At 62.4% G+C, this 461,373-nt stretch carries 399 protein-coding genes and 5 pseudogenes (2 of these 404 running past the window's edge); 174 read left to right on the top strand and 230 right to left on the bottom strand.

Annotated elements, in window-relative coordinates; translation table 11 throughout:
• Positions 1 to 675: the 5' portion of an MFS transporter gene (locus tag V1277_RS25325; RefSeq protein ID WP_334420449.1), read on the bottom strand. It extends 486 nt beyond the left edge of the window; 675 of the gene's 1,161 nt are visible here — the first part of the coding sequence; the start codon lies at positions 673 to 675; its stop codon lies off the left edge, out of view.
• Positions 676 to 1,107: 432 nt separating this feature from the next.
• On the opposite strand from V1277_RS25325, the gene V1277_RS25320 reads away from it, so the two are divergent.
• The 9 genes from V1277_RS25320 (at position 1,108) to V1277_RS25280 (ending at position 10,199) form a co-directional block, all read left to right on the top strand.
• Positions 1,108 to 1,245 (top strand): hypothetical protein, encoded by a 138-nt coding sequence (locus V1277_RS25320; protein WP_198028056.1) that lies wholly within the window; start codon positions 1,108 to 1,110, stop codon positions 1,243 to 1,245.
• 537 nt (positions 1,246 to 1,782) lie between these two features.
• On the top strand, positions 1,783 to 2,793 hold the full coding sequence (locus tag V1277_RS25315) for a Bug family tripartite tricarboxylate transporter substrate binding protein (protein ID WP_334418642.1): 1,011 nt from the start codon (positions 1,783 to 1,785) through the stop codon (positions 2,791 to 2,793).
• Positions 2,794 to 2,873: 80 nt separating this feature from the next.
• Positions 2,874 to 3,371 (top strand): tripartite tricarboxylate transporter TctB family protein, encoded by a 498-nt coding sequence (locus tag V1277_RS25310; protein WP_334418641.1) that lies wholly within the window; start codon positions 2,874 to 2,876, stop codon positions 3,369 to 3,371.
• A 33-nt stretch (positions 3,372 to 3,404) separates the two neighbouring features.
• A complete protein-coding gene (locus V1277_RS25305) occupies positions 3,405 to 4,907 on the top strand; it encodes a tripartite tricarboxylate transporter permease (protein ID WP_334376355.1) in 1,503 nt (500 codons plus the stop codon).
• Positions 4,908 to 5,114: 207 nt separating this feature from the next.
• On the top strand, positions 5,115 to 6,407 hold the full coding sequence (gene oxlT, locus V1277_RS25300) for an oxalate/formate MFS antiporter (RefSeq protein WP_065748323.1): 1,293 nt from the start codon (positions 5,115 to 5,117) through the stop codon (positions 6,405 to 6,407).
• Between the two features lie 273 nt (positions 6,408 to 6,680).
• Positions 6,681 to 7,112 (top strand): CBS domain-containing protein, encoded by a 432-nt coding sequence (locus tag V1277_RS25295; protein WP_065748322.1) that lies wholly within the window; start codon positions 6,681 to 6,683, stop codon positions 7,110 to 7,112.
• Positions 7,113 to 7,271: 159 nt separating this feature from the next.
• Entirely contained in the window at positions 7,272 to 8,360 is a 1,089-nt protein-coding gene (locus V1277_RS25290; protein ID WP_334418640.1) for a ketopantoate reductase family protein, read from the top strand.
• Positions 8,361 to 8,644: 284 nt separating this feature from the next.
• Positions 8,645 to 9,244, top strand: coding sequence for a hypothetical protein (locus V1277_RS25285; protein WP_334418639.1), 600 nt, complete (start codon positions 8,645 to 8,647; stop codon positions 9,242 to 9,244).
• A gap of 199 nt (positions 9,245 to 9,443) precedes the next feature.
• Positions 9,444 to 10,199: a response regulator transcription factor gene (locus tag V1277_RS25280; protein WP_334418638.1), complete on the top strand. Its 756-nt coding sequence runs from the start codon at positions 9,444 to 9,446 to the stop codon at positions 10,197 to 10,199.
• Positions 10,200 to 10,381: 182 nt separating this feature from the next.
• On the opposite strand, the gene V1277_RS25275 is transcribed toward V1277_RS25280, so the two are convergent.
• From V1277_RS25275 to V1277_RS25260, 4 genes are all read right to left on the bottom strand, one after another.
• Positions 10,382 to 11,887: an HlyD family type I secretion periplasmic adaptor subunit gene (locus tag V1277_RS25275; RefSeq protein ID WP_334418636.1), complete on the bottom strand. Its 1,506-nt coding sequence runs from the start codon at positions 11,885 to 11,887 to the stop codon at positions 10,382 to 10,384.
• Positions 11,884 to 13,617 (bottom strand): type I secretion system permease/ATPase, encoded by a 1,734-nt coding sequence (locus V1277_RS25270; protein ID WP_334418634.1) that lies wholly within the window; start codon positions 13,615 to 13,617, stop codon positions 11,884 to 11,886. The genes V1277_RS25275 and V1277_RS25270 overlap by 4 nt, the downstream gene beginning before the upstream one ends.
• Before the next feature lie 112 nt (positions 13,618 to 13,729).
• Positions 13,730 to 14,251 carry a hypothetical protein gene (locus V1277_RS25265; RefSeq protein ID WP_063830306.1) on the bottom strand — a complete coding sequence of 174 codons (522 nt, stop codon included), beginning with the start codon at positions 14,249 to 14,251 and terminating at the stop codon, positions 13,730 to 13,732.
• Positions 14,252 to 14,525: 274 nt separating this feature from the next.
• A complete protein-coding gene (locus V1277_RS25260; protein WP_334418632.1) occupies positions 14,526 to 15,713 on the bottom strand; it encodes a hypothetical protein in 1,188 nt (395 codons plus the stop codon).
• Between the two features lie 478 nt (positions 15,714 to 16,191).
• Here V1277_RS25260 and V1277_RS25255 point away from each other — a divergent pair, with 478 nt between their 5' ends.
• The 5 genes from V1277_RS25255 to V1277_RS25235 all read left to right on the top strand — a co-directional run bounded on the left by V1277_RS25255 (position 16,192) and on the right by V1277_RS25235 (position 21,613).
• The gene (locus tag V1277_RS25255; protein ID WP_334418630.1) at positions 16,192 to 17,337 is read left to right on the top strand and encodes a fructose-1,6-bisphosphatase; all 1,146 of its coding nucleotides are present in this window, start codon (positions 16,192 to 16,194) and stop codon (positions 17,335 to 17,337) included.
• Between the two features lie 21 nt (positions 17,338 to 17,358).
• The gene (locus V1277_RS25250) at positions 17,359 to 18,546 is read left to right on the top strand and encodes a 6-phosphofructokinase (protein ID WP_334376363.1); all 1,188 of its coding nucleotides are present in this window, start codon (positions 17,359 to 17,361) and stop codon (positions 18,544 to 18,546) included.
• A 225-nt stretch (positions 18,547 to 18,771) separates the two neighbouring features.
• Positions 18,772 to 19,767: an NAD(P)H-dependent flavin oxidoreductase gene (locus tag V1277_RS25245; RefSeq protein WP_334418629.1), complete on the top strand. Its 996-nt coding sequence runs from the start codon at positions 18,772 to 18,774 to the stop codon at positions 19,765 to 19,767.
• Positions 19,768 to 19,798: 31 nt separating this feature from the next.
• Positions 19,799 to 20,767, top strand: a complete 969-nt coding sequence (locus tag V1277_RS25240) for a zinc-binding dehydrogenase (protein ID WP_334418628.1) — start codon at positions 19,799 to 19,801, stop codon at positions 20,765 to 20,767.
• A 3-nt stretch (positions 20,768 to 20,770) separates the two neighbouring features.
• Positions 20,771 to 21,613 (top strand): SMP-30/gluconolactonase/LRE family protein, encoded by an 843-nt coding sequence (locus V1277_RS25235; protein WP_334418627.1) that lies wholly within the window; start codon positions 20,771 to 20,773, stop codon positions 21,611 to 21,613.
• 662 nt (positions 21,614 to 22,275) lie between these two features.
• On the opposite strand, the gene V1277_RS25230 is transcribed toward V1277_RS25235, so the two are convergent.
• From V1277_RS25230 to V1277_RS25220, 3 genes are all read right to left on the bottom strand, one after another.
• Entirely contained in the window at positions 22,276 to 22,683 is a 408-nt protein-coding gene (locus tag V1277_RS25230; protein ID WP_334418626.1) for a hypothetical protein, read from the bottom strand.
• A 120-nt stretch (positions 22,684 to 22,803) separates the two neighbouring features.
• Entirely contained in the window at positions 22,804 to 23,802 is a 999-nt protein-coding gene (locus V1277_RS25225) for an aldo/keto reductase (protein WP_334418625.1), read from the bottom strand.
• A gap of 32 nt (positions 23,803 to 23,834) precedes the next feature.
• Positions 23,835 to 24,677, bottom strand: coding sequence for an amidohydrolase family protein (locus V1277_RS25220; RefSeq protein ID WP_334418624.1), 843 nt, complete (start codon positions 24,675 to 24,677; stop codon positions 23,835 to 23,837).
• Between the two features lie 341 nt (positions 24,678 to 25,018).
• On the opposite strand from V1277_RS25220, the gene V1277_RS25215 reads away from it, so the two are divergent.
• The 4 genes from V1277_RS25215 (at position 25,019) to V1277_RS25200 (ending at position 28,786) form a co-directional block, all read left to right on the top strand.
• Positions 25,019 to 25,510, top strand: a complete 492-nt coding sequence (locus V1277_RS25215) for a copper chaperone PCu(A)C (protein WP_334418623.1) — start codon at positions 25,019 to 25,021, stop codon at positions 25,508 to 25,510.
• Between the two features lie 104 nt (positions 25,511 to 25,614).
• Positions 25,615 to 27,402, top strand: a complete 1,788-nt coding sequence (locus V1277_RS25210; RefSeq protein WP_334418622.1) for a PQQ-dependent dehydrogenase, methanol/ethanol family — start codon at positions 25,615 to 25,617, stop codon at positions 27,400 to 27,402.
• 62 nt (positions 27,403 to 27,464) lie between these two features.
• Positions 27,465 to 28,139, top strand: coding sequence for a c-type cytochrome (locus V1277_RS25205; RefSeq protein ID WP_334418621.1), 675 nt, complete (start codon positions 27,465 to 27,467; stop codon positions 28,137 to 28,139).
• Between the two features lie 128 nt (positions 28,140 to 28,267).
• Positions 28,268 to 28,786: a hypothetical protein gene (locus tag V1277_RS25200; RefSeq protein ID WP_334418620.1), complete on the top strand. Its 519-nt coding sequence runs from the start codon at positions 28,268 to 28,270 to the stop codon at positions 28,784 to 28,786.
• 138 nt (positions 28,787 to 28,924) lie between these two features.
• Here the strand turns inward: V1277_RS25200 and V1277_RS25195 are convergent, their stop codons facing one another.
• Positions 28,925 to 29,959, bottom strand: coding sequence for a D-alanine--D-alanine ligase family protein (locus V1277_RS25195; RefSeq protein WP_334376373.1), 1,035 nt, complete (start codon positions 29,957 to 29,959; stop codon positions 28,925 to 28,927).
• The gene (locus V1277_RS25190; RefSeq protein ID WP_334376374.1) at positions 29,956 to 30,939 is read right to left on the bottom strand and encodes a putative zinc-binding metallopeptidase; all 984 of its coding nucleotides are present in this window, start codon (positions 30,937 to 30,939) and stop codon (positions 29,956 to 29,958) included. The genes V1277_RS25195 and V1277_RS25190 overlap by 4 nt, the downstream gene beginning before the upstream one ends.
• A gap of 1,154 nt (positions 30,940 to 32,093) precedes the next feature.
• Between V1277_RS25190 and V1277_RS25185 the strand changes: the two genes are divergently transcribed.
• Positions 32,094 to 33,473 carry a cation-efflux pump gene (locus V1277_RS25185; protein ID WP_334418619.1) on the top strand — a complete coding sequence of 460 codons (1,380 nt, stop codon included), beginning with the start codon at positions 32,094 to 32,096 and terminating at the stop codon, positions 33,471 to 33,473.
• Positions 33,474 to 33,664: 191 nt separating this feature from the next.
• A complete protein-coding gene (locus V1277_RS25180; RefSeq protein WP_334418618.1) occupies positions 33,665 to 35,983 on the top strand; it encodes a PAS domain-containing sensor histidine kinase in 2,319 nt (772 codons plus the stop codon).
• Positions 35,984 to 35,985: 2 nt separating this feature from the next.
• On the opposite strand, the gene V1277_RS25175 is transcribed toward V1277_RS25180, so the two are convergent.
• Positions 35,986 to 36,876 carry a LysR family transcriptional regulator gene (locus V1277_RS25175; protein ID WP_334418616.1) on the bottom strand — a complete coding sequence of 297 codons (891 nt, stop codon included), beginning with the start codon at positions 36,874 to 36,876 and terminating at the stop codon, positions 35,986 to 35,988.
• 56 nt (positions 36,877 to 36,932) lie between these two features.
• Between V1277_RS25175 and V1277_RS35065 the strand changes: the two genes are divergently transcribed.
• On the top strand, positions 36,933 to 37,160 hold the full coding sequence (locus V1277_RS35065; protein WP_442894600.1) for a formate dehydrogenase subunit delta: 228 nt from the start codon (positions 36,933 to 36,935) through the stop codon (positions 37,158 to 37,160).
• 73 nt (positions 37,161 to 37,233) lie between these two features.
• Here the strand turns inward: V1277_RS35065 and V1277_RS25165 are convergent, their stop codons facing one another.
• Entirely contained in the window at positions 37,234 to 38,010 is a 777-nt protein-coding gene (locus V1277_RS25165) for a DUF4394 domain-containing protein (protein WP_334418615.1), read from the bottom strand.
• Between the two features lie 112 nt (positions 38,011 to 38,122).
• On the opposite strand from V1277_RS25165, the gene V1277_RS25160 reads away from it, so the two are divergent.
• The 3 genes from V1277_RS25160 to V1277_RS25150 all read left to right on the top strand — a co-directional run bounded on the left by V1277_RS25160 (position 38,123) and on the right by V1277_RS25150 (position 40,335).
• Entirely contained in the window at positions 38,123 to 38,743 is a 621-nt protein-coding gene (locus tag V1277_RS25160; RefSeq protein WP_334418614.1) for a sigma-70 family RNA polymerase sigma factor, read from the top strand.
• A gap of 47 nt (positions 38,744 to 38,790) precedes the next feature.
• Positions 38,791 to 39,498 carry an anti-sigma factor gene (locus V1277_RS25155; RefSeq protein WP_334418613.1) on the top strand — a complete coding sequence of 236 codons (708 nt, stop codon included), beginning with the start codon at positions 38,791 to 38,793 and terminating at the stop codon, positions 39,496 to 39,498.
• Between the two features lie 615 nt (positions 39,499 to 40,113).
• A complete protein-coding gene (locus tag V1277_RS25150; RefSeq protein ID WP_334418612.1) occupies positions 40,114 to 40,335 on the top strand; it encodes a hypothetical protein in 222 nt (73 codons plus the stop codon).
• 18 nt (positions 40,336 to 40,353) lie between these two features.
• On the opposite strand, the gene V1277_RS25145 is transcribed toward V1277_RS25150, so the two are convergent.
• Positions 40,354 to 40,563, bottom strand: a complete 210-nt coding sequence (locus tag V1277_RS25145; RefSeq protein WP_334418611.1) for a hypothetical protein — start codon at positions 40,561 to 40,563, stop codon at positions 40,354 to 40,356.
• Positions 40,564 to 41,134: 571 nt separating this feature from the next.
• On the opposite strand from V1277_RS25145, the gene V1277_RS25140 reads away from it, so the two are divergent.
• From V1277_RS25140 to V1277_RS25130, 3 genes are read left to right on the top strand one after another with little or no spacing between them, the layout of a single operon-like run.
• Positions 41,135 to 42,793 (top strand): efflux RND transporter periplasmic adaptor subunit, encoded by a 1,659-nt coding sequence (locus V1277_RS25140; protein ID WP_442894517.1) that lies wholly within the window; start codon positions 41,135 to 41,137, stop codon positions 42,791 to 42,793.
• A gap of 12 nt (positions 42,794 to 42,805) precedes the next feature.
• Positions 42,806 to 45,934 (top strand): efflux RND transporter permease subunit, encoded by a 3,129-nt coding sequence (locus tag V1277_RS25135; protein ID WP_334418608.1) that lies wholly within the window; start codon positions 42,806 to 42,808, stop codon positions 45,932 to 45,934.
• Positions 45,935 to 45,962: 28 nt separating this feature from the next.
• A complete protein-coding gene (locus V1277_RS25130) occupies positions 45,963 to 46,328 on the top strand; it encodes a hypothetical protein (RefSeq protein WP_334418606.1) in 366 nt (121 codons plus the stop codon).
• 33 nt (positions 46,329 to 46,361) lie between these two features.
• Here the strand turns inward: V1277_RS25130 and V1277_RS25125 are convergent, their stop codons facing one another.
• The 5 genes from V1277_RS25125 to V1277_RS25105 form a co-directional block, all read right to left on the bottom strand.
• Positions 46,362 to 49,298 (bottom strand): bifunctional [glutamine synthetase] adenylyltransferase/[glutamine synthetase]-adenylyl-L-tyrosine phosphorylase, encoded by a 2,937-nt coding sequence (locus tag V1277_RS25125; RefSeq protein WP_334418605.1) that lies wholly within the window; start codon positions 49,296 to 49,298, stop codon positions 46,362 to 46,364.
• Positions 49,295 to 50,761 (bottom strand): ATP-binding protein, encoded by a 1,467-nt coding sequence (locus tag V1277_RS25120; RefSeq protein ID WP_334418604.1) that lies wholly within the window; start codon positions 50,759 to 50,761, stop codon positions 49,295 to 49,297. Before V1277_RS25120 ends, V1277_RS25125 begins: the two co-directional genes overlap by 4 nt.
• Positions 50,745 to 51,425 carry a response regulator transcription factor gene (locus V1277_RS25115; RefSeq protein WP_334420448.1) on the bottom strand — a complete coding sequence of 227 codons (681 nt, stop codon included), beginning with the start codon at positions 51,423 to 51,425 and terminating at the stop codon, positions 50,745 to 50,747. The genes V1277_RS25120 and V1277_RS25115 overlap by 17 nt, the downstream gene beginning before the upstream one ends.
• 291 nt (positions 51,426 to 51,716) lie before the next feature.
• Positions 51,717 to 53,312: a Do family serine endopeptidase gene (locus V1277_RS25110; protein ID WP_334376387.1), complete on the bottom strand. Its 1,596-nt coding sequence runs from the start codon at positions 53,310 to 53,312 to the stop codon at positions 51,717 to 51,719.
• 171 nt (positions 53,313 to 53,483) lie between these two features.
• A complete protein-coding gene (locus V1277_RS25105; protein ID WP_334418603.1) occupies positions 53,484 to 54,362 on the bottom strand; it encodes a LysR substrate-binding domain-containing protein in 879 nt (292 codons plus the stop codon).
• Between the two features lie 113 nt (positions 54,363 to 54,475).
• On the opposite strand from V1277_RS25105, the gene V1277_RS25100 reads away from it, so the two are divergent.
• From V1277_RS25100 to V1277_RS25085, 4 genes are all read left to right on the top strand, one after another.
• On the top strand, positions 54,476 to 55,213 hold the full coding sequence (locus V1277_RS25100) for a TSUP family transporter (RefSeq protein WP_334418602.1): 738 nt from the start codon (positions 54,476 to 54,478) through the stop codon (positions 55,211 to 55,213).
• A gap of 96 nt (positions 55,214 to 55,309) precedes the next feature.
• Complete coding sequence (locus tag V1277_RS25095) at positions 55,310 to 55,750, top strand: hypothetical protein (protein ID WP_334418601.1); 441 nt, start codon at positions 55,310 to 55,312, stop codon at positions 55,748 to 55,750.
• A 12-nt stretch (positions 55,751 to 55,762) separates the two neighbouring features.
• On the top strand, positions 55,763 to 56,278 hold the full coding sequence (locus V1277_RS25090) for an MAPEG family protein (RefSeq protein ID WP_334418600.1): 516 nt from the start codon (positions 55,763 to 55,765) through the stop codon (positions 56,276 to 56,278).
• A 561-nt stretch (positions 56,279 to 56,839) separates the two neighbouring features.
• Positions 56,840 to 57,562 (top strand): hypothetical protein, encoded by a 723-nt coding sequence (locus tag V1277_RS25085; protein ID WP_334418599.1) that lies wholly within the window; start codon positions 56,840 to 56,842, stop codon positions 57,560 to 57,562.
• 57 nt (positions 57,563 to 57,619) lie between these two features.
• Here V1277_RS25085 and V1277_RS25080 read toward each other — a convergent pair whose 3' ends face one another.
• The 5 genes from V1277_RS25080 to ccmI all read right to left on the bottom strand — a co-directional run bounded on the left by V1277_RS25080 (position 57,620) and on the right by ccmI (position 62,338).
• A complete protein-coding gene (locus tag V1277_RS25080; RefSeq protein ID WP_334418598.1) occupies positions 57,620 to 58,144 on the bottom strand; it encodes a DUF1993 domain-containing protein in 525 nt (174 codons plus the stop codon).
• 75 nt (positions 58,145 to 58,219) lie between these two features.
• Positions 58,220 to 58,717 (bottom strand): cytochrome c-type biogenesis protein, encoded by a 498-nt coding sequence (locus V1277_RS25075; RefSeq protein ID WP_334418597.1) that lies wholly within the window; start codon positions 58,715 to 58,717, stop codon positions 58,220 to 58,222.
• A 4-nt stretch (positions 58,718 to 58,721) separates the two neighbouring features.
• Positions 58,722 to 60,704: a heme lyase CcmF/NrfE family subunit gene (locus V1277_RS25070; RefSeq protein WP_334418596.1), complete on the bottom strand. Its 1,983-nt coding sequence runs from the start codon at positions 60,702 to 60,704 to the stop codon at positions 58,722 to 58,724.
• Complete coding sequence (ccmE, locus tag V1277_RS25065) at positions 60,701 to 61,192, bottom strand: cytochrome c maturation protein CcmE (RefSeq protein WP_334418595.1); 492 nt, start codon at positions 61,190 to 61,192, stop codon at positions 60,701 to 60,703. Before ccmE ends, V1277_RS25070 begins: the two co-directional genes overlap by 4 nt.
• 42 nt (positions 61,193 to 61,234) lie before the next feature.
• Positions 61,235 to 62,338: a c-type cytochrome biogenesis protein CcmI gene (gene ccmI / locus V1277_RS25060; protein WP_334418593.1), complete on the bottom strand. Its 1,104-nt coding sequence runs from the start codon at positions 62,336 to 62,338 to the stop codon at positions 61,235 to 61,237.
• 455 nt (positions 62,339 to 62,793) lie between these two features.
• On the opposite strand from ccmI, the gene exbB reads away from it, so the two are divergent.
• The 3 genes from exbB to V1277_RS25045 are packed head-to-tail and all read left to right on the top strand — an operon-like array spanning position 62,794 to position 64,726.
• A complete protein-coding gene (gene exbB, locus V1277_RS25055) occupies positions 62,794 to 63,546 on the top strand; it encodes a tonB-system energizer ExbB (RefSeq protein WP_442894599.1) in 753 nt (250 codons plus the stop codon).
• A gap of 5 nt (positions 63,547 to 63,551) precedes the next feature.
• Complete coding sequence (gene exbD, locus V1277_RS25050; RefSeq protein ID WP_334376395.1) at positions 63,552 to 63,977, top strand: TonB system transport protein ExbD; 426 nt, start codon at positions 63,552 to 63,554, stop codon at positions 63,975 to 63,977.
• Positions 63,974 to 64,726: an energy transducer TonB gene (locus V1277_RS25045; protein ID WP_334418592.1), complete on the top strand. Its 753-nt coding sequence runs from the start codon at positions 63,974 to 63,976 to the stop codon at positions 64,724 to 64,726. Before exbD ends, V1277_RS25045 begins: the two co-directional genes overlap by 4 nt.
• Before the next feature lie 56 nt (positions 64,727 to 64,782).
• Here the strand turns inward: V1277_RS25045 and V1277_RS25040 are convergent, their stop codons facing one another.
• A complete protein-coding gene (locus V1277_RS25040) occupies positions 64,783 to 67,956 on the bottom strand; it encodes a TonB-dependent receptor domain-containing protein (RefSeq protein ID WP_334418591.1) in 3,174 nt (1,057 codons plus the stop codon).
• A 214-nt stretch (positions 67,957 to 68,170) separates the two neighbouring features.
• On the opposite strand from V1277_RS25040, the gene mntR reads away from it, so the two are divergent.
• Entirely contained in the window at positions 68,171 to 68,659 is a 489-nt protein-coding gene (gene mntR / locus V1277_RS25035; RefSeq protein ID WP_442894598.1) for a manganese-binding transcriptional regulator MntR, read from the top strand.
• Positions 68,660 to 68,681: 22 nt separating this feature from the next.
• Here mntR and V1277_RS25030 read toward each other — a convergent pair whose 3' ends face one another.
• From V1277_RS25030 to V1277_RS25015, 4 genes are all read right to left on the bottom strand, one after another.
• The gene (locus V1277_RS25030; protein ID WP_334376399.1) at positions 68,682 to 70,088 is read right to left on the bottom strand and encodes a hypothetical protein; all 1,407 of its coding nucleotides are present in this window, start codon (positions 70,086 to 70,088) and stop codon (positions 68,682 to 68,684) included.
• A 152-nt stretch (positions 70,089 to 70,240) separates the two neighbouring features.
• The gene (locus V1277_RS25025; RefSeq protein ID WP_334418589.1) at positions 70,241 to 71,614 is read right to left on the bottom strand and encodes an ATP-binding protein; all 1,374 of its coding nucleotides are present in this window, start codon (positions 71,612 to 71,614) and stop codon (positions 70,241 to 70,243) included.
• Positions 71,615 to 71,712: 98 nt separating this feature from the next.
• Entirely contained in the window at positions 71,713 to 72,384 is a 672-nt protein-coding gene (locus V1277_RS25020; RefSeq protein ID WP_028348898.1) for a response regulator transcription factor, read from the bottom strand.
• A gap of 274 nt (positions 72,385 to 72,658) precedes the next feature.
• Positions 72,659 to 72,811 carry a hypothetical protein gene (locus V1277_RS25015; protein WP_176722012.1) on the bottom strand — a complete coding sequence of 51 codons (153 nt, stop codon included), beginning with the start codon at positions 72,809 to 72,811 and terminating at the stop codon, positions 72,659 to 72,661.
• 259 nt (positions 72,812 to 73,070) lie between these two features.
• Between V1277_RS25015 and ku the strand changes: the two genes are divergently transcribed.
• Both ku and V1277_RS25005 read left to right on the top strand, forming a co-directional pair.
• Entirely contained in the window at positions 73,071 to 74,036 is a 966-nt protein-coding gene (ku, locus tag V1277_RS25010; RefSeq protein ID WP_334418588.1) for a non-homologous end joining protein Ku, read from the top strand.
• Between the two features lie 40 nt (positions 74,037 to 74,076).
• A complete protein-coding gene (locus tag V1277_RS25005; RefSeq protein WP_334376402.1) occupies positions 74,077 to 74,313 on the top strand; it encodes a hypothetical protein in 237 nt (78 codons plus the stop codon).
• Between the two features lie 8 nt (positions 74,314 to 74,321).
• On the opposite strand, the gene V1277_RS25000 is transcribed toward V1277_RS25005, so the two are convergent.
• Both V1277_RS25000 and V1277_RS24995 read right to left on the bottom strand, forming a co-directional pair.
• On the bottom strand, positions 74,322 to 74,525 hold the full coding sequence (locus V1277_RS25000; protein ID WP_334418587.1) for a hypothetical protein: 204 nt from the start codon (positions 74,523 to 74,525) through the stop codon (positions 74,322 to 74,324).
• Between the two features lie 20 nt (positions 74,526 to 74,545).
• On the bottom strand, positions 74,546 to 74,710 hold the full coding sequence (locus V1277_RS24995; RefSeq protein WP_334418586.1) for a Flp family type IVb pilin: 165 nt from the start codon (positions 74,708 to 74,710) through the stop codon (positions 74,546 to 74,548).
• A gap of 216 nt (positions 74,711 to 74,926) precedes the next feature.
• Here V1277_RS24995 and V1277_RS24990 point away from each other — a divergent pair, with 216 nt between their 5' ends.
• Entirely contained in the window at positions 74,927 to 75,118 is a 192-nt protein-coding gene (locus V1277_RS24990) for a hypothetical protein (RefSeq protein WP_334418585.1), read from the top strand.
• Positions 75,119 to 75,160: 42 nt separating this feature from the next.
• On the opposite strand, the gene V1277_RS24985 is transcribed toward V1277_RS24990, so the two are convergent.
• Complete coding sequence (locus V1277_RS24985; RefSeq protein WP_334418584.1) at positions 75,161 to 76,744, bottom strand: porin; 1,584 nt, start codon at positions 76,742 to 76,744, stop codon at positions 75,161 to 75,163.
• Between the two features lie 351 nt (positions 76,745 to 77,095).
• On the opposite strand from V1277_RS24985, the gene V1277_RS24980 reads away from it, so the two are divergent.
• The 5 genes and pseudogenes from V1277_RS24980 (at position 77,096) to V1277_RS24965 (ending at position 84,371) form a co-directional block, all read left to right on the top strand.
• Positions 77,096 to 78,730, top strand: a complete 1,635-nt coding sequence (locus tag V1277_RS24980) for a thiamine pyrophosphate-requiring protein (RefSeq protein WP_334418583.1) — start codon at positions 77,096 to 77,098, stop codon at positions 78,728 to 78,730.
• Positions 78,731 to 79,105: 375 nt separating this feature from the next.
• A pseudogene (locus V1277_RS35060) lies at positions 79,106 to 79,750 on the top strand (GAF domain-containing protein); the annotation flags it as partial.
• Positions 79,748 to 82,735 (top strand): GAF domain-containing protein, encoded by a 2,988-nt coding sequence (locus V1277_RS24975; protein WP_442894597.1) that lies wholly within the window; start codon positions 79,748 to 79,750, stop codon positions 82,733 to 82,735. The pseudogene V1277_RS35060 and the gene V1277_RS24975, both read left to right, overlap by 3 nt.
• A 2-nt stretch (positions 82,736 to 82,737) precedes the next feature.
• A complete protein-coding gene (locus tag V1277_RS24970; protein WP_334418581.1) occupies positions 82,738 to 83,127 on the top strand; it encodes a response regulator in 390 nt (129 codons plus the stop codon).
• Positions 83,124 to 84,371 carry an adenylate/guanylate cyclase domain-containing protein gene (locus V1277_RS24965; RefSeq protein WP_334418580.1) on the top strand — a complete coding sequence of 416 codons (1,248 nt, stop codon included), beginning with the start codon at positions 83,124 to 83,126 and terminating at the stop codon, positions 84,369 to 84,371. The genes V1277_RS24970 and V1277_RS24965 overlap by 4 nt, the downstream gene beginning before the upstream one ends.
• Positions 84,372 to 84,376: 5 nt before the next feature.
• On the opposite strand, the gene V1277_RS24960 is transcribed toward V1277_RS24965, so the two are convergent.
• Both V1277_RS24960 and V1277_RS24955 read right to left on the bottom strand, forming a co-directional pair.
• Positions 84,377 to 85,951 (bottom strand): MDR family MFS transporter, encoded by a 1,575-nt coding sequence (locus V1277_RS24960; RefSeq protein WP_334418579.1) that lies wholly within the window; start codon positions 85,949 to 85,951, stop codon positions 84,377 to 84,379.
• Positions 85,952 to 86,112: 161 nt separating this feature from the next.
• Positions 86,113 to 86,628 (bottom strand): YcgN family cysteine cluster protein, encoded by a 516-nt coding sequence (locus V1277_RS24955; protein WP_334418578.1) that lies wholly within the window; start codon positions 86,626 to 86,628, stop codon positions 86,113 to 86,115.
• A 275-nt stretch (positions 86,629 to 86,903) separates the two neighbouring features.
• Here V1277_RS24955 and V1277_RS24950 point away from each other — a divergent pair, with 275 nt between their 5' ends.
• From V1277_RS24950 to V1277_RS24940, 3 genes are all read left to right on the top strand, one after another.
• A complete protein-coding gene (locus V1277_RS24950; RefSeq protein ID WP_334418577.1) occupies positions 86,904 to 89,189 on the top strand; it encodes a transglycosylase domain-containing protein in 2,286 nt (761 codons plus the stop codon).
• 152 nt (positions 89,190 to 89,341) lie between these two features.
• The gene (locus tag V1277_RS24945) at positions 89,342 to 89,920 is read left to right on the top strand and encodes a DUF1214 domain-containing protein (RefSeq protein ID WP_028348906.1); all 579 of its coding nucleotides are present in this window, start codon (positions 89,342 to 89,344) and stop codon (positions 89,918 to 89,920) included.
• Positions 89,917 to 90,531, top strand: a complete 615-nt coding sequence (locus tag V1277_RS24940; RefSeq protein ID WP_334418575.1) for a DUF1254 domain-containing protein — start codon at positions 89,917 to 89,919, stop codon at positions 90,529 to 90,531. The genes V1277_RS24945 and V1277_RS24940 overlap by 4 nt, the downstream gene beginning before the upstream one ends.
• On the opposite strand, the gene V1277_RS24935 is transcribed toward V1277_RS24940, so the two are convergent.
• Complete coding sequence (locus V1277_RS24935) at positions 90,532 to 90,678, bottom strand: hypothetical protein (protein WP_334418574.1); 147 nt, start codon at positions 90,676 to 90,678, stop codon at positions 90,532 to 90,534.
• A gap of 204 nt (positions 90,679 to 90,882) precedes the next feature.
• Here V1277_RS24935 and V1277_RS24930 point away from each other — a divergent pair, with 204 nt between their 5' ends.
• Positions 90,883 to 91,485 (top strand): DUF4337 domain-containing protein, encoded by a 603-nt coding sequence (locus V1277_RS24930; RefSeq protein ID WP_334418573.1) that lies wholly within the window; start codon positions 90,883 to 90,885, stop codon positions 91,483 to 91,485.
• Between the two features lie 185 nt (positions 91,486 to 91,670).
• On the opposite strand, the gene V1277_RS24925 is transcribed toward V1277_RS24930, so the two are convergent.
• On the bottom strand, positions 91,671 to 92,285 hold the full coding sequence (locus V1277_RS24925) for an MBL fold metallo-hydrolase (RefSeq protein ID WP_334418572.1): 615 nt from the start codon (positions 92,283 to 92,285) through the stop codon (positions 91,671 to 91,673).
• A gap of 336 nt (positions 92,286 to 92,621) precedes the next feature.
• Between V1277_RS24925 and V1277_RS24920 the strand changes: the two genes are divergently transcribed.
• Positions 92,622 to 93,488 carry a LysR family transcriptional regulator gene (locus V1277_RS24920; protein WP_334418571.1) on the top strand — a complete coding sequence of 289 codons (867 nt, stop codon included), beginning with the start codon at positions 92,622 to 92,624 and terminating at the stop codon, positions 93,486 to 93,488.
• Between the two features lie 31 nt (positions 93,489 to 93,519).
• Here the strand turns inward: V1277_RS24920 and V1277_RS24915 are convergent, their stop codons facing one another.
• Positions 93,520 to 93,918, bottom strand: coding sequence for a PaaI family thioesterase (locus V1277_RS24915; RefSeq protein WP_334418570.1), 399 nt, complete (start codon positions 93,916 to 93,918; stop codon positions 93,520 to 93,522).
• Positions 93,919 to 94,033: 115 nt separating this feature from the next.
• Here V1277_RS24915 and V1277_RS24910 point away from each other — a divergent pair, with 115 nt between their 5' ends.
• Positions 94,034 to 94,543 carry a GNAT family N-acetyltransferase gene (locus tag V1277_RS24910; protein ID WP_334418569.1) on the top strand — a complete coding sequence of 170 codons (510 nt, stop codon included), beginning with the start codon at positions 94,034 to 94,036 and terminating at the stop codon, positions 94,541 to 94,543.
• An 18-nt stretch (positions 94,544 to 94,561) separates the two neighbouring features.
• On the opposite strand, the gene V1277_RS24905 is transcribed toward V1277_RS24910, so the two are convergent.
• Entirely contained in the window at positions 94,562 to 95,335 is a 774-nt protein-coding gene (locus V1277_RS24905; protein ID WP_334418568.1) for a hypothetical protein, read from the bottom strand.
• A 16-nt stretch (positions 95,336 to 95,351) separates the two neighbouring features.
• Positions 95,352 to 95,552 carry a hypothetical protein gene (locus tag V1277_RS24900; protein ID WP_334376426.1) on the bottom strand — a complete coding sequence of 67 codons (201 nt, stop codon included), beginning with the start codon at positions 95,550 to 95,552 and terminating at the stop codon, positions 95,352 to 95,354.
• A gap of 241 nt (positions 95,553 to 95,793) precedes the next feature.
• On the opposite strand from V1277_RS24900, the gene V1277_RS24895 reads away from it, so the two are divergent.
• Positions 95,794 to 96,771: a DUF2336 domain-containing protein gene (locus V1277_RS24895; RefSeq protein WP_334418566.1), complete on the top strand. Its 978-nt coding sequence runs from the start codon at positions 95,794 to 95,796 to the stop codon at positions 96,769 to 96,771.
• Here V1277_RS24895 and V1277_RS24890 read toward each other — a convergent pair.
• From V1277_RS24890 to V1277_RS24880, 3 genes are read right to left on the bottom strand one after another with little or no spacing between them, the layout of a single operon-like run.
• Complete coding sequence (locus V1277_RS24890) at positions 96,768 to 97,112, bottom strand: DUF1491 family protein (RefSeq protein ID WP_171708571.1); 345 nt, start codon at positions 97,110 to 97,112, stop codon at positions 96,768 to 96,770. The genes V1277_RS24895 and V1277_RS24890 overlap by 4 nt on opposite strands.
• 33 nt (positions 97,113 to 97,145) lie before the next feature.
• Positions 97,146 to 97,898: a peptidoglycan-binding domain-containing protein gene (locus tag V1277_RS24885; protein ID WP_334418565.1), complete on the bottom strand. Its 753-nt coding sequence runs from the start codon at positions 97,896 to 97,898 to the stop codon at positions 97,146 to 97,148.
• Positions 97,891 to 99,711 (bottom strand): PAS domain-containing sensor histidine kinase, encoded by a 1,821-nt coding sequence (locus tag V1277_RS24880; protein WP_334418564.1) that lies wholly within the window; start codon positions 99,709 to 99,711, stop codon positions 97,891 to 97,893. Before V1277_RS24880 ends, V1277_RS24885 begins: the two co-directional genes overlap by 8 nt.
• A 423-nt stretch (positions 99,712 to 100,134) precedes the next feature.
• Here V1277_RS24880 and V1277_RS24875 point away from each other — a divergent pair, with 423 nt between their 5' ends.
• Both V1277_RS24875 and V1277_RS24870 read left to right on the top strand, forming a co-directional pair.
• Complete coding sequence (locus V1277_RS24875) at positions 100,135 to 100,566, top strand: DUF5330 domain-containing protein (RefSeq protein WP_334418563.1); 432 nt, start codon at positions 100,135 to 100,137, stop codon at positions 100,564 to 100,566.
• 82 nt (positions 100,567 to 100,648) lie between these two features.
• Positions 100,649 to 101,077 carry a SufE family protein gene (locus V1277_RS24870; protein WP_334418561.1) on the top strand — a complete coding sequence of 143 codons (429 nt, stop codon included), beginning with the start codon at positions 100,649 to 100,651 and terminating at the stop codon, positions 101,075 to 101,077.
• 67 nt (positions 101,078 to 101,144) lie between these two features.
• On the opposite strand, the gene V1277_RS24865 is transcribed toward V1277_RS24870, so the two are convergent.
• Entirely contained in the window at positions 101,145 to 101,558 is a 414-nt protein-coding gene (locus V1277_RS24865; RefSeq protein WP_334418559.1) for a MucR family transcriptional regulator, read from the bottom strand.
• Between the two features lie 172 nt (positions 101,559 to 101,730).
• Positions 101,731 to 102,621 carry a DUF308 domain-containing protein gene (locus V1277_RS24860; protein ID WP_334418558.1) on the bottom strand — a complete coding sequence of 297 codons (891 nt, stop codon included), beginning with the start codon at positions 102,619 to 102,621 and terminating at the stop codon, positions 101,731 to 101,733.
• A gap of 358 nt (positions 102,622 to 102,979) precedes the next feature.
• Between V1277_RS24860 and V1277_RS24855 the strand changes: the two genes are divergently transcribed.
• Positions 102,980 to 104,629, top strand: a complete 1,650-nt coding sequence (locus tag V1277_RS24855) for a glycosyltransferase family 39 protein (RefSeq protein ID WP_334418557.1) — start codon at positions 102,980 to 102,982, stop codon at positions 104,627 to 104,629.
• Positions 104,630 to 104,737: 108 nt separating this feature from the next.
• Positions 104,738 to 105,721, top strand: a complete 984-nt coding sequence (locus tag V1277_RS24850) for an NAD-dependent epimerase/dehydratase family protein (RefSeq protein ID WP_334418556.1) — start codon at positions 104,738 to 104,740, stop codon at positions 105,719 to 105,721.
• Positions 105,722 to 105,938: 217 nt separating this feature from the next.
• Here V1277_RS24850 and V1277_RS24845 read toward each other — a convergent pair.
• From V1277_RS24845 to V1277_RS24830, 4 genes and pseudogenes are all read right to left on the bottom strand, one after another.
• Positions 105,939 to 106,070: pseudogene (locus tag V1277_RS24845) on the bottom strand (REP-associated tyrosine transposase); the annotation flags it as partial.
• Positions 106,071 to 106,133: 63 nt separating this feature from the next.
• On the bottom strand, positions 106,134 to 107,537 hold the full coding sequence (locus tag V1277_RS24840; RefSeq protein WP_334418554.1) for a M20/M25/M40 family metallo-hydrolase: 1,404 nt from the start codon (positions 107,535 to 107,537) through the stop codon (positions 106,134 to 106,136).
• A 6-nt stretch (positions 107,538 to 107,543) separates the two neighbouring features.
• Positions 107,544 to 108,866 (bottom strand): glycosyltransferase family 87 protein, encoded by a 1,323-nt coding sequence (locus V1277_RS24835; protein ID WP_334418553.1) that lies wholly within the window; start codon positions 108,864 to 108,866, stop codon positions 107,544 to 107,546.
• Positions 108,867 to 108,943: 77 nt separating this feature from the next.
• Positions 108,944 to 110,563, bottom strand: coding sequence for a helicase HerA-like domain-containing protein (locus tag V1277_RS24830; protein ID WP_334418552.1), 1,620 nt, complete (start codon positions 110,561 to 110,563; stop codon positions 108,944 to 108,946).
• A gap of 327 nt (positions 110,564 to 110,890) precedes the next feature.
• On the opposite strand from V1277_RS24830, the gene V1277_RS24825 reads away from it, so the two are divergent.
• The 9 genes from V1277_RS24825 to V1277_RS24785 all read left to right on the top strand — a co-directional run bounded on the left by V1277_RS24825 (position 110,891) and on the right by V1277_RS24785 (position 118,973).
• Positions 110,891 to 111,256, top strand: a complete 366-nt coding sequence (locus V1277_RS24825) for a DUF2267 domain-containing protein (protein WP_334418551.1) — start codon at positions 110,891 to 110,893, stop codon at positions 111,254 to 111,256.
• A 52-nt stretch (positions 111,257 to 111,308) separates the two neighbouring features.
• Positions 111,309 to 111,716, top strand: coding sequence for a DUF4332 domain-containing protein (locus tag V1277_RS24820; RefSeq protein WP_334376443.1), 408 nt, complete (start codon positions 111,309 to 111,311; stop codon positions 111,714 to 111,716).
• A gap of 86 nt (positions 111,717 to 111,802) precedes the next feature.
• Entirely contained in the window at positions 111,803 to 112,660 is an 858-nt protein-coding gene (gene folP / locus V1277_RS24815) for a dihydropteroate synthase (protein WP_334418550.1), read from the top strand.
• Positions 112,657 to 113,028: a dihydroneopterin aldolase gene (folB, locus tag V1277_RS24810; protein ID WP_334418549.1), complete on the top strand. Its 372-nt coding sequence runs from the start codon at positions 112,657 to 112,659 to the stop codon at positions 113,026 to 113,028. Before folP ends, folB begins: the two co-directional genes overlap by 4 nt.
• Before the next feature lies 1 nt (position 113,029).
• Complete coding sequence (gene folK / locus V1277_RS24805; protein WP_334418548.1) at positions 113,030 to 113,521, top strand: 2-amino-4-hydroxy-6-hydroxymethyldihydropteridine diphosphokinase; 492 nt, start codon at positions 113,030 to 113,032, stop codon at positions 113,519 to 113,521.
• A gap of 92 nt (positions 113,522 to 113,613) precedes the next feature.
• Positions 113,614 to 115,482, top strand: coding sequence for a methylmalonyl-CoA mutase family protein (locus V1277_RS24800; protein ID WP_442894516.1), 1,869 nt, complete (start codon positions 113,614 to 113,616; stop codon positions 115,480 to 115,482).
• Entirely contained in the window at positions 115,479 to 115,946 is a 468-nt protein-coding gene (locus V1277_RS24795) for a GFA family protein (protein ID WP_334418546.1), read from the top strand. The genes V1277_RS24800 and V1277_RS24795 overlap by 4 nt, the downstream gene beginning before the upstream one ends.
• A 42-nt stretch (positions 115,947 to 115,988) precedes the next feature.
• The gene (gene scpA, locus V1277_RS24790) at positions 115,989 to 118,145 is read left to right on the top strand and encodes a methylmalonyl-CoA mutase (RefSeq protein WP_334418545.1); all 2,157 of its coding nucleotides are present in this window, start codon (positions 115,989 to 115,991) and stop codon (positions 118,143 to 118,145) included.
• Positions 118,146 to 118,253: 108 nt separating this feature from the next.
• Entirely contained in the window at positions 118,254 to 118,973 is a 720-nt protein-coding gene (locus tag V1277_RS24785) for a DUF3298 and DUF4163 domain-containing protein (protein WP_334418544.1), read from the top strand.
• A 7-nt stretch (positions 118,974 to 118,980) separates the two neighbouring features.
• Here the strand turns inward: V1277_RS24785 and V1277_RS24780 are convergent, their stop codons facing one another.
• Positions 118,981 to 119,451, bottom strand: coding sequence for an SRPBCC family protein (locus tag V1277_RS24780; RefSeq protein ID WP_334418543.1), 471 nt, complete (start codon positions 119,449 to 119,451; stop codon positions 118,981 to 118,983).
• A gap of 221 nt (positions 119,452 to 119,672) precedes the next feature.
• Between V1277_RS24780 and V1277_RS24775 the strand changes: the two genes are divergently transcribed.
• From V1277_RS24775 to V1277_RS24750, 6 genes are all read left to right on the top strand, one after another.
• Positions 119,673 to 120,668 (top strand): tripartite tricarboxylate transporter substrate binding protein, encoded by a 996-nt coding sequence (locus V1277_RS24775; protein WP_334418542.1) that lies wholly within the window; start codon positions 119,673 to 119,675, stop codon positions 120,666 to 120,668.
• 42 nt (positions 120,669 to 120,710) lie between these two features.
• Complete coding sequence (locus tag V1277_RS24770; protein WP_334418541.1) at positions 120,711 to 121,196, top strand: tripartite tricarboxylate transporter TctB family protein; 486 nt, start codon at positions 120,711 to 120,713, stop codon at positions 121,194 to 121,196.
• A gap of 3 nt (positions 121,197 to 121,199) precedes the next feature.
• On the top strand, positions 121,200 to 122,711 hold the full coding sequence (locus V1277_RS24765) for a tripartite tricarboxylate transporter permease (RefSeq protein ID WP_334418540.1): 1,512 nt from the start codon (positions 121,200 to 121,202) through the stop codon (positions 122,709 to 122,711).
• A gap of 53 nt (positions 122,712 to 122,764) precedes the next feature.
• Positions 122,765 to 123,757 (top strand): methylmalonyl Co-A mutase-associated GTPase MeaB, encoded by a 993-nt coding sequence (gene meaB, locus V1277_RS24760; RefSeq protein WP_334418539.1) that lies wholly within the window; start codon positions 122,765 to 122,767, stop codon positions 123,755 to 123,757.
• Positions 123,754 to 124,398 carry a pyroglutamyl-peptidase I gene (locus tag V1277_RS24755; RefSeq protein ID WP_334418538.1) on the top strand — a complete coding sequence of 215 codons (645 nt, stop codon included), beginning with the start codon at positions 123,754 to 123,756 and terminating at the stop codon, positions 124,396 to 124,398. The genes meaB and V1277_RS24755 overlap by 4 nt, the downstream gene beginning before the upstream one ends.
• 233 nt (positions 124,399 to 124,631) lie before the next feature.
• Positions 124,632 to 126,002 carry a TIGR03808 family TAT-translocated repetitive protein gene (locus V1277_RS24750; RefSeq protein WP_334418537.1) on the top strand — a complete coding sequence of 457 codons (1,371 nt, stop codon included), beginning with the start codon at positions 124,632 to 124,634 and terminating at the stop codon, positions 126,000 to 126,002.
• An 18-nt stretch (positions 126,003 to 126,020) separates the two neighbouring features.
• Here V1277_RS24750 and V1277_RS24745 read toward each other — a convergent pair whose 3' ends face one another.
• The 5 genes from V1277_RS24745 to V1277_RS24725 all read right to left on the bottom strand — a co-directional run bounded on the left by V1277_RS24745 (position 126,021) and on the right by V1277_RS24725 (position 131,606).
• Positions 126,021 to 126,560 carry a TIGR03809 family protein gene (locus V1277_RS24745; RefSeq protein WP_334418536.1) on the bottom strand — a complete coding sequence of 180 codons (540 nt, stop codon included), beginning with the start codon at positions 126,558 to 126,560 and terminating at the stop codon, positions 126,021 to 126,023.
• Positions 126,561 to 126,974: 414 nt separating this feature from the next.
• Positions 126,975 to 128,003, bottom strand: coding sequence for an IS110 family transposase (locus tag V1277_RS24740; protein WP_334418049.1), 1,029 nt, complete (start codon positions 128,001 to 128,003; stop codon positions 126,975 to 126,977).
• Positions 128,004 to 128,560: 557 nt separating this feature from the next.
• Complete coding sequence (locus V1277_RS24735) at positions 128,561 to 130,294, bottom strand: S8 family serine peptidase (protein ID WP_334418535.1); 1,734 nt, start codon at positions 130,292 to 130,294, stop codon at positions 128,561 to 128,563.
• A 35-nt stretch (positions 130,295 to 130,329) separates the two neighbouring features.
• Positions 130,330 to 131,040 (bottom strand): hypothetical protein, encoded by a 711-nt coding sequence (locus V1277_RS24730; RefSeq protein ID WP_334376468.1) that lies wholly within the window; start codon positions 131,038 to 131,040, stop codon positions 130,330 to 130,332.
• Positions 131,037 to 131,606: a sigma-70 family RNA polymerase sigma factor gene (locus V1277_RS24725; protein WP_065744219.1), complete on the bottom strand. Its 570-nt coding sequence runs from the start codon at positions 131,604 to 131,606 to the stop codon at positions 131,037 to 131,039. Before V1277_RS24725 ends, V1277_RS24730 begins: the two co-directional genes overlap by 4 nt.
• 417 nt (positions 131,607 to 132,023) lie before the next feature.
• Between V1277_RS24725 and V1277_RS24720 the strand changes: the two genes are divergently transcribed.
• Together V1277_RS24720 and V1277_RS24715 are read left to right on the top strand one after the other, a co-directional pair.
• The gene (locus V1277_RS24720) at positions 132,024 to 133,172 is read left to right on the top strand and encodes a GGDEF domain-containing protein (RefSeq protein WP_442894515.1); all 1,149 of its coding nucleotides are present in this window, start codon (positions 132,024 to 132,026) and stop codon (positions 133,170 to 133,172) included.
• Positions 133,173 to 133,234: 62 nt separating this feature from the next.
• Complete coding sequence (locus V1277_RS24715; RefSeq protein WP_334418534.1) at positions 133,235 to 134,347, top strand: DUF2336 domain-containing protein; 1,113 nt, start codon at positions 133,235 to 133,237, stop codon at positions 134,345 to 134,347.
• Between the two features lie 205 nt (positions 134,348 to 134,552).
• On the opposite strand, the gene V1277_RS24710 is transcribed toward V1277_RS24715, so the two are convergent.
• Positions 134,553 to 135,191 (bottom strand): DUF1109 domain-containing protein, encoded by a 639-nt coding sequence (locus V1277_RS24710; RefSeq protein WP_334418533.1) that lies wholly within the window; start codon positions 135,189 to 135,191, stop codon positions 134,553 to 134,555.
• A 2-nt stretch (positions 135,192 to 135,193) separates the two neighbouring features.
• Positions 135,194 to 135,739 carry a sigma-70 family RNA polymerase sigma factor gene (locus V1277_RS24705; RefSeq protein WP_334418532.1) on the bottom strand — a complete coding sequence of 182 codons (546 nt, stop codon included), beginning with the start codon at positions 135,737 to 135,739 and terminating at the stop codon, positions 135,194 to 135,196.
• A gap of 348 nt (positions 135,740 to 136,087) precedes the next feature.
• Here V1277_RS24705 and V1277_RS24700 point away from each other — a divergent pair, with 348 nt between their 5' ends.
• Both V1277_RS24700 and V1277_RS24695 read left to right on the top strand, forming a co-directional pair.
• Positions 136,088 to 136,765: a hypothetical protein gene (locus V1277_RS24700; protein WP_334418531.1), complete on the top strand. Its 678-nt coding sequence runs from the start codon at positions 136,088 to 136,090 to the stop codon at positions 136,763 to 136,765.
• A 120-nt stretch (positions 136,766 to 136,885) separates the two neighbouring features.
• Positions 136,886 to 137,665: an enoyl-CoA hydratase gene (locus V1277_RS24695; protein WP_065744225.1), complete on the top strand. Its 780-nt coding sequence runs from the start codon at positions 136,886 to 136,888 to the stop codon at positions 137,663 to 137,665.
• A gap of 86 nt (positions 137,666 to 137,751) precedes the next feature.
• Here V1277_RS24695 and V1277_RS24690 read toward each other — a convergent pair whose 3' ends face one another.
• Positions 137,752 to 139,623, bottom strand: a complete 1,872-nt coding sequence (locus V1277_RS24690) for an acetyl-CoA hydrolase/transferase C-terminal domain-containing protein (protein ID WP_334418530.1) — start codon at positions 139,621 to 139,623, stop codon at positions 137,752 to 137,754.
• Between the two features lie 336 nt (positions 139,624 to 139,959).
• On the opposite strand from V1277_RS24690, the gene V1277_RS24685 reads away from it, so the two are divergent.
• From V1277_RS24685 to V1277_RS24665, 5 genes are all read left to right on the top strand, one after another.
• Positions 139,960 to 141,375: a TolC family outer membrane protein gene (locus tag V1277_RS24685; protein ID WP_334418529.1), complete on the top strand. Its 1,416-nt coding sequence runs from the start codon at positions 139,960 to 139,962 to the stop codon at positions 141,373 to 141,375.
• Between the two features lie 326 nt (positions 141,376 to 141,701).
• On the top strand, positions 141,702 to 142,124 hold the full coding sequence (locus tag V1277_RS24680; RefSeq protein WP_334418528.1) for a hypothetical protein: 423 nt from the start codon (positions 141,702 to 141,704) through the stop codon (positions 142,122 to 142,124).
• Positions 142,117 to 143,217 carry a hypothetical protein gene (locus V1277_RS24675; RefSeq protein ID WP_334418526.1) on the top strand — a complete coding sequence of 367 codons (1,101 nt, stop codon included), beginning with the start codon at positions 142,117 to 142,119 and terminating at the stop codon, positions 143,215 to 143,217. The genes V1277_RS24680 and V1277_RS24675 overlap by 8 nt, the downstream gene beginning before the upstream one ends.
• Positions 143,207 to 143,551 (top strand): hypothetical protein, encoded by a 345-nt coding sequence (locus V1277_RS24670; RefSeq protein WP_334418525.1) that lies wholly within the window; start codon positions 143,207 to 143,209, stop codon positions 143,549 to 143,551. Before V1277_RS24675 ends, V1277_RS24670 begins: the two co-directional genes overlap by 11 nt.
• Positions 143,552 to 143,702: 151 nt before the next feature.
• Positions 143,703 to 144,878 carry a LysM peptidoglycan-binding domain-containing protein gene (locus tag V1277_RS24665; protein ID WP_334418524.1) on the top strand — a complete coding sequence of 392 codons (1,176 nt, stop codon included), beginning with the start codon at positions 143,703 to 143,705 and terminating at the stop codon, positions 144,876 to 144,878.
• 329 nt (positions 144,879 to 145,207) lie between these two features.
• On the opposite strand, the gene V1277_RS24660 is transcribed toward V1277_RS24665, so the two are convergent.
• Positions 145,208 to 146,680, bottom strand: a complete 1,473-nt coding sequence (locus tag V1277_RS24660; RefSeq protein ID WP_334418523.1) for an FAD-binding oxidoreductase — start codon at positions 146,678 to 146,680, stop codon at positions 145,208 to 145,210.
• Complete coding sequence (locus tag V1277_RS24655) at positions 146,617 to 146,805, bottom strand: hypothetical protein (RefSeq protein WP_334418522.1); 189 nt, start codon at positions 146,803 to 146,805, stop codon at positions 146,617 to 146,619. Before V1277_RS24655 ends, V1277_RS24660 begins: the two co-directional genes overlap by 64 nt.
• A gap of 151 nt (positions 146,806 to 146,956) precedes the next feature.
• On the opposite strand from V1277_RS24655, the gene V1277_RS24650 reads away from it, so the two are divergent.
• A complete protein-coding gene (locus tag V1277_RS24650) occupies positions 146,957 to 147,922 on the top strand; it encodes an amidohydrolase family protein (protein ID WP_334418521.1) in 966 nt (321 codons plus the stop codon).
• Here V1277_RS24650 and V1277_RS24645 read toward each other — a convergent pair.
• The 5 genes from V1277_RS24645 to V1277_RS24625 all read right to left on the bottom strand — a co-directional run bounded on the left by V1277_RS24645 (position 147,910) and on the right by V1277_RS24625 (position 156,351).
• Positions 147,910 to 148,818 carry a hypothetical protein gene (locus V1277_RS24645; protein WP_334418520.1) on the bottom strand — a complete coding sequence of 303 codons (909 nt, stop codon included), beginning with the start codon at positions 148,816 to 148,818 and terminating at the stop codon, positions 147,910 to 147,912. The genes V1277_RS24650 and V1277_RS24645 overlap by 13 nt on opposite strands.
• A gap of 15 nt (positions 148,819 to 148,833) precedes the next feature.
• Positions 148,834 to 150,309: a hypothetical protein gene (locus V1277_RS24640; RefSeq protein WP_334418519.1), complete on the bottom strand. Its 1,476-nt coding sequence runs from the start codon at positions 150,307 to 150,309 to the stop codon at positions 148,834 to 148,836.
• Positions 150,310 to 150,413: 104 nt separating this feature from the next.
• Entirely contained in the window at positions 150,414 to 153,536 is a 3,123-nt protein-coding gene (locus V1277_RS24635) for an efflux RND transporter permease subunit (protein WP_334418518.1), read from the bottom strand.
• 29 nt (positions 153,537 to 153,565) lie between these two features.
• Entirely contained in the window at positions 153,566 to 154,786 is a 1,221-nt protein-coding gene (locus V1277_RS24630; RefSeq protein WP_442894514.1) for an efflux RND transporter periplasmic adaptor subunit, read from the bottom strand.
• 167 nt (positions 154,787 to 154,953) lie between these two features.
• Complete coding sequence (locus tag V1277_RS24625; protein ID WP_334418516.1) at positions 154,954 to 156,351, bottom strand: CoA transferase; 1,398 nt, start codon at positions 156,349 to 156,351, stop codon at positions 154,954 to 154,956.
• A 149-nt stretch (positions 156,352 to 156,500) separates the two neighbouring features.
• Between V1277_RS24625 and V1277_RS24620 the strand changes: the two genes are divergently transcribed.
• From V1277_RS24620 to V1277_RS24605, 4 genes are all read left to right on the top strand, one after another.
• Positions 156,501 to 157,271 (top strand): SDR family NAD(P)-dependent oxidoreductase, encoded by a 771-nt coding sequence (locus V1277_RS24620; protein WP_334418515.1) that lies wholly within the window; start codon positions 156,501 to 156,503, stop codon positions 157,269 to 157,271.
• Between the two features lie 255 nt (positions 157,272 to 157,526).
• Positions 157,527 to 157,799, top strand: a complete 273-nt coding sequence (locus V1277_RS24615; RefSeq protein ID WP_334376491.1) for a PilZ domain-containing protein — start codon at positions 157,527 to 157,529, stop codon at positions 157,797 to 157,799.
• A gap of 170 nt (positions 157,800 to 157,969) precedes the next feature.
• Positions 157,970 to 158,887: a hypothetical protein gene (locus tag V1277_RS24610; RefSeq protein WP_334418514.1), complete on the top strand. Its 918-nt coding sequence runs from the start codon at positions 157,970 to 157,972 to the stop codon at positions 158,885 to 158,887.
• 92 nt (positions 158,888 to 158,979) lie between these two features.
• Positions 158,980 to 159,411, top strand: coding sequence for an MgtC/SapB family protein (locus V1277_RS24605; RefSeq protein ID WP_334420446.1), 432 nt, complete (start codon positions 158,980 to 158,982; stop codon positions 159,409 to 159,411).
• Positions 159,412 to 160,073: 662 nt separating this feature from the next.
• Here the strand turns inward: V1277_RS24605 and V1277_RS24600 are convergent.
• The 5 genes from V1277_RS24600 to V1277_RS24580 all read right to left on the bottom strand — a co-directional run bounded on the left by V1277_RS24600 (position 160,074) and on the right by V1277_RS24580 (position 168,634).
• Positions 160,074 to 160,889: a slipin family protein gene (locus tag V1277_RS24600; protein ID WP_334376494.1), complete on the bottom strand. Its 816-nt coding sequence runs from the start codon at positions 160,887 to 160,889 to the stop codon at positions 160,074 to 160,076.
• A gap of 11 nt (positions 160,890 to 160,900) precedes the next feature.
• Positions 160,901 to 162,301 (bottom strand): NfeD family protein, encoded by a 1,401-nt coding sequence (locus V1277_RS24595; RefSeq protein WP_334418512.1) that lies wholly within the window; start codon positions 162,299 to 162,301, stop codon positions 160,901 to 160,903.
• A 279-nt stretch (positions 162,302 to 162,580) separates the two neighbouring features.
• On the bottom strand, positions 162,581 to 166,051 hold the full coding sequence (locus V1277_RS24590; RefSeq protein ID WP_334418510.1) for an error-prone DNA polymerase: 3,471 nt from the start codon (positions 166,049 to 166,051) through the stop codon (positions 162,581 to 162,583).
• Positions 166,048 to 167,541: a Y-family DNA polymerase gene (locus V1277_RS24585; RefSeq protein ID WP_334418509.1), complete on the bottom strand. Its 1,494-nt coding sequence runs from the start codon at positions 167,539 to 167,541 to the stop codon at positions 166,048 to 166,050. Before V1277_RS24585 ends, V1277_RS24590 begins: the two co-directional genes overlap by 4 nt.
• A gap of 262 nt (positions 167,542 to 167,803) precedes the next feature.
• A complete protein-coding gene (locus V1277_RS24580; protein WP_334418508.1) occupies positions 167,804 to 168,634 on the bottom strand; it encodes an ImuA family protein in 831 nt (276 codons plus the stop codon).
• Positions 168,635 to 168,842: 208 nt separating this feature from the next.
• Here V1277_RS24580 and V1277_RS24575 point away from each other — a divergent pair, with 208 nt between their 5' ends.
• Positions 168,843 to 170,210: a UdgX family uracil-DNA binding protein gene (locus tag V1277_RS24575; RefSeq protein ID WP_334418507.1), complete on the top strand. Its 1,368-nt coding sequence runs from the start codon at positions 168,843 to 168,845 to the stop codon at positions 170,208 to 170,210.
• A 208-nt stretch (positions 170,211 to 170,418) separates the two neighbouring features.
• Here V1277_RS24575 and V1277_RS24570 read toward each other — a convergent pair whose 3' ends face one another.
• Positions 170,419 to 170,889, bottom strand: coding sequence for a VOC family protein (locus V1277_RS24570; protein ID WP_334376500.1), 471 nt, complete (start codon positions 170,887 to 170,889; stop codon positions 170,419 to 170,421).
• Positions 170,890 to 171,298: 409 nt separating this feature from the next.
• Between V1277_RS24570 and ppk2 the strand changes: the two genes are divergently transcribed.
• Positions 171,299 to 172,225 carry a polyphosphate kinase 2 gene (ppk2, locus tag V1277_RS24565; RefSeq protein ID WP_334418506.1) on the top strand — a complete coding sequence of 309 codons (927 nt, stop codon included), beginning with the start codon at positions 171,299 to 171,301 and terminating at the stop codon, positions 172,223 to 172,225.
• 143 nt (positions 172,226 to 172,368) lie between these two features.
• Here ppk2 and V1277_RS24560 read toward each other — a convergent pair whose 3' ends face one another.
• Complete coding sequence (locus tag V1277_RS24560) at positions 172,369 to 173,541, bottom strand: M20 aminoacylase family protein (protein WP_334376502.1); 1,173 nt, start codon at positions 173,539 to 173,541, stop codon at positions 172,369 to 172,371.
• A gap of 173 nt (positions 173,542 to 173,714) precedes the next feature.
• On the opposite strand from V1277_RS24560, the gene V1277_RS24555 reads away from it, so the two are divergent.
• A complete protein-coding gene (locus tag V1277_RS24555) occupies positions 173,715 to 175,337 on the top strand; it encodes a GMC family oxidoreductase (RefSeq protein WP_334418504.1) in 1,623 nt (540 codons plus the stop codon).
• A gap of 56 nt (positions 175,338 to 175,393) precedes the next feature.
• Here V1277_RS24555 and V1277_RS24550 read toward each other — a convergent pair whose 3' ends face one another.
• The gene (locus tag V1277_RS24550; protein WP_334418503.1) at positions 175,394 to 175,660 is read right to left on the bottom strand and encodes a hypothetical protein; all 267 of its coding nucleotides are present in this window, start codon (positions 175,658 to 175,660) and stop codon (positions 175,394 to 175,396) included.
• Positions 175,661 to 175,805: 145 nt separating this feature from the next.
• Between V1277_RS24550 and V1277_RS24545 the strand changes: the two are divergent.
• Together V1277_RS24545 and V1277_RS24540 are read left to right on the top strand one after the other, a co-directional pair.
• Positions 175,806 to 175,898: pseudogene (locus V1277_RS24545) on the top strand (tautomerase family protein); the annotation flags it as partial.
• Positions 175,899 to 176,001: 103 nt separating this feature from the next.
• Positions 176,002 to 176,316, top strand: a complete 315-nt coding sequence (locus V1277_RS24540; RefSeq protein ID WP_334376505.1) for an EthD family reductase — start codon at positions 176,002 to 176,004, stop codon at positions 176,314 to 176,316.
• A gap of 1,217 nt (positions 176,317 to 177,533) precedes the next feature.
• Here the strand turns inward: V1277_RS24540 and V1277_RS24535 are convergent.
• From V1277_RS24535 to V1277_RS24480, 12 genes are all read right to left on the bottom strand, one after another.
• On the bottom strand, positions 177,534 to 179,000 hold the full coding sequence (locus tag V1277_RS24535) for a flavin-containing monooxygenase (RefSeq protein ID WP_334418502.1): 1,467 nt from the start codon (positions 178,998 to 179,000) through the stop codon (positions 177,534 to 177,536).
• A gap of 81 nt (positions 179,001 to 179,081) precedes the next feature.
• Positions 179,082 to 180,833 (bottom strand): hypothetical protein, encoded by a 1,752-nt coding sequence (locus V1277_RS24530; RefSeq protein WP_334418501.1) that lies wholly within the window; start codon positions 180,831 to 180,833, stop codon positions 179,082 to 179,084.
• Between the two features lie 467 nt (positions 180,834 to 181,300).
• Positions 181,301 to 182,455, bottom strand: coding sequence for a cyclophane-forming radical SAM/SPASM peptide maturase GrrM/OscB (gene grrM, locus V1277_RS24525; RefSeq protein WP_334418500.1), 1,155 nt, complete (start codon positions 182,453 to 182,455; stop codon positions 181,301 to 181,303).
• A gap of 417 nt (positions 182,456 to 182,872) precedes the next feature.
• Positions 182,873 to 184,306 carry an adenosylhomocysteinase gene (gene ahcY, locus V1277_RS24520; protein WP_334418499.1) on the bottom strand — a complete coding sequence of 478 codons (1,434 nt, stop codon included), beginning with the start codon at positions 184,304 to 184,306 and terminating at the stop codon, positions 182,873 to 182,875.
• Between the two features lie 128 nt (positions 184,307 to 184,434).
• Positions 184,435 to 185,628 carry a methionine adenosyltransferase gene (gene metK, locus V1277_RS24515; protein ID WP_334376511.1) on the bottom strand — a complete coding sequence of 398 codons (1,194 nt, stop codon included), beginning with the start codon at positions 185,626 to 185,628 and terminating at the stop codon, positions 184,435 to 184,437.
• A 60-nt stretch (positions 185,629 to 185,688) separates the two neighbouring features.
• Positions 185,689 to 187,041 carry a hypothetical protein gene (locus tag V1277_RS24510; RefSeq protein WP_334369225.1) on the bottom strand — a complete coding sequence of 451 codons (1,353 nt, stop codon included), beginning with the start codon at positions 187,039 to 187,041 and terminating at the stop codon, positions 185,689 to 185,691.
• A gap of 159 nt (positions 187,042 to 187,200) precedes the next feature.
• Entirely contained in the window at positions 187,201 to 188,322 is a 1,122-nt protein-coding gene (locus V1277_RS24505) for a cobalamin-independent methionine synthase II family protein (protein ID WP_334418498.1), read from the bottom strand.
• A gap of 19 nt (positions 188,323 to 188,341) precedes the next feature.
• The gene (locus V1277_RS24500) at positions 188,342 to 189,058 is read right to left on the bottom strand and encodes an ABC transporter ATP-binding protein (RefSeq protein WP_334418497.1); all 717 of its coding nucleotides are present in this window, start codon (positions 189,056 to 189,058) and stop codon (positions 188,342 to 188,344) included.
• Positions 189,051 to 189,803, bottom strand: coding sequence for an ABC transporter ATP-binding protein (locus V1277_RS24495; protein WP_334418496.1), 753 nt, complete (start codon positions 189,801 to 189,803; stop codon positions 189,051 to 189,053). The genes V1277_RS24500 and V1277_RS24495 overlap by 8 nt, the downstream gene beginning before the upstream one ends.
• The gene (locus V1277_RS24490) at positions 189,800 to 190,831 is read right to left on the bottom strand and encodes a branched-chain amino acid ABC transporter permease (protein WP_334418495.1); all 1,032 of its coding nucleotides are present in this window, start codon (positions 190,829 to 190,831) and stop codon (positions 189,800 to 189,802) included. The genes V1277_RS24495 and V1277_RS24490 overlap by 4 nt, the downstream gene beginning before the upstream one ends.
• Before the next feature lie 7 nt (positions 190,832 to 190,838).
• Positions 190,839 to 191,708 (bottom strand): branched-chain amino acid ABC transporter permease, encoded by an 870-nt coding sequence (locus V1277_RS24485; protein WP_334418494.1) that lies wholly within the window; start codon positions 191,706 to 191,708, stop codon positions 190,839 to 190,841.
• Between the two features lie 141 nt (positions 191,709 to 191,849).
• The gene (locus tag V1277_RS24480; protein WP_334418493.1) at positions 191,850 to 193,022 is read right to left on the bottom strand and encodes an ABC transporter substrate-binding protein; all 1,173 of its coding nucleotides are present in this window, start codon (positions 193,020 to 193,022) and stop codon (positions 191,850 to 191,852) included.
• Between the two features lie 341 nt (positions 193,023 to 193,363).
• Here V1277_RS24480 and V1277_RS24475 point away from each other — a divergent pair, with 341 nt between their 5' ends.
• Positions 193,364 to 193,642 (top strand): hypothetical protein, encoded by a 279-nt coding sequence (locus tag V1277_RS24475; RefSeq protein WP_334418492.1) that lies wholly within the window; start codon positions 193,364 to 193,366, stop codon positions 193,640 to 193,642.
• Here V1277_RS24475 and purU read toward each other — a convergent pair.
• Positions 193,639 to 194,502: a formyltetrahydrofolate deformylase gene (purU, locus tag V1277_RS24470; RefSeq protein ID WP_334418491.1), complete on the bottom strand. Its 864-nt coding sequence runs from the start codon at positions 194,500 to 194,502 to the stop codon at positions 193,639 to 193,641. The two genes, V1277_RS24475 and purU, sit on opposite strands and share 4 nt — an antisense overlap.
• A 144-nt stretch (positions 194,503 to 194,646) precedes the next feature.
• Between purU and V1277_RS24465 the strand changes: the two genes are divergently transcribed.
• Entirely contained in the window at positions 194,647 to 195,492 is an 846-nt protein-coding gene (locus V1277_RS24465; protein ID WP_334418490.1) for a uroporphyrinogen-III synthase, read from the top strand.
• 550 nt (positions 195,493 to 196,042) lie between these two features.
• Here V1277_RS24465 and V1277_RS24460 read toward each other — a convergent pair.
• The 3 genes from V1277_RS24460 to hpnO all read right to left on the bottom strand — a co-directional run bounded on the left by V1277_RS24460 (position 196,043) and on the right by hpnO (position 199,127).
• Positions 196,043 to 197,020 (bottom strand): Bug family tripartite tricarboxylate transporter substrate binding protein, encoded by a 978-nt coding sequence (locus V1277_RS24460; protein WP_334418488.1) that lies wholly within the window; start codon positions 197,018 to 197,020, stop codon positions 196,043 to 196,045.
• A 211-nt stretch (positions 197,021 to 197,231) separates the two neighbouring features.
• Entirely contained in the window at positions 197,232 to 197,639 is a 408-nt protein-coding gene (locus tag V1277_RS24455; RefSeq protein ID WP_334418487.1) for a GFA family protein, read from the bottom strand.
• A gap of 96 nt (positions 197,640 to 197,735) precedes the next feature.
• Positions 197,736 to 199,127 carry an aminobacteriohopanetriol synthase HpnO gene (hpnO, locus tag V1277_RS24450; RefSeq protein ID WP_334418486.1) on the bottom strand — a complete coding sequence of 464 codons (1,392 nt, stop codon included), beginning with the start codon at positions 199,125 to 199,127 and terminating at the stop codon, positions 197,736 to 197,738.
• Between the two features lie 101 nt (positions 199,128 to 199,228).
• Between hpnO and V1277_RS24445 the strand changes: the two genes are divergently transcribed.
• Entirely contained in the window at positions 199,229 to 199,894 is a 666-nt protein-coding gene (locus V1277_RS24445) for a DUF2147 domain-containing protein (RefSeq protein ID WP_334418485.1), read from the top strand.
• Here V1277_RS24445 and V1277_RS24440 read toward each other — a convergent pair.
• Positions 199,862 to 202,450, bottom strand: coding sequence for an MMPL family transporter (locus V1277_RS24440; RefSeq protein ID WP_334418484.1), 2,589 nt, complete (start codon positions 202,448 to 202,450; stop codon positions 199,862 to 199,864). The genes V1277_RS24445 and V1277_RS24440 overlap by 33 nt on opposite strands.
• A 450-nt stretch (positions 202,451 to 202,900) precedes the next feature.
• On the opposite strand from V1277_RS24440, the gene ispH reads away from it, so the two are divergent.
• Both ispH and hpnH read left to right on the top strand, forming a co-directional pair.
• On the top strand, positions 202,901 to 203,827 hold the full coding sequence (ispH, locus tag V1277_RS24435; protein ID WP_057848041.1) for a 4-hydroxy-3-methylbut-2-enyl diphosphate reductase: 927 nt from the start codon (positions 202,901 to 202,903) through the stop codon (positions 203,825 to 203,827).
• 41 nt (positions 203,828 to 203,868) lie between these two features.
• Positions 203,869 to 205,029, top strand: a complete 1,161-nt coding sequence (gene hpnH / locus V1277_RS24430; protein ID WP_334418482.1) for an adenosyl-hopene transferase HpnH — start codon at positions 203,869 to 203,871, stop codon at positions 205,027 to 205,029.
• 109 nt (positions 205,030 to 205,138) lie between these two features.
• Here the strand turns inward: hpnH and V1277_RS24425 are convergent, their stop codons facing one another.
• From V1277_RS24425 to V1277_RS24400, 6 genes are all read right to left on the bottom strand, one after another.
• Positions 205,139 to 205,885 carry a phosphorylase gene (locus V1277_RS24425; protein WP_442894513.1) on the bottom strand — a complete coding sequence of 249 codons (747 nt, stop codon included), beginning with the start codon at positions 205,883 to 205,885 and terminating at the stop codon, positions 205,139 to 205,141.
• Complete coding sequence (gene shc, locus V1277_RS24420; RefSeq protein WP_442894512.1) at positions 205,882 to 207,855, bottom strand: squalene--hopene cyclase; 1,974 nt, start codon at positions 207,853 to 207,855, stop codon at positions 205,882 to 205,884. Before shc ends, V1277_RS24425 begins: the two co-directional genes overlap by 4 nt.
• 53 nt (positions 207,856 to 207,908) lie before the next feature.
• A complete protein-coding gene (hpnE, locus tag V1277_RS24415; protein ID WP_334418481.1) occupies positions 207,909 to 209,162 on the bottom strand; it encodes a hydroxysqualene dehydroxylase HpnE in 1,254 nt (417 codons plus the stop codon).
• Entirely contained in the window at positions 209,162 to 210,001 is an 840-nt protein-coding gene (gene hpnD, locus V1277_RS24410) for a presqualene diphosphate synthase HpnD (protein ID WP_334418480.1), read from the bottom strand. Before hpnD ends, hpnE begins: the two co-directional genes overlap by 1 nt.
• Positions 209,998 to 210,876 (bottom strand): squalene synthase HpnC, encoded by an 879-nt coding sequence (hpnC, locus tag V1277_RS24405; protein ID WP_334418479.1) that lies wholly within the window; start codon positions 210,874 to 210,876, stop codon positions 209,998 to 210,000. Before hpnC ends, hpnD begins: the two co-directional genes overlap by 4 nt.
• Before the next feature lie 191 nt (positions 210,877 to 211,067).
• On the bottom strand, positions 211,068 to 211,310 hold the full coding sequence (locus V1277_RS24400) for a hypothetical protein (RefSeq protein WP_213290571.1): 243 nt from the start codon (positions 211,308 to 211,310) through the stop codon (positions 211,068 to 211,070).
• A 424-nt stretch (positions 211,311 to 211,734) separates the two neighbouring features.
• On the opposite strand from V1277_RS24400, the gene V1277_RS24395 reads away from it, so the two are divergent.
• On the top strand, positions 211,735 to 212,238 hold the full coding sequence (locus V1277_RS24395; RefSeq protein ID WP_334418478.1) for a hypothetical protein: 504 nt from the start codon (positions 211,735 to 211,737) through the stop codon (positions 212,236 to 212,238).
• A 70-nt stretch (positions 212,239 to 212,308) separates the two neighbouring features.
• On the opposite strand, the gene V1277_RS24390 is transcribed toward V1277_RS24395, so the two are convergent.
• From V1277_RS24390 to V1277_RS24365, 6 genes are all read right to left on the bottom strand, one after another.
• Entirely contained in the window at positions 212,309 to 213,367 is a 1,059-nt protein-coding gene (locus V1277_RS24390; protein WP_334418477.1) for a hypothetical protein, read from the bottom strand.
• A gap of 57 nt (positions 213,368 to 213,424) precedes the next feature.
• Positions 213,425 to 215,815 carry an efflux RND transporter permease subunit gene (locus V1277_RS24385; protein WP_334418476.1) on the bottom strand — a complete coding sequence of 797 codons (2,391 nt, stop codon included), beginning with the start codon at positions 215,813 to 215,815 and terminating at the stop codon, positions 213,425 to 213,427.
• A gap of 210 nt (positions 215,816 to 216,025) precedes the next feature.
• Positions 216,026 to 216,820: an ethanolamine ammonia-lyase subunit EutC gene (eutC, locus tag V1277_RS24380; protein WP_334418475.1), complete on the bottom strand. Its 795-nt coding sequence runs from the start codon at positions 216,818 to 216,820 to the stop codon at positions 216,026 to 216,028.
• A gap of 6 nt (positions 216,821 to 216,826) precedes the next feature.
• Positions 216,827 to 218,413, bottom strand: a complete 1,587-nt coding sequence (locus V1277_RS24375; protein ID WP_334418474.1) for a B12-binding domain-containing radical SAM protein — start codon at positions 218,411 to 218,413, stop codon at positions 216,827 to 216,829.
• Between the two features lie 132 nt (positions 218,414 to 218,545).
• On the bottom strand, positions 218,546 to 219,928 hold the full coding sequence (locus V1277_RS24370; protein WP_334418473.1) for an ethanolamine ammonia-lyase subunit EutB: 1,383 nt from the start codon (positions 219,926 to 219,928) through the stop codon (positions 218,546 to 218,548).
• Positions 219,929 to 220,042: 114 nt separating this feature from the next.
• Positions 220,043 to 220,624 (bottom strand): hypothetical protein, encoded by a 582-nt coding sequence (locus V1277_RS24365; RefSeq protein ID WP_334418472.1) that lies wholly within the window; start codon positions 220,622 to 220,624, stop codon positions 220,043 to 220,045.
• 447 nt (positions 220,625 to 221,071) lie between these two features.
• Between V1277_RS24365 and V1277_RS24360 the strand changes: the two genes are divergently transcribed.
• Positions 221,072 to 222,778: a methyl-accepting chemotaxis protein gene (locus tag V1277_RS24360; protein ID WP_334418471.1), complete on the top strand. Its 1,707-nt coding sequence runs from the start codon at positions 221,072 to 221,074 to the stop codon at positions 222,776 to 222,778.
• Positions 222,779 to 223,805: 1,027 nt separating this feature from the next.
• Here the strand turns inward: V1277_RS24360 and V1277_RS24355 are convergent.
• The 11 genes from V1277_RS24355 to V1277_RS24305 all read right to left on the bottom strand — a co-directional run bounded on the left by V1277_RS24355 (position 223,806) and on the right by V1277_RS24305 (position 239,140).
• Positions 223,806 to 225,506: a methyl-accepting chemotaxis protein gene (locus tag V1277_RS24355; protein WP_334418470.1), complete on the bottom strand. Its 1,701-nt coding sequence runs from the start codon at positions 225,504 to 225,506 to the stop codon at positions 223,806 to 223,808.
• A 54-nt stretch (positions 225,507 to 225,560) separates the two neighbouring features.
• Positions 225,561 to 225,983: a cache domain-containing protein gene (locus V1277_RS24350; RefSeq protein ID WP_334377225.1), complete on the bottom strand. Its 423-nt coding sequence runs from the start codon at positions 225,981 to 225,983 to the stop codon at positions 225,561 to 225,563.
• Between the two features lie 226 nt (positions 225,984 to 226,209).
• Positions 226,210 to 227,088, bottom strand: a complete 879-nt coding sequence (locus V1277_RS24345) for a transglutaminase family protein (protein ID WP_334418469.1) — start codon at positions 227,086 to 227,088, stop codon at positions 226,210 to 226,212.
• Complete coding sequence (locus V1277_RS24340) at positions 227,085 to 229,595, bottom strand: circularly permuted type 2 ATP-grasp protein (protein WP_334418468.1); 2,511 nt, start codon at positions 229,593 to 229,595, stop codon at positions 227,085 to 227,087. Before V1277_RS24340 ends, V1277_RS24345 begins: the two co-directional genes overlap by 4 nt.
• A gap of 28 nt (positions 229,596 to 229,623) precedes the next feature.
• A complete protein-coding gene (locus V1277_RS24335; RefSeq protein WP_334418467.1) occupies positions 229,624 to 232,902 on the bottom strand; it encodes a transglutaminase family protein in 3,279 nt (1,092 codons plus the stop codon).
• Between the two features lie 129 nt (positions 232,903 to 233,031).
• On the bottom strand, positions 233,032 to 234,315 hold the full coding sequence (locus tag V1277_RS24330; RefSeq protein WP_334414870.1) for an IS4 family transposase: 1,284 nt from the start codon (positions 234,313 to 234,315) through the stop codon (positions 233,032 to 233,034).
• A gap of 324 nt (positions 234,316 to 234,639) precedes the next feature.
• Positions 234,640 to 236,166: a UxaA family hydrolase gene (locus V1277_RS24325; protein ID WP_334418466.1), complete on the bottom strand. Its 1,527-nt coding sequence runs from the start codon at positions 236,164 to 236,166 to the stop codon at positions 234,640 to 234,642.
• Positions 236,167 to 236,327: 161 nt separating this feature from the next.
• Positions 236,328 to 237,107 carry an HpcH/HpaI aldolase family protein gene (locus V1277_RS24320; protein ID WP_057901996.1) on the bottom strand — a complete coding sequence of 260 codons (780 nt, stop codon included), beginning with the start codon at positions 237,105 to 237,107 and terminating at the stop codon, positions 236,328 to 236,330.
• 51 nt (positions 237,108 to 237,158) lie between these two features.
• Entirely contained in the window at positions 237,159 to 238,244 is a 1,086-nt protein-coding gene (locus V1277_RS24315; RefSeq protein ID WP_334418465.1) for a malate/lactate/ureidoglycolate dehydrogenase, read from the bottom strand.
• Between the two features lie 210 nt (positions 238,245 to 238,454).
• Positions 238,455 to 238,991, bottom strand: coding sequence for a homoprotocatechuate degradation operon regulator HpaR (gene hpaR / locus V1277_RS24310; RefSeq protein WP_334420444.1), 537 nt, complete (start codon positions 238,989 to 238,991; stop codon positions 238,455 to 238,457).
• 2 nt (positions 238,992 to 238,993) lie between these two features.
• On the bottom strand, positions 238,994 to 239,140 hold the full coding sequence (locus tag V1277_RS24305) for a hypothetical protein (RefSeq protein ID WP_334418464.1): 147 nt from the start codon (positions 239,138 to 239,140) through the stop codon (positions 238,994 to 238,996).
• Between V1277_RS24305 and hpaH the strand changes: the two genes are divergently transcribed.
• From hpaH to V1277_RS24275, 6 genes are all read left to right on the top strand, one after another.
• On the top strand, positions 239,139 to 239,945 hold the full coding sequence (gene hpaH, locus V1277_RS24300) for a 2-oxo-hept-4-ene-1,7-dioate hydratase (RefSeq protein WP_334418463.1): 807 nt from the start codon (positions 239,139 to 239,141) through the stop codon (positions 239,943 to 239,945). The genes V1277_RS24305 and hpaH overlap by 2 nt on opposite strands.
• Before the next feature lie 29 nt (positions 239,946 to 239,974).
• Complete coding sequence (locus V1277_RS24295) at positions 239,975 to 240,373, top strand: 5-carboxymethyl-2-hydroxymuconate Delta-isomerase (protein WP_334418462.1); 399 nt, start codon at positions 239,975 to 239,977, stop codon at positions 240,371 to 240,373.
• Positions 240,366 to 241,901, top strand: a complete 1,536-nt coding sequence (hpaE, locus tag V1277_RS24290) for a 5-carboxymethyl-2-hydroxymuconate semialdehyde dehydrogenase (RefSeq protein ID WP_334418461.1) — start codon at positions 240,366 to 240,368, stop codon at positions 241,899 to 241,901. Before V1277_RS24295 ends, hpaE begins: the two co-directional genes overlap by 8 nt.
• Positions 241,902 to 242,006: 105 nt before the next feature.
• Entirely contained in the window at positions 242,007 to 242,990 is a 984-nt protein-coding gene (hpaD, locus tag V1277_RS24285; protein WP_334418460.1) for a 3,4-dihydroxyphenylacetate 2,3-dioxygenase, read from the top strand.
• An 11-nt stretch (positions 242,991 to 243,001) separates the two neighbouring features.
• Positions 243,002 to 243,871 (top strand): fumarylacetoacetate hydrolase family protein, encoded by an 870-nt coding sequence (locus tag V1277_RS24280; protein ID WP_334418459.1) that lies wholly within the window; start codon positions 243,002 to 243,004, stop codon positions 243,869 to 243,871.
• 27 nt (positions 243,872 to 243,898) lie between these two features.
• On the top strand, positions 243,899 to 245,530 hold the full coding sequence (locus V1277_RS24275; RefSeq protein WP_334418458.1) for a thiamine pyrophosphate-dependent enzyme: 1,632 nt from the start codon (positions 243,899 to 243,901) through the stop codon (positions 245,528 to 245,530).
• On the opposite strand, the gene V1277_RS24270 is transcribed toward V1277_RS24275, so the two are convergent.
• The 5 genes from V1277_RS24270 to V1277_RS24250 all read right to left on the bottom strand — a co-directional run bounded on the left by V1277_RS24270 (position 245,527) and on the right by V1277_RS24250 (position 250,538).
• Positions 245,527 to 246,759 (bottom strand): MFS transporter, encoded by a 1,233-nt coding sequence (locus V1277_RS24270; RefSeq protein WP_334418457.1) that lies wholly within the window; start codon positions 246,757 to 246,759, stop codon positions 245,527 to 245,529. The genes V1277_RS24275 and V1277_RS24270 overlap by 4 nt on opposite strands.
• 179 nt (positions 246,760 to 246,938) lie before the next feature.
• Positions 246,939 to 247,592: a DNA oxidative demethylase AlkB gene (gene alkB, locus V1277_RS24265; protein WP_334420443.1), complete on the bottom strand. Its 654-nt coding sequence runs from the start codon at positions 247,590 to 247,592 to the stop codon at positions 246,939 to 246,941.
• 12 nt (positions 247,593 to 247,604) lie between these two features.
• Positions 247,605 to 248,348 carry a 2OG-Fe(II) oxygenase gene (locus tag V1277_RS24260; RefSeq protein ID WP_334418456.1) on the bottom strand — a complete coding sequence of 248 codons (744 nt, stop codon included), beginning with the start codon at positions 248,346 to 248,348 and terminating at the stop codon, positions 247,605 to 247,607.
• A 161-nt stretch (positions 248,349 to 248,509) separates the two neighbouring features.
• Positions 248,510 to 249,196, bottom strand: a complete 687-nt coding sequence (locus tag V1277_RS24255) for a DUF2848 domain-containing protein (protein ID WP_334420442.1) — start codon at positions 249,194 to 249,196, stop codon at positions 248,510 to 248,512.
• A complete protein-coding gene (locus V1277_RS24250; protein WP_334418455.1) occupies positions 249,189 to 250,538 on the bottom strand; it encodes an amidase in 1,350 nt (449 codons plus the stop codon). The genes V1277_RS24255 and V1277_RS24250 overlap by 8 nt, the downstream gene beginning before the upstream one ends.
• A 249-nt stretch (positions 250,539 to 250,787) precedes the next feature.
• On the opposite strand from V1277_RS24250, the gene V1277_RS24245 reads away from it, so the two are divergent.
• The 4 genes from V1277_RS24245 (at position 250,788) to V1277_RS24230 (ending at position 254,737) form a co-directional block, all read left to right on the top strand.
• Positions 250,788 to 251,201 carry a Zn-ribbon domain-containing OB-fold protein gene (locus V1277_RS24245; protein WP_334376558.1) on the top strand — a complete coding sequence of 138 codons (414 nt, stop codon included), beginning with the start codon at positions 250,788 to 250,790 and terminating at the stop codon, positions 251,199 to 251,201.
• A 5-nt stretch (positions 251,202 to 251,206) separates the two neighbouring features.
• A complete protein-coding gene (locus V1277_RS24240; RefSeq protein WP_334418454.1) occupies positions 251,207 to 252,346 on the top strand; it encodes a thiolase C-terminal domain-containing protein in 1,140 nt (379 codons plus the stop codon).
• Positions 252,347 to 252,453: 107 nt separating this feature from the next.
• The gene (locus V1277_RS24235; protein ID WP_334418453.1) at positions 252,454 to 253,368 is read left to right on the top strand and encodes an SDR family oxidoreductase; all 915 of its coding nucleotides are present in this window, start codon (positions 252,454 to 252,456) and stop codon (positions 253,366 to 253,368) included.
• 433 nt (positions 253,369 to 253,801) lie between these two features.
• Complete coding sequence (locus tag V1277_RS24230; protein WP_442894596.1) at positions 253,802 to 254,737, top strand: SMP-30/gluconolactonase/LRE family protein; 936 nt, start codon at positions 253,802 to 253,804, stop codon at positions 254,735 to 254,737.
• A gap of 75 nt (positions 254,738 to 254,812) precedes the next feature.
• Here V1277_RS24230 and ppc read toward each other — a convergent pair whose 3' ends face one another.
• From ppc to V1277_RS24215, 3 genes are all read right to left on the bottom strand, one after another.
• A complete protein-coding gene (gene ppc, locus V1277_RS24225) occupies positions 254,813 to 257,605 on the bottom strand; it encodes a phosphoenolpyruvate carboxylase (RefSeq protein ID WP_334418452.1) in 2,793 nt (930 codons plus the stop codon).
• 246 nt (positions 257,606 to 257,851) lie between these two features.
• On the bottom strand, positions 257,852 to 259,396 hold the full coding sequence (locus tag V1277_RS24220; RefSeq protein ID WP_334418451.1) for an acyl-CoA synthetase: 1,545 nt from the start codon (positions 259,394 to 259,396) through the stop codon (positions 257,852 to 257,854).
• Positions 259,397 to 259,544: 148 nt separating this feature from the next.
• Positions 259,545 to 260,360, bottom strand: coding sequence for a crotonase/enoyl-CoA hydratase family protein (locus V1277_RS24215; RefSeq protein ID WP_334420441.1), 816 nt, complete (start codon positions 260,358 to 260,360; stop codon positions 259,545 to 259,547).
• 91 nt (positions 260,361 to 260,451) lie between these two features.
• Between V1277_RS24215 and V1277_RS24210 the strand changes: the two genes are divergently transcribed.
• Together V1277_RS24210 and V1277_RS24205 are read left to right on the top strand one after the other, a co-directional pair.
• On the top strand, positions 260,452 to 261,324 hold the full coding sequence (locus V1277_RS24210) for an SDR family oxidoreductase (protein WP_334376566.1): 873 nt from the start codon (positions 260,452 to 260,454) through the stop codon (positions 261,322 to 261,324).
• A gap of 204 nt (positions 261,325 to 261,528) precedes the next feature.
• Entirely contained in the window at positions 261,529 to 263,109 is a 1,581-nt protein-coding gene (locus V1277_RS24205) for a fatty acid--CoA ligase (RefSeq protein WP_334418450.1), read from the top strand.
• Between the two features lie 98 nt (positions 263,110 to 263,207).
• Here V1277_RS24205 and V1277_RS24200 read toward each other — a convergent pair whose 3' ends face one another.
• Together V1277_RS24200 and V1277_RS24195 are read right to left on the bottom strand one after the other, a co-directional pair.
• A complete protein-coding gene (locus V1277_RS24200; protein WP_334418449.1) occupies positions 263,208 to 263,678 on the bottom strand; it encodes a GFA family protein in 471 nt (156 codons plus the stop codon).
• Positions 263,679 to 263,701: 23 nt separating this feature from the next.
• Positions 263,702 to 264,976, bottom strand: a complete 1,275-nt coding sequence (locus V1277_RS24195) for an acyl-CoA dehydrogenase family protein (protein WP_334418448.1) — start codon at positions 264,974 to 264,976, stop codon at positions 263,702 to 263,704.
• Positions 264,977 to 265,198: 222 nt separating this feature from the next.
• Here V1277_RS24195 and V1277_RS24190 point away from each other — a divergent pair, with 222 nt between their 5' ends.
• The gene (locus V1277_RS24190; RefSeq protein WP_334418447.1) at positions 265,199 to 265,978 is read left to right on the top strand and encodes an enoyl-CoA hydratase-related protein; all 780 of its coding nucleotides are present in this window, start codon (positions 265,199 to 265,201) and stop codon (positions 265,976 to 265,978) included.
• A gap of 256 nt (positions 265,979 to 266,234) precedes the next feature.
• Here V1277_RS24190 and V1277_RS24185 read toward each other — a convergent pair whose 3' ends face one another.
• Genes V1277_RS24185 through V1277_RS24175 form a run of 3 tightly spaced genes read right to left on the bottom strand, consistent with a single transcriptional unit; the run spans position 266,235 to position 268,385 of the window.
• A complete protein-coding gene (locus V1277_RS24185; protein ID WP_334418446.1) occupies positions 266,235 to 266,609 on the bottom strand; it encodes a DUF6285 domain-containing protein in 375 nt (124 codons plus the stop codon).
• Between the two features lies 1 nt (position 266,610).
• The gene (locus V1277_RS24180; RefSeq protein WP_334418445.1) at positions 266,611 to 267,597 is read right to left on the bottom strand and encodes a phosphotransferase family protein; all 987 of its coding nucleotides are present in this window, start codon (positions 267,595 to 267,597) and stop codon (positions 266,611 to 266,613) included.
• Entirely contained in the window at positions 267,594 to 268,385 is a 792-nt protein-coding gene (locus V1277_RS24175; protein WP_334418444.1) for an enoyl-CoA hydratase/isomerase, read from the bottom strand. Before V1277_RS24175 ends, V1277_RS24180 begins: the two co-directional genes overlap by 4 nt.
• A 162-nt stretch (positions 268,386 to 268,547) precedes the next feature.
• Here V1277_RS24175 and V1277_RS24170 point away from each other — a divergent pair, with 162 nt between their 5' ends.
• Positions 268,548 to 269,327 carry an SDR family NAD(P)-dependent oxidoreductase gene (locus V1277_RS24170; protein WP_334376575.1) on the top strand — a complete coding sequence of 260 codons (780 nt, stop codon included), beginning with the start codon at positions 268,548 to 268,550 and terminating at the stop codon, positions 269,325 to 269,327.
• 323 nt (positions 269,328 to 269,650) lie between these two features.
• Here V1277_RS24170 and htpX read toward each other — a convergent pair whose 3' ends face one another.
• The gene (gene htpX, locus V1277_RS24165; RefSeq protein ID WP_334418443.1) at positions 269,651 to 270,586 is read right to left on the bottom strand and encodes a zinc metalloprotease HtpX; all 936 of its coding nucleotides are present in this window, start codon (positions 270,584 to 270,586) and stop codon (positions 269,651 to 269,653) included.
• Between the two features lie 329 nt (positions 270,587 to 270,915).
• On the opposite strand from htpX, the gene V1277_RS24160 reads away from it, so the two are divergent.
• The 4 genes from V1277_RS24160 to V1277_RS24145 all read left to right on the top strand — a co-directional run bounded on the left by V1277_RS24160 (position 270,916) and on the right by V1277_RS24145 (position 274,916).
• Positions 270,916 to 271,296, top strand: a complete 381-nt coding sequence (locus tag V1277_RS24160) for a VOC family protein (protein WP_334418442.1) — start codon at positions 270,916 to 270,918, stop codon at positions 271,294 to 271,296.
• Positions 271,297 to 271,410: 114 nt separating this feature from the next.
• The gene (locus tag V1277_RS24155; protein ID WP_334418441.1) at positions 271,411 to 272,745 is read left to right on the top strand and encodes an amidohydrolase; all 1,335 of its coding nucleotides are present in this window, start codon (positions 271,411 to 271,413) and stop codon (positions 272,743 to 272,745) included.
• 161 nt (positions 272,746 to 272,906) lie between these two features.
• Positions 272,907 to 274,181 carry an acyl-CoA dehydrogenase family protein gene (locus tag V1277_RS24150; RefSeq protein WP_334418440.1) on the top strand — a complete coding sequence of 425 codons (1,275 nt, stop codon included), beginning with the start codon at positions 272,907 to 272,909 and terminating at the stop codon, positions 274,179 to 274,181.
• Positions 274,182 to 274,295: 114 nt separating this feature from the next.
• Complete coding sequence (locus tag V1277_RS24145; protein ID WP_334418439.1) at positions 274,296 to 274,916, top strand: flavin reductase family protein; 621 nt, start codon at positions 274,296 to 274,298, stop codon at positions 274,914 to 274,916.
• Between the two features lie 92 nt (positions 274,917 to 275,008).
• Here the strand turns inward: V1277_RS24145 and V1277_RS24140 are convergent, their stop codons facing one another.
• Together V1277_RS24140 and yghU are read right to left on the bottom strand one after the other, a co-directional pair.
• Positions 275,009 to 275,770: an alpha/beta fold hydrolase gene (locus V1277_RS24140; RefSeq protein ID WP_334418438.1), complete on the bottom strand. Its 762-nt coding sequence runs from the start codon at positions 275,768 to 275,770 to the stop codon at positions 275,009 to 275,011.
• A 120-nt stretch (positions 275,771 to 275,890) separates the two neighbouring features.
• Entirely contained in the window at positions 275,891 to 276,784 is an 894-nt protein-coding gene (gene yghU / locus V1277_RS24135) for a glutathione-dependent disulfide-bond oxidoreductase (RefSeq protein WP_334418437.1), read from the bottom strand.
• A 250-nt stretch (positions 276,785 to 277,034) separates the two neighbouring features.
• Between yghU and V1277_RS24130 the strand changes: the two genes are divergently transcribed.
• The gene (locus V1277_RS24130) at positions 277,035 to 278,192 is read left to right on the top strand and encodes an aminotransferase class V-fold PLP-dependent enzyme (protein ID WP_334418436.1); all 1,158 of its coding nucleotides are present in this window, start codon (positions 277,035 to 277,037) and stop codon (positions 278,190 to 278,192) included.
• Between the two features lie 123 nt (positions 278,193 to 278,315).
• Here V1277_RS24130 and V1277_RS24125 read toward each other — a convergent pair whose 3' ends face one another.
• Positions 278,316 to 279,974, bottom strand: coding sequence for a flavin-containing monooxygenase (locus V1277_RS24125; protein ID WP_334418435.1), 1,659 nt, complete (start codon positions 279,972 to 279,974; stop codon positions 278,316 to 278,318).
• Between the two features lie 225 nt (positions 279,975 to 280,199).
• On the opposite strand from V1277_RS24125, the gene V1277_RS24120 reads away from it, so the two are divergent.
• The gene (locus tag V1277_RS24120; RefSeq protein WP_334418434.1) at positions 280,200 to 281,333 is read left to right on the top strand and encodes a nitronate monooxygenase; all 1,134 of its coding nucleotides are present in this window, start codon (positions 280,200 to 280,202) and stop codon (positions 281,331 to 281,333) included.
• 129 nt (positions 281,334 to 281,462) lie between these two features.
• Complete coding sequence (locus V1277_RS24115) at positions 281,463 to 282,977, top strand: acetyl-CoA acetyltransferase (RefSeq protein WP_334418433.1); 1,515 nt, start codon at positions 281,463 to 281,465, stop codon at positions 282,975 to 282,977.
• A gap of 179 nt (positions 282,978 to 283,156) precedes the next feature.
• Here the strand turns inward: V1277_RS24115 and V1277_RS24110 are convergent, their stop codons facing one another.
• The 8 genes from V1277_RS24110 to ltnD all read right to left on the bottom strand — a co-directional run bounded on the left by V1277_RS24110 (position 283,157) and on the right by ltnD (position 295,669).
• Positions 283,157 to 284,899, bottom strand: a complete 1,743-nt coding sequence (locus tag V1277_RS24110; protein WP_334418432.1) for a methyl-accepting chemotaxis protein — start codon at positions 284,897 to 284,899, stop codon at positions 283,157 to 283,159.
• 260 nt (positions 284,900 to 285,159) lie between these two features.
• The gene (locus V1277_RS24105) at positions 285,160 to 286,128 is read right to left on the bottom strand and encodes a helix-turn-helix domain-containing protein (protein WP_334418431.1); all 969 of its coding nucleotides are present in this window, start codon (positions 286,126 to 286,128) and stop codon (positions 285,160 to 285,162) included.
• 445 nt (positions 286,129 to 286,573) lie between these two features.
• Positions 286,574 to 288,274, bottom strand: coding sequence for a methyl-accepting chemotaxis protein (locus tag V1277_RS24100; protein ID WP_334418430.1), 1,701 nt, complete (start codon positions 288,272 to 288,274; stop codon positions 286,574 to 286,576).
• Positions 288,275 to 288,487: 213 nt separating this feature from the next.
• On the bottom strand, positions 288,488 to 290,515 hold the full coding sequence (locus V1277_RS24095; RefSeq protein ID WP_334420440.1) for a methyl-accepting chemotaxis protein: 2,028 nt from the start codon (positions 290,513 to 290,515) through the stop codon (positions 288,488 to 288,490).
• A gap of 250 nt (positions 290,516 to 290,765) precedes the next feature.
• Positions 290,766 to 292,457, bottom strand: a complete 1,692-nt coding sequence (locus V1277_RS24090; protein ID WP_334418429.1) for a methyl-accepting chemotaxis protein — start codon at positions 292,455 to 292,457, stop codon at positions 290,766 to 290,768.
• Between the two features lie 178 nt (positions 292,458 to 292,635).
• Positions 292,636 to 293,913 carry a 3-oxo-tetronate kinase gene (otnK, locus tag V1277_RS24085; RefSeq protein WP_334418428.1) on the bottom strand — a complete coding sequence of 426 codons (1,278 nt, stop codon included), beginning with the start codon at positions 293,911 to 293,913 and terminating at the stop codon, positions 292,636 to 292,638.
• The gene (gene otnI / locus V1277_RS24080; protein WP_334418427.1) at positions 293,910 to 294,692 is read right to left on the bottom strand and encodes a 2-oxo-tetronate isomerase; all 783 of its coding nucleotides are present in this window, start codon (positions 294,690 to 294,692) and stop codon (positions 293,910 to 293,912) included. The genes otnK and otnI overlap by 4 nt, the downstream gene beginning before the upstream one ends.
• A gap of 26 nt (positions 294,693 to 294,718) precedes the next feature.
• Positions 294,719 to 295,669 (bottom strand): L-threonate dehydrogenase, encoded by a 951-nt coding sequence (ltnD, locus tag V1277_RS24075; RefSeq protein WP_334418426.1) that lies wholly within the window; start codon positions 295,667 to 295,669, stop codon positions 294,719 to 294,721.
• An 82-nt stretch (positions 295,670 to 295,751) separates the two neighbouring features.
• Here ltnD and otnC point away from each other — a divergent pair, with 82 nt between their 5' ends.
• Positions 295,752 to 296,411, top strand: a complete 660-nt coding sequence (gene otnC / locus V1277_RS24070; RefSeq protein ID WP_334418424.1) for a 3-oxo-tetronate 4-phosphate decarboxylase — start codon at positions 295,752 to 295,754, stop codon at positions 296,409 to 296,411.
• Positions 296,412 to 296,440: 29 nt separating this feature from the next.
• On the opposite strand, the gene V1277_RS24065 is transcribed toward otnC, so the two are convergent.
• The gene (locus V1277_RS24065) at positions 296,441 to 297,427 is read right to left on the bottom strand and encodes an integrase core domain-containing protein (protein WP_334414523.1); all 987 of its coding nucleotides are present in this window, start codon (positions 297,425 to 297,427) and stop codon (positions 296,441 to 296,443) included.
• Between the two features lie 133 nt (positions 297,428 to 297,560).
• Here V1277_RS24065 and V1277_RS24060 point away from each other — a divergent pair, with 133 nt between their 5' ends.
• Positions 297,561 to 297,848 carry a GIY-YIG nuclease family protein gene (locus V1277_RS24060; RefSeq protein WP_334418422.1) on the top strand — a complete coding sequence of 96 codons (288 nt, stop codon included), beginning with the start codon at positions 297,561 to 297,563 and terminating at the stop codon, positions 297,846 to 297,848.
• 119 nt (positions 297,849 to 297,967) lie between these two features.
• On the opposite strand, the gene V1277_RS24055 is transcribed toward V1277_RS24060, so the two are convergent.
• From V1277_RS24055 to V1277_RS24030, 6 genes are all read right to left on the bottom strand, one after another.
• Positions 297,968 to 298,672, bottom strand: a complete 705-nt coding sequence (locus V1277_RS24055) for an ABC transporter ATP-binding protein (protein WP_334376593.1) — start codon at positions 298,670 to 298,672, stop codon at positions 297,968 to 297,970.
• On the bottom strand, positions 298,656 to 299,387 hold the full coding sequence (locus V1277_RS24050) for an ABC transporter ATP-binding protein (protein WP_065744076.1): 732 nt from the start codon (positions 299,385 to 299,387) through the stop codon (positions 298,656 to 298,658). The genes V1277_RS24055 and V1277_RS24050 overlap by 17 nt, the downstream gene beginning before the upstream one ends.
• The gene (locus tag V1277_RS24045; RefSeq protein ID WP_334418421.1) at positions 299,384 to 300,391 is read right to left on the bottom strand and encodes a branched-chain amino acid ABC transporter permease; all 1,008 of its coding nucleotides are present in this window, start codon (positions 300,389 to 300,391) and stop codon (positions 299,384 to 299,386) included. Before V1277_RS24045 ends, V1277_RS24050 begins: the two co-directional genes overlap by 4 nt.
• The gene (locus V1277_RS24040; protein WP_334418420.1) at positions 300,391 to 301,269 is read right to left on the bottom strand and encodes a branched-chain amino acid ABC transporter permease; all 879 of its coding nucleotides are present in this window, start codon (positions 301,267 to 301,269) and stop codon (positions 300,391 to 300,393) included. Before V1277_RS24040 ends, V1277_RS24045 begins: the two co-directional genes overlap by 1 nt.
• 178 nt (positions 301,270 to 301,447) lie before the next feature.
• Positions 301,448 to 302,698, bottom strand: coding sequence for an ABC transporter substrate-binding protein (locus V1277_RS24035; RefSeq protein ID WP_334418419.1), 1,251 nt, complete (start codon positions 302,696 to 302,698; stop codon positions 301,448 to 301,450).
• Between the two features lie 82 nt (positions 302,699 to 302,780).
• Entirely contained in the window at positions 302,781 to 303,602 is an 822-nt protein-coding gene (locus V1277_RS24030; RefSeq protein ID WP_334376598.1) for a putative hydro-lyase, read from the bottom strand.
• Positions 303,603 to 303,722: 120 nt separating this feature from the next.
• On the opposite strand from V1277_RS24030, the gene V1277_RS24025 reads away from it, so the two are divergent.
• From V1277_RS24025 to V1277_RS24015, 3 genes are read left to right on the top strand one after another with little or no spacing between them, the layout of a single operon-like run.
• On the top strand, positions 303,723 to 304,640 hold the full coding sequence (locus V1277_RS24025) for a LysR family transcriptional regulator (protein ID WP_057844430.1): 918 nt from the start codon (positions 303,723 to 303,725) through the stop codon (positions 304,638 to 304,640).
• 60 nt (positions 304,641 to 304,700) lie between these two features.
• Positions 304,701 to 305,951 carry a Zn-dependent hydrolase gene (locus V1277_RS24020; RefSeq protein WP_334418418.1) on the top strand — a complete coding sequence of 417 codons (1,251 nt, stop codon included), beginning with the start codon at positions 304,701 to 304,703 and terminating at the stop codon, positions 305,949 to 305,951.
• Between the two features lie 27 nt (positions 305,952 to 305,978).
• Positions 305,979 to 306,896, top strand: a complete 918-nt coding sequence (locus tag V1277_RS24015) for an NAD(P)-dependent oxidoreductase (protein ID WP_334418417.1) — start codon at positions 305,979 to 305,981, stop codon at positions 306,894 to 306,896.
• 143 nt (positions 306,897 to 307,039) lie between these two features.
• Here V1277_RS24015 and V1277_RS24010 read toward each other — a convergent pair whose 3' ends face one another.
• A complete protein-coding gene (locus tag V1277_RS24010) occupies positions 307,040 to 308,119 on the bottom strand; it encodes a tartrate dehydrogenase (protein ID WP_334418415.1) in 1,080 nt (359 codons plus the stop codon).
• 174 nt (positions 308,120 to 308,293) lie between these two features.
• Here V1277_RS24010 and V1277_RS24005 point away from each other — a divergent pair, with 174 nt between their 5' ends.
• The 4 genes from V1277_RS24005 (at position 308,294) to V1277_RS23990 (ending at position 312,557) form a co-directional block, all read left to right on the top strand.
• The gene (locus V1277_RS24005; RefSeq protein WP_334418413.1) at positions 308,294 to 309,070 is read left to right on the top strand and encodes an SDR family oxidoreductase; all 777 of its coding nucleotides are present in this window, start codon (positions 308,294 to 308,296) and stop codon (positions 309,068 to 309,070) included.
• Positions 309,071 to 309,192: 122 nt separating this feature from the next.
• The gene (locus tag V1277_RS24000) at positions 309,193 to 310,614 is read left to right on the top strand and encodes an amidase (protein ID WP_334418411.1); all 1,422 of its coding nucleotides are present in this window, start codon (positions 309,193 to 309,195) and stop codon (positions 310,612 to 310,614) included.
• 32 nt (positions 310,615 to 310,646) lie between these two features.
• A complete protein-coding gene (locus V1277_RS23995; protein WP_334418410.1) occupies positions 310,647 to 311,309 on the top strand; it encodes a sulfite oxidase-like oxidoreductase in 663 nt (220 codons plus the stop codon).
• A gap of 24 nt (positions 311,310 to 311,333) precedes the next feature.
• Positions 311,334 to 312,557, top strand: coding sequence for a bifunctional alpha/beta hydrolase/OsmC family protein (locus V1277_RS23990; protein ID WP_334418409.1), 1,224 nt, complete (start codon positions 311,334 to 311,336; stop codon positions 312,555 to 312,557).
• A gap of 41 nt (positions 312,558 to 312,598) precedes the next feature.
• Here the strand turns inward: V1277_RS23990 and V1277_RS23985 are convergent, their stop codons facing one another.
• From V1277_RS23985 to V1277_RS23905, 17 genes are all read right to left on the bottom strand, one after another.
• Positions 312,599 to 313,657 carry a YeeE/YedE family protein gene (locus V1277_RS23985; RefSeq protein ID WP_334376606.1) on the bottom strand — a complete coding sequence of 353 codons (1,059 nt, stop codon included), beginning with the start codon at positions 313,655 to 313,657 and terminating at the stop codon, positions 312,599 to 312,601.
• 217 nt (positions 313,658 to 313,874) lie between these two features.
• Positions 313,875 to 314,888: a quinone oxidoreductase family protein gene (locus tag V1277_RS23980; protein ID WP_334418408.1), complete on the bottom strand. Its 1,014-nt coding sequence runs from the start codon at positions 314,886 to 314,888 to the stop codon at positions 313,875 to 313,877.
• 85 nt (positions 314,889 to 314,973) lie between these two features.
• On the bottom strand, positions 314,974 to 315,291 hold the full coding sequence (locus V1277_RS23975) for a GIY-YIG nuclease family protein (RefSeq protein ID WP_334376607.1): 318 nt from the start codon (positions 315,289 to 315,291) through the stop codon (positions 314,974 to 314,976).
• A gap of 477 nt (positions 315,292 to 315,768) precedes the next feature.
• Positions 315,769 to 317,100: a phenylacetate--CoA ligase PaaK gene (gene paaK / locus V1277_RS23970; protein WP_334418407.1), complete on the bottom strand. Its 1,332-nt coding sequence runs from the start codon at positions 317,098 to 317,100 to the stop codon at positions 315,769 to 315,771.
• 19 nt (positions 317,101 to 317,119) lie between these two features.
• On the bottom strand, positions 317,120 to 317,578 hold the full coding sequence (gene paaI / locus V1277_RS23965) for a hydroxyphenylacetyl-CoA thioesterase PaaI (RefSeq protein ID WP_334418406.1): 459 nt from the start codon (positions 317,576 to 317,578) through the stop codon (positions 317,120 to 317,122).
• 241 nt (positions 317,579 to 317,819) lie between these two features.
• On the bottom strand, positions 317,820 to 318,899 hold the full coding sequence (gene paaE, locus V1277_RS23960; RefSeq protein WP_334418405.1) for a 1,2-phenylacetyl-CoA epoxidase subunit PaaE: 1,080 nt from the start codon (positions 318,897 to 318,899) through the stop codon (positions 317,820 to 317,822).
• Positions 318,900 to 319,011: 112 nt separating this feature from the next.
• A complete protein-coding gene (paaD, locus tag V1277_RS23955; RefSeq protein WP_334418404.1) occupies positions 319,012 to 319,515 on the bottom strand; it encodes a 1,2-phenylacetyl-CoA epoxidase subunit PaaD in 504 nt (167 codons plus the stop codon).
• A complete protein-coding gene (gene paaC / locus V1277_RS23950) occupies positions 319,509 to 320,285 on the bottom strand; it encodes a 1,2-phenylacetyl-CoA epoxidase subunit PaaC (protein WP_334418403.1) in 777 nt (258 codons plus the stop codon). The genes paaD and paaC overlap by 7 nt, the downstream gene beginning before the upstream one ends.
• A gap of 107 nt (positions 320,286 to 320,392) precedes the next feature.
• On the bottom strand, positions 320,393 to 320,680 hold the full coding sequence (paaB, locus tag V1277_RS23945; protein ID WP_057844448.1) for a 1,2-phenylacetyl-CoA epoxidase subunit PaaB: 288 nt from the start codon (positions 320,678 to 320,680) through the stop codon (positions 320,393 to 320,395).
• 10 nt (positions 320,681 to 320,690) lie between these two features.
• Positions 320,691 to 321,683: a 1,2-phenylacetyl-CoA epoxidase subunit PaaA gene (gene paaA, locus V1277_RS23940; RefSeq protein ID WP_334418402.1), complete on the bottom strand. Its 993-nt coding sequence runs from the start codon at positions 321,681 to 321,683 to the stop codon at positions 320,691 to 320,693.
• Between the two features lie 75 nt (positions 321,684 to 321,758).
• Positions 321,759 to 322,628, bottom strand: a complete 870-nt coding sequence (paaX, locus tag V1277_RS23935) for a phenylacetic acid degradation operon negative regulatory protein PaaX (protein ID WP_334418401.1) — start codon at positions 322,626 to 322,628, stop codon at positions 321,759 to 321,761.
• Between the two features lie 96 nt (positions 322,629 to 322,724).
• Positions 322,725 to 323,495: an esterase/lipase family protein gene (locus tag V1277_RS23930; protein WP_334418400.1), complete on the bottom strand. Its 771-nt coding sequence runs from the start codon at positions 323,493 to 323,495 to the stop codon at positions 322,725 to 322,727.
• 186 nt (positions 323,496 to 323,681) lie between these two features.
• Positions 323,682 to 324,968, bottom strand: a complete 1,287-nt coding sequence (locus V1277_RS23925; protein ID WP_334418399.1) for a DUF445 domain-containing protein — start codon at positions 324,966 to 324,968, stop codon at positions 323,682 to 323,684.
• A 278-nt stretch (positions 324,969 to 325,246) separates the two neighbouring features.
• Positions 325,247 to 325,723 carry a phasin gene (locus tag V1277_RS23920; RefSeq protein ID WP_334418398.1) on the bottom strand — a complete coding sequence of 159 codons (477 nt, stop codon included), beginning with the start codon at positions 325,721 to 325,723 and terminating at the stop codon, positions 325,247 to 325,249.
• Positions 325,724 to 325,969: 246 nt separating this feature from the next.
• Complete coding sequence (locus V1277_RS23915; RefSeq protein ID WP_334418397.1) at positions 325,970 to 326,563, bottom strand: GNAT family N-acetyltransferase; 594 nt, start codon at positions 326,561 to 326,563, stop codon at positions 325,970 to 325,972.
• Entirely contained in the window at positions 326,560 to 327,642 is a 1,083-nt protein-coding gene (locus tag V1277_RS23910; protein ID WP_334376628.1) for an alpha/beta fold hydrolase, read from the bottom strand. Before V1277_RS23910 ends, V1277_RS23915 begins: the two co-directional genes overlap by 4 nt.
• Complete coding sequence (locus V1277_RS23905; RefSeq protein WP_334418396.1) at positions 327,639 to 328,019, bottom strand: hypothetical protein; 381 nt, start codon at positions 328,017 to 328,019, stop codon at positions 327,639 to 327,641. The genes V1277_RS23910 and V1277_RS23905 overlap by 4 nt, the downstream gene beginning before the upstream one ends.
• A 164-nt stretch (positions 328,020 to 328,183) precedes the next feature.
• Here V1277_RS23905 and V1277_RS23900 point away from each other — a divergent pair, with 164 nt between their 5' ends.
• Positions 328,184 to 329,098, top strand: a complete 915-nt coding sequence (locus V1277_RS23900; protein WP_334418395.1) for an alpha/beta fold hydrolase — start codon at positions 328,184 to 328,186, stop codon at positions 329,096 to 329,098.
• A 110-nt stretch (positions 329,099 to 329,208) separates the two neighbouring features.
• On the opposite strand, the gene V1277_RS23895 is transcribed toward V1277_RS23900, so the two are convergent.
• The 8 genes from V1277_RS23895 to V1277_RS23860 all read right to left on the bottom strand — a co-directional run bounded on the left by V1277_RS23895 (position 329,209) and on the right by V1277_RS23860 (position 340,033).
• Entirely contained in the window at positions 329,209 to 329,883 is a 675-nt protein-coding gene (locus V1277_RS23895; protein WP_334418394.1) for a spermidine synthase, read from the bottom strand.
• Between the two features lie 59 nt (positions 329,884 to 329,942).
• Positions 329,943 to 331,226 carry an IS4 family transposase gene (locus V1277_RS23890; RefSeq protein WP_334414870.1) on the bottom strand — a complete coding sequence of 428 codons (1,284 nt, stop codon included), beginning with the start codon at positions 331,224 to 331,226 and terminating at the stop codon, positions 329,943 to 329,945.
• 310 nt (positions 331,227 to 331,536) lie between these two features.
• Positions 331,537 to 334,776, bottom strand: coding sequence for a bifunctional cytochrome P450/NADPH--P450 reductase (locus tag V1277_RS23885; RefSeq protein ID WP_334418393.1), 3,240 nt, complete (start codon positions 334,774 to 334,776; stop codon positions 331,537 to 331,539).
• 149 nt (positions 334,777 to 334,925) lie between these two features.
• Positions 334,926 to 335,921 carry an alpha/beta fold hydrolase gene (locus V1277_RS23880; RefSeq protein WP_334418392.1) on the bottom strand — a complete coding sequence of 332 codons (996 nt, stop codon included), beginning with the start codon at positions 335,919 to 335,921 and terminating at the stop codon, positions 334,926 to 334,928.
• A gap of 9 nt (positions 335,922 to 335,930) precedes the next feature.
• Positions 335,931 to 337,475 carry a WS/DGAT/MGAT family O-acyltransferase gene (locus tag V1277_RS23875; RefSeq protein ID WP_334418391.1) on the bottom strand — a complete coding sequence of 515 codons (1,545 nt, stop codon included), beginning with the start codon at positions 337,473 to 337,475 and terminating at the stop codon, positions 335,931 to 335,933.
• A 148-nt stretch (positions 337,476 to 337,623) separates the two neighbouring features.
• Entirely contained in the window at positions 337,624 to 338,358 is a 735-nt protein-coding gene (locus tag V1277_RS23870; RefSeq protein ID WP_334420438.1) for an esterase/lipase family protein, read from the bottom strand.
• Between the two features lie 68 nt (positions 338,359 to 338,426).
• Positions 338,427 to 338,678: a DUF6489 family protein gene (locus V1277_RS23865; RefSeq protein ID WP_065744106.1), complete on the bottom strand. Its 252-nt coding sequence runs from the start codon at positions 338,676 to 338,678 to the stop codon at positions 338,427 to 338,429.
• A 101-nt stretch (positions 338,679 to 338,779) separates the two neighbouring features.
• Entirely contained in the window at positions 338,780 to 340,033 is a 1,254-nt protein-coding gene (locus V1277_RS23860) for an NAD(P)/FAD-dependent oxidoreductase (protein WP_334418390.1), read from the bottom strand.
• Positions 340,034 to 340,222: 189 nt separating this feature from the next.
• Here V1277_RS23860 and V1277_RS23855 point away from each other — a divergent pair, with 189 nt between their 5' ends.
• From V1277_RS23855 to V1277_RS23800, 12 genes are all read left to right on the top strand, one after another.
• A complete protein-coding gene (locus V1277_RS23855) occupies positions 340,223 to 341,818 on the top strand; it encodes an ABC transporter substrate-binding protein (protein WP_334376637.1) in 1,596 nt (531 codons plus the stop codon).
• A gap of 102 nt (positions 341,819 to 341,920) precedes the next feature.
• Positions 341,921 to 342,901: an ABC transporter permease gene (locus V1277_RS23850; protein ID WP_334418389.1), complete on the top strand. Its 981-nt coding sequence runs from the start codon at positions 341,921 to 341,923 to the stop codon at positions 342,899 to 342,901.
• 11 nt (positions 342,902 to 342,912) lie between these two features.
• Positions 342,913 to 343,884, top strand: coding sequence for an ABC transporter permease (locus V1277_RS23845; RefSeq protein WP_334418388.1), 972 nt, complete (start codon positions 342,913 to 342,915; stop codon positions 343,882 to 343,884).
• Positions 343,881 to 344,879, top strand: coding sequence for an ABC transporter ATP-binding protein (locus tag V1277_RS23840; protein WP_334418387.1), 999 nt, complete (start codon positions 343,881 to 343,883; stop codon positions 344,877 to 344,879). Before V1277_RS23845 ends, V1277_RS23840 begins: the two co-directional genes overlap by 4 nt.
• A complete protein-coding gene (locus V1277_RS23835) occupies positions 344,876 to 345,874 on the top strand; it encodes an ABC transporter ATP-binding protein (protein WP_334418386.1) in 999 nt (332 codons plus the stop codon). The genes V1277_RS23840 and V1277_RS23835 overlap by 4 nt, the downstream gene beginning before the upstream one ends.
• 103 nt (positions 345,875 to 345,977) lie before the next feature.
• A complete protein-coding gene (locus tag V1277_RS23830; protein WP_334418385.1) occupies positions 345,978 to 347,783 on the top strand; it encodes a gamma-glutamyltransferase family protein in 1,806 nt (601 codons plus the stop codon).
• 31 nt (positions 347,784 to 347,814) lie between these two features.
• Entirely contained in the window at positions 347,815 to 348,525 is a 711-nt protein-coding gene (locus V1277_RS23825) for a DUF1028 domain-containing protein (RefSeq protein WP_334418384.1), read from the top strand.
• The gene (locus V1277_RS23820; protein ID WP_334418383.1) at positions 348,522 to 349,511 is read left to right on the top strand and encodes an ABC transporter ATP-binding protein; all 990 of its coding nucleotides are present in this window, start codon (positions 348,522 to 348,524) and stop codon (positions 349,509 to 349,511) included. The genes V1277_RS23825 and V1277_RS23820 overlap by 4 nt, the downstream gene beginning before the upstream one ends.
• A 169-nt stretch (positions 349,512 to 349,680) precedes the next feature.
• Positions 349,681 to 350,790, top strand: coding sequence for an ABC transporter ATP-binding protein (locus V1277_RS23815; RefSeq protein ID WP_334418382.1), 1,110 nt, complete (start codon positions 349,681 to 349,683; stop codon positions 350,788 to 350,790).
• Between the two features lie 23 nt (positions 350,791 to 350,813).
• Positions 350,814 to 352,325, top strand: coding sequence for an ABC transporter substrate-binding protein (locus tag V1277_RS23810; protein WP_334418381.1), 1,512 nt, complete (start codon positions 350,814 to 350,816; stop codon positions 352,323 to 352,325).
• Positions 352,326 to 352,488: 163 nt separating this feature from the next.
• Positions 352,489 to 353,430: an ABC transporter permease gene (locus V1277_RS23805; RefSeq protein WP_334418380.1), complete on the top strand. Its 942-nt coding sequence runs from the start codon at positions 352,489 to 352,491 to the stop codon at positions 353,428 to 353,430.
• A 3-nt stretch (positions 353,431 to 353,433) separates the two neighbouring features.
• Positions 353,434 to 354,321: an ABC transporter permease gene (locus V1277_RS23800; RefSeq protein ID WP_334418379.1), complete on the top strand. Its 888-nt coding sequence runs from the start codon at positions 353,434 to 353,436 to the stop codon at positions 354,319 to 354,321.
• Between the two features lie 29 nt (positions 354,322 to 354,350).
• Here V1277_RS23800 and cnbZ read toward each other — a convergent pair whose 3' ends face one another.
• The 4 genes from cnbZ to V1277_RS23780 form a co-directional block, all read right to left on the bottom strand.
• Positions 354,351 to 355,094: a 2-amino-5-chloromuconate deaminase CnbZ gene (cnbZ, locus tag V1277_RS23795; RefSeq protein ID WP_334418378.1), complete on the bottom strand. Its 744-nt coding sequence runs from the start codon at positions 355,092 to 355,094 to the stop codon at positions 354,351 to 354,353.
• Positions 355,095 to 355,216: 122 nt separating this feature from the next.
• Entirely contained in the window at positions 355,217 to 358,309 is a 3,093-nt protein-coding gene (locus V1277_RS23790; RefSeq protein WP_334418376.1) for a MexW/MexI family multidrug efflux RND transporter permease subunit, read from the bottom strand.
• A 120-nt stretch (positions 358,310 to 358,429) separates the two neighbouring features.
• Positions 358,430 to 359,623, bottom strand: a complete 1,194-nt coding sequence (locus tag V1277_RS23785) for an efflux RND transporter periplasmic adaptor subunit (RefSeq protein ID WP_334418375.1) — start codon at positions 359,621 to 359,623, stop codon at positions 358,430 to 358,432.
• A 1-nt stretch (position 359,624) separates the two neighbouring features.
• The gene (locus tag V1277_RS23780; RefSeq protein WP_334376652.1) at positions 359,625 to 360,326 is read right to left on the bottom strand and encodes a TetR/AcrR family transcriptional regulator; all 702 of its coding nucleotides are present in this window, start codon (positions 360,324 to 360,326) and stop codon (positions 359,625 to 359,627) included.
• A 333-nt stretch (positions 360,327 to 360,659) separates the two neighbouring features.
• On the opposite strand from V1277_RS23780, the gene V1277_RS23775 reads away from it, so the two are divergent.
• Entirely contained in the window at positions 360,660 to 361,880 is a 1,221-nt protein-coding gene (locus V1277_RS23775) for a cytochrome P450 (RefSeq protein WP_334418374.1), read from the top strand.
• 378 nt (positions 361,881 to 362,258) lie between these two features.
• Here the strand turns inward: V1277_RS23775 and V1277_RS23770 are convergent, their stop codons facing one another.
• Positions 362,259 to 362,903 (bottom strand): hypothetical protein, encoded by a 645-nt coding sequence (locus V1277_RS23770; RefSeq protein WP_334418373.1) that lies wholly within the window; start codon positions 362,901 to 362,903, stop codon positions 362,259 to 362,261.
• Positions 362,904 to 362,915: 12 nt separating this feature from the next.
• Between V1277_RS23770 and V1277_RS23765 the strand changes: the two genes are divergently transcribed.
• From V1277_RS23765 to V1277_RS23755, 3 genes are all read left to right on the top strand, one after another.
• Entirely contained in the window at positions 362,916 to 363,407 is a 492-nt protein-coding gene (locus V1277_RS23765; RefSeq protein WP_334418372.1) for a Spy/CpxP family protein refolding chaperone, read from the top strand.
• Positions 363,322 to 363,843: a Spy/CpxP family protein refolding chaperone gene (locus tag V1277_RS23760; protein ID WP_334418371.1), complete on the top strand. Its 522-nt coding sequence runs from the start codon at positions 363,322 to 363,324 to the stop codon at positions 363,841 to 363,843. Before V1277_RS23765 ends, V1277_RS23760 begins: the two co-directional genes overlap by 86 nt.
• A 124-nt stretch (positions 363,844 to 363,967) precedes the next feature.
• Complete coding sequence (locus V1277_RS23755) at positions 363,968 to 364,345, top strand: c-type cytochrome (RefSeq protein WP_334418370.1); 378 nt, start codon at positions 363,968 to 363,970, stop codon at positions 364,343 to 364,345.
• Between the two features lie 37 nt (positions 364,346 to 364,382).
• Here V1277_RS23755 and V1277_RS23750 read toward each other — a convergent pair whose 3' ends face one another.
• The 14 genes from V1277_RS23750 to V1277_RS23685 form a co-directional block, all read right to left on the bottom strand.
• Positions 364,383 to 365,207 carry a hypothetical protein gene (locus tag V1277_RS23750; protein ID WP_334418369.1) on the bottom strand — a complete coding sequence of 275 codons (825 nt, stop codon included), beginning with the start codon at positions 365,205 to 365,207 and terminating at the stop codon, positions 364,383 to 364,385.
• 65 nt (positions 365,208 to 365,272) lie between these two features.
• Positions 365,273 to 366,637, bottom strand: coding sequence for an MBOAT family O-acyltransferase (locus V1277_RS23745; RefSeq protein WP_334418368.1), 1,365 nt, complete (start codon positions 366,635 to 366,637; stop codon positions 365,273 to 365,275).
• A 126-nt stretch (positions 366,638 to 366,763) separates the two neighbouring features.
• Complete coding sequence (locus V1277_RS23740; RefSeq protein ID WP_334418367.1) at positions 366,764 to 367,144, bottom strand: hypothetical protein; 381 nt, start codon at positions 367,142 to 367,144, stop codon at positions 366,764 to 366,766.
• Between the two features lie 188 nt (positions 367,145 to 367,332).
• Positions 367,333 to 367,623: a hypothetical protein gene (locus V1277_RS23735; RefSeq protein WP_334376659.1), complete on the bottom strand. Its 291-nt coding sequence runs from the start codon at positions 367,621 to 367,623 to the stop codon at positions 367,333 to 367,335.
• Between the two features lie 234 nt (positions 367,624 to 367,857).
• Positions 367,858 to 368,721 (bottom strand): sugar phosphate isomerase/epimerase family protein, encoded by an 864-nt coding sequence (locus V1277_RS23730; protein WP_334418366.1) that lies wholly within the window; start codon positions 368,719 to 368,721, stop codon positions 367,858 to 367,860.
• On the bottom strand, positions 368,721 to 369,914 hold the full coding sequence (locus V1277_RS23725) for a dihydrodipicolinate synthase family protein (RefSeq protein ID WP_334418365.1): 1,194 nt from the start codon (positions 369,912 to 369,914) through the stop codon (positions 368,721 to 368,723). Before V1277_RS23725 ends, V1277_RS23730 begins: the two co-directional genes overlap by 1 nt.
• A gap of 12 nt (positions 369,915 to 369,926) precedes the next feature.
• Positions 369,927 to 371,078 carry a Gfo/Idh/MocA family protein gene (locus V1277_RS23720; RefSeq protein WP_334418364.1) on the bottom strand — a complete coding sequence of 384 codons (1,152 nt, stop codon included), beginning with the start codon at positions 371,076 to 371,078 and terminating at the stop codon, positions 369,927 to 369,929.
• Entirely contained in the window at positions 371,075 to 372,478 is a 1,404-nt protein-coding gene (locus V1277_RS23715) for a hypothetical protein (RefSeq protein WP_334418363.1), read from the bottom strand. Before V1277_RS23715 ends, V1277_RS23720 begins: the two co-directional genes overlap by 4 nt.
• A gap of 11 nt (positions 372,479 to 372,489) precedes the next feature.
• Positions 372,490 to 373,338: an ABC transporter ATP-binding protein gene (locus V1277_RS23710; RefSeq protein WP_334376664.1), complete on the bottom strand. Its 849-nt coding sequence runs from the start codon at positions 373,336 to 373,338 to the stop codon at positions 372,490 to 372,492.
• 114 nt (positions 373,339 to 373,452) lie between these two features.
• Entirely contained in the window at positions 373,453 to 374,451 is a 999-nt protein-coding gene (locus tag V1277_RS23705) for an ABC transporter substrate-binding protein (RefSeq protein WP_065744176.1), read from the bottom strand.
• Positions 374,452 to 374,506: 55 nt separating this feature from the next.
• The gene (locus tag V1277_RS23700) at positions 374,507 to 375,316 is read right to left on the bottom strand and encodes an ABC transporter permease (protein WP_334367704.1); all 810 of its coding nucleotides are present in this window, start codon (positions 375,314 to 375,316) and stop codon (positions 374,507 to 374,509) included.
• A gap of 220 nt (positions 375,317 to 375,536) precedes the next feature.
• A complete protein-coding gene (locus V1277_RS23695; protein WP_334367703.1) occupies positions 375,537 to 376,244 on the bottom strand; it encodes a TetR/AcrR family transcriptional regulator in 708 nt (235 codons plus the stop codon).
• A gap of 254 nt (positions 376,245 to 376,498) precedes the next feature.
• Entirely contained in the window at positions 376,499 to 377,371 is an 873-nt protein-coding gene (locus tag V1277_RS23690) for a VOC family protein (protein WP_334418362.1), read from the bottom strand.
• The gene (locus tag V1277_RS23685; protein WP_334418361.1) at positions 377,368 to 378,627 is read right to left on the bottom strand and encodes a Glu/Leu/Phe/Val family dehydrogenase; all 1,260 of its coding nucleotides are present in this window, start codon (positions 378,625 to 378,627) and stop codon (positions 377,368 to 377,370) included. The genes V1277_RS23690 and V1277_RS23685 overlap by 4 nt, the downstream gene beginning before the upstream one ends.
• 241 nt (positions 378,628 to 378,868) lie before the next feature.
• Between V1277_RS23685 and V1277_RS23680 the strand changes: the two genes are divergently transcribed.
• Both V1277_RS23680 and rbsK read left to right on the top strand, forming a co-directional pair.
• Positions 378,869 to 379,762, top strand: a complete 894-nt coding sequence (locus V1277_RS23680; RefSeq protein WP_334418360.1) for a sugar kinase — start codon at positions 378,869 to 378,871, stop codon at positions 379,760 to 379,762.
• A 24-nt stretch (positions 379,763 to 379,786) separates the two neighbouring features.
• The gene (rbsK, locus tag V1277_RS23675) at positions 379,787 to 380,701 is read left to right on the top strand and encodes a ribokinase (protein WP_334418358.1); all 915 of its coding nucleotides are present in this window, start codon (positions 379,787 to 379,789) and stop codon (positions 380,699 to 380,701) included.
• Positions 380,702 to 380,842: 141 nt separating this feature from the next.
• Here the strand turns inward: rbsK and V1277_RS23670 are convergent, their stop codons facing one another.
• On the bottom strand, positions 380,843 to 382,063 hold the full coding sequence (locus V1277_RS23670) for an NAD(P)/FAD-dependent oxidoreductase (protein WP_334418357.1): 1,221 nt from the start codon (positions 382,061 to 382,063) through the stop codon (positions 380,843 to 380,845).
• A gap of 270 nt (positions 382,064 to 382,333) precedes the next feature.
• On the opposite strand from V1277_RS23670, the gene V1277_RS23665 reads away from it, so the two are divergent.
• Both V1277_RS23665 and V1277_RS23660 read left to right on the top strand, forming a co-directional pair.
• Positions 382,334 to 383,125, top strand: coding sequence for an enoyl-CoA hydratase/isomerase family protein (locus V1277_RS23665; RefSeq protein ID WP_334418356.1), 792 nt, complete (start codon positions 382,334 to 382,336; stop codon positions 383,123 to 383,125).
• Between the two features lie 238 nt (positions 383,126 to 383,363).
• On the top strand, positions 383,364 to 384,647 hold the full coding sequence (locus V1277_RS23660) for an IS4 family transposase (RefSeq protein ID WP_334414870.1): 1,284 nt from the start codon (positions 383,364 to 383,366) through the stop codon (positions 384,645 to 384,647).
• A 61-nt stretch (positions 384,648 to 384,708) separates the two neighbouring features.
• On the opposite strand, the gene V1277_RS23655 is transcribed toward V1277_RS23660, so the two are convergent.
• Positions 384,709 to 386,415 carry an IlvD/Edd family dehydratase gene (locus V1277_RS23655; protein WP_334418355.1) on the bottom strand — a complete coding sequence of 569 codons (1,707 nt, stop codon included), beginning with the start codon at positions 386,413 to 386,415 and terminating at the stop codon, positions 384,709 to 384,711.
• Positions 386,416 to 386,580: 165 nt separating this feature from the next.
• On the opposite strand from V1277_RS23655, the gene V1277_RS23650 reads away from it, so the two are divergent.
• Positions 386,581 to 386,718, top strand: coding sequence for a hypothetical protein (locus V1277_RS23650; protein WP_334418354.1), 138 nt, complete (start codon positions 386,581 to 386,583; stop codon positions 386,716 to 386,718).
• Positions 386,715 to 387,407: a GntR family transcriptional regulator gene (locus tag V1277_RS23645; protein WP_334418353.1), complete on the top strand. Its 693-nt coding sequence runs from the start codon at positions 386,715 to 386,717 to the stop codon at positions 387,405 to 387,407. The genes V1277_RS23650 and V1277_RS23645 overlap by 4 nt, the downstream gene beginning before the upstream one ends.
• Here V1277_RS23645 and V1277_RS23640 read toward each other — a convergent pair.
• Positions 387,404 to 388,228, bottom strand: coding sequence for an NAD-dependent epimerase/dehydratase family protein (locus V1277_RS23640; protein WP_334418352.1), 825 nt, complete (start codon positions 388,226 to 388,228; stop codon positions 387,404 to 387,406). The genes V1277_RS23645 and V1277_RS23640 overlap by 4 nt on opposite strands.
• Positions 388,229 to 388,322: 94 nt before the next feature.
• Between V1277_RS23640 and V1277_RS23635 the strand changes: the two genes are divergently transcribed.
• Positions 388,323 to 389,291 (top strand): SMP-30/gluconolactonase/LRE family protein, encoded by a 969-nt coding sequence (locus tag V1277_RS23635; RefSeq protein ID WP_334418351.1) that lies wholly within the window; start codon positions 388,323 to 388,325, stop codon positions 389,289 to 389,291.
• Between the two features lie 178 nt (positions 389,292 to 389,469).
• On the opposite strand, the gene bla is transcribed toward V1277_RS23635, so the two are convergent.
• The 3 genes from bla to V1277_RS23620 all read right to left on the bottom strand — a co-directional run bounded on the left by bla (position 389,470) and on the right by V1277_RS23620 (position 394,664).
• Positions 389,470 to 390,360, bottom strand: a complete 891-nt coding sequence (gene bla, locus V1277_RS23630) for a subclass B3 metallo-beta-lactamase (protein ID WP_334418350.1) — start codon at positions 390,358 to 390,360, stop codon at positions 389,470 to 389,472.
• 147 nt (positions 390,361 to 390,507) lie between these two features.
• Positions 390,508 to 391,938: an aldehyde dehydrogenase family protein gene (locus V1277_RS23625; protein ID WP_334418349.1), complete on the bottom strand. Its 1,431-nt coding sequence runs from the start codon at positions 391,936 to 391,938 to the stop codon at positions 390,508 to 390,510.
• A 359-nt stretch (positions 391,939 to 392,297) separates the two neighbouring features.
• Entirely contained in the window at positions 392,298 to 394,664 is a 2,367-nt protein-coding gene (locus tag V1277_RS23620) for a transketolase (protein ID WP_334418348.1), read from the bottom strand.
• 136 nt (positions 394,665 to 394,800) lie between these two features.
• Here V1277_RS23620 and V1277_RS23615 point away from each other — a divergent pair, with 136 nt between their 5' ends.
• Both V1277_RS23615 and V1277_RS23610 read left to right on the top strand, forming a co-directional pair.
• A complete protein-coding gene (locus tag V1277_RS23615; protein WP_057844495.1) occupies positions 394,801 to 395,262 on the top strand; it encodes an Lrp/AsnC family transcriptional regulator in 462 nt (153 codons plus the stop codon).
• Positions 395,263 to 396,084: 822 nt separating this feature from the next.
• A complete protein-coding gene (locus V1277_RS23610; protein ID WP_334418347.1) occupies positions 396,085 to 396,969 on the top strand; it encodes a LysR family transcriptional regulator in 885 nt (294 codons plus the stop codon).
• Between the two features lie 9 nt (positions 396,970 to 396,978).
• On the opposite strand, the gene V1277_RS23605 is transcribed toward V1277_RS23610, so the two are convergent.
• Positions 396,979 to 398,418, bottom strand: a complete 1,440-nt coding sequence (locus V1277_RS23605; protein ID WP_334418346.1) for an FAD-binding protein — start codon at positions 398,416 to 398,418, stop codon at positions 396,979 to 396,981.
• Between the two features lie 427 nt (positions 398,419 to 398,845).
• Between V1277_RS23605 and V1277_RS23600 the strand changes: the two genes are divergently transcribed.
• On the top strand, positions 398,846 to 399,994 hold the full coding sequence (locus V1277_RS23600) for a DJ-1/PfpI family protein (protein ID WP_334418345.1): 1,149 nt from the start codon (positions 398,846 to 398,848) through the stop codon (positions 399,992 to 399,994).
• Positions 399,995 to 400,093: 99 nt separating this feature from the next.
• Here the strand turns inward: V1277_RS23600 and V1277_RS23595 are convergent, their stop codons facing one another.
• From V1277_RS23595 to V1277_RS23545, 11 genes are all read right to left on the bottom strand, one after another.
• Complete coding sequence (locus V1277_RS23595; protein WP_334418344.1) at positions 400,094 to 401,176, bottom strand: zinc-binding dehydrogenase; 1,083 nt, start codon at positions 401,174 to 401,176, stop codon at positions 400,094 to 400,096.
• A 166-nt stretch (positions 401,177 to 401,342) separates the two neighbouring features.
• Positions 401,343 to 404,231, bottom strand: coding sequence for an autotransporter outer membrane beta-barrel domain-containing protein (locus tag V1277_RS23590; protein WP_334418343.1), 2,889 nt, complete (start codon positions 404,229 to 404,231; stop codon positions 401,343 to 401,345).
• Positions 404,232 to 404,487: 256 nt separating this feature from the next.
• On the bottom strand, positions 404,488 to 405,432 hold the full coding sequence (locus V1277_RS23585; protein ID WP_442894595.1) for a DMT family transporter: 945 nt from the start codon (positions 405,430 to 405,432) through the stop codon (positions 404,488 to 404,490).
• Between the two features lie 194 nt (positions 405,433 to 405,626).
• Positions 405,627 to 406,484: an HpcH/HpaI aldolase/citrate lyase family protein gene (locus V1277_RS23580; RefSeq protein WP_334418341.1), complete on the bottom strand. Its 858-nt coding sequence runs from the start codon at positions 406,482 to 406,484 to the stop codon at positions 405,627 to 405,629.
• A 4-nt stretch (positions 406,485 to 406,488) separates the two neighbouring features.
• On the bottom strand, positions 406,489 to 406,944 hold the full coding sequence (locus V1277_RS23575) for a MaoC family dehydratase (RefSeq protein ID WP_028350125.1): 456 nt from the start codon (positions 406,942 to 406,944) through the stop codon (positions 406,489 to 406,491).
• Complete coding sequence (locus V1277_RS23570) at positions 406,944 to 407,720, bottom strand: enoyl-CoA hydratase/isomerase family protein (RefSeq protein WP_334418340.1); 777 nt, start codon at positions 407,718 to 407,720, stop codon at positions 406,944 to 406,946. Before V1277_RS23570 ends, V1277_RS23575 begins: the two co-directional genes overlap by 1 nt.
• A gap of 69 nt (positions 407,721 to 407,789) precedes the next feature.
• The gene (locus V1277_RS23565) at positions 407,790 to 408,506 is read right to left on the bottom strand and encodes an ABC transporter ATP-binding protein (RefSeq protein ID WP_334418339.1); all 717 of its coding nucleotides are present in this window, start codon (positions 408,504 to 408,506) and stop codon (positions 407,790 to 407,792) included.
• Positions 408,503 to 409,261, bottom strand: a complete 759-nt coding sequence (locus V1277_RS23560; RefSeq protein WP_334418338.1) for an ABC transporter ATP-binding protein — start codon at positions 409,259 to 409,261, stop codon at positions 408,503 to 408,505. Before V1277_RS23560 ends, V1277_RS23565 begins: the two co-directional genes overlap by 4 nt.
• A gap of 2 nt (positions 409,262 to 409,263) precedes the next feature.
• On the bottom strand, positions 409,264 to 410,289 hold the full coding sequence (locus V1277_RS23555; protein ID WP_334418337.1) for a branched-chain amino acid ABC transporter permease: 1,026 nt from the start codon (positions 410,287 to 410,289) through the stop codon (positions 409,264 to 409,266).
• Complete coding sequence (locus V1277_RS23550) at positions 410,286 to 411,188, bottom strand: branched-chain amino acid ABC transporter permease (RefSeq protein ID WP_028350130.1); 903 nt, start codon at positions 411,186 to 411,188, stop codon at positions 410,286 to 410,288. The genes V1277_RS23555 and V1277_RS23550 overlap by 4 nt, the downstream gene beginning before the upstream one ends.
• A 95-nt stretch (positions 411,189 to 411,283) precedes the next feature.
• Positions 411,284 to 412,543 (bottom strand): ABC transporter substrate-binding protein, encoded by a 1,260-nt coding sequence (locus tag V1277_RS23545; RefSeq protein WP_334418336.1) that lies wholly within the window; start codon positions 412,541 to 412,543, stop codon positions 411,284 to 411,286.
• 167 nt (positions 412,544 to 412,710) lie between these two features.
• Between V1277_RS23545 and V1277_RS23540 the strand changes: the two genes are divergently transcribed.
• From V1277_RS23540 to V1277_RS23520, 5 genes are all read left to right on the top strand, one after another.
• Positions 412,711 to 414,207, top strand: a complete 1,497-nt coding sequence (locus V1277_RS23540) for an AMP-binding protein (RefSeq protein ID WP_334418335.1) — start codon at positions 412,711 to 412,713, stop codon at positions 414,205 to 414,207.
• Complete coding sequence (locus V1277_RS23535; RefSeq protein WP_334418334.1) at positions 414,204 to 414,860, top strand: TetR/AcrR family transcriptional regulator; 657 nt, start codon at positions 414,204 to 414,206, stop codon at positions 414,858 to 414,860. The genes V1277_RS23540 and V1277_RS23535 overlap by 4 nt, the downstream gene beginning before the upstream one ends.
• Entirely contained in the window at positions 414,850 to 415,623 is a 774-nt protein-coding gene (locus tag V1277_RS23530) for an SDR family NAD(P)-dependent oxidoreductase (RefSeq protein WP_334418333.1), read from the top strand. The genes V1277_RS23535 and V1277_RS23530 overlap by 11 nt, the downstream gene beginning before the upstream one ends.
• A gap of 14 nt (positions 415,624 to 415,637) precedes the next feature.
• On the top strand, positions 415,638 to 417,548 hold the full coding sequence (locus V1277_RS23525) for a flavin-containing monooxygenase (RefSeq protein ID WP_334418332.1): 1,911 nt from the start codon (positions 415,638 to 415,640) through the stop codon (positions 417,546 to 417,548).
• 541 nt (positions 417,549 to 418,089) lie between these two features.
• Entirely contained in the window at positions 418,090 to 418,719 is a 630-nt protein-coding gene (locus V1277_RS23520) for a 2-hydroxychromene-2-carboxylate isomerase (protein ID WP_334418331.1), read from the top strand.
• A 9-nt stretch (positions 418,720 to 418,728) separates the two neighbouring features.
• Here the strand turns inward: V1277_RS23520 and V1277_RS23515 are convergent, their stop codons facing one another.
• A complete protein-coding gene (locus tag V1277_RS23515; RefSeq protein WP_334418330.1) occupies positions 418,729 to 419,148 on the bottom strand; it encodes a hypothetical protein in 420 nt (139 codons plus the stop codon).
• A gap of 128 nt (positions 419,149 to 419,276) precedes the next feature.
• Positions 419,277 to 419,552 (bottom strand): hypothetical protein, encoded by a 276-nt coding sequence (locus V1277_RS23510; protein ID WP_334418329.1) that lies wholly within the window; start codon positions 419,550 to 419,552, stop codon positions 419,277 to 419,279.
• A 936-nt stretch (positions 419,553 to 420,488) separates the two neighbouring features.
• Here V1277_RS23510 and V1277_RS23505 point away from each other — a divergent pair.
• Positions 420,489 to 421,841, top strand: a complete 1,353-nt coding sequence (locus V1277_RS23505) for a tetratricopeptide repeat protein (protein ID WP_334418328.1) — start codon at positions 420,489 to 420,491, stop codon at positions 421,839 to 421,841.
• Positions 421,831 to 423,045, top strand: coding sequence for an NfrA family protein (locus V1277_RS23500; RefSeq protein ID WP_334418327.1), 1,215 nt, complete (start codon positions 421,831 to 421,833; stop codon positions 423,043 to 423,045). Before V1277_RS23505 ends, V1277_RS23500 begins: the two co-directional genes overlap by 11 nt.
• A 177-nt stretch (positions 423,046 to 423,222) precedes the next feature.
• Here the strand turns inward: V1277_RS23500 and V1277_RS35055 are convergent.
• The 4 genes and pseudogenes from V1277_RS35055 to V1277_RS23480 all read right to left on the bottom strand — a co-directional run.
• Positions 423,223 to 423,327, bottom strand: a pseudogene (locus V1277_RS35055) (PEPxxWA-CTERM sorting domain-containing protein); the annotation flags it as partial.
• A gap of 1,057 nt (positions 423,328 to 424,384) precedes the next feature.
• Positions 424,385 to 424,570: a hypothetical protein gene (locus V1277_RS23490; protein WP_334418325.1), complete on the bottom strand. Its 186-nt coding sequence runs from the start codon at positions 424,568 to 424,570 to the stop codon at positions 424,385 to 424,387.
• Between the two features lie 889 nt (positions 424,571 to 425,459).
• Positions 425,460 to 425,615, bottom strand: coding sequence for a hypothetical protein (locus V1277_RS23485; protein WP_334418324.1), 156 nt, complete (start codon positions 425,613 to 425,615; stop codon positions 425,460 to 425,462).
• 181 nt (positions 425,616 to 425,796) lie between these two features.
• On the bottom strand, positions 425,797 to 426,984 hold the full coding sequence (locus V1277_RS23480; RefSeq protein WP_334418323.1) for a glycosyltransferase family 2 protein: 1,188 nt from the start codon (positions 426,982 to 426,984) through the stop codon (positions 425,797 to 425,799).
• Positions 426,985 to 427,166: 182 nt separating this feature from the next.
• Here V1277_RS23480 and V1277_RS23475 point away from each other — a divergent pair, with 182 nt between their 5' ends.
• Complete coding sequence (locus V1277_RS23475) at positions 427,167 to 428,366, top strand: glycosyltransferase (protein WP_334418322.1); 1,200 nt, start codon at positions 427,167 to 427,169, stop codon at positions 428,364 to 428,366.
• A gap of 68 nt (positions 428,367 to 428,434) precedes the next feature.
• Entirely contained in the window at positions 428,435 to 428,755 is a 321-nt protein-coding gene (locus V1277_RS23470) for a hypothetical protein (protein ID WP_334418321.1), read from the top strand.
• A gap of 620 nt (positions 428,756 to 429,375) precedes the next feature.
• Here V1277_RS23470 and V1277_RS35050 read toward each other — a convergent pair.
• From V1277_RS35050 to V1277_RS23435, 8 genes and pseudogenes are all read right to left on the bottom strand, one after another.
• Positions 429,376 to 429,471: pseudogene (locus tag V1277_RS35050) on the bottom strand (PEPxxWA-CTERM sorting domain-containing protein); the annotation flags it as partial.
• Positions 429,472 to 429,703: 232 nt separating this feature from the next.
• On the bottom strand, positions 429,704 to 430,501 hold the full coding sequence (locus V1277_RS23465) for a PEP-CTERM sorting domain-containing protein (RefSeq protein WP_334418320.1): 798 nt from the start codon (positions 430,499 to 430,501) through the stop codon (positions 429,704 to 429,706).
• 219 nt (positions 430,502 to 430,720) lie between these two features.
• Positions 430,721 to 430,993, bottom strand: coding sequence for a hypothetical protein (locus tag V1277_RS23460; RefSeq protein ID WP_334418319.1), 273 nt, complete (start codon positions 430,991 to 430,993; stop codon positions 430,721 to 430,723).
• Between the two features lie 470 nt (positions 430,994 to 431,463).
• Positions 431,464 to 432,030 carry a PEPxxWA-CTERM sorting domain-containing protein gene (locus V1277_RS23455; protein ID WP_334418318.1) on the bottom strand — a complete coding sequence of 189 codons (567 nt, stop codon included), beginning with the start codon at positions 432,028 to 432,030 and terminating at the stop codon, positions 431,464 to 431,466.
• A gap of 177 nt (positions 432,031 to 432,207) precedes the next feature.
• Positions 432,208 to 432,888, bottom strand: a complete 681-nt coding sequence (locus V1277_RS23450; protein ID WP_334418317.1) for a metallophosphoesterase — start codon at positions 432,886 to 432,888, stop codon at positions 432,208 to 432,210.
• A gap of 141 nt (positions 432,889 to 433,029) precedes the next feature.
• Positions 433,030 to 433,941 (bottom strand): exosortase V, encoded by a 912-nt coding sequence (gene xrtV / locus V1277_RS23445; protein ID WP_334418316.1) that lies wholly within the window; start codon positions 433,939 to 433,941, stop codon positions 433,030 to 433,032.
• A 59-nt stretch (positions 433,942 to 434,000) separates the two neighbouring features.
• On the bottom strand, positions 434,001 to 434,222 hold the full coding sequence (locus tag V1277_RS23440) for an XrtV sorting system accessory protein (protein WP_334418315.1): 222 nt from the start codon (positions 434,220 to 434,222) through the stop codon (positions 434,001 to 434,003).
• Positions 434,223 to 434,272: 50 nt separating this feature from the next.
• A complete protein-coding gene (locus tag V1277_RS23435; RefSeq protein WP_334418313.1) occupies positions 434,273 to 435,145 on the bottom strand; it encodes a hypothetical protein in 873 nt (290 codons plus the stop codon).
• A gap of 262 nt (positions 435,146 to 435,407) precedes the next feature.
• Here V1277_RS23435 and epsI point away from each other — a divergent pair, with 262 nt between their 5' ends.
• The 4 genes from epsI to fcl all read left to right on the top strand — a co-directional run bounded on the left by epsI (position 435,408) and on the right by fcl (position 438,976).
• A complete protein-coding gene (gene epsI / locus V1277_RS23430) occupies positions 435,408 to 436,109 on the top strand; it encodes an exosortase-associated protein EpsI, V-type (protein ID WP_334376717.1) in 702 nt (233 codons plus the stop codon).
• A 62-nt stretch (positions 436,110 to 436,171) separates the two neighbouring features.
• Entirely contained in the window at positions 436,172 to 436,843 is a 672-nt protein-coding gene (locus V1277_RS23425) for a S1 family peptidase (RefSeq protein ID WP_334418312.1), read from the top strand.
• Positions 436,844 to 436,962: 119 nt separating this feature from the next.
• Positions 436,963 to 438,048 (top strand): GDP-mannose 4,6-dehydratase, encoded by a 1,086-nt coding sequence (gmd, locus tag V1277_RS23420; protein ID WP_334418311.1) that lies wholly within the window; start codon positions 436,963 to 436,965, stop codon positions 438,046 to 438,048.
• The gene (fcl, locus tag V1277_RS23415; protein WP_334418310.1) at positions 438,029 to 438,976 is read left to right on the top strand and encodes a GDP-L-fucose synthase; all 948 of its coding nucleotides are present in this window, start codon (positions 438,029 to 438,031) and stop codon (positions 438,974 to 438,976) included. The genes gmd and fcl overlap by 20 nt, the downstream gene beginning before the upstream one ends.
• Before the next feature lie 58 nt (positions 438,977 to 439,034).
• On the opposite strand, the gene V1277_RS23410 is transcribed toward fcl, so the two are convergent.
• Both V1277_RS23410 and V1277_RS23405 read right to left on the bottom strand, forming a co-directional pair.
• Positions 439,035 to 439,850 (bottom strand): CpsD/CapB family tyrosine-protein kinase, encoded by an 816-nt coding sequence (locus tag V1277_RS23410; protein WP_334418309.1) that lies wholly within the window; start codon positions 439,848 to 439,850, stop codon positions 439,035 to 439,037.
• Positions 439,851 to 439,866: 16 nt separating this feature from the next.
• Positions 439,867 to 441,213: a sugar transporter gene (locus tag V1277_RS23405; protein ID WP_334418308.1), complete on the bottom strand. Its 1,347-nt coding sequence runs from the start codon at positions 441,211 to 441,213 to the stop codon at positions 439,867 to 439,869.
• 277 nt (positions 441,214 to 441,490) lie between these two features.
• Here V1277_RS23405 and V1277_RS23400 point away from each other — a divergent pair, with 277 nt between their 5' ends.
• From V1277_RS23400 to V1277_RS23390, 3 genes are all read left to right on the top strand, one after another.
• On the top strand, positions 441,491 to 442,327 hold the full coding sequence (locus tag V1277_RS23400) for an ExeA family protein (protein ID WP_334376723.1): 837 nt from the start codon (positions 441,491 to 441,493) through the stop codon (positions 442,325 to 442,327).
• Between the two features lie 122 nt (positions 442,328 to 442,449).
• The gene (locus V1277_RS23395) at positions 442,450 to 443,034 is read left to right on the top strand and encodes a polysaccharide biosynthesis/export family protein (RefSeq protein WP_334418307.1); all 585 of its coding nucleotides are present in this window, start codon (positions 442,450 to 442,452) and stop codon (positions 443,032 to 443,034) included.
• An 82-nt stretch (positions 443,035 to 443,116) separates the two neighbouring features.
• Complete coding sequence (locus V1277_RS23390) at positions 443,117 to 444,301, top strand: hypothetical protein (RefSeq protein WP_334418306.1); 1,185 nt, start codon at positions 443,117 to 443,119, stop codon at positions 444,299 to 444,301.
• A gap of 126 nt (positions 444,302 to 444,427) precedes the next feature.
• Here V1277_RS23390 and V1277_RS23385 read toward each other — a convergent pair whose 3' ends face one another.
• Together V1277_RS23385 and V1277_RS23380 are read right to left on the bottom strand one after the other, a co-directional pair.
• On the bottom strand, positions 444,428 to 446,818 hold the full coding sequence (locus V1277_RS23385) for a tetratricopeptide repeat protein (protein ID WP_334418305.1): 2,391 nt from the start codon (positions 446,816 to 446,818) through the stop codon (positions 444,428 to 444,430).
• Positions 446,819 to 446,882: 64 nt separating this feature from the next.
• Complete coding sequence (locus V1277_RS23380; RefSeq protein ID WP_334418304.1) at positions 446,883 to 447,797, bottom strand: WecB/TagA/CpsF family glycosyltransferase; 915 nt, start codon at positions 447,795 to 447,797, stop codon at positions 446,883 to 446,885.
• A gap of 551 nt (positions 447,798 to 448,348) precedes the next feature.
• On the opposite strand from V1277_RS23380, the gene V1277_RS23375 reads away from it, so the two are divergent.
• The 3 genes from V1277_RS23375 to V1277_RS23365 all read left to right on the top strand — a co-directional run bounded on the left by V1277_RS23375 (position 448,349) and on the right by V1277_RS23365 (position 450,684).
• Entirely contained in the window at positions 448,349 to 448,993 is a 645-nt protein-coding gene (locus tag V1277_RS23375) for a serine acetyltransferase (RefSeq protein ID WP_334418303.1), read from the top strand.
• Between the two features lie 177 nt (positions 448,994 to 449,170).
• Positions 449,171 to 449,698: a serine O-acetyltransferase gene (locus tag V1277_RS23370; RefSeq protein ID WP_334418302.1), complete on the top strand. Its 528-nt coding sequence runs from the start codon at positions 449,171 to 449,173 to the stop codon at positions 449,696 to 449,698.
• Entirely contained in the window at positions 449,695 to 450,684 is a 990-nt protein-coding gene (locus V1277_RS23365) for a glycosyltransferase family 2 protein (protein ID WP_334418301.1), read from the top strand. Before V1277_RS23370 ends, V1277_RS23365 begins: the two co-directional genes overlap by 4 nt.
• A 64-nt stretch (positions 450,685 to 450,748) precedes the next feature.
• Here the strand turns inward: V1277_RS23365 and rfbD are convergent, their stop codons facing one another.
• The 3 genes from rfbD to V1277_RS23350 are packed head-to-tail and all read right to left on the bottom strand — an operon-like array spanning position 450,749 to position 453,404.
• Positions 450,749 to 451,621 carry a dTDP-4-dehydrorhamnose reductase gene (gene rfbD / locus V1277_RS23360; RefSeq protein ID WP_334418300.1) on the bottom strand — a complete coding sequence of 291 codons (873 nt, stop codon included), beginning with the start codon at positions 451,619 to 451,621 and terminating at the stop codon, positions 450,749 to 450,751.
• A gap of 8 nt (positions 451,622 to 451,629) precedes the next feature.
• Entirely contained in the window at positions 451,630 to 452,169 is a 540-nt protein-coding gene (gene rfbC / locus V1277_RS23355; protein WP_334418299.1) for a dTDP-4-dehydrorhamnose 3,5-epimerase, read from the bottom strand.
• Positions 452,166 to 453,404, bottom strand: coding sequence for a class I SAM-dependent methyltransferase (locus V1277_RS23350; protein WP_334418298.1), 1,239 nt, complete (start codon positions 453,402 to 453,404; stop codon positions 452,166 to 452,168). Before V1277_RS23350 ends, rfbC begins: the two co-directional genes overlap by 4 nt.
• A 297-nt stretch (positions 453,405 to 453,701) precedes the next feature.
• Here V1277_RS23350 and V1277_RS23345 point away from each other — a divergent pair, with 297 nt between their 5' ends.
• A complete protein-coding gene (locus V1277_RS23345; protein WP_334418297.1) occupies positions 453,702 to 454,733 on the top strand; it encodes a glycosyltransferase family 2 protein in 1,032 nt (343 codons plus the stop codon).
• A gap of 36 nt (positions 454,734 to 454,769) precedes the next feature.
• The gene (locus tag V1277_RS23340) at positions 454,770 to 455,303 is read left to right on the top strand and encodes a serine O-acetyltransferase (RefSeq protein ID WP_334418296.1); all 534 of its coding nucleotides are present in this window, start codon (positions 454,770 to 454,772) and stop codon (positions 455,301 to 455,303) included.
• 5 nt (positions 455,304 to 455,308) lie between these two features.
• Here V1277_RS23340 and V1277_RS23335 read toward each other — a convergent pair whose 3' ends face one another.
• From V1277_RS23335 to V1277_RS23325, 3 genes are all read right to left on the bottom strand, one after another.
• Entirely contained in the window at positions 455,309 to 456,721 is a 1,413-nt protein-coding gene (locus tag V1277_RS23335; RefSeq protein WP_334418295.1) for an oligosaccharide flippase family protein, read from the bottom strand.
• A 46-nt stretch (positions 456,722 to 456,767) separates the two neighbouring features.
• Positions 456,768 to 458,162 carry a hypothetical protein gene (locus V1277_RS23330; RefSeq protein WP_334418293.1) on the bottom strand — a complete coding sequence of 465 codons (1,395 nt, stop codon included), beginning with the start codon at positions 458,160 to 458,162 and terminating at the stop codon, positions 456,768 to 456,770.
• 647 nt (positions 458,163 to 458,809) lie between these two features.
• Positions 458,810 to 459,361, bottom strand: coding sequence for a hypothetical protein (locus V1277_RS23325; RefSeq protein ID WP_334418292.1), 552 nt, complete (start codon positions 459,359 to 459,361; stop codon positions 458,810 to 458,812).
• 803 nt (positions 459,362 to 460,164) lie between these two features.
• On the opposite strand from V1277_RS23325, the gene V1277_RS23320 reads away from it, so the two are divergent.
• Positions 460,165 to 461,373, top strand: the 5' portion of a protein-coding gene (locus V1277_RS23320; protein ID WP_334418291.1) for a hypothetical protein. It continues 825 nt past the right edge of the window; only the first 1,209 of its 2,034 coding nucleotides appear in the window; the start codon lies at positions 460,165 to 460,167; its stop codon lies beyond the right edge, outside the window.

Below are 461,373 nucleotides of genomic sequence, written 5' to 3'. Positions count from 1 at the left end.
CAGGAACGCAGGGATCCATGCCCACGCTCCGAGCAGCTCCCACGTATGTCCAATATATCCGAGGGTAAGTAGCCGAGCCTGACGCTTCCAAGGACTATCAGACGACGTCTTGCCCGGGTCAATTTGCACGACCTGATCGCGTGCATTCCAAGTGGCGGCGATGCTGAGCGCCGAGCCTACAACTGCGACGCCGGCTGTTACGGCAAAAGCCAGTCGGTAGTCTGCGGTCGCAAGCATCGCGTTCGCAAGAACGATGGACAGCACGTAGCCGGCCGACATGCCTGCGAGGACCCACCCGACGGCCGAAGCCTTGCGATCTGGTGGCGCGTTGGTCGAAACAAGCATGATGGCAGGCGTGTAGGTGGCACCCTGCGCCAGCCCCAGAAGCGCCATGCATACAAGTGCGCTCTCGAAGGATCGTGCGAACGTCGCAAAGAAGAGAGCGGACGCAGCGCACGAAATAGCTGCCCAGGTGAACACGGTCTTTGCGCCGAACCTGTCACACAGAAAGGAGACGACGAGTAAGGAGACGGCAAACGAAGCTGTAAATGCCCCCTGAACCAAACCGGCCCGGGTTGCTGTCATTTGCCAAGCGTCCATGAGCCAACTCAGACACGCGGGATAAGTCATGAATACCGCGGTCGTGCATGCCCGAGCCAGGACAAGCAACGGCATGTTCACGGAAGACTGTGGCCCCGGCCGGAACGGTTCGAGTTCATAGGTCATGGATGCTTAAAGCCGAACGGCCCGGTCAGGATCAATTGTGAGTTTCGCGGCTCTCGCTCGCCGCTGAACAAACCGACGAGATCCTCCGCAGGTCCTCGGCTTCAGCGATCACCAGGTCGCCGAAATCCACGACTCCGGCGCGCTCGAGCCGCCGCGCAAGCAGGCGGCGGAATAAGCAGTCTGGGATTCTGGAATGCAAAGGCCGCCGGTTTCCGGCGGCCTTTTTCATTCTGGAGTGCCAGCACATCGACCCGTTGCTGCAATGCAAACGTCCGATTGCTGCTATGCAAACAAAGCCGTTGTTGGTGGTATCTGGTATACATAAATTGTCCACGTATCACGAAAGCGGAGCTTCTCCGCTACTTCAGAAAGGGGACATCCATGTCCAAGACTGCATCCATCGGCCTCCTGCCCTCCCCCACCCTGTTCGGCCGCCTGATGGCTTCCATCGACCGCCTGCTGATCGCGAGCAGCCGCATTGCGGTTCGCAACGGTGACCTCCCCCCTTTCGGGCTCTGATGCTTCTACAATAAGGGCTTTTTTGCGCGATACCTCGCGAAGACCCACAGCAATCATCGGTTGTATTTCGATCAACGGCCCCGGTTTCCGGGGCCGTTTTCGTTATCCACTCACCGATTGCCTGTTTGGGCGCCACCTGCGACAAATTGGCCTAGGCTTCTATCAAAACCAAAAACCATTTGCGTTGTGGCATATCATATACAACAATTCTTAGAACGCTCATACCAGAACAAGGGCGCATACCAGGGGGGAGCTAGGCCGTGCAGTCCGCAAGGGACAGCGAAGGCGATATCGCAGAAACAGGCAGCGTGAGCGTGCCTTCCCCTCTTCTTGCCCTTCTCAGACTCACAATTGGCCGAAAGGAGCGGATGCCGCCCGATCAGGCCCCTCGTACAATTCGAACCTGCGGGAGTCGCGTTGAGGCAACCATTGCGGCGCGACGATCATGGGTGCATGAAGACCCGAACGTTTGATCGGGAATGAACTTAATAAGCCGGCAAAGAACGGCGTAACCACAGTTCGACGGGAGTGAAACACATGAGGCGTTCTACACAACTTGCGTTAGGGACGATTGCAGCGCTGTGCGCAAGCAGCGTCACGGCTCCTGCAATTGCAGCGTGGGAACCGGTGCGGCCTGTCGAATTTATTATTCCCGCCGGCACAGGCGGCGGCGCCGATCAGATGGCGCGCACGATCCAGGGCATCGTCACCAAGCACAATCTGATGAAGCAGCCGCTGGTCGTCATCAACAAGTCCGGCGGCGCCGGCGGCGAAGGCTTCCTCGACGTAAAGGGATCGGGCGGAAATCCGCACAAGATCATCATTACGCTCTCCAATCTCTTCACCACTCCGCTTGCCACCGGAATTCCGTTTAGCTGGAAAGATCTCACGCCCGTCGCGATGCTGGCACTGGATGAATTCGTGCTGTGGGTGAACGCCGACAAGCCGTACAAGACGGCGAAGGAGTACATCGATGCCGTGAAGGCCGCGCCCGCCGGCTCGATCAAGATGGGCGGCACCGGCTCGAAGCAGGAAGATCAGATCATCACCGTCGCCGTGGAAAAAGCCGTCGGCACCAAGTTCACCTACATTCCCTACAAGGGCGGCGGCGAAGTCGCCGTTCAACTCGTCGGCAACCACGTCGATTCGACCGTCAACAATCCGATCGAGGCGGTCGCGCAATGGCGCGGCGGCAAGCTGCGTCCCCTCTGCGTTTTTGATGCAAAGCCGATGGCCTACGACGAGCCGATCGCGGACGGCAAGGCCTGGAAGGACATTCCGACCTGTAAGTCGGCAGGTCTCGACATGGAATATCTGATGCTGCGCGGCATCTTCATGGCGCCCAGGGCCACCAAGGACCAGGTCGAGTATTATGTCGAGTTGTTCAAGAAAGTTCGCGCCACTCCTGAGTGGCAGGAATTCATGAAGAGCGGCGCCTTCAACACGACCTTCCTGACCGGCGCAGAATACGCCAAATGGGTCGAGGCCGAGGACAAGCGTCATCAGGCTCTGATGAAAGAGGCCGGTTTCCTCGCTCCGAGCAACTGACCGAGAAGCACTTATCGATTGGGGTAGCAACGCAGACGGCGGGCTCGGTTTCCGCGGGCTTGATTGCGCATGGAGTTTCGATGACAACAGGCAGTTCGAGCAACACCGGCCCGACCCACAAGCTCGTGGAAGCAGGCGTCACCCTACTGATCGCTCTGTTCGGAGTGATCGTGATCGCAGGCAGCCTCAAGGCGGGGATCAATTGGGGCGCTGAGGGCCCCCGCGCCGGGTTCTTCCCGTTCTATATCGGGCTCTTCATCGTCGCTTCCAGCGGGATCAATCTGTGGCACGGGCTGCGCGAAGACAATGACGGACTGTTCGCGGAATGGGGACAGCTTCGTCAGGTTCTGAGCGTGGTCATTCCCACCGCCATTTATGTCGGCTCGATGCCGTTCATCGGGCTGTACATCGCTTCGATGATCTTCATCGCATGGTTCATGCGATGGCTGGGCAAATACAACTGGATCACCGTCCTGGCGGTGGCAATCGGCATGCCCCTCGTCACCTATTTGATTTTCGAGCGCTGGTTCATGGTCCCGCTGCCAAAGGGACCCGTGGAAGAGTGGCTCGACCTGTAAACAACGACGCACAGTCAGGATTGGATTATCGGGATGGAAGAACTCGTCAATCTTTTTCACGGCTTTGCGGTCGCACTGCAGCCGTACAATATCATGCTGATGGTTATCGGCATCGTGCTCGGTGTCATCATCGGCGTGCTGCCGGGACTGGGCGGCGCCAATGGCGTCGCCATCCTGCTGCCGCTGACATTCAGCATGTCGCCGACGTCGGCCATCATCATGTTGTCCTGTATTTACTGGGGCGCGCTGTTCGGCGGAGCGATCACCTCGATTCTCTTCAACATACCGGGCGAACCATGGTCGGTGGCCACGACGTTCGACGGCTATCCGATGGCGCAGCAGGGCAAGGCCGGCGAGGCGCTGACCGCCGCCTTCACCTCCTCCTTCGTCGGTGCGCTGTTCGCCGTGGTCATGATCACGCTGGTCGCTCCCCTGGTCGCCAGCTTTGCGCTGCAATTCGGGCCTGCGGAAAAGTTCGCGGTGTATTTCCTCGCATTCTGCAGCTTCGTGGGCCTGAGCAAGGAGCCGCCGTTCAAGACCATTGCGGCCATGATGATCGGCTTTGCGCTTGCCGCGGTCGGACTTGATTCCATCACCGGGCAGTTGCGGCTGACGTTCGGCGTCACCCACCTGCTCAACGGCTTCGACTTCCTGATCGCCGTGATCGGACTGTTCGGCATCGGCGAAATCCTGCTGACGATGGAAGAAGGGCTGGCCTTCCGCGGCGGCAACGCCAAGATCAACTTGCGCGTGGTGCTCCAGACCTGGAAGGAACTGCCCGCATACTGGATGACCTCGCTGCGTTCCTGCTTCATCGGCTGCTGGATGGGCATCACGCCGGCGGGTGCAACGCCAGCCTCGTTCATGAGCTATGGCATTGCCAAGCGCGTCGCGAAGAAAGGCAACAATTTCGGCAAGGGCGAGATCGAAGGCGTCGTTGCGCCGGAGACCGCGGCGCACGCCGCGGGTACAGCGGCCCTGTTGCCGATGCTCTCGCTCGGCGTGCCGGGCTCTCCGACGGCTGCAGTGTTGCTCGGCGGCCTCTTGATCTGGGGCCTGCAGCCCGGACCGATGCTGTTTGTCGAACAGAAGGAATTCGTCTGGGGCCTGATCGCCTCGATGTATCTCGGCAATATTGTCGGCCTGCTCGTCGTGCTCACCTGCGTACCGATTTTCGCAGCTATCCTGCGCGTGCCTTTCAGCATCATTGCACCCCTTATTCTGGTGCTATGCGCGATCGGCGCCTATTCGGTCCATAGCAGCACGTTTGACGTCATGCTGATGCTGGTGTTTGGCGTGATCGGTTATCTGCTCAAGAAGTGCAACTATCCCCTCGCCCCGCTGGTGCTGGCGATCGTGCTCGGCGACAAGGCCGAAGAGGCCTTCCGCCAGTCGCTTCTGGGATCCCAGGGCTCGTTTGGGGTGTTCCTTTCCAATCCGCTGGTCAGCACGATCATGATCCTGGGATTGATCGCGCTGTTCTGGTCGGTCATCCAGGAAGGATATAGCCGCCTGCGATCCGCGGCGACCGCATGATTAAGCTCTAAGCAAAGCAATAGTTTAAGACGCTTCCGACGATTGGGCCGCGCAACCGCGCGGCCCTTTTTGTTTGTGCAGCTTTTTCACCGGCACGGGGAATTCTTAGAACACATGCAATTTTTCCCTTGTCTACTGGCATAACATATACCACACTCGCGCCGAGCTGTCGGGCAACGATAGAACAGCAGCCCTTTGGAGGAAAAAATGACGGATACAGTGCACGGAGCAGCCCCCGTCGCGGAGGCGCGAGTGAGCGATGCCTATCGCTGGACTCAATTGGCCATCGGCGTCGCCGCGATGGTGATGATCGCGAACTACCAATATGGTTGGACGTTCTTCGTCCCCGACATCCAGCAGAAATTCGGATGGGATCGCGCCTCGATCCAGTGGGCATTTACGCTGTTCGTGCTGTTCGAGACCTGGCTGGTGCCGGTCGAGGGATGGTTCGTCGATAAATACGGCCCGCGCCTCGTCGTTCTGATCGGCGGCATCCTCTGCGCCATCGGATGGGCGATCAACGCCCATGCGACCACGCTCAACGGCTTCTATCTCGGCATGATCATCGCAGGCATCGGCGCGGGTGGCGTGTACGGCACCTGCGTCGGCAACGCGCTGAAATGGTTTCCCGACAAGCGCGGCCTTGCGGCCGGCATCACCGCCGCCGGTTTCGGCGCGGGCTCGGCGCTGACCGTTGCGCCGATCCAGGCGATGATCAAGGACTCCGGCTTCCAGACCACCTTCCTCTATTTCGGTCTCGGCCAAGGCATCATCATCGTCATTCTCGCCTTCCTGATGTTCTCGCCGAAGGCGGGACAGGTGCCGACGGTGCAGAACAGCAACGTGATCCAGACCCGGCGCAACTATCAACCCACCGAAGTGATCCGTCAGCCGATCTTCTGGCTGATGTATTTCATGTTCGTGATCGTCGGCGCCGGCGGATTGATGGTGACCGCCAACCTCAAGCCGATCGCCGTCGACTGGAAGGTCGACAGCGTGCCGGTGACGCTGATGGCGGTGACGATGACGGCCGTGACGTTCGCAGCCACTATCGATCGCGTCCTCAACGGTCTGACGCGTCCGTTCTTCGGCTGGATTTCGGACATGATCGGCCGCGAGAACACCATGTTCATCGCCTTCGGCATGGAGGGCATCGGCATCTGGGGCCTCTACATGCTGGGCCACGACCCGGTCTGGTTCGTGCTGCTGTCGGGCTTCGTGTTCTTCGCCTGGGGCGAGATCTACTCCCTCTTCCCATCGACCTGCACCGACACCTTCGGCGCAAAGTTCGCCGCCACCAATGCCGGCCTGCTCTACACGGCAAAGGGCACCGCGGCGCTGTTGGTGCCGGTGGCAAACTACATGCAGCAATCGTCAGGCACGTGGGACACCGTGTTCATCGTCGCGGCCGGCGCGAATATCCTGGCCTCGCTGCTGGCGATCGCGGTGCTGAAACCCTGGCGCAAGATGGTGGTCGCCAAATCGCAGATTGCCGCCTGATCCCAAGATATCGACTGCACGAACAAGGCGCGCTCACCCTCCGGGGTGGGCGCGTTTTCTTTTGGCGATCAGGAGTTCTGGCATACCTGACGCCCATCTGAGGCCGACAAATCCGGGGCCCCTCTTCCTGGAGTGTTCAGGTGAACGCCAGAAACGTCAATAATACTGCCTATTTATCTCGATTGCGACTGCGAGAATTCCACGTTCCGCGTGTTGACAATTGGCATTATGTATACCAGACTTGGGGCCAATAGTTCACCCAAGGAGGTTGCCATGCAAGTCGGAGATATCCTGCGCAAGAAAGCCGCCCGTGTCGCAACGGTCCGCATGAACGAGACCGTCGCCATTGCCGCGCAACTGATGCGCTCCGGCAATATCAGCGCGCTGGTCGTCAAGGATGTCGTCCGCACCGAAGGCAACACGGCGGTCGGCATGTTCACCGAGCGCGACGTGGTTCGCGCGATTGCCGAACATGGCGCGGCCGGCGTGAACATGCGCGTCTCGCAATTCATTTCGGTGCAGCAGCTCGTCTCCTGCACCTCGGCGGATACGCTCGAGCATGTCCGTCACCTCATGAGCAAGCATCACATCCGCCACGTGCCGGTGATCGACAATTACAGCCTGATCGGCGTCATCAGCATTCGCGACATCACGACCGCATTCGACGACGAAGCAACGCCCTACAAGCTGGTCGCGTCGGCCTGACCGGTCGCTTCGAACTCCGCCGGCATTTCCTAGGCGCACTCCCAGGGAAGCCGGCGGTATCGCACCGAAAAATTCGGCTTAACTCCTGTCGCAAAGCAGGCGCTTGCAAATTGCGCCGGAGGTGTGGCGCGCCGGAAAGCATTATCTGTGGGAGGGCGCATGGCGCGTGACATTCTGATCCTTGGAGCCTCGTATGGCTCATTGCTGGCGACAAAGCTTTTGATGGCGGGTCACAACGTGACCCTGGTTTGCCGGAAGCAGACGGCAGAACTCATCAATCGCGATGGCACCGAAGTTCGCATCAAGCTGCGCGACGAGGCGGCGCACCGGCCGATCTTCTCGCGCGATCTGCCCGGGATCCTGGACGCGGTCGAGCCCGCCGGCGTCGATCCTTCCCGTTATGATCTGGTTGGTCTTGCCATGCAGGAGCCGCAATACACCAACCATGCGATCCTGGCTCTGATGATCAAGATCGCCGAGGCGAAGCTGCCTTGCCTTTCGATCATGAACATGCCGCCCTTGCCCTATCTCAAACGGATCCCGACGCTTGCGAAAATGGAGCTGGAGGAGGCCTATACCAACGCCGCGGTCTGGGAACGATTCGAGCCGGGCCTGGTGTCGCTCTGCTCCCCTGATCCACAGGCCTTCCGTCCACCGGAAGAGGCGGCGAATGTTCTTCATGTCGGCCTGCCGACAAACTTCAAGGCAGCGTCATTTGCGGATGAGAAACATAACTTGCTGCTTCGGGAGCTGGAAGCCGACGTCGATGCAGTGAGGCTGGATGGCCAGGACGTTCCGGTGAAGCTCAAAGTGTTCGATTCAATGTTCGTCCCTCTGGCCAAATGGTCGATGCTGCTGACGGGGAATTACCGCTGCATCACGCCGCAGGAGCCGCAATCGATCCGCGACGCGGTGCACGGCGATATCAATCTCTCGCAGTCGATCTACGACCATGTCGATGCCATCGCCCAGCGTCTGGGCGCCGATCCCACCGATCAGGTACCTTTCGAGAAATACGCCAAAGCAGCCGAAAGCCTTCTCAAGCCCTCGTCGGCGGCCCGGGCGGTCGCTGGCGGCGCGCCTTCCATCGAGCGCGTCGACCTGCTGGTGAAGCTGATTTCGCATCAGCTTGGCGTACCCAATGCTGAAATCGACCGCACGGTCCAGATCGTCAATCAGAAACTGAATGGGAGCATCGTGGCGGAAGCATCCGACGCGCCGCGAGGCGTTCCAGTCTCAGCAAAGTAGAGCCTTATCGGTTCTGACTGAGCTAAAAGCGGCTCTAGTCTCTTGTTTCAACGCGCTTCTTTACGCGAACGGTCCCTGCTTCGCTCAAAAACGCGCTCGATCATTGGCCGCCGACAGGCCAATTCGAGCCCATCCCCCGCATTACGCACGGGCCCACCGCTGCGGCGCGGGATGGCGTTTAGCAACAGTTAAGACTTTTGCGCAAATGATAGACAACCAGCGCAACACTTTAGATCGCCGCAAGAATTGCGAGCGGACCTCAGGCCCCTTTTTGAGGGATTAGCATGAGAACGCTTCTCATTGGTGTTCTGGCTGCGACCCTGGTTGGCTGTAGCTGCCTTTTACCGCCGCAAGCGAGCATGGAAGCATGCACCGACGCGAGTGGCTTCGGCTGTCTTAACGGGATGGCGGCCAGTCGGCCGATTGAACCGGCGCCAGCGTCATCCAAGACCAATTCCGCGACAACAAAAGCCAAGTCCACGATCGCGACGAAGACGGAAAAGCCGTCGGTTGCCGACGTCCGCGACAGGCCTCAGCCCGCTGAGAAAAGGACGAAATCCACCACGATCGAAGCGAAAGTCGAAGCTCCTGGTCGGCCCGCCGAGACGTCCGATCCGGTCATGATCAAGGCGAAGACCACGATTGCGGCGAAGTTGGAGGATCCGGCGTCCGCCGAGTTCGGTGAGATGAAACGGGCCATCCGCAAAAATACGCTTGGGCAGTCCATCGACACCATTTGCGGCCGTGTCAAAGGAAAAGACGCGTCGGGCGAAGATACCGGAGATAGGCCGTTTCTGTATCTCGTAATGGAAGATGAAGCATACGTCGTCGATGGCCCCGCGAAGTCGGCTGCGGCGAGCGCGTATCGCAATATTTGCAGCTAGCCTGGAACAACAGAACCGCTGCCAAGATCTATTGCGACGGACCAGAAGGTCCGTCACGACGTTGCGAACGAACTCGAAGCTCGGAAGCAACGTCGCGATCAGAAGCAATTCGCTGCAGAGTGTGTGGGGCAGATCCTGCTCCATGGAAAATGGAAATCAAAACTGGTGGAGACAGCTAACCTCTGACTTCGGGGACATCATGGACGATTTTTCTAATCCCGCGGAACTGGCCTTGGCATCACAAAATTCGCCGGTGCTCGTGATCATCGAGCAACATGTCCTGGCGCGTACGTGCATCCTCAATATCCTCAAGAGAGAACTCACTGGATTCGAGATCGTCGAGATGGCAACGACTAGTGGCCTGAACTGGCTATCGGGCAGAGACATCCGCTTGATTGCGCTGAATATCGGGCACAAGCAGATCACTGATCCTTCGATCGAGGAGAGCCTCGCCCTCCTTGCAGAAACCTGCCCGAAAGCCTCCGTTGCTGTGTTGTCAAACCGCGACGACGATGCGACGGCTTCGGCCGCGATGCAACGCGGAGTGCGCGGTTTCTTTCCGACATCGATCCCGGTCGAACTCGCTATTGCCGGATTACGCCTGGTCCTTGCCGGTGGGGTCTACCGACCGTTACCGATCGTGGGGCAAAACGGAGCATCGAGCCACAAGGCGATATCGGGATGCCCCGACGCGTCCGAGCTATTCGGAACTAACGAGGGCAACGGCGACACCAGGATTGTGCCGGAGAAGGCGATGGTCGACCTTACGCCGCGCGAACAACATGTGCTCGAGGCGCTGCAGCTTGGCCTTCCGAACAAGTTGATTGCCGTCAGGCTCAACCTATCGGAAAACACCGTAAAAATGCATATTCAACGTATCATGCGAAAATGCTCCGCGCATAACCGCACCGAGGCGGTCGTTCGCTGGAGCCGGCGAGCCAACGGTCATGCCTAGAGCATGATCCGGAAAAGTGGGAACCGGTTTTCCATCGCGACAAACGCGAACGCGTTTGCGCGGAGATCATGCTCAAATCAAAGAGAGAGCGAGATGACGATTCGAAGAAAAGTCATCGCGCTCTAGCCCTCACGCATGCGATCATCCTGAGAGCTGCCCGAGCTCGCCGTCCGGGTCGCAGCTTAGTCCTCACGGAACGCGCCGTGGAAGCTGTCGAGCAGAGGCCTGAGAGCGTAGAGCGCCACGGTGCCGCGACCCGTCTTGATGAATACCTGGGCCGGCATTCCCGGAATAATCTGGACACTATCGATCCCGGCGCCGACCAGATCCTGAACTCGAATCTTCGCTGCGTAGTACGGCTGATCAGTGCGCTTATCGATTAGACGGTCGGCGGAAACATGCGTCACGGTCCCATGGAGCCGTGGTACGCGGCGCTGATTGTAGGGTAGGAGATTCACTTCGGCGCTCAGTCCGAGACGGACCACATCGATGTCTTCGGGCCTGACGCGCGCAATCACGATGAGCCGATCCTGCCGGGGAACCAGATCCATGAGAGATGCGCCGGCACCAATGACGCCACCTGGCGTATGGACCTTCAGGTCGGTTACCACGCCGTCCTCGGGTGCCTTGACCGCCGTTCGCGAGAGTTGGTCACTGGCCGTCTGCAGTCGTTCCCATATCTGAAAGATCTGGTTCTGTACCTCACGCAGCGACTGCGCGATCTCGTTTTGACGGTCATGCTCCTGTTTGAGGAGAACTGCCTCGGATTCACTGATAACCTGCCCCGCGCGCGATATCTGCGCGACAATCTCCCCCCGCCTTCCCTCGATGTCAGCGATCTCCCGCTCGAGGTTCAGAAGGCGCGGGCGCCGCTCAAGTCCCTTGCTAACGAGCGTGGCGACGGTTGCCGCTTCCTCGCGGACGATGTCGATGCGCCTTGCGGCCGCGCTTTCCTGCGCCCTGAGGCCCTCGATCTCTTTTTCCACCTGCGACCTTTTCTCCCGGTTTACGGCCGCTTGCGATTGAAAGACCTGCCGGCGCGTTTCGAAGATGGCTTGCTGACCCGCAAGGACATCCGCGACTGAGGGACTGGCCATCTGCGCCATCTCCAACCTGGCCGGAAACGACACCCGCTCCTCTCCGCGCTGTTCCGCCTGCAGCCGCGCCTCGCGTGCCGTCGCCTCCCACAACTGGCCTTGCAGGCTCTGCGCGTCGGCACGGGCCTTGGTATCCTCCAGCGAGATCAGCGTTTGTCCGGCACGGACAATGTCACCGTCCGCGACCAGAATTTCCCTGATAATGCCTCCCTCAAGATGCTGAATCGTCTTGCGGCTCGACTCGGATTCGACGGTGCCGACAGCAATCGCGGCACTCTCGAGGGGTGCGTAAGTCGACCAGGCTCCGAGACCAATGACGAAGCCGCAAACCAGCAGGTTTCCAGTCCAGGTGACGCCGCGCAGCCGGTCGCGGAGCGCCGGCGGCGCCGATCTCAGCCCCCGTGGGACCTCCCAGATATCTGCGCGAGCGAATGCAATTTTCAGACGATTCCACCCTGATCGGGCAAAGAGACGGTGAAGACGTTTGATGCGGTTCCAGGTGACACCAAGCAGCCGGTCGCGAAGCGTCGCCGCCAATCTCAGCCACCGTGCAACGTTCTGAACGTCGGCGTGAGCGAATGAAATCTTCATGAGGCAAATCCGCGCGAAGCAACTTGGGGTCTTGCCAAACACCTTTCGAAAACTTCCCTGCTTTCACCGAATGCGCTGACCGTGCCGCCCTGCATGATGGCAAGCTTGTCCGTCGCGCCGAGGATCCCGATCCGATGGGTGATGATGATCACCGTCGTATTGGCCGCCTTCATCCGTTCGATGGCGTCGAAGAGCATGCGCTCGCCGAGACTGTCCAGGCTGGAGTTCGGCTCGTCGAGGACCACGAGATGCGGGTCGCCAAAAAACGCCCGTGCAAGGCCGAGGCGCTGGCGAAACCCGCGTGGGAGATTGGCCGCTGCGCCATTGACGACCGTATCGTATGCCTGCGGGAGACGAATGATCGTCTCGTGAAGGCCGGCCAGCTTCGCTGCTTCAATGATCTTCTGCAGATCGGCGTCGTCCAGCCGTGCGATGATGTCCTTTACTGTTTCTCCGACGATATCGATATCCTGCGGCAGATATCCGAGGCGCCCGCCGCCGCGCGAATCGTGCAGGGCTAGAATATCGATGCCGTCGAGCAGGACCGAACCTGCCGTCGGCGCGGAGATTCCGGTGATGATCCTGCCGAGCGTGGATTTGCCGGAGCCGGATGGACCAATGATGCCCAGGCATTCACCGGGTGCGAGACTGAATGACACATCCTTCAGCACCCAATGGTCCGATCCTGGCACGGTGACGCCAACATTGTTGACGATGAGGCTGCCCTTCGGCCTCTCCGCGAGGGCTCGGACGTTCGCAACCGTGGTGACAGCGGACATGACGTCGTTGAGCCGGCCGTAGGCGGCCAAGGCCATCGCGAATGCCTTCCAGCCCGCAACCGCCCCTTCAACGGGCGCGAGCGCGCGTCCGAACAAAAGCGTCGTGGCAAAGATGATGCCGGGACTTCGGCTTTGTTCCAGGACGAGCCAGGCGGCAGTGCCCATGATCAGGACCTGCGCCAGCGCCCGCGCGGGTTTGGAAATCAGCATGATGGTTTCATGGCGGCGCTGGACCACCTCTTGCTCGCTCCTCGCATCCTGCGCAGTCTGGCCGATCAGGCGCGCGGCACCGTCGAGCATTCCCATGGCCCTGATCACGTGGAGGTTTCCGACGGCCATGCCGAACCATCCCTGGCTCCTCGTCGCCGCGGCAGCCGACCGCGCCCGCGGTGCTTCCGTGAGCCTGTCTTCGGCAAGCCCGAGCCCAAGCAGGAAGAGCACGCTGAGCACACCTATCGCTCCGAGCAAGGGATGCACGAGGAAGAGAACGCCGAGGAAGAGCGGCGTCCAGAGCGCATCAAACAGAGTCGAGCAGGCTCCGGACTGGGCGAGCTGACGCAGGACCGCAAGGTCGCGATAGGCTTCCGATGCTCGCGCCCGATCGACATGGGCGCATTTGAGGCAGGCGGAGAGCGCTGCCGGATGAAGTTCTTCTTCAAGCCACTCGCCCATCCGGCCCAATGCGGCGCGGCGCAGCGCATCAAGCACCCCGCCGACCACGACGGTAAACGCGACGATGAGCGTCAGCATCAGAAGCGTATCGCCGCTGCGGCTCGACAGCACGCGATCATAGATCTGAAGCAGATAGATGGAAGGCGCGAGAAGAAGGAGATTATAGCTGCAGCTATACGCGAAAACGAGTCCGAACGACCCCGCGCAGGCCCGCAACGCCGACTTCAACGGCGTCCGCGGCGGCGACATTGTCTGCAGTTGGAGCGGTGGCATCAGCATTGCGGTCCCGCCAGATCTGAAGTCCGAACCTTCCGCTCACTCCTCATCGACTCCGCGACGAATTGAGAACCGGCGGCATTACGCCGCCGGTCTCACCCCACACAGGCATCGATCAGTTGAACATGCCTGAATCGTCGATATGGAAGTACTTGGAATCGTTGAGCACGTCGTTCAGGTTCGCGGATTCGATGCTGGCCTTGAAGTAAATATCTCCGCCTTCGGCCTTGTTGTTGTTTCCGCCGTCGCCGCCGACGCCGGCCATCACGGTCTGACTCTGGTCCGCAGCGAGCCAGTTGTCCTGATAGGCCTTCGTGTTGGCATCCACGTCGGATTTGTTATGGCCGCTGTCGGATTTCTGGTCGCCATTCGAGACGGCCTTGCCGCCCTCTGCCTTGGAATGCTTCTCCGCCTTCGCATTCGCGCCCCCGGCGTCCCAGTATGCCTTCTGATAGACGTCATCGCCATTCTTGACGTGGACGTCGGCGCCTTCGGCCTTGTTGGTCGGGTTGAAGTGGATACTCGGGTTGCTGATGATATTACCCTCGTTGTAACCGTCTCCGCCGTTCCCTGCGCTGTTGCCGCCGGTCGACGCCTTGAACACGATCGTGTCGGAAGGAAATGATGCCTTTGCCATGTGAGACTCCCTGACTTGGTTTGTGCACTGTGCGTCCCAATGTGGACAGCAATGATCTTGGATTTGGACACCGGAGCGGTCTAGCCGCCAAAGCTGATGCCACCCAGTGGCGACGGTGTACGCCCGAAATGCTACCGTCGCGCCGCCGAGATCTGGGCAGCTCCAGTGCTGCTCGAGCGTTTTCGAGTGAAGCGAAGAGGTTCGCGCCAGGAAGACGCGTCAAATCAAAACCTGGAATCGCGTTTCGATTCTATCGAAACGGAAAAGGCTCTAGCTAGGCATGATCCAGCAGGTGAAGGTCCGACAACAGATGCATGGCGAAATCGCCGCCAAGCGCAGCATTGCCGTGGCCGCCGTCGCCACCGATTCCGGCAATCTGGATCACGCTCTGGTCGAACACGACATTGTTGCTCTGATGAGCCTCGGCGGTTGAATTGTAGCCGGCGACCGCAATGTTGATCGGGGCGTAGATCGCCACGTCGATGTCGACCATGCTTCCCGAGAAGTGGCCATTGCCGCCGTTGCCAGCGCTGTTGTTGCCGGTCGCTATTACGTCAGAGCCGATCAATTCGAAGATGGAAGAAAACAGGTCTGCAGTTCCGCCAATCGCGGCATTGCCGTTCCCACCATCACCACCGACGCCGGCCATCTGAAAAGCGGATTGATCGAACACCACATTGTTTGTCTGATCGGCGTTGGCGGTGGAATTATATCCCGCCACGGCGACGTTGATCGGATAGTAGAACGCAAAGGTCGCGTGAACGATGCCCCCGTAGGCGTATCCGTCGCCACCATTGCCGGCGCTGTTGTCGCCGGTGCCTGTCGCGCCAGAGCCGGTAGACCCGATCGCGCTGACATTTCCGCCTGATGCGGCATTTCCGTTGCCGCCATCGCCGCCAACTCCCGCGATCTGGGTCGCGGATTGATCGAACACCACGTTGTTCGTCTGATGAGCGTCGGCCGTCGCATGGGGACCCGCCACCGCAATGTTGATCGGGCTATAGACCGCGACAGGAGCATGCACCATTGCTCCGAAAAAATAGCCATCGCCACCATTGCCGGCACTGTTGCCGCCGGTCCCGATCACGCCAGGGCCGGCAGGCCCGAACGCGCCGACGCTTCCGCCCGATGCAGCGTTCCAATTGCCGCCATCACCACCAACTCCCGCGATCTGGCTTGCGGACTGATCAAAATAGGCGACGTTCGTCTGATGGGCGAGGGCTGGCGCATGGACGCCCGGCCACGCCACATTGAGCGGCTCGAAACCCGCGTGGCTGCTATGGATCAGGCTCCCGGCAAAATGACCTTTGCCGCCATTGCCGGCGCTGTTGTCTCCCGTGTGGGTCAGGAAGCGTGGCGATGAATCCGCTAGCCACCACCGGTCTGGCAGATCGTGCCCGAGCAGATCCTTGCGGTCGAGGGGAACGCGGTGAACAGGGTCCGGTACACTCGGATGATTCATGACTGTTGCCCTACCGAAATTGTTTCGCGCCGACCGGACGGACGCCTCCCGCACTCAAGAGAGAATGTCACCTCGGCAAGCGAAAAGCCGAGTCGTCAATTCGGATCGCAAACATTCGGGCGATAGACACGATATCAGTTACACCCGTTCGGGTATGGGTGGGTACCTTGCGTGAATCTGGACACCTCCGCGGAAATGAATTGTACCGGGAATTAGAGGGCAGACATGAGTTCGTCGGCGCCGAGCACCCGATCGCGTCCAGGGCGGCATGAACTGATTATCCTATCACTTCTGGCATGATCATTACGGTGATCATGATCCCGGCTACCGGAATGAGCCCGAGCTTTTCGAGAAGGTCATTTGCGGAACCTAAAGGAACCTCAGACGTTCTGTTTCGCGGAAATGAGCAGCGCCGTCGCCCCGGCGCAGCAAGCGCAGACGCCGAGGCGTTGCGCTGCGCTGGTCGGAGGGAACGCTCATGAGACTCACCCTTTCAGTCATCAAGGCTGACATAGGCTCCGTCGGCGGCCACACGAAACCGTCTACTCGCATGATGGCGGCTGTCGAGGGCGAGGTCGCGAAGGCGATCTGCGATGGCCTGCTGATCGACGCTTTCGTCTGCCACACCGGCGACGACATTGCGATCATCATGACGCACACACGGGGCGAAGGGAGCTCCGAGGTGCATCAACTTGCCTGGAAGGCGTTCCTCGCGGCCACCTCGGTCGCGAAAACCTCCGGGCTCTATGGCGCCGGCCAGGATCTTCTCGTCGACGCACCGTCCGGAAACGTCCGCGGCGCCGGCCCGGGCGTCGCTGAGCTCAGCTTCGACCACAGCCTCTCGGGCGCGAGACCTGCGGAGTCCTTCATGGTGTTCGCCGCCGACAAATGCGGCCCCGGCGCCTACAACCTGCCGCTCTACCTCGCCTTTGCCGATCCGATGTATTGCGCCGGGCTGATGCTGCCCCCAATGATCAAGGGATTCCGTTTCCATGTCATCGACATGGACAACACGGCCGGCGACAGCGTGATCGAACTCGACGCGCCCGCGGACGGCTACCACATTGCCGCGCTGCTCCGCGACAACGAGCGCTTTGGCATTGATCGCATCGTTTCCAGGACCCATGGCGAGGTCGCCGTCTCCGTTTCGGCGCAGCGTCTTCACGCGATCGCAGGCAAGTACACCGGCAAGGACGATCCGGTCGCGATCATCAGGAACCAGGGGATTTTCCCGGCGCCTGAAGAAATCGTCTCGCCGTTCGCGAAGGCGCATTTCGTAGGCGGCGATGCGCGCGGCTCGCACGTGATGCCGCTCATGCCGGTGCCAATTAACACACCGGTGACAGGCATGTACTGCCTCCCGATCGTTTCCTGCGCCGGCTTTTCGATCGACAAGGATGGCCGCTTCTCGGAGTCCTACACCGATTTCTTCGACAACCCGGCGTGGGACGAGGTCCGCCGGCGCGCCCAGCGCAAGGCCATCGAGATGCGCAGCCAGGGCTGGTCCGGCGCCGCGATGCTGCCCTATTCCGAGCTGGAGTATGGTGGCTTCCGCGACACCGTGTCCTCACTGCTGAAGCGCTTTCAGGTGCGCAAGGAGCGCAAGCCGGAAGCGGCCGAGTAAGGCATCGCCTGCGAGGTGGGTATGGCAAAAAGACGCATCGGCATTCTCACGGGCGGCGGCGACGTTCCCGGTCTCAACGCAGTCATCAAGAGCGTGACATATCGCGGCAGCGAGAACGACATCGAGGTCGTCGGCCTCCGCCGTGGTTGGGAGGCCCTCACGCACGTAAACCTCGAGGACCCGGCCAGCAGGTCCCACTACATCATCCCGCTGAACCGTGACAACACGCGCACCATAGACCGGAGCGGCGGCACCATGCTGCACTCCAGTCGCACCAATCCGTCCAAGATGAAGAAGCTGCCGGATCATCTCGTCAGCAACGACTTTCCAGCCTCGCTCAGCACCAAGGGCGGCATCGCAACCAGGACGTGGGACGTCACCGGCCAGGTGCTGGCGAACCTCTCGGGGCTCGGCATCGAACACCTGATCGCCATCGGCGGCGACGACACGCTCAGTTACGCAGCCAAGCTCAACGACCTCGGCGTCAAGATCATCGCCATCCCGAAGACGATGGACAACGACGTCCGCAACACCGAGTACTGCATCGGCTTCTCGACCGCGATCACCCGCGCCAGCGACGCCATCCAGCGGCAACGCACCACTGTCGGATCGCACGAGCGAATCGGCATTTTCCGCGTCTTTGGCCGCGATGCCGGATTTACAGCGCTCTACACCGCGTACGCCACCTCGATCCGGTGCGTCATACCGGAGTACAAGTTCGATCTCGACAAACTGATCCAGTTGCTCGTCGAGGAGAAGCGCGCCAACCCAAGCAACTACGCGCTCGTCGTGCTCAGCGAGGGCGCCGCGTGGGAGGGATACGAGGTGCAGGAATACGGTGAACCTGATGCCTACGGTCATCGCAAGAAGGCGAGCGTGGCGGAATCGTTCGCCGACGAGATCAAGCGACGCGTCGGCGAGGAGACGATCACCTCCGATCTCACCTACGACCTGCGATCGGGCAATCCGGACTTCATCGACAAGCTCGTGGCCCTGACTTTCGGTAACATGGCCTACGATGCCATCCTGGAAGGCAAGACCGGCCGCATGTCGGCGCTGGTGGAAGGGCGCTACGACCTCGTGCCCATCCCTGACGCCAAGCTCGGGCCGCGCAAGTTGGACGTCGCCAGCACGTACAACACGGAGCGCTACCGCCCCATCTACGGCAATAAGCGAGGGCTGCCGATCTTTCTCACCCGCGCGTCATAGGGTGGCAGTGGTAATCCCCAAGAACGGTCTGCTGCGGCGATCTCGGAAATGCCGGACTCCATGTGGAATTGTTCGCACTGCGGAAACAAGCCGCGCTTTTGCATGATGGCGTTGCCCCGACTGCCGCCCGCCCCTGGTAGACTTTTGCGGGGGGTAACGGCATCCTGCCCTTAAATCTCACAAGGGCGCGCGGGCATCCCGCGCCGGGAAACCAGAGGGCAGGACATGATCAAGACGCGATTCACCGAGCTCGTGGGCGTCGAGCACCCGATCGTCCAGGGCGGCATGCAATGGGTCGGCCGCGCCGAGCTGGTTGCGGCCGTTGCCAATGCCGGCGCGCTCGGGCTGATCACCGCGCTGACGCAGCCGACGCCGGAAGATCTGACCAAGGAAATAGCGCGCTGCCGCGACCTGACCGACAAGCCGTTCGGCGTCAACCTCACCATCCTGCCCGCAATCAAGCCGCCGCCTTACGCCGAATACCGCCAGGCCATCATCGAGGCCGGCATCAAGATCGTCGAGACCGCCGGCAACAAGCCGCAGGAACACGTCACCGAGTTCAAGAAGCACGGCATCAAGATCATCCACAAATGCACCAGCGTCCGCCACGCGCTGTCGGCGGAGCGGATGGGCGTCGATGCCATCTCGATCGACGGTTTTGAATGCGCCGGCCATCCCGGCGAGGACGATACGCCCGGCCTGATCCTGATCCCGGCCGCCGCCGACAAGGTGAAGATACCGATGATCGCCTCGGGCGGCTTCGGCGATGGCCGCGGCCTGGTCGCAGCCCTCGCGCTCGGCGCCGAGGGCATCAACATGGGCACGCGCTTCATGTGCACCAAGGAAAGCCCGATCCATCAGCTCGTGAAGGAGCGCATCGTCGCCAATGACGAGCGCGAGACCGAATTGATCTTCCGCACCATGCGCAACACCTCGCGCGTCGCCAAGAACACGATCTCGACCAAGGTGGTGGCGATGGAAAGGGAAGGCGCGAAATTCGAGGACGTGCGCGAACTCGTCGCCGGCGCCCGCGGCAAGATGGTTTACGCCACCGGCGACGCCGATGAAGGCATCTGGTCGGCCGGCCAGGTCCAGGGCCTGATCCACGACATCCCGACCTGCGCCGAACTGATCTCGCGCATCATGCGCGACGCGGAAGCCATCATCCGCAGCCGGTTCGAAGCCATGCTGTCGGGCGCGCAGCGGCAGGCAGCAGAATAAAAGCGGTCTCCGCCAACAACGAGAAGAGCCCATGAAAGCCTATGTCTACGGCGCCAACGGCGCCGAAATATCAGAGGTCACAAAACCCTCGCCGAAGGGCACGCAGGTGCTGGTCAAGGTCCATGCCTGCGGCCTCAACCGCGCCGACCTCGGCATGACCAAGGGCCATGTGCATGGCGCGGCCGGCGGCGTCGGCACCGTGCTCGGCATGGAATGGGCGGGCGAAGTCGCCGAGCTTGGGCCCGACGCAAAAGGCGTCAACGTCGGCGACAAGATCATGGGCTCCGGCGGCGCGGCGTTTGCCGAGTATACGTTGGCCGACCATGGCCGGCTGTTCCGCGCGCCCTCGAACATGAACTTCGAGGAAGCCGCCACCCTCCCCGTCGCGCTCGCCACCATGCACAACGCCGTCGTCACCAACGGCGCGCTGCAGCCGGGCCAGAGCGTCCTGATCCAGGGCGCGAGCTCCGGCGTCGGCCTGATGGCGATGCAGATTGCAAAACTGAAGGGCGCCAAACTCGTGATCGGCTCCTCGACGGACGCGATGCGCCGCGGCCGCTTGAAGGAGTTCGGCGCCGATCTCGCGATCGATTCCAGCGACCCCGGCTGGGTCGATCAGGTGCTCAACGCCACGAACGGCGAAGGCGTCGACCTGATCGTCGACCAGGTGTCCGGCAAGGTCGCCAACCAGAACCTCGCCGCCACCAAGGTCAAGGGCCGCATCGTCAATGTCGGCCGGCTCGGCGGCACCCACGCCGATTTCAATTTCGATCTCCACGCCGCCCGCCGCATCAACTACATCGGCGTCACCTTCCGCACCCGCACGATCGAGGAAATCCGCGAAATCTTCGACGAGGTCCGCAAAGACATCTGGCCGGCGGTGGAATCGCGAAAACTGCAACTGCCGATCGACAAGGTCTATCCCTTCGCCGAGATCGACAAAGCGTTCGAGCACATGGAGGCCAACAAGCACCTCGGGAAAATCGTGGTGGCGATGTAGCCGATGAAGCCACGCTGCCTGCTCGACGGCGGACGCTACTACGAAGGCCCGCGCTGGCATGCGGGCCGGCTCTGGTTCGTGGACTGCATGGAGCGGACGCTGCTCAGCCTCTCCCTGTCAGGCCAATGCGAGCAGCATGCGAAACTCGACGACGATACGCCCTGCGGCCTCGGCGTGCTGCCGGACGGCACGCTGATCGTGCTGACGATGTTCCGCAAGCGCCTGCTGGCCTACCGCGACGGCGCGCTTACGCTCTACGCCGACCTGTCGGGGATTGCGAGCGGCACGATCGACGACATGACCGTCGACGGGCTCGGCCGCGCCTATGTCGGCGACCTCGGCTTCGATCTGCCACCGCCGCCTGACCGAGGCGCTCCCGGCCGCATCATTCTGGTGATGCCCGACGGCGCCGCCCGCGTGGTCGCGGAAGGGTTGAGGTTTCCCAATGGCATTGCGGTTTCGGCCGATCACAGCCGGCTCGTGGTCGCGGAAATGGATGGCGCATGCCTCGCCGATTACGACATCGAGCCGAATGGCGACTTGAAGTTTCGTGGCCGCTTCGGGAGCATGAAATCGCCCGACGGCATTTGCCTGGATCGCGAAGGCGGCGTGTGGGTCGCGGCGTTCGAGGAGGATGCCTTCATTCGCCTCGACCGCAGCGGGCACGAATGGCAGAGAATAGAAGTCCCCGGCCGTCGTGCCCTCGCCTGCGCTCTCGGCGGCACGGAACGAAAAACGCTGTTCTGCCTAAGCGCGGCGACTTCCTACGAAGAATTGCGCCAACGCAAATCGTCCTCCCGGATCGACGTGGTCGATGTCGAAGTAGCCGGCGCCGGCTATCCCTGACCTCCGTCCTGCGGGATCGTCGAACTCCCTGGATCAAGGCACTGCTCCGCACCACCAGGCACCAGAACGATCCGCGCGTTGCCGTCCAGCAAGTTATCCTACGGCAGCGACCCTCTCAGGTCTGCGACACCAATATCGAGGGTTGCTCGGCCACCATTCTCGGGGCTAGTGCGCGCGCCCACCTTACTGTGTTCGGACACAGCAGTGACACGGCCACCTTTCTCAGCCAGTCCGAAACTTTGAACGACGATCGCGCCAAGCACGAGCAGCGCGACCATCACCAGCCCACTCAGGGCGGGAGTTAGATGTAGATTGGACCCAAAGCGCATCATTGCTGCACCCACGCGCATCGCCCGCAGCCCGCTGCAATAGCGTCGTTGAGTCGTTAGGCGATTTGGTGACGCGGCGATGGCGATCCGGCGTTCACTCTCTTGCGCGCACCGTACACTTCAACCGAAGCGTTCGCATGGATGAGGCCGAGCACCGACGCCGGTTCGGACGGGAGCCCGCATCCTGTTACGGACGTGATCGAGACATTGCGCGCGATTGAGCAAGCCGAGAAGGAGAGCCCGACGGCGACGTGACCTTGGCCTCAAGGAATTCGCAATCTTGTTCCGGCTTACCGAACCCGCAATATCGGCCGGGCAACGCGCGCGCCGCTGCTACCCGACGCGACTGCGTTGCTCAATATTGGCCGCCGGTCCTCCCGCGCGGACATTGCGGGTACCGGATGGCAGTGTTTGTGAGCCCGCGATACTTTTCCACGGACTAATCGTTTCGACTATGATATTGATTCCGGCCAACGCGCTGTCGATTTGGCGCTGCACATTGTTGACCTCGGCCTGCAGGAAGTCTTGCATTTTTTGGAGTTCGGAAGCTAACCCCTGAAGGTCGCCTATCGAATTTGAGGTCAGCCGGGCGACGGAGGAGTTGATTCGTTCGGCGCTGATCTCCAGCTCGCTAGAGGGCTGCGGCTTCTCTTGCGTTTCCGATTTGCTGTGTTGTGTCGCCAAAGCCAATTCCGACGGAGGCGTTTTTTCGTCGGGTGCGGCAGACGTTCGGGTATCCATCAGGTGCTCCCTTGGTGCCGGTTGGTCGCGACGCCAATCCCGAACCAGATTGGTTAATAATCCGTTAAGCCTGATGCAGATTGGTTAATAATTCGGTAAGGGGAAGCCGAGACATCGCGATCATCGCGGTTCACCGGAGAATGACTGCCGCAATTCCGACAGCCGATCGAGCGCGGCCTGCGGCAGCGGCCCCTTCTCCACCGCCGCGAGCGCGTCCTCGAACTGCGCCGGCGTCGCCATGCCGACCAGGATCGTGCCCATCGCCGGATGCGAGATCGCAAACCGCGTCGCGGCCTCCGTCAGGCTGGCGGCAAATCCCTCATCCACCAGCGGCATCAGACGGCGCGCGCGATCGACATCGGCATCGTAGCTCATGGCAGAGCCGATCGGCTCCGGCGCGGCACCCGCAATCGGATGCCGCTCCGCCGAACCCGACAGCGCACCGCCGGCCAGCACGCGGATGCCGACGACACCAACGCCGGCCGCCTCCGTGTGGTCAAACAGCCGTCCATAATCCTGCGCCGGATAGCGCGCCGGCGATTCGCCGGCCGCAGACGGATTGAGCATGTTGCAGACGACCTGCGCGCTGTCGAAGACGCCAGCATCGATCACCTGATGCAGCGCCGCCGTATCGCCAAGCGCCGTGATCCCGAGAAACCGGATCTTCCCCTCTCGCCGCAGCCGCTCGAACGCCGGCACCACCTCGTCCAGCACCTGCCGGACGCCCAGCGCCGGCCCGCCGCCTTGCTCGGTGATGGGATTGTGTAGATGAAAGATATCGACCCGCTCAAGCCGCAGCCGCGCCAGACTGCCTTCGAGCGAAAGCCGCACCGCCTCATCAATACGGCCACGATCGCCAGGCGGCAACCGCACCTTGGTCCCGACAACCACGTTGGCCGGCTTCAGCTTCTGCAAAACCCGGCCAAGGTTCCTTTCCGATTCCCCGTCGCCATACTGCACCGCCGTGTCGAAGTAATTGACGCCGGCCGCAATCGCCCGCGCGATGGCGCGCTCCTGATCGGCCGCATCGCCGCGCACCATCAGACCGCCGACTGCGCCGCAGCCGAAGCCGAGGATCGAGAGCCGCATCCCGGTGCGGCCAAAGGTCCGAAATTCCATCGCGTTTCCTCCTGAGGTGGATGACCTGCGCGCTAGCCTTTTTTCGGCGACCAGCCATAAGCCTTGATGCAAGCGCCGCCCATCAACATGGCCCGCTCGCTCTCGCTCAGGCGGCTGGTCCTGACGAACGGCTCGACCGCCTGCTCGTAGTTGACGACCGCGAATGCCCGCGTCCAGTCCGTGCCCCACAGGCAGCGCTCAAAACCCCAGGCATCGAACACGCGCCCGAGCGGGTCCCAGATATCAGGGAACGGATACGGCTCGCGCGACAGCGTGCAGGCGCCGCTGACCTTGATCACGGCGTTCGGTCGTTCAGCGAGTTCCAGCACTTTCGGAAGCTCCGCCCAAGGCTCTGGCGGCGCCGGGGGAACCCGTGGCTGAAGGATGCCCAGATGATCGATGATGAACCGCGTGTCGGGGTGGCGATCGATCAGCGCCCTGCCCGCGTCGAGATTGTCCCAGCACAGGATATTGACCGGAAAATCATGGCGAACCGCCGCGCGCGCAATCCGGTCGAGGCCGGGATCATCAGGCGCGCGCCGCGCCTCCTTGGTCAGCATGATGCGGATTCCGACCGCGCCCGGCGTCTTCTTCCAGTCGGCGACGACATTGGCCACATCAGGGTCATCAGGGTCGACCGGCTTGACGATCGCAAGCCGGCCGGGATGGGCCCGCTGCACTTCCACGGCATAGCTGGCGTCGTAGCGGTACAGCGAAAAGGCGGAGATGAAGATCGCCCCGTCGACGCCAACCTTGTCCATCGCCGCCACCATCTCGTCGCCCGTAACGTGATCGGGCCAGTTCGGCACACTGTGCCAGGGCCGCATCGGACTGTTCGCCTCATAGGCATGGACCTGGGAATCGATGATCGGCATCGGGGCAGTTCCTCTGTACCGAGAGATTTTGGACAATGCCGCAGGCTCGTGTCCAGAGCGCAAAGGCGAGGGCCAACAGCGGAACTGAGGCGGCCTGTTCGATCACCTCGGCTCTGCCGCGCCCGCAATAACGTGGTGGCGCATTTTTTGTCGGGAAAAAAGCGCAGCGCCCTTTGAGCGCCGTATTTTGAAGCGTAACTTGGGACGCCAAGAAATAAGAAAAATCGATCGTGGGAGGCACGCCAATGTGCAGCACGAAAAGTTTCGTTTGGGCATCCCTCGCTTGTTTCCCTCGACTGACCGCGCATTTGCAGGATTGCCCTTCGGCCGAGACATAGCCGATGACCGCGACAGCGACATCAGGTGCTGATGGCGCACGGCTTGATCGCGGCGGCCGGATTACGTTTCTTGTGTTCGGACTGGTTGCTGTTGGACTTTGGCTGACGGGCGGGCTCGCCACGGCAGGTGAAGCGTTGCAAGTGACGAACGCCCGGGTGCCGGCGTCCGATCAGATCGGTATCGATCTCCCGCTTGTGATGACGATCAGGAACGATGCGGCCGAAGCCGACGCCCTGTTGCGCATCCGCTGTCCGTTCGCGAATTTCGCCGTAAAGCACACGGTCGATCGCGGCGAAGGCGCGCCAGCCATGCGCGAGATCAAGTCCATTCCAATCCCGGAGAGCAAGACGACCGAACTCAAGCACGACGGATATCACGTGATGCTGCTGCAGACGCGGCAGAAGCTTGTCGACGGCGAGACGTTTACATGTGCCGTCGTTTTCCAGAAAGGTGGAACCAAAGAAACGGAGGTGCAGGTTTCGCGAACGCCCTGATCGCGACAGCGGACCGGTGAGCCGCTGAACGAGGCTTCTCAGCTGAACGCCCGGATGTGCCGGACGCTCGATCCAACATGAACTGCCAAAGGAGGGCATTACTCATGGAGCGATTTTCAGGTCACACAACAATCTCCACGCGAGCGCGCCTGCTCGCCGTTGCAATCGCTGCCGCGGGCATCACGGCCGCACTGCCGGCATCCGCCGCCGACGAGGTCAATCAGGAACGGCTGCTCAATGTCGAGAAGGAGCCGGGCAACTGGCTTCATCATCATCAGAATTACGCGGCTCACCGGTTCTCCACTCTGAAGGAGATCAACCGCGATAACGTGAAGAACCTGAAGGTCGCCTGGACCATGCACCTCGGCGGCATCGAGGGCGGCGGCATCTGGAGCCATGGCGGGCTGGAAGGAACTCCGATTGCCGAGAACGGCTTTCTCTACGTCACCGATGGATGGGGTTCGGTCTACAAGATCGATGCGCATGGTGGCCGCGGCGTGCTGGTCTGGAAGATGGATCCCAAGACGGACCGTGACTGGGCTGGCGCTGTGGCGTGCTGCGGCGTCGACAACCGCGGCGTCGCATTGTGGGGTGATCTCGTCATTTCCCATACGCTTGATGGCCGGCTGATCGCGACCAACAAGGAGACCGGCCAGGTCGCCTGGCAGCGCACGGTGGCCGATCCGGACAAGGGCGAGGTGATCACCGGCGCGCCGTTGATCGTCAAGAACATGGCGATCACGGGCGTCGCCGGCGCGGAGTACGGCATCCGTGGCTGGATCGCCGCCACCGACCTTGCGACCCAGAAGGAGGTCTGGCGCACTCACACAATCCCGGGCAAGGGCGAGCCCGGCAGCGAGACCTGGAAAGACAGTAACAACGCGGCTGCCGCCGGCGGCGGTTCGACCTGGGTAACAGGCACCTACGATCCAGCAACCGACACCATCATCTGGGGCATCGGCAACCCCGGGCCGGACTGGGATAATGAATATCGGCCAGGCGACAACCTTTACACCGATAGTTCGCTGGCCCTTGATGCCACCACTGGCAAGATCAAGTGGCATTATCAGCACACGCCAAATGACCCCTACGACTACGACAGCGTGGCGGAAAACGTGCTGGTCGACGTCCCCGGACCCAGTGGTCCGCGCAAGCTCGCGCTCGAAGCCGACCGCAACGGGTTCGCCTATGCGATCGATCGCACCACCGGCAAGTTCGTCTGGGGCCTGCCGTTCGTCAAGAAAGTCACATGGACCAAAGGGCTCGATCCGGAGAGCGGCAAGCCGATCGAGTATGACCCGAACAAGGCCGTGCAGACCTATATCGCGTCGGTGACGCCAAGCCGCACCAACATGGAAACCGATATCTGCCCCGGCAACATGGGCGGCAAGAACTGGCCGCCGACGGCCTACAATCCGGATTTGAAGCTCTGGTACATCCCGGTGATCGAGAGCTGCAACCGCATCAAGGTTGAGGTGATGACGCCGGACAAACTGAAACCGCGTGAGTTCTGGACCGGCGGCGGCCCGAGCCAACCATTCAGGATCACCGGCAGCGTGACTGCGATCGATGTGACGACCGGCAAGATCGCCGAAAAAATGGAAACGCCGTTTCCCAATTTGGGCGGCATGCTTGCGACTCCCGACCTCGTCTTCACCGGTCAGCCATCCGGCGAAGTGATGGCGCTTGACGCCAAGTCGTTGCAGAAGCTCTGGGAGTTCAACACGGGCGGCGGCGTCAACGCACCGCCAATGACCTTTACGGTCGATGGCAAACAGTACGTTGCCATCCTGGTCGGCCTGGGCGGCGCCTGGGACAAGTGGTTCATCGATTCGACGCCCGAACTGAAGAAGATACAGCCGGGATCGATGCTCTACGTATTCGCACTCTGACATCCCAAGAAACGGAGGGTTCGCCAACTGCGGGCCCTCCCGCTTCTTCGACAAGAGACGCAATGATGATCTTCAACAGCTTCCCGGCGGCGCCTAGAGCGTTTTCCAGCGAAGTGGAGACCGGTTCGCGTCAAGAAAACGCGTCAAATCAAGAATCTAGAGCCCCGTTCCGATTCAATCGGAACGGAAAAGGCTCTAGCATGCTGCTCGTGAGCGTCGTCGCCCTGAATTTCTCGATTGGTACCACAGCTTACGGTCAATCGGCGCAAGCGCCAGCTTCGGATCCGACCAATGCCGGCAAGGCCGTTTTCAGCAAGGCCAATTGCGTGGGCTGCCACAAATGGCACGGCAATGGCGGCGGCGGCTACGGCGGCGATGCGCTGTCGCTGCGCAAGACCGAGCTGACACGCGATCAGATCATTGAAATCGTCGGCTGCGGTCGGCCGGGCACCGGGATGCCGTTCTTTATGCGCGGCGCCTACGATGAGGTGAGATGCCACGGCATGAACCGCCAGGACGCGGCGGCACAGATGCCGCCCGAGGGCGGAACGTTTCTGCGCCCGAAGGATATTGAAGCCGTCGCCGACTACGTGATCGCCCACATCAAGGGAGCCGGCGAACCCACTTACGCGGAATGCGTCACCTTCTTCTCAAACACCTCGCGGGTATGCGACGTCTACAAAACCCAGACGCAGAAGCCAGATGATGCGACCACCAGCACCGGGAAGGGCCAGTGATGCGCAGACTGAAGAAGCCGGGAGTTCTTGCTGCGGGCCTGCTTGCCTGGCAGGCCGTCACGCTCGCGAGCTCTCCGGCTGGTGCGGAAGAATTCAGCGGTAACGATCTGCGGGACATTCGCCTCGGAATGGCTGCGGCCGAGTTGGCGGATACCGGTTACGTCGACTTCTACTGCGCGGCGGATCCGAAGCGCACATTGGCTGGCTGGCAAAACTGGCGTGACTGCCCCGCCGACGCGAATGGAACACGGGCGATCCGATTTGGTTACGATCCATCGACCAGCCGCGACGGCACGATGGTGGCGGGTCATCCGGCGATCCTCACCCTTCTGATCGACGATACCGCGCATGTTGCCGGTTTGCAGATCGAGACCGATCCGAAGGCGCGTCTCTATATCCGGAAGAAGGCGTTTCTCCTGGGGCTGCAGGCCAAATCGCGCTACGGCTCGGACGGCTGGGCATGCACCGAGGGCCAGCCTGATGCAGGAGACCAGCCGGTGGGAGGCATCTACCTCAAGGAGCGCTGCACCAAGACGATCAGTGGTCGTTCACTCGTTGTCGAACGCAACCTTTTCCGCCGGTCCGATCAGGACAGCAAGAATTTTGTCGACGAATCCCGAATCAGCATCCTGCGAGCCAAGAACTAGCAACTCTCGATGAATGCCGGTGCGGTGCTGAATTCGCGGCGTTCGTCGCCAAGTAAGTGACCTTACTTTTCCACTATGCGATGCTGTCTGGACTTCCGAGCGCGCACCATCGCTGCGCATGCCCGTTTCGTGTGCCTTTCAGCCTACGGATACGCCTGCCTTTGCCCGGCTTATTCCGAGGGCCAGAATGCGATGCAGCAGGTCCGGGTAATCTAGGCGGTCATGCCGAGCCGCTGTAGCGAACTCCTGGCTCTTTGCGATTTCGGGATTGGGGTTCGCTTCAATGAAATACGGTGTGCCGTCGGCAGAGAGGCGAAAGTCGATGCGCGCGTATCCATCGAGCCCCAGCGTTCGGTAGATACGTTTTGCTATTCGCTGAATACGGGCGTGTACCTCCGGCAGGAGATTCTTGGCCGGCCCATCTTCAATTCCGACCCGCTCCTGATAACTGGGATCGTGTTTGACCTTCTCGGTGGCTATGTGCCGTGCACCCTGGCCGCCCATGCTGCCGAATTTCAATTCCCAGACCGGCAGAGCCCGCAATCTATTGTTGCCGAGTACGCCGACGTAGAGCTCACGTCCTTCGATATATTGCTCGGCGATGGCGGCAGTTCCGACCCGCTCGTGAATGAAAGCGACGCGCTCTGCGAGCTTCTCGTCCGTATCGACGATCGATGCTTGCGAGATCCCGAAGGATCCATCCTCGTTCAGGCTCTTGACGATCAGCGGCAGCGCCAAGCGCGCTGGCCGTTTGACCTTGCGGCGCATCGGAAACACGGCGAAGGCCGGCACCGCGATCCGGCGATGGTGCACCAAGGTCTTGGATAGATCCTTGCCGCGCGCCAAGATCAGGCCACGCGGATTGCACCCGGTATATGGGATCTGCATAAGCTCGAGATAGCTTGGAATGTGCTGGTCATACACGGGCTCATGGTGAAACTGCTCGAGCAAGTTGAATACCACATGCGGCTTGAAACCTTCGATCTCGTCGCGCACCGGCCTGATTTCCTCCTGCACGCCGAGCGGGCGCACTTCATGGCCAGCCGCACGCAAAGTGCTCACGACGTCGAATTCTGTTTTCCATTCATTGATTTGCCGCGCGGTGTATCCGTCGGTAGAATCCGGGGGCACGAAGTCCGGATGCATCAGCACTAGAATGCGCAGGCGTCTCATAGCGCAATCCACTTGCGCCGCGAGGGGCCGAACAGCGCGTGCATGGTTTTGGCGGTCAACAGTATACTGAAATTGATCACTAGCTTCTGTTTAGAGCCGGCGGCACGCAGATTAAGCTCGCGGCAGCGGGAGATCATATCGTCAAGTACAGCATCAAGCGTAAGTTGGTTCTCGCCCGTCCACCGGGCAACCAGCTGCCTGATTTGGGCGCGGTGTCGCCTGATGAAGAGGGAAGCCGGTTGCTCCCGGCGATGCCGTGGATCGGCGGAAAAGAGCCGGGAGAGGTCGCGGTCGTAAGTCTTCGGTGGCTTGAATGCGTAGAACGCCTGCTTTTTCTGATAGTGGTCGCCAAGCGTCTGACTGAGCTCATGCAGCGGATCGACACGCTCCCGCGTCGTAATTGGCGGCCGCTTCCCGGCGATTTCGTCCATCAGTTCGTCGACATATTCGAGCTTCTTCAGCGCTGGCCAACCGGCATAGCGCGTCCGCCAGTTCGAACGCGGCCGCAGCCACACCGCGAAGGTTTCGGCAAAATCCTCGTCCGGATGGCTTTGCGCGTACCAGAGCCGAAGATGCTGGACATAACTCCGGCTGGCCGGATTGGGCCGGTAGTAACGCGGGTAGTGCTTCGAGGACGGGCCGAACAGCTGCTGCCAACGCCGACGACGTTGCAGCTGATACGCGTGCTGCACGGCATGGCCTGCCTCATGACGGAGAATGGCCATGCACTCGGACCAAGTGCCGCCCTCGACGTCGAGCATCATCTTCTTCTCGATTTTCATCAGGCGGGGATGGGTAAGATAGAATGGGATGGCAATACCGGGCACATCTGCCGGGCTAAACCATTCGCTCGATACCCATGCGTGTGGCCGCAGCCGGATGGCCCGCCCTTCGAGCTCTTCATAGAGAGTGCTGAGACAATCCTCGAGCCAAGTTCCTTCGACCGAAACCTTCAGACTACTGAGAGGTTGCTTGAGCAACTGTTCATCCGATAGCTTTTCCCAAGGATATTTCCGACGTGGCATAGGCATCCAGAAGTCATAAGAACTCGGTACTTGGATGGTGTCATAGGATACGGCTGGCAACAACCGTCGACCCTTCGCGGCGTGCCGCTGTTGGCCAGCGTCGGCTTTGGGCCTAGCTACCAACTCATGCAGCACAGCACTGTAAGTTGGCGTCAGCCCCTGTGCGCGGCCGACGTTCCTCGGTGCGCCACCCTGGTTCTATTCGTTCAGACGCCAGCATTCTGTCCTGTCTCCAGGCAAATAACTCGCGTCGCAAAAAATCGATTTTTCTTGAATAATCTATTTTCCATAACAACTTCAACGTGATTTGCCCCGTCCAGTCGTGCCCGCAAAAATATTCCGCTTCGCCGCAGACCCAAATCACGCTTACAAATTCCGCCGTCCCGTCCCGACAAGAGGGGCGTTGGCCATCGTCACGAACGTGGGGCGGGATGCGGTGGACGCGGCAGCGTCGGCGCGAGAGGTTGTTCGCAGGGCGGCTACGGCCGTGAGCGGACACGGCGCGCAGGACGTACGGCGCTGAAGCGTACGGCAAAGCCGTGTGGTCCTGGCACCCGTGGCTGGTGTCAAGCTGACGGAGGTGCGTTGAACCCAACCGGGTTCGACAAGCCTTCAATCCGTCAGCGATGGAGGCAAGAGGAATTCGTCTCCAGGGAGAGCACGGTATAAGCCGTAAAGCCACTGCGCAGGGAATGCCGGAGTGCCTCGGCTGTACCTGTATGCTCGTGTGCGCATCTCTTTGCGCTACTTGCACACGAGACCGCGGGTGCAGCAAAGCACCCGGCATTCCCTGCGCCCTCTTCCTATAGGGCGAATGAATTTGCAAAGCTCGGGCGCAACGTGTCGCGAGAACGTAGACACACACCTGGTTGTCGTCACCCGCGCAGGCGGGTGACCCAGTATTCCAGAGGCGCCAATGATTGAACCGATAGGCCGCGGCGTACTGGATCCCCCGCATGCGCGGGGGACGACGACCGAGTGTTGCGTCGCTATCTCGGCGTCATTGCGAGCGCAGGTCGAAAACAACAATGCGCTCCTGCAAGTGAGTTGCGATAGCACCTCAAACCCTCGCCTTTCATGTTAACTGCCCCCCTGCTAAACCGCCGGCCATGACCACTATCCCCACCATAAAAACCAACGTCGCCGCGATCTCGATCTTCGCCAGCGCCGGCATGGCTGCGGCGAAGTTCGCGGTTGGTATCGCGATCGGCTCGCTCGCGCTGATCTCGGAGGCGCTGCATTCCTCCGTCGACGTGATCGCCACCGTCATCACCTGGCTCGTGGTGCGGGTATCCGACCAGCCGGCCGACGAGGAACATCACTACGGCCACGGCAAATTCGAGAGCCTTTCGGCGCTGTTTGTCATCGCGCTGCTCTACGTGCTGGCCGGCGGCATCCTGGTCGAATCCTGGAGCCGGCTGCGCGAAGGTGCGCCGCCGCCGACGGTATCGGCTGTCCCCTTCGTCGTGCTGGTGATCGATATCGCGGTCAATTTCTGGCGCGCGCGGGCGCTGCATCGCACCGCGCGGCAGACGCGGAGCCAGGCGCTGGCGGCGGACGCGCTGCATTTCGCTTCCGACGTGCTCGGCTCCCTCGCCGTCATCGCCGGCCTCGTGCTGACCGGGCTCGGCTATGCCTGGGGCGACTCGGTCGCCGCCATCGCCGTCGCCGTCATGATCTCGATTCTCGGCCTGCGGCTCGGTCGCTCCACCGTCGAAACCCTGCTCGACCGTGCACCCGCAGGCGCGTCCGAAAAAGCGACCGCCGCCATCCGCGCGGTGCCCGGCGTGGTCGGCGTCGAACGCGTTCGCGTGCGCATGGTCGGGCCGACGCATTTCATCGACGCCATCGTCAAAGTGCCGCGCACCTACCCGATCGACCGGGTCGAGGCGATCAAGAAGACCGCGCAGGCTGCGGTCACGCAAGCGCTCGGCGACGCCGACCTCACCTTCACCGCGGTGCCGGTTGCGCGCGACAATGAGAGCGTGCGCGAGCGCATCATGGTGATCGCCCGCAATGCCGGTCTCGCCGTTCACCATGTCACCGTGCACGATCTCGGCGCACGGCTGATTGTCGGCATCGACCTCGAAGTCGATGGCGACATGGAACTCACCGCCGCGCACGCCATCGCCCACGACCTGGAGCGCAGCATTCGTGAGGAATTTGGCGAGGACGTCGAGGTCGACACCCACATCGAGCCGCTCGAGCCGGAGCTGCCGCACGGCACCGACGCTGCGCCCGAGCGCGTCGAAACCATCAAGGCCGCGCTGTCGCGCTTTGCCGGCGGCAACGGCGCGATCCATGACATTCACAATGTGCGGGTCCGCGACACCGATGCGGGCGAAATCGTCAACTTCCATTGCCGCGCTGCGCCGTCGATGAGCGTCATCAAGGTGCATGAGAATGTCGACGAGATCGAGCGCGCGCTGCGCCGCGCGTTCCCGTCGATCAAGCGCGTCATCAGCCATGCCGAACCGCCGCGCGCGTAGGTTTGCGGGCCCGTTCCCGTTTCGGACTCGCATCGAGCGTGCCTTAATTCGCGTTGGACAAGATTTATTTCTAATTAACGAATCGTTGACTCTCGACAGCCCGAAAAAAGTGGATTCAAATCGGCATGATTCGGAAGTAATGGGGTGCTTCCGGACAATGTGCAAAAGAGCCTTCGGCGGGGGTCTAAAGCATGGCGCGCGCGCATGCGGCGAATGCGGCGAACGCGTGTGTCCAATCCGATTCGATCAAAGGATTGGCGCAGTCGATCGCGAAACCTGCCTACCACCGGCTGCTCACCGCAGAGCCGGCGCTTCGCCGTGCCGTGCCCACGCTCATCATCGCCTTCCTGATCACGATCTGCCTCGGCGCCTTCGTGCAGGTGATCGACCAGAGCCGGCAGAAGCGCGCCGCCATGAAGCGCGACCTCTCCGCGCTCACCGAGCTGTTGGCCGAACGCCTCGACCGCTTCGCTTCGGTCCGGCAGGATCGCGCCGCCAATATCGAGCGGCTGCAGAGCCTGCTGCCCGACCTGATCCCGGCCTGGGGCGTTGCGAGCGGCCGCCACGTCATCATCACCGGCGCCGATCACCGGATTATGGCCCGTGTTCCCGTCGAAGGCAGCCTTGGCGGCGATCGCATCCTCGACGTCATCAGCACCGCGCAACTGCTCGCCACGCCCGGCCAGCAGGGCGTCGTCAACGACATGACGCTGCCGAATGGCAACGGCGCCATGGCGATCTCGCGGCTGGTCAAATCGCTGCCGGGCATGGTCATCGTCATCCAGGAACGGAACGAGCCGCTGTGGGGTTCGGATGCGGCCTTGTCGGTGACGCTGTCGGCCACCACGGGCTTCGTCGTGCTGATCCTCGGCTTCGCCTTCCACTGGCAATCGACCCGCGCCCGCGAGGGCGATCTGATCAACGACGCGGTGCGCGGCCGGATCGATACCGCGCTCAACCGCGGCCGCTGCGGATTGTGGGACTGGGATCTCTCGCGCGGCCGCATTTTCTGGTCGGCATCGATGTTTACGATGCTCGGCCTCGACTCCCGCAACGATCTCCTCACCTTCGGCGAAGTCAACGCGCTGGTGAAATCCGACGACATCGACCTGTTCGCGATCGCCGACCAGATGATCGCCGGCAAAATCACCCACATCGACCAGAGCTTCCGCATGCAGCACACCGGCGGCCACTGGATCTGGCTGCGCGTGCGCTGCGAGCTCAGTCACACCTCGGCCGATGGCGGGCTGCATCTGATCGGCATCGCGGTCGACATCACCGAGCAGAAGAGCCTCGCCGAGAAGACCGTGGAAGCCGACCTCAGGCTGCGCGACGCGATCGAAACCATTCCGGAAGCCTTCGTGCTGTGGGATGCGGAAGATCGCCTCGTGCTCTGCAACTCGCATTTCCAGCGCCTGCACAAATTGCCCGATACGGCGGTGACCCCCGGCACGTCGTACGAGACCGTGATCGAGGTCGGCAGCATGCCGGAGGTTCGCACCAGGCTGCAGGAGACCGGCGCGCAAGCGCCGGGAGCCCGCACCTTCGAGGCGCAGCTCGACGACGGAAGCTGGCTGCATATCAGCGAGCGCCGCACCAAGGACGGCGGCTACGTCTCGGTCGGCACCGACATCACCCGGATCAAGGAACACGAGCAGAAGCTGATCGAAAACGACGCCCGCATGCGCGCCAACGTGCTCGACCTGAAGCGCTCGAAGGCGGAACTGGCCGATCTGGCGGAAAAATATTCGCAGGAGAAGAACCGCGCCGAGGAGGCAAACCAGGCGAAGTCGAAATTCCTCGCCAATATGAGCCACGAGCTGCGCACCCCGCTGAACGCCATCATCGGCTTCTCCGAGATCATGGGCAGCGGCATGTTCGGCGTGCTCGGCTCCGACAAGTATCAGGAGTATTGCCACGACATCCTGACCAGCGGCAAATACCTGCTCGAAGTCATCAACGACATCCTCGACATGTCGAAGATCGAGGCCGGCCGCATGAAGCTCGACATGGAGCAGCTCGACCTGTCGAAGATCCTGGCGGAGTCGCTGCGCGTGGTGTCCGGGCGCGCCGAGGACAAGAACCTGACGCTCGACGCCGATATCGAAAGCACCATCTCCGTGGTGGCCGACCGCCGCGCGGTCAAGCAGATCTTCGTCAACCTGTTGTCCAATGCCGTGAAGTTCACCCCCGACGAAGGCAAGGTCACCGTGCGCAGCCACGTGCTGCCCAACTCGATCGTGCTGATGATCGCCGATACCGGTATCGGCATCGCGCCCGCTTCGCTGCGGCGGCTGGGCAAGCCGTTCGAGCAGGTCGAGAGCCAGCTCACCAAGACCTACCAGGGCTCGGGCCTCGGACTAGCCATCGCGCGGTCGCTGACCAGCCTGCATGGCGGCACGATGCGGCTGCGCTCCACGCTCGGCACCGGCACCGTCGTCCGCATCGTGCTGCCGCGCGAACCGCAGCAGCCGAGCCCGACAGCAAGGGCGGAGGCCGAGGCGGCCTGATCTTACGCCAGCGTCGGCGCCACCTCGCGGGCGACCTGCACCAGCGCCGCGATCAGCGGCGTCATCGGGTCGCGCTGCGGGATCACCATGCCTATGCTGTAGTCGACGATGGGATCGACGATCGGAATGCTGCGGACGGAGTCGGCGAGCCCCAGCGTCTCCGCAAGCTTGGCCGGCATCACGCTCGCCCAGCGCCCGGTCTTCACATGCGTGTAGAGCACCAACAGCGAGTTCGAGGTCAGCGTCGGCGTGGCCTCGGCTCCGACGGACGCCAGCGCGCGATCGATGATGCGGCGGTTCTGCATGTCCGGCGTCAACAGGCACAGCGGCACCTGCCCGACCTCCTTCCAGGTGACCTGCTTGCGGTCGCCGAACATGGCGTCGGGCGCCGTCAGCAGACGATAGCTTTCGTTGTAGAGCGGAATGGTGCGAACCTTGCCGATCGGCTCGTTTTCGATATAGGTCAGCCCAGCGTCGACCTCGAGATTTTCGAGAAGGCCCAGCACGTCGGCCGACGTGCAGGACTGGATGCGAAAGCGAACGTCCGGATAGCGCGCGCGGTACGGCGTCGTGAGCTGCGCCACCATGCCGAGCACGGTCGGGATCGCGGCGATCCTGATTTCGCCGGAGAGCTTGTCCTTGAGGCTGTTGATCTCCTGCCGCATGGCACGCGCGTCGCCGACGATGCGCCGCGCCCAGTCGAGCGTGCGCTCGCCCTCCGGCGTAAAGCCCTGAAAGCGGGAGCCGCGCTGCACCAGCATGACGCCGAGAATTTCCTCGAGCTGCTTGAGGCTGGTCGACATGGTCGGCTGGGTGACGCCGCAGGCTTCCGCAGCCCGCCCAAAATGCCGCTCCTTTGCCAGCGCCAGCAGAAGTTCAAGCTTGTCGATCAAGGAGCAAATCCCGAGAAAATATGGTGACAAAAAGGGCAATTGCCCGGTTGCCATAAATAGCACGGACGGGCGGGTACCAATACTTCAAAAACGGCGTCCGATACCTGCGAATTCAATATAATGTTGATCGTGCTCGATCCCCGGCGCACCGAGATGTTGCCGAGCACATCAAGAAGTTCTGGGACCCGGGGATGCCCAAGGCGATCTTTGCGCATCTGGATTCTGGGGGCACCGGGCGCGAAGCCAATGTCCGCGACGCGCTCGAGGCGCTGAAGAAGGCGTAAGCCAGCGATACGTCTGAGGATCGACCCTGGCGCGGGATGCGCCAGGGTCGAGGCACCAGGCAGCAGGAATCCGCTACATGCCCATAATCGCGATATCCTTCACCGTATCGCTGACGCCGGCGATTTTTGCGGCCTCGGTGGCTTTTCCGGTAGCGAGGTCGACGCTGTAGAGCGTGCCGTCCGCCATCAGCCAGGCTTCGTTCTTGCCGGCACCGTCGGACCAGATGTCAAATGCGACGGTACCCGCCTTGATCCCGAGCTTGCCGATCGCGCCGAGCACGCCGTCATTCGGCGGCGCCTGCTTGATCAATCCGCCGATGGTCGCATCGATGTTGAACAAGGCAGTCTCCTTGGCGCCTTTCACCGAATTGGTGTAAGCGCCGGCAACGATGTTCGGCTTCTCGCCCTTGTGCATGTCGCTCTCGGCATATTTGTGATCGCCGTCCTTGGTCACCTTGCCGTCATCGACATTCGCCCGCAGGTTCATTCCGTCGGCGCCCATCACGCGCAGGCGGTCCGCCGCCGGGTTGAAATCGACAGTTGCGGCCACGCCCTTGGCGAGCATGGTGTCAAGCTTGGACTTCATCGTGGCCTTGCCGTCCATCGCAATGGTCACGACAGTTCCATCATCGACCAGCCCATAGAGCATGCCGTCGGCCGGACGTACGTCGATGCCGACCAGCGCCCCGGAAATGCCGGTGACCTTGACCGAACCGGTCGCTTTTTTCTGCGCGGCATCGACCATGGCAATGGTGTCACCGCCGATCAGCGCGGCAATCTGCGCGGCGTTGGCGGCAGCGGACGACAGCAAGAGTGCGGCCGAAGCGGCGAAAATCGAGCGAAAATTCATCGTAAAGTCTCCCTGTGTTCCTACGATCCTCTCGGGACCGACACAGCGGGTACCGGCGGCACGGCGAAACGGATGCAGCACACTGAAAATAATTTTCGGCACATGCATCCAAATGCCGCATCTCAAGGTAGAACAACTATGCAAGGGCATAGACATGACCGGAAATGGCACGATCACGGCTGGCTGGCGCAACCCCGCCGTTCTCGATCAGGAGCGCGAGTCGCAGCTTGCCGCCGCATTGGCGCGTTGTGCAGCCGGCGACCGTGCTGCGTTGCAGATGATCTACAATAGCGAGGCGCCGCGCATGGTCGGCGTCGCTCGCCGCATTCTGTTTCGGCAGGATCTTGCGGAAGAAGCGGTCCACGATGCCTTTATACGGATCTGGCGCGGTGCAGCCGGGTTCGACCCGCATCGCGGCAGCGCGCGCGGCTGGCTCTATGCGGTGGTGCGCAACCGCGCCCTGAGCATTCATCGCAATGAGCACCGCTATGATACGTCAGACGAAAACGCCCAAAATATCGACTGCGAAGCCACCCTGTCGCGAATGCCGGAAACCAGCGCGCTGCGCCGATGCCTCGAGCGGATCGACCGCCCGCGCCGTGATGTCGTGGTGCTGGCCTACGTTCACGGGATGAGCCACGGAGAGTTGGCGGGAAGACTCAGGGTTCCGCTCGGCACGGTCAAGAGCTGGGTACGGCGCAGCCTGTTTGCGTTGCAGGAGTGCATGGGATGAACCAGCCCGATGCAGATGCCGATGACGCAATGGCCGCCGATTATGTCATGGGCCTGCTGGATGACGCCGAGCACGCCGCGGCCGAACGGCGCATCGAGACCGACGACGGCTTTGCCCGGGCCGTCAGCGCGTGGCGGCAACGGCTTGCAGACCTCGATTCCACCGCCGAGGAAACGCCGCCCAGCCCGGCGCTTTGGCAGCGCATCGCGGATGCAACCAAAATCGCGCCGATCGACGCCCTGCCCTCCGCACGCGCCGCGCTGCGCGGCGCCACGCTGTGGGACAACGTCCGGTTCTGGCGCGGCCTCGGTATCGGCGGCGCGCTCGCCGCGCTGCTGTTTTCGGTGATCATGGTCGGCGCGTTGACAACGTCGCGTCACCTTCGCAACGACCTGATTGCGCTGGCGCAGAGCAAGCCCGTCTACGTCGCCGTGCTGGTGAACGATGCGACCCAAGAGGCCGGAGCCATCGTCAACGCATTTTCAAATGGCCGGGTCGAGCTCATTCCGCTACGTCCGATCGAGGTTCCCGCCGGCCGCACGCTGCAGGTCTGGACGCTGTGGGATCGCGCCGTCGGCCCGAAATCAATCGGCCTCACCGGTCAGTCGCGCACGCTGCAGCTGAATTTGGAGTCGTTGCCGGAGACCGTGCAAAATCAGCTGTTCGAGATCACGCTGGAGCCTGAAGGCGGCTCTCCCATCGGACGACCGACAGGCCCAATCCTGTTCAAGGGTAACGCGGCGCGAACCTTGTAATGGTCGAGCCGTGCCGCTCGTACGTGACGGCAGCGGTTCAGTTTCAGCACCAGCCCTTCTTCCAGTGACCGGGCGGGCAGCCACGGCCGCGCCAACCGACCTTCCGGCCGCGGCTCCAACCAAACGGACGGTAACCATGCCCGCGGCCCCAACCATGCCCGCGGCCGTGCCCGCCCTTTACTTCGATTAGATCGCCCTTGACCAAGGAGTCGTGGATTAACAGGTAGCCGCGGGGCATCGCCGTTGCCGGGGACATAAAAGCCATTGGTAGTGTGAGCACGATTCCAAACAGTAGTTTGCGCATGGGCCATCCCGTTCCAGGGTCGAAGACACCGCTCTCAAGCAGGAAAAAGCGGCAATAGTTCCGCGCGATTGAGGCGGACTCCCGAAAGCCGCCATTGGCGCACCGTTCCCGTCAAAAATCAGGAGGGCCGTCGATCGGCGGGCCAAGCCATTCTTTCGCCCGCAACCGAAAAGATCGGGAACGATATCCATCGTCCGGCGTTGCAGATTAGAGCAGGTAGTTCAGGAAGGAGAAATCCACCGGAATTATCAGCTCAAAAGCCCCGTCAGTTATTTAGATAGCTGGCGGGGTTTTGATTGGGGGAGAGGTTTGTGCCCTACGCGCTGTTCGCCGACGATAGGCAGATCGGTCCCGGCCTCCCGACTGAGGCAGAGGTCTGGAAGCAGGCCCTCGACGCTTCCCTGATTTCCGATCTTCCCGTTACTGACGAAGCAGGCGGGTCGGTTCTGTTGACCCGCTATCACGTGAAGGAAATCAGGGAAGAGCGTTGCGCGCCGGATCCGGCCTGGAGGCTGCCGGACGAAATTTCCTGACGCCGCCTTGCCAGGGCTTCACGCAGATCCCTCTTGTGTCTGCTTGACGAAGGTCAGACCGCTCACGGTCAGCCGTTCCTCGCTGGTTTCGCCTTCGGCCACCAGCCTTTCAAGGTAGGTTTCGAGTTCCGGCAGCTTGCGGTCGAAATCGGCGCCAAGGTCCATCAGCTCGCAGGCTTTCCTGATGCGCTCGATGGGTTTGTCGAAAATATTGATCTCGGTATGCATCCCGGCCTCCTATTCCCGCGACAATTCATAGTGGCCCCAGGAGTTCCAAAGCGCTGCCCAAGTGTGCTACAATCCAACGGTCATGCTGAAGCAACTAATTATATGCGCACTGCGGGCCGCGATCGTCCTGATCGTGCTTTCAATCGCGCCTTCTGTTGCCCAAGCCCATGTCGGCCATACGCACCATGCTGCCGCTGATATCCACGGCGCCCCTGGTCATGCCGCCTCTAATCCATCCGAACGGGCGGTGACGCAAGTAGTGTTGCAACAGGCTCAGCGGGGACAAACCGAGACACCCGCCTCTTCTGACCGGAATTGCGTCGGCGCCTGCTGCACCTTGACATGCGCCGCTTGCTGTGCGGCCGGGTTGCCGAGCTTTGTGCAACTCGTCTCTCTCCCCCGGTCGACAACACGTGTGGCATTTGTCCCGTCCCCGATAGGGCCAGACCGCGCGCCTGCTTCCCTCAGGCGCCCTCCCAAATACTTCATCTGAACGCAAACGATCCGTGAATTTGCGCGGCCCGCGTTACGGCCGGCGGCTGACGGTCATTCAGACTGAAGGATTCTTGGTATGCTTTCCTATTTCGGGCGCGCCCTGCGTGCTCTCGCGGCAGTCGCAGCTCTGTGCGCTGCGATCGCTCCCGCTTCCGCCCATGAGGGTCATGACCATGGCGAACAACCTGCCGTCTCGGCAGGCGCGTTGCCGCGTGGCGAGGCCGATTCCAACGCATTCGAGATCGTTGCCGTCGCCCGCGGCGACCATCTTGAGATCCATCTCGACCGGTTCGCTACGAACGAACCGGTGACCGGTGCAGTACTTGAAGTTGAAACTCCCGGCGGCTCCGTAAGGGCTACCGAGAATGCCGACGGCACATACCGACTAGCGGCGCCGTGGCTGGCAAAGAACGGACGTACCGAACTCATTTTTACCGTTACGGTGGCAGACGCCACCGACATTTTGCCGATGACGATTCAGACTGCGCGTGAGACGGCGCAAAGTGCCTTGCCAGGTGCAGCGACTCATGGCGAACGCATTGGCCAGACTTCGATCCTTCTCGCTCTGGGCGGCCTGATGGCGGGCGCGCTGCTAACGGCCGTGGCGCTCCGTGGGCGACGAGCGGCGGCCATCATCGCCATCCTTGCTGCGCTCACCGGGGTCCGCGAGACGAAAGCGCATGAAGGCCACGGCCATGAGGAAGACAAGGCGCAAGTCGCGATCAGCGCCGTTTCAGGAGAACGCGCCCAGCGCCTGCCGGATGGGACGGTGTTCGTGCCCAAGACGGTGCAGCGGATATTTGCGCTGCGGACGCTCGTCGCCGAACAGGCGAAGCACAGGAAGGTCACCGAACTTCCAGGCAGGATCATTCCCGATCCCAATGCCAGCGGGTATGTGCAATCCGCCGTGGGCGGCCGGCTTTCCGCGCCGGCGGAGGGTTTTCCTCGACTGGGCACACGGGTCAAACAGGGCGATATCCTGGGCTATGTCACGCCGCCGATTCAGGCGATCGATATTTCCGACATGCGGCAGCGCCAGGGTGAACTCGATCAGCAAATCTCGATCGTGGAACGCAGGTTCGCACGTTACGAACAACTCGCGCCGTCGGGCGCTATTTCCCGGACCCAACTCGAGGACACGCGGCTGGAGTTGGAGGGGCTTCGCGAGCGGCGCGCATCGATTGAAAAATCGCGCCGCGACCCCGAACCGCTGATTGCCCCGGTCGCGGGCGTCATCGCTGAAGGCAGCGCCGTGGCCGGCCAAATCGTCCAGCCAAGCTCCGTGGTCTTCAACATCATCGATCCCGCGCGGCTTTGGGTCGAGGCGCTCAGCTTCGAGACCGTCGAACCATCGCAGGGTGCACGGGCGTCGACCTATACGGGCAGAAATTACGACCTCACCTATCGCGGTACCGGCTTCGCCGATCGCAGCCAGTCGGTGCCGGTGCATTTTGCCGTAACGGGCGACACGGCGGGGCTCAGGGCCGGCCAGTTCCTGACTGTACTGGCCGCCACCGACGAAACAAAGGAAGGCCTTGCGGTGCCGCGCAGCAGCGTCGTACGCGGATCGAACGGCCAGGATTTCGTGTACGAGCACGTCACGCCCGAGCGGTTCGTGGCAAGGAGCGTGCGCACGGAGCCCCTCGACGGCGACCGGGTGCTGATCGTGTCCGGTTTCGCTCCGGGCAAGCGGGTCGTGTCGCAAGGCGCGGACCTGCTCGATCACGTGCGCTGAAGGAACACGTTCATGTTCACATTCCTGGTCAGCGGCTCCCTCCGCAACCGCCTCCTCATTCTTGCGATCGCGGGCATCCTCGTTGTGCTCGGCGCCTATACCGCGCGCCGGCTGCCGGTCGACGTGTTCCCCGACCTCAATCGTCCGACCGTCACGATCATGACGGAATCGGAAGGCTACGCCCCGCCGGAAGTCGAGCAGCTCGTCAGCTTCCCGATCGAAACCCAGATGAACGGCGTGCCGGGCGTCAGCCGCGTGCGATCGGTCTCCGGCATCGGGCTTTCGATTGTCTACGTGGAGTTCGACTGGGGCACCGATATCTACCGCAACCGTCAACTGGTCGCGGAACGTCTCGCGCAAGTACAGAGCCAACTGCCGTTGAATGTCACCTCGCAGATCGGGCCCATCAGTTCGATTATGGGTCAAATTCTGCTCGTCGCCGTGACTTCGAAGACTGCCTCCCCGATGGAGGTCCGCGAGATCGCCGATTTCACGATCAGGCCGCGGCTGCTTGCCATACCCGGCGTCGCGCAGGTGATCCCGATCGGCGGCGAGGTCCGCCAGTACCGGATTGCGCCGCTGCCTTCTGCGTTGCGCGCACTCGGTGTGAGCTATGAGCAGGTCGAGCTGGCGCTGCGGCAGTTCGGCACCAATACCGGCGGTGGATTCACCGATCAGAACGCCCGCGAATATCTGATCCGGAATATCGGGCGCACCACGAGCCTGGAAGACCTTCGTAACATCGTCGTTACTACCATCGAGGGACGCCCTATCCTGCTGCGGCAGGTGGCGAACGTCGACTTTGCGCCCAAGGTCAAACGCGGCGATGCAGGTTATATGAGCAGGCCCGCTGTGATCGTCTCGGTCGAGAAGCAGCCTAACGTCGATACAGTGCGGCTGACGCAACAGATCACGCAGGCGCTCGCCGAGCTGGAGCCCAGCCTGCCGTCCGGCGTGAAAGCCAATGAAATCATCTTCCGGCAGGCTGACTTCATTGAAAACTCGATCCAGAACCTCGAACGGGTATTGCTCGAAGCAGCGCTCGTCGTAGCGGCCATCCTGTTCGCATTTCTCCTCAACTGGCGCACCACGGCAATCTCGCTTACGGCGATCCCGGTCTCGATCCTGACCACAGCCATCATCTTCACGCTGCTCGGTCTCTCGATCAATACGATGACCCTGGGAGGACTCGCTATCGCCATCGGCGAACTGGTCGACGACGCCGTCGTCGATGTCGAGAATATCTTCCGCCGACTGCGCGAGAACAGGGAGCAAGGCAATCCCCGTTCAGTCTTCGACGTGGTGGTTTCGGCATCCAACGAAGTGCGATCGGGAATTGTTTATGCCACGATGATCATCGTCCTTGTGTTCGTGCCGCTGTTTGCGCTCTCGGGCATCGAGGGACGACTGTTCGCACCGCTGGGCCACGCCTACATCATCTCGATCCTCGCAAGCCTGCTGGTTTCGATCACGCTGACGCCCGTGTTGGCATACTACCTGCTACCGGGGATGAAGCGGCTAACGGAACGGGAGAGCTGGCTTGTTCGCAAGCTCAAGTCCGCCAACCATGCCGCGCTCCGGTTCGCTTTCGCCCGCAAAGGATTGCTGCTTAGCCTGACGGCGCTCGCCGTGTTGGGCGCCGGCGCGGGCGCATTCGCCTTGAAGCGCGCGTTCCTGCCGGCTTTCAATGAGGGTACTTTCACGATCAACATTGCGTTCGCCCCGGGAGTTTCGCTCTCGGAATCCAGCCGGGTGGGATCGATCGCGGAACGCCTGCTGCTCGATGTGCCGGAAGTAATCAGTGTTGGGCGGCGGACAGGGCGCGCGGAGCTGGACGAGCACGCTGAAGGCGTCCATTCCTCGGATCTTGAAGTCGATCTCAAGCCCTCGCGGCGGCCAAAATCCGAGATCGTCGCGGATATTCGTTCCCGGCTTTCGGTGCTGCCGCTCTCGATCAATGTCGGGCAGCCGATCTCGCACCGGCTCGATCACCTGCTCTCGGGCGTTCGTGCCGAACTCGCCCTCAAACTGTTCGGCGACGACCTCGACACGCTGCGAAACAGCGCAGAGGAACTCCGTGCACGGCTCGCCAAGATTGACGGCATCCAGGACCTCCAGGTCGAAAAGCAGGTGCGTATTCCGCAACTCGAAGTCCGCGTCGATTATACGCGGGCGGCATTGTATGGCGTGCAGCCCGGTGCCGTTACGGAACAATTATCGCGGCTATCGAGTGGGCGCGTCATCTCGCGCGTGGTCGATGGCTACAAGCGCCACGACGTGGTCATGAGGCTGCCCGAGCGGCTGCGCACGACCGAAAAGCTCGGCGAACTCCTGATCAAGACCCCCTCCGGCTGGATACCAGCACGTCAGATCGCGGACGTGAAGGAAACGGATGGGCCGAACCAAATCCTGAGAGAGAACGGCCGCAGACGCATTGTCGTGCTGGCGAACTCCGACGGCAAAACCGACATGGCCGAGATCGTGCGCCGCATTCGCGCCGAATTGCAGGCGACGAGCCTGCCGCAGGGCGTCACCGCGAACCTTGAAGGCACATTCCAGGCTCAGGAGGAAGCCAGCCTCAGAATCGGTATCCTTTCAGCCATTTCTCTCGCGCTGATCTTTGCGATTCTCTATAGCCGCTATCGCTCCGCCGTGCTGGCCTTGATCATCATGGGTGGCGTCCCGCTCGCGCTGGTCGGCTCGGTCGCGGCGCTGGCGCTGACCGACCAGCCGCTATCCGTCGCCAGCATGGTCGGATTCATCACGCTGACGGGAATCGCGACACGCAACGGGATTCTGAAGATAAGCCACTACATCAATCTTGCTTTGCAGGAACGGATGCCGTTCGGGCCGGAGCTTGTGATCCGCGGAAGCCTCGAGCGCATGACGCCTGTGCTGATGACCGCGCTTTCCGCGGGACTTGCGCTGCTCCCGCTGCTTGTCGCGGCGGACGAGCCGGGCAAGGAAATCCTGCACCCCGTCGCGGTGACGATCTTCGGTGGGCTTATCAGCGCGACCCTGCTCGATGCGCTGATTACGCCGGTCCTGTTTCTCATGTTCGGCAGAAAGCCGCTGATGCGGCTGATGCAGCGGCAGTCCGACGAGTCTCTCGGGAAACATGCTGCCTCACATTCCTATTGATCGCTCAAGTCTTGAAAGGAGACCGCGCATGAAGTTCAGATATCTCGCTCTCGGCGCCGCCCTGCTGGCGGGGATTCCGGCATACGCACACGAGCCGAAAGCGTCCCATGGCGGGCGTCTCGCCGAAGCCGGTCCATACCATGTAGAACTCGTCGCGAAGGACAAGGCGATTGAAATCTTCCTCATAGGCGAAAACGACAAGCCGGTTGACCCGAAGGGCTTCAAGGGCGTTGCCATTTTCAATCTTGGAGGAAGGGCCGAACGCATAACGCTCGCTCCTTCGGAAAAGAACAACCTGAGTGGAACAGCGGCCACGGCCCTACCGGCCAATCCCAAGGGTGCGGTTCAGCTCACAGCGCCCGATGGCAAGACTGCAACGGCACGGTTTGACTGACGCGCCCGTCGCGGCCATGGGCGCGCCAGTAACCTAGCCCCCGCCCATCAGTGCCCGAAACACCCGCCTTACCTCGCCTTGCGTCTCGCGCAGGCGGGCTTCCAGCGTCGAGAAATCCGGCGTGTCGCCAGCGCGCGCCATGACGCGCAAGAGGTTCTCTCCCGACGTCTCCGGCCTGAATTTGCCGGTGACGCAAAGCCTGAGGATCTGCGTCAGGTCGTGATAGAGCCGCGCCGCCGAACGCAAAATCTCGGCGTCGGATGGCGGCAGCACGCCGAGGCGTGCGGCGTTGTCAAGCACCTGCAGCGTGGAGACGCTGAGGATCTCGGGCTTTTCCGAGGCGTGAACGAGCTGCAAATACTGCGCGATGAAATCGATGTCGACCAGGCCGCCGGCGGCCTGCTTGAGGTTCCAGATGTCGTCCTCGCCCTTCTCCAGCGCAATCGCCCGGCGCATGTCGGCGACGTCGCCGGCGGTAGAGGCCGCATCGCGCGGCCGCGTCAGCACGTTGCGGATCGCGTCCTCGATCTCTTTCCGAAACGCCGGTGAAGCCGAGATCACTCGCGCCCGCGTCAGCGCCATGTGCTCCCAAGTCCAGGCTTCGCGTTCCTGATAGTCGGAAAAGGAATCGATCCGCGACGCCAGCGGCCCGGCGCGGCCCGACGGCCGCAGCCGCATATCGACCTCATAGAGTACGCCGTAGTTGGTCCGCGTCGTAAACGCCGAGATCAACCGCTGGGTTAGCCGCGTAAAATATTGCGCGCCGTGCAGCGATCGTTCGCCGTCGGAATCGGGATTGTCCGCGTCGAAATCATACAGCAGGATCAGGTCGAGATCGGAAGATGCCGTCATCTCGCGGCTGCCGAGCCGGCCCATCGCGAGGATCGCGGTCTCCTGTCCCTTGATGCGGCCGTACTGGGTCGCGAACTGGTCTCTCACCAGGCCGTGCACGGTATGCACGATGCCCTCGGCGACGTCGGCAAAGGCGACGCCGGCGTGCTGGGCGGAAACCGTGCCGGACAGGATCCGCGTGCCGATCAAAAACAGGCTCTCCTGCCCGAACAGCCGCAGGCGATCGAGAAAGTCTTCGTAGGAGTCCGCGTCCTTCAGCGTCGCCGCCAGCCGCGCCGACAATTCCTTTCGGTCCGGCATCGCGCCGAAGAAACGGGGATCGATCAAGCCGTCCATGATCTGCGGCTGGCGCGCCAGCATGTCGCCGAGCCGCGGCGCGGCGCCGAGGATCAAGGCCACCAGCGCGACCAGGTCGCGGTTCTGGCTCAACAGTGAAATCAGCCGGCCGCCGCGCTGCAATGCGCCGAGAAAGCGATCGAACGTGGTCACGGCGTCGTCAGGGTCTTCGGCATGCGCGAGACCGTGGATCAGGCCGGGCACGAATTCGATGAAGGCAGCCTTGGTCGCCTCGTTGCGGAGCGCGCGATAGTTGCCCTGCATCCAGTGCTGCAGGGTGCCAGCCACCGCGACGGGCTTCTTGAAGCCGAGCATCGTCAGGTGATCGAGCAGACGCGCATCCTCAGGCCCACCGGCATAATTGAGCTGCGGCAGCTTCACCGTGCCGGTCGGATCGCCTTCGAACAACTTGCCGTAATGTCCCTGCACGATGTTGAGATGGCCTAGCAAGTCCTTCGCAAAGGCCGCCCGGCTCTCATAGCCGAAGAAGTTTGCAAAGCGCTCCACGGCCTCGGCATCCTCGGGCAGCGCATGGGTCTGCTCGTCCGAGATCATCTGCAGCCGGTGCTCGACGCGGCGCAGGAACTCATAGGCGGCGGTCAACTCGTCGTGGGCCTGAAAGCTGATCCAGTTGCTGGTCGCCAGCACCTGCAGCGCATGCAGCGTGGGGCGCACCCGCAGTTCCGGATGGCGACCGCCGGCAATGAGCTGTTGCGTCTGCGCGAAGAACTCGATCTCACGGATGCCGCCGCGGCCGACCTTGACGTTATGACCTTCGACCGCGATCTCGCTCTGGCCGCGATAGGTCTGCATCTGCCGCTTCATGTCGTGGACGTCGGCGAGCGCGGCAAAATCCAGATGCTTGCGCCAGACGAACGGCGACAGTTCCGCGATCAGCGCCTCGCCCGCTTTGGCGTCGCCGGCGCAAACGCGCGCCTTGATCATCGCGGCGCGTTCCCAGGTCCGCCCTTCCCGCTCGTAGTAATGCAGCGCCGCCTCGGTCGAGATCGCCACCTGCGTCGAGGCCGGATCGGGCCGCAGGCGCAGATCGACGCGGAACACGTAACCCTCGCCGGAGCGTTGCTGCAACAGGCGGGCGAGCGCCTGCGTCACCCGCACGAAGAACGGCGCGGGCTCGATGTCTGTTACCAGCGAGGTGCGGGTGGGATCGAAAAACACGATCAGGTCGATGTCGCTGGAGTAGTTCAATTCGCCCGCGCCCATCTTGCCCATCGCGAGCACGATCAATCCGCTGTCCTCCTCCGGTCGATCATGATTGAGCGCGGTCATGCGGCCGCGCGCGACCTCCTGACGTAGCAGGAAGCGCAGCGCCGTCTGCACGGACACGGTTGCAAGATCGGTCAGCGCCGCCGTCACCCGCATCACCGGCCAGACCCCGCCGATATCGCACAGCGCGATCAATAACGCGGCCTCCGATTTCATGCTGCGAAGCAGATGCATCACGTCGGCCTCGCCCGCGGCAGCGAGTACGTCGCGCGTGCCTTTCTCGATCAGCGAGGTGAGATGTGGTTCCGGGTCGCATGCCAGCAAGCGCAGCAGCCGAGCGGCGTCAGCCCGGATCAGGTCGAACAGGTATGGCGAGAACTCGGCGATGCCAAGCAGGATGGTCCTGGCGAGCGGGCGATCCAGCCACGCCTTGATCTCAGCCGATTGCTCCGGCTCCAGTTCGGCGAGCCAGTCTCCCAGGCGTTGTTCGGCGTTACTGCTGGCTGCGACATGCGGCCCGCTGACGAACCGCGCGGCCAAGGCGGAGGAATTCATGCCACCTTCTGTGGCACATCCTGCGTTTGAGCCGCAAGCCTGTTGGCCGCGGCAGATAGCGCCGGGACGACCAGCGTCGCGGTCAGGCCGGGACGGGAATCGCCGAGCCTGAGTTCGCCGCCATGCAAGGTCGCCACCGCGGACGCCAGGCTGAGCCCGAGGCCGGAACCCGGCAGCGTGCGGCTCGCCTCAAGCCGCACGAATCGCTCGACCGCGTGCTTGCGATCGCCTTCGGGAATGCCGGGTCCATGATCGGTGACGCTGAGCAGCACGTGGTCGCCTTCGCGTCGCGCCTCGATCAGGATCTCCCTGGTGCGCGCCGCGGCGGCAGGGTCCAGCGGTTGCACCACCGGCGAGGGCTTGCCGTACTTGATGGCGTTCTCGACCAGATTGGCAAGTGCCTGGCTGATCAGTTCGCGGTTGCCATGCAGCCGCGCGGTCGCGGTTTTGACGCGGAGCGTCATGCCGTCGTCCTCGGCCAGCGGCTCATACAATTCGTGGATGCCCCTGGCGACGTCGGCTGCGTCGAAATCATCCATGTTGCCGCGCGCCTGCCCGGACTCGGCGCGCGCGATCATCAACAGCGCGTTGAAGGTGCGGATCAGGCCGTCGGATTCCTCGATGGTCCGCTCCAGCGCCGCGCGGTATTCGGCCTCGCTGCCCGAACTCGCCAGCGCCTCCTCGGCACGGTTGCGCAAGCGCGTTAGCGGCGTCTTGAGGTCATGGGCGATGTTGTCGGAGACTTCCTTCAGCCCCATCATGAGGGTCTCGATGCGCTCCAGCATGGCGTTGAGGTTTTCCGCGAGACGGTCGAGCTCGTCGCCGGAGCGCCCGACTGGCAGCCGCTCCGAGAGGTCGCCCGCCATGATGCGTCTTGTGGTGCCGGTCATGGCGTCGATCCGTTGCAGCACCCGCCGCGCCACGAAGATACCGCCGCCGATGCCGAGCACGATGACGACCAGCAGCGACCATTGCGCGGCCTTGGCGACGATGCCGAACAGCCGCCGCCGTTCCTCAAGATCGCGGCCGACCAGCAGCCTGAATCCGTTGTCAAGTTCGGTGACACGCACCAGCGCGCGATGATTGGTGGTATCCTGCTCGTCGAGCCTGCGATACATCGTCTCCGACCAGCCTGTGGAGGCCATCACGCCCGGGGACAGCGATTCGACATTGCCGCCGAACGCTTTCCCCTCAGGCGTGGTGACAAGATAGAGATTGGCGCCAGGACGCAGCGCGCGGTAGCCGAGCGTGTTGAAAAGGCCGCGCAGGCCGCGGCGCGTGTAGATGGTCTGGATCTCGGCGATCTCGGCATTGACGATCGTAGTGATCTGCTCGTTGATCATCCGCCGCGTATTCCAGGCGAAATAACCCAGCAGCGACGCGGCAAACAGCGCGAACAGAAACAGATAGACCAGCGTCAGCCGGAACGCCGTGGTGCGGATCAGTTTACCGAAGGCCGTCACGGATCATGTATCCGGCGCCGCGGATCGTGTGCAGCAAGGGCCGATCAAAGCCCTTGTCGATCTTGGAGCGCAGCCGCGAAATGTGCACGTCGATGACATTGGTCTGCGGATCGAAATGATAATCCCAGACGTTTTCCAGAAGCATGGTGCGGGTCACCACCTGACCGGCGTGCTTCATCAGATATTCGAGCAGGCGAAACTCGCGCGGCTGCAGCGTCAGCTCGTCCTTGCCGCGGGCGACACGATGAGAAAGACGGTCGAGCTCGAGATCGCCGACGCGGTAGGTGGTCTCCTCGGCCGGGCCGACATTGCGGCGCGACAGCACTTCGACGCGGGCCTGCAATTCGGCGAATGAATAGGGTTTTGGCAGATAGTCGTCGCCGCCGGCGCGCAGGCCCTTGATGCGGTCGTCGACCTGGCCGAGCGCGGAGAGGATCAGAACCGGCGTGCGATTGCCCCTCTCGCGCAAGCTCCCGATCACGGACAGGCCGTCGCGCTTGGGCAGCATGCGGTCGACCACCAGCACGTCGTAGTCGCCGCTCTCGGCCATCGATAGCCCCTCCTCGCCATCGCTGGCGAGATCGGCGACATAGCCGACTTCACGGAACGCCTTGACCAGATAGTCGGCGGACTCGCGGTCGTCTTCGATGATCAACAGGCGCATCTGAGTGACGGGTGTGGGGATTGCTGCGGGGGCGCTCACAGGATTTGGTTCCTCTCACCATGGCGCGACCGCCCTGCACATGCAAGGCGACCGCGCGTTATCGCAATCAAGTGAAAAGAGCGGGCGATGAGGCTGGGGGACCTCACCGCCCTTAGGCCCTTCCGACGGAGGGGGGCGTATTCCGAAGGAAGGTTGCCAGAGGGAGCGAGTTTTGGACCCGCTCCCCGGAAGGAGACGTCGGCGGGGGCGACGAATGCCGGCGTGACCCTCCATCTGGTATCTAGTCCTCGTTTAGCCCTTTGCCAGCGGCACCGCGACGAAGCGCGACGAACCGCCGCTCTTCACGCGCATGAGAACGCTGTTCTTGTTCTCGGTCCGCGCGGCGTCGATTGCCTCACGGACTTCGCTCGGGCTGCCGACGGTCTTGCCGGCGACCTCAAGAATGACGTCGCCTTCCTTGAAGCCGCGCTCGGCCGCCGCACTCTTCGGGTCCACCTCGGTAACCACGACGCCTTCCCTGCCGGCGCCGGCCACGCTGTTGGCGGGCGCCACCGTCAAGCCGAGCTTCGGCACGTCAGTTCCCTTGGTCGCGCCGCCCTTGTCTTCCTTGCCGATGTCGGCCTTGGTTTCGACCGTGTTCGGCAACTGGCCGAGCGTGAGGTTGACGACCTTGTCCTGGCCCTTTTGCAGCACGTTGAGCTTGACCGCGGTGCCGGGTGCGAGACCGCCGATGGTGCGGGCGAGTTCCCTGGCATCCTTGACCGGCTCGCCATTGACGGCGGTGATGACGTCACCGGACTGGATGCCGGCCTTGGCCGCCGGACCATTCTGCTGCGGTTCCGCCACCAGCGCGCCTTGGGCCTTCTTCATGCCGAGGCTGTCGGCGATGTCGGAGGTCACCGGCTGGATCTGGACGCCAATCCACCCGCGGCTGACCGAGCCCTTGTCCTTGAGCTGGGCGACTACCGACTTCACCGTCGAGGCAGGGATCGAGAACGCGATGCCGACGCTGCCGCCGGACGGCGAATAGATCGCGGTGTTGACACCCATCACCTCGCCATTGGTGTCGAATGCCGGACCGCCGGAGTTACCCTTGTTCACGGGCGCATCGATCTGGATGAAATCGTCGTACGGACCGTTGCCGATGTCGCGGCCGGAGGCCGAGACGATGCCGGCGGTTACGGTGCCGCCGAGGCCGAACGGGTTGCCGACCGCGAGCACCCAGTCGCCGATCCGCGGCTTGCTATCGGACAGCTTGGCGAACGGGAAATCGGTGCGGCCCTCGACCTTGATCAGCGCCAGATCGGTGCGCTGATCGGTGCCGATCACCTTCGCGGTGTAGGTCTTGCCGTCTTCCATCGTGATTTCGACCTTGTCGGCGCCGTCAACCACGTGGTTGTTGGTCACGGCATAGCCGTCAGGCGAGATGAAGAAGCCGGAACCCTGACCCGTTACCGGGCCACGGGGACCACGCGGTCCGCCGCGCAGGCCCGGGGGCAAGCCATCCGGACCACCGAAGCGGCGGAAGAAGCGCTCCATCGGCGAGCCCGGCGGGAACGGCGAGTCATCGTCCTTGTTGGCGCTATCGTCCTTGGAACTCTTGTCGGCGATGTTGATCTTCACCGAAATCACCGACGGCTTCACGCGCTCGACAATGTCGGCAAAACCGATCGGCCGCTCGACCTTGCGGACCTCGGTGTTGACCTGCGCGTGCGCCGCGCCGGCAAAGATATCAGCCGGGCCCTGTTGCGGCGAGAAGCCATACACGGCGGCGCCAAGGCCGGCGACAACGGAGGCCATCAGCGCGAACTTGCGGGCGGAGAACAGCGAACGGCGGGCTGCGCCGTTGGACGGTAGCGAGGAAAGATCGACGGGACGTTCGGTCATGTTTGTAAAATCTCCAGAGCGAGAATTCTTCACTTCTACGGTGCGGGGGTTGGGGCACCTGTCACATCGGAAGATGGGGCCTGCCGCCTTACCGCGCGCTGGCTAGGGAATTAAACTTTTGTAATGCGGCGGCTTATGGATGCGGCGGAATAGCGCAGGCAAATCAGCCGGTTAAGACGACGCCTGGAAGCTTCTTCGCAACCAGTCGCGAAAGGCGATGAGACCCGGATCGGTTTCGCGGAACGGACGATACACCAGGTACCAAGCCCGTCCCTTGGGAACAGAAATCGCAAATGGCGCAACCAGGCGCCTCATCGCGAGGTCGTCTTCCACATACGGTCGCAAGCCGATGGCAACCCCGACGCCATCGAGCGCAGCCTGCAAGGCCATTCCGTAATTGGCAAAGCTTGGGCCGAGCGCTTTGCGGCGCAGTTTGACACCCGCTGCGGCCAGCCATAACGGCCAGTCTTCCGGCGAATGCACGACCTGCAGCAAGTTCTCGTTGGCCAGATCCGACGGCTTGCCAAGCCGCCGTGCCGTCGCGGCGGTGCATACGGGAAAGAGGTCAGCCGAAAACAACGGCTCGGCCGCCAGCCCCGGCCAATCGCCATTGCCGAGCAGGATTCCGCAGGTCCAGTCGTCCTTGAAGGGATTGATCGCGCCACCGGTCGCGAGCCGCACCTCGATGTCGGGATGCGCGCCGTAAAAGCTCGCAAGGCGCGGGATCATCCAGCGCACCGCGAAGGAAGGTCCGACGCCGATCGTCAAGACCGGCGTGGTCCGCATCGCTGCAACCTGCTCGACGCTGGCAGCGATCGAATCGAACGCCGCAGTGAGGCTCGGCTGCAGCGCCTTTGCTTGCGCGGTGAGCGCAAGGCCGTTGGGAAGCCGCTCGAACAGCTCGAGACCGAGCCGGGCCTCGAGCAACCGCACCATGCGGCTCACCGCCGCTTGCGTGACATTCAGTTCCTGACTCGCACCCACGAAGCTTCCATGGCGCGCCGCGGCCTCGAAGGCACGCAAACCATTCAGCGAAGGCAGACGGCGCATGAGGAGCCAATCCTTAGACTAACTTTTCCTTAGCCTGTGGCTGAACTAAACGCGTTTGCGAAGCTCCTGTCAAACGCGCATTGAACGGCATCGGATTCAACCGGACGACGCCCATGCTCAGCCTCCCGCTCGCGGCGGGATTCGCCGCCGCCATCGTATCGACCTCCTTCATCTCCGGCATCTTCGGGATGGCCGGTGGTATGATACTGATGGGAATTTTGCTGATTTTCATGCCTCTTGCGCCGGCCATGATCTTGCACGGCCTGGTGCAGGTGGCCTCGAATGGCTGGCGGGCCTGGCAATGGCGCGCGCATATCGATTGGCGGATCGTTGCCCATTATGCCGCCGGCGCCGTCGTCGCAGCAGCCGCGGTCGGCGCCATGGCGCTTGAGGCGAGCAAGGCGATAGCCCTAATTATCGTTGGCGTGAGCCCCTTCCTGGGACTTCTGCTTCCCGGCCGGCTCGCCCCCGACATTGCAAAGCCCAGCCATGGTCACGGCTGCGGCGCCCTGTGCACCGTGCTGCAGCTCCTGGCCGGGGTTTCCGGTCCCATCCTCGACGTGTTCTTCGTGCGCTCGCAGCTCAACAGTCGGCAACTGATCGCCACCAAGGCCGCCGCGCAAGTGATCGGGCACTTCCTGAAGGCCGCCTATTTCGGCCACCTGCTTGCCGGCGGCGAGACCCTGTCGCCGATCGCCGTCATCGTGGCGATTCCGCTTGCGATCACCGGAGGATACCTTTCCCGGTTCGTGATCGAGGCGATCAGCGAGACACGATTCCGGACCTGGTCGCGCTACGTGATCGGCGCGGTGTCCACCGTCTATCTGATCCAAGGCGTGGTGCTGCTGTGACCCGCGCTGTGCAGATTGACAGAAAAACCGGTGTCCTCCCTGCCAATTCACTCAGGTCTTCATCTTCATACGCACCGTCAAAATGGAGGGCTCCAAATGACTATCGCCATCCGACACATCATCCTGAGCGCCAATGCAACGTTTCTCCTCGCAGCGTCCGCGGGCGGCTTTGCAAGCGACGTGCGCGGAATCTTCTTCGGCCTTGGGCCGGTCGCGCGTGTTGTGGCCGAGGCGCCCTATGCCGGACTTGGTTTTATCGAGGCGCACGGCCTGGCCTTTATCCTGGGCATCCTGATGTGGCGCGCTCAGCCAGCGCGCGGCTGGCACCTCGCGGCTGCAGCCATTCATGGTCTGCTGGGGACCGCCAATCTGATATTCTGGCAGCTCTTCATTGTGTCCGACATGCTGCTGGTCGGTTACGTCACCACGGCGCTGCATGGCCTGTTCGTCGTGCTGCAGGTGTCTGCCGTGATCTCGGCCCGGATGCCGGACAGCGCTGCGGTTCACGCCGGTCCGATTTCGCCCGGCTGTCGATAGTGGAGACGCCCCATGACCCATGAACAGAAAACCGTTGCGATCGGCGCCGCCAGCGGCGTGTTGAGCATGGTGGCCGCAATAGCCGGCATCTCGCAGATCTGGGCGGATACCTCGGCCCTGACCGATGTCGCCGGTCGGCTTGCCTATACCCTGAAGGCAAACGCCCTTGCCGCGGTCCCGCTGATGGTTGGCACCATCACCGTCGCGAACAACCGCTTCCTCAGCGAAGCGATCGATCCGACGCTGCACAAGGAGGATCAGGCAACACTGATCAACGGACGTGTGCTCGATAACACGCTGCAGCAATATGTGCTGTTCGTGATCGGCACATTGGCTCTGAGCGTCAGTTTGCCGGCCAGCCAGATGAAGGTCCTCGCTGCGGCGGCCATCGTGTTCATCGTCGCCCGGTTTGCATTCTGGATCGGCTACCGGATCCACCCGCTGTATCGGGCGTTCGGCATGGCGGCCACGATGTATCTGAACATCGGTATCCTCGCCTGGGCGGGCTGGAACACCCTGCGTGGGTGAATTGCGTCAAAGCGAGTTTTCCGCAGCCAGCGGGCGCCGCCTTTGTCATCCTCAGCCTGCCGATGAAACCCCGCGCGGCGCTGCTCGCACGGCGATCCATAGCTACCCCGCGGTATCGCTTATCGATACTTCTAGAAGGCCTTAGGCTGCGCTTCGATTGCAGTGAAGTTGTAAGAGCATTTCACGCGACCTTATGTTGCGCAAGATCAAAATCATCTTTCGAGCATTCACAACGTCGCAGGCACTTGAATTTTGAAAATTTGCGCGCACGGAACGACGTCCGCGAGATCATTTCATTTTTATTTCATTTGCGCGCAGGGCTGAGGAGCCGGCTACCGGAAAGCAACAAGTGAGCCCGAACAATCGGCTCGCATTTGCGATTGACGATATTAACTTGTTGTCAACATGTCGAACTCGACAGCCGTAGACCGAAGCCATCATAAGGCTTTCGTTAGCCATTTCCATGCAACAACCTCTGCACGAACAGTGAGAGCGAGGTTGCGGGTCGCCGAAGGCGAACTTCGATCGCCGCCGTCAACGACAACGATCAGGAAGAAAACCATGGTCAGCGCCGTTTCCAGCCAAGCCGCCACATTGAATCCCCTCGCCTATACGGCTCCCGATACGCCCGACAACGCCAAACAGCTCGCATCGAACGCCGCGCTGGACGACAGCGATCGTGGCCCGGCCACGCAGGTGTCGTTGTCACAGGACGCGCTGGATCGCGTGAAGGCAGCATTCAAGCAAGGCCCGGACGCCGCGCAGCAAGCCGTGGATGTCTGGTCACTAGCGAGCGAGGATCGTTTAGCTACGGTCCATGCAGAGATGGAGGCAAGACACAGGCAACGCGAGATCGATCAGATCAACTATCAGCTCAACAGGCTCGACTGGCAGGAAGCCACAAACAACTCCATCGCGTCCACGATCAAGTCTATGCAAGAATCTGCCATCAAATGGCAAAATACGACGCCGGTGCCGGCGGTACAGCTGTCGGATGCCGAGATCAGCGCGATTCTGAAGAAGGTCGCGCCGCGCGGCATCGATCCATCCAAGATCGGTGGCGCCGACACCTACTCTTTCGGTGACGATGGAAAAATTTACACCTTCCTGAAGGATGGAACGGCTTGGGTGAATGAGAGCGGGGTGCCCACCTCCGAGGAGCAGAAGCAACGAGGCTATCAGGCCTTCCAAGATACGATGCTGTATTTGTCCACCAGGATTGAATATCCCAGCGTCTCGCGTGCTGACCTGATCGCCAAACGCGACGCACTGACCGATCAATAACGGCATCAGATCGTCGCGGGGACGCGCAACAATCGCACCCCTCGCCCGAAGACCGCCTCAGCTCTTCTTCATCTTCAACCGGCCCATGAAATCGCGCTTGCCGAGCGGCACGCCGTTGGTGCGCAGGATGTCGTAGGCGGTGGTGGCGTGGAAATAGAAATTGGGCAGCGAGAACGACATCAGAAAGCCTTCCGCGGTGAAGGGCAGCTTGTGATCGCCGAGGTGAAAGACGACGTCGCGGCCGCCGAGCGCGTTGACTGCCTCCGGAGTCCAGCCCTCCAGGGCTTCGCGGGTTTGCGCGACCAACCCTTGCAATCCCGCATAATCGTACGGCGTCTTGGACGCGGGCGGACGAAACTCTCCGCTTTGCACGCCCTCGATGGCGCCGCGCGAATGCTGGGCGACGGAGATGATCTGGAAGCGCAGCGGCAGCATGTCGGGAGCCAGCCGAGCCTCGACCATGCTATCCGGATCGATGTTCTTGTCGCGGAAATGAACGAGGCCGCGCTCGAGGAAACCGCTGACCGCGCCAAGGGTCTGCAGATAGTTCGCCACGCTGGCGTCGTAGAGTGAAAAGGCCATGTCCGGTTTCTCCCTGGTTATGTTTATTTTGACAGGGGAGTCATAGCTGAAACCTACCCGCTTGCAACGGCGAGCTTAAGGCTTCTTGTCCGGCGCATCGGCTGCGAGCAAGCGCTCCAGCCTCGTCTGTTCTTCCTCCGTCAGATGCAACAGCGAAGGATCGGTCGCGCTGCCGGTATTCGAACGGCGGCGGTTGTAGAACCAGAGCGCCAGCCCGCCTCCGGCCAAGGCGAGCGGCGGCAGCAGCCACAGCAGCAGCGTATGCGGCGTGAAGCGCGGCTTCAGCAGCACGAACTCGCCATAGCGCGCGACCAGAAAGTCGATCACCTGGCTGTCGCTATCGCCGGACGCGATCCGCTCGCGCACCAACAGCCGCAGGTCGCGCGCCAGCGGGGCGTCGGAATCGTCGATCGACTGGTTCTGGCACACCATGCAGCGCAGCTCGCGCGACAGGTCGCGCGCTCGCGCCTCTTTTGCCGGATCGGCCATGATCTCGTCGGGCTGCACGGCGTGAGCCGGCCCGCAGAGCGTCGCGGCGACAACAAGCACACATGCTGCAATGAGGCGCTTCAAGGCCCTACTCCGCTGGCTGCAGCGCGCGGGCAGCCTTGGCCGGCTTCGGCGCGCCGACGCGCAGGCGGCGATCCGAGAGCGACAGCAGGCCGCCGAACGCCATCAGGACAGGGCCCCACCAGATCAGGAGCACCAGCGGCTTGTGATAGATGCGCACCGCGATGGCGCCCTCCGCATTGGTGTCGCCGAGCGAAACGTAGAGCTGGCTGGCGCCGCGGGTCAGCAGCGCGGCCTCGGTCGTCGACGAGCCCCGCGTGGTGAAATTGCGCTTCGACGGCGTCATCACCTGGAGCGTTTCGCCGTCGTGGCTGACCGTAAACTGCGCGATCATCTCACGGAAGTTCGGTCCCTGCCGTTGCGTGATGTCGTCGAGCTTCAACCGATAGCCGGCGACGCTCGCGACATCGCGCGGCTTCATCGTGCCGATATATTCGCTGTTCCAGGTGGTCTCGCAGACGATGCCGATCAGCGCGACGCCAATGCCGGCATGCGCGAACGCGGTGCCCCAGGTCGCGCGCGGTAGCCCACGCGCACGGGCCATCGCAGTGGCCAAGGGAACGCGGAACAGCGCCATACGTTCGGCGAGATCACTCAAGGCGCCGCCAATCACGAATATCGCAAGCCCGATCGCCAGCGGGGCGAGCGTGGCCCCGCCATGGGTCCATGCAAACAGCACCGCAATCGCGACCAGCGCCGCGATGCCGGCCGCCGTCAGCCGCTGCGCCGCGCCGAGGAGATCGCCGCGCTTCCAGGCCAGCAGCGGCGCAAACGGCATGGCGACCAGGAGCGGCACGAACAGCGGCCCAAAGGTCAGGTTGAAGAACGGCGCGCCAACCGAAATCTTGTCGCTAGTCAGCACTTCCAGCGCCAGCGGATACAGCGTTCCGATGAACACGGTGGCGCAGGCGGAGGTGAGAAAGAGATTGTTGAGCACCAGCGCGCCCTCGCGCGAAACCGGCGCGAACAGCCCGCCCTGCTTCAGCGCCGAGGCGCGCCAGGCGTAGAGCGTAAGACTGCCGCCGATGAACAGGCACAGGATCAGCAGGATGAACACGCCGCGAGAGGGATCGGTCGCGAACGCGTGCACCGATGTCAGCACGCCCGAGCGCACCAGGAAGGTGCCAAGCAGCGACAGCGAAAACGTCAGGATCGACAGCAGGATGGTCCAGACCTTCAGCGCGTTGCGCTTTTCCATCACGACGGCGGAATGCAACAGCGCGGTGCCGGCGAGCCAGGGCATCAGCGAAGCGTTCTCGACCGGATCCCAGAACCACCAGCCGCCCCAGCCCAGCTCATAATAGGCCCAGTAAGAACCCATCGCGATGCCGAGCGTGAGGAATATCCACGCCACGAGCGTCCACGGCCGCACCCAGCGCGCCCAGGCCGCGTCGATCCGGCCTTCGATCAAGGCGGCGATCGCGAACGAGAACGAGATCGAAAAGCCGACATAGCCGAGATAGAGCATCGGCGGATGCACGGCCAGCCCAATGTCCTGCAGCACCGGATTGAGGTCACGGCCCTCGATCGGCGGGCTCGCGATGCGCAGAAACGGGTTCGACGTGACCAGGATGAACAGATAGAACGCAGCCGCGATCCAGCCCTGCACGGCCAGCACATGGGCGCGCAGCGACAGCGGCAAATTGTTGCCGAATGCGGCAACCAGGCCGCCGAACAGCGCCAGGATCGACACCCACAGCAGCATCGATCCTTCGTGATTGCCCCACACGCCGGTGATCTTGTAGAGCAACGGCTTCATCGAGTGCGAATTCTCGAACACGTTGACGACGGAAAAATCCGAGTTGACGTGCAGCATCACCAGCGCCGTGAACGAGGCCGCCACGAACAGCAATTGCGCCAGCGCCGTGGAGCGCGCGACATTCATCAGCGCAGGATCGCCCCAGCGCGCGCCCAGCATCGGCACCGTGGACTGGATCAGCGCAAGCGCGAGCGCCAGCACCAGCGCGTAATGCCCGGCTTCCGCGATCACTTCGCGGTCCCCTGCACCGGCGCAGATGCGGCCGTGGCGCCGGGCTTTGCGCCATAGTCGTCCTTCCAGTGCCCCTGCTTCTTCAGGGCATCGGCGACGTCCCTGGGCATATAGGTTTCGTCATGCTTGGCCAGCACGGTATCGGCCTTGAACACGCCTGACGCATCGAGCGCGCCCTCGGCGACGACGCCCTGCCCTTCGCGGAACAGGTCCGGCAACATTCCCTTATAGGCGACCGGCAACGTGGCACTGCCGTCGGCGATGCTGAAGTTCACGGCGAGGTTGTCGCCGCGCACCAGCGAGCCCGGCTGCACCAGGCCGCCGAGGCGGAACCGCTTGCCGGGCGGGATCTGCTTTTCCGCCGCCATGGTCGGCGTGGAAAAGAACACAATGGAGTCGCGCATCGCGTTCAGCACCAGCGCCGCCGCAACCGCAAGCACCGCGAGCGAACCGCCGATCATGGTCAAACGCCGCTGCTTGCGCGTCATCAATATCCCCTGCCTTCGTTTTTGGGTTCCGCCATACGGGCTCTATCCATCAAGCCCGAGATTTTTCAGGCCTTCATTGAGCTGGCGCAAGCGTTCGGTATCGCCCGCGACCGCCTGGCGCGCTTCGGTGCGCGCGCTCGTCGCCTTGTCGCGTTCGCCCATCACCATATAGGCCCGCACCAGCCGCAACCAACCCTCGACATCGCTGCCGTCCTGCTTCAGCCGCGCCGCCAGCCGATCGACCATGCCGCGGACCATCGTCCCGCGTTCGGCCTCGTTCATGTCCCTGGCGGCGGCCATTGCATCATCGGAGAGCGCCGGCGCGACGGGGGCGCCGACCCGGGTCAGCGCCGCCTCGATCAGCGGCCGCCACGGCGCGTTGGCCGGCGCCTTTGACAGCATCGCCCGCCAGATCGCCGCAGCGTCGGCCTTCCGACCGTCCTGTTCGGCAGCGAGCCCGAGGAAATAGCTGGCCTTGGGATCGTCGGCGTTTTGCGCAACCGCGCGCTCGAATTCGGCCTTGGCCTCCGCCGTGACGACGCCGCCCGCGCTGCCAACCAGCGCCTCACCGAGATCGGAGCGGCGTTCGGCGCTGTCGCCGGCATGTTGAATCGCGTTGCGGTAGGCCCGGATCGAGTCATCGAAGCGACCGAGCCGCGCCAGCACCGGCGCCAGCACGGTCCAGCCGCGGCCGTCGGTCGGATTCTTCTCCAGATGCGCCTCGACCTGCGCCACCATGTTTTCGAGCGGCTGGCTGGCGTCCGCCATACGGGTGCGCGAGGCGAGCGGGAAATCACCAAGACGCGGCGATCCAAGCGCGAGGTAGAACGTCACTGCCGCGATCGGCAACCCCACCAGCGCTACGACGGCCGAGGCGCGGCGCAGGCCAAGGTTGGCGCGCGCCGGCAGGTTGCGCTCGCCATCCGCGGCGGCGAGCAGGCGGCGGCCGATTTCGACACGCGCCGCCTCAGCTTCGGACGAGCCGATCAGCCCGGCCGCGACATCACGGTCAATTTCGGCGAGCTGATCCTTGTAGACGACCGCCTCGCTGCCGCCGGGTTGTGCAGGCGAGCTGCGGCTCAACGGCCAGAGCACGGCAAAAATCGCCGCGACCGTCATCAGCGCGAACACAAACCACAGCGTCATCAAGTAGTTCCCGGGGGCGGAACGGCGCTTTCCCAAGCCAGCGCCGATGCGCCGCTTTACACCACCGGCGGCAACCCCGGCAATTGACAATTGCGGCAGAAAAGCCGGGAGACCGGCCTGCCACAGCCAGCGATCCGGAGTTCCTCGGCGCAGTTCGCCCTGGCTTCTCCGCCGGATCGCGGCTCGCAAATCCATCAACGGGAAATTGCGGCTGAGCTTTCATGCGCCCAGCGAGACCTCCTGCCCTGGCCTATAGCGTTTGCACCAAGACGTAGGCGATGCTACACAATGGGGCTGAGACATTAATTGCGTGCAGAGGCAGATCGATGCGATCCTGGAAAGCATTTCGACGTGGCGCTGTTCCGTCCAACCCTGTCAAAACTCCATCTGGCCTGAAACTCCGCCGCAGCGTTCCGCTTCTGTCACTTCCGCTTCTGTCACTTCCGCTGCTATTGCTGTCATTTCCGGCCACCGCCCAGGACGCAACGGAAAGGACAGTGATCGCGGCTGCAGCGCTGCCCCGCGATCTCAGCCCCTGGGGCATGTTCATGCAGGCCGACGTCGTCGTCAAAGCGGTGATGATCGGTCTGGCCTTTGCGACCGCGGTCACCTGGACGGTGTGGCTCGCCAAGACGATCGAGCTGATCAAGGCGCGACGGAATGCCCGACACGCCCTGCGCGAGCTCGCCAACGTCCGGAACGTGGAAGAGGCCGTGCGGCAGGTCCCCGAAGGCGCGGTTGCCCAGTTGCTCGACGGGGCCCTGGCAGAATTGAGATTGAGCACCGATCGAATGGACAAGGAGGGGATCAAGGCAAGGATCGCTTCCCGGCTGCAGCAGATCGAGGCGGCGGCAAGCAGGCGCATCGGACTAGGCACCGGCGTGCTTGCGACCATCGGATCGACCGGCCCCTTCGTCGGACTGTTCGGCACGGTCTGGGGAATCATGAACAGCTTCATCGGAATATCGAAGTCGCAAACCACCAATCTCGCCGTGGTCGCGCCTGGAATTGCCGAGGCGCTGCTGGCGACGGCGCTCGGGCTGGTGGCGGCGATTCCCGCGGTGATGATTTATAATCTCTTTGCACGCCAGATCGCCTCCTACCGGGCGCTACTCGGGGACGGATCCGCAGAGATCACGCGACTGGTCGGCCGCGACCTCGATAGCGGCACCGTGCTGGTGCGGCGGCACCTCGCAGCGGCGGAGTAGCAGCCATGGCCGCCAGTCTGAACCAAGGCAACGGCGATCTCGCCGAAGTCCATGAGATCAACGTGACGCCGTTCATCGACGTCATCCTCGTTCTGCTCATCATCTTCATGGTTGCCGCCCCGCTTGCGACCGTCGATATCGCCGTCGATCTTCCGGCGTCGAACGCGCAGCCGCAGCCGCGGCCGGACAAGCCGGTCTATCTGACGGTGAAGCCGGACCTGTCGCTTTCCGTCGGGAACGAAACCGTGGGGCGTAACGCACTGCCCGGCGCGCTCGATGCGAGCACCAGCGGCCAGAAGGATACCCGCATTTTCCTGCGCGCCGACAAGCTCGTCCCCTATGGCGAGGTGATGCAGGTCATGAACATGTTGCGGGCCGCCGGCTACCTCAAGGTCGCCCTGGTCGGGATGGAGCAAGCCTCATCGCCATGATGCAGCTTGCGGCCGAAGATCGTTCCGACCTTCGACGATGGATGTTCAGCAGCCTCGCGGTGCTGTGCGTCTACGCCGGATTGACTGCCACGCTCGCCACCTGGCGCGACGCGGACGATACCGTGGCTGCCGAACCTTCGGGCGCGATCGTGGTCGACCTGGCACCGTTGGCCGCAGCACCAGCGACGACGCCGACCGACATTGCGCCCGGTCCGGAGCAGGTGATGTCGGAGGCACAGCCGGTGGCGAAGCCCGAGGAGACGCCACCCGATGAAACGCCCGAGTTGCCGCACGCTCCCAATTCGGACGCGGCTGTGGCTTTGCAGAGCAAGCCGCAGCCTGACGTAACGCCGCAGCAGCAGGCGGCGGCCACGACATCAGCACCGCCCGCGATCAACGAGCGGATCGCACCGGTCGCCGTCGCGCCGACCCAGGGTGTGCCGAATGACAAAAATTCGGAGGTCGTCGTGACATGGCGAACCCAGGTCCTCGCTTTGGTTGAAAAGAACAAGCGATATCCGGAAGCCGCGCGGTCGCGGCGCGAGCAAGGGACGGCGCAGGTGTCCTTTACGCTTGATCGCAAGGGAATGGTTGTCAGCGCGCGTGTAACTCAAAGTTCGGGATCCGGCGCCCTTGACGAGGAAGCGCTCGCGCTCCTCAAGCGCGCGCAGCCCTTCCCTTCGCCGCCCGCTATGTTTCCCGGAGAATTCGTTGTCGTGAGGCAGCCGATCCGCTTCACGGTCAAATAGAGGCGACGACCGCGGCACCTGGTCGTCTGGTCGCGGGCTTCAGTTCGACGACTAAATTAATCCGCAACGATCGCGCCGCCGAATCGGTAGTTCATTCCGATCCTGACACCATCACTGGTCACACGCGTGTTGGCGTCGAACGCAACCGCCGTATTGACCGCCACAGGCGGCGTCGAACGCACCGAGCCGAAATCCATGTGGAGATATTCGAGCTTTGCGGTCCAGTTGCCTGTAAGCCGCGTCTCGAAACCGGCGCCGACAGCCCAGCCGAACCGATACAAGTGCCGATCCAGAGACGCCGTCGTCGCGACACCCGCATTGTCGAAACCTGCAACAGCCGTTGACGTCGTTATCTTGCCGAACGGAACGCCCGCGGTGGCGTAGGCAAGCAGGTCCGGCGTCACAAGCGTTCCGATGCGCCCGCGAACCGAAGCCGCCCACCCCAGACGATAGTCCAGGCTCGCCGTCACGGTGGCATCGAGCGGAGCGAGCGCCGGGTTGCAGATATTACCGGGGCAAGCGGTGGCGCTGCTTCCGCGCTGGTTGCGATATTCAAAATCGCCTTCAATGCCTGCCAGCATCCGGCCCGACGTCCAGTTATAGCCCGCCTGTCCACCAATACTGGCGGTGTCGTGCGTGGACGACAGGCGGGATCCGGCAAGCGAGGCACCGGTTGCAACATCGTTGAACGCAGCGTTGGTAACGCCCTCGCCCCTCAAATATCCGACATTGCCGCCGGCATAGATGCCCGCCCAGTTCCACGCCGCCGCTTCGAGCGCGGGGCTCTTGTAGTAGCCGTTGCCGGCCGGCCGTCTCGCCGTGCCGATCCAGGTGCCGGGCGGGCCGCTTGGCCGGTCGACACCGTATTTGACGTTGAGAAAGAGCTTGAAGCCACGACCCGGCTGCAGGATCTCGTCCTTGTGGAATTGAACGGAGTTGCGAATGTTGGCGTTGAGCAGATTGTCGCCGACTACCCCGGTCGCGACCTCAACCGCGCCCCACGGCGAATCCTTCCAGAATTTCCGGTGCTCGAGTTGTACCTTCACCAAATCATATCCGGCGGTCGGCGTGTCGAATTGCGGAATGTCGTTCTGCGCAAACGCGTGCAACACGCCGACGCGCGCGAACCAATTGTCGTTGCGCCAGTAGACGCCGCCGCCGAGGCGCATCGGAGGAATGCGCGGCACGTTGCTGCCATCGGTGAAGGTCGCCCGCACCACATCATATTGGCCGTCGAGGCCAAGGGTGCCATTGCCAAGTTGTGTGGCGTCCCACTGCCACGCCAGTTCGCCGCCGCGGAAAGTCGCATCACGCTGATCGTAGTTGACCTGGATGTAATCGGTGCCGGCTCCGCATGAAGCAAACGTTTCCTGACAAAAGATGCCGGTGGCGCGCGAGAAAATGAACTTGTCGTACGACGTGTAGTAGGCATTTACGGCGAACCTGAAATCGCCATCCGTACGTTTCAAGCCGATTTCCGCGGTCTGCGCGGTCTCAATACCGAGGTCCGGGTTGCCGATCTTGAACGTCTTCTCCGAACCGTCGGGACCCTGGGCGAACAGTTCGAGCGCGCGCGGCGCACGTTCGATCCGTTGCAGCGTCAGGCTGGCGACCAGCGAGGATGGAAGATCCTTGATGATGCCGAAGCTGACGCTCTTCGGCATGAAGTCGAGCTTGGCGGCGGCCCTGCCCGGCTCATCCGGTGGTGGGAGAAAACTCGGCGGAAAGGTGAACGCCGTTCCCGCGACATTGACTCCCTCGATGCGGCCCGCCAATTGCGTGCGCAGCGTGTCCGTGTGCCTGACTTCATTGAGGAAGTACGCCGCCGCCGTTCTGGTCTGGGCCGGAAGCAGGATCGCCTGCCCTGCCGTATCCAGTTGCTGGTAGGCGCCCTGCGCGCCGAAAATGCTGGTTAGCGGACCTAACGGCGTAGCGAACGGCGCAAGTTCGAACTCGAGCTTGCCTTCGGTCTGCCGGTTCTTGAAGGTGGCGGTAATCTCCTGGAAGCCGGTGGTGGCGAGCACCGTCTCGTCGTGCCGGTACTCCGAATATCCGGTCCAGTACCTGATCGCGGCAAGCGCGCTTGCGTCCGGGCGATATTCGCCCTTGGAGCTGATCTTGGTTTGCTCGAGGTCGTTGTGCTGGCGGGCTTCCGCGGTCGCAATACCGGGGACGTAGTAGTCGCTGGTGAAACGGGAGACGGCGATGCCGGCATAACCGCCGTCGAAAAGCCAGGAGCCGCCGACCGCTGCGCCTGCGCTTTGCGAAGCGGAATTCGGCTGCTTGCCGTTGAAGGCAGGCGCAGGGATTGGCGGGACCAGGTACGGGTAACTCGGGACGCTGTAATCGCTGGAGGAGCGCCCGTAGATGTCGGCATGAACGGCGGCGTTGCGGCCGCCGGCATCCAGCAACAGGCCGCTCTCCCATCCCTTGTTGACGCTCGTCACGCCCGATCTCAGTTCTGCCGCCACTCCCCCGAGCGGCGCAGCGGTCGGAATCCGGTTGTTGTTGACGTCGACGACGCCGCCGACGGCTTGCGAGCCGAAGCGGAGCGCACCCGGTCCGCGAATGACGTCGACCTTCTGGATGGCGAGAGGATCGATCGGTACCGCGTGGTCCTGCGCGATGTCAGACACGTCGACCGCGCCGACGCCGTTCTCCTGAATGCGGACCTTCGCGTCCGACAGGCCACGCAAGATCGGGCGCGACGATTCCGTGGCAAGCCCCGCCGACGTTGCGCCGGGCATGTTGGTGAACAGGCTGCCGAACCCACCGTTGCTGCTGCCGGTCTGGATCTGGCGGCTCCCGATCGTCGATAGCGGCGCGAATGGCTGATTGAAGGGTGACGTGGGCGCGGGCGCGGGCGCGGGCGTTGGGCCCGGCAGCGGTGCCGCCACGGTCGTCGAACGCCGACCGGGCTCGCTGCGCGCGGCCCGCCGCGCGGGTTTAGGCTGACGCCCCTCGACAGTCACTTGCGGCATGTCGATTTCCGCCGGCGCGCCCGGCGTGGCTTGCGGTCCGGCCGCCGGGGCCGGCGCGGTCTGCGACGGAGCCGGCTCCGCCGGGGCTTGCCCCGCTGCCGGCGGCGCCGGAGCGGCTGGTTCGGCAGACGGCGCGGCCTGGGGCGCCGGTGGCGCGGGCGCTGCGGTTTGCGCGAGCGCCGCGGCGTGGCTCAACCAAACCACGGCCAGTGCCGATGTGCCTGCAAGGGCCATTCGCGTCGCGCGCATATTCATCCCCAACCGATCGCGCTTCAGCAACAGCCACTTGATAAGCCGCAACACGTAGGTAAGGCTACATGTTAATGCTGGACCGTTAACTGTCAAGATGCTGCGAACGAGTCGCAAATGCCAGGCGCCGGCCTGTTGCAGATCGGCGACAAGCCGCCAACTTGCAATGTGGTCGGCAGCACGCCATGGTCGCGCCTCGTCCGGATGGATTCGCCTGGAAGGTGCAGTGGTGCGCAAGCCCTCGACAAATCGGGCCAAACCGATGCAGCCGCTGCCCGCGGAACAAACGCAGGCGCGTCGTTTCGGAAAGGCACGATCGGCGCGATCGACCGCGGTTCTGGAAGACTATGTCGAATTGATCTCTGATCTGCTCGGCACGACCGGCGAGGCGCGCCCGACCGACATCGCGCGCAGGCTAGGCGTGTCGCATCCGACGGCGATCGACACCATTGCGCGGTTGAAGCGCGAAAACCTGGTTACGGCCCGCCCCTATCGCGGGGTGTTCCTGACCGAAAAGGGTGAGACCCTCGCCAAGCGCGTCCGCGCCCGTCACCGTCTGGTGGTCGACGTCTTGCTGGCGCTGGGCGTTCCGCAGGAAGCCGCGGAGGCCGACGCCGAGGGCATCGAACATCATGTTTCCGATGTGACACTGAAGGCCTTCGCCGAATTTCTTCGCCACGCCAAGGATCGACGCAAGGCATGACGCGATAGATCGAGAGGCGGCGCTAGCCGGCTTTCGTCGTTTTCCGCTCGCCGGTCACGGCATTTTCGGCCGCCCGGTTCATCAGCGACGCGTAGTCATGGCCGAACAGGATTTCGCAGAAGCGGATCGCCGCCTTGGCCTGCATCTGCCGGTAGGCGCGCGCCCTGGTGTCGGCGCCGCGTAGCGCCTGCACCAGGCTCTCGGTGGAATGCTCGACGTAATGCTGCAGGTCGGAATAGGTCCGCAGGGTGACTTCGTTGATGGCGAGTTCGCTGGCATAGGTGCGGCACACCGCCACGAAGTCGATCAGGGCGGCGATCTCTTCGATCTCCGCGGCGTCGATCTTCGGCGCCGAAGCGATATCCTTGTCGGCGCGCTGACGCAGGATGCGGCGGACCCGGCCGGGCACGCTCTCGATCTCAGACTGCAGCGAATTGGAAATATCGGCGCGGATCGACGTGAGCTGGCGGCCCCACGCGGAATCGTTGCGCAGATCGAGCTCGGTGCGCAAGCCCCGCACGCCATCGTGCAGGATTTTCAGTTGGTCGCCGACATTATCGAAATGGCCGCGCCTGATGTCCGTGCGCAGGCAGGCCGTGAGAAACGAGAGATCGTGCAGCGCGATCGTGACGGCGATGCCATAGGGCGTGGCCGCCACGCGAATCTCGTCGTCGGAGGCCGCCATCTTGACCGCGAGACGGATGATCTGCCACGGCGCCGCCAATCGCTGCATGATCAGCGACAGCGCGAACGGCAGCAATTGCGGCGTCTGCAACGACGGCACGTTGAGCGCCGACGTCGCCGTCTCGAGCTGGGAGGGCGTCAGCGCCCGAATCTGGCCGGGAAGCCGACTGCCGAGCGTCTCCATCGCCTCACGGGCCCGCAGCACCGCGCCGATCGACAATAAATCCTCGACAACGTTCGGCGGACCGATCCGGGAGAGCGCACGATGCCTGTCCTCGCCCTGCACCGGAGTGGCGATCTTGACGATCGCCTCGGCTGCGGCGAGTTGGAACTTGCGGGTCGCGGCTTCGAGACCTGCGGTGGAGCCGCTCAGCCTGATTTCGCTGAGCGTCGTTTCGAATGCGCGCACGGCCTCGGGCGCGCCGTCGCGGCCCAGCCATTGCCAGACCGGCAGCAGCGACGCGCGCCGGATCTGCCCGGCGCGCACCGGAAAATTGCCCTCGATGAGAAATGGCTCGAGCGGACCGTACAACAGCCGCGCCGGATCGTCGGTGCGCGGACGCGCCTCGTCGTCCTCCTCGGTCCCGCGCACGACCTTGCGCAACTGCTCGAGCACGAAATTGGCGACGGCGAGGTCTTCCCCGCGCTCGATGGCGCGCTCGAACTCCCGCATCAGCAGCGCCTGCGATTGAGGCGGGAGCTGGGCGAGATAGTCCCTCAGCCGCTCTGTCGATGTCTGGCTCATTCGCCTGGTGTGGATATGTTTGTGTCACGCGGACGGCAAAGCGCGTCCACCGCCAATTTTAGAAGTGTGCGCGTTAAGAAGCCGTTTAGGAATAACGAAATCGCCCGGGCAGTGCCGGGTGCCGCCCCTTCAACGCCAGGTATTCAGGACGTTCATATCCCCGGCAATACCAGCTCTGCCCGCAGCCCGCCGATCGGGGCGTCGCCCAGGACGAGGCTACCGCCATAGAGGCCGGCGAGATCGACCACGATCGAAAGCCCAAGCCCGGAGCCCGGCTTGGATTCGTCCAGGCGCTGGCCGCGCCGTGACACCTGCGCGCGCTCGGCGGCGGATAGTCCGCGGCCATCGTCATCGACAATGAGCCGCAGCCGCGGCCCGGTGCCGGGCTCGGCCGGCGCTTCCGCGCGCACCTCGATGAATACCTGCGAAGCCGCCCATTTGCAGGCATTGTCGACCAGATTGCCGGCCATCTCCTCAAGATCCTGACGCTCGCCGCGAAACTTTGCCTGCGGGTCCGCCTTGACTGCGATCTTGACGCCACGATCCCGGTGGATCTTTTCCATGGTCCGCCGCAGCGCCTCGATGGCGGGCGCGACCTCGGTGACGGTGCCGACGATGGTGACGCGGGCGGCGATACGTGCGCGCTCGAGGTGATGCGCAACCTGATCCCGCATCACAAAAGCCTGCTCCAAAACCTTGTTCGCAAAGGGATCTACCGTGTGGGCGGTGGCCTCGTTGACGATCACGGACAGCGGCGTCTTGATGGCATGGGCAAGGTTGCCGACATGCGTGCGGGCGCGCTCGACGATCTCGCGGTTGGCGTCGATCAGCGCGTTGGTTTCGCGCGCCAGCGGCGCGATCTCGACCGGAAATTGGCCCTCAAGCCGTTCGGCGCGTCCGGAGCGGATGTCGGCGATCGATTCCGAAATGCGCTTGAGCGGCGCCAACCCGAAGCGGACCTGGAAGATCGTGGTCAGGAGCAGCACGATGCCGAGCGCTGCAAAGGTGCCGCCGAGGTAATAATCGAAGGCGCGGATTTCGTCGAAAATCTCGGATGCGTCGCCAGCCACGCTGACGAGAAACTTGCCGTCGGCGCCGAGGTCGACCGGCCGCTCGACCACCCTCAGATCCTGGCCCTCCGGACCGTCGACGTAGCCGAGACGGATTCCGGCCGGGGTCAGCTCCGCGCCGATATCCTCGAGCTTCGGCAGCTTCTTGTCCCACAGCGAACGCGAAGCCTTTGTTTCGGCCTTCTCGTCGGTCCGGACGATCTGCCAGTACCAGCCGGACAAGGGCAGTTCGAACAGCGGTTCGCCGAGCGACTGGAACTGTTGGTCGGGCGGCTCGTCCGGCGTTGCGACTTCGGCGATCAGGGTGCGGAGGTAGAGGTTGAGGCGGCGGTCGAAGGCGCGCTCGGTCGCGTTCCGGTAGACCGATGACAGGATCACGCCGGTGATAACCAGGATCACGACCACCCACGCGGTCGCCGACAGGAACAACCGCGTGGCGAGCGAACTTCCGCGCATCAGAACAAGATCCCGAAAAGCGTATCCCCAGGCTCCAATCCTGCGGATGGAGACCGGCCTTCGGATAAGATCATGCTCGAATAAAAGAGCAAGGCTCATCAGGCGCCCGGTGACGGCGGCGTCAAGAGATAGCCGAGCCCACGCACGGTCTGGATGATGTCGACGTCGAGCTTCTTGCGGATGCGGCCGACGAAAACCTCGATGGTATTAGAGTCGCGGTCGAAGTCCTGGTCGTAGAGATGCTCGACCAGTTCGGTGCGCGACACCACGCGCCCGGTGTGATGCATCAGATAGGCCAGCAGCCGGTATTCGTGCGAGGTCATCTTGACCGGATTGCCTGAGACGCTGACCCGCCCGGTGCGGGTATCCAGCGAGACCGGGCCGCAGGTCAGTTCCGACTGGGCATGGCCGGTGGAGCGGCGCAGCAGCGCGCGAATGCGCGCCAACACTTCTTCGAGGTGAAACGGCTTTGCGACATAGTCGTCGGCGCCGGCATCAAACCCCTGCACCTTGTCGCTCCAGCGGTCGCGCGCGGTGAGGATCAGGACCGGCATGGCACGGCCGTTGCGGCGCCACGCCTCCAGGACCGAGATGCCGTCCATCTTCGGCAGCCCGATGTCGAGCACGACGGCGTCATAAGGCTCGCTGTCGCCCAGATAGTGCCCCTCCTCGCCGTCGAACGCGCGATCAACCACATAACCGGCATCCGTCAAAGCCGTCGTAAGCTGACGGTTGAGATCCGGATCGTCCTCAACAACAAGCAGGCGCAAGCTGGCCTCCAATAGTGAGCCCTACAATATCAGTTCTCATGATGAGGCTCAGCGGGGTGAACGGGCCATGAACGAGGCACACCGGCAGTGCGACTTTTTCGTCATGACGCTTTCTGCGGCCCCGGGTGCGCCCGCAAACCGCAGGCCAAACGCCTAACATGCCCGATCGGATGCCCCAAGGGGCCGGCAGGTTGCTTATGGCAACGACTCCCGAAAAAAGCGGGACCCACGTCTCAGCCGCGCGGATCCTGGTCGCGCAGCCTCGGTCAGTCCCTTACGTGCGGAAGAATATGAACCAGACGATGCCAAGGATCAGAATCGCGAGCCCGGTCGATACTGTCAGGAGCGCAAGCACGGACGGACCGGGTTCGGCTTGGCGCGCCTCGGTCGGGGTTTCGACGATCTGGCCATGTCGTTTCGTTGCCATGGGGACCTCTTCGAGTAAGTGCCTGTAATGTCAGCGAATGCTCCGACATCGGCTGTGAAAGCAACGCACGATCGAAAGTGATGTTCCGGGTGCTTGGGCCGTGTCGCGCGGCCGCCATGTTCAAAAGGTCGCAGGCCTGCCGCAGAACGGGCCCCTCGACGGTTAACGCCGTTCCGAGATTCCGCAGCCCGGCATGTTTGAGACAGGGACATCCGATGGTATTCTTGCCGGTCGTCTGTTGCGTTTTCGGAGTATCCCCATGGCCCCCCGCGCCAATTGGAAGGGTTTTCTGCGCCTGTCGCTCGTGACCTGTCCGGTCGCCCTCTATCCGGCGACGTCGGACACCGAGAAGGTCTCGTTCAACCAGATCAACCGCAAGACCGGCCACCGCATCAAATACGCCAAGGTCGATGCCGAGACCGGTGAGGAAGTCGCCAGCGAAGACATCATGAAGGGCTACAAGATCGATACCGACACCTACATCGAAGTGTCGAAGGATGAGCTAGACGACATCGCGCTGGAATCGACCCGCACCATCGAGATCGACGAATTCGTTCCGAAATCCGATATCGACGGCCGCTATCTGATCCGCCCCTATTATCTGGTGCCGGACGGCAAGGTCGGCCACGATGCGTTTGCGGTGATCCGTGAAACCATCCGTAGCATGGACAAGGTCGCGATCGGCCGCGTGGTACTGACCAACCGCGAGCACATCATCGCGCTGGAGCCGCTTGAGAAGGGGCTGATGGGAACGCTGCTGCGCTACCCCTATGAAGTGCGCAACGAGCAGGAATATTTCGACGATATCCAGGACGTGAAGATCACCAAGGATATGCTTGATCTGGCAAGACATATCGTCGAGCAGAAATCCGCCTCATTCGAACCCGAGCAGTTCGAGGACCGCTACGAGCAGGCGCTGATCGATCTCATCAACCAGAAGCGCAACGGCCTGAGCACGAAGGCCAAGGCGGCGCCGAAGACCAGCGGCAACGTCATCAATCTGATGGATGCGCTCAAGCGCAGCCTTGCCAGCGAACAGCAGGCCGCCCCTGCCGCCGCCAAGACCAAGGGCAAGAAGCCGAAGAAGGCCGCCGCCGGCCAGCGCGAGATGCTGTTGCCGATCAGCGGTAGCGGAAAGCGCGCCGCCAAGGAGACGGCGAAGGAAGCGCCGAAGAAGGCGGAAAAGCCGGCGCGTACCGCCGCCCGCACCAAGAAGGCCGGATGATCGGGTAAGGAGCGCGATAGATAGCACCATCTAGCGCGCGATGCCGTGGTCGACCCCGTTCGATGATCCGATACCGCTTCGCGGCGGCCGTAAGCTCGCGACGCTGCAGCAGGCCGCCGACTATGTCATGACATTGCCGGAAGAAGTGCAGCACGAGGCGCACTGGCAGGTCGCGGTGGAAAATCTGATCAACGCGGCCGAGACCGGCGGCGGCTGGCTGATGTTCGCGCGGATCGCGATGCTGCGGGCCCTCAATGCGGACCCAAAAGACAAATAGCGCCGGTTTCAATCCCCGCCGCCGTCCCCGTCCCCACTGCCAAAGTCCAACCCGCCATCGCAACCACCAGACGACCGGTCGTTGACCATCCAATCGATCAACAAGGCTGCGACCAATATCGCGGAGAACACGCGCCACGGATTTTGCTGGACGTAGGCTAGAATTGGCGGCCCCCAGGACACCAACAGCGGCCCAAACAGCAGTTCCAGCATGTGTCTGTGCGGCCTTGCCGCTACTTGAGCGAGGTGCTGATGTCGTTGAATTTCGTGCCGAGCGCGATACCGACGCCGTTGACGGCGGTGACGATCACGATGCTGATGCCGGTCGCAATGAGGCAATATTCGATGGCGGTAGCACCGCATTCATCGTCGACAAATCGTTCCAGTAATCGACGCATGGACAAACTCCTGTCGACGCTCCCCGAAATTCTCCCGCGCCGTACTGCTTAAACTCTAGGTCGGAACGGTTGAAGAGGCCTTGCGGAACAGAATGAACGACTGATTAAGACTGATGAGGAATCCCGCCCCGGAATCATACGGTACGGAAAATTTACCAGCGATTGTGTGCCGACCGGCCACCCTCGCCCGACCGGCGTCTTGCGGAGTGAGCGCACATGATTGCGCAGAAGCGCGAAGCGGGAAGGAATTACATCGGTCTCTTGCACGACGAGACCGAGGAGCGGCGCGTCGCCGACATCTCGGCGGCCGTGAACTACGCTATCTTGGATGAGGTACTCGAGCTGATTGCGTCGATGTTCGGCCGCCGCAGCGAAGCGAGGCAGTCACCCCGCCCGCCATGGCGTTGAGTTGAACTCGGACCGGGCAGGAGCCCGGTCCGAGAATCGTTCTCAGAAGTTACGCTGGGCACGGAACTGGAGCAGGACGGTGTCCTGATCCTTGAACTCGTACAGCGCGTTCGGCTTCGGCGCGGTCGCCGTGAAAACCGAAGAGCCCGACATCTTCTGATCGAGGTGGAACCACTGGACTTCGCCCGAGAAGGTCAGGTTCTTGACCGGGGTCCAGCGGGTCACGACGCCGAGCTGCGAGACGTTGAAGTCGGGGTTACAGCTATAGGTGCCAGCCGCGGAGGCAACACCCGTCTGGCCGGCGTGGCTCGCGGCGAAAGCGTTGCAATAAGCGCCCTTGGCCGTCGTGGTTCCCGCACCTAGCAGGTTGTCGTCGGCTCCGCCGTCATACCTGACGGCGGCATAGCTGCCGAACAGGCTGGTCGACCAGTACGGATTCCAGTTGTGATTGAATGCTCCGCGGACGCCCCAGGCCGTCGTCAAAGCGATACCGCCAGTGCCGGCCGCGCCCGGGAAGTAGACGCCGTCGGTGGTCGCGCCGAAGCCGACGCTCTGATAGCCGAAGCCGCTATCGCCGAACATCGCAAAATTCGGTGAGGAGCCGCTGGTGGAGATGACGTACTTGGTGGCGCCCTTGGCGTAGGAAACGTCGAGCTTGATGTCGTCGCCTGCACCGGTCGGAATGTTCTTGATCTGCAACGCCGCCATCACCGCGCCGCCCCACTTGCTCTCGGGGTGGCCGCTGATTTCGGAAAGCGCGTTCGGGGCAGCGCCGGCGCCCAAGGTGTTGTACGAGCCGTTCACCTCATGCGCGGCAGCCGAAAGCTGGAACAGACCCCAGGCCTGATCGACACGGATTCTGCCGACGATGTCCGGAGCGTGCACGCCGGCATAGGCATTCGACCCAGTTCCGTTGGCGCCGATCGCGCTGGGGATGCTCAGATTATAGACGGCAGTGCGCTCCCACACGGTCGGGTCGTCGAGACCGATCGAGGCCGATACGCCGTTGCCGAACTCGGCGGTGTACTGGATGTTGTTGACGCCGGTGTCGGTATTCTGACCGCCGAGCAAGTTGGAGTTGATGTTGCCCGGGAACCCCTGCCACGGCGTGGAATAGGCCGATGCGGACTTACCGAAGGTGAAACCGGCGAACTGAATGAAGAGGTATTCGACTGCGACATAGCCGCCGCCGGCGGTCGACAGCGAATTCGAACTGAATGGCAGAGTCGGATTGGCGCTGCCGCCACCGATATTGTTGAACTGGAAGTCGCCCTGGCCGAAGGTGCGGACCACGCCATACTCGGTCGCGGTGCGGGTGTCGACCGTCAGCGCCATACGGGAGCGGGCGACGAAATAATCGCGATAGCGGTTTTGCTGGCCGAGATCGCCGCTCCAGGCCGGCGTACCGTGAGCCCCGCCATTGAAGGTCACGTCCGCACGCAGGTAACCGCCGATCTTGATGCAGGTATCGGTACCCGGGATGTAGAAGAAGCCGGCGCCGTAAAGCGAACAGATCCTTACGTATTCGACTGCCTTGGCCTTGACCGGAAGGTCGGCCGCCTGTGCGCCGCTCAGGACCATCAGACTTGCCGCTGAGCCGAGAATGAGTGTGCGCGCCCCAATCATTTTAAACTCTCCTGCGATTCATGCAGTTGCATGCTGCACTGGTAATCCAAAAATCCTTACTGTGAATGACAAGCCCGTGATGCCGCTTCACTTGGGCCGCGGCTGTGATGTTTTCGCAACGCAGTGGGATCGAACCGCAGGTCAGACGATACTTTTTCAGTCAGATAAGCCGCGCTTATAGCAACAACGTTCTCACCCTGTTGACGGTCGATCGCGGCCAAAGGTTACGAAACGCATATCAGCACTTCCGCGCGCACGTGCCGCTTCGCTTTACCGCGCGCGGAAATCCTGTTCCTACTGTCGCAAATCGGCCGGACCCAAGCCGGCCTGCATCCAGGGGGAGAGACCGTCATGAAACTCGGCGCCGCCATCGCAGAAATCATGAAGCGCGAGGGAATCGAAATCCTCTGCGGCTATCCGGTCAATCATCTCATCGAATATGCCGCCAATGCCGATATCCGCCCGGTGATGGTGCGGCAGGAACGCATCGGCGTTCACATGGCGGATGCGATCTCGCGCGTTACCTCGGGCCGCTCGATCGGCGCGTTCTGCATGCAGCACGGGCCCGGCGCCGAGAACGCGATGGGCGGCGTGGCGCAATGTTACGGTGAATCCGTCCCCGTGCTGGTGCTGCCGATGGGCTACGCGCGAAGACTTGCCAATATCGACCCGAACTTCAATTCCAGCCAGGCGATGAAGGCGTTCTCGAAGTCGTCCGAGCCGATCAACATCGCGGCAGAAGTCTGCAACATCTTCCGGAGAGCGTTCACCAAATTGAAGAACGGCCGCGGGGGACCGGTCATTGTCGAAATTCCCGCCGATATGTGGAACGAGGAAGTGCCGGAGCCTCTCAACTATACGCCGGTGCTGCGCACCCGCTACGGTGCAGACCCCGTGCATGTAAAGGAAGCGGCGGCCCTCCTCGTCGCAGCGAAACGGCCGGTGATCTATGCCGGTCAGGGCGTGCATTACGCAAAGGCCTGGCCGCAGCTCCGACGGCTGGCCGAGCGCCTCGCCATTCCCGTCACGACCAGCCTTGGCGGCAAGTCGTCGTTTCCGGAGACGCATCCGCTATCGCTGGGCTCGGGCGGCCTCGCCGTGCCACGCGCGGTGCCGAAATTCTTGGGCGACGCCGACGTGATCTTCGGCATCGGCTGCTCGTTCACCGAAACCTCGTTCGGCATCGCCATGCCGAAGGGCAAGACCATCATTCATTCGACGCTCGATCCCAACCATCTCAACAAGGATGTCGAGGCCAAAATCGGTCTGGTCGGCGATGCCGCCCTGGTCCTCGATGCCTTGCTGGAAGAGATCGGCAAGACCGTTACGTCCGATCGGGATGCAACCGCGGTCGCCGCCGAGATCGCCGCCTCTCACAAGGAGTGGCTGGCGAAATGGATGCCGAAGCTGACGCATAACGAGGCGCCGCTGAGCCCCTATCGCGTGCTGTGGGACCTGCAGCACACTGTCGACATCAACAACACCATCATCACCCACGACGCCGGCAGCCCGCGCGACCAGCTCTCGCCGTTCTGGAAATCGGTCGAGCCTCTGTCCTATATCGGCTGGGGCAAGACCACGCAGCTCGGCTACGGCCTTGGCCTTGCGATGGGCGCCAAGCTGGCAAAACCCGACAAGCTCTGCATCAACGTCTGGGGCGACGCCGCGATCGGCTTCACCGGCATGGATTTCGAAACCGCGGTGCGCGAACGCATCCCGATCATGTCGATCCTGCTGAACAATTTTTCCATGGCGATCGAATTGAAGGTGATGCCGATCTCGACCGAGAAATACCGCTCCACCGACATTTCCGGCGACTACGCCGCGATGGCGCGCGCGTTCGGCGGCTATGGCGAGCGGGTGTTGAGGCCGGAAGACATCATCCCCGCCATCAAGCGCGGTATCCAGAAGACGCAAGAAGGCGTGCCCGTGCTGCTGGAGTTCATCACCAGCAAGGAGACCGAGGTGTCGCGACCGGGGACTTGAGGCCCGAGCAACCGCCTCGCCGATGCCACGCGTTACCATCATCGAAGCCGGGCTTCGGCAGTGCACCGGAGGGGCCCAAACAAAATCTCGAAAACAACCCCATGCAAAGTAGAGGAGGCTCGGCGGCCGCCGTAACGCCTTACTCCGCCGGGCCGGCGAGCGGCCGCTCTTTCATGAGGACATCACCGCCCGGCAGCAGGCGTGTATGACGGATTCGAGTGGATCGCGCCGCTCATTCCCGATGGTCGCCGAAAGGCCACCTTTAGACCTCCATGAGCGCTGGCTCTAACGCTTCCAGGATGAAATAATCCGGTTGGAACCGCGGCGTGAGGGACCAATCGGTCATGCGCCGCGCTCCGGGCATGGACAGTTGGAATGGCGATGCTTCCCGAGAACAGGTCGGTCGCGATCGATGAGCTGGAATCAGCTATCACCGAGATGGAGTCGCGCCTCGAATCCGCCCGCGCCGAACGCAACGAGGCGAAGGCACGCCAGGTCGAGCTCGAGATCGAGAATGCGAATCTGCGTCGAGAACTGAACCTCGCGCGTGAGCAGCAGAAGGCTTCCGCCGGCATTCTTAGTGTCATCAGCAGTTCGGTGGCCGATACCAAACCGGTATTCGAAAGCATCCTCTCCAGCATCAAGCATCTTTTTGACAGTGAGGAGAGCCTGATTTTTCTCGCCAGCGAAGAAGGCCTGTTGCAAATTACCGCCGCGCGCGGGGCAAACGCCGAGGCGGCGCGCGAGCGGTTTCCAATTCCGGTTGAAGGAACGGCAAGCGAGCTTGCGATTCGCGAGCGACGCCTGGTGCGTTCTGCCGACGTCCAGAACGATCCGGACGTGCCGATCGACCTGCGCGAGACCGCTCGCAGCATCGGGCAAAACTATTCGATGGCCATTGCACCCATGCTCTGGAAAGACCAGGCAATCGGCACGATTTTCGTGGGCCGTACCTCGATGGTGCCGTTTACGGACCGGGAGTGCGAACTGCTGAACAGTTTCGCTGACCAGGCGGTCATTGCAATCCAGAACGCACGGCTGGTCAACGACGCCCGCGAGGCGCTGGAACGGCAGACCGCGACCGCCGACATCCTCAAGGTGATCGCCTCCTCGCCTTCGGACGTGCAACCGGTTTTCGACGCCATCGCCGCGAGCGCGAAGCGCCTGCTCGGGGGATTCTCGACTACGGTGCTGCGCTTCATTGGCGACGAGCTGCATCTTGTCGCCTACACCCCCATCAATCCCGAAGCCGATGAAGCGCTGAAATCATCGTTCCCCCGGCCTCTGGCCGAATTCCCAACGTTTGCGCTGGTACGCAATGGCGAAACGATCCAATTCCCGGACACCGAGGCCGAAGCCGTGCCGCCCAAGAACCGGGAATTGGCCCGGCTGCGCGGCTTCCGCAGCGTACTGTTCGCGCCGCTGATGAACCAGGGCTCGCCCGTTGGCATCATCAGCGTCACCCGCGCCGAGCCCGGCGCCTTCGCGCCCCACCACGTTCAATTGCTGCAGACCTTCGCCGACCAGGCGGTGATCGCAATCGAGAACACGCGGCTGTTCAACGAGACGCAGGAGGCACTCGAGCGGCAGACCGCGACCGCCGACATTTTGAAAGTCATCGCTTCGTCGCCCTCCGACGTGCAGCCGGTGTTCGATGCCATTGCAGACAGCGCCAACCGCCTGATCGGCGGTTTTTCGGCCGCGGTGTTCCGCTATATCGATGGCAAGATCCATCTGGCTGCCTATACGCCGACCGACGCGGTCGGCGATGCCGTCCTGCAAGCCTCATTCCCGGCTCCCCTCGACAAGTTTCCGCCCTACCACCTGACGCGTGAAGGCGCGCCGGCGGAATTGCCTGATACCGAACGCGAACCGGCGGCGCGCGACATTGCGCGGGCGCGCGGCTATCGCAGCATGTTGTTCGCACCGCTGATGAATGACGGTGAGCCCGCCGGCATTATCACGGTCACGCGGGTGGCGCCCGGCCCGTTCGGCGAGCAGCATACCCGCCTGCTGCAGATGTTCGCCGACCAGGCCGTGATCGCGATCAAGAATGTCGGGCTGTTCGACGAGGTGCAGGCCAAGACGCGCGACCTCGAAGAGGCGCTGACCTACCAAACGGGCAGTGCGAACATTCTGAAGGTCATTGCGTCCTCCCCGACCGATGTCGGGCCGACGCTCAATGCGATTGTCGAAAGCGCCTGCGAGCTCTGCGACGCCAACGATGCCGTCGTGTACCTCAAAGAAGGAGATCACCTCAGTTACAAGGCACATCATGGCCCGATACCGGTGATTTTTGGTGAGAAGCGCGCGATCAACCGCAGCTATGTCGCCGGACGTTCGGTTATCGACAAGGAGCCGGTACATGTAGGCGACGTGTTTTCGCAGGAAGGCGCTGAGTTTCCTGAAGCGCGGGAGCTATCGCACAGCGAGGGCATCCGCAGCATCTTGAGCGCACCGATGCTGCGCGAGAACGAGAGCATCGGCGCGATCCTGCTCAGGCGTACCGAGGTGCACCCATTCACCGACAAGCAGATCGCCCTGTTACAGACCTTCGCCGACCAGGCGGTGATCGCGATTGGCAATGTGAGGCTGTTCGAGCAGGTGCAGGAGCGCACGCGCGAGCTATCGGAAGCCCTGACCTATCAGACCGGCAGCGCCAATATCCTGCGCGTGATCGCCGCTTCGCCGACCGACGTCAAACCGGTGCTACGAGCAATCGTGGAAAGCGCCTGCGAGCTTTGCGGTGCATATGACGCCACGGTACGGCTGAGAAACGGGGACTCGCTTGATCTGGGCTCGCACCACGGCCCGATTTCAGTGAATCCGCAGACTTGGCCGATTAGCCGGAACTGGACGGCAGGGCTCGCCGTGATCGAGAAGAAACCGATTCATATCCACGACTACCTTTCCGCCGAAGGTGACGCATTTCCCGAAGGACAGGAAAGCGCGCGTCGGCACGGGCATCGTACCATCCTTAGTGTGCCAATGTTGCGCGAGGGCGAAGCGATCGGCGCCATCATTCTTCGTCGCACGGAGGTCAACCCATTCACCGACAAGCAGATCGCCCTGTTACAGACCTTCGCCGACCAGGCGGTGATCGCGATTGGCAACGTACGCCTGTTCGAACAGGTGCAGGAACGCACGCGCGAGCTGTCCAAATCCCTTGACGACCTCCGCACCGCGCAGGACCGGCTGGTGCAAACCGAAAAGCTTGCCTCGCTCGGCCAGCTTACCGCGGGCATCGCGCACGAGATCAAGAACCCGCTGAACTTCGTCAACAATTTCGCGGCCGTTTCGACCGAGTTGACCGAGGAGTTGAACGATGCGCTCAAGCAAGCCGAAGTCGGCGAGAAAATCCGTGCGGAAGTCGACGAGTTGACAGGGCTCTTAATGGGCAACCTTGAAAAGATCGTGCAGCACGGCAGGCGCGCCGATTCCATCGTTAAGAACATGCTGCTGCATTCGCGCGAGGGCGGCGGCGAGCACCGCCCGTCCGACATCAATGCGCTGGTCGACGAGAGTCTCAACCTTGCCTATCACGGCGCCCGCGCCGAAAAACCCGGCTTCAACGTGACGCTGGAGCGCGACTTCGATCCCGCCGCGGGCCGGGTCGATCTGTTCCCGCAGGAGATTACCCGCGTGCTTCTTAACCTGGTTTCCAACGGATTCTACGCCGTGACCAAGCGCAGCAAGGAGGCTGGGGAGCCTGGTTTTGAGCCGACGCTGCGGGCGAGCACGAAGAACCTGGGGGACGCCGTCGAAATCCGCATCCGCGACAACGGTGCCGGCATATCACCGGATGTGAGAGAGAAGATGTTTGATCCCTTCTTCACCACCAAACCGGCCGGCGAAGGGACCGGCCTGGGCCTATCCATGAGCCACGACATCATCGCGAAACAACATGGCGGCACAATTGACGTGAATACTGAACAAGGCCATTTCACCGAATTCCGCATCGTGTTGCCGCGAACAAGCAATTTTGCAGAAAAATCCAGAGGATAGCCGTGAGTGTTCTGGTTCTGGTTGTCGATGATGAGCCCGACATCGAAGCGTTGTTCCGGCAGCAATTCCGACGTGACCTGCGCGCACAGCGGTTCATCATGGACTTCGCCAATTCGGCGCCGGATGCCCTGGCGCGCGTCGGCTCGAACACCGAGCATTCGCTGATCCTGATCCTGTCGGACATCAATATGCCTGGGATGACCGGCCTGGAGATGCTGCCGAAGGTCAAGGAGATGCGGCCCGAGGTGCCGGTCATCATGATCACGGCCTATGGCGACGCCGAAACAAAGCGCAAGGCGCTTGAGAACGGCGCGACTGGCCTTCTGACCAAACCGATCGACTTCGTGACGCTGCGTCGGGAGATCGATGCCAGGGTCGAGCAAGCCGCATGACTGCAACCATCCTCGTGGTCGACGATGAGCCGGATCTGGAGGCATTGATCCTCCAAAAATTCCGGCGGCAGGTTCGCGAGGGTTCAGTCAGCTTCATGTTTGCGCGTGACGGGCTCGAGGCGTTGCAGTCGCTCGAGGCGCATCCGCACGTCGATCTGGTGGTCTCCGACATCAACATGCCGCGAATGGACGGTCTGTCGCTGCTCGCCAAGCTGCAGGAATCCGAAGACAAGAAATCGACCATCATCGTCTCGGCTTACGGCGACATGAGCAACATCCGCACCGCGATGAACCGCGGCGCGTTCGACTTTGTCACCAAGCCGATCGATTTCGCCGATCTGGAAGCGACGATCGACAAGACCCTGCGGCACATCGAAGTGCTGCGCGAGGCACGTCGTCGCCAGGCGGAAGCCGAGCGCGCCCATGCCTCGCTCTCCCGTTATTTCTCGCCCGAACTCGCCAAGCGGCTTGCGGCCGGCGTGGGCGACAGCACAGAGGTGACCTGGCGCGACGTTGCAGTCATCTTCACCGACATAACCGGCTTCACCTCGCTCGTTGAGACTGCCGCGCCCGAACTCCTCGGCGAGCTACTCAACGAATATGTGACCGGAATGACCGATGTCGTCTTCGCCCATGAGGGAACCGTGGCAAAGGTGATCGGCGATGCGATCGAGGTTCTGTTCAATGCACCCAGCGATCAGCCCGACTATGCGATGCGCGCCGTCGCCTGCGCGCAGGAGCTTGACGAATGGGCGGAAGCGTTTCGCGAGCGGTGGAAAGCGAAAGGCGTGAATTTCGGCGCGACCCGCATCGGCGTTCATGCCGGATCTGCGCTGGTCGGCAATTTCGGGGGCAGCCGCTTCTTTGACTATACGGCTTACGGCGATACCATCAACACGGCGGCGCGGCTTGAAGCGGCGAACAAGTTTCTCGGCACACGCATCTGCGTCAGCGCGACGGTTGTAAACGGGGTGGAGAATTTCAGGGGCCGGCCGATCGGCGATCTGGTGTTGCGTGGGCGCAGCGAACCATTGCGCGCCTACGAGCCATTGTCGGCTGCGAGTTTCGGGACGCCGTCGACATCGCAGTATGGCGAAGCCTTCGCCAAGCTTGAGGCTGGGGATAGCAATGCAATGCCGGCCTTTGCTGCACTTGTCGGCTCGCATGCCGAGGATCCCCTGGCCAACTTTCACCTCAAGCGATTGCTGAACGGCGCGAAGGGCTCCCGCATGCAAATCGAATAGCCGCCCTACTCCGCCATCTCCGCCGGTGTCGACGGGCCGGCCAGCGGCCGCTCCTCCATCGCAACAATGCAAAGCGCGGCGCAGGCCAGGAGCGCGGCGGCGGCGCCGAACACGTAGCGGAATGCGGTGATCATGTCGGCTATTGGTATCGCATTCGCCGGTCCCCGGTGTTCGCCGAGCGAGATACCGGCGCCCAGCGCCATCAAGAGGATCGCGCTGAAGGCAGCGACCGTGAACGACGACATCAGCGCCCGGAAGAAGTTCATCGCCCCGGTGACGGTGCCGATCTGCGGGCGCGCCACCGCGTTCTGCAGCGAGACCACGCTGACCGGGAACGTCGTGCCAAGCCCAAGCGCGAACAGCGACAGGACGATCAGCAAGCCCCACAGCGGCAGCGTCGTCACGGTCAGCACCATACCGAAGATCGCCGCCGCCGAAGTGCCCACGATGGCCACACGCTTGTAGTGCTTGGCGCGCGCCATGGTCCGTCCGGCGATCGCGGCACCACAGGTGGAGATCGCGGCGAGCGGAATCAGCGCAAGCCCCGCTTCGCTCGCGGTCAAATGATAGACGACCTCGTAATACAGCGGCAGATGCACGGTCAGCCCGGTGATGGCGCCGAGCGCGCAGGCGCCCGCCACCATGGCGTAAGGCACCACTGTTCCGCCGAGAAGCGGCAGCGGCAGGAACGGCTCTTCGGCATTGCGCGCGTGCCAGACAAAGGCGAGCGCCAGCGCCACCGAAGCGCCGATCATGGCCATGATCGCGGGCGACAGCCAGGCATAACGGTTGCCGCCCCAGGTGAGCACCAGCATGACCACGACGGCTGACGCCATCAGCAGCACGCCGCCGAGCCAGTCGACCTTGCGGCGGCGGTGGAACACCGGGATCTTGCCCATCTTCGGCAGCAGCAGAAACATCGCGCCGACCGCAAGCGGCACGTTGATCCAGAAGATCATCGACCAGTGCAGATGCTCGGCGAACACGCCGCCGAGCACAGGGCCCATCAGCCCAGCCGCCATCCAGACGCCGCTGAAATAGGCCTGATACTTGCCGCGCTCGCGTGGGCTAACCACGTCGGAGATCACGGTCTGCACGACCGGCATGATGCCGCCGCCGCCAAGCCCCTGCAGGCCGCGCGCAACGATCAATACCGGCATGTTCGGCGCCACCGCGCAAAGAATCGAGCCGACCGTGAACAGGGCAAGCGAAACCGTGATCATGACGCGGCGGCCGTAGATGTCGCTCAGCGTGCCGAACACGGGTGCAACCGCGGTCGAGGCCAGGAGATAGGCGGTGATGACCCAGGATAGATTGCTGACGTCGTTGAACTGGCGGCCGATGGTTGGCAGCGCCGTCGCCACGATGGTCTGGTCGAGCGCCGCCAGGAACATCGTCAGCAGCAGGCTCATCAGGATGGTGCGGACCTCGTCCTGGGTCAGCGGCGCGGGCGGCGCGAGCGGCGGCGCGTCGCTGACCTCGATGACCTCTGTCGTGATGCGCGAAAGCTCGCCGCCGATATCGTCGGGCAATGTCGTCTGGTCGGCAGGTTCACGGCCCTGCCGCTGGTGCTGGTTCATGTCGGACGTAATATTGTTCTGCGCGACCAAAGCCGCCGAGATGGATTCGCCATATAGCGAGCACCTTAGAGGGCAAATTCCTCTCGGGGCAGCGCCTCGTGCGCATGGGTGCATCCCGCGAGAATATCGTCGCGTTTCCGTGATCGATCAGGGCGGGAGGGTCAGGCTTTGGGCCGCTTCTTGAGCCGCGCCCGCTTCGGCAACAAGGCCGGCCATTGCACGATGTGGTCCTCGAGCTCTTCGTCGGGGATCTCGTCCTCGGTGCCCTCGACTCGCCCGCGCACCGAAACGCCGGCTTCATGCACGGTATTGGGATCGCCCGAGATCAGCGGATGCCACCAATAGAGATCGCGTCCCTCGGCGACCAGCTTGTAGCCGCAGCTCGGTGGAAGCCAGGTCAGGGTGCGGACGTTCTCGGGCGTCAGGCGGACACAATCCGGAACCTTGTCGGAACGGTTCTGGTAGTCCTTGCAGGTGCACAGGCCGGAATCGAGCAGCTTGCAGGAAACATGGGTAAAGTAGATTTTCCCGGTATCCTCGTCTTCGAGCTTTTCCAGGCAGCAGCGCGCGCAACCATCGCACAGGCTTTCCCATTCGGCGTTGGACATCTCCTCCAACGTCTTGGTTTTCCAGAAGAAACCCTCCTGGCCGGAAGGCGATTTGCGCGGCGCGGTCATGCAATCAATCGTTTTCTCGGGTCGGTCGGCTGCGGCCCTTCTAGGAGGTCCGGCAACGGAAGCGCAAGCGGGGCTCACTACGGAGCCAAAAGCCAACGGCAGCGTTAGGCCTGACCGTCAAAATGGTGAGCGAGAGCATTGGTTTATAGCCCCCGCTCGGATAGAACAATGGCGAGTCCCCGAGGCCGTAAAAGCGCCTTGGGTTTGCCGCAACGTCCAAGCAAGACGTCTCGACCGGCCCCGCCGGACGCGACCAGAACAGATCAAGGGCCCCGGTGCGCCAGATCGTACCTCCAGAATTGAAGCAGAAGATCCGGAACTTCCTTCTGGATCTGGATGCGCGTATCGACTCGACGCTGTTCTCGTCGGGCAAGGGCCTGCGCGAGCTGTACGAGCGCTACTCCACCTTCATGGACCGCTTCTATGTCGGCCGCTGGAAGCGCTGGGTATTCATCGAGCCATTTTCGGAAGCCGCCACCATCGGCCTTGGTGGCCTGATCGTGATGCTGGCGCTGGCGATCCCTGCGTTTCGCGAGACCGCCGACGACGACTGGCTGAAGAAATCCGATCTCGCGGTGCAGTTCCTCGACCGCTACGGCAACCCGATCGGCAACCGCGGCATCAAGCATAACGACTCGATCCCTCTGGAAGATTTTCCGGACAATCTGATCAAGGCGACGCTCGCGACCGAAGACCGCCGCTTCTACGACCATTTCGGCATCGACTTCCCCGGTACCGCGCGCGCGCTTGTGACCAACGCGCAGGCCGGCGGCGTGCGCCAGGGCGGTTCTTCGATCACGCAGCAATTGGCGAAGAACCTGTTCCTGAGCAACGAGCGCACCATCGAGCGCAAGGTGAAGGAAGCTTTCCTTGCGATTTGGCTCGAGACGCGGCTGACCAAAAACGAAATCCTGAAGCTATATCTGGACCGCGCCTATATGGGCGGCGGCACGTTCGGCGTCGACGGCGCGGCGCATTTCTACTTCAACAAGTCGGCGCGCGACGTCACTTTGGCGGAATCGGCGATGCTGGCCGGGCTGTTCAAGGCGCCGACCAAATACGCCCCGCACATCAACCTGCCCGCCGCCCGCGCCCGCGCCAACATCGTGCTCGACAACCTCGTCGATGCCGGCTTCATGACCGAAGGCCAGGTGTTCGGCGCCCGGCGCAACCCGGCCTTCGCCGTCGACCGCCGCGACGAAAACTCGCCGAACTACTATCTCGACTACGCCTTTGAGGAAATGCGCAGGCTGGTCGATACCTTCCCGAAATCCTACACCGAGCGCGTCTTCGTGGTCCGTACCTCGATCGACATCAACGTGCAGCGCGCCGCCGAGGAAACGGTTGAAAACCAGCTCCGCCAGTTCGGCCGCGACTACCACGCGACGCAGGCATCCGTCGTGGTTGCCGACCTCGATGGCGGCGTCCGCGCCATGGTGGGCGGACGCGACTATGGCGCGAGCCAGTTCAACCGCGCGACCGACGCCTACCGGCAGCCGGGCTCCTCGTTCAAGCCCTATGTCTATGCGACGGCGCTCATGAACGGCTACACCCCGAACTCGAAAGTGGTCGACGGCCCGGTCTGCATCGGCAACTGGTGCCCGCAGAATTATGGCCACTCCTATTCCGGCTCGGTGACGCTGACCCAGGCGATCACCCGCTCGATCAACGTCGTGCCGGTGAAGCTGTCGATTGCGCTCGGCGGCAAGGTGGCGAACCCGGCCAAGGCTGGGCGTGCCAAGATTACCGAGGTGGCACGCCGGTTCGGCCTCACGGCGCCCCTGCCCGATACGCCCTCGATGCCCATCGGCTCCGACGAAGTCACCGTGCTCGAACACGCGGTCGCCTACGCGACCTTCCCGAACAAGGGCAAAGCGGTGAAGCCTCACGCGGTGCTGGAAGTGCGCACCGGCGCCGGCGACCTGGTCTGGCGCTTCGACCGCGACGGCAAGAAGCCGGTGCAAGCCATTCCCGCCTCCGTCGCCGCCGACATGTCGGAAATGATGAGCCATGTCGTCAGCGAAGGCACCGCCCGCCGCGCCGCGATCGACGGCATCCCGACCGCGGGCAAGACCGGCACCACCAACGCCTACCGCGACGCCTGGTTCGTCGGTTTCACCGGCAACTTCACCTGCGCGGTCTGGTACGGCAATGACGACTACTCGCCCACCAACCGCATGACCGGCGGCTCGCTTCCGGCACAAACCTGGCACGACATCATGGTCGTCGCGCATCAGGGCGTCGAGGTGAAGGAGATCCCAGGCTACGGCATGGGCACGAAGCAGCCCCAGCCCACCCAATCCGCCAGCGCCGCGGCCAATGGCGCGGCACGGGTGCTGGATACCAAGCCGGGGCCGCCGCCAGTATTGACCAAGCGCGGCGCGGATATTCTGGTGCGCGTCGAGAAACTGCTCGACGAGGCCGGGAGGGCCGCGGGCAAGACCTCGTCCAACGACCAGAAGCAGCCCTCCAAGCCGATCACGTCAGGCGCGCTGGCGTTCCCGGAGAACTATGTGGCAGCCGCTGGCGAGCGGGCCGCGCCGGCGGAGCGGAAGAATTAAAAGGCATGATCCGGCAGAATCTTAACCGGCGTTCCTCGGAACAGATGCGAAGCGTCCGCCCCGACATGTTCGAAACAAGAGCAGCGCTTCAGGTTTCGGATGAAGCCGGTTCAAGCGGAACCTGACGCCGTGAGATTTCGGAGCACTGGCCTGTGCGGCTGATCTTCATCACCTTGCTGGCATTGGCGCTTGCCACGGCCGTAGGTCTCGGCTCGACCTACCTGACGGCGACGCGCGGCACCGATCTCGGCACGCTCACAATCGGCGCCTGGACCGCGCGGCCCAAGGCCGGCAGTTCCGAAATCGATCCCTATTCGCGCGCCTCGATTGCCCGCAGCGGCGAATTGCCTGTTGGCACCGGCGACGGCATCGCCTTCACGGCCACCACCGACGACAAGAATAAGCCGCTCGACGGGCGCTGCGACGTCATCGTCAGCGGGGTGACGCCGGCGGCCCGGTTCTGGACGCTGACGCTGTTCGACCGCAAGGGGCATCTGGTCGCCAATTCGCTGCAACGCTACGGCTTCACCAGCCAGGAAATCGTCCGTGGCTCCGACGGCGGGTTCGAGATCCGGGTGGCGGCGCGCTCGCGGGCCGGCAACTGGCTGCCGACCGGCGGCATCGAGCGCTACGCGCTGATGCTGCGGCTTTACGATACGCCGGTCGGCGTTGCGACGCGCACGCAGCGCGACGCCCCGATGCCCGCCATCACCACGGTGAACTGCCCATGATCCGGCTGGCATTCACCATCATCGCAGGCGTGCTGCTGGGCGGCGTGGTGCATCTCGTCAGCGTGCTCGCGCTGCCGCGCATCGCGACGCAAGACGCCTATTCGCGGCTGACGCCGATGACCAAAGAGAACGCCGTCACGGCGCTGCCGCTCGCCGAACCGAACAACGCGCCGATGCCGTTCATGGACCCGGCCTTTGCGGTCGCGATCTGCCGCTACGACCTCTCGGGGGGACCGCTCAAGCTGACGGTGCCGGTCAGTCAGGCCTATACGTCGGTGTCGTTCTATACCCGCAACGAAGTCGCCTACTACGCCATCAACGACCGCTCGGCCGGCCGCAAGGTGATCGAGCTCGATCTGATGACGGAGGAGCAACACGGCGAATTGCCGGAGGATGAGGAAGTCACCGCTGCCGACCGGCTGATCATCGACTCTCCCACCACGACGGGCCTGATCGTGCTGAAGGCTTTGGCGCCGGAACCCGGCCTGATGCCGCAGGCGCAAGCCGCGCTCGCGGCGTCGCGTTGCGCCGTAGAGACCGAGCCGACGCCGGCCAAGCAACCCGAACCGCCCCCGCCGGCGCCGCCCCCCGCGCCACGGTCCAAGCGCTGATCACGGGCTGCTGGTGAGCAACACATCCCCGTGTTGCCCGCAACGGCAGCCCTCGCAATCCATGGGATCGTGGCTGTTGAAGACCGTCACGGCATCGCCGTGCTCTGTCTTGAGCGTTCGTAGCCGTTCCTGGTTTTCGATGCGCATCGCACGATCCATGTCGGCGCGGCGCTGAAGCATCCGAACGTTTGCGTAAGCCTTGATCACTGCGTGGGAATTGCCGATCCCTTCGTATGACCGATCGCGCCTGCCGCATTCTGCGGAACAAATCAACGTGCTCGTGCGTCGCGATGGTGACATAACGCCGTTGTTTATCGTGCCTGCCCTTTAGGAGCGAAGAGGAGCCGATCGATGAAAGCCGAAGACGCCGCCGACATGATGGATCAGGAGAAGGCGAACGACCGCTTCAAGCAGCGCGCGGCGGTCGGCATCGCCATTCTGGCGATGCTGCTGGCCATCACCGGGCTTGGCGGCGCCAACGCCGACAAGGAGGCGACCAACAACAACATCTATGCCGCGAACCACTATGCCTTCTACCAGGCCAAGAACATCCGCCAGACCGACTACAACCTCGCGGCCGACGCGATCGAACTGGCGTTCCTGCAGGACGGAAGCCTCAACGCTGAGGCCAGGACGGCCCTGAAGGCAAAAGCGGAGGCCTATCGCAAGACGGCGGCACGCTACGAGTCCGAGCCCGAGACGCAGGAGGGCAAGAAGGAATTGATGGTGCTGGCCAAGGACTACGAGAGCAGGCGCGACCATGCGCTGAAGCAGGATCCCTACTTCGACTATGCCGAAGCTCTTCTGCAGATCGCCATCGTGCTGATCTCGGTCTCGATCGTCGCGACGCTGCCCTGGCTTGCGATCGTCGGCGGCATCGTCGGTGCCGCGGGTGGCCTGCTGATGGTCAACGGCTACACGCTGGCGGTCGAGATACCGTTTCTGGCAGCATAGAGGTCCCCACGCGGATAGTGGTGCAAGTGCTGTTTGGCAAGAACGAGGGGAGCGACGACAATGTGACGCAGGCACAAGCCGCGCTCGCGGCGTCGCGTTGCACCACGGAGATCGAGCCGCCACCGGCCAAGCAACCCGAACCGCCCCCGCCGGCGCCGCCCCCCGCGCCGCGGCCCAAGCGCTGATCACGGGCTGCTGGTGAGCGACACATCCCCGTGTTGCCCGCAACGGCAGCGCTCGTAATCCACGGGATCGTGGCTGTTGAAGATCGTTACTTGATCGCCGTGCTTTGCCTTGAGCGTCCGCAAGCGCTCCTGGTTTTGGATGCGCATGGCGCGATCCATGTCGGCACGGCGCTGAAACATGCCGAGCACCAGCGGCATTCGCGGCGGGGTCTGCATCTGGGCATGGAAGAAATACGCATCGCCCGCGTGCAGCAGCCATTTGTCTCCGCTCCGCACCGCGATGCCGCAATGACCTGATGTATGGCCGGGCAGCGGGATCATCAGGATATCGGGTTCGCGGTCGCCGAGCGCGCGCACGCCCTTGAAACCGAACCAATCCTCGCCACCCTCCCCGTAGAACGCCCAATCCGGACCGTGCTTCCACTGATCGGTGATGTAGCGGCCCTTCGGCGCGGGCGCCGTCCGCGCCACCGCCATGTCGTATTCGCGGCGATGGACATGCACCTTCGCATTCGGGAAATCCGAAATGCCGCCGGCATGATCGCGGTCGAGATGCGTCAGCAGCAGATGCCGCACGTCGCCTTTCGAATAGCCGAGCGCCTCGACCTGCCGCACGGCTGTCTCGGCCGGGATCAAGCCGCGGTGTCGTCTGCCGGACCCATTTGGGACCGAGCCGCGGCGGGTTCGCGATGTCGTCCAATCCGATGCCGGTATCGACCAGCGCCAGCCCGTCATGGGTCTCGACCAGCAAGCAATGACAGACCATCCGTGCCCGCTGGAAAATGCTGCCGGTGCCGTTCACCAGACGCCGGCCGATCGGGCACATGGTGCCGGTGTTGAGATGATGGACGCGCATACGGGTGCTCCTCTGCTCGGATCGAGGTGCTGGCTTGCCATCCGATCTCTCATAGGTAAAATATTGATATCCGATAGTATCAATAGGATAGGCCTATGGATATCCGCGAGCTCCGCTACTTCGCCGCCGTGTTCAGGGAGCGCAACCTGACAGCAGCCGCCAAGCGCTGCTTCATCTCGCAGCCCTCGATCTCGGCCGCCATCACCAATCTGGAAGCCGAGCTCGGCACGGCGCTGTTCATCCGGCACAAGAAGGGCGTGGCGCCGACGGAAGCCGCCGAACAATTCCACGCCGTTGCCCGCCGCATCATCGACGAGGCGGACGCTGCGAAAAACCTGTTCCGAAAACCTGCAACGCGAAACGAGCTGACGCTCGGCCTGATGCGCACGCTCGACCGTCCGCGAACCATTGCGCTATTGAAGCCGCTGACCGGGACTTCCGACATCGCGCTGCGGCTCGTCGGCGTCGACGATGCCGCGGATGCGCGGATCATCTCCAAAAACCTGCTGCGTGCTGATGAGCATTTCGTTCCGCTCTGGGTGGAGCGCTACGTCGCAGCCCTGCCGCCGTCGCATCCGCTGACGCTGAAGGAGCGGCTGCGCACCTCCGATCTCGCCAGCGCCGCCATGGTCGATCGCTGCCATTGCGAGCAGAGCGAATTCTTCAGTCGCGCTGCATCGCCGTCGCGCGTGCCCGCGGCGATTGCCGAATCGGAAGACTGGGCGATGGCGCTCGTTGCCGCCGGCGTCGGCATTGCCATCGTTCCCGAAGGCGTGGCGCGCGCCAATTCCGACGTCGCCGTGCGCGAGATCGATGTCGACGTGAAGCGCGAGGTCGGCCTCGCCTACAGCGCGGCGCGACCGCCGTCGGAGGTGCTGCAGAATTTTATCGCGAAACTGCAGCGGCAACGGCCCAAAGCGAGCCGCACCAAATCGGTGAGGAAGACTGATTCACCTGGTTGAAGACCCCTGTTGCCGGCACGGTGAAAGAACCCTACTTCGTGTCGAAGACTCGTAACTCCGCCGTAGCGTTAGCAACTGTCACACCTTCGGCATCGATAAGATCAGCCTCTACAATGAGGTCGCGATCTGTACGGGCGACAATCCTTGCCTTGGCCGTTATGGGTCCCACACCTGCGGGTCTGAGAAAGCGCGTGTTCAAACTCTTCGTAACTACGGTCTGATTTGAGGGAAGCGCCGCCAACGCGCCGATCCCCGTGGCCGAATCCAGCATTGCTGCCAAAAAGCCGCCCTGGATTGTTCCATGCCTATTGGTGAACGAAGGCTGAGCCTGGAAGCGAATCAGGGCTACCTCACCAGTATCGTCAAATCCAAGCCATTCCCGACCAAGCAGTTGAGCACCGGGTGGACAATGCGCCAATTGATCACCCAAGTCGCCACTCCTCTTAAGTATCCGGTACATCGTATCAGCTTGTCCCGCTATTGTAAGGCGCTTCGCCTGAATTGGAATCAGGTAGCACCTCTTAGCTTGGCAGGGTCACCGCTCAATGAACGAAGACTATCTTGAAATCGAACGGCTGACCGCGGAGTCAGGCCTCGCAGCAACCATCGCCGCGCTGCAGTTCAAGTTTTGGGGTCCTCTCACTGGCTTCAATTCGACAGAAGAATACGAGCGCTTTCTATTTGACGCAGCTCGTTCAAGCCCGCTCCCGGCCGTTCTGGTGGCTAGGCGCGGCCCACGTTTCCTTGGATCTGTTAACTTGCTCACTTCCGAGATGAAGATACGTCCCGCATTTTCACCTTGGATGGCTCAGTTGTTCGTCACTGACGAAGCACGCAGCCGAGGTGTCGGAAATGCGCTTGTTGGTGCTGCCGTCACTCACGCCGCAGACTTAGGATTTCGACGCATTCATCTCTATACGTCCGGAACATTGCCTTCGTACTATGCCAGGCTGGGTTGGAAGCAGATCGAAGAGATTGAGTACCTTGGTAAGGTGCGTACGGTGATGGCATTCGATTTGTGCGCCGACAGAGTGTCGAATGAATCGCAGTCATAACTCATAGAGAGTGTGCGCCTACCCCTTCACCGTCACCGCGCGCCCGATCACGGGCTGGGCCGCAACTGGCGGATTGGCTGTTTGCGCGGCGAGTTCGCCGATCAGACGGTCGGCATCGGCGGCGATACCGTCCGGCGCGTGAATCACCAGCCGCTCCAGTGCCCAGCGATACGACGAGATACGCCGCTCCAGGCATTGCTGAACCCACTGCACGATTAGCGTGTTCTCTTCCATACGCGCGATCGCATCCGCCTGTTCGCGCGGCGACAATTCCGACACCATCTTCAGGCTGGCGCTGCGCTTGCGGTCGAGTTCTATGACGCGGATGGCGGAGGCGAAGAACGGCTCGAACCTCGTGATGTCGTTGCGAACGTCCTCGATCAACTGCTGATAACGCGATGTGTGCGAGCGGTGCGGCTCGTCGATCAGTGCGCGTCCGTAGGTGGTGCGGTCGAACACCACCTTCTGCCGCCATGGCGAGGGCAGCGGCTGGTAATCGCCGAACACGCTCTTCCAGGCCGGCCGCGAATGCGGCGGTTCGATCAGGGGATAGGCGAGATCGCGAAGCTGGCGTTCGTTTTCGGTGAGTTGGAAGTGTGAAGGCTTGAGGCCGATGCTGGCCGTGGCCTCGGCGCCGAGCCAGCGGTGCATGTCGTCGTTACGCATATCGGCGCGGGTGCGGCCGAAATCGCCGCCGCTGCAACCGCCGAGCGCTGCACCTACAACAAGCAGCATGAGAGCCGGGAGTGACCGAAGCCCGGTGGTCCGGATCGGGAGGCACTTTTCCGGCATTGCAAACGTCCGTCGTTCAGGGGCGCCGACGGCGACGGCGACCGGGCGCCGTCCCCTCTTCCGGCCCGCGCCCATCACCGGTTCCGCCGGCTTCGCGTTCGATACGGACAACAGGAAGAATCAGCACGGTACCCAGGCCATCGCGTGGAGCGCCATCCATGGCTGAGCCCGGCCGTCGCGAAGCCGCATCCGCCGGAAATTCAATGATGGTGCCCATATTCCGTTCTCTCTGGTTGCCGCCGACACCACTTGGCCGGCGACACGCCATCATTCAGAACAGAACGTGGTTAACGGCATCTTAATTTGTGCAGACGGTACAGTTACGGGTTCGGCGGCTCTACTCCGTTCGAAAAGCTCGCATTTTATCGAATTCCTTCACGGGCTGTTTTCCTTAACCAACCATTAAAGCGCGCTGCGTAGCCTGACGCGAGGGATTACCGAAGTCGCGTACACCTGACATGACTGCAGCTCCATTGTTTCCGGGATTCGACGGGCTGATGACGCTCTCGCGCCGCGAGGGCGTCGATATCCGCCCGACCTTGCTGCGCGTGCTGACCGACCTCTATGTCCAGGCCAGCGCCCATTCCGCCGACGAGGAGCGGCAGTTCATCGAACTGACGTCCCGCCTGATCGACCAGGTCGACGACGCCACCCGCGCGGCGGTGCGGGCGCGGCTCGCGATCTATCCGGCGACACCGGCCGAGGTCATGGACAGGCTTGGGCTGCGGCGTGCGCACCCCGACCAGCCCCTGCCGCTCGCGGCTGCAATCACCGCTCCCCGGACCGACGCGCCAACGGTGAAGGCGCCGACCGAGGCGCAGTTGCGGATGGCATCCAATCTGGCAATGCGGCCCAACGATGCTGCCGAAATCAGCGACATGTTCTTCACGGCCGGCCCCAGCGAGCGCGCGCTGATCCTGCACAATCTCGCCGATACGCCGCTGAAAGCCTCGGCGCGAATTCCCGCAGCCCGCGCCGCCCGCGCGCTTCATATCCTGGAAATGGCCGCGTTCGCCGAGGACGCCGAAAGCTTCGCGCTCGAACTCGGCGACGCCCTGATCCTGCCATCACGGATCGCAACGCAAGTTGTCAATGATCCCGGCGGCGAGCCGCTGGCATGCGCAGCGAAGGCGCTCGACATGCCAAGTGCAATCTTCCAGCGCGTGCTGTTGTTCCTTAATCCGGAATTCGGCTCATCCGTGCACAACGTCTATCGCTTGTCGCGACTTTACGACCGCTTGAGCGAACGATCCGCGCTCGTCATGCTGGCCGCATGGCGCGGCTCGACCATGGCAGTCAGCCGCGCCAAATATCGCGCCGCGCTGTACGACGAAGAACGGCACCGCGCGCGTGCGGCGGGTTCGCAAACACGTTCCGCGGTGCAGCCTGGAACCGCGCCGGCCATACGCACCGGCACCGACGGCTCGAAGCGCTAACCCTTCGCCAGATCCAGGAAGTGCCGCCCTGCGCGATCTTCGGTCTCGACGATCCAGGCGTCGGGATCGAAACGGAGTTCCTTGGCGAGACGCTCCTCCACCGATTGCTCGGGCACCGGCTGCGGCGAGGCCGGCGCGAACAGCCGCTCGGCTGGACGACTCTCGTCATAGACGGTCTGCGGCGCAGGCGCATACAGCATGGCGTTGCCGTCGAGCAGCGCCACCTTGACGAAAACCGCCCCCGCCTCCTCAGCCCCGCGCTTGCGCACGGCGCCAAAAATTCCCTCGTTCTGACAGCGGCGCAGGTAAGCGGCCACCCAGATGCTTGATTTCAATCGCATGTGACGAACGATAGGCCAGCGACCAGGCGGAAGCTAGTCGATCGGGTGCCCGATCATCGCCGTGAGCTCCTTCACCAGGCGATCGGACATCTGGCCGGTCACCGGCAGCTTGCGGTCGCGTTCGAATTTCGAGATCGCGGCCTGGGTGTCCGCACCGACCGCGCCGGTCGGCTTCAACTGGCCGTAGCCATATTGCGTCAGCGCGCGCTGCACCGCCGCCACGCGGCGCGCGCCGGCGCTTTGTCCATTCGCCGGAATCGGCGCCGGCGGACGCACCACATTGCTAGGCGGCGCGGCGGGCGCGCCGGTCGACTTGACCACCAGATTGGTCATCGAATCGGCGTTCTTGGAATCGTTGTTCCTGGAATCGTTGTTCTTGGAATCATTGTTCCTGGGCTCGGCGCTCTTGGCCTCGACGTGTTTGGGATCGGCGCCCCTCACCTCGACCGGCCTGATTTCCGGCGGATCGGAATCGACCGGCCTTGTTATTTCGACCGGGCGCGGGCGCGGCAGCGGGCTCACGACGGCAGCTTGCGGCGCCGGCAGCGTCACGACCGAGCCGAACATCGGCGAGGGATGGCGGCCGGCCTGCAGGAACAGCGCATTGGCGACGATGGCGCAGATTGCGGCAGCCGCGAGCAGACCCGCGATCATGTCTTTCGGACTGTGCAGGAGAATGCGCGTCACGAGGCCGCGCTCTTCCTCCGCTGCTTCGATCGCAACCGCTTTCGCGCCGCGACGGCGGCGGCGCGGCATCTCGTCATCGTCGTCAATACGCCTAGGCACTTTTCTTCACCTGATGGACTTCATCCTGAGCTTCGGGAGATTCGGGTCGCAGCGCCGGCTTCAGCGTCGCGACGTTGTTCGAAGTGGTCAGCGACGGCGCAAAGTCAAGCGGCAAGGTAACAGCCACCGTGGTACCCTCGCCGACTCTGCTCTGCACGTTCATCTCGCCGTTGTGCAATCCAACCAGACCTTTGACGATCGACAGGCCGAGGCCGGTGCCTTCGTGCTTGCGCTGATAGGTCTTGCCGGCCTGGAAGAACGGATCGCCGATCCGCGCGAGATCCTCGGCGGCGATACCGACCCCGGTATCGGTGACACTCAGCATCAGCCGCGATCCCTCGACCGCGGCGGAAACCGTCACGCTGCCGCCGCGCTCGGTGAACTTGATGGCGTTGGTGATGAGGTTCAGCGCGATCTGCTTGAAAGCGCGGGGATCGCCGTTCATCACAGGCAGGTCCTCTGCTGCTCGGGTGATCAGGTCGACGCCATTGTCGCGCGCCTTCAGCGCCAGCAAATCGCAGCAGTGCAACAGTGCCGCACGCGGCGCGAACGGCTCCGGCGAAATTTCGAAATTGCCGGTTTCCATCTTGGACATGTCGAGGATGCCGTTGACGACCGACAACAGATGCTGGCCGGAATCGTTGATCAACTGCGCGTATTCCCTGCGGCGCGCGGCGTCGAGCATCATCGCCTCTTCGTGCACGATCATTTCGGAGAAGCCGATGATGGCGTTCAGCGGCGTGCGCAGTTCGTGACTCATGGTAGCGAGGAACCGCGTCTTGGAGGCATCCGCCTGCTCGGCGGCGGTGCGCGCCGTTTCAAGGGCCTGCTCCTGGATCTTGCGGTCGGTGACGTCGCGCATCACGGCGACGACGTCGGCCTCGGGCGAAACCTGCTCGAGCGGTCGGCAACGCATCTCTACCCAGATGAAATCGGCGGAAGCGTTCTGGCCGCGGACCGCGTCGCGGCGCAGGCGGAATTCGACGCTGCGCTGCTCGCTGCCGCGCGCGGCATCGGACAGTGCCGTGAGATAGGCCGGACGATCGGCGACATGGACGCGGTCGAACAGGCCATGGCCGGTGAGCCGGGCGCCGGGCGTGCCGAGCATGGCTTCCGCCGCCGGCGAAATGAACTCCACGGCGCCGCTGCGGTTGTGACGCGAAATAACGTCGCTCATGTTTCGCGCCAGCAAGCGATAGCGGTCTTCCTCGAGATAAAGCAGCGACACGGAAGTGCGCGCCAGCGATTCCGCGCTGACGGCCAGTCCCGCCGCATAGAGCGTTGCCGAAGCAACGCCGGCACCCATCAAGACGGTGCGCAGCGCCGCGTTCGGCTCCGCCATCGGCAGCAGGTGAAAATGCCCGAGCGCGATCAGCGAGGCGGCGCATGACAGCGCAAGCGCAGAGGCAAACACGACCACGCGGCGCGAGGCCGACAGCGCCGCTTCCAGGGGAACGACGATGAGCCAGACCGCGGCGAACGATTCGATGCCGCCGGTGGTCACGGCGACCATCATGACAAGGCCCGCCAGCGCCAGCGCGGACAGGATATGCGCGCCCTCGTAGCGGCCGGTGCGCGACAGGAACCAGGACAACAGGATGGGTGCGATCAGCCAGGCGAAGGCAGCGACCTCGAGCGCCGTGGGCGCACCGCGCATCGCCAGATAGACCGGAAAGGCCGCAAGCGCCACCAGGCTGCCGAGCAGCCGCGGCGCCATGAAAGCGCGATGACGCGCACTCGTCAGCGCATCATATCGTGCCGAGGGATGCAGCAGCGCATCGAGACAATCGCGGATGATACTCAAAACAGTCACGGCTCTCGCGCTTCGGCTTGTTCGTCAGACAGACGCGCCGGAACGCCCCCTTAATCTTTGCGTCACCGTGTCAGAGTGAGCTTAAGCGAACGCTAAGGCCCGGCGCATGGCCGACCAACAACGCGCATCCGCGGAGTTTTGACGTCTCACACGACGGTCATTCGACCCGGATGGTGAACGACAGGTTTCCAGCGCGATCGATCTATGGTTTCGAAATGGTGGACGCGCGAGCGGCGCGAATTTTCGCGCGGCGGTGATCGTCAATCGAAAATTTACGCCGAATCGAATCGTTGCGGTTTTCAGAAAATTTTCGGCGATTTTACCTCAATGCAAACACTTGCGATTTATCGAGGGCTGTTAGTCAGAAACAAAGCTAGCGGACTTAACCGCAACACAACCATAAGAGACGACCGGGGTCGCGAGATGTTTTTTCTGCTTCGCATGGCATTCTGGCTCGGGCTTGTGCTCGTGCTGTTGCCCAGAGAAAAGACGCCTGAATCGGACAAGGTGTCGCAGATCGGCGCGTCCGAGGCCGTATCGGCTGCGACCGCCGCCGTCTCCGACATGGGACAGTTCTGCAAGCGCCAGCCGGCGGCCTGCGAGGTCGGTGGCCAGGCCGCCACCGCGCTCGGCCAGCGCGCCCAGGACGGCGCCCGCCAATTGTACAAGATCATCACCGACAAGAAGCCCGAGCCGCCCGCCGTCCCCGACAAGAAGCCCGACCATACCAGCTCGATCGGCACCGCCGGCGACGCCGAGGCCGTCATCGCGGCCGCCTCGCCCGCTGATGCGCTGACGGAGGACGATATGGCGATCGAATGGCGGATGCCGCGGACGCCCTTGGCTTCAAAATAAGGCCGCGGAACCGGTTCCGTTTCCGTCGCTTTCGTTCAATCCGCATCCTATATAAGGCTTACGAAAACGGACGTGGGCCAAGATGACGATCGACGAAATCAGGGACAATTTCGAACTGCTTGACGAGTGGGACGACCGCTACCGGTACGTCATCGAACTCGGCCGCACCCTCGACCCGATGCCGGAGGCCGAGCATTCCGCCGAGAACAAGGTCAATGGCTGCGTCAGCCAGGTCTGGCTCTCCAGGCAGATCGACCGCAGCGGCAACGGCGAACCGAGGCTGAAATATCTGGGCGACAGCGACGCTCACATCGTGCGCGGCCTGATCGCAATCCTGCTCACGCTCTATTCCGGCCGCACGCCGCAGCACATCCTTTCAACCGATGCGCTCGAGGTATTCGACGAATTCGGATTTCGCGAGCACCTGACGCCGCAGCGTTCCAACGGCCTACGTTCCATGGTCGAGCGCATCCGCGCCGACGCGCGTGAGGCGCTTGCCGCGGCCTCGTAATAGATAGGCCTATATTTGGCGCGTTTTCTTCACGCGAACCGGTTCCCACTTCGCTTGAAAACTTGGCTTACTTCCGCTTCCGCGCCTGCTGGCCAAGTCCCATCTTCTTGGCGAGTTGCGAACGCGCCACCGCGTAGTTCGGCGCCACCATGGGATAATCCGGCGGCAGCCCCCATTTGTCGCGGTATTGCTCCGGCGTCATGTTGTACTGCGTGCGCAGATGGCGCTTCAGCGACTTGAAGCGCTTGCCGTCCTCCAGACAGACCAGATATTCCGGCGTCATCGACTTTTTCACCGATACGGCCGGCTTGGCTGGCTCGAGCGGGGTCTCGGGCCGGCCGCTCGACACCCGCATCAGCGCGGCATGGACCTGGGTGATTAGGTTCGGGATTTCCGAGGCCTGGGTCGGATTGTTGCTGAGATAGGCCGATACGATATTGGCGGTCAGTTCGACGGGCGTCTTGCCTGCGGGATCGGTCATGGCTCAACCTTCTGGGATCACTATGCATCTGTACGGTTCGGACAGTATCCAACCGCACCTATACATCGGCGGCATCCTATACAACTTGGCGTATATGAACGAAGTGCCGGGAAATTGACAAGAACGGCGCTGCTTTATTTCCAATAGTCGCCGTCCGGCAAGTATTGCCGGTTCAGGACCGCTGATCGAGATGCGCGCGCAGTTCGTCGATCGAGGCGAAGCGCATCATCCCCTCGGGCATCTGGGCCTCGATCGAACCGTCGGAGTAGAGGGAGTAGGCCATGCCATCGACGACGCCGGACTTCAGCACTGTCACCGCCGGCTGATCCTCCGTGCGCGGCGGTCCACCATTGGCTTCCGCGGGCGCCGGGGGAGTGCGGCCGCCGCGGCGCTGCAGCGGGGTTTCGCTGGGCTTTGCGCGCTCCGCTTTCGGCCAGGTATCCTCGAACGACGGCCGTGGCGGTTCGGCCGGCTCGACCGGCGGCACGGCGGGTGGATTGGAACGAAGGTCCGATGACAAAAGGTCCGGCGGCAGCAGCTCACTGGCGCGCCCCTGCGTGCGCTCGCGCTCTCTTCGTGACGTCGAGGAAAACAGCAAATTGCGCTTCGGTTTCGGAGCCGATGGTGGGGTTTCGGGGTGTGTCGGCTCAGGGATCGGATGATCCCGCAGGACAGCCTCGTTCTGCCAAGGCGGCGGTGCCGCTGGCGAGAAAGGCGGCGGTGCGGTTGGGGAGAATGGTCCGGGACCAGTGGGCTGCTCGGCGGCCGGGAAACCGCCGCCGAATGCAGCGGAATCCCGCGTCGCCGCAGCAGGAAGCACCGGCCGCACCGCAGCCTCGCCGCGCGCTTCAGGCATACTAGCGCCGAGCCGCCGCGCAACGTTCTTCAGCTCCCGGACCGCTATCCAGAGCGCGAGCATGATCGCGCCGGTGCAGACGCCGATCACGCCGGCGATGATCAGCGTGTTGCCGGTGCTGAATTCCTTGATCGGTATCCCGAAGCCGATCGCCAGTAGCCCCGCCAAAACGAGGCCGATCCCGGCGACCAACATAACAACCATCATTGAACTAACCCCTCAGCCGCGCCCGAAACGCTCGCAAGCCGCCCAAAGCCACGATACCGTCATATTATGCGCATCGCCACCCCGCCAATTGCACACCGGGTTCCGTATGGCGTTGTTCGGTTGCAGGAATTCTGACAGGAATCCTGGTCGCAGGTGTTTCGTGCCATTCAGGTGCCGTTCACTCCGGCACCCGTAACTTTACCGCCTACCAATTACTGCCCTTTTGTTGCATTGCATCAGGGATTTACGCCACAATTCCCAATTACTTGGTAATGGAACTGCGCTATATGGGTACCCGGGGAATGAGGCTCAAGAATATCCAAGCTGGGCCATAGGGGACGCTGGGTTACCAATCGCCATGTCATCCATTACGACTTCTGCTCTCGATACGCCTGCGCGGCGCTCGGTGGAGCGGACCTGTGACGACCTCGCCATCTTCGCGTTGGCCGTTGTCACGCTCGTTGCTGGCCTGACCTTCCGCGACTATGGGCTGGGCTGGGACGACTACACGCACGCCGAATATGCCGATCTGCTGCTGCGGATGTACGGTTCCGGCTTCACGGACACCGGCGCGTTATCGTTCGCCAATCTCTACATGTATGGCGGCGGCTTCGACATGGCGGCGGCCCTGCTGCACAAGGTCATTCCACTCGAATTGTTCGAAACGCGCCGCCTGCTCGGCGCCGTCGTCGGCCTGATCGGCCTTGCCGTGACCTGGCGGCTGGCGCGGCGCGTCGGCGGCCCGCTTGCCGGGCTCGCGACGCTGCTGCTGCTGGCGCTGTGCCCGACCTTCTACGGGCACATGTTCATGAACCCGAAGGACGCGCCGTTTGCCGTCTCGATGGTGATCCTGATCCTGGGTCTGGTGCGCCTCGCCGAGGAGTATCCCGCGCCCTCACCGCGTACCATCCTGATCATAGGCCTCGGCGCCGGTCTCTCGATCGGCTGCCGGATTCTCGGCGGGCTGGCGGTGGTCTATGCGATGGTGGGCTTCGTCCCGCTGTTGATCGAGGACGTTCGCACGCAAGGCTGGCGCGAGGCGATCCGCCGCTTCGCCCATGTCGTGTACGTCCTGGTCCCGGGGCTCGTGTTCGGATACCTGATCATGGGCCTGGTGTGGCCGTGGTCGATCATGGAGCCCGGCCATCCGTTCCAGGCGCTGACCTATTTCTCGCATTTCTTCGAAAAGCCCTGGAAGGAAATGTTCGACGGCGCGCTGGTCTCGGTGCCCGACATGCCCTGGTCGTATCTGCCGACGCTGTTCGCGCTGCAGCTTCCCGAGATATTGCTCGCACTTCTGATTGGCGGTGTCGTCGGCACTTTCATGTCGCTGTCGCGCGCTGACGTAGCTGCCCGCCGCAAAACCATCCTGTTGATGCTGACGCTGGCGGCGACACTGCCGCTGGTGATCGCGATGGTGAAGCGGCCGGCGCTCTACAACGGCATCCGGCATTTCATCTTCGTCGTTCCGCCGATGACGGTGCTTGCGGGCGTCGCGTTCGCCTGGGGAATGAAATGGCTGAAGCAAAATCGCCGCAGTTGGCAGCCCGCCGCGCTTGCGGTGTTCTCGTTCGGTTTGCTGTTGCCGCTCAGCGAGATGATCCGCCTGCACCCTTATGAATACACCCATTTCAATCACATTGCCGGCACGGTTCGCGGCGCCGACAAGATGTTTATGCTGGATTACTGGGGGCTGGCGCTGAAGCAGGCTTCCGACGGTCTGCGCGAGGATCTGGTCGAACGGCAGGAATTTCCGCCACTGGGACGCAAGTGGAAGGTCGCGGTGTGCGGCCCGCAGCGTCCGGCGCAGGTGGCGCTCGGCCCGGACTTCACGATCGGCTGGGACAGCCAGTCGGCCGACTTCGCGATGACGCTGGGCGAGTTCTACTGCAAGGGCCTCACCGCGCCCGTCATGGTGGAAATCAAGCGCGACGATGTCGTGTTCGCGCGCGTCTACGACATCCGCGGCCGCGCCATCTCGACGTTGCTGGCAATCCCGGCGCCCTGATCCCGCATAACAGCCGCGCCCGGCCCGTGCCTTGCTGCTGAGCTGGCGCAGGGCTACGTTCGTTCCCGAAAATCAACAACTCTCGAGCGCGCGAAAGGTTATGGCGGCGTGACGGTACTGGTGACCGGCAGTTCCGGCCATCTCGGCGAGGCGCTGATGCGTACGTTGCAGGCGCAGCGGCGCAAGGCCATCGGCATTGACGTTCCGCCCGGCGTGTTTACGCACCGTTTGGGCTCGATCGCTGACCGCGCTTTCGTGCGCCGTTGCATGAAGGGCGTGACGACCGTGCTGCACGCCGCGACGCTGCACAAGCCGCATGTCGCGACCCACAGCCGCCAGGAATTTGTCGACGTCAACATATCAGGCACGCTTAATCTGCTCGAAGAGGCTGCCGCAGCCGGCGTCACGGCGTTTGTCTACACCAGCACCACAAGCGTCTTCGGCGAGGCGCTGGTGCCACCGCCGGGCGAGCCAGCGGCATGGATCACCGAAAACGTCACGGCGGTGCCGAAAAATATCTATGGCGTCACCAAGGCTGCCGCGGAGGATCTGTGCCAGCTCTTTGCGCGAAATCACGCGCTTCGCACCATCGTGCTGCGCACCTCGCGTTTCTTCCCTGAAGAGGATGACAATCGCGCGACACGCGAGGCCTACACCGACGCCAACATCAAGACCAACGAGTTCCTGTATCGCCGCGTCGATATCGAAGATGTGGTCAGCGCGCATCTGATGGCGGCCGACCGCGCGCCATCGGCCGGTTTCACGAAATACATCATCAGCGCCACCACGCCGTTCTCGCGTCACGACACGGCGGAACTGCGCAACGACGCGCCGCGTGTGGTCCGCCGTTACGTGCCGGAGTTTGAGGCTGAATTTGCGCGGCGCGGCTGGACGATGGTTCCAGGCATCGATCGCGTCTACGTCAACGACCGCGCACGTGCCGAACTCGGCTGGCAACCGCGCCATGATTTCCGCGCACTGATTGCGCGGCTGCGGGCCGGCGAGGATATCCGCAGTCCACTCGCGCGGGAGATTGGCAGCAAGGGCTATCACAACCGCGTCTTTCGCGAGGGACCCTACCCGGTAGAGTGAGCGCGGCGAGAGTATCCGGTGGACAAGCCGCGTGGATGCGCTAAACTGCCTGTTACACACCCTCTACACGTCTGGAATCAAACGCCGTCCAATCCCGGGCGGCGTTTTTATTTGTTGGCCTGTAGGGTGGGCAAAGCGAAGCGTGCCCACCATTCAAAGGCTATGGCTCGGAGAGATGGTGGGCACGTCGCTAGCGCTCCTTTGCCCACCCTACATGCTGGCGGGTCTCACGAAACGCAGCGCGGAGGGTTTCGACGTATTCCGTCAGCAGCCTCAACCGCCGGTCGGCAAGATTGACCGTAAAGAAGAAACAACCGCCGGGGATGAAATTGCGACGGTAACTGGTCATCTTCATTTACCCATGCGGTGAGGTGATGGGTTTCGCTTCGCTCTACCCATCCTACACGCTTACTTAGCGCGGCGTCTCCGCGAACGCGCCCAAAATCCGCGCCCAGGAGCGGATGCCCTTGTGATAGCTCCTGAGATCGTACTTCTCGTTCGGCGAATGGATGTTGTCGTCGTCGAGGCCGAAGCCGACCAGCACGGTGTCGAGGCCGAGCGTGCGCTTGAAATCCGCCACGATCGGGATCGAGGCGCCGGAGCCGATCAGGAGCGCTTCCTTGCCCCACTCGTCCGTCAGCGCGCGCTTGGCGGCGGCCAGCGGCTTCATGTTCCAGTCGAGCGCAATGGCCGGCGCGTTGGAGTGGTCGGTGAACTCGGCCTTGCAATCGGCAGGCACGCGCGCCCGAACGTAATCTCGGAAAGCCTTGCGGATCTTTTCCGGGTCTTGTCCCTCCACCAGGCGGAACGAAACTTTCGCGGAAGCTTCCGCCGGGATGACGGTCTTGGAGCCTTCCCCTGTATAACCGCCGATGATGCCGTTGATGTCGCAGGTCGGGCGCGAGGAAACCTGCTCGATCAGCAGGCGATCCTTTTCACCGGCCGGAATCGAAAGACCGATCGGCTTCAGGAATGACTCCGGCGTGAGGTTGAGGTTCTTCCACTGCGCCAGGATGTCCGGCGGCAGGTCCTTCACACCATCGTAGAATCCGGGAATGGTGATGTGGCCGTTCTCGTCATGCAGGCCGCCGAGAATGTTGGTCAGCACCCGGATCGGGTTGCGCGCGCCGCCGCCAAAAATGCCGGAATGCAGGTCGCGATTGGCAGCCTTGATCTTGACCTCGTCATAGACAAGCCCGCGCAGCGAAGTCGTGATCGCCGGCGTGTTCTGATCCCACATGCCGGTGTCGCAGACCAGCGCGAAGTCGGCCTTCAGGTCGGCCTTGTTCGCTTCCAGGAACGGCACGAAGTTCTTCGATCCGATTTCCTCTTCACCTTCGATAATGATGGTGATGTCGACCGGCAGCGAACCTGTGACCTTCTTCCAGGCGCGGCAGGCCTCGACGAAAGTCATCAACTGGCCCTTGTCGTCCTCCGCACCGCGCGCGACGATGATCTTGCGGCCGTCGGCATGGTCGGTGACGACGGGCTCGAACGGCGGCCGGTGCCACAGATTGAGCGGATCGACCGGCTGCACATCGTAATGCCCGTAGAACAGAACGTGCGGCCGGCCGTCGGTGCTGCCATTGAGCTTGGCAACGATCGCCGGATGCCCAGCCGTCGGCCTCACCTCGGCCTTGAAGCCGAGTGTGGCGATATCCTTCGCCAGATGATCGGCGGCCGCCTTGCAATCGCCGACAAAAGCCGGATCGGCCGAGATCGACTTGATCCGCAACAGCGCGAACAGCCGCTCGAGACTGTTGTCGAAATCGGCGTCGATGTGATCGAGGACCGGCTGAATCTTGGCGTTGGACATGGCTTGCTATCCCTGGCTGTGAGCCTTGTTGTTAGCGTCAAGTTGTAGCTTGCCCGCGGCCTGAGGCAAGGCAACATCCGCGGCAGGCGGATGCAATATGTGCCAGACCAGCCCCGCCGCGAGCAGGATGGTGGCGGCGAGATTGTTGCCATAGGCCTGCAGATCAACAGGGAACAGCGGCAGCGACAGGCACAGCAACCCGCCCGCGACGGCGAGCAACGTCCATGTCCCGGTTTTGACCGCCGGGCGCGGATCGTAAGCGGCGCGGTGGACCAAAACAGTGATTGGGAAGAACAGCCACAGGAAGTAGTATTGCCGGGCCAGCGGCGAAGCTACCGTGATCAGGCAAAACAGGATGCCGATCTCTTCGGCATCCGACCGTTCCGTGCGGCGCGAGGCCGGCGGCATGACAGCGAGATAGCCGAGCCCGATCGCGAGCGAGATCGCCACCACGATCCAGTTCGCCGTCCTGAAATCGACGTCGATGATGTTCATCGTGCGCACGGGCTTGGCCGGATTGTCCTGGTTGTAGTTGACCGGCCGCGTCAGCCGGTGCGTCACCGCGATGATCGACTGGTTGACCCACGACCAGTTCTGCGTGTCGCGCTGCCCGAACCCCTTCTCCGAACTCGAACCCACCATGCCCTGGTACCAGGTCCTCAGTTCCGTGAAATTGTGCTGGAAGCCGCGAAACGGCGCCGGCAGCACGAACAGAAACAGGCCGATGAAAACCAGCATGCTCGCGGCTGCCGCCCACTGTCTTCGCCACACCAGATAAGGCAACACCGCGACCGGAAACACCTTGATCGCGGTAGCGAGCGCGAACATGCTTCCCGCCATCCAGCCACGGTGATCGCGCAGCAGCCAGAATCCGTAGAGCATCAGCGCCAGCAGCAGCAAGTTCGGTTGGCCGAGGTCGAACATGTCGAACACGAAGGTGACGGTGACGAAGCCGGGCAATGCTTCCAGCCATGGCCCGGGCTTATGTCCTGATCCCGCCATCGCGTGCGAGAATTGCGCCGTCATCCACCACGCGACGATGTTAAGAAACGACAGGCAGAGATAGAGCGGGATCTTGCCGAACCAGCTCGGGATCGCCAGCAGCACCGCCGACAGCGGCGGATAGATGAATTCGAAATAGGCGGCGGGGTTGTCAGGGTAGAGATTCTTGCCCTGCAACACCTGCTGACCGGCCCAGAACCAGAGCGGATAGTCCTTGGTCTTGCCGTTGCCCCAGAGTTCCGGGACGAGGACATCGGCGGTCAAAGCGATGCAACATACCAGAAACAGGATATCGAGCGGCCTTCGTAGCGACGGATATCTCAGCACACGCTCGTTCCGGATTCAGAGGAGATTACGTCGCAGCTCTTCACGCGAACCGATTAACACCTTCGCTCGAAAAAGTCCTAGCGCCGCAGCAAGCCGCCGAGCGCGCCGCGCACCAGCGCGCGACCAACTGAACCGCCGAGCGAGCCACCAACCGATTTGCCGAGATCGGCGACGATGCCGCCGACCACCTTGTTGGTGACGGACCGCGTAACGTCTCGTGCAATCACCTGGCCGGTCGACAGCCTGCCGCGCCTGACGTTGGTGCCGAAGATCGTGCCGACGATCGAACCGATCTGGCCGAGAATGCCGCCACCGCCACCATCCTGCCCCTCCGCAGGCGCCGCCGTCGTGGCTACCCGCTTCTGCAGCATCTCGTAGGCGGATTCGGCGTCGACCGCGGTGTCGTATTTGCCTTTGACCGGGCTCTTGCCCATGATCGCCTTGCGCTCTTCCGGCGTGATCGGCCCGATCCGCGCCGTCGGCGGCCGGATCATGACGCGCTCGACCATGGTCGGCGTACCACCACCTTCAAGGAACGACACCAGCGCCTCGCCCTTGCCGAGCTCCATGATGACGCGAGCGGTGTCGAGCTTGGGGTTCGGCCGGAAGGTCTGCGCCGCCGCATTCACTGCCTTCTGGTCACGCGGCGTGAAGGCGCGCAGCGCGTGCTGCACGCGGTTGCCTAACTGCGCCAACACCTTGTCCGGCACGTCGATCGGGTTTTGCGTGACGAAATAGACGCCGACGCCCTTGGAGCGGATCAGGCGGACCACCTGCTCGATCTTGTCGAGCAATGCCTTCGGCGCATCGTTGAACAACAGATGCGCCTCGTCGAAGAAAAAGACCAGTTTCGGCTTCGGCAGGTCGCCGGCTTCCGGCAGCTCTTCGAACAGCTCCGACAGCATCCACAGCAGAAACGTCGCGTAGAGCCTCGGGTTCTGCATCAGCTTGTCGGCGACCAGAATGTTGACCATTCCCCGGCCGTCGCTATCGGTCTTCATGAAGTCTTTCAGCAAAAGCGCCGGCTCGCCGAAGAATTTAGTGCCGCCCTGGTTTTCCAGCACCAGAAGCTGGCGCTGAATGGTGCCGATCGTTGCCTTGCTGACATTGCCGTAACTCTGCGCGGCCTTTCGGATTTCGGCCAGCTCATCCTCCTCGGCATCCGGCCCCCTTTTGCCGCCGGCGGGCGCGATCGCATCCAGCAGCGACCGCAGATCCTTCATGTCGATCAGCGTCAGGCCGTTTTCATCCGCCACACGGAACGCGACGTTGAGGACGCCTTCCTGCACGTCGTTCAGGTCGAGCATTCGCGACAGCAAAAGCGGTCCCATTTCCGTGACCGTGGCGCGAACCGGATGGCCCTGCTCGCCGAACACGTCCCAGAACACGGTCGAGAACTGGTCGGGCTGGAAATTGAGGCCCATCTCGCCGGCGCGTTTGAGGATGAAGTCCTTGGCCTCGCCGATCTCGGAAATTCCGGACAGATCGCCCTTGATATCGGCCGCGAACACGGGAACACCGGCACGGGCAAAGCCCTCCGCCATCACCTGCAGCGACACGGTCTTGCCGGTGCCGGTCGCTCCGGTGACGAGGCCATGCCGATTGGCAAGCGCCAGCGTCAGCCAAGCCGTCTGTTCGCCCTTTCCGATGAAGATCTTCTCTTCGGTATCGGCCGTCTTGTTATCGGAAGTCGCCATCGCATCGCCTCTTCGCGCGCCGGGGGATTTGGTGGGCGATCATATCGCATCCTGCCCGCCGATTGAAACCGTCGGCGGTACATACGTGAGCATTCGCCCGCCTCTTCGTTCATGCTTCTCATACTTTTTTCCAACCTTCGGCAGAAAAATCGAGAGCGCAGCGCAACAAGTCAGCGTGGATCCGGCCTTCACTCTTGCATTGCTGCAACACTCGCGACTCGATCTAGGCCTTCGCACGCGCGGATCGCTTGTATTTCAGGTCGCAGGCGCTCAAGATCAATTTGCAAGCAGACGACCCGGTAAAGCCGGTTTGGGGACGGGGCAAATATGGACGAACTGGTAGGGCGACTGGCCTCCAAGGCCGGTATCGATCGCGCTGTCGCTGAAAAAACCATCGGCATCGTTCTGGGTTTTCTCCGCACCGAGGGCCCCTCCGACAAGGTTCAGGCCCTGATCGACCAAATTCCGGGTGCCGAGGCTGCGATTGCGGCTTCCAGCAGCAATAGCGGATTCGCGCGGCTGATGGGCGGAGGCTTGATGGCGGTTGGCACCAGGCTGATGGCGCTCGGTCTTGGCATGAGCGAAATTCAAAGCGTGGCGCGTGAACTTTTCAGGTTCGGTCGCGACAAAATCGGAGCAGATCAAATGGGCGAAATCATTTCGGGGACACCGGGCCTCAGCCAGTTCGCATAGTCAACTTGGTGAGCACATTCGGCCCGGGCACATTCTCTTTTCATCTGGTATCATGACTTATCCCCTTTCCGAGATCGACGGCCTGACCGCCTACTCTGCCTCGAAACTGAAATCGTTGGGCATTCGCACGACCGATGCGCTGCTGGAAGCCGCTCGCACCGTGAAAGGGCGCAAGTCGCTCGCAGCGAAGACCGGCATCAGCGAGCAGCAACTGCTGGAATGGGCCAATTTTTCCGACTACATGCGCATTCCCGGGATGGGCAAGGCCAAGGTAGGCCTGATGCGCGCCGCGGGCGTCACCACGGTACGCGAACTCGCCCATCGCAATCCGGCGCGACTCGCCCAGAACATGAAAGACGTGAACACGAAGTGCAAACTCGTCCGGGTTTTGCCCTCGGAGCGATCGGTCGAGCTACTGATCGAGCAGGCGCGCAAGCTGCCGCCCAAAATCAGCTATTGAAGATCAGCGACTGAAGCGCCCGGCCCGCCCCGCAGTGCCGGCTCTCACGCCTTGACTCGGCGGCGCGGACCGCGCAAAGCCACCGCATGATGGCAGCCCAGCCCAGACCTCCCGCTGCGTCCGGTCCGGCCGGTCAATCGGTGCTGCCTGCGCTGCTGTCCAAGCCCTATCCGGCGGTGATGGGCGTGCTGAATGTGACGCCCGATTCATTCTCGGACGGCGGTCAATTCGCTGCCCCAGAGCGGGCGTTGGCCCAGGCCCGGCGGATGATCGCCGAGGGCGCCGACATCATCGACATCGGCGCGGAATCGACCCGGCCCTACGGATCGGAACCGGTCTCGGCGGAAGACGAATTGAAGCGCCTGCAACCGGTACTGTCCGATGTCGTCGCGCTCGGCATTCCCGTGTCGATCGACAGCATGAAATCGGCCGTCGTCGCCTGGGCGCTCGATCAGGGCGCGACAATCGCCAACGATGTCTGGGGGCTGCAGCGCGATTCCGGCATGGCCGGGCTGGTCGCGGAGCGTGGCGCGCCGGTCATCATCATGCATAACCGCGAGCGTGCCGATCCTGCTGTAGACATCATGCAGGATATCGCCGCTTTCTTTGCGCGTTCGCTCGACATCGCAGCAAAAGCCGGAATTTCATCCGCCAACATCGTGCTCGACCCTGGCATCGGCTTTGGCAAGACGCCCGAGCAAAGCATGACCGCGCTGGCGCGGCTCGGCGAGTTGCAGTCGCTCGGCCTGCCGTTATTGGTCGGCGCCTCACGCAAGCGTTTCATCAGCACGGTGACGCCGTCGGAACCGCATCAGCGCCTCGGCGGCTCGATCGCCGCGCATCTGTTGGCGGCCCAGAACGGGGCGCGGATCATCCGGGCTCATGACGTCGCCGAAACCGTACAGGCACTGCGCGTGGCCACGGCAATCAGGGAACAGGGATGAGCGATACGATCTTCATCACCGGCGTCGTCATCCATGCCCGCCATGGCGTGATGGAGCATGAGACCAAAGTCGGGCAGAGGTTTGTGATCGATATCGAACTCTCCATCGATCTGTCGGAGTCCTCGCACACCGATCGGCTGTCCGACACTGTATCCTATGCCAGCGTGGTCGAGACCGCGACCGCCGCGTTCACGAACACCAATTACAAGCTTTTGGAGCGTGCGGCCGGCGCCGTTTCGGACGCGATTTTCGCGGCGTTCCCACGCGTCCATGCGGTCAAGGTCACCGTGCACAAGCCCCATGCGCCGATCGCCGAGATCTTCGAGGATGTCGGCGTGGTACTCATGCGCAAACGGCAATCGCCCTGACATGGCGGACGTGCTGATCGCGCTCGGCGGCAATGTCGGCGATGTCCGCGCGACGTTCAAAAAGGCCATCTCCAATATCTGCGGCATGACCCAGGCTGCGCTGCTCGCGCGTTCTTCTGACTACATCACCCCGCCCTGGGGCGAGGAGCACCAGGCGCCCTTCATCAACGCCTGCATCGAGATCGAAACCAGCCTCGATCCGCATGCGCTGCTGTTTACGCTGCACAAGATCGAGAAAAAGTTCGGCCGCGACCGCGCCCATGAGACGCGCTGGGGTCCGCGCACCCTCGACCTCGACCTGATCGCCTATGATGACGTTAGCCTCGACAAGCCGGAACTGACACTGCCGCATCCGCGGGCTTTCGAGCGCGCCTTTGTGCTGGTGCCGCTGGCCGAGATCGTTCCCGACCGTGTCATTGCGGGACGCCGCGTGCGGGATGCGCTGGCACAATTGTCGACCGAGGGGATTGAGCGGTTACCCGACCTCGATTGACCCCGAAACGACCCAAAACACCGTTTGGCTTGGCGGCCGCCCCGTGGCAATTTCCGGCCAAATCAAGAGACGACCAGGGATTAATGGGCCGGATGACTGATAATGATGAGCTGACATTGGCCGCGGAGTTTCCGCAAGCGACCTACGAGGATTGGCGCAAGCTGGTCGACGGGGTGCTGAAAGGCGCGCCGTTCGAGAAATTGGTCAGCAAGACGTCCGACGGGTTGAAAATCGATCCGATCTATCGCCGCGCGAAAGGCGCCACGCCGGCCGCCGGCCGTGCGGCCGCCGCGCCCTGGCAGGTTATGCAGCGGATCGATCATCCCGACGCAAAAGCGGCCAACGCGCAGGCACTGCATGATCTGGAGAACGGCGCCACCGGGCTGACGCTGGTGTTTGCCGGCGCCAATGGCGCCCACGGGTTTGGACTGGATCCTTCGGCCGAAGCCGTCGAAGCGGTTCTCGACGGCATTTATCTCGACGCAGGCATCAGTATCGAGCTGCAGATCGGTCCGCAGTCGCGCATGGCGGCCATTCACGTCGCCGAATACATCAAACGCAAAGGGCTTAATGCCACGGCCTGCGATATCCGTTTCGGTCTCGACCCGCTCGGATCCTGTGCGGTTTCGGGCGCCAGTCCCTATAGCTGGAACGAAATCGTGCCCGCGGTTACGAGTGCGATACAGGGCCTCACCGCCATGGGCTTCAAGGGACCGTTCGCGGCCGCCGATGGACGGGTGATCCACGATGCCGGCGGATCGGAAGCACAGGAGCTTGCATTCGTGCTCGCCTCCGGCGTCGCCTATCTGCGCGCGATCGAGCAAGCGGGAATCGCGCTCGAAGATGCGCAAGGGATGATCTACGCGCGGCTTGCCGCAGACGCGGACCAGTTCCTGACGTTGGCAAAATTCCGCGCGCTGCGGCTGTTGTGGGCGCGGATCGAGCAGGCCTGCGGGCTGACGTCAAAACCGCTGTTCATCGCCGCCGATACCGCTTGGCGCATGCTGACGCAGCGCGACCCTTATGTGAACATGCTGCGCGCGACGATGGCGACCTTCTCCGCCGGCCTCGGCGGCGCCAACGCCATCACCGTATTGCCGCACACGCTGGCGCTGGGGCTGCCTGATCCGTTCGCACGGCGCGTGGCGCGCAACACGCAACTGGTGCTTTTGGAAGAATCCAATCTCGCCAAGGTGAGCGATCCGGCAGCCGGCTCCGGCGGCATCGAAGCGCTGACGTGGCAACTCTGCGAAGCTGCATGGTCGCTGTTCCAGGAAATTGAGAAGGCCGGTGGCCTGTTCTCCGCGCTCGAACAAAATGTCATCCAGCGCAAGGTCGCCGTAACCCGCGAGGCGCGCGAGGCCAAAATCGCCAAGCGACGCGACGTGCTGACCGGCGCCAGCGAATTCCCGAACCTGCATGAGGACGAAATCGCCGTGCTGGAAGCTGCGCCAATCGCGCTGCCGCCCTATGGCGAGGCAAAGTTCAAATTCGATCCGCTGCATCCGATGCGGCTGGCCGCGCCGTTCGAGGCACTGCGGGACAAATCGGACGAAAAGCTCAAGGCGTCGGGCGCGCGGCCGAAAATCTTTCTCGCCAACCTCGGCACACCAGCCGCTTTCACGGCGCGTGCGACCTTTGCCAAGAGCTTCTTCGAGACTGGCGGAATCGAGGCGCTGGACACTCAGGGGTTTGCCGACCCGGCGGCGCTTGCCAATGCCTTCGCGGCGTCCGGCGCGGCAATGGCTTGTCTGTGTTCCTCCGACAAGGTGTACGCGGAACACGCTGAACACTCCGCCAAGGCCCTTCAAGCCGCTGGCGCCAAGCATATCTATCTGGCAGGGCGGCCCGGCACACAGGAGGCCGCGCTGCGTTCCGCCGGCGTCGGCGATTTCATCTTTGCCGGCGGCAACGCGCTGGCGATGCTGCGGGAAGCCTGGCAGCGGATGGAGCGAGTATGACGGAAACCAACCACAAGACGGTCCTGACCGGCGGCTGCCAGTGTGGCGCCATCCGCTTTGCGGTGTCGAAAGTGCCGCCCAAGGTCAGCATCTGCCATTGCCGGATGTGCCAGAAGGCATCGGGTGCGCCCTTCGCCTCCCTCGCCGATATCGAGCACGAGCATTTCACCTGGACCCGCGGCAAGCCGGCGACGTTCCAGTCGTCCTCCATCGCCGAGCGAGATTTCTGCGCGGCCTGCGGCACGCCCCTAACCTACCGGCTGATTGGCGGCCCCCGGATCGAGATCATGACCGGCGCGTTCGACCGCCCAGACCTGGTCGTGCCGACCCGGCAATATGGCACCGAATCCCGGCTCGGCTGGGTGGTCGGCATCGCCAACCTGCCGAGCCAGACCACGCAGCAGAATTACGGCCCGGAGAAGATGGCGACCATCACGAGCCACCAGCATCCGGACCATGATTAGGGGTGGCGATCTCGGCCAGCCAGATATGGTATAATGGGTAACATGAGCCGCATACCGAACTTTGCGAATATCGCCTTTGAACCCACCGCGCCCGCGCAGCCCGCCGGCAATGCCGAGCCGTGGCTGACGCCGGAGGGCATTCCGGTGAAGCCCGGCTATAGCGAGGCCGATCTCGAAGGCATCGATTTCCTGGAGACCTGGCCGGGCAGCGCGCCCTATCTGCGCGGCCCCTACCCGACCATGTATGTCAACCAGCCCTGGACCATCAGGCAATATGCCGGCTTCTCCACGGCAGAGGATTCCAACGCATTCTACCGCCGTAATCTCGCGGCCGGGCAAAAGGGCCTTTCGGTCGCGTTCGACCTCGCTACCCACCGCGGCTACGATTCCGATCATCCGCGCGTCTCCGGCGACGTCGGCATGGCCGGCGTTGCGATCGATTCCATCTACGACATGCGCACGCTGTTTGCGGGCATTCCGCTCGACCAGATGAGCGTGTCGATGACCATGAACGGCGCGGTGCTGCCGATCCTCGCGCTGTTCGTCGCAGCCGCCGAGGAACAGGGCGTTCCGCCCGAGAAATTGTCAGGCACCATTCAGAACGACATTCTGAAAGAGTTCATGGTGCGCAACACCTACATCTATCCGCCGGCGCCCTCGATGCGGATCATCTCCGACATCTTTGCCTACACCTCGCAGCGGATGCCGAAGTACAATTCGATCTCGATCTCCGGCTATCACATGCAGGAAGCTGGAGCTACGCAGGATCTCGAGCTCGCCTATACGCTGGCCGATGGCGTCGAATACCTACGCGCCGGGCTTGCGGCGGGCCTCGACGTCGACCGCTTCGCGCCGCGGCTGTCGTTCTTCTGGGCGATCGGCATGAACTTCTTCATGGAAGTCGCCAAGATGCGCGCCGCGCGGCTGCTCTGGGCAAAACTGTTGAAGCAGTTCAACCCGAAAGACCCGCGCTCGCTGTCGCTGCGCACGCATTGCCAGACCTCCGGCTGGTCGCTGACCGCGCAGGACGTCTTCAACAACGTGATGCGCACCACCATCGAGGCGATGGCGGCGACGCAAGGCCATACCCAGTCGCTGCACACCAATGCGCTCGACGAGGCGCTCGCGCTGCCGACGGATTTTTCGGCCCGCATCGCCCGCAACACGCAATTGTTCCTGCAGCAGGAAAGCGGCACCAACCGCATCATCGATCCCTGGGGCGGCTCCTATTACGTCGAGCGGCTGACGCGCGATCTTGCGTCCAAGGCCTGGGGCCATATCCAGGAAGTCGAGGCGCTTGGCGGCATGGCGAAGGCGATCGAGGCCGGTGTGCCCAAACTGCGGATCGAAGAAGCTTCCGCCAAGACGCAGGCGCGGATCGATGCCGGCAAGCAGGCCGTGATCGGCGTCAATAAGTACAAGCCGGTCAACGAAGCGCCGATCGACGTGCTCAAGGTGGAAAACTCCACCGTGCGGCGGCTGCAGATCGACAAGTTGAAGCGGCTGCGCTCCGAGCGCGACCAGAAGGAAGTCGATTCTGCACTGGCCGCGCTGACGCGCAGCGCCGGCGAAGGCAACGGCAATTTGCTGGCGCTGGCGATCGACGCGGCGCGGGCGAAAGCCACCGTCGGCGAAATTTCGGACGCGATGGAAAAGGTGTTCGGGCGGCACCGCGCCGAGATCAAATCCATCACCGGCGTCTACAAGCGGGAGGCGTCCGCCATGTCCAACCGGGTCGAAAAAGTGCAGGCGCTGATCGATGCGTTCGAGACTGCCGAGGGCCGCCGGCCCCGCATCCTCGTCGCCAAGATCGGACAGGACGGCCACGACCGCGGCCAGAAAGTGATCGCATCCGCCTTTGCCGATGTCGGCTTCGACGTCGATATCGGGCCGCTATTCGCCACCGCCGACGAAGCGGCGCGGCAGGCCGTGGAGAACGACGTGCACATTCTCGGCGTCTCCTCGCTGGCAGCCGCGCATCTCACCGCCGTGCCGGAGCTCAAGGCCGCACTGAAGAAGCATGGCCGCGAGGACATCATGATCATCATCGGCGGCGTCGTCCCGCCGCAGGATTATGACGCGCTCTATGCGGCCGGCGCCGAAGCGATCTTCCCGCCCGGCACCGTAATCTCGGACGCCGCCGAGGAGCTGATCCACAAGCTCAACGCCCGGCTCGGCCATAGCGAGGCGGCGGAATAGTCCTCCGCTGTTTCAAGCTTTTCCAAAGGATCGCTCTTGCGCGGCATTGCATTCCTCACCCGGACAATCGGTTTGGCCGGCGCCCTCGCATGTACTGTGGCGCTGGGCATGGCGTCTGCCGCCGAGCCCAAGCCGGACTTCGCCATCAAGACCAAATGGCTCGAGGCCAGCGTCTTCCTCGACGCCAAGATCAAGGCCGATCCAGCGCTGGCGGCGAACTGCCTGGCGGAGGGAAGCGCGTGGGCGCAGAAGAACCGCGCCGATGCCGACAAGGAACGCAAGCAGGACCCGGACCTGTTCCGCAACGCGTGGTCATATGAACGGAAATACGAGACGCGGTCGGTGGCCGATGGCCGCTATGTCAGCATCGTCAGGGCCGATTACGAATATACAGGCGGCGCGCATCCCAACAGCTCGTCGGACACGATCCTGTGGGATAAGTCAGCGGGCAAGCGCATCAGCATCCGTCCGTTCTTCACCGAAACGGCCGACAACGGCCCCACGCTGAAAGCGATGCGGCAAGGCGTCATTGCCTCCCTCACGGCCGAGAAAAAGAAACGCGGCGCGGAAGACACGGACGCCAGCGCCATCGAGGGTATCGAATCGAAGCTTCTCAAGATCGGCCCGATCGCGCTGGCGCCATCGACTGAGGAAGGCAAGAGCTCCGGCCTGAACTTCTACTACCCACCTTACGCGGTCGGCTCCTATGCCGAAGGCGAGTATGTCGCCTTCGTGCCGTGGGAGACGTTGAAGCCATATCTGACGCCGGAGGGCGCCAGAATTTTCGGCGGCGCGCGACCGAAGGAGGACGAAGACCGGCCGCACTGACGGCGGATCAAGCAGCAAGGCGCTCGAGCGACCGTTCGAGCGAATGCGTCCAATCCGGAATCCATGACTCGAACAACGCTTGCCAGCGATCGGCATCCTGCGGCGCGGTGTCGAGCTTCACGAACCATTCGATGAAGGTCCGGTTGCCCTCGACGACCGGAAGCAGGTGCATCGTTCCCTCATAGCGCACCGGCGTGGGTGCGTCCGGAGTAAGCCCGGCGGGAAACGGCAGCGGCTCGATGCCCGCATAGGTCAGCGAATGCGCTTCATCGGAGTGGCCCGCCAGCCGTTGCCTGATCCAGTTGCCGAGATAGCAGAAGCGCCTGACCGCGCCGATTTCGTCGCCGCCCTTGTCATCCTCGATCACGCTCTCACTGACCCCTTCGATATAGGCCGGATAATTGTTGAAATCGCGGATCAGGGCCCACACGGTTTCCATGGGATGGTCCAGCACGGTGCTGTAATAGGCTGTCGTCATGGCTCTCTCTTCGCAATTGATCGCGGCGCGATGACTGGGCCGCACATGGATACCTATTCCGGGTGGCCCGATCGCCGCCACCCGATTTCCGGCTGTGGCGAGATGCCTCCCGGCGGCGATCCCCATCATCCGCCAATGCCTTGCGACCCCAACGTAAAGCCGCCTAGAATGTCTCATCACAAGAGCGCCCGGCATCACGGACGCCGCAGGGAGGACCATCAATGTCCAAAAAGATCACGCGCCGCACCTTTGCGGCTTCATCCGCTGTTGCCGCGGCCGTCGCAGGCTTCGGTTTCAAGCCGGCTTTGGCGCAGGCCTATCCGGCCCGGCCGGTGACCGTGATCGTGCCCTGGGGTGCCGGCGGCGGTACTGATGCGACCGCGCGCATTGTCGCGGCGCTGTTGGAAAAGGATCTCGGCCAGCCGTTCAACGTGGTCAACCGCACCGGCGGCTCCGGCGTGGTCGGCCATTCCGCGATCGCGACCGCACAGCCCGACGGCTACACCATCGGCATGCTGACGGTGGAAATCTCGATGATGCACTGGCAGGGGCTCACCGAACTGGCGCCAAAGAGCTATACGCCGCTGGCGCTGATGAACGAGGATCCGCCCGGCATCCAGGTCAGTTCCACCTCGCCCTACAAGACCGTGAAGGAACTGGCGGATGCGATCAAGGCCGCCCCCGCCGGCAAGTTCAAGGCCTCCGGCACTGGCCAGGGCGGCATTTGGCATCTCGCGCTGGTCGGCTGGATGCAGGCGATGGGACTTGCCCCCAATCACGTGGCCTGGGTGCCGTCGAACGGCGCCGCGCCCGCGATGCAGGATCTGGCTGCCGGAGGTCTCGACCTCACCACCTGCTCGGTGCCGGAAGCCCGCGCGATCATCGAGGCCGGCAAGGCGCGCAGCCTCGCCGTCATGGCTACGGCCCGCAATCCCGCATTCCCGGACGTGCCGACGCTGAAGGAAGCGATGGGCATCGACTATTCGACCGGCGCGTGGCGCGGCATTGCCGGCCCCAAGGGCCTGCCCGCCGACGTGGCCACGAAACTCACCGCGTCGCTGAAGAAGGTCTACGACTCCAAGGAGTTCAAGGATTTCATGAGCAATCGCGGCTTTGGAACGGTGTGGGGCGATGCGGCGCAGTTCGCCGCGTTCATGGATAAGGGCGACGCCCAGATGGGCGTGGCGATGAAGGCCGCCGGCCTCTCCAAGGCCTGATCTTGATCGGCTGACATCGCCCGATATCCGCGGAGCCAGTTCATGCGTCTACCCGATCGCGTCACGGGATTGTTTCTCGTTGGCCTCGGCGCGGCTGCCGCCTATGGCGGCTGGCAGTTGCCGCCGGTGCCCGGCCAGCCGGTCGGGCCCAATGTCTTTCCGCTGGTGATCGGAACGGGCCTGGCCCTTTGCGGGCTCGCGATTGCATTCGGGATCGGCCGCAGCTTCGAAGAAGAAGAACACCTTATTCCGGTCGAGGGCGGCCAACCGACGCCCCCGAGCGGAAAGCTCTATGGCCTGCGCGCTTTGCTCCCGCCGGCACTGTTGCTGTTCTACGTGGCGATCGCCGACCGGCTCGGCTTCATCCTCACGGCGGCGATGATCGTCTACGTGACCTCGACCGCGCTCGGCGCCCGCTGGAAGGTCGCACTGCCGCTCGCGCTGCTGGCGCCGATCGGCATCCACCTGATTTTCTCAAAATTGCTGCGCGTGCCGCTGCCGCCCGGCGTTTTGCCGATGCCCTGGTGATCGATGCTCAATACCCTGACGCAAGCCTTCGCGCTCATCACCACTTGGGAAGTCATCGTCGCGATGTTCGCGGCATCGGTCTATGGCCTCGTCATTGGATCGCTGCCCGGCCTCTCGGCTACGATGGCGACCGCGCTACTGGTCCCCGTCACCTTCTATCTGTCACCGATCGCCGCGATCGCTACCATCGTCGCCGCATCCACGATGGCGATCTTCGCCGGTGACATCCCCGGCGCGCTGCTGCGCATTCCCGGCACCCCCGCCTCGGCGGCTTACGCAGACGAAGCCTATGCGATGACGCGCAAGGGCGAGGCCGAACTCGCGCTCGGCGCCGGCGTGTGGTTCTCCGCCGTCGGCGGCATCGCCGGCACGCTGTCGCTGATGATCCTGGCGCCGCCGCTGGCTGAAATCGCGCTGTCGTTCTCGACCTTCGAATATTTCTGGCTCGCTTTCCTCGGCCTGATGTGCGCCACGCTGGTCGCGCGGTCTTCCCCGGTGAAGGCGATCGCCAGCATGTTCATCGGTCTGCTTGTCGCCTGCATCGGCATCGAAAACCCCGGCGGCGTGCCGCGCTTCACCTTCGGGATGACCAATTTGTTCGGCGGCATCGAACCGATCCCGGCGCTGGTCGGCGTCTTTGCCGTGGCGCAGGTGATGCGCGCGATGCTGACGCCGGAACCGCCGCCGATCCCGCGGCGCAGATTCGGGAGCATCTTGGCAGGCCAGTGGAAGCTCACCAAAAAATACAACTGGCAGATGACGCGCGGAAACATCATCGGCATCATCATCGGCGTGCTACCGGGCGCCGGCGCCGACATGGCCGCCTGGGTCAGCTACGCCATGTCCAAGCGCTTTTCGAAAGAACCCGAGAAGTTCGGAACCGGCCACGTCGAGGGCCTGGTCGAAGCCGGCGCCAGCAACAACGCCAGCATCGCCTCGGGCTGGGTGCCCTCGCTGCTGTTCGGCATTCCCGGCGACACCATCGCGGCGATCGCGATCGGCGTGCTCTACATGAAGGGCCTAAACCCCGGCCCGACGCTGTTCACCGAAAAAGCGTCGAGCATGTATGCGATCTACCTGATGTTCATCATCGCCAACATCATCATGATCCCGCTCGGCATCGTCATGATCCGCCTGGCGAGCCACGTGCTGCGCGCACCGCGCTCCACGGTGATGCCGGTCATCATGCTGTGCTGCGCGGTCGGCTCGTTTGCCATCGGCAACAACATATTCGGCGTGGTTATCGTGGCGACCTTCGGGGTCATCGGCTATGTCATGGAAGAAAACGGCTACCCGGTCGCCGCGATGGTGCTCGGCATCGTCATGGGCACCATGATCGAGCAGAGTTTTGTCACCTCGCTGATCAAGTCTGACGGCAGCGTGTTGCCGTTCTTCGAGCGGCCGATCGCCGCTATCCTCGCCGCCATGGCGATCGGCGCGCTGATCTGGCCGGTGCTGGTCTGGGTATGGCGGAAGCTCAAACGCGCGCCCGTCCCCGCCGCGTCGGCGCGCTGAAGGACTGCGCAGGGCCCCCTCGCCTGCATGGCGCGGGCGTTGTAAACCAAGCCATGACCCTGCCGAAGAATCCTTCCCCCGATGTTGGGAAACTCGCCAAAGACCTCCGCTCAGGCCACCGCGCGGCGCTGGCACGCGCGATTACCCTGATCGAAAGCAGGCGTTCCGATCACCAGGCCGCGGCACGCGATCTGGTGCAGGCGCTCTTATCAGACACCGGCAAGGCGGTCCGTGTCGGCATCACGGGATCGCCCGGGGTTGGCAAATCCACCACCATCGACGCACTCGGCATGTTCCTGATCGAGCGCGGCCACAAGGTCGCGGTGCTGGCGGTAGACCCCTCCTCGGCCCGCACCGGCGGCTCGATCCTCGGCGACAAGACGCGGATGGCACGGCTGGCGAATTCGGAAGCCGCCTTCGTCCGCCCCTCGCCCTCGTCAGGCACGCTCGGCGGCGTCGCCGCCAAAACCCGCGAGGCGATGCTGCTCTGCGAGGCGGCCGGCTTCGACGTGGTGCTGGTCGAGACCGTCGGCATCGGCCAGTCCGAAACCGCAGTCTGCGACATGACCGATTTCTTTCTCGCCCTGATGCTGCCCGGCGCCGGCGATGAGCTGCAAGGCATCAAGAAAGGTCTGGTCGAACTCGCCGACATGATCGCGATCAACAAGGCCGACGGCGATAACGTCAAGCGCGCCAATCTGGCGGCGGCCGAGTATCGCAGCGCGCTGCATATTCTCAGCCCCCGCTCGGAGCATTGGCATCCGCCGGTCGTGACCTATTCGGCGCTGACCGGTATGGGCATGGACACGCTGTGGCAGAAGATTTTGGATCACCGCACCGCCATGAACGCCTCGGGCGAGTTCGCCGGCCGGCGGCGCGAGCAGCAGGTGAAATGGATGTGGTCGATGCTGGAGCAGCGGATGATGGCGCGGCTGCGCTCCGATGCCACGATCCGCGCCAAGGTAAAGAAGACCGAGGCCGAGGTCGCCGACGGCCGCATCACGCCGGCGGTCGCCGCCGAGCAGATCGCGGAGTGGCTCCGGTGAGCGACAAGCTTCGCATTCTCATCACCGGATTCGGTCCGTTCCCCGGCGCGCCTTACAATCCGACGCAGCCGCTGGTGGCGCGGCTGACGCGCTTGCGACGTCCGGCCTTTGCCGGAGTTGAACTGTCCAGCCACATCTTCCCTGTCACCTATAAGGCGGTCGACCACGAGTTGCCGCTGGCGCTGCAACAGCACCGGCCGCATGCGCTGTTGATGTTCGGCCTCGCATCTCGCACGTCGCATCTGCGGATCGAAACCCGCGCCCGTAATGCCGTCACCATGCTCTGGCCCGACGCCGCGCAAACCCGCGCGCGCAAGGGGTCGATCGCCGACGGCGCCGATGCGCAAAGGTTCGGCCCGCACACGGCCAAATTATTGCGTGCGGCCAGGACCACCGGCCTCGATGCCCGCGCCTCGCGCGATGCCGGAAGCTATCTCTGCAACTATCTGAGCTGGCGCGCGATTGAAGCCGTGGATGCCGGCAACGGCCCCCGCCTCGCCGCCTTCATCCATATCCCGCCGCTCGCGCGCAGCGGCACGGTCAAACGAAAAGGCTTTCCGCGGATCACGCTGGAGGAGCTGGTCGATGCCGGCGAAGCGATGCTCATTGAAACGGTACGGCTGGCGCGACAGGCTGCGTAATCTCGTAGGGTGGGCAAAGCGCAGCGTGCCCACCATTGCGGTCCGCAAATGGAAATGGTGGGCACGGCGCAAACGCGCCTTTGCCCACCCTACGGGTCAGCGCCGTACCCAACATTAACCCTACCCCTAACAATCGCTGCTCTTCTTCCCGGTCTTCATCATGCTGCACTGCATTTTCGCGGTACCTATGAAACGCGAATGCCACGACCTGCATCGCGCTAGGGTCATCAGCCATGGACATGAACCGCCGCCATCTCATTGGAGCATCCGCCGCCGGTGCAGCCGGTGCGCTGGCGATGTCGCCTGACGCTGCGCGCGCGGCGGCCCTCACCTCCACGCTCGGCCGCGACGTCACGCAATATGGCGTTCGCCCCGGCAGCCCCGACGATCAGACCGTGAAACTGCAGCGCGCGATCGACGAGGCGGCGCGCGCGCAGGTGCCGCTGGCGCTGCCGCCGGGGGTCTATCGCACTGGCATGCTGCGGCTTTCGAACGGCACGCAACTGGTCGGTGTCCGCGGCGCGACCAAGCTGGTGTTTATCGGCGGCGCCTCGATGCTGCAGAGCGAAGGCGCCAACAGCGTCGGTCTGACGGGCATCACCTTCGACGGCGGCCGCATTCCGCTGCCGACGCGCCGCGGGCTGGTGCATTGCCTCGGCGGTCGCGACGTCCGCATCGCCGACTGCGAAATATCAGGCAGCGGTGGCAACGGTATCTGGCTCGAGCAGGTCTCGGGCGATATTTCCGGTAACATCTTCACGAAAATCGCGACGACCGCGGTCGTATCCTTCGACGCACTCGGCCTGATCGTGGCGCGCAACACCATCACCAATACCAATGACAATGGCATCGAAATCCTGCGCACCGCGATCGGCGACGACGGCACGCTGGTTCTCGACAATCGGATCGAGGACATCAAGGCCGGCCCCGGCGGCTCCGGGCAGTATGGCAACGCCATCAACGCCTTCCGCGCCGGCAATGTGATCGTGCGCGGCAACCGCATCAAGAATTGCGATTATTCAGCCGTACGCGGCAATTCGGCGTCCAATATTCACATCACGGACAACAGCGTCAGCAATGTCCGCGAGGTTGCGCTCTATTCGGAATTTGCATTCGAAGGCGCCGTGATCGCCAACAACACCGTGGATGGCGCCGCCGTCGGCGTCTCCGTCTGCAATTTCAACGAGGGCGGACGCATCGCCGTCGTCCAGGGCAACATCATCCGCAATCTCCTGCCGAAGCGGCCGATCGGCACCGCGCCCGACGACGACGCAGGGATCGGCATCTACGTCGAGGCGGATTCGTCCGTGACCGGCAACGTGATCGAGAACGCGCCGTCGTTCGGCATCATCGCCGGATGGGGCAAATATCTCCGCGACGTCGCGATATCAGGCAACGTGATCCGAAACGCCTTCGTCGGCATCGGCGTATCGGTGCTGCCGGGCGCCGGCACGGCCCTGGTCAACAACAACATGATTTCGGAGACCCCGCGCGGCGCCGTGGTCGGGCTCGATCATGCCCGCACGATTACGACCGATCTGTCGGCCGAAGGCGCGCAGCGTTACGCGCAGGTGGTTGTCGGCGGCAACGCCGTGCGACGGTAGTTCGCCCTTCTCGCCCGCCTACAGCGCGTTGCGCAACGCCGGATAGCGTTCCTTCATCGCGTCGAAATCGATCGCCGGGAATGGCATTTCCTCCAGCACCAGCACATCCGGCACGGACGGCGCCTCGTCCGCCACGATGAGTTGGCTTTCCAGCGCGACCAGAACATCAGCAGGAATATCGGGCGGCGGCGCGGGCGCGGTCGGCGGTGGCGTCACGGCCATCGGAGCCGGTTGCGGCTGAAGGTGCACGACCGGCGGGCGATAGCCCTCGTCGCGCGGCAGCGGCGTCAGCAGTAGCGGCGTCGTTCGACGGCGGCCAAGCCAGGCCATGTCGATCTGCGTGTTGTCGAGCGAAGCTTCGCGGCTCAACAGGTCACGCCAGGTTGCGACGGCGGCCTTGGCTTCCTGGATGTTTTCGAGGAATTCGCGTTCGGTGTGAAAGCGGCGCCAGCGCCCGGTCTCGAACAGTTCAGTGAGGTATTCCAACCGTTGCTCGGCAAGGCTGCACCAGCGCGCAACGATGTTGCGGCCACGTGCCACGTCTGCAGGATGTGCCATAAATCAGCCCGTAAGAGAGGGACGGACGCAGACGCAACCGAGACGAATCAGTGGGATGTGACTGGGATATTCTGTGGAAAACTTTTTCGTTGTCCAGTGCGTGAAGCTACGGGAGTACGCAGCAATCGAAGAAACCCGCACAAATACGGTTAATCCGCTCTTCTGTAACGGGCCTCGATCAGTCAATCCCTTTTTGCGTTGTCCGTTCGCCGGGGTCTCGCTTCTGTACGGGGTCGGCGCAAGGCCGCCACCTGATGGGGTTGGAAGAGGATAGGCCGACCAATCTACGGACGCGTGGTCGTGATGCCACTGGCGGATTAGCGGTCTGACCTGATCCATCGTCCCGGCGATGGGACTTCGCTTCGAGAAGGCCTGGTGTCGTGACCTGCCCGAAAACTGTTTTGCGTTCTCCTGTCAGATTGCCGCAGCGGCGGCGTTGAAGGGGGTTCCGTCGGCGAGCATGCGATGCATGATCACCGCGAGCCTGCGCGCCAGTGCCACCTTGGCCTTGCTCATGCCGGCGCGCCTGGCGATCCGCATCGCCCAGCTCTTCAAGAGCGAACAGCCTTTGATCGGCTTGGTCAACATGAGGTGGGCGGCCTCATAGAGCGCCGTGCGCACCGAGCCGTCGCCGATCTTGCTGATCCGGCCGGTGTAGTCGGTCTCGCCGGATTGATGCCTCTTCGGGGTCAGCCCGAAGTGCGCTCCCACCCGCTTCGACGACGTGAACCGTCCCGGATCGTCGATGGCGCTGGCATAGGTGAGTGCGATGATCGGGCCAACCGCCGGGACCGACGTCAGCAGCCGTGCCTGCATGTCGGATCGTACCATCTTGCGGGTCTGCTTCTCGAAAGCCGTGAACTCCTTCCGCAGTGCCTCGCGCACCGACAACAGTGCATCGGCGATTTTTTGAAGATGCGGGTGGGCTGTAACGAGTTTATTGATCCGTCCTGCAAACTCCCGCTCCGTCGTATTGCCAACCTTAAGGCCAAAACCGCGCAGGATCCCGCGCAGGCTGTTCTCGACATCGCGAAGCTTCGATTGCACCAGCTTGCGGGCCGTCAATATTGCCCGCGTCTCTTGCGCGCTCATCGATTTGCAATGCACCGGCCGGAACCAGCCCAGCCGCATCAACTGCGCAATCCCGCGCGCATCGTTGCGATCGGACTTCACCGGCATGGCCTCGAACGCCTTGCGTACGTGCCGTGTCTCCAGCAGCTCCACGGCAAGTCCGGCCGCCTTCATCCTCGCAAACAGCCATTGCGACAGCGGTCCGGCCTCCAGCCCGATCCGCTCAAGGCCGAAGCCGAGCGAACGGAACCAGGCGATTAACGCCTCCGGCTCGCTGGCCACCTTGGCCTCGCGCAAAATTTTGCCGGTTGCCTCAACCACGCACACGCTCGAGCATTCCAATGAAACGTCGATTCCGGCATAATGGTCCATGGTCGTCTCTCCTCGATGTTTGGAGCGAGGCTCATCCTTCGACTCCGTCACACCATCCATGTGAGGGACGACCGCCCACCTTCCAAGCGAGCCGCGCGAAGCGCGCCTACCAAAAGCGCCGTAGCAAGCGCGGCTCGCTTGGAAGGTGGGACCAGGGGCCCGTTACCCCATCTATTCGCGGTCAAGCCGCACGGCAGCATGGCCGCACCGCGCGGCGAGCCTCGATCATTTCATTTGAGAAGATGCACGGGAAAATTGCGCATCGCGCAGACGAGTCGGAAAACTTGCAGTTGCAAGCCGTCGCGGTGCCGCACGCAACGCAGCTTCGTCCAAAAACCTGCGCTGAAAATGAAAGACCCGTCCGGGGGGACAACCGGACGGGTCAAGCTATATGGGCGCTTGGGGTGGATGGGCGCTCGCGCCGAATACAGCCTATGGGGAGGGATTACCGCTCCCACATAGATAAGTCGCAGGACCCTCGCCTGACGTTCAAAACGCCGGACGGTTTTTTAACCTTGTGCTCGGGGACGATCGTCGGAAAATCGCTGCGCGGCAGGCTATTTTGCGGCGTTTGCCGCCGATTTGTCCGCTGCCATTGAGGGCAAGGGCTCGTTCAGTGCGCGGCTCACGGAAGTGTTATCCGCAGCCGGGTCATGCGCCGGCGCTTTCTCCCCCGCAGGCCTACCGGAAACCGAAGCAAGCGGAACCGCCGGTGCGGCGGCCGTGGCGGTAACGGCGGCAAAGGCGTCCGCTCCGCCTGCCCCAAACTGATCGTCACGGCCGGGAGTGCCGAGATCGCGGGCGGTCTTGGTCAGGATTGCGCGAACATCGCCCGGCTTTAACGAAGGATTACGCTCCAGCATCAGCGCCGCGACGCCGCTGATATAGGCGGCGGAGAACGAGGTGCCCGACGTGATCTGGTATTTTTCATCGGGCGCCGGCAGGAAGATATCCGCGCCCGGTGCGGCAACCGCGATGTGGTTGCCCCGGTTCGATGCCGCAAACAGTCTTTCCTGCGCGTCGGTGCCACTCACCGCAATGACATTGGGATTGGCGGCCGGATAGAGCGGCGGCGATTTCGCGCCGGCATTGCCGGCCGCAGCCACCATCAGGATGCCACGGGCCGCCGTCGCGGCGATGCCTCGCTCGATCAGCGGATCCTTCGGACCGGCAAAGCTCATGTTGATGATCTGCGCGCCGTGCTCGGCCGCGTAGTCCAATCCCCGGAGGATGACATAGGATGTGCTCTCCGCACCCTTCGATCCCGCGCCGAACGCGCGGATCGCGATCAACCTCGCCTCCGGTGCGCTACCCATCAGCTTGGCATGCGCCACGATCGCGCCGGCAATGCCGGTGCCGTGGACATGCGGACCTTCCTTGCTGCCAAGTGCGTCGAAACTATCGGCGACCGAATTGGCGAGTTCAGGATGCTTGGCGTCGACACCTGAATCGATCACCGCAATGGTGACGTTCATGCCGCGGACGAGCGCGTGCGCCTGAGGCAGCCGAAGCTGGGTGACAGCGTATTGCGCGGCATCGCCCGCAGTCGAAGCCTTCTTCTGATCCTGCAGGAAGTATCGCAAATTGAGCTGCACCGAACGCACGCTGGCGTCGGCCGCGAGTTCGCGGCGCACGGTGTCCACCGGCCGGTTATCGACGATGCGGAACAGACCGATGGTGCCGCCGAGCAGCGGGAAGTTCTGCGACGCGATGCGCTCCAGGCCGTGACGCCGCGCCAGTTCGTCGGCTTCGGCGGTGGATAACGCGCCGTCGATTTCGGCGACGAGTTCGTTCTTGACCGCGCGCAGATTGACCGCTGCCTGTGCGTTGTTGTTGCCCGATCCGCCCTTACCCTTCTTGGCCGAGGCGCCGCTGCCGCCGCCGACCGACATCACCGGACGATCGAAGCACTCGCCGTCGGGACCGCGGAGCGCATATGCGCAAGCCGGATAGAGGTTGGGCGAAAACCGCGCATGGGGAAGCGTCGACTGCACGCCGGCCCCCGGACGGACTCGCAGGGTCGAACTCATGGTGCCGATCCGGGACGGCGGCGTCCGTGCGACGGCATCGGCGCGCACGGCCGGTCGCGCCGCGACGGTCGGACTGATCCGCGGCGTCACCGTCGGATTGATGGTGGGTACTCGCGCGCCGACGTTGAGATTGGGGGTGCGCATGATGCTTTGCGCATGCGCCGCCGAGGGTCCGATAGCGATCAGTGGCAACAGCGCGGCCGACACCACCCATGCCGCACGCTGGGTCCTTGTCCACCAACTCACGCCATCATGAACCATGGGACCTCAGCTTGCCCTGACAGCGCCAGGCGGCCTTACGGAGTTGCCACCGCCAGGCTGACGATTTTCTCGCGCTGCAGCCTGCTCAGCAGGCCAGCAACCTCGTCCTTGCTCATCGCCTTGTTGCCGAACTGCAGCCGGAACATGCCGCCCTTGGCGCCGTCGATCGAGGCCTGGTAGTTGTCGAGCAGCGCCGTGATGTCGGCGATGCGCGCTTCAGGCGCGAACCGCACCAGCGCGCGCGGCGGCGCGAGGCTGCCTGCGAGATCGCGCGTAATCGGCGCCGATGGCCGCTCGTTCAGGCTTAGCGACGCCGTCTCGAACAACGCGGTCTGGCTCTTCATCAGTACGGCGCCGATCACGCCGGCCTGCAGCACGAGCGCCACGGCGCCAAGGCTCGCCGACCAGGCGAGCGTACGCGGCGACAGGCTTGCGAAAAATTCCGATACGCGCGTGGACAGGCTCACCGAGCGTGAGGGCTCGCGCACAGGCTCCGCGTCGATTGCGGCAAACAGCTTCTGCATGGCGCGCGTGGACGGTGCACCTAGGCTCTCGTTGAGGCTGATCGTCCCGGCGTATTCTTCGCGGATGACGGCATATTGCCGGGCAAGCTCGGGATCCCCGGCAAGCGCTTCCTCGACGCGGCGTGCATCGCGCGCGCTCAGGGTGCCGGCCGCGTGGAAGGGCAACAGCATCTCAACTTCGCTGGGCTCGTGATCCAGCATTTTCTTGCTCGCTGCCATCATGGCCAACCTCGCTCTATGCCTGCTGCCTTGAGCAACTCGGCCAATTTCTTGCGCGCATAAAACAGGCGCGTCTTGACGGTGTTCTCTGGAATACCGACGATTTCGGCCACCTCTTCCACGGACTTCTCGTGGTAGTAGACGAGATCGACGATCTCCCGATGCTCTGCCGAAAGCGCCGTCAGGCACTTGCGCAGCGCTTCACCCGTATCCTTCTTCTGCACCACCACTTCCGGATCGTCGGACGTATCCTCGATCGCGTTCGCGGCTTCCTCGTCCAGCCCAACGTCCTTGCGGCGCCTGAGTGCCGAAAGAGCCTTGAACCGCGTAATCGCCAACAGCCAGGTGGTAACGGCGGATCGGCCTTCGAACTTGCCAGCCTGACGCCACACATCGAGAAAAACCTCGCTGATGAGATCTTCCGCGACCTGTTCGTCCCTTACGAGCCGAAGCCCGAAACGGAACACCCTGACATGGTGCCTTCCGTAAAGCACCTGCATGGCGAGCCGGTCGCCTTGAGCGATCCGAGCGATCAGAATTTCGTCTGAAGCCGCCTGTGTCGCGCTCAATGGCCGTCTCGCAAGGTTGGTCTGACGGGGGTGGCCGGCGGTTCGATGTGAAGAGTGAGATTCTTCACATTACGGCAATGTCCGAATCGCATGTGTGATTTACCCCACAGATGGCCATTGCCAGGCCATTTTGCCGCCAGAAAGGAGCTAAATCCCAGAATTGGTAGCATAATACGGAAACACTTTCGTGAAAACGCGCCCACAACCTTAGCAAGGCTTCGCCGGCAGGGCAGCATTTGCGTGACGCCCCAGGGTTCCCGCACAGGCAGGCTTCGCACTATCGGAATTCGGCAGATTTCCGTTGCGAAATCAGTGCAATGGCCGGGTTTTAACGGAGCCGATTCGGCTGCAAAAGATACCAAACCTAAAGGCTTTGTTCCCTAAAGTTTCGTCCGGCATCACCAACAGCGGCGGGACATGAGCGGCGCGGCATCATTGCTTCAGGGGCAAGGCTCTCACAATGCGACCGCGCGCGTCGCCCGCCTGCCGCTGGAACTATTGAAGCGCCGGGCCGGCCAACGCCGCCAGATGCTGGCCGTGCAAGGCGTCAGCTATTTGCTCATCACCTCGGTCCTGCTGGTCTATTGCTACGCCGGCACCGTCCCGATCATCATTCCATCGACCTATTTCCTTTCCGGCATCGGGTTGGTGTCGGTCTTTGTCGTGTTGTCGGAAGCTCACTTCAACGACCGGTTCGAGGACCATTATCTCACGATCTTCCAGGTCGCCGGCCACGTCGCGCTCCAGCTCTGTTTTCTGCTGGCCGCGCCACAGATCGGATTTGCCTTCCTGAGCGTCGTATTCCTGATCTTTGGATTTGGCGCGCTGCGAATGACGTCCTGGCAGGCGATCATCACCTGGACCCTCACCATCGTAGGCCTGGCGCCGATCTTCCTGTTTGCCAGCACCCCGATCGGCCTGCCGATTACCACCCAGACCGAACGCGTCGCGGCCATGCTTTCCTTTGTCCTCACCATCGGACAATGCGCCTTCGTGGGGCTGTATGGCTCTACCATGCGCAAGATGCTCTACGACCGCAGCTTCGAACTGAAGGCGGCGTACAAGCGGATCGAGGAGCTTGCCGAACTCGACGAACTGACCGGGTCGTCCAACCGCCGCAGCATCATGCGGATGCTGGAGGAGGAGATTGCCCGCGCAAGCCGCAGCGGATCGCCCTGCTCGATCGCGCTGATCGACCTCGACTGGTTCAAGCGCATCAACGACGCCTACGGTCACCCGACCGGCGACGAGGTGCTGCGGACATTCTCGATCACCATGTTTGCCAACATCCGCAGCATCGACCGGTTCGGCCGATATGGCGGCGAGGAATTCCTGCTGGTGCTGCCCGACATGGACGTCGACCAAGCCATGCAGGCGCTCGACCGGTTGCGCGCCATTATTGCCGATCTCGACTGGAGCGCATTCTCGCAGGGCATGAAGGTGACGATGTCGGCAGGCGTTGCAACGCTGAACCCGAACGAAACATCAGACACATTTCTCGCGCGCGCCGATAGCGCGCTTTATGCAGCCAAGGCGCAGGGACGTAACCGGATTACCAGCGCCTGATCCGACATATTTCAGCTCCGGCGGCGAAGAAGCTCCGCCGCTTTTTGCTCCAGGACAGAGTCATGATTTCGAAGACCGCCACCTCTCCTTCTCCCGGAAACTTGCTCGACGAACTGCAGTCCACGCTTGCGCACGGAACGGTCGCTCGCCGGGTAGAGACGCTGCGCCGAGTGACCGATCTCTTCATCAACGGCGCGGTGGATTATTCGGACGAGCAGGTCGGGCTATTCGACGACGTCTTCCAGTGCCTGATCGACCACATCGAAACCTCGGCCAAGATGCTGCTGGCCAACCGTCTCGCCCCGATCGACACTGCCCCGCCGCTCACCATCCGCGCGCTTGCATTCGACGACGTCATCGAGGTTGCGGGTCCTGTGCTGTCGCAATCGATGCGGCTCGACGACAAGACCTTGATCGAGAATGCGCGCAGCAAGAGCCAGGCGCATTTGATGGCGATCTCGACCCGCAAGACGCTGAGCGGCGCGGTCACCGAGGTGCTGGTCCAGCGCGGCAACGATCAGGTGATCCAGTCGACCGTCAACAATCCCGGCGCGCAATTCACCGAGCGCGGCTTTACCCGCCTCGTCAGCCGCGCCGAAGGCGACGACGATCTCACCGCCTGCATCGGCATGCGTCCGTCCGTGCCGCGGCATCTCTACCTGAAACTGCTCGCCAAGGCCTCCGACACGGTGCGACGGCGGCTGGAGGCCGCCAATCCCCAGCAGGCGTCCGAGGTCCCGAACGTGGTCAAGGAGGCAACGCGGCGCGCGCGCTCGGCGACCTCTGACATCACCAAGGACACTGAGATTGCGCACGCGCTGGTCAAGTCGCTGTACGAGCACGGCCGGCTCGACGAATCCGAACTGGCGTCATTTGCCGATGCCGGGAAATTCGACGAGGCCAACGCCTCGATTGCGGCGCTCGCCAACGTGCCGGTCGCAATCGCCGAGAACATGATGATCGAAAGCCGGGCCGAAGGCGTGATGATTTTGGCGAAGGTCGCAGGGCTGTCATGGTCGACGGTCAGGACCATCATCAGGATGCGCGACGAACTGTCCGGCGGGGAGCCGACGGATCTTGGCGCCTGCAAGGACACCTATGAACGGTTGCGGCCCTCGACGGCGCAGCAGGTGCTGCGCTTCCACCGCATGCAGCAGAACGTGCCGGCGGCATGAGCTTTCTTACCCTCCCCTGGAGGGGTCCGAGACGAGCGAAGCTCGCTCGTGGGTCGGCTCACGTTGAGCGCAGCGACACGTGAGACGGGGTGGGGTGATCTCTCCACTCGGGCACTGTTGGATGTGGAGAGACCGTCACCCCACCCCGCCGCTCATTTCATGAGCGTCGACCCTCCCCCTCCAGGGGAGGGTAAAGAGAGCAGCTTCAATATCTGAGCAGCTTCGCTCCGGCGAGCGCGCCGATCGCGGCCACCAGCGCGGTCGCGATCGTGTACCAGGTCGCGACGAACAGCGGTGAATCATCCGTGCAATGCGAGGCATAGAGCGTTGCCGCCAATCCCGCCGACAACAGTCCGGCGATGGCGCCCGCCAATGCAGGCCGCGACGGGGCACCGTGACGCAATCCGAGCAGCGCGCCGGCCAGGATGGGCAGCGACAGCAGCAGAATCGCCGTCAGACAAACCCACGAATTCTTGCCGACCAGCCGCGTCATCATCGGCAGCCGTTGCGGCATCATCATTTCGCCGCCGATCCCGGCGGTCAAAATTCCCACCGGTGCCAGCAGCAGCCAACCAAATCCGCGCAGCGAGGCTTCGGGCCGCGACAGATGCAGGCTGACGGCAATTGCCGAGATCGCGAGCGCCAGCGTCACCGCGAATTTCAGGTCGAAGAACGGATTGCGCATCGCAACCATCACGTCGGGCCTGACGCCGAGTTCGGTGAAGAACATCAACAGCGAAACCGGTGCCGCGGCCAAAAGCGCCAGCATCAGCGCGAAGCCGACCGGCCGCGCGCGGTGCGCGTTGTCGGCCGCCAACGTTCGAATGAGCTGATCGGTATCCATGCTCAATTTTCCCGCAACTTCGCCGTCAAGCTGGTCAGCCCCCGGTGCAGCGCCACCCGCACCGCGCCCTCGCTCATCGAAAATTTCGCCGCCGTATCCTTGATCGAGGCGCTGTCGACCGCGATCGACTGCAGCACGTCGCGCTGCCGGGCCGGCAGCGTCTGGAGCTGGGCGGCAACTTCGCTTGGCGAAGCCGTTTCGGCCGGCGTTTCGCCCGGCAGGGTCTCGGCGAAATCGTCAATATCGACGAAAATCCGCCGGCCGCGGCGGCGCAGCGCATCGATCAGCTTGTTGCGGGCGATCGCGAACAGCCATGGGGCAAGTGGGGCGGTGACATCCCAGGTATGCCGCTTCAGATGGACCGCCAGCAAAATGTCCTGCACGATGTCCTCGGATTGATCGACCGGTTGCCCTGCCCGCGCCAGACCGCGGCGCGCCGCGGCCCGGAGCACCGGCGTGACGGCCTTGAGCAGGCGATGATACGCCGCGCCGTCGCCTGCAATGGCCGACCGCATCAGGCCGGTCCATTCGTCATCCCGTTCGCGCACCCGCGCTCCTACCCTGCAATTCGATCGATCTTTCAATTTGTTACATCAGGACAACCCGATCACGAACTCGTGATCGAAGGTCCCGCCGGCAGCTTGGGGTAGCTCCCTATCCGGGGAATCGGGGGACAACCGGCTGCGCGATGGCAGGCTCATAACATCGATTGCGCAGGCTCGCATCCGGCGTAGCTCGCTAATTCCGCGTCGGCAAAATGCCCGCCAGCACGTCGGCTGACCGACATTGCCCAGCTTTTGCCCGGTGTTGCCCGAAGATTCCCATTTTCCGCCGTGCTGTGGACACCTCAGGGGTCTCATTTCGCCGCCGGGCGGCGGCCAATGGGGAGATTCCACATGACGATCCGAGCCAGCGCGGGGTCGGCCTTCATTCTTGCGGCAGGGCTTTTGTTGGGGTTCGCAGCACCATCGCCGACGATGGCCGCCGGTGCCGATGACGCCGCGGTATCGAAACCGGAAGGCGCGACGTCCGAGAAGTCCGCCAGGCAGGGTTCGCGTTCCCTGAAGAAGCGCTCCGCCCATCGCAAATCCACGCGTGCGGCATCGAAACCTGTCGAGGACAAACAGCCTGAGGAAAAGCAGGTGGCCGATGCGAGTGGCGGCACTCCGTCCGGGATGCCCGAATGGCTCGCCAACGCCAACGCGCAAATGACGGCAGCCGATGCGCCGGCCGACAGCGCCAAGGGGATGTCGGCGGCGATGTCTGAGAAGGCCAATACCGTCCTGCAATCGGCCGCGGACAAGCCGGCCGATGCCGAGGCGCCGGCCGATGCCACCGTAGTTGCCTCCGACGAGCTCAACGATGTCGATCGGGCGCTGCAGGCGACACCGCCCGAGGGCTCGGCCACGCAGACGGTCGCGATGGCTTCGACCAAACCTGCATCGGAAACCTCCGATCAGGTCGCCAGCAACGAGAGTTCCACCCTGGACAAGACCTCGCTGATCGGAAAGATCTTCATCGCCTTCGGTGCCCTGCTGACGGTGGCCTCGGCCGCGCGCATGTTCATGGCGTAGCTATCGGACCACGGGACGCGGCATCCCCACATCCCGGCATCCGGGATCCGTTCCAGCCCACTTGAAGCCCACCCCGGCAGCGGGCACATTGCCCGCGAAAAGGACTACCCGGGGTGGATCATGGCAACGTTCGAAAACATCATTGTCGAGAGCAAGGGCGCGGTCGGCATCATTACGCTGAACCGGCCGAAAATGCTCAACGCGCTGTCGTTCGGCGTGTTTCGTGAAATCGCTGCCGCGGTCGATGACCTCGAGGCCGACGACAAGATCGGCTGCATCCTGCTCACCGGCAGCGAAAAGGCGTTCGCCGCCGGCGCCGACATCAAGGAGATGCAGCCGAAAAGCTTCATCGACATGTTCTCCAGCGATTTCACCGCCATTGGCGGCGATCGCGTCGCCACCTGCCGGAAACCGACGATCGCGGCCGTCAGCGGCTATGCGCTCGGCGGCGGCTGCGAGCTCGCCATGATGTGCGACATCATCATCGCTTCCGATACCGCCAAATTCGGCCAGCCCGAAATCACGCTCGGCACCATCCCGGGTATCGGCGGGACGCAGCGGCTGACGCGCGCGATCGGCAAATCCAAGGCGATGGACCTCTGCCTCACCGGACGCATGATGGATGCGGCCGAAGCGGAGCGTTCCGGCCTCGTCAGCCGCGTCGTGCCGGCCGACAAATTGATGGAAGAAGCGCTCTCGGCCGCGGAAAAGATCGCCTCGATGTCGCGGCCCGCGGCTGCGATGGCCAAGGAAGCCATCAACCGCGCGTTCGAGACGCCACTGTCGGAGGGCATGAATGTCGAGCGCAACCTGTTCCACTCGACCTTCGCGCTGGAAGACCGCGCCGAAGGCATGGCGGCGTTCATCGAGAAGCGCAAGCCGGTGAACAAGAACAGGTAGGGCTGGCTCGGTTTCGTAGGGTGGGCAAAGGCGCGCAGCGCCGTGCCCACCATTCTTGCGCTCCGCACAAAGTGATGGTGGGCACGCTACGCTTTGCCCACCCTACGGGACCTCCCGCTCCGCGCCAGCGCCGCGTTGACCAGCGCGCGATAGGCACGCTCCGCAAACGTCGTCGGACGATCGAGGCCAAGCCGCGCCAGGCATTCGCGGTTCGGGGCATCCGGCGGCTGGGTCATCCCCTGCCACAGCAATCCCGGCAGAAGCATCGGCCTCCGCTGCGCTTCCCGCAGCAACTGCAAGGCCGGTATCAGCCGCTGCTCGACCTCGGTAAAATCGCTACCGAATGGAAACGGCGGCAGCAGTCCGTCCTCGCGCGCAGGCTTCAAGGCATCCGCGATCCGCTCCGGAAAATTCTCGCGATGCGCGCGCGGAATTTCATGCTCCTTCGGCAGCTTGCCGGCATCCTTGGCGATCTTCACCAGTTCATCCTGGAAACGGGAATCCGTGATCGCGAGCATCGCCGCGATGGTCTCGGCGTCCGATTTGCCTCTGACATCGGCAACACCGTATTCGGTGACGAACACGTCGCGCAGATGCCGCGGGATGGTCTCGTGACCGTAGTTCCAGCGGATGTTGGAGTGCGTCCTCCTGCCCGCCTGCCGCGTCGCTTCCAGCGTAAGAATCGACCGTGCGCCTTGAAGCGCGAACGCCTGCGCGACGAAATTGTACTGGCCGCCGACGCCGCTGACGACCTGGCCATTGTCGAGACCATCAGAGACCGCCGCCCCCATCAGCGTTGCCATCATCGCGTTGTTGACGAAGCGGGCATCGACACGCGCGCGACGCTTGGCGTCCTCGTCGCCATAGAGCTCGTTGGTGAACGATACCGGCATCATCTGGATGCGCGCGAGCTGGTCGGGCGGCATCTCGCGCAACGCGCGATAGAACGATTTCGGCCCGAGGAAAAATGCGCCGTGCAGCACGACGCCGTCGAACTCGCGCTTGAGAATATCGGCCTCGATCAGGCTGAGAAACGCCTCGATCAGCATTTCGCTGACCCCATACAGCCCCTTCGCGAACGGCGCGCTCTCCACCGGCTCCACGCCGGGCGCGAGCCGCTTCATGATGGCGCGGAACTGCGCACTGTCCCGATGACGGACGATCAGCCCCTGCGCCAGCGCATCGCCGACTTGCCCGATGCCGATCTGCAGCGTGCCGCCATCAGGCACGAGACTCGCTGCGTGAAGCCCGATCGCGTATTTGGTGTCGCTGACCGGCTCGGCCGGCGGGGCGAACAGCGGGAAATCCGTCGCGGGGCTGTCGAGCACAGCGGAAAATTCGTCCCCCGGCAGGTCGCCCGCACCCGGCATGAATGGCAGTTCTGAATTGACTTGCGCGAACACTTTGAACGAAGCGCGCCCCTCGGCGCGGGCACGCAGCAGATCAAGCGCTGTGTCAGTGTTGCAGCTCAAGCTGTAACGCGTCACGCCATCGACGACGCGCTTGGCCACCAATGGCGTGACGACATTGAGCCCGCGCGCCAGCAAATACGATGCAGCATGGGTATAGTTTGCGGAGATGTAATGCTGCTGCGCGAACGGCACGTGCAGCCATTTGCCCGCCAGGAAGAAAAACTCGATCACCTTGACGTTGGGCGGCAGTTCTCCGGCGTGCAGTGCATTTGCATAGGCGAGGTCGGGATAACCACCAAAGAGGCGATCGATCACCGGGCTGATGAAACGTTGTTCAAGCAGGCTCGAGGGCCGCGGCTTCTCCAGCGTCAGTGCCGAAAATAACGTCAGCTTGATCGAACGATCGGCAGCGGCGCGTGCGTACACCGCGTTGATGATGTGGTTGGCCTTGCCAAGCCCGAGCGGCAATCCGACCACGAGATTGGTTCCGACATCGCGGATGATATCCTCCGCGATCGCTTCGGGATCGGAAAACAACTTTTGCATCACATGCGAACCTGGGCGTAGCTAGCAGGCAGCCGCCCTGGAATCGGACGCCAGCCACGAGAGCTATAGCCTATCTTCACCCAAGATTCGTCTGTGACGAACCGGCAACAGCCAAGCACGGACTTTCACCGAATTAATGTACTGATGTCGCGCGGCAGTTTGCCTGTGGCCATGGCGCCCCCTAAACAGGTAGACGACTGTCGGCGGGGGCGGACGGACAGTGCATGATCCGGATGGCGGGCAACCGGCACTCCTGAAGGTCATGCTCAAACTGGAAGATAGAACGGGATGGCTCGAAGCAGGGTTATCACGTTCTTGTGTTGACTACGGAATCAAATGACCAGGCGCGCCGCTAAGGTTGGCTACGTTGAAAGACGGTTGCTTCGATCGGGCATTTGCCTTGCTGCAGCTTGCCTCGCATTTGCGGCGCCGGCCGCGCATGGTGAAAGTCTTCCCGATGCGCTGGCCAAGGCCTACCAAACCAATCCCGCGCTCAATGCCGAACGCGCCCGCCAGCGCGCCACCGACGAGAACGTGCCGCAGGCACTTTCGGGTTATCGGCCGCAGATCGTCGCCACTCTCTCCGCCGGCTTTCAGGCGGTGCGCAACCTGCTGCCCGACAACACCGTCCAGTCGGCGAATCTGAAGCCCTGGACCATCGGCGTGACCGTGTCCCAGACGTTGTTCAACGGCTTCAGGACCGCCAACAGTGTACGCGTGGCGGAGTTGCAGGTGCAGGCGGGTCGCGAGGCGCTGCGCAATGTCGGTCAGGGCGTGCTGCTGGATGCGGTCACGGTGTACACCAACGTTCTCGCCAACCAATCGCTGGTCGAAGCCCAGCGCGCCAACGTGGAATTTCTGCAGGAAACGCTCGGCATCACCCAGAAGCGTCTGAATGCCGGCGACGTCACGCCAACCGACGCTGCGCAGGCCGAGGCACGTCTGAGCCGGGGTCGCGCCGATTTGAATGCCGCTGAGGTCAATCTGGCCGTCAGCCAAGCGACTTATCTTCAGGTCATCGGCAACGCGCCCACCGTGCTCCGCCCTGCCGAAGCCGTGGATCGCCTGCTGCCGCGCAGCCGCGATGACGCCACCGGGCAGGCCTTCCGCGGGCATCCTGCCGTGATGGCGGCAAGCTTCGATTTCGACGTCGCCACCACCTCGATCCGCGTCGCCGAAAGCAGCCTGATGCCGACGATCACGCTGCAGGGAAGCGTCAGCCGCAGCAAGGACTCGGATCCCACGCTTGGCACCCTCGGGACCGACCAGGCTTCCGTGACCGGCCAGCTCACGCAGCCGATCTATGATGGCGGCATGGCCGCCTCACAGACCCGGCAGGCTAAGGAAATCGCAGCGCAAAGCCGGCAGGTGCTGGACCAGGTCCGCAACCAGGCTCGCACCGCCGCGGTCGGCGCCTGGGTCGCCAATGAAGGTGCCAAGATTGCGGTCACGGCATCCGAAGCTGAAGTGCGCGCTGCCACCGTCGCGCTGCAGGGCGTGCAGCGAGAGGCGGCGGGCGGCCAGCGCACCACGGTCGACGTGCTTAACGCGCAGCAGGACCTGATCTTGGCAAAGGCGCGGCTGATCGGCGCGCAGCGCGACCGCGTCATCGCTTCCTATACGCTGCTGAGCGCGATCGGCCGGCTCGACGTCAAGAATCTCGGCCTCAAAACGCCGGACTATCTGCCGGAAGTGCACTACCACCAGGTGCGCGACGCCTGGCACGGCCTGCGGACGCCGTCCGGGCAGTAGTTGTTTAACGTACCCTCCCCTGGAGGGGGAGGGTCGACGCTCATGAAATGAGCGGCGGGGTGGGGTGACGGTCTCTCCACATCCAACAGTGCCCGAGCGGAGAGATCACCCCACCCCGTCTCGCATTTCGCTTCGCTCATGCGAGCCGACCCTCCCCCTCCAGGGGAGGGTAAGCAAGACCGCGCGCAAATGATGTAGCTACCTCCGCCATCGGTCCTGCCAGATCATTCCGCAAATCGAGGACCCCGGCCTGTTCAACGACGCCCTGCTCAAGACAATTGGAAAACTCTAGACTGGCCCCGAGATTCGAATCGGCCGGAGACATCATGGACATCATTAGATTGTGCGCCTGGGGCTACGCCGCCCTGCTCGGCTTCGTCATCCTCACCGGCTACATCCCGGCCTTCATCGACGCCAATGACATGATCTTCGGCCTGTTTCGCCGCACCTGGTATGCCGACGGGCTGCATCTGGTGTCGGCGCTATGGGCCGCAATTGCGGCGATGACCTCGCGTCGCGCCTCGGAATTATTCTTTCAATTGTTCGGCGTGTTCTATTTTGCCGATGGCGTGCTCGGCCTGCTCACCGGCAGCGGTTATCTCGACTTCGGCATCCTGATCAACGGCGTCCTCAACCTGCCGCTCTCGACGCGGTTTTTCGCCAACGCGCCGCATCTCGCCCTCGGTGGCGTCGCGATCGTGATCGGCTATCTGCTCGCGCCGCGGACGCGGACCGCCGTTCATGCTTAAGTGGCTGCGGCGCATCCTGGCTGTCGTCGCGATCCTGATTGCGCTGACGGTGCTTTTGCCACTGGCCTATATCGAGGGCACGTGCCGGCCCGCGGCCAGCACATCAACCTCGACTGCGCCGGCCGTCACCCTGCCCGCCATCGATGAGCCGGGCTACCGACGGAAGCTGAACAACACGTTCTTCACGTTTCCCGAATGGTACATCGTCTACTCCTTCGAGGATTTCGGCAGCTTCCTCGACCGCTCCAGCGAAAGCCATTTCAACTATCTCGGCCACATCTTCGGCTTCTGGCGCAGCTTCTGCACCATCAATCACGCCGTGCCCGCAACGGGAGAATCGCTGGCCGAAGTGAAGACGATGATTTACGTGATCGGCATCAGTTATTCCGTCGAATACGCCGTCAAGGGATTCTACGAGAATACGATCGGCCGCGCGTTCGAATGGATCAGGGGCGAGAAGCGCACCCCGCAGGATGAGTTCGGCCGCGCCGTGCTGCAGGACTATGCCTCGTTCCTCTACACCGTTCCCTGGTACAAATACCCATTCAGCGAGAAGCTCGATGGCCTGATGGCAATTTCGACGCCGACGCCAAGCAGCTTGCGTAGCCGGGAGCGCGACTTCGCGCTCGGCGCGGAATACTTCGTCAAGATCGGTTACGCCGCGCTGATTCAGAAGGCGCTAGACGCCAGCAATGACAATGAGCCGCGCGACATCATGTTTGCCGTCGCGACGCTGCCGCCGGAGGTGCTGGCAAAAGAACCGCGCATCAAGCCGATTCGCGCGCTCAACGCACAATGGCAGCTCGTGCAGACGCCGCGCTACAAGGCGTTCACCGACATATTGCAGCGGCTGCTGGATCAGGGTTATGGGGTTGCAGAGATCGCGGGCAATCACGACATCCTTATCACCGTGATTGCGCCCGACGCCGCCAAGCTCGATATCAAGGGTACGACGGAGCTGTTTTCACTGGAAGTCGATGCGAAGCCCGGCTTCCGCCGGGCGGGTCTGAAGGCAAGGATCGACCGTCTGGTCGATATCAACCGCGAGCTCAAGGCCAGGGGTGCAAGCATTGAGCACTTCTATGACTACTGACGGACGTCAGCGCGGCGGTGGGCGTTGGGGCCAGATTGCCGGCGCGATCGCCCTCGTCGTGTGCGGCTGGCTTGCCGTCGTCACCGGGTTGACCTTCGGCTCAGCCCCCGGCAAGTCGATGGCGGTCATAGGTCCGCCGTCCCAGGCCCTGGCTGCGATCGCCAAGGCCAACGGCCGCATTCTTGCGTCGAATAACTACGTCACCATCGCGCGTTCCGACGACGCCGATTTCGTCGGCCGTCTCTACGCGGCCGGCGCGCTGCTGGTGCTCGACGCCGAACAGGCGAGCGGCTGTAGCGGCCTGCCGCCGAATCGGTTCACCGCGCAGCTTTGAGGGACTAGGGTTCCAGCCGTCCCCGCCCCGCCCGGCTCGAACGGCTTAATCCTTCGGTACTTGCAGCCTGTCTCCCGGCTTTAGTATCCATTTCGGTCGAAATCCCTGTATAATGAAGGCGGGCCGATCTTCCGGCCGATGGGCTGAGACCATGATCAAGACACCAATGAACCGAGTGGTCGTGCCCCTGATAGGGCTTGTTGTGGCGACGAGCATCGCAGCGCTGGTTGCCGTCCAGTACATCCGGCGCGAGCCGATTGCTGACAAGACCGCAAGCGTCGCGCCGAAGCCGGTCACTGACGAGCGGCTTAAGGGGCCGTCGCTCGCAAGCGCACAGGCGGAGGCAAACGCCGTGGCAGCCGCGCTGGCTGGATCGACCACCGCGCCCGAGAGCGGCGATGGCGGACCGGCGTTCGACGTCGCGCGCGTCGAGCCGACCGGCGAAGCCGTCATCGCGGGACGCGCGGCGCCGGGCGTCACCGTGGAACTGCTGCGCAATGGCGAACTGCATGATCGCGCGGTCGCTGATCAATCCGGACAATTCGTGATGATCCCGCGCCCGCTTCCGCCAGGCACCTACGATCTGACGTTGCGCGCCAAGCAGCCCGACGGCAGCGAGATCATGTCCAAGCAGAGCGTGACGGTGGCGCTTGAGCCGAGCCTGAAGGAACGGCCGGTCGTGGCCCTGATGACGCCAAACAAACCTACCGTCGTGATGTCGCAGCCGGCCCAGGCGAAGTCGGAAACCGCGGCGGTGGTCGTGGAGGCGGTCGAGATCGAGGCCGGCGGCAAATTCCATGTGAGCGGCCGCGCGCGCTCGGGCGCTCCGGTGAGGCTCTATCTCAACGACAGCTTCATTGCGTCGGTAACGGCGGCGGCGGACGGACGCTTTGCCGTCACGATCAATGAAGGAATCGGCCCCGGGAACTATCGCGTAAGGCTGGACGAGGTTGATTCGAAGTCCGGCGTGGTGCGTGGACGCGCCGAGGTGCCGTTCAACGCGCCCGACCAGGTGGTTACCGCGTCGGTGCCGCCGCGGACCTCACCGTCCAAACCAGACTCCGTCGCCCTGCCGAAGTCGCAGGTGGCGGATGCCACGGCTGCCACCCTGCCGGATGTCACGAACTCCTCCACCGTCGTGGTGCCGAAGATCACGACCACGACGGTATCGCGCGGCGACAGCTTGTGGCGCATCAGCCAGGCTACCCTCGGCGCGGGCACACGCTACGCGACGATTTACAAGGCCAACCGAGAGCAAATCCGCAATCCCAACCTGATCTATCCCGGCCAGACCTTTGTCATTCCCAACCGGGAAGCCAATCCTTAAGGAGTGCTCAAACGGACTTTCACGCTCCTGCCGTTCTAAAAAAATGGCCTTCGAAAAACAACGAACGCGTCAAAGACGCTGCCTGGTCGATCCCGTACTCGGTGCTTGATGGCACCTTGGACGAATGCATCACCAAGTTTCTGAAGCAACCGCTCAGCCAACGTCATCTCTACGAGATTCACACCGCCCCACAGGGCGATTTGATCCCTAAAATAATCTCCGCCGAACTCGTCGTTGAACTTGCGAGGCTGCGCGATTTCTTGTGACGTCCATGATTACCATCTCGCTTTTGCCGAGCGATGCACGATGCTCGGGATGGCAGACAGGCATCACGACGCGTATTTCTGGTAAAACGTATTGGTGAACAACTCGCCCGGATCATACTTCCGTTTCGCTGCGAAGAAATCGCTGATCTCCGGGTATGAGCGCTGCAACTGGTCCTTCGAATAGTAGAGTTGGTAAGGCAGGAAGAACCGGCCCTTGTGCGCGATGGTGAGGTCGATCAGTTCTTCCGTCGCCTTCTTCATCCGCCGGTTGCCCTCTTCGTCCGTCGTCTGGTTGATGTAGAGCACCAGCGAGAATGCCGGCTCCGGCGAATAAGTCAGGAAATTATTTTCCTGATGCACGACCCGCACCGACGCGTTCAGCAGATTGGTCTTGTTGTCGATCAGCACCTTGCGCATGCCGTCGACAAACGAGACGAACTGGCTGCGCGGGATGAAATATTCGTGCAGGATGTCGGTATCGTCAGGCAGCGAGTTGCGCAAATAAGGCACGGAATCGTGCATCGGGTCATTGCGGTTGACGAGACAGGCCTCCGCCGATCCGATCGCTTGCGCGCGCGTCACCGTGCAATTTTCCATCCGATGCTCGATGTGCTTTTCCGACAACCACTTCATTTCCTGAAACAGCGGCCCTTGCTTGGACAGGTTGATGGTCAGCCGCCGCAGCTTGGTGCCGCTGACCTCGCCGAGCGGCTGGCGCTTGAAATCGGTGCCGTCGATCTTGGTGTAGGTATAGAGCAGCAATTCCCTTAGGAACGTGCTCGGCGCGGTCGAGAGATGGCCGTACATCAGGCCGACATTGCTGTCCTTCTCGATCTCGCCGGCGAATAGCGCCGGAAATTCCTTGTAGTCCATCACGCGACGGCCGGTCTGGTAGACGAGGTTGTCGGCAATATCGAGCTCGGCATCGACGATCACGCCGAACAGGCCGTAGCCGCCGACCACGAGGTTGAACAGATCCGCATTCTCGGTCGACGATACCGTGCGCAGCGAACCGTCCGCCAGCATCACCTTCATCGACTTGATCGATTTCGCGAGCGCGCCGGCCTGATGGTCCATGCCATGGGCATTGACAGAGATCGAGCCGCCGACGGTGAAGATGTCGGTCGACTGCATGGCGCGCACCGCAAAGCGCGGATGCAGCACGTTCTGGATGTCGTGCCAGGTCGCGCCCGGCTGCACGGTGACCGATCGCGTACTCTCGTTGAGCACGATCTTGTTGAAGCCGCGCATGTCGAGCACAATGCCGCCCTTGCGGAAGGCGTGCCCACCCATGCTGTGGCGGACGCCGGCGGTGGTGACGGAGAGCTTGTTGTCGCGCGCAAAGGCCAGCGTCTTCGCAATATCCTCGACGCTGCGCACCTCGACCACGCCGTAGATTTCGGTCTTGTTGAGACAGCTCGCATCATTGATGCTGCCGCCAAGCTGCGACCATTTCACGTCCTTGAGCGGCGCTATCGCCTTGATCCGCTCCAGATCGATTTCGCCTGCTCGCCGCCGCCGACCGCCGGGCCGCAATCCTTTTCGCCCGCGGGATCGGCCGCCAGCGCCTGAAGCCTGCGATAGCTGTAAACGCCGAGCAGCACGACGACCACGGCCGCCACGGAGACGCCGGTTTTGAATTTTTGCGAAAATTTCTTCATGAATTGATTCCAGGGATTGCGAGATATTCCGGGAGGGCGAATGTTTAGTCAAATTTGGGCGGCTTCTGGTTCGATAGACCGGTTGCGTTACCGAAGCGATAAGCCGGAGCTGACAATTGCGGAGCTGCCGAATACATGTGAGAGGACACCAATGCTGACGCGACGCAGTATGATGTTCGCCTCCATCGCAGCCGGAGTGATCATGAATAATAGAACCGCCTCTGCCAAAGCGGCGCAGCCGGCGACGCCGGTGAATTTCGACGTGCCCGCGGGCGCCTGCGACTGCCACACCCATATCCACCCCGATCCCGAAAAATTCCCGTTCTTCTCCGGCCGCGTCTACACGCCCGAACTGGCCTCGCCCGAGGAAATGACCGCCCTGCACAAGGCGCTGCACATGGAGCGCGTGGTGATCGTCACGCCCTCGATCTACGGCACCGACAACTCGGCCACGCTGGTCGGCATGGCGGCACGGGGGCCGACCGCGCGCGGGGTAGCCGTAATCGACGACAAGACGTCGGAAAGCGATCTCGATGTCATGGGCAAGGCCGGCATTCGCGGTGTCCGCCTCAATCTCGCAACCGGCGGCGTCAACGATCCGAGCGTCGCCCGGCCACGCTTCGCAGCCGCAGTCGAACGCATGAAAGCGCGCGGTTGGCACGTGCAGATTTACACCAACCCGGCGATGATCACCGCGATCAAGGATCTGGTGATGGCCTCGCCGGTGGCGGTCGTGTTCGACCATTTCGGCGGCGCCAAGGCAGGCCTCGGCGTTGAGCAGCCGGGTTTTGCCGACCTCGTGGATCTCGTCAAATCGGGCAAGGCCTATGTGAAGATTTCCGGCGCCTACCGCGCCTCCAAACTCGCGCCCGATTACACCGATTGCATCCCGCTCGCCAAGGCGCTGATATCAGCCAATCCCGACCGTATCGTCTGGGGCACGGACTGGCCGCACCCCAACTCGGTCACGCCTGCCGACAAGAAGATCACCGACGTCACGCCGCTGTTTCAGATCGACGACGGGCGGCTGTTGAATCAGCTTCCGGTGTGGGCGCCGGATGCGGCGATCCGCAAGAAGATCTTGGTCGACAATCCCGCACAGCTCTACGGGTTCTGAAGCCCGGCAGTCGACATCGCGGCCTGCTGCTGTCCGAACGGATCGCGGTCGTAATTGCGCAGCCAGTCGCCGGCCTTGCGCAGGCCGCCGAACGGGAACAGATGGAATCCGGCGATCGGCGCGGTTGCCGCCGCAGGCGCCGCTCGCAATCCCCTGACGACGTCGTCAGGTCCGGTGTCCGTCAGCAGGCGGCCGAACCGGCCGATCTGGGCCCGCAGCGCACGCATGGAATTGCCGATGCCGCAGCGGAGCGCGAACTTTGTCAATGTCGCCGGCGTTGCCGGACCGGCCAGGCCGACCATGACAGGCAGATCGATGCCCGCGCGATCGAGGGCGCCGATCCATTGCAGTATCGGCGTGCTCTCGAAGCAGAATTGAGTGACGACATCGACCCGCGTTCCCGTCCGCCGCCCCCAGTCGCGCCACGCCTTGAGGCCGTTCAGCGCGTCCGGCAGATCGAGATAGGGGTGCCCCTCGGGATGACCGGCAATGCTGACGGCTGCAATCGCATGCGCCTCGAGCAAGCCGCTGGCGGCAATATCGCGCGTCGATTTGAACGGGCCTCTCGCAGCAACGACATCGCCGGCAATCAGGAGGATGCGCGAGACATCGGCTTCGCCGCGCGCCCTTGTCAGGAAATCGTTGAATGCCTCCCGCGAGGCCATTTCGCGCGCCGCGATATGGGGCACCGGATTGTAGCCGGCACGGCGTAGCGCGGCGGCCGTTTCAATGTTGTGACGGTAATTGTCGCCGGGCAGGAACGTAATCGTGACATCGGTGCCTTCAGCGAAATGGTCGCTCAGTTCCGCGATCTGATGTCCGCGCGAGGAAATTTCGACGGAGGCCTTCGACAGTAGTGCGGCTAATCTGGCGGATGCTTGATCGGAGACGATCACGAGCGCCTCCCTTTGTCATGCCGGCGCGCGGCGGCGCGAGATCACATAGGTCTCGTCGTTGAACCACAGGCCGCCATGTTTCCTCAGCACGCGATCGGTGGCTTCAAGATAGCGGCCATCGCGAACCACTTCTGACAACCTGTTGTCCTCGATCTGCGCCACGTAGATCGCGGCGTTCCAGGCGGCGAACAGCGTCGAGGTGCCGATCGGGCCGCTGACCTCGTCCGGCAGCGTGTGCATCTGGTAGCGGAAGATCGAGCGCGCATCGGAGGACGCATTGAAATTGTAGTGGCGTGCGGCCGCGCCAAGCTCGTGCTTGACCTGGCGCAGGATCGCGTAGCGGTCGGTCTTGAAGGGGTCGTCGCCCGGCCAGACCTGATCGATGATCTCGATGCCGGGATCCTTGCCATGCGAATGGATGCCGATCAGCCGCCCACCCGGGCGCAGGGCCTTGACCAGCGGTGTCACCACTTTCGAAGCCTTGAACTCGACGCTCGCCCGCGCCCGATAGGGTTGCGAGGCGATGACCAGATCGTAATCGGCCATCACGCGGCCGGGCCGCGGCATGATCGGATCGAGCAGGAAGGAATGATCCTCGCGCCGCAGCGTCAGGATCACCGGGCGTTGATAGACCGGATTGCCCGTGGTCGGGCTGATGCCTGCGCGCCAGTTCTCGGCGAGGAAGCTTTCGAGCTCGCCGATCTGCTCGGCGAAGCCGTGCGCGGTGTTGCCTGATAGCGTGACGTCTTTCCAGATCAGGCCTTGCGCTGACGTGACCGAGCGTGGCGTCAGCCATGGTGCCTCGGCGTAATAGAGGTTGGTCACGACCAGCACGGTGGCGGGATGCTCGAACAGGCGGTCCGCCATTTTCTCCAGCATCAGGCGGACGTCTTCGTAAGAGATCTCCTTCGCCACGACATAGAGCGGCATGGTGGGAAATCGCGCATGCACCGCCCGCATCACCCGCGACAGCACGGTGCCGTCGCCGACGCCGGCATCGAAAATGCGTAGCGCCGGCGGTGCCGGCTGCAGATTGCCGAGCTCGAGCGAAATACGGTTGCCGACCTCGGTCTTCTCGCTGCAGGTCGAAACGAACAGCAGGTATTTTTGGCGGTTGTCGAAAAATCGGAAGCCCGGCGGCGCGACGGCATTGGCGGCCGCCGCGTCCTTCAGTGGTTTGGCCGAGAGCGAATTGGCCGGCGCGCCGTCCGATTCCGGCCGGTGCTCGGCGAGATACGCGCGGACCTTGTCGAGCGTGCCTGTCGTGATCCGGGCGCCATCGCGCAAGCGCGACACCAGCTTGCCATCATTGACCACCAGCCGCCCGAAGGTCGATTCGGCCGTGCGCGTCTGGCGGCAGTAGTCGCGGATCTCTCCGAGGATCTGCTCGGCTGTGGGCGCCGATTTCGCCGGCGCCGCGTGGCCGTTTGGTTGCCCCGTAGATCCTTGGCTAGATCCTTGGCTGGATCCTTGGCTTTCCTCGATCCGCATGGCTTTCTCCTGCGGTTATCCCTGCCGGCATCAAGGGACGGCCGCCGGATCGCGTCAACCACAAACCGAGTGGGCAGGAAACATGGGCATGTGCCCACACGGATTTAGCGCGCGCGGCGCGAAAACACCGAGATCAGCACCGGCAGCGTCACCAGGATCACCAACGGCGCCAGCATCATGCCGGTGACGACCACGATCGCCAGCGGCTTTTGCACCTGCGAACCGATTCCCTCCGACACCGCCGCCGGCAGCAGGCCGACGCCGGCCACCACGCAGGTCATCAGCACCGGCCGCAATTGCAGTTCGCCGGTGCGGATCACCGCCCGCATCCGCTCATAGCCTTCGTCGATGAGTTGATTGTATTGCGACAGGATGATGATGCCGTCCATCACGGCGATTCCGAACAGCGCGATGAATCCAATTGCCGCCGAGACGCTGAAGGGAATTCCCGAGATCAACAGCCCGAGCACGCCGCCGAAGATCGCCATCGGGATCACGCTCATCGCGAGCAGCGTATCGACCATCGAGCCGAAGTTGAAGAACAGCAGCACACCGATCAGCGCCAGGCTGATCGGCACCACGATCGACAGCCGCCGGATGGCGTCCTGCAGATTGCCGAATTCACCGACCCATTCGATCCGCGATCCCGGCGGCAGTTGCACCTCGGCGGCGACCTTGTCCTGCGCTTCATGGATCGCGCTACCGAGATCGCGGTTGCGGACCGAGAACTTGATCGGCAGATAACGCTCCTGCTGTTCGCGGTAGATATAGGCGGCGCCCGAGATCAGGTTGATCGAGGCGACCTCGCTGAGCGGGATCTGCGTGATCGTGCCGCCCTGCCCGGCCACGCCGATCCGCAAATTATGGATCGCTTCCGCGCTCTTGCGATAATCCGGGGCGAGGCGAACGATGATCGGGAAATGCCGGTCGCTGCCGGGCTCATAGAGATCGCCGGCGCTGTCGCCGCCGACGGCGACCTTGATGGTGGCGTTGATATCACCGGGCGATAGGCCATAGCGTGCCGCGCGGGCACGATCGATATCGATCTGGATTGTGGGTTGGCCGAGCGAAGTGAACACTGCGAGGTCGGTAACGCCCTGCACCGTGCCGAGCACGGATTTGATCTTGTTGGCGGTGTCCGTCAGCGCCTGCAGGTCGTTGCCGTAGAGCTTGATCGAGTTCTCGCCCTTGACGCCCGAGACGGCCTCCGAGACGTTGTCCTGCAGGTATTGCGAGAAGTTGAACTCGACGCCCGGGAAGTTGTCCTGCAACTGCCCCAGCAATTGCGCTGTCAGCTCGTCCTTGTCATGGGTATCAGGCCACTCGCTGTTCGGCTTGAGCGGCGCGAAAAACTCCGCATTGAAGAGACCGGCGGCGTCCGTTCCGTCGTCGGGCCGGCCGTGTTGCGACACCACCGATTCCACCTCAGGACGCGCGCGGATGATCTTGCGCATCTCGTTGACGTAGGCATTGCCCTCCTGCAGCGAGATGGTCGGCGGCAGCGTGGCGCGGATCCACAAATTGCCCTCTTCCAGCTTGGGCAGGAATTCCAGTCCGAGCAGCCGCGTGAAAGCAATGGTCATGAGGACGAGAACGGCCGCGCCGGTGAGCACGATCCTGCGGTTCGCAATCGCCCAGTTCAGCACCGGCACATAGAGCCGATCGAGCTGCTTCACGACCCAAGTCTCGGTCTCATGCAGATGCGATGGCAGGATGATCGCGCTCAACGCCGGCGTCACCGTAAAGGTCGCGATCAGCCCGCCGGCCAGCGCATAGGCATAGGTCCGCGCCATCGGCCCGAAGATATTGCCTTCGACGCCGCTCAGCGTGAACAGCGGCAGGAAGGCTGCGATGATGATCGCGGCGGCGAAGAAGATCGAGCGCGACACGTCGGCAGCCGCAGACAGGATGGCGTGGCTCTTCATCCCCATCGTGGTGTCGAACGAGATGTCGCTGCGCTCGGCTTCCGACAGCGAGGTGGTCTGCGTCAGCCGCCGGAAGATCGCCTCCACCATGATCACGGTGGCGTCGACGATGAGACCGAAATCGATCGCGCCGACCGACAGCAGATTGGCGGATTCGCCGCGCAACACCAGGATGATCACGGCGAAGAACAGCGCGAAGGGGATCGTTGCGCCGACGATCAGCGCGCTGCGGAGATCGCCGAGAAACACCCATTGCAGCAACACGATCAGGATGATCCCGACCACCATGTTGTGCAGCACCGTATGCGTGGTGATGTCGATCAGATCCTTGCGGTCGTAGATGCGCTCGATCTGCACGCCGGGCGGCAGGATCGAGGAATGATTGATGTCGTGAACGAGCTTTTCGACCCGTGCAATGGTCGGCGAACTCTGCTCGCCGCGTCGCATCAGGACGATGCCCTGCACGATGTCGTCGTCCTGGTCGAGGCCGGCGATGCCAAGCCGCGGCTTCTCGCCGATCGTGACATGGGCGATGTCGCGCACCAGCACCGGATTGCCGCCGGACTGCGATACCATGGTGTTGTTGAGGTCGTCGATCGAGCGGATCAACCCGACGCCGCGCACCACGGCGGATTGCGCGCCGATATTGACGGTGTTTCCGCCGACATTGATGTTGGCGTTGCCGACGGCCTGCAGCACCTGCGGCAGCGTCAGCCCGTTGGCGACGAGCTTGTTGAAATCGACCTGCAGCTCGTAGGTCTTGGTCTTGCCGCCCCAGCCAGTGACGTCGATGACGCCGGGCACCGCGCGGAAGCGGCGTTGCAACACCCAGTCCTGCAGCGTCTTGAGATCGAGCACGCTGTAATTCGGCGGGCCCTTCAGCCGGTAGCGGAAGATTTCGCCGGTCGGGCTGAGCGGCGAGATGGTCGGCTGCACGTTGCCCGGCAGTGGCGCGAGCTGCGACAGCCGGTTCAGCACCTGCTGCAGCGCTTCGTCATAGGTGTAGTCGAACGAGAACTGCAGCTTGACGTCGGACAATCCGTACAGCGAGATGGTGCGGATGGTGCGCAGGTTCTTGATGCCGGCGACCTGGGTCTCGATCGGGATCGTGATGTAGCGCTCGATCTCCTCCGACGACAGGCCCGGGCTTTGCGTCACGATGTCGACCATCGGCGGGGTCGGATCGGGATAGGCCTCGATGTTGAGCTGCTTGAACGCGATCAGGCCGCCGACCAGCACGGCTATGAACATGCCGACCATCAAATAGCGGCGGCTGACGGCTAGGGCGACCAGGCGATCCATTCAGATCGAAGCTTTCAATGAGCGAGGCATCAGCTTCCGGATGCGGCCCGGTCGATGAACAGTGCGCCCTTGGTGACGATTTGCTCGCCGGGCTTCAGATTGCCGACCACCTCGACGAGATCGCCATTGGTGAGGCCAGGCTTGACCTGACGCAGTTCAATCGTCTTGTCCGGATTCGCGACCCAGATCCGGACCTGATCGCCTTCATAGATCAACGCCTGCTTCGGCACGCCGACCGCCGGACGGTCGCCTGCCGAATAGATCGTGACGTTGGCGAACATCTCAGGCTTCAGCGTACCGTTCTTGTTGTCGATGGTGGCGCGGACGAGCAGCCGCCGCGTCGCAGGGTCGATTGCGGTTGCGACGTAGTTGATCCGCGCCGAAAGCGAACGGCCCGGCAGCGCTAGCACATTGAACGTCACCTCCTGCCCGACCGCGACGTTCGCGCAATCGCTTTCGCGGACGAAGGCCGTCATCCAGACGGTGGAGAGATCGCCGATCACATAGACGGGGTCGCTGGCGCCGGCGTTGACGTATTGCCCCGGGCCGATCTTGCGCTGGACCACGGTGCCCGCGATCGGCGCGAAGATGGTGATTTCGGGATTGATGCGGCCCTTCTCCTGGAAGGTCGCGATGTCGTCGTCGGTGAGGCCGAGAAGGCGCAATTTGTTGCGCGCTGCCTGGACCGCCGTTTCCGACGAGCGCACGTCGTTCTGCGCCTGGATCAGCGTCGCCTGGCTCTGCTGATAATCCTTCAGCGGAACGGCCTTGCCCTCGAACAGATCCTTGGCGCGCGCTCCCTGCAACTGCGCCAGATCAAGCGCGGACTTCGCCTTGTTCATCGCGCTCATCGCTGCAACGAAATCGTTTTGCGCCTGAACGTTGTCGGCGGCCTCGATCACGAATAGCGGCTGGCCCTTGACGACGCTATCGCCTGGCTTGGCTAGCAACCTGGTGACGCGGCCCGCATAGGGCGAGAACACCGGCGTCGAGCGATCCTCGTCGATCGCGATCTTGCCTTCGGTGACGCGCTCGGCGCGGAAGTCGCGTTCAGCGACGGGCTGAATGGTCAGGCTGGCCCATTCGGCTGGGCTCGGCGTGTAGCGCTGCAGTCCGCGCTTGCGGGACTGGCTCGAGATTTCCGAATGCCCGCGTTTTGGGCCGCCGAGATAGGCGCTGCCGCCGTAAACGGCCGCCCCCGCCAGTACCATCAGGGCAATGGCCACGACCCATTTCTTTGAGTTAACCATCTGTAATCGCTTGCAAAATCCGCCAAACATACAACATGGGTTCCAGCGACAATTTGTCCCACCGGCGCTATAGTGCCCAATTGGCATCCCGCACAACCCAAAAAAGCAAAATAGCCGTACCGGACGCGATTAAAATTTGGAGAGGCAGGCTCTGAGGAGGGGACCTCCTATTCACGTAGGGGCCATTGCGGCAGATGGCTGCCGAGCGGCATTGCCGGGACCGCCCAGAAGGCTGGCGTTTTCGACAACAGCGCCGAGTGCCTCACCGACCGCAGCGGCCCGAAGCCCGAGCCCATCTCCTCGATGAACGGCGTCACCGCCTCCGCTTTGAGATCCTCCACCGCAAAACCGTTGCTGACCCGGCCGAGATTCCACAGCCAGCGTCCGGTTTGCGCCAGCGATACCTGGACGTGCCAACTGCCGCCTTCGCGCGCCTGGCGCACTTTGGCCATCATGGCGCCGAACGCCATGAAGTAACCGGTGGCGTGGTCGAGCATCTGCGCCGGCAGTTCCTTCGGTCCGTCGACACCGGCGGCCTGCCCTTCTGCATGATTGAATCCGGTCGCCGTCTGCACCAGCGAGTCGAAGCCGCGCCGCTCCGCCCACGGCCCGGCATGACCATAGGCCGACAACGTGACGCAAATGATACCGGGATTGATGCGCGCGGCATCCTCCGGCGAGAAGCCGAGGGCGGCGAGTGCGCTGGGTCGATAGCCTTGCGAAAAGATATCCGCCTGCGCCAGCAGATCGCGCAGCACGCCACGCCCCTGCTCGCTCTTGAGTTCGACAAAGCTCGTCAGCTTACCCCTCCCGGTGTCGATGACGAGCCAGGGGATCGCCGGCAAATCGGGTCCCGAGATCAGCAGCACGTCGGCGCCATGCGCGGCGAGCGTTCGCCCCGCAACGGGACCTGCGATGACGCGCGAGAGATCAAGCACACGGATACCTGCGAGCGGCCGCTCGCCCTTGGGCCACTGCTTTGGCGGAGCCTCGCCGATCTTCGTGATTGAGATCAGCGGCAATCCGGCGAGCTCCTTGGCCTGTGGTGTCGCCAGCCATTCGTCATGCGAGCGCATGAAGGCGACAACGCCGCCGCTCGCATAGGCCGCGGTCTCGAACGCCTCGCCGTCCCATTGCAGCAGCGCGGCCTGCACAGCGTCACGCTCGGGCTTGCAGTTCAGCACCTTGCAGACAGCATCGCGGTGATGGGGAAAATTGGTGTGCAGGCGCACGAAGCCGTTGTCGCGGGTTTTGTAGATACCCGCGATGGCGTCCCAAGCCGGCGGCGGCGGCTTGCCGTCGACGCGCAGATAACGTTCGCTCCGGCATTCGACCACGGCATGGCGCATATCCACCGCGACGTCCTGCGCCTCGCCGCTGCGCATCTTCCAGATCTCGGCGGCTGCAAGCCCGGTTGCCGCGACGCTGACCTGCGCCGCGGCGGCGACGCGAAACGACGACGGCAATTGCGGTTCGTCGCCGGTCAGCGTGAGCGCGCCAAGCGCGGACGGATCGCCGCCGATGGAGGTCCAGATATCGGAGAGGATTTCTCTAGGGCTTTGCATCGGTGTGTCTCTCCCCTAACCTTCAAGTTCTGCCCGCCAGCGTAGCCCGGATGGAGCGCGAGCGAAATCCGGGGACGGCTTCTCGGTTTGAGCTTTCGTCGTGACCACGGTCGCTACAATATGGTCGGATCAAACGAAGGAAAAACAAAATGGACTTGGGTTTGAAAGGCAGGAACGCCGTCGTGCTCGGCGGCACGCGCGGCATCGGACGGGCGATTGCGGAAACGCTGGCGGGCGAAGGCTCGGGCGTCGCCGTGTGCGCCCGCAATGCGGATCAGGTCGCGGCCACCGTTACTGAACTGAAAGGGCTTGGCGTGCGCGCGACCGGCGCGCCGGTTGACGTCACCGACGCGGCCGCGCTGAAATCATGGGTGTCGGATGCGGCCGCCGAGCTGGGGAGCATCGACATGCTGTTTTCCAATGCCGGCGCCATGGCGCAAGGCGGCGATCCCGCCTCATGGGAGCAGAATTTCCGGCTCGACGTGCTCGGCGCCGTCAACGCATTCGAGGCCGCGCGGCCATTGCTCGAAGCGAGCGCGCAGAAGACCGGCGACGCGGCCTTCATCATCATATCGTCGATCTCGGCGGCGCAGGCGGATAGCGCCAGCTCCTACGGCCCGATCAAGGCGGCGCTGATCCACATGGCCAAGGGACTGGCGCGGCAATACGCGGACAAGAAAATCCGCGTCAACGTGGTGTCGCCGGGCACGGTCTATTTCAGGGGCGGCATCTGGAACATGGTCGAGCAGAACATGCCGAAGCGTTACCAGGATGCGCTGGCGCGTAACCCGACCGGCCGCATGGCGACACCGCAGGAAATCGCCAACGCAGCCGTGTTTCTGGCGAGCCCGGCGTCCTCGTTCACGACCGGCTCGAACCTCGTCGTCGACGGCGCGATTTCGAACCGCGTGAATTTTTGAGGACGGGTTGTAGGGTAGGCAAAGGCGCCCTTGCGCCGTGCCCACCGTTCCAGCGTCCGGTGCAAGTGATGGTGGGCACATTGCGGAGGCCTTAACATCTCGACGGGACTGGCAGAGTTGTGAGAGCTCGGCTTACAACTCGCAAACCAAACCGGTCAATTTGAATCGATAAGCTAACTGAACTTTACGAACTTTCCCTCACTGTGACGCCTGCTTCGATGACCCAGCCACTGGGTCCAATGACGGATGGCCACGATGATTGTCGACGAGCAAAGGACAAAAGTGCAGCGCGAACCGCGACGCGAGCTCCGCAAGCGGCCGACATGGATGACGACCGACAACGGGATCACGAGGATTGAATGCTTTGTCCTGGACGTCTCACCGGGTGGCGCGAAGATCGTGACCGATGTCGCGTTCGACGTCAGGGATAGCTTTCAACTGGCGCTGGTGCCCGACCATACGACGCGCCAGTCATGCGAGGTGGTGTGGCGCCGGGGCAAGACCTACGGCGTGAAATTTTTATCCTGAGCAGCGGCGTCTTCGCTCGCGTCTTGAAGGCTGCAGGCCCGTCTGTCGCCTCATGGCCCTCCTCGCCGGCGGAGTGCCATCCCGCCCCGCCCCACTCTCGTCGCCATTGGCTTCGATATGTGACTGTATTATTACAGTCAGATGTCAGTTCGATTACGGCGGAGCGTCGAATGAGCTTGGAATGGCAGGCGCGGTCAGGTTCCCTGGCCTGGTCGAATCCCGTGTCCTGGTGGTGGGGCCTGCTGACGCTGGTGAGCGGCGTGAATATCGCCATCTGGTTCGCGCTGTATCGCGAGCTTCCCGTCCAGTCGACCGGCGCTGCCGGCGGCTCGTCCGGCATCGGGATGATGCTGCTGTTCTGCGCGGCCTATGTGTTCGGCTGCGCCTTCAGGTCGTTTCTGCCGCGCGCCGATGTGCAGCGGATCTGCCTGGTCGACACCTGGCTGTCGAGCGTCATGGTCGGACGTTCCGTGGCGACCGTGGCCGAGATCTGCTTCGTGGCGCAATGGGCGATTATCCTGCACCAGCTCGGCACGATGACCGGCGCGGAAACGACGGTAAATGTCGCGTGGGTGATCGTGCCGCTGATCCTGATCGCGGAATGCCTTTCATGGTATGCGGTGCTGACCAGGAATTATCTCGGCAACGCCATCGAAAATTCGCTGTGGGCGGTTGCCTTCTTCGCCGTCGGCGTCGGCCTTTGCCGCCTGCTTCCGGAATTCAATGGTGCGGTTCGCATAGGCCTCGTCGTCGCCATCGCGGGTATTGTGGGCTTCCTGGCGTTTCTGATGACGATCGACGTCCCGATGTACCTGAAGCGCTGGCGAACCGGAGATGCCGACGGCGACAAGCGCCTGACGCCGCGCGAGGGCCTGCGCGACGTCAGCACGCGCTGGGTCGTGACGCACGACCTTGCCGAGTGGAAAGACGAGATTGCCTGGATGTCGCTTTATTTCAGCCTGGCTGTCTGGTCCAGCCTTGCGCTGTGCGTCTTCTATTCGCTCGAACATCATTTGCCGCAGTATCGGACCGAGGCAGCGATCACGAGCGCAGCGCCGAGCACGACCATCGTCGGCAGCGCCCGGTAGCACAACCGCCGCCGCGCTGAAACTTGCGCCGCTTTGCGGCGTTACACGCCTGCGTCGCGGGTTGGGCGACCTTTGTTTCAGAAGGGCGTGTTTTGGACTGGACTCAGATAGGCATCCATTTTCTGGCGCTGGCCGCGGCTTTCGCGCTGGCCATACCGATCGGATGGGATCGCGAGAAGCGGGCGCGCAGCGCGGGCCTGCGAACGTTCCCGCTGGTCGCCCTGGCAAGCTGCGGCTTCGTGCAGGCCAGCGAACAGTTGATGGTGAATTCCCCCGATGGCATGTCGAAGGTGATCGAGGGTGTGATCACCGGCATCGGCTTCATCGGCGGCGGCGCGATCCTCAAGCACGGCACGACCGTGCAAGGCACGGCGACGGCGGCGAGCCTATGGGCCACCGGCGCTATTGGCCTCGCCGTCGGGCTAGGCAGTTATGACGTCGCGGTGACGATCGCGGTGATTACGTTCCTGACGCTGCGGCTGCTGACTCTGGTGAAGGACGAAAAAGACATCAAGATGGATTGAGGTCCAAAGGAAGGGCTGCGGCAGCCAACGTAAGGGGAATAACAGTCACGGCGCCGTGAAGGTGTTTCGTCGCCCGCGGGCGCAAAAATATTCCGCCCTCCTGGCGAAGTCATTTTCCCGACCGACGAAGAAGTCCGGAAACAACATGGTGGTAGGCTGGCGCAATGATCAAACTTGGAGTTCGATCATGTGGAACCTCATCAACATACTATATCGGGAATATTGCCTGGCTCGGCTAAAGGACATGCGCAGGATTCACCTCTCGCACTGAACACCAGTGGCGCGAGCAATCTGTCGCCGCCAACATCCAAGGCGTGTGACTTGCGGTGAAGCGGCATCAGGAGAATTCAATCGGGATCGAGATCGAAGGAGGAGGATATGCAGCCATCGACAGACGATCTGCTGATACGCCAAATCAGTGCTCTGATATCGGCGACCGCTAATGCGGTGTCCAGCAACAGAGAACACGCCCCATTCGTGGAGGCAAGGATATACGAAAAGCTTGCTGCACATTGCGCCGAAAAGCAGATACTTGCAGCAGCATTTGCGAAAAACGGAGTCGGGGCGACGCGGAGCGGATTGATCTACTGGTAAAGGGAGACGTGTCCAGACGAAAGAGGCCGCAGGTTTCGGCTTCCGATCTCGGACCAACCGGAAAAACGTCACGCCTGGGCAGCTTCTGATCCCCTCCGGCGATTTGCGGTCTCGCGCTGTATTGTCGCCGGCGCTGCCAGCGCTTGAAGAAACTCGACGGGCACCGGGAACACGATCGTCGAATTCTTCTCACCCGCAATATCCTGCAGGGTCGACAGGTAGCGCAATTGCATGGACTCCGGCCGCCTTGCGAGCATCTCACCTGCTTCCACCAGTTTCTCGGCGGCCTGCTGCTCTGCTTCGGCGCCTATGATTCTCGCGCGGCGGTACCGCTCGGCCTCGGCTTGACGCGCAATGGCACGAATCATGCTCTCGTTGATATCGACGTGCTTGATTTCGACATTCGCGACCTTGATGCCCCACGCATCGGTTTGGCTGTCGAGAATTTCCTGAATGTCGCGATTGAGCTTGTCCCGCTCTGCCAGCATTTCATCCAGCTCGTGCTTGCCAAGCACGGACCTGAGGGTGGTCTGTGCGAGCTGGCTGGTGGCCGCCATGAAGTTTTCCACCTGGATAACCGATTTGTCCGCATCTACCACGCGGAAGTAGATAACCGCGTTGACCTTTACGGAGACATTGTCGCGAGAAATCACGTCCTGGCTTGGAACGTCGAGCACGATCGTACGAAGATCTACTCGAACGAATTGTTGGACGATCGGCACCAATATGATGAGCCCAGGACCTTTCACGCCGGAAAAGCGCCCCAATGTGAAAACTACCGCACGCTCGTATTCCCGCATGATGTGAATCGCCGACAGGAACACCGCTATGATTATGGCTCCGATCACGATGTACGGGAGGGTGTCTGTTACGAATGTTGGCATGGTTTCACTCCTCATGATTTCGGTGGGGCGTCAGGATCTGGCTCGACAAGCAGCTTCAGGTTTTGACGTTCGAGAACACGCACGCGGTCACCCCGGGTGAACTCGCTTTCCGATTTCGCCGCCCAGCGTTCTCCTCCGACCAGGACCTCGCCTTTACCGTCGGCCCACCACAGCACCTGCCCCGCGCTGCGAAGCAGAGCTGCTTCGCCCGTGACCACGTCGCGCCGATGCGCCCGCCAGACCGCCGCGAGTGCAATCACCAGGAATCCCGCGCTGGCAATGGTGGCGGTGGCGACCACCGCCCATGAGAGACGGAAACCCGGCACGTCGCCGCGAAACAGGAACAGCGAGCCGACGGCGAACGAGATGACGCCGCCAATTCCGAGCACGCCAAACGAGGGCAGAAACGCTTCTGCAATCATCAGCGCGATGCCTAGCAGCAGCAGGCCGGCACCGGCGTAGCTGATCGGCAGGAGATTCAAGGCGTAGAGGCCGACCAAGAGAGCGATTCCGCCGATCACTCCGGGGAAAACAGCGCCTGGACTGATGAACTCGAATAAAAGTCCGTAGAGCCCGATCAGCATGAGTATGTAAGCGATGTTCGGATTGGTAATCGTAGCCAGAATGCGGTTGCGCCAATTGGCCTCGATTGCCGTTGTGCTCAGGCTCCCGGTATGCAGCGCGACCTGTTGATCATTGATCGTTACGGTTCGGCCGTCGGCTTGGGACAACAGATCGGCTAAGTCCTTCGCAACAATCTCGACGACACGCTGCGACTGGGCCTCGCTCGCGGTGAGAGTGGCGGCTTCCCGGACGGCTTTCTCCGCCCAGGAAACATTTCGTCCCCGAAGCTCTGCCAGTCCCCTGATGTAGGCAACCGCATCGTTGATCGCCTTCGCCTCACCTGCACTGGTCGGCGACGGGGCTCCTTTCTTGTCTCCGTCTTTCTTGTCTCCGTCTTTCTTGTCATCATCTTTTTTGTCATCGGTGCGCCAGCCGGAACCACCGCCGCCAAGCTGAACGGGCGTGGCTGCACCGAGATGCGTGCTCGGCGCCATGGCGGCGAGGTGGGTTGCATAGACGATGTAGGTGCCGGCGCTGGCGGCTCGCGCACCGCTCGGGGTCACGTAGGAGACCACAGGAATGGGGGACTTGAGTATTTCTCCTACGATCTCGCGCATTGAGGGATCGAGACCACCAGGCGTATTCAGTCTCAGCACGATGAGCTTCGCCTGTCGCCGACGCGCCTCCTCAAATCCATCGCGGATATATTCAGAAGTCGCTGGCCCGATCGCTCCATTCACATCCAGAAGGATGGCGACGTTCGCCGGCTCGCTACTTTGTCCAAGTGCTGCTCCGGAGCCAAATACGAGCAATGCTACGGTAATAAGCCTGTAAAGAAAGTGCACCATGGTAAGTCGCTCAAAAGCTTGCGCGACGAGACAGTCACAACTGTGTGGCCCATTCGCAGGTGAACCTGACTGTTACGGCTGGAGCGCAGGAATCGGTGCCGCACGGGCGGCGTGACATGCGCTGAAGCCCTGATAAGCAAAGCGTGCTCCACAGGTCATGTGAAGCGAACGCGCATCCGAAATCCCGGTTCCCCAAACATATGCTTCCAGAACGGATTTCATCCGTGCCGGCAACACCCGGATGATGCACGGCGATCACCGTCGTGCGAAGAGAGCGGCTCAATGAAAATCGCGGGACGGCGGCAGGATGCGGACGTCGCGGGGGTGACGGATTTTCTGCGCGGGTGCGTCAGGGTGATCGCGGCGGTCGTCGTTGAGCGGTTCGACCAGCGCGGGCCCTGCGGGCACCGGGTGCTTGCGGCTTAACGCATCGTTGGCGAGGCCGATCAGGTCGTGGGAGCGGTCGAACATCCGCTGCGCCACCAGATGCGTCACCTGCTCCGGGCTGCTCTGGATGTAGCCCTCGATCAGGATCAGGCGGGCACCCATCACCTCTTTCCGGTACTGCTCCATCACCTTGGGCCATACCACGATATTGGCGATGCCGGTCTCGTCCTCCAGCGTCATGAAGACGACGCCCTTGGCGCTGCCCGGCCGCTGCCGCACCAGCACCACGCCGGCGCAGCGGACGCGGCGGTGGTCGTTGCTGTGATTGACGTCCTTGCAGGCAACGACGCGCTCTTTCGTGAACCGCTCGCGTAAGAATTCCATCGGGTGGCCCTTCAGCGACAGCCGGACCGTCTGGTAATCGGCGACCACCTGCTCCGGCAGCGGCATCTGGGGCAGCGGCTTGGCATTCTCGTCGGGCTGCTCGCGGGCGATCGCGGCCTGAAACAGCGGCAGCGGCACGTCGTCAGGCAGCCGCCGCACCGCCCAGAGTGCTGCGCGGCGATCGAGCCCGATCGAGCGGAAGGCATCGGCGTCGGCGAGCAGGATCAGCGCGCGCTTGGGCAGGCCGGTATCGCGGGCGAATTCCTCCAGCGAGGTGAAGGGCCGGCGTTGGCGGGCGGCGACGATGCGGTCGGCCCAGTCGATCGCTTTCTCCACATTGTCATTCCGGGGCGCGCCTCTTGGCGCGAGCCCGGAATCCATTAAGCCGTTTATGCGTGGAAGAATGGATTCCGGGCTCGCGCTTCGCGCGCCCCGGAATGACGACTGAAGCTGCTTCAACCTCTCCTCATCCTCATCGATCCAGCTAAACCCGTCGATCTGGCGGAAGCCGAGCCGGACGGCGCAATATTTCCCACTCCCCTCCTCCAGCGTGTTCTGTGCAAAACTGTAGGAGACGTCGATCTCGCGGACCTCGACGCCGTTCTTGCGGGCGTCGCCGACGATCTGTGCGGGCGCGTAAAAGCCCATCGGCTGCGAATTGAGCAAGCCGCAGCAGAACGCATCCGGATGATAATGCTTCAGCCATGACGAGACGTAGACGAGTTGCGCAAAACTTGCGGCGTGGCTTTCCGGAAAACCGTAAGAGCCAAAACCCTTGATCTGGTCAAAACAGCTCTTGGCGAATTCCGGGTCGTAGCCGCGCGCGATCATGTTGTTGATCAGCTTGGCCTCGAACTTGCCGATGGTGCCGACGTTACGAAATGTCGCCATCGCGCGGCGCAAGCCGTTGGCTTCCTCGGGCGTGAATTTTGCGGCTTCGATTGCGATCCGCATCGCCTGTTCCTGGAATAGCGGCACGCCGAGCGTCTTGTGGAGCACGCGGTACAGTTCGTCCGAAGGGCCGTGCTCGGACGCCGGTGAGGGATAGCTCACCTTTTCCTGGCCGTTCCGCCGCCGCAAATAAGGATGCACCATGTCGCCCTGGATTGGGCCGGGGCGGACGATCGCGACTTCGATGACGAGGTCGTAGAAGGTGCGCGGCTTCAGGCGCGGCAGCATGTTCATCTGCGCGCGGCTCTCGACCTGGAATACGCCGAGGGACTCGCCTCGCTGCAGCATTTGATAAACTTCGTCGTCGTCCTGCGACTTGATGTCGGCCAGCTCATAACGCCGCCCCTTGTGGTCGGCGATCAGATCAAAGCTCTTGCGGATGCAGGTCAGCATGCCCAGCGCCAGCACGTCGACTTTCATCATGCTGAGCGCATCGACGTCGTCCTTGTCCCATTCGATGAAGGTGCGGTCGTCCATCGCGGCGTTGCCGATCGGCACATAGGTGTCGAGCCTATCCTGCGTCAGCACGTAGCCACCGACATGCTGCGACAAATGACGGGGGAATTCGATCAGCTCGGAGGCGAGCGCAACCGCGAGCTCGACCATCGCATTCGCAGGATCCAGCCCGGCCTGGCGGACCTGCATCTTGTTGAGGCCCTTGCCCCAGCTTCCCCACACGGTGTCGGCGAGTGCTGCGGTGACATCCTCGGTCAGCCCTAGCGCCTTGCCGACGTCGCGGATCGCGCTGCGCGGGCGATAGTGGATGACGGTCGCAATGATCGCGGCGCGGTGGCGGCCGTAGCGGCGGTAGACATATTGCATCACCTCCTCGCGCCGCGAATGCTCGAAATCGACGTCGATGTCGGGCGGCTCCAGCCGCTCCTTGGAAATGAAGCGCTCGAACAGCAGGTCGACCTTGGTCGGATCGACCGAGGTGATGCCGAGCACGTAACAGACGGCGGAGTTGGCCGCCGATCCCCGGCCCTGGCAGAGGATGTTCTGGCTGCGCGCGTAGCGGACGATGTCGTGCACGGTGAGAAAATAATGCGCGTATTTGAGCTCGGCGATCAGGTCGAGCTCTTTGCGCAAGGTGGCGCGCAGCTTCTCGTCGATTACGCCACCGAAATATTTATCGACACCGGCCCAGGTCAGGTCTTCCAGGTGCTGTTGCGCGGTCTTGCCCGGCGGCACCGGCTCGTCCGGATACTGGTATTTGAGCTGGTCGAGCGAGAAGTTGATGCGATCGGCAAAGCGCATGGTTTCCGCAATCGCCTCGGGCAGATCGCGAAACAGCCGCGCCATTTCATTGACAGACTTGAGATAGCGTTCGGCATTGGCCTCGAGCCGCCTGCCGATCGCATCGATCGTGGTCTTTTCTCTGATACAGGTCAGCACGTCCTGCAGCGGTCGGCGCGCGGGATGGTGGTACAGCACCTCGTTGGTCGCCAGCAGCGGCACCTTTGCCGCGAGCGCCAAGCGATGCAGCCGCGCCAGCCGGCGCCTGTCGTCGCCGCGGTAGAGCAGGCTTGCGGCGAGCCACACGCCGTCGGCATCAGAATTCTTCAGGCGCTCCAGCGTTGCCTGCGCGCTCGCCACGTCAAAACGATGCGGCAGCGCCAGCACCAGAAGCTGGCCCCCAGCGAAATCGAGGAGGTCATCGAATTTCAGGTGGCATTCGCCCTTTTCGATCCGCGCGATGTCGTCGCCGCGTTTGCCGCGGGTGAGTAACTGACAGAGCCGGCCGTAAGCCGCGCGGTCGCGCGGATAGACCAGGATGTCAGGCGTGCCGTCGATGAAGACGAGGCGCGCGCCGATCAGAAGCTTTGGCTTATGCATGACGGCAGGATTGTCGAGCTCGCTCCAGGCGCGCACCACGCCGGCCAGCGTGTTGTGGTCGGCGATGCCGATCACGGGAATACCAAGCTCGCTCGCCTGATGCACATAGGCGCGCGGGTCCGAGCCGCCGCGCAGGAACGAGAAATTGGTGGTGATGCCGATTTCGGCATAGTCGGGTACAGGGCTTTTCATGCGAACAATCCATGCACGAACCACCTGGGCGGAACGGGCTCGCCCTCCGCATCTGCCGGTTCGCTTTCATAAAGGCCGTCGCGAAAGATCCAGAAACGAAGTCCCGCTTCATCCTCGATACGGAAATAGTCCCGCGTCGGGCCGTCGCCGTTTGGCTTCCACCATTCCATCGCGATGCGTTCGGGCCCCTCCACCCGCACCACCGCGTGCGTGACGCGCCGCCAGGTGAATTGATGCGGCGGGCCGTCGGGCACGGTTGCGAACGGCACTTTTATCGGCTCCGGCTTGTCGAACAGGCGCAACGGGCGCAGCGGCGGCTCGCCCTCGATACGCTCGGGCCATGCCGCCTGCGCGGCGGCCGCCAGATGATGCTGCGCTGGCACGGACAGCACCGCGCGTTCGGGGATGTGGGTATCCTCCGGCAAATGCACGACGACGCGTTTTCCGCCGATGCGCGCGGCGATGCGGTCGATCAGCGCGGACAGTTCGTCATTGTCATGGACATTGGCATCGAGATCGCGCTGCTGCTGCACCACGATCTCGGTGCGGCTGGCGGAGAGACGAATGAGATCGAAACCGAAGCCGGGGTCGAGGGGATCGTTGAGCGCATCGAGCCGCTCGCGAAACAGGCGGTCGATCACTTCAGCTTTTGTCACCGGGCGCCCGGTATCGACCGAGATCGTGCGCACCGCGCCGTCGGTGCGGAAGAAGCTCGCCTCCAGCCGCCGCGCGCCCTTGCCCTGCTTGTCCATCGCCGTGACAAGCATTTGAGCAAGCGCCGACAGGTTCATCGCGATCACGGTGTCGGTGGCGACCGGCTCGGGAAAGCGTTTCTCGACGATGTAATCCGGCGGCAGTTTGCGCGGGCTGATCGGCGCATCGCCCTGCCCGAGTGCCTGCTGCAACAGCGTCGTGAAGGGCGCACCGAACCGCGCCGTGATTTCGTGCGGCGCGCGCGAGGCGACGTCGCCGATGGTCTTCAAGCCGGCGCGGCGCAGGCCGGCGGTGATGGCATCACCGGCGCCGAGCGCAGATACCGGCAACGGACTGACGGCCTCCGCCTCCTCGCCCTCGGCAACGATCTTTCCGGAAGTCTGGCGCGTCAGCGTGCGGGCGCAGATCGCGGTGGAGGCGATCGCGGCGCTGACGGCAAAGCCGCGGCGGCTCAGCGCACCGGTCACGATCTGCAGCAGCGCACGCTCGCCGCCGAACAGATGGGCGCAGCCGGTGATGTCGAGGAACAAGCCGTACGGCGGATCGAGCGCCACCAATGGAGTGAAGCGGTCGCACCAGTCGGCGATGTCTTCGAGCGTCTTGCGATCGGCGACCTCGTCCGCGTCGAACACCGTCAGCTCGGGGCAGATCGCGCGCGCATTGGCGAGCGGCAGGCCGATCGAGAGGCCGGCCTGGACAGCGGCCTCGTCGAGAGAGTGGATCAGGATGGCATTGTGCTGCTTGGCGACGACGACGGAGGGAAAGGTTTGCTTCATCCCGAGAGTGTCACTCGCGGCGAGACCCCCACCCCAACCCTCCCCCGCAAGCGGGAGAGGGAGCGCACCGGTCGTGTGGTGAGAGGTGTCAGCCTGCGCACCGCTGTCGTTCCCTCCCCCCTTGCGGGGGAGGGTTAGGGAGAGGGGTAAGCCACGAGCACTGCCGTTGCCGCCACCCCTCTCCCCCGCCCTCCCCCGCAAGGGGGGAGGGAGCCCACTGTTCGTGTGGTTAGAGATTTCGCTTGAAACCGCTTGGCAATTTTCAGCTTGCGCGGCGCTGGCCGGCGAAAGCTTGCGCTTGATGCGGTCGATGGGCAGGCGTGGCAGCCAGAGGCTGAGGATACGCCGACGGTTCACTGAATAGGCACTCATCACAATTCCATTCCATGATCCAGCGGCCGACCGGGCCATGACGGTTACGAACGAGCTGCGCGTCGAACACCGGCGCGCCCCAGGCGCTCCAAGGCGCCGCAGGCTTTGGAGGCGCCGCAGGCATTAAAGGCGCGCCCGGCGGCGAATGCGCCGCGCGCACGATCCATCTTGTCTCCGCGGTCGAGGGGCGCGGCTCCGCCGCTACCCGCAGCAGCAATGCGGTGACGCCGGAGGCTGCTGCGGCCAGCGTAAGCTTGCGGCTGGCGACGAGATCGAGCTGACGCGCCTGCCCCCAGACTTCCAGCACGACGGCGCCGAGCGCATCGCAGGCCAGCGCATCGGCGGCGGTCCGTAGCGCGGCGTCGGTGTCAGTCGCGCGCACGGTGACGAGCAATCGCGGATCGAGCCCGAGTTCGGCGAGCCCGCTCATCGACAGCGCGCCCGATTCAATTTCCGAAAAATCCTGCCGTACCCAGACCAGCGGCCGGCGCGGCGACACCCTTCCCGCCAGCCCTGCGATGAAGCCGGTTGCGGTCGCGCTCTGGTGTCCCTCGGCGAACACTTCATGCACCGCCGCGAGCGCAAGCCCGCCGTGCAGCACAGCATCCGCCGCCTTATGGCCAAGCGTAATCTTGTTGAGGTCATGCGCATCGCCATGCGCCTCCAGGCGCTCGATGCTTCCGCGCAAACTCGCAAGCGTGCTTGTGCGTGCGGTGCTCATCCGCCGTTCCTTCAGAAAATTGGCCTTTACCGCTTCTTCCCGAGTGAACGCGCGGCTGGTTCATTTGTTCATGATATGTTCTAATATAAAGCTAACAGCGCCGGCAGAGTCAATCGAGATCGACGCTTTGGCGATTCATGAGCGGAATCAAAGGGATTCGTGGCCTCTACGACAACGGGGATGCCGGCGGAGAGTGTGGAGTAAGCACATGCACCACATCACCCTCGATAGCGAAACTGATTTCGACGGCTGGCGTAAAGCGGCCCGCGCGCTGGCGCTGAATGACGTGAAACCGTCCGACGTGAGCTGGCGCGTGGCTGATGATGCGCCCGAACTATTCGCGCCGACCGCGCCGCCGCTCGACCCGCCACAGGGCACCTTCAACGTGCCGGCCAGATTCGTCGAACTGGCGGAGGTTGCGATCCTGCACCGCAGCCCCGAGCGCCTCGCCCTGCTCTATCGCCTGCTGTGGCGGTTGCGGACGCATCACGATCTGCTTGAACTCGCGACCGATCCTGACGTGGCTGAGATCACCGCGATGGCCAAGGCCGTGCGCGGCGACGAGCACAGGATGCATGTCCTTGTCCGCTTCCGCGAAATAGGCCGCGAGCAGAAATCGCACTTCGTCGCCTGGTTCGAGCCGGAGCATCACATCGTCGAACTGGCCGCCCCGTTCTTCGCGCGCCGTTTCGCCGACATGCCCTGGTCGATCCTGACGCCTGATCTCTGCGCGCATTGGGACGGCCACGTCATCTCGTTCACGCCGGGCGTCAGCAGAAGCGAAGCCCCTAGCGCGGACCGGCTGGAGGAAACCTGGCGACGCTACTACGCCAGCATTTTCAATCCCGCCCGTCTGAAAGTGCAGACCATGCAAAAGGAGATGTCCCGGAATTACGGGCGGAACCTGCCGGAGGCTTCATCGATTAAACCCCTGGCAAGCGACAAGGCAAGCGATATGCCCCGCAAACACGCCGATGATCTCGAGACGCTGCGCGAAGAAGCCGCCGATTGCCGCGCCTGTCATCTCTACAAGAATGCCACCCAGACCGTGTTCGGCGAAGGCCGGCAAACCGCGCGGATCATGCTGGTCGGCGAGCAGCCCGGCGACAAGGAAGACCTCGCCGGAAAGCCGTTCGTCGGGCCCGCGGGGCAAATGCTCGACCGCGCGCTGGAAGAAGCCGGCATCGACCGCCGCACGGTCTACGTCACCAATGCGGTGAAGCATTTCAAGTTCGTGCCGCGCGGAAAGATCCGCCTGCACCAGAAGCCGAACACCCCGGAGATCAAGGCCTGCCGGCAGTGGTACGAGCGCGAGCTGGCCGCGATCAAGCCCGACCTGGTGGTGGCGATGGGCGCAACCGCAGCGCAAAGCGTGTTCGGGAAAATTACGCCGATCAACAAGAACCGCGGCCGCGCGATCGACCTCGACGACGGCACCCGGGCGCTGGTGACGGTGCACCCGTCCTATCTGCTGCGATTGCCGGACGCTGATGCCAAGGCGCGCGAATACCGGCGCTTCGTCCACGACCTCAAAATCGCCGCCGACGTGCTGCGAAAATCGGCACATGCGGCCTGAATTCCGCCAATCCGATAGCCGCAATTTCTGGTGAAATATAACGGGAAAAATTGACAATCCCGCCTGCAACTATTAATTGATAGGTGACACAATCGCATTCTCAAGGGAATGTGGGACGTCTGCTCACGCTATGATGCTCCCACATGGTCGACGCGCTGCGCGGTTCCCTACCTCCAGCCCCGGCGCCGTGCAGCGCGCGACCCACTTGCTAGCCTCTCGCCACGGCCTCCAGTTCTGCAATATCGAACTTGACCATCTTCAGCATTGCCTCGGCAACGCGCTTGGCTTTTGCGGGATCGGGATCGTTCATCAATTCGCCGAGCCGTTTGGGCGCGATCTGCCAGGAGAGGCCCCAGCGGTCCTGCAGCCAGCCGCATTGCTCGATCTTGCCGCCTTCCCTCAGGGCGTCCCACAAGCGGTCGATCTCGGCCTGCGTGTCGCATTCGACCATAATCGAAAAACTGTGGTTGAACGGGTCGAGGGGCCCCGCCTCGATCGCCATGTAGCGCTGGTCGCCCAGGGTAAAGGCCGCGATCTTGACGCTGCCGGGCGGGCCGCTCGGGCTCTCGGCAGACAGCGACGAGACCCGCTGGACTGACGAGCCGCGGATCAGCGAGGTGTAGAAGCCGATCGCGGCTTCCATGTCCTTCTCGAACCAGAGATGCTGTGTGACCTTCATCGACGCTGCCTTTCTCCATCAGCTAGTACCCGGCGCACGGCCGCTCCTGTGACAAGGACGGATGGAGGAGGCGGCGTTCCGACAGGGGCGATCAAAAATATTGTGGAATTTCCTTGAACCACCTGTGGCCTGGACAGCGCGCATCCCTGGCCGTACGCGGCCCGGGATAGCCCAACTGGGTGCTACCCTGCCGGCCGCGATCTGCCTGTCGGCGAGCCTCCACGTACTGCTCTCGAACCTGTTCTGACGCCATCGGCGATGCGGTCGGGGCAGGCCCCCCGACGGATAGCGGGAGACCGGAACCAAACTGCGGCCTCCTGCTTTCAGCAAAGTACCTGACGGATGATACGGCAGGGCATCGACGTTCACACGTCACGCGAACCCAACAGCTCTGCAGCCGGAGCCCGCCATGACCAAGAAGCCCCCGAAGGGCACCAAGCTGATCCACGACCCGATTCGGGAGGAAATGCTGGACAGTTTCGATGAGGAACTGGAACTTGAGATCGATGACGATCGCCTCGATGCGCTGACCAATGAATTTGCCGACCATACGGCAGAAGAGACGATCGATCGGCGCGTGTACTTCAAGGAATTATTCCGTCTGCAGGGTGAACTGGTAAAATTGCAGACCTGGGTGCAGCACCACCAACTCAAGGTGGTGGTGATTTTCGAGGGGCGCGATTCCGCCGGCAAGGGCGGCGTCATCAAGCGCATCACCCAGAGGCTCAATCCGCGGGTCTGCCGCGTCGCCGCGCTGCCGGCGCCGAACGAGCGTGAGCGCACCCAGTGGTACTTCCAGCGTTACGTTTCGCATTTGCCGGCCGGCGGTGAGATCGTGCTGTTCGACCGTAGCTGGTACAACCGCGCCGGCGTCGAGCGCGTGATGGGCTTCTGCACCGAAGATGACGTCGAAGAATTCTTCCGGTCGGTGCCGGAATTCGAGCGTATGCTCGTGCGCTCCGGCATCACCCTCATCAAGTACTGGTTTTCCATCACCGACGAAGAGCAGTATTTGCGCTTCATGATGCGGATCCATGATCCACTCAAGCAGTGGAAGCTCAGCCCGATGGATGTGGAATCGCGCAGCCGCTGGGAGCAATACACCAAGGCCAAGGAAGCGATGCTGGAGCGTACCCACATTCCGGAAGCTCCCTGGTACCTCGTCGAAGCCGATGACAAGAAGAAGGCACGACTGAACTGCATCGCGCATCTGCTCGAGCAATTTCCCTACCAGGAAATCAAGCGCGAGCCGGTGGTGCTGCCGCCGCGGGTTCGCAATCCGGAATATAGCCGCGGACCGATTCCACCCGAAATGTACGTACCGTCGCGCTATTGAGCGCCGCGCCGTATTTCAGTATATGTTCCGCCCATCCGGCGGCATCCCGAACAAAAATAAAGAAGGCCCGCACTGGAGATACGGGCCTTCCTTGATGTGACCTCGCACTTCAAGTGCGATCGAAATTGAAGTGACGCACGCCCTTACGACGCCGCCAGCTTGTTCTCGACCAGCTTGATCCAGTACGAGGTGCCGTACACGATCGCCTCGTCGTTGAAATCATAGGCTGGGTGATGAAGCCCCGCGCTGTCGCCATTACCGCAGAAGATGAACGCGCCCGGCCGCGCCTCCAGCATGTAGGAAAAATCTTCCGCGCCCATCAGCGGCGGCATCTCGTGGACGTTCTGGGCACCGGCCACCTCCTTGGCCACTTGCGTGGCGAACTCGGTCTGCTCGGCGTGGTTCTTGGTCACGGGATAGCCGCGCTCGTAAGTGAGGTCGATCTTGGCCCCGGTCATCCTGGCTACGCCTTCACACACCTCGCGCACCCGCTTCTCGACCGTTTCGCGCACTTCCGGCGTCAGCGTCCGCACGGTGCCCCGGAGTTCCGCGGTGTGCGGGATCACATTGCGGGCGTTGCCGGCGTGGAACTCGCAGATCGAGATCACCGCCGACTCCAGCGGATCAATGGTCCGCGAGACGATCGACTGCAGGGCGGTAATGAGCTGTGAGCCGACGAAGACGGAATCGATGCATTTGTTGGGGCGCGCGGCGTGCCCGCCGAGCCCCTCGATCTTGATGTCGATCGAGTCGGTTGCCGCCATCACCGGGCCGGAGCGGATGGCGAAGGAGCCGACCGGAATGCCCGGACCGTTATGCATGCCGTAGACCTGCTCGATCCCGAACCGGTCCATCAGCCCGTCCTGGATCATGGCGGCGGCGCCCGCGCCGCCCTCCTCGGCCGGCTGGAAAATCACGACCGCATCGCCGGCAAAATTCCTGGTTTCGGCGAGGTACCGCGCTGCACCCAAAAGCATCGCGGTGTGGCCGTCATGGCCGCAGGCGTGCATCAGGCCCGGCGTCTTGGAAGCATGAGGAAGGTTGGTCGCCTCTTCGATCGGCAGCGCGTCCATGTCGGCGCGAAGCCCGATCACCTTGATCTCGCCGTTGCCGGGCTGCTTGCCCTTGATGACGCCGACAACGCCGGTACGGCCAAGGCCGGTGGCGACCTCGTCGCAGCCGAATTCGCGCAGCCGATCGGCCACGAATGCTGCAGTGCGGTGCACGTCGTACAGCAACTCGGGATTTTGATGGATAACGCGGCGCCAGGCCTGGATATCGGGTTGCAGATCGGCGACGCGGTTGACGATGGGCATGGGAATTCTCGAACCTCAGGTTGGAACGTTAGACCTCTGTAGCATGCAAGCGGCGGTCCACCCAACAGAGCCTGGAGACGCCGCCCATTCCCGGACGTCATGGCCGGGACTTGTACGAGCCATCCACGTCTGACTATTAGGCACAAGGGGCGCGTGATGGGCGGAAACTGAGCATGCCGAAAAGGCTTGAAGGCGATTTCGATTATATCGTGGTGGGCGCGGGCACCGCCGGCTGCATCATGGCCAACCGGCTGTCGGCCGATCCCAAAAACCGCGTGCTGATCCTGGAGGCCGGCGGCAACGACAACTGGATCTGGTTTCACATCCCCGTCGGCTACCTCTTTGCGATCGGCAATCCCCGCTCGGACTGGATGTTCAAAACCGAGCCGGAGCCCGGCCTGAACGGCCGCTCCCTTGCCTATCCGCGCGGCAAGGTGATCGGCGGTTGCTCCGCCATCAATGCGATGATCTCGATGCGGGGCCAATCAGCCGATTACGATCACTGGCGCCAGCTCGGCCTCACCGGCTGGGGCTATGACGACGTCAAGCCGCTGTTCAAGCGGCTGGAGGATCATTTCCTCGGTGAAAGCGAACATCACGGCATTGGCGGCGGCTGGCGCATCGAGGCGCCGCGGCTGTCGTGGGAGGTTCTCGACGCGGTCGGCGACGCCGCCCAGGAAATGGGCATCAAGCGCATTGCGGATTTCAACACCGGCGACAATGAAGGCGTCGGCTATTTCCACGTCAACCAGAAGCGCGGCCGGCGCTGGTCGTCCGCGCGCGGTTTTCTCAAGCCGGTGCTGAACCGCGCCAATCTGCGGCTGGAAAAGCACGTGCTGGTCGACCGGCTCATCATCGAGAACGGCCGCGCCGTCGGCGTGCGTTTCATCCAGAATAACGAGGTGGTCGAGGCCCGCACCAAAGGCGAGGTCGTGTTGTGCGCGGGATCGATCGGCTCGACGCAGGTGCTGCACCGCTCCGGCATCGGTCCGGCCGACTGGCTGTCACCGCTCGGCATCGATGTGGTGCTCGACAGACCGGGTGTGGGGCGCAATCTGCAGGACCATCTGCAGCAGCGCGCGATCTACAAGGTCGAGGGCGTGCGCACGCTGAACGAGACCTACTGGTCGCTGGTCCGGCGCGGGATGATGGGGCTCGACTATGCCTTCCGCCGCCGCGGGCCGCTGACGATGGCGCCCTCGCAGCTCGGCATCTTCACGCGCTCAGATCCACGCCGCGCGCGCGCCAATATCCAGTTCCACGTGCAGCCATTGTCGCTCGACAAGTTCGGCGATCCCCTGCACCGCTTCCCCGCGATTACCGTGAGCGCTTGCAATCTGCAGCCGACCTCGCGCGGCACCGTGCGCATCCGCTCGGCAAAGCCCGACGAAGCGCCGTCGATCGCGCCGAACTATCTCTCAACCGACGACGACCGCCAGGTCGCGGCCGACGCCATCAGGACCACGCGGCGGCTGATGAAGCAGAAACGGCTCGAACGCTATCACCCGCAGGAGTACCTGCCCGGTCCCAGCGTCGGCGACGACGACGAATCATTGGCAAAGGCCGCCGGCGATATCGGCACAACGATCTTCCATCCCGTCGGCACCGCGAAGATGGGCACGGCCAACGATCCGATGGCCGTGGTGGACGAGCGGCTGCGGCTCTACGACATCGCGAGCTTGCGCGTCGCCGACGCGTCGGTGATGCCGACGATCACGTCGGGCAACACCAACACGCCGACAGCGATGATCGCGGAGAAAGGCGCGACAATGATACTGGAGGATGGGCGCAAATAGCTGCGTAACGAAGCAGCGCAGATGGCCTAACGGATCATCCAGGCTACATGCTCACGCTACTGCGCCCTGCGATGATTCCTCGGCGTGACCGGCCTCTGCCGCAGTCGCGGCGCGGGCGCAGCCTCGTTGTAATACGCATTGGAATTGTAATAGGCGTTCGATTGATCGAACGACCGGTATGCCGGCCGGCCGCCGAGCACATCGGCATTGGGATGATAGAATGAATAAGCACCGGGCTCCTGGATCGCGGGTTGCGCGAACACGGGCGTTGCGATCGCGGTCATCAGAAACGCGGCGGCGAGTGTTGGGATAGACTTGGTCATTGGTGACATCCTCTTTTTATCGTGAAATCACTCCATCCAATTGGGTATCGCACCGCAAAAGCGGATAGCCGTGCGACGGCTCTCACCGCGATTTGAAAAGCCGTGCTTGAAAGCGCGCGATGGCGTGAACGCGCGGTATCCCGCCATCATCATCGAGGAAGTCGACACCGACAATTGGGGTTGGGGCGGCCTGCCCGCTCTGGAAGATCGGCGGAGACGTGCCGCGGCGGCAGGATGAGATGAAGGCCCACCGCCTTCCTGTTGCAAGATCCGCAAAACTGACACAGATTTCGGGCATTGCCGGAGAATAACGGCGAACGCGAGAATCGGAGGGCACGTCCATGATCAAGGTCAGCGTAATGTATCCCAATACGCCCGGCGGGCGCTTCGATCACGACTACTACCGCGACAAGCATATGCCGCTCGTGAAAGCGCGCATGGGTGACGCCTGCAAGTCCTACACGGTCGACAAGGGCCTGGCTGGCGGCGCGCCCGGCGCTCCCGCCACTTATGTCGGCATGTGCCACATCTTCTGCGACTCGATCGAGGCGTTCCAGACCGGCTTCGGGCCGCATGCCAAGGAGATCATGGCTGACATCCCGAACTATACCGACCAGGCTCCGGTGATCCAGATCAGTGAAGTCGTCGTAGGCTGATGGCGCAGCCGCGGCTCGCAATGATGTAGCAATGAAGTAGGGTGGGCAAAGGCGTGAAGCGCCGTGCCCACCATCTATCATCGAGCATGTTTTGTGATGGTGGGCACGCTGTCGCTTTGCCCACCCTACGAGACCGCCGACTGATTTGCCTTGCGCGCAAGCACAATCTCGATGCACTGCTGCGGCAAATCAACACGACGGGCAAATCACTTCTGATTTTCAGAAATCGTGTCAAGTCCGGGAATCAGAAATATTTCGCTTAACTTCGAGAGCAAATCAGCGGCATAACTCCGCCCGTCTCACCCGATGGAGGGGCGCTCGCGATCGTCACGACCGTGCGGTGAGATGCGATGGACGCTGAATGCGCGCTAGACGTACGCGCAGGAAGCGTACGGCGAAGTCGTGTGGTTCGGGCGCCGCGGTGCTGGCGTTAAGTTGGCGGGAATTATCTCGTCGGCGACGGAGGCAAAAGAGCCGTTCTCCGGGAAGAGCACGAAGTAAGCCGTAAAGCCATTGCGCAGGGAAGGCCGGGATGCTCCCGCTGTACCTGTATGCTCGTGTGCGTTTTTGCTTTGCGCACTTGCACACGAGACCGCGGGTGCAGCCAGCACCCGGTCTTCCCTGCGCCCTCTCTGTTTCGATGGAGGGCCAAAAGAAGATGCAAACCTCGGGCGATCAGCGCCGCGAGATCGCGAACGGTTGGCTCTTGAGAATTGAATTACATCCATCCGCGTCGTCCCGGACAAGCGAAGCGCGATCCGGGACCCATACGCCGCGGCGGATGTTGTCTTGGAAGAATGGTCGATGGCTTTGCGTCAACAACGAGTATCGGTGGTTATGGGTCCCTGCGCCGAGTGCGCGATTGCGCACGGAGGCAGGGACGACGGAGGAGAGAGCCCTGCCCTCAGCCCCGCAGCGCCTGCAGTCCCTTGAAGGTCAACCGCTTCGGGTCGCGGACGCCGGCGAGATAGAACTTGCGGATGAAGGCGGCTGCGGCCTCACGGTCGCAATCGGTCAGCGCCACGATGGCGTCGACGGCAATTCGTTGGGGGGTCCATGGGCTTCCTCGTGCTGTCAGGGGCCGCAAGCTACGCAGCGTGCGACACGCCGGTTAATCCGGCGTTAACCGTGAGGACATGTTGGACGATTCGAAGCCATCTACGCATACGCGAAACGACGCATCGGATGGCCGGACGCACCCTCGCAAGGTGCTTCGCTCACGAATACTGCATCACGCCATCATCGACCTTGCCGTAGCGGAGCGTGACGATGTCGAGCGCGTAGTTCTGGTACAGCCGCCACGGCCGCTTCGAGCCCTGCTTGGGCAATTTGGCGATCGAGCGCTGCACATAGCCGGACGAGAAATCCAGCGACGGCAGTTCGGTGACCGACGGATCGACATTATGCGGCATGCACTGCTTGTAGCCGTTGCGGTCCATGTAGTTGATGAGCCGGCAGACATATTCGCAGGTCAGATCGCATTTCAACGTCCACGACGCGTTGGTGTAGCCGAACGCCGCGGCCAGATTCGGAATGTCCGAATACATCATGCCCTTGTAGTTCAACGTTCGCGCGAAATCGACCGTGCGGCCGTCGACGCTGACTTCGAGCCCGCCGAGCACCTGCAGAACCAGCCCGGTCGCGGTGACAATGATATCGGCCTCAAGCTCGCTGCCGTCCTTCAGCTTGATGCCGCTCCTGGTAAAAGTGTCGATCTCGTTGGTGACGACGGAGGCGCGCTTGTCGCGGATCGACTTGAACAGATCGCCGTCCGGCACCAGGCAGAGCCGCTGCTCCCACGGATTGTAGCGCGGCGTAAAGTGCTTTCCGACATCGTATTCCGGCCCCAGCGCCATCTTGACGCCGCCGAGGATCAACTGCTTGGCGCGCTCGGGCTTGCGGCGGCAGAGCTGAAAGAAATACATGCCGAACAGCACGTTGCGCCAGCGGATCAGGTGATAGGCGAGCTTGGCGGAGAGCTTCTGGCGCAGCTTGTTGGCGAGCGCATCTTCGGCCGGCCGCGCTACCACGTAGGTCGGCGAACGCTGCAGCATCGTGACGTGCGCAGCGGTCTTGGCCATCTCCGGCACCAGCGTCACGGCGGTCGCGCCCGAGCCGATCACGATCACGCGTTTGCCGGCGTAATCAAGATCCTTGGGCCATTTCTGCGGATGCACGATCTGGCCGGCGAAATCCGCCGTGCCCGAAAACTCCGGCGTGTAGCCTTCCTCGTATTTGTAATAGCCCGAGCACATGAACAGGAAACTGCAGGTGAAGCGCACGGTCTCCGCCGCGCCCTCGCCAACGTTGCGTTCGGCCTCCACCGTCCAGCGCGAATCTGGCGACGACCACGAGGCGCGTTTGACGCGGTGCTGGAAGCGGACGTGCTTGTCGATGCCGTTGTCGGCAGCGGTCTGGCGAACGTAGTTCAGAATCCGCGGCCCGTCGGCAATCGCCTTCGGCTCGGTCCACGGCCGGAACGAATAGCCGAGCGTGTACATGTCCGAGTCGGAGCGGATGCCGGGATAGCGGAAGAGATCCCAGGTGCCGCCGATGCAGTCGCGCCCCTCCAGGATCACGTAGCTCTTGCCCGGGCACTTCTCCCGCAGGTGATACCCCGCGCCGATGCCGGAAAGGCCGGCACCGACAATCAGGACGTCGAAATGTTCGTTGTGCGTTTCCATGACCCGATTAACGCCCGAACCATGGAAAAATCAACCGACAAACCAGCGTCTCCGACTTCCACGATTCGTCGTGTATCGAGATCAGGCGACAGTCCGCAAGTGTGGCACGATCGGTTGGCTGCTCGGCTGCGCGTTCATATTATCCGCCAGCCGTGCACGGAATGTTGGATATCGCAATGCTTCGAGCGGGGAAAGCTTCGCCAGATCGTAAAGCGGTTCGCGCAGCCAAGCTTCCCTTTCCTGCTGCTCTTTCGGCACGTAGTCCGGCAGCTTTCTCAGCGTCAAGCTGTCCCACAATTCCTGCCGCCTATAGAGCAACACCGAGACGGCAAAGACGCCAGCCATCGCTGCCCACATCAAGCTCGCCAACAGCGCGTTCGGCCATTGCCGATGAACCGCATTAACGAGGGTCACGTAGTTCTGCAGAGCAGCGAATGTCGGCTTCAGATTCTTGATCTGCCCCTGCAGGTTATACAGGTTTGGCAGCACATCGCCCTTGAACGGTATGGTCTTCAAATATTCGCCGAGTTCGCAGCCAGGCTTGAAGAGGCGTTGGCCGCCTCCCAAGTCGCCCATGCTGTCGCACTCCGCCACGATCGCAGCCAGCGTTTCTGGCTGGTAGGTGCGGTTGACGATATTCGATTTCACCTCGTGCAACTTAGCGTCCAGATTATGAATGGCCGTTTGCGAGGCGGACTTATGGAACCAGTTATCGTCCTCCCTGTTTGCTGCACTCGAGGCGCTGATATTGTTGAGGCTGGTGATGGCAGATTCGACGTATTGCAGCGGCGTGCTGTTCACGATGGTGTAATCCGACGGCCAGTACAGCACGAATGCAAAAACGAAAGCGATGGCCGAATAGATCCCGCCGGCATAGAGCGCTGTCCTGAACAGTTCGGATGGATTTGTCCGGTACCCCACCCTCGCGGCGACCGCCTCCCTCGTCGGCGTCGAAGTCGCAGCCCAGCGCATCAACAGTTGAAACAGCAGGGTCGACGGAAGCGCCATGCCGAACGCCATCAGAAGCATCGCATAGAACCGCCCGCTTCCGCCCTGGTGAATAGCGAATGCCACAAGCGACGAAACAATTGTAACGACGATCGTGGTAACAATCGTGCAGCGGATGATGACATCCGAACTGTATTTCCAGTCGCCGCTCGCGAGCTGCTTCTCGCGCCAGCGGGTAACGAAAAACGCCGTGAGCAGAAATACGAGGAAGGCCAGCGTGAGGTGCCATTTCTGCTCGATCGACTCATCATGAAACTGCATCGACCGGATTTTCAGCGCGACGAGGAAGACCGACGCCGTTGCTCCGAGATAGAACATCAGCTGAAACATGAATGTTGCGGACGACCGTGGCGCGGGTGTGCTGACATTGAGTTTGAGCGAGCTCAGCTTGGCATTGACGGCCGTTTCGTTTTCGCACGCACGCCACAGGATCGATGCGAGGAATACCGCGAGCGCATTCTTGAACGCGTCGATCTTCCGGGCCGTGCCTTCATCGGGGTCGCCACGATCCAGTTCCTTGGCCAGCGCGTCACGCTGGTCGCGCACGAAGCCAAACGCGCGCTCGTTCTCCGGTTGCCTCATCACCGGTTTGAACTGATCATCGCGATCCCGCAGCAATTCCAGCCGCGAATAGAGAAACTTGGCGCGAATCCAGTTCTGCCTGGAGCCCTCCTGATTGTCTTGCACCAGGCTCAGCGTTGCCGGGGAGAACTCCCCAGCAGCCCGCAGCTCTTCATCCGCAAGAGGAAAGCTCCCGTCGAGCGCGACCGAGAGGTTGGTGACGGCATAGGGAATATAGGCTGCTTCATGGGCGATCGACCGCAACCACCCTTCCATCCGGCCGAGATATTTGTTGTCGTCCCGGCTTCCGATCAAGGTGATGATGGAGGTCGCCGCAAGCGGCCAAACCGAATTATCGATCTTGCTGTCCGAACTGCCGGGAAGGAAGGACAGGATCGGCGCAATCGCGGTCGGGCCGATCGCCAAAAGAATGAAATAGAAGCCCAGCATCAGAGCAATATAGATTCCCAAACCCTTCATGTATCTCGAATGAGAGGTCAACGACTCCGGAGCAAGCTCGATGAATTCGCCGATTGTCGTCTTGGCGTAAGTGGGCACCTTGTAGTGATCAGTCGAGAAAACAACCACCACGAGGACGCCAAACAGGAACGACGCAATCTGCGGTCCGGTGATCTGCTGAACGAGAGGGACATACTGCGTCCACTCGCACAAGGTGGAAAGAAAAGCGGGGCATTGCGTCATCGTAGCCCTCCATCGAAAATAACTTTCGGCTAAGCGTGCTGCTCTGCAAAAAATCTCGCACTGGAAATAAACTGGTCCTCAGGCCTCTGCCGCGCCCAATGAACAAATTTGCGGAAGGCCTCCGCCGCCGGTTGCACGGACAACCTGCAGAACTCGGTCTCGGCCGACTCCAGCGAACCATTTTCCTGCATCTTGTTCGAGGGAGCACCGCCGCCGCAAACCGCAAAGTATCGACAGCGCGCCCGGCAGAGATCAACACCCTTGCGGATTTCCGCCTGAGTGTGGGCTACGAGAGCGCTGGCGAAAATCCGGTCGAAATCATCAGTCTGAATGTTTCCGAAATTGAAATTGCGATGTGCCTGCGAAAGCACTTCCATGAATTCCGGCGAGAACGTCGTCACATCGCCGTTTGCCGCAACGACCAGCACCTGCCAGGCATCGATCTGCTCGTTATGCAGCTCTCCGCCGGCAAGGATGCTGGCCATCCGTTCGACCTCCTTGATGTGAAGCGGATACCGCTCGGTATAGGCGCGCTTGAGCAAGCCAAGCAGGAATTCAGCGATCCCCTGCCTCCGATCCTTTCCGTTGAACGAACTAGAGGCATGACAGCCTTCTGCCTCGTCGATCGAGAAGGACACGTGGGTAATGCCGTTATCGCGATAGAACTCGAAATATTCGTCGACCGCCTGCAACGAAAGCGGATGGAGAACGGTGACCACTTTGGGACTGATGCGCGCGGCCTGCAGCTCACGCAGCGTTTGCATGACGAGCGACCAGGTCCCTTTGCCGCTCTTGGTCTTCCTGCGCGAATCGTGAAACGCCTGCGGCCCATCTATCGACAGCCCGATCTGGGTCTCGGTTTCCTTCAGGAACGCTATCCAGTCCCGTCCCAGCGCAATTCCGTTGGACTGGACCGTGAAGCTCGCATCCCTGGGCGCGGTCCGGCGCAGTTCGGAGTATGCCCGACGGTACCAAGAGACGGGAACGACCGTCGGCTCACCAGCATGCCAGATGATGGCAGGCGCGGCGTCTGGAGAAATGCGCGGAAAGACCTTGTCGCGGATGGCGCTCAGCACTCCGGCGCTCATGACCGATCGATTGTCCCGGCCGCGCAGATAGCAGTAATCGCAACTGATGTTACAGAAGGGCGTCGGTTGCAGCACAATGAGGACAGGTCGCCACATAGCTCAACACCTTCGCCAAACCCCACTGAAGCAGTTGAAGAAATTGGCCCACTGCGACAATTGGATCCGGCTCGGCTCCGCGCTGCTCTCTGTTCCGCCGGACGCATCCGGATAGCTGCGCAACGTATCTGCGAGACTGCCAGAACGGAAAAATTCTGCCGGATTTGTGTCGATCGGCGCATCCGCGTGCACCGAACTGGACGCAGTCGCGAGAACGAAGGCCAAAGGCCAAACTTCCTTAAGGCTCGACATCTTAGTCCTCCAGCCAGGACTTACGTACACAACCTTAGAGTTTACGACTATGAAATGCATCTACTCCCAAAACTTCGGCTGCCATGTAATCCAGTTCACATATCTGAAATAAAACGGCCCCGGAATTCCGGGGCCGAGGGCTTCAGGAAATCTGATCGACAGCAATCAGTACCGGTAATGATCCGACTTGAACGGGCCTTCCGGCTTGACGCCGATATAGTCGGCCTGGTCCTTGCGCAGCTCGGTCAGCTTGACGCCGATCTTGGCGAGATGCAGCCGCGCCACTTTCTCGTCGAGCGTCTTCGGCAGCACGTAAACCTTCTTGGCGTACTTGCCGTCCTTGTTGTTGGCGAACAGTTCGATCTGCGCCAGCGTCTGGTTGGTGAAGGACGCCGACATCACGAACGACGGATGGCCCATGGCGTTGCCGAGGTTTACGAGGCGCCCTTCCGACAGCAGGATAATGCGGTGCTTGTCGGGGAATTCGATCTCGTCGACCTGCGGCTTGATGTTGGTCCACTTCAGGTTACGAAGCCCTGCGATCTGGATCTCATTGTCGAAGTGACCGATGTTGCAGACGATGGCGCGATCCTTCATCGCGCGCATGTGGTCGATGGTGATGATGTCCTTGTTGCCGGTCGCGGTGACGAAGATGTCGGCGCGGGGCGCTGCGTCTTCCATCGTCGTGACTTCATAGCCTTCCATCGCCGCCTGCAGCGCGCAGATCGGATCGACTTCGGAGACCATGACGCGGCAGCCGGCCTGGCGCAGAGAAGCGGCCGAGCCCTTGCCGACATCGCCGAAGCCCGCGACCATCGCGGTCTTGCCGGACATCATGACGTCGGTGCCACGACGAATGCCGTCGACCAGCGACTCGCGGCAACCATAGAGATTGTCGAATTTCGATTTCGTCACGCTGTCGTTGACGTTGATGGCGGGGAACAACAGCGTACCCTTGTTCGCCATGTCATAGAGGCGGTGCACGCCCGTGGTGGTCTCCTCCGAGACGCCCTTGATGTTCTTGGCGATCTCGGCGAAGTAACCCTTCGGCTTCTCCTTCAGGAGGCGCTTGACGAGCGCATAGAAGATTTCCTCTTCCTCCGAAGTCGGCTTGTCGAGGAAGGCGGTATCGCCCTGCTCGGCGCGGTAGCCGGCATGCACCAGCATGGTGGCATCGCCGCCGTCATCGAGGATCATGTTGGGCGTGCCGCCGCCGTGCCAGTCGAACAGCTTTGCGGTGTAGTCCCAGTATTCGGCGAGCGTCTCGCCCTTCACCGCAAACACCGGAATGCCGGCGGCGGCGATCGCGGCAGCCGCATGGTCCTGCGTCGAATAGATGTTGCAGGACACCCAGCGGATGTCGGCGCCGAGTGCGGCCAGCGTTTCGATCAAGACCGCGGTCTGGATCGTCATGTGCAGGGAGCCGGCGACGCGGGCGCCCTTCAGCGGCTGCTTCGGACCGTATTCCTCGCGCGTCGCCATCAGGCCCGGCATCTCGGTCTCGGCCAGCGAGATTTCCTTGCGGCCGAATTCGGCGAGCGAAATGTCCTTGACGATGTAGTCGGTGAAGGCGGGCTTCTTGGCGGCGGCGGTGGTCATGGGGAGTTTCCCTCTGTTGAGCTCGTCATTCCGGGGCGCGCGTGAGCCACGAACCCGGAATCTCGAAATCATGTAAAAAGATTCCGGGTTCACCGCTATCGCGGTGCCCCGGAATGATGCTGTTAAAACTAAACCGCGCGCTTGAGCGGTTCGACCAGATCGGTCTTCTCCCAGGAGAAGCCGCCTTCATTGTCGGGCGTGCGACCGAAATGGCCGTAGGCTGCGGTACGCGCGTAGATCGGACGATTGAGATCGAGATGGGTGCGGATGCCGCGCGGCGTCAAATCCATCGCCTTCGCGGCTGCCTTCTCGAGCTGGTCCTCCGGCACTTTTCCAGTGCCGTGGGTATCGATATAGATCGACAGCGGACGCGCCACACCGATCGCGTAAGCGAGCTGCAGGGTGCAGCGATCGGCAAGACCGGCGGCGACGATGTTCTTGGCGACATAGCGCGCGGCATAGGCGGCCGAACGGTCGACCTTGGTCGGATCCTTGCCGGAGAAGGCGCCGCCGCCATGCGGGGCCGCGCCGCCATACGTATCGACGATGATCTTGCGGCCGGTGAGCCCGGAATCGCCGTCGGGGCCGCCGATGTAGAATTTTCCGGTCGGGTTGATGTGCCAGATGGTCTTGCCGTTGATCCATTCCTTCGGCAGCGCCTCACGGACATAGGGTTCGACAATGTCACGAATCTGATTGGAGGTGAGGTCCTCGATCAGATGCTGGTGCGAGACCACGATCTCGCGCACGCCGACCGGCTTGCCGTTCTCGTACTGCACGGTGACCTGGCTCTTGGAGTCCGGACCGAGCACCTTCTCGCGGCCGGAGTGGCGCGCTTCGGAAATCAACCGCAGGATCTTGTGGGCGTAGAAGATCGGCGCCGGCATCAGGTCGGGCGTCTCGTTGGTGGCGTAGCCGAACATGATGCCCTGGTCGCCCGCGCCCTCTTCCTGGTTGCTGGGCTGCTTGGCATCGACGCCCTGCGCGATATCGGCCGACTGCGGATGCAGCAGAATCTCGATGTCGGCTTTCTCCCAGTGGAAGCCTTCCTGCTCGTAGCCGATATCCTTGATCGCCTCGCGAACAACGCTCTCGATCTGGTCATTGGTCACCGAGCTCGGACCGCGCGTTTCGCCAGCGATGACGACCTTGTTGGTGGTGGCAAGCGTTTCGCAGGCCGCGCGGATCTGCCATGGGTCGATGCCCGCCTTCGGGCCTTCCCGGTAGAACAGGTCGACGATCTCGTCCGAGATTCGATCGCAAACCTTATCCGGGTGACCCTCGGAAACCGACTCGCTGGTGAAGAGATAGGAGGCGCGCATCAACAAACCCCTTGTTCCCGCCGGACCCCGGCGGCTGTCTGTGTTGTGTATCCTGGAATGTCAGTCGCGACGCCGCGAAATGACGTAGGATTCGTCGTAAAACCAAAGCCCGTTATGCTTGCGCAGAACCTCTCTGGTGGCATCGAGGGTCCGGCTGTTTTCAGTCATTTCCGTCAACCGGTCGTCTTCGATCTGGGCGACATACACCGCCGCATTCCACGCTGCAAAGGCCGTCGAGGTTCCGATCGAGCCGGTGACCTCGTTGGGCAGCGCTTCCATATCATAACGGAAGATGGAACGGTTATCGGCGTAGGCATTAAAGTTAAGGTCCCGCCCAGCCGACCCCAGCTCGTATTTCACCGCGCGCAATAGCTCATGACGGCTCACGGCGAAAGGATTTTCTCCCGGCCAGACCGACTGGATGATTTCCAGGCCCGGATCCTGCCCGTGGGAGTGAATTCCAATCAAACGGCCCCCTGCCCGGAGCGACCGGGCCAGCGGTGCAATGATTCGCTTGGCGCGGAAATTCACAGAGGATTTTGCCCGATAGGGCTGGGAGGCGATCACAAGGTCGAAATTGGCCTCGGTCCGGCCGGCCCGTGGGATGATCGAATCAAGCAGGAACCTGTGGTCTTCCCGGTACAGCACCAGCGCCACCGGGCGTTCATAGATCGGCATGCCCGATTTGGGGCTGATATTGGCGCGCCAGTTTTGTTCCAGAAACGGCCCAAGTTCTGCGATCTGGGCCTCGAATTCCCCCGACGAGGCCCCCCGCAGGGCCACCTCGTGCCAGATCATGCCCGCGGCTGCCGCAGGCGAGGCCGGTGTCAGCCAGGGCGCCTCCGCGTAATGCATGTTGGTCAGGACGATGACAGTCGCCGGATGCTCGAACAGCCGATCCGGCACCTTGTCGAGCGTCAGCCGGACGTCCTCCAGGCTCAACTCCTTGCCGGCGATATAGAAGGGCATATGGGGAAAACGGCCGTGCATCGAGCGCATCACCCGCGCCAGCACCGTGCCGTCTCCGACGCCCGCGTCGAATACCCTGAGCGCCGGCGGCCGCGGATGCAGGCTGGACAGTTCCAGCGCCACCCGCTCGGCAATCACCCGCTTTTCGCTGCAAGTATGGACGAACAGCAGGTATTTCTGCCGGTTCTCGAAGAAGCGGAAATTACCTCTGGGATCGCGCTTCTCCGGCGGCACTTCAAGGCCGCGCGGCGGCGGCAGCGCGCCGGTGGACGCTGCGATATAGGCCTGAATGCGGTCCAGCGTATCGATGGTGATGCGCTTGCCCTCGCGCAGCCGCTGCACCAGCTTGCCGTCGTTGACCGCCCGACGCCCGAACGTCGTCTCCGCCATGTCGGCCTGGCGGCAGAATTCAGTGATCTGGCTGAGGATCTGGTCGTTTTTCATCGGGCCGGGGCTTGGGAAGTCCTGGTGGGCAGCGGTGGTTGGCCAGGATGTCCTACCACCATCTGCCCACCGGGGGAAATGAATCCCAGCCGGGCCCAAGCACCGTCATTGCGAGACGAACGCCCGCTGCTCATGCTCCGCGCAATGACGGGTGAGAGCCTACGACTTCCCCCACACCTCGTTCGCCACTTCCACCGCGAGGCTCAGCTTGGCCCACTGCTCTTCCTCGGAGAGGATGTTGCCTTCCTCGGTGGAAGCAAAGCCGCATTGCGGCGATACTGCGAGCTGGTCGAGCGGGGCAAACTTGGCGGCCTCATCGAGGCGGCGCTTGATGTCGTCCTTCTTCTCGAGCTCGCCGAACTTCGAGGTAATGACGCCGACCACCACGACCTTGTTGCCCTTCGGCAAATAACGCAGCGGCTCGAAGCCGCCGGCGCGGTCGGAATCATATTCGAGGAAATAGCCGTCGTAATTGGTGCCGGCCAGCATGGTCTCGGCCACCGGCTCGTAGCCGCCGGACGAAATCCAGGTCGAGCGGAAATTGCCGCGGCAGACATGGGTGGTGATCACCATGTCGGCCGGCCGCTCGGCCAAAGCGTAGTTGATGACGCGCGCGTAGATTTCCTGCAGGCCGTCGGGATTGTCGCCGCGATCGCGCGCCTTCTGCAGTTCGTCCTGCGAGCAGAGATAGGCCCATACGGTGTCGTCGAATTGCAGGTACCGGCAGCCGGCGTCATAGAACGCCCTCACCGCCTTGCGATAGGTCTTGCCGAGGTCGAGGAAGAATTCCTCCAGATCAGGATAGACCTCCTTCGAGATCGACTTGCGGCCGCCGCGGAAATGCAGCACGGCCGGCGACGGGATCGTCATCTTCGGCGTAACGTGGGCCGTGTCGGCGTGCTTCTTCAGGAAGCGGAAGTGATCCAGCATCGGATGGTTGTCCGGGAAGTCGAGCTTGCCGATGACGCGGACGGCGTCGTGGCGGGTCTCGACGCCCGCGAACTGAATACCAGTTTCGGGGTGGAACAACTCGCACCCCGTGAGATGGCTAAGAAAATCGAAATGCCACCAGGAGCGGCGGAACTCGCCATCGGTCGCGAGCTTCAGCCCGATCGAGGCCTGCTTGTGCACGACCTTTTCGATCTCGAGGTCTTCGGCCTTGCGCAGGTCCTCCGCCGTGATCTCACCCTTCTCCAGCTTGGCGCGCGCTTCCTTGATGCGCGGCGGCCGCAACAGACTGCCGACCTCGTCGGCGCGGAACGGGGGCTTTGTTCTCTGCATGGTCTCAACTCCGATAAAGCTAGTGGGCGGCCGCGCCGGCGACGCCGAGATAGCGTTCGAGCACGGCGGGATCGGCCTTCAACGCGCTGCTGGCCGCATCATGCACGATTGCGCCGCGTTCCAATATCACAACCCGATCGGCCAGCCCCAGAATCTTTTGCGCATTCTGCTCGACGATGACAGAGCAGATGCCGCCGGCCCGGGTGATGGTGCCGAGCGCCCGCAGCAATTCCTCGACGATGATCGGCGCCAGCCCCTCGGTCGGCTCGTCCAGCAGCAGCACCTTGGGATTGAGGGTCAGCGCGCGGCCGATCGCCAGCATCTGCTGCTCGCCGCCGGAAAGCTGGTTGCCGAAATTGTTGCGGCGCTCCTTCAGCCGTGGAAACATCTGGTAGACCTTGTCCACGGTCCACGGACCGGGCTGGGCCACCGCGGTCATGTTCTCCTCGACCGTCAGCGAGCGGAAGATGTTGCGCTCCTGCGGCACCCAGCCGATCCCGGCCCGCGCCCGCTGGTCCGGGCGCATCGCGGTAATGTCGAGCCCGCCGAGCGCAATCGTGCCGCCGAAATGGCGGGTGATGCCGACGATCGAATTGATCAGCGTGGTCTTGCCGGTGCCATTGCGCCCCAGCAGCGCCAGCACCTGGCCCTCGCCCAGCGACAGCGACATCGAGGGCAACACCACGGCTTCGCCATAGCCGGCGCGCAAGGCATCGATGGCGAGAAGCTCAGGCATGGGCCGCCTCGCCGAGATAGACCGCCTTCACTTGCGGATCGCGCGCCACTTCGTCCGGCGGACCTTCCACCAGCATGGCGCCGTTGACCAGCACCGAGATACGGTCAGCGAACGAGAACACCAGATCCATATCGTGCTCGATCAGCAGCACGGTGACATCGCGCGGCAGGGCAGCGACCGCCGCCAGAATATCGTGACGCTCGCTCTCGGGGACGCCGGCGGCGGGCTCGTCGAGCAGCAGCACACGCGGTTTGGTCGCGATCGCCACCGCAATCTCGAGCAGGCGCTGCTTGCCGTAGGGCAGCGTCGCCGTGCGCTCGTTCATCACGTCGAACAAATGAAACCGTCCGAGCGTCTCCGCGATCTCCTGATTGACGTCGTCGCGCGTGCCCATCCCCCGCCACCAGTCGCCGCCGCGGCCGAGCCGTTCGGAGACGGCGAGCCCGACCGTTTCGAGCGGGGTCAGGTCGGCATAGAGCTGATTGATCTGGAAGGTGCGCGACAGCCCGCGCAGCACCCGCGTGTGGACCGGCAGCTCGGTGATGTCGTTACCCTCGAGCAGGATCCGTCCCGCATTGGGCTTGAGCACGCCGGTCAGCAGATTGATGACGGTGGTCTTGCCGGCGCCGTTGGGCCCGATCAGGGCATGGCGGGCGCCCTGCTCCACCTGCAGCGACAGCTCGCGCGTGACCCGCAAGCCGCCGAAGGATTTTTCCAGCCCCCTGGTTTCGAGCGCAATCGTCATGGCGCATCGCTTTCGGGAACGGCAACGACGGCCTTGCGTCCGAAGACCTGACGGATCACGAGGTTCGGCACCCAAAGCACCCAGCGATGGATGCGTTCGCGGCCGACTAGCACCATCACGACCAGGACGAGCCCGATCCAGAACAGCCAGTATTGCGGCGTGATGGTCTGAAACAGTTCCTGCAGCATCTTGAACACGACGGCGCCGATCAGCCCGCCATAGAGATAGCCGGTGCCGCCGATCACGAGCACCAGCATCAGATCGGCCGAGCGTTCGAACGCGAACACGTCGAGGGAGGCCAGCGCCGTGGTCTGGGTGAACAGCGCCCCGGCAATGCCGGCGTAGAACGCCGCAATCGTATAGATCGCGATCAGGCGGCGGTTGACGGGCACGCCGATGGCCGAGGCTCGCAGCGGGTTATTCTTGATCGCGCGCAGCGACAGGCCGAACGGCGAATTCACGATCCGCCGCGCCAACAGAAACAGCAGGAACAGCACGATCAGCGAATAGAAGAAACCGGTCTTGCCGAACATGTCGAACGCGAACAGGCCAAGGATCGGCTGCATCTCGATGCCCTGCAGCCCGTCGGTGCCGCCGGTGATATTGGAGAACCGTTCCGCCAGAGCTTCGAGTAGCAACGCAATGCCAAGCGTCACCATCAGCCGTGTGAGGTCGACGCCGCGGATGACGAGGAAGCTGGTGAGGAAGCCGAGCACCATGGCGACGAGGCCGGCGACCACCAGTGCGATCACCGGCTCGTTGATGATGCCATGCAAGGCGAGCAGCCCGGCCGAATAGGCGCCAACGCCAAAGAACGCGGCGTGCCCCAACGAAACGATGCCGGCGTAGCCGAGGATCAGATCGAGCGACAGCGTGAACAACGCCAGCCGCAGGATATCGGTCATAATCAGATAACGGGACGGAAACAGGAACGCGCAGGACAAGGCAAGAATCCAGAACGCGATCTCGGCCGGGCGCCAGCGGGCGCGGGCGATGGCATGGGATGAGACGTCGGAGGCTGCGGTCATCGCGGACTCATCGCGCGGCAGCGCGGCCGAACAGACCGTTCGGACGCCAGATCAGGATAACGATCATGATGGTGTAGATGACGAAGGGCCCCATCTTCGGCACGTAATATTTGCCGGCGACGTCGCCGATGCCGAGCAGCAGCGACGCCAGGAACGGCCCGGTGATACTGGAGGAGCCGCCGACGGTGACCACGATCAAAAAGTAGATCATGAATTTTAGCGGAAAATACGGATCGAGCCCGAGGATCTCGGCGCTCAGCGCGCCGCCGAGGCCGGCAAGGCCGCAGCCGAAGGCAAATGTGAACGCAAACACCTGCGGCACGTTGATGCCGAGGCCGCTAGCGGCGCGCGGATCGTCCACCGCAGCACGCAGGCGGCTGCCAAACCGGGTTTTCGCCAGGATCAGTTGCAGCGCCACCGTGAGCAGGCCGCAGATCACGATGATCATCAGCCGGTAGCGGCCGATGCCGATGCCGAAGAAATCGAACTGTCCCTCCAGCGCCGCCGGCAGTTTGATGAAAATCCGCGACGATCCCATGATGTAATCGACCGCCGCCACCGACATGAAGGTGAGGCCGATCGTGAACAGCACCTGGTCGAGATGGCTGCGGGTGTAGAGGTGGCGGTAAAGCGTGCGCTCCAGCGCCACGCCAATCAGCGCGGCCGTAACAAAGGCGAGCGGAAGAGCCGCGAAGAACGGCCAGCCAGAATTGTTGACCAGCACCGCGCAGATATAGCCGCCGGTCATCGCGAAGGCGCCATGGGCGAGATTGACGAAATTCATCAACCCCAGCGTCACCGCCAGCCCGCAGGCGAGCACGAACAGCAACATGCCGTAGGCAACACCGTCGAACAGGATGGTGAACAGCGTGGTCATGGGATGGGACAGAACCTCTCAACGCAACCCGTCATTCCGGGATGGTCCGAAGGACCAGACCTCAGGTGCGCAATTGCGCACCGGGGAATCTCGAGATCCCGGGTTCGCGCTGATGCGCGCCCCGGGATGACGACTTCGTCGTCACTTCTTCGTCTTACCGGAATCCTTCACCGCCTCGAAGGTCGCGAACTCGACGTTGTAGAGTTCGCCGTCGACCTTCTCGACCTTGCGGATGTAGATGTTCTGCACGATGTCGCGGGTTTCCGGATCGATCATGATCGGGCCGCGGGGGCTTTCCCACTTTGCGCCCTTCATCGCCGCGATCAGCGCATCGCCGTCAGTCTTGCCGCCGGTCTTCTTCAGCGCCTCGTAGATCAACCGGATACCGTCATAGCCGCCGACCGCCATGAAGCCCGGGCGCTGGCCGAACGCCTTCTTGTAGGCGGCGACGAATTCCTTATTTGCCGCAGACGGATGGGCCGCGGAGTAGAGATGCGCGGTGACCGTGCCGAGCGCGGCGTCGCCCATGCCGTTGAGCACGTCGTCGTCCATCACATCGCCGGGGCCGATCACCTTGATGCCCGCCTTGTCGAGGCCTCGCTCGGCATACTGCTTCATGAAGCTGCCGCCTTGGCCTGCCGGCACGAACACGAACACGGCGTCGGGCTTGGAATCCTTCATGCGCTGCAAGAACGGAGAAAAATCAGGATTTTGCAGCGGCACCTTCACCTCTTCGACGATCTCCCCTCCGCCGGCGGTGAAGTTCTGCTTGAAGAAGTTCAGCGCGTCGTTGCCGGGCGCGTAGTCGGAGGTCAGCGTTGCGACCTTCTTGATGCCGTTCTTCGCGGCCCAGTCACCGATGATGGTACACGACTGCGCCAGCGTGAAGGAGGTGCGGACGATGTAGGGCGAGCGCTCCGTGATGATCGAGGTGCCGGCCGCCATCACGATTTCGGGAACCTTGGCCTGCGTGGCCAGCGGCGCCGCCGCGAGTGCAGCGGGCGTCACGCCAAAACCTGCGATGAAATTGACCTTGTCGTTGACGATCAGTTCCTGCGCGAGGCGCTTGGTGTTGTCGGGAACCGCTGCGTCATCCTTCAGGATGACTTCGATCTTCTTGCCGGCGACGGTATCGCCGTTCTGCTGCATGTAGAGCTTGACCGCGTTGTCGATCTGCTTGCCGGTCGATGCCTGCCCGCCGGTCATCGGCAGGATCAGGCCGATCTTGACGGTCTCCTGGGCGTAGGCCGGCGCAAGCGCCAGCATCGCGGCGACCGAGCCTGCGGCCAGCAATATTTGACTGCGAATAGACATGAGCATCTCTCCCCCTGATCGGCCTTGTGTTTCGAACCGAGTCCCCGGCCCTTGATCTCACCATAACCCAGAATTTTCCGCCGGGTAGCGCGGCAACATGGCGTCCTTGGCCGCCTTGTTGTCAATCGGACCATTGGCTTGTCGCAGCGAAGAGCCGCATAGCGCATGAAGACGCGATGGTATTATTACACGATCCAGCATCGCTGCCCTCCCGCGATTGCCACTATTTGTACGATTGTACAAATGAAATGGTCCTGTCAACAAAGAACCTATCGCCGGTTCCCAACCGCAGCGCCCTAAATCCATCATCCTTAAACGGTTAAGGTTGTAGTCTTCTGCCGATGCCGACCAGCGCGCGCCACATTGTCACGATCGTCACCGTTGCCCTCTCGGGCTGCGGCTTGAGCGGCTGTGGGACCATCAACGAGAAAGTCTCAGCCGGCGTCAGCGATGCCATTCCGGCCTGGGCCGGCGGCCTGCCTGCCGACGCGCCGCCGCGCCCGGGAACCGCGAAGTATGACGAGTACATGCGGGAGCGCGAGCGAAAGCGCCTGATGCCGGCTTCCGAGCGCGACAAGGAGACCAACCCGGCTCCTGCGTCCAAGGATGCGGCGCGCTAATCCATGAACACCACGGTCTTGCGGCCGTTGAGGATGACGCGGTCCTCGAGATGATGGCGCATGGCGCGCGCCAGCACACGGCGTTCGATATCGCGGCCCTTGCGCGAGAGATCTTCCGGCGTATCGCGATGGCTGATGCGCTCAACGTCCTGGTCGATGATCGGGCCTTCGTCGAGATCGCGGGTGACATAATGCGCGGTGGCGCCGATCAGCTTGACGCCGCGTTCATGGGCCTGGTGATAGGGCCGCGCGCCCTTGAAGCCCGGCAGGAACGAATGGTGGATGTTGATGCAGCGCCCGGACAGTTTTGCCGACATTTCGTCCGACAGGATCTGCATGTAGCGCGCCAGCACGACAAGGTCGGTCCCCGTGTCCTGAACCAGTTTCCAGACCGCCTCTTCCTGCTCGCGCTTGGTTTCCTTCGTCACCGGCAAATAGTGGAACGGGATCTCGCCGAAATCGAGCGAGCTGTAGGTCTCGCGCGGATGGTTGGAAACGATCGCGGTCGGAATCATTTCGAGTTCGGCGGTGCGCCAGCGGTAGAGGATGTCGACCAGGCAATGATCCGACTTGGAGACCAGCAGCATCACCCGGCGGCGATTGGCGCGGTCGCGCATCTGCCAGTCCATGCCGAAGCGCTCGGCGATCGCCGCAAAGCCGGTCTGCAGCGCCTGCAGTTCGACGGCGAGATCGGCGGCGGTGAACACCACCCGCATGAAGAATTTCCCGGTTTCGACGTCGTCGAACTGCTGGGCATCCAGGATGTTTTGCCCGTTATGGGCGAGAAAGGTCGACACCGCGGAAACGATGCCGGGGCGATCCGGGCAGGACAAGGTCAGGACGAATTGATGATCGGGCATGGCGCTGACTTGACTACAATTCAGGCAGAAGGGTGAAAACCTCGGATTTGCGGCCCTGCTCTATCACCGCCGACGCGCTTGCGCCAATCCGGAAACCGGGGTCAGGATGAACAAAGCGCGAAGCAAAAGCGTTGGAGCGAGATCATGGCTGACAGATTGAACGGTTACCGCATCCTGATCCTGGAAACGCGCGAGGAAGCGCAGTTCTCCCGCCTGCTCACCGAGCAGGGCGCCGACGTGCTGCAATGCCCGATGTTCACCATCCACGATGCGCCGGACCCGGCGCCGGTCGAAGCCTGGATCAGGCGGGCAATCGAAAAGCCCTTCGACGATTTGGTGCTGATGACCGGTGAAGGCCTGCGCCGGCTGATGAAGGTGGTCCGGCGCATCGGCGTCGAGCAGGAGTTCATTGCCTCGCTCGGCAAGGCGCGCAAATTCGCCCGTGGTCCCAAGCCGGGCAAGGCGCTGCGCGAAATCGGGCTGGAACCGGAGATGACGACGGAGAAGCCGACCTCCGAAGGCGTCGCCGAGATGCTGTCGCGGCTCGATCTCGGCGGCCATCGCGCCGGCTTGCAGCTCTATCCGGACAAGGACCACAGCGTCCTGATCGGCGCGATCAAGGCACAAGGGGCCGAGGTCGATACCGTGCTGCCTTACGTCTACGACGCGCAGGCCGCTGACGTTAACATCATCAATGCGATCGACGAGATGGCGGCCGGCCGCATCGACGCGATCGCGCTGACCAATCTCGGCCAGATCCGTCGCCTGATCGAGGTCGCGCGTGCGCGCGGCTGCGAGGATCGATTGCGCGAGGGGCTCGATCGGACTCCGATCGCATCGGTCGGACCGGCGGTATCAGATGAACTCAAGACACACGGCCTGCGCACCGATATCTATCCAGCGGAGGACGCTTTTTTCATGCGGCCGCTGATCTCGGCGATGGCGGTGGCGCTGGGGAAGAATCCGCCGCGCATGGTTGCGAGAAGCTGACGGTCCATAATCCGCAGGAGCGGACTACCTTGCTTTCAAAAGCGGGCTTATCTCGCCAGCGTCTGTGATGCCGAGCATTCGTCCCAGTTCCAGCGCACGCGGCAGGACCCAAAACGGCGTGTCGGGATCGAACGGCGCCGGCTCGCGCGTCAAATTGTAGAGCGTCTTGGCGCAAATCTCTTCGAAGTTATATTGAGCCAGAGCTAACTGATCGTTGCGCTTCGCCGCCGCTAGCGTCTTCCGCCTAATCTCAGAAAACAGGGCGTGGGCTTCCTTGCGGCGGGACCTATCATTCGCCAACGTGATCAGTTTTGCTGATCGCGAAGTGTTTCCTTGTCCTCGCAGCGCCCCTCAAAGAACGTAAGCGGTGCCAGGATTGCCTTGATTACGTCCCCAATCATGCGGAGACCTTAGCGCACTCGGCAGATCTCTCAAATGGATCACTTGCGAACATCATGATGCGGATGATCCGCATCTGCTTTGCCCCGAAAGCGAACATTGCCGATCGCGGTCACAGCCTTACGTCGCTGCCGATTTGATCAATCCCCGCCTAGTCCACCTTGGCGCCGGCGAACTTGACCACCTTGCTCCACTTCTCGGTTTCGTCCGCCACCAGCTTGCCGAACTCTGCGGGCGAGCCCGGCAGCAGGATGGCGCCGATCTCGGCAAAGCGTGCCTTTGCCTTGGGATCGGCGAGGATTTCATTGACCGCCTTGTTGAGCCTGTCGACAATTTCTGGCGGCGTGCCCTTTGGCGCTGCGAGGCCGTACCAGGCGCTCGCCTCGTAGCCCGGCAGGTAATCCGCGACCAACGGCAAATCCGGCAGCACGTCCGAACGTGTCGTGCTGGTGACTGCAAGCCCGCGCAGCTTGCCGGATTTGACGTGCTCGGCGCAGGTCGGAAGGTTGTCGAACATGACATGCATCTGGCCGGAAAGCATGTCGGTGAGCGCCGGCGCGCCGCCGCGGTACGGCACGTGCTGCATGTTGATCCCAGTCAGCATCTTGAACAGTTCGCCCGACATGTGGATCGTCGAGCCGTTGCCTGACGATGCCATGTTGAGCTTGCCCGGGTTGGCCTTGGCATAGGCGATCAGCTCGGGGATCGACTTGATCGGCAGTGACGGATGCACCACCACGACATTGGGAAAGCGAATGATGCCGGCGATCGGCTCCATCTCCTTCATGAAATCGAAGGGCAACTTGTCGTAGAGCGTGGCGTTGATGGCGTTGGCCGGCGCCACCAGAAGCAGCGTGTAGCCGTCTGGCGTGGCTCGCAGCACCTGCTCGGTCGCAATATTGGTGCCGCCGCCCGGCCGGTTCTCGATGACGAAGGATTGCCCGAGCTTTTCCGACAGCCATTGCCCCATCAGGCGCGACGTGAGGTCCGCCGAGCCGCCGGGCGTATAGCCGATCACGACGCGAACCGGGCGCGATGGATAGGCCTGCGCGCTTGCGATGCTTGACGTAACGGGGAGCGCAGCCGCACCGGCGACGAGCTGCAAGAACTGGCGACGCTGATATTCCATCATGCTTCCTCCGACAACGCGCGCCGGCGGCTCTGTGCGACCGCTCGGCGCGCGCATCCTAGAGCATGATCGGGAAAATTGGATACCGATTTTCGTCAGGGAGAGGCGAAATGCTTTCGCATTAGCGCAACTGACAGGCCTTTCGTTCGGCGAGCTAGACGCTCACCGCTGTGCTCAAACACAGTAAGACTATCCCGGCTTGCCGCGGCCGCTATGGCGGCGGCGGATAGCGATCGAAGGTGGGCAGTTCGTGCGCGCGCTCCATCCAGCGAAGGCGCTCTGCGACCTGGATATGCACCATGGCTGGCACGGCATCGGGATCATCGTAGGTCGCGCTCTGGATATCGACGATCCCGGGCAGCACATTGGCATTGGTGTAGAAGAGACCGGTGCCACAGTTTGCGCAAAACTGTCGCCGGCCATGTTCCGATGATTCGTAAACCTTGGGCGTTCCGTTCGTCACCTTGAGCGCGTCCTCCGCGTACATCGTCCACCCAACCATCGGCGCGCCGGCGTGACGGCGGCAATCCGCGCAATGGCACAGCGCATGAACGATAGGTTTCCCCGCGATCTCATAACGGATGGCGCCACAGTGACAGCCACCGGTGATGTTGCTCATGCCGTTCTCCCGATAGATGCGGCTTTCGATCGAAGCCCGTCATCGGGCGCTGCATTCGCGCGACCCGTTGGCTCCTCCGGGCTACGACGTCTGTGGTTACGCCGACTTCCTGACCGCGTTGTCGACCAGCGTCTTGCCGAGCGACCAGATCGCGCCGGGCACCTTGTGACTCGCGGCAATGACGTCGTCGAACGATTTTTCGATCCAGGTGCAATCTTCTTCCGTGATCACCAGCGGCGGCAGCAGCTTGATGGTGTGGCTGCCGTGGCCGGAGACCTGCGTCAGGATCTTGTGATCCTTGAATAGCGGTACGGTGATGAGCTGGCAGAACAGGCCTTTATTTGCGGTTTCCAGCAGATTCCAGGAAGCCTTCAGCTTCAGCGATTTCGGCGGACCGAACTCGATGCCGATCATCAATCCCTTGCCGCGCACTTCCTTCAGCAGTTCATAGCCCGGCACCATGCGGGTCAGCGCAAGGCGAAGCTCGGCGCCGCGCTTGGCGGCCTGCTCGACAAGTTTCTCCTGCTTGATCACTTCGAGAGTGGCGATGCCGGCGGCCATCGCCATATCGTTCTTCGAAAAAGTCGAGCCGTGCACGACCGCGCGATCCATCTGGTTGAAGATCTTGTCGAAGATGGACTTGCGGGTCAGCAGCGCGCCGACTGGCACGTGACCGCCCGACAGCGCCTTTGCCAAGAGCACCATATCGGGCTCGACATTCCAGTGCTCGACCGCGAGGAATTTTCCGGTGCGGCCGATACCGGTCTGGATTTCGTCGGCAATGAAGATCGTGCCGTATTTTTTGCACAGCGCGGCAGCGCCCGGCAAAAATTCATCCGAGGGCATGTTGACGCCCTTGCCCTGGATCGGCTCGACAATGAAGGCTGCGACCTGGCGCGAGGACAAAGCCTGCTCGAGCGCGGCGAGATCGTTGAAAGGTATCTGCGTGCATCCCGGCAGCAGCGGCTCGAAGCCGCTTCTGAAGTTCGCATCGTCCATCAGCGACAGCGCGCCGTAGGACAGGCCGTGGAAGGAATGCGAGCAGGAGACGATGCCGGGACGGCCGGTCGCACCGCGCGCGAACTTGATTGCGGCCTCGACGGTCTCGGCGCCGGAATTGGCAAAGAACACCTTGTCCAGATATGGAACATGTTCGAGCAGGCGTTCCGCCAGTACGCCCGCGAGCGTCGAGACGTCGAGTTGCACCAGATTGGGAAAATCGCTGTCGAGCACGCTTTTCAGCGCCTGACGCAATGCCGGATGATTGCGGCCAATCGCAAAAACGCCAAATCCGCTGAGTAGATCGAGATAGCGGGCCCCATCACGATCGAACAGGTACTGACCTTGACCCTTCTGAAAGCCCACATCGTAGCCGATGGTCTTCAGCACCCGGACGAGCTGCTCGTTCAGATGGCGCGCATGCATGGAACTGCGCTGCGCCTGCCGCTCTACAAACAGCCCGGAAACGTCTAGATATGAATCTGGCATTGGCTACATACGTCGGTTGATGGATGTTTCGTCAACTGAAAACACTCAATGCGGCGTTTTGACCCCCGCTTGGATCATCTACTTAAACACAGGTTCGAACCATGTTGCACTGCCCAAGAACTATCGCGCGCACAATAGTTTATTCGGGAATCATTTTAGCCACAGGTCTTAATGCGGCGCTGGCCGCCGATCCCACCGGTGACTGGAAAGTGGCCGATGGTGTCGCCAACATTCGCGTCGCCCAATGCAACGGCAACATGTGGGGCGTTGTTGCCTGGGAAAAGACGCCGGGCGGCAAGGACAAGAACAATCCGGATGCCTCAAAGCAGACCCGGCCGACTTTGGGCATGCCGATCCTGATCGACATGAAGAAGAAGCCCGGCGTCGATGCGTGGGAGGGTGAGGTCTATAACGCCAAGGACGGACAGAACTACAGCTCGACCATCAAGCCGGCCGGGACCGACCAGCTCGAGATTCAAGGCTGCGTTCTCGGCTTCCTCTGCGGCGGCGAGACCTGGACCCGTGTCGGTCCGCCGATCCCCCCAAGCCCCACCAACAGCATGGCCAAGGGCGCACCGAAGGGCGCATCCGGCGCACCGCCCAAAACCGCGGCGCCAGCCGCCCCGCCCGCGCCGCCGAAAACCACGGGTGCGGTAAATCCTGCGCCCGCGCCGAAGGCCGCGCCCGGTCAGAAGCAGGCCGTCGCGCAGTCCGGCGACATTGGCGACATCTGCCTATTGCCCGACATCGCGCGGTTTACCCATTAGCGCCGGCTGGAACAGCAACACCGCAGCAAGCGTGATGACAAACGACAGCGCCAGCAACTTACCCATGCTGGCGGTGCCGGGATGACTGGATAGCCAGAGGCTTCCGAAAGCGGTCGCAGTCGTCAGCGCAGAGAAAAAGATCGCCCGTGTCAGGCTCGACTGCAGCAGGTTATTTCTGCCCTCGCGCCAGGCCACGACGTAATAGATCTTGAAAGCGACGCCGACGCCGAGCAGCAGCGGCAATGCTACGATGTTGGCGAAGTTGAGTGGCAGCTCGATCAGCACGCAGAGCTCCAGCGTCACCGCGCCGGCCACCAATAGCGGCACCATCGTCATCAGCACGTCGGTGACGCGCCGCAGCGTCAGCCAGAGCAACAGGCTGATCACCACCAGCGCCCAGATCCCGGCGTGAATGAACGCCTTCACGATGGTGTCGCCGGATTTGAGGATCGACACCGGTCCGCCGATCGCGTTTGGCTCGGCGGCCAGCACCGCATCGGCAAAGCGGCGCAAATTGTCGTTGTCGTTGGGATCGCCTTTCGGCAGCGCCTCGACGCGGATCAGCCCGTCCTTGGACTTCCAGCTATTCAACAGTTCCGGCGGCAGCGTCTTCAGCGTCACCGGCCCGGCTTGCATGGTGTTCCTGAGCTGGTCGAACACGATCTTGAGCGGGACGACGAAGATATTCTGGGCCTTGTCGCGCGTCGCCTGGTCGCTTTCGGCAAGCTTCGACAACGCATCCGCCAGCCTTCGCGAGGCAACCGCGCCCGGCCCCTTGCCGTCGCCCGCGGCCCTGCGCAAGCTGTCGACCGAACTCTTCAGCGCCTCCACATTCTCCTCATCGGTGGGCGCCGCGTCGACCGAGTCGGGATTGAGCGCGGGGCCGACGACCTTCGCTGCCTTTGCGATCAACTGGAGCTTGGCTGGCTGGTCTTCGGGCACGAAGCTGTCGATCGACATCACGCGAAGAACTTCCGGCAACTTCTCCAGCCGCGCCTCGATCTTCTTGGCTTCGGCTTCGGAATTGGTCAGCACGTTGATGGCGTTGGCGCCGGTGTTGGGATCCTTGCGCAGGTCGAGGAAGGTCGCGATCGATTCGGCCTTCGGATTGCGCAGGTTGATCGGGTTGAAGTCGAACTTCATGAAGTAGAGCAGCGGCAGGCCCGCCACCACGAGCAGCAGCGTTCCGGCGACGATGATGACGCGGTGCCGTTCGAGGAACTCGTCGACCGGCGCCAGAAACGCGTAACCGACAGGCTCGCTTTCTCCGGGCGGGTGAAGCAGCTTCAGCAGGGCTGGCAGCACCGTGATGCTCGAGATGAACGCGATCAGCATACCGGCGCCGGCAATCTTGCCGAGTTCGGAAATGCCCTTGTAGTCGGTCGGCAGGAAACAAAGAAAGCCGGCAGCGGTCGCCATCGCGGCAAGCGACAGCGGCACCGACGAACGTCGGGCCGCGCTCTCCAGCGCCAGGGCCAGATCTTCGTTCTTGAAACGCTCGGAACGGTAGCGGACGCTGAATTGAATGCCGAAATCGACGCCGAGGCCGACGAACAGCACGGCAAAGGCGATCGACAGCAGGTTCAGCGATCCCACCATCATCAGGCCGACCGCGGTCGTCAGCGCCAGACCGATGAACAAGTTCACGAACACCGCGAAAATGATCTTCGCAGAGTGCAGCGCCATCCAGAGAATGACGAGGACAATAAGAACCGTTGCGACGCCGTTGACGATCGCGCCGTCCTGCACGGTCGAATATTCCTCGTTGGCGATCGGAACCGGCCCGGTCAGCCGGACGCGAGCGCTGTACTGGCCCGCGAAATTGAGGTCGGTCGCGGCCTGTCGGATCGCGTCGGTCGCGTCCTTGCCGGGTTCGAGCGCATTGTAATCGAGCTTCGGCTTGAATTCGATGAAGGCGCGGCGATCGGCATCGGTCAAAGGCTTGTCGCTGACGAGTTCGCGCCAGGAGAACGTCGCCGTCCCCTTGCTCAGGATGTCCTCGACCGTCTGGCTGATCAGGTTGAAGGGGCGCTCGGTATTGTCGAGCTTGACCTGCCCGCGCTTGACGCCGGCAAGCCCGGTTTCCAGCGCGCCGGTCAGGCCGCGGATCGAGGGATCGCCGGCCATGATCTCGATCAGGGGCGCTGCGGCTTCGAGCTGGCCGGCGACCTTGCCGACTTCTTCCACCGGCAGGAACAACAGTCCGTTCTTCTCGAAGAATTCGCCGGAGCCGAGCGGCTGCACCGATTCGAAATGTTTGGTGTCGCCGGACAGCTTCGTGGCCAGCGCCTTGGAAGCCGCGCTGGCGAGTTCCGGGGTCGGCGCCTCGACGACAGCCAGAATCAGCTTTTCACGGTCGAAGGCCTGCTCGAACTGGTTGTCGCGTTTGCGCCAGTCCAGGTCGGGCGAAATCAGCGTATTGATGTCGGTGTTGATGGCGAAATGCCGGGCGGCATAGTAGGCCCCCCCGACCGCCAGAAGCAGGGAGATGATGACGACGAGAGTGGCAAACCGCGTACAGGTTCTGACAACGGCGACAACAACACTGGTCAGCACTTCGTTTCTTTCTAAATCTAAAAGGAGAGCTGGGCGAAAACGCCCCGCTGTCTAGCGGAGTTCCCGCAGTCGATCTAATGTTGTTTTGGTTACTTCCCTGAGGGTTCAGGCGAAGTCACCACAACAGACCGGAACGGGCGTTCGGGCGCCGGTATAGCCGGTCCGGGTGGGCGATAAAGTGACGAACCGGTGAGGAACAACCGGCCGCGCAAACGCACTTATTGGTATCTAAATACCAAACGCCCGGTAACCATTGCGCGATCCACCTTTTCTATCCGCACAATTTTTGACACATAGTCCTGCGCTTCCATGTGCCTAGTATGGGGATTATCTGCGGGAACCGGCCATGGTGCGGATATTGCAAATATCCGAAGTGTGATCGGCTGCACGGAGGCTTTCGGGTGAATTTGCGAATTCGGTACTTGGTGCAACTTGCGTAATGGACATCCCATGGAAGTGTATCTAGCGCAGCCCCGCGGATTTTGTGCGGGCGTCGTGCGTGCCATCGAAATCGTTGAGCGTGCGCTCGAGAAATACGGCCCGCCGGTCTATGTCCGGCACGAGATCGTGCACAACAAGTACGTGGTCGAAAGCCTGAAGGCCAAGGGCGCGATCTTCGTCGAGGACCTGTCGGAGGTTCCGCCACTCGCGGTAACCGTGTTCAGCGCCCATGGCGTGGCCCGCAGCGTCGAGGAAGAGGCCGCCGCCCGCGGTCTTCCGGTCCTCAATGCCACCTGCCCGCTGGTCACCAAGGTCCATAATCAGGGTAAACGGTATATGTCCAAGGGCCGGACCCTGGTCCTGATCGGCCATGCCGGCCATCCTGAGGTCGAGGGCACCATGGGCCAGGTTCCGGGCCCGGTTCTCTTGGTCCAGAACGTCGACGACGTGGCGGCCCTGCCGCTGCCGACCGATGCCCCGGTGGCCTATATCACCCAGACCACCCTCAGCGTGGACGACACAAAAGACATAATTGCCGCCCTTCAGGCCAAATTTACAGATATTCAAGGCCCCGACATCCGGGATATCTGCTATGCGACACAGAACCGCCAATCTGCGGTAAGGGACCTAAGTAAGCTGGTGGACGTCATCTTGGTGGTGGGGGCCGCCAATAGTTCCAACTCAAACAGGCTTCGCGAAATCGGCACCGAGGTCGGCGTCGCGAGTTATCTCATTGCCGACGGGAGCGAGCTGAACCCTGATTGGCTGAAGGATGCAAAGGCTGTCGGCATCACGGCGGGCGCATCGGCGCCCGAAGTTTTGGTTGACGACGTGATCGAGGCTTTGAGGCGTATCGGACCCGTCACGGTCTCGGTGCTGCCCGGCCGGGAGGAAAACATCGAGTTCCGGCTTCCGGCCGAACTGACTGCGGGTTGATCCACTTCAAGATTTACAGGTCCAGAAAGAAAATCTCCAAAATGGCAATACCGTTCTTCAAGGAAATGCGTATCGGCGGCTATCTGATGAAGCAGAAGCTGCTTGGCCGAAAGCGCTATCCGCTCGTGCTGATGCTGGAGCCGTTGTTCCGCTGCAACCTCGCCTGCGTCGGCTGCGGCAAGATCGACTATCCCGATGCGATCCTCAACCGCCGCATGAGCGCGCAGGAATGCTGGGACGCAGCCGACGAATGCGGCGCGCCGATGGTGGCAATCCCCGGCGGCGAGCCGCTGATCCACAAGGAGATCGGCGAGATCGTGCGCGGCCTCGTGGCGCGCAAGAAGTTCGTCTCGCTCTGCACCAACGCGCTGCTTCTGGAAAAGAAGCTCGATCTGTTCGAGCCCTCGCCGTATTTGTTCTTCTCGGTGCACCTCGACGGCCTCAAGGACCACCACGACAAGGCGGTGTCGCAGAAGGGCGTGTTCGATCGCGCGGTTTCCGCCATCAAGGCCGCGAAGGCGCGCGGCTTCACCGTTAACGTCAACGCGACCATCTTCGACGGCCATGCCGCCGAGGACATCGCGAAGTTCCTGGACTTCACCACCGAACTCGGTGTCGGCGTCTCGATGTCGCCGGGCTACGCCTATGAGCGCGCCCCGGACCAGGAGCACTTCCTCAACCGCACCAAGACCAAAAAACTGTTCCGCGACGTCTTTGCGCTCGGCAAGGGCAAGAAGTGGAATTTCATGCATTCCGGCCTGTTCCTCGACTTCCTGGCCGGCAATCAGTCCTACGAATGCACGCCCTGGGGCATGCCGGCGCGCAACATCTTCGGCTGGCAGAAGCCCTGCTACCTGCTCGGCGAGGGCTATACCAAGACCTTCAAGGAGCTGATGGAGACCACGGACTGGGATTCCTACGGCACCGGCCGTTACGAGAAGTGCGCCGACTGCATGGCGCATTGCGGCTACGAGCCGACCGCCGCCGACGCCGCGCTGACCAATCCGTTCAAGGCGATGTGGGTCGCGCTGCGTGGCGTCCGCACCTCGGGTCCGATGGCGCCCGAGATCGACCTCTCCAACCAGCGCCCGGCGCAGTACATCTTCTCCGAACAGGTCCAGAAGAAGCTTTCGGAAATCCGCCGCGACGAGGCGGCTGCCGCCGTCGCCAAGCAGCAGGCGAAGGCCTCCACCGCCGCCTGAGCGAGCACGGAAACAAGTTTAAAGGGCTCCGGTTCTCAGCGAATCGGAGCCCTTTTCTATTTGTTCTATTTGTTTGACGCTTTCGAAAATTCTGAAGCTGCCTGCCGCCTCAGGCCTCCGCCATGGCAAAGCTTTCGCCGTGCAGGAAGCCACGGCAGCCGCGCAGCGAGCGCAGCGCGCGGTTGAAATCGAGCCCCGTGGAGACCAGCGCGCGCAGCGTGGCGGGATTGCGCGCCACCCCGCGCAGCACCTTGCCGAGGTCGATATCGCCATTCGGTTTGATGGCGCTCTTGGCGAGCGCCGGAAGCGCCCTGGTGGCCGGGTCGGAGATGACCCGCAGCGCCGCGAACGGCAGTCCCGCCTCGGCCGCATAGGCCGCCGCGATGTGGCTTTCCATATCGACCGCCGCCGCCCCGGTCTCCGAATGCAACGCGGCCTTGCAAGCGGTCGCCGCGATCACCTGTTCCACACCCGAAAGAATACCACGGACCACGCGCCGGCGGCGTAGCGCGGCGCGGGTAATCATTTCCTCGTTCAGCGCCAGACCTGCCAGGAACCGGGTATCGCCGGCGAGAACCTCGGTCGCCACCACCACATCGCCCGATTTCAGCGACGGATCGAGCCCGCCGGCGACGCCGAACGAGATCACACCCCTGAAAGTGGTAGAATCCAGCGTTGCCAGCAGTGCGCGCAATTGCTGCGGATCGCTGGAACTGCAGATGACGATCATGCCGGGCCCGGCCGCAATGCGGGCTTCCTGCACCAATCCTGTAACGATCAAAACCGGTCGCGGATCATTCGAATTGCGATCAACCGAATTGTCCACGATCGCGGCGGCCCCCGCCTCCAAAGTCACATCCCGACCCCTACCACCCTGCTGTTGGTGCTTCTCAAATTCCGATACCGCGCCAGCGCCCAGAGCGGAAAGAACTTCGAGTAGCCATGATAACGCAAGTAAAACACCCGCGGAAAGCCTGTAGCCGTGTAACGCGCCTCATCCCACAGTCCTTTCTCGGTCTGTGTGGCTTTTAGGTACTCCACGCCCCGCACGACGGCCGGATGTTCCACCTCGCCGGCCGCCATCAGTCCAAGCAAGGCCCATGCCGTTTGCGAGGAGGTCGACGGCGCCTGCTCATATCCCTTGTAATCGAGTCGGTAACTGACCGCATCCTCGCCCCAGCCGCCATCCCGGTTCTGGATCGAAACCAGCCAGTCCGCCGCCTTCCGAATCACGGGATCCTGGTGGTCCACGCCGGCGGCATTGAGCGCACACAGCACCGACCAGGTTCCATAGATGTAGTTCAGGCCCCAGCGGCCGTACCAGGAACCCTCCGCGAGCTGGGTGCGGCGCAAATAGGCAATCCCGTCGGCGACCACCTTGCTGGTCTGCGCAGTCTCGCCGAGTTGGGCCAGCATCGAAATGCAGCGCGCGGTGACGTCCTCGGTCGGCGGATCGAGCAGCGCGCCGTGATCGGAGAACGGGATGTTGTTGAGGTAATATTCAAGATTGTTGACGTCGAAGGCGGCCCAGCCGCCATCACGGCTCTGCAGGCCCTCGATCCACTCGCGGCCGCGCGCAATCGCCTGATCGTACTCCTTGCCGCCGGTCTGCCGGCGCGCCCGGTCCATCGCCATCACGACCACGGCGGTGTCGTCGAGATCGGGATAATGGTCGTTGTTGTACTGGAACGCCCAGCCGCCCGGACGAACGTCGGGCGCCTTCGCCGCCCAGTCGCCCTTGAGGTCGAGCACCTGCCGCGGCTTCAGCCAGTCGAGGCCCTGCTTCATCTTCTTGAGCGTGTCCTCGCCGCCCGCCTCCGCCAGCGCGTGGCAGGTCAGCGCGGTGTCCCACACGGGGGAGACGCAGGGCTGGCAATAGGCTTCGTGCTCGCCGATCACGAGCAGCTTGTCGATGCCCTTGCGGGTGACCGCACGCGGGGGATAATCCGGTCCCTTGCCGAGCGCGTCGTACATCATCACGATGTTGGCCATCGGCGGATAGATCGCACCCATGCCGTCTTCGCCGTTGAGCCGCTCCTCGGTAAACGCGAGCGCGGCGTCGATCGCGCGCTGGCGCAGCTTTTTCGGAAACAACGGTTCGACCACGCGCAGGATCTTGTCCAGCGTGCTGAAGAGCGTGAACCAGCCCCAGCTTTGATGCGGCGCCTTCGCGTTCATCCTGACCGACTTGGGATCCTGCAGGAACAACTCGTCGATGCCGACGCCCTTGGGATTCTTCGCCAGCGGCTTCAACGCCGCCATCACCATCAGCGGCACGATCGTGGTGCGCGCCCAATAGGAAATCTTGTTGAGATGGAACGGCGACCACATCGGCAACAGCATGATCTCGACCGGCAGCACCGGCACCGCGCGCCAAGTCAATACACCGTAGAACGCGAGCAGAAACCGCGTGAAAACGTTGACGCGGGCAGCACCGCCGCGGGTGCGGATCGCCTCGCGGGCACGCACCATATGCGGCGCATCGACGGAATCGCCAATCATCTTCAGCGCGAAATAGGATTTGACGCTGGCGCTCATGTCGAACGGGCCATCCTGCACCAGCGGCCACCCGCCATGATTGCCTTGGGTGCGACGTAGATAGTTCGCGATCTTGGCTTCGAGCTCACTGTCGATGGGCTCGGCAAGATAGTGGCGCAGCAGGATGTATTCGGCAGGGATGGTGCTGTCGGCTTCCAGCTCGAATACCCAGTGTCCGTCGGATTGACGATAACCGAACAGCGCTTCGGTCGCGGAAGCGATGCTCTTCTCCAGGGCAACGGGGTCGACGGCGCTTGTTTTGTCGATGGCAAGCATTTCGCTATACATCCCTATATTCGCGACGGGCTCTGTGAAGCCGGTCACGCAACTCGTCCTCAGGCTTAAGGTCTCGCCAGGACCAGATCGGCGGCGCGGTCGCCCGACCGCACCGATCCCTCGATGGTTGCCGGTAATCCGGTATCAGTCCAGTCACCGGCGAGAAACAGGTTTTTGAAGGACGTAACCGCCCCCGGCCGCAGCGCATGCTGCTCCGGCGTAGCCTCAAAAGTCGCACGGCGTTCGCGCACGATCTGCCAGGGCGGCAGCGGCAATTCGCCCGGCAGGCCGGCGGCTTTGCAGACATCCCGCCAGATCGCCAGCGCGAGTTCTTCGCGCGGCATGTCGACGAGCCGATCGCCATTGCTGATGGTTACCGACAGCCGCTGCGGGAATGCGAACAGCCACTCCACCAGCCCGCCGACGACGCCGAGAATCGGCGGCGCATCCTTGGGCGGATCGAAGCGGAAGTGCGCGTTGACGATCGCGCGGAATTTCGACGGCGTCTTCAATCCCGGCAGCAGCGCCGCCGCAGGGCGCGGCGGCACTGCGAGCACCACGACGTCCTCGGAGCCGAGCGCGATGGTGTCGCCAACGAATTTCAGCTCGCCGACATGGCTTTCCTTCATCACGAGTTCGCGCAGCTCATGGCCGAGTTGGATCGAGGCGCCCTTGTCCTGCAAAAGCTTGATCGCCGGCTCGACCAGCACAGCACTGAGGCCGTCGCGCGCGATCAGCGGCCGGCAGGCCTGCCCGCCCGCTAGCAGCGTTTCCCGCACGATCGCGCCGGCCAGGCCTGCCGATCCCTCCGGCGGATCGACATTGAGCGCTGCCAACAACAGCGGCTGCACCAGCCGCTGGTACAGCGTGCCCTTGCAGGGGATCACATTGCCGACCAGTTTATCGGTCCCTGCCCAGATCAGCGGCATCAATGCGAGGTAATCGAACAGCTTCGTATCGGGGACGCGGCGCGCCTCGTCGAACACCCACAACGGCAACTTGCCGTCGCCAAGGTCGAGTTGCCAGCGCCGGCCGATTGAGATGTCGATAAACGGAAACTGCGCAGCCTTTGGCCCGACCAGCCCCGACTCGGTGCCGATCGATTTGGCGTAGGCCAGCGCATGGCGGTTGCCGGACAACAGCAAATGATTGCCGTTGTCGATGGTGAGGTTGGTGGCCGCATCGAAATAGGACCGGCAGCGGCCGCCGGCCTGCTGCGTGGCCTCGTGGACATGCACCCGGTAATTGGCGTTGGCGAGCCGCACGGCCGCTGAAAGGCCGGAAATGCCGGCGCCGATGATATGAACGTTTTTCTGCATCAGATGATCGCGTATCGGAGAAGGATGGCGATTTTCGCCCATTTGTGGACGCGGACCGGCTCGCGCGGAGCGGCAAAGCCCCGGGCCAGCAGCAAGTCCAGGATCGCGCGGTAATATTTCGACATGATCCGCGGCGCGCGCACCACGCGCCGCGAATTGCGTTTCATGATTTCGTCGGCTTTCTCGAAATGCTTTTTCGCGCGCTCGGCCAGCGGCAGGCATACTTTCGGCAATACCCGATCGACGATCACCCGCTGCGGATCGTCGGTCGTGATGCCGGCAAGCAGCAGGCCTTCGCGTGGCAGATAGAGGCGACCGAGGCCGGCGTCTTCATCGATATCGCGCAGGATATTGGTCAATTGCAGCGCGCGCCCGAGGTGGTGGGCGAGCAGTATGCCGTCTTCCTCAGGCAGGCCGAACACGCGCACCGACAGTCGCCCGACGGCGCTGGCGACGCGGTCGCAATAGAGATCGAGGGTGGCAAGATCCGGCGCGCGGATGTCCTGCGGCACGTCCATCTCCATGCCGTCGACGATGGCGAGAAAATCCTCGCGCTTGAGGCCGAAGGTTTTGACCGACGTGGCGTAGTCCTGCAGACGCGGCGGTGGGTGCCCCTGGTACAGCGCATCGATATCGTCGCGCCACTGCTGGAGCGCGGCCAGCCGCTCGGGCCGCGGGCCGTCGGAATCGGCGATGTCGTCGACCTGGCGGCAGAAGCTGTAGATCTGGAACATCGCCTCGCGCTGGTCGCGTGGCAGGATGCGCATCGCGGCATAGAACGAGCTGCCGGACGCGGTGGCACCGTAATCTGCGTTGGCCGCCGCCGGATGCAACGTCATGCGCCGGCCGCCGGATTTGCCTGGGGGCGGCGTCCGATCGCGCGGCGGGTGATCTCGCCGGCGATGCCGCCGATGGTATGGCCGAGCAACTCCAGCTTGCTCAAATGCACGCGCTCGCTGAGCGGATCGCGCACTTTCAGCATGCCGACGATCTTGTCGGCAAACGCCTGGATCACGGCGATATCGAGCCCAAGCCGGAAATCTTTCACTTCGGCGTTGAGCGACTTGCTCTCGTTGAGGAGGGTTTCGGTCCTGACCGCGAGCGCATGGAGACATTGCAGCAGCGCCGGCTGCGACTTCGCCTCGCCCAGCATCTCGACGGTGGCCCCGCTTGCTGCCAACGCATCGCGCGGCAGGTAGACGCGGTTGAGGTTTTTGTAGTCCTTGCCGCAGTCCTGCAAATGGTTGTTGATCTGCAGGCCCGCGCACAGCGCGTCGGAAGCGGCCCAGGTCGAGGTGCTCTCACCATGAACGTCGAGCATGAAACGGCCGACCGGCATGGCCGAATAGCGGCAATAATGAATGACGTCGTCCCAGTTTTCGTAGCGCAGCTTGGTGACATCCATCCGGAACGCGACCAGCACGTCGAGCGCGTGGCGCGGCGCCATCGAACGCTCGGCGAGGGCACCGCGCAGGCTGACCGCTTCCTTTTGCGTATCGCCCTTGCCCAATAGTTCCGCCTCGAGCAGGTCGAGATAGCGCAGCTTCTCGTCCGCGCTAAGGGTCGCGTGGTCGGCGATGTCGTCGGCAGTCCTGACGAAATTGTAGAATGCGAGAATCAGCGCCCGGTGACGCGGATGAATAATCCACGACGCGACCGGAAAATTCTCGTCGCGGTCGGTCTTTCCGGATCGCAGGTCGCTCGCGGTGGTCATCAAGAACTGGCTACATCAATCGGGATTGGCGGCATGCGCCGATACTCGGCGCATGCGAGGAGATCGCGAGCCCCATATAGGGGAATACGCCGCCAAAACCAATGCTATATGGGCTTATTAACCCCGCCCGTGACGCGCGTCATAGAGCCGAGAAATGGCTTTTCCGCGAGGATTGACGGGCGCAGCGTGCCTTATTGGCCGTTGTTCTTGAGAACCTGATTGCAGGCCGCGCTGATCTTGGGCCGATTTTCCTTGAGGCACGCCAGGATCGTGAGATCGCCCTGATCGATGACCGGGCGGCAGAATTTCTGCACGTCGCGCGTACAGGCCTTCTGCTCCTCCGCCGTTCCGCTGCGCTGTGGTTGCTGGGCGAAGGCGACATTCGACGAGACCGACATCGACAACAAGGTGAGGGCCAGGAGAGATTTACGCATCGTATTCCTTCATTTCGGCAGCATGAAATCCCGTTCCCGATTTGCGTTTCGGCATCGCCGGGGCGGATTTGTTTGGATGGCAGGTGCCGCGTAACGCAGCAACGTGCACAGGACAAGCATGGTAAATACGGCTAAATTTACGGCGATCTCAGCGCCGCAAATAACCGCCTGATATCTAACGTGTATTTCTCTCTTGACGATCGCGGCAATTGGCTGTTGCGGACGACGCGGCGCGAAGCTAGATGCTGCGCCGACGGAGCCGATGCGAATATTGATTCCATTCGGCTGCTTGTGCCCTTTCCTGCCGCGACCGGCGGAAACAGCATGCCGTCATTTTGAACCTAAGATACTGCAGGAACACTAAATCTTCGATGCGGCGAGACGTATCTTGCAAGAGAAGCGTCTATTTTATGGGAAACTCACGATGAAACTGTTTGGTTCCAGCTTGTTCGGTCAGGCTCCCGCAGCGGCCGGGGTCGTCGCCGCGCTCATGCTGTCGGTCACCGCAAGCCATGCCCAGGCCGGCGGACCGTTTGCCGGTTTTGATGGAAACTGGAGCGGCACCGGCACCGTCGCGCTGTCCAACGGCACCACCGAGAACATCCGCTGCAAGGCCGACTACAAGGTCAACGCCAGCGGCCTCGGCCTGAAACAAAATCTGCACTGCGCCAGCGACAGCTACAAGTTCGACCTGTCGAGCGACGTCACCAGCCATGGCGAACGCATCTCCGGCAACTGGAGCGAAAAGAGCCGGAATATCTTCGGCAACCTGCAGGGCACCGCCGGCGGCGGCCAGATCGACGTGTTTGTCGAAGCATCGGGATTTGCAGCCAACCTGAATTTGCGCACCACTGGCAACAAGCAGAGCGTGCAGATCGACTCCAAGGGCGAGATCCGCGGCGTCAAGATCACGATGACGAAGACCTGATACGGTTCTTCAAAGCAGTAAGTGCCGATGGCGGCTCCCCGGGGATGCCGCCATTTTTATTTCCGGCAGCTCAGCGGAATTGCCACGCCCAATACGCATCGCCGCGGTCGCGGCGTTCCGTCACCTCGACACGCATGAAGCGATCGTGCGCGAGCGCGGCCCCCACCCACAATTCGTTCCAGGCATCGAACACTTGAGGCGACAGCGCTTCACGTTCCGCCATCAGGCGCCACGAAGTCTGGCGCACGGTTGCGCCCGAGCCTTCGACTTGCAGTTCCGCATCGTCGTCCTGCCCCCGCGCAAGCCGGGCGAAGGCCTTGGCGAAACCCACCGCCCCTGCCTCCACGCCACCCAACAGCGCAGCGACGTCGTCGAAGGTGTGCATCCCGACGAGCCGCGCCGCGGCGCCGGCGAGATGGCCGCCCTCCTCCGGTCCGAGCACGGCAATCGTCTCCGGAACGACCGAGGTGATGTACTCCATCGCATAATTGCGAAGCACCTTCTGCAGCCGTTCCTCCGGCCATGTGTTCTCCGGCAGGCGCGGCGCGAGATCGGCACGGAACGGCGGACAGCGTTCGCCCGGCGAAAACTGCAGTCGCTCCTCGGGCGCGAGATCGTGATCCCATTCCTTGTAGTAACCTTCGAGCCCCGGCTGACCGTCGACGGTCTGACCCGTGCAGACAAAGCCGAGCCTGGGATTGCCGAGCACGACGCCGTTGTTGGCATGCCATCCGCGCAACATCGCCCGCGAGACTTCCGAGGGAATTCCGCAAATGGCCGTGCCGGACCAGATCCAGCGCGGCGGCGGATAGCGCACCCAGGCCTTGGTGTCGCTCTCGTAGACATATTCGACCTTCACGCCGCCGACCTGGTTCGACAGATAGTGATATTGAGCGCACGCGACCGCATGCGGAAGCCGGTCGAGGCCGAGCTTCTTCAATCCGGGAAGAAAGCGCGCCAGTTGCTGGCGCCGGAAGGTGCGAAATACCACCTCGGCCGCGCGCGGCGCGCCGGCACGCGACGCCAGCATCAGGATCAGCCCGGTGAGATAGCAATGATAGATGTGTTCGACCGCACGGTAGGCGGCAGCGTCGGCCGCAGGGCGAGCGGCTAATCCTGCAGACGTCATTCCTCAGCCTCTCTGCGGCTGCCGTTGGCCGGCAGCCCTGTTATTCAGCAGCGTTCGTTATTCTGCGGCCTTGTTCTCCGCTGGCTTGGCGTGACTGACGCCGCGAATCCTTTCCGACAGGCTGATCAGGAACATCGAGGTCGGCCGTAGGATGAAGAGGTCCGCGACCAGCGCTGCGATCATCGAGAACGCGCTGAGCCAGCCGAACAAGCGTAGCGACGGCAGGTCGGAGAACACGGTGACGCCTAGGCCGCAGGCCAGCACCACCGTGGTCAGAATCAGCGCCGGACCGACCAGCACGGTGGCGCGCTCAACCGCCAGTCCCGCGGTCACGCCCGGCTTGCTCTCCAGCCGCAAGCGATTGAGGAAGTGGATGGTGGCGCTCAAGCCGAGGCCGAACGATACCGTCAGCGCGACGACGCTGGCGAATTGCAGCCCCTCACCCATTATCCAGAGCACCGTGCCCGATGCTACGACCGGGAAAATGCCGGGCAGGATGCAGGAGAACATCACCACGACCGAGCGGAATGCGAGGCCAATGAAGATCGCGACCAGCAGGAACTCGACCGTGAGGCCGGCATTCAGCTTCGAAATCATGTTGGCGCTGTTGCGGGCGGCAATCGCCGACAGGCCGGTGACCGCAACCTCATAACCTGGATGCTCGGCGCGCACCTTGTCCAGCGCCTTGTCGAGCTTGTCGACCACAGGAAGGATTTCGCTCGAATCGAGATCTGGCACACGTCCTGAGACCACCACCGCATCTTGTTCGGCCGAGATGAATCGCCGCACCAGATGCTCGGGAATCACGCTGACATATTCCTTCAGCGTCGCGACGTCGCTGCTGCCGGCCTTCTCCGCGAGCCAGCGGCGCAGCGTTTCCAGCGACCAGACGTTGCCGACACCGGCCGACTTCTCGACCATCGAGTGGACGTCGGCGATCGTCTTCAGGGTTTCCGGCGCGTAGAGCGAGGCGCCCTTGGGGAATTCGATCAGCACGTCGATCGGATTGGCGCCGGTGAGCTTGGCGTCGAGCCGGCTCGATGCCGCCACCGCCTGCCGCTTGTCCGGCACCTGGTCGGCGAGCCGGTAGCGCGGCTCCAGCGTGGCGTAGATGTAGCCCAGCGCACCGACGAAGATCAGCGCGATCAGGCTGAACATGCCGGGGCGACCGACCATGCGCACCGCAATCCAGTAACAGAAATTGCGCAGCGCCTGCACGCCGGCGTCGGCGCTCTGGAATTTCACCGCAAAAATCTTCTCGTTGCGGACGAACAGCACGCCGAATACGGGCACCAGCGACAGCACGGCCACCAGCGCGATGATGGTGGCGGCAAGACCGGCCTCGCCGAATTTGCGGATCAGTTCGGAATCGGAGAATTGCAGCGCGATGAAGGAAATGCCGGCGGTGCCATGGGTCAGCACGCAGGCCGGGCCGACTACCAGCACGGCGTTGGTGAAGGCCTTCAGCTTGTCCTGGCCGGCAATCAGCCGGTCGCGCGCCGCGAACGTCAACTGCATGGAGTCCGAGAAGCTGATCACCATGATGAGCGGCGTCATCACGTTCAGGAACATGTTGAGATTGAAACCGGCCCACCCGAGCCCGCCGAGCGCGAGCAGGATCGCGATGATCGGCGGGAAGGCCGCGACCACCATGAACGATATCTTGCGGAAGAAAATGATCGCGATGATGCAGCCGGCCAGGATACCGAGAATATTGTACGTCAGCCCGTCGCGCTTGACCGCATTGCGGATCTCGAGCTGCATGACGGGAACGCCGGAAAGCTGGGCGTTGAGCCCGCTGCCGGAAAGATCCTCGGCCATGATCTTCCGCATTTCGCCGACCACCGTGCCGAGCTCGTTCGAGGAAACGACCTTCGGCTCCAGCGACAGCACGATCAGCGCCAGCGTGCCGTCCTCGGACAACAGCTTGCCGCGAATGATCTCGTTGGATTTGACGGTCTCGGCGAACTTGTCGTAGGCGGCGCCCTGCGGCAGTTCGGGCGGGAACAGCGCGGCCGGCAACTTGCCGGGCTCGGGCGCCTGACGCGCCGAAAACAGCGAGACCAGGCCGCGCACGCCCTCGACCAGTTGCAGGTCGGTGACCATGTCGCGGATCTTTTCGAGGTTCTCGCGGGCCAGCAGCGTCTTGCCCTCGACCACGACCAGCACGTCGAATTCGGTTGCCGGAAAGCGCTTGGTGACGGCTTCGTACTGCTTGAAGTCCTTGGAATCGGAACGGAACAACTGGCTCAGCGAGTCGTCGATCTTGATGCGCTGGATGCCGAAGATCGCCGCCACGATCAGCACCGCGAGAATGACCATGGACAGGATCGGCGCCTTGACCGCGATCAGCCCCATGCGTTCGAGCCCGAAGGCGATGCTCTTGCCCGGCGGCGGTTCCTCTATGGCTGCGACGTGGACGCGACTTTCCGAGTTCTTGTCGAGCATACCCTGTCCAGTTCTCACGTCGGCCTGTTTGTGTAGCTTGGTTTTTTGTGCAGCTTGGTGGCGCGAATACGGCTTTGTCAGCCCTATTCGATAGGGCGCTAGCCCTTGAAATCACGCGGTAAATTAATCGGCGCCGTTTTACAGGCCCGAACCTGATCCGGCAAGCGCGCGCGACAGGGCAAATCGGCACGCAAATGTCGAAAATGCGCGTTAAGTCTCTGATTTGCCACACCTGCCAGCACCACTGGCGGCGATCAGCGCGGTTCCGCTTTCGTCCTTCAGCGCCACGCCCGTGACCTGGCGCGCGAAGCCTTCACGCACCAACCACGCGATCTTGAAGGCGGCCTCATCGTAGCTCAGGCCTGCGCCGTGGATATTGGACACGCAATTGCGCTTCTCGTCGGTGAGGCCGCTGCGCGGCGCAAAGGTCAGATAGGCGCCGAGACTGTCGGGGGCCGACAGGCCGGGCCGCTCGCCGATCAGCATCACCACCATCCGCGCGCCAAGCACGGCACCGATCTCGTCGCCCAGCGCCACGCGCGCGCCGGAAGCGATCACGACACGGCCGCACCGGATCCCGGCCTCCGTCAGGCGCGGAGCAAGATGGCGAACCAGCTCGACCGCGTGGACATTGACGGCCGCAGGCGACAGCCCGTCGCCGATCACGATTACAACCTGGTTCGCACCGCCGCCTTGCTTTTCCAGCGCGCGCCGCGAATCCGGGTCGAGCATGCGTCCGAGATCGGGGCGGCGCAGATAGTCGCGCCGGTTGCCCGCCTGACTGGAGACCTCGCTGACCTCCAGGCCGAGGCCGGCTAATCCGGCAGCCAGATGCTCCACATCGAACGCGGCATGCACGGCATCGCGCGCGCGTGCGTGATCGAGGGTGAAGGCAAGCAGCGCGGCGGTCGGCATGCTCGCACCCGAGCGGCCGAGCCCGACGCGCGCCGGCGTCAGCTCCCGCAGGGCTTCGAGCGAGCGGGTCGGCGGTGTCGGCGTTTTCATGAGCCTTTACTCGGCAGGCACGGAGGCCTCACGCAGCCGGATCGAATAGTTCGACGCGTTCTGCTGGCCGCCGGACGCCGCGCGCGCGAACTTGATCAGATGATGCGCGATCGTGGCCGAACCGATCAGCCCTTCGAGATCGCCGCGCCTGAGGCGCCCGATCGCGAATTTCCAAAACACGCGCCTGTAATCGCTGAGCACACCGACCTGCCAGAAGATGTTGCGCAGCATGATCAGCGCACGCTTGATGTTGGGCCAGGTCTTCATTTCAGGCGCGACCGGCACCTTGATCCGGTTCGCGTAGGTGTAGTCGCATTGATACTGGTAGCGCGCGTAGAGCTTCTCGGGCTGGAAGGCGACCTCCATGCATCGCTTCCAGGAATTGATGACCTGGTCGTAGGGCATCAGAAACTCGACATTGGAATCGCGGCTCTCGTCGTCGTTGAGGCGCCCCTCGCGCTCCAGCCGGTCCCACAGCGGCGTCTTCGGCAGCGCCTGCAGCAGATTGATCGTCAGCAGCGGAATCCGCGATTCATCGACGAAATTGAGCAGTGCATCCGCCGTGCCGGGCTTGTCGGTGTCGAGACCCATGATGATGCCGGAGACGACCTCCATGCCGTAGGAATTGATGGTGTGGATGCCTTCGTGGATCGGGACCATCATGTTGTGGTCCTTGTGCATTGCGTGCAGCGCGTCGGGATCGGGCGTCTCGATGCCGCAGAACACGGTGACGAACCTCGCCTCGCGCATCTTCTCCAGGATCTCGGGCCGCTTGGCGATGTTCAGCGTCGCCTCGCAGGCCAGCCGCACGACATAGCCCGTCCTCTTCTGCCATTCGATCAGATGCGGTAGCAAGTCCAGCGTGGCCTTGCGGTTGCCGATGAAATTGTCGTCGACGAAATACACCGTATCGGTGATGCCGCATTCGCGCATCCTGTCGAGTTCGGCGATGATCTGTTCAGGCGTCTTCAAGCGCGGGTTGCGGCCATAGAGCCCGGGGATATCGCAGAACTCGCACTGATAGGGGCAGCCGCTCGAATACTGGATGCTGCCGAGCAGGTATTTTTTCACTTCCGCCAGCTCGTAGGCCGGAATCGGAAACTCGGTCATCGACAGGCGTTCGCTGGTCGTCAGCACCACCTGCTGCTCGGGACGCGAAGGGTCGCGCGCCAACCGCGCGATCAGTTCATTGGTGGCGTCGCCGAGTTCGCCGACATGGAGATAATCGAACGAGGGATAGTAATCCGGGCACGCGCTGACCGACGGGCCGCCGATCGCGACCGCAAGATCGAAGGCATGCGCGCGGCGGCAGATGTCGTTCATCTGCTGGCGCTGGATGTGCATGCCGCTGACGAACACCGCTTCCGCCCATTCGAAGTCTTCCTTGCCGGCGGGGCGAATGTTCTCGTCGACGAAACGCACCTGCCAGTTTGCCGGGAGATAGGCCGCGATCAGAAGGAGGCCCTGTGGCGGCATGAAAGCCTTCACGCCAGCGGTCAGGGGATAGGCGTATTCGAACGTGCCGAAAGAAGACGTATAGCGCGGGAAGACGCACAGGATACGCCGTACCGTTCCAATGCCTTCAGCTCTCATCAAATTTCCTCAAGGCTGACATGAATTTAAGCACGACATTGAAAGTTGGGCCAGAAATTCTTCAACATTGTGACTGTGACTTCTAACTCGCTTTGGGTTCAATTGGTTGCACGAAAATCTGCAGACCGGAGTTCAGGCGATCAGCCGCGAGGCAAATTCGGGCAGCAGGCCGGCGTTGCCGGCAAGCCGGAAATTGCCGTCCGCGAGGCCTGAGCGGACCAGCCAATCGTCGAACTCGGGCGCCCGCTTCAAGCCGAAGAGGTCCCGGACATAGAGCGCGTCGTGGAACGAGGTCGACTGATAGTTCAGCATGACATCGTCGGCGCCCGGCACGCCCATGATGAAGGTGACGCCGGCGGCGGCCAATAGCGTCAGCAGATTGTCCATGTCGTCCTGGTCGGCCTCGGCATGGTTGGTGTAGCAGACGTCGACCCCGAGCGGCAGGCCGAGCAGCTTGCCGCAGAAATGGTCCTCGAGGCCGGCGCGGATGATTTCCTTGCCGTCGTAAAGATACTCCGGACCGATGAAACCGACGACGCTGTTGACCAGCAACGGATCGAACGCGCGCGCCACCGCGTAGGCCCGCGCCTCGCATGTCTGCTGGTCGACATTGTGATGGGCGTTGGCCGACAGCGCCGAGCCCTGCCCCGTTTCGAAATACATCAAATTGTCGCCGACCGTGCCGCGGCCAAGCGACAGCCCCGCCTCACGCGCCTCGCGCAGCAGCGCGAGATCGACACCAAAACTGCGATTGGCAGCCTCCGTTCCCGCGATCGACTGAAACACCAGATCGACCGGCGCGCCCTGCCCGATCAATCCAAGCGTCGTGGTGACATGCGTGAGCACGCAGCCCTGCGTCGGGATCTGCAGCCGCGAGATGATGCCGTCGAGCAGCCGCAGCAACTCGCCGATCACGGCCGGATCGTCGCTGGCCGGATTGATGCCGATGCAGGCATCGCCCGATCCCAGGAGAATGCCGTCGAGGATCGAAGCGGTAATGCCCTTGGCATCATCGAAGGGATGGTTGGGCTGCAGCCGCACGCTCATCCGCCCCTTCAGGCCGATGGTGTTGCGAAAGGCCGAGGTTACCGCGCATTTCTTGGCGACCAGGATCAAGTCCTGGTTGCGCATCAGTTTTGAGACACCGGCGGCCATTTCCGGCGTGATCCCGCGCGAGACCTTCGCCAAAGACTCGCTTGTTGCGGCATCGGAGAGCAGCCAGTCGCGGAAGCCGCCGACGGTCAGCGACGATATGGCGGCAAAGCCCGGGGCATCGTGGCTGTCGATGATCAGCCGGGTGACCTCGTCATCCTCATAGGGAATGACAGCCTCGTTGAGGAACTGCTTCAGCGGCACGTCGGCGAGCGCCATTCGCGCTGCGAGCATCTGTTCCGCGCTATCGGCCGCGACGCCGGCAAGACGGTCGCCGGATCGCGGCGGCGTCGCCTTCGCGAGCAGCTCGCGCAAACCGTCGAAGGCATAGGTGGTGGCACCGATGATCTGCCGATAGACCATGCTGACCTTCCTGCGCCGTACCCACTGCGTTGCCTGGCTAGTCTATGCCGGGCGAACGGCCAAGGCTACAGGCCGCAATCAGCGGAGTTTCGGCATTGGGGTCCCCGCCTGTAATTAGTCCAGCGTACCAAAATGGCGGATCGAAAAGCTTATTTGATAAGCCACCGCGCTGAGCGCAAACAGCATGTGGAATTTTGGGTTGCGCGTTTTCGCGGCTACCACGGACAGCAATATGAATGCGCTGGTGGCGACGAGATATTCCAGTCCCAGCGATCGCAGATGCGCTTCGCCCTTTATCCAGGTATCGACCACATCGAGGGCTTCCGTGAGGGCCGCAAAACCAAAGAACCAGCGGCGGCGGGAGAGGAAGTAATCCTCATAGCCCTTATATTCATCGAGATCCTGCGGGAAAAGCAGGACGCTCAGGAAATAGTACATCGATGCGTACACGCAAACGAAGAAGTAAAGGCCATACGTCCAGTGCTGGATGTGGCTCAGCCGAAACTCCCACCACCAGAACGCGACCACGTTCAGGAGCGCCCAGGCGACCCAGCCAAGATGTACAGGCCAAATCGCGTAGCGACCGGGGTGCTGGACCAATGCCGCGATACCACTGACCAGACGCGTGACGCTGAGCCCGAGGATCAGGGCGATCAGCACGCGCACGTGAAGATAGAGATCGAGATTGCCCGGCAAGGCGGCACTTTGAGTCATGAGTCCCAATTCTCACGCACGATCGAAGCAGCGCGGCGCCACCTTCGCCCTGCTCGCTGTCTAGCTTGATTCGCGCCACGGATGCTTGCCAATGCGAAGCGTCCTTCAGGAGACGCGGATGCTTCGTGTGGCGGTATTGCCCGCATCGGCCGTATTCCGCCGCGCCAGCCACCTCCAATTGCGCTGATATGCCAAGGCCCGTTGCAGTCGCACCAAGCTGCCGAATTTTCCCGACGAGGCATCGCGCGACATTCAAGTAATTAATTGAAGTTACTCGATGATTTGCCTTTAGTTGCGGTTTCACGAACTTCGCGCGTTAAGACATTCTCCACCAAAACTCAGCACATTGCCTAAGCTGAAGGCATTCACTGGATCCCATTCCGGCGTGCCGATACGGCTGAATTTTCCCGTACTTATTTTGGTGGCGCCATGGCATCCCGATTTTCGCTTGCAGCCAAATTGTATTCGATCTTCGCGCTGTTCGCGTTGCTCGTCGCAGCCATCACGGCCTTGTCCGATTACAACACCCGCCAGAATGCGGCCCTCACCGAAGCGGTTTCGATCGCGAGCCGCGCCGCGCTCAATGTCGAGCGCATCAACTCGCTGGTCTATGCGGTCGTGATGGAATCGCGCGGCATCTACATGTCGAGCGAGCCGGCGGTGGTGAAGAAATACGGCGACGGACTGCTCAAGTTCAACGAGCGCATCCTTGATGTCGTGAAGAACTGGGAAACGCTGGTCCAGGCCGACGACGCCCAGCAGTTCGCCACCTTCAAGAAGCGCATCGAACAGTTCGTCGACTTCCGCAAGGAGCTGGTTCGCCGTGGCGTCGAGATCAACGGGGCTGCGGGGCGTGAATGGGGCGACAATGACGCCAACCGCCAAGTGCGCACCGCGCTGAATAAGGATCTCGAAGCGCTCTCCAAGGTCTACGCCGAACGCAGCAGGAGGCTGGCCCAACAGACCGACACCAACCATACGATGGCATTTATCCTGACTTGCCTCGGCGTGCTGGCGCTGGTGGTTGTCGTCCTCGGCGTGCTGATCATTTCCCGTTCGATCGCGCGCCCGCTCTCGGTCATCACCGCCACCATCAAGCAGGTGGCCGACGGCGCCGAAGGCGTCGAGGTTCCGCATGCCGAACGCGCCGACGAAATCGGAGCGCTCGCCCGTGCCATCAAGATCTTCCAGGAAGCGATGGATCGCAACCGCAACCTCAATTCGCAGGTGCTGGAGGATTCCAAGGCGCGTGACGAGCGCACCCGCCACATCGAGGCCTCGGTCGATGCGTTCCGGGAAGCGATCGGCGGCGTACTGCGCGCGGTCACCGACAATGCGACCGCGATGCGCGGTACCGCCCAGACCATCGCCAGCGTCTCATCGGATGCAAGCGGACGCGCGGTGGCCGCCAACGGTGCGACCGAACAGGCCTCCAGCAACGTCTCCGCCGTCGCGAGCGCTGCCGAAGAGCTTTCCGCTTCCGTCGAGGAAATCGGCCGCCAGGTGCGCCAGTCGGCGAGCGCCGTCGAGCAGGCGGGCCAGCGCACCGAGAAATCGGTCTCCGAAATCGAGGGGCTTGCGGCTGCGACCCAGCGCATCGACGGTGTGCTCAACCTGATCCAGGCGATCGCCGAGCAAACCAACCTCCTGGCGCTCAACGCAACGATCGAAGCCGCGCGCGCCGGCGACGCCGGCCGCGGCTTCGCCGTGGTCGCCCACGAGGTCAAGGCGCTGGCCGAGCAGACCGCCAAGGCGACCGCCGAAATCGGCCAGAACGTCGGCCTGATCCAGACGTCGACCAAAACCTCCGTCGAAGCGGTCCGCGAGATCGGCGACGCCGTGCGCGACATCAACGAGGTGACTTCCATCATTGCCAGCGCGATCGAGCAGCAGGATGCGGCGACGCGTGAAATCTCGGCGAACGCGCAATTGGCGGCGCAGGGCAACGGCACGCTGGTCGTCAATATCGGGTCGCTCAGCGACGCCATCGGCACGACGAGCACGGCGGCGACTTCAGTCCTTACGGCATCCAGCGAGCTGACGGCCACGGCCGAAACGCTGTCGCGCGAGGTCGAAAAATTCTTCCGCAACCTGCGTGCGGATTCGTCGGAGCCGGTGCGCAAGACCGGCACGTAAGCTGGCGGTATCTCGGGTTCGCGCCAGAGTGTGAGGAGCCCCCGAATCTGGCTCCGCAAAGTTCGGCAAGACTTCGGATTGACACTTAATCCGCCGACACACCGATTATTGGCCCTCGGCACGCCGCAGGACTTGTTCGGGAGAAGCAGCCTGATGGCAGTCCACCCAACGTCCGTGCGTCATATCTCATGATTCGAGGCTCCGGTTCGGGAGCTTGATTCATACCTATCTCGACTTTCGCAACGTCGAATCGGCAGGTGCGAGATGAGCTGGATATCGGACATATCGCTGATATGGCAAATCGACGCGAATGACCCAATGCAGACGTTCGGCAAGTGGCGCACTAGCGCTGCCACGGGAAGAAGGCGAATATGATAAAAAACGCAACCGCGAAGCACTGAAACAAAATTAGCCCCCAATAGATCTCTGGAAATTCGCCACGCTTTATGGTCCGAGCCGCTGTCATTCGAATTTCGTGAGTGCGGAGGCATTGAAACAACGCCCAAGCCAGAATGCCAATTGCGAAGCCTGCGCCAATAGCCATAGAGTTCGTTCCATGGGTTAGGACGATTTCTCCCTTTTCCGTAGGGCGGCCGCCTCCAGATCGAAACTCGTAGCGCTTCGAGGAAGCCTCATCTTCCCGACGAAGTACCAGCCAGCAAGGTACCCCATCGTCATTCCAAATGCAGTGTCGGCTAGTGCCGTGCCAACCTTGTCGCTGAGCACCAAACTAAACATCTTTCCCGTGAGCAGGTCATAGAACGGAAAGATCACGATGCCTAGGAATGCCCAGAAGATGGGGACCGGAATAGATCGAACGAGTTTCAAGGCACAACCTCTAGCTGATCCTGGGACATTGGCCGAGATGTGTTAAGGAATATATGAAGCTAAATGTAAAGTTGGGCCTCGATGTCGCCTTGTGGCACTTTTCGGACTTGGGGCGATGTCCGACTTGAGTCCGCAAAATGCTGCAAAGCGGACGTGGATCAAGCCACGTTCGCCAATCTCGGCTTTTGGGCCCTACGGCTTACGCCGACCGCACGGTTGCGAGGAATTTGCCGACCTCGGCCTTGAGCCGCTTGTTTTCGTTGGAGAGCAGTTGCGCGTTGGCCAGCACCTGTGACGACGCCGTGCCGATTTCGCCGGCGCCACGGTTGACGTCGGCGATGCTGGTCGCGACCTGAGTCGAGCCCACTGCCGCCTGCTGCACGTTGCGCGCGATTTCCTGGGTGGCAGCGCCCTGCTCCTCGATAGCGGCAGCGATCGCCGCGGCGATTTCGGAAACCCGGCCGATGGTGCCGCTGATCTCCTTGATGGCGTGCACCGATTCCTGCGTCGCCGACTGCATCTCGGCGATCTGGGTCGAGATTTCGCTGGTTGCCTTGGCGGTCTGGGTGGCGAGCGCCTTGACCTCCTGGGCGACCACCGCAAAGCCGCGGCCGGCGTCACCGGCGCGGGCGGCCTCAATGGTCGCGTTGAGTGCCAGTAGATTGGTCTGCTCGGCGATCGTGGTGATCAACCTGGTTACGTCGCCGATGCGGTTTGCCGCCTCCGACAATTCGATGATCCGGGCATCGGTCTTTTGCGCCTGAACGACGGCCTCGTTGGCGATCCGGTTGGAATTCGCGACCTGCCTGCCGATTTCATTGACGGAGCTGGCCATTTCCTCGGCGGCGGACGCCACCGACTGCACGTTGCTGGAGGTCTCCTCGGAAGCCGCGGCGACCACGGTGGAGAGCTGCTGGGTGGCCGCGCTGCTGTTGGTCAGGACCGCGGCGGAATTTTCCAGTTCGGCCGAGGCTGAGCCTACGTTCTCGACAATATTGCCGACCGCGATCTCGAAACTCTCGGCCAGATTGTGAAGCTCCGTACGGCGGGCCGATGCCAGTTCACGGTTCTTTTCCTCGCGCTCCGCCGTCTCGCGTTCGGCCTTGGCGATCGCCTGCACCTTGAATTCCTGGATCGCGTGCGCCATCTGGCCGACTTCATCGCGGCGCTCAAGGCCGGGCAGTTGGACCTCGAAATGCCCGGCGGCAAGTTCGCGCATCGCCCTCGACATCGCCACGACGGGATGGGAAATGCTCCGGCCGATCAGAAACGAGACGACGATGCCAGCGAGCGCAACGGCCAGAAGCACGGCCGTCAGCGTTATCTGCTGCTGCTCGAGCTTGATCCCCGCACGGGCAATTTCGCGGTCCTTGCTCTCGCTGCTGTGCGTAATCAGGTCGTCGGCCAGCTTTTCGATGACGGCAAAGTTTCGTTCCGCGCCCTTGATGAATATCAGCGCCGAACCGGCGTCGCCATCGGCCATCTCGATCGCGTTTTTCGATTGCTTGAGGTAGCCTGCAACAGCGGCTTTCAGCTTCTCGAATGTTTCCGGGCTGAACCCGCCCTTGATACTTTCGACGGCCTTCAGCGCGTCCGAAATTTTGCCGGCCGCCACGGAAGCTTCCTTGGCGACCTGCACAATTTTCTTCTCGTCCTTTTCGTTGGCTGCAGTGGCAGCAAGACGATAGAGCTTGGCGTGTGCCGTCCACACCGTTGTGGTGAGATCGTTGGCCAGCTCCGATTGCCGGACCGGACCGGACACCAACGCGTCAACGGCGGCCTGATTCGACCGCAGCGTTTGCAACGCATAGGCGCCGAGCCCGATCAGGACGGCGATCAGGAACGCCGGAGCGAGCTGGACTTTCCAGGAAAGGCCAATGTTCTTGATCCAGCCGAGCATGTCACCCCTTCAGTGCGGCGATCGCCGCACAACAACGCAAACGCTTGATCGGGGTCAGAGCTTGTAGACGCCCGCACAGACGGCCGTGTTATCCAGCTTCTCGCAGTACATTTCCTTCGGCTCGACCTTCTTGCTCACCGGATTGACGAACTTGTAATCCTGCCAGAACGAAGGCTGCTTGGCGGCGAGTTCGACGCGTTCCTTGACGTAGAGCTTGCCGTCGACATCCTGGGCGTCGATCAGATCCTTGCCGACGAACTTCTCGTTCGAGCCGTGAGCCAGCACTTTGCCGTCGAGCTGATAGACCACGACATAGAGATCGCGGTCGCGGAACTTGCTGGCCTTGTTGGTGAGCTCGGGATACGCCTTTTCGGGTCCCTGCTCCTTGATGAAGGTAACGGCCTGCTTGACCATGGCAACGGCTTCATCCTTGGTTGCGCCGCCGCCCGCGCTGGCGGTACCGCCGAAAACAAGCATGGCTGCCACGGCGGAAACGAAAGGCTTTGTTGACCAATTGTTCACGATTATCTCCTGGCTAGGTGGACGCAACTTGCAGGCGCGGTTCCGCGCACGTCATGCTGGCAACAAAAGTGCAAACCTTCCGTTAAAGTGCCTATCCGTAGTGCAGCGGAGATTAGCGCGGCTTAACCGCTGCGGCAGGACAACCAATTCTTAAAAAATCCGGTACGGAGGCATTCCAGCCTCATTCCACCAGCATCACGTCCACGGCGACGCTGAGCTTCTGCTTGGGCGGTCCGACGATGATGCCGTCGACCGGCGAGACGTCGGAGAAGTCCCTTCCGATCGACAGGATGATGTGATCGTTCTCGACCAGGAGGTCGTTGGTCGGATCGAAGCCGACCCAACCGAGCTCGGCGCCGCACCAGACCGAGACCCAGGCGTGGCTGGCGTCGGCGCCCTGCAGGCGCGGCTGGCCGGCCGGCGGAACGGTGCGCAGATAGCCGCTGACATAGGCCGCCGGCAGGCCGAGCCCGCGCAGGCCCGCAATCATCACATGGGCAAAGTCCTGGCAGACACCGTGGCGCTTCTCGAACACTTCCCCAAGCGGCGTCGAAATCACGGTGGCCTTGGAGTCGTATCTGAAATCGCTGCGGATGCGGCGCATCAGGTCGACGGCGCCCGTGAGGATGCCGCCGCCCGGCGCGAAGCTTGGCGCGGCATAGGCAGTGAGCGGCGCCAGCACCGGCACCAGCGAGCTTGCAAAGACGTATCCGACCGGCGAAGCGGGACCGAGGCTGGTGGCCTCAAAGGCCACGTCGCGGATGCGCTCCCAGGGCGGGCTGGGCGCCGCGCGACCAGGCGCCCGACGCCCGACCAAAACCCGTGAGCGGGAATCGATCCGCAAATTGCGATGCGCGGTCTCGATCAGTACGCTCTCGGTATGCGTTCCGAAAAAGTCCCGCCGCACCGTGCGTTCGGCCGGCCGCGGCCGGATCTCGACCGCGTGCGAGATCAATTGCTGCCCGTCGCCGGTTCGCGGCTCCAGCCGCAGCGAGCAGCGCGCAAAACTCACCGGGCTCTCGTAAGCGTAGGTCGTGACGTGACGGATGTCGTAGATCACGCGAGGCCCGTGAGCTTCTCCGGCCGGCTCGCATTGGGCCCGTGCGGGAAGTAATGCAGGCCGATGGCGTCGGCCAGATTGAGCAGATCCTGTTCGAGTGCAAACAGCGTTTTCACATCCAGCGTGGCAGCCTCCGCCGTCGTCAGCGTCGCCTGCAACGCCACTGCCAGCCGCTGTGGCCGCTCGATCAAACCATGTTCCTTCAGGCTTGGCAGCGCCGCAATGTGGTCGTTGAGCGCTGCGACCTGAAAGGCGACCGAGCGCGGATTATAAGGATCGAGCACGGCGAGGTCGCGAACCGGCGCCAGCGCCGGCCCGACCAGATAGCGCGAGCGGTAGGTGATCTGGCAATCCACCAGCGTCAACAGCGCGTCGAGGTCATCTTCGCCCGCTTCGTCATAGGCGAACTGCCGCGCGAACCGCGCGGTGTTGATGGCGCGCTCGGCGCGGCGGCCCATGTCGAGGAAGCGCCATCCGGCGGCGCGGTTCATGTTTTCCTGCGCCAGGCCGGCAAGGCTCGCCAGCTCCTGCAGCGTCAATTCAGCGGCGCTGACGATGCTGTCGTCGTCGTCGACCTGCAGCGCAAGGCGCTCCACCATCTCGGTGATGATCTGCCAGGCATCGGGCGAGAGCCGCTCGCGCAGCGAGCTCGCAGTTCGCTGCACCGATCGCACCAGCGAAAGCGCTGAACCGAACTTCTCCTCGCTCTGCAGCGCTTCCGCAATGACGCGCGCCGGATTGGTCCGCGTCGCCTGCGAGGTAGCGCCCCAGGTCACGAGAATCCGCTGGATACGCTCGACCGAATGCAACGCGGTTGACGCTCCCTTGGCAGGATCACGCGTCGAGGTGCCGAGCGCACGGATCAGCCGCAGCGTCGCCTCGGCGCGTTCGAGATAGCGGCCGAGCCAGAACAGATTATCCGCGGCACGGCTCGGCACCACGCCGGCGATCCGCCTGATCCGCACCGTGTCGGCGCCGGGCAACAGCGTGGCCGATGCTACGGCTTTGTCGGACACCACCCAGACGTCCGCCGACCGCACCCCATCACCCATCGACACTGCGCGGGCATCCGTCTTTTCGGCGATCCGGCAGAAACCGCCGGGCAGGATGGTCCAGCCTTGCGGAGTCGCTGCGGCAAATACCCTCAGCACGAACGGGCGCGGCGTGATCCGCCCCTCTTCCCACACCGGCGTCGTCGACAAGCGCACCAGTTCCTGGCCGACATAATCGATGCCGCGGTCGGTGATCGCCTGCCGGAGCCGGTCGCGCTCGGCTGGCGGCAACTCGCCGGCAAGCACGGGCGCATGGCTGGAAAAGCCGGGAACGGCCCGGCCATAGGCGCCCTCGATGACGAAATCCTCCAGCCGCGACAGTACTTCCTCACGCGCGGATTTCTGGCCACACCACCAGGTCGCGATGTGCGGCATGATCAAGGTCTCGCCGAGCAAGCGGCGGCACAGGCTCGGCAGGAATCCGAGCAGCGCCCTCGCCTCCAATACGCCGGAGCCCGGCATGTTGGCGACGACGACGCCGTCCTTGCGCAGCACATCGATCAGGCCGGGCACGCCGAGATGCGACGAGGCATCAAGCTCCAGCGGATCGAGAAAATTGGAGTCGACCCGGCGCAGCAGCACGTCGAGCCGCTTCAGGCCCGCGACGGTGCGGATATGGATGCGGTCGCCGCTGACGGCGAGATCATCGCCCTCGACCAGGAGAAACCCGAGATAACGCGCCAGCGTGGCGTGTTCGAAATAGGTTTCGCTGAAGGCGCCCGGCGTCAACAGGCCGATGCGTGGCTCGTCGCGGTCGGCGCTGGCGCGAAGCGAGTCGCGGAACGCCTCGAAGAACGGCGCCACACGCTCGACGTTCATCGACTTGTAGAGATTGGAAAAGGCGCGCGACAGCACCAGGCGGTTTTCCAGCGCGTAACCGGCGCCCGAGGGTGCCTGCGTGCGGTCGTTCAGCACCCACCAGCGCCCGTCGGGGCCGCGGCCGACGTCAGCCGCATAGAAATGCAAATAGCGGTTACCCGGGGGTTTGACGCCGCAAACGGCGCGCAGATATTCATTGCTGCCGGCAATCGCGGCCGCGGGCACCGCACCATCGGTGACCAGCCGGGCCTCGCCATAGAGATCGCGCAGGATCATTTCAAACAACTGCGCTCGCTGGGCGATACCCGTGGTCAGTTGCTGCCAGTCGGCCTCGTCGATGATCAGCGGCAGATGGCTGAGCGGCCACAGCCGGTCGGCGGTTTCGCCGGGCGCGCGATAGGTGACGCCGGCCTCGCGCAGATGCCGGTCGGCGGAGGCGAAGCGGCGTTCGATATCTGGCGGCGAAAGCGCCGCAAAGGCATCGAAGAAACGGGTCCAGGCCGCGCGCGGCGCTCCGTCAGGCCCGATATATTCGTCGGGAATGCCGGGCAGCCGCGCATAGTCGCGGGTCCATTGCGCCATCCGGCGCTGTCCTGGACGGGCCTTGCTCTCCTGACTGTTGCCTTGGCCTGACATTTCGATTCCCCGAGACCGTCGCTTCCGATTAGATCAGGAGCGGCGTCCTCAAGTCGAGCGTCAAAGGGAATTCAATTGTGCGTTCCTCGGGCGGCGGCTCGATCCGCCCCGGGGTGTGGCCGTGATCCTGAAACCGGGCCAGCCGCCGCGCCTCCGCCTCATAGGAATTGACCGGCTTGGTGTCGTAGTTGCGGCCGCCGGGATGCGCGACGTGGTAGACGCAGCCGCCGAGCGAACGGCCGTTCCAGCTATCGATCAAGTCAAATGTCAGGGGCGCGTGGACCGGGATGGTCGGATGCAGCCCTGACGCCGGCTGCCAGGCCTTGAAGCGGACGGCGGCCACGGCCTCGCCCGAGCGGCCGGTAGGTGTCATCGGCATCCGCCTGCCGTTACAGGTCACGACATGGCGTCCGTCGACGAAGCCAGTCGCCTTGATCTGCAGGCGCTCCACGGAAGAATCGACATAGCGCACGGTGCCGCCGGCCGAGCCCTCCTCGCCCAGCACATGCCAGGGCTCCAGCGCCTGACGCAATTCCAGCGCCACGCCGCCGTGGTGGACACGGCCGAACACCGGAAAGCGGAATTCGAGTTGTGCCGAATACCATTCCGGCGAAAAATCGTAGCCGGATAGCTTGAGCTCATCGAGCACGCCGAGAAAATCCTCCCAGAGGAAATGCGGCAACATGAAGCGATCGTGCAGCGCGGTTCCCCAGCGTACGAACTTGCCCTGCTGCGGCTCGCGCCACAGCTTTGCAATCAGCGCGCGGATCAATAATTGCTGCGCCAGCGACATCCGCGGGTCGGGCGGCATTTCGAGCGCGCGGAATTCGACCAGCCCGAGCCGGCCGGTCGGGCCATCCGGCGAATAGAGCTTGTCGATGCAGATTTCGGCGCGATGGGTATTGCCGGTTATGTCGACGAGGATATGCCGGAACAGCCGATCGACCAGCCATAGCGGGGCCTCGATATCGGGCGGCGGCACATGCGAGAGCGCGATCTCCAGCTCATAAAGTCCGTCATGCCGCGCCTCGTCGATGCGCGGCGCCTGGCTCGTCGGGCCGATGAACATGCCGGAGAACAAATAGGACAGCGATGGATGGCGCTGCCAGTACAGCACCAGGCTCTTCAGCAAATCCGGGCGGCGCAGGAACGGCGAATCCTGCGGGGTCGAGCCGCCGATCACGACATGATTGCCGCCGCCGGTGCCGGTGTGGCGGCCATCGACGAGAAAGCGATTGGCGCCGAGCCGGACCTTCGCGGCGTCTTCATACAGGCCGAAGGTGATGTCGACCGCCTCGCGCCAGCTTTGCGCCGGCTGGACATTGATTTCGATCACGCCGGGATCGGGCGTCACCTTGATGACCTCGACGCGCGGATCGTAGGGCGGCCCGTAGCCCTCGATATGGACCGGGATCTGCATCTCTTCGGCGGTCGCCCCCACCGCCGCGATCAGTTCGAGATAATGCTCGAGCTTCTCGACCGGTGGCATGAAGACGCGCAACACGCCGTCGCGGATTTCGACTGAGGTTGCCGTGCGCACCGGCTTGGGTTTGCGTTTTGCTTTCGGATCGTGCGCTCGCCTTTGCGTGTCCCCTGCTTCAGGCTCCTTGTCGTCGGCCGCCAGCTCCAGCCGCGCATCCATCGGATCCTGCTCGACGACATAAGGATATTCTTCCGGCGGAACATGCGGCAGCGACGCCATCGGCAGCCGGAGACCGAGCGGGGAATCGCCCGGGATCAGGAACAAATGGCTGCGCCGGAATTGCCAGCGCTCGCTGATCCAGCGAGGATCATCGGCCTCCGCATGCTGGATCGGCAGCACGAAGCCCTTCGGCTTGTCGAGCCCTTCATCGAACACCCGCGCCATGCGTGATCGTTCTTCGGGATCGGACAGCTTGGAGTCGCCGGGATCGACATTGACCGGAAGCGCGGCTTCTTTTTGCAGCCAATGCACGGGGTCTTCATATGCCGGCATCACGTAGCTGGCGTCGAGGCCGAGCCGCTTCGCGATGCCTTCCATCAGTCGCCGGGCGTCCGCGATGTCGGCCTTGGGCGGATTCTCGATCCTTGCGATCAGGTCGGCATTCTTCCAGATCGGCACGCCGTCCTTGCGCCAATAGAGTCCGAACGCCCAGCGCGGCAGGCTTTCGCCCGGATACCATTTGCCTTGCCCGTAATGCAGTAACCCGCCCGGCGCGAAACGCGCACGCAGCTTTCGGATCAGCTCATCCGCCAGCGCCTGCTTGGTCGGGCCGATGGCAGCGATGTTCCATTCCGGCGATTCCAGATCGTCGGTCGAGACAAAGGTCGGCTCGCCGCCCATGGTCAGCCGCACGTCGTCGCGCCTGAGATCGGCATCGACCTGCTCGCCGAGGCTGTCGAGCCGTGCCCAGGATTCATCGGAGAACGGCCGCGTGATCCGCGGCGCCTCGCGGATGCGCCTGACGCTCATCTCGAAGCCGAATTCGACATTGGCGAAGCCGGCGCTGCCCGAGACCGGCGCCGCTGAGCGATAATGCGGCGTGGCAGCGACGGGGATATGCCCCTCGCCCGTCAGCATGCCCGAGGTGACATCGAACCCGATCCAGCCGGCGCCGGGAAGATAGACCTCCGCCCAGGCGTGCAGATCGGTGAAATCGCTTTCGACCTCGCGTGGGCCTTCGACCGGATCGATATCGGGACGCAACTGCATGAGATAGCCGGAGACAAAGCGCGCAGCGAGGCCGAGATGCCGCAGGAGTTGGATCAACAACCACGCCGAGTCGCGGCACGAGCCGGAGCCGCGCGCCAGCGTCTCCTCCGGCGCCTGAATGCCCGGCTCCATCCGGATGACATATTTGATCTTCTTCTGAAGCTGCGCGTTGAGCTCGACCAGGAAATTGACGGTACTGTCGGCCTCGCGCGGAATCTCCTTTAAGTAAGCCGCGAACAACGGCCCCTGCTCGGAGGTCGCGAGATAGGGCGCGAGCTCGGTCTTGAGATCGTTGCTGTACTGGAACGGAAAGGAGTTAGCGTAGGGCTCGACGAAGAAATCGAAGGGATTGACGACCGTCATCTGCGCGGTGAAGTCGACTTCGATCTTCAGTTCAGACGCCTTCTCCGGAAACACGAAGCGCGCCAGCCAATTGCCCTGCGGATCCTGCTGCCAGTTCACGAAATGATTGGCGGGCGTCACTTTGAGCGAATAGCTCAGGATCGGCGTCCGCGTATGCGGCGCCGGACGCAGGCGAACGGTCTGAGGGCCGAGATCGATCGGTCGGTCGTATTTGTAGTGCGTGACGTGGTGTAGTGCGACGAAGATCGACACGGACCGGAGACTCCAGCGGCTTTTTTAAGCAGAACACCGGTTCCGGGCGGGATCAAGCATTAACAACGGGCAGCGCGTGCCTATGGGAAGTGCGGCCCCGCCGTCGTCCCTGCGAACGCACTAGGGTTTCTACGCATTTTCGAGGGCTCTGCCAGCGACGATGATTTGGAAGCGAGCCATTCCGTTGTGGAAGGTGATTGGTCCGGGTGGCCGATGCGAGGCGTAGCCGGTCCATCCGCCGAGCTTGGCGATGATCCATGCCGCCCACTGAAGAGTGTAGGGGTGATGCGGGTTCTTCTGAAGCTCGGTCCTGCCTTTCATGGTTCTGTTGATGGCGGCAAGTGTTTCGATTTCTTCTGGCGTGAAGGCGCATTTGACCGGCAATTGTCCACCACCATTGCGGGCCTGAACGAGCTGAATGACGATACATGCTGCTTTAGTGGCGATCGCCACGAGCTTGATCAGGGCTTCGGCGCTTTCGAGCTGACTGTCCTCGATACGCAGACCCTGGTTCTTCAGCGAGCGAAACAACTGTTCGATGATCCAGCGCTGCTTGTACCAGGAGACGATCCGCCAGGCATCGGCCGCATTGGCGATCGAATGAGTGGTCAAGAGCAGCCAATGAACGGGCTCAGCCCCCTTCGGGGGGTGCAACTCGACGACTTCCACGAAGCTGACTTCGACACGCTCCGGCAGGTCCTTCACGCCGGGGCGCGCCGGCCGCTTGAGCACGATGGTTCCGAAGCGCAGCGAGAGGTGGGCTTGGCGACCGCGACGATCCATCCGCTGCGGCAGATCGATCACCGCCTTGTTGCAGAAGCGGGCTCGCTCCACCGCTTGATAAAGTGTTCTGCCGTCGGCCAGCGCATGATCATGCATGGCCCGCGTCAGCAGGTGGACGTTGTCGCCGGGCGTCAACGCCCAGTGCGCAAAGAACTCCCCCTCACGGTCATTGATGACAGTGATCATGCGCGCTGCAGCCAAAACCTCGCAGCCCTGCTCGGCCGTCGTCACCCAGCGCGCCGATTCCTTGTTGGCCAACTCACGCTCGTCGTGAGGGGTCTTAACCGTGCCCCTGCGCGTCCACACCTTGCCGCCGGTGAGGCCGAGGCAGGCCCCGCTGTCGGCATCGACCGCCATCATGGCATGCAGCAACACGCCGCGGGCATTGCCTTTGCCGACTTTGCCCAGTCTACGCCGACGTCCCTGCCGCGTTTGAAACTTGACCTCGCTGGTGTCCTGGATCGCCAGCACATGACGCCCGCTGACCACGGTCGCCGTCTGCCTGCTCCAGCCTTCAATCAGTTGATCGGTCGTGACTTGCGGATTGTTCACGAACCGCCAGTACGCCATGTACGCGGCCCAGTCACCCTGCGCCATCTGGCGCAAGCAGACGCTGCGCGTGCAAAGCATAGCCTGAACAAACGCCGCCCCCTTTTATCGAGGCGAACGTCGCCAAACTCGCCAAGTGATAAATCCGGCTCTCGCTGCATCTCCGACGCTCCTTCGAATCAAAGCGTCAGAAACAGAATCATACAAACCGCAAAGCGGGATAACATCATGACGCACCGAGTCAATCTGTCGCGCCAGACGTGTAGAAACCCTAGTGCGAACGCAGGGACCCATACGCCGCGGCCGGCGTAAGGGGCGCGCGGGGAGACGGCTTTGCTTCAACGACTTCGAGCGGTGGTTATGGGCCCCTGCGTTCGCAGGGGCGACGCCAGAGTTGTGCAAGAACTACATCGTAGCCCCAAGCACCCACGGCGCGAATTCGGCGCCGCCGAAATCGAAACTTTCGCTCTTCGTCGGCTGTCCCGATGCCGTTTTCAGCATCAGCTCGAAAATGCGCTGGCCGCATTGCTGCACAGTCTCCTCACCGTCGAGGATGGTGCCGCAATTGACGTCCATGTCGTCTTCCATGCGCTTGTACATCGGCGTGTTGGTGGCGAGCTTGATCGAGGGCGCAGGCTTGCAGCCGAACACGCTGCCGCGGCCCGTGGTGAAGCAGACGAGGTTGGCGCCGCCCGCGACCTGGCCTGTCGCCGCGACCGGGTCGTAGCCGGGCGTGTCCATGAAGACAAAGCCCTTCTTGGTGATGGGTTCGGCGTAGTTGAGCACGTCGACCAGATTGGTGCTGCCGGCCTTGGCCATCGCGCCCAATGATTTTTCCAGGATCGTGGTGAGGCCACCGGCCTTGTTGCCGGGGCTCGGATTGGCGTTCATCTCGGCGCCTTCCCGCCTGGTGTACTCCTCCCACCAGCGCATCAGGCCGACGAGCTTTTCGCCGACCTCGCGGCTGACAGCCCGCCGCGTCAGCAGATGTTCGGCGCCATAAGTCTCCGGCGTCTCGGAGAGGATCACGGTGCCGCCGTGGCGCACCAAGAGATCGCTTGCAGCACCCAGCGCCGGATTGGCGGAGACACCGGAGTAACCGTCGGAGCCGCCGCATTGCAGCGCCACCGTCAATTCGCTGGCTGCGACCTTCTCGCGCTTCACTTTATTGGCGTCGGTAAGCGCCTCCTTCACGAAGGCAATGCCGGCTTCCACCGTCTTGCGGGTGCCGCCGACTTCCTGGATGTCCATCGCGCGCAAACGTCCCGCGAGCTTCTGCTCCTCCATCAGCCCGCCGATCTGGTTGACTTCGCAGCCAAGCCCCAGCACGACCACATGGGAGAAATTCGCATGCCGCGCGTAGCCGCCGAGCGTCCGGCGCAGCAGCGCCAGCGGCTCGTTCTGCGTCATGCCGCAGCCGGTCTTGTGGGTCAGCGCCACCACACCGTCGACGTTCGGATAGTCGGCCAGCGGGTTGTCGCCGGTGAACGGGTTCTTCTTGAACATGTCGGCGACGATGCCGGCGACATGGGCGCTGCAATTCACCGATGTGAGGATCCCGATATAGTTGCGCGTCGCCACGCGGCCGTCGGCGCGGCGAATGCCGTCGAAGGTGGCGGACAGATCGAAATTCGGCACCGGCTTGACGTCGACGCCATAGGCATAGTCCTTGGCGAAATCGCCCATACCGCAGTTTTGCGTATGCACATGCTGGCCCGGCGCGATCGGCGCGGTGGCAAAGCCGATGATCTGGCCGTAGCGGCGGACCGGCTCGCCTAAGGCGATCGGCCTGATCGCGACCTTATGGCCGGCAGGAATCCGTTCGGTTGTGGTGACGCCCTCGGCCACCACCATCCCCGGCGGCAAGCTCGCGCGCGCGATCAGCACGCCATCGTCAGGGTGCAGGCGGATCACGGGTGCCGGGCTGGTCATGGGCGTCTCCTGTCAGTCTGCGAGGTACCGTGCCCCGGATGCAGCGCAGCGCGCAAGCGGTGCGCTGCTGATCCGGGGCCCATGCACGCTGCTGCTACGAGGTCCCGGGTCTGCGGTGCACCGCTAAGAAGCGCTGCACCGCGTCCGGGACACGAGACCTTTTACGCCTTCCCGCCGCTATCCTTGCGGGTCTGGTTCACCTGCATCTTGGCGTAGGTCATCATCAAGCCGCTCTCGTTCGAGAGCGTCACGAGCTTGAAGCCCATGTTGATAGCGCGCACCGCGCCCTCGGCGCCCGAGCAGTGGATGCCGGGATTGAGCCCGCGCTTGCCGCATTCCTTGACGATCTTCTCGTAGATCTTGAGGATTTCAGGTTCGTCGCGGTCGAGCTTCGGCACCAGGCCATAGGAGAAGCCGAGATCGGACGGGCCGATATAGACGCCGTCGATGCCCTCGACGTCGAGGATCGATTCCATGTTTTCGACCGCCGTCCTGGTCTCCATCATCGGCAGCAGCACGATCTCGTCGTTTGCCGTCTGCTGGTAGCTGCCGGCCGAGCCATACATGCCGGAGCGGATCGGGCCATTCGAGCGCGTGCCCTTCGGCGGATACTTCGCGTACTGGACGAGGTTCTTCGCCTCCTGCGGGGTGTTGATCATCGGGCAGATCACCCCATAGGCGCCGCCGTCGAGCACCTTGCCGATGATGCCGGGCTCGTTCCAGGGCACGCGGACCATCGGCGTCACCGGATGGCCGTTCATCGCCTGAAAGCATTGGACCATCGAGAGGTAATCCTGCACGCCGTGCTGCATGTCGACGGTCACGCTGTCGAAGCCGCATTGCGCGATCACTTCGGCCGAGAAGCCCGAGGGGATCGCGAGCCACGCGTTCACCACGGCCTTGCCCGAGGCCCATACTTTCTTGACGTTGTTAGTTGCCATTGATCGCTTTCCCTTTGTGATCGTTACAATTGTTGGCGTTCGTGGAGTGGATTAGCTGGTGGCGCGCTGGATGGCGGCCTCGCTGACGCCGACCTCGCGGGCGGTGTTGACGATCGCAGCCCAGGTATCATCAGGCAGCGGCACGCCGTTCCTGGTGCGCTCGGCGCGCATCTTGCGTTCGGGATCGCCCGGGACCAGCACGGACTCGACGCCGGCGATCGGCTTGGTCTCCCGGATGAAGTCCGTATAGCGTGAGATTTCGTCGTCGAAATAGTTGGCCGTGTCGATCACCTTGGGATCGATATAGAAGGCAAGCATGCCGTTGGCGAACTGCCGGCCGCCCGAGGTGGCGCCGGTGCCGGTCAGCGCACCGCCGAGCAGTTCGCAGATGAAGGCAAGCCCCGAGCCCTTGTGCTCGCCGAACGCGCGGATCGCGCCGGTGCCTTTGGTGTGGTCGCGCGGCCCGTCCGGCGTGTAGGGACCATAGAGCACGGACGGCTCTTCGCTCAGCGTGCCATCGGCATCGACCAGTGCACCGGTGGGAAGCTTCTTGCCGCCGCGGCTGGCGACCAGCACCTTGCCTTCGGCAACGATCGAGGTGGCAAAATCGAGCACGATCGGATCTTGCCCCTCTCGCGGAATGCCAACGCAGTAAGGCGCGGTCGAGAGCCGCTTCTGGACGCCGCCGTACGGCGCGACAAGCAGCGAGCCGGCGGCATTGACGAAGTGCACCGACACCAGTCCTTCGGCGGCGGCCATCTCAGCCCAGTCGCCGACGCGGCCGATGTGGCCGGCGTTGCGCAGCGCGATGGCTGACAGTCCCGCCTTCTTGCACTTCTCGATGCCGGTCCGCACCGCGAACGGCGTTACGGTCTGGCCATAGCCAAACTTGCCGTCGACCACGGCGAGCGACGGGGTGTCGACAACGATCTCAGGCGTCTGGTTGGGAACGACGTTGCCTGTCTTCTTCCAGCGGATATAGACCGGAACCCGGATCACGCCGTGGCTGTCATGGCCGGTGAGATTGGCTGTCGTGAGGTAAGTAGCGATGCGCCTTGCTTCCTCAGGCGAGGATTCCGAATGCGAAAAAACTTCTGCGACGAAGTCGATCAGATTGTTGACTTTTATTGTGACCATGTCCGGATTTCAGCCCTGTCCTTGCACGGGAAAGCCTGCGTTTGAGCAGCTAGCCCCGCGACTCCCGCACCGGTTTTGATGACCGGCTTGGCCGGCACTTTGAACGAAAAATCGCGCGCGTGTCTACCGCCTCAGTCGCGTTTGACAAATGATTGCAATCATTTGCCCGGCCGCTATGCATCGGGCCAGTAGCATCATGCAAATTTGCGCTTACTCGTCGGCTTCGGCCTCGCCCTCACCCGCTACCTCCATCGCGGCAAGGCTGCGCTCAAGTTCGCCCAGCATGTCCTGCAATTCGGCTAGCTTGCGCGCGCCAAAACGGTGCGTGATCTCGGCGTAGATCGCTTCCGAGGTGGGCGCGACGGCCTCGATCAGCTTCAGCCCCTTGGACGAGATCGACACCTCGCCGCGGCGCAAATCTGCCTTGGCCGCGCGGCGTTCGATCAGATCGCGCGCTTCGAGATCGCGCAGGATTCGCGACAGGCTCGGCCCCAGCAGGAACGCGACGCGCGCCAGCTCCGTCACCTCGATGGTATCCACCGCCGTCAGCGCGCGTAGGATCCGCCATTGCTGCTCGGTCAGCCCATGATTGCGTAAGGACGGACGGAACTGGCGCATCACGGCTTCGCGCGCGCGTAAGAGCGACATCGGCAGCGAGCGCGAGAATTCGCGCATCGGCGCGCGACGGGCCTCCGCCGTTCCCTCCTGGTCCGAACGCGATCCGTTCGGCGATTTCTTGCCTGACATCTTCAGTGGCCCGCCCATCGGGAATCCTCGATCGAGCCAAGGATAGAGTTTTGCGGCGCAACAAGCATCAAATCAGTTTGCGTCGGATAACTTAACATGTTAAACAAATTTTCAGCACCCGCTTTTTGCTGATCGAGCCGGACGCCCATGGCCCTTTCCAGAGACGATATCCGAAGCGCCGCCGAGCGGCTCGATGCCGCCGAAAAGACCCGCAAACAGATCCGGCAGCTTTCGCTTGAACATCCCGGCATAGCGATCGAGGATGCCTACGCTATTCAAAAAGCCTGGGTCGAGATGAAGGTCGCGCAGGGGCGCACCGTGAAGGGCCACAAGATCGGCCTGACCTCGAAGGCAATGCAGAGCGCGCTCAATATTGACGAGCCCGACTCCGGCATCCTGCTCGATGACATGTTCTTTGCCGACGGCGGGCTGGTGCCGTCGGACCGCTTCATCGCCACCCGCGTCGAGGCCGAACTCGCCTTCGTGATGAAGTCGCGGCTGTCGGGTCCGGACTGCACGATGTTCGACGTCCTCAACGCCACCGACTTCGTGGTGCCGGCGCTGGAGATTCTGGATACGCGGGTCGAGCGGATCGATCCGCAGACCAAGGCGACCCGGAAGATTTTCGACACCATCGCCGACAACGCCGCGAATGCCGGCATCGTGCTCGGCGGCCGCCCGATCCGGCCGATGGACGCCGACCTGCGCTGGATCGGCGCGCTCTGTTTCCGCAACGGCCAGCTTGAAGAGACCGGGCTTGCGGCCGGAGTCCTCAATCATCCCGCCACGTCAGTGGCGTGGCTTGCCAACAAGATCGCGCCGAACGGGTTAGCGCTCGAAGCCGGCCAAGTGGTGCTGGCGGGCTCGTTCATCCGACCGATCGAAACCCGCAAAGGCGACACGATCCAGGCGGACTATGGACCTTACGGTTCGGTGAGCTGCTACTTCGCCTGATGCTTTAGGACGACAGGAGTCATCGGAACATGCCGCACTTCACGATTGAATATTCAGCCAATCTCGATGGGCGCGTCGACATGGCCGCGGTGGTGGAACTGGTCCGGAAGGCGGCGGTGGAAACCGGCATCTTCCCGCTCGGCGGTATCCGCGTGCGAGCCATCAAATGCGAGCACTACGCGATCGCCGATGGCCGCGAGGCTTATGGCTTTCTCGACATGGTGCTGCGGCTTGGCGAGGGCCGCGATCTCGCCACCCGCAAGAAGGCCGGCGAACATATTTTCAAGGTGCTGTCGGCCTATCTTGATCCGGTATTTGCGAACCAAAAGTTCGCGCTGTCGTTCGACATGCAGATCAACGACAAGGAAACAAGCTGGAAGCGCAACAACATCCACGACGCTCTGAAGGCGGAGGCTATCAATGGATAAGGTGACACCCAAGGACGGGTTTCAGGCCAATCGCGACCGTGTGGCTCCCCTGCTCGCCAGGCTGAAGAGCGAAGGCATCGGGCACATGATCGACGGCAAGACCGTGCCGTCGGTCTCCGGCCAGACATTTGAGACGAAGTCCCCGATCGATGGTGCGGTGCTGGCAACGGTCGCCCGCGGCAACGCCGAAGACATCGACCGCGCCGCAACCGCCGCCGCAACGGCCTTCAAATCCTGGCGCGACATGCCCGCCGCCGCGCGGAAAAAATTGCTGCATCGCGTGGCCGACGCGATCGAGGACAATGCCGACGATATCGCGGTGCTGGAATGCATCGACACCGGTCAGGCGCACCGCTTCATGGCCAAGGCCGCGATCCGGGCGGCGGAGAATTTTCGCTTCTTTGCCGACAAAAGCGGTGAGGCCCGCGACGGCCTCAACATGCCCTCCGAGGAGCACTGGAACATTTCGACCCGGGTGCCGATCGGCCCGGTCGGCGTGATCACGCCGTGGAACACGCCATTCATGCTGTCGACCTGGAAGATCGCGCCAGCGCTGGCTGCCGGCTGCACCGTCGTGCACAAGCCGGCCGAATGGTCACCGGTTACGGCGGACCTGCTGGCGAAGCTTGCGAAACAGGCCGGCCTGCCGGACGGCGTGCTCAACACCGTCCACGGCATGGGCGAAGAGGCCGGCAAGGCCTTGACCGAGCACCCCGCGATCAAGGCGATCGGCTTCGTCGGCGAGAGCACGACCGGTTCCGCGATCATGGCGCAGGGCGCCCCCACCCTGAAGCGCGTGCATTTCGAGCTCGGCGGCAAGAACCCGGTGATCGTGTTCGACGACGCCGATGTCGACCGGGCGCTGGATGCGGTGGTATTCATGATCTACTCGCTCAACGGCGAGCGCTGCACCTCGTCGAGTCGGCTGCTGGTCCAGCAAGGTATCGCCGATAAGTTCATCGAAAAGCTGACCGCAAGGGTGAAGGCCCTGAAGGTCGGGCACCCGCTCGACCCGGCGACCGAGATCGGCCCCCTGATCCATGAGCGGCATCTGGCAAAAGTCTGCAGCTATTTCGAGGTCGCGCGAAAGGACGGCGCCACCATCGCCGTCGGCGGCAAGCCGCATGACGGCCCCGGCGGCGGGCATTACGTGCAGCCGACGCTGGTCACCGGCGCGAACTCCAAAATGCGGGTGGCGCAGGAGGAGGTGTTCGGCCCGTTCCTGACTGTGATCCCGTTCAAGGACGAGAAGGACGCCATCGAGATCGCCAATGGCGTGCAGTATGGGCTGACCGGCTATGTCTGGACCGGCGACATGGGCCGCGCGCTGCGCGTGGCGGATGCGCTGGAGGCCGGCATGATCTGGCTCAATTCCGAAAACGTCCGCCATCTGCCGACGCCGTTCGGCGGCATGAAGGCTTCAGGCATCGGCCGCGACGGCGGCGATTACTCTTTCGAGTTCTACATGGAAACCAAGCACGTCTCGCTCGCGCGCGGGACGCATAAGATTCAGAGACTGGGAATCTAGAACGCACCGTCGTTCCGGGATGGTCCGAAGGACCATACCCGGAACCTCGAGATTCCGGGTTCGGTCCTGCGGACCGCCCCGGAATGACAACGCCGAGGAAACCACATGCCCGTTCCGACACACACATTTACCCCGCCGTTCAACATCATCCGCAGCAGCCACGCCGTGCTCGACGTCACCGACCTCGGCAAGAGCCGCGCCTTCTACGAAAACACCGTCGGCCTGCATGTCGAGGACGCCGACGACAAGGCGGTGTACCTGCGCGGCAGCGAGGAGCATCAGCATCACTCGTTGGTGCTGCGGAAGGCCCCAGCCGCGGCCTGCAATCGGCTCGGCTTCAAGGTCGGCAATGACGGCGACCTCGACAAGGCCGCGACCTTCTTTTCCGAGAACGGCATCCCTTACGCCTTCACCGATCAGCCGTTCCAGGGCCGCACCCTGCAGTTCACCGATCCGGCCGGCTTCCAACTCGAGCTCTATGCGTCGATGGACAAGCGCCCGCATCTGCTGCGGCGCTACGATCTCTACAAAGGCTGCCATCCGCAGCGGCTCGATCATTTCAACGTCTTCGCGCCCGAGGTTCAGGGCACCATCGATTTCTATGCGCGGCTCGGCTTCCGGCTGACCGAATACGGCGAGGAAGACGGCCCGAACGGGCGGATCGCGGCGGCCTGGATGCACCGCAAGGGCAACGTCCATGACTTCGCCATCACCAACGGCCGCGGTCCTCGCCTGCACCATTTTGCCTATTGGGTGCCGACGGCGATGAACGTCCTGCATCTCTGCGACGTGATGGCTTCAAGCGGATATCTGAAGAACATCGAGCGCGGCCCGGGCCGCCACGGCATCTCGAATGCATTCTTCCTCTATGTCCGGGACCCGGACGGCCACCGGCTCGAACTCTACACCAGCGACTACTTCACGGGAGACCACGACCACGAGCCGCTGCGCTGGTCGCTAAAGGACCCGCGCCGGCAAACGCTGTGGGGCGCTCCTGCTCCGCGCTCCTGGTTCGAGGAGGGTTCGCCCTTCACGGGGCAAGAGGTCCGCGAGCCGCTCTTTGTCGCCGACGTCTTGATCGCTGATTGACGGAACAGAAGATGGCTCCTCCTCGCCTCGCCACTTTCACCGTCAACGGCGCGCAGAAATACGGCGCCGTGACCGATGCCGGCATCGTCGATCTCTCGGCGCGCTTCGCAAAGGAATATCCGACGCTGCGCGAAGTCGTCGCCGCCGGCGCGCTGATGAAACTCGCCGAGGACGCGGCACGCCGCGGGCCGGACCATGCGCTCGATGCGATTAATTGGCAGCCACCGATCCCCGCACCGGAAAAGATCATCTGCATCGGCGTCAACTACCCGGATCGCAACGCCGAATACAAGGACGGCCAGGACGCGCCGAAATATCCGAGCATGTTCATGCGCACCCCGCGCTCCTTTGTCGGCCACAACGCGCCGCTGGTCCGCCCGCGCGCCTCGGCGCAACTCGATTACGAGGGCGAATTGGTGCTTGTGGTCGGCAAGGCCGGCCGGCACATCAAGGAGAGCGACGCGCTGGACCACATCGCAGCCGTCACGCTCTGCAACGAAGGCACCATCCGCGATTGGGTGCGGCACGCCAAGTTCAACGTCACCCAGGGCAAGAATTTCGATTCCACCGGCAGCCTCGGCCCCTGGATCGTGCCCTACACCGATGAAAGCCAGATTGCGGATATCCGCCTCACCACGAAGGTCAACGGCGAGACCCGGCAGGACGACCGCACCAGCCGGTTGATCTTCGGCTTCCGCTACCTGATCAACTATCTCTCGACCTTCACCACGCTGGTGCCGGGCGACGTCATCGTGACGGGTACGCCGACCGGCGCCGGCGCGCGGTTCGATCCGCCACGTTATCTGAAGCCTGGTGACGTCATCGAGGTTGCGGCCGAGGGTATCGGTGTGCTCAAAAACGGCGTCATCGACGAAGCCTGAAAATCCCGTGAGCGAGTGGACAGAACGATGAAATCAACTTCCGGCGGCGAAGCGATCGTCAACGGCCTCGTCGCGCATGGCGTCGATACTGTGTTCGGCCTGCCCGGCGCGCAGATCTATGGCCTGTTCGATGCCTTCCATCAGGCGCAATTGAAAGTGATCGGCGCGCGGCATGAGCAGGCCTGCGGCTACATGGCGTTCGGCTACGCACGTTCATCGGGCAAGCCGGGCGTCTTCAGCGTGGTGCCCGGTCCGGGCGTACTCAATGCCAGTGCGGCGCTACTCACTGCGTTCGGCTGCAACGAGCCGGTGCTGTGCCTGACCGGACAGGTGCCGACGGCGTTTCTCGGCAAGGGCCGCGGCCATCTGCACGAGATGCCGGACCAACTCGCAACGCTGCGCACCTTCGTGAAATGGGCCGAGCGGATCGAATACCCAGATGCCGCACCCGCCGCGGTGTCGCGTGCGTTTCAGGAGATGATGTCGGGCCGCCGCGGTCCCGTATCGCTGGAAATGCCGTGGGACATCTTTACGCAGCGCGCGCAGGTCGGCGCCTCAACCGTGTTCGATCCGTTTCCAGCGCCGCAACCCGATCCCGACCGGATCAAGGCGGCGGCTGCGCTGATCAAGGACGCGAAGCGACCGATGATCTTCGTCGGCAACGGCGCGATCCATGCGCGCGAGGAAATTCTCGAACTGGCCGAAATGATCGATGCGCCTGTCGTGGCATTCCGCAGCGGCCGCGGCATCGTCTCCAACGCGCACGAGCTCGGGCTGACCATGGCGGCGGCCTACAAGCTCTGGCCGAACACCGATCTGATGATCGGGATCGGCACGCGCATGGAGCTGCCGGCCTCGGGTTTCCGCTGGCCGTACCAGCCGAAGGGATTGAAGTCCGTTCGCATCGATATCGACCCGGCCGAGATGCGCCGGCTTGCATCCGACGCCGCCGTGGTCGCGGATGCGAAAGCCGGCACGGCCGATCTCGTGGCGGCTGTGAAGAAGGCCGGCTATGGCAGGACCAGCGGCCGGCGCGGTGAAATCCGCGAAGCCACCGCGGCGGCGCAGCAGGAGATCCAGAAAGTTCAGCCGCAAATGGCCTATCTGAACATTCTGCGCGAGGTACTGCCGGCCAATGCAATCGTCACCGATGAGCTCTCGCAGGTCGGCTTCGCCTCCTGGTACGGCTTTCCGGTCTACGAGCCGCGCACCTTTATCACTTCGGGTTATCAAGGCACGCTCGGCTCCGGCTTCCCGACCGCGCTCGGCGCCAAGGTCGCCAACCCGGACCGCCCGGTGGTCGCGATCACGGGTGATGGCGGCTTCATGTTCGGCGTGCAGGAACTGTCGACTGCCGTGCAATTCAAGATCGGCGTGGTGACGCTGGTTTTCAACAACAACGCCTATGGCAATGTGCGGCGCGACCAGCGCCAGCATTTTGACGGACGCGTGGTGGCGTCCGACCTGGTCAACCCGGATTTCGTGAAGCTGGCGGAGTCGTTCGGCGCGGGTGCTGCGCGGGTAACTTCGCCCGATCAGTTCCGGCCCGCGCTGGAGAAGGCGCTGGCCGATGGGGGGCCTTACGTGATTTCGGTGGAAGTGCCGACGGATTCGGAAGTCTCGCCGTGGATGTTCATTCACCCGGCGAAGAACGCTTAGGCCTGCTTCGCCGCCCCACCGCGTTGTATCCGCGAGGCTGCGATCACCAGCAGCCCCGCTCCCGCAACCGACCAGCACGCCACCGGCGCCCAGTGCAACAGCGGCGCATATTCCGGCAGCTTTTGTAGGCCACCTGCAACCGCCGCCATCCGCGCAAAGGTCGCGAGCGCCAGCGCGGAGAAGACCAGCCCCACCACCTTGCCCTCGGCGCCGGTCTCCCCGATCGCCAGCGCCGCCGAAACCGCAGCCATCAGCATGCAGCCCCACGCCGCGCCGGCGACGAACTGCGCCGCGATCAGCATGTTGAGATTGCCGGCCATCTCCGCGCCCAACACGGCCAGCGCGCCGAGCAGGCCGGCGGCGCCCATCACGATCAGCCCGCCGCGATGCTTGACCACGACGCTCGCCGGAAACATCGCGATGTTGAAGCCGATCCAGAACACCGGCATCAGCCATGGCAATTCGTCCGGCTTGGCAAATCGCAGGAAGAACGGCGTGCTGTTGATGGAAAAATGCAGTTGATAACCGAGCGAGAGGATCGCCATCGAAGCGATGAAGAACGTCGGTACCGGGCCAAGCGGTTTTACAGGCGCAACCGGTTGTTTTGCAGCGCGAGGTGCCTGCGCCAGATCACGTTCGACCTTCGAGAGCGCGAGCGTCGTGAGCAGCAGTACCATGCCCGAGATCACGAAGGGCAGCCGCGGGTCGTGGTTGCGCAGCACCAGGCCGAGATAAGGCGAGACGGCGCCGGCTAGTCCGTAGCCGAGCATCGTCAGCGCCGACAAAAACGGAATCGCCGGCCGCGCGGCGTATTTGCCGAGTAGCGTCAGCGGCGGCGCGCGCAGGGCCGATGACGTCACGACCCAGATCAGGATCAGGGCGATGAACCAGACCTGCGCGCCCGGTCCGGTCCCCGCCACGAACGGCAGCGCGACAAAGGCCGCACAGGAGATCGCGGTCAAGGTGCCGACGAAGACGCCAAGCTTGCCGACGAACGGTGCGATCTTGTCGGCGGCAATCCCCATCGCGGTGTCGGTGATGGTGAAGATTGCCTGATCCAGCATCAGGATCAGGATCACGGCTGACGGCGCGATGCCGACATCGGCGCAGAGTTTTGGCAAATAGATGACGTAAGTGGTCCAGCCCAGCGTGAACACGAGCTGCAGCACGGCAAGATAGACGCCGGTGCGATTGGCGGTGGTTTCGGACGTTGCTTCTGATGTGCTCATGTCGCCCCCCGGCGGAGGGAGCATAGACGATGAAAACGGTCGATGGAACGTCTCTTCCCTTCTCCCCTTGTGGGAGAAGGTGCCTTCGCGCAAGCGAAGGCGGATGAGGGGTCTGTCTCCGCGGAGAGAACCCCTCATCCGGCGCTTCGCGCTACCTTCTCCCACAAGGGGAGAAGGAATTACCGCGCCTTGCGGAATGTGAGATTGATACGCTGGCGGCCCATCAGGGCGTGCTCGCCGTCGGCGAGCGGGGCTACGCCGTGGAAGAACAGCCGCGACGGTCCGCCCCAGACCACGATGTCGCCATGCTCGAGCCTATAGCGCTTCGGTTTGTCGGCGCGCTTTGGGCCGCCGAACAGGAAGATTGCGGACAGACCGAGCGACACGGACACGATCGGCGCGGCGAAATCCTGCTCGTCCTTGTCCTGATGGAGCGACATCCGTGCGCCGGGCGCGTAGCGGTTGATCAGGCAGGCGTCGGGCGCGAAGCCGGCAAAGCCAGCCTCGGCGGCCGCCTGCTCGGCAATTGCGCGAAAGATCGGCGGCATCTCCGGCCAAGGCTGCGCGGAATCCGGATCAATGCCGTCATAGCGATAGCCGCTGCGGTCGGTCACCCAGCCCGCAGTGCCGCAATTGGTCATGGCGACCGACATCTGGTGACCGCCGGGCGTAAACATACGGCGGAATGGCGCTCGCGCGATGATCTCGCGCAACGCCGCGACCACTTCGTTTTCGAAGGGCTTCGAATATCCGCGCAGCAATACCGCGCCCTCCGCCATCGCTTCGCGCGATGGGCGCACATCCGGCACGGCCTCGAACAAATCCGCAGTCAATTCTATCAGCACTCACTTGGCATCGTGAAAAATCACGCCGACGGTATGGCGATGGCCGGAGCGTATCCGGCTGACGCCGTGGCGCAGATTAACGCGATAGGGCCCACGCGTCCCCTGCACCGGCCGGTGATGCACAGCAAACGCGACCGCATCGCCCTGCCTCAGCGGCACCACCTCGGGCCGCGACTGCATCCGCGGCCGCTGCTCGGTCAGCACGAACTCTCCGCCGTCGAAATCCCGCCCCGGTTCCGACAGCAGGATCGCGACCTGTAGCGGGAACACGTGCTCACCATAGAGGTCCTGATGCAGGCAATTGTAGTCGCCTTCGCCATATTGCAGCAGCAGCGGCGTCGGCCGCGTCTGCCCGGCGTCGTGGCAGCGCTTCAGGAACGCTGCATGCTTGTCGGGATAGCGGATGTCGATCCCCATCGTTTCGTTCCAGCGATTGGCGATGCCGCACAGCCGCGCATAAAGCGCCGGCCGTAACTGCGCGATCAGCTCGGGCAGCGGATAGGCGAAATACTTGTACTCGCCGCGACCGAAGCCGTGGCTCCCCATAACGATACGGCTGCGGAAGTTCTTGTCATCGGGATAAAGCGCGGCCAGCGCAGCGCATTCGTCCGGCGACAACAATCCCTTCAGGACGGCGCAGCCCTGCGCGTCGAGATCGGCGGTTGCCTGCGTCCAGTCGATGGCATCGACGCGGGCGGCGATGTCGGGGGCAGGATGGTGGATGTTTCTTGCGGTTGCTTTCATGCCGACAGTCTCGCAATCAGGCCACGACAAAACCACCCGATTTCTGACGAGTTCCATCCCCGTCATTGCGAGCGCAGCGAAGCAATCCACGCCTCAGCTCGGGGATAGATGGATTGCTTCGTCGCTTCGCTCCTCGCAATGACGGCGGTTGGGGCCCGGCGTCAGCCCAGCACCGGCAGCGCGATCACGTCATAGCCGTGGCTGATCTTCCGCTTCATCACGGGATCCTCCAGTTCGAACTCGAAGCGATCAGCGGGCCGGATGCCGCCCTTGGCGGCAAACGTGCCGCCGAACATGGCGCAGCCGTCGGGCAGGCCTTTGCCGCCAAAGCCGCGCTCGATCAGGTCGTTCACCGGCAGCATGGCGTCCAGCGTGCCCTCCTGATAGAGCACCCGCGCGCCGCCGATGATGGCCCAGGAGCGCAGGATCAGCCGGTCCCAGTGACCGATGACTTCCTCCAGTTCCCACAGCACCGAGGCCACCGGCTTGTCGCACATCTGTTTTGAGACGGTGACGCTGTAGCTTTCCACCTTGCGATCGGTGTGGTCGGAGCCACAGCCGACAAAGATGCGGCCCTGCCAGCCGATCAGCACGAACTCGACCTCCCCGCTGGAATCGCCGCCCGTTACCTCGATACGATCGTCCTGGGTAATCCGCCGCGCTGAACAGCGATAATAAATCGGCGTCGTCGCGGGGCGCGCAATGCCGAGCGCTTCGAGTTCGGCGATATGCTTGTCGCGCGCGACCGGATCGCGCCCGGTCCAGCCGGCGATGACGGCCTGGTCGATCGCGAGCGTCAGCGGCGTCAGCATGCCCTTGTCGTCGACGTTGAAGGTCAGATCAAACACGGATGACATCCTCCATTCCGGCGGCAAGTTCGAAGATGCGGCGATCCGATCCGCCGGCGGCTGCGAGCATCAGTCCGACCGGCACCTCGCCTTCGCGATGCGCGGGCAGCGAGATCGCGCAGCCGTCGAGCATGTTGATCAGGGTGCAATTGCGCAAGGCGCGCAAATTCTGCGTGGTGAAGGCCTGATCGTCGGCGAGGTCGGCGATCCTGGGCGGCGTATTCGCGGTGGTCGGCAGCACCAGCGCGTCATAGGGCGCGATGCGCTGTTCGGTTCGTGCAATGAACGAGCGGCGCGCCTTGAGGATGTCGATATAGTCCGCCGCGCTGATGCCTTCGCCGCGAAGGATACGGACGCGGACGCGAGGGTCGTAGACGTCGCCTTTGCCGGTGAGCAGGTAACGGTGCCAGGCGTAGCTTTCGGCGGCGGCAAAACCGCCCTTGCTGTTCATGACGCCGACGTCGTGAAATTCCGGCACCTCGATGCGCTCGATCAACGCGCCGTGGCGCGACAGCGTCGCCAGCGCACGCTCGAAGGTTTTGGCGACCTCCTCATCGAGGTCATCGAGCGCGATCGTGGTCGGCACCGCGAGCCGCATGCCCTTGACGGTGCGCGGCTGCAACGGCTGCACGGCTTCGTCCGCGAGCACAGCATCCAGCACCGCACAGCAAGCTACGCTACGCGCCAGCGGCCCAAAACTGTCGAGCGAGGACGACAGCGGCACGCCGCCGTCGAGCGGCACGCGCGCCTGCGTCGGCTTGTACCCGACGATGCCGTTATAGGCCGCCGGAATCCGGCAGGAGCCGCCGGTATCGGTGCCGAGCGCGCCATGCGCCATGCGGTCGGCGATCGAGACGGCCGCGCCCGAGGACGAGCCGCCCGGCACATGGCCGACACTGCGATTCCAGACGCTCTTCGGCGTGCCGTAGTGCGGATTGATGCCGATGCCGGAATAGGCGAACTCGGTCATGTTGGTGCGGCCGATCACGATGAAGCCGGCCCTGCGCAGCCGCGCCACCACGGGCGCATCGGCGTCCGCAGGCGGGGAATCTTCCAGCGCGCGAGACCCGGCGCGGGTCACCTGCCCCTTGATGTCGTAGAGATCCTTGATCGAGACGGGAATGCCGGCATAGGGCGATGGCGCGGCGCGCGCTTTGCGCAGATGATCCATCGCATCGGCTGCGGCGATCGCCGCGTCCTTGTCGACGTGGATAAAAGTCCGTGCGCCCTCGCCTGCGGAATCGGCAATCCTGGCGAGGCATTCCTCGACCAGTTTGCGCGCGATGGTTCGTCCGGAGTCGAGATCGGCAGCAAGACTGGCAAGCGTCGGATGGTCAGGCATGGCTCTCTTGTTCATTTCCTGTGGCGTCACTCGTGGTCCGATGCGAGCTCGATGTCGAAAGCTGCATCGGCGATTTGCCGTGGCGCGGACTATTGCCCGAGACACGCTGGCATACAAGCGCTCTCGGGCGCGGGAATGCGGCCATGCATCTCCGTCGCCGCTCGGGCCGTTGACGGGCAATAGACAAATGTCGCATCAAGACCGCAACAAGCGGGCAACGCCCGACTTCCCCAAGGAGAAACTACCCACATGGCCGAGCCCGCGCGCGCCAAACCAAAGCCAACCCCGGAGACCCAGCATTTCTGGGACGGTACGCAGGCCGGCGAACTGCGCCTGCAGCGCTGCGACGCCTGCGCCAATGTCTATTTTCCGCCGCGCCCGTTCTGCCCGTCCTGCGCCTCGCGCAAGGTTTCCGTCTTCAAGGCCAGCGGCAAGGGCAAGCTCTACAGCTATGTCATCAACCACCGTCCTGCGGCGCCCGGCTTCACCCCGCCTTACGCCATCGCCGTCGTCGAACTCGACGAAGGTCCGCGCATGATGAGCAACATCATCGATTGCCCGCAGACGCCGGAGGCGCTGGAGCTCGACATGAAGCTCGAGGTCGCGTTCGAAAAGCTCGACGACAAGATCACCCTTCCCATGTTCCGTCCGGCGAAGGCTTAAGCACCATGCGCAGGAATCAAGTTGCCGTCGTCGGCGCTGCTGAGACCACGGAACTCGGCGTCATCCCGAACATGTCGCAGATCCAGCTCCACGCGGATGCGGCACTCAATGCTATCGCCGATGCCGGGCTCAAGCTGTCCGACATCGATGGTATCGCGACCGCCGTGGAAACCCCGCAGCAGATCGCCCACTACCTCGGCATCACGCCGACCTGGGTGGACGGCACGTCCGTCGGCGGCTGTTCGTTCATGCTACATGTCCGCCATGCCGCCGCCGCGATCGAGGCCGGCCTGTGCAAGACCGTGCTGATCACCCACGCCGAAAGCGGAAAATCGATGATCGGCAAATTGCCGCGCTCGATCCCCGCCGACAGCCTGCAGGGCCAGTTCGAGGCGCCGTTCGGCGTCTACGGCCCGCCCAGCATGTTCCCGATTCCGGTGCTGCGCTACATGAAGACCTACGGCATCACCCATGAGCAGATCGCCATGGTCGCTGTCGTGCAGCGCGAATGGGGCGCAAAGAATCCGCGCGCGATGATGAAGGACCCGATCACGGTCGAGGACGTCCTGAACTCGCGGATGATCGCCTACCCGTTCCGCCTGCTGCAGTGCTGCCTCGTTACCGACGGCGGCGGCGCGCTGATCCTGACCTCGGCCGACCGCGCCAAGGACTTTCCGAGAAAGCCGGTCTATATCCTCGGCACCGGCGAGAGCGTGGAAACGCCGATGGTCAGCCAGATGGAGACGTTCAACTCCTCGCGCGCCTTCAAAATCGCAGGCCCCACCGCCTTCAAGGAGGCCGGCATCAGCCACAAGGACGTCGATCATCTGATGATCTACGATGCCTTCGCGCATCTGCCGCTCTATGGCCTCGGCGATCTCGGCTTCATGCCGCATGAAGAGACCGGCAAGTTCATCGCCGACGGCAACACCCGCCCCGGCGGCAAGCTGCCGCTCAACACCAATGGCGGCGGATTGAGCTACATGCATTCCGGCATGTACGGCATGTACGCACTGCAGGAAAGCGTGCGGCAAATGCGCGGCATCGCGCCGGCGCAGGTCAAGGACGCGAAGATTTCGGTCTGCCACGGCGTCGGCGGCATGTTTGCGGCATCTGGCACGATCATCTTTACGAACGAACGCTAACCACCTTCGTCATTCCGGGGTGCGCAACGCGCGAACCCGGAATCTCGAGATTCCGGGTCTGGTGCTTCGCACCATCCCGGAATGACGAAGCAAACAGGAGACTCCTAATGACAAAATCACTGCAAGACAAAGTCATCATCGTTACCGGCGCCGGCCGCGGCATCGGCCGCGAGATCGCGCTGCTCTGCGCCGCGGAAGGCGCAAAGGTCGTCGTCAACGATCCCGGTGTCGCCGCCGACGGCGCCGGCTCGAGCGCTGCGCCCGCCGAGGAAGTGGTCGAGGAGATCAAGAAGCGCGGCGGCACCGCGGTCGCCAATTTCGAGTCGGTGGCGGAAGCTATCCCCGCGAGCAAGATCGTGAAGACGGCGACCGATCATTTCGGCCGGCTCGACGGCGTCGTCAACAATGCCGGCATTCTGCGCGACATGATCTTCCATAAGATGAGTGTCGAAGCGTTCGAGGCCGTCATCAAGGTGCACCTGATGGGCTCGTTCTATGTCAGCCACGCCGCGGCACGGCTGTACCGCGAACAGGAGAGCGGCTCCTTCGTGCACTTCACCTCGACCTCGGGCCTGATTGGCAATTTCGGCCAGGCCAACTACGCCGCCGCCAAGCTCGGCATCGTCGGCCTGTCGAAGTCGATCGCGCTCGACATGGGCCGCTTCAACGTGCGCTCGAACTGCGTCTCGCCGTTCGCCTGGACCCGCATGATCGGCACCATCCCCACCGAGACCGAGGCCGAGAAGGCGCGCGTGGCGAAAATTCAGCAGATGGGTCCGGAGAAGATCGCGCCGCTCTGCGCCTATCTGCTCAGCGACGCCGCCAAGGACGTCACCGGACAGATCTTCGGCGTGCGGATGAACGAGATTTTCCTGTTCAGCCAGAATCGTCCGCTGCGCTCGGTGCACCGCGACGAAGGCTGGACGCCGCAGACCATCGCCGAGCACGGCATGCCGGCGCTTGCGGGATCGTTCTACAAGCTCGACCGCTCCGCAGACATCTTCACCTGGGATCCGATCTGACAGAAATGTAGGGTGGGCAAAGGCGCACTTTTGCGCCGTGCCCACCATCCTTCCGAGATCGTCAGCTTGAATGGTGGGCACGCTTCGCTTTGCCCACCCTACCAAGCAGCCCGCCATCGCGGGTTGTTTCACCACAGCCCGCCCGCTTTATGCCGGAATGCGAGCCGATGTTTTCCTTCCAACAAAAACGTGGGAGGAAATCATGACAACCTCGCTGACCTTTTCCGATTCCCAACAACAAGGCGGCGGTTTTGACCGTCGCAAGATATTGACGGGCGCGGCAGCGCTTGCCGCCTCCGCCGTGACGATGAAGACGGCCTCTGCCGCCTCGGTGGCGCCGCTTGGCCAGACCGGCGCGCCAACCACGGCAACGCCGCCTCTGCCGCTCGGCCCGCTTCCCGGCGCCCGCTATCCGGACTCGCGCCTGGAGTCGATGAAAAAGCCGAAGGTTTCGTTCGGACCGACCGGCTTCCCGGCGTTCGCCGGCACGATGGCGGTGGAGCGCGTCGCAACCGGATTCCGCTGGGCAGAAGGCCCGGTCTACTTCGCAGCCGGCCGCTACGTGCTGTTCTCCGACATTCCCAACAACCGCATCATGCGCTTTTCGGAAGATGACGGACACCTCAGCGTGTACCGCCAGCCGTCGATGAACTCCAACGGCAATACCATCGATCGCGAAGGACGCCTGATCACGTGTGAACATTCCGGCCGGCGGGTCACCCGGACCGAACTCGACGGCTCGATCACCATCATCGCCGACAAGTACAACGGCAAGAGATTGAACTCGCCGAACGACGCGGTCGTCGCCGCCGACGGTTCGATCTGGTTCTGCGATCCGGTCTACGGAATCGGCGGCTATTACGAGGGCATCAAGGCCGAGCCCGAGCAGGAAAAGAAAAATGTCTACCGGGTGGATCCGAAATCCGGCGACATCAAGATGGTCGTCGATGACTTCGTGGAGCCCAACGGCCTTTGCTTCTCGCCCGACGAGAAGAAACTTTATGTCTGCGACACCGGTTTCACCGACGGGCCGGACAACCCGTCGCATATTCGCGTGTTCGACGTGGACCTCGCGGCTGGCAAACTTTCGAACAGCAAAGTCTTTGCGGACATGCCCAAGCCCAGCATTACCGACGGGCTGCGCTGCGACACCGCCGGGCGTCTGTGGTGCTCCGTGGGCTGGGGCGATCCGAACGAGGACGGCGTGCGCTGCTATACGGCTGACGGCGATCTGCTCGGCAAGATTCACATTCCCGAAACCGTCGCCAATCTGTGCTTCGGCGGTCAGCAGCGCAACAGACTCTACATCTGCGGCTCGTCATCGCTCTATGCGGTCTATACGAGTGCGCAGGGCGCGATGAAGCCGTGAGATTAGCGAATAGTGAGTGGCGAATGGCGAATAGGAAATCCATTCGCTACTCGCCATTCGCTATTCGCCCTTATCTCACCCACTATTCCGCAACCCCGCCGAAATGCCGTTGATGGTAAGCTGAATCCCGCGCAGCACCTGCTCGTCCGGACTATGCGAGCGATGCTCCTTCAGTAGCTCGACCTGCACGTGGTTGAGCGGATCGAGGTAGGGGAAGCGGTTGCGGATTGAGCGTTCCAGCAGCGGGTTGCCCTGCAAGAGGCGCTCGTGGCCCATGATGTCGAGCAGGGTCTCGATCGAGGCATGCCACTCGCGCCGGATGCGTCCGAAGATGCTTTCGCGCAAGGCCACGTCCGGCACCAACTCGGCATAGCGCGAGGCGATCGCAATCGAGCTCTTGGCCAGCACCATGTCCATGTTCGACAGCAGCGTGCGGAAGAACGGCCATTCGCGGTAGAGTTCCTGCAGGAACGGCATGCCCTGCTCCGGGTGCTCCGCGATCCAGGTCTCGACCGCGGAGCCGAAGCCGTACCAGCCCGGCAGCATCAGCCGGCACTGCGCCCAACTGAACACCCAGGGGATGGCGCGGAGGTCCTCGATTTCGCGGGTCTTCTTGCGCGACGCCGGGCGGCTGCCGATGTTGAGCGTCGAGATTTCGGTGATGACGGTGGAGCCCCAGAAATAATCGGCAAAGCCTTCGGTCTCATAGACCAGCCCGCGATAGGCCTTGAATGCCAGCGCCGACAATTGCTCCATTGCCGTCAGATACTCTTTCCGCGGCGCGCTCTGCCGGGGATGCAGCAGGCTCGCCTCCAGCGTGGCTGCGGCCAAGATTTCCAGATTGCTGCGGCCGACTTCCGGATTGGAATATTTGCTGGAGATGATTTCTCCCTGCTCGGTGATGCGGATCTGTCCGTTCACCGCGCCGCCGGGCTGCGCGATGATGGCGTCATAGCTCGGCCCGCCGCCGCGGCCAACCGATCCGCCACGGCCGTGGAACAGTCGCAAGCGCACGCCGTGACGCTCGAACACGTCGACCAGTTCGATTTCAGCTTTATACAGCTCCCAGCCCGAAGTGACGAAGCCGCCGTCCTTATTGCTGTCGGAATAGCCGAGCATCACTTCCTGGATGCCGGCGCGGCTGTCGACCAGCCGGCGGTAATCGTGCAGCGCCAGCATCCGGTCCATGATGCCGGATGAGGCCTGCAGATCCTCGATGGTTTCGAACAGCGGCACGATGTTGATCGCGCTGCGACCGGAAGGATTGACGAGGCCGACCTCCTTCAACAGCACCGCCACCTCCAGCATGTCCGACATGCCCTTGCACATGGAGATGATGCATTGGCGGATCACGTCGGGGCCGAAGCGCGCATGGGCTTCGGCGGCGGCACGGAACATGGCGAGTTCGCCGCGTGTTTCTTCGCTGTACTTGACGAACACCGAGCTCAGCGGCCTTGCACTGCGCAGCTCGCGCAGTAGCAGATGGACACGGGCCTCCTCATTCAGCGCCAGATAGGACATGCCGGGGATGGCGGCATCGAACAGTTCCGCGACCGTGCGCTCGTGCACCGCGGAATTCTGCCTGATGTCGAGCCGGGCGAGATGAAAGCCGAAGCAATCCACGGCACGACGGAGCAAGCGCAACCGACCGCGCGCGATCACGCCCGAATTGTTCGCAATCAAAGAACGATCCAGAACGTCGAGATCGGCTTTGAATTCCTTCACGCTCGCATAAGGCGCGGCCTCGCCGACCGGACGACGCGTCGTCTCGACCTCGAGCTTTGCAGCGGTCGCGGTCAGCCTTGCATAGATGCCCGACACTGCCAGCCGATACGGTTCACCGCTCCTGTGCGGCGACGTATCGGGCGACCGCTCGGCGAGCGCGCGCAACTCGTCGGAGACGTCGGCAAGGTGCGCGGCCAGCGACAATTCGGAGCCGAGGACATGCAACTCTTCCAGATAGAAGTTCATCACCCGGCTCGACTGCAGGCGCAGCGTGCCGCGCATGACGTCGGCAGTGACAAAGGGGTTGCCGTCGCGGTCGCCGCCGATCCAGCTTCCCACGGTCAGGAACGACGCCAGCTCGCCGGGCGCGCCGCCCTCCTCCCGGTTCAGCCGGTCCTCCAGCGCGCAATGCAGCCGCGGCACCTCGTGCAGGAAGGTGTAATCGTAGAATGACAGGCCGTTGGCGACTTCGTCGAGCACGGTCAGCTTGGTCCGGCGCAGCAGGTTGGTCTGCCACAGCGTCAGTACGGCGCGGCGCAACTGCTCGTCACAGGCCTCGGCCTCCTCCTGCGTAAGCTGGACGCGTTCGCGCCGGTCGAGCAGCGCGGCGATCTCCATCTCGCGGTCGATCGTGCTCTTGCGGCGGACTTCGGTCGGATGCGCCGTCAGGACCGGGCTGACGTGGGCGCCTTTAAAGAAGCAGCGCAACTCGGCCGCGCTGATCCCGGCGGTCTTTGCGTGAGCGAGCGTCTGAGTCAGCGCGCTCGGTCGCGGCCCGCCGGGACCGCGGCCACGCATTTGGCGGATGTTGTTCTGGTCCTCGGCGATGTTGGCGAGATGCGAAAAATAGCTGAAGGCGCGGACGATCCGCACGGTATCGCTGATCGACATGCTGTCGAGGATGGTCTCGAGTTCGCGCCGCGCCAGCTTGTCCTCGTCGCGGTGGAACCGGATCGAGGTCTGGCGGATCCGCTCCACCAGGTCGAACACATCGCCGCCTTCCTGGTCGCGCACGGTGTCGCCGAGAATGCGCCCAAGTAGGCGGATATCGGTCCGCAGCCGGGCATCCTCCTCCAACGCCAGCGCTTCATCGCTCCGGTTGAACCGGATTTCGATTTCGGAAGGCATGGTCTGGGAAGACATTGGCTGGCTACCTCAAACTGCCCGGCTCTTCCGAGTGTGCAATTTTTTTGCCGCAGTGCAAGATAAAGATGGAGGCGGTGCACACCGTGGTATCCCGGACACGGCGGAGCGCGCGCTGCTCCGCAGAGCCGGGACCCGATGCCAGGTATGCTCAGGCGTGGGTCCCGGATCAGCAGCGTACCGCCGGAGTCGTGCGAAACGCGATCCCGAGCGCGCAGCTCAGCATCCGCGGCACGGCAGCGCCAGCTAAATCCTCCGCCCTGCCCGCTCCCAATAGGGGTCGCGCAGGCGGCGCTTGAAGATCTTGCCGGAATCTTCCCGCGGCAGGTCGGACTGGATTTCGATGTGTTTTGGCACCTTGTAGTCGGCCAGCGCGACCTTGAGCTGGCTGCGGATGGAAGCCAGGTCGAGCGTCACCGCCGGCTGCGGCTCCACCACGGCCATCAGCGCCTCGCCGAATTCGGCGTCGGGAATGCCAAACACCGCGCAATCATGCACGCCGGGAATCGCATGCAGCGCAGCCTCGATCTCGGCCGGATAGATATTGACGCCGCCTGAAATCACCATGTCGCGCTTGCGGTCGCAGATGAAGACATAGCCGTCCACGTCGATATAGCCGACATCGCCCGAGGTGATGAAACCGTCGCGATCGATCTCGGTGCGCTTTTCCGGCTTGTTATGGTAGGTGAAATCGGGATTGCCTGATATGCGCGAATAGATTTCGCCGATCTCGCCCTGCGGCAGTTCCCTGCCGTCGTCGCCGATGAAACGCAGCTCGGCACCCGGCGCGATCTTGCCGACGGTGCCTGGCTTCTTCAGCGCGTCCTCGGAAGTCGCAAACGTAACCGCACCGGACTCGGTCGATCCGTAGAATTCGTAGATGATCGGCCCCCACCATTCGATCATGGCGCGCTTGACGTCGGCCGGGCATGGCGCGGCTGCATGGATGATATGGCGCAGCGACGACATGTCGTATTTCTTGCGCACTTCCTCCGGCAGCTTCATCAGCCGGATGAACATGGTCGGCACCATGAAGATGGTGTCGATCCTCTCGGTCGCGATCACTCGCAAAAATTCTTCCGCGTCGAAGCGCGGCATGATTACCAGTGCGCCGCCGAGGCGGCCGGCGCGCAGGCCGAACGAATTCGGCGCGGAATGATACAGCGGCCCCGGAAGCAATGCGCGGGCCCCCGGCTTGAGGCCGTAGATCAGCGCGCGCATGCGCTCGGCGTTGGCACTTTGCTCCGGTGTCGGCGCAAAGCGGCGCACGCCCTTGGGATGGCCTGTCGTGCCGGAGGTGTAGATCATGTTCTGCGGCTGCGGCACCGCCGGCCCGTCATAGCGCTGGTGTTGGTTCAGCCAGGATTCGAAATCGATCGCGAAGTCGGGCGTCGCCAGATGATCCGGATTGATCTTGTAATGGCTGAGAATCTCCGGTGGGGTCAGGACACTGAGCGCAGTGACGCCTTGCGGGATCGCCTCGCGTAACTGATGCAGCATGTCGGCATGCGCGATCAGCACGGATGTGCCGGAATCCGTCAGCACATAATTGATCTCTTCCGGCTTGAAGTGCCAGTTGACCGGCACGCCATAGGCGCCGAGCCGCATTGCCGCATAAGCCGCCTCGATGAAGGCGATGTCGTTGCGCATCAGCATGGCAACGCTGTCGCCCTGCTTGACGCCGAGCTTTTGCAGCCCGCTGGCGATGCGCTCAGTCCGTTCGGCGACCTCGCCGTGGTCGCGCCGGCGCTCGCCGCTGATAATGCCGAGAAAGGGTTGGGAGGCTGACATTGTCTCTTTCCGATCTGGTGCCGGGTTTGGAGGTCGCACCGTCATTCCGGGATGGTCCGAAGGACCAGACCCGGAATCTCGAGATTCTCAGGTGCGCAATTGCGCACCATAGTTCGATGCTTCGCATCGCCCCGGAATGACGGAGAGATCATCCCACATCCACAAACCGCGGCGCGCGCTTTTCCATATTGGCGCGCACGGCTTCGGTCTGGTTGGGGCTGCCGAGCAGCTTCTGCTGCTCGGCGGATTCGGCCAGCAGCGCCGGGGCCGGATCGACGGAGAGTTTGTTCAGCATACGCTTGGCAGCACGGATCGCGTCGGGACTTTTGCCGGCGATCTCGCGTGCGATCTCGAAAGCCGCCGCGCGCGGATCGTCGCAGATGCGCGTCGCGAGGCCATAACTCATGGCTTCCTGCGCAGAGAAGATGCGGCCGGTATAGGTGAGTTCGCGCAAAATATCGTCGCGAACGAGACTGGCGAGAATGGGCGTGCCGGCCATGTCGGGCACCAGGCCCCATTTGATTTCCATGATCGACATCCGCGCGTCCGGCGTGAGGAATCGCATGTCGGCGCCGAGCGCGAGCTGGAAGCCGCCGCCGAACGCCACGCCCTGGATCGCGGCGATGACCGGCACCGGAAGCTGGCGCCAGCCCCAGACCGCAGCTTGCGGAAAGTTCGCGATGCCATGGGTGCGTGCAGTGAGGTCGCGTTTCTCGCCGCCGGCGATCCCGTTACCGCCGCTTTCCTTCATGGCCTGAAAGCGCCCCATATCGAGACCGGCGCAAAACGCCCGCCCTTCCCCGGACAATACTACCACCCGGAGCCCCTTTTCATGGGCCAGCCGCTCGGTCGCGGCCACCAGTGCCTCAAACATCGCGGCATCGAGCGCATTCATCTTGTCAGCCCGCACCAGCCGGACATCGGCAATGCCGTCCGAAATCGAGATCGAGACGCGCTGCTCCATGAAAAATCTCCTCAGTTGCTGCTTTACAGAACGGTGTTGTCCGGTTTTAGTCAATCGACCAATTAACAGACAATCCCCTTGGGTGGAAACGATGTTCAACGATCAGCTTCTCGCCGGGCGACGCATTCTCGTGACCGGAGGCGGCACCGGCCTCGGCAAATCCATGGCCGCGCGGTTTCTCCAACTGGGAGCCGAGGTCCACATCTGCGGCCGCCGCAAGATCGTCTGCGACGAGACCGCAACCGAATTGATGGATCTGCATGGTGGGCGCGTGGTCAGCCACGGCGTCGACATCCGCAACGCCATGGCTGTCGACGAGATGATCGAACAGATCTGGGCCTCGGGCCCCCTCACCGATCTCATCAACAATGCCGCCGGTAATTTTATCTCGCGCTCGGAAGAGCTCTCGCCGCGCGGCTTTGACGCGGTCGCCAATATCGTGATGCACGGCACGTTTTACGTGACGCACGCGGTCGGTCGGCGCTGGATCGCCGCCAAGCAACGCGGCAACGTGGTGTCGATCACGGTGACCTGGGTGCGCAACGGCTCGCCCTATGTGGTGCCCTCGGCGATGAGCAAGTCGGCGATCCACGCCATGACGATGTCGCTCGCGGTCGAATGGGGCAAGTACGGCATCCGCCTCAACACCATTGCGCCCGGCGAAATCCCGACCGAGGGCATGAGCAAGCGCATCAAACCGGGCGACGAGGCCGGCGCGCGCACGCGGGCGCAGAACCCGATGGGCCGCGTCGGCACCATGGAGGAATTGCAGAACCTCGCGGTCTTCCTGATCTCCGGCGGTTGCGACTGGATCAACGGCGAGACCATCGCCATGGACGGCGCGCAGGCGCTCGCGATGGGCGGCAATTTCTATCAGTTGCGCGACTGGAGCGACGACGACTGGAACAAGGCACGCGACTCGATCAAGGCGCAGAACGAGAAGGACCGCGCCGCGCGAGGCTGATCTCGTGTCCCGGACGCGGTGCAGCGTGCAACGCTGCGCCGCTGAGCCGGGACCCAGTGCTCGCTCGGCGGATGGACCCCGGAACAGCAGCGCACCGCTAGCGCGCTGCGCAGCATCCGGGGAACGCCAATTGCCACCGTATTGTCTTTGTCGCGCGATACCGCCAAACTCCGCGCAACGATAACAAGACGATACGGGAGAGACATGTCCGCTTCGCAGCAATTGACTGATCTCGTCGACATGGTGCGCGACCGCGCCAGAACGCGCGGCAACGCGATCGCCTATGAATTCGAGGGACGCCAGACCAGCTTTGCCGACTTCGATATCAACACCAACCGCGTTGCGAACGCGCTGATCGCGCTCGGCGTCAAGCCGGGCGAGCGGATCGCCTATCTCGGCAAGAACAGTGACATCTATTTCGAGCTGCTGATGGGCGCGATGAAGGCCAAGGTGGTGATGGCGCCGGTGAACTGGCGCCTCGCCGGTCCCGAGATCGCCTTCATCGTCGGAGACTGCAAGGCGCCGGTGCTGTTCGTGGGGCCCGAGTTCATCACGCAGGTTCGCAACATCAAGGCGCAACTGCCCGACGTGCACCATGTGATCACCACCGAGGGCGGTGCGCCGGAATGGCAGGATTTCGCGGCCTGGCGCGATGCGGCCAGCGGCGACGATCCGAAGGTGGCGATCAGCCCGAAGGATATCGCGATCCAGCTCTATACCTCGGGCACCACGGGCAAGCCCAAGGGCGCGATGCTGTCGCACGCCAACTTCCTTAATCTGGTGCACGCCGGCAGCGAGGCCGAGAAGCCGGAATGGAACAAATGGACGAGCGACGACGTCTCGCTGGTGGCGATGCCGGTCTTCCACATCGGCGGCTCCGGCTGGGGCGTGATGGGGCTTTATCACGGCGCTAAGGGCGTGATCGCACGCGAGTTCGATCCGACCAGGGTGCTGGATTTCTTCGAGCTGTCCGGCATTACCAAGCTGTTCATGGTGCCGGCGGCGATGCAGTTCGTGGTGCGGCAGCCCCGCGCGCGGCAGGTGGATTTTTCGCGCCTGAAATACATGCTCTACGGCGCCTCGCCGATTCCGGCGGCATTGCTGAAGGAGTGCATCGAGGTGTTCAAGTGCGGCTTCGTGCAATTGTATGGGATGACCGAGACGACAGGCACCATCGTCGCCCTTCCGCCCGAGGATCATGTCGAGGGGCTGGAGCGCATGCGCTCCGCCGGCAAGGCGCTGACCGGCATCGAGCTTGCGATCCTCGATCCCGACGGCAACCGCCTGCCGCCTCGCCAGGTCGGCGAGATCGCGACTCGTTCGGGCTCCAACATGGTCGGCTACTGGAACCTGCCGGAGGCCACCGCCAGGACGCTCGGCAGCGACGGCTGGCTGCGCACCGGCGACGCCGGCTACATGGACGAGGACGGCTATCTCTATATCCACGACCGCATCAAGGACATGATCATCTCCGGCGGCGAGAACATCTACCCGGCCGAAGTCGAGAGCGCGATCTGTGATCATCCTGATGTCGCCGAAGCCGCCGTGATCGGCATCCCCGACGACAAATGGGGCGAAGCGGTGAAGGCGATCGTGGTGATGAGGCCGGGCAAGCAGGCGACCGCCACCGACATCATCAATTTTACGCGCGAGCGCATCGCCGGATTCAAGACGCCGAAATCGGTCGACTTCATCGAGGCACTGCCGCGCAATCCGTCGGGGAAGATCCTGCGGCGGAATCTGCGTGAGCCGTATTGGACGGGCAAGGACCGGCAGGTGAATTGACCTCGCTCTCGTAGGGTGGGCAAAGCGCAGCGTGCCCACCATTCGTTGTCATGACCTGGATAGATGGTGGGCACGGCGCAAGTGCGCCTTTGCCCACCCTACTTCCCTGCCCGCTCACGCAACGCCCGCCGGCGTTCCTTGGCTTCATCCGACCAGACCTCTGCGGGATCGTAGAACTCGGCAAACGCCTTTGCGCCCGGTGGCAGCGTCACCCAGGGCTGCTTGGTCGACGTGAAGATGTGAACGTCCGGCGGGCACTGGGACGGATCATCCATGGTACCGACGCGGACAAAACGCACCGCGGGCCCGGAGCCCGGATAGTTGCTCCAGACGGCGACCTTGCAGATCGGGCAGCGGGCGATGCGCTGACCCTTGCCACTCGCCGACGGCGTATCGATGATCTCGGGCTCGGCGCCGATATGCTCGACTCTCTCAGCCTCGTACATCGCATTGAGCGCATGCACGGTGCCGGTCTCGCGCTGGCACCAGGTGCAATGGCAGGCATGCACGATCATAGGCCTGCCGTTCAGGCGGTAGCGGACATGCCGGCATGTACATCCACCTTCCATGATCTTCTCCTTGGCCTTGCTCCTCAGTGCTTCCCCGCGCCCATGTAGCCGAACAGGAATCCCGCCACCTTCCGCTTCTGGATTTCCTCGCTGCCTTCGGTAATGCGGTAGCGGCGGTGGTGGCGGTAGATGTGTTCGAACGGCTTGTGGCGCGAATAGCCCATGCCGCCATGCACCTGCATGGCGCGGTCGGCGGCCTCGCAGCACAGGCGGTTTGCCCAGTAGTTGCACATCGAGACGCGATCGGACAGGGTGTGCTCGACTTGCGCCTGTGTGAGCTGGTCCATCTCCCACGCGGTCTTGCGGATCAACAACCTGAGCATTTCGGCCTGCGTTGCCAGCTCCACCAGCGGCCACTGTATCGCCTGGTTCTCGGCCAGCGCCTTGCCGAACGGTTTGCGCTCGCGCGCATATTTGACGCTTTCGTTGATGCAGTAGACAGCCGCGCCCAGCGAGCTCGCCGCCTGCCGGATCCGGTTCTCGTGCACAAAACATTGCGCCAGCGATAGTCCGCGGCCGATCTCGCCGAACAATGCGTCTTCGGGCACGAATACATCGGTGAAGCTGACGCGCGGATGGTCCGTCGGCATGTTGAAGGTCCACATATATTCCTCGACCTTCACGCCCTCGCTCTTGGCCGGCACCAGGAAGCAGGTGATGCCGCGCGCGTCGCCGTCATTGCCTGATGTTCGGGCAAACAGCGCACAATGGGTCGCGACATGCATGCCGGTGGTCCACATTTTCTGGCCGTTGATGATCCAGCCCTTGACGTTGTCACGCGTCGCCTGCACCGCCCTGGTTTCCATATGCGTCGCGTCGGAACCGTGATCAGGCTCGGTGAGGCCGAAGGTGATGCGGTATTTTCCTGATATCGAGCCTTCGATCATCGCCTTCTGCTCGTCGGTGCCGTAGCGGTCGAGCATGGTCACGAGCGGCAGATTGCCGACGATCGAATGCTCGTTCTGCAGATCATTGTGCAGGCCAAGGCCCTTTGCGGCGAAGTGCTCGCGGATGACGGCCATCCAGAGGTTGGACCCGTCCTTGCCGCCATAGCGCTTCGGGATCGCGAACCGCAAATGGCCGGCGGCGTCGGCGAGGTTCTTGGCCTTGCGCAGCAGCGCTTCCCATTCATGCCGAGGCAGGCCGCCGTTTTCGAAATCGGTACGCGCCCATTCGCGGCGATGATCGAAGAAGCGGATGTTGTCGTCGGCATCCTCCAGCGGCTTGATCTCGCGCGCGATGAAGCGATCGAGTTCGTCGAGATAGGCCGTGAGGTCGGCAGGCAGGTTGAAATCCAAGGCGGTCTCTCCCGGAAATGTCGTTTATTGCTTTTGCGTTTAGGCGCTACGCGGCGCTCCTGCTCGGATCGATTTAGGTTGGAAGACCACGCCCAAGTCAAGCAACGGAGCAGGCCTTGGCACGCGCGGGGGCCTTGCGTAATTGGATGGTTTCGGACGGCTGGCCGGCGCTATGATCGCGGCCAATATTCTTCGCCGCAGAAAATCCAAACGGGAGCAAACATGGACCTGAAATTCTCCAAGGTGACACGCAAGGGGCCGATCACGATCATCACGCTGTCACGGCCGGAAGTGTACAATGCGTTGCATATCGACGCGCATTTCGAGCTCAACAAGGTGTTCGACGATTTTTCCGCGGACCCTGCGCAATGGGTGGCGATCGTCACCGGCGCCGGCGACAAGGCGTTCTGCGCCGGCAACGATTTGAAATGGCAGGCGGCCGGCGGAAAACGCGGCTGGGACAAGGGCGGCTTCGCCGGCCTCACCTCGCGCTTTGACTGCGACAAACCGATCATCGCCGCCGTCAACGGCGTCGCGATGGGCGGCGGCTTCGAGATCGCGCTGGCCTGCGATCTCATCATTGCCTCGGAGAATGCGACCTTCGCCCTGCCCGAGCCGCGCGTCGGCCTTGCCGCGCTTGCCGGCGGCGTGCACCGGCTGCCGCGGCAGATCGGGCTGAAGCGCGCCATGGGCATGATCCTCACCGCGCGCCACGTCTCGGCCAAGGAGGGACTTGAGCTCGGCTTCGTCAACGAGGTGGTTCCGGCCGGCGAAGCGCTCGCCGCGGCGGAGCGCTGGGCGGAGACGATCTGCAAGAACTCGCCGATGTCGATCCGCGCCTCCAAGCAGGCGATCCAGCGCGGCCTCGAAGTGTCGCTGGAACACGCGATCGCCGAGCAGCGCGAATACCCGGCCGTGAAGGCGATGGCGGCCTCGCAGGATTACATCGAGGGACCGAAGGCGTTTGCGGAGAAGCGTCCGCCGAAATGGCTGGGGCGGTGACATCCTCGTGTCCCGGACGCGGTGCGGCGCGTAGCGCCGCTCCGCAGAGCCGGGACCCACGTCGCCGCGAATGGACCCCGGCTCTGCAGCGCACCGCCATAGCGTGTCGAAGACGCGCGTAAACGCGCTTATGGCGCTGCGCTGCGTCCGGGGAACGCCACAGAGATTCCGCTCAGCCTCGTAGGATGGGTAGAGCGCAGCGAAACCCATCGTTCGGCCGTTGATGCATGATGGGTTTCGCTTCGCTCTACCCATCCTACGGTTTCCCCAGCTCCCTCTTGTAGGACGCGTAATTCGGCTGATCGACGGCGAGCTTATCCATCGTCGTCTGCCAGAGATGTTCTGCTAGCCCCGGCGTTTGCAGATCGACTTCGCCTCTGGCGATCTTCTCGCACAGCGCGCGATTCAACTCGATCAACGCACCATCCATGCCGAGCAACTGCTTCAGCCGCGCGGTCTCCGCTGCGTCGCTGCCCTGCTCCAGCGACAATTGCCGCGTCACCAGGTCGAGCGCGTTGATGCCGACGCGGAGCTTGAAGGCGTTATGGCCCTTGATCTCAGGTGCGATTTCGTTGCGAAGGAAATCCGCGACGGCCTTGACCAGTTCGGTAGGTGTCGGTTCGTCTTGCATCTCACCCTCCTCTCGGTGCCAGCAACCGCAGCAAGTCGATCTCAGTCTCCGACGAGCGCCGCCCGATCATGGCGCGTTCCATCGAATGGTCGGGGCCTTGCCGGAAACGCTGCATCATGCCGCAGCACATAATGCCCCAGCGCAGCGTGCCCATCACTTCCCAGAACATCACACGATCAGGATCGACCTTGCGGCCGGCTCCCTCGTATCCGGCGAACAATTCCTCCCGCGTCCCGAAACCTCCGACCGGCTTGTCGATCTCGCCGAAGCGCCAGGAGTTGACGCAGATCCACCCCAAGTCTTCCATCGGATCGCCGACATGCGCGAGCTCCCAGTCCAGCACCGCACGGACGCCATCGGCGCCGATGATCAGGTTGCCGTGGCGAAAATCGCCATGCACCAGCGTCACCTCCTGCGACGGTCCGGGATCGCGCTCACGCAGCCAGCGTAGCGCCAGCTCGAACACCGGCCGCGGCCAGTTGAAGCTGCGGTATTCCCGCTCGAGGTCGGCGATCTCCTTCGTCGCGCTCATCTCGCGCAATTTCGGCAGTTTCGCTGGGGCTAAGCCGTGAATGCCGGCGATCACGCGGCCCAACTGCCGCGCCAGGATCGGCCGCGCCTTGGCGAATTGCTCATCTCGCAGGATCTTGCGCGCGATGGTCTCGCCCTCGATGCGTTGCATGATGAAGCCGCGGCCGAGTTCGTCCTCCGGCTTCAGCACATGCATCACGCGCGGCGAAGGCAGGCCGGCGTCATGTGCCAATTGCATCAGCGTCGCCTCGGCATCCAGGCCGGCGGCCCGCCCCGGCGACGCGCCATAGCCCAGCGGCGCGCGGCGCAGGATGGCGCCAACATTGCCGCTCGGATGCACGATATCGAACGTCCAGGTCTCCTGGCTGGCGCCGCCGGAGAGCTTGGCGGCCCCAGTCACGCCGGTCGCTCCCGGATACCAGGAGGCGACGCAGCGCCCGAGTTGCTCCTCGATCATTTGCCCCTGAACTTGGCGGGACGCTTTTCAAGGAAGGCGCTGACGCCTTCCTTGAAATCATCAGCCGCGCCGGCGATGCGTTGCGATTCGAATTCGAGGTTGAGCTGCTCCTCGAAGGAATTCTCCGGGCTGTCCCAGTAGAGCTTTCGGATCAGCGACAGCGCGATGGTCGGGCCATTGGCGAGCTCATGCGCGAGCTTCATCGCCTCCTCCATCAAGTCAGCATCGTCATAGACGCGGTTGACGAGGCCCCATTCCAACGCCTTCTCAGCCGGCAACCGTTCGCCCATCAGCGACAGTTCGACTGAGCGCGCCTTGCCGATCATGCGCGGCAACAGCCAGGTCGAGCCGCAGTCCGGCACTAGGCCGATGCGCCGGAACGCCTGCAGGAAATAGGACGAGCGGGCGCAGAGGATCATGTCGCCCATCAGCGCAAAGCTCATGCCGGCGCCCGCGGCGGGACCGTTGACGGCCGTGACGATCGGGCAATGCAGCCGGCGCAGCCGCCGCAGGAACGGATGAAAACCGATTTCCAGCGATTGCCCGGCATTGCTCTTGCCGGGCTTCTGGTTGTTGCGGCCCTGCAGATTGGCGCCGGTACAGAAGGCGCGTCCAGCGCCGGTCAGCACGAGGCAGCGCACCTCCTCTCGCTTCTCCTCGATCGCATCGAGCGCTTCGCCAAGCCCGCCCAGCATGTCCATCGAGACCGCGTTCATGACCTCCTGATGGTCGAGCTTGAGAACGGCGACCGCGCCATCGAAATCGAGCGTGACGTGCTTGAACTGCATTGTTTCCTCTTAACTTGTGTTTACGCGCTATTTCGCTGCGCGGAAGACCGGACGATGTCTTGGTCCATATTTGATTTTCCTGGCGGCGTTGTCCATGCTTGCGCCAGACCATCTGCCCGCCGCAGGGCGCAACTCTGTTGCCAAACAAAATGGAAACATCCAATGAGCATCTTTGACCTCACCGGCCGCACGGCCGTCATCACCGGCGGCAATGGCGGCATCGGCCTCGGCATTGCGCAGGCGCTGAACGCGCAAGGCTGCAACGTCTCGATCTGGGGCCGCAATGGCGACAAGAACAAGAGCGCGGCGACAACCATGTCGGCCGGACCCGGCAAGGTGCATACGCAAATCTGCGACGTCTCCGACCCCGCCTCCGTCAAGGCCGCGATGAAGGCGACGCTCGATACGTTCGGCCGTGTCGATGGCTGCTTTGCCAATGCCGGTATCGGCGGCGGCGGACGGCGCGCCTTTATCGACCGCACCGAGGAGGAATGGCGAAAAATGTTCGCGACCAATCTCGACGGCGTCTTCCACGTGTTTCAGGCCGCCGCCCGCCACATGACCGAACGTGCGGACGCCGGCGACAAATTCGGCCGGCTGGTTGCGACCTCGAGCCTGGCGTCCTTGTTCGGCACCGCGCGCAACGAGCACTACGCCGGCACCAAGGCGGCGCTGAACGCGCTGTGCCGCGCGCTCGCGGTCGAGCTGGCGCGCTACGGCGTCACCGCCAACGCGATCCTGCCCGGCTGGATCAAGAGCGACATGACGTCGGGGTTGATGGCCAACGACAAATTCGTCGCCAACGTGATGCCGCGCATTCCAGTGCGCCGCTTCGGCGAGCCGAGCGATTTCGGCGGCATCGCGGTGTACATCATGAGCAAGGCATCGTCGTATCATACGGCGGATTGCTTTGTGATCGATGGCGGGTATACGGCGTTTTGAGATTGGCTGTGGTGACGTAATGGGCCTCGTGGTTCGAGATGCGCGGCCCTACCAAGACTTGTCATGCCCCGCAAAGGCGGGGCATCCAGTACGCCGCGGCGTCTCGGCTCAATCACTGCTGTCTCTGGAATACTGGATCCCCGCCTTCGCGGGGATGACAACTGAATATGAAGCGGCCTTCTCGCGACATGCTTTGCCGTCGCGTCGCGTTGCCGCAGTTCGTAGGGTGGGCAAAGCGAAGCGTGCCCACCATCAAGCAGCGCGATCGGTGAGAGATGGTGGGCACGGCGCATGCGCGCCTTTGCCCACCCTATGCGGTCATTTTATCCCCACGGGCCGCGTGAGGTAGAAGTCCGGCCCCATGGGCCGCGGCCCGGATAGTTGGCGCGCGCGTTGGCGGAGAGCGTGCCGCCCTGCGCGCCAAGCTCCGCCGCGAGCTGCTGCAACGCGGCGATGCGGTTCTCGGTCGAGGGGTGCGTCGTGAAGAGATTGTCCATGCCCTGCCCCGACAACGGGTTGATGATGAACATGTGCGCCGTCGCCGGATTGCGCTCCGCTTCCGGATTCGGAACCACATGCGCGGCATTGGCGATCTTGGCCAGAGCGGACGCAAGCCACATCGGCTGGCCGCAAATGCGCGCGCCGAGATCGTCGGCAGCGTATTCGCGGGTCCGGCTGATCGCCATCTGCACCAGCATGGCGCCGAGCGGGGCCAGGATCATCATGGCAATCGATCCGATGATGCCGGGACCGTTGTCGCGGTTGCCGCCAAAGAACATGCCGAACTGCGCCAGCATCGAGACCGCACCGGCGATGGTCGCGGTGATGGTCATCAGCAGCGTATCGTGATTTTTGATATGCGCGAGCTCGTGCGCGATCACGCCCGCGAGTTCTTCGCGGCTGACCGACTGCACCAGACCCGTGGTCACGGCGACCGCCGCGTTCTGCGGATTGCGGCCGGTGGCGAAGGCGTTGGGCTGCGGCTCGTCCATCAGGAACACGCGCGGCATCGGCAGGCCGGCGCGGCCGGCGAGTTCAGCCACGAGATTGAAGAGGTCAGGCGCCGTGCGCTGGTCGACCTCATGGGCGCCGTACATCGACAGCACCATGCGGTCCGAATTCCAGTAGGCGAAAAGATTGGTCGCAGCCGCGATCACGAGCGCGATCGTGGCACCGGTGGCGCCGCCGATCAGATAGCCGACGCCCATGAAGAGGCCGGTCAGACCGGCCAACAGAATGGCAGTCTTAAAATAGCTCATTGTCGTCTCCTTGCCGCCCGCGGCGGATACGCCGGGCTGGCATCCCAGAGGTAGGAACTCACCCGAGACCGCTTCAAGATGCCGGGGTGCGTCGAGGCGCCGCGTTTGGCGACAGGAACCAACGCGCCAGCCGGATTAACGATCCGTAATCCGGTGGGATCGCGTGGCTTTTCGGCTACCGGACGGGGCTGCTTGTAGAACGCCCGCGCCGCCGTCTACATTGCCCGGCAACGGGCAGCGTGATGAGGCGGCCGGGAAAGCGAAGTGGCAAGCAATTTGCGTTTGTTCGGAAAATGTTCGTCCGGAAAAACTGGGAGGAAATTGAAGAAATGTTTTCGCATGTGATGATCGGCACCAACGACCTCGACAAGGCCAAGGCGTTCTATGACGCATTGCTCGGCACCCTCGGTGTGCGGCCGGCACGGGTCGACGGCCACCGCATTTTCTACATCACCAAGACCGGGATATTCTCGGTGACCAAGCCGATCAACGGCCAGCCCGCGACGCCCGCCAATGGCGGCACCATCGGCTTTGCGGCCGACTCGGCCGAACAGGCCGACGCATGGCACGCGGCCGGCATCGCCAATGGCGGAACGACCTGCGAAAATCCGCCGGGCATCCGCGAAGGCAGCGCAGGCAAACTCTATCTCGCTTATTTGCGCGATCTCGACGGCAACAAGATCTGCGCGATGCACCGGCTGCCGGCGTAGGTCGTAGGGTGGGTTAGGCGAAGCCGTAACCCACCATCTTTACTTTGCGGATAGGTGGGTTACGCCTTCGGCTAACCCACCTAGACGCCTGCAACGCAATCAGGGGCCATGCCCATGAGTCGATTTGTCAGATCCCTCGCGGCGTCCGCCGCACTGTTTGCGGCCAGCCTGCTGCCTGCCTACGCAGAGCTCGATGTTACCAGTCTCAAGAAGGCGATCGAGACTTCGCTTGCAAGCGATTATCCAAAGCTCGACGCGCTCTACAAGGAAATCCACGCCCATCCTGAGCTTGCGTTTCAGGAAGTGAAGACCGCCGCCAGGCTTGCTGCGGAAATGCGCGCACTCGGTTTCGACGTCACCGAAAATGTCGGCAAGACCGGACTGGTCGCCATGTACCGGAATGGCGAGGGCCCCACCATCATGGTGCGCACCGAGCTCGACGCCCTGCCGATGGAGGAGAAGACCGGCCTCGACTATGCGAGCCGCGCCAAGACCAATTGGATGGGGCGGGAGGTGTTCGTCGCCCATAGCTGCGGCCACGACATCCACATGGCGAGCTGGGTCGGAACGGCGAAGACGCTGCTTGGCCTGAAGGAGCAGTGGCGCGGCACGCTGATGTTCACCGCCCAGCCGGCGGAAGAAATCGTGGCCGGCGCGCGCGCCATGATTGGCGATGGCCTGTTCTCGCGCTTTCCCAAGCCCGACATCGCGTTTGCCCTGCATGCCGGTCCGTTCCCTCATGGCACGGGCTTCTATCGTACCGGAGTCGGCTCGTCCGCCGCCGACGGCCTCGATATAACATTCCACGGCCGCGGCGGTCACGGCTCGGCGCCGCACACGACCGTCGACCCCGTGGGGATAGCGGCGCGCTTCATTGTCGAAGTGCAAAGCGTGATCAGCCGCGAAAAGGACCCGGCCGAATTCGGTGTCGTGAGCATCGGCGCCATTCACGGTGGCACCGCTCCAAATATCATCCCCGACTCGGTGCGGCTCTCCGGCACCATTCGCTCCTACAAGCCCGAGGTTCGCGCCAAACTACATGCCGGGATCGAACGGACGGCAAAGGCGGCCGCGGCGATGTCGGACGCTCCCGCTCCCGACATCAGGATCGTCGAGGGCACCAAGCCCGTCATGAACGATCCGGATGTGGTCGCGGCTACCGCCGACGTGCTGAAGGCGGCATTCGGCGATAAGTTCAAGCTTTCGCCGCCGACGACCGCAAGCGAGGATTTCTCCGAATTCGCCGGCGCAGGCGTGCCATCGATGATGTTCAACATCGGCGTCTATGACCAGGAACGTATCGACGCAGCACGCAACGGCGGGCCACCGATACCGTCCAATCATTCGCCGCTGTTCGCGCCGGTGCCGAAACCGACCATCGAAACCGGCGTCACCGCCATGACGCTCGCGGTGCTCGGCGCCTTCGATCAGAAGGCCCGGCGCAAATGAGAGGGACACGAAGGTAAGTTATGGGGGGACCATCCGGCTTCCCATGAGACGGAAAATCGTCTCCCATTGCCCGCGCTTGTACAAGCCCTCTCCTCCCGTCTACATTGCCGGCCAACGAGCCGAGCGCGCCCGCGATCTTTGCGCAAATGGGAGGAATATCCATGAAACACGCCTACATCCCGCGGACGACGACCTATAATCTAAACCCGGGCGAAGAACTCAACGATTTGCGCATGTCGGACGAGGTTCGTCCGCTCTACGAGCACGTCAAGAAATTCATCCGCGAGACCGTCGATCCGATGTCGGTCGAGTTCATGCGGCTCGGCGAGGGCAAGAAGGACCGCTGGAGCTTTACGCCGGAGCAACTCGCGGTGCTGCAGAAGGCCAAGGACAGGGCCAAGGAAGAAGGCCTGTGGAATTTCTTTTTGCCTGATGCCGAGACCGGCGAAGGCCTGAAGAATCTCGACTACGCCTATATCGCGGTTGAACTGGCGAAGAATCCGCTGGCGTCGGAGACCATGAACTGCTCGGCGCCCGATACCGGCAACATGGAGGTGCTGGAGCGCGTCGGCACCAAGGAGCAGAAGGAGAAGTGGCTGAAGCCGCTGCTTGCAGGCGAAATCCGCTCGGCCTACGCGATGACCGAACCCAACGTTGCCTCCTCCGACGCCAAGAATATTTCCACCACGGCAAAACTCGTCGGCGACGAATGGGTGATCAACGGCGAGAAGTATTACATCTCCGGCGCCGGCGATCCGCGCTGTAAGATCATGATCGTGATGGTGAAGACCAATCCCGATGCGCCGCCGAGCAAGCAGCAGTCGCAGATCCTCGTGCCGATCGACACCCCCGGCGTCGAGATTTTGGGCCCGATGCACGTGTTCGGCCACGACCACGCGCCGCGCGGCCACATGCATCTGCGATTCAACAATTGCCGGGTGCCGAAGGAGAACATTTTGCTCGGCGAAGGCCGCGGCTTTGAAATCTCGCAAGTCCGCCTCGGACCGGGCCGCATCCATCACTGCATGCGCACCATCGGCAAGGCGGAAAAGGCGCTCGACCTGATGGTGTCGCGCGGGCTCACCCGCGAAGCCTTCGGCAAGAAGATCGCCCATCTCGGCGGCAACTTGCAGATCATCGCGCAGGCGCGCTGCGAGATCGAGGCGATGCGCCTGATGGTGCTGAAAGCCGCGAAAGCGATGGACGTGCTCGGCAACAAGGAGGCGCGGATCTGGGTCAGCATGGTCAAGGCCATGGTGCCGGAGCGTACCTGCAAGATCATCGACCAGGCGATCCAGATGCACGGCGCCACCGGCATTTCGCAGTGGAGCCCGCTCGGCGAGATGTACCAGGACGTCCGCCACCTCCGCTTCGCCGACGGTCCGGACGAGGTGCACTGGATGGTGGTCGGAAGGCATGAACTGAGCATGCCGTAACCTGAGCTGTCGTAGGGTGGGCAAAGGCGTGCAAGCGCCGTGCCCACCGCTACTAGCGCCCGCACTGAGTGGTGGGCACGCTGCGCTTTGCCCACCCTACGCGGAGCCCCTTGCATGCAATACGACCCCAGCGACTTAAAACCCCGCGAGCGCTACAAGGTGCTCACCTCCTTCGTGCTGCCGCGGCCGATCGCGTGGGTGACGACGATCGGTCTGACCGGCGTGGTCAACGCGGCGCCGTTCAGCTTCTTCAACGTGTTCTGCGAGGATCCGCCGCTCTGCATGTTTGCCGCCAATCTGCGGCCCGACGGCCGCGTCAAGGATACCGTGATCAACATCCGGCGGACTAACGAGTTCGTCGTCAACATGACCGACGAGCCCTTGGCGCGGGCGATGCATGAAAGCAGCGGTGATTTTCCGCCCGAGGTCGGCGAGCCGGACTATCTCGATCTCAAACTGGCGCCCTCGACCAAAATCACCGTACCGCGGCTGGCGGATGCGCCGTTTGCGATGGAGTGCAAGACCTGGAAGGAGATCGACGTCAACGGCGACCGGCTGTTGGTGATGGGCGAAGGCATCCACTTCCATATCCGCGACGAATTATGGGACCACGCCGCGATGCGCGTGCACATGGAGCGCTATCACCCGATCGGCCGCATGTTCGCGGACCGTTATTGCCGGACCGACGACCGCGTGGTGTTTCCGCCGGCGGAAGGGGCGAAGGCGGCGGTCTAATTTGTAGGGTGGGCAAAGGCGCACTTGCGCCATGCCCACCATCTCTCGCCGATCTGCGGCGCTAATGGTGGGCACGCTTCGCTTTGCCCACCCTACGAATCTCGGCTTGGCCTATGCGCACGCAGGAAAGACCGGATCTGCCGCACCGCGAGCGGCACCCGCTCTTTCGGCTCTTTCCACGGAAACAGGCTGACCTCCGCGTTCGGCGCCAGCATCGCGCTTTCCATAGCGACCGCGTAAGGATGGGCCGGGATGTCGTCGGGCAGGATCAGCACCGGCGTCTGGCATTGGCGGACGAAATCGCGCGTCACGGTGAAGACGAAATCGGGATCGGTGCGATACATCCGGGTCAGGAATTTTTCTGCCTGCTCCATCGTGATGTCGAGCCGGCGTTTTGTCAGTTCCGGCGCCCAGCCGGTCATGTTGTTATTGTAAAACAGGTCGCGCATTTCGGGACGCGAGCCTGACGGCATCGCCAATACGGCGGCGGCGACGCGATCCGGCGCGCGCTTGATCAGATTCCAGATCAAGGGGCCGCCGATGCAAAAACCCAGCACCATGAATTTTTCAAAGCCGAGGTGATCCATCAAGGCGAGTTGGTCGTCGGTGTGGGAATCCCAGGGGCGCTCGATCTCGAGCGGGCCGGTGGATTGGCCGGGCGGCGCGTTGCGCAGGTCGTAGGCGATGCAGCGGTATTCGTTGCCGAATTCCTTGATGGCGTTGAAGGGCGGATAGTCGCCGGTGATGCCGGAGATGTTCGAATTCAATCCGCCGCCGGCGATCAGGAGCAGCGGAAAGCCGGAGCCGGCTTCCTCGTAGTGGATGCGGACTGGGCCTTTTTCGAAAAAGCTCATGGCGGTTTTTCCTCTGCCCTGTTGGGCGCGCGGGACCTTTGTTGGTTGTTTATCGAGAGTCCCCGTGCGGAGGCGGTGCCTCCGCGCATTCGACTGGCGAAGAAATCCCCTGCCCTCGCCTCACCCCTGCGCGGGCTCGCCGATCTTGTCCTGCGTCCTGGTATCGAAATCGCTTGCCTCGTGCCGCTCGTGCAACTGGCTTGCCGGATCGCCGGAGATGCGGTTGACCATGCGCCCACGCTTCACCGCCGGGCGCTTGGCGATCGCGTCGGTCCAGCGCTGCACGTTCTTGTATTCGTGTACCGAGAGGAATTCGCCGGCGCCGTAGACCAGGCCCTTGGCCAGCGCGCCGTACCATGGCCAGGTCGCCATGTCGGCGATCGTGTATTCGCTCCCTGCGAGATATTCGTTGTCGGCCAAACGCCGATTGAGCACGTCGAGCTGGCGCTTCACCTCCATGGCGTAGCGGTCGATGGCGTACTCGATCTTGGTCGGCGCATAAGCGTAAAAATGGCCGAAGCCGCCGCCGAGATACGGCGCGCTGCCCATCTGCCAGAACAGCCACGACAGGCATTCGGCCCGCGCCGCGCCGCCCGCCGGCAAAAACGCACCGAACTTTTCGGCGAGATGCATCAGGATCGCGCCTGATTCAAACACCCGGATCGGCGTCGGTCCGCTGCGATCCATCAGTGCGGGGATCTTCGAGTTTGGATTGACTGCGACAAAGCCGCTGCCGAACTGATTGCCGTCGATCTTGATCAGCCAGGCGTCGTATTCAGCGCCGCTGTGGCCAGCCGCAAGCAACTCCTCGAACATGACCGTGACCTTGACGCCGTTGGGAGTAGCCAGCGAGTAGAGCTGGAACGGATGGCGGCCGACCGGCAGCTCCGCCTCATGCGTAGGGCCTGCGATCGGGCGATTGATGGCGGCGAACCGGCCGCCGCTTTCCTTGTTCCAGGTCCAGACTTTTGGCGGGACGTATTCGGCGGGATCGTTAACGGGGGCGTCGGTCATTAGGGTTGGCTCCAGGCTTCTTCGGCGTCTCGCGATTGCGTGATCTGTCGCGCGGTGGCCGGCGTAATCCATGTAGGGCTTCGTATCAGCACCGCAACAGAACAAAAAGCGCGCAAAAGTCAGGGGAGGAATGCGCCATGCCACGCCTGCCTTGATTGCACGAGGGAAGTGTACTCGGAGCAATGCTGCTGTGGCTGGTGTAATCGAGATCGGTCATAATGGAGGTGTCGCCAGCAAAGAGACCATCCACATGCTCCCATCACAGCGCGCCCTGTTCGAGATACCGCGCCAGATCTGCTACCTGAACGCCGCCTCTTACAGCCCGCTGCCGCTTCGAACGCTGGAGGCCGGCCGCGCCGCGGTTCTCCGCAAGGGCACGCCGTGGACGCTAGAGGCTTCCTTCGCCAATCAGCAGCATGAACGCGCGCGCCTTGCTGCCGCCCGGCTGATCAATGCCGAAGCCGCCGATATCGCGCTGATTTCCTCGATCAGTTACGGCGTTGCGACCGCCGCGAAGATGCTGCCGATCGCCCGCGGCACGCGCGTGATCGTGCTGGAGAACGATCATTCCTCGCCGGTGCTCGAATGGCAGACGCGGGCCGAGAAAGAAGGGTTCACCGTCGAGACGGTGCGGCAACCTGACGATGGCGACTGGACGGCGGCGGTTCTCGGAAGCATCGAGCGATCCGGCGCTCCGCCGGTCAGCCTGGCCTCGATCTCATCAATGCACTGGTCGGACGGCGGGTTGATCGATGTCGACAAAGTCGGCGCGGCTCTGCGGCAGCGGGGCGCCGCCTTCCTTGTCGACGCGACGCACAGCATTGGCGTGCTGACGACCGACGTGAAGCGTCTCGACCCGGATTTTGTGATCTTCCCGACCTACAAATGGCTGCTCGGCCCTTACGGCCGCGCCTTTCTCTATGTTGCCAAACGTCATCAAGGCGGTATCCCGCTTGAGCAGACCGCGTCCGGCCGTTGCAACGTGCGCGCCGATAACGCTGTCTATTTCACCGATCTCAGTTATGTTCCCGATGCGCGGCGCTTCGACATGGGCGAGCGCGACCATTTCATCTCGATGGAGATGGCCTCGATCGGCATGGAGATGATGGCTGACTGGGGCGCGCCGGCCATTGTGCAACGTCTCACGATGCTGACGGAGCGGATCGCGCAAGCCGTGCGCGGCGTCGGCGTCCACGTTCTCGAACCTCACCTGCGGGCGCCGCATGTATTGAGCCTCGCCTTCAAGGGCGGAATGCCGGCGGGCCTCGTCGAAGGATTGGCGAGCGAAGGCGTCTATGTCGCACCGCGCCTCGGGCGCATGCGCATCTCGCCCCACGTCTATAATGACGAGGCCGATGTCGATCGATTTGTTGAGGTGTTGGCGCGGCGGCTGCGGTATAGGCTGTAGGGTGGGCAAAGGCGCACTTGCGCCGTGCCCACCATTCATGCCGCGCCGCAAGATGGGCACGCTTCCGCCTTCGCTCGTTGAGCTACAGCGGACAAGTCGCTTTGCCCACCCTACGGGAGCGGTTTACGACGCTGCCACCTTGCGCGGCACCGAAGCCCGCTCCATCACAAATCCTTGATAGCCTTTGGCCGCGACCTCGTTGCAGATCTGCCGGTAGGGGCCGACGCCGCCGATATAGGGCATGAAGATGCGCGGCTTGCCCGGGACGTTGGCGCCCATGTACCAGGAATTGGCCTGCGGATAGAGCGTGCTGGAAGCGACCTCGTTGACATGGGCGACCCATTTGTCCTCGGCTTCGGTGGCGGCTTCCATCGTGTCGAGCCCGCGATCGCGCATGTAAGCGAGGCAGTCGGTGATCCAGTCGACATGCTGCTCGATCGACACGATCATGTTGGACAGCACCGACGGACTGCCGGGGCCGGTGACGATAAAGAGGTTGGGAAAGCCCGCGCTCATCAAGCCGAGATAGGTGCGCGGGCCCGCGGCCCATTTTTGATTAAGCGTCTGGCCGTCGCGGCCTTTGATATCGATCTTCGCCACCGATCCCGTCATGGCATCAAAACCGGTCGCCAACACCAAAGCGTCGACTTCGTAGTTTTTGCCGGCCACGCGCACGGCGTTTTCGGTGATCTCTTCAATCGGATTCGACTTGATGTCGACCAGCGTCACGTGTGGGCGGTTGAAGGTCGCGAAATAATCGGTGTCGATGCAAATGCGTTTTGAGCCGATCGGATGGTTGTTCGGCTGCAATAGTTTTGCCGTTTCCGGGTCCTTGACGATCCCGGCGATCTTCTCGCGGACGAAATTCGCAGCGGTGTCGTTGGCGGTCTTGTCGAGCGCAAGATTGTTGTAGACCGACATGAAGGTAAGCCCGCCGTGATTCCAGCGCGCCTCGTACTTCGTACGGCGCTCGTTGTCGCCGTCATCGAGTGCGCCGCGGTCGGGCATCTCGGTGTAGATGCCGTTCTTCGCGATCTCGCGGGCGAAGCGCCGGATCTCGGGATAGTTGGCGCGGAATTTTTGCCGATCCTGTTCCGTCAGCGGCGCATTGCGGGCGGGAATCGAGAAATTCGCGGTGCGCTGAAATACCGTCAGATGGCTGGCCTGTTCGGCGATGACCGGCACCGACTGAATCCCCGACGATCCCGTACCGATGACGCCGACGCGCTGGCCGGTGAAATCGACTTCCTCATGCGGCCAGTGGCCGGTGTGGTAGACCTTGCCCTTGAACCGACCGAGACCCTTGATGTCGGGCATCCGCGCGTTCGACAGGCAGCCGGTAGCGAGCACGACGAATTTTGCCGACACCGTTTTGCCGTCCGAAGTCGTTACCGACCAGAGGGAGGTCGCCTCGTTGAACTCGGCACGATCGACACGGGTGTCGAACTGGATGTCCCTTCGCAGATCGAAACGGTCGGCAACGTGGTTGGCGTATTTCAAAATCTCCGGCTGCGGTGCATAGCGCTCGCTCCAGTCCCACTCCTGCTGCAGCTCTTCCGAGAACGAATAGGAATACTGCATGCTCTCGACGTCGCAGCGCGCGCCGGGATAGCGGTTCCAGTACCAGGTGCCGCCGACGCCCGAGCCCTGCTCGTAGACCCGCGCCGTCATCCCCTGCCCGCGCAAGCGGTGCAGCATGTACATGCCGGCAAAGCCCGCGCCAACCACGACGACGTCGTAGGTAGCAGGGGATTTGGCGGCGGCGGACGGCATGGCGGACATGAAAACGGGCTCCCTGAAAATTATGTTGGTTGCGTGCAGCATTCTATCGATAGCGCCAAAGCGCAAGACGCAAATCGGCGGCCGTGCCCTGCATATTTTGCGAGATGGAATTGCAAGCCCTCCTCAGGATGAGGAGTGAGACCGCTTGGCATGCAAGCCTCCGATGGGCTAGCGTCGCGCGGAAAGCCGAGCAGCAATCCGGAATGCTGCCGCTGGGAGGTCACCATGAAATCGCCAATCTGCGACATGCTGGGAATTGAATTCCCCCTGCTCGCCTTCAGCCATTGCCGCGACGTCGTTGCCGCCGTCAGCCGCGCCGGCGGGTTTGGCGTATTGGGCGCGACCGCGCATTCGCCCGAGACGATCGAACAGGAATTGAAATGGATCGACGATCACACCGATGGCAAGCCCTACGGGCTCGACGTGCTGATCCCTGAAAACATTTCGACCGCGGGCGAGAAGGACGTCACCTGGAAGAGCCTGGAGGCGCGGATTTCGTCGCAGCATCGCGATTTCACCCGCAACCTGCTGAAGAAATACGGCGTCGAGTTGACGACGAGCAATGTCGCCGACAACCAGCCGCAGCCGTTTGACGCGCAGCGCGCGCTTGACGTGCTCGAGGTCTCGTTTCGCCATCCGATCAAGCTGATTGCGAACGCGCTTGGCGTGCCGCCGAAGCAGATGATCGACATGGGCCGCAAGCATGGCGTGCCGGTGGCGGCGCTCGTGGGCTCGAAAGAACATGCGTTGAGGCAGGTCGCTGCCGGCGTCGATATTTTGGTTGCGCAAGGCACCGAGGCCGGCGGCCATTGCGGCGAGGTCTCGACCATGGTGCTGGTGCCCGAGGTAATCAAGGCGATCAAGCCGGTCCGTGACGTGCCGGTGCTGGCCGCAGGCGGCATCATGACAGGCAGGCAGATGGCGGCCTGCATGGCGATGGGTGCGGCCGGCGCCTGGACCGGCTCGGTGTGGCTGGCGACGGTGGAATCGGAGACCACGGAAATTTTCCGCGAGAAGATGATCGCGGCATCCTCCCGCGACGCCGTCCGCTCCAAGGGCCGCACCGGCAAGCCGGCACGACAATTGCGGTCGGTGTGGACCGATGCATGGGACCGCGGACCGGACAGCCCCGGCGCCTTGCCGATGCCGCTGCAAAGCATCATCAGCCGCGACGCCTTCAATTCGATCGACCGCGCGGCCGCCGCCGGCAATGTGCAGGCGCGCGACCTCGTGACTTACTTCGTCGGCCAGGGCGTCGGCCTGATCGACAGCGTGAAGTCGGCCGGCGCCGTGGTGCAGGAATTCAAGGAAGATTTTGCCGACGCGGTGGAGCATATGAACATGCTGATGGAGGAGTGACGGCGAACCTCCCGTAGGGTGGGCAAAGCGAAAGCGTGCCCACCACTTCCGAGCAAGAAGCTAGATGGTGGGCACGGCGCAAGCGCGCCTTTGCCCACCCTACGAGACTAGAAAGCGAAACAAGAAAAAATGTCGAACTCCCCCCTCCCCGAAGACCGCATTCCCGTCATCGTCGGCGTCGGCGAAATCGTCGACCGGCCCAAGGACATCGCCGCTGGCCTCGAACCGCTGGCGCTGCTCGAACAGGCGGTGCGGCGCGCGGAAGCCGATAGCGGCGCAAAGCTGCTCGGCGAACTCGGCTCGCTCGACGTCGTCAATTTCCTGAGCTGGCGTTACCGCGATCCCGAGAAGCAGCTCGCAGCAAAGCTTGGTGCTGCGCCAGCGCATTGCTATTACGGCCCGGTCGGCGGCGAGAGCCCGATCCGCTACATTCACGAAGCCGCAAAGCGCATCGCGCGCGGCGAGTGCAGCGTGGCGGTGGTCTGCGGCGCGGAAGCGCAATCCACCGCAACCAAGGCCGAGCGCGGCGGCATCGCCCTGCCATGGACGCCGTTCGCCCATGACGTCGAGGAGCCGAAGCGCGGTGCGGCGTTTCAGAAGCCGATGGCGGTGAAGCTTGGGGTGTTCCGCCCCATCACCGTCTATCCGCTCTACGAATCCGCCACCTCAGCGCATTGGGGCCAGACGCCGCGCGAGGCGCTCGCCGAATCCGGCGCGCTGTGGTCGACCTATTCGAAAGTGGCGTCAGAAAATCCAAATTCGTGGCTGAAGAAGCGTTTTGCACCTGAAGAGATCATCACGCCAACGCCGGAGAACCGGCTGATCGCCTGGCCGTACACAAAACTGATGGTGGCCAATCCGACCGTCAACATGGGCGGGGCCGTCTTGCTGACCTCGCTGGCGAAAGCGCGCGCGGCCGGCGTAGCCGAGGAGCGGCTGGTCTATCCGATCGGCGGCGCGTCGGCGGAGGAGCCGCGCGACTATCTGGTGCGCGACCAGTTCTATGAAAGCCATCCGCAGAACGCGGTGCTGAAGGCGGTGATGGACCTGGTCGAGGGCGACGGCAGGAAATTCGATGCCATCGAGCTCTATAGCTGCTTTCCCTGCGTGCCGAAGATGGCGCGGCGGACGCTGGGCTTGGGCCCCGACGTGCAGCCGACGGTGACCGGCGGCCTCACCTTCTTTGGCGCGCCGCTCAACACCTACATGACGCACGCGGCTATTGCGATGGTGCGGAAACTGCGCGAAGGCGACAAGCTCGGCCTGCTCTACGGCCAGGGCGGCTTTGTCACCAAGCATCACGGACTGGTATTGTCGCGCGAGGTGCCGAAGGGGCCGCTCGCGCAGGACACCAGCGTGCAGGCCGAGGCCGACCGCCATCGGCGCACGGTGCCGGACTTCGTCACCGACGCCTCAGGCAAGGGCAAAGTCGAGAGCTTTACCGTGATCTACAAGGGCAAGGGTGAGGTCGAGCACGGCGTGGTGATGCTGCGCACCGAGCAGGATGCGCGGGCGTTGGCGCGTGTGCCCGCTGGTGACGCAGCGACGCTCAAGCATCTGCTGAGCCTGGATCGGACGCCGGTGGGGTCGGTCGGCGATATCGTTGCCGCGGATGATGGCGTGCTGGAGTGGCGGGCAGGATAGTTCTCGTGTCCCGGACGCGGTGCAGCGCACAGAATGTAGGGTGGGCAAAGCGAAGCGTGCCCACCATTCACGACGCGATCTGTTGATAGATGGTGGGCACGGCGCTAAGCGCGCCTTTGCCCACCCTACCGTTTAGTGCGTGCTGCGCTGCGTCCGGGGCACGAAAACATCGTAGCCCCTCACGCCGCCCGCACCGTATCGAGGAACTTGCCGACCTCGAGCTTGAGGCGGTTCGAGTCGGCCGAGAGCGACTGTGCCGCCGAAAGCACCTGCGCGGAAGCCGAGCCGGTCTCGCTGGCGCCGCGTTGCACGTCGGTGATGTTGGCCGAAACCTGCTGGGTGCCGTCGGCCGCCTGCTGCACGTTGCGGGAGATTTCCTGGGTCGCCGCGCCCTGCTCTTCCACCGCCGCGGCGATGGTCGCGGCGATCTCGGCCAGCCGTTCGATGGTGCCGCTGATTTCCTTGATCGCGCCGACGGATTCGTGAGTAGCGCCCTGGATGCCTGATATCTGCTGACTGATCTCGCCGGTGGCCTTGGCGGTCTGTTCGGCGAGCGCCTTCACTTCCGACGCCACGACCGCAAAGCCGCGGCCGGCTTCGCCCGCGCGCGCCGCCTCGATGGTCGCGTTGAGCGCCAGCAGGTTGGTCTGGCCTGCAATGGTGTTGATGAGTTCGACGACGTCGCCGATGCGTGCTGCCGCCTTCGACAATTCGCTGACGCGATCGTTGGTGACGCGCGCCTGGTCGACGGCTTCACCCGCCATTCGCGCCGATTCCTGCACCTGACGGCTGATCTCGTTGACCGAGGAAGACAACTCTTCCGTCGCTGACGCAACCGATTGCACATTCGTGGACGCCTCTTCCGAGGCCGCGGCCACCATCGTGGTCACCTGCTGGGCGCGCTCGGCGGTTGCCGTCAGCGTGCCGGCGGAAGCTTCGAGTTCGGTAGACGCCGACGACACGGTCTCGACGATCTCGCCGACGGCTGCCTCGAACGAATCGGCAAGTCGGACCATATCGGCCTTGCGCTGCTGGGCCGCGACCTGGTCCTGCTTCATCTTGGCTTCGGCCTCGTCACGAGCTTTCTGCTCGGAGACGACTTTGAACTTCTCGACGGCGCCCGCGACCGCGCCGAGTTCGTCCTTGCGGCCAAGCCCGGGCAGCACGACGGCGAAATTGCCGCCGGCGAGTTCCTCCATCGAAGCGCTCAATCCCCGCATCGGGCGAGCAATCGTGAATAAGGAAAACACGGACGTGCCGATCAAGAGAAGGATCGTGCAGAAGCCGACGATCATGGATTGGCGTTCGGCCGAGGTCATCTCCTGGGCCGCCTGCGCGGCTTCCTCCTCCACGCGACGCTTGCTGAAATCGGCAATCTGGTTGGCGAGCGCTTCGAGCTCGGCCGCGATCGGCAGCGTGACTTCCCGCGCAACGCGGATGGCTTCTTCGTTCAACTCCGCGACGCGCGCGGCGGCATCGGAACCGCCACCCGCGGCGGCAATCGCTTCACCACGGACTGCGGCGATCTGCTGGGCTGCCTTGGCGTAGTCCGCCGCCCGCGTCTTGAGCTTCTCGATGCGTGCCCGATTTTCGCTGGAATGGGACAGACGCAGCATCTCGTCGGCAAATCCGTTCACCGACTTGAGCCGGGCCGCCAGATAGTCATTCGCTTTCTGCAGGTCCGCCGAACTGTTGACGAGGCGAAGATCGCGCACGCCGGTCTGCATGCCGCGAATTGACGCCTTCGCACCTACCGCTTCCCGCGCGACCGTCTGCTGCTCCGACTTGCGGGTATCGGCGTCGCGCAGTGAACTGTTGGCGCGCATCTGGGTGATCACCATCGCGGCGACGAGCAGAACGCCGAGCCCCGAGGCGATGCCGAGCTTGGCGCCGATCGACAAGTTCAGGATAAAACGGGACATGGCTTTGCATCCTTCAAAATGAAACGACCCTGGGGAAATCACAGCGCTGCCGTTATTTCCCGCAGGGCGGGATCACGGTGAAGAAGTGCCGGGCCAATTTGGGACGAGCCGGTTCGTTGCGAACGAAGGGCTCCTGCGGCGGCATAGCCACAGAGCGGCACCCATGACCGTCAGGCTTTCATACGATGGTTAACCGGCGTCTAAGGCGGGACGGTCCGGGAATTGGTAGTATTACGGAAGCGCGGCGCGCTTTAGCTCCATCATGCCGGATCGCCCGTCTGCCTGCGCGCTGCCGACAGCGTCTGCTGCGGTGTTTCGCCAAACAACTCGCGATAGAGCGCGGTGAACTCGCCCATGTGCCAGAAGCCGTTCGCGAGCGCGACCGCCTTCACCGACTGCACCGACGCGCCGCGCACCAGTTGTTGTCGGACGTTCCACAGCCGCCGCAGCCGCATGTAGCGGTGCATGCTCATGCCGCGAATGGCAACCACGGCGTTATGCAGCGTCCGCACGGAGACGCCGAGTTGCCGCGCCACGTCGGCGCTGTACAACGTCCTGCCGGCACTATCGGCCACGAACTCATCGAGCTTTCGGACCAGCGCCAGATAATGGCTCAGGCTCAGGCGCTTGGCTTCGGGTGTGGGCGATGCCGCAGCCATCGCCAGATCGATCGCCTGCAGAATCGATTCTTCAACATGCTCGATCACGTTCGGCTGTGCGAAGCTATCGGGCGAATGCGAAGCGAGCGTCAGGACATCGCGAACCGTCACCCGGAGCGCCTCGCATCTATCTGGCAGCGTCGCGATCAGTTGAGCGCTATCGGCATCGCCTGGCCAGCCGCGATCGTCGATGGAAGCAAAATTCACAAGCGCCACCAGATTGGCCCGCTGCTCCACGATCTCACACGTCGCGGTACCCTTGACCAGGAGCAAGGCCGGCGCGCGGGCTTCAACGCCGTTGATGATCAACGAAGCCGCATCGTCCATCGTGAAGCCGACGATCGCGCCGGTCGTGGAATACTGCATCTGCAGAATTCGAGGGAACGTCCGCTGCAGATGGACCGAACAGGACTTCAGCTTCAGCGAGGCGAAAGCGGCGGCAAAGTCCTTGGCGTCGAGCGGAATGCTCTTGGCATCGCCCAGTCCTTCGATGCTCCGGAAACGATCGACGTCCAGAGACCGGCTAATCTTTACGAACTCAGACTCAACAAGGTCATCGAGCAACGACACGCGGCGGTCATCCGAGCCGTCGGCAGCGATCGTCGCAACAACGAAAAAGAGCGCTAGCCGGGATTGAGAAGGATCGTGTGCGCAACTTGACCATGGCGGGTGGGTGCCTCGATGCGCCTCCCCTTTGGATGAAGCGTGTTGAGTCCTGGCTCATCTTCTTTGACGCAGAACACATGTCAGAGGTTCAGATCGTCACGATACCTCCGCGTATTACCACTTTTTCCCGCCTTAGGAAGTTCATTCGCCACATTTTATCCCAGTTTCGCTCAGGGCGATCGAACGGCACATGCCGCAATCGCAATTTTACGATCTAGGGATGTTTATCGCTCCTCTTGCAGCCGAAAAGCCGACGGCTCATGGCAAGTCGCGTTTCTGATTCGGATCGCCAGCGATCGCGAAGCCGGGCATCAGGAACCGGCTTCGAACCGAATAGCAGGTACGAAGATCAGGCCGCCCGCACCGAGTCGAGAAAGCGGCCGACCTCGAGCTTGAGGCGGTTCGAGTCGCCTGACAGCGATTGCGCTGCCGCGAGCACCTGCGAAGACGCCGATCCGGTTTCGCTGGCGCCACGCTGCACGTCGGTAATGTTGGAGGACACCTGCTGGGTGCCCATGGCCGCCTGCTGCACGTTGCGGGAGATTTCCTGCGTCGCGGCGCCCTGCTCTTCCACGGCCGCCGCAATCGTCGACGAAATCTCCGACAGTTTTTCAATCGTGCCACTGATGGCCTGGATCGCGTTCACCGACTCCTGCGTTGCCGCCTGGATGCCGGTGATTTGTTGTCCGATCTCGCCGGTTGCCTTCGCGGTCTGTTCCGCCAGCGCCTTCACTTCGGAAGCCACGACCGCAAAACCGCGGCCGGCCTCGCCGGCGCGCGCCGCCTCGATGGTGGCGTTGAGCGCCAGCAGGTTGGTCTGGCCGGCGATGGTGTTGATCAGCTCGACGACGTCGCCGATGCGGGTTGCCGCCTTCGACAATTCGCTGACGCGGTCATTGGTCGTGCGCGCCTGCTCCACGGCGTCGTTGGCCATCCGTGCCGATTCCTGCACCTGGCGGCTGATCTCGGTGACGGATGACGCCATCTCTTCGGTGGCCGACGCCACCGACTGCACGTTGGTCGAGGCTTCCTCGGAGGCCGAAGCGACCGTTGTCGCGAGTTCCTGCGCGCGTTCCGCGGTCGACGTCAGCGTGCCCGCCGAGACCTCGAGCTGGCTGGACGCCGACGATACGGCTTCGACGATCTGGCCGACCGCCGCCTCGAAATCGTTGGCCATCTTGTTCATGTCCGCCTTGCGGCTCGCCACGGCGCGGGTCTCGGCCGCGTGCTGCTCGACCTCCAGCGACTGGCGGGCGATGGCATTGCTCTTGAACACTTCGACGGCCTTGGCCATCTCGCCAACCTCATCGCCGCGCCCGATGCCGGGCACCTCGACGGCAAGGTTGCCGCTGGCGAGATCGTTCATTGCAATCGTCATCCGCTGCAGCGGACCGGTGACGCTACGCGCCACGAAGATCGACACCACGAGTGTAAACAGCAGGACTACGCCGGCAACGATCAGCGAGCGCTGGGTCGAGGCCCAGGTCTGCGCCGTCAGGTCGTCGATGTAGACACCGGTGCCGACGACCCAGTTCCACGGGGCGAAGCCGACCACGTAGGACAATTTCGGTTGCGGCTTGTCGAAGCCGGGCTTCGGCCATTCGTAGGGAACAAAGCCGGAGCCGTCCTTTCTGACGGTATTGACGAAATCGACGAACAACAGCTTGCCGTTGGGATCCTTGTAGGACGAAAGATCGTTGCCGTTCATCTCCGGCCTGATCGGATGCATCACCATTTTCGGATGCATGTCGTTGATCCAGTAATAGTCGTTGTTGCCGTACCTGAGCGCCCCGATCCGCGCCATCGCCCGCTTCTGGGCATCGGCGTCGGAAACGTTGCCCTTCTGGGCCGCGGCATGCTCTTCCTTGATGATGCCGAGTGCGAGATCGCCGAGGTGGCGCAGCTCGATCTGCTTCTGCTGATTCAGGCTCGATGCCAGTTCGCGGGAGTCGAGAAAGGCGATGCCCAAGAGCCCGGCAAAGCTCAGGCAGATGAGGGCATAGATCTTTCGGCCAACCGTCAGCTTGGCCCGGCTTATCATTCCAAACATGCTTGATCTCCCACGCGACGACGGTGGTCGTCAGCCCCACTGCGCGGAATCGTATATGTCAGGCGCTTTCTACCCGTTAATTTTGTGCTCAGTAGATATACGGGGTTTTATTAACCAGGACCGCGGCCAGTCCATCCCATCGATTCCGAACGACAAAAGGCCCGCACCGGATCAGGGGCGGGCCTTCGTAAGTGTCTGCGGTGTGGCGGCTGCCTACGCCGCCCGTACCGAGTTCAGGAACTTGCCGACCTCGAGCTTGAGGCGGTTGGAGTCCGACGACAGCGACTGGGCCGAAGAGAGCACCTGCGTCGAGGCCGATCCGGTCTCGCCGGCCCCGCGCTGCACGTCGGTGATGTTGGCGGAGACCTGCTGGGTGCCGCGGGCCGCCTGTTGCACGTTGCGGGAGATTTCCTGGGTTGCGGCACCCTGCTCTTCCACCGCGGCCGCAATGGTCGAGGATATTTCCGACAGCTTCTCGATCGTGGAGCTGATCGCCTGGATCGCACCGACGGACTCCTCCGTCGCGGCCTGAATGCCGGTGATCTGCTGGCCGATCTCGCCGGTCGCCTTCGAGGTTTGTTCCGCCAGCGCCTTTACCTCAGATGCCACGACGGCGAAGCCGCGGCCGGCGTCGCCAGCACGGGCGGCCTCGATGGTGGCGTTGAGCGCCAGCAAATTGGTCTGTTCGGCGATGGTGTTGATGAGTTCGACCACCGCGCCGATGCGGGCCGCCGCCTTCGACAATTCGCTGACCCGGTCATTGGTGGTGCGGGCCTGATCGACGGCCTCATTGGCCATCCGCGCCGATTCCTGAACTTGACGGCCGATCTCGGTAATCGACGACGCCATCTCCTCGGTGGAGGAAGCCACCGACTGCACATTGGTGGAGGCTTCCTCGGAAGCCGCCGCCACCATCGTGGTCAATTCCTGGGCACGTTCGGCAGTCGTCGTCAGCGTCCCGGCGGCGGCTTCGAGCTGGGTCGACGCCGATGACACGGTCTCGACGATATTGCCGACCGCACCTTCGAAATCGTCGGCGAGCTTGATCATCTCGGCCTTGCGCCGCTGCGCCGCGATCAGATCCTGCTGAACCTTGGCTTCGGCTTCCTCACGCGCCTTGTGCTCGGCGTTCTCGCGAATGACGGTCACCGTCTTGGCGAGATCGCCGATTTCGTCGCCACGGTCGGCGCCGGGAATCTCAACGTCGAGATTGCCGCCGGCCATCTCGCCCAGCGCACCGTTCAGCCGCGTCATTGGACGCGCGACCCCGAGGAAGGAGAATGCCACCGAGGCGATCAGCGACGCGACGACGATGATCGCCATGATCAGGTTGATGCGGTTGGCGCGCTCGGTATCGGCCATGACCTCGTCCTTGGAAGTCCTGGCATCCTTTTGCGCGGCCTCGACGGTTGTTTCCATCAGATCGGCGACATCTGCGGCGGCCTTGACGGTGCGGTTGGCGATGATGTCGTTTTTGAGCTGCTCGGTCTTTACCGCTTCCTCATTGGCGGCCAGGAAGCGCTTGACGGTCGAGGAAAGGTTGCTGACCACGACCAACAATTCCCGGTCATCGGCCTCGCCCCGCAGTTTGTTGAACACGTCCTTCAGCGAGGCCTCGGTCTTGGCCATCTCCGAGACCAGGTTGGCATCGCCGGTTGCGCCGAGCTTCCAGGCAGCAGCCCGCAACGCGTTCACCTTTCCATCGGCCTGAAACAGCAAACGCTCGATCTCGAGGCGGTTGTCCAACTTCGCCATGGCCGGCAACTTCAACTGGGCATCGACCGCCTTGGTCCATTCTTCCGAGATGACCGAGCGCTTGTCGATCTGCGCCAGCAGCGTGATCTGCGCCTTGGCGAGATCTTCCACGGCGGCGGTAAAGCCATCCATCAAAGTCTTGATCTTCTGCAGCCGTTCCCTGGCGTCCGGCCGCTGCGCCATCGTCAGCGCCGCCTCCAACTCCTTCGCCCCGCTCGCCTTGTAGCGCTGCAAATCGGCAACGGTCTTCTCGACCTCGGCGGAAGTCCTCGCCAGCCTGACATTGCCGGCAGCAAGCTGAATCTTGCGCAGGTCGATATGGGCGGAGAGCGAGTTGTCGGCCACCTGCTGCGACCCGGCGGCGCGCTCGCTGGCTTCCTCGATCCTCGATTCGGTGACCATCTGGTTGGCGACCATGCCGATCGCCAGCAGGACGCCAACCGCCCCGGCCAAGCCCAGTTTGTATCCGATACGGTTGAGCTTGATCATGTCGACGACCCCAATTTCTTCTGAATCAGTTTTCCGGATGCGGAATTTTTACGACGCAAAGGAACCGGCAACCCTCGCGCGCGAATCCCTGAAGATGCGGCGCAGCGTAGCGGGGACCGGTTAATTTCCGCTTGCGTGAAATTACGGGCATCCAACCGGGTTGCAGCCCCTCAATCTTCGCGTCAGACGCGAAAAGGCCCGGCGCGCTTTCAGCGAGCCGGGCCCCTTCGTCGACGGCCGGCGGTTGTCAGGCTGCCCGGACCGACTCCAGAAACTTGCCGACCTCGCGCCGGAGGCGCTGGCTATCGCCCGAGAGCGACTGCGCCGCCGACAGCACCTGCGAGGAGGCCGCACCGGTCTCGCTGGCGCCGCGCTGCACATCGGTGATGTTGGTGGAGACCTGATGGGTGCCGCGGGCGGCCTGCTGCACGTTGCGGGAGATTTCCTGGGTCGCAGCGCCCTGCTCTTCCACGGCGGCCGCAATCGCCGAGGAGATTTCCGCCAACCTTTCGATGGTGCCGCTGATTTCCTTGATCGCGCTAACAGAATCCTGGGTCGCGCCCTGGATACCGGCAATTTGCTGGCTGATCTCGCCGGTGGCCTTTGCCGTCTGTTCGGCCAGCGCCTTGACCTCCGACGCCACGACCGCAAAGCCACGACCGGCCTCACCGGCGCGCGCCGCCTCGATGGTGGCGTTGAGCGCCAGCAGGTTGGTCTGGCCGGCGATGGTGTTGATGAGTTCGACGACGTCGCCGATCCGGCCCGCTGCCTTGGACAATTCGCTGACCCGGTCGTTGGTGACGCGGGCCTGACCGACTGCGTCGGTCGCCATCCGCGCCGACGCCTGCACCTGGCGGCCGATCTCGGTGACCGAGGAAGAAAGCTCTTCGGTCGCCGAGGCCACCGACTGGACGTTGGCGGAGGCTTCGCCGGAAGCCGAGGCGACGGCCGAGGTCAGCGTCTGCGAGCGCTCGGCGGTCGCCGACAGCGTGCCGGCCGACGCTTCGAGCTGCGTCGAAGCCGAGGATACCGTCTGCACGATCTCGCCGATCACGCTTTCGAAGTTGCGGGTGATGCCATCGACCCGCCGGCCGCGCTCGATCTTGGCTTCGGCGTCGGCGTCAGCAGCCTCGTCGGCCGCTTTCTTGGCAATGAGCGCTTCCTTGAACACCTGCAAGGTATCGGCCATCGCGCCGATTTCGGTCTTCTCGCCCTGGTGCGGCACCTCGGCGCTCAGGTCGCCCTTACCCAGCGCCTGCATCGGCGTGACGATCGAAGCAATGCCGCGCGAGACGTCGCGAACCAGATAGACGCTGATGCCGATGCCGATCATGACGGCGCCACCGAGGATCAGGGCAAGCATCATGAGAGCGGCGGTGTAGCTGTCGGCCGCCTCCCTTGCCGCCTTGTCCGCGCCTGCATTGTTCAGATCGATGCTCTTCTTCAGGACGGCGTCGGCATCGAGGCTGATCTTGTTGACGGTCGTGGTATTCAGGTCGTGGGCTTCGGTCGGGATATTCCCAGCCGCCTTGCGCGACAGTTCCATGACCTCCTGGGTGCCCTTCCGATATTTGTCCCACAGCCTCGACCATTCGGCATACAGCGCGCGCTCCTCCGCCGAGGTGATCAGCGGCTCATAGGCAGCGCGGATCTTGGTGTTGCTCTCGATGACGGTGGCGAGTGTCTTTTCCATCGCCAGCTTCTCTTCCAGCGTCTCGGACAGCATATGCTCGCGGATCACGTTGCGGTAGGTGATGGTGCCGGCGCGCAGGTCGCCCAGCACGCGGATACTCGGCATCCAGTTGGTCGCGATATCGACCGTGTTGGCATTGATGGCGCGCATGTTCTTCACCGCGAGCAGACCCATGCCCGCCATCGCGACGAGCAGGAAGGCGACCACGGTGATGATCTTGGTGCGGATCGAATAGCGGGCGAGCATGGGTGGAATCTCTTATTTTGGGCACGCGAAACGCCGCCTGGGAAAAGGCCCGGATTTTGGAAAGGAAGGATGCCTGGCGGATATCAAACCCGACGCGTCCTCAAGTTGAGTTAATTCGCGTCGGTACAAATACCTACGCGACAGTTCTCACCAGGAAATGAATGTCGGCTTGAGGCGATCAGCGCATCAGCTTCAATGCATCGGAGAAAAATTCCGTCCCGCCGAAATTGCCTGATTTCAGTGCGAGCAGCATCTCGCCGTCCTCGGCGCCGACCGCGCGCAAAACCGGCACGCCTGCAGCGATTTCTTCGCCGACGAGAAAGCCCGGAATCCTCAGCCGATCGACGACGGCGCCCGAAGTTTCACCACCGGCGACCACCAGTCGCCGCACGCCGGTGCGCACCAGGCCTTCGGCGATATCGGCCATCGCCTGCTCGATGGCATGTCCGGCTGCATCGCGGCCATGCCGAGATTGCAGAGCTGCAACCTGGTCCGGCGTCGAGCTGCTGGCGATCAGGATTGGACCATCGCTGATTCGGTCGCTCGCCCAGGCCAGCGCCCGGCGCGCCTCTGCCGGCCCCGCGATGATCTGCTCGGGATCGAGATGCAGCACGGCCATGGTCTTTTCGGCATTGGCAATCTGCGCCAACGTCGCTTGCGAGCAGCTCCCCGCAAGGCACGCAGCCGGTCCACCGACCGGCGTGCCGGAGACCGCGCCCGCGGAAGCCGCTTTGACCTTGCCGGAGGCGACCAGCGCGCGCGCAAGGCCGAGACCGATGCCGGACGCGCCGACGGACAGGCGGTGATCCAGCGCGACGGCGCCGATGGTTTCCAGATCGCGGTCAAAGACCGCATCGATGATGGCCGCGCCGATACCCTTTCCCGCCAGCTCAGCGAGACGTCCGCGAACCGCCTCCGCGCCGCGCGTGAGGGTCGCGAGATCGACCAGTCCGACCTGGGTCCGGCTCTGGCGCGCCAGCACCCGCACCAGATTGGAATCATGCATCGGATTGAGCGGATGATCCTTCAGCGGGCTTTCGTTCAGCGGCACGGAGCCCACGAACAGATTGCCCTGATAGACGGTGCGGCCGGTTTCCGGAAAGGCCGGCGTCACCAGCACAATCGCCTCGTCGCAGTCGGCGCGCAGCGTGTCCATCACCGGACCGATATTGCCGGCGTCGGTGGAATCGAAGGTCGAGCAGATCTTGAACAACACGTGGCCGGCGCCGCGGCCACGCAGCCATTTTTCGGCGGCGCGCGAACGCTCGACCGCAACATCAGCCTCGATCGAGCGGCTCTTGAGCGACACCACCACCGCATCGACGTCGGGGAGCGCAAGATCGTCTGATGGCACGCCGATGGTCTGCACCGTGCGCAAGCCCTGACGCGTCAGCGTGTTGGCGAGATCGGAAGCGCCGGTGTAGTCGTCGGCAATACAGCCAAGGGACAGTTTCACGGTTTTGCTCCGGCATAGGGCTTGAACCAGCCGAGGCCATCGGTGGTCTTGCCGCGCGGGTTGTATTCGCAGCCGACGAAACCGCCATAGCCGAGCCGGTCGAGCTCGGTGAACAGGAACGGATAGTTCAGCTCTTCGCCGTCAGGCTCATTGCGCGAGGGAATGCTGGCGATCTGGACATGGCCTGTTATCGGCATCATCTCGCGCAACCGCATGGTGACGTCGCCGTGAATGATCTGGCAGTGATAGATGTCGAACTGCAGTTTGAGATTTGGGATTTTCAGCTCGGTAATCAGGTCGCGCGCGAAGGAAAAATCGTTGAGAAAATAGCCAGGCACGTTGCGCGGATTGATCGGCTCGATCACGACGTCGAGGCCATGGGGCGCGTAGAACTCGGCTGCCCATGCCACCGACTTGTAGAATTGTTCGACGGCCTTCGTGCTGCTGCGATCGGCGATGCCCGCCATCAGATGCAGCCGCTTGACGCCGGTCGCCTTCGCGTAAGGCAGTGCGGTCTCCAGGCTTCGCTTGAGATCGTCAAAGCGCTCCGGCAGCGCGGCAAAGCCCTTTTCGCCGGCGTCCCAATTGCCCGGCGGCAAATTGAACAACGCTTGCGTCAGGCCGTTCTTTTTCAACCGTTCGCCGACGGCCTCTGCGGGATGGTCGTAGGGAAACAGAAATTCGACCGCGGTGAAGCCCGCCTGCGCCGCCGCATCGAAGCGGTCGAGAAACGGGACCTCGGTGAACATCATGGAGAGATTGGCGGCAAAGCGCGGCATCTACGGTCCCCTTCTTGATCTTGCTCTTACTTCGGCTCGCCCGGCAGATGCGTGCCAGTGACTTTTGCATACATCCGCGCGACCGAGGCATCATCGTCGCGGCCCATGCCGGCGGCTGACGTCATCAGGAACATCTGCAAGGCGGCAGCCGAAACCGGCACCGGGAATTTCGCCGAGCGTGCCATGTCCTGGATGATGCCGAGATCCTTGACGAAGATATCGACCGCGCTGCGCGGCGCATAATCGCCGTCGAGCACGTGCGGCATGCGGTTCTCGAACATCCAGGAATTGCCGGCCGAGGCCGTGATCACCTCGTAGACTTTTCGGATGTCGAGGCCCTGCTTGGCAGCGAACGCGATGGCCTCGGAAGCGGCGGCGATGTGCACACCGGCCAGCAACTGGTTGATCATCTTGAACGCCGCACCCTGCCCGGCGGCATCACCGAGCTCGTAGAGTTTTGCCGCCATCGCGTCCAGCGCTGGACGGGCTTTGGCAAAGGCGGCCGGACTGCCGGATGCGAGGATGGTGAGTTCGCCCTGCGCCGCGCGCTGTGCGCCGCCGGAAATTGGCGCGTCTAGGTAGTGCCGGCCGGATTCTTCCAACTGTTTGGCGAGACGCCGTGCTACGTCGGGGTCCATGGTGGCGGAGGAAATAAATACCGCGCCTTTCGCCAGCGTTTCAGCGACGCCCTTGGCGCCGAACAGAATGGTCTCGGTTTGCGCGGCGTTGACGACGACGCTGACGACGATGTCGGCCGATTTTGCCGCTTCCGCCGGCGTCGCGGCACCCTTGCCGCCCTCGGCGACGAACCGCTTGACCGTGTCAGCCGAGACGTCGCACCCGGTGACCTCTAGCCCCGCGCGGCGCAGCGAGGTCGCCATGCCAAAACCCATCGAGCCCAGCCCGATGACGGCGACGCGCGGTTTAGCGGATTCTGGCATGCGGCGGTTCCTCGATGGTTTCTGTTCAGCGGCCATTCGGCCGGCGGCTTGGCGCCTTGCGTATCACGGCTTGGCCGCGCTGCCAAAGCGTGAGACAAGGCGGAAAAGAGGTCGGTCCATGAGCGAAACAAGGCTCCGCGAGGAAATCTGCCGCTTCGGCCGCTCGCTGTTCGAGCGCGGGCTGACGCCGGGCTCCTCCGGCAATATCAGCGTGAAGCTCGACGACGGCGGCTGGCTGGTGACGCCGACCAATGCGTCGCTCGGCTTTCTTGATCCGGCGCGGATGTCGCGGCTCGGGCCCGACGGACGGCTGGTATCCGGCGATGCGCCCACCAAGGAAGTGCCGCTGCACACAGCCCTCTACCAGACCCGTGGCGCGGCGCGCGCGGTCGTGCATCTGCATTCGACCCATTCGGTGGCGCTGTCGATGCTGCCCGAGATCGACCCCCGCGCCGCGCTGCCGCCGATGACGGCCTATTACGTGATGAAATGCGGCCACACCGCGCTCGTGCCCTACTATCGGCCCGGTGATCCGGCCGTCGCCGACGCCATCAAGGGGCTGGCGGGGAAGTACTCCTCCGTGCTGCTCGCCAATCACGGCCCGGTGGTTTCGGGTGACACGCTCGAAGCGGCGGTGTTCGCGATGGAGGAACTGGAAGAGACGGCGAAGCTCTATCTGCTGCTGCGCGGACTGAACCCAAGGTATCTGTCGCCGGCGCAGGTGAAGGATTTGGTCAAGGTGTTTGGGTTGGCGCTGCCCGAGCATGGGCACGACTAGCCTCTCCCCGTCATTGCTGTCGATGTTCACTAATTCGCTGATTGGATCGCGGTGGTCTTGGTGGCTGCAAAGGCCTTCGGGGTCAGCCCTGCAAGGGCCTGATGAGGCCTGTGGTTATTGTAGTAGATCAGGTACTCGAACAGCTCTTTGGCGAAGTGGTCGAGATTGTCGAAGGTTGCGCCCTCGATGACGTCCTCTTCGAGGGTTCGCCAGAAGCGCTCGACCTTGCCATTGGTTTGCGGCCGGTAGGGCCTGGTGTAGCGATGCTTGATGCCGAGTTCGAGCAGCATGGCCTCGAAGGGATGCTCCTGAGGGGTGTTGCGGGAGGCGAACTCGGCCCCGTTGTCGGACAGAATCTCGGCGAAGATCAGTCCGTAAGTGACGTTGAGAGTATTGATCATCTTCAGCGTCTTGAACATCACCGGAAGCGCCTTCTTGGAGGTCAGCACCTCGGCCCAGGCCAGGCGCGAGCAGCTGTCGATCAGGCAGATGATGTAGGGCGTGACAGGGGGTGGCGCGAGGAACATGTCGCGCGGCAATTGATGCAGATCGACGTGGCCGAGCTCCCCGAGCTTGTCCTTGATAATGCGGCGTTTCTCCTCGCGCATCGCCGGCGTGCGGCGGTTCAGTTGATGGCGCTTCAGCACCCGGTAGATGGTCGATGGCGAAGGTACTGTGGCGCGCTGCTCACGCAAGACGGCATGGATCTCGTAGCGGTTCATCCCCCGTTGGCGCTGAGCGATGATCTCGGCCTCGATCCCGTTCGGCTCGCGCCGTTCCCGCCATTTGGGCCCACGACGACGCGGCAACAGGTCGGCTCCATCGCCGCTCTGCAGATAGCGGTTGTAATACTTGCGGAAGGTCTGCGAACAGGTTCCGTGATGGCGGTAGAAATCCCCAACACTCTTGAACACCGCCGATCGGCCCGCCTTGACCGCCTCATATTCCGGGATCAGAAACCGCCACTTCTGCAGGTAATTGCGTTCAATCGTCCGGTCATAGCTGTTATCGCGCATCGGATCGTCCTCCAGAGGAGCGATCCAATCAGCGAATTAGTGAACTTGCACAATTGCGAGCGAAGCGAAGCAATCCAGAGGCCACGGAAAGACTGATTGCTGCGCTCCTTAAGAACATCAGCGGAAAAATCGGATGAAACAGCCCTGCGTCTACATCATGGCAAGCCGCCGCAACGGAACACTGTATACCGGCGTAACGAGCAACCTGCCGAAACGGGCTTTTGAACATCGCGAAGGGCTGGTTGCGGGGTTTTCAAGAAAGTACGGGTGCAAGATTCTGGTTTGGTACGAACTTCACGGCAGCATGATCGAGGCCGTTACCCGCGAAAAGCAAATCAAGGCGGGCAGCCGCGCGAAGAAGCTGGCGCTGATTGAGGGCCTGAACCCCGACTGGAAGGATCTTTACGGCGATCTGATTTGAGATCGTCATTGCGAGGAGCGTAGCGACGAAGCAATCCAGACTGCCGTCGCGGAGGGATTCTGGATTGCTTTCGCTTCGCTCGCAATGACGTGGAGAGAGCCCTGCGTTTTCCGAAGCAACTACAATCCCAGATACGCCTTCCTTACATCCGGATTGACACTGATCTCCGCCGCGCTGCCCTGCATCAGGACGCGGCCGGTTTGCAGGATGTAGGCGCGGTCGGCGATTTCGAGGCATTCGGACATGCGCTGCTCGACGATCAGCACGGTCATGCCGGCGTCGCGGATGCGTTTCACCGCCTGGAAGATTTCGTCGACCAGCTTTGGCATGATGCCCTGCGACGGCTCATCCAGCATGAGTAGCCGCGGGCGGGTCATCAGCGCGCGGCCGATGGCGAGCATCTGCTGCTCGCCGCCGGAGAGCGTTTCGGCGCGCTGCTCCAGCCGCTCCTGCAGGCGCGGAAACAGCTTGAAGACGAGATCGAGCGGCGCCTCGCGATCGGACTGGCTACGAAAAAGATAACTGCCGAGCCTTAAGTTGTCGCGCACCGAGAGGCGCGGAAACAGCCGGCGGTTTTCCGGCACATAGGCGATGCCGCGCGAGGTGATGATGTGCTGGGCCATGCCGTCGATGCGCGTTCCGTCGAACGACACGGTGCCGGAGCGAGGTCGCTCGGCGCCCGCAATCGATTTCAGCAGCGTCGACTTGCCGGCGCCGTTGGCGCCGGCGACGCAAACGATTTCGCCCTTTGCCACCTCGATCGAGACCGCCGAGATCGCGACTAGCCCCTGATAGGCGGTGGTGACTTCATGCACCGACAGCATGACGGTCTCCCAGATAGGCGGTGATGACTTTCGGATCGCGAACCACGTCCGCAGGCTTGCCCTCGACCAGCACCTTGCCGAGGTCGAGCACGATGGCGCGGTCGACCAGCGGCATCACGATTTCCATGACGTGCTCGACCATCAGCACGGTGACGCCGGTGTCGCGCACCTTGCGCACCAGTTCGACGCCGGTCTTGGCCTCGACCGGCGTAAGCCCCGTGAGCACTTCGTCGAGCAGCAGCAGTTTCGGCTCGGTCGCCAGCGCCCGCGCCACTTCGAGCCGGCGCTTTTCGGACGGGACCAGATCGCTGGCGAGCACGTTGGCGCGCGGGCCAAGGCCACAGAATTCCAGCACCTCATGCGCCTTGCGGCGGGCGTCGCGCATCACGGTGGTGCGGACCAGCGCGCCGACGATGACGTTGTCGATCACGGTCATGGTCTCAAAACTTTTCACGACCTGGAAGGTGCGGCCGATGCCGCGCTGGCAGCGTTCCGCCGCCGGCAGCGCGGTGACATCCTCGCCGTCAAAGATGATCGAGCCTTGCGTCGGCGGCAGCACGCCGGCGATTAGGTTGAACAGCGTCGACTTGCCGGCGCCGTTCGGGCCGATCAGGCCGACGATCTCGCCGCGTCCGACCGAAATCGACACGTCGCTGTTGGCGATCAGCCCGCCAAAACGCTGCCAGACGCCGCGGGTTTCCAGAAGAGGCGTCATCGGACAGCCTCCTTGCGCTTGGGCGCAAACAGTCCTGCAAGGCCTTTGAACGAGAACAGGCCGATCAGCCCCTGCGGCCGCGCCAGCGAGATCGCAATGATCAGGCCGCCATAGACGATCAGGTCGACACCGCGGCCGGACCCACCGACATAGGACCGCGTCAATTCGGTGAGCGGGATCAGGATCACCGCGCCCAGCATCGGCCCCCACAGCGTGCCGATGCCTCCCAGCACCGCGGGCAACGCCATCAGCAGCGAGAACTGAAAGCCCATGACGCTCTCGGGATCGATAAAGTAGACGAACTGCGCATAGAAGCTGCCGCCGATTGCGACGAGGAACGCCGATACCGCCGCCGCGCCCATCTTGGAATTGAACACGTCGACGCCGAGGCTTTCAGCCGCCTCCGGATTGTCCTTCACCGCGCGCCACCAATAGCCCCATTTGGAATCCTCCAGCCACCAGGTGACGAACCAGGCGACGCAAGCCAGCGCCAGCGCGAAGTAAAAGTATGGCAGCTTGCTGCGTGGGAACTGGAATTTCAGCCAGCTATCGCCACGCGCCGGGATTTCGATGCCCATCGCAGCACCAGCCCAATCCCAGTTGTGGAACAGCAGCAAACCGATTTCGGCAATGACGATGGTGGCGATGACGAAGTAATGTCCGCGCAGCCGGAAACAGGGATAGCCCAGCGCCATCGCAATCAGCGCGGAGATCACCCCGCCGCCGAGCATGCCGAACCATGGCAGCACGCCGAATTTGGTAAACAGCAACGCAGTCGTGTAGGCCCCAATTCCGAAGTAGAGCGCGTGGCCGAGCGAGATCTGCCCGCAATAGCCGGAAAGGATGTTCCAGCTTTGCGACAACGCACCCCACATCAGCGTCAGCACCATGATGTTCTGGACGTAAACGTCTTTGACGAACAGCGGAACGGTGGCCGCAATCGCGGCGAGAACAACGGCGACGATGAGGTCGCGGCGGCGGCGTTCTGCGAAAGCGGTATCCATCACATCGATCCGAACAGGCCGCGCGGCCGGACAAAAACCACAAGGAGATAGACGGCATAGATGCCGACCGCCTTGAGCGACGGCGGCAGCAACATGGCAGTCGTGGCCTCGACGAGGCCGACGATGATGCCGCCGGCGAAGGCGCCGAACACGCTGCCGAAGCCACCGAGCGCCACCGTCACATAGGCAATCAGCGCAAACGAGGCGCCGACATCGGGATAGATGTAAAAGAAGATCGCCATGACCGCCCCGGACAGACCAACCAACGCCGCGCCGAGGCCCCAGCCCAGCGCAAACACCTTGTTCTTGTCGATGCCGACCAGCGCCACCGCGCCGGCATCCTCGCGGGTTGCTTCCAGCGCGCGGCCGAAATCGGTGCGGTTGATGAAGAGATAGAGCGCGCCAAAAGCCGCAATCGCCACCAGCGCCCCGACCAGTTGCGGCACCGGCAGGTAGATCCCGGCGATCGAGACGGTTTTGCCGCCGAGCCAGGAATGGGTGACGCTGCGATAGTCAGGCGTGAAGAAGTATTGCGCCAGCCCGCGCATGACGATGGCGAGGCCAAAGGTCGAGAAGATCTGCACCATGCCGGCATTGGCTTTCGCACGCACCGCAAAGCGCACAATTAATAGATAGACGACGGCCCCGAACACGAACAGGGCGGCGGCGACCAGCGGCGCCGACAGCAAGGGATCGATCGCAAAGAACACGAACAGGAAGAACGTCGCGTACATCGCGATCATCAGGAATTCGCCATGGGCGAAGTTCACGACGTCCATCAGCCCGAAGATCAGCGCGAGGCCGACGGCGATGAGGCCGTAAAGCAGGCCCATGAGCAGGCCGCTCGCCAGGCTTTGGATAATGGTTTCGGCGGTCATGTTTGTTGCTCCTCCGAGCGGACGCTATCGGGAGAGTTCGTCATTGCGAGGAGCGAAGCGACGAAGCAATCCATTCTTCCTTTTCGTGGCGCGATGGATTGCTTCGCTGCGCTCGCAATGACGGAGCAAGCGAGATTGCTAGTCATTGTTATATTCCCCTCCTCGCCCCCAGGCGCTGTCAGCCTTGCTTCATCGGCCAGACGGCTTCGGCGATGGCGGCCTGCGGCGGGAAGATGGTGACGAACTTGCCGCCGATATATTGCAGCAGCACCGGGTCGGCGTCGTTGTTCTGGCCCAGCTCGTCGAACTTGACGCGCTTCCAGGGCATGATGGTCTGCTCGCCCGGGATGTCGGTGGCGACCAGCGCCTCGCGGATCTTCTCGCCGTCGGTCGACTTGGCGCGATTGATGGCGTCCGCCATCACCAACAACCCCATGAACTGGCGCGAGGTGAGGTCGTTAAAATCCTTGCCCGACTTCTCCTTGAACATCGCGTTGATCTTGCCGACCATCGGCCGCTTGGCGGCGAGATCGAGCGAGAAGCTGCCGCGCGAAATCACGCCTTCGAGCTTGTCGCCGACCGCATCATACAGCGCCTTTTCGGAGAAGCCGGCGTTCTGCGCCACGATCGCGTTCGGCTTGTAGCCGAGCTCGGCCATGGTCTTGACCAGCAAGATGCCGTCAGTGGTGTAGCTCGAGGGCATCAGCACGTCGGCATTTGCCGTCTTGAGCTGCTGTACTTCCGCCGACAAGGACGGCGAGTTGGAGCGGTACTTGATATCGGAGATGACCTTGTAGCCACGCTCGGAGGCCAGCTTGAGCTGGGTGTTGGCGGAGTCGGTGCCGAAGATGGTATCCTCATGGAACAGCGCCAGCGTATCGATCTTGGTGCCCTTCTTCTTCATCGCATCGAAGAAGTTGAACATCGCGGCCGAGAACATCTCGTCATGCGGAGCGGCGCGGAAATAGAATTTGAGGCCGCGCTTGTGCAGGCTCGGCGAGGAATTGTCCGCCGAGATGAACGGGACCTGGTAACGCTCGCAGATCTGGCTGACGGTGACGGCAACCGCGCTCTGATAGGTGCCGATGACGGCGCAGACCTTTTCCTGGGTGATCAGGCGCTCGGTCTCGGCGCGACCCTTCTGCGGGTCGGCCTGATGGTCGGCGAAGACGAGGCGGATCTTGGCGCCGCCGAGGCCGGGCAATCCCTCGCCCTTCGCCACCGGCAAATCGAAATCGTGGTTCTTGTTGATGATGTCGAGCGCAGTCTCGAACGACTTCTGGGCGTCGACGCCCATCTGCGCACTGGCGCCGGAGAACGGATAGATCACGCCGATCACCACTTCGGACGTTTGGGCGCGCGCGGCGAACGGGCCGAGCGCAGCGGCAGCAGTAGCTCCAAGCAAGACGTTACGGCGCGTGATGTTCATGGCGATATCCTTTGTGGGTCGGCAACTATCGATGAAACGGGCGAAGGGTACGGTAAAGCCTCAATGAGCAGCACGGGCTGCATCAAAGCACGGCAAGCGCTTTGTTCCTGAGATCGGTCACCAGCATCAATCCGGGCGCATGCGTAATCGCAAACGGCACCTTGGCGGCTGCGATCACCGATTGCGGCGTCACGCCGCAAGCCCAGAAGACCGGAATTTCGTCGGCCTCCACCGGCACCGGATCCCCGTAGTCGGGTTTGGCGAGGTCGGCGATGCCGATCGATTGCGGAAGCCCGATATGGACCGGCGCACCGTGCACCGACGGGAAACGCGAGGTGATCTGTATCGCGCGTATCGCATCCGCCGGTTTGAACGGCCGCATCGTCACCACCATCGGCCCGGCAAACGGACCAGCGGGGCTGCAGGCGATATTGGTGCGGAACATCGGCACGCGCACATCGCGCTCGATATGGCGGATCGGAAGACCTTCCTCCAGCAGCGCCTCTTCGAAGGAGAACGAGCAGCCGAGCACGAAGGCGACGAGGTCATCGCGCCAGTGCGACATGATGTCGGTCGGCTCCTCCACCACCTCGCCGTCGCGCCAGATACGATAGCGCGGCAGGTCGGTGCGGATATCGAGATCGAGGCCGAGCGCGGGAATGCGGGGGTCGCCGACGTCGGACATGCCGATGATCGGGCATGGTTTGGGATTGAGTTGACAGAACCGGTGAAACGCGGCCGCTAACTTCTCGGGCAGGATCGCGAGATTGCCCTGGACGAAGCCGTTGGCCACACCCGCTGTGTGAGTAGCCATGCCGTTGCGGCACGCATGTCGAGCTGCCACGCTGGGCGATAAATCTGGCCTATCGCGGCCCGTAGTTTCCGTCCTCGCCAAGCCGGTCATCGTTGTCCCCGCTTCCATTCTTATCGACATCTACTCCCGCATATGGCTATGATAATGTCTAATCGTCTTTTCTAATCAAGTTCGATAAATCATAATTATCAATCTGCGGGCTGAGGGTGCATGACTGATTTCAAGGCAATTGAGACTTTCATGTGGGTGGTGACGCTTGGCAGCTTCCGCGGCGCGGCCCAGAAGCTGAACACGACGCAGCCGGCGATTTCGCAACGGATCGCCCAGCTCGAACGCGAGGTGGGCGTGAAGCTCTTGCAGCGCGACCGTCGCATGGTGCTGCCGACGCCGAGCGGACGGCAATTGATGGTTTATGCCGAGAAGCTGATCGGGCTGCGCTCCGAGATGCTCGCCGTAGTCGGCGATCGCTCGGCGATGCGCGGCGTGCTGCGGCTTGGTGTCGCCGAAACCATCGTGCACACTTGGCTGCCGCAACTGATCAAGAGCGTCAATTACGCCTATCCCAACCTCTCGCTCGAGATCGAGGTCGACATCACCTCGAATTTGCGCAACCGGCTGTTGGCGCAGGAGATCGAACTCGCCTTCGTACTCGGCCCGCTGACGGCGCCGATGGTCAACAACCGGGCACTGTGTGATTATCCGGTGGGTTTTACGGCCAGCCCCTCGCTCGGCCTCGGCAAGCAGGAACTGACGCTGCACGATCTGGCGAAGTTCCCGATCATCACGTTTTCGCGCCGTACCCAGCCCTATGAAATCGTGCGCTCCCTGTTCAACCGCCCCGACCTGCCGCCCATACGGCTGCATGCCAGCGCCTCGCTCGCAACCGTCATCCACATGGCCATCGAAGGTCTCGGCATCGCCCTGATACCGACCGCGATCGTCGAGGACGACATGGCAAACGGGCGGCTACAATTGCTGTCGACCAATCTGCAGTTGGCGCCGCTGACGTTTTCGGCAAGCTGGCTCGCCTCCCCCGACACGGTCGCAGTGGAGCGCGTGGTCGAACTTGCGGCCAGCCTGGCCCGCGGCGGCGTCATTGTTGACGCGACGCCGCAGGCGCGTCATTGAAAATAACCGAACAAGAATGAACAAGCGCGCCGCCCGCTACCTGACCTTCCGGAACAGTGCATGACCAAGATCGCTTCCAACCTGCAAATCGATTCTGCCCGACTGTGGGGCACGATTCACGAAACCGCCAAATTCGGCGCGACGCCGAAAGGCGGCGTAAGGCGGCTGACGCTCGGGCCTGAAGACAAGCAGGTACGCGACTGGTTCCGCGAGCGGTGCGAGGCCGCAGGGCTCGAAGTGCATGTCGATGCGCTGGGCTCGATGTTCGGCCTGCGCAAGGGCCGCGACATGTCGAAGCCGCCGGTTGGGCTCGGCTCTCATCTCGATACGCAACCGACCGGCGGAAAATATGACGGCGTGCTCGGCACGCTGGCGGCGCTGGAAGTGGTGCGCACGCTCAACGATGCCGGCATCGAGACCGAAACGCCGATCTGCATCTGCAACTGGACCAACGAGGAAGGCTCGCGGTTCGCGCCGGCGATGATGGCTTCCGCCGCATACGTCGGCGATTTCACCACCGACGACATTCTGTCGCGCAAGGATGCCGAGGGCGTCACGGTGGCGGAGGCGCTTGATAGCATCGGCTATCGCGGTGACGCGCCGGTGGGTCGCCAAAAATTCTCTGGCTTCGTCGAGCTGCATATCGAACAGGGCCCGATCCTGGAGGCCGAGAACAAGACCATCGGCGTGGTCGATTCCGGCCAAGGCGTGTTGTGGTACGACGGCAAGATCACCGGCTTCGAGAGCCACGCCGGCTCGACGCCGATGCCGCTGCGCCGCGACGCGCTGGCGACGCTGTCGGAAATCGTGCTGGCGATGGAGAGTATCGCCAAGAAGCATGGCCCGAAGGCCGTTGGAACCGTCGGCGAGGCCGTGATCGCCAATCCCTCGCGCAACGTCATTCCCGGTGAGATCGCCTTTACGGTGGATTGCCGCAGCGCCGATGCCGCGATCATGGATGCGCTGGATAAGGATTTGCGCGCGGCGATTGCTGAGATCGCGGCGCGGCGCAAGGTCGATGTCCAGTTCGATCTGATCTGGCGCAAGCCGCCGACCCATTTCGATCCCAAACTGGTGGACGCGGTGGAGAACGCCGCAAAAATGCTCGGCTATTCGCATCGCCGCATCACCTCAGGTGCCGGCCACGATGCCTGCAACCTCAACACCGTGATGCCGGCCGCCATGGTGTTCGTGCCCTGCAAGGACGGCATCAGCCACAACGAGCTTGAGGACGCCACCCAAGCCGATTGCGCGGCGGGTGCCAACGTTCTGATGCATACCGTGCTGGCGCTGGCCGGCGTCGCATCCTGATATCACACCAAGAAACGGGGGAATGCCGTGCGCGGAGTTTTCGTCGACGCCAATGAATCGCTGGCCGTGATCTTCGAAAGGCTGCACCAGCCCGGCGATCCCGAGGTGCGGATCCACCGAAATCCCGATATCACCTCGGATCAATATCCTGGGATACTCGACGGCGCCGAGATCGCCATTGTCGATCACACCGCGCTGCCGACCGATATCGCGAAGAAATGCACCGGGCTGAAGCACGTGGTGTTTCTCGGCACCGGCGCACGCAGCTACATGAATCCGGAAGAGCTCGCCGAGCTCGGGATCCAGGTGCACCTGATCAAGGGCTATGGCGACACGGCGGTCGCCGAATGCGCTGTTGCGCTGATGTGGGAAGGCGCGCGCGGCCTTGCCAAAATGGACCGCGGCATTCGCGCCGGCAACTGGCTGCGCGACGACGGCATGCAACTGACCGGCAAGACGCTCGGCCTGATCGGCTTTGGCGGCATCGCCGCCGAGGTGGCGCGGATTGCACTCGGCAGCGGCATGCGCGTCATCGCCTGGAACCGGTCGCCGAAAAAACATCCGAAGGTCGAGTTCGTCGATCTCGACGAACTCTTGACCGAGAGCGACGTCGTCTCGATCCATCTGTTGCTCAACGACGAAACGCGTGGATTGATCTCGCGCGCCTGCATCGAGGCGATGAAACCCGGCGTCATCCTGATCAACACCGCACGCGGCGCCATCGTCGACGAGGAAGCGATGATCGATGCGCTTAAATCGGGCCAAATCCGCCATGCCGGCCTCGACGTCTTCAACATCGAACCGCTGCCGGCGGATCATCCGCTGACCAAACTGCCGAACGTGACGCTATCAGCCCATTCGGCGTTCCGCACGCCGGAAGCGAGCGAGAATCTGATGCGCGCGGCGTGGGAGCACTGCCGGCGGATTGTTGTGAAGGGGAAATAACCCTCTTCCTTCTCCCCTTGTGGGAGAAGGTGGATCGCTGACGCGCAGCGGCAGCGAGACGGATGAGGGGTCTGTCTCCGCGGAGAGAACCCCTCATCCGGCGCTTCGCGCCACCTTCTCCCACAAGGGGAGAAGGGAAGAAATCAATCCACCATTTCCGCGACCGCCTTGCCGCAGGCGACCGTGTCGGCGTTGCCGCCGAGATCGCGCGTGCGTAGCGTGCGTTCGCCCAGCGTACGCTCGATGGCGCCGACGATGGACTCCGCCGCCTGCTTCTCGCCGAGATGCTCCAGCATCATCGCACCGGACCAGATCATGCCGATGGGGTTGGCAATCCCCTGCCCGGCAATATCGGGCGCCGAGCCGTGCACCGGCTCGAACACGGACGGGAAATTACCTTCCGGGTTGATGTTGCCGGATGGCGCGATGCCGATCGTACCGGTGCAGGCCGGGCCGAGATCGGAGAGGATGTCGCCGAACAGATTCGAGCCGACCACGACATCGAACCAATCCGGATGCAGCACGAAATTCGCGGTGAGAATGTCGATGTGGTACTTGTCCCACTTCACGCCTGGATATTTCTTCGCCATCGCCTCCACGCGCTCGTCCCAATAGGGCATCGTGATCGAGATGCCGTTGGACTTGGTCGCCGAGGTCAGGTGCTTCTTCGGCCGCGATTGCGCCAGCTCGAACGCGAATTTCAGGATGCGGTCGACGCCGGTGCGCGTCATCACGGTCTGTTGCGTGACGAATTCACGGTCGGTATCGGGGAACATGCGGCCGCCGACGGAGGAATACTCGCCCTCGGTATTCTCGCGCACCACCCAGAAATCGATATCGCCGGGCTTGCGGTTGGCGAGCGGTGACGGCACGCCGGGCATCAGCCGCACCGGGCGCAGGTTGACGTACTGGTCGAACTCGCGGCGGAACTTGATCAGCGAGCCCCACAGCGAAACGTGATCGGGGATTTTCGCGGGCCAGCCCACCGCGCCGAAATAGATCGCATCATGCTTGCCGATCTGCGCCTTCCAGTCCTCCGGCATCATCTCGCCGTGCTTTTCGTAATAGTCCCAGGACGCGAAATCGAAATGATCGAAATGCACGGCGACGCCGTGCTTTTTCGCCGCAACTTCCAGCACGCGCAGGCCTTCGGGGATCACTTCCTTGCCGATGCCGTCGCCGGGAATGACCGCGATCCGATACTGCTTTTTGGCGCTGCTCATCGAGAGTTTCCTTGTTGTCTTGCCCGGCCGCTAATGCCGGTTATTCGATTGTCTTGCAATGGACCAATCCTGCCTGCCGCGCAACGCTGCACTGCAATGTTGACCGAGACGGCGCCCGCCGCTTACCAATTTCGCTGACCGTCTTCCACCCTCCTCTCACCACACGAGAATCCCATGGACCTGCATCTCCGCGGCAAGCGCGTCCTGATCACCGGCGCTTCCAAGGGCATCGGCGCGGCCGCGGCCGAAGCCTTTGCCGAAGAAGGCTGCGACGTCATGCTGGCCGCCCGCAACGGCGAGCAGTTGAAGGCACTGGCCGAGCGGCTGCGCTCGGCGCACCAGATCGGCGCGACCGCCCATGTCGTCGACCTGCGCAAGGGCGAGGACATCGCAAGGCTCGCCAAGGAGGCCGTCGATATCGACATTCTCGTCAACAATGCCGGCGATATCCCTGGCGGCTCGATCGACAAGATCGACGAAGCGACCTGGCGCCACGCCTGGGAGCTGAAGGTGTTCGGCTACATCAACCTCACCCGCGCGATCTATGCGCAGATGAAGGCGCGTGGCGGCGGCGTCATCGTCAACGACATTGGCGCTGCCGGCGAAAAGTTCGACGCCAATTACATCTGCGGCAGCGCCGGCAATGCTGCGCTGATGGCATTCACCCGCGCACTCGGGGGAAAAAGCCTCGCCGACAATATCCGCGTGGTCGGCATCAATCCCGGCCCCGTCGGCACTGACCGCCATGTGACGCTCCTGAAGACGCGGGCGAAGAACCAGTTCGGCGACGAGAACCGCTACAAGGAATTCCAGAAGAACATGCCGCTCGGCCGCCCCGCGCATGCGCGCGAGATCGGTGACCTCATGGCGTTCCTGGCGTCGGATCGCTCGGGATATACGTCGGGGGTGATCTTTACGGTGGATGGCGGATATACGGCGGGGTGGGGTTAGGTCGCATTCCGACGCTGTCATGCAAATATCTCCAGTCGGCCACAACGCTGATGCGTTTCCACTTTGCCGGAAAATGTTCTACAGCACGATCTGCGATCGAGAGCCGAAGCAGGAGTATCGAAGTGGCTGATCAGGGGCTGGTGCGTGAGACGGCGGTTGCCATTGTCGGCAAGCTGAAATCGGGCGAAGTCACCCCGCTCGACCTGCTCGACGTGCTGGAAAAGCGCATCGCCGAGGTCGACGGCAAGGTCAATGCGCTGCCGACGCTGTGCTTCGACCGCGCCCGCAAGCACGCCACCGCGCTGATGAACAAGCCCGTCGCCGAGCGCGGCCTGCTCGCCGGTCTTCCGATCCCGATCAAGGACCTCACCAATGTCGCCGGTGTGCTGACCACGCAGGGCTCGCCGATCTACAGGGACAACATTCCGTCGAAGTCAGATATTCTGGTCGAGCATCTCGAAAACAATGGCGGGGTGATCTACGCGAAGTCGAACACGCCGGAATTCGGTGCCGGCGCCAACACCTTCAACGAAGTGTTCGGCCCGACGCGCAATCCCTGGGACACGTCACGCTCCGCCGCCGGCTCCTCGGGCGGCGCGGCGGTCGCGCTCGCGACCGGCACGGCCTGGCTGGCGCACGGCTCCGACATGGGCGGTAGCTTACGAAATCCCGCGAGCTTCTGCGGCATCGTCGGATTGCGGCCGAGCATCGGCCGCGTCGCGCATACGGTAGCCGCAGCCGTCGACCGCAATCTCGGTGTCCAGGGCCCGATGGCACGCAACGTCGAAGACGTCGCGCTGCTGCTCGATGCCATGAGCGGCGAGCACCCCGCCGATCCGCTGTCGCTGCCGGTGTTGCCGAATTCGTTTCTCGCAGCCGTCCGCTCCGGCAACAAGCCGAAGCGCGTCGCCTATTCACCCGACCTCGGCATAACGCCGGTCGACGCGGAAGTCGCCGCCGTCACCCGCAAGGCGGCGCAGCGCTTTGCGGAGCTAGGGGTCATCGTCGAGGAGGCTCATCCCGATTTGCGCGAGGCCCATGAATGCTTCCATGTGCTGCGCGCGTTCGACTTCGCGCTTTCCAAGGCGGCGCTGCTGCGCACGAAACGCGACCTGCTCAAGCCCGAGGTGATCTGGAATATCGAGGAAGGCCTCAAGCTGACGGTCGAGCAGCTCGAACGCGCCGAGGCGCAGCGCGTCGCGATGACCGCGCGCACGCTGGAATTTTTCGACAAATACGATCTATTGCTCGCACCCGCCACGATTGTGCCACCCTTCCCGGTCGAGAACCGCTACGTCGCCGAATGCGCCGGCAAGAAGTTCGACAATTACGTCGAATGGCTCGGCATCGTCTACGCGATCACGCTGGTGTGCTGTCCCGCGCTGTCGTTGCCGTGCGGCTTCACGGCCTCGGGCCTTCCGGTTGGGCTGCAGGTGGTCGCGCCGCCGCGCGGCGAGGCGCAATTGCTCGCCGGAGCCGGGGTGCTGGAGGATATTCTGGGCGTGCGCGGCACGACGCCGATCGATCCGAGGGCACTGAGGTAAACCAGGCGCACTTACCGATGAGGGGCCTTCACATGACAAATGAGAATGAGCCGCCCGAGAGCAAGCTGACGCGCAGCAAGGAACGTTGGGCGCGAGAAGGCAAGTTCCTCACCGGGAAGACCTCGCGGCCTGAAGACCAACGGCTGCCGCCAGGGCAGCATCTGACCAGGGATTGGCCAACGCTCGATCTGGGACTGACGCCCAATATTTCCCGAGAACGCTGGCGGCTTGACGTCTACGGCGCAGTCGAAAAACCGATCTTCTGGGATTTTGCGCAGTTCACGGCCCAGCCGCAGAGCAAGTTCGTATCCGACATTCACTGCGTCACGACATGGTCGCGCTACGACAATCAATGGGAGGGGTTGGCGACGCGTGATCTCCTCGATACCTGCCGGCCGCGCGAGGAGGCGCGCTTCGTGGTGCTGCACTCCCATGACGGCTACACTACCAATCTGCCGCTGGAAGATTTCGCCGCCGAGGATGCCCTGCTCGCCCATAGCTGGTCCGGTGCGCCGCTGGAGCAGGAGCATGGCGGCCCGGTGCGGCTGGTGGTGCCGCATCTCTATTTCTGGAAGAGCGCGAAATGGCTGCAGAGCATTGAGTTTCTGGCAGGGGATGCGCCGGGCTATTGGGAAGTACGCGGCTATCACAACCGCGGCGATCCATGGGCCGAGCAGCGCTATTCAGGCGATTGAAGCCAAGTCCGAGGGAGAACAGCCGTGCCGAACGAACGCTTTCAATTCACCGGCGAAGGCGGCCATCAGCTTGCCGCTGCCCTCGATATGCCGGACGGACCGGTGCAGGCCTACGCGCTGTTTGCGCATTGCTTCACCTGCGGCAAGGATGTGCTGGCCGCGAAACGCATTGCGACGGCGCTCACCGCAAAAGGCATCGCGGTGTTGCGGTTTGATTTTACGGGGCTCGGCTCCAGCGAGGGCGAATTCGCCAACTCGACCTTCTCCTCGAATGTTGCCGATCTCGTCCATGCCGCCGATCATTTGCGCGAAACCCGCACGGGGCCCGCGATCCTGATCGGCCATAGCCTGGGCGGCGCCGCGATCCTCGCTGCCGCGGGGCAGATACCGGAGGCAAAGGCAGTCGTCACCATCGCCGCCCCCTCCGATCCCGTGCATGTCACGCATCTCTTCAAGGATCGCCTCGACGACATCCGCGCGCACGGCAAGGTGGAGGTCCAGCTCGCCGGGCGGCCGTTTCACATCAAGCGCGAATTCCTCGACGACGTCGCCGAACACAGGCTGGCGGCGCGGATCGCAGACCTTCACAAGGCGCTGCTGATCATGCATTCGCCGACCGATGACACGGTCGGCATCGACAATGCCACGAAGATTTTCGCTGCCGCCAAACATCCCAAAAGCTTTGTCTCGCTGTCGGGCGCGGATCACCTGCTGAGCAGCAAACGGGACGGCGTCTATGTCGCCGGCGTCATCGCCGCCTGGGCCGAGCGCTATATCGAGCCCGCCGCGGCGCAGCCTGTTTCTGCAGCGAGCGAGGCGCCACGCAACGTCGTGGTTCGTGAAACCCGCAACAGCAAGTTCCAGCAGATCGTCGCCGCAGGTCCCCATCAGATGGTGGCGGATGAGCCCGTTGCCGTCGGCGGCCAGGATAGCGGACCCGGGCCATATGATTTCCTGCTCGCAGGCCTTGGCGCCTGCACGTCGATGACGATGCGTATGTATGCCGATCGCAAATCGCTGCCGCTGGACCGCGTCACCGTGACGCTGAAGCACAGCAAGATTCACGCAACGGATTGCGCCGAATGCGAGACGCGCGAGGGCATGCTGGATCAGATCGACCGGGTAATCTCGATTGAAGGCGCGCTGGATGCCGATCAGCGCACACGGCTGATGGAGATTGCGGACAAGTGCCCAGTGCACCGGACGCTGACGTCGAAGATACGGATTGTGACGAGGGCGGCGGAGTGACGAAGCAACCTCTCCCCGCGAAGAGCGGGGCGAGGGAGAGATCAAGCCGCCGCCAGTGGCCGAACCCGCAGCGCGCCGCGCAGACCAGCGGCGGTGCCGACGAGGATGCCGGCGAAGGCAATCAGCGAAGCAAGCGCCAGCGTGGAAAATCCCGTCAACCCCTGCCCGATCGAGCAGCCGAACGCCATGACGCCACCGATGCCCATCAGCGCGGCACCACTGCCGGAGCGCAGCATGTGACGCGGCGATTGATAGCCTTCGAGCTGAAAGCGTCCCGTCAACAGCGCCGTCACGAGGCTGCCGGCGAACACGCCGAACACGGTGACGATGCCGAAATTGAGCGTCGAGCCCGTCGACAGCATGACGTATTGAAGGGCGTCCGCGATCGGCGCGATGAAGGTGAGCGATGTGACCGGCGCGGGATTGAAATCGTCGGCGCCGAGATAGCCGGTGGCAAACCAGCCGGCCGCCACCAACAGGCCGATGACGAGACCCGCGGCGATCTGGCCCGGCGACCGCCGGAATGCCGGATGCGCAAAGGCAAAAATGATCAGCGCTGCCGAGATGACCGAAGCGGCCAGCATGCGCGCGGCCGTTGCGCTCAGGCCTGCGGCGGCGAACAAGGCCGGCACCGAGTTTGCCGTCGCCGTGGTCTGCGACGCCCCGACCATTGCGATGCGCGACGGGGCGATCAGGCCCTTCAGCGTCATCTGGGCGAAGATCGCGAGCACGACCACCACCACGAAGGAGCGAAGATTGCCGCGCCCGAGCAGCACCAGCGCGCGCGAGCCGCAGCCGTTCGACAACACCATGCCGTAACCGAACAACAGCCCGCCGAAGAACATCACCGGCGCGGAGAACGACGGCTGCAGATAGATCGACTTGCCGATATCGACGAGGCCGCCCGCGGCCAGCAACTGCGTCATGGCCACCGCGACGCCGATCGCCAGCGCATAGGTGCGCACCAGCCGGCCGTCGCCTTCAGCCCAAAAACCTCTGAGGCTGCTGAGCAAGCAAAACCCGCTCAACAATCCGACCGATCCATAGACGAGACCGATCAATAGTCCGCTGATGACGACGATATTGGCACTGTCCAGCACTGGTATTTCCCTGTTTCCGCGCGGCCGATCCGGCCGTGACCGCTCAAATAGGAAGCCATTTCAGCAGTGGCTAATATGTTGGAAACGTGCGCGCGTCCACGCCGCAACGATGCGGAGAATGAATCGCCCGCGGCGACTGGCGACGGCGGAATGAAATCATTGCGCGCGGGCGGCGTACGGCAGGTTTCTTCCCCATGAAAAAATGGAAATGCCTATTTCAAGGCCGCAGGATCACCCGGTCGCGCGACGAGCCGGCGACCGCGAGGAAGGCAGCGCGGGCCTCTTCCAGCGGATAGATCGCCGCCGGCTTGATCGGGAACGGCTTGAGGTGCCCGCTGGCAAATCCAGGCTTGAGTTCCTGCAGCACCGCGCCGGTCGCGGTTGACGACAGGCCGAGGGTGTCGATGCCGACATAGGTGTGCTGACCGCGATAGAATTCCAAAATATTGAACTGCACGATGCGGTCGATCGCAGCGATCAGGATCTGCCGCCCGCGCACCGCCAGCGATTGGTGTGCGGCCTGGAAATAGGGATCGCCGACTGTGTTGAACACGATGTCGGCGCCCTTGCCGCTGGTGAGTTCGCGCACCCGCGCCGCGACATCGGTTGCGGAAGCGTCGATGACTTCCACCTTTGAATTGGCGTGGCCTTCGTAGGGCTCGCTCTTGCGCACCACGCCGATCACCCGCGCGCCGTGCCAGCTCGCGATCTGCACCGCCGCCTGCCCGACCTTGCCGTTGACGCCCATGACCAGCAAGGTCTCGCCCGCCTTCGGAACGCCGGCGCGGCGCAAGCCTTCCATCGCGGTGACGAAGGGCACGCCGACACCGGCCGCCTCTTCCCATGAAATGCCCTTGGGCTTCTCCACCACGGCGTCGGCTTCGACCGCGAGATGCGTAGCGTGCGTGCCGTCCCGGCGAATACCGAGATCGCCAGAAGAGCCGAACACCTCGCGTCCGATCCAACCGTCCGGCCCATCGATGACAACGCCTGCATAGTCGCGGCCCGGTGTGCGCGGAAACACCGCATAGGGCATCAGCCCGGTCGCCGCCTTCACGTCGGACGGATTGACCGCCGCAGCCTTGACCTCGATCAGCAACTCGTTGCCGGCACGCGACAGCGGGCGCGTCTCGATGACGGGCGTGAGCGACGCGGCGTCGGCGACTTTTGCCAGCAGGCGGACGCAGCGGGCCTGCACCAATTGGCTATCTGACTTGGGAGCCGGCTTCACGATATCTCCGGTTGGCTTGAGCGCTGTCGGCGGCGGGAGCTGCGTGGCCAATGACTAACGGACCGGCCGATTAGTGCAAGGGGTGTCAAACCGCCGTTGGCTTCGTAGGATGCCGCGACCGCCGCGCGGAAAGCTGCCGCAAGGCTTCGAAATCACCTCGCACGAAGGCTTCCTTTTTGGCTCGGCTCCACTTCTTAAGTTTGCGTTCGTTCTCGATGGCGTCGGTGATGCGGTCGAACCATTGCGAGAACACCAAGGTGACCGGTCGTCGGATTGCTGTATAGCCGCCAAGCGTTCCCGCGTTGTGCTGCGCAATCCTTATTTCCAGCGTCGTGCGCGTCGTTCCGATGTAGAAGCTGCCGTCGGCACAGCGGAGGATGTAGAGAAAGGCGCCTTCCGTCATTTTCGACCTCCACGTTCTCCGCTTCCGCCCCTCATCCTGAGGAGCGGCGTCTTCGCCGCGTCTCGAAGGATACAGGCCCGCCTATGGCCTCATGGTTCGAGACGGCGCTTCGCGCCTCCTCACCATGAGGGGAGAACGTTAGCCTAGCCGCACAGATGCAGGTTCGGCAACTCCTTCGCTTCCGGACAATTGTTCTACCCCCTCATCCTGAGGAGCGGCGTCAGCCGCGTCTCGAAGGATGCAGGCCCGTCTGTGGCCTCATGGTTCGAGACGGCGCTTCGCGCCTCCTCACCATGAGGGGGAACCGTTAGCCTAGTCGTACAGATGCAAGTTCGGCAACTTCTTCGCTTCCGGACAATTGCTCTACCCCCTCATCCTGAGGAGCGGCGTCAGCCGCGTCTCGAAGGATGCAGGCCCGTCTGTGGCCTCATGGTTCGAGACGGCGCTAATGCGCCTCCTCTCCATGAGGGGAGAAAGCTAGGCTTTCGGCCGCTTGTCGTAAACACGTTTCGCCTTGCCGAGCGAACGTTCCAGCGTTTCCGGTGCCACCGCCTTGATGCGCGCGGTGATACCGATGGTGTTCTTGATGAAGAGCGCAACCCTTTCGGCGTGCGCGAGCAGCCCGCTCCCGTCCCAGCTTTCGGGACGGGCTTCGGCGAGCACGGTCATCTCGTCCATGCGCCCTTCGCGCGTCAGTTCGATGATGAAATGGCCGCCGCACCAGTCGGTCGCCAGCAACGCTTCCTCGATCTGGGTCGGGAATACGTTGACGCCGCGCAGGATGATCATGTCGTCGGAGCGGCCGGTGACCTTCTCCATTCGCCGCATGCCCGGGCGCGCCGTGCCCGGCAACAGCCGTGTCAGGTCGCGGGTGCGGTAGCGGATGATCGGGAAGCCCTGCTTGGTCAGAGAGGTGAATACCAGTTCGCCCTTCTCGCCGTCCGGCAACACCACGCCGGTCTCGGGGTCGATCACCTCGGGATAGAAATGATCCTCCCAGATATGCAGGCCGTCCTTGGTCTCAACGCATTCCTGCGCCACGCCGGGGCCGATCACTTCCGACAGCCCGTAAATATCGGTCGCGTCCATGTCAAAAGTCTGCTCGATCTCGGCGCGCATCGCATTGGTCCAGGGCTCGGCGCCGAAGATGCCGAACTTCAACGACGACTGACGCGGGTCGAGCCCCTGCCGCTTGAACTCGTCCGAAATAGCCAGCATGTAGCTCGGTGTCACCGTGATGATGTCGGGCTTGAAATCGTTGATCAGTTGCACCTGGCGTTCGGTCATGCCGCCGGAGACCGGCACCACGGTGCAGCCGAGTTTTTCCGCGCCGTAGTGCACGCCGAGTCCGCCCGTGAACAGGCCGTAGCCGTAGGCATTGTGAATAATCATGCCGGTGCGGCCGCCGGCGGCGCGGATCGAGCGCGCCATCACCTCCGACCAGATATCGATATCGCCTTGCGTATAGCCGACCACGATCGGCTTACCCGTTGTGCCCGAGGACGCGTGGACGCGGACCAGCTTTTCGCGGGGCACGGCAAACATGTTGAAGGGATAATTGTCGCGGAGGTCGGTCTTCGCCGTGAATGGAAATTTCGTGAGATCAGAGAGCTGCTTGAAATCGGAGGGATGCACGCCGGCCGCGTCAAATGCCTTCCTGTAATGCGCCACATTGTCGTAGGCGTGCCGGAGCGACCAGGCGAGGCGCTTGGTCTGTAGCGCCATGATCTCGTCACGCGAAGCGCGCTCGGCCTCATCCAATTCAGCGCCGTAACCGCTTCCGCCGGATTTCAATCTTGCCATGGCCATGGCGTGTTCCTCTCGCTTGCTATTTTTGTTTGGTCTCTTCGTCCGCGGCCGGCAGCCACGTCCCGGTGACGGTGCGGGAATGACCGCGGAACTCAGCAATCACGACATCGCCCGATGTGACGCGGACGTCATAAATTCCGGAGCGACCGTTGCGCGAAACTTCCCGCGCGGTCGCGACCAGCACGTCGCCGAGCTTGCCCGGGCGGATGAAGGCGATGTCGCATTGCGCGGCGACTGCGCGCTCATTGCGGGAATTACAGGCAAAGGCGAAGGTGGAATCGGCGAGGAGAAAAATGAAGCCGCCATGGGCGATGCGCTGGCCGTTGACCATGTGCGGCTGCACCGTCATCGTCAGCGTCGCCTGCCCCGGCTTGACCTCGACAATTTTCATGCCGAGGCCCTTGCTGGCGTCATCTTCCTTCCACATCGCCTCCGCGCAGGCGCGGGCGATCTCGTCGGGCGAAAGCGCGACGTTCATAGCGGTGTGCCCGCTCTGCGAGACGGTTTCACGACGTTCTCTCCCCTTGTGTGCGCGGGCCTGTTATCAGGCCTCTTTGCTTAGTGTGTTAGTGTTGGGTCGAAGCACACGAGGTGTCAACGAGCCCGCATCTCTTAGCTTCAACCACCTCTGTCATTCCGGGATGGTGCGTAAGCACCAGACCCGGATTCTCGAGATTCCGGGTTCGATGCTTCGCATCGCCCCGGAATGACGAATTCACTTAGACATGGTCGTAATCCACCACGACCTTATCCGAACACGGCCGCGCCTGGCAGGTCAGGATGAATCCCGCCTTCAGTTCCCATGGCTCCAGCGAATAGTTGACCTCCATTTGCGCCTCGCCCTCGACCAGCTTGGCGCGGCAGGTCGAGCACATGCCGCCCTTGCAGGCGAACGGCAGATCCATGCCGGCACGCAACGCAGCGTCGAGGATGGCCTCTCCTTCGGCGACCGGCACCTCGCGGCGCTTGCCGTCGATGATCAGGGAGGCGATCGCCTTCGGCGGCGCGGACGGCTCGACAATCTTCTTCGCGCGCGGCTTGCCGCCGAATTCCGAGACAAAGCGCTCGACATGGATGCGATCCTCGGCAATGCCGATCTCGCGGCAAGTGGTCTCGATCTCCTCGCTCATACCCATGGGGCCGCAGATGAAGACGTGATCGACACTCGAGGCTGGCACCAGCGAGCGCAGCAACACGCGCACTTTCGCGCCATCGAGCCGGCCATGCAGGATCGGGATATCCTGCTCCTCGCCCGAGATCACATGGAACAGCGACAACCGTTGCATGAAGCGGTCTTTCAATTCCTCGAGTTCTTCGAGGAACAGCATGTTTGAGGTCGTGCGGTTGCCGTAAAACAGGAAGAACCGGCTATTCGGCTCGCGCGCCAGCACGCCTTTGACGATCGACAGGATCGGCGTGATGCCGCTTCCTGCGGCAAATCCGACATAGACCCTCGCCTCTTCAGGCGCATGGGCGATGCCGAAGCGGCCAGTCGGCGTCATCACGTCGAGTTCGTCGCCGGCCTTCAATTCGTCCGCTGCCCAGTTCGAAAACGCGCCGCCATCGACCTTCTTCACCGCGATGCGCAACTCGCCGTCGTCAGGCCCCGAGCAGATCGAATAGGAGCGGCGCACTTCCTCGCCGTCCATCGTAGTACGCAACGTGAGGTATTGTCCCGGCGCAAAGCTGTAGTCGCCTTCCAGCTCCTTCGGGATCGCAAACGTCATCGATACCGCATCCGCCGCTTCGCGACGGAGGTCGTTGACGGCGAGACGATGGAAACGCGGCGCGACGGACATCACACGCTCCTCACCGTCATTGCGAGGAGCGAAAGCGACGAAGCAATCCATCCCTCCACGGGACAGTGAGATGGATTGCTTCGCTTCGCTCGCAATGACGACATAGAAGACCTCAATGACACTTGAAATAATCAAAGGGTTCGCGGCAGGCCTTGCAGCGCCACAGCGCCTTGCAAGAGGTCGAGCCGAATTCGGACAGCAGCTCGGTGTTTTGCGAGCCGCATTGCGGGCACGCCACCTGCTGTTCACCGAACAGCGCGCGGCGCGAGTGTGATGCCTGCGGTGGGGCGATGCCGTATTCCCGGAGCTTGTTGCGGCCGTCCTCGCTCATCCAGTCCGTGGTCCAGGCTGGCGACAGCACGGTGCGGACCGTCGGGCGCGGCATTCCGGCGCGTTCCAGCGCCAGCTCGATCTCGAGCGCGATCATGTTCATCGCCGGACAGCCGGAGTAAGTGGGCGTAATCGCGACCTCGACGCGGCCGTCATGAACCTCGACGTCACGCAGCACGCCGAGATCGGCAATCGTAAGCACCGGTATTTCGGGATCGACCACCTGTGAAGCGGCCTCCCAGGCGCGGCGGCGCAGATCAGTGTCGCTTGATATGGCCGTTACCATGTCGCCCCCGGAAACGTCCGCTGCATCGATTGCAGCTCGCTGAGGAGATGGCCGAGATGCTCGCTGTGCCGCCCGCTGCGGCCGCCCTGCTGCATCCAGTTGTTATCGGGCAAAACAAGCGTCGCTTCGCGGACGACATCCGATACCGTCTTCAGCCATTGCGGACGCAAGGTGGCAGGCTCGATCGCGATGCCGGCATCGATCAGGCCGCGCTCGCTGTCGTCGACCGAAAACATCTCGCCGGTGAAAGCCCAGAGCTCGTCGATCGCCGCTTGCGTGCGGCGGTGGCTTTCTTCGGTGCCATCGCCGAGACGGATGATCCATTCCGAGCAATGGCGGACGTGATAGGCGCTTTCCTTTTCCGATTTCGCCGCAACCGCCGCCAGCGTTGTATCGGTGGAACGCATCATCGCGCGCCAATAGAGATCGGCGAACGCAGCGTAGAGGAACTGCCGCACCGTGGTGCGCGCGAAATCGCCGTTCGGCTGTTCCAGCAGCAGGAGATTGCGGTACTGCCTGACGTCGCGGAGATAGGCGAACTTGTCCTCGTCGTTGCCCCTGCCTTCGACCTTGGCGGCATAGCAATAAAGCTCGCGCGCCTGGCCGAGGAGATCGAGGCCCATATTGGCAAGCGCCATGTCCTCTTCCAGCATCGGCGCATGGCCGCACCATTCCGACAGCCGATGGCCCAGGATCAACGCATCGTCGGCACGGCGCAGGGTGTAGAGCACCAGCGGCGTTTCGGAGACCTGGATGTTGGCTGCGGCCATTTCAGTTCCTGCTTGCTCAGCCGTCATTGCGAGGAGCGGAGCGACGAAGCAATCCACACTTGGTTGCCGGCGCGATGGATTGCTTCGCTTCGCTCGCAATGACGGTCTCACATATGCCCGACTTCGTCAGGTACGTCGTAAAACGTCGGGTGCCGGTAGATCTTGGATTCCGCCGGCTCGAACATCATGCCTTTCTCGGACGGATCGGACGCAGTGATGGCGCTCGACGGCACCACCCAGATCGAGAGGCCCTCGCCGCGGCGGGTGTAGATGTCGCGGGCAGCCTGCAGGGCCAGCGTGGCGTCGGTGGCATGCAGCGAGCCGACATGCTTGTGCGCCAGCCCGTTGCGGCTGCGGATGAAAACCTCCCAGAGCGGAATGTTCGGCGTCGCCATCGCGTCTCTCCTATTCGGCTGCCTGCAGCGCTGAGCGTTGCCGGCGTTTCTCGGCATAGGCCATCGCTGCTTCGCGCACCCAGGCGCCGTCCTCATGCGCCTTGCGCCGAGCCGCCAGACGGTCGCGGTTGCAGGGGCCGTTACCGGCCAGCACCTGCTTGAACTCATCCCAATCGATCGCGCCATATTCCCAATTGCCGTTCGCGTTCTGCTTCATGCCGGGATCGGGAATCGTCAGCCCGAGGAACTGCGCCTGCGGCACGGTGGCGTCGACAAATTTCTGCCGCAGCTCGTCGTTGGAAAAGCGCTTGATCTTCCACTTGGTCGAGGTGTCGCTGTGCTGGCTGATCTGGTCGGGCGGACCGAACATCATCAAGACCGGCCACCACCAGCGATTCAGCGCGTCCTGCGCCATCGCCTTCTGCTCGTCGGTGCCGCGGCACAGCGTCAGCATGATCTCAAAACCCTGGCGCTGGTGAAACGATTCCTCCTTGCAGACGCGGATCATCGCGCGCGCGTAAGGACCATAGGAGCAGCGGCACAGCGGAATCTGGTTCATGATCGCCGCGCCATCGACCAGCCAGCCGATGGTGCCGATATCGGCCCAGGTCAGCGTCGGATAATTGAAGATCGAGGAATACTTTGCCTTGCCCGCGAGCATCGCGTCGACCAGCTCTTCGCGCGAAGAACCGAGCGTCTCGGCGGCGGCGTAGAGGTAGAGGCCGTGGCCGCATTCATCCTGCACCTTGGCGAGCAGCGCCGCCTTGCGGCGCAGCGACGGCGCGCGGGTGATCCAGTTGCCTTCGGGGAGCATGCCGACAATTTCGGAATGCGCGTGCTGCGAAATCTGCCGCGTCAGTGTCTTGCGGTAAGCGGCCGGCATCCAGTCGTTGGGCTCGATGCGCTCGTCGGCATCGATGCGCGCCTGAAACTGCGCAGCCCGCGCGGCGTCCTCAATGTGGCGTTCGTCGCCGTCGGACGTGTTGAGCGCCTGCGTGTACATGGCGGACCTCCCGGAATTTGTTGGGAGGAAATATATAACACAAATTTTGATATGCAATATATTTCTGTAACATATCTACAGCCCGTCAAACCGCTTCGAAAGTTCCCCGCCGGGCTTTGGCAGGGGTCCGTTTTCGTTGGTGGCATGGCGATCAAGCCATTGTTCGGACGCGGGAAGCAGCGCGCGATAGATCTCGCCACAGAGCGTTCGGGCGACCCTGCCCGGCCAGTCCGCGGGCAATAGCGCGGTCGGCAGCAACGGGTCGCGCAGCACGACGCGGCGGTAATGATGGATCAGGAGGATCCGTGCGGTGAACGCGTCGGCCTCGGTCAACCGCTCGCCGCGGCCGAGCCAGCCGTGCAGCGGCTCGAAGGTCGTCATGAATTTCTGATAGGCGTCGGCGGTGCGATCGAGCGGCCAGCTTTCGCTGAGCAGGCGCCGCCCGCTGTCGTCTTCCGCCGACACTTCGAGACGAATGGCGCCGGCGGCTTCCGCAGGCACCGGCACGCCCGACGGCGCGACCCATACGCCCGGCAGCGGACTGCCGAAGCCAGCGTTCTTCAACGCCTCGCGCGCGGTGTCGCGGTCTCCGCCATTGCCGATCAGCAGCAGTTCAAACCGCCCGGTCCAGTCGGAGGCTGGCGGGCCGTAAATGTGTTTGGTCGCGATATCGAAGGTCTGCCGCTCGCCCTGAACCAGGCGATAGAAACTGTTGCGGCCAACTTTGACACGCTCGAACCAGCCGTCGGCCGTCAGCCGCGACATCGCGGTGCGCACCACGCTGGCGTCGATGTCAAGTTGCTCGAAGAATTCGAGCAGCGTGCCGAGCCAGACCGAGCCACCGCGCGGCACGATGGCGTCGCCGAATACGGTGATGACGATCGATCCGGTGCGCGAAGGTTCGCGCTTCAACTGCTGAATGATGCGGGCAAGCGGCGGCGGCATGCGTCAACGCATAGCGCGTTTTGCAGGAGAGCGACAATGTCGGTGGTTTTTCCCTCTCCCCGTTCTTCACGGGGCGAGAGAGTTCGCGGCGCCGCTTCAGCGATGCGGATTCGGGTAAACCACGCTGCGCCAGCCGCTTCTATCGAATGGCGACCATTCGCCTTCCGGCTGCGCCAGGCGATCGGCCACTGCGTACACGACTGCCGGGTGGTGGCCCATGCCGCAATGGCTGCTCTCGACCTCGATGCTTTCGGAGGTCGCCGACGTCTTTTCCATGCAGCCCTGCCAGGCGCAGATGCCGTCGGTGCGGCTGAAGATCGCGGTGGTCGGCACCGGCGGCGTGGCCGACAGCGCGCCGCCGAAACGGGGATCCTCCTCGTCGGCGCGACGGCCGCTCGCCAGCTCATAGACGCGCCAGGCGTTGGTCGCCTTCGGTCCCGACGCAAACGGGCTGCCGAGCGTGATCACCGAGCGCACGCGCTCCGGCATCATCTTGGCAAGCTGGCGCGCGTAGAGACCGCCCAGACTCCAGCCGACCAGCGAGACCTTGCGGCCGTGCGTGTCGTTCAACTCCTGCACCAGATCGACCATGGCGTTCTGCACGCCGTGGCGCAGGCCGAGGTTGCGCCCCTGACGCCAGCCGCTGACGGCATAGCCGCGCGTGCGCAGGAAGCCGCGCAGCGGCCGCGTCGATGTGTCGGATGCAACAAGGCCGGGCAACACCAGCACGGGGTGCCCATCGCCGCGTGGCGCCAGGCTCAGCAATGGCAGTGCCCCCAGAAACGCGCCGAGTTCGTGAATGGCACGCCCCTCCAGAAGCATCAGGGTTCTGGACGGCGGGGCAAGCGTCTGCGCAGCAACGGACATCATATCTCCTCTCGGGCTCGGCCCCTTGCGTCGCGGCAGCCGGCCACCGGTTCAGTTAGACGCCAACGCGGTAGAATCGTTCGGCACTGCAATATAGTTCCATAAAAAGCTAGGGAACCGGCTTTCCCCTTGCAAGCAGTGCAGATCACATCTCGGATAACTAAAAGCGTTGACGTGATGAATTAGTCACAGCAGCCGCAGCAGGTATTCGAGGGTGTACAGCGCCAATCCCGCAAGCCCGCCGATCAGCGATCCGTTGAAGCGGATGTATTGCAGGTCGCGGCCGATGTTGATTTCGATCAGCGCGATCAACTGCCCCATATCCCACGACTTGACCTGGTCGGAGATGAAGGTCGAGACGCCGCTCTTCTGTTCGGCGACCACGGTGCGCAACACCGCCACAAGCCCCTGGTTGATCTCGGTGCGCAGCTCGGCGTCGCCGGCCAGCGCCTCCCCCGCCTTCACGAACATGCGCACCAGATATTGCTCCAACACCTGCGTCTCGCCCGATGCACTGCGTTCGAAGAACGAGCGCGCGTTGGCCCAGAGTTGGCGTGCGAGACCCGTCACTTCGGGACGCGCCAGGAGATCGCGCTTCAACCCTTGGATCCGCTCGGCGTAGCTTGGATCGGTGCCGAGGCGATCGACGAAGTTCATCACCATGCGATCGAACTCGCCGCGGAACGGATGCGCGGGATCGTTGCGGACTTCCTCGAAGAAGGCGGTGGCGGAAGCCACGATCTTGTTCACCAGGAACTTGTCGGCGCGATACAGCTTTAGCAGCGTCGGCAATTCGGCGCGGATCTTTTCGCGGATCATCGCCATGGTTTCGGCCTGCGTCATGGTCTGATGCACCGCGCGCAGGATGTCATCGAGCAGGCCGGAATGCCGCCCCTCCTTGACGAAGGCGCGCAGCGTTCCGGCGGCGAGCGGCGCGAGATCGATCGACATCAGTTGCGCGGTGATGCGGCGGCTGACGAACGTCATCAACCCGGAGGTCTCCGTCGCCGCCACCGCTTCGGGCAGCAGCCGCAGCGCAAAGCGCGCGAGATCCTCGCTGCGCTTGCGGTCGCGCAGCCAGTCGGCGATGAACGCGCCGAAATCGATCTGCCGCAGCTTGGCCTCGACGGGAGCTGCTTCCAGGAAATGCTTCTCGATGAATTCGCCGAGTTTGTCGGCGATGCGGCGCTGGTTGCTCTGGATGATCGCGGTGTGCGGAATCGGCAGTCCCAAAGGCCGCTTGAACAGCGCCACCACGGCATACCAGTCGGCGAGGCCGCCGATGGTGGCAGCTTCCGCAAACGCCGCGATGAAGCCGAAGGCCGGATGCAGCGGCAGCAGCGCTCGTGCGGCGAGGAAGATCGCAAACGTCGCCGCCAGCACCGACGTTGCCAGCAATTTTACGCGCCGCAACTCGGCGGCGCGGATGGCGTCGCCGGGGCTATCGATGATGAAGGTGGCGGGAAGGGTCATGGCAGCTTTCGATGGATGAATTCGAATTCTAGCCCTTCACGCCTGACGTGTCCCGGACGCGGTGCAGCGCGCACTTCGCGCTGCTCCGCAGAGCCGGGACCCACGCCATCCGTGGATAGGCCCCGGCTCAGCAGCGCACCACGCAGCAAGCCATAGCGCGTCAGAGACGCGCGTGAACGCGCTGTTGGCGCTGCGCAGCGTCCGGGGCACACAAGCGGCAGACAAAAAGAAGGCCCGCAAAAGCGGGCCTTCGAAAACGGCAGTTGTCAGCAGATCGTTCAGGCGGTCTTGGAGTAGACCTTGGCAAAGTTGTCCTGCGCGGTCTTGGCGCCCTCAGTGACGAGCTTGCCGAGATAGTCGGTGGTGGCCTTCGCCCGCGAGACGAACACTTCGCCGCGCGCACGGACCAGGTCCGACTGGATCTGGGCAGCTTCGCTCAGCGACTTGGCCGAAGCGAGCTTGTCGATGCCGGCGAAGAACGCTTCCGCGTCCTGGTAGAGCGCCTGCTGGATGTTGCGGCTGATCTTGGCGGCCTCGGTAACCGAACCGGCAACGGCGGTCTCGATCGCAGCGGTCGCCTTCTCCGAACCGGCATAAAAGTCGGCGGCGCGCTCCTTGGCGGTCTCGGTCTGCTTCTTCACGAACTCACGGGCAGCTTCCGGAACTTCCAGGTTCTGAAGCTTGGTGAACGCCTCGGTGACGGGCGCGAAGGCTTCCTTGACGGTGTTCAGCACGGAATTGGTTTCGGTGGTCATGGGGGTCTCTCCATCCTCAGGTTTGAGCTATGGGCTCACCCCGTCCGGATTGGCCCGGGGCGCGAGTGTTGTGCCATAGTTAATGGTGCGTCGCAACATTAATGTTGCAGCGCGATATCACGAATTCGTGAAGAGCCTGGTGGATGGGCGGTCCGCCCAGAGAACCGGCAAAAGTTCCACTTTAGGCTAATGCCGGGGCCGCCCCATCTACTTTGCATGGGGTTGTTTTCGCGATTTTGTGTCTCGCTAGTGCTGCACAGCCCCCGGCAGCCCGTAGGCTTCCATCTGTGCCCGAACCTGCGCCACATTGTGCCCGAGCACGACGATGTCGTGCTTTTTGCCGTCGACATCGCGGACGTGGTCGCGCAGCAGGGCTTCGGCCTTGAAGCCGAGGCTCTCGAACAGGGCGATCGCCGCTTGCTGATCGACGGTCATCTGTACCGACAGCTTTTCCAGCCCGGCGCCCAGCGCCAGCGCAAAGGTCTCCTGAGACAGCGCCCGGCCCACCCCCTGCCCGCGGACATCAAGCGAGACCACCATCCGGATCTCGCCGACATGGGGCGACCATGAATGCGGGTCGCGCACCAGCGTGCCGCAGCCGACCACCGTCCCATCCTTCACCGCCAGCAGGCTGACGATCTGGCCGCGCTCGATCTCGTTGATCCAGGCCGACAGCACTTTGGGCTGGCTGATATTGCGCGGCAGGAACAAGAGATCATGGGTCGGGAGCTTTTGCGCAAATGCCAGCACGGCGGCTTCGTCCGCCCGCCCCATCATGCGGAATTCGATATCGCCGGCGTCGGTCTTGACGTGGCGCGGATAGGAACGTGTCTCGCTCATGTTGATCTCTTACCTAGCCAGGAATCCAGTTTCGGCCACAGCCGCTTGATCGCGTTGGCGCCGGCGACGAGACTGACGTGACCGCCCTTGAGGATCACCTCTTCCTTGTCGGTTGAGCCGATCTTGGCGATCAGATGTTTTGCGGCATCATAGGGCACGATGTGATCGTGTTCGGCGACCGCATGCAGGATCGGCACCGTGATCCTGGAAATATCCGCCGCACGCCCGCCGACCGACATGGTGCCGTTATAGAGTTTGTTGTCCCACATCAGGTTCTTGGTGATGTCGCGGAAATACTCGCCCGCCAATGGCAGCGTATCCGTCGCCCAGCGGTCGAACATCCGGTACGACTTCACGAACTCGTCGTTCCAGATGTTTTCCCACAATTGCACCTGGCTGACCGTGCGCGACGCCGGCCGCAGCATTTCGAACGAGGACAGGATCATTTCGGGCGGCACGTTGCCGACACTGTCGACGAGGCGATCGACGTCGAAATAGCGGCGGTCCGAAAAGTTCTGGAACAGCTTCATCTCGCGGAAGTCGATCGGCGTGGTGAAGCAGATCAAATTCTTCATCGGCCCGTCGTTGAAGATCGAGCCGTACAGGAGCGACAGCACGCCGCCGAAGCAATAGCCGATCACGGTAACGTCCTGCTCGCCGGAATCCTGCTGGACGCGGCGGACGCAATCCGGGATGAAGTCGAGGACATAATCCTCCATCCGCAAGGATTTTTCTTCCGGCTTCGGCGCGGTCCAGTCCAGCATGTAGACGTCGTAGCCGCGCTTCAGCAGAAACTCGATAAAGCTCTGGCCCGGCACCATGTCGAGAATGTAGCCGCGATTGGTGGTCGCCATCACGATCAGGATCGGCACGCGGTAGATTTCATCCGCAATCGGCCGATAGTGATAGAGGTTCATGGTGCCGCGGGCGGCCAGAATGTCCTTCGGCGTCGAGCCGAGCGACGGGCCGGAGGTAGAAAAATATTCGACGCCCTTGATGCTACGCTGGATCGCGCGCTGCACCTCGGACTGGACCCGCTCCGAAATGGAAGCGAAATCGAGACCCGCGGGAGCGTTCATTTCTGCTCTCCCTCCGCCGGCGGACGCTTGGTACGCGGCGGCCGCGGCGTGCCGTAGCCGCTCTCCGGCGCCAGCGAATTGTGGTGCACCTGGTGCAGCAGCGCCTTGATCTCGTTGAGCTGGTCCTCGATCGCCTGCAGCCGCTCCGCCATGCCGACGAGCTGCGCCCGGCTCGGCAGGTTCATAGCCAGCAGGTATTTCTCCATCAGCTCGCCGAGTTGCTTCTGCGCGCCTGCGCTCACGCCGCCGACCTGGTTCATCATTTTTGAGAATTCGGGCGAGGCCATCGCCTGGTTGGCAAAGGAGTTGAACCCCTTCTCCATCTCCCCGATCATGGTCTGCCAGATCACGGCAGGATCGTTGCCTTTGTCGGCCATAAGCGCCCTCTCCCGAAAGATTACGAGCGCTTGCCACGCTTCGCTTGTGTTTGGCCCATACCACACCGTTGCAGCGAGCCGGTCAACCGCTGCGACGTCTTCTGCGGTGCGGGAAACCGTGCCATAGTTACTGAAGCCAGATATCACTTGAGGGAAGACACGCGATGCTCGCCCATCAGCCGCCTCGGATCGCCCGCGCCAACGGCATCGATATTTGCTACGAGATTTTTGGCGATCCGGCCGCGGAACCGATGCTGCTGATCATGGGGCTCGGCGCCCAGATGATCCATTGGGATGACGATTTCTGCCGCCAGCTCGCCGGGCGTGGCTTTCGCGTCATCCGCTTCGACAACCGCGACATCGGCAAATCCTCTCACATGTCCGGCGGCAAGCGGCTGACGCCGTTCGAACTGCTGAAGCTGCGGTTCCTGAAGATTCCGGTGGCCGCACCTTACAGATTGATCGATATGGCAAAGGACACGGTCGGCCTGATGGACGTACTCGGCGTCCAGTCGGCGCATCTGGTCGGGGCCTCGATGGGCGGCATGATCGCGCAGGAAGTCGCGCTCTCGTTCCCGCAGCGGGTGCGTTCGCTGACTTCGATCATGTCGACCACGGGCAATCCAAAACTGCCGCCGCCGACGCGCGAGGCTTCGGCCGTGCTGATGGCGCCGCCGCCGCGGACGAAGGAGGAGTATTTCGACCGGTTCGCCCAGACCTGGAAAGTGCTGCGCGTCGGCTCGTTCCCGGAAGACGAGGCCCTCGACCCTGCCCGCGCCGCCCGCACCTATGAACGCGGCCTCAATCCGAACGGCGTTGGCCGGCAGTTGCGGGCGGTGCTCGCCTCCGGCAGCCGCAAGGAACGGCTGCATCACCTGAAGATCCCGACGCTCGTCATTCACGGTACCGTCGATCCGCTGGTGCGCCCCGAAGGCGGCAAGGATACCGCGGCATCGATCCCCGGCGCAAAACTCCTGATGATCGAAGGCATGGGCCACGCGCTGCCGGTCCCGATGTGGCCGCAGATCATCAACGCGATCGCCGAGCACGCGCAGGGCGCGGCGGTGAAGGCGGCGTAGCGCCGGCGTAGCCAGTAGGGTGGGCAAAGGCGCACTTGCGCCGTGCCCACCATGCATCCGAATAGTCGGTAGAAATGGTGGGCACGCTTCGCTTTGCCCACCCTACTTTCTTAACTCTTCGTCGCGATCCAGATCACGTGACGCACGCCGCGGCCTTTGCCGGTGGCGCGGATGTTGACTTCATTGACATCGAAGCCTGCACCACGAAGACGTTTTGCAAACGCCGCGTTTGGCCCCGAAGACCATATGGCCAGGATGCCGCCCGGTCGCAGTGCGGCATGCGTCGCACGCAAGCCTGCAGCGTTATAGAGCGCATCGTTGGCCTCACGAGTCAGCCCCTCCGGTCCATTGTCGACATCGAGCAAAATGGCATCGAACTTCGAACGATGCGACCGGATGATGTCGGTGACATCCGTCTCTCGAATGCTCACGCGGGAATCGTCCAGGCTGTCGCCAAAGATTTCTGCCATCGGGCCTCGGGCCCAACTGACCACCGCCGGCACCAGCTCCGCCACCACGATCTGCGCTTCATTGCCGAGCGCGGCGAGCGCTGCACGCAACGTAAAGCCCATGCCCAATCCACCGATCAGCACATGCGGTTTAGCGACCTTCTCGATCTGCTTCGCAGCGAGTGTCGCGAGCGCGGCTTCCGAGCCCGACAGGCGGCTGTTCATCAGCTCGTTGCTGCCGAGCTTGATGGAAAACTCCGTGCCGCGGCGCATCAGGCGGAGTTCGCTGCCGGTGCCAGGAATGCGGGCGGTATCGAGCTTTTCCCAGGGAATCATGCGGGGGCTTTTAGCACGCTGCCTCAATAGTCGTCGTCCCTGCGTTCGCACTAGGGTTTCTACGCATTTTCGAGGGCTCTGCCAGCGACGATGATTTGGAAGCGAGCCATTCCGTTGTGGAAGGTGATTGGTCCGGGTGGCCGATGCGAGGCGTAGCCGGTCCATCCGCCGAGCTTGGCGATGATCCATGCCGCCCACTGAAGAGTGTAGGGGTGATGCGGGTTCTTCTGAAGCTCGGTCCTGCCTTTCATGGTTCTGTTGATGGCGGCAAGTGTTTCGATTTCTTCTGGCGTGAAGGCGCATTTGACCGGCAATTGTCCACCACCATTGCGGGCCTGAACGAGCTGAATGACGATACATGCTGCTTTAGTGGCGATCGCCACGAGCTTGATCAGGGCTTCGGCGCTTTCGAGCTGACTGTCCTCGATACGCAGACCCTGGTTCTTCAGCGAGCGAAACAACTGTTCGATGATCCAGCGCTGCTTGTACCAGGAGACGATCCGCCAGGCATCGGCCGCATTGGCGATCGAATGAGTGGTCAAGAGCAGCCAATGAACGGGCTCAGCCCCCTTCGGGGGGTGCAACTCGACGACTTCCACGAAGCTGACTTCGACACGCTCCGGCAGGTCCTTCACGCCGGGGCGCGCCGGCCGCTTGAGCACGATGGTTCCGAAGCGCAGCGAGAGGTGGGCTTGGCGACCGCGACGATCCATCCGCTGCGGCAGATCGATCACCGCCTTGTTGCAGAAGCGGGCTCGCTCCACCGCTTGATAAAGTGTTCTGCCGTCGGCCAGCGCATGATCATGCATGGCCCGCGTCAGCAGGTGGACGTTGTCGCCGGGCGTCAACGCCCAGTGCGCAAAGAACTCCCCCTCACGGTCATTGATGACAGTGATCATGCGCGCTGCAGCCAAAACCTCGCAGCCCTGCTCGGCCGTCGTCACCCAGCGCGCCGATTCCTTGTTGGCCAACTCACGCTCGTCGTGAGGGGTCTTAACCGTGCCCCTGCGCGTCCACACCTTGCCGCCGGTGAGGCCGAGGCAGGCCCCGCTGTCGGCATCGACCGCCATCATGGCATGCAGCAACACGCCGCGGGCATTGCCTTTGCCGACTTTGCCCAGTCTACGCCGACGTCCCTGCCGCGTTTGAAACTTGACCTCGCTGGTGTCCTGGATCGCCAGCACATGACGCCCGCTGACCACGGTCGCCGTCTGCCTGCTCCAGCCTTCAATCAGTTGATCGGTCGTGACTTGCGGATTGTTCACGAACCGCCAGTACGCCATGTACGCGGCCCAGTCACCCTGCGCCATCTGGCGCAAGCAGACGCTGCGCGTGCAAAGCATAGCCTGAACAAACGCCGCCCCCTTTTATCGAGGCGAACGTCGCCAAACTCGCCAAGTGATAAATCCGGCTCTCGCTGCATCTCCGACGCTCCTTCGAATCAAAGCGTCAGAAACAGAATCATACAAACCGCAAAGCGGGATAACATCATGACGCACCGAGTCAATCTGTCGCGCCAGACGTGTAGAAACCCTAGTGCGAACGCAGGGACCCATAACCACAGGATATTGTGGTTACGGGCAGAGTATCCGGCACTATCGCTTCAGTGAGAGGCCGCGGAGTATGGGTCCCTGCGTTCGCAGGGACGACGGATCAGCCACCCGCCCAGACGTCCAGCACGTAGCGGTTCCTGGTGCCGAGATCGTCGATCCAGCGTAGGCCCGCATCGGCGTCGGCTCCGGACTTTTCGCGATAGATCGCAACCAGCGCGGCCTTGACGTCCGGCTCCATCCTGCCGCCGTCGCCGCAGACATAGATGATCGCGCCCTGCTCGATCAGGCTCCAGACGCGGTCCTTTTGCGCCGCCACATGATGCTGCACATAGGTCTTCGGCCCATCGGCGCGCGAGAAGGCAGTGTGCAGTTCGGTGATGCCGTCGATCGCGAAGGCCTTCAACTCCGCGGCATAGAGAAAATCCTGTTCGGGATGACGGCAGCCGAAGAACAGCATCGCCGGGCCGAGCTTTGCGCCCTGCACCTTGCGATGCGCGCGCTCCTGCAGGAAGCCGCGGAACGGCGCCAGCCCCGTACCGGGACCGATCATGATCACGGGTTGGGCCGGATCGTCGGGTAAGCGGAAGCCGGCCTTGGTCTCGCGTATGGTTGCATGCACGGTATCCCCGACGCGGCGGCCGGAGAGATAGTTCGAGCAGACGCCCTTGTAGACGCCGCGGCCGGAACTTGCGGGCGCTTCGACCACGCCGACGGTGACGCTGCAGCGCGCCGGGTCGGTCGAAGGCGACGATGAGATCGAGTAATAGCGCGGCGCCAACAGCGACAGCATTTCCAGATAGGCATGGAACGGCAGTTCGCAGGCCGGATGCTCTTCCAAGAGATCGAACACCGACTTGCGCCTGACCAGCACGTCCGATCGGTAACGCTCGGTGGAAACATCGTCGTCGCCGACATAGGCGAGCAGCTTCGGCTTGGTGACGGGACAGCGCGTGTGTTCCGACATGATCTGGATCTGCTTGCGGGTTGCGATCTGCTGCAACTCGACGAACTCGGTCAGCAACCGCCCGACTGATACGGCATCCCCCACCGGCAGTTGCGCACGGCGGCCCTCCGCGACGTGCAGCCGAATCTGGTCGGCGGGCAGAAAACCGAAGCGGCGCGCGACGGAATCGACCAGCGCCGGATCGTTGCGCGGCACCACGCTGAGGTGGTCACCGACGCGGTAGGTGGTGCCGGGCGGCAATTCCACCTCGACGTGGCGGGTCGAGCGGTCGGAAGGACTGGCGCCGGCCTTGTTCTGCAGTTCGGCATTGACCAGTACCTTCATCGGCGCGACGCCGCCCTGCGCCACGATGGTGTGAACGGTCGATGGAGCCACCGGCTCGATCGAATAAAGCGGCGCGTCGTCAGCGCTGCGGGCGAAGCCGGAATCGACGCCCAGCTCCTTCATCGCCGCGGGTGCTGCCGCCGCAAACCATTTTTCGAACTGGCCGTCGAGATCGCTGCGGGCATCGCCCTCGCCGCGGGCGTAGAGGCCGTGCGCGCCGTGCGTCGCCAACTGCTCGTCGATCATGCGCGGCACGGACTGATAGGTCGCGGCCCAGTCACTGTTGCCGCAGCCGAACACGGCATATCGCACCTTGGCGAATGCGTCCTTCGGCAGGCCGCTGTCCAGCCATCTGACGAACTGCGTGGCGTTATCAGGGGCGGCGCCATTGTAGGAGGCACAGAAGATCAGGAGAGCGCCCTGCTCCGGCAGCTTGCCGACGTAATCGTCGAGCGCGCCGAGTTTTGTCGCGAAACCGTTGACCTCGGCGAGGTCAGCCACCCGCGTCGCCAGCTCTTCCGCGGTGCCGAGGTTTGAGCCATAGAGCACCAATAGCGGCGTGTTGTGCCCCGGGCGGGTCCGCGCCTGCGGCGCCGCCGCGTTCGAAGCGGCAGCGGCCACCGCCGCGCGACCGGCGAAGGCCCCACGGTCCTTGTCCGCGCGCGGGCGCACCTTGATTTTGAAGCCGTCCGGCTTGACCGTCAGTGTTTCCTTCAGGTGCATCTGGTAGCGATGCACATCGATCAGCTTGAAGCGCTGCAGGATCATGCCGATCGCCAGCGCCGCCTCGTGCATCGCAAAGCCGCGGCCGATGCAGGCGCGCTGGCCGTTGCCGAACGGCTTCCAGGCATTGATCGGCCGCTTGGCCTCGGCCTCGCGGCTGAAGTTCTCGGGATCGAAGACGTCAGGGTTCGGACCCCAGACGCTGGGGTCACGGTGCAGCGCCATCACCAAAACGGTGATGAACGTATTCTTCTTCAGCTTGTACTTGCCGCCGCCGATGGTCTCGTCCTGAAGCGGCGTAATGCCGTACGCGGGCGCCGGCGGCCACATCCGCAGCGCCTCCTTCAACACTTGCGTGATGTAAGTGAGCTGCGTGACCTGCTGATAGGTCGGCCTGGCGTTGATATCGGGTCCGAGCACCCGGTCGACTTCCTCATAGGCCTTCTTCAGCACCTCGGGATGCTTGAGCAGCGCGTAGATGGTGCACGAGAGAAGTCCGCTGGTGGTCTCGTGGCCCGCAATCAGGAAGGTGTTGATCTGGTAGCGGATGTTGATGTCGTCGAGCTGCTCGCCGGTCGAGCGGTCGATGCCGGTCATCATCGCGCCCAGCATATCCTTCTTGGCCTCAGTGGTTTCCGCATTGCCGCGGCGCTCGGCGATGATCTCGTCGACCATCTTGTTCATGAAGACGACGTCCTGAGCCAGTGTCTTGCGCCGCTTCTGCATCCACAGATTTTCCAGCGGCAGGCCGCGGGTCATCATGATGGTCTCGAGCGAGCGCACCAGCGACTCCACGAACGGGTGATAGTCGCGACGGTAGAACGAATTGAAACGGTAGTCGAAGCCGCAGAGCCCAATCGTGTCGAGCGTCAGCGCCGTCATGTCGTGCACGACGTCGATCTCCTCGTCGGCGTTGAGCCGCTCCCATTTCTTCACGAGCTGCTCGGCGATATCGACCATGCTCGGGTGATAGGATTGCATCGCGCGGTTGCCGAACGGCTGCAGCAGGATGTTGTGCGCCTTGCTCCAGTTCGGCTCTGTCGTATCGGCCGTGAACAGCCCGTCGCCGCCGACGGCGCGGACGCGGCGCAGCGAGCCGCGCACCGTCTTGTCGAAACGCTTCTCGTCGGAGAGTTCGTCGATCAGATCGTGGCCGGAGACGATCACGATCGGCGCGCCCATCATGTCGAGCCAGAAGATCGGCCCGAGCTCCTTGGACAGCTTGACCAGATGCTGCACCGGCGCGTTCGGGTCCAGCGACAGCATGTTGCCGACGACGGGCTTCTTCGGCGGATGCGGGATCGGACTGAGTTTATTGCTGGACGCCATTGTCGAAGTGTCTCCCCTGCCTGCTTCCTGACACTGTCATTCCGGGGCGATGCGAAGCATCGAATCCGGAATCTCGAGATTCCGGGTCTGCGCTACGCGCATCCCGGAATGACGACGCGAGACGTTTTCGCTCGCGTGACGCGTCATCCTCATCCAAATCTTTTTCTACGCCACTCGATCAGCTTGGCGCTGACCTCGTCCGGCTTTTCCTGCTGCGTCCAATGGCCGCTGTCGCGCACGAGATACTTCTCGAGATCGGGCACCAGCTTCTCCATGCCATCGGTCGCCGACGGCGGCAGCACCGCGTCGTTCTCGGCCATGATCATCAGCGACGGCACGCGGACGGTATGGTCGAGCCCTTCCGAGCGCTGCCAGTTGCGTGAAAAATTGCGGTACCAGTTGATGCCGCCGGTGAAGCCGGTCTTGGTGAAGGTGTCGACGAACACCTGCTTTTCTTCCGCCGACAGGATCGGCGTGCGCGGATCGTGCTTGGCATCGTAATTCGCGATCATCTGTGGAAATGCCAGATTGAGTCGCGCTGACGCGCCGACACCCGCAATCGGCTGCTCCTCCGGCGTACCCGCGGGCCGCGCCACAGGCTTGCGCATGAACGCGTCAAAGGTCTGCTCGACCCGGCTGCCGAAAATCCTGTCAGGCTCGCGGCCAGGGTCCTGGAATTGCACAATGTACATCTTGTCGCCGAAGCGCTGCCGAAACAGCTCGATCGGATCGGCCGGCATACGATCCCAATGCGGGGTGTTGACGCCGACGACACCGGCGACGCGATCGAGGTGGCGTAGTGGCATCTGCCAGACGACGAAGCCGCCCCAGTCGTGGCCGACGAAGATCGCCTTGTCGATTTGGAGATGATCGAGCAGACCGACGAGATCGCCGGTCAGATGCTCCATGTCGTAATCCTCGACCGGCTCGGGGCGGTCGGTCGCGCCATAGCCGCGCTGATCCGGCGCAATCACCCGGATGCCGGCCTCGCTCAGTGCCTTGATCTGGTGCCGCCAGGAAAACGCGATCTCCGGCCAGCCGTGACATAGAACGAGCGGCGGCTTGTCCGATTTGGGCCCCGCCTCGTAATAGCCCATGCGAATACCGTTCACCTCGGCGAATTGCAGCGGCGGCATTTCAATCATGGCAGCCCCCTATTCAGCGGCGCGGGTCATGCTCGGCGGCGGCGCGAACGCCGCCTCCAGCGCTTCAAATTCGATCGGGAGCATGTCGCAGAGAATCTGGACATGCGGGATGATGTTGGCGCCGGCGATGAAGCCGAAATCGAGTTGGTCGCGGTAGCTCTGCACGGTGATGTTGAGCGCGATGCCATGCGTCGAGATCGACACCGGGAAGATGTGCAGCAGCTCGGCGCCGGCGGCATACAGCGTCTGCCGCGGCCCGGGCACGTTTGATACGGTGATGTTGGCTGCCGGCGGCAGCACGTCGGAGAGGTTGGAGCGGCTGTAGAGCAGCGCAAGTATCTGGGTCACGATCGGCGCGCCCAGCATCGAAAGGTTGGAGACTTGCGGCATCAGCGCCCGCAGCGGATGCGACATCTCCTTCGACTTGGTGGATTGCGCGATGATGGTTTCCAGCCGCGTCTTGGGATCGTCGACATTGGTGGCGATCGCGCAGATCATGCCGAACACCTGGTTGTTGGCCTCGGCGTTGCCTTCCTCGCGCAGCGAGATCGGCACCGCTGCGGTCAGGGATTTGCTGGGCAGCGCGCCCTGGCTGATCAGGTAGCGGCGCACCACGCCCGAAGACAGCGCCAGCACCACGTCGTTGAGCTTGCCGCCGGACGTCTTTGCCAACGCCTTTGCGCGCGACAGCGAGATGGAGGTGCCGGCAAAGCTGCGCTCCGACGAGATCGTCTTGTTGAGGATGGTCGGCGGCGAGGCCATGCTGGCAAGGCTGTCGCGCGACTTGGGATCCGAAACCTTGCCGACCACATCGGACACGCTCTTGAGCATCGTCGGAATGCTGCTGGCGAATTTCACCGCGCTCTCGATCTGGAACATGGCGTTGTCGAACAAGATCGAGCCGAGATCGCTCTTGCCCGTGCGCGGCAGTTCGAGGCTCTTTGGCGCGGCTTTGGCGTCGAACGGCTGGGTCCAGAGCTGCTGGTAGGAATCGATCAGGTTGGCGGCGATATCGCGCGGCTCCTGCGCCACCTTGCGCGCGGTGGGCGGATCGACCTGGCGCGGCACCGGCGTGACGTCGTAGATCATGCTGGTGAGAGCTGCGCCGGCGCCGCCGTCGATGCAGGCATGGTGCATCTTGGAATAAAGCCCAATCTCGTTATCCTTCATGCCTTCGAAGACATAGAACTCCCAGAGCGGGCGAGCGCGGTTAAGCAATTTGGCATGCATCCAGCCGACGATGCGCTCCAGCGTCGCGCGGTCGCGCGGCTCCGGCAGGCTGGCGCGGAAGATGTGGCGGTCGATATCGAACTGGTCGTCCTCGACCCAGGACGGATGATCGATGTCGAGCGGCGCCTTCTCCAGGCGGGCTTTCAGGATCGGCGCGATGTGCAGCCGCGAGGCGATCATCGCCTTGAACTCTTCGAAGAAGTCGCCCTTGTAGCCTTCGGGCAGGCGGAAGATCGCCATGCTGCCGACATGCATCGGCATTTCCGGGGTTTCCAGATACAGAAACGACGCGTCCAGCGAAGACAGCTTCTTGGCGTCCGCCATATTTTCCTCCCGCAGTAGAAAACGCGGCGCCTTGGCGGCGCTTCTGGCGTCTGGAATGTCTTTGTTATTGGAGCATATCCGAAAACCGACAGCCATCCCGCATCAAGCGGGATCTTTCGCGATCATGCCCTTAGCTCAGGGCGCGGATTCAGGATTGTGCATTTTCGGGGGGCCCATAGGCAATGGCAAATGGTCCTGATCGGTCAAAATGCTTAAACTCGCCTTCCGCCTGCGCCAGGCGATCGGCTACTGCCCACAATGCTGCGGGGTTGACGCCGAGCCCGATATGGCTGGCAAGGTGGACCTCGATGTTTTCGGCGGTTGCGGAGGGACGCAACAGGCTGGTGTGCCAGTTCACGATGCCGTCGGTCCGCGAATAGATAGAGGTCGCCGGCACCGGCAGGTCACCGGCAATGGCCAAGCGGATTTCCGGATTGTCGTCGACAGTTTCCCCCGACAGCACCTCATAGAGCCGCGTGGCGTTGGTCGCGCGGATATCGCTGGCAAACGGGCTGCCGAGCGTGATCACCGAGCGCACCATGTCCGGCATCTGCAGTGCGAGATCGCGCGCATAGACGCCGCCGAGGCTCCAGCCGACGAGACTGACCTTTCGGCCCGTGGCTTCATAGATGCGCCTCAGGAGAGCTTGCAGTGCCCCGCGCTTGGAAGCGATGCCGCCGAAATTGCGGCCCATGTCCCAGGCATAGGTGTGGTAGCCGAGTTCTTTGAGATAGCGCCGCATCGGCGCCATCGATAGATCGCTGGCGAGAAACCCCGGCAGCGCCAGCACCGGATGCCCGTCGCCCCTCGGCGCACGCAACAAGAGCGGCGACAGTAACAGACTCGAATTCAGCTCGAACAGCGCCCGCGTCTCGGCCAGCATCAGAAACAGGCTTGGCGGCCGAAGCCGCTGCTCTTCTGTTGCTGCGCCGCTTTCTGCGATGGCCACTCTCACTTGTCCTTCTTGGCCATGCCGCCGAGCCCGGCCATGGTCACGAACATATCCTGGAATCGCTCGGCGATCTTGGGATCGAACGTGAACCAACTCTGGATCAGCGATTCCGGCGACACCTTTTCGATGTTGGCCATCACCTGCTGCTGCATCTTGTCCATCACGGCGGTCTGCATCGGCGAGACGTCGGGCAATCCGAAGAACTGCCTGGCCTCCAGCGGCGTGCAATCGATTTCGACATTAACTTTCATGACCGCTCCTTATCGCGCTGCCCTTGCTGCAGTATCGACACGACGGACCGAGTCATGCAAGGACCAGAGCCGGTCCCCGGTCCCTTCAATTCCCGATATGGTCAACCAAAGCGTTCGATGGCAAACGGCCTGGTATCGGCAAACGGCGTCTCGCCAGTCATCATTTCGGCCAGCAGGCGGCCGGTTGCGGGTCCGAGCGTCAGGCCGTGGTGCTGGTGGCCGAAATCGAACCATAGCCCGCCATGACGGGGGGCCTTGCCGATCACCGGCAGCATATCCGGCAGACAGGGCCGCGCCCCCATCCAGGGCTTGGTGTCGACCGGCTCGCCGAGCGGGAACAGTCGGTGCGCCCGCGGCAGGGCCCGCTCGACCTGGATCGGCGTTGGTGGTGCATCGCGGTGGGCAAACTCGGCGCCGGTCGTGAGCCGAATGCCGCGGTTCATCGGCGCCAGGAGATAGCCGAGATCGGTGTCCAGCACGGGATGGTTCAAGACCGCGTTGCCGCGCGGCTTGAGATGCAAATGGTAACCACGCTTGACCTGAAGCGGGATCGAATAGCCGAGTGGCGCGAGGATCTGGTCGGACCACGGCCCCATCGCCACCACCACTTCGCGCGCCGCAATAGTGCCTTCCAGCGTCGCCACCCGCCACCGTCCGCCCGCCTGCTCGAGCGTTCGGGCGTCGCCGACCAGGTAACGCCCGCCCTTGCGGCCGAACAGCGCCGCATAGGCCTTGGCCAGCCCACCGGGATCGGGCACAAATCCCGGCGCGGGAAAATGGATCGCGCCGCTGAAATCACCGGTCAGATGCGGCTCGCGCGCTGATATCGCAGGCCGATCCAGCAGCTCGCCGGCGACGCCGTGCTCCCCGGCACGCTTGAGATCCTGCACCGCATTCGCAAGGGTTGCCTGGGAACGAAACAGTTTGATCCAGCCGGTCCGCCGCAACAGCTCCGGCACATTGGCTTCCGCAATCAGCGCCTCATGCTCGATCAGGCTGCGCTGGATCAGCGGCAATTCGGCCATTGCGCTGTGCAGTGCACGCTCCGGTGATGAGGCGAGGAAATACCGGGTCAGCCACGGCAGGAAGACCAGCAAATCCCTGAAATGGTAATGCACCTGCGGCGCGCGAAGAAACGCGTAGCGCAGGATCTGGCCCACGTCCCGCGGAAACATATAGGGAAAGACCGAGGCGCATTCGATCAGCCCGCCATTGCCGTAACTGGTTTCCTCGCCGGCCGTATCATGGCGGTCGATCAGAACCACGTTCCGGCCGCGTTTTTGCAGGTGCAAAGCGGCGCTGACGCCGACCATGCCTGCACCCAGGACGAGAACGTCGGCCTTCAGTTCCGCCATCCGGCACTCCGAAAGTTCAATGTAACGTGCTTGCGCATACGTCTTAAGGTGACACTAGTCATTGCCGCACCGCCGCGCAAACCGGCACGCAGTGCGGGATAATGAAGCTTGCGCGGTGGCTGGACTCTGGCAACATGGCTCGGCAATATCCGGCGGAAATTGCTGATCAAAAGCGGGGAAATCGAACAAATGTCGGTACGTCAGACTTTGCTTGCAGCGGCCACGGCTTCCATCCTTGCCGCGGCAATGGCGCCGGCATCGGCCCAGAGCCTGCGTTATGCCAATCAGGGCGACCTCAAGTCCCTCGACCCCTACACGCTGAACGAGAGCACCACTCACGCCCATCTCGGTCACATCTTTGAAGGTCTCATCGCCCGCGACAAGGATCTGAAGATCATCCCCGCTCTGGCGGAGAAATGGGAAACACCGGAGCCGACCCGCTGGCGGTTCCATTTGCGCAAGGGCGTGAAATTCCAGAACGGCGACCCCTTCACTGCCGACGACGTGCTTTTCTCGGCGGAACGTGTTCAAAAGAAGGGCTCGAACCTGCAGACCCGCATTCCCAGCGGTACCAAGGTCGTCAAGGTCGACGACCACACGGTGGACTTCATCCTGACCTCGCCCAATCCCATTCTCAATTCGCAATGGGATACCTGGTACATCATGAGCAAGAAGTGGGCCGAGGCCAACAACGCCGTCGAACCCACGCCCGCGGCGGCAACGACGCCGAGCTTTGCCTCGCTCAACGCCAACGGCACCGGCGCCTTCTCGGTCGAAAGCCACCAGCCCGGCGTCAAGACCGTATTCAAGGCCAACCCGAACTGGTGGCGCAAGCCCGAACATAATCTCAAGGAAATCATCTTCACGCCGATCGGCTCGGACGCCACGCGCGTCGCCGCGCTGCTGTCCGGCGAAGTCGACGTCATCGAGCCGGTTCCGATCCAGGATATTACGCGGGTGGATTCCAGCCCGAACGCCCAGGTGCTGAAGGGACCGGAGCTCCGCACCATCTTCCTCGGCATGGATCAGGTCCGCGACGAACTGCTCTACTCCAACGTCAAGGGCAAGAATCCCTTCAAGGACATCAAGGTGCGCGAGGCCTTCTTCAAGGCCGTCGATATCGAGCTGATCAAGACCCGCGTCATGCGCGGCCTGGCGACGCCTTCGGCGCTGATGATCGCGCCGCAATTGTTCAAGTTGTCCGGCGACTTTACCCGTCCGAAATTCGATCCCGACGGCGCCAAGAAGCTGCTGACCGAAGCCGGCTATCCCGACGGTTTCGAAGTCACGATGGACTGCCCCAACGATCGTTATGTCAACGACGCCGCGATCTGTCAGGCCGTCGTCGGCATGCTGGCCCGCATCGGCGTCAAGGTGACGCTCCTGGCCCAGCCCAAGGCGCAGTATTTCGCCAAGGTGCTGAAGCCCGGCGGTTACCAGACCTCGTTCTATCTGCTCGGCTGGACGCCCGGCACGCTCGACTCCCACAACGTCCTGCATGACATCATGGGCTGTCGCGACGATCCGAAGTCCAACCGCGGCGAGGCCAATCTCGGTGGCTACTGCAACAAGAAGGTCGACGCACTCACCGAGAAGGTCTTGCAGGAATCGGACACGAACAAGCGAGACCTCCTGATCAAGGAAGCCTTCGAGATCGGCACCAAGGATGTCGGCTACATCCCGCTGCACCAGCAGGCGCTGGCCTGGGGTGTGTCGAAGAAAGTGAAACTGAGCCAGCGCGCCGACAACCAGGTCTTGCTCTACTGGGCGACCAAACAGGATTAGTCAGGCTCGACACAGGTCCCGGTGGCTCTAGCGGCTTCCGGGACCTTTCGTTTCCAGGCGACAGCGACGTCCGCCGCACCAAGAGAGCAGTGAAAGGAATACATGCTCGCTTTCACTCTTCGCCGCGCTATCCAGGCCATCGGCGTCATGATCGCGGTCGGCGTCATCGCGTTTTCGATGTTCCGTTTCGCCGGCGATCCCGTCAACCAGATCGTCTCATTGGACACGCCGGCCGCCGAACGCGAGGCGGTCCGCAAGTCGCTCGGGCTCGACGATCCCGTCCCGGTGCAATTCGCACGCTATTTCGTCAATGCCGCGCAATTCAAGTTCGGGGTCTCCTATCAGTTCCGTCAGCCGGTTTCGAACCTGTTGATGGAACGAATGCCGGCGACGCTGGAGCTTGCCGCCTGCGCCACCGTTCTCGCCATGGTGTTCGGCATCCTGATGGGGGTCTATTCGGCGCTGCGGCGCGATACGATTCTGACAAAGTTCTTCCAGGCAGTGTCGCTGATCGGAATCTCACTGCCGACCTTCCTGATCGGCATCCTTCTCATCTATCTGTTCTCGGTGACGCTGGGCTGGCTGCCTTCATTCGGCCGCGGCGACGTGGTGCGGATCGGCTGGTGGACGACCGGCCTGCTCACCCTTTCCGGCCTGAAGGCGCTGATCATGCCATCGATTACGCTTGGCCTGTTCCAGATGACCCTGATCATGCGGCTGGTGCGCGCTGAAATGCTCGAAGTGCTCCGCACCGACTACATCCGCTTCGCCCGCGCCCGCGGCCTGACCACGCGCGCGATCCATTTCGGCCACGCGCTGAAGAACACGCTGGTTCCCGTCATCACGGTCGCCGGCTTGCAGTTTGGCTCAGTAATTGCATTTGCCATCATCACCGAAACCGTCTTCCAGTGGCCGGGTATGGGATTGTTGTTCGTGCAGGCCGTGCAAAATGTCGATATCCCGATCATGGCCGCCTACCTGCTGATGGTGTCGCTGATCTTCGTTACCATCAATCTGGTGGTCGATATCCTCTACACCGTCGTCGATCCGCGCCTGCGCTCGACCATCCGCCGTCCGGCATAAGCGAGACTGATATGTCTGACGCCGTCGTACCACACCGAGTAGAGTCGAGCCCGCAGCGGGCGCGCTCTAACGCGAGCTGGCTGAAGCGCGTGCTCGACAGCGACATCTTTTACTCGTTCCGCCGCTCCCGAATGACGATGGTGGCGGCCGCCGTCACCGTCCTGTTCTTCCTGCTGGCGATCTTTGCGTCCCAGCTCGCCGTGCAAAACCCGTTCGATCCAGCGCAACTGCAATTGATGAATTCGCGCATCTCGCCGCTGTGGACCGCCGAGGGCCAGAGCCCGTTCCTGCTCGGCACCGATGAACAGGGTCGCGACGTGTTTTCTGCGATCCTCTACGGATTGCGGATTTCGCTCGTCGTCGGCGTGCTGGGCGTTATCTTCGCCGGCACGCTCGGCATCACGCTTGGCCTCATTGCAGGCTATGTCGGTGGCGCGGTCGACGGGCTGATCATGCGCATCGCCGACGTGCAGCTCACCTTCCCGGCCATCCTGATCGCGCTATTGGTCAACGGCGTCGCCAAATCGGTGTTCAACAACCGGCTCGACGCCGTGAGCACGCTGGCGGTGCTGGTGGTTGCGATCGGTCTCAGTTTCTGGGTGCAATACGCCCGCACCGTGCGCGGCTCGGTCATGGTCGAGAAGAACAAGGACTATGTCGCTGCCGCCCAACTGATCGGCCTTCCCGCGCCCAAGATCATGCTGCGCCACGTGCTGCCCAACACCATGGGCCCCATCCTCGTGATCGCGACCATCAACCTCGCGCTCGCCATCATCACCGAGGCGACACTGTCGTTCCTGGGCGCCGGCATGCCCGACACCATGCCCTCGCTCGGCACCCTGATCCGGATCGGCAACAACTATCTGTTTGCCGGCGAATGGTGGATCGTCGCCTTTCCCGGCATCGCGCTGGCGGGACTGATCCTCTCCATCAACCTGCTCGGCGACTGGCTGCGCGACGCGCTTAATCCAAAACTCCGATGACCGTTCCCGTCCTCTCCGTGCGTAATCTCGAGGTGGAATTCCTCACCCGCCGCAGCACGCTGCGCGCAATCAACGGCGTTTCTTTCGACATCGCCAAGGGCGAAGTGCTCGGCGTGGTCGGCGAATCCGGCGCCGGCAAATCGGTCACGGGACTGGCCGTGATCGGACTGATCGATCCTCCCGGCCGCATTTCGGGCGGCGAGATCTATCTATCGGGAACGCGGATCGATCACCTGCCGCCGGAAGAAATCCGCCGTATCCGGGGCAAACGGATCGGGATGATCTTTCAGGATCCGCTGACAAGCCTCAATCCGCTCTACCGGATCGGCGACCAGATAGTCGAGACGATTCGAACCCACTTGTATCTGTCGGAGACCGCGGCGCGCAAGCGTGCCATCGATCTCTTGGCCGAGGTCGGCATTCCCGCGCCGGACAAACGCATCGACGCCTATCCGCACGAATTCTCCGGCGGCATGCGCCAGCGTGTCGTGATTGCGCTGGCGATCTGCGCCGAGCCGGAACTGATCATCGCCGACGAGCCGACCACCGCGCTCGACGTTTCCGTGCAGGCGCAGATCATCTCGCTGATCAAGCGCCTCGGGCGCGACCACGGCACAGCGGTGATGCTGGTCACCCACGACATGGGCGTGATCGCCGAGACCTCCGACCGGGTCGCGGTGATGTATTCGGGCCGGATCGCCGAGATCGGCCCGGTGCAGGATGTGGTGCAGAACCCGCTGCATCCCTACGCCAAGGGCTTGATGGGCGCGATCCCGACGCTCGCGGGCGAAGACAAGCGGCTGGTGCAAATACCGGGTTCGATGCCGCGGCTGTCGGCGATCCCGCCGGGCTGCCCATTCAATCCGCGCTGCGCCTTTGTGTTCGACCGTTGCCGCGTCGATCGGCCGGAGCCGCTCAAGCACGGTTCGCACGCCGTGGCCTGCCATCTGTTCGACACCGCGCCCCATGAAGCGGCGAAGGAGACCGTGGCATGAGCCCGCCCTTTGTCGATGTGAGGAATTTGCGCCGCGTGTTCGACGTCTCAAAGCCGTGGCTCAACCGCGTGCTGGAAGGCGGCCGTCCGGAATTCCTGAAGGCGGTCGATGGCGTGACGTTCGACATCAGGAAGGGCGAGACTTTTGCTCTCGTCGGGGAATCCGGCTCGGGCAAGACCACCGTGGCGCGGATGGTCGTGGGACTTCTGCCGCCGACTTCGGGCGAAGTCATCATCGACGGCGTCTCGATGACGAATGCCAGGCAGGCGCAGGCACGGCAGCGGTTGCGCCGCCGTATCCAGATGATTTTTCAGGACCCCTACGCGAGCCTCAATCCCCGCTTCCGGGTCGATGCCATCGTCTCCGAGCCGATTCGTGCCTTCGACCTGATCCAGGGCGAGCGCGATATCCGCTTTCGCGTCGGCGAATTGTTGAATCTCGTGGGCCTGCATCCCGACGACGGCCTGAAATATCCGCATGAATTCTCGGGCGGGCAGCGCCAGCGCATCGCGATTGCGCGCGCGCTGGCGTCAGATGCCGAATTCATTGTTTGCGACGAGCCGACCTCGGCGCTCGATGTCTCGGTGCAGGCGCAGATCCTCAATCTGATGCGTGACCTCCAGGACAAATTCGGCCTGACCTATCTCCTCATCAGCCATAACCTCGCCGTGGTCCGCCACATGGCGACGCGCATCGGCGTGATGTATCTCGGCCGTATTGTTGAAATCGCCGAGGGCCGCGAATTATTCGCCAATCCGCGGATGCCCTACACCAAAATGCTGCTCGGCGCGGTTCCTGATCTCGCGATGTCCGGCCGGCAACGGATTCCGGTCAAGGGCGAGATCCCGAATCCGATCGATCCGCCGCCCGGCTGCGCCTTCAACCCGCGCTGTCCGCTCGCCTTCGATCTGTGCCGGCGGCAAACGCCCGAGCTGATCAACGGGGTTGCCTGCCATGCCGTCAACCAACCGGTTGAGGCTGCCGCCGCGATATGATCACGGAGATGGGTGCAATGCGTGGCATCCCAGCGGTTGGCATCCAGCCTCGCCTGTGGTCAAGTGCGCGCACACCGCGATACCAGCACGGCATTGGATTCCCATGAGCAACATCAGTCCTGATCCGTTCACCACAAGGCCGGAAATCGAAGGCACCTTTGGCGTCGTCACGTCGACCCACTGGATCGCGACCGCCGTTGGCATGAGCATCCTGGAAAAGGGCGGCAACGCATTCGATGCCGGCGTTGCCACGGCCTTCACGCTGCAGGTGGTGGAGCCGCATCTGAACGGTCCGGGCGGCGACGTGCCGATCATCGTGCATGACACCAGGCGCGGCCGCACCGAGGTGATCTGCGGTCAGGGTCCGGCGCCTGCGAAGGCAACCATTGCGCACTACAAGAGCGAAGGGCTGGAGATGGTACCCGGCACCGGGCTCCTCGCGGCGTGCGTGCCCGGCACGTTCGAATCCTGGATGCTGCTCTTGCGCGATTACGGCACGATGCGGCTGCGTGATGTGCTGGAGCCGGCGATCGCCTACGCCCGCGACGGCTACCCGCTGGTCGAGCGCGCTTCCGCAACGATCCAGGTCGTCGAGCAGTTGTTCAGGAAGCACTGGACGACATCGGCGGCGGTCTACCTGCCGAACAACGAAGTACCGAGACCGGGCACGCTGTTCACAAACAAGCAGCTCTCCGAAACCTACGCCCGCATCCTTAAAGAAGCGGAAAGCGCGGGCGGCGACCGCATCGCACAGATCGAGCGCGCGCGAAAATCCTGGTCGCAGGGTTTTGTGGCGGAAGCGATCGACAAGTTCTGCCGCACGCAGGAAGTAATGGACGTCAGCGGCTCACCGCATCGCGGCGTGCTAAGCGCCGATGACATGGCACGCTGGCAGCCGACAATCGAGGCGCCGCTGACCTATGATTACGGCCGCTACACCGTCTGCAAGCCCGGCGTCTGGAGCCAGGGCCCGGTAATGCTGCAGCAACTCGCGCTGCTCAAGGGATTTGAGCTCGACGGGCTCGACCCTGCCGGGCCCGACTTCATCCATCTGCAGATCGAATGCGCGAAACTCGCCTTCGCCGATCGCGAGAAGTTTTATGGCGACCCGAAATTCACCGACATCCCGATCGCGACGCTGTTGTCGGACGCCTACAATGACGAGCGCCGCAAGCTGATCTCCAGAGACAAGGCCTCGCTCGATTTCGTCCCCGGCTCGGTCGAAGGTTTCGGCTCGGTCGTCAAGCTGCGCCGTGCGGAAGGCCATCGCGAGGCGGTCGGTGCCATGGGCGCGGGCGAGCCGACCGTCGGCCGGTTCGGCGAGGTGCGCGGCGACACCGTGCATTTCGACATCATTGACCAGGCCGGCAACATGGTCTCGGCGACGCCGTCCGGCGGCTGGCTGCAATCCTCGCCGGTCATTCCCGAACTCGGCTTCTGCCTCGGCAGCCGCGCGCAGATGTTCTGGCTGGAGGAAGATCACCCGGCAGCACTTGCGCCCGGCAAGCGCCCACGCACCACGCTCTCGCCCACCATGGCGCTGCGCGACGGCGAGCCGTACATGGCCTGGGGATCGCCTGGCGGCGACCAGCAGGATCAATGGACCACGCAGTTCTTCCTGCGGCATGTCCACGCCAAACTGAACCTGCAGGAAGCGATCGACGCACCCGCTTGGCACTCCGAACATTTTCCGATTTCGTTCTGGCCGCGCACCGCGCGTCCCGGCGTGCTCGTGCTCGAAAGCCGCGTACCGAACGCGACCGTCGATACGCTGAAGAGCCGTGGCCATGTCGTCGAGATCGGTCCCGAATGGTCGGAAGGCCGCCTCACCGCTGCCTCCAAGGTCGGTCGTCGCCGTCGCGCTGCTGCCAATCCGAGGGGCATGCAGGGCTACGCGGCGGGCCGGTAGAGGCGACTTGGGATGACTTTGAAGGTTTAAGATGACTTGGTCGATCATCGCCCGTGATTTCTCAACCGGCCAGATCGGCATCGCGGTCGCGACCAGGTTTTTTGCGGTCGGCGCGCGCGTGCCGCATATAGCGCCCGGCGTCGGCGGCATCGCGACGCAAGCGCTCGTCAATCCCTATTACGGCATTGACGGCGTGAAGCTGTTGCGCGAAGGCCGCAGCCCCCGCGAGGTGGTGGACATTCTGCTCGTTACCGACGATGGACACGAGGCCCGCCAACTTCATGTCATGGATATCAAGGGCCGCATCGCAGCGCATACCGGCCGCGAATGCATCGACTGGTGTGGGCATGTCCAGGGTGACGGCTTCTCCCTCGCCGGCAACATGCTGGCGGGCGCCGCCGTGCTCGATGACACGGCGAAAGCCTTTGTCGCCAATGCCAGCCTTCCCTTTGCGCAGCGGCTGATCGTAGCGATGAAGGCCGGCGAAGCCGCCGGCGGCGACAAGCGCGGCAAGCAATCGGCGGCGCTGTTGATCCATGGCGAAGAAGAATGGTCAGATCTCGACCTGCGTGTCGACGACCATACCGATCCGTTGGCCGAACTCGAACGTCTCGAACAGGTGAGCCGCGAGCGCTGGGTGCATTTCCGCCCCTTCCTGCCGACGCGCAAAAATCCGGCGGGGATCACCGACCGCACGGTCATCGATGCCCGCATCGACGCGGCGACGACGGGCAAGGCATGACGGCAAATCCGCTGATCGAAATCGAGGGCCTGCGCGTGGTCTTCCACGGCGACGATGGCCGTACCACGCACGCGGTCGACGGTGTCGATCTCAGCGTGGCCAATGGCGCGACGCTTGGCCTCGTCGGCGAATCCGGCTGCGGCAAGAGCGTGACCTCGCTCGCCGTCATGGGATTGTTGCCAAGGCGTTCCGCTGAGGTGTCGGGTTCGATCCGTTTCGACGGGTTTGATCTCCTCGACATTCCCGACGACACGCTGCGCGATCTGCGCGGCAATCGCCTCGCGATGATCTTTCAGGAGCCGATGACGTCGCTCAATCCGAGCTTCACCATCGGCGATCAGATCATCGAGACCATCCTGCGCCATCGCGGCGGGTCGCGGCGGCAGGCGCGCGAGCGCGCGATCGAGCTGCTGCGGCGGGTGCACATCCCCTCGCCCGAGAAACGTGTCGACGAATATCCGCACAAGCTGTCCGGCGGCATGCGCCAGCGCGTGATGATCGCGATGGCGCTGGCCTGCGACCCGCGCCTTTTGATCGCCGACGAGCCGACCACCGCGCTCGACGTCACGCTGCAGGCGCAGATCCTCGATCTGATGCGCGAGCTGAAGGCCGCCAGCGGCGCCGCGATCATCCTGATCACGCACGATCTCGGCGTGGTCGCCGAAGTCTGCGACGAAGTCGCTGTGATGTATGCCGGCGAGATCGTCGAACGCGCACCGGTCGACGAACTCTTCGCCAGCCCGCAGCATCCCTACACCGTCGGCCTGCTCGGATCGATCCCGCGGCTCGGCCGCCGTACCGAACACTTGGCGACGATCGAGGGCATGGTGCCGAACATGGCGAACCCGCCCGCCGGCTGTCGCTTCGCCGCGCGCTGTCCCTTTGTCGTTGAAGCTTGTGTTGCCGCGCCGCCGCCGCTGGCGATAGTCAGTCCCGGCCACGCCTCGCGCTGCATCCGCGCACCGCTGGAGCGGCTGGTGTCATGATCGCTACGCTCTCCGCTCTCGTTCCCCGGGCGCAGTGCAGCGCAAGCGAAGCGCAGCGATGCACTGCAGAACCGGGGCCCATCTTGGGTCCCATGCGACATGGGTCCCGGTTCTGCAGCGCATCGCCAAGAGGCGCTGCACTGCGCCCGGGACACGAGGGGTGCCCGCGATGACGGCGCTGCTCGAAGTCGAGGGCCTTGTAAAGCATTTCGTCGCCGCGCGATCGGTGTTCGGCCGACCCACCGCTTATGTCAAAGCGGTCGACGGCGTCAGCTTCACGGTCGAGGCCGGCAAGACGCTGGCGCTGGTCGGCGAATCCGGTTGCGGCAAGTCCACCGTCAGCCGGCTGGTGCTGCGGCTGATCGAGCCGGATGCGGGCAACGTTCGCTTCGAGGGCCGCGACCTCGGCGCGCTCAGCGCCAACGAATTGCGCGCCTTCCGCCGCGATGCGCAGATTATCTTCCAGGATCCCTATGCGTCGCTCAACCCGCGCATGACGGTGAGCCAGATTCTGAGCGAGCCGCTGGCGCTGCACGATCTGGTGCCGGCCCCGCGCCGCCGCGAACGGGTCGAAGAGCTGCTACGGCTGGTCGGGCTCGAGCCGCGCTTTGCCCGCCGCTACCCGCACGAATTTTCCGGCGGCCAGCGCCAGCGCATCGCGATTGCGCGGGCGCTGGCGGTAGAGCCGAAACTGATCATCTGCGACGAGCCGGTCTCCGCGCTCGACGTCTCGATCCGCTCGCAAATCCTCAATCTGCTGCGCGACCTGCAGGACCGGCTCGGCCTCGCCTACATCTTCGTTTCGCACGATCTGGCGGTCGTGAAGCACATCGCCGACCGCGTCGCCGTGATGAATCTCGGCGGTATCGTCGAGACGGCGGACGCCGAGGCGCTGTTCGCCGCGCCCCGGCATCCCTATAGCCGTGCGCTACTGTCGGCGATTCCCGTGCCCAAACCGCAGGCCCGGCGCGGCCGCATCGTGCTGGAAGGCGAGATGCCGAGCGCGCTCAATCCGCCCTCCGGCTGCCGCTTTCATACCCGCTGCCCTTATGTCATCGAGCGCTGCCGCACCGAAATTCCGGCCCTGCTCGCCGACGGCACGGGACACGCGACGGCGTGTCACCGCACCGCCGAATTGCCGTCGCCCGGGGCCATCGTTCCCGCCGATGGCGGATTTTCGCCGGTGCTGGAAAAGTTGGTCGCCGCCTTCAGCGGTGGCACGGAAGGTGCAGGCCGCGTCGGGGTTGACGTATCAGGAACACAGCCAAGTGCGGTGTAATCGTGGATAAGGGGATGGCAGCAATGAAAATCTTTCGTTTGGCAGTCACGGCGGCGGCGCTGCTGCTGTCGCTTCCGGCAACCGTTCAGGCCCAGACCACGCTGCGGATCGGGCTCGCCGAGGACCCCGATATCCTCGACCCGACCATGGCCCGCACTTACGTCGGCCGCATCGTGTTCGCATCGTTCTGCGACAAGCTGTTCGACATCGACGAGAAGCTCAATATCGTGCCGCAGCTCGCGCTGAGCCACGAGACCTCGGCCGACGGCAAGGAAGTCACCATCAAGCTCCGGCCCGGCGTCAAGTTTCACGACGGCGAGGCCTTCAATGCGGAGGCCGCAAAGTTTTCGCTGGAGCGCCACCTGACGATGCAGGGCTCGTTCCGCAAACCGGAACTGGCAGCCGTCGATCATATCGACGTCGTCGATCCCCTCACCATCAGGCTGGCATTGAAGGCGCCCTATTCCCCTCTGGTCGCGCAGCTTACCGATCGCGCCGGAATGATGGTATCGCCGAAGGCGGCCAGAGAGGCCGGCGACAAATTCGGCCTGCGTCCGGTTTGCGCCGGTCCCTACAAATTCGTCGAGCGCGTGCAGCAGGACCGCATGGTGTTCGAGAAATTCGCCGACTATTGGAACAAGGACAATATCCATATCGATCGCATCGTCTATCTGCCCTTGGTGGACGCGACGGTCCGCCTGGCCAATTTGAAATCCGGCGGGCTCGACCTGATCGAACGCGTGCTCGCGACGGACCTCAAGGAAGTGCAGGCTGACTCGAAGCTGAAATTGTCCAGCGCGATCGAGCTCGGCTATCAGGGCGTGACGCTGAACGTCGGCAAGGACAAAGCCAAGGGGCCGCTCAGCCAGTCCGCCAAGGTGCGGCAGGCGCTCGACCTCTCGCTCGACCGCGACGCGATCAGCCAGGTGGTGTCCAACGGCGAGTTCAAGCCCGGAAACCAGTGGGTCAACCCCGATCATCCCTATTACCAGAAGACCTTTCCGATACCGAAGCGCGATGTCGCCAAGGCCAAGGCGCTGCTGAAGGAAGCGGGCGTCACGCCACCGGTCAGCGTGGACTTCATGGTCTCGAAGGGCGCGGAAACCGAAGCGGCGGCTCAGGTGATCCAGTCGATGGCGGCGGAGAGCGGCTTCGACATGAAGCTCAGGGTCACCGAGTTCGCGACGTCGTTGAAACAGGCCGAGGCCGGAGAATACCAGGCCTTTCTCCTGGCCTGGAGCGGTCGGATCGACCCGGACGGCAACTCCTATGTCTTCCAGAAGAGCGACGCGCCGCAGAATTACAGCGGCTGGTCCAACAAGGAGGGCGACAAGGCGCTCGATGACGGCCGCCTCGTCACCGATCAAGCGCAGCGCAAGGCGATCTACGAAAAGCTGGCCAAGATCGTGCTGGAGGAGAAGCCGCTGCTCTACATCTATCACCGCCGCATCCTGATCGCGCATACGACGAAGCTCAACGGCTACAAGCAGATGCCGGACGGGCTGGTGCGGGTGGTCGGGCTGAAGCTTAAGTGAGGCGCGCCTACACGCCCTCGTTTCCCGGACGCGGTGCAGCGCGGCAGCGCTGCTCCGCAGAGCCGGGACCCATCGATCCGACGTTCCCGATCTCAACGAGGTGGGTCCCGGTTCTGCAGCGCATCGTTGCACGCTGCGCTGCGCCCGGGACACGGATAGTGCCATGCTGAACTTCCTCGCGCGGCGTATCGTCCAGCTCATCCCGACGCTGTTCTTCGTCTCGATCCTGATCTTCTCACTGCAGCAATTGCTGCCGGGCGATCCGGCGCTGGTGATGGCCGGCGAGGAGCGCGATCCCGATGTGATCGCGCAGATCCGCGAACAGTACCGGCTCGATCAGCCGGTGCCGGTGCAATATGTCTACTGGGTCAAGGGCGTGCTGTCGGGCGATTTCGGTGAGTCGCTTCGCAACAAGGTGCCGGTGCGCGAACTGATCGCCCAGAAGCTGCCGGTGACGATGCAGCTTGCGTCGATGGCGATCGTGATCGCCTTCCTGATCGGCATTCCGGCCGGAATCATATCGGCTGTCAAGAAAGGCACGGCCTGGGACTATGGCGCCAATTTCTTTGCGTTATGGGGGATCTCGACGCCGAATTTCTGGCTCGGCATCATGCTGATCTTCCTGTTCTCGATCCAGCTCGGCTGGCTGCCGGCATCGGGCTATGTGCCGCTGACCGAAAACTGGCGCGCCAGTATCGCCTCCACCATCATGCCGGCCTTCGTGCTCGGCAACGCGATCGCCGCGATCCTGATGCGCCATACCCGCAGCGCCATGCTGCAGGTGCTGGAAAGCGATTACGTCCGCACCGCCCGCGCCAAAGGGCTTCTCGAACGCTCGGTCATTCTCAAGCACGCCATGCGCAACGCGCTGACGCCGGTGATCACGCTCGGCGCGCTCGAGTTGGGCACGCTTTTGTCGGGCGCAGTATTGACGGAGCAGATCTTCTCGATTCCCGGTTTCGGCAAGCTGATCGTCGACGCGGTCTTCAACCGCGATTATGCCGTCGTGCAAGGCGTCGTGCTGACCACGGCAACGATCTACATCACGCTCAATCTCATTGCCGACATCGCCTACGTCCTCGTCAATCCGCGGCTGAGGACCTAAGCCATGACTGACGCTGCCCTCGGCGCGATCAAGATAACTACCTCCGACGAACTGGAAAGCCCGGCACGCCGCGCGCTGCGCCGGCTGTTCAAGCGGAGGGGCGCGGTAGCCGGGCTTGTCGTGATCGCAACCTTCATGGTGCTTGCGGTGTTTGCGCCGCTGATCTCGCCTTATGAGCCGATCGCGACAAGCTGGTCGCTGGTGCGCAAGCCGCCTTCCGCGCTGCACTGGTTCGGCACCGACGAGCTCGGCCGCGACATTCTTGCCCGCGTGATCTACGGCGCGCGGGCTTCGCTTCTGGCCGGCGCCATCTCGGTCGGGATCGCGTTGTCGATCGGCGTGCCGCTCGGCCTCTTGTCGGGCTACCGCGGCGGCTTTATCGATGCCCTGATCAGCCGCATCACGGATGCGATGCTGGCCTGCCCGTTCCTGATCCTGGCGATTGCGCTCGCGGCATTCTTAGGGCCCAGCCTCGGCAATGCCATGATCGCGATCGGCATCTCGGCGACGCCGATCTTCGTGCGGCTGACGCGCGGCCAGGTGATGAGCGTCAAGGTCGAGGATTATGTCGAGGCCGCGCGCGCCATGGGCAATCCGCGCTGGCGCATCGCGCTGTTTCACATCCTGCCGAACATCATGCCGGCGCTGTTGGTGCAGGCGACGTTGTCGATAGCGGCTGCCATCATCGCCGAAGCCGCGCTGTCGTTCCTCGGCCTCGGCCAGCAGCCGCCCGCACCGTCCTGGGGCAGCATGCTCAATGCCGCGCAGCGCTTCCTGACCAATGCGCCATGGATGGCGGTCTGGCCGGGACTGGCGATCTTCCTCGTGGTGCTGTCGTTCAACCTGGTCGGCGATGGTTTGCGCGACGCGCTCGATCCGAGGGAGAGGTGACGGGAGGACGGCCAACGCCACCAGCGGCTCTAAATCACCAACTCCCTCATCACCCTTCGGCAATCCATCTCGTATTCCAGATCGATCACCGGCGGCCGTGCAAAATGCCAGGTCAAACCCGAACGCGCGGCGCCGCGGCGAACCAGTGCATCGGCAAAGACGTGGTGGAAATCGTGGATGGTGTAGGTCTGCACATCCGTCGCATCTTTCCAGCCGAAGCCGAATTCGCCCATGCGCCGCTCCATCACGCCGGCGACGTAACGGACCTTGTCCGCAATACCCTCGGGACTGACGTCGCGGTAACGCACGGTGCGTTCGGCGTAGCTCGCATTGCCCTCCTGCGACTCGCCGCTGCCCGCGATCACGAAGCTCGGCGCCGTGCTTTGGCTCGGCCGCGTGAATGAAAAGGCGTAGAATGACGGTTCGGCCGGCGGATCGATTTCCGGACAGACATTGCTGCGCGCCACCGGATTGGTCGTGCCGTCATAGACGCCCCATTCGCTGAGCGTCTTGACGTAGTGCAGGTTGAAATTGCGGAATCCCTCGTCGGTGAATGCCGCCGGCGACCGCAGCTCGCAGGCGCAGAACGACGCCAGCGGCCTGCCCACCGCCTCGATGTACTTTGCGATCCGCGCAAAGCCTTCGGCCAGCGGCAGCCATTTGTCGAAACGCACCCGCTCGATCTCAAATCCGGGATTTGCTGCGACACCGCCCGAGTACTGGAACACGGCGGGAATAAAGCGGTAATTGCCGGCGGGAAAGTCGCTTGTCATGTTGCCTCCCTGTTTTTCTATCTTTTAGCATGGAGACACACCGGCGTCGCATCTCCCGGCATGAAAAAGCGGCGGCAACGATTTCCCGCTGCCGCCGCTTGCTATTCTGCAGTTACAAAGGCTCAGGTCGGCTTGAGCGCGGACCCAAGATCGAAATCCGCGATCTCCTTGGTCCGTTTGGAGCCGGCCTTGGCCTGGTGATCGGTGGCGAGCCAGACATAGACCGCCGGCAGCACGAACAGCGTGAACAGCGTTCCGATCGACATGCCAGCTACCACCACGAGACCGATCGAGAACCGGCTGGCAGCGCCCGCGCCCGTGGCGGTCAGCAACGGGATCAGACCGGTGACCATCGCCGCCGTCGTCATCAGGATCGGCCGCAGCCGGATGCGGGCAGCCATTTCGATGGCCGAACGCTTGTCGAGACCTTCCTTGAGCTGCAGTTCGTTGGCGAATTCGACCATCAGAATGCCGTGCTTGGTGATCAGGCCGACCAGCGTCAGCAACCCGACCTGGGTGTAGATGTTGATGGTCGCCACGCCGAAGAACAGCGGAATCAGCGCGCCAACGATCGCCATGGGAACGCTGATCATGATCACCAGCGGATCGCGCAGGCTTTCGAACTGCGCCGCCAGCACCAGGAAGATGATGATCAGCGCGAAGCCGAAGGTGATCGCGAGCTGATTGCCTTCCTGCACATATTGCCGGGAGTCGGCCAGATAGTCGTGGCCAAAACCGGCAGGCATCTTCTTCGCCTCGCCCTCCAGGAAATCCACCGCCTGTCCAACCGTCACGCCCGGCATCGGCACCGCGGAGAACGTCGCTGAATTGAGCTGGTTGTAGTGCGTCAGCGCATTCGGATCGGTGGCGGTTTCGATCGACACGATGGTCGACAGCGGCACTAGCTGCCCGGTGTTGGTCGGGACGTAGTAACCGCCAAGCGATTCCGGCGACAACCGCTTGTCACGCGGCACCTGCGGGATCACCTGATATGAGCGACCCTCCAGGTTGAAGCGGTTGACGTAATTGCCGCCCAACAGCGTCTGCAAGGTAGCGCCAACCTGCGACATGTTGATGCCGAGGTCGCTCGCCTTGGAGCGGTCGATCGAGACGCGAACCACCGGCTGATTGAATTCGAGGTCGCTGTCGGAGACGATGAACATACCGCTCTTGCGTGCGGCATCCTTCAGCTTCGCCATCTGGTCATAGACGGCCTGGAAACCGGCGGTCGAATTGATCACCATCTGGATCGGCAGGCCACCGGGCCCGCCGGGCAACGGCGGCAGGTTGAATGCGAACGCCTGGACGCCTTCGATCTTGCTGATCTCGGCCTGCACCAGCGGCTTCAGCGCGATCGAGGATCGCTCACGCTCGTCCCACGGCTTGAGCAGCATGCCGGCAATGCCGCCCTGCGGGCCGTTGATGCCGTTGAGGACGAAGCGCAGGTCCGTTTCCGGAAACTTGGCAAAAGCCTTGTCGAGCTTGTCGCCGTAGAAGTCGACATAATCGATGTTGGCGTATTTCGGCGCCTTGGTCACCGAGAACACGATCCCCTGATCCTCCTCGGGCGCGAGCTCCTTGGAGGTGTTCATGTAGAGGAAACCGACCAGACCCAGGATCGTCAACGCGAACAAGCCGGTGATCGGACGATAGTCGAGCGAGCGGTCGAGCTGGCGGCCGTACCAGCGTGTCATTGAGCCGAACACCCTGTTGACCAGCCTCGAGAACCGCCCCTCGTCCGCGCTCTTCAGGAGGACCGAGCACATCATCGGCGACAGCGTCAACGCGATCACGCCCGACACGATCACCGAGCCCGCCAGCGTGAAGGCGAATTCGCGGAACAGCGAACCGGTCAGGCCGCCGAGGAAGCCGATCGGCGCGTACACGGCGGCAAGCGTAATCGTCATGGAGATCACGGGGCCGACGATTTCGCGCGCGCCCTGCAGCGACGCCTGCACCGGCGTCTTTCCTTCCTCCAGATGGCGATGGATGTTCTCCACCACCACGATGGCGTCGTCGACCACGAGCCCGATCGCCAGCACCATCGCCAGCAGTGTCAGAAGATTGAAGCTGAATCCCATCATCAGCATCAGGCTGCAGACGCCGATCAGCGACAGCGGAATAGTGACCACCGGGATGATGACGGAGCGGAACGAAGCCAGGAACAGGAAGATCACGATGACGACGATCAGCACCGCCTCGATCAGCGTGTTCTTGACCTCGTCGATCGACGACTGAATGAACTTGGTCGAATCGTAGGCCACCTTCATTTTCATCGATGGTGGCAGGTTGCGCTCGATCTCCGGCATCAACGCACGCACGCCCGTGACCAGTGTCAGCGGGTTGCCTTGCGGGGTCGCCTGCACGCCGATGAAGATTGCGCGCTCGCCACTGAAGGCGACGCTCGCATCCGAGCTCTGGGCGGCAAGTTCGACGGTTGCGATGTCCTCGATCCGCACGAAGCCGCCGTCCTTGGACTTGACGATCATCTTCTTGAACTGCTCGAGGTTCCGCAGGTCGGTATTAGTCTGGACGTTCGAGACGATGAAGTAGCCCTTGGACTGACCGGCCGCGGCCTGGAAGTTGTTGGCCGCGATTGCCTGCGAGACGTCGGTCGGCGACACGCCACGGCCCGCCATGCGCACCGGATCGAGCCACAGCCGCATCGCGAACGTCTGGCCGCCAAGAATGTCGGCGGATGCGACGCCGTCGACCGTCGACAGCAGTGGCTGCACGACGCGCGTCAGATAGTCTGAAATCGCCGACCCCGAAAGTTCTTCGCTGGAGAAGCCCAGATACATCACGGCCGTGGTCTGGCCGGTCGTCTTGGTTATGACCGGGTCGTTCGATTCCTTCGGGATCAAATATTTGACCGAGTTTACCTTGGCGAGAACCTCGGTCAGCGCCTGGTTCGGATCGAAATTCAGCTTGATGTAGACCTGAATCGTGCTGGTGCCCTGCACCGACGAGGAAGTGATGTAGTCGACGCCCTCGGCGGAAGCGACCGCCTGCTCGATCGGCGTGGTGATGAAGCCTTGAATCAGGTTGGCCGACGCGCCCGGATATGAGGTGGTGATGTTGACCACCGTGTTCGACAGCTTCGGATATTGCCGGATCGGCAACACGCTGGCGGCGCGCAGACCGATCAGGAGGATCAGCAGGCTGACGACGACCGACAGGACCGGACGCTTGATGAAGATATCGGTGAAGGCCATCGCAAAATCATCCCGCTGGGTTCAGCATTTCCGGGGCGCGGCCGAGCCATAAGACCGCCGCCCATCTTTCTCTCGCCGCGGCTCCTCAAGGGAGCCGCATCATGTATCAGTAGCGCGGTATCAGTAGCGCGGCGGCTTCGCCGGAATCGCCGGCACCGGATCGTTCGAAATCGTCACGGGGGCTCCGGACTGCAGCTTGAGCTGTCCCACCGCCACGACGCGGTCGCCCTCCTTCAAGCCCTTCAGGACCTCGGCGCGGCCCTCGAGGCGCTTTCCGGTCTGCACGAAGGTGCGCGTCGCTATCAGGCTGGTCTTGCCGTCCTCCTCCTTCTTTTCACTGAGGAGGTAGACCGAGTCGCCATAGAGCGTGTAGTCGACCGCGGTTTCGGGCACGGTGACGACCGGCGGCTTGTCCGGCAGCACCACGGTGGTGGTCGCGAACATACCGGGCTTGAGGATCTTGTCCGGATTCCGGATCGTCGCCTGCACGCGAATGTTGCGCGTGTCCGCCGCGATTTGCGGCTCGATGGTGGTGATCTTGCCCTCGAATGTGCGGCCCGGATAGGCGTCGACCGCGATCCGAACGATCTGGCCGACCTTGAGCTGGCCGGAGTCCTTCTCCGTCACGGTGAAGTTCGCATACAGCATCGACAGATCGGTCAGCGAGACGATCTGCGTACCCGCAGTCAGATATTGTCCGACTTCGACCCTGCGAACACCGAGTTCACCGTCGAAGGGAGCGCGTACCAGCTTCTGCGAGATGATGGCTTCCGTTTTGGCAATGCCGGCGCTGGCCTGGTCGAACACAGCCTGGGCGTTGTCCACCGTCGCCTGCGGTCCGACCTGACGTTCGGCCAGTTGCTTGGCGCGATCCAGCGAGAGCTGTGCCACCCGCTGCTGTGCCTTGAAGTTGGCAAGGTCGCCCTGCTCGGGACCGTCGAACAACTGCACCAGCGGCGTGCCTGCCTTCACGCTGGCGCCCGCCGCAAACTGGATATCGGTGATGCGGCCGTTGACGTCGGAGGTCACGTTGACCTGGTGCACGGCGGCGAGATCGCCGACCGCGGTCAGAAGATTCGGAATCGTCTCAGTGGTCGCCGTGGCGATGTTGACGCTGGTCGGCGGCGGCTTCATGGTCGCGAAGAACTGCGCGATCATCTTGCCGCGGAAGTAGTTGAACCAGACCAGGCCGCCAACCAGCAAGGCCAGCAGCGTTCCGACGATGATGAGCCACCGCACCATGCGGACCGGCCGCTTGTGCGGCTTTTCCGTTATCGGCTTGCCCGAAATCTTGTGTTCGGTCACGATATTCATGTCATGCACTTTCTGCAGTTACCGATTGTCCCGAATTCGGTGACAGCTCGCCGTCCAGATGAGAAGCAATTGCGGCTTCGGTAAGTCCGATGCCGCGCAGGATGAATTGACACAACTGCCGCTCCAGGTCGGCGGCGTTGCCGTAGGAAAGACAGGGCACGGGCGGAAGCCTCGTCAGCGCCGCCATCAGCACGGTGTGGTGCGCGAACCAGAACAGGTTGAGTGGATCGCTGCCGATCCGCGTCGCGTCGCCGGCCGTTACAGCGCGCTCGATCGATGCTGTGAACACCGGCCCGATCAGGCCGGAGATCTTGTCGTAGAGCAAACGCGCGAATTCGCCGTCATCGAGATGGCTGGTCGTCATCAGCCGCAGCCGCTGCGCTTCCTCCTGATCCGAGCCGTCCGACACCTCCATGAAATGGCCAACCATGCTCTTGACCAGTTCAACCAGTGTGGCAGTTGAAGGCTGCTGGCCGAGCAGGTGCGCGAAATCCGGATCGGCCTCGCACTCCTCGGCGAGGATTTCGGCATAGAGCGCGGCCTTGGACGGGAAATGCTTGAACAACAGCCCTTCCGAAATGGCTGCAGCCGCCGCCACGCTCTTGGTCGTGGTGCCGGCAAAGCCGTGACGGGCAAAGCATCGCTTGGCGGCGCTCAAGATCAATTGCCGCCGCAAGTCACTGGTCATGCGCAGGGTAGACATGGGGGCGTGAGTAATCACTCACCTTGACGAAGTCAAGGATACATTGCAGCGCACCACGCGGATTCTGCCACCGGGTGGCGTCAAAGACACAGCCTCATCGCTTTGTTTGAGCACGATTTTTTGGGAAATCGGGCTCTCGCGTTGCAGACTTATCCCGAATTGATCGCAACCCCAAGGCGCTTGGATCAAGGCGCTTTGGATCAGGGCGCTTGGACGGTGTAGCCTGAAAGCTGCGCCGACTTGACGCTTTGAAAGCGGCGTCTAAGATAGTTGCAAATGCGACTAATTTGACGACCGCTTACCTTTCCGTCTTCCCAACGAGTACGGCAAGCCATGAGTTTGGATGCGCGCGAACTGGCAGCCACGTTCGACCTCGAAAGGCTGACGCCAGAGTTCTACGCCAACCCCTACCCGACCTATCGCGCGCTGCGCGAGAGCGAACCGGTCAAGCGGTTGCCGAATGGGTCGTATTTCCTGACCCGCTACAACGATCTGGTCGCAGCCTACAAGAACACCAAGGCCTTCTCGTCCGACAAGAAGAAGGAGTTCTCGCCGAAGTATGGCGACTCCCTGCTCTACGAGCACCACACCACGAGCCTTGTGTTCAACGATCCCCCCGCCCACACCCGCGTCCGCCGGCTGATCATGGGCGCATTATCGCCGCGCGCGATCGCCGGCATGGAGCCCGATCTGGTCCGGCTGGTCGACCGCCTGCTCGACGCCATCGCCGCCAAGGGCAAGGTGGATCTGATCGACGATTTCGCTGCTGCCATTCCGATCGAAGTGATCGGCAATCTGCTTGATGTGCCGGAGAGCGAGCGCGATCCCTTGCGCGACTGGTCGCTGGCCATTCTCGGCGCGCTGGAGCCGGTGATCGGCCCGGACGCCTTCGCCCGCGGCAACAAGGCGGTGAAGGATTTCCTGGCGTACCTCGAAGGGCTGGTGGCGCGGCGACGGGCCAAGCCCGGCAATCCCGACCGCGACGTGCTGACGCGGCTCATTCAGGGCGAAGACAATGGCGAGCGGCTGACCGAAAAGGAGCTGCTGCACAACTGCATCTTCCTGCTCAATGCCGGCCACGAGACCACCACCAACCTGATCGGCAACGGGCTGGTCGCGTTACTGAACCACGCAGGCGAGAAACGCCGGCTGATTGAAAATCCCGATCTGATCAAGACCGCGGTCGAGGAAATGCTGCGGTTCGAGAGCTCCAACCAGCTCGGCAACCGCATGACCGTCGAGCCGTTCGAACTCGGCGGCGTCGCGATGCCACCGGGCACACCGGTGACGCTGTGCATCGGCGCCGCCAACCGCGACCCCACCCAGTTCGCCGATCCCGAACGTTTCGATATCGGCCGCACGCCGAACCGGCATCTGGCCTTCGGCACCGGCGCGCATCAATGCGCCGGCATGGCGTTGGCGCGACTCGAGGGCGCCATCGCGATCTCGCGTTTCCTCGCGCGCTTTCCGGATTATGCGCTCGACGGCGAACCAGTACGCGGCGGCCGCGTGCGCTTCCGTGGATTTCTGAGCGTACCTTGCACGGTCAGCTAAGGCGCAGGCGAACTGTATTAGTCCTGCGTCGTAAAATCGCAACGTAAGTCATAGCCGCAACGAACGATTCCTGCGCTTGCGCGTTGATGCTCCCGGGCGACGAAGCGAGGGAGTGAGATCATGCTTTCGAGCAGCGCTCGCATCGCAGCATTTTTGCTCGGTATCTCCGCGATAGCGGTGAGCACCGGCTCGTCCGCCCAGCATCGAGGAGGCGCTGGTCCGGCTGGCGGAGGCGCGCCAGCAGCCCGACCGGCTGCACCGCCACCGGCGATGGCCCGCCCAGCGGCGCCACCGGCGATGGCCCGCCCGGCCGCGCCTCCGGCCATGGCGCGACCCGCCGCCCCGACGATCCGTGCAGCTCCTTCGCCGCAACGTCCATCAATAGCCCCACGGGCCGCGCCACCGCGTATCGCCGCGCCACCGCGGCCGGCAGCGCCGCGTGTCGTAGCGCCGCGGCCTGAGATTCAGCGTGCCGCGCCGCCGCAGCGACCCGCCATGGCGAGGCACCCCGAACCGCGCATCACCGCACCGTCGCGGCCGGGTGCATCGCCTGTCGCGGGCGCGGGCCCGTCGCGAAGGGAGCAGATCGAAACGCGTGCGCAGCAGCGCGAGCAGCGCCTCCAGCAGCGGCAGCAAATGGTACAGGAGCGCCAGCGCGATATGCTGTCGCGTCAAAGCACGGAGCGGCAGGGCCGCATCGATCGCTTGCAGCAGCGCGTCCAGCAGTTGCAGTCGCAAAAGCCGGAAGGTCCCCGGGCGCAACGCGAGCAGCAAAGATCGCTGCAGACTCAAAACCGCCTGCTCCAGCGCGAGCAGCGCATCCAGGAACGTGACCAGGCACGCCTGCAGCGGCTGGGGCCACAGCCCTCGGCTGAACGATCCGCCTCTGCCGCGGCCATGCAGGCCGCTGCCCGCGGGCGATTTTCCGCGCAGTTCCGCAGCAATGATGCCCTGCAAGCCCGAGCGGCGCTGACCGCCCGGGAGAACCGCTGGGCTCCGCGCCACGCCTGGCGGCGCGGCCATCGCGCCGCGTTCGTGGCATGGCTCGGCCCGGTGTTCTGGCCCTACGCCTATTCCGACATCTTCAATTACACGTTCTGGCCCCACGCCTACGACCCCGGCTATTGGGCGTATGCCTACGACGACTTCGTCGACACCGTGTTTTGGGGTACAGACAGCCCCTATTCCGCATATGCCAGATATCCCGAGCCCGGGGCGGCGGTCACCGATTTCCGACCGGGCAAGCGCGCAAGCGTGAGCCAGCAGGCGCTCCGGCAGGTGTGCAGAGAACCGGACGAGGGCGTGACCGCCTGGCCGATCGCGTCGATCGTGCGCGCCGTGCAGCCGACGCCCGAGCAGCGCGCCCTGCTCGACGAATTGAAGGCCGCCGCGGCAAAGGCTGCCGACGTCTTCAAGGATTCTTGCGCGCGACTCCTTTGCCATGACGCCGCCCGGTCGCCTGCGGGCGATGACGAACCGCGTGACGGCTACGCTCGACGCGGTAAGGATCGTGCGTCCGGCGCTTGAGCGGTTTTACAATTCGCTGAACGACGAGCAAAAAGCGCGCTTCAACGCGCTCGGCCCGAACGTCGGCGAGCGTTCGCAACAGCAGCCGCAGCAGGAAGCGAATACGCAAGCCGAGCGCTGCGGCGATCCGAAGTCCAGCCTCACGCAGCAACCGATTGAGCGGATCGAGGCCGTGATACATCCGGCAGGCAAGCAGAAGGACGCGCTCGATCTCTTGAGCAAGGCGACGAACGAAGCGGTCCAGAAGTTGCAGGCCGCCTGCCCCGACGAGGTGCCGCTCACACCGCTCGGGCGTTTGGAGGCAATGGAGAAGCGGCTCGAAGCCATGCTGCAGGCAGCCGCGCTGGTGCAGCCGGCATTGGACGAGTTCTATGCCACGCTGAGCAACGAGCAGAAGGCGCGCTTCAATACGATGCCGCAGGTCGCAAGCCAGTGACCGAACCATACCCGGCATCCTTCTTGATGAGGATCGAATGAGGCAATCGCACTTTGTCACGCAGTTCGTCCGGCCGACATCCGGCCGGCGAGACGCAGGTTTGCGGCACGGTCGGACGTTGCTGATGGGCGCGTTGAGCGGACTGGCGTGCATGCTTTTATCGCCTTCCGCCCTGCCCCAGGCGCCGCAAGGCTCGGAGGGCGTCTCAGGACAACAGGCGTTCAACAATGCCTGTCGAACGTGCCACATCATGAGAGAGGGCGACAATCGGCTGGGTCCCAACCTGCACAAGATCGTCGGACGGAAAGCGGGATCGCTACCAGACTATGGGTTTTCCAGCGCAATGAAGGAGGCAGGATTCGTCTGGGATGAGGAGAAGCTCGATCGCTTCATTGCTAACCCCGATGAGGTCGTGCCCGGCAACAGCATGAAGCCGTATGGCGGTCTCTCATCGAGCGAGGATAGAAAAAAGATCATCGCCTTCCTTGCTCAATCACGGTAACGCCGCAGCCTGGGTTTTTCGAGAAAGAAAGCCCCGGTCATTTCACCGCGCGCGCCGATGCCAAAGCGCGCTCCATCACCCGCGCTACGATGGCCGCAGAGCGCTCGTCGAGATGGACACCATCGGCCCAGCGCAGTTCGTGTCGGTTCACATCGATAGACAGCCATCGATTGGAATCCGGAAACGCGGCATGAATAATCTCCCGTGTGATCGCCGCAGATCGCGAGCCTTCGATCGGCTCGGAATAGGGTAACTCGAACAGCAACACGCGCGCACCGCGCTGTTCCACGATCCGGATCAGCTCCCCAATCCGTTTCGCGTTAGACTGCACCGTATCCGTCGGATCCTCCGCGTTGAATTGCTGCAGCGCGCGATCCGCATAAACCCGGCTGTCGAAATCACTCGGCGGCTGCGCAACCAATCTGCGCAGCTCGAGCGAAACCTGCTCATGCTTCAGCGGCGCATGAAGACGCTGCTCGTAGGCGGCTACCGCGGCCCTGATCGGGCGAAAGAACAATGGCTCGGCGTCGCCGCGTGAGTAACGTTCGACCAGCGCGGCGTCGGCCTGACGGGCGAGGACGTTCGCTTCGACCAGAATGAAGCTCGGAAGCTGCGGCTGGTTCGCAACGATCTCCAGCCCGGTGAGCGGCGAGCCGCCCGCGAGCGCCAGATTTCTCAACTTGGGCGTTGCAAAATATTCCTCCTTGAGGCGGAACGTGATCGAGCTGCCCACCAGCACGACGTCAGGCGCCGGCTCGCGCAGGTAACGGCTGAGCGTAATTAGCGTGCCGTCCCGCGTCGTCGTTGCCGGCATTTGCAGCCCGCTGCCGAAGCGCACGGTAGCGAAGCCGCAGGCGATCAAGACAATCGCCGCGCCGGCCCCGCATTTTATCAACCACCGAACGGCAGACACGTCTTCTTCGCTCCTCAGAACTGAAAGTAGATGAACGACGTTTCGGGACCGGCTTCCAGATACATCAGCGCGGCCATCGAGCCGTAGAGATATGGCTCCGCCCAGCGAAGCTTTCCCTCGGACAGCGGACGAACACCAAGGTGCTGAATCATGACCGGCAGCGAATAGAGTAGCGCCAGGTTGTAGAACAGCTTCGTCGGATTGGGATTCGTGCTCGCCGTAAACATGCCCGTGAGGTAGCCGATCGCATGATCGAAGTTCGGCAGCTTGAAGAAGATCCAGAGCATGGTGACGCAGACAAAAACGAAAGTCATCCGGGCTGCTCGAAATACCGCAAAATCGATCGACGCCAAACGCGCCAACAAGGGGCGTTCGAGCACCAGCAACAGGCCGTGCAATAGTCCCCAGATCAGATAGCTGAGGCCGGCGCCGTGCCAGAGGCCGCCCAGCCCCATCACGATCATCAGGTTCAAATAGGTGCGCCATATGCCGTGACGATTTCCGCCGAGCGGGACGTAAAGATAGGTCCGCAGCCAGGTCGACAGCGAGATATGCCAGCGCGTCCAGAACTCGGAGAACGAGGTCGAGATGTAGGGAAGATTGAAGTTAATCGGCAAGCGATAACCGAACAGCAGGGCAAGGCCAATCGCGATCGCGGAATAGCCGAAGAAATCCGCATAGATCTGATAGCTGTAGAGAAAAACCAGCAGCCAGCGATCCTGGGTCTGCAGCGTCTCGTAGAGCGGGAAGCTCATGTAAGACGTCATTTCATTGAGGTTGTTGGCAACGTAGAGCTTGAAGAAAAACCCGGTCAGGATCCATTTCGCGGCTTCGACGAACGGAATGTCCGCAAAGTATTTCGGCTTGATCTGCGGCATGAACATTTCCGCGCGCGTGATCGGACCCGAAACGAGCTGCGGAAAGAAAATGATGTAGAGGAATACGCCGGTCAGCGTCGGCGGCGCGCCCTTCTGCCGGGTCAAATCGACCAAGAGGCTGATGTTGTGGAAGACGAAAAATGAAATGCCGATCGGCAGCGGCAGCTTCAGAAGAAAATCGAGCGGCGCGAAATCGACCAGGCTGGGTGACGCCGGATCGATAAACAGCAATTTATATTTGAAGAACGCCAGCAGCGCGAGGTTGAAGGCGATGCCGGCCGGCAGCCAGAGCTGCCGGTTCCGCAACGCCAGGATCAGGAAGAGATATGTTCCGAGAACCGCGACAGCCAACAGCGCCAGCAGTTCCGGCTGGCCATAGCCGTAAAAGAACAGGCTGGCGAAGACCAGCAGTTGGACCTGAAATGCTCGCAGCGCCGGAAGATAATACGCCGCAAATACGATCGCGACGAAAATGCCGAACTGCCAGGATATGAAAGTCATGCCGCCCCAACGGTAGTTGGGGAAGCTCTAGCATTTCGACCCGGGAGGGCCTAGCCGGAACCGGATTGCCGGTCCGCAAGCGGACGGCTCGACGCGGCCCGATTCGGCCACAGAGTTCGGGAAGTCCTAGTTGCCGGCAGTGTTGAAGCGGGAGAGGTCGCAATCCCGTTCGGCATATCTCACGCGCCGCAGGCCCTCGCGGTCTTCAACGACGGTCGGCCGGCAGCGTTCCCTCCAGGCGGCCTGGGCGGCTTCATCGCCTTTCAGTTCTTCCGCGGTCCGGGGCGTGATCTTCACGGTGCCGCGGCTGCCGACGTAGAAATTGGTTTGCTGGCTGGGAAGCAGCGGCGCGCCCGAGGCAATGGCCGCGGCCTTGGCATCCGCTGCGGCCCGCGCCGCGCGGGCGGCCTGGGCGGCATCTGCGGCATGGCCGTGGTCCATCGCAAATTGCGCGGACGCGGACGATACCGAAGCGACGACGATCGAGATTGCGATGAAGACGCGCATGGACACTGCCCCTTGATGAATGCGTCTGTCAGGAATGACCGACAAGCATTGAGGCGGCGTAAAGCTATGTGACTAACCGGATCGCAATTTGATCGATAAAGGTTTAGCGGTCTTTCGGGCACGCGTTGCCCACCGTTCATCGAGCTGTAGGCTCGGAATTCTCCCCGCTCGCGGCGAGGAGAAGCTTGCTACTCGCTGCGGCCGAATTCGCAGCCCTTGCGGGCGTAAACCAGGCGGACGACGCCTTCGTTGTCGTAGGTGCGCTTCGGCTTGCAGAACGCTTCCCACTTCTCGATGCTGGCGCGTTTTGCCTTTGCGTCTTCCTGATCCTGCGCCTCGCTGCGCACCGGATCGTCCAGATAGGAAGTCGTGCACACCCTGCCGTAGAACTTGCTGTAGGTGCAGCGTTCCACGACCTGCCAGGCCTGCGCCGATGTCGACAGCAGGGCCAGTGTCGCAATTGCGTAAAGGATTTTCATGTTGTCGCTCATCGCTCGAGGAAACTTTCTCCGTGCGACTAGCTAGCGCCGGAGTTTATCGAGGCGCAACGGTAACCCTTTGTTAATCTAAATACCCGCGGAAAAGGTTAAATCTGGAACCGCGCGCTGTCTCCTCATGCGACTCTATCACAACCAGAACGCGCGGCAGTTCACATACGAGACAACATCGTCCGTCATTGAGACAGCGGAGCAAGCATCTTCGAGTGACGGCTGCTAGACCACCGTGCGATGCCGCGCGATGCAGGTCTGCAGGACCTCATCCATCGGCCTTGCCCACCACTCGTTGGAGAAGATTTCGATCTCGGAATAGCCGGCAAAGCCCTGCGCCTCGACCGCTGATCGCACAGATGTGATGTCGATGACGCCGTCGCCCATCATGCCGCGATCGTTGAGGATGTCCTTGGTCGGCACCAGCCAGTCGCAGACGTGAAACGCCAGCAATCGATCTTTCCCCGCGCGCGCGATCTGCGGCATCAATTCCGGATCCCACCAGATGTGATAGACGTCGAGCGCAACGCCGAGTGCACCGGTACGCTGCGGGTCGAGCTGATCGCAAATGTCGAGCGCCTGCTTCGTCGTGTTCACACAGGCACGGTCGGCGGCGTAGGCCGGATGCAAGGGCTCGATCGCGAGCGGCATGTTGGCCTCTCTCGCATACTCCAGCATTTCCGCGATCGCGTCATGGACCTGCGTACGCGCAGCCGCAATGTCCTTCGAGGCCGCGCTTCCCGGCCGCGAATATTGCGGCAGGCCGCCGACGACCAGCACGATGCAGGGCGCACCCAGCGCCTTGGCTTCGTCCACCGCGCGTCGGTTGTCGTCGCGCGCCTCGATGCGATGCGCGGCGTCCGCCGTGAACATGCCGCCGCGGCAATAGCCGGACAATTCAAGGCCGGCGTCGCGCACGGCCCGCACTGCGCGCTCGAGGCCGATGGCCGCAACCTGGTCGCGCCAGGGATCGATGGCCCGAATGCCATGCCGCGCACAGGCATCGATGATGGCAACGAGGTCGCCCTGCTTGCGGACGGTTGCCGTGTTCAGCGACAGCCAGCGATGATCGCTCGAGAAATCACGCATCAGGGTTCGATGCCGCGCGTTGTCAGCACCGTCTTCATGCGCCGTGTCGCCAGTTCGGGGTTGGAGAGCAGCCCAGCTTTATCCGCAAGGCGAAACAGTTCGGCCAGATGCAGCGTCGAGCGCGTGCTCTCCTGCCCGCCGACCATGGTGAAATGATCCTGGTGGCCGTTGAGATAGGCCATGAACACGATGCCGGTCTTGTAGAACCGCGTCGGCGCCTTGAAGATATGCCGCGACAGCGGCACCGTTGGCCCCAATACGTCATGGAAACCGGCCTCGTCGCCGGCAGCCAGCCGCGACAGTGCATAGGACGCCGCCGGCGCGATGGCATCGAAGATGCCGAGCAGCGCATGCGAAAAGCCCTGCCCGTCGCCCGCGATCAGTTCGGCGTAGTTGAAATCGTCGCCGGTATACATCTTCACCTTGGGATCGAGGCGACGGCGCATGTCGATCTCGCGCTGCTTGTCGAGCAGCGAGACTTTTACGCCATCGACCTTGGCGGCATTGGCGTTGATGATGGCAACCGCCGTATCCATTGCCTTGTCGAGATCGGCCGTTCCCCAATAGCCCGACAGCGCCGGGTCGAACATGTCGCCGAGCCAGTGGATGATCACGGGCTCGCGAACCTGTGACAGTACGCGGTTGTAGACCTTGGCGTAATCGTCGGCGCTGCGGCCGAGTTTTGCCAGCGCACGCGAGGCCATCAGGATGATGCGGCCACCGGCCTTTTCGACTGCCGCGATCTGTTCCTCATAGGCGCGGATCACGTCGTCGATCGACTTGGCGTCTTCCACCGCGAGGTGATCGGTGCCAGCGCCGGAAAACACCAGCGCATTGCCCTTGGCTTTCGCAGCCTTTACCGAACGCTGGATCAGTTCCAGCGAGGTCGGCCAATCCAGCCCCATGCCGCGCTGCGCGGTGTCCATCGCTTCCGCGACGCCGAGGCCGAGGTCCCAGACATGCTCGCGGAACGCCATGGTTCGGTCCCAGTCGATCGCAGCATTAAGCCAGGGATCGTTATCGGCCAGAGGATCCGCCACCACATGCGCGGCCGAGAACGCCACGCGATTGAGCGCACCTTCAAGCTTCGCCGGAAACGTCCGCGACGCCGCCAGGCGGTAATCCTCGATTTTGCGATCCGCCGTCGGCAGCTTCAGCGATAGCGATGACATCGGCAGGACTGGCTTGTTCATGCTTAAGCCTCCTCACACCTTGATCGGGGCAACGTCGATCCAGCGCCGCTCGCGCCAGCTCTGCAGCGCGCATTCGGCAAGCTGCACGCCCTTGGCGCCTTCCAGCAGCGTGTATTTGTAGGGCGCGTCCTCGCAGACGTGGCGGATGAACATTTCCCACTGCTCCTTGAAGCCGTTGTCGTAGACAACGTTATCGGGAACCTTCTGCCAGTCGGCGTAGAAATCATGGGTACGTTTCTCGTCCGGATTCCACACCGGCCGCGGCGTTGCCTGGCGCGCCTGGATCACGCAGTCGGTCAGGCCCGCCACTGCCGAGCCGTGGGTACCGTCGACCTGAAAGGTGACGAGATCGTCGCGGTAGACCCGCGTCACCCAGCTCATGTTGATATGCGCGATCACGCCGCCCTTAAGGCGGAACGTGGCATAGGCGGAGTCATCGGCGGTCGCCGTATACTTCTTGCCCTTTTCGTCGAAACGTTCGGGGATGTCGGTGGTGCCGAGGCAGGAGATGCTCTCGACCTCGCCGAAGAGATTGTCGAGCACGTAGCGCCAGTGGCAGACCATGTCGAGAATGATGCCGCCGCCGTCCTCGCTGCGATAATTCCACGACGGCCGCTGCGCTTCCTGCCAGCCGCCCTCGAACACCCAGTAGCCGAACTCGCCGCGCACCGAGAGCATGCGGCCGAAGAATCCGGAATCGCGCAGGAAGGCGAGCTTCTTCAGGCCCGGCAGGAACAGCTTGTCCTGCACCGTGCCGTGCTTGATGCCCTTGGCCTTGGCGAGCTTCAGCACCGCGACCGCCTCCTCCAGGTTGGTCGCGATCGGCTTTTCGCAATAGACATGTTTACCGGCCTCGATCGCCTTGGTCAGCAGCGACGGGCGCGCCTGCGTGGTGGCAGCGTCGAAGAAGATGGTGTCGTTTTTGTCGGCCAGCGCCTTGTCGAGATCGGTCGACCAGCGCTCCACGTTGAAGCGCTTGGCGAGCCGTTCCACCTTGTCCGCATCGCGGCCGATCAGGATCGGGTCGGGCAGCATGCGGTCGCCGTTCGACAGCAGCACGCCGCCCTGGTCGCGGATCGCGATGATGGAGCGGACCAAATGCTGGTTGAGTCCCATGCGGCCGGTCACGCCGTTCATGATCAGGCCGAGGCGTTTGGTCGTCATACTGCTTTCTCCAAAGGAATTCTGAGCGAGGGCTGTGCGAGCGGCGACATCGCGGACCAGTCCGGATGCGTGGCCGTGGCGAAGCCAGGTGTGGTCAGCGATCCCGTCAGGAGATCGCCGTCATGGATCGCGAGACGAATTTTGTTGCCGTCGCGGACATAGAGATCGGGATGACCTGCGAGAAACGCCTCCGCCTCAGTGGCAGGCGTATCGCCAAAACCATCCACATAGTGGTGGCCGTTGCGCTCGGCATGGGTGACGCCGATCAGTGCACCGAGCGCGAGGTCCTGCTGCACGGCAAGGCCCGCCTGGCAGGTCAGGTCCTCACCGGCGATGAAGCATGTCTCGCCGGCGGCGCTCCATTTGGCCGCACGCGTGGCGTTGATCACCGACTTGTAGATGCCCTTGCAGGATTTCGAGGAGATGCCGCGATAGCCGAGCGCCCGCGCCACCGGGAAGGCGTCGTAGGAATCGTCGGCCTCGTCGACGATAAAATCGCGCCGCGCCAGCGCGCCGAGCGGCGATTGCCGCGTAATGTCGCGCGGCATCGGCTGCTCGATGTAGAGGAGCTTTTGCGCGATCGGCCGGAGGACCGCATCGCGGTCGAGCCGCTCGACAAGCGCATTCAATGCAGTGAGGTCGGCGTACTGTTCATTGGCGTCGAGCGTGACGCGGTAATCGTACGACAGCGTCGCCAGTTCATTGCCGATCCGGTTCAGCCGATCCGCATCGTGCGCGGGGTCGCCGTTTAGCTTGAGCTTGAAGTAGCGCGCGCCGGCGCTTTCTCTGATGTCGGCAACGCCGCCCTCGCCTTCGACCTTGTCGTCCATGCCAACCGTATGCCGGATCGCGACGCGCTCCAGCCGCTTCCGGCCTGCCAGAAAGCGCGACACGTCATCATCGTCGAGATCGCGCGACAGGCGTGCATCCACGCCTGCGATGTTGTCGGCCATGCCGTCGAAGAAGCTGGTTCCCGCGCAACGCAGCAGCGCGTCGAGAATCGCCTTATCGATTTCGGCCGGCCCGTAGGCCGCCGCCAGCGGCGGAATATCTTCTCGCGCGCAGCCTTCGATCTGCGCGCCGATGCAGGCCGCATGCAGGTCGAATGCGGTCTCGAAGCCGGAATGCGCCAGATAGATGCCTCGCGCGATCAGAAGCGAGCGCCGTAGTTCCTCGACTGTCTGCTCTGGTGCGAGGTGCGGCCGCTTGTCGAACCATTTTGGAACCAAGAACTCGGCGCTCGCGCCGACAGCCCTGCCCTTGCCCTCGACCTCAATCTCGACCCGCACAAAAGCCTGCGGCGTCGCATTGATGACGACCGCGCCGAACCGGAACGGCCGGGCAAAGGTGACCGGACGTTCGAAAAAGGAGATGTCTCGTACGGCCAAGCGTAACGGCATCGAGCCAGCTTTCAGTCCAGCGCGCTTTGCGTGAAAAAGTGCTTGCGAATCCGCTGCACCAGTTCGGTGAAGGCGGGATCGGCCATCGCGTCGAGCGAGCGCGGGCGCGGCAGTGGCACGTCGTAGATCGCGGCGATCGCGCCGGGCCGTTCGGTCATGACAAGCACGCGGTCGGCCAAGAACACCGCTTCCGGAATCGAGTGCGTGATCAGCAGCACGGTCTTGCCGGTTTCGCGCTGGATTCGCATCAGCTCGACATTCATCTTCTCGCGCGTCATCGCATCGAGCGCGCCGAATGGCTCGTCCATCAGCATGATCTTGGGATCGTGCACCAGCGCGCGGCAGATCGAGGCGCGTTGCTGCATGCCGCCGGACAATTGCCAGGGCAGCTTTTTCTCAAAGCCCTCAAGGCCGACCAGCTTCAACAGCGCTTTCGCCCGCGGCAGATATTCGTCGCGCGGCAATTTCTTCATGTCGATCGGCAACATCACGTTGGACAGGATGTTGCGCCAGGGCAGCAGCAGCGCGTTCTGGAACACGATGCCGACATTGCCGTGCGGTTTTGTAACCTGCTCGCCTTCGACCAGAATCTCCCCCGTCGATGGCGCGAGCAGCCCGGAAATCATCTTCAACAGCGTGGACTTGCCGCAGCCGGACGGGCCGACCACGACAAAGAACTCGCCTTCGTTGATGTGGAAATCCAGCGGCCGCAGCGACGGCACGTCGCCGTCGCGTGAACGATAGGTTTTTGAGACGCCTGATAGCGTGATGCCGGACGCCGCGCCGCTGGCGCGATCGGATACCAGGCGCAAATGCGCGGCTGGTTGGTCGATCTCGGTTGGTTTGGTCGCAGGATTCATTCAGCTCATTCCATTGTCGAGATGCCCGTCATTCCGGGATGGTCCGAAGGACCAGACCCGGAATCTCGAGATTCCGGGTTCGATGCTGCGCATCGCCCCGGAATGACGGCCTATTCACGAACCGCCCTGCGGCAGGTAGTCGTTGGTATAAAACGCCTTCGGATTGTCCTTGGCCTTGGCATCCAACCCGCCATATTCGACCATCAGATTGACCGTGTCGGTCATGTTCTGGTCGGTCACCTGGAACGGCCGCTTGTTCTTGGTTTCAGCCGTGCGGTAGAGCGGGATCGTCAGCTCAAAACCCTTCGTCAGCGTCTCGATCTTGCCGCCCTTCGGGTTGGCATCGAGGATCGACTGCGCCGCACCCTTCGGATCCTTCTCGGCGGCTTCGACCGCTTTCGTCGTCGCCGACATGAAGCGCTTGACGAGATCGGCATTGGCCTTGACGAAGTCGGTGTTGGCGACGACGCCCGAGCAGACCATGTTGATGCCGTAGTCGGCGAACTTGATCGCGTTGACGTCCTTACCCGTCGCGTCCTTGATCTTCATCGACTGGTCCATGACATAGCCGAGCAACAGATCGGCCTGGCCGTTGATGACGGCGTTCAGCTTGGTCTGGCCGTCGCCGGCGACCGTCTGGAAATCGCTTTCCTTCAGGCCGGTCTTCTTCAAAAACAGCGGCCAGATCTGCGTCATGGAATCGGCTGGCGTGATCGCCACCGTCTTGCCTTTGATGTCCTCGGGCTTCTTGATGTTCTTTTCGACAAAGCCCATCGCCGACATCGGGCTGGTCTGCAACAGCACGCCGGTGGCGACGATCGGGGCACCCTTGACCGCCGCGCGCATCATGGTGGGAACGTCGACATAGCCGAAGTTCGCGGTCTTGGCCGCAACGGCCTGCGTGGTCGCCGCCGAGCCGCGGCCTTCCTGGATCTCGAGGTCGATGCCCTCGGCGGCATAAATGCCCTTGGCCTTGCCGTAATAGAACGGCGCGTGCTCGCCATAGACGTACCAGTTCAGCATCAGCACGACCTTGTCGGCGGCCGATGCCGGAAGCACCGAAAGCGCGGTCCAGATCAGGGCGGCGGAGATCGCCGTTATCACTCGTATCATGGTCATCCTCCCGTTTGGTGATGCAGCCCTTGGATAGGCCGCCTGTTGGTTTGGCTTAGGAAGCAAAAATGATGTCCTCGCGCTGGCTGACATGCCAGGGAATCACGAGCCGCTCGATCCGGTCGACGACCCAGAACAGGACCACGCCGAGCAGCGCCAGGATCACCAGCGCGGCAAACATCGTCGGCAGGTCGAAGGTGCCGATCGAGCGCTGCATCACGTAGCCGATGCCGGAATTGGAGCCGACGAACTCGCCGACGACAGCACCGACGACGGCAAGCGTCACCGAGACTTTCAGGCCGGAGAAGATCGCCGGCATCGCGTGCGGCAGGTTGACGGCGCGAAACACCTGAAAACGGCTGCCCTGCATGGCGCGAGCGAGATCGACCATATCAGGGTCGACTGACTTGAAGCCCTGCACGGCGGAGACCACCACCGGGAAAAACCCGAGCAGAAACGCCGAGATCACCTTTGGGATAATGCCGAAGCCAAACCACACCACGAACAGCGGCGCGATCGCGATCTTCGGCACAGATTGGGAGAATACCAGTAGCGGATAGACATAGCTCTCCACAGTCTTCGATCCCGCGATCAGCATCGCGACGGGAATGCCGAACACGGCCGACAACAGGAAGCCGCAGATGGTGGCGTAAGTGGTGGGCCAGGCCTGCCGCAGCAGTTCCGGCCAATCCGTCCGCAGCACCGCCACGACATCGCCCGGCGCCGGGATCTGGTAGGCCGGAATCTGGAACAGGCGAATGGTGAGGTCCCACATCACCACGATGAACAGCAGGAACAAAAACGGCCGCACCCACGCTGCGTTCAGCGCTTTCGACACGCCACTCTCGCGCTTCAGCTCGGCCACATCCCGCTCCCTGGTCATCGTCTTATGGGCGGGAAATTAACCCGTTGGATAAATACTGGCAAGCGGGTTTTTATGCGGCGAAATGGCCTGTTCCGTCGCCCTGCGAACGCCCCCGGCGTCATGACCCCGTCGCCGTGTCTGTTTGCGAACGCTGGGCCACCGTCCCGGTACGACAATCAAGATCGGTGGTTATGGGTTCCTGCGTTCGCAGGAACGACGGTTAGACCGGCTGATGCGCTGGCGGCCGCACGCCCGGTGTCGCAGGCTTACCGAAATCCGCGGTCGATTTCCCCGTCAGCGCCGCCAGCACCAGCGCCACCATATGCGCCAGGCGCTCGTCCCTCGCCTCCTTCTTCAGGAGGTCGCGGCCGAAGATCACGGAAAGGGTTGCGCTGTTGGAGAGATAGAAGAAGCACAGCGCGGCGATCGAGATATAGAGCTGGACAGGATCGACGGCGACGCGGAAATCGCCGCTTTCGACGCCGCGCGTCACCACGGTGCGGATCATCTCGACGAACGGCGAATGCATCGACTTCACCTTGGTCGAACGCTTCAGATGGCGCGCCTTTGCAAGGTTCTCGGTGTTGAGCAGCGCCAAAAATTCCGGGTTGCGGAGAAAATAATTCCAGGTGAAATCGATCAGCCGTTCGATCGCCTCGGGCGGATCGAGGTGTTCGAGATCGAGCCCGCGCTCCTCGGAACGGATCTTCTCGTAGGCGCCTTCCAGCACCGCGAGGTAGAGGTCTTCCTTATTGCCGACATGGTAGTACAGCATGCGCTTGTTGGCGCCGGCGTTGGCCGCGATGCGGTCGACGCGCGCGCCGGCCAGGCCATGAGCGGCAAATTCCTGCTTGGCGGCCTCGAGAATGCGAAGCCGCATCCCCTCGGGGTCTCGCTGCCATTTCTGAACGCGTTTTGCCTTTGCCAAATCAGTCGCCCGTTGGTCGCATCGGCCAAGCTGTAGCATGCAGGGAAGCGTTTGAGAATGAAGGTTGTTCACCCTCCCCTGGAGGGGGAGGGTCGTATCGCATCGCGCGAAGCAAGATGCGATACGGGGTGGGGTGACAGTCTCTCCATTGAGGCGGTGGTGCGGGTGGAGAGATCACCCCACCCCGTCTCACGTTTCGCTACGCTCAACGTGAGCCGACCCTCCCCCTCCAGGGGAGGGTAGCTTCGGTAGCTTCAGTCGGGCTTCCCCGCCGACGGCTGTACCAGCAGCGTGGGTACACCGCACGTCCCGTTCCGCACCGTCATCACCCGCGTTCCCGGCTTGCGGCCGGTGCGGACTTCCGAGACGTCGACGCCAGCCTGGACAAGCCGCGCATGGGTGGCGTCGATGTCGGTGACGCGCCAGCACAGGCCGCGAAGCTTGTCTTGAAGTTTGTCTTGAAATTTGTCCTGCGACGTATCCGTCTCCTTGCCCGGCCGGTGCGTGACCTCGACGATGAGGTCGCCGCAACGGAAGAACATCAGCCGGCCCCAATCGGGGTGCGAGCGGTCGAGCGCCATGTCGAGGCCGAGCCGCGCACCGTAGAGCGCTGCGGCCCGTTCCGGGTCCGACGTCGAGACCACGACATGGTCCAGCGCCGTGATCGATCCGGGCGTGGTTCGCACCGACAGCGGGCGCTCCTTGTCGCGCTCGAGGAAAAACATCCGGACGCCGCGCGTGGCCTCCGTCGCCGCGCGCGTGCGCTTCCACGACAGCACAGCACCCGAGATCGCGTCGCGGCTTTCGACGTCGGCGATTACGTCCGGCTTCAGCGTCAGCCGGTCGAGCCTGCGATGCATTTTGGCGATGTCGCTGGTTCGAAAGCAGATGCTTGCGAGCCCCTCGCCCTGCGCGGCCAGAACGCTGCGAATGCGGTCGGCATTGGCGCCGTCGCCGCTCGGCGCCATCAATTCCAGTGTGGTGTTGTCGAGCGTGAACAGGACGCGGTCGGCGCCGTCCCCGCTGTTCTGCCAGGCTGGTGCGCGGGCAAACAAGGTCTGGTAAGCGGCGGAGGCTGCGTTGATGTCGCCGGTGAGAACGACGACGTGATCGAGGCCTGTGATCACGGAAAAAGTCCCCGCACGTTCTTGGCGGCGCGCACCTTCTCGACGCCGATCGCCATCGCCGCCGTGCGGTGCGGGATCTTGTCGGCTTTGGCCCGCTGCAGCATCTGGTCGAAGGCGCGATCGAGGATGGCATATTCGCGCCGCGTCACTTCCTCTTCCTCCCAGAACAATTGCTGCAGGTCCTGAACCCACTCGAAATAGCTGACCACGACGCCGCCGGAATTGCAGAGAATGTCGGGGATCAGGAATACTTCGCCCTGGCGCTTTTCCAGCACCAGATCGGCTTCCGGCGTGGTCGGACCGTTGGCGCCCTCGGCCAGCACGCGGCATTTGAGATTTTCGGCGACCTTGGCATCGATCACCCGCTCCATCGCCGCCGGCACCAGCACGTCGCAAGGCAGCGTGAGGATTTGCTCGGGATCGAAAGTCAGCTCGTTGGAGAACCCGGCGATACTTCCATGCGCGCCCGCATGTCGCATCAATGCTGGAATATCGAGCCCCCTTGGATCATGCAGCGCGCCGGTGTGATCGCTGACCGCGATGATCTTCAGGCCATATTGTTGTAGTTCCAGCGCTGCGTAGGAGCCGACATTGCCAAAGCCCTGGATCACGGCGGTCGCGCTGCCCGGATTGATCGATAGCTCCTTGAGCACCCGCTTGGCGAGATAGGCGACGCCGCGCCCGGTTGCTTCGCGCCGGCCGAGCGTACCGCCGGATGAGACCGGCTTGCCGGTCACGATCTCGGTCACCGTTTGGCCCTGGTACATCGAGTAGGTGTCCATGAACCAGGCCATCACCTGCTCGTTGGTGCCCATGTCCGGCGCCATCACGTCGGTATGCGGACCGACGAAGGGGATCATCTCCTGCATGTAGCGCCGCGACAGCCCTTCCAACTCGCGCTTGGAAATGGTGGAGAGGTCAACATTGACGCCGCCCTTGGCGCCACCATAGGGCAAACCGACGAGCGCGCATTTCCAGCTCATCCAGATCGCGAGCGCCGCGACCTCGCCGATGTCGACCGAGGGCGCGAATCGCGTGCCGCCTTTGGTCGGACCGAGGGTGAGGTGGTGCTGGACACGATAGCCTTCGAACACTGCGACCGTGCCGTCGTCGCGGTGGATCGGGCAAGAGACAGTAACCGCCCGCTTCGGCATCAGGATGCGGCCGCGCTCGTCCATCGGGATTTCCAGATGGTTGGCGATGACGCCAAACTGATTAACCGCCATGTCGAACACGGGACCGGAATAAACCGTCATCATTTTCTCCACTTTTGTCGCGCCGGTGGGGAAACCCGGGCAGCCGTCAGCCGTTATACGACGGTATGCCCAAGCCCCCCTTAAGGACGGTCGCAGTCTCCTCTATACTCCGATCTCAAGCAGCAAAGACGGCACGGTTGCGAATAATTTCAGCGAATGCATCCGATAACCAGTGCTAATGTGTGTGCGCCGCGCCGGGACCATCTTCGCCCAACACTCTGCAGGATATGACGGAAAACGCATGCAGGCCCTCTTCATCGGACAGACCTATATCGATGTTACCTTCATCACCGACCACATGCCGACCGGCGACGAAAAACATGTGGCCTCGGCCTACGCGGTATCGTTTGGCGGCAACGCCGTGACGGCGGCGTTCTGCTGCGCCAAGCTTGGGATCGTACCGGATTTGATCGCGACCATGGCCAACGACTGGCTCGGCCGCATGTTTCAGGACATGGCCGCGAAATATGGAATCTCGATCCATCCACGCAAGGTCAACTCCTCGTCGCTGTCGTTCATCATGCCGAAAGACGGCAAGCGCGCCATCGTCCGCTGCCGCGACGACGAGCACATTCATCCCTTCCCGATGCTGAACTTGAAGGGCTGCCGCGCGCTGCATGTCGACGGCCATCAGCCGGACGCTGCAATCCATTATGCCAAACTCTGCCGCGAGGACGGCATTCTGACATCGCTCGACGGCGGCGGCCTGCGCACCAACACCCATGAGCTGCTGGAATTCATCGATGTCGCGATCGTGGCCGAACGGCTGTGCGAACAGATGGACAAGACGCCGGAGGCCATGCTGGATTATCTGAAGAGCCGCGGATGCCGGATCGGCGGCGTCACCATGGGCGAGAAGGGCCTGCTCTGGTATGACGAAACAGGCGCCATCCGCCGCCTTCCCGCGCTTCCGGTTACACCCGAACGCGTTATCGATACCAACGGCGCAGGCGATGTCTTCCATGGCGCCTATGTCTATTCCTATCTCGCCAATCCCGCCAAAAGCTGGCAGGAGCATTTCGAGCTTGCGCGCGCCGCCTCGACCTTCAAGGTCCAGCGTCTCGGCAATGAGGCCGGCCTGCCGACGCTCGCCGACATCGAGGCGATCACGCGAGAGTTTCAGGTTAGCGCCTGAGCAAGCAAACGGGGGTTAGTACGCATGGGGCGCGTGTTCGTCGCCGGCAGCATCAACATGGATGTGGTGGCGACGGCCGACCGGCATCCGAGGGTCGGCGAGACCGTCGCAGGCCAAGCGGTGCATTATTTTCCAGGCGGCAAGGGTGCCAACCAGGCTGTGGCCGCCGCAAAGCTCGGTGCATCGTCAACGCTGATCGGCCGGCTGGGCGCGGACGCGTTCGGCCAGCAATTGCGGGAGTTTCTCACCGCCCAAGGCGTCGACCTCGCTCTGGTCAAGGACACCCCGGATGCCCATACCGGAACGGCCGTGATCACCATCGCCGACGCCGACAACACCATCGTCGTCATACCCGGCGCCAACGCGCTCGTCAGCGCCGGGGATGTCACAACCCCCGGGCTTGCCAAAGGCGACGTTGCCGTGAGTCAGTTCGAAATTCCACAAGCCACGATCATCGCCTTCTTCAAACGGGCCCGGGCGGCCGGCGCGACTACCATCCTCAATCCGGCGCCGGCGACCATCTGCGGCCATGAGCTGCTCGATCTCGTCGATATCCTTATTCTGAACGAAACCGAACTGGGGCTTCTCGCGCAGACCGAACTTCACGACACCGACGACCTCACTCGTTTCGCCGAAGCGGCGCGGCGCCTGCCAACGGGCTCCGGGAAAATCATCTGCGTTACGCTCGGCAAGCGAGGCGTGCTCGCCCTTGTCGGCGGCGAACCCTCGCTGATTGCGGGACGCGCCGTAAAGGCCGTGGACACCACCGGCGCCGGCGATTGTTTTGTCGGCGCCCTCGCCGCGCAGCTTGCCAACGGCAAGGCAATCCGCGACGCGCTTGAATACGCCAATGCCGCTGCATCGATCTGCGTGCGGCGAATGGGCGCCGCGCCGTCGATGCCGACGGCGGCCGAGGTGGCGGCGGCTTTGCGTTCGTAGCCTGACTTCGTAGCGTGGGCAAAGGCGCGTTTGCGCCGTGCCCACCATCGCTCACTCCGCAAGAGCGGTGGGCACGCTTCCGCCTTCGCTCGTTGAGCTACGGCGGACAAGTCGCTCTGCGCCACCCTACGAAGCCGCAAGTTAAGTCAGCGCACCCTTCAGGTCGAAGCGCGGGTCGGCCGCCTGCTCGGGCGTGATCGAGCCATGGGCGGCAAGCAGGCGCCGTCCGAACATGTGATCGCCCGCGCGGTTGACGGACTCAATGCCGACGAGTTGCCCGTCCCTGTAGCAAAAAGCCGAGAATGCCGCCTGGGCTTGATCGCCGCGCACCACCACGCGGTCGTAGCCGGTGGTTAGTCCTGCGATCTGGAGCTTGTCGGGCCCCTGATCGCTCCAGAACCAGGGCAGGCCGTCATACGGCTTGGCATCGCCGGTCAGCCGGGCTGCGACGCAGCGCGCGTGATCGGTGGCGTTCTGCACCGACTCCAGCCGCAGTGAACCGCCGAAACGCGGGCTCGCAAACAGCGCGCAGTCGCCGATCGCCGAGATATTCGGATCGGCGGTCAGCAGGTGCTCATCGACGATGATGCCCGACGCGACCGGCAGGCCGGCGTCCGCCGCCAGTTCCACATTCGGCAACACGCCAACGCCGACCACAATCAGGTCGGCTTTCATGTGCCGGCCGTCGCTGAGGCTGACGCCGGTGACCTTGCGGCCGTCGCTCTCGATGCTGGTGACCTGCACGCCCAGATGAATACGAATGCCCGCCGCAGTATGGCGCGACTGGAAGAACTCCGAGATCTCCGCCGTTACCGCGCGCGCCATCACGCGCGTGCCGAGTTCGACGACGTCGACTTCGAGGCCCTTGGTTCGCGCCGTCGCCGCGAACTCCAGGCCGATAAATCCGGCGCCGATGACGACGACGCGCTGGCCCTCGGTGATGTAGTCGCGCAGCGACTGGCTTTCGTCGAGCGTGCGCAAGTAGCGCACGCTGTCGAGATTGGCGTTGGGAATGTCGAGCAGGCGGTTGCGCGCGCCGGTCGCCAGCACCAGATGCCCGTAATCGAGCGAAGCGCCGGAGGCGAGCGCCACCTTGCGCGCGGCACGGTCAATCGACAGCGCGCGATCGGAAATCAGGTCGATCTTCTGGTCGAGATAGAATTTTTCCGGCCGGAACATCAGGCTGTCGGGCCCGCCGGTTCCTTTCAGGTAGGCTTTTGATAGCGGCGGCCGCTGGTAGGGCAGATGGCCTTCATCGTTCAACAACACGATGCGTCCCGAAAAGCCGTGCTGGCGCAGCGAGGCCGCAAGCTGATAGCCGGCGTGGCCTGCGCCGATGATGACAACTGTTCCTACCGTCATAGGGACATCCTACGTTCGAGCGCACGGGAATGACCCATGTCGTTTCCTCTCCAATGATTTTGGCTTGCCTGCCTCGTCCCTTGGGAGCGGCGCTCGTGTCCGTCCCGAACGATGACGGGCACTATCTGACCTCATGGAACGACGAGACGCAAGGGCGGCGGCGGCCTTGAGGGCGGCCTTTGCCGCATTTTGCGGACCTGGCCGGGGATTGTCACCTGTTGCCTTCTCTATTTAAATGTTCGGCCCATCCGCCGCCCCGGAGGCCTTGCCATGTCGACTTCCGATGATACCGCCGCCCCTGCCCTGCTCAGGATCGAGGGCCCGATTGCCACGATCACGCTCAATCGTCCCGCGGCCTTCAACTCGATCAATCTGTCGATCGCGCAAAAGCTCGAGCAACTCGGCGCGGAGGTCGAAGGCAATGACGACATAAGGGTGCTGGTGATCGAGGGCGAAGGCCGCGCCTTCTCCGCCGGCGGCGATCTGCAGACCATCGGCGCCGCCGCCGCCAACGATACGATCGCGCCCGTGGTCGGGGAGCTGTTGAAGCACTACCACGCCTTCATCGAAACGGTGCGGCGGATGCCCAAGATCGTGCTGTCGAGCGTCCACGGCTCCGCCGCCGGCGCCGGCATGGGGCTCGCATTCGTCACCGACCTCTGCATCGCAGCCGATGACGCCCGTTTCACGCCGGCCTATGCCAAGATTGGCGTCTCGCCGGATGGCGGCAGCACGGTCGGCATGGTCGGCACCGTCGGCACCCGCCGCGCGCTGCAGATCTTTCTGGCCGAAGACAGTTTTACCGCGCAGCAGGCCTATGAGTGGGGCCTGGTCGCGCGAGTCGTTCCGGCGGCAGAGTTGAAGGCTGAAACGCGCAAGTTCGCCGAGCGGCTGGCACAGAACCCGCCAGCGGCGATCAGCGGCACCAAGTCGCTAGTCTATCAGGCCGCGGTCACGCCGACGAAGCAGCAGCTCGATGCCGAGGAGGCGAAGATCATCGACGCCATGCAAACCGATGAATTTCGCGTTGCGGTTAAGAAGTTCACCAGCAAGTCCAAATGAGGGCGCCGAGCAAGAACTAGATTGCTGTCGTCCCTGCGTTCGCACTAGGGTTTCTACACGTCTGGCGCGACAGATTGACTCGGTGCGTCATGATGTTATCCCGCTTTGCGGTTTGTATGATTCTGTTTCTGACGCTTTGATTCGAAGGAGCGTCGGAGATGCAGCGAGAGCCGGATTTATCACTTGGCGAGTTTGGCGACGTTCGCCTCGATAAAAGGGGGCGGCGTTTGTTCAGGCTATGCTTTGCACGCGCAGCGTCTGCTTGCGCCAGATGGCGCAGGGTGACTGGGCCGCGTACATGGCGTACTGGCGGTTCGTGAACAATCCGCAAGTCACGACCGATCAACTGATTGAAGGCTGGAGCAGGCAGACGGCGACCGTGGTCAGCGGGCGTCATGTGCTGGCGATCCAGGACACCAGCGAGGTCAAGTTTCAAACGCGGCAGGGACGTCGGCGTAGACTGGGCAAAGTCGGCAAAGGCAATGCCCGCGGCGTGTTGCTGCATGCCATGATGGCGGTCGATGCCGACAGCGGGGCCTGCCTCGGCCTCACCGGCGGCAAGGTGTGGACGCGCAGGGGCACGGTTAAGACCCCTCACGACGAGCGTGAGTTGGCCAACAAGGAATCGGCGCGCTGGGTGACGACGGCCGAGCAGGGCTGCGAGGTTTTGGCTGCAGCGCGCATGATCACTGTCATCAATGATCGTGAGGGGGAGTTCTTTGCGCACTGGGCGTTGACGCCCGGCGACAACGTCCACCTGCTGACGCGGGCCATGCATGATCATGCGCTGGCCGACGGCAGAACACTTTATCAAGCGGTGGAGCGAGCCCGCTTCTGCAACAAGGCGGTGATCGATCTGCCGCAGCGGATGGATCGTCGCGGTCGCCAAGCCCACCTCTCGCTGCGCTTCGGAACCATCGTGCTCAAGCGGCCGGCGCGCCCCGGCGTGAAGGACCTGCCGGAGCGTGTCGAAGTCAGCTTCGTGGAAGTCGTCGAGTTGCACCCCCCGAAGGGGGCTGAGCCCGTTCATTGGCTGCTCTTGACCACTCATTCGATCGCCAATGCGGCCGATGCCTGGCGGATCGTCTCCTGGTACAAGCAGCGCTGGATCATCGAACAGTTGTTTCGCTCGCTGAAGAACCAGGGTCTGCGTATCGAGGACAGTCAGCTCGAAAGCGCCGAAGCCCTGATCAAGCTCGTGGCGATCGCCACTAAAGCAGCATGTATCGTCATTCAGCTCGTTCAGGCCCGCAATGGTGGTGGACAATTGCCGGTCAAATGCGCCTTCACGCCAGAAGAAATCGAAACACTTGCCGCCATCAACAGAACCATGAAAGGCAGGACCGAGCTTCAGAAGAACCCGCATCACCCCTACACTCTTCAGTGGGCGGCATGGATCATCGCCAAGCTCGGCGGATGGACCGGCTACGCCTCGCATCGGCCACCCGGACCAATCACCTTCCACAACGGAATGGCTCGCTTCCAAATCATCGTCGCTGGCAGAGCCCTCGAAAATGCGTAGAAACCCTAGTGCGTTCGCAGGGACGACACCCTAGTTCGGGCTGATGTGTGCGGCGGGCAAGCTATTCCCCGCCCTGCCCGCGCATGAAGTCGAAATCGCAGCCTTCGTCGGCCTGCAGGATCGTCTCGTTGAACAGATGCGCGTAGCCGCGCTTGGCCCAATCGGGCGTCACGGCCGGTGCCAGCGCCGCGCGCCGCTTTTCCAGTTCTGCCTCGTCGACGAGCAGGTCGATGCTACGCTTGGCGACGTCGAGCCGGATCATGTCACCGTTCTTCACCAGCGCCAGCGGCCCGCCCACGGCCGACTCCGGCGTAATGTGCAGCACGATGGTGCCGAACGCCGTTCCGCTCATCCGCGCGTCCGATATCCGCACCATGTCCTTGGTGCCGCCACGCGCAAGCTTCTTCGGAATCGGCAGATAGCCCGCTTCCGGCATGCCCGGCGCGCCTTTGGGGCCGGCGTTGCGCAGCACCAGCACGTCGTCGGCGTTGACGTCGAGATCGGGATCGTCGACCCGCAGCGTCATGTCTTCGACCGATTCGAACACCACGGCGCGCCCGGTGTGCTGCAGCAGTTTTGGGCTCGCCGCCGACTGCTTGATGACCGCGCCACGCGGCGCGAGGTTGCCATGCAGCACCGCCATCGCGCCTTCGGCCTTGATTGGATTGTCGCGCGGACGGATGGCGTCCTGTCCCGGCACATCTTCCGCGCCAGCGACAACGTCGCGCAGCGTTTGGCCGGTGATGGTCTTGGCGTCGAGATCGATGAGATCACCGAGCTGCGCCATCAGCTTCGGCACCCCGCCGGCATGATGGAAATGCTCCATGTAATGCTCGCCCGACGGCTTCAGATCGACCAGCACCGGCACCTCGCGGCCGAGCCTGTCGAATGTCTCGAGGTCGATCTTGTGCGGCGAGCGATGGGCGATCGCGGTGAGATGGATCAGGCCATTGGTCGAGCCGCCGATCGCCTGCATCACGACCTGCGCGTTGCGGAACGATGCCGGCGTCAGAATCTCGCTCGGCCTCGGTCCCTTGGCTTTCGCCATTTCGGCCGCCACCCTGCCGCTGGCCTCCGCCGAACGAAAACGTTCGGCATGCGGCGCCGGGATCGTCGCGCTCATCGGCAGCGACAACCCGAGTGCCTCAGTGATGCACGCCATGGTGCTGGCGGTGCCCATCACCATGCAGGTGCCGACCGAAGGCGCCAGCCGGCCGTTGACGGCTTCGATCTCGTTGTCATCGATTTCGCCGGCGCGATATTTCGCCCAGAGCCGGCGGCAATCGGTACAGGCGCCGAGCACCTCGCCCCTATGATGCCCGACCACCATCGGGCCCACCGGAATGACGACGGTCGGCAGATCGGCTGAGACTGCGGCCATGATCTGCGCCGGCAACGTCTTGTCGCATCCCCCGATCACGACCACGGCGTCCATCGGCTGAGCGCGGATCATCTCCTCGGTGTCCATCGCCATCAGATTGCGCAGGTACATCGAGGTCGGATAGGCAAAGCTCTCGGCGATCGAAATCGTCGGGAACACCATCGGCATCGCGCCTGACAGCATTACGCCGCGCTTCACCGCTTCGATGATTTGCGGAACGTTGCCGTGACAGGGATTGTAGTCGCTGTAGGTATTGGTGATGCCGACGATCGGCCTGTTCAGCGCATCGTCCGAGTAGCCCATAGCCTTGATGAAGGCCTTGCGCAGGAATAGCGAGAAGCCAGCATCGCCATAACTCGTCAGTCCCTTGCGAAGTCCGTCGGCCATTTTTTCTTCCTGTCGTCGTGGATGGGCACTTAAGGAGTCCGGCAGATTATTGTCAATGTTTGATCATTTGGCGCCGTGAGCGAGCATGCCAACCCAACATACTGCGGTATTATTGACAATGATGCCCTTGCGTGCTGACTTTCCGTCCAGACTGGAAACGCGCTCATGAACCAACCGTTGCGCATTGGCCTCGTCGGCGCCGGCATGGTGAGCCGCCATCATTTCATCGCTTGGGCGAGCATATCAGACCAAGCCTGCATCGAGGATTGCTATCGGCTGTCGGGCTGGGAGGCCTTGCGATGAAGCCGCAGGAATCATTGACCGAAATTTCCGCGCCGACGCGCGAGGAGGAACAGGCGGAAGTCATCCGCCGGCTGGAAGAGGACGTCATCTTCGGCCGCTTCGCGCCGGGCTCGCGGCTGGTCGAGGACACGCTGATGCAGCGCTACAGCGCTAGCCGACATTTCGTCCGCCAGGCGCTATTCCAACTCGAACGCCAGGGCATCGTGCTGCGCGAAAAAAACATCGGCGCCACCGTGCGGTTCTATTCGGCCGAGGAGGTGCGGCAGATCTACGAGGTCCGGGAAATGCTGACGCGGCAGGCGGCGCTGATGATTGCGCTGCCCGCCCCGGCCAGCCTGATCGAGCAATTGAACGAGCTGCAGCGGCAATACTGCGCCAAAGCCGACGCGCAGGATCTGCGCGGCATTCACGAGACCAACGACGCGTTCCACGTCGCGCTGTTCTCCGCCTGCGGCAACCCGTATCTGGTGCGCTCGCTGCAGGATTACATGAACCTGACGCTGCCGATGCGTGCCAAGAATCTCGCCGACCGGGAAGGGTTGGCGCTGTCGCGTCGGCAGCATGAACTCATGATTGAACTCTTGAAGGGCCGCGATAGCTGGGCGCTGGCGCAGCTCTGCGTCGATCATATGCAGTTCAGCAAGTCGGACTATCTCGGCCGCATCGCCGAGGATGAAGGCAAGCGCTAGCGCTTGCTCCAATCCACGATCCGGCTCTCGTCGCCGTCGAACTCCATGCTGCAGAACGTGCCGCCCTGGTAGTAATCGCCGACCGGATCCGGCTTCAGCTTGGCCTGCTCGGCCATCGCGTGCTCGCGGAAGTCCTCGGCCCGGCCAGTCGGCCGATAGCCGAGCTCGTAGGCGCGATGGTTGTCCCACCAGGCGCGCTCGTTGTAGGAGGCGCCGTAGAAGATTTCGAAGTGAATGTCGGGATGATCGAGCCCGATGCGGCAGAGCTGCACCAGGTCCTCCGGCTTCAGCCAGATTGACAGGCGGCGGTGATCCAGCGGCTTCTCGCCGAAATTGCCGATCCGGATACAGGTGACGCCGAGCCCGTGCTTGTCGGCATAGAGCGCGCCCACGGCCTCGCCGAACACCTTGCTGACGCCATAACGGCTGTCGGGACGCGCGGTGACGTCGGTGCCGATGCGGTGATGGCGCGGGTAGAAGCCGACCGCATGGTTCGACGAGGCGAACACCACGCGCTTGACGCCTTTTTTCCGCGCCGCTTCGAACAGATTGTAGCCGCCGATGATGTTCGACTGCAGGATCGAATCCCAGGGTCCTTCGACCGAATAGCCACCGAAATGCAGGATGCCGTCGATGCCTTCGCAGATCGCCTCGACCTGCGCCATGTCGGCGAGATCGGCCACCTTGAACTTCTCGTCTTTGCCGAGATCGGCCGGCGCCTTCAAATCGCTCAGCAGCAGGTCCGGATAGATCGGCGGCAACAGCTTGCGCAAGGATGTGCCGATTCCGCCGGCGGCGCCGGTCATCAATATGCGTGGCATTTGTTTCCTCTTAGTCTCGCGATCGATTTGCGGTCATTAGCAGGTAATGATAGCTAACCCAAACGCTCTGGGAACGCACCAACGAGAACAGCAAATGTCCGATGCAGCATCGCATTCAGCCGGCTGGCGCCCGGCGACCTATTACCCCGATCCGGCTATCCGTGCGCTCGATCCGCGCTTTGAGAAGTATTGGCTCAAACTGTCGGCGGTGGAGCGGCTAACCACAGGGTTGCGCTGGGCCGAAGGGCCGGTGTGGTTCGGCGACGGGCGGTATCTGCTGTGCAGCGACATTCCGAACCAGCGTATCATCAAGTGGGAGGAGGAGACCGGCGCGGTCAGCATCTTCCGCAAGCCGTCGAATTTCGCCAACGGCAACACCCGTGACCGGCAGGGACGCCTGATCACCTGCGAGCACGGCGGGAGGCGGGTGACGCGCACCGAATATGACGGTTCGATCACGGTGCTGATCGATTCCTTCGACGGTAAGCGGCTGAACTCTCCGAACGACGTCGTGGTGAAGTCCGACGGCTCGATCTGGTTCACCGATCCTGTGTTCGGCCTGCTCGGCAATTACGAGGGCTACAAGGCCGAGCCCGAAATCGACGCCAATGTCTATCGGCTGGATACCGCGACCGGCAAAGCCACCATCGTCGCCGAGGGCGTGCTGGGACCGAACGGGCTCGCTTTCTCGCCGGATGAAAAAATCCTCTACATCATCGAGTCCCGCGGCGTGCCCAACCGCAAGATCCTCGCTTATGACGTCTCGCCTTCCGGCGACAAGCTTTCCGATAAGCGCGTGTTTGTCGATGCGGGACCAGGCACGCCGGACGGCTTCCGAATAGACATCGACGGCAATCTGTGGTGCGGCTGGGGCATGGGCGATCCCGAACTCGACGGCGTGGTCGTGTTCGCGCCCGACGGTGTCATGATCGGCCGCATTGCGCTACCCGAACGCTGCGCCAATCTCTGCTTCGGCGGGGTCAAGCGCAACCGCCTGTTCATGGCCGCAAGCCAGTCGATCTACGCGCTCTATGTGAACACGCAAGGGGCGCCGGGCGGATAGGTTTCCGCGCACACCGCTGTCGTCCCGGCGAAAGCCGGGACCCATAACCACAGGATCGAGTTGTTGAAGCAGGCCGGAGCACCAGCCTTCGCAAAACGACTTCCTGTGGTTATGGGTCCCGGATCGGCGCTCGCGATGCTCGCTTGTCCGGGACGACGGGAAGTTAGAACTCGCCCGCTCACCCCTTCTTTTCCTGCGCGGCGGCGGTTTGCTTGGCAAGCGCCTCTTCAAACGCCTGCTCCAGCGTCGCCGCATAGGCATTGAACTCGCCGGGATTAACGAACGGATTGGGTCCACCTTCGGTGAGCTTGGCGCGCTTCTCGGCCATCTTGTACATTTCCGGATGCGGCGCGAGCAGCACATCCACCTTCATGTCCTTGGCCCGCGCGAACGTCTTCCGGTAATCGGTAACGATACCGGAATAGGTCGGGTTGCCGGCGAGGCGGTTCAGCGCCACCGTGCCGCTACAGAAGATGAGGACCGAGCGCGTGGCATCACCGTCCTTTACCGAGAACGACCAACTCGTGCAGCCCGGCGAATGGCCGGGGGTTTCGCGGGCGGTCAACGTGACGTCACCGATCTTGACCGTGTCGCCTTCGCGAACCGCGCGATCGACCTTCACGGGCGGGAACGCCAGTGCGGTATCTTCTTGCTCGCCCGGATAGTAGCCGCCTTCAAGCAGCGGCTTGTCGGCTTCGCCGGCGACCATCTGGCCGCCGCTGGCCTGCTTCATTTCGGCGAGGCCGCCGGTGTGATCGATGTGCGCGTGGGTATTGAGCAGATATTTGACGTCGGTGATCTTGAATCCGAGTTTGTCGATGTTCGCTTTGATCTGCGCCGTTGATTCCGGCATCACCGTATCGACCAGGATATGGCCCTGCGGCGACGTGATCAGATAGGAGGCCAGGCCGTCGGTTCCAACATAATAGACGTTGCCGATCATCTTGAACGGCTCGGTCGGCGTGTTCCACTTTACCTTGAGGGCCGCGATCAGATCTTTGGGAGTCTGCGCCTCCGCGGCAGCCGTCAGCGACATCAGCGTGGCAAGTGCAACGGCAATCTTCTTCACGGGCATCCTCCACACTTTTCTTGTTAGATCGTCGCTGTATCGGCGCGCATTGACTTGGCTTCAGCCTGCCGACGATTCTGGTCAAAAAAATGCCGACCGCGGTTCCGCAGCCGGCATCTTTCACGATCGGCGCGAGCGCCGCATCCATTACGCCGCGTTGTAGCCGGCGACCGCCTTCACCTCGAGATATTCTTCGAGGCCGTACTTGCCCCATTCGCGGCCGTTGCCGGACTGCTTGTAGCCGCCGAACGGCGCGGTGCGGTCGTTGGGCACGCCCTGCAGGTTGACGTTGCCGGCGCGGATCTGGCGGGCGACGCGACGCGCGCTTTCTACCGTATCGCCCGAGACGTAACCGGCGAGACCATAGGGCGTGTCGTTGGCGATGCGCACCGCATCGGCTTCATCCTTGGCGCCGATGATCGTCAGCACCGGCCCGAAGATTTCTTCGCGCGCGATCGTCATCTCGTTGGTGACGTCGGCGAAGATGGTCGGGCGGACATAGAAGCCCTTGTTGACGCCCTCGGGGAGACCGGGACCGCCGGCAACCAGCGTTGCGCCTTCGTCGATGCCCTTCTGGATCAGCGCCTGGATCTTGTCCCACTGGCCGCGATTGACGACGGGGCCGATGGTGGTGCCTTCGGCGCGCGGATCGCCGGCCTTGGTCTTGTCGGCGACACCCTTGGCGATGGCGGCGACTTCCTTCATCTTCGACAGCGGCACGATCATCCGCGACGGCGCGTTGCACGACTGTCCGGAGTTGTTGAACATGTGCATCACGCCGCCGGTGACGGCCTTGGTGAGGTCGGCGCCTTCGAGGATGACGTTCGGCGACTTGCCACCCAATTCCTGGCTGACGCGCTTCACGGTCGGCGCGGCGCGCTTGGCGACGTCGACGCCGGCGCGGGTCGAGCCCGTGAACGAGATCATGTCGATGTCGGGATGCTCGGCCATCGCGGCACCGACTTCGGGGCCAAGGCCGTTGAGCAGGTTGAACACGCCCTTCGGTACGCCCGCTTCATGCAGGATTTCGGCGAAGATCAAGGCCGAAGTCGGCGTGAATTCCGAAGGTTTCAGGATCATGGTGCAGCCGGCGGCGAGCGCGGGCGCGACCTTGCAGGCGATCTGGTTGAGCGGCCAGTTCCAGGGCGTAATCATGCCGACGACGCCGACCGGCTCGCGCACCACGACGGCCGAAGGGAGCGTCTCCTCGAAATGATAGTTCTTCAGCACCTCGAGCGTGGAGGCGATGTGGCCGAGGCCGGCGCCGGCCTGCAGCCGTTCGGCCATCGGCAGCGGCGCGCCCATCTCGTCGGACACGGCGGCGCCGATCTCCTTCATGCGGCCCTTGTAGACCTCGATGATCTTTTCGAAGAGCGCGATGCGCTCTTCGCGGCTGGTCTGCGAATAGGTCACGAAGGCGCGCTTGGCGGCGGCAACCGCCTTGTCGAGGTCGGCCTTGGAGCCGAGCGCAACTTCATACATCGCTTCTTCGGTCGCCGGATTGACGACGGGGGTGGACTTCTTGACGACAGGATCGACCCAGGCGCCATCGATGTAGAATTGCATACGATTGACCATCGGAAACCTCTTTAATCTCGGAGCAATGGAGGGAGGAACGGAAGCGTTCGGCAGGCATCCTTGCACGAAAGCCAGGGCAGTTGAACCCGCCATATGCGGGATGCCGCGATGCGGCAGGCGCTGGATATAAGATCGGGGATGAGGAGGTGGCAAGGTGTGTACTTTGTTTACCCTCCCCTGGAGGGGGAGGGTCGGCTCACATGAAGCGCAGCGCAATGTGAGACGGGGTGGGGTGACGGTCTCTTCTCACGGGCACTGTTGGATGTGGAGAAACCGTCACCCCACCCCGCCGCTCATTTCATGAGCGTCGACCCCTCCCCCTCCAGGGGAGGGTTACCCATGCCGCCGGTTGCTCACTCTCACACCGCCATCTTCCGATGCCGCACCGGCGCGCCTACGGTGAGGCTTTCGGCGGCGTCGATGATGGCGTTGGCGTCGATGCCGTAGTGGCGGTAGAGGTCGCCGATGGTGCCGGTCTGGCCGAACTGTTCGACGCCGAGCGCTTCAGTGCGGTGGCCGCGGACGCTGCCGAGCCAGCCGAGTGCGGCCGGATGGCCGTCGATCACGGTGACGAGCCCGCAATCCCGCGACAGCGGCGCCAGCAGCTTTTCGATATGGCTGAGATGCTGGATGCCACGGCAGTCACGGCGCAAGTTCCGCGCGGCGGACCAACCCGCATGCAGCCGGTCCGCGGAGGTTACCGCCAGTAAACCGACATCGCGGTGGCTTTCGCCGATCAAGCCCACCGCCTCGATCGCCTCGGGGGCGACCGCGCCGGTATAGGCGATCACGATATCGCAATTGGCGCCTGGCTCACGCAGCCAGTAAGCGCCCGAGGTGATGTCGCTCTGCAGGGCCGGCGTCATGATGCGCTGCGGCTGGTCGACCGTGCGGGTCGACAGCCGCAGATAGACCGAACCGCCCTCGCCTTCTTCGCGCTGCATATGGCGAAAGCCCCAGCCCATGATCACGGCAAGTTCATCGACGAACGCCGGCTCGAACGAAGCCAGCCCGTCCTGCGCCATTCCGATCAAAGGCGTGGCGATCGACTGATGCGCGCCGCCTTCCGGCGCCAGCGTGATGCCGGATGGCGTCGCCACCACCATGAAGCGCGCGTCCTGGTAACAGGCGTAGTTCAGCGCATCGAGGCCGCGCTCGATGAAGGGATCGTACAACGTGCCGACCGGCAGCAGCCGCTCGCCGTTGATCTGATGTGACAGCCCGAGCGCCGAGAGCATGATGAACAGATTCATCTCGGCGATGCCGAGCTCGAGATGCTGCCCCTTCGGCGAGAACTCCCAACTATAGGCGGACGGGATCTTCTCCTGCCGGAACAGGTCGTGGTTTTCGGCTTTGGCGAACAGTCCGCGGCGGTTGACCCAGGCGCCGAGATTGGTCGAGACGGTGACATCAGGCGATGCGGTTACGATGCGCGCGGCCAGTTCGGTATCGCCGCGCGCCAGTTCATTGAGCACCAGCCCAAAACCTTGCTGCGTAGACATCTGCGCCGCCGGCTTGAAGGTAAGCCGCTCGGGCACCTCGATCACTGGCGCGGTCAGCCGGCGGCGGCCTTCCTGGTTGAAGGGCGCTGCCGCCAAAAATGCTTCGAGTTCGGCCGGCGTCTGTGACAGGCCTTCGAACTTGTCCCATTCATGGCCGGACCGGATGTTCTGCGCGGCGCGCCACTTCTCCATCTGAGCGACCGTCATCAGGCCGGCGTGGTTGTCCTTGTGGCCCTGCATCGGCAGGCCGACGCCCTTGATGGTGTAGGCGATGAAGCAGACGGGCCGATCGTGATCGATCGATTCAAACGCCTCGATCATGCTGGCCATGTCGTGTCCGCCGAGATTGGACATCAGCGCCAGCAATTCGTCGTCGCTGCGGCGGTCGATCAGTTGCGACACCTGCCCCTGATCGCCGATGTCGTCCTGCAAGTGCTTGCGGAACGCCGCGCCGCCCTGGAAGCAAAGCGCGGCGTACATCTGGTTCGGGCAATTGTCGATCCAGCGCCGCAAGGCCTCGCCGCCGGGCTCGGCGAACGCCGCCTCCATCAGGCGGCCGTATTTCACGATCACGACCTCCCAGCCGAAATTGCGAAACATCGTCTCGAACTTCGCCCACAGCCCTTCGCGGACGACCGCATCGAGGCTCTGGCGGTTGTAATCGACCACCCACCAGGTGTTGCGCAGCACATGCTTCCAGCCCTCGAGCAGCGCCTCGAAAATATTGCCCTCGTCCATCTCGGCGTCACCGACGAGCGCAATCATCCGCCCCTCGGGGCGCTCCTTCATCCAGCCGTGGGCAGTGACGTAATCCTGCACCAGCGAGGAGAACAGGGTTTGCGCGACGCCGAGGCCGACCGAGCCGGTGGAGAAATCGACGTCATCGGCATCCTTGGTGCGCGACGGATAGGATTGCGCGCCCTTGAAGCCGCGGAAGTTTTCCAGCTTGTCGCGGGTCTGGTGGCCGAACAGATACTGGATGGCGTGAAACACCGGGCTCGCATGCGGCTTCACCGCGACGCGGTCCTGCGGCCGTAGCACGGAGAAATACAGCGCCGACATGATGTTGGCGAGCGAGGCGGATGACGCTTGATGGCCGCCGACCTTCAAGCCGTCGACGTTAGGCCTGACGTGATTGGCGTGATGGATGGTCCATGACGACAGCCACAACACCTTGCGCGCCAGCGCGGTCAGCATTTCCAGGCGTGCGGGCTCGATCGGCATGGCCATGCTCCGGTGCGTTCAGTATGCGCCGATTTTAGCGGGCGGTGGGCTACCAAAATTCTCAATTTCCTGCGACATACCGCCCGATATTGGGATAGTTTCCCACAATCTGCCTCCAAACCCTGAGTTCATCCCAATGCCCTCCCTCGACGCCATCGATCGCAAGATTCTTGCCCTACTGCAGTCCGACAGCCGCATGACCATGCAGGAGCTCGCCGACAAGGTCGGCCTGTCCGTGTCTCCCTGCCATCGCCGCGTCAAGCTTCTGGAAGAGCGCGGCGTCATCACCCGCTACATCGCGACCGTCGACCAGAAATCGTTGGGGCTCCATGTCAGCGTCTTCATCTCGATCAAGCTGGCGCGGCAGAAGGAGGAAGACCTCAACCGCTTTGCCAAAGCGATCTCGAAATGGGACGAAGTGCTGGAGTGCTATCTGATGACCGGCAATCGCGATTACCTCCTGCGCGTCGTGGCGGCCGACCTCTCCTCCTATGAAGCGTTCCTGAAGACCAAGCTGACGCGGCTCGACGGCATCGCGTCCATCGAGTCGAGTTTTGCGTTGAGCCAGGTAAAGTATTCGATCGCGCTGCCGGTGTGATTGCGCGGCTCTCTCCCCGTCATTGCGAGGAGCGCCAGCGACGAAGCAATCCAGACTGTTCGCGTGGAGGGATGGATTGCTTCGCTTCGCTCGCAATGACGACGAGTGCTGAAGCACCACAACCTGTCATCCCCGCGAAGGCGGGGATCCAGTACGCCGCGGCTTCTCGGTTCGATCATTGACGTCTCTGGAATACTGGGTCACCCGCTTTCGCGGGTGACGACAACGGAATATGACTTCGCGATCTCGCCACATCATCTGTGCGAGTTTTGCCATCAACTTCCCGCCCTCTCAAACAGAGGGCGCAGGGAAGACCGGGTGCGCGCCGCACCCGCGGTCTCGTGTGCAGTTGCGCATAGCAAAAGCGCACACGAGCATACAGGTACAGCGGGAGCATCCCGGCCTTCCCTGCGCAATGGCTTTACGGCTTACTTCGTGCTCTTCCCGGAGAACGGCTCTTTTGCCTCCGTCGCCCCTGAGAAGCTTTGCTTCTTAAGGACTTAACGCCAGCACCGCGGCGCCCGAACCACACGACTTCGCCGTACGCTTCCTGCGCCTACGTCTTGCGCATTCCGCGTCCACCGCATCTCACCGCACGTCCGTGACGATCGCGAGCCGCCCCTCCATCGGGTGAGACGGGCGGAATATGCGACTGATTTGCCTCTCGCGTTAAGCGGAATATTTTTGATTCCTGGGCTTGACACGATTTCTGAAAATCAGAAGTGATTTGCCTGTGGCGTCGGCCGGCCTTGCAATTACTGGATGTTCGATCCACCTTCCCAAGGAGCGGCATATCAGACGCGGTATATCGAATTGGAACGGTTGGACGACCTCGAAGCCTTTCTCGCAGTCATCGAGAAGGGCAGCCAGACGGCGGCCTCACGTCATCTTCGGCGCCCGTTGCAATCCCTCAATCGGTCGCTGATGGCGCTGGAACGCGCGCTCGGCGTCGAACTCGTCAAACGCACCACGCGGCGGTCGGAGCCAACCGAGGCCGGGCGGGTATTTTACGAACGCATCAAGCCGGCGGTTGCAGAAATCATCGAGGCGCGGGCCGAGGCAGCCAACCTGCGCGGCGAAATTCTGGGGCCGCTGAAAATCGGTGCGCCCATTCTGTTTGCGTCATCCTACGTGGCGCCGATCGTCAGCCGTTTTCTAAAACTCTATCCCAACGTGGATGTCGAGCTTCGCGCCTCCGACGAGCAGGTCGATCTCGTTGCTGATGGCCTCGACATTGCCGTACGGATCGGCGACTCCGCCGATGAATCCCTGATCGCCCGCCGATTGCATACGCTGCGCGTGGTCATCGTCGGCGCGCCGTCTTATTTCGCCGAACATGGCCGGCCGCAGCACCCCGTCGATCTCGAGCGGCACGCCTGCATCGTGCGCGCCGGCGCCGAGTTGGTCGACAAATGGCCGTTTCGGATCGACGGCGGGCTGCAGTCGATCCGGGTGCACGGCCGCTTTCGTTCGAACAGCGCCGCTTCGATCCGGGCTGCCGCGCGCGAAGGCACCGGGCTTGCCCGGCTTCCGCTATGGCAGATCAGCGATCTCGTCACGCAGGGCACGCTCGCGATCGTGCTGCCTGAATTCGAAACCGAGGGAATGCAGATCCAGTTGGTCTGGCCGCCGACACGGGCGCCGCTGGAACGCGTCCGGCGTTTCTCGGATTTTCTGGCGAGCAGCCTGAAGACCGATCTGCTTTAGCTCAGCACGTCAGAATACATTATATCCGGGCGCCAGCAGATGTTGTGGATCGTAGCGCCGCTTGGCTTCGCGAAGCTGCGGCCAGCCTGATCCGAAGTGAACCTCCCAATCGCCAGGCGACATGGCGAAGGCACCGACCGGATACTGAACGCCGCCGGCTTCGCGAATGCGATCGTAGAGCGTACGATTTGCCGCAACCATCCGCTCCGCCGCCGCCGCATCGTTCGATGCGGGGATGCGAATGAGATTGAAGACGAAGACCATGTCTTCCTTCGGCAGGCGAACCAGCGGCGTGTGAAACGCTCTCGTGAGCAAAGGGTAGAGAGTTATCCGCCCGAACGCGCCAACAGCATCGCCCTTCAGACCAGCCAGAATATCGCCGGCGACCCGTTCGGCGTTGCTACCGCGCAGGAACGTCAACAACCAGGGCTGCGGATTGGACCATTGGCCTTTCGAGCGCAGCAGATTTTCGAATTTTCCAAACGCCAGGGCGTCCTCGCGATAGGTCAGGTCGGCGATGACGGCGGCGCCGCGCTCATCCGACAATCCGAAAAGTACCGCCTTGTCATCGGGAGCCGAGCCGCTGCTATAGGATATCGCGCCGTCGAGCTGGTACCGCCAACCGCCGCTGCCATCGGGAAGAATGGCCCCCTGCAACCGGTCGAAGCGCCCTTCCGTCAGCACGCGCCGTTGGTCCGCCGTCAGCGACGACAAATCGCGGTAGAAGAGCTGAAAGCGCCTGATACGCTCGGGAGCGCGCACCAGGCGCAGCGTTGCCCGCGTGATGATGCCGCATTGGCCGAGACCGGCGCGAGCGCCGTCGAACAGATCGGCGTTACTGGCCGCCGAGCAACTCAGTTCATTGCCATCGCCCGTCACCACGTCCATCGCGATGACGTTGTCGGCTTGCGTGCCATGCCGGGATGACGTCGCTCCGATGCCGCCCACCGCGATCGTTCCTCCGACCGATAGACCGAGATAGTTGGTCAGCACTGGCGGCGTGAGTCCCTGCGCCAAGGTTGCGTCAAGCAGATCTTTCCACGTTGCGCCGGCGTCGACCACGACGCGATCGTGCTGGATCTCGCGAATTGCGTTCATCGCGCTCATATCGACCACGATGCCGTCTTCGGACAGCGGGCGGCCAAAGATCGAGTGGCCCTGCCCGCGCGCCGCAACCTTGACATCAGCGCCTCTGGCCCAGCGCATCAGGCCCGCAATGTCAGCGCTCGATGCGGGCCTGAGCACGCCGCGCGGTTGCTTGTGAATGAGGCGGCCAAAATCATGGGCTGCGGCGGCGCGAACCTCCGGCTCAAGGCGGACATTGGCAGGCAGAGGCGGACCGTCTGCCGATACCGCCTGTGCCGAAGCTGCCAACCCGCTGGCGCGCGAAGCGAGCGCGGCGGTGACGCCGAGGCCTGCGCCCAGGAACATACGTCTGTCCGATGGCATGAAGCCCTCCCTGTCCAGAGGCCGTGATGCTCGCCCGCAAAGCTGCGGCCTCATCCGGCATGAGACAATGACCGCGACGGCGGATGCACATTCCCGCAAACCGGGAGGATACCGGCAGCAGCGATCGCCGTTCATGCTGTGTGAGCGTCTCTCAGCTCGCGTTCCCCGGACGCTGCGCAGCGTGCAACGCTGCGCTGCAGAGCCGGGGTCCATCTCGCGGGCACGGTGGGTCCCGGCTCTGCGGCGCAGCGTACCGGACGATGCTTCGCATCGCCGGGAGCACGCTGCGCCGCGTCCGGGACACGAGATTGTCGGTTCGCATCTCTCCGCGCATGGCGGTTTTCGCCGGATTTACGTCATTTCACGCGGATCACTGCGGCTGTAGACTGCGGTTGGTCGATATGAGAAGGCGCGTGCCGGCAAACCGATGAATTCGCGACGTGTATTGTGGAGCGCGCTCGGCGCAGTCGTACTTGTCGCCGTGATCGGCGGAGCCTGGATTTTCTCGTTGCCACCGGCGCCTTCGGCCGCGGCCCCGCCGGCGATCGCGCAAGACGAACGTGATGCGACGGTCGCGGCGCTGAAGCCGCCGAAGCGGCAGCGTCCGCTGATCGCCATCATCGGCATCAACGACGCCACCGAGACAACCGACTATCTCATGCCCTATGGCATCCTCAAGCGCGCCGATATCGCCGATGTCGTGACGCTGGCGACCGCGCCCGGTCCCGTGCAGCTCTTTCCAGTGCTCAAGGTCGAGCCGCAGGCGACGATTGCCGAGTTCGATGCGCAGCATCCCGATGGCGCCGACTACGTGATCGTGCCCGCGATGAGCCGCGACGACGATCCGGTGGCGCTGCGATGGATCAGAAATCAATCGGCCAGCGGCGCGATCGTGATCGGCGTCTGCGCCGGCGCCAAGGTGGTCGGCGATGCCGGGCTGCTGCACGGCAAGCGGGCAACCACACACTGGTACTCAGTTAAGGAACTGCGCGGCAAGCATCCGACGATGCGCTATGTCGAGGACCGACGGTTCGTCGTCGACGACGGCGTCGCGACCACCACCGGCATCAGCGCGTCAATGCCGATATCGCTGACGCTGATAGAGGCGATCGCCGGACGCGACAAGGCGCGCGCCGTGGGACGGGATATCGGCCTCGCCGACTGGGACGCGCGCCACGAGAGCGACGCGTTCAACTTCACGCGCCCATTTGCGCTGACGGCTATCCGCAATACGGCCGCGTTCTGGGCGCACGAGCAACTCGGCATCGAACTCAAGGAAGGCGTCGACGAGGTGTCGCTGGCGCTTGTCACCGATGCCTGGTCGCGGACCTATCGCTCACAGGCGGTGACGTTCGCCAGTGCGGCTGGCGCGCAGCAGAGTCGCGGCGGCTTGCGGATACTTCCCGACCAGGTCGCGGCAAGCTGGCCGGCGGAGCGATTGCTGCCGGCGAGCGATGGCACGAAACCGGCGGAAGCGCTGGACCACGCACTTGCGGGCATTGCTGCGCGCTACGGAACAGATACCGCCGACTTCGTCGCGATGCAGTTGGAGTATCCGAAGCATCAGATGCCGTAGGGTGGGCAAAGGCGCATAGCGCCGTGCCCACCATCTATCCACATTCACCTGGATGGTGGGCACGATTCGCTTTGCCCACCCTACGCTGCTACACGGCCCTCACCGCCACGGCTCGACGATGATCTTGGTGTGCACTTCCGGATTGGCGAGATCGGCGAACGCCTTGGCCACGCCGTCGATGCCGACGGTGGCGGTCACCATCGAGGCGGCGTCCACCTGTCCTTCCGCGATCAGGCGGAGCGAATAGGCGAATTCTTCGGGCGTGTAGCCGAGCACGTATTGAACGTTGAGCTCCTTCAGGATGCCGAGCATCGGCTCGGAGCGGTCGGTCTCCATGCAGACGCCGACCACGACGATGCGCGCATCGCGCGGTGCGCCTTCGAACACCTGCTGGATCAGGCCGGGAACACCGACGCATTCGAAGATCAGCGCGGGTTTCAGCGCCGGCAACAATGCCTGCAGCGGCGGGCGCGCAGCCTTTTCCTCCGGAGACATCTGGGCGTGCTCGGCCCAAGTCGCGTAGGGCTGCGAGCGTGCGGGATCGACGACGATGTCGGCGCCGAGCCTTTCGGCGAGCGCGCGGCGTGCCGGCGAGTAATCCGCGGCCACGATCGGGTGCAATCCCCTGATCTTCAGCGCTGCGATGACGGCAAGCCCGACCGGGCCGCAGCCGATCACCAAGGGCACCTCGCCTCCCCTGATGTCGGCTTTTGCCACGGCATGAACGCCGACCGCGAGCGGTTCGGTGAGCGCGGCGTGCTCGGCGGCGAGGCCGTTCGGAACTTCGAGCAGCAGGGCTTCGCTGAGCAGCAGGCGCTCGGCATAGGCGCCGACATTGTCGTTGGAATAGCCGATGCCCTGCGGGCCTTCCGGGGTCAGCAGCGCCGGCAGCGAGCAAACCCTGGTGCCCGTCTTGAACTTGCCTGTGGTGCCAGGACCGTAGTCCAGCACCTCGCAGCAGAATTCATGGCCGAACACGACGTCGCGCGAAAGGTCCATCGGCTTGCGGCCCGGAAAATGCTTGGCGAGCTCCACCATGTGGTGCGCGTGCTTGCGCGCATGCAGGTCGGAGCCGCAGATGCCGCAGGCCAGCGACTTCACCAGCACCTGCCCGGCACCGGGTTTCGGCTCCGGCATCTCGTCGACGACAATTTCCCCGTTGCGGAAAATGGCTGCGCGCACGAAGGATCCTCCCGTGGTTTTCTTTCACCTTAGAGCACTATCGGTTCTGATTGAAATCAGAACCGATGCGCTGGTTTTTTGTTTGACGCGTTTTCTTCACGCGAACCGGGAGCCACCCTGCATCAAGTGCGGGGCCGGCTTTCGCTCGAAAACGCTAGCGGGAGGATCACCACGAATAGCGTACAACGCCCTTGCCGGCGTAGGAACTGGTGACGTCGGACAACTGACCCTCGAAGATCGCGGCGGCCGACCAGCCGTTCAACCATTTCATCTCGGCCGCGCCCGTGACGAGCGCGGAATCATGCGCCTGCGCTGCGCCGTTGACGACGAAGGCCGCGCCCGGCAGCGTCTGGAACAGCGCTGTGACGTTGCGATCGGTATTGAAATCGTGGGCCCAGGCGGCGCGGCCGCGCAAGGTCAGGACACCGTTCTGCACGGCAAAGGACTTGTCGGTGCGAACGCCGAGTTCGCTGCGCGAGGCGGTGACGTCCTTGGCCGCATAGTTCAGCGCGAAGGTGCCGGCGCCCGCCAGCACCTGCTCGGCATAGGCCGGCAGGCTGTAGGTGATGAACTGGCCGGCGGCATAGGGCGTAATGCCCATCCACGGCGTCGTGGTGCGGTAACCGCCCTCGATGCGGCCGGAATACGCGTTGGCGTTGAACTCGGCGCGCAGGCGCTCGAAGCCGGCCACCGTGACGGTGCGCTCCGTGGTTACGTCCTGCCAGCCATAGGCCGCAGCAGCGGTGATATAGGCCGCTCCCATATTGTGCCGCACGAAGGCGCCGGCCTGGAACAGGTCCGAGCGCCCCGAGCCGAAACCCGAGACGCTGAAATTGGTGCCGCCGCCGGCAAGCGCAAAGCCTGCCAGCGTATCGCGCGAGAGGCGATAATCGGCGCCGACCGCGAAGCCGAACACACGCGCGGTCGCGTCGTTCGAGCCGAGCGCGGCATTGCCTGACGTGTTGCTGCCGCCGCCAAAGGCCGAGCCCCAGACGCTCCAGCGCTGGTCGAACAGGTCGTTGCGCGCGATGTCCGCCTTGGTCGGAAATTTGGCAAAGGCGTCGCGCGCGGCGCGGGGCTTCGCGGCATAGCCGAGCGCGCTCTCCTCAGTGAACGGAATCGCGCCTGCATTGCCACTGGGGCCGCCATTGCGGCCCGCCACGAAGGGATCTGAAATGAGCGAGAGGAACAGGTTCATGGCATCGAAAGTCGCCTGCTGCGATCCGGTCGCCAGCTCACCGGAGACCTGCGTGAGACCGGCCGGCGAGAGCGAGGCGAAACCGGCCGGGATGCTGCCGGTGGTATTGAAGAAATTGGTCAGCGCGTTGGCGACGTTCTGCTGATTGACGTTGAGGCCGCCGCCGTAGTTCAGCGCGAAATTGAGATAGACGTTGTTGGCGTCGTAGCTGAGGCTCGGATTCAGGTTCGGCGAAACGCCTGATACAACAGGATTGAACGTGTCCGCTACGCCGCCGGTCGCGGTCAGGATGGTGTATTGCTTCGTCACCGTGCCGCTCGGAGCGACCACGACGGTCGCACCACCAAGCGTCGCCACGCCGGTAACCCTGGTCAGGTCGCTGCTCGTGCCCGAGACCTCCACCATGTAGCTCGACGCCGCCGAGAACGTCAGGCTGCCCGCCACGTTGAGGGTGCCGATCGAGTTGCCCGGCGCCAGCGTGCCGCCATTGACGACGACATTGTCGATGGTGCCGGTGCCGCCGAGCGTGCCGCCGGCGTTCACGCTCACGAGGCTATTGATGACGCCGTTGACGGAAAGCGTGCCGCCAAGCACGTTCCAGTTCTGCGCGCCCGTGCCGGTGACGGTCCAGTTCGAGCCGTCGACCTTGTTGAAGATCGAGAAGCCGTCATATTGCTGGCCCGCGCCGATCAGGTTGAGGTTGAAGGTATCCTTGCCGGTACCGCCAAGCTGCAACGTATCTGTTCCGTTGCCGATCACGAGGCCGTTGATGACGCTGCCGGGCCCGAGCGTCAGGGTGCTGTTGCCGCAGCCGCAGAGTTCGATCGCCGCGAATCCAGCCGCCGCATTGATCGTGCCGGAGTTGAAAACCGTGCCGGTGCCCTGGAGTAAAATACCCGTCGCGTCCGCGCCGACGTTGATCGTTCCGGTGTTGATGATGGAGTTGCTGCCGCCGAAACTGCTGACGTCGATTCCTACGGCGGCGAAGCCACTTCCGACGGTGATGGTGCCGCTGTTGGTGATGGTGTTGGAATCGCCGAGCACGACGATGCCGACCGTATTGGCGACGATGCCGAGCGTATCGTCGCCGAGAAGGATACGGCCGCTGTTGCTGATCGTGGCGGACGAGCCGTTATAGGCGACGCCAGCGCTGTCGGTGCTGCCAGTGATGGTGCCGAAATGGGTGATCAGGGCGCGGTCGCCCTGCGCCACGATCCCGGCGGTGCTGTTGGCAACGTTGATCACGCCGCTGCTCGTGATCAGGGCATCGTGGCCGAACACATCGATTCCCGTGCTGAGGGGACCCGCGTTGATCGTGCCGGCATTGTTGACGATGGCGCGATTGCCCTGCATCGAGATGCCGGAAGCTTGGCCGAATATGGTAATGGTTGCGCCGGCGAGGTTGCTGACGGTGTTGTCGTCGTTGGTCGCCAGGATGCCGTCCGCCGGCCCGGGCATGGTGATCGTGATTTGGCCTGCGTTCGTCACCGTGCTGTTGCCGGCGACGAAGATTCCCTGACTTAGGTCGGCCATGGTAATGACGCCGGAGGCGGCGTTGACAATAGTGTTGTTCACGCCGGCGAAGATGCCGGTGCTCAATGTCCCGCCGGTGATCGTTCCGCTATTGGTAATGGTATTGAAGTCATTGACGCCGATGGCCGAGCCACCGCCGCCGTGGCTGACGGTCGCCCCGGACAGCACGTTGAGAGTGAGGTTGTCGACGCCGCCGCCGGCCTGAAAGCCGCCCGGGGTGCTGCCGCTGCAGGTGACGGTATCGGCGCTCGACGCCGGATCGGGCGCGCAGGCCGCGTTAGCGGGAGCCGTCGACAGGCACGCACCGAAGAGAGACGCCGACATCGCGACTGCACACGCAGCCGTATCCCGGCGGCGTCGGCCCTGCGCCGACGGTAGCAACTGAAAATGCAACGCCCGAACCCCATTCCCCCGGCGCTCTTCGGCGCCATTCCAGGGAACTCACGTTAGCACGCGGGTTCCGGCCCAGGGTGCGGCTGTTCCGGAATTCTCTGATTTGGCGCTGATAGTCAGGCGCTTTCCGGATGCACTGTGGCACCCGCGCCACGATTTTGTGGCGCGGATCGCAATCAGTGCGCGATCAGGCGTTGGGCGACGACTCGCCCGAGACCGTCAGAAGCTGCGACCGGCGGACCCGTTCGCGATGGGCGGTATAGAGCCCGGAGGCGACGATGAAGGCGGCGCCGGTGATCGTGTAGGCATCCGGGACTTCGCCGAAGACCAGGAAGCCGAGAATACTGACCCACAGCAATTGCGTGTAGGAAAACGGCGCCAGCACGGAGGCGTCGGCATAGCGGAACGCCAGCACCACGATCCACTGCCCCGCGGTCGATGCGACGCCGATCAGGATGCCGAAGGCGATGTCGTGCCAGGTCGGCGTCACCCAGACAAACGGCACCAGCGCGGAGAGAATGAGCAGGCCCGCGATCGACGAATAGGTCATGGTGGTGATGGCGCGCTCAGTGCCGCTCATCATTCGCGTCATGATCAGCGTGCAGGCCCAGGCCAGCGCCGAGACCAGCGGAAAGAACGCCGCGGGGTGAAACGCGCCGGTGCCGGGACGCAGGATGATCAGCACGCCGACCAGGCCGACGCCGGTCGCAATCCAGCGGCGCAGGCCGACCTTCTCGCCGAGGAAGATGATCGACAGCGCGGTGACGAACAGCGGCGCGACGAAGCCGGTGGCGGAGGCCTCCGCAATGGGAAGAAACCGCAGGCCGGAGATGAAGAACAGCGACGAGCCTAACAGCGCCGCGCCGCGCAACAGATGCAGGCCGCGGCGTTTGGTCTGCAGCGCATAGAGCGGGGAACCCGGCAGCATCGCCGGCGTCATGATCATCGCGAACACCAGAAAGCGGATCCAGGCAATCTCGATCGAAGGCAGGGTTGCCGACAGATATTTCGCCGTGACGTCGGAGGCGCCGAGAAACACCGTCGAGGCCAGCACCAGCGCGATGCCCTTGAACGGCCGGTCGGCACGCGCGGGCGCCTTGCGGATCGTCGACTTCTTTTCGGGCAAAGGCAGATGAACGCTGTCCAGCCTGGCGGCTGCGGCGGGGGGCGGTGTCACGGCAATCTCGATAGGCAGTAATTTTTCGAATCGGGCGAGGTTGTAAAAAACACCAATTCGCCCGATGCGACTAGGTCCGAAAACAGGATGCGGATATGCGCTGAGGGCGCGATGGCAACACTTTGTTAACGACGGTGCAGATGAGCGCGCTACCGTCCTCGCAGCGCCAAGATCTTCTCCGCGGCGCGCAGATGCGGCTTGTCGATCATCTTGCCGTCGATCTTCACGACACCTGACGTCGGATTGTCGTTGAACGCTTTCACGACCTTCTCCGACCAGGCGATTTCCTCATCCGTCGGCATGAAGGCGGCATTGACGACATCGACGTGCTTGGGGTGGATTACCGCCTTGGCGAGGAACCCATCCTGTCGCGCGGCGATGGATTCCTCCCTGAGCGCGTCAAGATCGTTGATGTCGGTGGCGATGGTATCGATGGCGACGACGCCCGCTGCGGCCGCGCTGATCAGGCAGAGATCGCGCGCCATCAGGAACGGACCATGAAAGCGGCCGGCGGTCCGGTTGCGCGACGCGCCCAGCGACGCGGCGAGATCCTCGGCACCCCACATCATGCCCCACAGCCGCGGGCTCATGTTCTCGAAATCCAGCAGCTTGAGCACCGCCCTCGCCGTCTCCGTCGCTACGGTGACGATCCTCGTCGATCCCTGTTCAATCCCGGCGGCGGCCTCGAAGGCATCGAGATACAGCGACAGACGGTTCACGTCGGCAGCGCCGGCGCATTTCGGCAGCACGATGCCGTCTGGCCGGCCCGGCATGACCGCGGCCAGGTCGCCAAGCGTCAAGTCGGTATCGAGCGCGTTGACGCGGACATACATCTTCTGGTCCGGATTCCGGGCGTCGAGCATCTCGCGCACGATCCGCCGCGCGCCGACTTTCTCATCCGGCGCAATCGAGTCCTCGAGGTCGAGGATCAGCGCATCAGCCGCCGTCTTCTTGGCGCTCTCGAACTTGCGCAGGCTGTCACCGGGAACGAACAGGAACGATCGCATGTCTTCACGCCTTCGGTTTGCAATGCATCAGGCCGGTCCGGCGGCAGCTTGCCACCACCTCGCCGCGCTGATTGGTCATGGTGTGCTCGAACTCGACAATGCCCTGGTTCGGCCGCGACTTGCTCTCACGCTTGGAAATGATCTTGGTATGCGCCCTGAGCGTATCGCCGTGGAATACCGGTTTTGGGAATTTCACATCGGTCATGCCGAGGTTGCCGATCGTGGTGCCGAGCGTCGTATCGTAGACGCTCATGCCGATCATGATGCCGAGCGTATAGAGGCTGTTGAACAGCCGCTGGCCGAATTCGGTATTCTCGGCGAAATGCGCATCGATATGCAGCGGCTGCGGATTCATGGTTAGGAGACTGAACAGCGTGTTGTCCATCTCGGTCACCGTGCGGCTGAACTCATGATGGAATTCGCGGCCGACCTCGAACTCCTCGAAATACAATCCAGCCATCAGCGCCCCCTGTAGTTTGGCGTTCGCTTCTCGACGAACGCATTCAAGCCTTCCTGACAGTCCTCCGTCGTTGCAACGAGTGCAAAGCTCTCCGCGGCATTTTCGACCGAGCGGCGGAAATCGGCGTCGACCGCCCGCATGAAAGCATCGCGCCCGATCTTCATGACGATGGGTGATTTGGCAGCAAGCTTGCGCGCGATCTCCCGCGCCCGATCCAGCGCGGTTCCCTTCGGAACGACCTCACTCAGCAACCCCATGCGAAAGGCAGTTGCGGCATCGAAAGGCTCGCCGAGGAACAGCGGCCCGAACGCCTGGTGCTTGCCAACCAGCCGTGGCAGTTGCACGAAATGAATGGCCGGGATCAGGCCGACGTCGATCTCGGGATAGCCGAAGGTACAGCCTTCGCCCGCGATGATCATGTCGCAGGAGATCGCAATCGTCATGCCGCCGGCGCGAACCGCGCCGTCGACTGCAGCAATCGTCGGCTTACCCATGCGATACTGGATGTCGTTGAGCGCGAAATACAGCCGTTCGAGAAACTTCTTGGTCTCGATTCCGGGCTTGCCGCGAACAATATCCAGATCGAGCCCGGCGCAAAACACCTTGTGCGCACTGCCGATGATGACGGCGCGCACCGCTTCGTCGTCCCTGGCCTTCGCCAGCGCCGCCAGCAGCGCATCGATCAGGTCCATGTTCAGCGCATTGACCGGCGGGCGATCCAGCATGATCTCGGCAATATTGCTAGATACGGAATAACGAACCAGATCGGTACTCATGCCGTGCCTCCCCTGACCTGGCGCACCGCGCCGGCCTCGACCAGATCGTCGATAGTGCTACGCCGAAAGCTACAGCGCGAGATAGCGCTGCCGAATGTTGTCGTTAGCTTTCAGCTCTTCGATCCCGGATGTGTAGACGATCTGGCCCTTGTCGATAACCGTCGCATGGCTCGCAAGGCCAAGGCAAAAATGCATGTTCTGCTCGGCGATCAGCACGGTGGCTCCGGTGCCGCGGAGCTGTCGCAAGAGTTCGCCGATCCGCTGCACGATGATCGGCGCCAGCCCCTCGCTCGGCTCGTCCAGCACCAGCAATGCGGGATTGCCCATCAGCGTGCGCGCGATCGCCAGCATCTGCTGTTCGCCGCCGGACAGCCTCCCCGCGATCCGATGCCGCAGCGGCTCCAGTAGCGGAAACACGTCATAGATGCGCCGGACCGGCCATTCGTCCTCGCCATTGGGACCCTTCTTGGCACCAATGACCAGATTGTCCTCGACCGTGTGTTCGGGAAAGATCTGGCGATCTTCCGGCACGAAGCCGAGGCCGGCGCGCGCGATGTGATGCGGCTTCAGCCCGGAGACAACCCTGCCTTGCAAGGTGACCGTGCCGCGGCGGACCGGAGCGAGCCCCATGATGGCCTTCATGGTGGTCGATTTGCCGGCGCCGTTGCGGCCGAGCAGCGCCATCGTCTCGCCCTGCCGCACCGACAGGCCGACGCCGAACAATATCTGGCTGGTGCCGTAATAGACGTCGAGGTCTTCGACCTGCACGACCGGCTGCGCACTCATACAGTGATCCCTGCATGATGTTCGGTGCCGAGATAGGCCTCGATCACCGCCTCATTCCGGCGGATCGCATCCGGTTTGCCGGTTGCAAGAATGCGCCCATAACAGAGCACGACGATTTCGGGCGCGATCTTGAACACGATATCCATGTCGTGCTCGATGAACACCACCGTGATCCTCTGCGTCTCCCAGAGCTCCCTCACCTTCTCGATCATCCGCCAGCGTTCTTCGGTGCCCATGCCGGCGGTTGGCTCGTCGAGCAGCAGCACCTTGGGATCGAGCACCAGGGCGAGTGCGATATCGAGCAGCTTCTGGTCGCCATGCGACAGCGTCGCCGCGGTGCGGCTTCGCTTGCTGGCCAGTCCCAGCAATTCCATTGCATGCTCGGCGCGATCGCGGGTCTCCGCCAGCGGGAAGCGACGGTGCAGGACGCTGGCTTTGCGCTGATCGGCGCATACCGCTGCCAGCATCGTATCCTGCACCGTCAGCGACGGAAAGATGCTCGCGACCTGAAACGCGCGGCCGATGCCGTGGCGAACGATCTCAGGCGGCGTGCGCCCGGCCAAGTCGAGGCCGTTGAGCAAGATCTGGCCAGCGTCGGGCGTCAGCGCGCCGGTGATCAGGTTGAAGAACGTGCTCTTGCCGGCGCCGTTGGGGCCGATCACGGCGGTGAGCGAACCATCGGCGAAATCCAGCGTGACGTTATCGGTCGCCTTGACGCCGCCGAACGATTTGGAAAGGGAGCGGATCTGCAACATGGCTAGCCGCGCTCCCTGGCACCGTTACGACGTTGCGCGTACCATTCGACGACGAAATCCATCAGGCCCTTCCGCAGGCCGATCGCAAAGAACAGGATCACGACGCCCAGCACGAGTCCGTGATATTCGGTCAGACGGGTGACGGTATCGTTGAGGATCAGGAGCAGCACGGTGCCGACCATCGGCCCGAGGAATGTGGTCACGCCGCCGAGCATGTTGATGAAGATGCCCTCGCCCGAAATAGTCCAATAGGCGAATTCCGGATAGGCCCCGGAGACGAATAGCGCCATGATGATCCCGCCGGTCGAGGCGAACAGCGCCGCGAGCACAAAGATCGTCAGTTTGGCACGCCAGACGTCGATGCCGATGAAGCTCGCACGCGTTGCATTGTCGCGGATCATGCGTAGCGTGTAGCCGAACGGCGACTGCGCGATCTGATGCATCAAGAACAGCCCGATCACCAGCAACGCGCAACTCGCGACATAGAGATGCAATTGGTTCGACAGATCAATGCCCAGAAATGGCGGCCGCGGAATGCCACCGCGCAATCCCTGATCGCCGCCGGTCAGCGATACCCAGGACAGGATCGTCGAGTGGATCAGCATCTGGAACGCCAGTGTTACGAAGGCGAAATAGATCTCCTTCAGCCGCACGCAGATGGCACCAATGACGAGGGCGACGACAAGCGTGATCCCCAGCGTTGCGACGAAAGCCACCGGGACAGGAACACCGGTCTTCTGCATCATCAACCCGAAGCCGTAGGCGCCGAGGCCGAAGAACATGCCATGGCCAAACGAAATCAGGCCGGTGTAACCGACCAAAAGGTTGAGCGACGTCGCGAACAGCCCGTAGGCGGCGCAGCGGATCACGAAGTCGAGCAGCAATTTGCTGCTGAAGACCGCCGGCAACAGGGCAAGCACGACAAAGACCGCAAGTGCAATCAGGGCATCCCGATTCCGCCGCGTCTTTGCCTGGGCATGAGGTACGTCGAGCGCCTGCGCGCCCTGCTCGGCCTGCAATTCGGTCATGCGACCTCCTTGCCGAACAGGCCGGTCGGCCGCGACACCAGCACGATCACCATGAACAGGTACATCAGCCCTTCGGTAAACAGCGGAAAGCCGAGCGACCCGAACGAGCGGATCATGCCGATCAAGAGCGCACCGATCAGTGCACCGAGGATCGAGCCCATGCCGCCGATCACGGTGACGATGAAGGATTCGATCAGCACCGAAAATCCCATGCCCGGCGTCAGCGAGCGCACCGGCGCCGCAAGTGCGCCGGCAAGGCCCGCCAGCATGCCGCCGAGCGCGAACACCCCGCCGTAGATCAGGCCGGTGTTGATGCCGAGCGCGGATACCATGCCAGGGTTATGGGCGGCCGCCCGGATTACCTTGCCGATCCTGGTGCGGGCAAGGCCGAGCCCGAGGATCATGGCGGCCGCGAGCGCAACACCGATCAAGAGCAGATAATATGGTGGCACCACCCCGCCGGCGATGAACAGCGGCACCACCTGGAACGCCGCCGGCATGCCCATCGATTTGAATTCAGGGCCCCAGATCATCCGCACCACGTCATCAAAGATCAGCACGAAGGCGTAGCAGACGAGAAGCTGCATCAACACGTCAGCGCCGTAGACCCGGCTCATGAAGACGCGTTCGAAGATCAGACCGAGGATGGCCGTACCCGCCGCACCACACAGCATCGCCAGCGCAAAACTGCCGGAGAACTGATAGGCCGTCATGGCGAAATAGGCGCCGAACATATAGAAGGCGCCGTGGCTGAAGTTGACGACCTTGAGTACGCCGAAGATCAGCGTCAGCCCGACGGCGACGAGAAACAGCAACATGCCGATGATGAAGCCGCTGGTGGTTTGCGTCACCAGACAGGCGGAGCTGGCGAGACAGCCCGTAAGCGCGTCGAGGTCCAAGGGAATACATCCATTCCAGCGCGCCGGAACAGCACGCGAAGATCATTCGGCGGCGAACGGGCAACAGCTTGCGCCACCTCCGCCGTCGCGGTCAATCAGGTGTAGCCCTTGCTCTTCTTCCACTCGGTTTCAAGTTCGAAGATCGTCTTCCAGTCGCCCGCCTCGACCTTCGGCACGTAGGGCTCCTGCGGGATCGTGGTTCCCCAGCCGATCGCATAGCCCACCAGCGTCTGGTCCTCGGCGCGCATGGTGACGGTGCCGTCGGCGCCGAACGGCGACTTGATCTTCAGGCCGCGGAGCGCCTCCGCAATCTTCTTGCCGTCGGCCGAATTCGCCTTCTTGGACGCTTCCGCGAGCAGCATGATCGCCGTCGCATTCTCCCACGACCAGTTGGTAGGATATTCGTTGTATTTTGCCTTGTAGGCGTCGCCCCACGCGGCGTTCTCCGGGGTTGCGGGATATGTCTTGATGTAACGGTTACCGGAGTGAATGCCCTTCGGCAGGTTCTTCACGACCGTGAGCGCGGTGTAGTCGGCCATGTTGACTGCGAACACTTCCATCTGGCTGAACAGCGCGTAGATGTTGGCCTGGTCGATGTAGGACGTGAGGTCGCCGCCCCACAGGCAGGAATACAGCGCCTGCGGCTTGGCCTGAAGGATCTTTGTTACGACCTCGGTGTAATCAGGCTGGAACAGCTTTGGCCAGGACTCGCTGATGATCTCGATGTCGGGCGCGAAGCGCTTCAGATACGTCACGTATTCGCCGGTGGTATCGCGGCCATAGGCGTAATCGGGCGAACAGGTCGCCCACTTCTTCAGCCCCTTGGCCTTGGCAATCGCCGCCGCGTAGCTGCCGCCGACGATCGAGTCATGCACGCCCTGGCGCGCGGTACGGAAGGCGTTCGGAATGTGCTGCTTGGGATCGGCGGTCAGCGCGGAAGTTTCCGAATTGGTGTGGAGACAGAGCACGCCGAGATCGCGCGCCACCTCGTGCACGGCGAACGCGCCCGACGACGCTTCGGCGTCGATCAGGATTTCGCATCCGTCGGTGTTGACGAGCTCGCGTGCGACGCGGGCGGCTTCCTGCGGCTGTCCCTTTGAATCGCGGATCACCATCTCGATCTGGCGTCCAGCGAGACCGCCGGCAGCATTGACCTTTTCGATCTCCAGCATCACCGCGTTGCGGGACGAGGTTCCGAGCTGCGCCACGCGGCCGGAGAGAATGGTCGGCATGCCGATCTTAATGGTCTTGGCTTGCGCGCGCGCCACCCAGGGCGTCGCGAATGAAACGGCACCGGCGCCCATCATCGCCAACGTCGCACGTCGGCTTACGCCCGGTTTGCGGGTTCTCGTCATTGCTTCCTCCCTGTGGATTGGCGTTCCCAATCCCTGCCGGAGATCGTGACGCCTCCGTAGACCTTAAGGATTTCAGAGCGAGGGGGGTGACGTCAAGCCAAAGATGAATTACGAGTCAGAATTCATATATCGGAAGCCAGACCGAAAACCGGCGTTTCGAGCGGCAAATGATCAACCTTTCGAGCTTCATCGCTTTTCACGCCAGGCGGACGCCGGACCGCTGTGCGCTGAAATACCGCGGCGAGGATGTCTCCTACGCCGCGTTCGACGCTCGCATCCGGCGGGTCGGCGGCTGGCTCGCCGCGCGCGGGATCGGCCCCGGCGACGTCGTCGCGGTGCTGATGCAGAACAGCACGGCCTTTCTCGAACTGGTGTTCGCGACCAGCCACATCGGCGCGGTGTTTCTGCCGATCAATTATCGCCTGTCCGCAGATGAAGTCGGTTACATCGTCGCCAATTCCGGCGCGCTTATCCTGATTGCGGACGAAGAACTCGCAGGCATTGCCGCAGGCGGCGCACCAGTGGTGCTGCTCGATGCGTCCGCGCAATCCACGGTCACACGGCTTGCGCCCGACATCGCGCCCGCCCCGATGCAGGTGCGGCAGCCGCGCGAGCTGATGCGGCTGATGTACACGTCAGGCACCACCGACCGACCCAAAGGCGTGATGCTCACTTACGAGAACCTGTACTGGAAGTCGGCCGATCAGACGCTTGTCTTGGGATTAAGCGCGGAGACGCGACTGCTGGTGGTCGGTCCGCTCTATCATGTCGGCGCGCTCGACCTGCCGGGTATTGCGGTGCTCTGGCATGGCGGCCTGCTTTCTATCCACCGCAACTTCGAGCCCGAGCAGGCGCTCGCCGCGATCGAAGCCCAAAAGCTCAACGCCGCCTGGTTTGCACCGGTCATGACGACCGCGATCCTCACCTGCCCGACCCGCGACCGCTACGATGTCTCCAGCCTGCGATGGGCGATCGGCGGCGGCGAGAAAACCCCGGAAGCGCGCATCCGCGCCTTCTCCGATTATTTCAAGAACGCCCGCTACATCGACGCCTATGGGCTGACGGAGACCTGCGGCGGCGATACTTTCATGGAAGCCGACCGCGAGATCGAAAAGATCGGCTCAACGGGGCGCGCCATTGCCCATGTCGAAATCGAAATTCGCGATGACGCCGGCAACCGGCTGCCATCAGGCCAGAACGGCGAGATCTGCCTCCGCGGCCCGAAGGTCACGCGAGGCTATTGGAAAGATCCCGAGAAAACTGCGGCCGCGTTCTTCGGCGACTGGTTTCGCAGTGGCGACATCGGCTACCTCGACGAAGATGGCTTTCTCTATCTGACCGACCGCAAGAAGGACGTGATCATCTCCGGCGGCGAGAACATCGCCTCCTCCGAGGTCGAGCGCGTCATCTACGAGCTGCCGCAGGTGCGCGAAGTTGCCGTCGTCGGCATGCCGGACGAGCGCTGGGGCGAGAAGCCGGTTGCGGTCGTGGTGCTCACGGATGGCGCCACGCTGGATTTGCCTGATCTCATCGAACATTGCCGCACGCGCCTCGCCAGCTTCAAGGTACCGAAGCAACTCATCATCCGCGATCATCTGCCGCGCAACCCCTCAGGCAAGGTTCTCAAGCGCGTACTGCGCGCCGAACTGGAAACTCACGCATGACGCAATCATCGCAAGCCGCATCCGGTAAGATCACGAAGTTGAACCGCGTCGAGCGCAACGCCTGGACCAAGCGCAGATTGTTCGACGCCGCCACCAAGATCGTGGGCAAGTACGGCTACGCCGAGGCTTCCGTCGCCCGCATCACCGAGGCAGCCGGCGTTGCCCAAGGCACGTTCTACAATCATTTCGAGAACCGCCAGGAACTGCTCGATCAATTGCTGCCGAAGATCGGCATCGACATGGTCCACTTCATCCGCGAGCGCACAGGCACCGCAGATGCCGCGAGGCAGGAGATCGAGCGCTTCAGCGCCTTCTTCGATTTCATCCGCGAAGTGCCGGAGTTCCTGCGCATCCTCAACGAGGCCGAGTATTTTGCACCAATCGGATACCAGAAGCATCTCGATAATATCGCGACCGCCTATGTACGCATTCTCAAGCGCGCCCGCACGGCGGGCGCCATCGTGGATTTCAGCGACGAGGAGTTCGAAGCCATCGTCCACATGTTCATGGGCGCGCGCGGCTACCTGAGCCGGCGATACTCATACACCGGCGGCGCGGTAACGGCCGCACCCGACCATGTCATCTCCGCCTACCGAAAGCTGGTCACGCGCGGGCTGTTCACACCGGATAAAGGCAACAGCCATGACCGCTGAAGGCATCGTTCTCGTCACCGGCGGCAGCCGCGGCATTGGCGCGGCGACCGCAACGCTTCTCGCTGCTCAAGGCCAAAAGGTCGTTATTGTCGATATTGCGCCCGAACCGCTCGCGGAAACGCAAACCATCCTGTGGCCCGCGCCCTTTGATGTCGCGAATGAAAGCGCTGTTGTCGACGGCATCGCCGATATCGAGACCGCGCACGGCCCAATCATCGGGCTGGTCAACGCTGCCGGCGTGTTCGGCAAGATGCACAAAATCGAACGCGTTCGAATGGAACAATGGGACCGCGAGGTCAATATCGATCTGCGCGGCACGTTTCTGGTGGCCCGCAACGTCGGCGTGAAGATGGCCGAGCGCCGGCGCGGCGCGATCGTCAATGTCGCCTCCGTTGCCGGCATGACCTCAGGCCCGATCCACGCCTATACCGCGGCGAAGGCCGGTGTCATCCAGATCACGCAGACGCTGGCTGCCGAATGGGGACGCAGCGGCGTACGCGTCAATGCAGTCTCGCCCGGCTTCACCCGCACGGCGACACTGGAAGCCGGCATCGCTTCGGGTGCGCTGAACAAAAAGTGGCTCGAAAGTCCGACCGCGATGAATCGACTGGTCGAGCCGATCGAAGTCGCACAGGCCATCGCGTGGCTGCTGTCGCCGCTGAGCAGTGGCGTCACCGGAATCAACCTTCCCGTCGATGCCGGCTATATCGCCGGCACCACCTGGGCCGCCTATGGCGGTTTGCCCGAAGCACCAGGCGCGTAAACGAGGACACCAGCATGAATATCGAGCTGCCGCGCAAGAAACTCGATCTGTCATCGGCCATCGCCGAGGGCGATATTCGCGTCCTGCTGATGGTGCTGGTGCACATGACCGGCGATGAGCGCTGGCTGGAACCGCCTTACAGACCCAAGCGCGACGTCCGCCTGATTCCGGATCCGCAAGCCGGTATGCCCCCGGAAATCCAGGCCGAGATCCGCGCGGCCGTCTTGAAGCTGTTCGCAAACGGTGAACCGAAGCCCGTCATCACCGATCCCGGCAACGAATTGATGTTGAAGATGATGCGGGCGACGCTGGGCGAAGACGTGGCACCTGAATATGCGCCGCTGATGCGCGAGGAAATGGGCTTCATTCCCCGGGAAGCGCGCTGGACCAAACCGCCATCGGACGAAAAACAGGCGCAGCAGCACGTGCTGATCGTCGGTGCCGGTGTCTGCGCCATTGCGCTCGGCGTCGCCCTTGGCCGGCTCGGCATCCCCTACACCATCGTCGAAAAGAACGACGAACTCGGCGGCACCTGGTATGTCAATCGCTATCCCGGCTGCGGCGTCGATACACCGAACCATTCGTACTCGTTCTCGTTCGGCGGGCGTAATCCGTGGACGCGCTATTTCGCCCAGCGCCAGGAATTGCTCGACTATCTCAAGAAAGTCGCGCTCGAACACGACATTCGAAAGCATCTCCGCCTCAACACGGAGCTGACGTCGTCGCGCTGGGACGAGAGCAAGCGGCGCTGGATTTCAACGTTGAAGACCATCAATGGCGAAGAGATATTTGAATCGACCACGCTGGTCAGCGCGATCGGTCAGCTCAACGACCCCCACCCTGCGCACTTCAAGGGCGAGCAAGATTTCAAGGGCGTGATGCTGCACTCCGCCCTTTGGTCCGACAACATCAAGCTCGACGGCAAGCGCGTCGCCGTCATCGGCACCGGCGCTACCGCCATGCAACTGGTGCCGTCGATCGCCGACCGTGTGGCGTCGGTCACCGTTTATCAGCGGACCGCGCAATGGGCGCGCCCGGTGGTGGGCTATTCCGATCCCATCACCGAGGGCGCGCGATGGCTGCTCGCGCACCTGCCGTTTTATGTGCAGTGGTACCGCTTCAACATGTTCTGGCGATACGGCGACGGCCTGCTGCCGTTCCTGCGCAAGGACCCCGACTGGCCGCATCCCGAGCGCGCCGTCAACAAAGGCAATGACCGGCATCGCGAGGAGCTCACCAACTTCATCCTCTCGGAGTTGAAGGATCGCCCCGATCTGATCGAGAAATGCGTGCCGACCTATCCGCCTTATGGCAAGCGCATCCTGCTTGACAACAACTGGTTCAAGACCCTGACGAAGCCGAATGTCGAACTGGTCACCGACAGCATCGACCATTTCGCGCGCGACGGCATCGTCGCCTCAGATGGCAAGTTGCGGCCTGCGGACATCATCGTCATCTCGACCGGATTCAAGGTCACAGAGATGGCCGCTCGCCTCAACATCACGGGGCGCGATGGAAAAAATCTGAAGGCAGCCTGGGCCAACGACAACCCGACCGCCTATCTCGGGCTCACGGTGCCGGACTTTCCAAATCTTTTCGTCATGCTCGGCCCCAATTCAGGTCCGGCGCATGGCGGCAGCGTGATCTTCCAGTCGGAATGCCAGAGCCGCTACATCTCGGCTTGCCTCGTCGAGATGATCGAGCAAGGCATCGCTGCCATCGACGTTCGTCCGGAAGCGCACGATGAGTACATCAAGAGAGTTGATGCCGAGCATGAGCAACTGATCTGGACGCATCCCGGGATGACGACCTATTACCGCAACAAGCAAGGTCGTGTTTTTTCGGCAATGCCATGGCGTTTCGTGGACTACTGGGCGATGACTCACGATCCTGATTTACAGGATTACCGCCACACGAAGGGCTAACATACCAATGTCCGCGGGAACCCGATGGATGTGTTACTTGACACCTGACTCTAACTGCCGCAGCATTTAGCACGACTGCACCTGTAGGAGTCGCGGAGCGTTGGGCTCCCCGCTTCGCAGGCATTGGCGGCTCGGTTAGATGATCGAGACGACACGCAGCGGAAGCGGACGCATCGTCCGTTGGCCAACTCTTGGAGAGGAGCATGACGCCACCGGATCAGACCGGTGACCTTGCTCAGCGCAAGGTCCAGGTGCGGTTGAGGTCATAAGCAGCTGCCAGCCTCATTGCACCTTCGACAATCCAAACCTATCCGCGGGACTGGAGCGCAAAGGCCACGCGCAAGCCGGATCCTGAGACCATACTGGTGTCTACCAGAAATCCTTCGCCTATAACGAAGATGTAGGGCCCCGCGATGCTCTTATGCACCGGGGCCCATTCGTTTTGGCGGGCTCATTCATTTTGGAATGTCAAAAACCGCGTTGCATGGTTCCATGCTCTATTCGGATCGCAGATACTGATCCGATGGAACAAGGAAACGCCATGGATAGACCGCGCGTTCGCATCTACACCGACTACAAAAGCCCCTACACGTTCGTCGCCAACAAGCGGCTGTTCGAGCTCGAGGAGATCTACGGCGTCGAACTCGAATGGCTGCCCTACACGCTGCGCATCCCGGAATTCATGGGCACGGTGGAAGAGCGCACACCGCATTTCTGGCGCAAGGTGCGCTACGCCTATATGGACGCGCGCCGCTACGCCAACGCGCAAGGCCTCATCATGAAGGGTCCGCGGCGCATCTATGATGCCTTCTATGCCAGCGCCGGCATGCTGTTCGCGCAGCGCCACGGCCTGTTCCGCCCCTATCATGACACGGTGTTCCGCCGGTTCTGGAGTCATGATCTCGAGATCGACGAACTCTCCGATATTTCCGGCGTGATCGCCTCGCTCGGCGGGTCGTCGGAAGAATTCGAAGCCTACGTCCACGGCCCCGCGCGGGCAGAACACGACCGCATCATCGACGAGGCGGAAGCGCTCGGCGTGTTCGGCGTTCCGACCATGGTCTTCAATGGCGAATTGTTCTGGGGCGGCGATCGCATCGACATGCTGATCGAGCGCATCCGGAATCCGGATTCGATCACGACGTCGCTGACGCAGCGAGGCCGCCGGTGATCAATCCGCTCAGACAACGCCCTCGTGCTTGCCGGATCGAGCAGCCGTCCTCATTGCATCTTTCAAATAGAGGAAAAGCTTGCAACAGCCGAGAGCGCTAATCAGCGCCGGCGGAAGCATGGTCGCGGCAAGCAGAAAAGGTGACATGTGCCATGAAGGGGCGATCCAACCCTTAAACAGCCAGCCTAAAGCGAAGTCGATAGCCCCAACCAGCAAAGCGAGACCAAGCAGCGGCAAGAGGAGCCCGGTAAACATTGAAGCCCAGCCGGGTGCTGCTCTTGACCAATCGATGCCATCGAACGCCTGGTCATGCCGCATGCCTTCAGAGATGCCAACCAAATCGGAATTGTCGCTTACCCCGACCTCTCGAGAACCCGAAGGCGGCGGGACCGGATCGTTGGGTTTAATAGCCATATTGAACAACGTCATTATCATTAAAACCAGAGATGTATCGGCCCGCTAGGCCAGTGCTATAGCAGCGATTTGATACCGTTTACAGGGTGAAACAGCGATCTGCGGCCGGCCGAGAGCGCGATGATGATGTCCAGCCGGCGGTATCAATACCAGGGCCACCAGTTATAACGATACCGCGGATTACCGTAGTAACCCGGTCCAGCGTACGGGCCATAGAAATTCTTGTCGCCGTAAACCCACCGTGCGACCGGGCGTCGCCGATGCGGTCGGTAGCAATTGCCCGCCTCGTCACAGATCACCTTCGCGGCCGTGATCAGCGAATCCGGAGCAGGCTGAAGATGGCTCAGAAGCGGCGCTGCACTGGCACTGGTAGCAATCAAAAGGCCGACCGCCAGCACGGACGCACAGATCGCTCGCATGACTCGTCTCCCCTCGCGAATTAACTGGCCGAAAATGCCGAAGATTCTTACAAACAAACCCGGGGTTCGGAGCCTACCCGCTCGACCGGATGCTGACTAGGGCTCCCTATCCTCAATTTCTACGATCATCGGGTGTATGTGACAATCGGCGTTCGCGGCTTCGATGTCGCGTTCGCGTCAGGCGATCAGGCGCCCGATAAGCCCGAGCCCCGCTCGAAACCAGGTAGATCAGGCCCGGCCATTTCCGCTACGCCGGATGCCGAATTCCTGCATGGATGGACGTGTCGCGCAGCGACTGAAGCGTTCCTCTCGGAGAGCCGCACCGCCCGCATTTCAGAACGGAATACGGGTCCGGCCGAGCCTCGATCGGCAACGCAACGGTCAGGCTGCCGCATTGTTCGCAAATCGGCTTGAATGTTTGCCTGTCCTTCAAGGCGACGCTCGTCTCAATATCCATACTAAATCCATCAATCAGGGACTTCGACAAACTGGAAACAATGAACGATCGAAAATGCATAAATCGAGTTCCGGCCCGGGCCGCCACTCGGACCCAACAAATTCAGAATCCTGCCGGTCTGTGCAACGGACGAACGCATTTAACCCTAATGGTCGGGAGGCTTTTACGACGAACTCGGCGCCAGCCGCGTCCTCCGCAAGCGGATGCGCTCAAAGACCGTGGCCGTTGGCAAGCAGAGGCTTTTCCACCGCAGCCTCGTGTTTGGCCAGAGGCTTCGCAGCAAAAACATCACAGCCGGGGAAAAAGTTAGAAAAATGAATGACATCAAAGCCTGAAGCGCGGCTAAAAGGCGGGTTCTCCGTTCCGCTGAATCATCGGCTCGGTTACGGTTTAGCGTCAAAATTTAACGGGATTGGCGTAACGCTGGCTGCATGGGGAATTGGGGCGGAAAATACCTGAACCGGACGGTTTTTCGGGCAGTGCTGGCTGCGCTTTTGCTCGTGGCGCTCCTGTGTCCGGGCGCCCGCGCCCAGGTCGCGGATAGCGGTCCTCCGCTGGAGGGCGAGGCCTATACGGCGGCGGAGGCCGCTTACAAGGCGTTCGGCCAGGGCGACTACGAGGCTTCCGCGGCAAGCGCTGCAGAGGCCGTGGCGCTCCGTCCTGATCTCCTCCGCCTGCACCTGCTCCTGATCGACTCGCTGGTCGCCGCCGGCGACCTCATCCGGGCCGATCTGGCGACGAAAGCCGCCTCGGCGGCGTTCACGGGCAACCGGGACCTCGAAGGGCGGCAAGCGAGTATTCGCCAGCGTCTCGCCCAGCGGCCGGCCAGTGAGGGCTACAAGGCGCTCGAAAAGGGCGATGCCAAGGCCGCGGTCCAGGCGGCGCGCAGCGCGGTCGACTATGTGCCGGACTCGATGTCGTACCGCCTGTTGCTGCTGAACGCCCAGCTCGCCGACAACAATTTGCCGGGAGCTTTGGCAACCGCCACCGAAGCGATTGCGCTCGATCGAGCGAATTATGTTCCGCTGGTATGGCGCGGCTATATCAACCAGCGACTGGGAAAGCGCGCCGATGCCGTGTCCGACTTCAACGCTGCCCTGGCGATCCCGGGCCTGACTGCCACTCAGCAGAAGAATATCCGGCTGATCTCCGCGGATGCAGCCATGGCGTCAGGTGACTTCAACGCCGCGATCGAATTGTTGGGCAGCTATTCGCGAACCGACCCAAAGGTCATCACCCGCCTCACCGATGCAGAAGGCGCAAGCCAGCGCAGAGGCGTGCTTCGGAACAACGGCAATATGCCGCCGCCGGTGCAGGAATGTTCAACCACCACCAGCGGTGTCAATTGCGAACTCGAGGCGCCCGCGGTCCTGAGCATATTGACCCCTGTTGCATCGCCCGAAGAAAAGGCCGCAAGAGAAACCTTTGAAGCGAAGGAACGCGCCTACCGGGCTGAACGAGACAAGGACTACAAGTCAGCCATCGTCGAGGCGCGTAAGGCCGTACAACTTGAGCCCGAGGTCGCCGCAAGCCGCCTCCTGCTGGTCAACATCCTGATGTCTGCCGGCCGCCCCGCGGAAGCCGAGGTTGAGGCGACCAAGGCGATCGATGCGGGGCACTCGAACGCAGAGATCCATGCGCAACGCGGTTATGCGCGAGCCAAGCTCAGGAATTTTCGCGGCACGATGTCGGATTGGGAAACCGCCCTGAAGCGGGGCCTCCCGCCCGCTCAAGCCCACAACGTTCGACTTTCCCTCGCTGACGCCGCCTTGGCTTCCAACGAGCCCATGCGGGCTTTTGCGCGCGCTCCAGAAATTGGCCGTGAGCTATGACACCTCGATCCGCAGGGCCTATGCACTGCAGGCGCTCGGGCGAAAGGAAGAATCGCTTGCCGAATTCAGAACAGCCGAACGGCTCGCAACGACCGCTGTTCAGAGGGACGGCGCGCTGCGCGCGCAGATCAACACGCTGGTCGAGTTGGACCGTAAGCCGGAAGCCCGCATCCTGTTTGATCGGGCAATCGCCCATGGCAGATTGGGTACCGTCCGGGATGCCGATATTGGCTACCTCGCCGTCGCCGTCGGCAATGACGATATAGCGTTGGCTCGCTTCGATCGCGCGCATGCCACCGGACAATTGCCGGCTCGGGCCACGATCGATGCGGGATATACCGCGATGCGTCGCTTCGAAAATCCAAAGGCCATCGCCTATCTGATGGAAGGGATCGACGCCAAGGCAGACGGACGGATCGATATTAACGACCAAAAGCTGTTCGAGACGCGTCGAACAGTTTCAGACCTGGCCCGCGTATGGGGTATCAACACTTCGGTTTCATACGGCAAAGTTGGTTCGGCGCCCAACCCGTTCCTGACGACGACGGCGCCCAGCAGTTACACATCGCAACTGGGAACCGAGTTCTATTATCGCCCGGAAGGGTTCGGATACAGGAATGGCGCGATATTCGAGTTGTTCGGCCGCCTTTTCGAAACTCTGTATGACCAGTCCGGCGGGCCGACGGGCGGACGCACGACACAGGGCATGGTGGGCGCCCGCTGGAAGCCGTTCTCGAACGCCAACCTGGTGTTTGAAGTCGACCGGCTTATTGCGCTTGGCGATGCAGCACGCGATGACACGCTGTTGCGCGCGCTCTACTCCTACACGGTCGGCACCGATCTGCGTGTCTTGGATGCGAGCTGGCCGACCTGGTACGTCTACGCGGAGGTGGATCGCTTCCTCGAGAAGCGACAGCTCGTCGCGATCATGGAAGGCCGCTTCGGACGAAGCTTCCGGCTCGATCCGATCAGCAGCAAACTGGTATTCTTCCCGCACGCCGTGCTGGCCGCAAATTACGACGATTCATTCGCGAACCGTGCCGCTTACTCGGTCGGCGCAGGTGGTTCGTTACGCTACTGGTTCGGCGAAACGACATACATGGCGCCGCCTTCGTACTGGGAATTGACCCTGCAATATCGCTGGCGCCTAGCGGGCGATCAGAGGGCCCAGGGCATTTTTGCTCAGACGTCGATAAACTTCTAATGCCGTACCGTCTGCGCGCCACGCTTGATGGGTGTACCCTGCTTTAGCAATCAAGATTCGCAGGCCGATGTGTTCCTTTTTCAGCTAAAACCGGAACAATTCAATCGGCCGCCAACCAAAACAAAAGCCGCCTCTCGGTGGCCTTCATCGTTTTGCATTGCTGGGGCAGCGCTCGGATCACGCCACCGCTGGAGCAGGCTTGACGTTACGCCGATACATGCCGAAACCCACCCCTGCAAAGCCAAGGATCATCATGATCCAAGTGGACGGTTCAGGCACAGCGGCGGTGAATTCCACCTCGCTAAGCATGATCCAGGGTTGCTTGTTTATGTCAAAGGCATTGACATTGAACGCCTGATCGCCCGGATACAGGCTATGGTAATAGATCGAATCCGCCAGCAGGCCACCGCGCATAAGCTGAAACTGAAAATCCGTGTCTTCCTGGTAGCTGAACGGCGTATCGAAGGTAAACGTCGCTTTTTCAACGACCGAAGAAAGAGCGGAGAATGTCGGAGTTAGCGACTGCAGGACGCCGCCAATGGTAAGATTGATCTGACCGGGCAGACCGACGAGACCGCCGTAAGTGGTATTCTCCACTTGCACCGGATTGGCGAAATAGAGCGTGATCTGGCTGATCTGAGATCCGGGCTTCAGAAAAAAGTTTAGAACCGGATCGGTGTATTTCCAGCCAACATATTGTTGTGGACCTAACGTGTAGTCAGTCGTCGGGACAACGCCATTGGTGAGGATGCCAGTCCCCCCAGTCAAAGGGGCAGCCTCGGTAATCGAGTTCACGGCTGGCGAGGTCCCCGAGTAGGCCCCATCCAAGTAATTGTAGGTACCGAGCGAAACCGTGCCGTTGCCGTTGTTCATCTCGTAACTGGTGACAGCGACAAGGCCAGCCGATGCAGCCGTAGAGCCCAGCAAGGTTGTTGCGAGAGCAATGAGCAAACGAGACCGCAGCGACATATTAATTCCTCGAAAGGTGTACATATAAATCGAACACCGTCATTTATTGTTACCAGGTTATTACCATGGGCTTCACTTACTGCAAGCAGCATCTTCTGCGGCAGCGCTTATCGTTAACAGCCTGATCGCGCAGGTTGTTGCAAAGAGGTCGCCCATGCGCGCGTCGGTTGATTTGCGCCTTCAAAAAAGCGAGTTTGGCTGATTCCCCGCACAGATGTGCGCTCCAACGAGGTGCTGAGGTTCAATCCTCAAGGGCTGTGATTAACCATGCGGCAATATCGTCTCGCCTTTAATCGAGGGGCGCCTTCAATTAACTTCTATCATTTAATTGGTCCGCAGCCGCGGTCAAAACTGATTCGCGGCGACAGGGCTAGTTCGCGCGCCGACCGTCCGACCGGTGTTTTGCGGTGAGATTGCCAGGCTGGTTTGCCGGTAGGGCCGGATCGGGCACCCTGGCGAACTCATTCGTCATGCCATCCGGCGCCGGCCCGCGAAAAACAAGAAAGCCCCGGTCAGTGACCACGATGTCACCCTTCTGGAGCAGGGTATCGTTCATGGCCATATCCGAGGCGATCCGCGCGGCCTCAGCCGCTGAGGGCGGCGGTCGCCTGATGCGACCGCTCTCCTGTGCGTGCGCCGGTGCGCTCAGCACCAAGGCAGCCGAGACGACAAATGCTTTCCACATGGCTTTCTAACAGCTAGGGACGGGCAACGATCTGTATAGCAAAAAAGCCGCCTCAGCGGCGCTTTCCAAGTCGGCCGCGGACCGAATAATAAAAGATCATCTAGCGTGACGGGCTGGTCCACGTGTCCCTGAACGGGAAGACTCAGCAGTTCGATCGGACCTTGGCCATCCCCGAACAGACCGTAGCGGCAAACCTGTTTTCCGAGGCCGGCCTCGGTTCGATCGCTGGCCTGCGATCAGCTCCGTCCAATTGGCCGCGCAATACTCTTTCGAGCTGCAGCCAATCGCTCTCCTTTATCTCGGTCGATTCATTCAGCGCAGTAAGCAGCGCGCTCGTCAGCCTCTCCGGCATGGGTCCCATCCTGTTGCGCCATCCAGCAGCCATCTCGGTGGCCACAAGCCCCAAGAAAAACCGCGATGCAACCCACCCCAAGGCGCTTATCGCTCTGACGCTATCCAGAATTGAGACCCGACTACGCAACGATTCGCAAGTCGGCCATCTGACTTCTGGTACCTTTTCCAACCGAATGAAGAATGGCGCCCGTGACCGGAATGTAGCCCCTGGAAGCCCTGAGGGCTTGCCCAGCACGGGACAGAATGGTCAGCGGTGCATTACGCCAAGGCAACAACACACTCGGGAGCGCCAGCTAAGCCCCCAAAAGCCATCCTACGCCGGCAAATATCGCCCACAGCCAACCAACCATGGCGATCCCGATCGCCACCAGATAAAGCGGCGGAGCCAACCCCTGACGAAACTTTTTCATTGTGAACTTCGCAAGGCTTCTGCTTCTGACAGGCGCTCGCGCAGGCGGCGCAATTCCAGATACCGCTCCGCAATGCTGACAACCGGGAGCTTTTTCGAAGTCTTCTTCGGCTTCTTCGGTTTGGGCAGACTGGTACGGCTATGCGCTTTCATGGGTACCCCCTCCTCCCGCCTGAAAAACTCAAGCAAACGATGTGCCAGCCATAATCCGGTGATGCGGGCTGGTGCGCCAAACTAATCTTCGTCTGGCGCGCTCTTATTGAAGTTCGATAACGGTTCCGTGACCCGTTTGCGTGACCCAATCGGGGGACGCCGCAGGAAAAATCCGTGTCACCTAGGTTGGGGTTGATCGGTCGGTCCGTATCCATTGAGACGCTGTACCGCCGATCAACATCCGACCGTAAAAGCCTATTTTTTTCAATGCAAAAGAGCCGAACGATAATAATTCGTGCGCAGGAAAAACCTGACGTCCAAATTTAAACCAAGCCAGAACAACACATAAGATAAATCCAAGAAGATTGCCGCCTGCGATCAGGGTGGGCAGCCACGGCCCTCCAAGCAGCGTAACTGACGAGGTCAGAACCATCGTCGCGACCATCAACAGCGCAAGGAGAGAGAGCGGCGGCACCAAGAGATCGAGCGCCAGCACCAAGACATTGATGTCGCCGCGCATCAAACCCACGGTGAGAAGTCTCGGAACGAACCTTCCGATTGTGGCGAGATGACCCTGAACCCACCGCTGCCGCTGACTTTCAGTCCCCTTGGCGCTGGTCGGAAATGTGCTGGTAACTTTCACGAACGGAAAGAAATACGGCGCCTTACCCGTTTCCGCGAAATCGAGACCCAGCTTCAGATCCTCCACCAGATGGCCGCTGGCCAACGGAACGGAGCTGATCGCATTCCACGGAAACATCATTCCTGTCCCCATCAACTGAACGGGACCACGAAGATTTCTTAATCCAAGAGGACGAACCCAGTTTCTGAGAACCCAGGCGAACTCCGCGAAGCTATGATTGATGGGCGAGTTCTCGGCGCTTCGCATCATGAACAACGCTTGTACCGGCCGCTGAACCTGATGGCAGGCTCGCTTGAGCCCTTCGACCAAGTCGGCCTGGAGGCGGCAATCGGCATCGACGAAGAGAACAAAATCGGGCGGGTCCTGGCTGAGATGAGCGATGCCCCACCCCATCGCAAATCCCTTGCCGACTCTCTGGGGGTCGTTACGAACAATGATCTCGGCGCCTGATGCGGCCGCAACCTCAGCGGTATCATCAGTGCAGTTATCGACGATAACGATCAGGCGATCTGCGGCGCCAAGCTGCGGCTTGACGTCTTGCAGCGTTGGAACAAGTCCAACGCTCTCATTGTGCGCAGGAACGATTACCGCAACGCGCTTTTCAATATTTAATTCTTTGGCTTCGAAAGGCTCCAGTCTCGGCGCCTTAAGAGCTGCAATGACTTCAACCAGCAGGACAGCGACGGGAACGCTGAGCAATCCAGCCAGAGCGGCCAAGATCAACATCGCAAATACCGATCTCGAAACGTTTGACTTAACGTTTTGTCAGGCAAAAAAGTGAAAATGGAAGTCGGGTATAAATATCCTGTCTCTCTCTCAATTACTACTATATTCCTCAAATAGATAATAGGACGAGGCCCCCCGTATTTTTTCGGGCTACTTTAGAATAGGTCAGACAGAGCCCCCTCATGAAGATCGCCTATCTGGTTAACCATTATCCGGCGATCAGCCACAGTTTTATCCGACGCGAAATCCTGGCGCTCGAACGCCTGGGCCACGAGATCCTGCGAATATCAGTGCGGGGCTGGGCCGATGCGCAGCGCGGCTCCGAGGACCAATTGGAGCAGGCTCGCACACGTTACGTCCTGCGCGGCGGCGCGGTGCCGCTGCTGGTCTCATTCCTGCGCATCCTGGTAACTAATCCCGCCGGCCTGTTTCGCGCGATCGCCCTGACGTTAAGGATCGGTCTGCGGGCGGAGCGGCCCCTCCCCGTTCATCTAATTTATCTGTTCGAAGCGTGTCAGGTGGCCCTGTGGTTGCGCCGCGAAAAGGTCCAGCACCTGCACGTCCATTTCGGAACCAATTCTGCCGAAGTCGCGATGCTTGTCGGTGAACTGGGAGGGCCACCCTGGAGCTTTACTGCCCACGGCCCCGAGGAATTCGACAAGCCGAAGTTCATCTCGCTTCCCGAGAAAATCCGGCGGGCGCGCTTTGTAGTGGCAGTCAGTTCATTCGGACGGAGCCAGCTCTTCCGCAATGTCCCCCACGCTTACTGGTCCAAGATAAAGGTGGTCCATTGCGGGCTTGAACCGGCTTTCTATGACACCGATGTCACGACGGCGGCGGGCAATGAGCGACGATTGGTTTGCGTGGGCCGCATCTGCGAACAGAAGGGGCAGTTGCTCCTGATCGAGGCGGCGCGGTTACTGGCGGAGCGCGGGACAAAGTTCGAACTGGTGCTCGCCGGCGATGGCGAAATGCGCAGCGAGATCGATTCGCTTGTCACAAAACACAAGCTGACGGATATCGTGCGCATAACAGGCTGGATCAGTAGTGACGAGGTCCGGGCCGAAATCCTCGCGGCCCGCGCGCTGGTGTTGCCGAGCTTCGCTGAAGGCCTGCCGGTCGTCATCATGGAAGCCATGGCGCTACGCAGACCGGTGATCAGTACATTCGTCGCCGGCATCCCTGAACTGATTAAGCACGGCGAGCACGGCTGGCTGGTTCCTGCCGGCGATCTTGAGAGTTTGGCCGCGGCAATGGAGCAATGTCTCAACGCGGCGCCGGAAGTGATCACGCAAATGGGAGAAAGTGCCCGTCAAAGGGTTTTGCAACGCCATGATATCGACAAGGAAGCGGCTAAGCTGATCAAGCTGATTGACGCCTAGACGGCCGTTGGGCCGATAGTCATCGGCAGCGCCCGGTCACCCTATTCCTCATGCTTCCGGGAAGTGAGATGAGGATACTGTTTACTCTGTTGGCGGCTCTAACGATGATCGGCTCGATGCAGCCGGCCATCGGCCAGGTCAACATGCAGTATAGCGGCCGATATGGCGGACAGTACGGCGGCCAATATGGCGGGCAATTTAGCGGACAATACAGCGGTCAGTACTACGGCCGGGGGAGCAGCGACCAGACCGCGTCGCCAAACGCGCTGGACAGAAAGCTTGATATTTTGGGCGCTCCAGTTAATTCCGGCGCGTGCGGGCAACTTCACTATCCACCGCCCGGAACGGATTACGTGCTCCATGACAGTCAGGGGCGCCGCTGTTATTAGAACAATGTGCTGACGGCGCTTGTGCATCTGTGGCCCGTTCGGCTCCAATCGCTCGATCAGGATCGGCATTACGACGAACCTTCCCGGACCGACGATCAGTTCTGGCTAACGGTAGTTGCGCAGCAGTCATAGCCACTATGCCACCGGCAATGGGCTGTTCCTCGCCTCCCTGCAAGCCGTGCTCCCGGCCGGTCAAACAGTCACTTCGGTGCGGGTGACGCAGAGCGCGAACCCGAGTGCCAATTGTATTTGTCAGGTGCGGAGCGTTCCGACCTCCGATCTTTCATCGTCCACTGCCGTGCCTTCGGGTTCCGGCTATGATCTTGCCGCGACGGTGAACACGGCGGTCATAAGCTCCTCGTCGGGTGGATTTATTCTTACGGTCGCAGGCAAGAGAGGCGTCACGACAATGTGCGTGATCAGCGGAGATGAAGGGACGTATAGCGAACGAGTGGATATATACAAGAAATCCTAAGATCACGGCCGCTGATATTTCCAATACAGCAGCCGATGCGTCGAACAACGTTATAGCGACATATGCTGCCATGCTGCGTCAGGTGGACCAAGGCGTGATGGCGGTGGCCTATAGGTAGCGTCCTGCCGCTTGCGGCGTCGTGACGTTAGGCAGAAGCGGCTTGACGACGACGACGATACGCGGCGAACCCAACGCCAGCAAATCCGATCAGCAACATCGCCCACGTTGAGGGTTCGGGTATTGAGTGCCACTAAACGAGCTATCACCACTAGGTGTACTCATTAAACGGTCTAGTCCGACGCAACCCGGCCCACTGCACTGTGCACTGGTTTGGCCATACAGAGTCCAATCTACGATCGAGCCATTCAGCAAGTTAAACGACCCATACAAGCTGGACACCCACCCGGCGTAATCCGGCGGCGGAACCACAAATGGAAACGAGTATCCACCGAACTTAGCCGAAGAAGCGTCATCTAGAGTGAGATGACCGCTGAAATGCGAGGTATCTGCTTTGAAGGAAACCGTTGCAGAGAGATGTAGTGGTGGAAGGGGCCCTGAGCAATCGACAGGTTCGCAGTATTGCTGGGAAACAGCTGCCCAAAATACTGATATGTAGTAGCACCTGCATTATGCGAGCAACAAAGGCCCAGCGTCAGTGCGAATATTAGTTTATGCATGGAACGTCTCTCTCGAGGCCGCTGCTTGGTTGTGGGCCGGCAGGCCAAATAGCCCACGCCAGCGAACCCGATCAGAAGCATTGCCCACGTTGAGGGTTCGGGGATAGGAGCAACATAGGCGTATGGGCCATACCACGACACCTGAATCCCGTCGCCGCCTTGAGGAATCGTATAGAGCAGCTGAGTAACCGTCGTAGGCACTGGAGGGTCGATCACGCATACGGGTTCTAATATTGTACAGCTTTTATATTCAGACCGATCGATTATGCCGCCGAATGCAGGCTTGCTGCTGTCGAATGCGACACTCGGCAATGAACTCGTTGCGGACACGGTGACGCCCGATCGAGAGTCGTAGGTCTCAATTGGAAAAATAGTCACCCATCCAAGATCAACGACATCGCCGGGAACGAACTGATAGAACGCGGATTGGAAGCCGACAGTGAAACTAACTAGCCCTGTTGGCCAAATCACCTGCGCACCGCCAGTCCCTGGAACGCCACCAGGCTGATTCAAATCAACCTGATATAGCCCGGCAAATGCTTGTTGAGAATAGATCGAAACAAGTACCAGCGTGCACAAGAACACTTTACGCATAACTCAACTCCCTCAGCAAAGCCCTTATTCCAGCTTCCCGCGGCAGTTGAGTCAATGGTGGCCGAAAGGATCGTTCAATCCGCATAGCTGCCGATATGCCAGACAGCCAGCGACAAGTCAGATGGTTGAAGTCTCCAAGTCTCAGATTGATGCCGAGAGCCGCTATGTCCTTCTCGACTCCATTAATCCTGAGTGCTGGCGGATTTTTGCTCAATACGTTTAGATGATGCCGGATTGATGAGGTTCGCCTTCGCCAAATGTGAAATTGTATGTGATGCAGCTTACGATCGTAATGAAGCGAACCGGCGGGCTGTCACCGAATAGCTGCGGAAATGGCGCTGAAATCGGCTGTTCTTCTTGAACCGGCTCCGGATCTGGAAACGAGATGAAGCCTTGATCGGTGTAGCGGTCGCAATCCAGATGTGTGCACTCGAAGAGAGCGGAATAATCGACGCTCCAGAACCTGCAGGGCGGCCGCATCGACGCCGGCATCGACAATCACCCAACGATCCCTAGCAACGACGATCACCATCTGCGCGCTTGTCAGTGTGGCAGCAACCGCCGGCTCGACCTCAGCAGCAATGACAACCGCGCAAAGCCGGATTGCTCGCTTTGAGGAATAATCGGCTCGGGACCGAACGAGCGCCGCCATATTATCAGCAACAACGTGATATGCCATGGCGTCTTGCTGTCGACGATACCGCGCGGCGCTTGAAAGCTCTCGATCACAATCCGCAGCTTCTCGTCATCCGACCAGCACCGGCGGCCAGTCAAACCACCTCAAGCCGTTCAAGCTGACTACTGCACTTATGGCTATCCATAAGTCCATAAGGACTGTTACGCACCAATTGGACTAATCCAACAAGGCGACCTTCGCCGGAGGGAAACGCATCTGTTGCGTTTGGCAGACAGCAAAAGACCGCCCATAGGCGGTCTTAGCGTCAGCGGATTTCCACGCCCGTTCAGGCCACCGCATAGCCGTTTCGGCGCCGGCGATAGACCAGCCCGCCGATGCCAGCGAAGCCCAAAAGCATCATCGCCCAAGTCGAAGGCTCGGGAATGGAAACGGTGATAGCGTAGTCGCTCGTGAAAGGGTCGTAGGCGGTGACTTTGCCGTCCGAAATTGTACCGGCTGGATCTGCCTGTCCAGGCAGGGGGGCTATAAAAAAGCCTTCCCAACCGTTGGTTGCCGCCAAAATCCCACTGACGGGTATATCGTACCCTTCAACCGCAAAGGGTACAAACGTGTGCAAAGCAGTGTCGAAGCCAAAGTACACATAGTTATCGGCGCCGGCGAGGCCCTTGGCGAAAATCAGGTCATACGACTGTCCCAACACGTTAATCGAGAAAGTCTCCAGATCCGAATATCCAATAACACCGGTAGCGGCGGAATCGTAGCTGAACGACCCACCAGCAATGACGACGTTGGATGAATTAAAGAAAGAAAAATTGTTAGTTATAGTAGAGGCGCTCGTCGTACCGATACTGAAAAGTAAGCTGATCACCGCAAGGCTAAGCTTATAAATCATTTCGGTTGTCCCATTTTTTAAAAATTTTAATCGTAGCTGCTAATGCGCAACAAAATGATTCGTGTCAAGAATCCTTTGCCTTGCAATTACCCTCTCTCGCAGCTGGAGCGATCTGAAGCCACCAAAGTCGAACCGGGTCCGAAGGGAACGGATAATTCGTTGGTGAAAACCCTGATGCTAGTCGGCTGGGCCAAGAACTTCTAGGAAATCCAACGCACCGCCAGGTCGGTCGTCTTCAAAAACACCAATCACGAGCCGACCCGTTTTCCACGCCAATGCATCCAGATTCGTTTTGCCGGTAGTGACGACAGGTGCTCTTGGATCGGCGTGATGTCCGTGCACGACATAACGGCGTCCGTGCCCTAGATTAAATCCTTCCGGATATCGCTTCCAAAGAAGCGTTTGTTCGCTTTGCTGGTCCAATGGGATTCTTGGGTCCACTGCGGCGTGAACAAATACCCTGTGCCGATCGACGTGCATGAGGGGGAGATTGGCTATCCAGTCCAGATGACTAGCTGGGATTGCGCGCAAATCGGGGAGCATTGGGCTTTGGTCATACGACGCCAGCGTCTCGCCTCCCCCATTCTTGATCCACCAGTCGAGCTCGGCCCTATTCTCGCAGACCGCCCACATCATGGCTTCGTGGTTGCCCTTCAGATTGACAACTTTCGATTCACTCGACCTCCAGTTCATGAGACGCTCGACGACCTGTCTGCTCTGAGGCCCGCGATCGACATAGTCGCCCAGGGTTATGATCGTGGAAGCCACCCCCTCGGCATGCCGGGCAATCGCGTCGATTGCGCGATCCAGAAGATCCAGCCGGCCGTGAAGGTCGGGTATTGCGTACGTTCGGCTCACGGCAACCCTCGTCAAGAACCGGTCTTGAAGTAGCATGAGCTTAGCAAGCTCGGCGCGAACGAGCCATCTTGCAGAAAGAGCACGCAAGAACAAAACGTCCCAGCGGGCGGCTTCACGAAGCACAACCGCAGATGCTCGAAGCTAGGCGGGCGTCGCCAATGCGGCGCGGTTGCGGAGACGGCGCACCAGCGCAACACAAAGGCCCAGAAAGATATCGAACAGGAACAGCAGAATAACCGCGATGACGAAAAGGCCGATGCCGGTAAGATCGTGCAGAATTCCGTCGAGCATGTCAGGTCCCAGATAATAAGCGATCATGACCAACGCGAAAACGCGAAAGAAATTCGCAATGATAGTAATAGGAATGATGGCCGCGAGAAGGAACAGGCTTCGGATTTTCTGCTGCCAGCGAAACGCATAGGCATAAAAAACGCCGATCGCGGACAACGCAAAAATCGAATTCATTCCGGAACAGGCGTCCTTTACCAGGAGCTGATAGGTCCCGATCATGATCATGACGCCGTTCTGGGCAACCGGAAAACCCGTCGCATAGAGCACGTTGGTCACGACGTTCGAAATAAAGACCTTCAGCGGAACGGTGGCGGCATCGACCAGCCAGTCGGGCATCGGCACTGCAAAGATCAAGAAGCCGATCGGAAACGCGAGCACCCGCAACGCCGGCCATCCGGCCGAAATCAGGACGCACCCGACGATGACGGGGATCAAGGAAAAGGTTTCGAAGGTGACCAGGCCCTGTTGGATCCGGGCGAGATAGAGGACGACCAGGCCGCCGAGCAGAGCAAGCCACCCCGTGACGGGGGCCGGGGAAGTTTCAACGGCCCGCAATTTCTCGCGCGATTGCCAGACCAGCCAGAGCGAGGCCGCGATGATGAGCGGACCATGCCCCTCCTGCTCCGTCTGCCAAGGTCCATCAATCAAACTGAGAACGGTCTGGGCATAGGCGGCAATCACAGAGGCGCCGAGCAGCGCCGGCCACAAAAAAGGGCCGAGAAAGCCCGCCTTCGCCGATGGTATTACTTGCGAATATGTCATTTCAATACCAACAGGTTTCAGAATTTAGTCTACTGATAGCATTAAATGGAACAAACCGTTCATCTCCGGGCTATCAAAACCGCGTAACCAGCGCCAGCAAGAATCAAGACCAGGGCGAGATAGAACGAACCGGCGTTGCCGACCTGGTTGGCGACGGCGAATACAATGCCAGCGAGCATGAAGTGCAGTAAAGTTCGATTGTCTCGCTCGGTGAACTGGAAGAACGCGATCACCAGCGCCACGAAACAGGTAACGGTCAACACATCAAAAAGCGTTGTCATTCAATGTCGCCTTGTGGAACATCTTATGGCGGCGAAGTCACATCTTGTACTCAGTTCTTCTTGCTATCTCCCGGCTGCATGATCTTCGCGTATTCACCTTCATATTTCGCTTCGAGATTCGCAGAGTAGGCCGCAATCCCTAGTTCGGCCTTGACCGCGTCTGCGCGCATCAATTGCCGCGCCAGATTGGCCGCGGCCTCGCCTTCGAGCGGGCGCGGCTCCTGCCCTTTGACCTTGAAGAACAAGCCGTTCTGGCCGGAGCGAACAAAGAACACGTCGTCCGCCTTCTTGGCCTCGATCAATCCGTAAAACTCCGGCGGCAAATCGCCGCTGTTCAGCGCGCCCATTTGACGACCGTGGGGAATGCCGGCTGCGGTGAGCTTCTCATCGATTTCGTCGAGCGATTTGGCGTTCTTGTTCGCTTCCACGAAGGACTGGGCAGATGGCCCTATTGGAAATGCGATTTGTTCGACGCTGAGGAGTTTTCTGCCGGCGAATTTCGTCGGGTTGTTGGCGATATACCTGTCGATATCTGCTTTGCCTGGCGCCTTGGCAGCCGCCGTTCGCTGCAGATAAGCATTCTCGAGAATCTGTTCGCGCGACCTCAAGAGGTCCAGCAGCACGCCCGGTTCGCGATCGAGCTTCGCCGCCATGGCTTGGCGGAGCAGATATTTGCGCACGACCAGTTGGCCCAGGACGCCCTTAACGGTCTCGGGCTCCTTCTGCTTGTCCGGCGTCACGTTCGCCCAGCGAAACTCGTTCTCGAGATCCTGGATGGTCACGACCTCCTCGCCGACGCGCGCAACCACCTGTCCTTTGGAAGCGGTGGGCTGGTCGCTTTTTTTGCCGCAACCGGCCAAGGCGACCGCACCGCAGGCGAGCAAAACGGCCAGCCGGGCGATCTTGATGGATATACCCTTCATCCAGGAACTCCGTGCATCCAAATAGGCCGAGAAACAAATGCAACAGGCCGGCCATGCCTGATCCTGCTATGACTAGCGAGCCCGCTGCTCCCGGTCGAGCCTATAGCGCTTTTTCGCTGCAATTTCCGCTGTTTATGTTAATTTCGTTAAGCAGGTCGATTATCTCTTTCTTTTGACTGCAAATCCGCCGGTTGGAGTATATCCTCAAACGGCTGATCCAATTAATTCTCAATTGTTTAACTCTCAATTGTGCGTGGACTCAATGAAATACCCTCGTATTCAGATCATACTGGCATGTATCGCAATCGTGGGATGCGCCGTGCTGGCGACCGTACTGGCGCCCCGTCAACTGATGGCCCGTACGTCGGCCTCCCCCAGCCTCGAAACCGTCATTCCGCGCCAATTTGGAACCTGGAAGCTGGTTCCCGAAATTAGTCCGGTCCGGCCAGCAGATCCAGACGCGTACGTTCAGCCGGACCCGCTCGCTGGAAAGATCTACAGCCAGGAAGTTGGTCGGGGCTATACGGACGGGCATGGCAACATCGTCATGCTGATGGTCGCGTACGGTCCGGTGCAGAACTATCGGCTGAAGTCGCACCGTCCGGAGATTTGTTATACCGCCAACGGCTTCCGGATTTCGGAAAAAGCGGATGCCGCGATCAGCTATCGCAATGGCGCGCAACCCATCAAGATGACTCGATTGGTTGCGGCAAGGGAGTCGCGCTTCGAACCGGTGACTTACTGGCTGCGGGTCGGTAATGACATCGCCAATGGCGTCGTCGATCATCAGTTGAGCCGGCTGAAGTATGGCCTGCGCGGGATCATTCCCGATGGTGCCCTGATCAGGGTCTCCACGATCGGTCTGCCGAAGGATGTATCATACAAACTACAGGACCAATTTATCCGCGATCTGCTTGCCGCCATTCCGCCTCAGGAACTCAGGTTCTTTACCGGCGCGAGCTGAAGATCGCGGCGTGCAAACTTGACAGGTGATTTTTGCTATTCGCTCGATTCACCTCGAAATTGATGCGCGTACCATTGCTCTATGGCGTCCTTCTGGCAGTCCTGTCGCAGCCGGCATATGCGCAAGGCGCTGACGATACGCTGCTGCCATATGCGGTAAGTATTCATCAAACGCCGATGCAGAGCTGGGGGCCGGGAGCCGGCATCTATCTCGGAAAAGGCCTGTTCATCACGGCGGCGCATGTCGCAGGCCGGGCTTGGCTGACGCGACCCAAGATCGCCATTGCCGGCTCCGAATATCCGACTCGTGTTGTTAAGGAAGGCAGTTTCGAGGGAACTGATCTAACGCTGCTATCGGTTGATGAGGAGCTTCTTCCGGTGCGATTGCGGCTTCGGCGAAACTCAATCTGCACCGATCCGCCCAGGCCCGGACAAGAGGTCGTGACCATCGTACCGGGATCTGCCGTGCGCTCCCACATCCTCTCGCCCGATCGGCTGCCGGCTAGAACCCGCAGCCGATTCAGCACGGTGATCGCCGACGTGGCTCGCACCGGCAATTCCGGATCAGGGGTGTTCGATGTCAAACGCAAGTGCCTGCTCGGGATAATGAGCCGGAAAATTTCGCAACCGCATTATCGACCTGAGACCAGAAAGATGGAAACGCGTGATATCGCCAAATACTTTGTACCGGCCTCAGAAATTGCGGCCTTTTTGCCCGCCGATTTGCAGCTCTAGCAGCTCTAATTAGCCCCCTTGGTCCTGCCGATCGATTGCTCGCGCGTTGAAGCAAATCACGACCTCGGCATTGAATGAATTTGGCGCCCTGGCGCGCTCGAAGCAGTATTGGAGCAAGCATGACAGTTGAACATTCAAAACAGCGCGTGGCGCTGATTACCGGCGTCACCGGCCAGGACGGCGCCTACTTGGCCGAATATCTGCTCGGCCTCGGCTATGAGGTCCACGGCATCAAGCGGCGGTCGTCCTCGTTCAACACGGCGCGGATCGATCACCTGTACCAGGACCCGCATTCCCGCAAGGTGCCGTTCCTGCTGCATTACGGCGACATGACCGACTCGACCAACCTGATCCGGCTGATGCAGCAGATCCGGCCGACCGAGATCTACAACCTCGCCGCCCAGAGCCATGTCGGGGTCAGCTTCGAAAGCCCGGAATACACCGCCAACGCCGACGCCATCGGCGTGCTGCGGCTGTTGGAGGCGATCCGCATCCTCGGCATGGAGAAGGAGACGCGGTTCTACCAGGCCTCGACCTCCGAACTCTACGGCCTGGTCCAGGAGGTGCCGCAGAAGGAGACCACGCCGTTCTACCCGCGCTCGCCTTACGGCGTCGCCAAGCTGTACGGCTACTGGATCACGGTGAACTACCGCGAGGCCTACGGCATGTTTGCCTCGAACGGCATCCTGTTCAACCACGAGAGCCCGATCCGCGGCGAGACCTTTGTCACCCGCAAGATCACCCGCAGCGTCGCCCGCATCGAGGTTGGCCTCGACGAGGTGCTCTATCTCGGCAACCTCGAGGCCAAGCGCGACTGGGGCCATGCGCGCGACTATATCGAGGGCATGCACCGGATCCTGCAGGCCGATGCCCCCGACGATTTCGTGCTGGCGACCGGCGAGACCCGCTCGGTGCGCGAATTCGTCGAACTGGCGTTCGCCGAAGTCGGCCGCCGCATCGAGTGGCGCGGCCGGGGCGTCGACGAGACCGGGGTCGACCAAAAATCCGGCAAGACCGTGGTCCGCATCGATCCGGTCTATTTCCGCCCCACCGAAGTCGATCTTCTGGTCGGCGATGCCAGCAAGGCGCGCGAGAAACTGGGCTGGAAGCCCAAGACGTCGTTCGCCCAGATGGTCAAGGAAATGGTGGCGAACGATCTCGACGAAGCGAAGCGGGAGGTCGCCAATGGCAAGCCTGCCGTTTGAGCTGACGGGCAAGACGGTCTACGTCGCTGGCCACCGCGGCATGGTCGGCGCCGCGCTGGTGCGCCGGCTGGCGCGGGAAGACGTCGAACTGCTGACGACGCCCCGCAATGAGGTCGATCTGCGCGACCAGGCTGCGGTCAACCGCTGGTTCGCCGCCAACCGGCCGCAGGCGGTGTTTCTGGCGGCCGCCAAGGTCGGCGGCATCGTCGCCAACAACACGCTGCGCGCCGAATTCCTCTACGACAATCTGGCGATTGCAGCGAACGTGATCCATGCCGCACATGTCCACGGCGCCGAGAAGCTGATGTTCTTAGGCTCGTCCTGCATCTATCCCAAGCTGGCGCCGCAGCCGCTGCGCGAGGATTCCATGCTGACGGGGCCGCTGGAGCCGACCAACGAGCCCTATGCGATTGCCAAGATCGCCGGCATCAAGATGGTGGAGGCCTATCGCAGCCAGTACGGCGCCGACTTCATCAATGTGATGCCGACCAACCTATATGGAAGCGGCGACAATTATCATCCCGAATATAGCCACGTCGTCGCCGCGCTGATCCGCCGCTTTCACGAGGCCAAGGTTGCTGGCGCGAAGGAGGTCGTGGTCTGGGGCACCGGCACGCCGCGGCGCGAATTCCTCTATGTCGACGACCTCGCCGACGCCTGCATCCATTTGATGAAGACCTATTCGGAGAGTGAACTGGTCAATATCGGCACCGGCGAGGACATCACGATCGCCGAATTCGCCCGCGTCGTCGCGGCGACGGTCGGCTACAGCGGCGAGATCGGTTTTGATGCCTCGCGCCCCGATGGTACCCCGCGCAAGCTGCTCGATGTCAGCCGCTTGGCCAAACTCGGCTGGCGCGCCAGCACGAAGCTCGAGGACGGCATCCGGCTCGCCTACCAGGCGTTCCTGAGTGAAGGACAACAATAGTCATTCCGGAAGCCGCGTAATCGAACCTCACGCCATTCGGATCGCGGCCGGATTTGAATCAATAGTAGCCGTAGTACGAACCAGCCGCCTCGGTCGACTTATTCACAACGACGCGGACAACGGTTGTCCGTCGCAAATGCCGCTGGCATTCCTTGATGTCAGAAACCGTCGTGTTTCCAACCCCCGCAACGAGCAACGCCGCATCCATTCGAGGCAGGATCGAAATTACATCATCGCCGAGCAGCATCGGCGGAAGATCGAAGATAACGATACGTGACCGGAAATCCCGCTTGATGGTCTGCAGCATCGCCCCCATCGTCTGCGAAGCCATCCACTCGGAAGAATGCGACGAGACCGATCCGGGCAGCACCAGCATGTTGTTGGGACCGATGCTTGCCTGCATCACCGCTGACGAAAGCGGCGTGCGTCCTTCCAGGACATCGAGAACACCGCCATTGCCGTCTATGCCCAGATAATTTCCAACTGCCGGCCGGCGCAAATCGAGATCGACCAGCAGCACCGACCGCTCCGGCAGGCGTGAAATGCTCAGTGCAAGATTGCAGGCCGTCACGGTCTTTCCGCACCCGGCGGTCGGCGAGGTCACAGCCAGGAACTGCCAGCTCTTCTTGTCCATCTCCTGCAGCACCTGGGTGCGCAGCATGTCGTAGTAGCGGCCGTTCGGACCGGAAGTGCCATATGCCACGATTCGGTTGGCTTCGAGATGATCGGCCCGAAGACGCACCTCGTTAACCGGCGACTCGGCTGAGCGCTGCAGCGGTCCGTTAGCCGCAAGGGCAGATCCGCTCACGGCTCCGGGACGGTGTACCACCTCCGCAGCGCGCGCGAGTTCGACAGCCTGCTTTATTGAATCCACCACGTGACTCCGCAAATTATCGAAACAGCCCGACCCTGGCCTTGGCAATCAAGAGATCAAGGGGCGGAAGGAAGAGGTACGCAACGATCAACAGTCCGATCACAACCAGCGCGAACAGCCCTAGAAAAGCAAATATCCGCCGCCGCTGCGCACGCAACTCGGCCGCCGTCGTGATGTAGGGAATTGAAATGATCAAATGGCCATCGACCACCGACAGAAGCTCATTGCTTCTGCGGATTCCCTTGTCCAGGATTTCGACCAGAAATGCCAGCCCCGCGCCGCCAAAAAGCGCAGCCGCGAACGCCATCGCAAGGACCTTCAGCCGATTGGGCTTGATCGGCTCTTGCGGAGCCGTGGGCTGCTCGATGATTTCGAGCTTCTCGGACTGCTGGTCCTTTTCGAGGTTCTCGCCGAGCCGTGCGGCGGCCAATTTTGCCGAGGCAGCATCGAGATTTTTCTGCAAGCTCTCCTGTTGGGCGACCAAGGCCTCGAGGCTGGCCGCTGTTGCAGCATCATTGGTAGGCGCCGGCGCAGCGGCCACCTTTTCCAAGGCTTCGATCTGCTTCTTCAGGGACTGGATCACGGGATGGCGCTCTGAGTACAGCGCGCCCCTCTGAATCAACTCGGACTTAAGCTGCGTAAGGGTTGTCGGCTGGTCGGAGCCGGTTGACGATGCCGGCCTACCTTGCGTGACCCGCAACTGAGCGATCTTGGCATCAAGCGCATTGTTCTCCGCCTGAAGCCTCTGCACCTCTCGGGCCAGGAACTTCGTTGTGTCCGTGGCGCGGCTGGTTCGATCTCGAAGATCCTCGTTTAGGATCCGCGTCATCAACTCGTTGGCTACCTGCGCAGCCACCGCAGCATTGCCGTATTCGAATCCGACCGAGAAAACGATCGTAGGATTTTCCATAGCGGCGCGCGTCCGCTGCTTGAAGTCCAGTTGAAGATCGACCGGCGCGATTTTCGTGTGCTTCTTGACCTGCGCGACGAGCTCGGTCGGCGACATCAGCGAGCGCTTGTCCGGGAACAGTTTGAATTTGTCGGCGATCGCGATGAGATTGTCGCGTGTCATCGTCCGCTGCTGAATGGCCTGGATTCGCTCCTGCGCGGCGCTGGTAACTGTAGGCCGGACCAGTTCGGATGGAATCTGCTGCGATTGAACGAGTATTCGTCCTTCGGAGACATAGGTCGGTGGCCAAAGCAACGCTACCGCGGCGCCCACAGCCAGGATCGTGGCGAATGGCAGCACAAAATAGGCCCACCGCCGTTTGAACACTTCCCAGTAGAAGGCGGGCTGCAACAGGTGACTGCGGTCCTCTTGCAGCGGCTGGAAATCGTCCTCAAATTCAACTTTCTGCAGCATATATTATATTGTCCGAGCGTCTGTTTGCGACCCTGCTGGGCTGATAGTACCGCGAAATGATCGATGGCGCGTCGCTCCAAACTACAATCTAGCATCGATCTTGCAGGGATTTAATGAATAGTTGCTGAGCGCCACGATTTTCAGATTTCAATCTTAATGGCGGTTCCAATGGCTGCCGCTTTGGCAAATTTACGTAGATCAGAGAAATGGGTCGAAGGAGGCAGGGCAATTCCGCGAACTACGCTATAAGGGTCGATAGCCGGGCTAAGGAAGTTCAATGTACGAGGCATTTTATCAACTACGGGAGAAACCTTTTTCAATCCTCCCCGACCCCGACCTGATTTATTGGGGCAAAATGCATTCCATGGCGTTCACGATGCTGGAATTCGGCGTCATGAACAACGCCGGCTTCACCGTCATTACCGGTGAAATAGGTTCTGGCAAGACGACCCTGGTCCGGCATCTGCTCAAGAAGGTGAGTCCAGCGATCACCATCGGACTGATCTCGAATTCCCCGCAGGGCCGCCAGGAATTGCTGCAATGGATCCTGATGTCGCTCGGGCAACCGTTCGATGGGGATTATCCCAACCTTTTCAAGAAGTTACAAGATTTTTTATACGGTCAATTCGCCAACGGAAGGCGAACCATATTAATCATCGACGAGGCGCAGAACCTCGAGCCGGAAGCGCTCGAACATTTGCGCATGATCTCCAATATTAACGCGGACAAATTTCAGATTCTGCAGCTGATTCTGGTAGGGCAGCCCCAACTGCGCGACCTGCTGCTGGCGCCCAAACTGCATCAGTTCGCGCAGCGGATTTCCTCCGATTTCCACCTGCGCCCCCTCGATGAGCGGGAGGTCGCCAACTACATCGCTTTCCGGCTTCAGGCGGTGGGTGCCCGGCGCCCCCTCTTCACCCAAGAGGCCTGTTCGCTTATTGCGTCTGCGAGCGGTGGAATACCCCGAATGATTAACGTCTTATGTGACACGGCGCTGGTTTATGGTTTTGCCAACGATCAGCGAGTAATTTCGGATCAGATTGTGCGGGACGTTATTGCAGACAAGCAACAGTACAGCATTTTTCCGGTAAAAAAGTTCTCGCGGGTTCCCTAAGTCATTGTATTCTATTAGCTTCCCCATGGCTAAATAATGGCTGCGTGTTCGGGATAATCCCCGCACGTCGGCCCAAATGTCTTTGTTTGCGGGCTTTTTTGCCGACGGTTAGGGGAAATGACATGCGAATCTTGCTGGCACTGCTGTGTGTTGTCTTCCTGACCGCGGGGGCGGAAGCGCAGGCCCTGAAATCGGGCGACAGCCTGAGCATTTCGGTCCTGCAGGACCCGAAGCTCGATCGGACGGTTGTCGTGGACCCCTCCGGTGAAATCGCGTTTCCCCTCGCCGGCCATATCCGGGCGCGCGGGCTCACGCCATTGGCGCTCGAAAACATTCTCAAGAACAAGCTGAAGAACAACTACAAGGACGAGAATCTCGACGTTACGGTTGCTGTCATAAACGCGCCCAAGGAGATCCCCGAGGACGACCTGAAGCCGAAGATTTTCATCACCGGTGAGATCATCAAGCCGGGCTCCTATGTGGTCAGGCAGAAGACGACCTTGATGCAGGCTATTGCACTGGCCGGCGGCATCGGCCCCTTTGCTGCGAAGAATCGCATCCAGGTGAGACGCAAGGGCCCCGGCGGCGACGAAACAATTTTCATGTTTAACTATAGGGCTTACGAAGCTGGTGACGATTTAGAAGGTAACATCACCTTGCGAGCCGGCGACGTCATCATGGTTCCGGAACGGCGCTTGTTTGAGTGAGGTCTGACGCACGGCGGGGGCGAGAAGCAACGTGAAGAGAGCTGCCATAGCAGTCTCGGTGTGCTTTGGCATGGCGCCGTCCGTGGCATTTGCGTTCGATTGGTCGATAAAGGCCAGCGAGACCGAAACCGTCGAACTGAACAGCAACCAGTTCTTGCGTAGTTCCCCCGCGGGATCGGTGGGCTCCTACACGACGCTCAGCGCCGACGCACAGGCGCGTACGCCGACGTCCAAGTTCAACTTCACCGGCGACGGCAGCTACAAGAAGTATTGGGGCCCGGGCGTTGTCGGAACTGCGTCGGAATTCCTGAACTATGGCTTCAAGGCGCGCTACGAGGTTCAGGAAAAGACGAAATTCGACCGGGAGTATGTCGAGGGAAGCTGGAGACAACAGAGTACCGCTCTCGCACTGCTGAACGATCTCGGTGTCTCCGTTCCGACCTCAGGCTTTATCGATCGGCTTACGGCAACCGGCGGAATCGACCGTTCGATCACCGCAGTTGACACCGTGTCCCTGCTCGCCACGTCCTCGCGCACGAGTTACCAGCCGTCGAGCGGGGGCGGCACTCCCTTTACGGATACGTTTGCGCGCGGCAACTGGAGGCGCTCGCTAAGTTCGGTCACCGCGATCAACCTGTCCTCCGAATACGAGCTGCTCGAATATGACAACGCATTCAACACCCAGGTCCAGATTTTTCGTGATCAGGCCGGATTCGACACTACTTTGTCTGCGGTGCTTTCCTTTCGGGCCAATGCCGGTGTCGCCTATCTGGTGACCGATCGAGGAGTTCCTGCATTCGGGGGCGGGACGCCTGCCACACCCGTATCAAGCTCGGTGCTCGACTGGATCGGCGACGCGGTCCTCACCTATCGAATGCTGAAAAGCACGACTCTGTCCGTCACCGCCAGCCAGTCAGTCGGACCGAGCATTGTGGGCTCGCTGTTCAAACGGGATTCGATTACGGCATCGCTGAGCCACAGCATCAACGCACGATCCACCGTCTCGCTCGCAGCGAGCGGCAACCGACAGATCTCGACCACAACGACGGACTACGCTTCGGCGTCGGCGACATACAGCTACAATCTGACCCGCGAATGGGCGACGTCGCTCACCTACCGGTATCTGCATCGGTTCGCGAGCACCGGCACCACCATTTTCGACCCGATTACCGGCACGCCAACGGTTTCCGGCACGGGCCCCGCGGACTCCCACAGCCTGATGTTTGTCGTGACGCACAACTGGACTGTATTGCCTTCCGGCAATTAGAGCGTTTTCCAGCGAAAGCCCGCCCCGGACTTGATCCGGGGTGGACACCGGTTCGCGTCAAGAAAACGCGTCAAAACAAAAATCTAGAGCCAGGTTCAATCAGAACCGAAAGGCTCTAGCCCACGTTCACTTCATCGCAGAACGGATATTTTCCTTGAGCGGCGTCCCGTCCGGCTCCAGCGAAAATGCGGCCTTGAATCGTTCGGCCGCCTTGTCCGTCTGCCCTGCAGCCGCGTAGCTCATGCCGAGGTGATACTGGAGCGCCGCAAGGTTGTTCATTCGCGTCATAGCCGCCTCGAGCGTGGCGATCGCACCCTTGAAATCGCCGCGCTTGTACTGAGCCCACCCCAACGTATCCTGAAACTGTGGCACGTCGGAACTCCTAAGCTTTTCCGACAACTCAAATGCACGTTCCAGGCTTGGCTTGTCGGTCCGATTGTCCAGTAGCAGGCTGACGAGATTGTTGATCGCAACCATAGAATTTGGCTGGTCCTGCAAGATCGCTTCGTACTGAGATATTGCTGCGTCGTTACTCCCTCGTTGGATATGGAATCCCGCCAGGGCGAGACGGAAAGCTAAATTGCCAGGTAGCTCCGCAAGTCCAGCCTTGAGCACCTTCTCGGCCGCATCGTAGTCCTTGCTTTGAACATAGAACTCGCTCAACGCCGTGTATCCCGCCGGCTCTTTCGGCTGTTGCTCGACTGCCTTCTTGAAGTTCTGCAGCGCCTCATCGTTCTTTTTTTCCGCCAGCTTCGCCTGGCCCAGAAACACCAGAAGCTGAGCATTGGTCGGGAACTTGTTGCTCAGTCCCTGCAGCAGCGCCGCGGCTTTGTCCGGTTTGCCCTGCTTCACATAGGCTGAGGCAAGTGCCAGCGCCGGCTGCGGCGCGTCTGGCGCCGCTTTGTGCGCAGCTTCCAACGCTGCGATACTTTCCTCGATCTTGTTTTGGCCGGCGAGCGCTGCGGCGCGGATCTGTTCGGCAACGACCCGGGCTCCCTCAACGCGTGACATGGCGTCCGCGATCGCCAAGGCTCCCGACCAGTTCTGGCGGCTCAATCTGACCTGCCCGAGCGACGACCATATCTGGAGATTGCCGGAATTGCGATTGGCGGCTTCCATCAAGATCTCTTCGGCGCGAGCCGCATCGCCCTTGCGCTGCAGGAATGCGACGTAACGGAGGACGACATCAGTGTTGGAGTTGGACGATTTCAGCGCGTCGACATACTGACGATCGGCTAACTCGCCCTTCCCGCTCCGTTCATACGCCACTGCCATCAGCGATAACAGTTCAACCGATTTTGGCTGATCGTTGAGCGCTTCACGCAAATCGGAAATGGCGCTGTCGAACTGGCCCTTGTCGATGCTCATCGCTGCCCGCAGGCGCAGCGCGCCACCATTGCGGCGATCCTTTGCGAGGATTTCGGCGATCAAAGGCTCGGCTGCGGCCTTCTCTCCCTTGGAAAGATGGATTTCCGCGAGCTTTACCTGAGCAGCGAGTTTTTTGTCGGGGGCGGCGACCGTATTTGCCAGCTTCTGCAACGCTTGCACGGCGTCGGCCGTTCGGTTCTGCTGATGATTTAGCTCGGCCAATGCGATCTGGTAATCAAAATCATCGCCACCTGCCTTGACCCGCGCTTCCAGCTCCGCTCGGGCGGCATCCGCCCCTTTCGTGGCAGCCAAGAAGCGAACAAAGTCCATTCCGATCTTGCTGTCGGCCGGGCTGGCTTCGGCCCTCGCTCGGAATTCTTTCTCTGCCTCGGCGAACTTTCGCTGTGCGATGAGAAATTGCAGAAGCTGGGTTCGGTAGGTGGCCTCTTGAGGATTCTGCGCGATCAGCTTGCGCAACAACTCTTCCGCCTTTGGTAAATCCTTCTTGCGTGCATACATGTCGATTTTCTGCAGCGTGAGGCGCGTGTCGTCCTTGGAGCCCGCGGGGACCGAATCCAGAAGCTTCAATGCGCCATCCAGATCGCCATCAGCGACCTTTTTAGACGCCAGCACCGAGATCGCATCGACGTTGGCCGGATCGATCTCATATGCGCGCTGCGCCTCGCGGATCGCGCCGGCATTGTCGTTCGTGCGAAGCAGAATGATCGAGCGCAGGGCATGGAGTTCCGCGCTTGGCTTGTCGCCTTCGTTGGCGGCATCGACGACCCGAAGCGCGGCTTCGGCTGCTCCGCCCCCCACCATAATTCTTGCGAGCTTCAATCGCGCGTTCAGATCGTTCGGATCCAGTTCGACGATGCGGCGCAGATCCAGGAAGAGCGAACTCGCCTTTGTCCGCTCGTCGATACCTGCGAGCGCCCGCCAGACTTCGACCTTGTCGCTCTTGTACTTGACGGCTTTCAGAAGTTCCTTTCGCGCCTCAAGGTCGTCCTTCTTCTCGATAAGAGCCATTCCGCTCTCATAGTAACTTTGCGCGCGTTCTTCGGGCGATCCGCAGCCCGCTAGGAACGTCACGAGCAGGAGCGCAAGAGCGCCGCGAACGTGAAAAGTCTGACCGACTGGCTGCTTCATCTTTGGTCCTGGATTGCTGTCATGCGGCCTAACGCGGCCGGATAATCGTCTGTTTTCCCCGCTATCACACTTCCTGTGACAGGAGGAATTCGAATCTGTTCAGGCGAAATATTCGTCGCAGGCCGGCGGACACGCCGGTAAACAAGAGTTTCTGTCCACGGCTGGCCAATTGCTTTCGAACCATCAGGAACACCCCGAAGAATCTTGCGTCGATGTACTGGGTATTCGAAACGTCGAGGACCATTCGCTTGCCGCTGTCGAGCGCATCGCGGAGTTGCTTGATTGCCGCGTCAGCATGCGCGGCAACCGCGGCCCCGGACAGGGCAATGGTTACGGAACCGTGATCTTCGTGTCTCGCGACCGACAGCTTCTTCAAATTTCGCACGCGCCACTCGCTCAGCATCAGGGGCAGCACAGAGGTGACCAGCATTGCAAGCAGGGCCCTTCCGTCGCTCCAGTAACGCCGCCAAAGATACGGCTCTTCCTTGATGCGCCACAGCCACTCGAACCCGGTGCTGCGGAGCATCGGCGGTGCCCGCCGGACGGTCCCGGCCTCGAAATTGATGGTAGCCCCGAACTGGGCGCGAACGGGCGGGCGCAGCCGCCAGTGGTTGTGCAGTAACCAGGCCTGGGCCTTTTCCGCGCCGAAGAATACCGCAATTAAATCCGCGTTGCTCGCGTTTATTTCGTCGATTATTTCCGGCGAACTCATCTCCTCGATCGTGCCAAAACCGGGGTTGAGCACGCCGACGCATTCGAGGCCGCCGCTCTCGGCGTTCAGCCTGGCGCCGACCGCAGCCGCGAGCCCTTCAGCGCCGCCCAGCAGGAAAACCCGCAGACGCCTGCCCGTCGCGTTGACCGATTTAAGCCGGCCGAACAGGTCGCTTCCGGCAATTCTCTCATGGATCGGAATACCCAGCAGTTTGGCGATCCAGATCAGTGGCATGCCGTCGGCAAGACACAGATCGCTCAGCAGCATGGATTCCCGGAACGTGCCGTTGATCTGGCTCTTGACGAGGAAATTGACGTTGGGCGTCGAGATCAGAAATGGCGAGCCGGCATTCGTGGCGAGATCCATCGACCGCAGCAGCGAGGGAAAATCGAGCGCATCCACCGGAATGCCCAGGAGACCAAATACGTTGCGTGTAAGATCGTCCGGAGAGGCGCATGCCGATTGCGGGTCTGCAGGTTGCTCGGAAAAATCGGCCGCAACCGCCGGCGGGCGCAACGTCTTCAACATAAATGCTCCACGACCATAAATTTCGCTCGGCGCACCCCGGCGGGGCCATCATAATGCTTAACGAATAGTAAGCGATCTACTACGAAAACCATGCTTAGTGAAATCGATTTAATATACGTGATTAATATCGTAATCCTGAGTGAATGCCAATTCAGACGACGGGCTGTACGCCGCCCCCGGGAAATTGCGGGGCCGGGCTAGAGCCGAATGTTTGGCGCACTGAGAACCGGGCGCTTCCAACGCAGCCAGCCGTCCGCTATTTGGTTTAATTTAAGGACAGGTGCACACAGGTGGATCAAGCTACTGAACAGATCAGCGCCGATGTTCCCGACTGGACGCGGGAGCGCCCCCGGCAGTTCTGGGACCCCGGCCGCAAGCTGCTGCTGACGGTCCGGCGCTACCAGTTCTGGCGAGCACGCGGCGGCTTTTTCGGCGCGCTGAGCTGCAAGTTCATCGTGCTGCGTCACCGCTTCTGGAGCGTGGTGACGGGGGCCGAGATACCGCTCACCTGCCGGATCGGCGGCGGGCTGCTGATCCCCCACCCGAACGGCATCGTCATTCATCCGGACGCCAAAATCGGGGTGAACTGCCTGATTTTCCATCAGGTCACACTCGGCAGCCGCGGCCGCGGCGGGGTTCCCGAAATTGCCGGCCATGTCGACATCGGGGCCGGCGCCAAGATCCTCGGGCCGGTCAAGGTCGGCGCGCATGCGCGGATCGGGGCCAACGCCCGTCGTAATTGCCGACGTCGAGCCACACGGGGTGGCGACGGGCTATCCCGGCGGAATGGGCAAGAATCCGATCCCATAAACAGATTCCGATCATGGGCAATGGACGACGCACATAGTCCGATGACCACGACTGCGGATCGCATACTGGGCAAGATGGGTGCGGATTTCCCTTCTATCAAAGCTAAGCTTCATCAAGCCGTTTAACACAACAGCCGCCGGTCCGCGTTCATCACTAATCTTAACTAACCTCCCAATCTCGCGCCGGATGCCAGCCATCAGAGCGCTCCATGCGACCAAAAACCGTTCCTGTTCAATCCACCATGGTGGTACAGCACAGTTGGTCATTTGAACTCGCAAGCCGATCGCCGGGACTGCATTGCAATGTTTGACAATATTCGAGCCGATTTTAACGCCCACGGCCGCGACGCGGGGGCCCAGGGATTTTGGGCCATGGTGATCTATCGATTTGGTCGCTGGCGATACGGCGTGCGCCCGGCATTGCTGCGCAAGCTGTGTTCGTTCATCTACAAGGTGCTCTACAAGATTGTTCAAATCATTACTGGAATAGAGCTGCCCTGCGAGGCGACCGTAGGTCGTAATTTCGTCATCGATCATTTTGGCGGCATCATTGTCAGTGGCTACGCGCGCTTCGGAGACAATTGCCGCATCCGGAACGGCGTGGTGGTCGGGCTGCGACGTGTCGAGGAGCCAGTTGCTCCCATTATCGGCAACAACGTCGACATTGGTGCAGGAGCCAAATTGCTGGGTCCGATCAAGATCGGCGACAATTCAATTATCGGAGCCAACGCCGTCGTGATCGAGGACGTCCCTGAAAACAGCATAGCTATCGGCGTGCCCGCTGTCGTCAAGCCGCGCCGCGAGCACTCGACGGCAGCCTCCAACTCGTGACGCCCGCTGAATGGCCATACCGCTACGGCGTCGTCGTGATCGGCCGCAATGAAGGCGAGCGCCTCAAGCAATGCCTGATGTCCGCGCAAAGCTCTGATTTAATCGTTTACGTCGATTCCGGCTCGATCGACGGCTCGGTCGCTTGGGCCAGAGGCCGCGGCGTCGACGTCGTGGAACTCGATATGAAGACAGGCTTCACCGCCGCCCGGGCACGCAACGCTGGCTTCAAACGCCTCAGGGAATTGGCGCCGGACGTGGCGTACGTGCAGTTTGTCGATGGCGACTGCGCTTTGAATGAAGAATGGCCTCGAAATGCAGCTCTATTCCTGAGCGCGCACGCTGATGTTTGTGCCGTTTTTGGGCGAAGGCGGGAACGTCATCCCGAACGCTCGATCTATAATCGACTTTGCGACCACGAATGGGATGTTCCGACGGGCGAAGCGCGAGCGTTCGGAGGCGATGTCATGATGCGGGCCAACGTGCTGGAGGGAGCCGGCGGGTATCGCGAAGATCTGGTAGCTGGAGAAGAACCAGAACTTTGTGTGCGCTTGCGCGCTGCCGGATGGTCAATTTGGCGCTTGGACCACGAAATGACCCTGCACGACGCCGCAATAACAAGATTCAAGCAGTGGTGGCTAAGACACGTCCGCAGCGGATATGCGTTCGCCAACGGGGCTTATCTGCATGGCTCGGGGCCCGAGCGGATGTGGGTCTGGGAAAGTCGCAGGGCATTGTTGTGGGGCCTATTGTTACCGATGCTGTCCGCACTTGCCGTGCTGATATTCGGATTGCCGGGCCTTGCCGCACTCGCAATCTATCCATTGCAGTTGATCCGCAGGGCTTGCCGCATGCCGGGGACGAGCACCACTCAGCTCCAATTTGCGCTGTTCGAATTGCTCAGCCGCTACCCAGAGTGCGTTGGACAGCTAAAATTCGCCCGCGACAGATTCTTCCGATCCAAAAAGACGCTTATCGAATATAAATAGTTAGACGCCGGGCCCTGATGTCGACACGCCGACCATGTCCTGGCGCAGGGCGTATTTGCGCGGTTCAATCGCGACCAGCAACTTCCGGGCGGGGAAATTTCTCTTTCAGGTATCGCTTCAGTGCGTCTTTCCAGTTCGGCAATTGAATTCCAAGCGACTTGGCATTCGTGTTCGCAAGAACCGAATACCTCGGTCGACGGACCACACCTGATCGGCCACCGCGATCGACGGGTCGGAGATCGACGTCAATGCGAAGATGCTCAAAAATAGCCGCCGTAAATTCATACCAGGAGCACTCACCTTCATTAATAAGATGGTAAATTCCCGGCATCGCCGCAGGGTTTCCGATCAGGGCATGAACGGCCACGCTCAAATCTTGCGTAGATGTGGGACAAACAATTTGGTCGCTGGAAATTTCCAGGCGTCCTCCGCGATGGCCGTCGGCGACTCGATTGTCGACGAAATTGCCTCCCTTTGAAGCAGCTCCGGCGTTCCCGAACAGGCCGCAAGTGCGCACAATCGTGACATTCTCGGGGGCCGCAGCGCGAGCCGCCATTTCTCCCGCAAGCTTGCTGATGCCATAGATCTGAAGCGGCGCAGGACGATCCTCTTCGGAATAAGGGCGCAATTGGTCGCCGCCAAACACGTAGTCCGTGCTAAAGGTCATAAGCTGAACGTTCTGTTCCTGACAGATCCGAGCGAGATTTCGGACTGCGACACAATTCAGTTCAAACGCCCGGCCTGGCTCCTCTTCGCATTTGACGACGTTGTGAAACGCCGCCGTATTGATCACCCAATCGACCCCCGTTGCTTTTATCCTCGCAGAGATACCTTCAACGTCCGTCAGATCAAGTTCTTGTCTGGAAGCCGCGATCAGCTCGTAACCCGGGTTGTTTCTGACAAGGTCTGATCCCAATTGCCCGGCGGCACCGATCACCAACACTCTCATTTTTCGAGATCCGTCAGCAATGGATACGCCTGGTCTTTCTCCGACATGATGGGATTTTCGAGCGGCCATCGGATTGCGAGCGCCGGATCGTTCCAGCGCAGGCCCCGCGCACTTTCAGGGTGATAAAACTCCGACATCATGTAGAACACCTCCGATCGATCCGACAGCGTCTGAAATCCGTGGGCGAAGCCCTTGGGGACGAAGATCATCCGGCGGTTTTCGGCAGTCAGCTCAACGGCGTACGACTGCAGAAATCTGGGAGATTCACGGCGCAGGTCGACCACGACATCGTGGATGGCGCCGACGGTGCAGCGCACCAGCTTCGCTTCCTCGAACGGCGCGGCCTGATAGTGGAGACCTCGCAGGGTCCCTGCATTCTCGTTGAACGATATGTTGCATTGAGCAACCGCCGGATCCAGGCCGTACTTCTCGAACTCCCGCACGCAAAAGCTGCGCGCAAAAAATCCACGCACGTCCGTAACCGGATTGATGTCCACGACGAACAATCCCGGAAAGCCTGTTTCGATGAATTTCAATCGAGGACCTTCAGTTCGGGAATGGGGACGACGAACCTGCCTCCCCATTCTGAAATTCCCGACATTTGAGCGGCAATTTCCGATTGGAGATTCCAGGGAAGAATCAACACGTAGTCGGGCCTGGTTTCAAATATCCGTTCCGGCCGTTCGATCGGAAGACGGGTTCCGGGAAGGAACATGCCCTGTTTATGGAGACTTCGGTCCACGGTGTAATCAATGAAGTCCCTGCCAATTCCGCAAAAATTGAGAAGCGTGTTTCCTTTCGCCGGAGCGCCATAGCCCACGACGGACTTGCCAGCCCGCTTGGCGCTGATGAGGAACTCCAACAGATCGCGCTTGACCCTGGTCACTTGTTCGAAGAAGGCCGAATAGCTGGCTACATCGTTCAGGCCTGCTTTGCGTTCCTCCGTCAGCAACGCGTCGACGGAATCCTCCCGCCGCCACCGGGTGCTGGTGTCATGCGCGGCGTAGATCCGGAGGGAGCCGCCGTGGGTCGACAACCTCTCAACATCGAACACGCGAAGTCCGTGGCTGGACAGGATTTCTGTCACTGCAAGGAACGAAAAATAGGAAAAGTGCTCGTGGTAGATAGTATCGAACTGGCATTCGCGCATCAGGCAAAGCAAATGAGGGAATTCCAGGGTAATAACTCCCTCGTCCGCGAGCACCAATTTGAGGCCTTGCACGAAGTCGTTGAGCGCCGGCACGTGCGCGAACACATTGTTGCCAATCACGAGGTCCGGTTTCTTTCGCTGCTGGACGAGTTCCCGGGCCGCCTCTGCGCCGAAAAACGTATTCCAGCTTTCCACACCCTTGGTTTTCGCCACATCAGCGACATTTCTCGACGGCTCGATGCCGAGCGCCGGGATGCCCTTCTTCACGAAGTTCTGCAGCAGGTACCCATCGTTGCTCGCAATCTCGACCACGAAGCTGTTCTCGTTAAGTCCGAGCCGCGAAACGGCCTTTTCGGAGAAGAGCCGGGCGTGTTCCAGCCAGCTGTCCGAATAGGACGAGAAATAGGCATATTCCTCGTTGAAGATATTTTCAGGAGATTCGAAATCTTCCAGTTGCACGAGCAGGCACGTCTCGCAGACGTATGCACACAGGGGATAAAACGGCTCCATCCTGTTCAGGTGGTCTGCCTTGAGGAACGCGTTGGAAACGGGAGAAACCCCCAGATCAGCAAACTTCCGCGTGGTTGGCGTACTGCAGAAACGGCATTTAATAATTGTCATGGGTGCATCGCGATCGTTTGGATTGCCCGTACAGTTCTACTACGGCAAAGGCTTGAGGAACCACCTGATTTTCAGAAAGCCGGGAGCGCCAAGTCGGGCTCCATTCGGCGCAGTATTGCGAGGAAATTCGCCACATGGCAATTGCCCCCGGCTGCAAACCGGCTCAAACCGGCAATATAGTTGATGCGCGAGGTTAATCCGGCCAAGATTAATCATTGCGGAAAATTCGTCGGTCATGGCTGATTATGTTGTAAAATATTTCCTTCAAAATCGCTATACGTTCCACGACCAGTCCGATTGAGCGAGACAAATTTGAAAGTATTAATCGTAATTGCCAACTACAGGGTGGCTCACCTTACGATCGATTGCCTCGGGTCATTGTCCGATGAGATCAAGCGCCTGCCCCAAACACACGTGGCCGTATGCGAGAATGGCACCGGCGACGACTCGGCGGAGCGTATCGGGAAAGCGATCGAGGACAATGGCTGGCAGTCCTGGTGCTCGCTCATGGCCGTCTCCCCGAATCTCGGGTTCACGGGAGGCAACAACGTCATCATCCGGCCGGCCCTTCAATCCGAAGACCCGCCGCAATACGTGCTTCTGTTGAATGCCGACACGATCGTGCGACCGAATTCCCTAAAGACGCTGGTCGATTTCATGGACGCGCATCCGAACGTCGGCATCGCCGCAAGCCGCCTCGAGGATCCGGACGGCACACCGCAACGCTCGGCCTTCAGGTTCCCCTCCCCGGCCAGCGAATTCGAGGGCAATCTCAAACTCGGGATCGTCAGCCGCCTTCTGCAGCGATGGGTGGTGGCGCCTCCCGTTGTGGATCATGCGACGGAAACCGACTGGGCCGCCGGCGCGAGCATGATCGTTCGGCGGGAGGTTTTTCGGGATATCGGCGTGCTGGACGAGGGATACTACACTTATTTCGAGGACGTCGATCTCTGCTTCAACGCGCGCAAGGCCGGATGGCCGGTCTGGTACGTTCCCGAGAGCCGCGTCGTTCATCTGGTCGGGCAATCGACGGGCATCACCGTCAAAACGCCGAAGCGCCAACCGTCCTATTCATTTCAGGCGCGGCGGCGATACTTCCTGAAAAATCATGGCGCGCTCTACGCAGCCCTCGCGGATGCAGGCGCCATCCTGGGGCTGACACTTTGGAAACTGCGCGTGGCGCTCACCAAAAAGCCGGACGCTACCGCGCCTTATTTTCTGCTGGATTCGATCAGACACAGCGTGTTCCTGACTGGATTCAGGCTAAAGAACGTACCCAATCCGGCGCTGGCTTCGGGGTCGGTAGAGACATCAAAATCACAGATTTGATGGAAACCCCGGCCGACGAGGCTCGGAGATTCTCCAATGGACATCGAACCCCTTCAAAGCGGCAATCATCCGGTAAGCGCAGAGATCGCTGATTGGAGTCGGGAGCAACCAAAGGGGTTTTGGGATCCGCCCCGCAAGCTTCTGCTGACCATCCGCAGATATCAGCATTGGCGTGACAAAGGCGGAACGGTCGCGCGCCTGATCTGCAAGGTCCTGGTTCTACGCCATCGGTTCTGGAGCGTGATAACTGGAGCGGACATTCCCCTGAATTGCCGCATAGGAGGCGGACTGCTCCTACTTCATCCGAACGGAATCGTTATCAATCCAGGCGCCGTGATCGGCGTTAACTGCTTTATCCTTCAGCAAGTGACGATCGGAACACTTCGCGGGCCGGGCAGCCCCATCATAGCGGGACATGTCGACATCGGAGCAGGCGCAAAAGTGTTGGGGCCCATACGAATTGGGGCGCATGCTCAGGTCGGGGCCAATGCCGTTGTTTTGAGTGATGTGCCAGAAGGGGCAACCGTAGTCGGAATACCCGCGAAACAGGTGACATCTGCCAACGACTGACTACCCTATGGTCTCCAGTACCGGACCAACTCCACAAACAGCTTTCCAGCCGCAAATCCAACCGCGAGCATTGGCAGCACCATAATTTCGCGCCGGGCCGCGAACAGCCTGGTCTGAACCGCGAACATAATGATCAACGGCGCGGACAAGAGCTGGCTCATCACCAGTCCCCAAATGGCTCCCTCGACTCCAAAAATGTAAAACCCCGCAGGCATTCCAACGAACAATAAAGCCGTACGAACTGCCGAAATGGTGGAGTTCATCCATGGCTTTCCAAGAGCCAGAAAAGTGTAGTTGGCCAATTGCAATGGAATGACGACAAGACCAGCGGCGAGAACCTCGAGAATCCAGCCCGCCCCGGCGTATCGAGCGTCATACAGAACGCCGATCAGCGCTTGTCCGGACACCACGAGTGTGCCCGAACAAAAATACGCAATCGCGGCAATCAGGATATGCATTCTGTAGTAGGTATCCCCAACCTTTGATGGGTGCTCGCGGGCGATCTCGCTAATGGCGGGGAACGCGACGCTCGCAACGATCCTGACCAGAACCTGTTCAATGGCAGCCACAATGCCGAATGCGATGGAATACACGCCCAGAAAAGTTGCGTTGGTCATACCGCCGAGCATCAGCCGATCGCCATTCATCGCCAGGAATCCAAGGATGGAAGACAGGAACAACCATTTTCCGAAATGGAATATTTCCCGGAATGCCGCCGGGTCCCACGTCCACCGGTTTCTAACCCCGGGTAAATAGAGGTGCCCCAAGATGGTCGACACCAGCGAAGCGCAGATTGCGCCCGCAACCAGGGCCCAGATTGAACGATCCAGCGACAGCCACGCAAATATGAATAGTATGCCCATAATCTGCGACACAATTTCGATCAAAGTTATTCGCCCAAGCGAGAGCCTTCGGCTCGCTTCGAAGTATTTGGTTGTAGAGAATCCCAAAATCACTGAAGTGAACGACAACACCACAAGGATCTCGGGCAATCGAGGGTCAGCGTAGATACCTTGCCCGAGCGAGGTCCCGAGATGGCCCACAATGGCAATCGATGCGGCCACTCCGCACGCCGCTACCCACAGCAGCAGCCCCCGAAAAATCTGAATGATCCATGCCGTATTCAAAAATGCAGGGTCTTCTCCTCGCGAGCTCCGTATGATATTTGTCCTCAGTCCCAGATCAGAGAACAGCGCCAGACCGATCATCACGACGGTCGAGATCGCCATCAATCCGAACATCTCCGGCGCCAGGAGCCGGGTCATAATAAGATTGGAACCAAAACGAATGACCTGAACGGCGCCAAAGCCCGCTAGGCTCCATATTCCGGCGCTTAGTACCCTGCGCTTCAGCGACATGATCTTGGGTGAATCTTTTTTGTTGGATATTCGGAAAACCCGGAATGGCTGGTGCGACATCTAGGCGGCTTTGACGACGGCGCAGCAACCAAGGACGGCGTCGTAATCAGGCCTGAACTGAAACCCCAACTTTCGGAATTGAACGGTTTACCGCAGCCATTTTCATTCTTTCAACCCGCCCCAACAATGCCCCTGCCACCAGCCATGTCCACGGACGAATAGTTGCATTGGGCAGCAGATCAAAAATGCTGATGGCGACAATCATTGCCAAAGCCGACAAGAGCGACCTGTCTACCTTCGACATCGACAAACGAAAGATTGAATTGGCACGAAGCACGGTGAGCGCCAACAGGCCAAACTCGACAAGAAATCCCGCAAAGCCGAATTGTCCCATTGTAATGATCCAGTACCCGTCCGACAGGGTCTTATCACTTCCATGTTCATCGTAGATCCTGCTACGCCCGAATCGGCCCCACCCGAACCAGAAACGCTCAGACGCGCGCATGAGCAATTGGTGCTCTTGTGAGAACCGCGTTTCAAGCGAGCCATGACGTTCATCGCCAGCCACACTTGCGAGTTCAAGAAAAAATTCGGTCGGCACCAGGTCCCCAGCGCGTAGGACGGGATAGCCCACGGCAATGACGACAAGAATACTCGCTACGCGAACCTGAAGTCGAGGCGATCCCCACCGAACTAATGGCATCAGCACCGCCCCGTAGACCAACGCGCCGAGCGTCTTGCACAAAACCAGTACGACACCAAGATACCCTGTTACTCCTGCCGGACTAAGGCGTGCGATCCTGACGTCGACGCGCCACAAGGCTGCAGCGGCGACGAAGCTCGTCATCCCCAAAAATGCGACCAGAAGGCCGTGCCCCAAAAACACGACGGGCCGAAATCCCCCCTCGCGCATTTGCTGGGCAAACATGTGCGGGAAATAGCCATAGATCCAAGTGTGAAGCTGCGGACTCAGACGGATTTCGAGCAGCATGGGCAATGAGTACACGAGACCGGCCACAACGAGCGCGCGAAGAATGTCTTTGGTATCGACCGCATCACGCAGAATCTGTCGGCCAAGAAAGAAGGGCATCAGTATGATGAACTGGGCGATGATTGCGGATCCGGCCTCGTATACGCCAAGGCCCGGCATATAGAGCACACCTATTTGTATGGGGTCATCGTTCAGGAGGGAGGTTATCACTGGACGGACAAGAAGCGCCGTGATCAGGATTTCGGGCAAGCCAAAGCCGCTCCAGGCCTTTATGGGACGGCGCAGGACAAACGTAGCGGCGACGAACGCCGCAAGGGCTGGAATGGATTCTTTGTCGAATTGCGGAATCATTGGGATCTTGACGACGGTGCCAACCGGCAGCAAGAGATAGCCTCCCAGGATCGCCCAGACCGTCGCCTTGCCGATCGATTGCGTGCTATAGAGCGCAATGACTACAAGCGGCCATGCCAACAAGGCAAAGAATGCAAACGAATTTGGGGTAACCGTCACGTCTGAGGGCCTCTTGCACGCCGAGAGGTGTAAATAGCAAGGTTCAAGTGATCCGGCCACAGACAAAAGGCGCGTTTGTTGCGAGCATCGCGGAGTTTATGAGGGCCTCAAAATTGCTTCGAATTCAAAGAAGACCTAATCTAGACTCTACCGCAACCGAAGCATCACAAGCTAGCATAGCCTACCGCCATGTTTGAATGGTTCGCTCGTATTTTCATGTTCTTATGGGCCATTGCGCTCTGCTATGTCATGTTTACTGGATGGGGCCTTACCCCTGAGAAAGAGCGACGTAGCCGCAAGACAGATAGCGCGACGCTATTTTCGCGGCGCTAGGTTTGGCGATATCTTAAAGCCTATCGCGCTCACGCGCTCGGCAAAGACGTTGGCGAGACGAGCTTGCTTTCCGAGCAGCTTCTCGACTACTGCGAAGCATCTTCACTCTCCCCTCACCAGGAAAAGCTTACACCGGGTCAGAGCCGAACTACTCCTTCACCCATTTGCGCAGCACGTTCACATGAAACTTCCAGGTCACGCCTGAGCCTGCCGTGTCCATCAAACCGGCAGCAGCTCAGAATCGATACTGCTTAGTTCGCGCATCAAGCCCGACTCGAGTCACATTCAAAAAAACGAATGAACCAAGCTCACATTCACTCACGCAAACGACTGGCCTTATTCTTGATCACGACAGCAATCTCGTCCCAGATATCATCCAAAATGCTCGACCAACCAAACCCCTGAGACAGCACAAGATTTTCCACTCTTGCATCCTCAAGATTGGTGTCTAAAGACCTCGATATTGCGGCGCCTAAAGAGCGAGCATCCCCTGGACGATAGAGCTGATTCCTCGTCCCACGTAGGGTCTCTTCGTTAATGCCATAAGCTGGGGCTACTAGTGGAGTTCCGAAAGTTAACGCTAGCGGAAGCAGTCCAGAGTTTAAGTGCTCGCCAGAACGAAGAATGATAACTGCATTGCTTGCCTCAACTAAACTGACGAGGGTTTCGTCGTCTACATTTCCGCCAACATCGAGCACATTATCGAGCCGTCGAAACCAGAGATGATAGCCAGCCTTCTCCAGTAGGCGCCTTCCGAGTCGCATTCTGCCCCAAGGCAACTCCGTTGCAAGAATGAGAGTGGCGCCACGATGATTAGCAAGACTCCAAGCCGTACGGAGAAGGCGCAGTTCTTCGACCTTACGCATTGCGCCGACGACACTTAGGACGGGGCGCGCTCTTTCCAACTTGAGGCGATCACGCGCTAGATCGACCCCTTTTGAGAACACCTTAAGGTGAGAGAAGTTATTTAGTCCGTGGACGACGTGGACGCAGGAGTTAAGCGTCGGATAGACCTGCGAGTACCTCAGTCGGGAGTGGTTCGAGAAGTGACAGATCAGGTCTACTTTTTTGTAGAATGCTTCGAAGTATCTAGCCTCCGGTCCATCGGTTCGCTCAGTTGCATGCGGGATAAGGTTGTGAACTGTCGCGACGATAACGGAGCGTTCAGACCACCACTCCAACAAGTCTAACGCGCTTGCGGTTCGCCCAACATGAGAGCAGTTAGCCCCGAATCCAACTAGCTCCTCTGGCCAATGGAGGTGAACGATGTCGTATCTACCTAGTCGCAGGGCGAAGTTCGATACGCCGGTAGTAACCTCATGTCCCCGCTCCAGATAAGCAGACACAAGCGATGGATTGAAAGTCAAATCATTTGAGGCAATAAGTACGCGCATATTACATGATCGTATCCCAGGTATCCAACTTAAGGAATGGCCGACGAAATCCGATTCTCTTTTCCAGCGCTCTTATCTCGCCAAAGTCTGAATAGTAACACTTATATTAGTTAAATAAGTAACCTAAATTTACAACCTTCAAGATCAGAGATAACTCATATTATCTCTAATTATCAGTGGCTTAGCTTAGTATGACATTGCAATTTGAACAGGCAACCTATAAAAATCGATTCGTCCGGCTATGAAGGACAGGCAACTCGTTTCTGGCGGTGACGATGAAGATTCCTTCTCTTACCCGGCGACAGATCATCAAGCTGATGTCGGCTGCTGCAATACCCTTGCCAGCCGCCGCCTATGCCGCGACACCTGTTTTCAGGGCTGCACCTGGCACTTCTGCTCCTCCGCCCAATGATAAATCGATTACCCTTGGCCTGGCCAATCCAACCTATTACATCGGATTTAGCCCATTTTTGAATTGGTGGAAGACGGCGCAAGAGCCGACCATTAGCCGCATCGCCGGCGGAGATCTGTCAGGAAAAGCGGTGTGGGACGCGGGCATTTATCTCTCACCTGCGACGGGGGAGATAGTTTCCCCCGCCCCCGCAGACTTGTTGGCCATTAAGAGCGTTTTTTTTGCTCCCCCTAACGATTTCCAGGTGAACGCCGGCTGCGACTATTCAGGGGAGCCTTGGGTCGTTGAATGGGATGGTAGCGCATCGGGACGCATCGACCTTCTGACATCGGGTGGCACGCAATCGAATGTCGGCACGAACAAGATCACGTTCACGATGGGCAAAAACCCCGGCAATACACAGTTAACGCTGACTCTGAAGAACCGAAACGACCCTCCCCGAAACATCCGGATCTATCAGCAGCGTTATGCCGTGAACGTCGCTGCAGGCGAAAAGTTCAATCCAGATTGGCTGGCAGTCATCAAGAAATTTGGCTTCCTCCGTTTCATGGACTGGCAGTACATAAACAACTCTGAGGTGAAGGACTTCGCTCAACTTGCCGATGAGAACTATTACCGGTGGTGCACGGCACTTACATCCAAATCGGGCTTCGGCCCCAAGGGCGGTATTCACCCTTCATTGATTTGCCAGGTTGCGAACCTCACCGGTTGCAAGGTTCACGTTTGCTTTCCAGCAAAATGCACCGATGCGTTCGTTAGCGCGTTTACCACGTACATGAGGAACAATACCAAGGTCGAGGTAACCTACGAGTTCAGTAACGAGTGTTGGCACTTCGGCTTCCAGCAAGCGAGCTATTGCCTCGAGCAGGGAAATGCGATTTGGCTGAACGACGGCGCACGCTTCAACAAGTGGTATGGTTATCGCGCCGCTCAAGTCATGCAGATCGTTCGTTCGATTTACAACGACCCCTCGCGCTGGCGCGGCTGCATCAACACACAAACGGTTTCCATCGGCCCTTTGCAACAACAGCTGGTTGGAATCAATTATCTCCTAAGCAAGACAGCGCCTTCC

This window comes from Bradyrhizobium sp. AZCC 1588 (genome assembly GCF_036924735.1).
Lineage (GTDB): Bacteria > Pseudomonadota > Alphaproteobacteria > Rhizobiales > Xanthobacteraceae > Bradyrhizobium.
The sequence above is the reverse complement of the archived record's forward strand: the minus strand, read 5'-3'. Positions and strand labels throughout refer to the sequence as shown.

Coding starts and splice junctions, on each gene's coding strand:
- V1277_RS24985 (WP_334418584.1), bottom strand. CDS start 76,744: ATGATTGGGGCGCGCACACTCATTCTCGGCTCAGCGGCAAGTCTGATG.
- V1277_RS24315 (WP_334418465.1), bottom strand. CDS start 238,244: ATGGTCACAATAAAAGTCAACAATCTGATCGACTTCGTCGCAGAAGTT.
- V1277_RS24060 (WP_334418422.1), top strand. CDS start 297,561: ATGAAACAGCCCTGCGTCTACATCATGGCAAGCCGCCGCAACGGAACA.
- V1277_RS24030 (WP_334376598.1), bottom strand. CDS start 303,602: ATGACCGGCTTGGCGAGGACGGAAACTACGGGCCGCGATAGGCCAGAT.
- V1277_RS24795 (WP_334418546.1), top strand. CDS start 115,479: ATGACGGAAACCAACCACAAGACGGTCCTGACCGGCGGCTGCCAGTGT.
- V1277_RS24595 (WP_334418512.1), bottom strand. CDS start 162,301: ATGGTGCACTTTCTTTACAGGCTTATTACCGTAGCATTGCTCGTATTT.
- V1277_RS24785 (WP_334418544.1), top strand. CDS start 118,254: ATGGCGTCTGCCGCCGAGCCCAAGCCGGACTTCGCCATCAAGACCAAA.
- V1277_RS24735 (WP_334418535.1), bottom strand. CDS start 130,294: ATGGTTCATGATGGCGTGAGTTGGTGGACAAGGACCCAGCGTGCGGCA.
- V1277_RS24390 (WP_334418477.1), bottom strand. CDS start 213,367: ATGACGTCTGCAGGATTAGCCGCTCGCCCTGCGGCCGACGCTGCCGCC.
- V1277_RS23660 (WP_334414870.1), top strand. CDS start 383,364: ATGCTTTGCACGCGCAGCGTCTGCTTGCGCCAGATGGCGCAGGGTGAC.
- ccmI (WP_334418593.1), bottom strand. CDS start 62,338: ATGACGCTGTGGTTTGTGTTCGCGCTGATGACGGTCGCGGCGATTTTT.
- V1277_RS24025 (WP_057844430.1), top strand. CDS start 303,723: ATGACTGATTTCAAGGCAATTGAGACTTTCATGTGGGTGGTGACGCTT.
- V1277_RS24260 (WP_334418456.1), bottom strand. CDS start 248,348: ATGAAAGCAACCGCAAGAAACATCCACCATCCTGCCCCCGACATCGCC.
- V1277_RS24270 (WP_334418457.1), bottom strand. CDS start 246,759: ATGAGCACATCAGAAGCAACGTCCGAAACCACCGCCAATCGCACCGGC.
- V1277_RS24590 (WP_334418510.1), bottom strand. CDS start 166,051: ATGAAAAGCCCTGTACCCGACTATGCCGAAATCGGCATCACCACCAAT.
- V1277_RS24750 (WP_334418537.1), top strand. CDS start 124,632: ATGGACATGAACCGCCGCCATCTCATTGGAGCATCCGCCGCCGGTGCA.
- V1277_RS25005 (WP_334376402.1), top strand. CDS start 74,077: ATGCCGTGGTCGACCCCGTTCGATGATCCGATACCGCTTCGCGGCGGC.
- V1277_RS25045 (WP_334418592.1), top strand. CDS start 63,974: ATGATGCAGCTTGCGGCCGAAGATCGTTCCGACCTTCGACGATGGATG.
- V1277_RS24140 (WP_334418438.1), bottom strand. CDS start 275,770: ATGAGCTTTTTCGAAAAAGGCCCAGTCCGCATCCACTACGAGGAAGCC.
- paaI (WP_334418406.1), bottom strand. CDS start 317,578: ATGAACGTCGCGCTTTCGCCCGACGAGATCGCCCGCGCCTGCGCGGAG.
- V1277_RS24505 (WP_334418498.1), bottom strand. CDS start 188,322: ATGCAGAGAACAAAGCCCCCGTTCCGCGCCGACGAGGTCGGCAGTCTG.
- V1277_RS25225 (WP_334418625.1), bottom strand. CDS start 23,802: ATGGAATTTCGGACCTTTGGCCGCACCGGGATGCGGCTCTCGATCCTC.
- otnC (WP_334418424.1), top strand. CDS start 295,752: ATGAGCGAAACAAGGCTCCGCGAGGAAATCTGCCGCTTCGGCCGCTCG.
- V1277_RS23535 (WP_334418334.1), top strand. CDS start 414,204: ATGACGCAATCATCGCAAGCCGCATCCGGTAAGATCACGAAGTTGAAC.
- V1277_RS24120 (WP_334418434.1), top strand. CDS start 280,200: ATGAAATCGCCAATCTGCGACATGCTGGGAATTGAATTCCCCCTGCTC.
- V1277_RS23485 (WP_334418324.1), bottom strand. CDS start 425,615: ATGAAAGCGCATAGCCGTACCAGTCTGCCCAAACCGAAGAAGCCGAAG.
- V1277_RS24295 (WP_334418462.1), top strand. CDS start 239,975: ATGCCGCACTTCACGATTGAATATTCAGCCAATCTCGATGGGCGCGTC.
- hpnO (WP_334418486.1), bottom strand. CDS start 199,127: ATGCCAGATTCATATCTAGACGTTTCCGGGCTGTTTGTAGAGCGGCAG.
- V1277_RS24825 (WP_334418551.1), top strand. CDS start 110,891: ATGGACGAACTGGTAGGGCGACTGGCCTCCAAGGCCGGTATCGATCGC.
- V1277_RS24615 (WP_334376491.1), top strand. CDS start 157,527: ATGATTGTCGACGAGCAAAGGACAAAAGTGCAGCGCGAACCGCGACGC.
- V1277_RS24875 (WP_334418563.1), top strand. CDS start 100,135: ATGTTTTTTCTGCTTCGCATGGCATTCTGGCTCGGGCTTGTGCTCGTG.
- V1277_RS24770 (WP_334418541.1), top strand. CDS start 120,711: ATGCGTCTACCCGATCGCGTCACGGGATTGTTTCTCGTTGGCCTCGGC.
- V1277_RS24550 (WP_334418503.1), bottom strand. CDS start 175,660: ATGACCAAGTCTATCCCAACACTCGCCGCCGCGTTTCTGATGACCGCG.
- V1277_RS23510 (WP_334418329.1), bottom strand. CDS start 419,552: ATGCGAGCGATCTGTGCGTCCGTGCTGGCGGTCGGCCTTTTGATTGCT.
- htpX (WP_334418443.1), bottom strand. CDS start 270,586: ATGAGCTATTTTAAGACTGCCATTCTGTTGGCCGGTCTGACCGGCCTC.
- V1277_RS24090 (WP_334418429.1), bottom strand. CDS start 292,457: ATGCTCGCCCGCTATTCGATCCGCACCAAGATCATCACCGTGGTCGCC.
- V1277_RS23685 (WP_334418361.1), bottom strand. CDS start 378,627: ATGACGGTTTATTCCGGTCCCGTGTTCGACATGGCGGTTAATCAGTTT.
- V1277_RS25255 (WP_334418630.1), top strand. CDS start 16,192: ATGAGACTCACCCTTTCAGTCATCAAGGCTGACATAGGCTCCGTCGGC.
- V1277_RS23725 (WP_334418365.1), bottom strand. CDS start 369,914: ATGAACAAGCCAGTCCTGCCGATGTCATCGCTATCGCTGAAGCTGCCG.
- V1277_RS25095 (WP_334418601.1), top strand. CDS start 55,310: ATGACTATCGCCATCCGACACATCATCCTGAGCGCCAATGCAACGTTT.
- hpnE (WP_334418481.1), bottom strand. CDS start 209,162: ATGCAGAAAAACGTTCATATCATCGGCGCCGGCATTTCCGGCCTTTCA.
- V1277_RS24480 (WP_334418493.1), bottom strand. CDS start 193,022: ATGTCTATTCGCAGTCAAATATTGCTGGCCGCAGGCTCGGTCGCCGCG.
- V1277_RS24110 (WP_334418432.1), bottom strand. CDS start 284,899: ATGTCCCGTTTTATCCTGAACTTGTCGATCGGCGCCAAGCTCGGCATC.
- V1277_RS24355 (WP_334418470.1), bottom strand. CDS start 225,506: ATGCTCGGCTGGATCAAGAACATTGGCCTTTCCTGGAAAGTCCAGCTC.
- purU (WP_334418491.1), bottom strand. CDS start 194,502: ATGCCCGATCATCAATTCGTCCTGACCTTGTCCTGCCCGGATCGCCCC.
- V1277_RS23910 (WP_334376628.1), bottom strand. CDS start 327,642: ATGAACGCTCCCGCGGGTCTCGATTTCGCTTCCATTTCGGAGCGGGTC.
- V1277_RS24840 (WP_334418554.1), bottom strand. CDS start 107,537: ATGTCCAACGCCAAGATTCAGCCGGTCCTCGATCACATCGACGCCGAT.
- V1277_RS23460 (WP_334418319.1), bottom strand. CDS start 430,993: ATGCCGGCGTCGATGCGGCCGCCCTGCAGGTTCTGGAGCGTCGATTAT.
- V1277_RS25130 (WP_334418606.1), top strand. CDS start 45,963: ATGAAGTTCAGATATCTCGCTCTCGGCGCCGCCCTGCTGGCGGGGATT.
- V1277_RS23925 (WP_334418399.1), bottom strand. CDS start 324,968: ATGACCCTTCCCGCCACCTTCATCATCGATAGCCCCGGCGACGCCATC.
- epsI (WP_334376717.1), top strand. CDS start 435,408: ATGAAATACCCTCGTATTCAGATCATACTGGCATGTATCGCAATCGTG.
- V1277_RS25240 (WP_334418628.1), top strand. CDS start 19,799: ATGAAAGCCTATGTCTACGGCGCCAACGGCGCCGAAATATCAGAGGTC.
- exbD (WP_334376395.1), top strand. CDS start 63,552: ATGGCCGCCAGTCTGAACCAAGGCAACGGCGATCTCGCCGAAGTCCAT.
- V1277_RS24455 (WP_334418487.1), bottom strand. CDS start 197,639: ATGAGCAACATCACCGGTGGCTGTCACTGTGGCGCCATCCGTTATGAG.
- V1277_RS23735 (WP_334376659.1), bottom strand. CDS start 367,623: ATGAAAATCCTTTACGCAATTGCGACACTGGCCCTGCTGTCGACATCG.
- V1277_RS25015 (WP_176722012.1), bottom strand. CDS start 72,811: ATGGCAACGAAACGACATGGCCAGATCGTCGAAACCCCGACCGAGGCG.
- V1277_RS23915 (WP_334418397.1), bottom strand. CDS start 326,563: ATGAGCGAGACACGTTCCTATCCGCGCCACGTCAAGACCGACGCCGGC.
- V1277_RS24585 (WP_334418509.1), bottom strand. CDS start 167,541: ATGAAGCAAACCTTTCCCTCCGTCGTCGTCGCCAAGCAGCACAATGCC.
- ppk2 (WP_334418506.1), top strand. CDS start 171,299: ATGACCAAGAAGCCCCCGAAGGGCACCAAGCTGATCCACGACCCGATT.
- V1277_RS23620 (WP_334418348.1), bottom strand. CDS start 394,664: ATGCCGATCGAGCCCGCACGCCTGGAAATGCTGACCGCGCTGGCGCGC.
- xrtV (WP_334418316.1), bottom strand. CDS start 433,941: ATGACATATTCGCAAGTAATACCATCGGCGAAGGCGGGCTTTCTCGGC.
- V1277_RS24320 (WP_057901996.1), bottom strand. CDS start 237,107: ATGGCAACTAACAACGTCAAGAAAGTATGGGCCTCGGGCAAGGCCGTG.
- V1277_RS23930 (WP_334418400.1), bottom strand. CDS start 323,495: ATGTCCGTTGCTGCGCAGACGCTTGCCCCGCCGTCCAGAACCCTGATG.
- V1277_RS24400 (WP_213290571.1), bottom strand. CDS start 211,310: ATGCGTAAATCTCTCCTGGCCCTCACCTTGTTGTCGATGTCGGTCTCG.
- V1277_RS23650 (WP_334418354.1), top strand. CDS start 386,581: ATGAACCAACCGTTGCGCATTGGCCTCGTCGGCGCCGGCATGGTGAGC.
- V1277_RS24155 (WP_334418441.1), top strand. CDS start 271,411: ATGAGTCGATTTGTCAGATCCCTCGCGGCGTCCGCCGCACTGTTTGCG.
- V1277_RS25220 (WP_334418624.1), bottom strand. CDS start 24,677: ATGCCGATCATCGATTCCCAGGTCCATGCCTATGAGGCGAACAGTCCG.
- V1277_RS23395 (WP_334418307.1), top strand. CDS start 442,450: ATGCGAATCTTGCTGGCACTGCTGTGTGTTGTCTTCCTGACCGCGGGG.
- V1277_RS23865 (WP_065744106.1), bottom strand. CDS start 338,678: ATGAAAGTTAATGTCGAAATCGATTGCACGCCGCTGGAGGCCAGGCAG.
- V1277_RS23400 (WP_334376723.1), top strand. CDS start 441,491: ATGTACGAGGCATTTTATCAACTACGGGAGAAACCTTTTTCAATCCTC.
- V1277_RS24610 (WP_334418514.1), top strand. CDS start 157,970: ATGAGCTTGGAATGGCAGGCGCGGTCAGGTTCCCTGGCCTGGTCGAAT.
- V1277_RS23715 (WP_334418363.1), bottom strand. CDS start 372,478: ATGCCGTTACGCTTGGCCGTACGAGACATCTCCTTTTTCGAACGTCCG.
- V1277_RS24580 (WP_334418508.1), bottom strand. CDS start 168,634: ATGAGCACCGCACGCACAAGCACGCTTGCGAGTTTGCGCGGAAGCATC.
- paaC (WP_334418403.1), bottom strand. CDS start 320,285: ATGGCCGCAGCCAACATCCAGGTCTCCGAAACGCCGCTGGTGCTCTAC.
- V1277_RS24510 (WP_334369225.1), bottom strand. CDS start 187,041: ATGAAAAACGACCAGATCCTCAGCCAGATCACTGAATTCTGCCGCCAG.
- V1277_RS24665 (WP_334418524.1), top strand. CDS start 143,703: ATGATCAAGACACCAATGAACCGAGTGGTCGTGCCCCTGATAGGGCTT.
- V1277_RS23590 (WP_334418343.1), bottom strand. CDS start 404,231: ATGTCGGCGTCTCTCTTCGGTGCGTGCCTGTCGACGGCTCCCGCTAAC.
- V1277_RS24995 (WP_334418586.1), bottom strand. CDS start 74,710: ATGCGTCGATTACTGGAACGATTTGTCGACGATGAATGCGGTGCTACC.
- V1277_RS24210 (WP_334376566.1), top strand. CDS start 260,452: ATGTTCAACGATCAGCTTCTCGCCGGGCGACGCATTCTCGTGACCGGA.
- V1277_RS23900 (WP_334418395.1), top strand. CDS start 328,184: ATGCTCGCCCATCAGCCGCCTCGGATCGCCCGCGCCAACGGCATCGAT.
- V1277_RS25250 (WP_334376363.1), top strand. CDS start 17,359: ATGGCAAAAAGACGCATCGGCATTCTCACGGGCGGCGGCGACGTTCCC.
- V1277_RS23655 (WP_334418355.1), bottom strand. CDS start 386,415: ATGGCCGACGGACTTCGCAAGGGACTGACGAGTTATGGCGATGCTGGC.
- paaK (WP_334418407.1), bottom strand. CDS start 317,100: ATGGCCATGGCAAGATTGAAATCCGGCGGAAGCGGTTACGGCGCTGAA.
- V1277_RS23895 (WP_334418394.1), bottom strand. CDS start 329,883: ATGATTCCCTGGGAAAAGCTCGATACCGCCCGCATTCCTGGCACCGGC.
- V1277_RS23780 (WP_334376652.1), bottom strand. CDS start 360,326: ATGTCTACCCTGCGCATGACCAGTGACTTGCGGCGGCAATTGATCTTG.
- V1277_RS25295 (WP_065748322.1), top strand. CDS start 6,681: ATGCAAGTCGGAGATATCCTGCGCAAGAAAGCCGCCCGTGTCGCAACG.
- V1277_RS24670 (WP_334418525.1), top strand. CDS start 143,207: ATGACTACTGACGGACGTCAGCGCGGCGGTGGGCGTTGGGGCCAGATT.
- V1277_RS24330 (WP_334414870.1), bottom strand. CDS start 234,315: ATGCTTTGCACGCGCAGCGTCTGCTTGCGCCAGATGGCGCAGGGTGAC.
- V1277_RS23875 (WP_334418391.1), bottom strand. CDS start 337,475: ATGGCGGACGCCAAGAAGCTGTCTTCGCTGGACGCGTCGTTTCTGTAT.
- V1277_RS25180 (WP_334418618.1), top strand. CDS start 33,665: ATGGCGCGCGCGCATGCGGCGAATGCGGCGAACGCGTGTGTCCAATCC.
- V1277_RS23565 (WP_334418339.1), bottom strand. CDS start 408,506: ATGAGTGCGCAGCCGGTCGTGCAGGTCGAAGACCTCGACGTCTATTAC.
- scpA (WP_334418545.1), top strand. CDS start 115,989: ATGAGCCGCATACCGAACTTTGCGAATATCGCCTTTGAACCCACCGCG.
- V1277_RS24715 (WP_334418534.1), top strand. CDS start 133,235: ATGATTTCGAAGACCGCCACCTCTCCTTCTCCCGGAAACTTGCTCGAC.
- V1277_RS23845 (WP_334418388.1), top strand. CDS start 342,913: ATGTCTGACGCCGTCGTACCACACCGAGTAGAGTCGAGCCCGCAGCGG.
- hpaH (WP_334418463.1), top strand. CDS start 239,139: ATGGCCCTTTCCAGAGACGATATCCGAAGCGCCGCCGAGCGGCTCGAT.
- V1277_RS24720 (WP_442894515.1), top strand. CDS start 132,024: ATGAGCGGCGCGGCATCATTGCTTCAGGGGCAAGGCTCTCACAATGCG.
- V1277_RS25115 (WP_334420448.1), bottom strand. CDS start 51,425: ATGCGCCTGTTGATCATCGAAGACGACCGCGAGTCCGCCGACTATCTG.
- V1277_RS23475 (WP_334418322.1), top strand. CDS start 427,167: ATGAAGATCGCCTATCTGGTTAACCATTATCCGGCGATCAGCCACAGT.
- V1277_RS25110 (WP_334376387.1), bottom strand. CDS start 53,312: ATGACCGAACGTCCCGTCGATCTTTCCTCGCTACCGTCCAACGGCGCA.
- V1277_RS23525 (WP_334418332.1), top strand. CDS start 415,638: ATGAATATCGAGCTGCCGCGCAAGAAACTCGATCTGTCATCGGCCATC.
- V1277_RS23920 (WP_334418398.1), bottom strand. CDS start 325,723: ATGACCACCGAAACCAATTCCGTGCTGAACACCGTCAAGGAAGCCTTC.
- V1277_RS23775 (WP_334418374.1), top strand. CDS start 360,660: ATGAGTTTGGATGCGCGCGAACTGGCAGCCACGTTCGACCTCGAAAGG.
- V1277_RS24485 (WP_334418494.1), bottom strand. CDS start 191,708: ATGACCACGCTGTTCACCATCCTGTTCGACGGTGTTGCCTACGGCATG.
- V1277_RS23850 (WP_334418389.1), top strand. CDS start 341,921: ATGCTCGCTTTCACTCTTCGCCGCGCTATCCAGGCCATCGGCGTCATG.
- V1277_RS23605 (WP_334418346.1), bottom strand. CDS start 398,418: ATGCCATCGGACAGACGTATGTTCCTGGGCGCAGGCCTCGGCGTCACC.
- V1277_RS25215 (WP_334418623.1), top strand. CDS start 25,019: ATGACCGCGACAGCGACATCAGGTGCTGATGGCGCACGGCTTGATCGC.
- V1277_RS23465 (WP_334418320.1), bottom strand. CDS start 430,501: ATGCGTAAAGTGTTCTTGTGCACGCTGGTACTTGTTTCGATCTATTCT.
- cnbZ (WP_334418378.1), bottom strand. CDS start 355,094: ATGACAAGCGACTTTCCCGCCGGCAATTACCGCTTTATTCCCGCCGTG.
- V1277_RS23335 (WP_334418295.1), bottom strand. CDS start 456,721: ATGTCGCACCAGCCATTCCGGGTTTTCCGAATATCCAACAAAAAAGAT.
- V1277_RS23635 (WP_334418351.1), top strand. CDS start 388,323: ATGTCCGATGCAGCATCGCATTCAGCCGGCTGGCGCCCGGCGACCTAT.
- ku (WP_334418588.1), top strand. CDS start 73,071: ATGGCCCCCCGCGCCAATTGGAAGGGTTTTCTGCGCCTGTCGCTCGTG.
- V1277_RS23805 (WP_334418380.1), top strand. CDS start 352,489: ATGCTGAACTTCCTCGCGCGGCGTATCGTCCAGCTCATCCCGACGCTG.
- V1277_RS24855 (WP_334418557.1), top strand. CDS start 102,980: ATGTCATCCATTACGACTTCTGCTCTCGATACGCCTGCGCGGCGCTCG.
- V1277_RS25245 (WP_334418629.1), top strand. CDS start 18,772: ATGATCAAGACGCGATTCACCGAGCTCGTGGGCGTCGAGCACCCGATC.
- V1277_RS24775 (WP_334418542.1), top strand. CDS start 119,673: ATGTCCAAAAAGATCACGCGCCGCACCTTTGCGGCTTCATCCGCTGTT.
- V1277_RS25310 (WP_334418641.1), top strand. CDS start 2,874: ATGACAACAGGCAGTTCGAGCAACACCGGCCCGACCCACAAGCTCGTG.
- V1277_RS24920 (WP_334418571.1), top strand. CDS start 92,622: ATGGATATCCGCGAGCTCCGCTACTTCGCCGCCGTGTTCAGGGAGCGC.
- V1277_RS25135 (WP_334418608.1), top strand. CDS start 42,806: ATGTTCACATTCCTGGTCAGCGGCTCCCTCCGCAACCGCCTCCTCATT.
- V1277_RS24280 (WP_334418459.1), top strand. CDS start 243,002: ATGGCTCCTCCTCGCCTCGCCACTTTCACCGTCAACGGCGCGCAGAAA.
- V1277_RS24745 (WP_334418536.1), bottom strand. CDS start 126,560: ATGGCACATCCTGCAGACGTGGCACGTGGCCGCAACATCGTTGCGCGC.
- V1277_RS24035 (WP_334418419.1), bottom strand. CDS start 302,698: ATGAACATCACGCGCCGTAACGTCTTGCTTGGAGCTACTGCTGCCGCT.
- V1277_RS24305 (WP_334418464.1), bottom strand. CDS start 239,140: ATGGGCGTCCGGCTCGATCAGCAAAAAGCGGGTGCTGAAAATTTGTTT.
- V1277_RS24055 (WP_334376593.1), bottom strand. CDS start 298,672: ATGCTGTCGGTGCATGAAGTCACCACCGCCTATCAGGGGCTAGTCGCG.
- V1277_RS23705 (WP_065744176.1), bottom strand. CDS start 374,451: ATGATACGAGTGATAACGGCGATCTCCGCCGCCCTGATCTGGACCGCG.
- V1277_RS23340 (WP_334418296.1), top strand. CDS start 454,770: ATGGACATCGAACCCCTTCAAAGCGGCAATCATCCGGTAAGCGCAGAG.
- V1277_RS24385 (WP_334418476.1), bottom strand. CDS start 215,815: ATGCTCGACAAGAACTCGGAAAGTCGCGTCCACGTCGCAGCCATAGAG.
- V1277_RS25265 (WP_063830306.1), bottom strand. CDS start 14,251: ATGGCAAAGGCATCATTTCCTTCCGACACGATCGTGTTCAAGGCGTCG.
- V1277_RS23545 (WP_334418336.1), bottom strand. CDS start 412,543: ATGACGAGAACCCGCAAACCGGGCGTAAGCCGACGTGCGACGTTGGCG.
- V1277_RS24185 (WP_334418446.1), bottom strand. CDS start 266,609: ATGCAAGACGAACCGACACCTACCGAACTGGTCAAGGCCGTCGCGGAT.
- V1277_RS23435 (WP_334418313.1), bottom strand. CDS start 435,145: ATGAAGGGTATATCCATCAAGATCGCCCGGCTGGCCGTTTTGCTCGCC.
- V1277_RS25105 (WP_334418603.1), bottom strand. CDS start 54,362: ATGCGCCGTCTGCCTTCGCTGAATGGTTTGCGTGCCTTCGAGGCCGCG.
- V1277_RS25280 (WP_334418638.1), top strand. CDS start 9,444: ATGGACGATTTTTCTAATCCCGCGGAACTGGCCTTGGCATCACAAAAT.
- V1277_RS25275 (WP_334418636.1), bottom strand. CDS start 11,887: ATGAAGATTTCATTCGCTCACGCCGACGTTCAGAACGTTGCACGGTGG.
- V1277_RS24325 (WP_334418466.1), bottom strand. CDS start 236,166: ATGACCAGCCCGGCACCCGTGATCCGCCTGCACCCTGACGATGGCGTG.
- V1277_RS24680 (WP_334418528.1), top strand. CDS start 141,702: ATGGACATCATTAGATTGTGCGCCTGGGGCTACGCCGCCCTGCTCGGC.
- V1277_RS24740 (WP_334418049.1), bottom strand. CDS start 128,003: ATGGACCATTATGCCGGAATCGACGTTTCATTGGAATGCTCGAGCGTG.
- hpnH (WP_334418482.1), top strand. CDS start 203,869: ATGGCAATACCGTTCTTCAAGGAAATGCGTATCGGCGGCTATCTGATG.
- V1277_RS24145 (WP_334418439.1), top strand. CDS start 274,296: ATGCAATACGACCCCAGCGACTTAAAACCCCGCGAGCGCTACAAGGTG.
- V1277_RS25165 (WP_334418615.1), bottom strand. CDS start 38,010: ATGAATTTTCGCTCGATTTTCGCCGCTTCGGCCGCACTCTTGCTGTCG.
- V1277_RS24635 (WP_334418518.1), bottom strand. CDS start 153,536: ATGGATCGCCTGGTCGCCCTAGCCGTCAGCCGCCGCTATTTGATGGTC.
- V1277_RS23820 (WP_334418383.1), top strand. CDS start 348,522: ATGACGGCAAATCCGCTGATCGAAATCGAGGGCCTGCGCGTGGTCTTC.
- V1277_RS23615 (WP_057844495.1), top strand. CDS start 394,801: ATGCCCTCCCTCGACGCCATCGATCGCAAGATTCTTGCCCTACTGCAG.
- V1277_RS23730 (WP_334418366.1), bottom strand. CDS start 368,721: ATGCGTGATTTCTCGAGCGATCATCGCTGGCTGTCGCTGAACACGGCA.
- V1277_RS23350 (WP_334418298.1), bottom strand. CDS start 453,404: ATGACAATTATTAAATGCCGTTTCTGCAGTACGCCAACCACGCGGAAG.
- V1277_RS23625 (WP_334418349.1), bottom strand. CDS start 391,938: ATGGTCAATCGTATGCAATTCTACATCGATGGCGCCTGGGTCGATCCT.
- paaB (WP_057844448.1), bottom strand. CDS start 320,680: ATGGCGACGCCGAACATTCCGCTCTGGGAGGTTTTCATCCGCAGCCGC.
- V1277_RS24980 (WP_334418583.1), top strand. CDS start 77,096: ATGAAACTCGGCGCCGCCATCGCAGAAATCATGAAGCGCGAGGGAATC.
- V1277_RS23405 (WP_334418308.1), bottom strand. CDS start 441,213: ATGCTGCAGAAAGTTGAATTTGAGGACGATTTCCAGCCGCTGCAAGAG.
- V1277_RS23825 (WP_334418384.1), top strand. CDS start 347,815: ATGACTTGGTCGATCATCGCCCGTGATTTCTCAACCGGCCAGATCGGC.
- paaX (WP_334418401.1), bottom strand. CDS start 322,628: ATGCCGCCGCCGCTTGCCCGCATCATTCAGCAGTTGAAGCGCGAACCT.
- V1277_RS23540 (WP_334418335.1), top strand. CDS start 412,711: ATGATCAACCTTTCGAGCTTCATCGCTTTTCACGCCAGGCGGACGCCG.
- hpaR (WP_334420444.1), bottom strand. CDS start 238,991: ATGTCAGGCAAGAAATCGCCGAACGGATCGCGTTCGGACCAGGAGGGA.
- V1277_RS25315 (WP_334418642.1), top strand. CDS start 1,783: ATGAGGCGTTCTACACAACTTGCGTTAGGGACGATTGCAGCGCTGTGC.
- folP (WP_334418550.1), top strand. CDS start 111,803: ATGATGGCAGCCCAGCCCAGACCTCCCGCTGCGTCCGGTCCGGCCGGT.
- V1277_RS23745 (WP_334418368.1), bottom strand. CDS start 366,637: ATGACTTTCATATCCTGGCAGTTCGGCATTTTCGTCGCGATCGTATTT.
- V1277_RS24065 (WP_334414523.1), bottom strand. CDS start 297,427: ATGCGCGATAACAGCTATGACCGGACGATTGAACGCAATTACCTGCAG.
- V1277_RS24895 (WP_334418566.1), top strand. CDS start 95,794: ATGACTGCAGCTCCATTGTTTCCGGGATTCGACGGGCTGATGACGCTC.
- ccmE (WP_334418595.1), bottom strand. CDS start 61,192: ATGACGCGCAAGCAGCGGCGTTTGACCATGATCGGCGGTTCGCTCGCG.
- V1277_RS24205 (WP_334418450.1), top strand. CDS start 261,529: ATGTCCGCTTCGCAGCAATTGACTGATCTCGTCGACATGGTGCGCGAC.
- oxlT (WP_065748323.1), top strand. CDS start 5,115: ATGACGGATACAGTGCACGGAGCAGCCCCCGTCGCGGAGGCGCGAGTG.
- V1277_RS24655 (WP_334418522.1), bottom strand. CDS start 146,805: ATGAAGAAATTTTCGCAAAAATTCAAAACCGGCGTCTCCGTGGCGGCC.
- V1277_RS24555 (WP_334418504.1), top strand. CDS start 173,715: ATGCCGAAAAGGCTTGAAGGCGATTTCGATTATATCGTGGTGGGCGCG.
- V1277_RS24685 (WP_334418529.1), top strand. CDS start 139,960: ATGACCAGGCGCGCCGCTAAGGTTGGCTACGTTGAAAGACGGTTGCTT.
- V1277_RS24955 (WP_334418578.1), bottom strand. CDS start 86,628: ATGACCGCGCCGCGCAAATCGCCTTCCGGCCAGGAGGGTTTCTTCTGG.
- folK (WP_334418548.1), top strand. CDS start 113,030: ATGGCGGACGTGCTGATCGCGCTCGGCGGCAATGTCGGCGATGTCCGC.
- ltnD (WP_334418426.1), bottom strand. CDS start 295,669: ATGGCCGCTGAACAGAAACCATCGAGGAACCGCCGCATGCCAGAATCC.
- V1277_RS24600 (WP_334376494.1), bottom strand. CDS start 160,889: ATGCCAACATTCGTAACAGACACCCTCCCGTACATCGTGATCGGAGCC.
- V1277_RS24935 (WP_334418574.1), bottom strand. CDS start 90,678: ATGCGCATCGAAAACCAGGAACGGCTACGAACGCTCAAGACAGAGCAC.
- V1277_RS23995 (WP_334418410.1), top strand. CDS start 310,647: ATGACAAATGAGAATGAGCCGCCCGAGAGCAAGCTGACGCGCAGCAAG.
- V1277_RS24240 (WP_334418454.1), top strand. CDS start 251,207: ATGCGCAGGAATCAAGTTGCCGTCGTCGGCGCTGCTGAGACCACGGAA.
- V1277_RS24495 (WP_334418496.1), bottom strand. CDS start 189,803: ATGACGATTGCGCTCGAAACCAGGGGGCTGGAAAAATCCTTCGGCGGC.
- V1277_RS24910 (WP_334418569.1), top strand. CDS start 94,034: ATGAACGAAGACTATCTTGAAATCGAACGGCTGACCGCGGAGTCAGGC.
- shc (WP_442894512.1), bottom strand. CDS start 207,855: ATGTATAGCGAAATGCTTGCCATCGACAAAACAAGCGCCGTCGACCCC.
- V1277_RS23835 (WP_334418386.1), top strand. CDS start 344,876: ATGAGCCCGCCCTTTGTCGATGTGAGGAATTTGCGCCGCGTGTTCGAC.
- V1277_RS24500 (WP_334418497.1), bottom strand. CDS start 189,058: ATGCCTGAGCTTCTCGCCATCGATGCCTTGCGCGCCGGCTATGGCGAA.
- V1277_RS25210 (WP_334418622.1), top strand. CDS start 25,615: ATGGAGCGATTTTCAGGTCACACAACAATCTCCACGCGAGCGCGCCTG.
- V1277_RS25205 (WP_334418621.1), top strand. CDS start 27,465: ATGATGATCTTCAACAGCTTCCCGGCGGCGCCTAGAGCGTTTTCCAGC.
- paaE (WP_334418405.1), bottom strand. CDS start 318,899: ATGTCCGTCGCGCCGCGTTTCCATCGTCTCGCCGTCAACGACCTCCGT.
- V1277_RS24540 (WP_334376505.1), top strand. CDS start 176,002: ATGATCAAGGTCAGCGTAATGTATCCCAATACGCCCGGCGGGCGCTTC.
- paaA (WP_334418402.1), bottom strand. CDS start 321,683: ATGTACACGCAGGCGCTCAACACGTCCGACGGCGACGAACGCCACATT.
- V1277_RS23600 (WP_334418345.1), top strand. CDS start 398,846: ATGAATTCGCGACGTGTATTGTGGAGCGCGCTCGGCGCAGTCGTACTT.
- V1277_RS24870 (WP_334418561.1), top strand. CDS start 100,649: ATGACGATCGACGAAATCAGGGACAATTTCGAACTGCTTGACGAGTGG.
- hpnD (WP_334418480.1), bottom strand. CDS start 210,001: ATGACGTTGCATCCGGCGGCGGCCAACGCAGATTACGGTGCCACCGCG.
- V1277_RS23810 (WP_334418381.1), top strand. CDS start 350,814: ATGAAAATCTTTCGTTTGGCAGTCACGGCGGCGGCGCTGCTGCTGTCG.
- V1277_RS23645 (WP_334418353.1), top strand. CDS start 386,715: ATGAAGCCGCAGGAATCATTGACCGAAATTTCCGCGCCGACGCGCGAG.
- V1277_RS23640 (WP_334418352.1), bottom strand. CDS start 388,228: ATGCCACGCATATTGATGACCGGCGCCGCCGGCGGAATCGGCACATCC.
- V1277_RS25260 (WP_334418632.1), bottom strand. CDS start 15,713: ATGAATCATCCGAGTGTACCGGACCCTGTTCACCGCGTTCCCCTCGAC.
- V1277_RS23855 (WP_334376637.1), top strand. CDS start 340,223: ATGTCGGTACGTCAGACTTTGCTTGCAGCGGCCACGGCTTCCATCCTT.
- V1277_RS24990 (WP_334418585.1), top strand. CDS start 74,927: ATGATTGCGCAGAAGCGCGAAGCGGGAAGGAATTACATCGGTCTCTTG.
- folB (WP_334418549.1), top strand. CDS start 112,657: ATGAGCGATACGATCTTCATCACCGGCGTCGTCATCCATGCCCGCCAT.
- V1277_RS24890 (WP_171708571.1), bottom strand. CDS start 97,112: ATGCGATTGAAATCAAGCATCTGGGTGGCCGCTTACCTGCGCCGCTGT.
- V1277_RS24040 (WP_334418420.1), bottom strand. CDS start 301,269: ATGACCGCCGAAACCATTATCCAAAGCCTGGCGAGCGGCCTGCTCATG.
- V1277_RS23480 (WP_334418323.1), bottom strand. CDS start 426,984: ATGTTGATCTTGGCCGCTCTGGCTGGATTGCTCAGCGTTCCCGTCGCT.
- V1277_RS25000 (WP_334418587.1), bottom strand. CDS start 74,525: ATGCTGGAACTGCTGTTTGGGCCGCTGTTGGTGTCCTGGGGGCCGCCA.
- V1277_RS24490 (WP_334418495.1), bottom strand. CDS start 190,831: ATGACCGCAGCCTCCGACGTCTCATCCCATGCCATCGCCCGCGCCCGC.
- V1277_RS24445 (WP_334418485.1), top strand. CDS start 199,229: ATGTTGCACTGCCCAAGAACTATCGCGCGCACAATAGTTTATTCGGGA.
- V1277_RS24940 (WP_334418575.1), top strand. CDS start 89,917: ATGATCCGGCTGGCATTCACCATCATCGCAGGCGTGCTGCTGGGCGGC.
- hpaD (WP_334418460.1), top strand. CDS start 242,007: ATGCCCGTTCCGACACACACATTTACCCCGCCGTTCAACATCATCCGC.
- V1277_RS24235 (WP_334418453.1), top strand. CDS start 252,454: ATGACAAAATCACTGCAAGACAAAGTCATCATCGTTACCGGCGCCGGC.
- ppc (WP_334418452.1), bottom strand. CDS start 257,605: ATGTCTTCCCAGACCATGCCTTCCGAAATCGAAATCCGGTTCAACCGG.
- V1277_RS24230 (WP_442894596.1), top strand. CDS start 253,802: ATGAAAAAGCCGAAGGTTTCGTTCGGACCGACCGGCTTCCCGGCGTTC.
- V1277_RS23740 (WP_334418367.1), bottom strand. CDS start 367,144: ATGCGCGTCTTCATCGCAATCTCGATCGTCGTCGCTTCGGTATCGTCC.
- V1277_RS24575 (WP_334418507.1), top strand. CDS start 168,843: ATGCACCACATCACCCTCGATAGCGAAACTGATTTCGACGGCTGGCGT.
- metK (WP_334376511.1), bottom strand. CDS start 185,628: ATGCGCGCCTCCTATCTCTTCACCAGCGAGTCGGTTTCCGAGGGTCAC.
- V1277_RS23440 (WP_334418315.1), bottom strand. CDS start 434,222: ATGACAACGCTTTTTGATGTGTTGACCGTTACCTGTTTCGTGGCGCTG.
- V1277_RS24700 (WP_334418531.1), top strand. CDS start 136,088: ATGACGATCCGAGCCAGCGCGGGGTCGGCCTTCATTCTTGCGGCAGGG.
- V1277_RS24765 (WP_334418540.1), top strand. CDS start 121,200: ATGCTCAATACCCTGACGCAAGCCTTCGCGCTCATCACCACTTGGGAA.
- V1277_RS23490 (WP_334418325.1), bottom strand. CDS start 424,570: ATGAACGATACCCTGCTCCAGAAGGGTGACATCGTGGTCACTGACCGG.
- V1277_RS23670 (WP_334418357.1), bottom strand. CDS start 382,063: ATGACGGTAGGAACAGTTGTCATCATCGGCGCAGGCCACGCCGGCTAT.
- V1277_RS24020 (WP_334418418.1), top strand. CDS start 304,701: ATGACCAAGATCGCTTCCAACCTGCAAATCGATTCTGCCCGACTGTGG.
- V1277_RS24360 (WP_334418471.1), top strand. CDS start 221,072: ATGGCATCCCGATTTTCGCTTGCAGCCAAATTGTATTCGATCTTCGCG.
- V1277_RS24010 (WP_334418415.1), bottom strand. CDS start 308,119: ATGAGCAGCGCCAAAAAGCAGTATCGGATCGCGGTCATTCCCGGCGAC.
- V1277_RS24800 (WP_442894516.1), top strand. CDS start 113,614: ATGACTGATAATGATGAGCTGACATTGGCCGCGGAGTTTCCGCAAGCG.
- V1277_RS24620 (WP_334418515.1), top strand. CDS start 156,501: ATGGACTTGGGTTTGAAAGGCAGGAACGCCGTCGTGCTCGGCGGCACG.
- V1277_RS23890 (WP_334414870.1), bottom strand. CDS start 331,226: ATGCTTTGCACGCGCAGCGTCTGCTTGCGCCAGATGGCGCAGGGTGAC.
- V1277_RS24570 (WP_334376500.1), bottom strand. CDS start 170,889: ATGAAGGTCACACAGCATCTCTGGTTCGAGAAGGACATGGAAGCCGCG.
- V1277_RS24125 (WP_334418435.1), bottom strand. CDS start 279,974: ATGTCCGCCATGCCGTCCGCCGCCGCCAAATCCCCTGCTACCTACGAC.
- V1277_RS24830 (WP_334418552.1), bottom strand. CDS start 110,563: ATGGCGACTTCCGATAACAAGACGGCCGATACCGAAGAGAAGATCTTC.
- V1277_RS24640 (WP_334418519.1), bottom strand. CDS start 150,309: ATGCGGATCGAGGAAAGCCAAGGATCCAGCCAAGGATCTAGCCAAGGA.
- V1277_RS25090 (WP_334418600.1), top strand. CDS start 55,763: ATGACCCATGAACAGAAAACCGTTGCGATCGGCGCCGCCAGCGGCGTG.
- V1277_RS23370 (WP_334418302.1), top strand. CDS start 449,171: ATGTTTGACAATATTCGAGCCGATTTTAACGCCCACGGCCGCGACGCG.
- V1277_RS24115 (WP_334418433.1), top strand. CDS start 281,463: ATGTCGAACTCCCCCCTCCCCGAAGACCGCATTCCCGTCATCGTCGGC.
- V1277_RS24905 (WP_334418568.1), bottom strand. CDS start 95,335: ATGCCGGAAAAGTGCCTCCCGATCCGGACCACCGGGCTTCGGTCACTC.
- hpnC (WP_334418479.1), bottom strand. CDS start 210,876: ATGACCACCGCGAGCGACCTGCGATCCGGAAAGACCGACCGCGACGAG.
- V1277_RS25320 (WP_198028056.1), top strand. CDS start 1,108: ATGTCCAAGACTGCATCCATCGGCCTCCTGCCCTCCCCCACCCTGTTC.
- V1277_RS23755 (WP_334418370.1), top strand. CDS start 363,968: ATGGGCGCGTTGAGCGGACTGGCGTGCATGCTTTTATCGCCTTCCGCC.
- V1277_RS24625 (WP_334418516.1), bottom strand. CDS start 156,351: ATGCAAAGCCCTAGAGAAATCCTCTCCGATATCTGGACCTCCATCGGC.
- V1277_RS24200 (WP_334418449.1), bottom strand. CDS start 263,678: ATGGAAGGTGGATGTACATGCCGGCATGTCCGCTACCGCCTGAACGGC.
- paaD (WP_334418404.1), bottom strand. CDS start 319,515: ATGGTAACGGCCATATCAAGCGACACTGATCTGCGCCGCCGCGCCTGG.
- V1277_RS24560 (WP_334376502.1), bottom strand. CDS start 173,541: ATGCCCATCGTCAACCGCGTCGCCGATCTGCAACCCGATATCCAGGCC.
- V1277_RS23560 (WP_334418338.1), bottom strand. CDS start 409,261: ATGTTGCAGATCCGCTCCCTTTCCAAATCGTTCGGCGGCGTCAAGGCG.
- V1277_RS25025 (WP_334418589.1), bottom strand. CDS start 71,614: ATGCGCGGAAGTTCGCTCGCCACGCGGTTGTTCCTGTCGGCGACCGCG.
- V1277_RS23840 (WP_334418387.1), top strand. CDS start 343,881: ATGACCGTTCCCGTCCTCTCCGTGCGTAATCTCGAGGTGGAATTCCTC.
- V1277_RS24175 (WP_334418444.1), bottom strand. CDS start 268,385: ATGCAGTTCAAGCACGTCACGCTCGATTTCGATGGCGCGGTCGCCGTT.
- V1277_RS24170 (WP_334376575.1), top strand. CDS start 268,548: ATGAGCATCTTTGACCTCACCGGCCGCACGGCCGTCATCACCGGCGGC.
- V1277_RS23800 (WP_334418379.1), top strand. CDS start 353,434: ATGACTGACGCTGCCCTCGGCGCGATCAAGATAACTACCTCCGACGAA.
- V1277_RS24100 (WP_334418430.1), bottom strand. CDS start 288,274: ATGTTTGGAATGATAAGCCGGGCCAAGCTGACGGTTGGCCGAAAGATC.
- V1277_RS24675 (WP_334418526.1), top strand. CDS start 142,117: ATGCTTAAGTGGCTGCGGCGCATCCTGGCTGTCGTCGCGATCCTGATT.
- V1277_RS23880 (WP_334418392.1), bottom strand. CDS start 335,921: ATGATTGAAATGCCGCCGCTGCAATTCGCCGAGGTGAACGGTATTCGC.
- V1277_RS24190 (WP_334418447.1), top strand. CDS start 265,199: ATGGACCTGAAATTCTCCAAGGTGACACGCAAGGGGCCGATCACGATC.
- V1277_RS25185 (WP_334418619.1), top strand. CDS start 32,094: ATGACCACTATCCCCACCATAAAAACCAACGTCGCCGCGATCTCGATC.
- V1277_RS23665 (WP_334418356.1), top strand. CDS start 382,334: ATGTCGACTTCCGATGATACCGCCGCCCCTGCCCTGCTCAGGATCGAG.
- V1277_RS24690 (WP_334418530.1), bottom strand. CDS start 139,623: ATGCAAAAGTTGTTTTCCGATCCCGAAGCGATCGCGGAGGATATCATC.
- V1277_RS24630 (WP_442894514.1), bottom strand. CDS start 154,786: ATGGTTAACTCAAAGAAATGGGTCGTGGCCATTGCCCTGATGGTACTG.
- V1277_RS23790 (WP_334418376.1), bottom strand. CDS start 358,309: ATGGCCTTCACCGATATCTTCATCAAGCGTCCGGTCCTGTCGGTCGTC.
- V1277_RS24960 (WP_334418579.1), bottom strand. CDS start 85,951: ATGAACCAGCACCAGCGGCAGGGCCGTGAACCTGCCGACCAGACGACA.
- meaB (WP_334418539.1), top strand. CDS start 122,765: ATGACCCTGCCGAAGAATCCTTCCCCCGATGTTGGGAAACTCGCCAAA.
- V1277_RS24045 (WP_334418421.1), bottom strand. CDS start 300,391: ATGGATACCGCTTTCGCAGAACGCCGCCGCCGCGACCTCATCGTCGCC.
- V1277_RS25080 (WP_334418598.1), bottom strand. CDS start 58,144: ATGGCCTTTTCACTCTACGACGCCAGCGTGGCGAACTATCTGCAGACC.
- V1277_RS23905 (WP_334418396.1), bottom strand. CDS start 328,019: ATGGCCGACAAAGGCAACGATCCTGCCGTGATCTGGCAGACCATGATC.
- V1277_RS24395 (WP_334418478.1), top strand. CDS start 211,735: ATGAAACTGTTTGGTTCCAGCTTGTTCGGTCAGGCTCCCGCAGCGGCC.
- grrM (WP_334418500.1), bottom strand. CDS start 182,455: ATGTGGCGACCTGTCCTCATTGTGCTGCAACCGACGCCCTTCTGTAAC.
- V1277_RS25160 (WP_334418614.1), top strand. CDS start 38,123: ATGCCGCATCTCAAGGTAGAACAACTATGCAAGGGCATAGACATGACC.
- V1277_RS23680 (WP_334418360.1), top strand. CDS start 378,869: ATGCAGGCCCTCTTCATCGGACAGACCTATATCGATGTTACCTTCATC.
- V1277_RS24710 (WP_334418533.1), bottom strand. CDS start 135,191: ATGGATACCGATCAGCTCATTCGAACGTTGGCGGCCGACAACGCGCAC.
- V1277_RS24245 (WP_334376558.1), top strand. CDS start 250,788: ATGGCCGAGCCCGCGCGCGCCAAACCAAAGCCAACCCCGGAGACCCAG.
- V1277_RS23830 (WP_334418385.1), top strand. CDS start 345,978: ATGAGCAACATCAGTCCTGATCCGTTCACCACAAGGCCGGAAATCGAA.
- V1277_RS23770 (WP_334418373.1), bottom strand. CDS start 362,903: ATGGCCGCGCCGCCAGGCGTGGCGCGGAGCCCAGCGGTTCTCCCGGGC.
- V1277_RS23470 (WP_334418321.1), top strand. CDS start 428,435: ATGAGGATACTGTTTACTCTGTTGGCGGCTCTAACGATGATCGGCTCG.
- V1277_RS25285 (WP_334418639.1), top strand. CDS start 8,645: ATGAGAACGCTTCTCATTGGTGTTCTGGCTGCGACCCTGGTTGGCTGT.
- V1277_RS25100 (WP_334418602.1), top strand. CDS start 54,476: ATGCTCAGCCTCCCGCTCGCGGCGGGATTCGCCGCCGCCATCGTATCG.
- yghU (WP_334418437.1), bottom strand. CDS start 276,784: ATGACCGACGCCCCCGTTAACGATCCCGCCGAATACGTCCCGCCAAAA.
- V1277_RS23455 (WP_334418318.1), bottom strand. CDS start 432,030: ATGATTTATAAGCTTAGCCTTGCGGTGATCAGCTTACTTTTCAGTATC.
- V1277_RS25030 (WP_334376399.1), bottom strand. CDS start 70,088: ATGAGCCAGACATCGACAGAGCGGCTGAGGGACTATCTCGCCCAGCTC.
- V1277_RS25125 (WP_334418605.1), bottom strand. CDS start 49,298: ATGAATTCCTCCGCCTTGGCCGCGCGGTTCGTCAGCGGGCCGCATGTC.
- V1277_RS23580 (WP_334418341.1), bottom strand. CDS start 406,484: ATGCGATCGTTCCTGTTCGTTCCCGGTGACAGCCTGCGCAAGTTCGAG.
- V1277_RS23530 (WP_334418333.1), top strand. CDS start 414,850: ATGACCGCTGAAGGCATCGTTCTCGTCACCGGCGGCAGCCGCGGCATT.
- fcl (WP_334418310.1), top strand. CDS start 438,029: ATGGCAAGCCTGCCGTTTGAGCTGACGGGCAAGACGGTCTACGTCGCT.
- V1277_RS25040 (WP_334418591.1), bottom strand. CDS start 67,956: ATGCGCGCGACGCGAATGGCCCTTGCAGGCACATCGGCACTGGCCGTG.
- V1277_RS23885 (WP_334418393.1), bottom strand. CDS start 334,776: ATGGCGTCCAGCAATAAACTCAGTCCGATCCCGCATCCGCCGAAGAAG.
- V1277_RS23710 (WP_334376664.1), bottom strand. CDS start 373,338: ATGAATCCTGCGACCAAACCAACCGAGATCGACCAACCAGCCGCGCAT.
- V1277_RS24215 (WP_334420441.1), bottom strand. CDS start 260,360: ATGGAGCAGCGCGTCTCGATCTCGATTTCGGACGGCATTGCCGATGTC.
- V1277_RS24180 (WP_334418445.1), bottom strand. CDS start 267,597: ATGATCGAGGAGCAACTCGGGCGCTGCGTCGCCTCCTGGTATCCGGGA.
- V1277_RS25085 (WP_334418599.1), top strand. CDS start 56,840: ATGGTCAGCGCCGTTTCCAGCCAAGCCGCCACATTGAATCCCCTCGCC.
- V1277_RS24465 (WP_334418490.1), top strand. CDS start 194,647: ATGGCTGACAGATTGAACGGTTACCGCATCCTGATCCTGGAAACGCGC.
- V1277_RS24375 (WP_334418474.1), bottom strand. CDS start 218,413: ATGAGAGCTGAAGGCATTGGAACGGTACGGCGTATCCTGTGCGTCTTC.
- V1277_RS24930 (WP_334418573.1), top strand. CDS start 90,883: ATGAAAGCCGAAGACGCCGCCGACATGATGGATCAGGAGAAGGCGAAC.
- V1277_RS24780 (WP_334418543.1), bottom strand. CDS start 119,451: ATGACGACAGCCTATTACAGCACCGTGCTGGACCATCCCATGGAAACC.
- V1277_RS25270 (WP_334418634.1), bottom strand. CDS start 13,617: ATGCTGATGCCACCGCTCCAACTGCAGACAATGTCGCCGCCGCGGACG.
- V1277_RS25195 (WP_334376373.1), bottom strand. CDS start 29,959: ATGAGACGCCTGCGCATTCTAGTGCTGATGCATCCGGACTTCGTGCCC.
- V1277_RS23520 (WP_334418331.1), top strand. CDS start 418,090: ATGGATAGACCGCGCGTTCGCATCTACACCGACTACAAAAGCCCCTAC.
- V1277_RS23870 (WP_334420438.1), bottom strand. CDS start 338,358: ATGCTGGCCGAGACGCGGGCGCTGTTCGAGCTGAATTCGAGTCTGTTA.
- V1277_RS24050 (WP_065744076.1), bottom strand. CDS start 299,387: ATGACGCCTCTTCTGGAAACCCGCGGCGTCTGGCAGCGTTTTGGCGGG.
- otnI (WP_334418427.1), bottom strand. CDS start 294,692: ATGCCGCGCTTTGCCGCCAATCTCTCCATGATGTTCACCGAGGTCCCG.
- V1277_RS23380 (WP_334418304.1), bottom strand. CDS start 447,797: ATGCTGCTGAGCGATCTGTGTCTTGCCGACGGCATGCCACTGATCTGG.
- V1277_RS25290 (WP_334418640.1), top strand. CDS start 7,272: ATGGCGCGTGACATTCTGATCCTTGGAGCCTCGTATGGCTCATTGCTG.
- V1277_RS23860 (WP_334418390.1), bottom strand. CDS start 340,033: ATGGCGGAACTGAAGGCCGACGTTCTCGTCCTGGGTGCAGGCATGGTC.
- V1277_RS23815 (WP_334418382.1), top strand. CDS start 349,681: ATGACGGCGCTGCTCGAAGTCGAGGGCCTTGTAAAGCATTTCGTCGCC.
- V1277_RS23385 (WP_334418305.1), bottom strand. CDS start 446,818: ATGAAGCAGCCAGTCGGTCAGACTTTTCACGTTCGCGGCGCTCTTGCG.
- V1277_RS23325 (WP_334418292.1), bottom strand. CDS start 459,361: ATGCGTAAGGTCGAAGAACTGCGCCTTCTCCGTACGGCTTGGAGTCTT.
- V1277_RS24370 (WP_334418473.1), bottom strand. CDS start 219,928: ATGGTCTATCGGCAGATCATCGGTGCCACCACCTATGCCTTCGACGGT.
- rbsK (WP_334418358.1), top strand. CDS start 379,787: ATGGGGCGCGTGTTCGTCGCCGGCAGCATCAACATGGATGTGGTGGCG.
- V1277_RS23570 (WP_334418340.1), bottom strand. CDS start 407,720: ATGAGTACCGATCTGGTTCGTTATTCCGTATCTAGCAATATTGCCGAG.
- V1277_RS25145 (WP_334418611.1), bottom strand. CDS start 40,563: ATGCATACCGAGATCAATATTTTCGACAAACCCATCGAGCGCATCAGG.
- V1277_RS23575 (WP_028350125.1), bottom strand. CDS start 406,944: ATGGCTGGATTGTATTTCGAGGAGTTCGAGGTCGGCCGCGAATTCCAT.
- V1277_RS24150 (WP_334418440.1), top strand. CDS start 272,907: ATGAAACACGCCTACATCCCGCGGACGACGACCTATAATCTAAACCCG.
- gmd (WP_334418311.1), top strand. CDS start 436,963: ATGACAGTTGAACATTCAAAACAGCGCGTGGCGCTGATTACCGGCGTC.
- V1277_RS25305 (WP_334376355.1), top strand. CDS start 3,405: ATGGAAGAACTCGTCAATCTTTTTCACGGCTTTGCGGTCGCACTGCAG.
- eutC (WP_334418475.1), bottom strand. CDS start 216,820: ATGAAAACGCCGACACCGCCGACCCGCTCGCTCGAAGCCCTGCGGGAG.
- ahcY (WP_334418499.1), bottom strand. CDS start 184,306: ATGACCACCGCCGCCGCCAAGAAGCCCGCCTTCACCGACTACATCGTC.
- V1277_RS24005 (WP_334418413.1), top strand. CDS start 308,294: ATGGACCTGCATCTCCGCGGCAAGCGCGTCCTGATCACCGGCGCTTCC.
- V1277_RS24475 (WP_334418492.1), top strand. CDS start 193,364: ATGCCGACCAGCGCGCGCCACATTGTCACGATCGTCACCGTTGCCCTC.
- V1277_RS24130 (WP_334418436.1), top strand. CDS start 277,035: ATGCTCCCATCACAGCGCGCCCTGTTCGAGATACCGCGCCAGATCTGC.
- V1277_RS23555 (WP_334418337.1), bottom strand. CDS start 410,289: ATGACCGAATTGCAGGCCGAGCAGGGCGCGCAGGCGCTCGACGTACCT.
- V1277_RS24350 (WP_334377225.1), bottom strand. CDS start 225,983: ATGCTTGTTTTCGGCGGTACCGCCAGCGCGGGCGGCGGCGCAACCAAG.
- V1277_RS25200 (WP_334418620.1), top strand. CDS start 28,268: ATGGCTGCGGCCGAGTTGGCGGATACCGGTTACGTCGACTTCTACTGC.
- V1277_RS23785 (WP_334418375.1), bottom strand. CDS start 359,623: ATGAATATCGTGACCGAACACAAGATTTCGGGCAAGCCGATAACGGAA.
- V1277_RS24820 (WP_334376443.1), top strand. CDS start 111,309: ATGACTTATCCCCTTTCCGAGATCGACGGCCTGACCGCCTACTCTGCC.
- V1277_RS23760 (WP_334418371.1), top strand. CDS start 363,322: ATGACGCCGCCCGGTCGCCTGCGGGCGATGACGAACCGCGTGACGGCT.
- V1277_RS23515 (WP_334418330.1), bottom strand. CDS start 419,148: ATGACGTTGTTCAATATGGCTATTAAACCCAACGATCCGGTCCCGCCG.
- hpaE (WP_334418461.1), top strand. CDS start 240,366: ATGGATAAGGTGACACCCAAGGACGGGTTTCAGGCCAATCGCGACCGT.
- V1277_RS25155 (WP_334418613.1), top strand. CDS start 38,791: ATGGGCCTGCTGGATGACGCCGAGCACGCCGCGGCCGAACGGCGCATC.
- V1277_RS24535 (WP_334418502.1), bottom strand. CDS start 179,000: ATGGAAACGCACAACGAACATTTCGACGTCCTGATTGTCGGTGCCGGC.
- V1277_RS24460 (WP_334418488.1), bottom strand. CDS start 197,020: ATGGAATATCAGCGTCGCCAGTTCTTGCAGCTCGTCGCCGGTGCGGCT.
- V1277_RS24900 (WP_334376426.1), bottom strand. CDS start 95,552: ATGGGCACCATCATTGAATTTCCGGCGGATGCGGCTTCGCGACGGCCG.
- V1277_RS24160 (WP_334418442.1), top strand. CDS start 270,916: ATGTTTTCGCATGTGATGATCGGCACCAACGACCTCGACAAGGCCAAG.
- V1277_RS24860 (WP_334418558.1), bottom strand. CDS start 102,621: ATGATGGTTGTTATGTTGGTCGCCGGGATCGGCCTCGTTTTGGCGGGG.
- V1277_RS24650 (WP_334418521.1), top strand. CDS start 146,957: ATGCTGACGCGACGCAGTATGATGTTCGCCTCCATCGCAGCCGGAGTG.
- V1277_RS24865 (WP_334418559.1), bottom strand. CDS start 101,558: ATGACCGATCCCGCAGGCAAGACGCCCGTCGAACTGACCGCCAATATC.
- V1277_RS24695 (WP_065744225.1), top strand. CDS start 136,886: ATGGCAACGTTCGAAAACATCATTGTCGAGAGCAAGGGCGCGGTCGGC.
- V1277_RS24965 (WP_334418580.1), top strand. CDS start 83,124: ATGACTGCAACCATCCTCGTGGTCGACGATGAGCCGGATCTGGAGGCA.
- ispH (WP_057848041.1), top strand. CDS start 202,901: ATGGAAGTGTATCTAGCGCAGCCCCGCGGATTTTGTGCGGGCGTCGTG.
- V1277_RS24250 (WP_334418455.1), bottom strand. CDS start 250,538: ATGCCTGACCATCCGACGCTTGCCAGTCTTGCTGCCGATCTCGACTCC.
- V1277_RS25230 (WP_334418626.1), bottom strand. CDS start 22,683: ATGGATACCCGAACGTCTGCCGCACCCGACGAAAAAACGCCTCCGTCG.
- V1277_RS23975 (WP_334376607.1), bottom strand. CDS start 315,291: ATGACGGAAGGCGCCTTTCTCTACATCCTCCGCTGTGCCGACGGCAGC.
- V1277_RS24340 (WP_334418468.1), bottom strand. CDS start 229,595: ATGTCAGGCCAAGGCAACAGTCAGGAGAGCAAGGCCCGTCCAGGACAG.
- V1277_RS24730 (WP_334376468.1), bottom strand. CDS start 131,040: ATGATGGCAGCGAGCAAGAAAATGCTGGATCACGAGCCCAGCGAAGTT.
- V1277_RS24220 (WP_334418451.1), bottom strand. CDS start 259,396: ATGTCAGCCTCCCAACCCTTTCTCGGCATTATCAGCGGCGAGCGCCGG.
- V1277_RS23425 (WP_334418312.1), top strand. CDS start 436,172: ATGCGCGTACCATTGCTCTATGGCGTCCTTCTGGCAGTCCTGTCGCAG.
- V1277_RS23720 (WP_334418364.1), bottom strand. CDS start 371,078: ATGACGACCAAACGCCTCGGCCTGATCATGAACGGCGTGACCGGCCGC.
- V1277_RS25140 (WP_442894517.1), top strand. CDS start 41,135: ATGCTTTCCTATTTCGGGCGCGCCCTGCGTGCTCTCGCGGCAGTCGCA.
- V1277_RS25235 (WP_334418627.1), top strand. CDS start 20,771: ATGAAGCCACGCTGCCTGCTCGACGGCGGACGCTACTACGAAGGCCCG.
- V1277_RS24275 (WP_334418458.1), top strand. CDS start 243,899: ATGAAATCAACTTCCGGCGGCGAAGCGATCGTCAACGGCCTCGTCGCG.